This is a genomic window from Cellulomonas sp. Leaf395 (assembly GCF_001424125.1).
Taxonomy (GTDB): Bacteria; Actinomycetota; Actinomycetes; order Actinomycetales; family Cellulomonadaceae; genus Cellulomonas.
The window spans coordinates 57,672-519,044 of the sequence record NZ_LMQI01000005.1; the positions used below are offsets into that span (position 1 = coordinate 57,672).

Sequence of the window (461,373 nt, forward strand, 5' to 3'; positions counted from 1 at the left end):
CTGGGGCCGGTGGGGAGGGCACGGACTTGCTCGACCTCCTGTTCGACGAAGCGCGGCCGGCCGCGCTGGTCCTTGCGCCGCTCGCTCCGCAGCGCAGCGGACCCGACCTGGACACGCGCGCCACTCCGGTCGTGCGCCAGGTCGGCCTCAGCTACGGGCTCGCTCCGGAGCTGGAGATGACCCGGCCGGCCGGCCGCCGGGACGACCTGGTCGCCGCACCGGTCGCCTCCGCCGTGGTCGACCGCACGGTCGCGGAGATCGAGCTGGGTGACGGGCAGCGCGTCACGATCGCCCGGACGGCGTTGGTGGGCCGCAATCCCGCGTCGGATGCGGACGTGCAGCTGGTGCGGGTCGTGGACCCGGCCCGTTCGGTCTCCAAGAACCACCTCCAGATCGGGGTCGAGTCGGGCGGGGTCTGGGTGGCCGACCGTGGGTCGATCAACGGCACGGTCGTGACGCTGCCGGACGGCGCGCAGGTGGTGTGCCGGGTGGACCAGCAGGTGCGCCTCCGGGTCGGGGCGACCGTGGCGTTCGGGGACTGCTCCTTCCGGTTGATCCGCGCACCAGGTCACGCCCCGGTGCCCTAGGGTCGAACCATGGCGGACCGGCGTCCCGCTGTACGGATGCAGACGGTCGAGGTGGAGGACGCCACGACCGCGGCCGACCCGTCGCGCCCGGCGGACAGCTCGTCGCCCCAGGACGACGTCACCGTCACCGCCGCGCGACCCCGCACCGGGGCTCGCATCCTGCGTCGGTGGTGGCCAGTCGCCGCACTGGTCGTGCTCGGTGTCGTCGTGTCAGGCGTCGTGGCCTCGGCGCGGGACCGCGCGTTCGTGGCTCGCATCGCCGCGGTGCCCGGCCTGGTCCGCCCCCTCGGCGCGGCACCCGAGCCGTTGTGGAAGACCCCCGTGTCCACGCTGCCCGGCACCGCGCTCGCGGCCGACGGCGCACTCGTCGTGCTCGCGGAGGGTGAGCAGGCCTGGACGGTGACCTCGCACGACGCGGTGTCCGGCGCCCAGCGGTGGGCGGTCGACGTGGTCCCGGTGTCGGGTGCCGGGTTCGAGGCGACGGCGGCAGTCTGCCCCCCGGTGAGCGGCGATGTCGGCGACCTCGTCGTGTGCCTCGTCCGGCTGCCCCAGGTGCTCTACTCCGACGAGGCGTCGATCCAGGAGCCGGCCCGGGTCATGGTCGTGCCGCTGTCGGCGCACGACGGGGAGCGCCTCGGTGACTGGGAGGTCACGGGGTCGCTCGTCGCCTTCGACCGCATCGAGGACGACCTGGTGATCGGCACGCTCGACGCCGAGGGCCGGATGGTCGCGCAGCGGCGCGACGCACGGACCGGGGACGTGGTCTGGTCGATCGTCACGCCCGTCGTGATGAGCGACCCGGTGGTCAGCGACCCGACGGTCGCCGTCGCGGCGACGATGCGCGTGGAGCCTCCGCTGGTCGTGCTCGGCGGGGGGTCCACGATCGTCCTCGACGTCCAGGACGGCAGCACGCTCCTGGTCGGACCGCGGTTCGGCTCGCTCCAGGTGGCCGCCCTCGGCGAACGGTTCGCCACGTGGGCTCCGGTCGGTGGAGGGCACGTGCACAGCGTCGACGGCACCGCGCTCTTCGACGTGCAGGGTCTGCCCGCACAGCTGTCGGCCGATGACGGTTCGCGGCCCGGCACGATCCTCGTCGACGAGGGTCCGCAGGTGTCCGGGGTCGACTCATCGACGGGGGAGCCCCAGTGGCGCACCCCGACCCAGCTCGATCCGCGGCTGCTGGTCTCGGACCGGTTGGTCGTGTCCGGCGCGGACAGCTACGGCGTCCTGGACGTCACCGACGGCTCGATGATCTGGGAGGTCGACACCGGTGCCGTCCTGACCTGGGACCCCATCTCCGACGGCGCGCTCGTCCTCGGTCCCGGGACGTCCCCCGACGGCCGGCCGGAGCTGTGGGGCCGAGGGCTCGAGGACGGCGTCCGGTACTGGTCGGTCCCGCTGCCGGAGGGGGTGCGCGGGGTCAGCTCCATCGCCGGCCACCTCGTCGTCCGTACCGAGAACGACCTGATCGTGTACGGCTGATCGGCGGATCGTCGTGGTCTCGGCTCTGCGGCCGGTGATGCAGCGCGTCGCTCTCGACGAGGTCGGCGCGGGGGACGACGAGCGCGTCCGGTCGGGGCCACAGCGGCTTCGCGCCGGGGCGGCTCGACTGGGGACCTGGGCCGCCCGTCGTCCCGCCCGGGCGGTCGTCGCCGCCGTGGGCGTGCTCGCCGTCCTGCTGGCCGCGTTCGTCGCGGCACCGCGCTGGATCAGCAGCCAGGAACGCGAGGCGGTGCTCGGAACTGCTCAGTTTCCCGGGGCGCTCCGCCCGCTCGGGTCGGCGCCACGCGAGCGCTGGTCGGCGACGATCGACGGCTCCGTCACCCCCGTCCTCGCCGGTGACGTCGTCGTCGCTGCGCAGGGCGCGTCGGCCGGGCGTCGGATCGTCGGGCTGGACGTCGTCGCGGGCCATGAGAGGTGGTCGGTGGCGCTCGATGACTCGCTCGTCCCCGAGACCGTGCTGTGCCGACCGATCGACGCGGAGCTCGTGTGCGTCGTCGGTCCGGAAGCTCCCTCGGACAGCCGCAGGGTCGTCCCGGACGACCCCGACCGACCCGACGCGCCCGGCGCCGAGGTGAGCGAGTCGGTCCTGTTCCGCATCGACCCGGCCGACGGCCGCGTGCTGTCGCGCAGCGCCGTGCCCGGCTGGGTCGTGGCCACCGCGCAGGTGCGGTCGGACCTCGTGGTGGCGACGTACGCCTGGGGCATGCTTGCCGTGCGACGTCTCGATCCGTCCACGGGTGCCGAGCGGTGGGAGACCGAGCGGTGGTCGACGTTCCACTCGGCAGGGAGCAGCAGGGTCAGACTCGTGGCTGCCGGCGACCTCGTGATGGCGACCGGCAACGAGGTGACGTTGCTGCTCGATGCGCGCACGGGGGAGCGGGTGCCGCGACCTGCGGGGTCGTCGGTGACCGACCACGTCCGCCTCCTCGACGACGGCACCCTTGTGCGCACCCGGTTCCGCGTGCGCGACGGGGGCGTCGACGCCGTCTCCGAGCTGTCCCCCGGCCGGGGAGACCCGGTGACCACGGTCCGCGGCACGCTCGTCCGCCCTGGCGTCAGCGACGGCAGGTCGGGCCTCGTGTTCACGGCGAGCGGCTTGACGGGAAGCCCGTACGGCGGCCGGGTCCGGGCCTATGGGCCGGGGTCGCCGGAGCCGGTCTGGCGTGCGCTCACCCCGGCGCCCGAGGTGACCGCAGACGTCGCCGGCCGGGTGGTGGTGCGCGGTGGCGGTGCCCTGGTCGGTCTCGACGCGCTGACGGGCGAGCAGGTCTGGCGCCGGTCGTTCGGGCCGGCGATCGGCCGCACGTTCACCGACGGCGAGCATCTCGTCGTGGAGCGCGACGCGACGGGCGGGGTCCCGGTGCTCACCGCGCTGTCGCTGGACGACGGGGCGACGGTCTGGGACGCACCGCTGCCCGCCGACGCCCCCCGGCCGCTGCGGCTGGGCGCGCACCTGTACGCGGTCGGGGACTCGCGACTGGTGGCCTTGCGATGAGACGACGAGGTCGCGAGGTTGCGGAACGTCCGGTCGTTCGGGGTACGGTGAGTTCGTGCTCGCAGTCACCCTCCTTCTTCGCTGCCGCGACGGGGCCCTCTAGGCCGCATCCTCGTCGCGGTGTCGTGTGTGCCGGCTGACTCCCCGCCGAACCGCCCGAAGGACGAGAAGACCATGACCTACCTGGAGACGAGCGCACAGCAGCCGTCGTCGATGCCGGTGCACAAGTACCGCCCCTTCCACGAGCAGATCCGCGTGGACCTGCCCGACCGCCGGTGGCCCGACAACAGGGTCACGCAGGCTCCCCGCTGGTGCGCGGTCGACCTGCGGGACGGCAACCAGGCGCTGATCGAGCCGATGAACCCGGCCCGCAAGCTCGAGATGTTCGAGCTGCTGGTGCAGATGGGGTTCAAGGAGATCGAGGTCGGCTTCCCGTCGGCGTCGCAGACCGACTTCGACTTCGTGCGGATGCTCATCGAGGAGAACCGCATCCCGGACGACGTCGTCATCCAGGTGCTGACCCAGGCGCGCGAGCACCTCATCGAGCGGACGTACGAGGCGATCGCGGGAGCCAAGCAGGCGATCGTGCACCTGTACAACTCGACGTCGACCCTGCAGCGCGAGGTCGTGTTCCGTTCCGACGAGGACGGCATCGTCGACATCGCGGTCTCGGGTGCCCGGTTCTGCCGGAAGTACGAGGAGCTCGTCCCGGACACCGACGTGTTCTACGAGTACTCGCCGGAGTCCTACACGGGCACCGAGCTGGAGTTCGCGCTGCGGGTCTGCAACGCGGTGCTGGAGGTCCTGGAGCCGACGCCGGACCGCAAGGTGATCATCAACCTGCCGGCCACCGTCGAGATGGCGACGCCGAACGTGTACGCGGACTCCATCGAGTGGATGAGCCGCAACCTGCGCTACCGCGAGAGCGTCGTCCTGTCCCTGCACCCGCACAACGACCGTGGCACGGCTGTCGCGGCCGCGGAGCTGGGCTACCTGGCGGGTGCGGACCGCATCGAGGGCTGCCTGTTCGGCAACGGCGAGCGCACCGGGAACGTCTGCCTGGTGACCCTGGGCATGAACCTGTTCAGCCAGGGCGTGGACCCGCAGCTGGACTTCTCCGACATCGACCACATCCGCCGGACCGTCGAACGCTGCAACCAGCTGCCGGTGGGCGAGCGGCACCCGTACGGCGGGGACCTGGTGTTCACGGCCTTCTCGGGCTCGCACCAGGACGCGATCAAGAAGGGCCTGGACGCGCTGGAGGTGTCGGCCGAGCGGCAGGGCAAGACCGTCGACGACATCGTCTGGGCGGTCCCGTACCTGCCGATCGACCCGAAGGACGTGGGGCGCTCGTACGAGGCGATCATCCGCGTGAACTCGCAGTCCGGGAAGGGCGGCATCAGCTATCTGATGAAGTCCGAGAAGGACCTGGACCTGCCGCGCCGGCTGCAGATCGAGTTCTCGCAGGTCGTGCAGCGGCACACCGACCAGCACGGCACCGAGGTCACTGCCGACGAGCTGTGGCACATCTTCAACGACGAGTACCTGCCGGTGGAGGCCGAGAGCCCGTTCGCGCCGTGGGGCCGGTTCTCGCTGCGCGGCACGCGCGGGACCAGTGTCGAGGACGGACCGGACACCCTGGAGGTCGACCTTGTCGACCGCGGGGTGCCGCGCACGCTCCAGGGCTCGGGCAACGGTCCGGTGGCGGCGTTCGTCGCGGCCGTGAAGACGCTCGGGGTCGACGTCGCGGTGCTGGACTACGCCGAGCACGCTCTGTCGTCGGGTGGTGACGCCACCGCGGCCGCGTACGTCGAGTGCGCCATCGGCGACGAGATCCTGTGGGGCGTCGGCATCGACCCCTCCATCACGACGGCCTCGCTCAAGGCGATCATCTCGGCCGTCAACCGGCACGAGCGCTGAGCGCAGCCCAGAGCCACCGACCAGGCGGACGATCCCGCCGGTCGGTGTGCCCGGGGAGGGGTGCGCTCGGCGATCCCGCCCGCGCCCCTCCCCGGGTCAGCAGTGCTCGGACCTTCCGGACGCGTGTCCCGGGCTCCGGTGTGGGTGGCGCGGGGGAGAATGAGCCGGTGAGCCTCTACCGCGACGAGGCGATCGTCCTGCGCACCCACAAGCTGGGGGAGGCCGACCGCATCGTCACCCTCCTGACCCGGTCGCACGGGAAGGTCCGTGCCGTCGGCAAGGGGGTGCGCCGCACGTCGTCGAAGTTCGGCTCACGGCTCGAGCCGTTCATGTACGTGGACCTGCAGCTGAGCACGGGGCGCAACCTCGACATCGTCACGCAAGCCGAGACGCTGGGGCCGTTCGGGCGCCGGATCTGCGAGGACTACACGCTCTACACCGCGGGCACGGTCATGCTCGAGACGGCGGACCGCCTGGTCGAGGCCGAGCGCGAACCTTCCCTGCAGCAGTACTGGCTCCTGGTCGGCGCCGTGAAGGCTCTGGCGTCCCGTGACCACGCGCCCGGTCTGGTGCTCGATTCCTACCTGCTGCGTGCGCTCTCGGTCGCCGGGTGGGCGCCCAGCTTCACCGACTGCGCGCGCTGTGGGGAGCCCGGGCCGCACACCGCGTTCGCGGTGGCGTCGGGCGGTGCCGTCTGCCGGGCGTGCCGGCCGCCCGGTGCGGCCGCGCCTGCACCCGAGACGTTCGGGCTCCTGGCCGCGCTGCTTGCGGGAGACTGGTCCGTCGCCGATGCAAGCGCCGAGCGGCACCGCGGCGAGGGCAATGGCCTGGTCGCCGCGTTCTGCCAGTTCCACCTCGAGCGCCAGCTGCGCTCGCTGCCGATGGTCGAGAGGGTCTGAATGCCGGTCCCACCGCCGCCGCACCCCAGCGGCGAACGCGCTCCCGCAATCCCGAAGGAGTTCGTGCCCCGGCACGTGGCCGTCGTCATGGACGGGAACGGTCGGTGGGCGAACGCCCGGGGCCTGCCGAGGACGGCCGGGCACGCCGCGGGAGAGGCATCGCTGCTCGACGTCGTCGCCGGCGCCATCGAGGTGGGGGTCGAGTACGTCTCGGCGTACGCGTTCTCGACGGAGAACTGGTCCCGGTCGCCCGACGAGGTGCGCTTCCTCATGGGCTTCAACCGCGACGTGCTGCGGCGGCGCCGGGACCTGATGAACTCGTGGGGGGTGCGGGTCCGCTGGGCGGGTCGGCGTCCGAAGCTGTGGCGCTCGGTGATCAACGAGCTCGAGACGGCCGAGGAGCTGACCAGGAACAACTCCACGGTGACGCTGACGATGTGCGTGAACTACGGCGGCCGTGCCGAGATCGCCGACGCCGCGCAGGCGATCGCGCGGGAGGTCGCGGCGGGGCGCGTGAAGCCCGACAAGGTCAACGAGAAGCTGTTCGCGCGCTACCTCGACGAGCCCGACCTGCCGGACGTGGACCTGTTCCTGCGCTCGTCGGGCGAGCAGCGGACGTCGAACTTCATGATCTGGCAGGCGGCGTACGCCGAGCTGGTGTTCCTGGACGAGCCCTGGCCCGACGTCGACCGGCGGCACCTGTGGCGCGCGGTCGAGACGTATGCGCGGCGGGATCGGCGCTACGGCGGCGCCGTGGACAAGCCGGGTCAGACCTCGGCCTGAACGCCCGTCTCTGCACTGCGCTGCGCCCGGCGCAGCAGCCGCCGCCGGACCAGCCAGACGATCGCGACCACCACCAGGACCACCACGCCGGCGAGCACCCACGGCGACGTCGCGAACAACGAGATGGCCCCCCAGACGGCGCCGAAGCCGATCGTCGCCCAGACGGACGCCCACACGAGAGCCCCGGGGATCGACGCGATCGCGAAGCGCAGGTACGGCATCTTCACGAGTCCGGCGGCCGCGAAGATCGCGGTCTGCAGCCCGACCGTCAGGAACGCCAGGGTGACCGCGATCGGACCCCAGCGCCGGACCAGGTCGAGGCCACGCTGTGCGCTCCGCCTGTCCGTCCAGCTCTCGAGCCGCCGGATGGTGGCGTGCCACCAGCCCGGTGCACCCTCCTGCTCGTGGACCACCTGTGCCCCGCGGACGACGCCGCGGCCCGCCCAGTAGGTGCCGTGCGAACGGGCCATGACGATCACGAATAGGCCGGCGACGGCGACGCCGAGCGGCACGCTGCCGAGGTGATAGGCGTCGACGGGATCCACGTCGCGATCCTACGTGGTCGGTGAGGGTCGCCTAACTGACGGTTCGTCGTGAACGTCGTCCACGAGGAGCACGTCGTCGACCATGTCCGGGTGGGGGTCGTGCGGCGCCGCGGGTCTGCGCCAGAACGGCTGCAAGGTGGCGGCGACCGCGTAGACCAGGATCGCGATGACCACGATGGTGGCCCCGGGCGGGATGTCCTGCCAGTACGTGAGCACCAGGCCGGAGACGCTGACGACGACGCCGATCACGCTGGCCAGCGTCATGGTGCGGCTGAACGACCGGGCGAACAGCTGCGCGATCGCGACCGGCACGATCATCAGGGCGCTGACCAGCAGGAGGCCGACCACCCGCATCGCGATGGTGACGGTGAGGGCGGCGATGGTCGCGACGAGCATCGACAGCAGCCGCACGGGCAGGCCGCTGGCGCGGGCGAACTCTTCGTCGTGGCTGACCGCGAACAGGGCCGTGCGCAGGCCGACGCCGACGCCCAGCACGAGGGCGGCCAGGGCGACGGTCCACCACAGGTCGGCGGTGGACACCGTCGAGATGGAGCCGAACAGGTAGCTGATCAGGTTGGCGTTGGTGCCGCCGGCCAGCTTGATGAGCAGGACGCCACCGGCGATGCCGCCGTAGAACATCAGCGCGAGGGCGAGGTCGCCGCTGGTCCGGCCGCGCTCGCGCACCAGCTCGATGACGATGGAGCCGATGACCGCCGCGATGACGGCGCCCGGCAGGGCGAGCGTGTCCTGCGGGACCAGGCCGGCCCAGCTGCCGACCAGCCAGCCGAGCGCGACACCGGTGAGGGCGACGTGCCCGATGCCGTCGCCCAGGAGAGCCATCCGGCGCTGCACCAGGAACGTGCCGACGACCGGGGCTGCGGCGCCGACGAGCACGGCGGCGATGAGGGCGCGCTGCATGAGGGGAGAGCTGAACAGCTCGACCACCTGGTCCCACGCGGTCACGGGTTCACCTCCACGGACAGCGAGGGCCCGGTGCGCGGCGGCTCGGGGTCGGGGTGCGCGTGGGTGTGGTCGTGCCACTGGCCGGCGTGCTCGCCGCGGGCGCGAGGCGGCGGGCCGTCGTGGGCGACCCGGCCGTGGCGCAGCACGACGGCCCGGTCGATCAGGGGCGCGAACGGGCCGAGCTCGTGCAGGATCACCACGACGGTCGTCCCCGCGTCGTGCAGCCGGCTGACCGTGTCCACGAACGTCGCCTGCGTCGGGATGTCGATGCCGGAGGTGGGCTCGTCGAGGACGAGCAGGTCCGGGTCGCGGACCAGGGCGCGGGCGATGAGCACCCGCTGCTGCTGCCCGCCGGACATCTCCTGCACGCGCTGGAACGCGCGGTCGGCCAGGCCCACGTCGGCGAGCGCGGCCAGCGCGCGGCGCCTGTGACCGCGGTGCGGTCGCAGCGTGCGGCCGTGCAGCAGGCCGGACGTCACCACCTCGTAGGCGGTCGCCGGGACGCCAGCCGCGGCGGGCAGCCGTTGCGGCACGTACCCGATCCGGTGCCACGGGGCGGACGGGCCGAGCGGCGCACCGAACAGCCGCACGTCACCGGCGGTGCTGCTCACCACGCCGAGCAGCGCGCGCACGAGGGTCGACTTGCCGGAGCCGTTGGCGCCGAGCAGCGCCAGCACCTCCCCGGCGGGCACGACGAGGTCGATGCCGTCGAGGATCGGCTGGCCGCCCAGCGTCACGCCGAGGCCGGTGGCCTCGATCACGGGAGTGCTCACGAGCAGGACAATGCCATGCGCAGCGCGTCGAGGTTGTCCCGCGCGATCGTGACGTAGTCCGCGTCGGGATCGGCCAGGCCTTCGATCGGGTCCAGGACGGCGGTGTCGACGCCGAGGTCGGCGGCGAGGGTCTCCGCCACCTTGGGGCTGACCAGCGTCTCGAAGAAGATCGTTGTCACGCCCTCGTCGCGGACGATCTTCTCGACCGCGGCCAGCCGGGCGGGAGAGGGCTCGGCCTCCGGGTCGAGGCCGGAGATGCCCACCTGGTGCAGGCCGTAGCGGTCCGCGAGGTAGCCGAACGCCTCGTGCGACGTGACGAAGGTCCGGGAGTCGCACTGCTCGAGCCCCGTGGCGTAGGTCGCGTCGAGGTTCTCGAACTGCTCGGTGAGCGCCGCCGCGTTGGCCGCGAACGTGTCGGCTCCCTCGGGGTCGATCTCGGTGAGCGTGGCAGCGACGTCCTCGACGACCTCGGGCATCCGGCTCGGGTCCAGCCAGAAGTGGGGGTCGACGTCGCCGTGGTCGTGGTCCTCGTGCTCGTCGGCCGACTCGTCCTTGTGCTCCTCGGGTCGCAGCGTCGTGTCCGTCGCCGCATCCACGACGTGGGCCGGTGAGGTCTGCGCGAGGGCCTCGTCGACCGCGGCCTGGAAGCCGGACAGGTAGACCACCAGGTCGGCGCCGTCGATGCGGGAGACCTGCGCGGGGGAGAGCTCGACGTCGTGCGGCTCGGCGCCGGGCGGCGTCAGCGACCGCACGCTCACCCGGTCGCCGCCCACCTGCTCGGCGACGAACTGGAGCGGGTAGAACGACGCCATCACGTCGACGGTCCCGTCGTCGGCCCCCGACGCGCTCGCGCAGCCGGTCAGCGCCAGCGGGAGAGCGACGAGGACGGCGAGATGACGACGCGCGATGGACATGACGATCATTCTCAGTTAGGCGAGAACGGTTGTCAAAACGCATCCCGCCGCTGACGGGTAGCCTGGCTGCTCAACCCTGTTCCACCGTGGCGATCCTTCGCTGCGGTCCACCCGTCCGCGACACCCAGCCGCGGACGCCACCACCCTGGAGTGATCGTCGTGGCTGCACCCTCCCGCCTGGATTCCGTCGTCTCCCTCGCCAAGCGGCGCGGGTTCGTCTTCCCGAGCGGTGAGATCTACGGCGGTACCCGCTCCGCGTGGGACTACGGACCCCTCGGCGTCGAGCTCAAGGAGAACATCAAGCGCCAGTGGTGGCGCACGATGGTCACCAGCCGCGACGACATCGTGGGCCTCGACTCCTCGGTGATCCTGCCCCGCCAGACCTGGGTCGCGTCGGGCCACGTCGGTGTCTTCACCGACCCGCTGACGGAGTGCCTCTCCTGCCACAAGCGGTTCCGCGAGGACCACATGCTCGAGGAGTTCGAGGAGAAGAAGGGCCGCGTCCCCGAGCACGGCCTCGCCGACATCGCGTGCCCGAACTGCGGCACCCGCGGCCAGTGGACCGAGCCGCGCGACTTCAACATGATGCTCAAGACCTACCTCGGCCCCGTCGAGGACGAGTCCGGCCTGCACTACCTGCGGCCCGAGACGGCCCAGGGGATCTTCGTGAACTTCGCCAACGTGAGCACCACGTCGCGCAAGAAGCCGCCGTTCGGCATTGGCCAGATCGGGAAGTCGTTCCGCAACGAGATCACGCCCGGCAACTTCATCTTCCGCACCCGCGAGTTCGAGCAGATGGAGATGGAGTTCTTCGTCGAGCCCGGCACCGACGAGACGTGGCACCAGTACTGGATCGACCAGCGCACCGACTGGTACGTCGACCTGGGCATCTCTCGCGAGAACCTGCGGCACTACGAGCACCCGGCCGAGAAGTTGTCCCACTACTCGACGCGCACCGTCGACATCGAGTACCGCTTCGGGTTCCAGGGCAGCGAGTGGGGCGAGCTCGAGGGCATCGCCAACCGCACCGACTTCGACCTGAAGACGCACAGCGAGCACTCCGGCCAGGACCTGTCGTACTTCGACCAGGCCAAGAACGAGCGTTACGTGCCGTACGTCATCGAGCCCGCCGCCGGTCTGACGCGCTCGCTCATGGCGTTCCTCGTCGAGTCGTACACCGAGGACGAGGCGCCCAACACCAAGGGCGGCGTCGACGTCCGCACCGTGCTCAAGCTCGACCCGCGCCTCGCCCCGGTCAAGGCCGCTGTGCTGCCGCTGTCCCGCAACGAGTCGCTGTCGCCCAAGGCCCGGGACCTGGCCGCCGAGCTGCGCAAGAGCTGGAACGTGGACTTCGACGACGCCGGCGCCATCGGCCGTCGCTACCGCCGCCAGGACGAGATCGGCACGCCGTTCTGCATCACGGTCGACTTCGACACCCTCGACGACCAGGCGGTGACCATCCGCCACCGCGACGACATGACGCAGGAGCGCGTGGCCCTCGACAAGGTCGTCGGCTACCTGGCGCAGCACCTCGTCGGCGCCTGACGACGCCCGGGGCCCGAGCCCGTACCCACGAGCGTGGGCTCGGGCTCTGGCCACTGCGCGGGGTCTGAGGACCCTCGGTCCGCTCTCCGCTCGGGAGCGGCCGGTGCTACGTCGGATCCGACGCCGGCTGCTTCTCGACTCCTGACGCGCCGGAGCGTGCCAGCGCAGAAGGCTCGACGCCCGCCCGGAGCCAGGCGAGCACCGCGTCCGCGGCGCCGTCGACGTCGAGCACCCGCGGTGTCGACCTCGACGTCGTACGGGCCGTGCGAGTGCACGTACGGGAGCTGGGCGAGCGCCTGGCCGAGCGTCCGCTCACCGCGCTCACGCTCACGCTCCAGGAGCACCGGCGGCTCGCACCGGACGCCGACGAGCACCGCCCACGTCCCGTGCATCACCTCCGCGAGGTCCCTCGCCCAGGCCGGGTCGAGGAGCACGTGGTCGACCACGACGTCGAACCCCGCACCGGCGAGCGCCGCCGCCGACCGGTGCAGCGCCCGGACGAGGTCGTGGGCCACCGGGCCGGGGATCACGCGGGTGATTGTGCCGTCGGGAGCGGTGTCGTACCGGAACACGTCCGGCCACGCGCTCGACAGGTATTGGCGCGGCAGCATCGTCAGGTGCCGGTCGATCCCGGCGTCGAGCAGCGGGCCGTCCCAGCGGTCCTGCAGCGCCCGCGCCAGCGAGGTCTTCCCGGCGCTGGAGGTTCCGTTGAGGACGACCACCGTGCCGGGTGCACTCATCGGCGCACCGCCGTCGATCGACTGGCCGATGCTGCCCCGACGTGCTCGAACGGTGCCCGCCCCCGGGTCCGGTTGAGGTGACCAGTCACGGCGCTCAGGATGTTACTTCTGAGGCGCTCCCGGTCTGATCCCTGGTCGGCGGGGCGCCGTGTGCTCAGGACCCCGCACACGCATCCCGGGGGGGGACGGTCGCGGACATCGACCGCGAGACCTTCCTGTCGGCCGCGATGGGGAAGACGGGCGCCCGGACCGCGCCGAGGCCGTCGGCTGACGCAGGGGAAGGGGTGGTTGCTCGGCTGAGAGGCGGCATGAGCGAGAATGGCTCCATGACCACGATGACTCCTGCGGTTCCGGCGCGCCCCGGCGCCGTGCTGCCGCCGTTGCGCATCGGTCCGCTGACCATCGACACGCCCGTGGTCCTGGCGCCCATGGCCGGCGTCACCAACGCCGCCTTCCGCCGCCTGTGCCGCGAGTCCGGCGCCGGTCTGTACGTCGCCGAGATGGTCACGTCCCGCGCCCTGGTCGAGCGCGGCGAGGAGTCGATGCGGATCATCTCGCACGAGCCCGACGAGCGGCCGCGGTCCGTCCAGGTGTACGGCGTCGACCCCGCGACGGTCGGTGCCGCGGTCCGGCTCATCGCGAGCGAGGACCGCGCCGACCACGTCGACCTCAACTTCGGCTGCCCGGTGCCCAAGGTCACGCGCCGTGGTGGGGGAGCGGTGCTGCCCTGGAAGCGGGACCTGTTCCGGGCGATCATCACGGCCGCGGTCGACGCCGCGCGCCCCTACGGCGTCCCGGTCACCGTGAAGATGCGCAAGGGCATCGACGACGACCACCTGACCTACCTGGAAGCCGGACTGGTCGCGCAGGAGGTCGGTGTCGCCGCTGTCGCGCTGCACGCCCGGACCGCCGCCGACTACTACTCCGGCACGGCGGACTGGGACGCGATCGCCCAGCTCAAGCAGACAGTCACTGACATCCCCGTCCTCGGCAACGGAGACATCTGGTCCGCGGAGGACGCCCTGGAGATGGTCGCGCAGACGGGGTGCGACGGCGTCGTCGTCGGCCGCGGCTGCCAGGGCCGGCCGTGGCTGTTCGCCGACCTCGCCGCCGCGTTCGCGGGGTCCGACGAGCGCATCCGCCCCGGACTCGGGTATGTCGCGACGATCGTGCGCCGGCACGCCGAGCTGATGGTCGAGCACTTCGGTGACGAGGGCAAGGCGCTGCGCGAGATGCGCAAGCACATGGCCTGGTACTTCAAGGGCTACATCGTCGGCGGGGAGACCCGGGCCGCGCTCGGTCTGGTGTCGACGATGGCCGAGCTCGACGAGCGGCTCGCCCGGCTCGACCTGGACCAGGGCTACCCGGGAGCCGGTGCCGAGGGCCAGCGCGGTCGCGCCGGGTCACCCAAGCGCCCGCTGCTCCCGTACGGCTGGCTCGACTCACGCGACCTGTCGGAGGAGTTCGCCAAGGCCCTCCACGAGGCCGAGCTGAGCGTCTCGGGCGGCTGACCTCCGACCATGCCCGTGAGTGCCGGTGACGGCACTCATGGCTTGTTCGTCAGAGTCGTCGGACCGTCACCGTGGCAGCGAGCCGGTCGAGGGCCGGGATGGTCGCCGTGGGGGCGCCGAGGTCGCGGGTGGTCACCGCCGTCGCACCCGCCGCGGACGCGCGGGCGAGGGCGTCCTCGACGGGGAGACCGTCGAGCACCCCGCTGAGCAGACCGGCCAGGAAGGCGTCGCCGGCTCCGTTGGTGTCGACGACGTCGGCTACCGGTACGGCGGCCGGCACCTCGATCCAGCCGCCGGTGTCGAGCGCGAGCGCACCCGCGCCGCCGTCGGTGCACACCGCCAGCCGGCACCCGCGGGCCACCGCGTCCAACATGTAGGCGCGCGGGTCGGCCAGCCGCGCGGCGCTCACCAGCAGCACGTCGGCCGCCGCCGCGAACTCGCGCGGGTAGTCGGCGAGGCCGTCGTCGTCGTGCACGTCGCACCAGACCGGCACGCCGGCGGCGCGTGCGGCGTCGAGCAGCGGGCGGCTGTGGTCGGCCAGGTCGAGGACAGCTGCGTCAAAGCCGTCGAACGACGGACAGGGAGCGGCGTCGGGTGACGGCAGCTCGAGGTAGAGCGAGACGCGGGAGCCGTCGTCGGCCATGAGGTTGACGTGCCGTTCGGTGGCCGCGACCTCCTGGACGTCCAGCGAGATCCGCGGGTGCGCGAGCGCGACTCGGACCAGCCCGCCCTCGCGGTCGTCGCCGATGGCGGTGCGCAGTCTCACCTCGATGCCGAGGGCGGCGAGCGTGAGCGCCTTGCCGGCGGAGGTGCCGCCGAGCCCGTCGTGGTGGCTGCTCGCGACCAGTGTCTGCGGATGGGCCTCCGGCAGTGTCGGGAGCCGGACCAGGGTGTTCCAGGACGCGGGGCCGTTGACCAGGACACGAGGCACGGTGCCACCCTAGGGGCTAGGGTGGCGCCAACTGCAAGTTGCTGCAACACATTGCAACCCGTTCCGGATGGTGACGATGACGCGCCCGCCCGCCCGTGCGACCGCCCTGGTCGGTGCGTTGATGCTCCTCCTCGCCGCCTGCGCGGCCACACCGGAACCGTCGACCGTCGAACGACGTCGTGACGTCGGTGTCCAGCTCTTCCAGTGGACCTGGGACGCCATCGCCGCGGAGTGCACCGACACCCTCGGGCCCGACGGCTACGCGTGGGTGGTCACCAGCCCGCCGCAGGAGCACATCGTCGGCGATCAGTGGTGGACCGCGTACCAGCCGGCGAGCTACCGGGTGGAGTCGCGGCTGGGCACGCGCGAGCAGTACGCGGCCATGGTGCAGACGTGCCACGACGCGGGCGTCGACGTGTGGACCGACGCGGTGATCAACCACATGACCGGCCAGGACGCGCCGGGCACAGGCTGGGCGGGCTCGTCGTACACGCACTACGAGTACCCCGGGCTCTGGACTGACGCCGACTTCCACCACTGCGGACTGACCCCGAACGACGACATCGCCAGCTACCAGGACGCGGCCCAGGTGCAGACCTGCGAGCTGGTCAACCTGGCGGACCTCGCCACCGAGAGCGACCACGTCCGGTCGACGATCACCGCCTACCTGGAGGATCTGCTCTCGCTCGGCGTCGACGGCTTCCGCATCGACGCGGCGAAGCACATGCGTGCCGACGACATCGCGGCGATCGTCGCGAACCTGCCCGACGGGACGGGCATCGCGCAGGAGGTGATCCGCGGGAGTGGTGAGCCGATCACGCCGGAGGAGTACCTCGGCAACGGCGATGTCTACGAGTTCGCGTACGGCAAGGAGCTCCAGGGCGTGCTGGCGGGTTCACCGGGACGGGCGCTCGACCTGGGCACGTCCTCGACGTGGGTGCCGTCCGACCAGGCTGTGGTCTTCGTCGACAACCACGACACCGAGCGCAACGGGTCGACGCTCAGCTACGCCGACGGCGACGAGTACGCGCTGGCGAACGTGCTGATGCTCGCGGGGTCCTACGGCACCCCGGTCGTCTACAGCGGCTACGCCTTCTCCGACCGCGACGCCGGACCGCCGCAGGCCGCGGGCGGCCGTGTGCTCGACGCCGCGTGCGAGAAGGCTCCGGAGGTAGACCCGCAGGACGGCGACTGGGTCTGCCAGCACCGGTGGCCCGCGATCATCGGCATGGTCGGTTGGCGCAACGTCGTCGGCGACGCACCGCGCGTCGACGAGTGGTCCGAGGGCGACGCGGTGGCGTTCGGTCGGGGCGAGCGCGGGTTCGTCGTCGTCAACGCGGGCGACGACGAGCTGCGCACCGAGCTGGCGACGAGCCTGCCGGACGGCGACTACTGCGACGTGCTGGCCACGGGGGACTGCGCGGTGGCGACCGTGCGGGACGGCGCGCTCACCGTCGAGGTGCCTCCGCGCACCGCCCAGGCCTGGGACGTCGACTCGCGGCCCTGACGAAGAACGGCCCCGCCGCGCAGGCGGGGCCGTTCCCGCAGGTCAGTCCGTGTAGCGCGCCCAGATGGTGGCGTCCGACGGCACCAGGACGGAGCCGTCGTCGGCGAACGCGGGGTCGATCGACGCGAGCAGAATCTCGGCGCCGGCGGGCAGCGGCACGGGTCCGGTGCCCAGGTTGGCGACGACCAGCACGTCCCGGTTGACGAACGCGATGACGTCGTCGCCGAGGCCGCGGAGCCACTCCAACCCGCCCGAGCCGAGCCCGGACTCGCGGCGCAGCTGCAGGGCCGCCCGGTACGTCTCGTACGTCGAGCCGGGCACACCGCGCTGGGCGTCGAGCGCGTACGACGCCCACTCCTCGGGCTGAGGGAGCCACGTCACGCCGGACGGGGAGAACCCAAAGCCGTCCTCGGTAGCGGACCACGGCAGCGGGACGCGGCAGCCGTCGCGACCGCGCTCGGCGCCACCGGTCCGGAAGAACGCCGGGTCCTGGCGCAGGTCGTCGTCGAGCGACGTGTGGTCGGGCAGGCCGAGCTCCTCGCCCTGGTACAGGTACGCCGAGCCGGGCAGGCCGAGCATGAGCAGGGACGCGCAGCGTGCACGTTGCAGGCCGAGGGCTTCGTCGGGCTGCTCGTCGCCGCGCCCGATGCCGTTCGGGCGCGAGCCGGGCTCGGCCAGGCCGAGCCGGGAGGCGTGCCGGACGACGTCGTGGTTGGACAGCACCCAGGTGGTCGGGGCGCCGACGGCGTCCGACGCGCGGTAGGACGCCTCGACGACCGTGCGCAGCGCGGGTGCGTGCCAGTGGGTCGCCAGGAAGGCGAAGTTGAAGGCCTGGTGCATCTCGTCGGACCGCACGTAGCGGCTCAGCCGGGACAGCGGCTCCACCCACGCCTCGGCGACGAGCGCCCGGTCGCCGGGGTACTCCGCGAGCACCCGGTTCCAGGCGCGGTAGATGTCGTGCACGCCCTCCTGGTCGAACATCGGTCCCTGGTTGCCCGAGCCGGACACGGTGTCGGTGGGCTCGACGTCGTCGGACCCGTCGATCATGGAGACGTGCCCGTCCCAGTCGGGCAGCCCCGGCGCCTTGACCATGCCGTGCGCCACGTCGATGCGGAAGCCGTCCACCCCGCGGTCGAGCCAGAACCGCAGGACGTCCTCGAACTCGGAGCGCACCTCGGGGTGCTCCCAGTCGAGGTCGGGCTGGCGCGAGTCGAACAGGTGCAGGTACCACTCGCCGGGCGTGCCGTCGGGATCGGTCGTCCGGGTCCACGCCGGGCCGCCGAAGATCGACTGCCAGTTGTTCGGCGGCTCGGTCCCGTCGACGCCACGCCCCTCACGGAACAGGTACCGGGCGCGCTCCGGGGAGCCCGCGCCGGCGGCCAGCGCCGCCTGGAACCAGACGTGCTCGTCGGACGTGTGGTTGGGCACCAGGTCGACGATCACGCGCAGGCCGAGGCGGTGCGCGCGCTCGAGCATCTCGTCGAAGTCGGCGAGCGTGCCGAACAGCGGGTCGACGTCGCGGTAGTCGGCCACGTCGTAGCCGGCGTCCGCCTGCGGGGAGCGGTAGAACGGCGAGAGCCACACGGCGTCCACGCCGAGCTCGGCCAGGTGGTCCAGGCGCGCGGTCACGCCGGGCAGGTCGCCGATGCCGTCACCGGATGCGTCCGCGAACGAGCGCGGGTAGACCTGGTAGATCACGGCATCCCGCCACCACTCGCCCTCAGGCGATCCGGCGGTGTGCACCAGGGTGCGCAGGGGTCGGGTGTCGATCGTCGTCATGCGGGCATGCCTCACTTCGGGGGGGCAGAAGGGGGAGGCGCCGTTGCCGAACAGGGGTCCCGGAGGACTCACGGTCCGATCAGAGTACGGCGGGGGCCTCAGTGGTCACAGCGACCGAGGTCAGAGTTGGTGCGGCGCCCGTGGAGCCGCGGACGATGAGCTCGGGGTGGAACTTCAGCTCGGTCCGGGACGCCGGCGTGCCGTTGATCTCGCTGACGAGCGCCGAGACCGCGGCGTGCCCCATGGACAGCACCGGCTGGCGCACGGTGGTCAGCGGCGGGTCGGTGAACGCGATCAGGGGCGAGTCGTCGAAGCCGACCACCGACAGGTCGCCCGGCACCGACAGCCCGCGGGAACGGGCCGCGCGGATGGCTCCGAGCGCCATGAGGTCGGAGCCGCAGATGATCGCGGTGTGCCCGGAGTCGATGAGCTCGAGGGCCGCTGCCTGGCCGCCCTCGACCGTGAACAGCGTCGTCACGACGTGACCGTCGGCGTCCGTCACGCCGAGGTGGCGCTCCAGGTTGACCGCGAACTCCACCCGTTTGCGCGCCGCGGGGACGAAGCGTTCCGGGCCGATGGCCAGGCCGATCGAGCGATGCCCGAGCGACACCAGGTGCCGGAAGGCGAGGTCGAGAGCGGCGGAGTCGTCGGTGGACACGGACGGCGCGTCGACGCCCTCGGCGAAGCCGTTGACCAGCACGATCGGCATGCCCCGGCTGCGCAGGCGGTGGTACCGGTCCTTGCTCGCGGTGGTGTCGGCGTGCAGGCCGGACACGAACACGATCCCGTCGACCGCGTGCTCGAGCAGCATCTCGACGTACTGGTCCTCGGTGGTGCCGCCGGGGGACTGCGTGCACAGCAGCGGCGTGTACCCCCGCTCGGTCAGCATCGTCTCGATGACCTGCGCGAACGCGGGGAAGACCGGGTTCGACAGCTCGGGCACCACGAGGCCGACAAGGCCGGCGGAACGGGTGCGCAGCTTCTCGGGTCGCTCGTACCCGAGCACGTCGAGGGCCGCCAGCACGGCTTGCCGCGCCTGGGCCGACACGCCGTGCTTGCCGTTGAGGACCCGAGACACCGTTGCCGTGCTGACGCCGGCCTGTTCGGCCAGATCCGTCAGTCGGGTGCGCACAGGCGGCAGCGTAGGGGACACGGGACCTCCTCGTCCGTCATCGTTCATGGGGGTCACCAGGACGCGTCTGTGCGTCCTCTGAAACCGTTGCCTGAAAGTTACCGTAACGACTTGCAAGCGCTGTGGCAACGAGGCTAACTTCTGGTTCATCAGGCCAGCGTCGGTGGGGTTCCGCCGCGCGGCACACACACCCCACTTTGGAGATGACGATGCGACGGAGCATCCCTGTCGTCGCGGCGACGCTCGGCCTCGCGCTGACGCTCACCGCGTGCTCGGGCTCGGGCTCGGGCGACACCGGCGACGACACGTCGGCCGCCCCCAGCGAGAGTGCCGCCACCGGCACCCTGACGATGTGGGTGGACGACACCCGCATTGACGAGATGAAGCCGGTCGTCGCCACGTTCACCGAGGACACCGGCATCGAGGTCGACCTGGTGGAGAAGGCGACGGGCGACATCGGCAAGGACTTCGTCGCCCAGGTTCCCACCGGCGAGGGCCCCGACATCATCGTCTCGGCGCACGACGGCCTGGGTGAGTGGGTCAACAACGGCGTGGTCGCCCCCCTCGAGCTCGGCGACAAGGCCGGCGACTTCTCGGACTCGGCCATCGCCGGTGTCACGTACGACGGCAAGGTCTACGGCACCCCGATCTCGATCGAGAACATCGCGCTCGTCCGCAACAACGCGCTGCTGACGGACACCCCCGCGGCGACGTTCGACGAGCTCGTCGCCCAGGCCAAGACGGCCGGCACCCCGTTCTCCGTGCTCGTCCAGCAGGGCGAGGCGTCCGACCCGTACCACCTGTACCCGCTGCAGACGTCCTTCGGCGCCCCGGTGTTCGAGCAGTCCGCTGACGGCTCCTACACCGACACGCTCACGCTCGGCGGCCCGGCAGGTGAGGCCTTCGCCACGTACCTGGCCAAGCTGGGCACGGACAAGGTCCTCGACCTCGCGGTCGACGGCGAGAAGGCCAAGCAGGCGTTCCTCGACGGCCAGGCGCCGTACATGATCACCGGCCCGTGGAACACGTCGGCCTTCGAGGAGGAGGACATGGACATCACCGTGCTCCCCGTCCCGAGCGCCGGTGGCCAGCCCGCGCAGCCGTTCGTCGGCGTCCAGGGCGTGTTCATCTCGGCCAAGTCGGAGAACCCGGTGCTCGCCAACGAGCTCGTGGTCAACTACCTGACGACCGAGGCCGCTCAGGACGCCTTGTACGCCGAGGGTGGCCGCATGCCGGCCAACGCCGCGTCTGCCGCCAAGGTCGACAACCCGATCCTCAAGGGCTTCGGGGAGGCGGGCGCGACCGGCGCCCCCATGCCGGCCATCCCCGCGATGAGCTCCGTCTGGGCCTTCTGGGGCGCGACCGAGGCGCAGATCATCAGCGGGCAGGCGGAGCCGGTCAGCGCGTGGAACACGATGGTGACCAACATCCAGGACGCCGTCGACAAGGTCTGACGGTCGGAGACGTCCCGTCGGGCGGCGCACAGCCGCCCGGCGGGACGTCTTTCGCCCACCCCGCGCCGACCCGGCGATCCCCTAGCAGACACCGCCGTCCCGGAGGACTCGCATGACCGACCAGCAGACCCTGGAGCCCCCCGCCCCTCCGGAGGCGCCAGGCCCCGGGTCACCCCGTCGCTCGCGCGGCGACGGCTCCCACGCCCGGAACTTCTCGGCGGGCTTCGTCGTCAAGCTGATCCTCGTCGCCCTCGTCGACGCGCTGGGCGTCTACGGGATCCTCTCGGCCTGGGCGGTCGAGTCGTGGGGCATCCTCACGTTCCTCGTGCTGGCCCTCGTGGCGGTCAACTGGATCTACTTCTCCAAGCGCGCAGTGCCCGGCAAGTACCTGATCCCCGGCTTGCTCTTCCTCCTCGTCTACCAGCTGTTCGTCATGGCCTACACGGGCTACGTGGCGTTCACCAACTACGGCGACGGGCACAACTCCACGAAGTCCGACGCGATCGAGGCCATCTCGATCCAGAACGAGACTCGTGTCGAGGGCTCTCCCACGCTGCCGCTGACCGTCGTGCAGCGTGACGACGAGCTCGGGTTCGCCATCGTGCAGGACGGCGACGCCGAGGTCGGCACCGCTGAGGAGCCGTTCACGGTCGTCGAGGACGCCACCGTGGACGGCGAGCGTGTCACCGCCGTCCCAGGCTGGGAGGTGCTCGGGTTCGCGGAGATCGCCCAGCAGCAAGCGGAGATCACCGAGCTGCGGGTCCCGTTCTCCGAGGACCCGTCGGAGGGGTCGGTCCGCACGCAGGACGGCTCGACCGGCTACGTCTACCAGTCGACGCTCGTGTACGACGAGGCGACCGACACCTTCACCGACTCGGCCACCGGGGAGGTCTACACGCCGTCCGACTCCGGCAACTTCGTGTCGGAGGACGGCGACGTCCTGACCCCGGGCTGGCGCGTCGGCGTCGGCTTCGACAACTTCACGCGCGTCTTCACAGACTCCCGGCTCGCCGGGCCGTTCGCCCAGATCACTGTCTGGACGTTCGCCTTCGCGTTCCTCTCGGTGCTCACCACGTTCGTGGTCGGGCTGTTCCTCGCGATCGTGTTCAACGATCCGCGGATCCGCGGCCGCAAGATCTACCGGTCGTTGCTGATCCTGCCGTACGCCTTCCCCGGGTTCCTGTCCGCGCTCGTCTGGAAGGGCATGCTCAACCCGCGGTTCGGGTTCATCAATGAAGTCCTGCTGGGGGGCGCCGACATCGGCTGGCTGACGAACCCCTGGCTGGCCAAGCTGTCGATCCTGGGCGTCAACCTTTGGCTCGGCTTCCCGTACATGTTCATCGTGTGCACCGGAGCGCTGCAGGCGATCCCGGCAGACACCATCGAGGCCGCGAAGATCGACGGGGCGGGGGCGTGGCGGATCCTTCGTTCCATGACGCTGCCCCTCCTGATGATCTCGGTGGCACCGCTGCTGATCGCGTCGTTCGCGTTCAACTTCAACAACTTCACGCTGATCTACATGCTGACCGGCGGAGGCCCCAACTTCGTGGGGACGCCGGTCGTGGTGGGCCACACGGACATCCTCATCTCGATGGTCTACGCCGTCGCCTTCGACAGTGGGAACAAGCAGTACGGCCTGGCGAGCGCGCTGTCGATCCTCATCTTCATCGTGGTCGGCGTGATCAGTTACTTCAGCTTCCGCCAGACCCGCAAGCTCGAGGAGATCTGAGATGGCCGGCACTGTCGTGGAGCGCGACGCCGCACCCCGTGGGCGTCGCTGGTGGATCGAGATCGGGTGGCGCCACGTCGTCGGCATCGTGACGATCGTGGCTTGCGTCCTTCCGCTGGTGTATGTCCTGTCCGCCTCGCTGAACCCCGGCGGCACGCTGACCGGGTCCAACCAGCTGTTCCGCACGATCGACCTCGCGAACTACCGCGAGCTGTTCACAGGTGATTACCCGAGCTGGTTCGCCAACTCGATCATCATCTGCACGGTGACCTCGATCAGCACCGTGCTGATGGGCGGGGCGGCGGCATACGCCTTCTCGCGGTTCCGGTTCCGGGGCCGGCAGGGCGGCCTGACGGCACTGCTGATCGTGCAGATGTTCCCGCAGATGCTCGCTTTCGTCGCGATCTTCCTCGTGCTGCTCTCGATCGGCGAGGTCTTCCCCGCTCTCGGGCTCAACAGCCGGATGGGCCTTATCGCCGTCTACCTCGGCGGCGCGCTCGGGGTGAACACGTTCCTCATGTACGGGTTCTTCAACACCGTCCCGCGGGAGCTTGACGAGGCGGCCAAGATCGACGGCGCCTCGCACGCGCAGATCTTCTGGACGATCATCCTGCGGCTCGTTGCGCCGATCCTCGCCGTCGTCGGTCTGCTGTCGTTCATCGGCACGTTCGGCGAGTTCCTCGTCGCCAAGGTCGTGCTGCAGCGTAGTGAGGAGTTCACGCTCGCCGTCGGTCTGTACTACTGGGCGGCGGACGAGCGCACTGCTCGCTGGGGCCTGTTCGCGGCAGGCGCCGTACTTGCCGCCATCCCGGTGGTCCTGCTCTTCCTCATGCTGCAGAAGTACATCGTCTCCGGTCTCACGGCAGGCTCGGTCAAGGGTTGAGAGTGCCGCGTCACCTCCTCGACCAGCCGCACCATGACGGGTCGGAGCTGTACGTCCGGCGTGCCACGCCGCGGCTCGGCGACGTCGTCCCGGTGCGTATCCGGGTGCCTCTGGCGGGGACTGAGCGGGCGGTCTGGCTGCGCACGGTCCGCGACGCGGAGCCGCGGATGGTGCCGACGCGGCTCGAGCGGGTCGACGAGGACGCGCGCTGGTACGTCGGCGAGGTGCCGGTGCACAACCCGGTGGCGGGCTACCGCGTCCTCCTCGACGAGCCGGGCGGCTACCGCTGGCTGAACGGTCGCGGCCTGCACGCACGGGACGTGCCCGACGCCGGCGACTTCCGGCTCACCGTGCACGACCCGGCGCCGGCCTGGATGGACACCTCGGTGGTGTACCAGGTGTTCCCGGACCGGTTCGCGCGCTCCGGCAGGTTCACCGGCGAGCTCCCGGACTGGGCGCTGCCGGCGGCGTGGGACGACGAGCCCATCGCGGCGGGTCGCGGCGTCGCCCAGCAGTACTTCGGGGGCGACCTGCCCGGCGTCGAGCAGCGGCTCGACCACCTGCAGCGCCTCGGTGTCGACACCCTGTACCTGACGCCGGTGTTCCCGGCCCGGTCCAACCACCGCTACGACGCGAGCACGTTCGACGTCGTCGACCCGCTGCTGGGGGGCGACGAGGCGCTCGCGTCGCTGAGCCGCGCAGTGCACGCGCGGGGCATGCGGATCCTGGGCGACCTCACGACGAACCACACCGGCGCCGGCCACGAGTGGTTCGCGCGCGCCCGGGCCGACCGTGCCAGCGAGGAGGCGTCCTTCTACTACTGGACCGACGACGATCCCGGGTACGTGGGCTGGCTCGAGCACGCGTCGCTGCCCAAGCTCAACTACAACGCGCCCGCGCTGCCCGGCCGCATGGTCGAGGGCCCTGACTCGGTGATCGGTCGCTGGCTGGTCGAGCCGTACTCGCTGGACGGCTGGCGCATCGATGTCGCCAACATGACCGGCCGGTACGCGGACGACGACCTGACGCTCCAGGTGGCCCGCACGATCCGGTCGACCATGCACGCGCTGAACCCCGAGGCGGTGCTCGTCTCGGAGCACTTCCACGACGCCGGCACGGACCTGGCTGCGGGCGGCTGGCACGCGAACATGAACTACTCGGCGTTCACCCGCCCGGTGTGGACTTGGCTCGTGGATCCGGATCTCGATCTCGGCTTCCTCGGGATGCCCGTGCCGATTCCGCGTCGCGACGGGGTGTCCATGGTCGACACCATGCGCGACTTCGACTCGACCGTGCCGTGGGCGGTGACCAGCCACCAGTGGAACATGCTCGGCTCGCACGACACCGCGCGGCTGCGGACCGTCGTCGGCACGCGCGAGCGCGTCGAGCTGGCCGCGGGTCTGCTGTTCACCTACCCAGGGACGCCGGCGATGTTCGCAGGCGACGAGGGCGGGCTGACCGGCACCAACGGCGAGCACGCCCGCGTCCCGATGCCCTGGGACCAGATCGACGCCGGCGGCGGACCGCGCTGGGACGCCGGCACGTTCGAGATCTACCGCTCGCTCATCGCGGTCCGGCGCGGCTCGCGGGCGCTGCGCGAGGGCGGGATGCGGTGGGCCGTCGTGACGCCCGACGCCGTCGCGTACCTGCGCGAGACGCTCGACGAGCGGGTGCTCGTACTCGTCGCCCGCGCGCCCTGGGAAGGCACCGAGCTGCCCCGGCACCTGCTCGCACGGGGGGCGTCGCCCGAGAACCTCTACGGCGGAGGTGACCTCGAGGTGCGGCCCGAGGCGCTGCTGCTGCCGGGCGACGGACCGGGTGTGCAGGTCTGGCGGCTGGCCTGATCGTTAGGCTGGCGCCGTGACCCAACTCGACCAGTCCCTCGACCTCGACGGGTACGTCGACGCCGACCGGGCGCGCTGGGTCACTGAGCCGGCCAAGTCGCGCGAGCGGACGGCGTTCGAGCGGGACCGCGCGCGGCTGGTGCACTCCTCCGCGCTGCGGCGCCTCGGCGCCAAGACCCAGGTGCTCGGGCCGTCGTCGGACGACTTCGTGCGCACCCGGCTGACGCACACGCTCGAGGTCGCGCAGGTGGGCCGGGAGATCGGCAAGGCGCTGGGCTGCGACCCCGACATCGTCGACACGGCCTGCCTGGCGCACGACCTCGGGCACCCGCCGTTCGGGCACAACGGCGAGCGCGCGCTGGCGGAGCTGGCCAAGGGGATCGGCGGCTTCGAGGGCAATGCCCAGACGCTGCGGCTGCTCACCCGGCTGGAGCCCAAGGTCGTCGCCCCCGACGGTCGGGCGGTCGGGCTCAACCTCACCCGTGCGAGCCTCGACGCCTCCGTGAAGTACCCGTGGCGCCACCTCCAGGGGCCGGTGAGCGCCGCCAGCGGGAGGCCGACACACAAGTTCGGAGTCTACGAGGACGACCTGCCGGTCTTCGAGTGGCTGCGCGAGCAGGCACCCGACGGCCGCAAGTGCCTCGAGGCGCAGGTGATGGACCTGGCCGACGACATCTCCTACTCGGTGCACGACGTCGAGGACGCGGTCGTCGGCGGGCGCCTGGACCTCGAGGTGCTCGGCGTCCCCGGGGAACGGGACCGGGTGGTCGAGGCGGTACAGACCTGGTACGGCGACGCAGTGAGCGCCGACGGGCTGCAGGACGCGATCGACCGGCTGGTCGCCGCGCGTCTGTGGCGTCCGGGGTTCGACGGGTCCCGCGCCGCGCTCGCCTCGCTCAAGGACTCCACCAGCCAGCTCATCGGCCGGTTCGCCCAGGCGTCGCAGCTGGCCACGCGCCAGGAGTACGGCTCGGGACCGCTCACGCGGTATGCGGCCGACCTGATCGTCCCGCACGACACGCTCGCCGAGATCCTGGTGCTCAAAGGCCTCGCGGTCACCTACGTCATGGCTCCGCGCGAGCTCGAACCGCTCTACCACCGGCAGCGCGAGGTGCTCGTCGACCTGGTGCACGTGCTGTCCGAGCGGGCGCCGATCGCCCTCGAGCCGCCGTTCGCCGCGGACTGGGTCGAGGCCGAGAACGACGCCGCCCGCCTGCGCGTCGTCATCGACCAGGTGGCCTCGCTGACCGACGTCTCGGCGGCCGAGCTGCACGCCCGGCTGGTTCACCCGCCCCGGCACGGTGGACCCCCCGTGCTGGTCTGAGATCGGTCCGTGCCCTCGGCCTCGACGCCTAGACTCCTCGCGTGGCAGGACGCATCCGGCGGGAGGACGTGGAAGCGGTCCGCGAGCGTGCCCACATCGAGGAGATCGTCGGCCAGCACGTCACGCTGAGGTCCGCGGGCGTCGGCTCCATGAAGGGCCTCTGCCCCTTCCACGACGAGCGTTCCCCCTCCTTCCACGTGCGCCCCCAGGTCGGCCGGTACCACTGCTTCGGCTGCGGCGAGGGTGGCGACGTCATCGACTTCGTCCAGAAGGTCGACGGGCTCGGGTTCTCCGAGGCGGTCGAGTACCTGGCCGGCAAGGTCGGCCTCCAGCTCCGGTACGAGGAGGGCGGCGCGCCCCGCCCCGGCGAGGAGCCCGGCAAGCGCCGTCGCCTGATCGAGGCCCACAAGGTGGCCGAGGAGTTCTACCGCGAGCAGCTGAGCACGCCCGCCGCCGCAGCCGGCCGCCAGTTCCTCGCCGAGCGCGGCTTCGACCGGGCCGCCGCCGCGGACTTCGGGGTCGGGTTCGCCCCGCAGGGCTGGGACTCGCTCTTGCGGCACCTGCGCGGCCGCGGGTTCACGGAGTCCGAGCTGACGCTCTCCGGGCTCGTCAGCCAGGGGCAGCGCGGCGTCTACGACCGGTTCCGGGGCCGGTTGGTGTGGCCCATCCGGGAGGTGACGGGGGAGACCGTCGGCTTCGGCGCGCGTCACCTGTTCGCCGAGGACCAAGGCCCCAAGTACCTGAACACCCCCGAGACGCCGCTCTACAAGAAGTCGCACGTGCTCTACGGCATCGACCTGGCCAAGCGGGACCTGCAGCGCGACAAGCGGGTGGTCGTGGTCGAGGGCTACACCGACGTGATGGCCATGCACCTGTCCGGGGTCGGCACGGCAGTGGCCACGTGCGGGACGGCGTTCGGGTCCGACCACGCGCGCATCGTCCGCCGGCTCATCGGCGACTCGGGATCCTCCGGTGGGGTCCAGCTGGCGTCCGGCGCCTCCGTCGGCGGCGAGATCATCTTCACGTTCGACGGTGACGCCGCTGGGCAGAAGGCCGCGCTGCGGGCGTTCGGGGAGGACCAGTCGTTCTCGGCGCAGACGTTCGTCGCCGTCGAGAAGTCGGGCATGGACCCGTGCGAGCTTCGGCAGGCCAAGGGTCCCGACGCGGTCCGCGCGCTGGTGGCCGGCCGCACTCCGCTGTACGAGTTCGTCATCCGCTCGACCCTCGCGTCCTACGACCTGCGCACCGCGGAGGGCCGGATCGGTGCCCTGCGAGCCGCCGCCCCGATCGTGGCCGGGATCCGCGACGCCGCGCTGCGCCCCGAGTACACCCGGCTGCTGTCCGGCTGGCTCGGCATCGACGACCAGGACTCCGTGCGCCGGGCGGTGCAGGGTGCGTCCACGCGCCCGCAGGCCACCGGTCGTTCGCAGACCAGCAACGAGCGGCCCACCGCATCGTCCGAGCCGACTCCCATGCCGGTCCAGCGCATGCCCGTCCCTGACCGCCGGGACCCGGTCGCGCAGATCGAGCGCACCGCCCTCGAGGTCGTGCTCCAGCGACCGGACCTGGTGGCCGCCGACTTCGACGAGCTCCCCTCGGACGCGTTCGGCGCCCCCGCCTACCGGGCCGTCCACGAGGCGATCCGTGCGGCCGGCGGACTCACCGCCGCCCGCCCGCTGGTGCAGGCGTCCGGCGGCTCGACCGGGTGGGTCGGCGCCGTCATCGAGGAGGCCGCCGAGCCCGTCCGCGCCCTGGTCACCGAGCTCGCCGTCGCGCCGCTGCCCGAGGACCGGCCCGAGTCGCTCGAGGGCTACGTGAAGGGTGTCGTGCTGCGCCTGGTGGAGATCGGGTTCACCCGGCACATCGCCGACCTGCGCGGACGCCTGCAGCGGATGGACGCCGAGGCGGACCCGGCCGCGTACCAGGCCGCGTTCGCGGAGCTGGTCGAGGTCGAGGGCCGCCGCCGCAACCTGCGCGAGAGCGCCTGACCCAGCCCTGCGGTGAGGGTAGGCAATCCTGCATCGTCGCAGGTCAGGGCAGGCTTTGCTTCGATGACAAGAGGGTCGTGGCTGCCTACGGTGGAGTCATGACCGTCCTGCCGACGCACCCCATCGCGACGGTGGAGAACCGTCCCGTCCCGACGCTGCGGAGCCTGAACTGGCTGCGGGCGGGTGTGCTCGGCGCCAACGACGGCATCGTCTCGGTCGCCGCCACCGTGCTCGGAGTCGCCGGTGCGGCCACTGCGGTGGGCACGATCGCCCTCGCGGGTATCGCCGCTCTCGTGGCCGGAGCGTTGTCCATGGCCGCAGGCGAGTACGTGTCGGTGAGCAGCCAGCGCGACGCCGAGCAGTCGGCCGTGCGCCGCGGGCGGGTCCTGCCGACGATCGTCGTGCCGGAAGCCGGCGAGTTCACCAACCCGTGGCACGCCGCCGTCGCCTCGCTCATCGCCTTCCTCGTCGGCGGGCTGGTACCGCTCCTGGTGGTGCTCGCGCCGTGGGGCGCCGCGCGGGTCCCGGCAACCTTCGCCGCGGTCGTCGTCGCCCTGGTGGTCACCGGGCTCGTGGCGGCGTGGTTCAGCGACGCCGAGCCGCGCCGTGCGGTCCTGCGCAACGTGCTCGGCGGTTCCGTCGCGATGGCGGTGACGTACGGTGTCGGCTTGCTCGTGGGGACGTCGCTGTAGCGGGCCGCCTCAGCGCAGCGCGACGAGCCCGGTGCCGTCGTCGGCGGGCAGGAGTGTGTGCACCGCGGCCGTCACCGTCATGGCGCGGATCGAGAGCTGGCCGCCGTAGTAGGACAGGAACGCGGTGTCGGTCGCGTCGCGGCCGGTGGCGATCCGGACCAGCGACTCGCGCGGCGCCAGCCGGGTCGCGTCGACCACGTGCCAGGCGCCGTCGACGTAGGCCTCGGCGACCGCGTGGAAGTCCATCGGCTTGAGCCCGGGCGCGTACACCGACACGAGCCGCGCCGGGACGTCCTTGGCCCTCAGCAGCGCGACGACGAGGTGCGCGAAGTCGCGGCACACGCCGCGGCGCTTGAGCAGCGTGTCCGTGGCGCCGTCGGTGGGCAGGCTCGAGCCCGACAGGTAGGTGACGTGCCCGGTGACCCAGGCGACGACGGCGTCGAGCAGCTCGGGGCCCTCGATGCCGCGGAACTGGTCGCGGGCGAACGCCAGCAGGCGGTCCGAGTCGGCGTAGCGGCTGGGCCGGCGGTACTCGACGAGGTCGATGTCCTCGATGGCCGGGGGGTCGCTCAGGCCGGTGACGGTGGCCTGGTAGTCGACGACCAGACGGCCGGCGGGGGACAGCACGCGGTGCATGCGACCCCCGTGCGCCGTCTTGATCTCGGTGACGTCCAGGGGCCCGTCCTCGTGGCGCACCGACAGGATCTCGGAGCGGTCGTAGGCGCCGTCCGCGACGGCGACGGAGAGCTGGATCTCGAGCGGGTCGCGCACGTCCAGGGACAGGTGCGAGGTGACGGTGCGCAGCACGGCCGGGGGTCCTTTCCCGGCCATCGGCGGCCGGACCATCAGGGGGGCAGGCGCAAGTGTGAGGCTCGCGGGGCGATCCGTCCAGCCCGCGGACAGGACCCGATGAACCTGCAGGTCAGCGGCCTGCGCGCCGCGGCCGTCGCCCGTGCTCCGGAGGCGTCCGGACGCACGTGCGGCGCGGGGGTTACCGGCCGGTAGGCCACCCCCGCGCCGCGCCGCGCGCATCCCCGTCAGTCGCGGAGCACCGCCGGGTCGAGAACGTCCATCCGCCGGCCGTCCCACCGCACGGGCAGGGGGTCGCTCACCCCCCCGACGAACCCCCCCTCGGGGCCGGTGTGATGGAACGCGAGCAGCACCCACCGGCCGTCGGACCGGCGGCGCACCAGCCGCCCGCTGTACAGGGAGTCATCCGTCGCCTGGTGGGCGTGGGCGACGTCGTACGGACCGAGCAGGCTCGCCGCCGGGGTCGCCCAGACGCCTCCGGTGGCACCGGTGACGACCCCGGCCGCGGACATGTCCGTCGCCAGGCACGAGAACAGCAGCACCGGGGCGCCGTCGACCACCTCGACCTGCGTCACCTCGAGCTGACCGAACCCCTGCCCGGGCTCGGTCAGCGGTGCTCGCAGCTCCCACGTGCGCAGGTCCGGCGACCAGGCGTGCCCGACGACGCCGCGGTCGTCGGCCGGACCTGTGCGCGCCCGGGCGGTGATGAGCATGTGCCAGCCGTCACCGTCCGGGTCCGCGAACACCCACGGGTCGCGGAAGGCCTCGTCGTGCCACTGCCCGTCGGCCAGCACCTCGTACCACTCGCCGTCGGCCCGCAGCACCGGGTTCGTCGGGGACTTGTCCCACGTCATCAGGTCGTTCGAGGTGGCGTACCCGATCGTCTGCCGGTTGCCCGCCGGGGTGAGCGTCGAGCCGGTGTAGAAGAGGAACCATGTGCCGTCGGGGTGCCGCACGACCGAGCCGGTCCACGTGGCCAGGTCGTCGAACGCCGGTGCGTCGCTGCGGACGAGGGCGTCCGCCACCCGGGTCCAGTCCTGCAGGTCCGACGACACCGCGTGCCCGATCGAGGCTCGGTAGTGCCGGCGGTCCGGGTCATGCAATGCACGCGACGCGTAGAGGAAGAAGAGGTGGTACTGCTCGCCGTCGTCCGCGAGCCAGAAGTCCCACACCCACGACTCAGGAAGGGTGAACATGTCTGCCTTTCACGCCGTTTCCGGCGAGGGATTCGAGGGTTCGAGGGGTCAGCCCTTGACGCCGCTGGCGGCGACGCTGCTGACGAAGGCCCGCTGGAACGAGAGGAACACGATGAGCACGGGCAGCGTGATCAGGGACGTGTAGGCCATGACCTCGCCCCACGCGGCGTTCAGCTGGAAGAAGTACTGCATCCCGACCATGACCGGGCGCAGGCTCTCCTCCTGCACGACCATGAGCGGCCACAGGTAGGAGTTCCAGGCGGGCAGGAAGGTGAGGATCGCGACGGTCGCGAACGCCGGGCCGGCCAGGGGGACCACGATCTTGCGGTAGATCGTGAACCAGCCGGCCCCGTCGATCCGTGCGGCCTCGTCCAGAGACTTCGGGATGGTCGAGAAGTACTGGGTGAACAGGAAGATCGAGAACGCGTTCGCGATGAACGGGATGATCTGGACCTGGTAGGTGTTCAGCCAGCCGAAGTCGTACTTCGGGACGGCGCCCTCGAACACGAGGTTCGGAAGCTTGGACACCCAGTAGACCATCGGGATGGCGATCGTCTCGAAGGGCACGATGAGCGTCGCGATGATGACCGCGAGCACCACCCCGCGGCCTTTCCACTCCAGCCGGGGACAGCGCGAACCCGCACATGCTGTTGACCACCAGGCCGAGCACGACGATCAGCGTGGTGACCAGCACCGAGTTGAACATGAAGCGAGCCACGGGGACTCGGTCGAACACCCCGCTGTAGTTGTCCAGGCTGATGTCGCCCACGGGCAGGAACGCCCGCAGCGAGCCCACGTCGGACAGGATCTGGCCGTCCGGCTTGAGACTGGACACGAACATGAACACGAGCGGGAACAGGAAGATGACCGCGAACGCGCCCATCGCGACGTACGAGAAGATGCGGCGCCGGCGACGCTGCTGGTGCTCCGACCGGTCCAGCCGGGAGACGGTAGCGGTGGTCATGGCTCAGTCCTTCTCTCGGGTGACGAAGCGCTGCACGAGGGCGATCACGAGCACCAGCACGAAGAAGATGAGGGAGATCGCGGCGCCGTAGCCGGTCTCCTGCTCCCGGTACCCCTTGCGGACCGCGTGGTAGACGATCGTCGTCGTCGAGTCCTGCGGGCCGCCCTGCGTCATCACGTCGACCTGCACGAACAGGCCCAGCGCGGCGATGGTGATCGTCACCAGGACGAAGATCATGGTGGAGCGCAGGCCAGGCCAGGTCACGTTCCTGAACTGCGCCCAGGCGTCCGCGCCGTCCATGCGCGCGGCCTCGTAGAGCTCGTCGGGGATGGTCTGCAGCCCCGAGAGCCAGATGAGCATGTGGAACCCGACCGCCTGCCAGATCGACAGCACGATGATTGCCGGCAGCGCGGTGCGGGGGTTGTTGAGCCAGTCGGCGCCCTGCAGCGCCCCGAACGTCACCGTGTCGATGAACGAGTTGATCAGCCCGGTCGGCTGGTACATGAACTTCCAGAGGATCGACACCACGACGATCGACGTGACGACCGGGATGAAGTAGACGATCCGGAAGAACGTCACGCCGCGGAGCTTCTGGTTGACCAGCACCGCGAGGAGCAGGCCCAGACCGGCCTGCACGGGGACGACGACGATCGCGAACAGGAACGTGTTGAGGACCGACCGCAGGAAGACGGGGTCCTGCGTGAACGCGCGGACGAAGTTGTCGAGTCCGACGAACCGCGGTGGGTTCGGGGAGATGAGCCGCGCGTTGGTGAACGACAGGGCGAACGCCAGCAGCACGGGGACGATGAGGAACAGGGCGATCAGGATGGCGGCCGGAGCAGCCATCGCGAGCCCGGAGCGGCGTTCGCCGCGGGCGCCGGCAGAGGACCGGCGACGTCGGTGCACGGGGGTGTCCGGCGGCCGCGGGGGCGCGACGGACGTGGTGGAAGAGGCCATGGTCATGTCCGATCGGGCGGGGGCGGCGGCAGTGCCGCCCCCGCCGGTCAGGACGGCTCAGAAGCCGTAGCCGTCGTTGGACGAGATGTTGGTGTCGATCTCCTTGACCGCTCCGTCGAGGGTCGACTGCACGTCGGCGCCGCTCATGATGTCCTTGGCCGCCTTCTCGAACGTGCTCGAGATGACCGGGTAGGCCGGGGTGGCGGGACGGGCGAGCGCGAACTCCTGGGAGAGCTCGACGAACGGGCGCAGCGGGTCGCCCTCACCGAAGTTGGCGGAGAGCTCCTCGGCAGCCGCGGTGGCGGGGATGACCACCTGCTTGTCGCTGAACTCGGCGATGTACTTGTCCTGGAAGCTGAACTCCAGGTACTCGCGCGCACCGTCGGCCGCGTCGCAGCTGGAGGAGATGCCCCACTGCCAGGACCCGCCACCGATCTTCGGTCCGTCGCCGAAGTCCGGCGGCGGGAGGATCAGCAGGTCGTCGCCGACCGCCTCGAGCGAGTCCATCGCGTTCCAGACGCCCGTGTAGCTCATCGCGACGACGTCGTCGTTGAACTCCTGGTTGCCGATCGTGCCGGAGTTGCTGGCAAAGCCCTTGGCGAAGGCGTCCTGGAACCACGTGAAGAACGTGACGGCCTCCGGCCCGTTGAGGGCACCCTCCGCCGAGAGCATGGTGTCGCGGTCGATGAGGTCACCGCCCGCGCTCTGCAGCATGGGGGAGTAGGCGTACGACCACCACTCGCCCTTGTCCTCGGCGCCGATGTCCAGGGGCGTGTCGTAGCCCGCGGCCTGAAGGGTGGCCAGCGCGGCGTCGAACTCGTCGATCGTCCACGGGTCGTCGATCGTCGGGATGCGGATGCCGTTGGCTTCCAGCACCGACTTGCGAGCGAAGATCGACAAGGCCGCATCCCAGTAGCCGGCCGCGTAGATCTCGTCCTGGTACGTCCCGACGGCCGTCGGGAGCAGGTTGTCGGTGATGCTCGTGGGCAGACCGAGCGGCTGGATGTACTCCGCCCACGCCCAGTTGGGGACGATCGGGCCGTCCATGTCGAGCAGGCACGGCAGGTCGCCCGCGGTGGCTGCCGCGACGATCGCGTCGTTGTAGGCGCCCTGGGGGAAGGACTCCTCGACCACCGTGTACTTGTCCTGCGACGCGTTGAACTCGTCGATGATCTTGGTGTAGACCTCGAGCTCGGCGGGGTTGCCGGCCGAGTGCGTCCACATGGTGAGCTCCTGGGGTCCGTCACCGGACCCGCCGTCGCCCTGACCTGCCTGTCCACAGGCGGAGAGTGCCAGGGCTGACGCCGCCGACACCGATACGATCGTGACAAGGGACCTGCGCTTCATCGGGGGTTCCTTTCCTGGTGCCCGACCGGCATGTCGGGTCACCGCTCCACGGCCACCGACGGTGGCCGCTGGGGATTGCGTGTCAGGTCCGTCGCCGGCTGTCGCTCGCAGCTGTGGCCGGCGGCGGACCCACCGAGTCCCGATCGACGATCGGGCAGGGCATGAGGTGTGGGGCGCAGGGGTCGTCCGGCGTCCTGATACCGAGGGCGACCTCCATCGCCCACCGGCCCATCTCGTAGTGCGGCAGCGCCACGGTGGTCAGCGGGGGGTCGAGGTCCGCCGCGACGAGCTGCTGGTCGTCGTACCCGACGATCGAGAGGTCCTGGGGGATCACCAGTCCGCGTCTGTGCGCGGCGACGTACGCCCCCGCGGCCATGCGGTCGTTGAAGCAGAACAGGGCCGTGGGCCGCTGCTCCTCCGGCAGGTCGAGCAGCCGGTCCGTGGCCTGCCGCCCTCCGGCGGACGACGTGTCGCCTCGGACGTGCAGCGCCGGGTCCGGTGCGATCCCGGCCTCGGCGAGCACCTGGAGGTACCCCTCGTGGCGCAGGTAGGAGGCGACGGGAGGGTGCGGCTCGTCGACGTCGACGTAGGCGATCCGACGGTGTCCGGCTGCGACGAGCGCGCGCACCGCCTCGACGCCACCCGCGCGGTCGTCGGGCACGACCGCCGGGAAGCCGCCGTCCGTGGGCCGGCAGTCGAGGAACACGGTGCCTCGAGGCAGGGACGACGGCACGTCGACCACCCGGTGCCACATGCAGGCGTAGATCATCGCGTCGACCTGCTGGTCGGCCAGGGCGCGGATCGCCTCGCGCTCCACGGTCTCGTCCGCCTCCGTGTCCACGAGGAAGACGAGGTAGCCGTGCTCGCGGGCCACGTCCTGCGCGCCCGCCAGCATGCGGCCCGCGAAGGGGGTCGTCGCGATCCGGTCGGAGATCATCCCGACCGTGTGGCTGCGCTGCGTCCGCAGGCCGCGCGCGACCGAGTTCGGCGTGTACCCGACCTCCGCCGCCGCGCGCCGGACGCGGTCGGCCGTGACCTCCGAGATCCGCGCGGTCCTGTCGTTGAGCACCAACGAGACCGTGGCGGTGGAGACGCCGGCGGCAGCGGCGACGTCGGAGATCCGCACTCGCGCCACGTCACACCCCACTTCCTCGTGGAACCTGCTAAATCGATTAAACACCTGAGGGACAGCATGCACCCGATGGCGGCGTCGTCAAGGGGTCGCGGACACGTCCCGAGCCAGCGCGATCGCGGTGACCACCAGACCGTCACCGACAGCCCACCGACCGTGCAGCACGTCGGTGCCGAGCCCGGGCCGGCCGAGTCGGGCCACGAACGAGCCGTCGCCGAGGCGGACGTCGACGTCCTCGAACCCGAGCCACGACCGCGTCACCGGGTACCAGACCTTGTACACGGACTCCTTGGCCGAGAAGAGCACCCGGTCCAGGCACAGCCCCGGGCGGGTCCGCGCGAGCGCCGACCGCTCGTCCTGGCTCAGCACGAGGGTCGCGACCCCGGGCGGCAGCGGCGCGTGCACCTCGGCGTCGATCCCGATCCCCACCCAGGCGTCCACGCGCCCGACCGCAGCGGCCCGGTACCCGTCGACGTGCGTCATGCTCCCGACGATCCCGGCCGGCCACATCGGGGCACGGTCCGGGCCTGCCGGTACGGCGGCGTCTCCCAGCCCGAGCCGACGCAGGGCCGTGCGGGCGCACTCGCGCACGGCGGCGTACTCGGCGCGACGGGCGGGCACCGCGTCCGCGACCCCGGCCTCTTCCGACGGGTGCAGAGGAGCCGGCAGCGGGGGACCGGTGCGCTCGGCCACCTCGACGCCCGGTGGTAGCACCCGTCGGATCATGCTGGGCAGTCTGTCAAAGGGTGTTCGCCGCGGGCTGAGGGGTCCCGGGAAACCTCGAGGGCCCATCGTCGTTATGTCATGCAGGACCATCGACGAAGGAGAGGCATGTCGCGGCGGATCAAGGGCCTGGTGGAGTTCGAGGACGACGGCGGGGAGGTCGTGCGCTACGTGCGGCACGCGCGCGGAGGCGGGCTGGTGTCACCGGCCGCCCACGTGCACGAGGGTGCGTGGCTTGCCGAGACCTCCTACGTCGAGGCGGGCGCCGTGGTCCACGACCGTGCGCGGGTCGGGGCGGGCAGCTGGGTCGACGTGGACGTCGTGGTCGGCGCGGGCGCGGTCGTCGGGAGCAACGTGCACCTGGGAGCCGGGACGCGCGTGGGCACCGGCGCGCGGATCGGTACCGCGGCTCGCATCGGGGAGCGGGTCGTGATCGAGCCGCGCGCCATCGTGGCGGCCGACCAGGTGGTCCTGGACGGCGCGACCGTCACCGGGCCCGCCCCTGGGCGTCGCTCACGGTACGGGCGGGCCGCCTAGCGCGGACCGCAGCGCGTCCACGGCGAACCCGACGGCGCCCGCGTCTCTCCTTCGCAGTACGGTGAAGAGGCGTCGGGCGAACGGTGGACGCGGCACCGGCGCAGGCCACGGGGAGTGGGCCGATGGTTGGTGCGGGAGCGCGAGGACGCACGGCGGAGGCGGTCGGGCAGCCGACCGCGCGCGATACGGACCTGGACGGGCTCGCGACGTGCGCGGACCGGGCGGGGCACGAGCGCGTAGCGATGCGCGTCCGTGAACGCCTGCACGTGCAGCTGCTCGAGCGCGGCGATCGCGATGGCTGAGGGCGTCCTGGTGGTCGGGGCGGGCGTCGCGGGTCTGGCGCTCGCGAGAGCGCTGTCGCTACGAGGGCGGTCGTGCTCGCTGGTCGAACGGCGGGCTGCACCGTCCGACGACGAGGGCCTCGGGCTGAACCTGCCGGGCAACGCTGTGGCGGCACTGGCTGCGCTGGGGGTGGCCGACGAGGTGGTGGCTCGCGGGGTCCGCGTCCGGCGTCGCGAGTACCGGACCGCGTCGGGCCGCCTGCTGTTCGCGGTGGACGAGGAGCAGTTCTGGGGCGCCGGCCATCCCTCGGTCTGCGTCCACCGCGGTGACCTGCTGGAGGTTCTGCGCGGCGGCATCGACACCGACATCCGCTGGGGCGGTGCGGTGGAGTCGGTGCAGGACGGGTCGGCGGACGCACGGATCACCTTCGCGTCGGGGAAGGTCGAGGCGTACGACCTCGTCGTGGGCGCCGACGGGGTTCGGTCGCGGGTGCGCAGCGCGGTGGGCGGGGAGGTCCCGAAGCCCTCGGCGATGACGCGGTCGAGCTGGCGGTTCGTCGTCGCCAACCCGGGCGTGGAGTGCTGGACCGCATGGTCGGGGGCGGGCGGCACGCTCCTGCTGATCCCGGTCGACACCGGACGCGTGTACGGCTACGCCTCGAGCACCCGACGTAGCACGGACGCGACCGCCACCTGGCTCCGTACCGCCTTCACGGGCTTCCCCACCGTGGTCCGGGCCGCGGTGGACGCGGCGGTGGCTGGCGCGGGGACGCTGTACCCGGCGCCCGTCGACGAGGTGCGGTGCGACCGCTGGAGCCGGGGGAGGATCGTGCTGATCGGCGATGCGGCGCACGCGACCGGCCCGGTGTGGGCGCAGGGAGCTGCGCTCGCCCTCGAGGACGCGCTCGTGCTCGCGAGGCTGCTGGACCGCGAGGACCGGTCGGGCGTCGGCGACGAGCTCCTCCGGGCGCGCGGCGCACGGGTGGCGCACGTGCAGGCCATGACGGACCGGATGAGCCGGCTCGCGGGTCTGCCCGAGCAGCTGCGCGACGTGCTCGCGCCCGTGCTCGGACCACGCACGTACGCCGCGACGTACGGGCCGCTCCGGGAACCCGTGGCCTAGGTGCGGAGCAGCCCGCGCATGACGCGGGATCGGGCGACGAGGCCCCGGAGCAGCGCCGTCGTGTCCTCGTTCCCGGGGTCGAGGCCGACGGCCCGCTGCAGGAGCTCGGCCGCCGGGCCGGTGTCGCCGTCCACCAGGTGGCGGGTCATGCGACCGTCCCTCGCGCGCACCACGCCACGGCGGGGATCTCGAACGGCGCCGCCGGGAGCAGCGCCACGCACCGTGCCCTGAGCGCCTCGCGCTCGGCGTCACCCAGCGACGCGACATAGGCGCCCGCGGGGCCGACGCCGAGGGTGAAGGTGGCCCACCACTCGTCGACGGTCTCGTAGCGCGCGCCGACCGTCTCGCTCCAGGAGACGACGTCCCGGAGGCCGGCCGCGCGGAAGAGCTCGGCGAGGTGCCCCTCCCGCGTCCCCGGCAGGGCAGCCTCGCCGGGCGCAGCGGGGTCGAGGTCGTGCGCCGCGTGCCAGAACGCGTCGAGAGGTCCGCCGTTTCCGGCGTGGTCCCACACGTTCGCCGCGACCACGCCACCGGGCCGGGTCACCCGGGCCATCTCCGCGAGCCCGGCCACGGGGTCCGGCAGGAAGTGGACGACGAGCTGGGCGACCGCGAGGTCCACGGAGTCGTCGGGCAGGGGGAGCGACTCGGCGACGCCGTCCATGACCCGCAGGCCGGGGAACCGGGCGCGCGCTGCCGCGACGAACGACTCGGACGGGTCGACGGCGTCGACGGCGTCGACACCCAGGCGGGCGACGAGCTGGGCGGTCAGGGCTCCGGGACCGCAGCCGACGTCGAGCGCCCGCGCACCGGCGGGGATCTCCAGCGCCGAGGCGAACCTCGCGGCGAGCGGCTCGGAGAACCGGCCCATGAACCGGAAGTACACCTCCGGGGTGACGTCGAAACCCATCCACCGACGGTAGCGCCGTAGTCTCCGGGCCATGAGCACCCTTCACGAGGTCGGCGAACGCGACGGATGGCGATGCTGGCTGTGCGACGAGCCGGTCGACCCGGACGCGTCCGTCAACGCCGACCGCGGCCCGAGCATCGACGGGGGTGCGACCCCCAAGGGCAAGAAGCCGGTCCCGGGTTCCGAGCGCCTCGCGCACCGCGCCTGCAACACGAAGAAGGGAGCGGTGAAGCCTGTCGTCGCCTGGTCGCCGGACCTCTTCGTGGTGGAGCCGGCCCCCATCGTGGCGACGGCCGAGCGGCTGACCCGCAAGGGCGGCCGCGAGGTGGTCGGTCGCTGCCCCACCCGCGCGGACGGTGAGGCCGCCGCGACGTGGCTGGTCGACCGCCTCTCGCGCTTCGCGCCCGGCCTGCGGGTGACGGCCGACGTCGAGCCGGGCGGCGGTCAGTTCCTGCTCGTGCTGCGCACCGTGTGACGGCGGGTGCAGGATCGACCTGTGGCTCAGTACGAGCTGAACTCCGAGGCCGTGGAGCACGTGCGCCGGCTCATCGACGCGCGGCAGTACGTCCTGGACAGCGACTGGGGTGAGGCGCAGCCGGACACGGCGGCCCAGAACGACTTCCTCGAGAAGCACACGTGGGAGCAGTACGCCTCGTGGCACCTCGGGCTGACGGTGGGGGCCACCGACGGGACCAAGGCGCGGTACGCGTTCGTCGCGGGCGACTACCGCCGGGTGCACCGCTCCGCCCTGATCGCGTGCGTCTACCGTGCGTCGGAGTGGCGGCACAAGGACGTCGAGCTCGCGGCGCACGAGCTCCTGCAGCACCTCGATCGGGTCAGCGGGTAGCGCTCGGTTCGTCGGCCGACGCGGGCGACGCGCCGGCGGCCCTGCAGGTCAGCTGCGGGACGAGATCGACGACCGGTGAGTGGACGCCGGTGCCGGGGCACCGCCGGGGCCGCCACCGCCGACGATCGTCAGCGTGATGCCTTGCGCGGTGCTGCGGCGCAGGGCGGCCGTGAGCACGTCGACGACCGCGGGTCCGATGCGGCCCACCCCGCGCAGGTCCACGGTGACCCGCCCGGTGTCCAGAGCCCCGAGCATCGTCAGCGTGATCGCGTCGGCGAGCTCGTCCCGGTTGGACAGGTCGACCGACCCCGAGACGCGCACGATCGACTCGTCGCCACCGCACACGGTCTGCACATCAAGGTGCCGACAACGGGTCGGTGGCGGCTGCTGGACGGACGTTCTGCACAGTGTCTCGTCGAGAAGCTCGCGCGTCATCGACCCGAGTCCGACGGCCACCGCCTGCACGACCCTGCCCGCGACCTCGCGCAGCCGGACGTTGTGTCGCTGCGAGCTCTGCTTGAGGATGCCGAACGCCGCGTCCTCGTCGACGCCGTAGGTGAGCATGAGGATGCCCTTGGCCTGGTCGATCGCCGCGTGGGACTCCAGGGCGAGCTTCAGCTCGGCGTTCACCCGCTCGGCCAGCAGCGCGTCGTGCGCCGCAGTGAAGTCGACCAGGAAGCCGCTCACGCCGCCGTCGCCGTCGCAGGCGGCAGCGAGCACGACGCGGTGGGTCGCACCGGACATGTCCACAAGGCGGTAGTGGCACGCGTGCGGGTCGCGTTCGTCCACCGACCGGTCGAGAACCTCCCGGACCTCGGCGCGATCGTGCCGCTGGACGTGGGTGAGCAGGAGCTCGCTGGTGGGGACGACATCACCCGGCTGCACGCCGTGGATGAGGAACATGTGGTCGGACCACCACCAACGACCGCTGGCTCGGTCGAAGCGGAAGCGCCCCACCTGCGTGCTCGTCGCGGTCATCGCAACCCCCAGTGCTCGCGCCGTGAACAGCTCCGAACACGAGGCCCCTCCCGAACCTCAGGACGCTCATCACGGCGGGGATGGTGACTCCCACTTTATGCCTTCCGCCGCCCGACATCCGCGTCGTGGTGCGGGAGGATGGGCACATGGACCGGATCGGGGAGGGGCCGTGACCAACCGCAGCACGGTCCTGGCACGGCTGGCCGGCGCGGTCGCCGCCGGGGCGCGCGACCAACCCCTCGCCGTCCGCCTGTGCATCGCGTGCGTGGAGATCCTCGGTGCCGACGGGGGAGCGATCACGCTCGCGTCGACCCGCCCCGAACGGCTCACCGTCAGTACGTCCAACGGCACGTCGGCACGGATCGAGGACCTGCAGGACGTCCTCGGCGAGGGCCCCGGCCAGGAGGCGTTCCGCGAAGGCCGCGCCGTCGTCACCCACGTTGACGGCGCTCGCGGCGGCCCGTTCCCGATGTTCACCGAGCTCGCCGGGGACATCGCCGGCCCGCTCACCGTCTGGGCGATCCCGATGCATCCCGGTGGCACGACCATCGGGGTGATCACCGTCTACCGTGCCGGTGGCGCGCTCAGCCAGAGTCTGGACGACGCACAGTTCCTGGCGGACGCCGTGGGGGCCGCTCTGCTCGACGACACGGCGACGACCGGCACGGTGGCTTTCGCCGCCTGGTCGGACCGCGCGCGCGTGCACCAGGCGACCGGCATGGTCGTGGCACAGCTCGCCATCGCTCCCGGCGACGCGCTCGCGATCCTGCGGGCCCACGCGTACGCAGAGAGCGCGACGCTCGACGAGATCGCCAGGGCAGTCGTCGACCGAGAGCTGAGCTTCACGAACACGCACCAGGACGTCACGCACGACGGGACAACCCCCGACGACAGCACGGGAAGGGGTGGACGATGACCGCACGGACGTCGGCCCAGGCGCTCGCCGACGTGGCGAGCGCGCTGGTCGAGGATCATGAGATCACCGGTCTGCTGGCGCGCCTCGTGTCCGACTGCGCGCAGCTGGCGCCGGCGGACGCCGCAGCCCTCATGGTGCGGGCCGACGGGGGGGTCGAGCTGTTGAGCGCCACCTCCCACCGCGTCGAGGAGCTCGAGGTGTACCAGGCGCAGCGGGAGGCGGGGCCGTGCGTCGACGCGACCCGCACGGGAGAGTCGACCAGCGTCGTCGGCCGCCACCAGATCGTCGCGCGCTGGGCCGACGTCGGACAGGAGATCGTCGACGCCGGCTTCGCGTCGGTCCACGCGTTCCCGATGCACTGGCGCGGCCACGCGATCGGCGCCCTCAACCTGTTCGCGGTCGCCGAGGCGGAGCTCCGTGCAGCGTCGGCCGTCCTCGCGCAGAGCTTCGCCGACTTCGCCACCCTGGCCATCGTCCAGCCGGTCGCACTCGGGTACGAGGACCTCACCGAGCGCATCACGGCGGCGCTCGAAGGGCGGGTCGTCGTCGAGCAGGCCAAGGGGGTTCTCGGAGTCCAGCTGGGGTTGGACATGGCCGCCGCCTACGACGAGCTCATCGCCCGCTCCGCCGTCAACGGGACGACGCTCGCACAGGTCGCGCACAACGTGGTCCGGGCCGCACAGGCGCGCTGACCCCGCCGCCGGCAGGCGGGATCGGTGGACCAGGCAAGATAAGCGCTCCACGTGCCGGCGAGAGGAACCTCATGGCAGTAGCGGCCCTCTACCTCGGCGTCGCACTGGTCGGCGGGTTCATCGCGGTGCTCCTGCGCCTCCCGCCCCTCGTCGGCTTCCTCGCCGCCGGCTTCGCCCTCGGCGCCGCGGGCGCTCCGGAGCTGCCGTACCTCGAGCCGATCGCCAACTTCGGGGTCGTCCTGCTGCTGTTCGCGATCGGGCTGAAGCTCGACGTGCGCACCCTGCTGCGCCGCGAGATCTGGCTCACCACGGTCGTGCACCTGGCGCTCAGTGTCGCGATCGCGCTCGGGTTCCTGGGCCTGCTCGCCGTGATCGGGTTCGGCTTCCTCGCCGGCGAGTCGTTCGGCGCGCTCGCGCTCGTCGGGTTCGCGCTGTCGTTCTCCTCGACCGTGTTCGTCGTCAAGGTCCTCGACGACCGCTCCGACACCACCGCCCTGTACGGGCGGATCGCCGTCGGCGTGCTCGTCATGCAGGACGTCGCCGCAGTGATCTTCCTGTCCCTGTCCAGCGGCGAGCCCCCGAGCCCGTGGGCCCTGCTGCTCTTCGTCCTGATCCCGGGGCGGCGGGTGCTGCACCTGATCTGGAACCGCGTCGGGCACGGCGAGCTGCAGGCGCTGTTCGGGGTGTGCGTCGCCGTGGTGCTCGGGTACGGGCTGTTCGAGCTCGTCGGCATCGCCGGCGACGTCGGCGCCCTGATCGTGGGCGTGCTGCTCGCGTCCCACCCGCAGGCCGGAGAGCTGTCCCGGTCCCTGATGACGTTCAAGGACCTCATGCTGGTCGCGTTCTTCGTGCAGATCGGGCTGCACGGGACCCCGCACCTGCTGGAGACCGGCCTCGCGCTCCTCCTGCTGCTCCTCCTGCCGCTCCAGGTCGCGGCCTACTCCGTCGTGCTGTGGCTGATGCGCCTGCGCCGCCGCACCTCGTTCCTCGCCGGTCTGGTCCTGTCGAACTACTCGGAGTTCGGGATCATCGTCGTCGCCGTCGGCGCGAGCACCGGCCTGCTCGACGACGAGTGGGTGGTCGTGGTCTCCCTCGCCGTCGCGTTCAGCTTCGGCCTGTCCGCGATCGTCAACCGCCGCGGGGTCGAGCTCGCCTCCCGGCTGTCGCGTCTGCTCCCCGCGCGCGACAGCGACCGGCTGCACCCCGACGACCGCCTGGTGGACGTCGGCGACGCGGACGCGCTCGTCCTCGGGCTCGGCCGGGTCGGCGCCGCCACCTACGCGCGGCTCCGCGACGAGTACGGGCTGTCCGTGGTCGGCGTCGAGCACGACCAGACCCGCGTCTTCGCGCTCGAGGACGAGGGCTACGAGGTCGTGCGCGCCGACGCCACCGACCTGGAGTTCTGGAACCGGGTCCAGCGTGCGGGTCGGGTCAAGATGGCGGTTCTCGCGATGCCGTTCCACAACGCGAACCTGATCGCGCTGGCGCGACTCCAGGCCGCCGGCTTCACGGGCAAGGTCGCCGCCGTCGCGCGGTACGACGACGACGTCGCCGAGCTGGAGCGCCACGGCGCGGACGCCGTGTTCCACCTGTACGGCTCGGCCGGGTTCGCGCTCGCGGACCACGCCGCGGAGGTGCTGCTGCGGGGACGCGACGGCGTTCAGCCGTTCCCTCGCCCGCCGGCCCGACCGGGCGACGAGCGGGACGTCCTCGACCCGCTCGAGCGCCGCGCGGAGCCTGCCTAGGGCTCGCGGAGCCTACGCAGTGTCAGATGCCGTGCGCCCGTGCCCAGGCGACGGCCTCGGCGCGGGTGGACACGCCGATCTTGCGGTACGCGCTGCGCAGCTGCGACTTCACCGTGTTGCGGGTGACCCACAGGCGGGCGGCGATCTCCTCGAGCGTGATGTCCTCAGCGAGCTCGCCCATGACGACGCGCTCGCGCTGGGTCAGGGCGCTCGCGCCGATGGTGGGCATCGGGACGGTGTGCTGGTTGCTCATGGTGTTCCTCCTGCGGGGGTTGTCGATTCCGCTCGGGAGGCCGTCCCGCCTGACGGAGGTGCCCGACGTCTGCCTCACAATCTCTATCGGCGTGCAAACGGGTGAATATGAGTCCGGATGCGAGTCGATCTGCGTCATCTGGTCGGCAACGTGCTCTGCGTGGGACGGCTAGGCTCTGTCGGCCGTCGAGGGACGACGAGCCCCCACCCCTTCCCGCGCAGGGCTGCGCGCTCCAGATGACGCTGCCCGGGATCTCTGCGTGGCAGCGGGACGCGTCGAACGTCACGCGCGGCTCGCCGGGAACCTCGGTGCCGGCCGCTGAGTCGGGAGTGGCGGGCTCTCGCCGCGCCAGATCGATCGACACGAGCGGCGCTGGCCCGAGCCTGCGCGCCATCCGGGTGGGTGCAGTCGATACTCCCGACGTGAGCATCGTCGCGGAGCAGGACGAACGGGGAGTGGACTGGCGCGAGGTCGTCGTCGTCGTGCTCCTCTCGGTGACCACGATCCTGACCGCCTGGGTCGGGTTCCAGGCCAGCAAGTGGGGCGGGTCGATGTCGATCTCGTTCAGCCAGGCCTCCTCCGCGAGGATCGAGGCGAGCCGGCTCGAAGGTGTGGCCAACCGCAAGCTCGACATCCAGGCGTCCTTGTTCGCCCAGTGGGTCGAGGCGACCGGCTCGCAGCAGGTGCCCGTCGCAGACTTCTTGCGGGCGCGCTTCCCGGAACCGCTCGGGACGGCGTTCGACGCGTGGATCGCGCTCGAGCCGCTGAAGAACCCAGACGCGCCGCTCTCCCCGTTCGACATGCCGGAGTACGCCATCCCCGAGCTCGCAGAGGCCGCCGACGCCGACCGGCGAGCGGACGCGAAGTTCGAGCAGGCGCTCGCCGACAACCAGCGCGGAGACAACTACACCGTGCTCACGGTGGCGTTCGCGTCGGTCCTGTTCTTCACGGCGATCTCCGAGCGGATGCGGACCCCGCGGGGGCGCCTCGTCCTGCTCGGTCTCGGGATCGTTCTCTTCGTCGCCGCGACAGCTCTCCTGCTGACCTTCCCGAAGCTCGTCTGACTCTGCTCGGTCATCGCGGCGTCCGGTGGGACGCAGGGCTCCCGCACCCGGCGCCGCCGCGCGTCACGGTGGCGAGTGCGCCACGCTGAGGCGAGGGTCGGGTGGGTCCCGGCCCTGCGGCTCGAGGCGGTGGGGCGGATGCAGACGGAGCGGCCGGCCTCGACGTCGCCCGAGCTCGAGACGTACCGGTCCATGCGGGACTTCGGGCGGACGCCCGAGCCGTCGGGCGCACCGAGCGATCCGCAGGCGGCGCCCAAGCAGCGTCGGTTCGTCGTCCAGCGGCACCGCGCTCGCCGGCTGCACTACGATTTCCGGCTCGAGATGGACGGCGTCCTGGTCAGCTGGGCGGTGCCCCGGGGTCCGACGCTGGACCCGACGGTGAGACGGATGGCCGTGCACGTCGAGGACCACCCGCTCGAGTACGCCGACTTCGAGGGCGTGATCCCGTCAGGCCAGTACGGCGGGGGCGACGTGATCGTCTGGGACCGCGGCACCTGGGAGCCGTACAAGGGTGACGACCCGGTGTCCGACGTGGCCGCGGGGGAGCTCCACGCCGAGCTGCACGGCTCGCGGCTGCGCGGGCGGTTCGTGCTCGTGCGGCGCGGAGAGGCCGACCGGAACGGCAAGGAGCAGTGGCTGCTGCTCCACAAGCGTGACGAGCATGCCGTCGACGGCTGGGACGCCGAGGACCACCCGACGTCGGTGGTGAGCGGGCGCACCAACGACGAGGTGAAGGCGGCGCCCGACCGGCTGTGGCGGTCGGACCTGCCCGCAGCCCAGGCGTCCGTCGAGCTGACCACCACGGCCGGCCCGACGCAGGACGAGCTCGACGCGCTCGACGACCTCGGCGGCGCCGGGCCGTGGGAGGTCTTCGGTCGACGGCTGCGGCTCACCAACCTCGACAAGGTGCTGTTCCCCGCCCGTGCCGGCGAGGAGCCCGTCACCAAGCGCGAGCTGGTCCGCTACGCCGCGCGGATCGCTCCCATCGCGCTGCCCTACCTTCGGGGTCGCCCGTTGAACATGCACCGGTACCCCCAGGGTGCGAGCCACCCGGGCTTCTGGCACAAGCAGGTCCCGGATCACGCACCCGACTGGTTGGCGCGGTGGCACAACCCGGACGCGGACCCGGGCGAGACCACCACCTACCTGATGGTCGACGAGGCCGCCGCCCTGGTCTGGGCGGCGAACTTCGGAGCGCTCGAGTGGCACGCGTGGACCTCGACGAGCGCCGTTCCGCACCGCCCGACGTATGCGCTGGTCGACATCGATCCCGGCACGGACACGCCGTGGGACGACGTCCTCCTGATGGCCCGGCTGCACCGCGACGCCTTCGCGCACCTGGGCGTGCGGGCGTACCCCAAGCTCACGGGCCGACCCGGCATCCAGGTGTGGGTGCCCATCCGGCCCGGACCGGGCTTCGACGAGACCCGGGCGTGGGTCGAGCGCCTGTCGCGCACGGTCGGGAAGGTCATCCCTGACCTGGTGAGCTGGAGATGGGAGGTGCGTGAGCGGGGAGGGCTGGCGCGCCTCGACTACACGCAGAACGCGATCAACAAGACTCTCGTCGCCCCGTACAGCCCGCGCGCCGCGGCCGGGGCCCCGGTCTCCGCGCCGATCACCTGGGACGAGCTTGACGCGCCCTGGCTCCGACCCGCCGCCTTCACCGTCCGCACGGTGCTGGACCGCATCGCCGAACGCGGCGACCCGTTCCGTGGCGTCCTCGCAGCCGACCAGGTGCTGCCCCGGTTGGCGTAGCTCCGCGCGTTCGTCCCGGCCGCGCGGGCGCCGGGTGCCGCGCGTACGCTGGATCTCGCGTCGAGGCGAGGCGCGCACCCGCCCAAGAGTTTGTCGACGACACCATGCGCATCGGAATCATCGCCCCACCCTGGGTCCCTGTGCCGCCGCCCGCCTACGGCGGCACGGAGTCCGTGATCGACCGCCTGGCTCGCGGTCTGCAGGCTGCGGGCCACGAGGTCCTTCTCGCGGCCGCCGCCAACAGCGAGTGCCCGGTACCGCAGGTGCCCGGGACTGCGTCAGCGCCGCCCGACCGTCCTCTGACGGGCGACGCGGTCTCCGAGCTGACGCACGTCGTCAGCGCCTACGCGGCGATGCGCGATCTCGACCTCATCCACGACCACACTCTCGCGGGACCCCTGCTCGAGCACGAGCCCGGGACCCCCCCGATCGTCACGACGAACCACGGGCCCTTCAACGCGGCGCTCTCACCTCTCTACGAGGCGATGAGTGGCGTCGCGATCATCGCGATCTCGCACAACCAGGCGTCCACGGCTCACGGCATACCTGTGGCCGCGGTGATCCACCACGGAATCGACGTGGACGACGTCCCGGTCGGCACAGGCGACGGCGGGTACGTGAGCTTCGTCGGCCGGATGTGCCGCGAGAAGGGTCCGCGCGAGGCAGCACTCATCGCTCGCGCGGCCGGCATGCCCTTGAAGATCGCGGCCAAGCTCCGGGAGCCTCGCGAGCACGAGTACTTCGAGCAGGAGGTCAAGCCCCTGCTGTCGAGAGAGATCGAGTACGTGGGCGAGCTCGGTGAGCGCGACAAGCTCGCGCTCATCGGGGGCTCGACGGCCCTGCTCAATCCCATCCAGTGGCCGGAGCCGTTCGGGCTGGTGATGATCGAGGCGCTCGCGTGCGGGACGCCCGTCGTCGGGATGCCGGCCGGCGCCGCCCCCGAGATCGTCGACGACGGCGTCACCGGCTACCTGCGGAGCAGTGCGCCGGAACTGGTCATCGCGCTCCAGGCGGCAGGGTCGCTCGATCGCGGCGCCTGCCGGGCAGCGGCGCGAGAGCGGTTCTCCACGAGTCGCATGGTGGCCGATCACGTCCGCCTGTACTCGCAGGTCATCGCGTCGCGGGCGCCGGAGGAGCCGCTGCACGCGACGTGGCCGGACCTGGTCCAGCAGCCGTCCGACATCGTCGCGAGCGGTCGGGCCGCCATGCTCGGCGCGCCAGGCATCGCCGTGCGCGGATCCCTCTCGTCATGACCGCGAGCCCCGACGCGACGATCGGTCCGGTCGGTGGGTCGGGCGCCGTCACCCTCTTCGAGGGATCCTCGTTCTGCGTGTCCGGATTCGACGGCAGCATCGATCCTCGCCGGCCGCACGGTGTGTTCTTCGAGGACACGCGCATCATCTCGGCCTGGCAGGTGCTCCTCGACGACCGACCGCTCGAGGCGCTCGCCGTCATGACCCCCGAGCCGTTCCGTGCGGTCTTCGTCAGCCGGAACCCGAGGGAGGGGCTCGACGACACGGAGCTGCTGATCGAGCGCCAGCGTCGCGTCGGTACGGGCATGCGAGAGGACGTGCTGGTCCGCAACTACGGGCGCGGTCCCGCCACCTTCGTCCTCACTGTCCGCGTCGCCGCCGACTTTGCCGACCTCTTCGAGGTCAAGGACGGGCGGATCAGGCGGACCTGGGACCACAGCGCCCGGGTCGACGGGCACGAGCTCGTGCTCGAGGCCGAGTGGCACGGTCACCGATGTGGCGTCGTCATCACGTCCGACGGTGGGGAGCTGGACTTCGGCGGCATCACGTTCCGGGTGACCGTGCCGGCCCACGGCTCGTGGACGGGCCACGTGATCGCGCACCCGGTCGTCGACGGTCAGCGGCCCGCGAGCAGCTTCCCGGTGGGGGAGCCTCTGGAGGACTCCGTCCCGTCGCGCCGCTACCGCGCCTGGCGGGACCACGCGCCGGTCGTCGGGGTCGAGGACGAGTCGCTCCGGCGCATCCTGGAACGGAGCCAGATCGACCTGGGCGCGCTCCGCATCACCGACCCGGCACACCCCGAGCGCACCGCGGTCGCGGCGGGTGCGCCGTGGTTCATGGCCCTGTTCGGCCGCGACTCGCTGCTGGCGTCGTTCATGGCCTTGCCGGTCGACCAGTCGCTCGCGCTCGGCACCCTCCAGACGCTCGCCCACTACCAGGGGACGAAGGTCGACCCTCTGACCGAGGAGCAGCCCGGGCGGATCCTGCACGAGGTCCGGCTCGGCGTCGACACCGGCCTCGCGCTCGGCGGTGGGGGCGTGTACTACGGGACAGCCGACGCGACGCCCCTCTTCGTCGGCCTCGTCGGGGAGCTGTGTCGCTGGGGCTTCGCCGACGACGACCTCGCGGCCCTCATGCCGCACGTCGACCGGGCGCTGGCGTGGGTCACCGACCACGGTGACCGTGACGGGGACGGCTTCGTGGAGTACGAGCGCCTGCACGACGGCGGCCTGGCCAACCAGGGCTGGAAGGACTCCTGGGACGGGATCACGTTCGCGGACGGCTCCCTGCCGCGCGCACCGATCGCGCTGTGCGAGGTCCAGGGGTACGTCTACGCCGCCTACGTCGCGCGTGCCCTGCTCGCCCGGCACCAGGGGGACGACCGGTCGGCCCAGGAATGGCGCGACCGCGCGGCGGAGCTGAAGGACGAGTTCAACCGGCGCTTCTGGCTCCCGGATCGAGGGATGTTCGCGCTCGCCCTCGACGGCGACAAGCGCCCGGTCGACGCGTCCGCCTCGAACATCGGGCACTGCCTCTGGACCGGCATCGTCGACGAGGACAAGGCCGAGGCGGTCGCCGACCGTCTGCTCTCGCCTGCGATGTTCTCGGGCTGGGGCGTGCGGACGCTCGGCTCGGACATGGGCGCGTACAACCCTGCGAGCTACCACAACGGGTCGGTGTGGCCCCACGACAACGCCCTGATCGCCGCTGGTCTCATGCGCTACGGGTTCGTGGAGCATGCCCAGCGCATCGCGGTGGGGCTGTTCGAGGCGGCCGACCGGTTCGGCGGACGGCTGCCGGAGCTCTTCTGCGGGTTCGGGCGGGACGAGTACCCCGAAGGACCCGTCCCGTACCCCACGTCGTGCTCGCCCCAGGCGTGGGCGACGACCACCCCGCTCCTGCTCCTGCGGACGCTCCTGCGGTACGACCCGTGCCTTCCTCACCAGACGGTCTGGCTGGCGCCCGCCATGCCGCCGGGTTTCGGTCGCGTTCGCGTCGAGAACGTGCCTCTCGGGGGCGCTCGCGTGCGATTCGACGTCGCCTCGAACGACGAGGCGGACATCGTCGACCTGCCCCAGGGCCTGACGCTCTCGAGAACCCCGCGGCCGTTGCGGCACGATCTGGACCCCCTTCCCGGGCGGCGGTAGTCCGGGTCGGTCGTCCGGCCGCACGCCGAGGGAGCAGGCTCACCCTCGCTGTGACGGTGTGCCACGCGCGGTCGGGCACCTCCCTGGAGATCACAGGCCATCGGTCGCGTGTCAGGACCGCTCGGCGCGCCTACCCGCACGTAACCTGCCCAGGGCCGCACCAACCCTCCTGTCCCCGACCCCGGCCGTCACGCACATGTCGAAGCCTCCTCGCGCTAGACCGTCCCCGAACAGGTTGACGGCTTCAACAGCCTTGTCGACGGGTCGGCTGCGGCGCCGGGCGTGTGTTGTCCTGGTGGCCGCGGCGATCGCGCTGACCGGTGCCAGCGGGCCCGGCTACGCCGACGAGATCGATGACCGGCGTGCCGAGGCTGAGAGGCGCGGTAGTGCGGCCGACCGACGCGCCGAGGAGTTGGAAGCGTCCATCGAGGGACTCAGTGCTGAGCTCAGCCAAGCCGCGCTCGATCTGCAGGCCACCCAGGCGCGCCTGCCCGCGGCGCAGGCCGAGCTCGCGGAGGCTCGTGCGGCCCTGGAGGCGACCCAACGCGAGGCGGCCATCCTCGCCGGCCGACTCCAGGACGCGACCGACCTGCGAGGCAGCCTCAGAGCGACGATCGCCGCTGACCGTGCCGACGAGAAGGTGCTTCGCGCGACGGTGGGAGCGATGGCCCGGGAGGCCTACCGGGGTTCACCCGGGGCCTCCGCCATAGGCGTCATGCTCGACGCCGAGGACGCCACCGACTTCCTCGACAACGCCCGACTCGTCGATGCGGCGCTGCGCAGCCAGGCGCGCGTCCTGGACGATCTCCGCCAGGTCGACGCGAACAACCGCAACAGCGAGACCCGGCTCGGCGCTGTCACCGATCGCGTCACCGAGCTCAAGGCGCAGGCCGAGGCCAACGTCGTGGCTGCCGACGAAGCCCGGCGGGTCGCCCAGGCGCGCGAGGACGAGATCGAGCAGCTCATTGCCGACCAGAGCGCCAAGCAGGACGCGATCGCCTCGCTCAAGACGCAGGCCGAGACCGAGCAGGCCGAGATCGACGTCGAGCGGGCCGCCATCGAGCGCGAGCTCGTCACGATCATCGCCGAGCAACGAGCCGCCCGCGAGGCTGCCGAGGCGGCGGCGCGGGCCGCCGAGGCAGCTGCACGTGCGGCCGCCGAAGCCGCTGCACGCGCCGCAGCCGAAGCGGCCGGGCAGGAGCCGCCACCGCCACCGCCTCCACCGGCGCCGGCGCCGCCCCCGTCGGGCTCGGTGTCCGGAGCGCTCTTCGCCAACCCGACCTCGATCAACCCGATGTACGTGACGTCGGAGTACGGCATGCGGTTGCACCCGATCCTGGGCTACGTGCGCCTGCACGCCGGCATCGACCTGCGTACGGGGTGCAACACGCCCCTGTACGCGCCGCGCGACGCGACAGTGCTCTGGTCGCAGTGGCGCAACGGCTTCGGCAACCAGGTCATGCTCGACTACGGCACGGTCGGCGGGAACTCTGTGATGAGCAGCTCCAACCACCTGACCCGGTCGGTCGTCAGGGCCGGACAGGACGTCGCCAGGGGGCAGCTGATCGGCTACTCCGGCAACACGGGTCTGTCGGGTGCGTGCCACCTGCACTTCGAGGTCTACGTGAACGGTTCGACCGTGAACCCGCGACCTCTGCTGGGGCGCTGAGCGACAGACCGACCAGGCCCGAACGGGGCACGACAGCACGAAGGGTCCCTCAGCTGGCCGACGGCACGTTCCTCGGCATGCTTACCTGGTGTTCCGGGTTGGGCTTGGAGCTGCAGCGCCGATCGGTGCAGCGCCTCGAGCGGTCCCTCCCGGCGGTTGCCCGTGGCGGGCCCCTGCGGTGCTCCTGGACGTCTTGCCGTACTTCCCGCCGGTATGGGCGCCGGCCGTTTGGTACAGCGAGACCCGGCTACGAGCGGAGGAGACGGCGTGACGACCGGTGCACGACGGCACACCGTGCTGGCCACGGCGGAGAGCGAGGCGTTCAGCTCATTGCGCAAGCGGCCGACGTCGCGGGGCGAGCGCTTCGCGATCGGGCGGGCGCTACGCCAGGAGGTGCCCCGGCGAGCCCTGGGGCACTGGGAGGCGCCCACCGATCGGCCGGATCCCGTCGAGCTGATCCGTAAGTCGCACGAGGGCCGGCTCGCGGAGCTGGTCCCCATCCGGGTGGCCCGCATGATCACGTCGCCGTACGGCTTCCTGCGGGGAACGGCGATCGTGATGGCCGAAGACGTCGCGAGACTGCCTGCCACCGGGATCACTCCGGTGATCTGCGGTGACGCGCACCTAGGCAACTTCGGGTTCTATGCATCGCCGGAGGGCGAGCTCGTGCTCGACCTCAACGACTTCGACGAGGCTCATCCGGGAGCGTGGGAGTGGGACCTGCGACGGCTCGTCGCGAGCATCTGGGTGGCGGGTCGGCAGAACGCGGCGAGCGAGGACCACTGCTCCGACGCCGTCATGTCGTGCGTGGCGGCGTACCGGGCCGAGGTCCGCTTCCTTGCCGAACAGCCGCTGCTCATGCGGTCCTACAACCGCCTCGACGTCAAGCGGCTGCACGAGACGGCCACCGAGAAGACACTGCGCGCCGAGATCGAGCGCGCTGCACGGCGGGCCCGGACCAGGACCAGTGACCGGGCGCTGCCCCGGTTCACGCATCAGCACGAGGGCCGGCGGCGCATCGTCGACCAGCCACCCCTGATCACCCACGTCCCGGAGCATGACGGCGAGCTGCTCGGAGCCGGCCTCGATGACTACCTCCAGACGCTGGCGCCGCACTGGCGGCGCCTGCTGGGCGGATACACGCTCCTGGACATCGCACACAAGGTCGTCGGCGTCGGCAGCGTCGGCCTACGGGCGTACGTCGCCCTGCTCGAGGGCAGCGACCCCGACGACGTGCTGTTCCTACAGCTCAAGCAGGCGCGTCGATCGGTTCTGGCGCCTTTCGTGCACGGCGACTCCGCCTGGCACGCGCACCAGGGTCAGCGGGTGGTGGAGTACCAGCAGGCGCTGCAGACCGTCAGCGACCCGCTCCTCGGCTGGACCACTGTGGACGACCGGCAGTACTACGTCCGGCAGTTCCGGAACATGAAGGGCACCATCCCGCTCGACGCGATGGACGCGGCGGCCTTGGCTGACTACGCCGGCATCGTCGGGCACCTGCTCGCCAAGGGTCACGCGAGGACCAGCGGCGCGTCGATGATCGCGGGCTACGCCGGCCTCTCCGACAAGCTCGACCGGGCGATGGTCCGGTTCGCCCGGGCTTACGCCGACCAGACCGAAGCCGACCACACCGAGCTCGTCCGAGCGGTCCGGCGTGGCGTGCTGCCGGCCACGGACGGGGCCTCGGAGCAGGTGGGCAGCGCCTTCCGGCCATAGTTGGTCTCGTCACCGGCGGGCGTGTTGCGACAGGGTCTTCGGCCGGATGACGACATCGAGCCCGCAGGACATCGCAGCCATCGCGGTACCCCCGGCTACAGGCTGATTGCGCCGTGGGACATGGCAGTGCTCGGCATGGAGGGCGGTCGTGCGGTTCGAGGCTCCGCCACGCTCCATGACGGCGCGCTGGGCGGCAGCTGCGTGCGCGTACCGGCGGCCAGGGCCGCGATCTCGTCGAGCCCTGCCTGCAGGTCCTGGGCCAGCGCGTCTGCGAGGTCCGCAGACTCGGGTGAGCACACGACGGCGACGTCGAGTCGACCGCCGAGCGAGACCGCCACGGCGCAGGTCGTCACGTTGCCGACGAGCGGGACCAGCGGGACGGTCCACAGGAGCGGCGCGCCGACAACTTGCACGGGCGCCGATGGTCCCGTTGCGTGGGTCACGACTGTGCTGAGGAGCCGCTGGCGACGCAGGACAACCGGCAGCAGGCCGAGCCGTGCCGCGACGCAGGCGCCGAAGGGCGCGAGCGGCCACGTCCACGGCCGGATGCGGCTCTTGGCGCGGCGCGTCCGGGCGGCGAGCACCGCCAGCGCCTCTGCGTCGTCGCTCTCGTTGCTCGGGACGGCGATCCGCAGCGTGCCGACGTGGTTACCGAACCGCGATCTCGGCACAGTCGCCGGGACGGACACGACGACGCGTTCACCGGGTCCGCCTCGGGCGAGGTCCGCCCTGCCGAACGCCCGTGCCCATGCCCACAGCAGCGCGTCGTTGACGGTCGCCCCGCAGGTCCGCGCACCCGCGCGCACGGCAGCTCGGTCCACCGTGACCGAGACGGCGGTGACGCCGCCCGTGACCGCCCGCAGCAGCGGGCTGCGTCCTGCGCGGCCCGCGCGGCTGTCGCGGCCCGTGAATGCGTGCGCGGCGCCGGTCTGTGCGGGACCGGGGCGACGCCCCAGGGACAGCGCGGCGGTGCCGATGGGAGTGTCGGAGAGGGCATCGAGGAGCAGGCCGAGCAGGCTCGGGCCGTTGCCCAGCACGTGGTGGCAGGTCCACACGAGCGCCGACCGTGCGTCGTCGCCGAGGTCGAGGACGGTGAGCCGCCACGCCGGGCGGTCCGCAGGAAGCGGTCGCATGAGGTCCTCGACGGCGGCAGCGACCGGGTCGGCGCCCGGCAGCGTGCGGTGGACGACGTGCCGGGTGAGGTCGACCGACCCGACCTCCCACGTGGGCACCTGGAAGGGGTGGTCCGGCCGGTGCACCCGGGCCGTGAGGCGGGGTTGGCTCGTGACAGCGCGCTCGAGGCGGCGACGCACCTCGGCGACGTCGGGCGCATGTCCGCCGAGGACCAGCAGCACCGTGATGTGCCGCGGGTTGGGCCCGACGTCCGTCGCGAGCTCCGCCCGGTCGAAGACCGTCAGCCGTTCCACCACAGGGTCAGTCTCGACCGGCCGGCTCGTCCGGGTGAGAGCCGAAGGTCCCGACAGCCGTCGCATCGCTCCCGCGTTCTGGGGTGCGGCACGGCCTGACGTCGACTGCCGGCCGCGAACACCACTCCGCCGCATGCCTATCCCGTGGCGAACCACGCTAGTTACGGCCTCGTGATCCGAGCCGGCCAGACGCAGACGCATCGGACGGGGCGTCTGGAAGTTGCGCCACGAGGCCTTTCGGTCGGCCATGCCCACTTCGAAACGCACGCGCCATGCTTGAGTCGAACGTCCTGAGAACAGGATCTCCTGTGTCCACACGACGGGACGGCGCAGGCGCCGGTGCGTTCGCACGGCCTGTCCGAGCGAACTCTGGGTCGCGGGACCTTGCGGGCAGCGCCAGAAACGCGGTGAGCGCAGGCCCGGCCCGCTAGAGGTCAGTGCCGCGCAGGGGCAAGGCGCGACGTCGCCGTAGCCCACTTGGCCTCCGCTGTGCGCAGCCCAAGCGCGCGCGTGCTTGACGGCATGAGCGACCACCGCTGTGACCGTATGTGGCACGACATCGGCTGCAACGCTGTGAACTGCGCCAACACGGTGCCCGAGTGGGATTCGAAGGAGCTCGTACCGTGCGAGGGTTGGGCCCACAACGTATGTTCGTGAGATGTCATCGCCGACCGCACAGCTGGCGCCCGCACTCGACATCGACGCCCGGCTCACCGAGATCGAGCGCCGCGTGAACCTGCTCGTCAACGTCACGCCACTCAACGCGGCGGAGGCGTGGGCGGACTTCGAACGCAGTGACTTCGGCACGGCCCCCACGCTGCGGCTGCGGCCGTTGGACTTCGACCCGGACCTGGCGCAGCGGGACCTGTACGACCTCGAGGTCGAGAACGTGGACGACCCGGCGCTGCACACGCTCTTCCGGGCGAAGAGGGACGAGATCGCCCGGCAGATCACCGCGTTGGAGGACCGCGACACGTCACGGTTCCTCTACGGGTCGCTCCAGCTCTACGGAACGGTGGCCCCTCCGCTGGCCGCGGCGGCGGAGGAGCTGCTCGAGACCATCCCCCCGCAGGCGCCCAGCACCCGGACCGTCACGGCCGGCGCGTTCGCCGACGCGGCCCGTGAGGAGTTCGAGCGCTACCGCGCCGTGTACCCGGACTTCCCGGTCCGGGTCGAGGTACGCGACGACATCTCCGAGCTGATGGTGTCGTTCGGCCGCCTGCTCATCCCGGAGTCAGCCGCCTTCCGGACCGACCGGGTCGAGGCGTTGCTGCACCACGAGGTCGGCACCCACGTGGTGACCTACCAGAACGGTGCCCGGCAGCCACTGACGCTGCTGACGATCGGCCTGCCCGGCTACGACGAGACCCAGGAGGGCCTCGCCGTGCTCGCCGAGTACCTGACCGGCGGGTTGGACCCGCGGCGGCTGCGCGTGCTCGCGGCGCGAGTGGTCGCGGTCGGCGAGCTGCTCGACGGCGCCGGCTTCCTGGACATCTTCGAGTCGCTGCGGGCCGACCACCGCATCCCGGCACGAACCGCGTGGTCCATCGCTATCCGGGTCGTCGTCGGGGGCGGTTGGGTGAAGGACGCGATCTACCTGCGCGGGATCACGCGCATCCTCGACGCCCTCGCCGAGGGCAGCCGCCTCGACGTCCTGCTCGTCGGCAAGCTCGCGTTGGACCACATCCCCCTGGTGCAGGATCTGCTCGACCGCGAGGTGCTCCACGCGCCGTGGGTCCGGCCACGCTGGCTGGACATGCCCGGGGCACAAGAGCGTCTGGAGAGGCTGCGCGCGGGCGCAACGGTCGCTGACCTCTATGAGGGAGACGTGGCGGCATGAGGCTCGCATTTCTCGTCAACGACGTCGACACCGAGGTGGACGAGTACACGACCACCCGACTCGCCAGGGCCGCATCCAGGGGCGGGCACGAGACCTGGTATGTCGGCGTCGGGGACCTCGAGCTCGGCAGCAGCGACGGGCTGCTCGCGGCCAGGGCTCGCGCCGCGAGGTGGAGGAGCGACGACACCCTCGCCACCTTCATGGAGGGGATCAAGGCGCGCGACGCCGAGCGGATCGTCATGGACGACCTGGATGCGCTCGTCCTGCGCAACGAGTCGATCGACGACCTGCAGGCGCGCCCATGGGCCAGCCCGATGGGCGTGGTGTTCGGACAGGTGCTCGCGGCCCGAGGTGTGACGGTGGTCAACGACCCGAACACCCTCCAACGAGCGACCAGCAAGCTCTACCTGGAGGAGTTCCCCGAGAAGGTCCGACCACGGTCGCTGGTGACACGAGATCCGGAGGCGATCGAGCGGTTCGTCGCCGAAGTCGGCCACAGCGTCGTCAAACCGCTGTACGGGGCCAAGGGCCGCAACGTCTTCATGATCGAGGGCCCGGGAGAGACCAACCTCGCGCAGATGACGGAGGCGGTCCTGCAGGACGGCTACGCCATCGTCCAGGAGTTCATCGACGGAGCCAAGGACGGCGATGCCCGCATCTTCCTGCTGGAGGGCCGCATCCTCGAGCGCGACGGCAGGCCGGCCGCCTTCCGACGCGTGCCCACCGGCAACGACCCGCGCGCCAACATCAGCACCGGCGGTCGGTCGGTGCCTCTCGAGGTCGGTGAGGCCGAGCTCGGCGTCGTCGAGGCGATAGGCGACAAGCTCGTCGCCGATGGCTTGTTCCTCGTGGGCATCGACGTGATCGGCAGCCAGATCGTGGAGATCAACCCGGAGAGCCCCGGCGGGTTCCAGAGCGTCGAGAGGCTCTACGACATCGACATCGCCGAGACCGTCATCGAAGCCTTGGAGCGCCGCGCGAGCCCGGGTTCCTGAGCCGTACCGCCGGTCATCCGGCGACGAGGGGCTCCGTGGCCGGGTCGTGAAGGACCCGGGGCGCCGTGGTCGCTCCCATCTCATTGCACGCGGGTTGCACGAAGCGGGCACGAGAAAGGCCCCGCCAACGTTTCCGCTGGTCAGGGGCCTGTCTGCTGGCTCCCTCGACTGGACTCGAACCAGTAACCGTCCGATTAACAGTCGGATGCTCTGCCAATTGAGCTACGAGGGATCGTGCGGGAAGAAACTCTAGCAGCCGTCCGAGGGTGCCCCGGACAGGTCAGCGGGGGAGGCCGACGGCGTCGCGGACCTCGTCCTCGGCTGCGTCCACGACGGCTGCCACGGCCGGGTCGGAGAGGTCGATGGACGCGTCCCCGAGGACCTGCGTGAACATCGCCCCGGCCTCGTCGCGCCGCAGGACGACGCGGGCGCGCTGACCGCGGGGGAGTGTGACGGACACCGCATGCACCACGGACTGCTGCACGCGCTCGCGGAAGGTCTGGGAGAACGAGTACGACCCGGGCACCTCGGAGAACGTCAGCAGCTCCGACTCGCCCCACACCCAGCGCAGCGTCATCGTCCGCGTCGCGGGGTCCAGGGAGCCGTGGTCGACGTCGGACCACGGGTGCCGGACGACGGCACCGTCCGGCACCACGAGGTGCAGAGCCAGTCGGGACGCGACGGCCCACCGACCGTCGGACAGCTCGGTGCTGACCAGCACGGCGTCGCCGGGGCGCAGGTCCAGCCGGGTGCGGTCGGTCGAGGGCAGTCGACGACGGGAGAACGGGGCCACCGACTCACGGTACCCGCGCGTGCGCCGGCTCCGACGCAGCGGGAGCCTCGGTAGGGTGTGCGGTGCCTCGGGGCAGTAGCTCAGCCGGTCAGAGCAGCGGACTCATAATCCGTCGGTCGTGGGTTCAAGCCCCACCTGCCCCACCATCTCCCGAGCTCTCCGGTCGCCGGAGTGCGCCTCTCCTGCCACGATCAGCGCCGAGGGGGCCTGAGACGAGGAGATGAAGCGGTGACGACGAACGGCACGGTGAACGCACAACGGTCGTGGGAGCTGGCTGCCAGAGCGGGCTACGTGGTCAGCGGTGTGCTCCACATCCTGATCGGGGTCCTGGCGCTGCGTTTGGCCTTCGGGAGCGGCGGGGAGCAGGCGGACCAGTCCGGTGCGCTGAGCACGATCGCGAGCACCCCGTTCGGTGCGGTGGTCCTGTGGTTCTCGGTGGTCGCGTTCCTCGCGCTCGGTGCGTGGCAGGTGGCGAAGGCGATCCACGGGAGCTTCGGTTCCAACGACACGGGGGCGCGAGCGAAGGCGGCCGGTCGTGCGGCGGTGTACCTCGCGTTGGCGTTCGCGGCACTCAGCTTCGCCCGCGGTGGTGGCTCCGACGCGTCGACGCAGACCGCGGACGCGACCGCGAAGCTGATGTCGGCGCCCGGAGGGCGGCTGCTCGTCGGTGCGGTCGGTCTGGCGATCATCGGGGTGGGCGCGTACCACGTCTACAAGGGGTGGAAGAAGAAGTTCCTGGAGGACCTGCACAGGCTGCCGTCGGGGACGGCCGGCCCGGTCGTGCGGCGGCTCGGTGTGCTCGGGTACGTCTCCAAGGGGGTCGCGCTCGGCATCGTCGGTGTGCTCTTCGTCACCGCGGCGGTGGAGGCCGACCCGTCGAAGTCGACAGGTCTGGACGGTGCCTTGCACACCCTGCGCGACCAGCCCGCTGGGGTGGTCCTGCTGGTCATCATCGCGTTGGGTTTCGTGGCCTACGGGGTCTACTCGTTCGTCCGTGCCCGGTATGGACGCATCTGAATCACCCGTTTGCGCGCGAATCGTGCGGGAGGGCTTGTTGCACAAGCGTCCAGTTTCGGGCATAGTTCCCTTTGTCAGCGACAACGGCAAACCCGCTGCAAGGCGGGGACGCAAAGCCACGGGGCCTACATGGCCAGCCGAGCTACCGAACGACAGGAGATCCATCATGGCTGTTACCACCACGGACGCCCCCCTCTCGCAGGGTGCCCTGCTCACGCCGGGCGAGGTCGCCGTTCTCTTCCGCGTCGACCCGAAGACGGTCACGCGCTGGGCCCAGGCCGGCAAGCTCTCCGCCGTGCGGACCCTCGGCGGCCACCGCCGTTTCCACGAGTCCGAGGTGCGTTCGCTCCTCACCGGCGTCCCCACGCAGCGCGCGGCGGAGTGACTTCCCTCCCCACAGCACACAAGAAAGTCCCCCGAGCTCGTTGAGCACGGGGGGCTTTCTGCATTCTTCCCAGGTCGGCCGGTCGCGGCTCCTTGGGCTGGTCGATGCGGCGTCCGTCCCGTCGCGCACCGGCGCCGACGGCGCCGCCGTGTCGTCCTGCTCACACTCGGCTGCCGAGGCGGCGCACGAGGACCCGTCCCCGCCTCGTTGCCCGGCCTGCCGTGCGAGGATCTTCCGCATGGCCATGCGAGAGATCCGGACCGTCGGGGACCCCGTCCTGCGTACCCCCTGCGACCCGATCACCACGATCGACGACCGTGTGCGCGCTCTCGTCGACGACCTCCTCGAGACCGTCGACACCGAGGGGCGCGCCGGCCTGGCAGCGAACCAGATCGGCGTCAGCCTGCGGGCGTTCTCCTGGAACATCGACGACGAGGTCGGCTACGTCCTGAACCCCGTGATCGTGGAGCTGTCCGAGGACGAGTACCAGGACGGCGACGAGGGCTGCCTGTCGGTCCCGGGCCTGTGGTACCCGACGCACCGGTCCTGGTACGCGCGGGTCGTCGGCACGGACCTGGACGGCAAGGAGGTCGTCGTGGAGGGCGTCGAGCTCATGGCCCGGTGCCTGCAGCACGAGGTCGACCACCTCGACGGCATGCTCTACCTCGACCGCCTGGAGCGGTCCGTGCGCAAGAAGGCCATGCGCGCCATCCGCGACACGCTGTAGTTCGCTGGCGTGCCGGGGAAACGTCCGGCATGCTGTCCCCAGCACGCCGCGAAGCTGTCTGTCCGTCATGCGTAGGCCTGTGAACGTGACTGAGGTCGTTGGGGAAGGCGAACCTCGAGCCCGTTCAGGAGGACGACATGGCTGGTGCGATCACCCGCGGTGTACTTTTCGTGCACTCTGCACCGCGCGCGCTGTGCCCCCACGTGGAGTGGGCGGCAGGCAACGTGCTGGGCTCACGCACCACGTTCGACTGGACGGCTCAGCCGGCCGGTCCGGGGTTCTACCGCGCTGAGCACTCATGGCAGGGGCCGCAGGGCACCGGCGCGCGCCTGGCCTCGGCACTGCGCGGCTGGGCCCACCTGCGCTACGAGATCACCGAGGAAGCCAGCCACGGCGTCGACGGCTCCCGCTGGAGCCACACGCCCGAGCTGGGGATCTTCCACGCCGCGACCGACGTGCACGGCAACATCGTCGTGCCCGAGGACCGCATCCGCGCCGCCCTGGAGCACGCCGCTGACCCGCTTCGCCTGCGCACCGAGCTCGACCTCGCGCTCGGGCAGGCCTGGGACGACGAGCTGGAACCGTTCCGGTACGCCGGTGCCGGCGCTCCGGTCCGCTGGCTGCACCGCGTCGGCTGAGCCCCCGGTGGGCACGCAGGCCTAATCGCTTCGGCCGTCCTCTGGACGTTCACAGACGGTGACGGCGCCGCGCAGGGCCTGTGCGGGTCAGACGGAGGCGACGACCAGGGCGACGTTGTGGCCGCCGAAGCCGAACGAGTTGTTGATCGCCGCGATGTCGCCGTCACGCAGGGTGCGCGGCTTGTCCCGGACCAGGTCGAGCACGAGCTCGGGGTCGGGGTTGTCGACGTTGATGGTCGGCGGGGCGAGCCGGTCGCGCAGGGCGAGGATCGTGAAGATCGTCTCCAGCGCACCGGCGCCACCGAGCAGGTGGCCGGTCATCGACTTGGTGGCCGAGAGTGCCACGTGGTCCGCCTCGTCGCCCAGCAGGCCGCGGATCGAGCGGGCCTCGATGAGGTCGCCCACCACCGTCGAGGTCGCGTGCGCGTTGACGTGCACCACGTCGATGCGGGCGATCCCGGACTCCTCGAGCGCAGAGCGCATCGCGCGGATCTGACCTTCGCCGGACGGCTCGGGGGAGGTGATGTGGTAGCCGTCGGCGGAGAGGCCGACGCCGGCGATGCGGCCGTAGACGCGGGCGCCGCGAGCAGCGGCGTGCTCGGCACTCTCCAGGATGACCACACCGGCGCCGTCGCCCATCACGAAGCCGTCACGGTCGACGTCGTAGGGGCGCGACGCCCGCTCGGGGTCGTCATTGTGCAGCGACAGCGTGCGCGATGCGGCGAACGCCGCCACGTTCATCGGGTGGATCGCCGCCTCGGTGCCGCCGGCGATCACGATGTCGGCGCGTCCGGAACGGATCATCTCGACGCCGTAGCCGATGGCCTCGGCGCCCGAGGCGCACGCGGACACGACGGCGTGCGCGCCGGCGCGAGCACCGAACTCGAGCGACACGTAGGCCGTCGGGGAGTTGGGCATGAGCATCGGCACCGTCATGGGCAGGACCCGACGTGCACTGTTGTGCGTGAGAAGCGCCTCCCAGGCGTCCAGGATCGTGCGGATGCCACCGATGCCGGAGGACACGACGGAGCCCAGCCGGTCGCGGTCCACCTCGGGCGAGCCGGCGTCGGCCCAGGCCTCGCGGGCGGCGATGACCGCGTACTGCGCGGAGGGGTCCATCTTCTTCATCTCGGGCCGCGTCAGGGCCTCGGACGGGTCGACCTTGATGGTCGCCGCGAACTCGACGGGCAGGCCGAACTTCTCGACCCAGTCGTTGTCGAAGCGCCGGGCGCCCGACTCGCCGTTCAGGGCGGCGGCCCAGGTGCTGGGGACGTCACCGCCCAGCGGGGTGGTGGCTCCCAGTCCGGTGACGACGACGTCGGGTACGTGGCTCATCGGTGCTCCAGATCAGGGGTCGAGAGGCTGCGAGAGGGGTGGTCGGTCCCGGGCGTGTGGCCCGGGACCGACCCGGTCGCGCTGGATCAGGCCTGCGCGCCCGTGATGAACGTGACGGCGTCGCCGACGGTGGCGAGGTTCTTGACCTCGTCGTCGGGGATGCGCACGTCGAACTTCTCCTCGGCGAGCGTGACGATCGTCATCATCGACAGCGAGTCGATGTCGAGGTCGTCGGTGAAGGACTTCTCGGGCAGGACGGAGTCCGTGGGCAGACCGGTCTCCTCGCTGACGATCTCGGCCAGTCCGGCCAGGATCTCCTGCTCGCTGTACGCCATCGGTTTCTCCTCGTGTCTGTTTCTGCGGTGTGGGGTCGGACGAACGGTACAACCGGGGGGTCGTACCTCAGGACTCAGGGCAGGACGACGACCTGCGCTGCGTAGACCAGGCCGGCTCCGAAGCCGATCTGCAGGGCGAGCGCACCGCTGCTCACCTGACCCTCGCGCAGCAGCCGCTCGGTCGCCAGCGGGATCGACGCGGCCGACGTGTTGCCGGTCTCGGCGATGTCCCGGCCGACGACGACGGTGTCCGGGAGCTTGAGGGTCTTGATCATCTGGTCGATGATCCGCATGTTCGCCTGGTGCGGGATGAAGACCTCGATCTCGTCGGCCGTCACGCCTGCCGCGTCCAGAGCCTTCTGCGCCACCGGGGCCATCTGCCAGACGGCCCACTTGTAGACGCTCTGGCCCTCCTGGCGGAGCGTGGGCCAGCCGAGGCCCTCGTCCCGGGTGGCGAGCCACGAGTGCGTCTGGCGGATGGCCTGGGCCTGGCTGCCGTCCGAGCCCCAGATGGTCGGACCGATGCCGGGGGTGTCGGAGGGGCCGATGACGACCGCGCCCGCACCGTCGCCCAGCAGGAACGAGATGGAGCGGTCGGTCGGGTCGACCAGCTCGCTCATCTTCTCGGCGCCGATCACCAGCACGTTGCGCGCGGTGCCGGCACGGACCAGCGCGTCGGCCTGGCCGATGCCGTAGCAGTAGCCCGCGCACGCGGCCGAGATGTCGAACGCGGCCGCCGGCGTCGCGCCGATGCGGTCCGCGACGATGGCCGCACCCGCGGGCGTCTGGTGGAAGTAGGTGACCGTCGACAGGATCACCACGTCGATGTCGGCACCGGTGAGGCCGGCGTTCTCGAGCGCCGCGCGCGCAGCGCCCTCGGCGAGGTCGAGCACGTCGGTGCCGGCCTCGGCGCGGCGGCGGGTCACGATGCCGGTGCGCTGGCGGATCCACTCGTCCGAGGAGTCGATGGCGGCGACCAGCTCGTCGTTGGGGACGACCCGCTCGCCACGGACGCCTCCGACACCCAGGATGCGGGTGTGAGCCGGGCCGGTGGCCTGCGTGAGGGTGGGACGGGTCACGACGACTTCTCCTGGTGGCTCTCGGGGGTTCCGGTGTGTCGACGCACGAGGTCACGCGCGGCGTCCAGGTCGGCGGGGGTCTTGACGGCGACCGTCTCGACCCCGGGCAGCGTACGCCGGGCCAGGCCCGTGAGCACCCCTCCGGGGGCCACCTCGAGCACTCCTGTGACCCCCAGCGACTGCAGGGTGGACTGGCACAGGTCCCAGCGGACGGGGTTGGCCACCTGCGCGACGATCAGCTCGAGCGCTCGCGCGCCGGACGCGGCGACGGTCCCGTCGGAGTTGGTCAGCAGCGGGACCATCGGCTCGCCCGGTGTGACGTCGTCGGCCGCGGCGCGCAGCTCGGCGACGGCCGGTGCCATGTGCTCGGTGTGGAACGCCCCGGCCACCTGCAGCGCGACGACGCGGGCACGGGCCGGGGGAGCGGCGGCGAACGCGGCGAGGGCGTCGAGCGTGCCCGCCGCGACCACCTGGCCGCCGCCGTTCACGTTCGCGGGTACCAGGCCGTGCTCGGTGAGCGCGGCCAGCACCTCGTCGGGGTCGCCGCCCAGCACGGCGCACATGCCGGTCGGGGTCGTCGCCGCGGCGCGGGCCATCGCGGCGCCGCGCACGGCCACGAGGCGCAGGGCCTCGTCGTCGGTCAGGACGCCCGCGATCGCGGCCGCGGCGAGCTCGCCGACGGAGTGCCCCGCGGTCGCGCCGACCACCCGCTGCGCGGCGATGTCGAGGGCGTCGTCCGGCCCCAGGTCGAGGACCGCCCGCAGGCTCGCCAGCGCGGTCGCGACGAGCAGGGGCTGCGCCACCGCGGTGTCCCGGATGGTGTCGGCGTCCGACGTGGTGCCGTGGGCGAGGAGGTCCAGGCCGGTCGTGCGGGAGGCCCGCGCGATCGACTCGGTGACGGTCGGCAGCTCGAGCCACGGGGTGAGCATGCCGGGGGACTGGGCGCCCTGACCGGGGCAGACGACGACGAGCACCCGACCACTCTGCCTCGCAGAGCGGGCCGGCCCGGCTCACGGCGTGCACCAACCTTCCCGGACGCCCTTGTGCGAGTCCTACAACGCGCCGGGAGCATCGACGTGCATGGGTCAGCGGGCGCCGACCGTCGGAGCGGGCTCCACGGCGTCGAGCCGACCGAGCGCCAGCGCCGTCTGCAGCACGTACGACTCGCGGGCGTCCAGCGGGTCCCAGCCCGTCACGTCCGCCACCCGGCGCAGGCGGTAGCGGACGGTGTTGGGGTGCACGTACAACGTGCGGGCGGCCGCCTCGAGCGAGCGTCCCGTGCCTAGGTAGGCCGACAGCGTCTCGAGCAGGGATCCCTGGCTCGCCGCCAGCGGCGCGTAGGCCTGCGCGACGAGCGTGCGGCGCGCGACGACGTCCCCGACCAGGACGCGCTCAGGCAGGAGCTCGTCGGCCTGGACCGGGCGTGGAGCCTGCTCCCACGCCGGAGCCGCGAGGAGCCCGGACAGCGCGGCGCGCGCGGACCGGGCTGAGTCGGTGAGGTCGCCGACCACCGGTCCGATCACCACGGGCCCGGGGCCGAACCGGGGCAGGAGCGTGCCAGCGGCCGCGAGCAGGTCGCCCTCGCCGCCCAGGAAGACGACGAGCCTGTCGCCCTGGATGCCGACGAGGGCGTCGTCGGCGGCGCGACGGGTCGCACGACGGAGCTCGGCGGCGCGGACGTCGTCGAGCGCGGACGTCGTCGTCCCGACCATGACCAGCGTCGATCCCCGTCCGCTCCAGCCGAGCGCGGCGATCCGTGAGCGCAGCGCGTCGTCGACGTCCCCCCGCACGAGTGCGTCGACGACGAGGGCTTCGAGGCGGGCGTCCCAGGCGCCGCGGACCTCGGCGGCGCGGGCATAGACCTCGGCCGCGGAGAACGCGACCTCCCGGGAGTAGCGCAGCACGGCCTCGCGGACCTCGCGCTCGTCACCCGGGGCCGCGAGGCGGTCGCTGTGCGACTCGACGACGTCCACGACGACCCGGACCAGCTGGAGCGTGTGCTGCAACGAGATGGACCGCGTGAGTTCGGGCGGGGCGGCGGCGAAGATGTCACCGACGCCGTGAGGCGGGCGGGTGGGCTCCGCGAACCAGGTGACGAACGCGGTGATGCCCGCCTGGGCGACCAGGCCGACCCACGAACGGTCCTCCGCCGGCAGGGCGCGGTACCACTCGAGGTCGTCGTCGAGGCGGCGCATGGCCGCGGCGGACAGCAGCCCGGCGCTGTCGCGCACCCTGCGCTGCGTCTCGGGGCCGCCGCGCGCCTCGAGCACGGGTGCGCGCAGGCGGGCGGTCGCCGAGCGGCGGGGTCGGCCGGCCGTCGGCGACGGGTCCGGCTGGTCGGGCCGATCGGGCCGATCGGACGCAGCGGCGGGGGCGGAGCCCTTCCCGCGCAGGGTGCTGGACATGGGCCGAGCATAGGGTCCGGCCTTGTGGGAAGTCGACAAAAGCCGAGGAAGGGCAACCGGTGCGGTGGAGCGCCGGGAATGTGAGGTACGTCGACAAGAGGGTGTGGTTCGCCCCCAGCGGATAGGGTCGCGTCATGGCTCTTCTGCCCCGTCTGCGTCAGCTCATGCGACGGCCGTCCTCGGCGTCGCGGGTCGGCGCGCGCCGACCGACGAAGGCTGCGCGGCGCGGCGACACCCTCCACGAGGACGCGCTGCGCTCCATGCTCAGCGACGACCCGAACAACGAGCGCGCGTTCGTCGCCCTCGCGGAGATCGTCCGTCGCCGAGCCGCCGAGGCCAGCCCCGACCAGGACCCGCTCTCCGCGGAGACCACCGACACCGAGCGACAGCGCGCCGCCGACCTGGCCGTGTGGGCGCTCGGCGAGGAGCTCGCCGGGAACCCGCGCGCCTGGTTCGCGCTCATCGAGGTGGCCCGCCTGTCGGTGCACGACGACCACGAGGGCACCCTGCGCCGGCTGACCACGGCCGCTGAGCGGGACCCGTCCGGCAAGGCGCTGGTCGAGGCCCTCGCGCTCCTGCGGACCGCCGGTCTGCCGGTGGACGCGCTCGGCCTCGGGGTCGGCCACTGGCGGCCCCGCGAGCACGACCCGGAGGTCGCCCGCCAGCTGGTGCTGGCGTCGATCGAGGCCGGGCGTCCGCTCGAGGCCAAGCAGCACATCGCCGCTCTCGACCTGTACCCGAACCAGCGGGCGGTGGCCGAGCTCAAGAGCGAGCTCGCCCGCGAGGTCGCGCACGCCGAGCAGACGATCCCCGGCACCTGACGCACTGCACGCACGACGAAGGCCCGGACTCCGTGGAGCCCGGGCCTTCGTCGTGCTGCGGTCAGCTCAGCTGTCGCCGCCTGTGTTGCCGGACGTGCCGGCCGTGACGTCGTACAGCCGGTAACGCTCGATCGCCTGCGCCGGTGCCTCGGGAGCCACCGCGCCGGAGCGGGCGAGCTGCTGGAGCACGCGCACCACCGTCGACGGGCCGTCGATCTTGAAGTGACGACGGGCCGCCGCGCGGGTGTCCGAGAAGCCGAAGCCGTCGGCGCCGAGCGTGGCGTACGTGCCGGGGATCCACGCGCGCACCTGGTCGGCGACGAGGTGGTCGAAGTCCGTCGTCGCGACGAACGGACCCTCGGCACCCTGGAGCTTGGCCGTCAGATACGGGACACGCTCCTCCTCGCCGGGGTGCAGGTAGGCGTGCTGGTCCGCGGCCAGGCCGTCGCGACGCAGCTCGTTCCAGCTGGTCACCGACCACACCGCGGCCTGGACGCCCCAGTCCTCGGCCAGCAGCTTCTTGGCCTCGAGCGCCCACGGCACCGCGACGCCCGACGCAAGGATCTGGGCGCGGGGCCCGTCACCCTCGGCCGCGGCGATCTGGTGGATACCGCGCAGGATGCCCTCGACGTCGACGCCCTCGGGCTCCGCCGGCTGCTGCATCGGCTCGTTGTAGACGGTGATGTAGTAGATGACGTCGCGGTCACGGTCGTGACCCTCGCCGTACATCCGCTCGATGCCGTCCTTGACGATGTGCCGGATCTCGTACCCGTAGGCCGGGTCGTAGTGCACGACGTGGGACATCGTGCCGGCGAGCAGCGGCGAGTGGCCGTCGGCGTGCTGCAGGCCCTCGCCCGTCAGCGTGGTGCGACCGGCGGTGGCGCCGATGAGGAACCCGCGGGTCATCTGGTCGCCGGCGGCCCAGAACTGGTCACCGGTGCGCTGGAACCCGAACATCGAGTAGTAGAAGTAGAACGGGATGAGCGGCTCACCGTGCGTCGCGTACGACGTGCCGACGGCCTGGAACGCCGACGCGGAACCGGCCTCGTTGATGCCCGTGTGCATGATCTGGCCGGACTCGGACTCCTTGTAGGAGAGCATGAGCTCGCGGTCCACGGCCATGTAGTTCTGGCCGTTCGTGTTGAAGATCTTGGCGCTCGGGAAGATCGAGTCCAGGCCGAACGTGCGGGCCTCGTCGGGGATGATCGGCACCAGCCGGTGGCCGAACTCCTTGTCCCGCACCAGGTCCTTAAACAGGCGCACGAGCGCCATCGTCGTGGCGACCTCCTGGTGCCCCGAACCCTTGGCCAGACCCTCGTAGACCTTGTCCGGGGGCAGCACGAGCGGCTTGTGCGTCGTGCGGCGCTCCGGGACGAAGCCACCCAGCTGGCGGCGACGCTCGAGCAGGTACTGGATGCCCTCGTCGTCGGCGCCCGGGTGGAAGTACGGCGGGACATACGGGTTCTCGTCGATCTGCTCGTCCGTGATCGGGATGTGCAGCGAGTCGCGCAGCGTCTTGAGGTCGTCGGACTTCAGCTTCTTCATCTGGTGCGTGGCGTTGCGGCCCGCGAACCCGGATCCCAGGCCGTAGCCCTTGATCGTGTGGGCCAGGATGACCGTCGGCTGTCCGGTGTGCTCCCGGGCGGCCTTGTAGGCGGCGTAGATCTTGCGGTAGTCGTGCCCGCCGCGCTTGAGCGCCCAGATCTCGTCGTCGGACATCTTCTCGACGAGCTGCTTGGTCCGCGGGTCGCGGCCGAAGAAGTGCTCGCGGATGAACGCACCGCTCTCGGCGCGGTACGTCTGGAAGTCGCCGTCGGGCGTCGTGTTCATCAGGTTGACGAGCGCACGGTCCTTGTCGGCGTTGAGCAGGGCGTCCCACTCGCGGCCCCAGATCACCTTGATGACGTTCCATCCGGCGCCGCGGAACTGCGCCTCGAGCTCCTGGATGATCTTGCCGTTGCCGCGGACGGGACCGTCGAGCCGCTGCAGGTTGCAGTTGACGACGAAGGTCAGGTTGTCGAGGCCCTGCTGGCCCGCCAGCTGGAGCATGCCGCGGGACTCGGGCTCGTCCATCTCGCCGTCACCCAGGAACGCCCAGACATCCTGCTGGCTGGTGTCCTTGATGCCGCGCAGGTGCAGGTACCGGTTGGTCCAGGCCTGGTAGATGGCCGACGCCGGGCCGAGGCCCATCGAGACCGTCGGGAACTCCCACAGGTCGGGCGCGAGGCGAGGGTGCGGGTAGGACGGCAGGCCGCCGCCCGGGTGGGAGAGCTCCTGGCGGAACCCGTCCAGCTGGTGGGCGCTCAGGCGGCCCTCGAGGTAGGCGCGGGCGTAGACGCCGGGGGAGGCGTGGCCCTGGAAGTAGACCTGGTCACCGCCGCCCGGGTGGTCCTTGCCGCGGAAGAAGTGGTTGAGGCCGACCTCGGTGAGCGTCGCGACCGACGCGTACGAGGAGATGTGCCCGCCCACGCCCACCCCGGGACGCTGCGCGCGCGTCACCATGACGGCGGCGTTCCAGCGGATCCACGAGCGGTAGCGCCGCTCGAGGGCCTCGTCGCCCGGGAAGTAGGGCTCGTCGTGCACCGCGATGGTGTTGACGTAGGGGGTGGTGAGCGAGGCCGGGATGGCCACGTTCCGCTGTCGCGCGTGCCGCAGCATGCTCAGCAGCACATAACGCGCGCGGGGTCCGCCCTTCTCGTCGATGAGTCCGTCGAGGGACTCCACCCACTCGCCGGTCTCGTCCGGATCGATGTCCGGTACCTGGCTGAGCAGGCCACCGATGAGCGGTCCTGTCTCGTCGATCGAAGCCACCAGCGCTCCTTGCCTCTCGTCCGCGCGCACGAGCCCGGTCGGCATCGGCGGCGCATCTGGCCCGGCCCGTCTCAGCACGCCCAGTGGGCGGTGAGTCAGGTGCGGGTAGTCGGTCCATTCTCTGACCCCGGGGACCCGAAAGTCACACTGAGCGGCGTGACGTCTGCGACAGTCAGGGTGATTCGGTCTCCACGGGAGCCTCCGCAACGATCCCGGAACGCATGTGGGCCACCGGCGGCACCATGACGGCGCCCGGAGGGACGTCGCGGACGACGACCGCGTGAGCCCCGATCTGAGCCCCGTCGCCCACCAGGAGACGATGCCCGCGGCGTGGCCTGACGAGGGCCCCCGTGCCGACGACGACGCCGTCACCGAGCACGACCGCTAGGGCCGAGCCGCGGCTCTGTGATCCGGCGGTGATCGTCACGTTGTGGCCGATCTTGACGTTGTGCCCGATCCGGGTGTTCGGGTGCACCACGGTGCCCAGGCCGTGGTGCCACAGGGTCACGTCGCGCGGTACGTCGCACTCGTATGGGAGAACCGCGTGGAACAGCAGGAAGTTCAGCGCCTTGAGCAGGCGGGCCGCCGGGGTCAACCGACGCCGGTGCAGGCGGCAGGACAGCCACCAGAGGGTCTCCGGGCGCATCCACCCTCCAGGGCTCGCGGGAGCTCGAACATATCGGCTGGCACGGTCGCCGACACCATTCTCAGTGCAAGCCTTGCGTGCGCCCGTCCCGGTGCGGTGGGCTAGCGTGTGCGGCAATGAGCAGGCGGCGCCCGACGTGGTCGCCTAGACGGAAGGGAGCGGTCCGGACGTGTCATCCACCGCGGACGAAGGCGCGTCGCATGCGGCCGCCCGCTTGGGCTTCACCTCGGGCCAGGTGGTCCAGGAGTTCGGCTACGACGACGACGTCGATGACGAGCTGCGCAGCAGCCTCGAGACCGTCACCGGCACGGAGCTGGTCGACGAGGAGTACGACGACGTCACGGACGGCGCTGTGATCTGGTTCCGCGACGGCGATGGTGACCTCACGGACGCGCTCGTCGACGCCATGACAGTGCTGGACGACGGCGGTCCGATCTGGGTGCTGACGCCGAAGGCCGGACGCTCGGGGCACGTGTCGCACAGCGACATCGAAGAGGCGGCAACGACATCCGGCCTGCACGCGATGAGCACGTTCTCGATCGCGCCTGACTGGTCCGCGACCCGCCTCGGGGCGCGCGGACGCGGGCGTTGACCACCCGGCGCTGCCACCCCGATGACGCACGAGAAGGGGTCCTGGCCACACGGCCATGACCCCTTCTCGTGCCTCTCAGCTCACGGTGCCAGGCTCGGGAGGGCTGGCTGGCGCGGTGTGCCGCCTCCACCTGGGGTCGTGGCCGTGTTGTTTGTGATCACCCGCATGAGCGGGTAGAGCTGCCGGAAGTCGGTGCTCGCCGCCTGCGCCTGCACCGAGTTGCACGACTGCTCGCAGAACAGTGACGCGGTCCCGGAGCGGACGAGCACGAGTGCGCCGTAGTCCTGCAATGCGTGGCCGAGTGCCCTGCCCTCGGGGGTCAGGTTCATGGCGTCGATGTTCACGTTCGGCGGGATCGCCGCCATGGTTCCCATGGGGACGTTGCCCGAGTACGCCGTCTTGCCGTTGGAGTCCTGCGTCCGGGCCGGCCAGACCGGGCCGTCCTTGAGCACCTCGTCGGGGAGCCCGATGGCCAGGACGTGATTGATCGAGAGCTCCGCGAGCTCCTTCTCGCGAATCAGACCGATGTAGAAGGAGATGCCCGACGCTCGCGCGCCGTCGGCCATGCCATCGCCCGTGAGGTCGGTCTGGACGGCTCGCGTGGTTGTCCACCTGTCGGTGCCGACGTTGGTGAACTTGTAGAACTCCCACGCCGTACGGCCGTCGGGCTGGATCACCCCGACGTGCTTGTCCGTGCCGTAGGTGGGCTCCGTGTCCCGCGGGACCCGAACCTTGTACACGGCGCCGTTGTTGAGGTTGGTCACCGTTGCGAGCGGGTCGTCGTTCGTGGCGATCTCCACAGCGATCGACCAGCGCGTGGAGTTGACGACGGGCGTCTCACGGAGGAAGTCGGCGGTGCGGGGAGCGGTGGCCGACTCGAACTGGGCCGCCGAGCCGACGGCGATGTTCCACGGCGCGGACGACGCGAACGGGTAGTACACGGGGTCGCGCGTCCCGGGCTTCGGAAGTGCCGAACCGCCGCTCGTGGCCGAGGGGGTCGGGGTCGGTGTTGCGGTCGTCGGGGCCGGGGCCGGGGCCGGGGCCGGGGCCGGGGTCGGGGTCGGGGTCGGTGCGGTCGTCGGCGTCGGCTCGGGGGCCGCGGTCGGGGTGGGGGTCGGTGATGCGGCGACCACGCCACGGTCCGTCGGGATGGCCCAGACCACCTTGCCGTCCGAGAGGGCTACCACCCGACCGTCGTCCTGGACCGCGACGGTGGCGCAGGAGGATGAGACGCTGTTGTGCCAGACGAGAGCGCCTTCGGCGGTGACGAGCTGCAGGTCGCCGCTGGTGGTGAGGTTCAGTCGTGCACCCGGTCCGCCGGACTTCTTCCAGACCGATCCGCCCGTTTCGGTCCTGATCAGGAGGTCGCCACCGACGTTCAGGACCAACGTGTACGTACCCCGGGGCGACGAGATCTGCTGGCCGACGGCAAGGCTTTCGCCCGGCACGAGTCGGTCGGCGAGGTTCGGTGCGCACGCACTGGGGGTCGGCTGGGCCCCCCATCCCACGACGGCCGCTCTCTTCGCGCGGGTGGAGGGGATGCTCCAGAGCTCGGTCGTGTTCTCGGCGAGGACCACCCGTCCGTCATTGAGGACGACGACCGCGGCGCAGTCGGACTTGATGCCGGTGCGCCATAGCGCGACACCGGCCTTGTCACGCACGACGAGGTCGCTTCCATCCTCGACGGCCAGCGTCGAGCCGGCACCGTAGGGCCCCTTCTTCCAGAGCGCTCCGCCGGTGGCGGTCCGGATCGCGACCGTGCCGTCAAACTCGAGTCCGAACGTGTACCTGCCGTCGAGCGAGGCGATGTTCTGGCCAGGACTCAGCTTCTCACCGGGGATCAGCCGGTCGCTCCTGGACGGGGCGCACGCGTCAGACCCGGCTTGGGCCATCTGGGGCAGGACGAGCGGGATCGCGAGGAGTCCTGCGGCGAGCGCGGCGGCGACGAGGGTCTTGCGGAAGCGAGTCAGCATGCACAGTCCTCCTGGTGGCGGCGGTCCCCGCCACACGGGGAGGGGTGCGTTCTGGCGTACTCCCGATCGAACCGGACGGCTACGGTCGTCCAGCACGCGAGTTGCCATGAATGGTGCCGACGACTAGATCGGATGTCCAGGTCGCCCACCTGCGCCCACGGTGTCTGGTTCACCCGATTAGCTCTGAATGAGCGGTGCGGCTCTGTGATAAAGCGTGTCCGAATCGTTACATCGTGCCAGGTGAGCGGTGTGAACCCCGGCACACCGCTGACGCATAGATCGGGCTGACGACGGGCAGCCCGAGGCTCGCCCGACCGTGTTCAGCATGTGGACGGCCAGGGCTTCCCTGACGGCTCCTCGCCGTTGTTACAGTCCGCGCCATGGATGACATCGCCCGCTCGACCCCGGCTGTCGGCGCACCCGCTCCCCAGTTCTCGCTCCCTGACACGCACGGCACACCGGTGACCCTCAGCGGGCTGCGCGGCGGTCCCGTCGTGATCGTCTTCGTGCCGTTCGCGTTCTCCGGCACGTGCACCGGTGAGCTGTGCGAGCTCCGGGACAACATCAAGGAGTTCGAGGAGGCCGGCGTCCACGTCGTGGTCGTCTCGTGCGACCCGGGCCACTCGTTGCGCGCGTGGGCTGCGCAGGAGGGCTTCGGCTTCGACCTGCTCTCGGACTTCTGGCCGCATGGTGAGGTGGCGCGCGCCTACGGCGTCTTCGACGAGACGCGGGGGTTCGCCGTGCGGGGCAGCTTCCTCGTCGACGCCGAGGGTGTCCTGCGGTGGAGCGTGGTCAACCCTCCCGGGCGCGCCCGCGACTTCGGGTCCTACCGTGCTGCGCTGGCGGACCTCGCCGCCTGACTGCCGCCCGCGCCGGTAGGCTGTGCGGTCGTCGAGACGCCCGCCAGACGGGCGGCTCAGGGGCCTGTAGCTCAGCTGGTCAGAGCGCCGCGCTTACACCGCGGAGGTCGCCGGTTCGAAACCGGCCGGGCCCACCGCAACGCTGAGCCCTGGCGTCGGCAACATGGTCGACGCCAGGGCTCGGGACGTCACGCCAGGCGGGTGAGGCGGACGTGCCAGGCGTCCGGTCCGTCCACCAGCACCTCGACGTCGATCTCCGCGCGCTCGCGCAGCTGGGCGATCAGCGGCAGGGGCAGGTGCGGTGCGACGAGGACGAGCGACTGGCCCGGCGGGATCGCGTCGAACGCGCCGAAGACGGTCGCGTGCCGGATCGCGTGCGGGATCGGGCGGACGTCGAGCACCGGGTCGGCCTCGTCGTGGCCGCCGCAGCCGCAGGAGTGGCCGGCGGGCTCCGGGGCGGTGGGCAGGATCTCGACGTGCTCGGCGGTCATGGTTCTCTCCTCGGTTGGGTGGTGCAGGACGTCGGGCAGGGTCAGCGGCGTGCGCCGGGACGCTCGACGCGTTCCCAGCCGCGTCGGGGGGTGCGCGAGCCCAGGCGGACGGTGTCACGGGTCCGGTACACGATGTAGGGCCGCGTGAGGTACCCCAGCGGCGCCGAGAACACGTGCACCAGCCGCGTGAAGGGCCAGAGCCCGAACAGCGCGAGGGCGCACAGGATGTGCAGCTGGAAAGCGAGCGGAACGTCGGCCATGAGAGCAGGGTCGGGCTGGAACGTCAGCAGCCCGCGCACCCACGGTGACACCGTGCCGCGGTAGTCGTAGGCGTCGCCGAGCACCTGGAACATCACCGTCGCGGTCGTGCCGAACGCCAGGGTCGCACCCAGCACGACGTACATGAGCTTGTCCATGCGCGTCGTCGCGAGGAAGACGGGTCCGACCGTCCGGCGGCGGTAGACGAGGGTCGCGAGCCCGGCGAGGGTGAGCACCGCGGCGATCGTGCCCGCCCACGTCGCGACCAGGTGGTACGCGTGCTCGGTGACGCCGACGGCCTCGAGCCACGCGCGCGGGATCAGCAGGCCGACGACGTGCCCGCCGATCACCATGAGGATCCCGACGTGGAACATCGGCGAGCCCGCCCGCAGCAGCCGCGACTCGTAGACCTGAGACGAGCGCGTGGTCCAGCCGAAGCGGTCGTACCGGTACCGCCACAGGTGCCCGACGACGAACACCGCCCCGGCTATGTACGGGAGCACCACCCAGAGCAGGATGTCGCGCGTCGTCATGCCGGCACCTCCGAGCGGACCGTCGGGAAGGGGAGCAGCGGTGCGGACAGGCCGACGGTCTCGCTCGGCGGCCCGCTGGCGACCAGGTCGGCGAACCGGGCGGCCGTCGCCTCGTCGACCGCGGGCAGCGTGAGGCAGATGGCGTCGACCACGTGCGCGTACGGGCTGCCGACGTGGTGCAGGGCCGAGCGCAGCAGCTCGATCCCGGCGCGATGCGTGCCCAGCAGCGTGTCCGCGACGGGTCCGGGGTCCCGGGCGGACAGCTCGAGGACGGTCGGCAGGTGGTCGGGCAGCTCGTCGTCCCGCGGGACCCAGCCGCACGCGCGGTAGGCCTCGACGAAGGTCACCAGGGCCATGCCGCGCCGCCGGGTGTCGCCGGCGGCGTAGTAGCTCAGGTACAGGGCGCACCGGCGGCGCTGGTCGAACGTCTCCACGTAGTGCACCTGCTGGGCGTCGAGGTCCAGCGCGTCGGCCGCATCGAGGAACCGGCCGAACGCTGCTGCGACGTCGGCGGACAGGGTCCCCGTCGCGTCGCGCAGCAGGGTGAGCTGGTCGCGCAGCCGCTGCGTCGGGTACTCCAGCAGCAGCGACGCGGACATGTGCGCGACGACGCGCTCGATCGGGTGCGCGACGACGGGCTCGAGGAACGGCAGCGACGGTGGGCGTCCCGTGCCGGTGCGGCGGCGGCTCATCCGTGGGCCTCCGGTCCCTCGCCGTAGCCGTCCTGGCCAGGTTCCGGCGGGAACAGTCCGGGTGGTGCGCCGTTGCCGTCCCAGTTGAGCAGGTTGACCCGGCTCGGCTGCGACGGCCCGGCGGCGTTGTCCGCGGTCTGCCGGTTGCGCAGCGCGTGGAACGTCTCGACCGCGGCGCGCACCGGGCGACCCGACGACGAGCCGAACCGCCCGCCGCCGCCCATGCCGGGTCCGCCGTCGACGTCGAGCGAGCAGCCGGAGGCGGTCTCCTCCAGCGCGGCGGCGCTCTCGGCGTGCGCGGCGGGGATGACGTAGCGGTCCTCGTACTTCGCGATCGCGAGCAGGCGGTACATCGCCTCGATCTCGGCGGCCGTCATGCCGACCGCCTGGGCGATGCGCGGGTCCTGCTCGGTGCCGAGGTTCACGTTGCGCATGTGCGCCCGCATCGCGGCGAGTCGCTGCAGGACGGCCGTGACCGGTGCCGTCTCGCCCGCGGTGAACAGGCCCGCCAGGTACTCGACGGGGATGCGGAGCCGGTCGATGGCGGCGAACAGCGTCCGCGCGTCCTCGCCGTCGTTGCCCGAGCCGGTAACGACATCGACCACCGGCGAGAGTGGCGGGATGTACCAGACCATCGGCATCGTGCGGTACTCGGGGTGCAGCGGCAGGGCCACCTGGTAGGTGCTGATGAGCGACCAGATGGGCGAGCGCTGCGCCGCGTCGATCCAGTCGCGCGGGATGCCCTCGCGCTCGGCTCCCGCGATCACCTCGGGGTCGTGCGGGTCCAGGAGCACGGACCGTTGGGCGTCGAGCAGCTCGGCCGGGTCCTCGACGGACGCGGCCTCCAGCACGCGATCGGCGTCGTAGAGCACGAGACCGAGGTAGCGCAGGCGCCCGACGCACGTCTCCGAGCACACGGTGGGCAGGCCGACCTCGAGGCGCGGGTAGCACATCGTGCACTTCTCGGCCTTGCCGGTCTTGTGGTTGAAGTAGACCTTCTTGTAGGGGCAGCCCGACACGCACATGCGCCAGCCGCGGCACTGGTCCTGGTCGACGAGCACGATGCCGTCCTCGGCGCGCTTGTACATCGCACCCGAGGGGCACGACGCGACGCACGACGGGTTGAGGCAGTGCTCGCAGATGCGCGGCAGGTAGAACATGAACGCCTGCTCGAGCTCGGCCGTGACGCTCTCGCTCATCTGCTTCAGGACCGGGTCGTCCTGCATGGTCTCCATCGACCCGCCCAGGTTGTCGTCCCAGTTCGCCGACCAGTGGATCTGCATGGCCTTGCCCGTGAGCAGCGACATGGGCCGCGCGACGGGTGTGTGCTCGCCCTGCGGGGCGGACAGCAGGGTGTCGTACTCGTACGTCCACGGCTCGTAGTAGTCGTGGATCTCCGGGAGCCTCGGGTTCGAGAAGATGTGCGCCAGCTTGGTGAACCGCCCGCCGGACCGGAGCTTCAGCCGTCCGCGCTTGGTGCGGACCCAGCCGCCGCCCCACTTCTCCTGGTCCTCGTAGCCGCGCGGGTAGCCGACGCCCGGGCGGGTCTCGACGTTGTTGAACCAGACGTACTCGACGCCGGTGCGGTTCGTCCACGCCTGCTTGCAGGTGACGGAGCACGTGTGGCAGCCGATGCACTTGTCGAGGTTCATCACCATCGCCATCTGTGCCATGACCTTCATGCGATGCTCCCCATCAGTACGTCACGTCCTGCGAGCGACGTCGGATCGTCGTGACCTCGTCGCGCTGGTTGCCCGTGGGGCCCAGGTAGTTGAAGGCGAACGACAGCTGCGCGTACCCGCCGACCAGGTGCGACGGCTTGAGCAGGACGCGGGTCAGCGAGTTGTGGATGCCGCCACGCAGGCCGGACGTCTCGGAACGCGGGACGTCCACTGTCCGGTCCTTGGCGTGGTACATGAACACGGTCCCGGCGGGCATCCGGTGGCTGACGATGGCGCGGGCGACGACGACACCGTTGCGGTTGTAGGCCTCGACCCACTCGTTGTCGCGGACGCCGATCGTCGTGGCGTCCTGCGGGGACATCCAGATCGTCGGACCGCCTCGCGACAGCGAGAGCATGAAGAGGTTGTCCTGGTACTCGGAGTGGATCGACCACTTCGAGTGCGGCGTCAGGTAGCGCACCGTCACCTCGGCGTGACCCTCGGACCCGGGTGCGCCCGACGGCTCCGTCGAGCCAGGGCGGCGGTCCCCGAAGAGCCGGCCCAGGTCGAGCGGCGGCCGGTACACCGGCATGTTCTCGCCCAGCTCGCTCATCCAGTCGTGGTCGAGGAAGAAGTGCTGCCGGCCCGTGAGGGTGTGCCACGGCTTGAGCTGCTCGACGTTGATCGCGAACGCGGTGTACCGGCGGCCCCCGTGCTCCGAGCCCGACCACTCCGGGGACGTGATGACCGGGACCGGCCGCGCCTGCACGTCGGGGAACGTGATGCGCTTGCCCTCGTGCTCGCGCGCGAGCCAGGCGAGCTCGGTGCCCGACTGCTTCTCGACGTCCTCGAACCCCTGCACCGCGAGCCGGCCGTTCGTCGTGCCGGACAGCGCGAGGATCGTCTCGCACACGTTCTGGGCGGTCGCCAGGCGCGGCCGACCCGCAGCCGGCCCGTCGGCGACGACGCCGTTCAGCCGACCGAGCTCGGCGACCTCCTGGTCGGGCATGAATCTCACACCCTTGGTCACCATGCCCGCCGTCGCAGTGAGCGGGCCGAGCGACGTGAGGCGGTCGGCCAGCGCGGTGTAGTCCCGCTCGACGACCACGAGCTTCGGCATCGTCACACCCGGGATGAGGTCGTCCACGGCGGTGACCCGGCCGTGCGGCGTGCTCATCTCGTCCGGAGTGTCGTGCATCAGTGGCACCGCGACGAGGTCCTCGCGCGTGCCCAGGTGCCCGACCGACAACCGGGAGACCGCCTTCGCCAGCGTGACGAAGATGTCGAAGTCCGTGCGGGTCTGCCACGGCGGCGCGATCGCCGGGTTGAACGAGTGCACGAAGGGGTGCATGTCCGTCGTGGACAGGTCGTGCTTCTCGTACCAGGTCGCCGCGGGCAGCACCACGTCGGAGAAGAGCGTCGTCGACGTCATGCGGAAGTCGCTCGTGACGAGCAGGTCGAGCTTCCCCCGCGGGGCCTCGTCGTGCCACGTCATCGTGCTCGGGCGACGGTCCGGACCCGACTCTTCGGCCATGACGGCCGAGTCGGTGCCGAGCAGGTGGCGCAGGAAGTACTCGTTGCCCTTGCCCGACGAGCCGAGGATGTTCGCCCGCCAGACCGTCAGGACGCGCGGGAAGTTGGCGGGGTCGTCCGGGTCCTCGACGGCGAACTTCAGCCGCCCGCTCTTGAGCTCGTCGACGACGTGCTGCGCGGGGTCCTTGCCCGCCGCGCGGGCCTCGTCGACCAGGTCCAGCGGGTTGCGGTCGAACGTCGGGTACGACGGCATCCACCCTCGCTTGGCGGACTCGACGAGGCAGTCGGCAGTGGTCCGGCCCGCGAACAGGCCCTCGGCCAGCGGTGACGCGAGGGCGTCGGCGGGCAGGCCGTCGTAGCGCCACTGGTCGGTGGCCAGGTACCAGAACGCGGTGCCGATCATCTGCCGCGGTGGCCGCACCCAGTCCAGGCCGAACGCGTACTGCGCCCAGCCGGTGACGGGCCGGCACTTCTCCTGGCCGACGTAGTGCGCCCAGCCGCCGCCGTTCACGCCCTGGCAGCCGGTCATCGTCACGAGCGCGAGGAACGTGCGGTAGATCGTGTCGGAGTGGAACCAGTGGTTGGTGCCGGCGCCCATGAGGATCATCGAGCGGCCGCCCGACGCCTCGGCGTTCTCGGCGAACTCCCGCCCGATGCGCTCCGCCGACGCGGCGGGCACCCCAGTGATCTCCTCCTGCCACGCAGGGGTGCCCGGGGTGCTCGGGTCGTCGTAACCCGTCGGCCAGGTGCCGGGCAGCCCGTCGCGCCCGACGCCGTACTGGGCGAGCAGGAGGTCGAACACCGTCGTGACGAGAGCGTCGCCGAGGCGGATGACGGGCACGCCGCGACGGACGACGCCCGCGCCGCCCGTGTGCTCGCCGACAGAGTCGTCGCGGCCCACAGCCGCGACGTCGAACCGCGGCAGGTCGACCGCGACGGCCGCCCCGTCGTGGGTGTCGAGGTCCCCGACGGACATCACCGGCCGGATCGTGCCGAGGTCCAGGTTCCAGGAGCCGGCCTGCGCCGGGTCGAACCGGTGCCCGAGGCTCCCGTTCGGCACACGCGGGGAGCCGTCGGCGTCGAGCACGACGGTCATGAACGCGGCGTCCCGGCCGCGGGTGTCGCGCGGCGTGCCGTCGGGCCCGGCGACCGGCCCGTCGAGCGCGTCGGCGGTGAGGAACTTGTCCGGCACCCACGCGTCGCCGCGCTGGCGCAGCGTGATGAGGTGGGTCGCGTCGGTGAACGTCGACATGTACTCGGCGAACCGGGCGGTGCGCCGCTCGACGAGGAACTCCCGCAGGATCACGTGGCCCATCGCGGTCGCGAGCGCGCCGTCCGTGCCGGGGTGCGGGGCCAGCCACTCGTCGGCGAACTTCGTGTTGTCCGCGTAGTCGGGGGAGACCGTGACCACCTTCTGGCCCCGGTAGCGGGCCTCGGTCATGAAGTGCGCGTCGGGCGTCCGCGTCACCGGCACGTTCGAGCCCCACATCATGAGGTAGCTCGCGTTCCACCAGTCGGCCGACTCCGGGACGTCCGTCTGGTCGCCGAAGACCTGCGGGGAGGCGACGGGCAGGTCCGCGTACCAGTCGTAGAACGACAGCATTGTGCCGCCGAGCATCGAGACGAACCGCGCGCCCGAGCCGTGCGAGACCATCGACATCGCGGGGATCGGAGAGAAGCCGGCGACGCGGTCCGGGCCGTACGTCTTGATGGTGTGCACGTGCGCGGCCGCGACGATCTCGGAGGCCTCGTCCCACGTGGCGCGGACGAGCCCGCCCTTGCCGCGCGCCGACTTGTACGAGCGCGCGGTCTCGGGGTCGCCGGTGACCTCGGCCCACGCGAGGACCGGATCGCCCGTGCGTTCCTTCGCCGCCCGGTACGCCCGCAGCAGGGCCCCGCGCACGTACGGGTACCGGACGCGTGTCGGCGAGTATGTGTACCAGGAGAAGGCGGCACCGCGCGGGCAGCCGCGGGGCTCGTACTCGGGGGAGTCGGGGCCGACCGACGGGTAGTCGGTCTGCTGGGTCTCCCAGGTGATGATCCCGTCCTTGACGTACACCTTCCACGAGCACGACCCCGTGCAGTTCACGCCGTGCGTCGAGCGGACCACCTTGTCGTGCGACCAGCGGTCCCGGTAGAACGCGTCACCCTCGCGGCCACCCTCGAGGAACAGCGCTCGGTTGTCGGGCGACATCGTGCCGGGCCGCAGGTGGGAGCCGAGGCGCAGGAGGGCGTCGACGGCGGCGTTGTCCGTGCCGGGCCTGTCGGTGCGTGCGGTCACGACGTCCTCCTTCAGCTGGGGCGGGGGGCGCCGGGGCGCGCGTACTGGTTCCACACCAGGACGGTGCAGAGCGCGAAGTACACGGCGGCCCCGATGAAGAACGCCTGGGGTGCGACGAGCGAGAGGCCGACGCCCACGAGGAACGGGCCGAAGGCCGCGATGGCGGAGGTGAACCCGATGACGCCACCGGCACGACGGCGGTCGAAGATCATCGGCATCTGCTTGAACGTGCCCGCGTTGCCGATGCCGGCGAAAGTGAAGATCGCGAGCATGCCGCCGAGGAAGAGCCCGAACGTGCTGGTGTCGGTCGGTGTCAGGAAGAAGGCGGTGAAGACGGTCGCGGCAGTCATGCCGACGCCGGCGACGAGCGACCACACGGCGCCGCCGAACCGGTCGCACAGCGGGCCCCAGGCCGCCCGGGTGATCGAGCCGAGCAGCGGACCGAGGAAGACATACTTCAGCGGGTCGGGCGCACCCTCCATGCCGTCGTACATGTTCTTGATCAGCAGGCCGAGCTGGGCCGCGAAGCCGGAGAAGGCGCCGAACGTCATGAGGTATACGGCCGTCATGTACCAGGTGTGCTTCTCGCCGAAGATGTCGAGCTGCTCACGGAAGTTGGCCTTGACGGGGACGCGCCGCAGCCACACGGCGGCGAGCACCATGCCGAGCAGCACCCAGGGGATGAGCACCAGACCGGCGTTGTGCAGCCAGATCGAGGTGCCGTCCGCACGCTGTTGCGGGGTGAGTGCCGCGGTCCCGAGGAGACCGAAACCCACGACCCACGGCACGAGCAGCTGGATGAGGCTGACGCCGAAGTTGCCGATGCCGGCCTGCAGGCCCAGCGCGGTGCCCGCCATGCGGCGGGGGAAGAAGTAGCTGGTCGAGGGCATGAACCCCGCGAACGCACCGCCGCCGACGCCCGACGCCGCCGCGAGGAGCAGGAGCACCGCGTACGACGTGCCCGGATCCCGTACGGCGAGCACCCAGCCCACCATTGGCAGCAGGAGCAGCGTGGCGGAACCGCCGACGAGCGTCCGGGTGCCGACGACCGGGGGAAGGAACATGTAGATGAGCCGCGCGAGGCCTGCTGCGAGCCCGGGGATCGCCGCGAGCCAGTAGAGCTGGCCCGTCGTCAGGTCGTACCCGATGTCGTTGAGCCGCGGGGCGATCGCGCTGACGAGGTACCAGACGCAGAACGCCAGCGTCAGGTTGTACGTCGTGATCCACAGCGTGCGCCACGCGAGCCGGCGGTCCCAGGTGGCCTCGTTCTCCGGGTCCCAGTGGGACAGGTCCGGCCCGCGCAGGGTCAGGGTGGACATCGGGACCTCCCGCAGTCATCCGTACCGTGGCCCGGTCTCGGGCTCACGGCGAGCATGTCCGCGGGGCCCGCGGTGGTGCGCGCGAAAAGACCGTGGAAAACCCGAACGGCTCAGCGAGGGTCGGGCGAGGGTCCCTGCTCATCTGCCGCGAGCTGCAGGACGCAGTGCTCCGGCCCGACGAACGGCAGGAGCTCGCGTGCCCCCACCGGTCCGGGGACGGCGTCGAGCACCCCCTGCGCGAGGCCCAGGTGCACGTTGCACACGACCTCCGGCCGCGCCTTCGCCAGGTCGAGGAACGGGCAGCGGTACAGGTGGAACGCCATCTGCGACCGGTCGAGCTCCGGGTCGAAGCCGAGCCGCTCGAGGTGGCCCTCGAGCGCGTCGAGCTGGCGGTCGGCCTCCGTGGTCCCCGGCGCGGTCTGCGCGGGCACGGACCGCAGTGCCGGGTCGTCGAGCATCGCGCGACCGGCAGCCTGCGCGGCGGACGTCGGCGAGCCGACCTCGCGGCCGTACCCCTCGAGCAGGACCCGGGTCAGGGCCACCCGCGCGATCGACTCCTCGATCCGGCGCTGCGCGTGCGGGTCGGTGCGCAGGTCGTCCGCGGACACCGCGCGGTACACCATCCGCGGGCGGCCGCGCACGGTCCGCCGCTCGGGGGTGCGCTGCGCGAACCCGTCGGAGACGAGCCGCTGCAGGTGCTCACGCGTCGTGTTCTCGTGCAGCCCTGTCGCCGCGGCGAGCTCGCCGATCGTGTGCTCGCCGCCGTCCTGCAGCAGGTGCAGCAGGTCCACGCGGCTGCCGGACGCGAGCGTGCGTGCGGCCGGTGTGCGGCGGACGGACATGGGAGAAGTATGCGACCGGGCAATGGAGTTGGAAGTCGCGTGAGGCGGGACGTTCGTCCCGGGACGACGCGGGCCGTGGATAACTACCGTCGGAGCCGTGGAAAACCATCCCGGCACGGGCCGCCCACCACTGCGGCTCGTGCTGCTCGCGCCCGCCGGTCTCGCCATGCTCGCGGGGCTCGACGGAGCCCTCCTGCTGCTGGGCGTCCCCGCGCCGATCCGGCTCCACCGGCTCGCCGACGTGCACGGGCAGCTCATGGTCCTCGGCGTCGTCGGCACCCTCGTCGCGCTCGAGCGAGCCGTCGCGGTGCGCCGACGCGCTGCCTTCCTCGCCCCGCTGCTGCTCGCCGCCGGGTCGGTCGCGCTGCTGAGTGCCGCACCGGTCGCCGTCGGGCACGCGCTCCACCTCGGTGGGACCGTCGCGCTCGTCGGGACGTACGTCGTCGTCTGGCGCCGGCAGCCGGCACCCGCGATCGCCGTGCAGGGCGCCGGTGCCGCCGCGGCCGTGGGATCCGCTCTGCTGCTCCTCGCGGGCGTTCCGGTCGCCGCGGTCACGCCGTGGTTCGTCGCCTTCCTCGTCCTGACCGTCGTGGGCGAGCGCCTCGAGCTCATGCGCGTCGCCGCGCCGCCGGCGGCCGTCCGCGCGGGGATCCTCGTCGCCGGGATCGCGCTGCTCCTGGGCGCGGCCGTCGCCCTGCTGCACCCGCGGGCCGGCGGTGCCGTGCTGGGTCTGGCGCTCCTGGCGCTCGCGGTCCTCCTGACGCGCCACGACGTGGCCCGCCGGACGGTCCGCAGCACCGGGCTCCCGCGGTTCATGGCGCTCGCCATGCTCGCGGGGTTCGGGTGGCTCGCGGTCGCGGGAGGCGTGTGGCTGCTCGGCGGCGCGGTGACCGACGGACGCGCGTACGACGCCGTGCTGCACGCCGTGTTCCTCGGATTCGTCATGTCGATGGTGATGGCGCACGCGCCCGTGATCCTGCCGGCCGTGCTGCGGCGACCGCTGCCGTACCGACCGGTGATGCTCGCCCCGCTGGTCCTGCTGCACGTCTCGCTCGGGTTCCGGCTGGTGGTCGGAGACGGCTGGGGGAGCGTCACCGCCGTCCGCGTGGGCGGCGTCGCGAACGTCGTGGCCGTCCTGGCATTCCTCGCGGTGGCGGTCTGGAGCGTCGCCGTCGGTGCGCCGGCCCGGCCGACGGTGGCCGCCGTGCCGACTATGTCGGCTGTGCCGGTCGAGCCGCTCGTCGCGTCGGCGGCGCTGCGATGAACCGCGCGTCCTGGCACCTGCGAGCGAACGCCCTCGTCGGCGCGTGGCTGGTGGCCGCGGCGTTGCTCGCGCTAGGCCACCGGGCCGTCCCGGCCGCCCCGTGGCTGCTCGTCCACCTGCTCCTGCTCGGCGCCGTGAGCACGGCGATCCTCGTCTGGAGCCAGCACTTCGCGGACACCCTCCTGCGCCGGCCCGCGCGGGGCGGACGCGCCGGCCTCACCGCGCGGCTCGCCGCCCACACCGGCGGCGCCCTGGCCGTCGTGCTCGGCGTCGCCGCGTCGCTCGGGTGGCTCGTCGTCGCCGGTGGGGCGCTCGTTGCGGCGGCCGCCCTCGCGCAGGTGGTCGTCATGGTCGTGCAGTCGCGTGCCGCGCTCCCGTCGCGGTTCGGTCACGCGGTCCGGTACTACGTGGCCGCCGGGCTGGTGCTGCCCGTCGCGCTGGCGTGCGGCGTCGTGATGGCGCGCGGCGACGTGGGTGATGTCCTCCACGCCCGGCTGTACGTCGGGCACGTCGCTCTCGCGCTCCTGGGCTGGGTCGGGCTCACGGTGCTCGGGACACTCGTCGTCCTGTGGCCGACGGTCCTGCACGCCCGGATCGAGGCGGGGCACGAGCGCGCCGGGCGCCGAGCGCTGCCCGTCGTGCTGGTCGGCCTCACGCTCGTGGCCCTCGGCGCGGCGACCGGGTGGCGCGTCCTCGTCGGTCTCGGCGCGGTCGTCGTCGTCCTCGGCACGGCGATCTCGGGCAGCGTGATGGTCGCCCAGGCGCGCACGGCGCCGCCGCGCACGTACGCCGCCTGGAGCCTCGCGGCGGCTCTCGCGTGGTTCGCGGCATGCACGGCGGCGTTCGGTGTGCTGGTCGTCACTGCCCCGGGCTGGGTCGCGGCCGCGGCCGACCTCCGCGTGCTGGTGGCTCCCTTCGCGGTGGGCTTCGCCGCGCAGATCCTCGTCGGCGCGCTCTCGCACCTGCTGCCCGTGGTCCTCGGCGGTGGACCGGCCGTCGCGCGCCGGACCGCGGCAGAGCTCGACCGCGGTGCGCTCGTGCGGGTCGTGCTCATCAACGGGGGGCTCGTCCTGTTCGCCGCGCCGGTGCCCAGCGCCGTGCGCGTCCTCGCCTCGTTCGTCGTGCTCGGTGCGCTCGTCACGTTCCTGGTCCTTGCCGGCCGCGCGGTGCGTGCTGCTCGCCGTCACGAGAGCGTCCCGGTGCCCGGGCCCGGGTCGTCGCGCAGCGGTGCAGCGGTCGTCGCGACCGGCCTGCTGGCGATGGTCGTCGCGCTGGGGGTCGCCATCGACCCCGCGGCCGCGGGGATCGGGTCGAGTGCGCCGACGGACCCGAGCGTCGCGACGGGGCGCACGACGATGGTCGCCGTGCGCGCGCTCGACATGCGTTTCAGCCCGTCGACGGTCCAGGTCCCGGCGGGCGACCGGCTCGTCCTCGAGGTGACCAACGAGGACGACGACGTCCACGAGCTCGTCGTCGAGAACGGCGCCGGGTCCGGGCGTCTGTCGCCCGGCGAGCAGGGCACGGTCGACGTGGGTGTCGTCGGCAGCGACCTCGACGGATGGTGCCCCGTGGCCGGCCATCGCCAGATGGGGATGACGCTGACGATCGTCGTCACCGGTGCACCCGCCGCGGAGGCCGAGCACGCGGAGCGCGCCGACGCGGACCCCGCCGAGCCCGACCTCATGGCGACGCCCGGGCCGACATTCCAGCCCCACGAGGCGGCGCTGCCGTCTAGCGAGCCCGGTCCGACGACACACCGCGTGACCCTCGCCGTCGAGGAGGTCGTCCGCGAGGTATCTCCCGGGGTGACGCAGCGGCTGTGGACCTTCGGTGGCCAGGCGCCAGGGCCGGTGCTGCGCGGACGCGTCGGCGACCGGTTCGAGATCACCCTCGTCAACGACGGCTCCATCGGCCACTCGATCGACTTCCACGCGGGTGCGCTTGCGCCCGACGAGGTGATGCGGACGATCCCGCCGGGGGAGTCGCTCACGTACGCGTTCACGGCGACCCGGTCGGGGATCTGGATGTACCACTGCTCGACCATGCCGATGTCGCTGCACATCGCGAACGGGATGTTCGGCGCCGTCATCATCGACCCGCCCGGCCTGCCCGAGGTGGACCGCGAGTACGTGCTGGTGCAGTCCGAGCTGTATCTGGGCCCGCAGGGGGACGTCGCCGACGCGGCGAAGGTGGCCGCGCGCACCCCCGACCTCGTGGTGTTCAACGGGTACGCGAACCAGTACCGCGACCGACCGCTGGCGGCCGTGGCGGGCGAGCGGGTCCGGTTCTGGCTGCTCGACGCCGGACCGAACCTGCCCAGCGCGTTCCACGTGGTCGGTGGCCAGTTCGACACCGTCTACCGCGAGGGCGACTGGGTGCTGCGCGACGGCGGCTCCACTGGCACCGGCGGCGCGCAGGTGCTCCACCTCGCGCCGGCCCAGGGCGGATTCGCGGAGCTGACCCTCCCCGAGCCCGGCACCTACGCCTTCGTCTCGCACGCCATGGCCGACGCCGAGTCCGGGGCACTCGGCCGGGTCGTCGTCACGGGGAGGTGACCCGCGAAGCAGGGCACCCGGTTGTTAGGGTCCCACCATGTCGGAGCCAGCCCTCGCCGTCTCGGCGCTCACCGTGTTCCCGGTGAAGTCGTTCGCAGGGACCCCGATGACGTCGATGGAGCTCGAGATCGCGGGCCCGCGTGGCGACCGCCGGTGGATGGTGGTCGACGAGCACGGCTCGACGCTCACCGCTCGCAGCCACCCGCGCATGCTCGCCGCCCGGGCCACGTCGTACGACGGCGGGGTCCGCATGTGGGCCGACGACCTGCCGACGCTCGACGTGGACGAGCCGTCCGGGCCGCCGGACCTCCCCGTGCAGCTCCGGCGGCTCGACACCGCGACCCGTGCGGGCGACGAGGCCGACGCGTGGGTCTCGGAGCTTCTCGGGCAGCGCGCGAGGCTCGTCTGGCTCGACGACCCGGCCCGCCGGGGGATGTCGGAGAAGCACGGCGGGACGCTCGCGGACCCGCTCGCCCTGACCGACACCGGACCGGTGCACGTGGCGACCACGGCCTCGCTGCGCCGCCTCGACACGTGGGCTGCCGAGCTGCACGACGAACGGGTCGCCCGCGCGCTGGAGAAGGGCGAACCGGCACCCCCTGCGCGTCAGGCGCTCGACATGCGGCGGTTCCGTCCGAACCTCGTGGTCGACGGTGACCTCGAGCCGTTCGTCGAGGACGGCTGGGCCACCCTGGTCGTCGGGGACGCCGAGCTGAGGTTCGCCGACCACTGCGGGCGGTGCGTCCTGACGACGATCGACCCCGACACGCAGGTCAAGGGCAAGGAGCCCCTCGCCTCGTTGGCGCGGCACCGGCGTCGTGACGGCGAGGTCTGGTTCGGCATCCAGATGGTCCCGGTCCGCGCCGGCCGTGTCGCCGTCGGTGACCGCGTCGAGGCGTCGGCCCGGTAGCGTGCGGCACGTGAGCGCACCGGTTCTCAGGGACGTCGTCCGGCTTCTCGAGCGCCGCTACCCGCCGTCGACGGCGGAGTCGTGGGACGCGGTCGGTCTCGTCACCGGCGACCCGGAGCAGCCCGTCGGCCGGGTGCTGTTCGCGGTCGACCCCGTGGCGGCGGTCATCGACGAGGCGATCGCGTGGGGCGCGGACCTCGTCGTGACGCACCACCCGCTCCTGCTGCGGCCGGTCCACTCGATCGCCGGCACCACGTTCAAGGGAGCGTTGCTGCACAGGCTGGTCCGCTCCGGCGTCGCCCTGTACACCGCGCACACCAATGCCGACGCCGCGACCGGCGGTGTGTGCGACGCGCTCGCGGACGCCGTGGGCCTCCTCGGGACGACGCCGCTGGAGGCCGCACCCACCGAGGCGCTCGACAAGCACGTGGTGTTCGTCCCGGTGGGCGACGCCGAACGGGTCGTCGACGCGCTGGCCGCCGCGGGCGCCGGCGCGATCGGGGAGTACACCCGGTGCGCGTGGACGTCGACCGGCGAGGGGACGTTCACGCCGTCGGAGAATGCGTCGCCGACGATCGGCTCTGCGGGTCAGGCGTCGCGCGTCGTCGAGGCACGCGTCGAGATGGTCGCCCCTCGTCGGCTGCGGTCGCAGGTCGTGGCTGCGATGCGCTCGGCCCATCCCTATGAGGAGCCGGCGTTCGATGTGCTCGAGCTTGCGGCCTGGCCCGGGTCCACAGGCTCCGGACGCGTGGGCGTGCTGCCCGAGCCGACGACCCTGAGCAGCTTCGCCTCCGCCGTCGCCGCTGCCCTTCCTGCCACCGCCCAGGGCGTCCGGTTCGCGGGCGATCCCGACGGCCGGGTCGAGCGCGTCGCCGTCGTCGGGGGTTCCGGCGACTCGTTCTTCGACGCGGTCCGCGCGAGCGGCGTGGACGCGTACGTGACCGCGGACCTGCGCCACCACCCGGTCTCGGAGCTACGGGAGCGGGCCGAGCACGACGGCTCGTCCACCCCGTACCTCGTCGACGTCGCGCACTTCGCGTCCGAGTGGCCGTGGCTCGCGTACGCCGCGCGTGACCTCGGGCAGGACGTCGGTGCGGCGGGGACTACGGTGGTGACCCGCGTCAGCACGGTGAGCACGGACCCGTGGACGGGTCGCGTCGCGAGCCCGGAACCGCCGCAAGCCCTTGTTCCCACAGCACCGCCGGAAGGACACCCGTGACGACTGCACCCGCAGCGGACCAGCGCCGACTGCTCGACGTCCAGGCTCTCGACACCCGCCTGGACCAGATCGCCCACAAGAAGCGCACGCTGCCGGAGCTCGCGCGGCTGACCGAGCTGGCCTCGCAGGTCACGGACCTGCACACCGCCCTCGTGACGTCGCAGACGGCGGTCAGTGACCTCCAGCGGGAGCTGCGCAAGGCGGAGGCGGACGTCGAGCAGGTGCGGGTTCGCGCCGCGCGCGACCAGGCTCGGCTGGATTCCGGCACGGGCAGCCCCAAGGACCTCCAGGCACTGCAGAGCGAGCTGGGCACCCTCGGTCGTCGGCAGGCCGAGCTCGAAGAGGTCGAGCTCGACGTCATGGAGCGGCTCGAGGCCCACGAGAAAGCGCTCGCCGAGGTCACGACCGCGCACGAGTCGCTCGCGGAGAAGCGCGCCGGTGTGGAGGCGGAGCGCGACGCCGCATACGCCGCGCTCGACGCCGAGGCGGAGACGGTCCGTGCCGAGCGTGCGGCGGCCGCCGAGGGGCTGGACGCGGCACTGGTGACCCTGTACGAGCGGCTGCGCGCTCAGTTGGGTGGCAAGGGCGCCGGTGCCCTGCGCGGTCGCCGGTGCGAGAGCTGCCGGCTCGAGCTGAACCCGCTCGACGTCGAGGCGATCGTCAAGTCCCCCGAGGACCAGGTGGCGCGGTGCGAGGAGTGCGGTCGCATCCTCGTGCGTCTCCCGGAGCCCGCGAAGGGCTGACCTGCGGGTCGCGCGTCCGGCGACGGAGCGACAGACTGCCTGTCGTGAGCGACGCAGCTGTTCCGTTGGAGCCCAAAGCCGCCGACCCTGCCGGTTCGCCGCCGACGCGGGCACCTCGACCCTCCGGGGCGGGTGTCCGCTTCGACGAGGAGCAGCCGGTCACCGTGGTCCTCGTCCGGCACGGCCAGACGACGATGACCGTCTCGCGCGGGTACTCCGGTTCCGGCGAGCCCGGGCCGCCCCTCGACGAGACCGGTCTGCGGCAGGCGCGCGACGCCGCCGACCTGGTCGACCGCGTCGGACGGGACCTGTGGGGCGACATCCCGTACCCGAGCGAGATCATCGCCTCGCCCATGGTCCGCACGCAGCAGACCGGCGCGGTCATCGCCGAGAAGCTCGGGCTGCCCGTCCGGACGGATGCCACGTTCCAGGAGGCGAACTTCGGGGAGTGGCAAGGGCTCACCGCCGAGCAGATCGAGGAGCGATGGCCCGGTCAGCTCGAGCCGTGGCACACCAAGGCCGACCTGCGGCCGCCGGGCGGAGAGTCGATCGAGGACGTCGGCCGCCGGCTGCAGCGAGGCCTCGACGGGTTGCTGGCCCAGGGCGTCGACCGGACGGTCGTCGTCGTGAGCCACGCCGTCTCGATCCGCGCGGCGCTCGGAGTCACCATGGGCGCGCAGCCGTCGTCCTGGAGCCAGCTGCGGGTCGCGCCCGCCTCGGTGAGCATCGTGCGCCTCTTCGCGGACCGTCGCGACGAGATCGCCGTGGTCGGTGTGCCGAGCGAGGGCTGGTCGGGCTGAGCCCTCAGGCCACGACGAGCTCGAGCGTGCGGGCACCGCGGGTCGTCGGGCCGAGCTCGACGGCGAGGAGCGCCGAGCCGACGAGCTCCGCGGCGACGCGGGTCAGCGACGCAGCGTCCTGCGGCGCGCGGCCACGACGCGTCAGCAGGTGGCGGGTGAGCACCCCGCGCGTGTGCTTGGCGTTGTGCGAGACGACGGACCGCACCCCGTCCGCCTCACGCAGGACTCGTACCTGCACCCAGTCGGCCGACCGCGGCGGGTGCCACGCCGCGAGGTAGGTCGCGGACCGGCAGTCGACCACGAGCTCACCGTCGGCCCGAGCGTCGAGCTCCACCCCGAGAGCGCCACGCCACGCACCCGCCAGAGGACCGATGCCCGGCAGGTCGGTGCCCATGGAGAGGCGATAGGCCGGGATGCGGTCGTCAGGTGCGACGAGCCCCCACAGGCCGGACACGATCCGGACGCTGTCCGCGGCGCGCGCCCGCCCCGTCGGGGTGAGCTGGTCCAGGCCGGCCGCCGCGTAGAGCACGCCGGAGTACACGTGTTTCGCCGCGCGGGTCGGGAGGGTGCGCAGGTGCACGTTGCGCGCCACCTCGGCGTCGAGACTCGCGCCGACGCCGAGCACCTTCATGGCATCGGCCGACGCGCTGACCTCGATCAACGCGTCCAGAACCTTCTCCCTCATGGGGTTGAGGCCGGGCGAGGAGAGGCTGTCGAGGTCGAGCTGGGGGCCGCGGGCGCGCGGCGGCGTCTTGCCCTCGGAGGGCGGCAGGAGCACGAGCACGCCTGAACTGTAGGCTCCCGCGCGACGGTGCCGCGCGAGGAGGACCCAGATGGCGCACGTGAAGATCTACGGCCGACGCGACGTCTGGCAGGACCGCCGAGGGTCCGTGTCCGACGCCGTGCACCGTGCGATCGTCGGCACGTGGGGCCTGCCCGAGGACAAGCGGTTCCACCGCTTCCTGCTCCTCGACGGCGACGACCTGGTGGCACCCCGCAGCAAGGACTACCTGGTCGTCGAGATCCTCTGCTTCACCGGCCGCTCGCGCGAGGCCCGGCGTGCGCTCATCGCCGCGTTCTACGACGACGTCGCCCCCACCCTCGGGCTCAGTGCAGACGACCTCGAGATCATCATCATCGAGAGCCCGCCGGAGAACTGGGGGATCCGCGGCGTCTCCGGCGACGAGCTGTCCCTGACCTACCGCGTCGACGTCTGACCGTCGTTCGGCGCCCCGGCGGCGACGACTATGCTGGCGCTCGCGGATGAGTCAGTCAGGCGGCCGCGTCGAGCCCTCGGGCTCGCCGAGGAACGTCCGGGCTCCGCAGAGCAGGGTGGTGGGTAACACCCACCCGGGGTGACCCGCGGGAAAGTGCCACAGAGAACAGACCGCCCGACCGGTCCGCCGGTCGGGTAAGGGTGAAACGGTGGTGTAAGAGACCACCAGCGTGCCGGGTGACCGGTGCGGCTCGGTAAACCCCACCCGGAGCAAGGTCAGACAGGGAGCGTTCGAGGGCTGCTCGCCCGAGCTCCCGGGTAGGCCGCTGGAGGCGTGCGGCAACGTACGTCGTAGAGGGATGGCCGCCACTCGCGCAGTGCGGGCAACCGCGCGCGAGGACAGAACCCGGCGTATCGACTGACTCATCCGCATTTAGGCCGCTGACGTGCAGGGATACCCTCAGCCGTTGGCCACAGTCCGCACAGAGTCCGCAGGATTCTGGCCGAGGACCTCGTCGACGGCCTCCCTGGTGCGGTCATCGGAGTCGCTCCAGAGGTGGGAGTAGGTGTCCAGGGTCTCGACCGCGGACTTGTGTCCGAGGCGCGCCTGGACGACCTTGACGGACTCCCCGTGCCGGATCAGCAGGCTCGCGTAGTAGTGCCGGAGGTCATGGAACGTCACGTCCTCGAGCCCCGCCTTCACGAGCGCCCTCTGCCAGGTGGTCCACATGCTCGTGCGCCGCATCGGCGTTCCGAGCCGGTTCGTGAACACCAGGCCTTCGCGGCCCTGCACTGGAAAGGCGGCGAGGTGCGCGGCGAGCTCGTCGATGACCACCGTGGGCAGCGGCACCGTCCGGTAGGACGCATCGGTCTTCGGTGGCCCGAAGTACGGCGGCTTCCCGGCGATCTGCAGGAGTTGTCGGTCTACGACGACCTGGCGGCGCAGGAAGTCGATGTGCCCGAGCGAGAGGCCGAGAACCTCTCCGAGCCTTAGGCCGGTACCTGCGGCGAGCATGACGGCTGCGCGCCACTCCCTCGGCACCGAGTCCGCGAGCGCGATGACAGCCGAGGTCTCGATCGGCACCACCTTGGCCTTCCGCGGCTTCGGCACCGACACCGAAGCGCAAGGGGAGACCGCAATGCGGCGGTCCGCGACCGCGGCCTTGAAGATCGCCGAGACGTGACGGTAGATCACGGAGACAGTGCTGGGCGCGAGCGTCTCCGACATACGCCTCACGAGAGCCTTCAGATCCGATGGCAGTACAGAGTTGATCGGTCGATCCCCGATCGCGGGATAGACGTGCTTGCGCAACGCGCGCTCGACCGTGTCCGCAGTGGATCTGCGGTGTGCGGCCACGGCCCGCCACTGCTCTGCGTACTCCCTAAAGTTCACCTTTCCTGCACCCGGGTCGACGTACATGCCGGTGACGACGGACGTCGTGACCTCGTCAAGCCACCGCTGCGCGTCGAGCTTGCGGGTGAAGTGCTGTGCGTGTTCTCGGCCGTCGACGTCGCGGTACCGCGCACGCCACGCGCCATCAGGTCGCTTCTTGATACTGGACATGAGTGGACCTCTCCCGTCGGTGGCATGCGGGGCCTAGGTGGTTCTAGGAGCTCCAGCCGACGACGGGCAGTTCGTCCTCGCCGGTGAGCTGTCGGAGCGGTATCTCGAGCGCCTCGCAGAGCACGAGCGCTTCCCTGAGCTTGATCGCTCGCTCCCCGGCCTCGACCTTGGCCAGCGTGGTCTGGTGCCAGTTCAGCTTGAAGCTCTGGTTGACGAACGCGACCAGGAGCTCCTGGGAGATCCCTCGATCCGTCCGGGCCAGGCGAAGTTCTCGTGCGAACACCGGCTCGAGCTGCTCGAGCCACCGCCTGCGGCGTGGGTCGTGCACCGTCGTCTCAAAGCGATCCCAGTCTGATCTCATACCTCATCCAACCTCTGATCGGTTGACAGGGCAAGATCGGTGCCGGACCCTGAGGGCTCATGTCCAACCGATGAGAGGTTGAAAGATGGAGCCAGAAGCGCTCGGGGATCTCATGACGACGGGTGAGGTCGCCGCCATGCTGCGCACGAGCGAGAACACCCTGCGGTGGTGGCGCTACAACGGCCGGGGACCCACGAGCTTCCTGGTCGGCCGTCACGTGCGCTACCTGCGCGCCGACGTCGAACGGTGGGTGAGGGATCAGCGAGATGCCTGCTAGGCGCGACGCCCGGGGATCGTTTCAGCAGGGCTCGGACGGGTAGGTGCGCGCTGATCGCAGCGTTGCGCGCATCCTCAGTCGAGAGAATTACGTCGGAGAATTGGACGCAGGCAATGGACGTCCACGCTGGCGGGGTCTGGACGACGCGATCGACGCCGACGTGCCGTTCTTCGTCTTCGTCCACGACGTGTTCGTGGTTGCAGACTTCGATCAGAGTGACGGCGACCTCCGTGCCCGCACTCTGCATCGGGAGGCGCTACTGGCTGGCTTCGTCCCGGTGATGTGTGCGAGCCGTTCTGGAGCCGACGACACCGGCCGAAGGCATGTGCTGATCCGGGCGGAGAATGACGAGGATCGTCGATTTTGGGCGATGCGAGCGAAAGAACTCGGTGCGGACGTCAAACTGACCATTCGTCCGCCGTACGCCCGGCATCGAGACAGGGGCCACCGCTCGCTGCCGATCTATCCTTCGTCACGGCACGCGGTCATCGACCGGCTCACGAATCCCATCCGTCGCACGATGCCGCCGTCAACGCGGGCTGACATCTTCGAGTTGGTGGGGGTTCGAGGCTCGCAATCGGACATCATCCGTGGCTTCGCGAACTACGCCGCCAGTGGCGGGTGGACAGTCGACGAGGCGCTGCTCGTCCTTCATGACGAGCGCCTGGCAATCGGAAGGACCTACGCCGAGGCCGTCGAGAATCGCCATCACCCCGAAGACGACTGGTTCCGGAGACACGTCTGGCCGACAGCTCACTTCACCGTTCGGCGGTTGCGCGCAGCAGCGCCGTGCGTGCTTCCGAAGGCATCGACCCGGCCCACCGACGGCAGCGTCTACGAGGCGTTCCTGCAGTTGGCAGAGGACATCGGTTCGCTCGTGGTCGACATGTCTGTACGCGAGCTGCAGATACGCGCCGAGGTCGGCTCACCCCGCACGGTGATCGACAGCCTCCGGCGGCTCGTCAGTGCCGGGTTGCTCGATGTCGTCGGCGACGGCGTCGAGATCGGCCACGCACGGACCTACCGGCTCGTCGTTCGTCAGGACCTCGGCCCAGAGGAGCACTATCGCGAACAAGCGCTCTACCTGCCGATGCTCGCGTTCCGGAACACCTCGGGCTTCGGTGCGGGCGTGGGCCTTACGTACCGCGCCATCGCCGTCAGCGCAGACGGGTTGACTGCTGCGGAGGCCGGGCTCGTGTCGGGGTTCTCACGCCGCACCGTACTCAAGCATCTTGGGAAGCTCGTCGAGTTGGGCTTGCTGGTCGCGGTCGACGGTTTCTGGCGAACGACGGACGTTAGCGTCGCGGACGTGACGCCGAAGTCTGCGATGGACGCCCGCGACGCCGCGGCGCAGCGGCACCAGTCGCAGCGGGAGCTATACCGGCAGGTCATCGCGGAGCGCCGTGGTACGCAGGATCCGTGACGTCCGAAGGTGCACGACCTGAAGCACACATATGGGGGGTGTGTTGTGTGCTTCAGTTTGCGTCGATGTTGGGACGCCGATCTTCGGGTGCCGTGCGCCCGTGCTGAGCTGACCGAGATGCCCTTGATGGTCCTCGTCGTCTTCATCGAGTGCACCTTGGGGTAACGACTGAATCCACGCGCGCGGCGCTCGGTCACGTTCCCTGTTGGTCATCACCCGGGCTACGGGCGGCGAGCGGCTGCCTCCGGCTCGGTCCCGCGAGGGGCGCGTGCGGCTCGCAGCCGTGCAGCCAGGTCTATCAGAGACCCGCTGTAGGGCGAGGCATCCGGCGGTTGGGCTGCGCCGCCCTGCCGTGCAACCGAGCCGTTCGTGGCGTCGGCCCTCGCAGCCTCGGGGCCCGTGCCCGACGAAACGACCGGGCTGATCGGCGTCGGGCCTCCAGCCGTGGCTCGGGTCTCGCCTCGCAGCAGGCGGTGCATGGAGGACGCGCTGATCCCGTGCATCCGAGCCAGGGCGTCGAGGGTGTACTTGCCAGTGGCATTCCGCTTGCGGGCTTGGCGGACTTCCACATCGGTCATCGAGTTCGGGTTGCGCCGGGCGGACGTGACTGCAGGGGGGCCTTCGGCGGCCTTGGGCTCCTCGACCGCACAGACCCCCCAGCGCATCGGACCGTCAATGGCGACTCGCGCGTGTCGACGGAGCACGTCGTGCATCTCGGCGAGGCTCATCCCGTACTTCAGGGCAAGCGCGCGTTGCAAGGCGTAGTCGTCGTCGAGTTTCCGGGGGGTCGCCACGACATAAGTCTCGACGATTGGCGTCGCCCCCCATTGAGACCAAAGTCCTGTTGGTGGTGTTTAGCTAATCTCGGTCAGAAACTGAGTGTGGTTCACGCCGAGGTCTCATGGGCGTCGCCGCTGCGGCTCCCGCTGACGCCAGACCGACCCCGCGACGGGGATCGCCGCCACATGCTGCTCGCTGATTTTTACACGCACGCTCCGCCACGATGCGCGACGGGTCGTTGTCAGGTGCAGGGGCGAAGGTCGGCGACGTCCTCGACCCAGCCAATGCGCCACCGTGGGTCGGAGTCGATCGTCTTGATGGTGTACCGCTTGGTCCAGATGCCGCACTCGCCCCCGTTCGCGGGGTCTCCGAGGCGTTCGATCTCGACGTCGGCGATGTACGCGCCGTCCTCGCGCGTCTGCACGGAAACGACCCTCACCGCCTGCCAGTAGATCGACGTCATCGACGCCCCCCACTTGTCCTGGGAGCCGAGGTACTCCTGCATCTTCGGCGTGAAGTCGCTGAATGCCACTCCGTAGTCCCCGGCGTTGATCGCCGTGCCGTGCACACGCAGGAGATCGGCGACGGTTGAGGCTCCGGGATCGCTCGTAGCAACCCGGACGTCCAGCACGAACGAGCTCATCGGCGGTTGGGTGCCGAGGTCCCGGGCACTTGAGCATGCCGGGAAGGTGGTCGTCGTGCTGGATCCCTTCCACCCCGCGACCTGATTCGCAATAGCGTTCGCGGGCACGGCAAAGCCGGTGACGTTCGCGTCGTCCTTCCCAGCGGACACCATGCCCACGACGGATTCGTCGAGCGTGATCAGAGGGCCACCGCTGCTTCCGTGGTTGAGTCCCGCGTCCGTCTGGATCATGTCGTTCCGTGTAAACGACTCTGTGGTGACCGGCTGGTCGAGGCCACTCACCCGGCCTTGGGTAGCCACGACGGTTGTCGCATCCAAGGGATACCCGAGACCGGTGACCTCGTCACCCTTGTGCACCGGTGTCGTAGACAGCCTGAATACATGCCCCGTCAGTGGCGCATCGGTCTGGATGAGCGCGAGGTCACCGGCGCGGTCGAAACCGATCACGTGCGCCTGAGTCGAGGTGCCACCCAGTTCGACGACGACGTCCTGGGAGCCGTCGACGACGTGTGCAGCTGTCAGCAATTGGGTCGGGCTGAGCAGGAACGCTGTCCCGGTGCCACCCCCGTCGCAGGTGGTCGACGTGACCAGAGCGACGCCCGTCTCCGTCGCCGCGATGGTGTCGGTCCAGGTCGCGGCTCTCGCTGTCGCGGTCTCTGCGGTCGTTGTCTCTACTGCCGGGGTCTCGGCTTGGGAGGTGCCGGAGCCGACGTTCACCGTGCAGCTCGCCAGAACGAGCACGCCAACGGCCGCGACCCCGGGCAGCAGGAGCATCCTCGCCGTGCGTGGTCGCCGTTCCGACGGGCCGCGGCGGGCGCGGGCGAGATCGGCTCGCTCAGGCGCAGCGGCGCGCGTCCTGTCATTGGGCATGCAATGAGTCTTCACGACCGCCGCACCGAAACTGGGTGACCAAGGTCCTGTACGTCCACGCGCTGGGTCATGTTTCGGAGGGACCATGGCACCACGCCGAAGATCGCCACCAGAACCGCTGGTCGACGCCGGTAGTTCAGCGCGGTCCCCGCGTCCCACGGGGTCTCTTGATTTGCGCGCATCGTCTTAGCGGAAGCTGCCCGTCTGAGCGTCTAATTCCGCGGCGTCGCGGATGGCAGCCTGTGCCCGATCGGCCGCTTCGGCTACCCGCAGCTCTGCTCGCCCAATGCGGTCTCGATCTCCGGATTTCTGTGCCAGAGATAGCTCGGCGGTTGCGTTTTCTCGATCTCGAACAGCCTTGATCGCATCAGACCGAGCCCGAATGACCTCAGCCTTAGATGGCCCGGTCCGGCTCTCCCACACCTTGATGTAGGGCTTGCCGTCTTCATTCCAGCCGATCAGAGGCGACGGGCGGTGGCGGAACGTCCCTAGGTCGCGCATCGCCCACCCTGCCTCGGCGAACTCGGTGACGAGGGTTTGCAGCTCGTCGCGGCTCAGCGACACCCTGTCGCTCGGAACGGCTGATCCGTCGTCCGGGCGCTCCTCGCCGACGCCCGGCGCGACGGGCTCGACCACGTCGAGCGCGACCTCGGCTTCCGTCTTCGCCTTCGCCTCCTCGAACTTGGCCGATGCGGGACCCGCCCCGACCTCCTTCAGGTGGCTGATGCGCTCAGCGATTGGTTCGCGGAACACCAGAAACGCGACGACTATGACGACCGGCCACACGATGGCAGCGAGGAAGTCGAGGAGCATCTGCGTCCAGTCCATGGCCGGACCGTACCGGTGTCCGGCGTTCACGGACTGGGCAACGCACGGACGGCCCGTCAGACTGCCGCGAGGTCCGCCAGCAGGGACGGGCGGAGCGACTCGAACGCGTACATGTCCTCCGACTTCGGGTACCGGCCAATCGGCAGCGTCAGGTCGGTCCCGTCCGAGTAGTGCAGGGCGAGCTGGTAGGAGCCCGGCCAGGTGTTCCAGCTGACGTTGTCGGACAGCAGGTTCGTCGTGCTCTCCGTCGACTCGATGCCCGTCAGGGTCCGGCGAGGGATGGCCCGGACGGTCACGACGGCACTGTTCGAGCGTGCGTCGGCGACGTGGGCGATGACGAGTGCCGAAGCGGAGAACGCGACGATGATTGCGGACCGCTGCCCGTTCTCGTCGTCGTCCTCGTCCCCGCGGCACGTCAGGTAGGGCAGCTCGTCGAAGCCAGTCAGGGTGAGCATGCGCGAGATGGTAGAACCGAGCCATCCCGGAGCCCGTCCCCAGAACGGCTCGAACAGTCCCTGGCTCTGGAACGCGTCGTTGATGCGCTTGGCCGCTGCGCGCGCGGTGTCCGTCTCGGTGTCCGTCATGGTCGGCAACGTAGCGGCGACCGCCGACACCGGCTGTGCGTGTCGCGCCGACCGACGTCGACGCACCCGGGATCATCGGGTCCATGACCGGAGCGGCTGAATCATCATCGACGGGATGGAGACGAGGGTCGGTTGTCACCCCCATCGACCAACTTGCCGAGCACCTGCTCGCCGTCGGATCCCACCACGCGCGGATCGCTGTCCGGGATGCCGGGGTGGGCGACGGCCTCGTGCAGCTCGACGCTGCGATCCACGCTGGTGGTGCCATCGAGATGGTGGCGAAGGCGGCAATCGCGGAGTTCGAACCGCTCCTGCTCAGTAGCGGTTCTATTAACAAGGGGGAGTTGCTCGACGCACTGGCAGCACTGAAGGACGTAGGCATCCGCGCGACGAGGATGTTGCGGACCATCGATGCATCGGTCGCGGTCGACATGGTGGGACGGATCCATCCGTCGTGCGCGGTTCAGGCGAAGGCAGCATCCCAGGTGCTCGATGTCCGTAACGCGGCCGTCCACATGGGCACGGTCGACCCTGGACACCTTGCAGCTGCGGTGGGGGCGATGGCTGCGTACATCAACGCGATCCTTGATGCGCAGAGCCTCGACCCTGAACTGTTCTGGCAGGAGGAGGCCAGCGAGGCTCGGAGGTTGCAGGAGGCCCGCTCTCGACGGCTGAAGCGCATCGCGGAGTACCGCATCGGCATCGCGAAGCAGGTATTCGACCTCAAGGTCGAGACCTGGGGCGAAGAACACCGAGAGGGGTACATCCAGGGCCTTGAGAGGGTACGACCCACGTTCGACGAAACGCTCGACGTCGATTGTCCGGCCTGCGGCCGGTCGGCCGTACTGGGCTGGACTGCGGATATCGAGGTGGAGCGGGACTCGGACGGCGACTACTACGCGGCGGTCGGCGGGATGGATTTCGAAGGTCTGCGCTGTCCAGTGTGCGACCTGTCGCTCGACGCCGATGAGGCACAGGCGACAGGATTCGACGGCACCTGGGTGCCGTCACCCCCCGAGGTGGACTTTTACCCGGACTGGCTCGACGAGGTCATAGACCAGACGGACACCGAGGCCGAGAGCTAGTCCGTGTCCGTGGGGTTGACCAGCGTCGTCGGTCGATTCCGATGACGCCAGGCGACGTCGCGCTCTAGATGGGGTCGCCCCGGCTACCCTCCGACGATGGGGATCGCGCGGACGCTCGGAACGTCACCGGTCGTCGCCGTCGGCCAGTCACCACCGTCGGGTGACGCCTCCAGGCACTCGGACGACGTGACGCATGGCGGAGTGTCGCGGGACGGCCCTGGTATCGGCTGGTCGACAACCGGCCACCGGGCGCAATCCGAGAGACGACGTCCGCGCAGGTGCCGCGTGGAAAAGGCACGCACCTCTGCTGGGATGCTCGCGCGGGCCAGGGATGCAGCATGACCGAAACCCAAGGCATCGACGGAGTACGCCCGGACGACGCCCGGTGGCGCGTCATAGCCGGGATTCTCACGGCCGGTACAGGCACCGGTGGCACCGTGGAGATCCTCGTCGAGGATGGTGCCCTGTTGGACGCAGGGGCTCTGGACCTGCCTTGGCCCACCGGGGTCTCGGTCCACGTTGCCGGGCATGAGGGCGCGTCCGCCTCGGAGATTCTCCAAAACTGTGTGGAGCTCGGTCTTCCCGTCGTGATCGCCACACGGTGGGAAGGGAAGACGGGGCCGGTCGCAGCCCAGCGCCGTGAGTGGGTGGCCGGAGTCGAGCCATCGGGAGGCCCGATGTCAATGCTGCTACCCGCCGCCGCGCTTTCCAGTGAGGTATATGCAAAGTTCCGCTCGAAATTAATGTCCAGATGGGCGGTTACGCGCGTCGCAGAATGGAGCGGCCTGCCCGGGATCCACCCATCCTTCGAAATCGCCCTCGTCACGCTCGAGCGCCGAGCAGACTACCCCGGCCCGACCCGATTCTTCCAGGTGCCTCATGGTCCTCTGGGCGACGACGTCCTGGCTGACTTCGCGAACCTGACGCGCAGAGACGGCGGTCGCTCCGCCCACGGATTCGTGGTTCGGCGCGTCCTCGAAAGAAATGAGTCTTGGAGCGTCGCGGCACATGATCCAGCTGTGGCCGATCATGCTCGATCTCTCGATAGTTATGGATCCGCCGAATCCCTGTCCGATGTCTTCGAGGTACTTCGGGGGACCTGGAGGTCGGGCACAGAAGGGAGCGCGGTGCGATCAGTGGTCGCAGCGCGCGGGATCGGTCGCGATGGTCGTGTCGAGACCGCGCGGTCGCGTGGAACGGTGGTGGGCAACGATTTAGAGCTTCGTGTTGGCGATCTCGTCCTGAGAGCTGTTGTGCATCGAGAAGCGCCGCTCGTCGTCGGCGAGATCCACCCGATCCATCTGCCCGCCATCGCTAGTGCGCACGTGATCGTGCTTCGGGCCAAGGATGAGCTGGTTCGTGGGGACCTGGGCTTTCTCGCTGCCTACCTTCGCTCAGCGGCAGCCAGACGTCACCTATCAGCGTTGGCGGCCGGTTCGTCGATGCTGAAACTGGACGCACTGCGGCGGTTGCCCCTGCCGATACCCGACGCCGCGTTGCGTGCCGCAGTGCGCGACATCGAGACCGCGGAGTCGAGTTTTGCGCTCTGGAAGCAGTCAGCAGACCTCGTCCTGCGTGAGGCCTTCGACGGGCCGACGCCGCAGGCCAGCCGCGCGCACATAATCGACTCAAGCAGGATATTGAGGCAGCGGCTTGATGCAGCCGGGCTTCTCGATGACCCGGCACAGATCTACGCGACCCGCTACCCCCAACCGATTGCCGTCCGATGGTCCATCGCGCAGAACGAGTGGACCCGTGGCCACGGCGAGGCGTATATCCGCGCGGCGCTCGACTGCTACGAAACGCTCCTGGCGTATGCGGCCAACGTCGCACTGGCCTTGGCGCGGTTCCGGGGGTTGGAGCTCAGTGCGGCTAGTGACTTACGCCGAAAGATTCGACGTGGGCAGGGACCGACCATCGGAACGTGGCGCGCAATCCTGCAAGAGGTCGGCGGTCGCAGGGAACTTCGAACCCCCGAAGGGGCCAGCAGCACCATGGGCAGACTTGGAGCGCTTCTCGCCGAGAGCAGCGACGCGGCAGCGGCGTCACGCTTGCTGTCGGACACGAGGAACGACCTCGCACACCAGCGGACGATCCTTGAACCGCAAGAAGTCGCCGAGCGGATCTCTGATGCCCTTGGACTCTTGATGGCGCGCGCGGACTTCCTCATGGACCTTGCAGCCGTCCACGTTCGTCACACCGTTTGGGACGACCTGACAAGGACTGCAACGCTCGAAGTCCAGCACCTCGTAGGAGACCGCGTCGTGATGCCTGACGCCACCATGCAAGGAGATGCGCCCACGATCGAAGAGGGCAGCCTTTACGTCACCGATCTGGAGAGCCAGTTCCATCTCCTGAGGCCGTTCGTACAGCGACGACAATGCCCCGAGTGCCACAACTTGTCGACGTTCCACATCGACCGGATCGTCGGTGACAAGGTGTCGCTCCGCAGTCTTCAGGACGGGCATCAGATGATCACTGACGACACGGCCGCGTTCGAAGCAGTCGGGCTGCTGTGATGCCGGGTGTGTTGAGTTCTACGGGAACTCAGCACGCCACCGTTGAGCCTGGCCGTCCGTGCACGTGCCGGAGCTGGCAAGGCACCGGCCGAGGTAGGACCTAGGTACCGGGTGACCCGTGGAAACGCCGCCGACACTGGTGCGATGACGGATCACACACCGCGCGGACGCGCGCACGAGCCGATGACGGGCACCGGCATGGCGACCACCGTCACGACCCGGCGACGCCGGTGGGTCTTGCCCACGGGGGTAGCCGCAGCGGGTGCCCTGGTGCTGGCTCTCGCCGGGTGCCAGTCCGCAGCCGGTCCCCAGGACGGCCCGAGCGCGCCACCGAGCGCTTCGCCCACGGTGACCGCGAGCCCGACCCCGACGCCCACCACATCGGCGACGGACCTGAGCGATCCGACCTCGGAAGCCTGCGTCTATGCCCGTGGCGTACTCGTCGGGATGATCCAGGAGCAGTGGCAGCCCGTCGTCGACCTCTTCACCGGACCGGAGGACCTCAGGTTCCAGCAGCTCGAAGCGTCCGTCGTCGGCGTGTTCAGCCTCGAGGTGCTCCAGGCGGCTGAGCTGCCGGAGGTAGCCGGGACCTGGCAGTGTCTGGGTGCCGAAGGGGCTATCTACGACGCCGCAGTGGACGACCTGATCGACGCGAACCTCAAGGACTACTACCTCGAGGACTACTTCCCCCCGGTGCAGAGGGCTGTGGACGCCCTCGTCGCCTCTGCCGAGACGACCACCACGGCTGCCCCAAGCCCCGCCTCGCAGCCAGAAGGGCTCCGCGAGACGTTTGACGCGATGCTGGCGGCGATGGCCGCCGACGGCGAGCCTGGCCTGGTCTCGTTCCTCGCGAACCCCTCGGACGGAGATCTGTGGGGCATCGCGAGCTGGGCCTGGACCAACCCGCAGTGCCAGGACGACGCTGCCCCGGCTGAAGGCGCTGAGGGCTCCTGCTCGGCGACGTTCACCAAGGACGGCGCACCGCTCGAGAACATCTTCACGTTCACGATGAGCGATGGGACGTGGCGGCTCACAGACAGCTGGGTCTGGGACGAGAACGGCTAACCCCAGAGATCAATGTGCTCCATCGTCGAAAGGCCGGGCATGGGTAAGAACCCACCGCAGAGCGTACGGACAGTCACCGCCGCTGACCGGGCTGCCTTGCTGGTTGCTGTCGGCGGGGACGTCGAGCAGTACCTGACGGACTTGGACGGCGCAGGGCTGACCGTGGAGATGATCCAGCGGGACATTCGGGTCAGGTCGAACAGGACGGTTGACCTGCCCCTAGAACGGGTGGCGCTGCTTGTGGAGGTCGCCAAGGACAGGTGCGTGTTCACGACAGCCGAACACATCCACGAGGACGGCGTAGTCGTGTCCGGGCGGCTCGGGATGCCCGTCAAGGAGTTCATTGCACAGTTTCCTACCGGGACACCCCAGGGCACGATCGTCAAGGCGGTCCTGGCGGCCCTGACCGAACCCCTGCCGTTCCGCGAGGGACGCCTTGAACGGCTCGTCAAGGTAACGCTGCATCCAAACGCGAAGGTCGGTGCCTGGCCGTTGCCGACGGTGCCCGGTGTGGGAGCAACTCCGATGTTCTCGCCCGTGCGTCAACCGATGTCGACGCCCGTCAAGGTCAAGCAGTTCAGCGGCGAAGGCACCGCGACCGTCGGCAAGACGAGGGTGACGGCACCCAGGAAGGCTTCCACGGTGAGACGGAGGACCGTGCCCTCGCCTGGGCCGAAGAAGAAGAAGAGTCCGATGCGTCGGCTCGAAGAGGAGCTCGACGCGGTGCTGGGGTCGTCGTCAGGCGCGTTCGCGATCAAGCACGCAAAGATCGCGAAATCCAAAGGTGCTGTCAGCAACCGTGACCTGTTCGACCCGACAGCCGCGATGCTTCGCGCTCGAGGAGCTCGGACTGACCTGACAGGTGAGGACATCATGACGATCGCCCGGGCGCATGGTTGGCAGACGGACAAGGAACGCGAACGTCAACGTCAAAAAGAGCGTCAGCGGGCTCGGCACCCATTCAGTTCCAGCAACGCCCGCAGCGAACCGCGCGGGTTCTGGGGTGACATCCGGCACCAGACGAACGTGCGGTCCGTCGGCGGTGGGCTACCTACCCTCGGCAAGCGACGGTGAAAGGGCGACGACCGTCAGGTCAGCGTCGCCTGCCGTGCAGCGCGGGGTGCATGCCCCACTCACGGGCGGCTGAACGGACCTGAACGCACGAAAGGCGGTCAGGCCCCGACCGCCCGCGCGACGCGGGCGGCCGGGGCCGATGACTCTCACAAAGAACGACCTGGCAGACAACGGCGCGGGACACCTAGGGCGGCCCCGATCACGGTTGAGAACCTCCGTCAGTCAGAGCGTCCCGGAGCCGCTGAAGAGAGGGTCGTGCAGGCGCAGCGCGCGGTTGGATCCCCGTGCCGTCACACGTCGTTGCCGAGCCAGCCGAACGGGTTCGACCGCAGCGCGTGGGCGTAAACGTCCAACGTCGTCGACGCGCGGGCGTGCCCAAGGGCCATCTGCACGCTGACGACATCGGCACCGGCAGCGATGAGGGTCGAGGCGTACAGGTGGCGCAGGTCGTGCAACCGGAGCCGGGCGTCCAGCCCGTGCTGCACCTTGGCCGAGTGCCACTGACGGGTCAGTGTGCCGGGGTGGACCGGTCCTCCGCTGTGGCCCGGGACAACCCAGATCTGTGGGTCGACGTCATGGCCGCGAGATGCCAGAAGCTCGGCCAGGCGCGGGTCCAGGGTGATCGAGCGCTCCGAGCCCGCCTTAGGCGGGACCAGGGCCCACCCGCCCCCAGGCGAGCTCTGTACCTGTTGGCGCACCGTGATCACGCCGGAGGCTGGGTTGACGTCCGACCACCGCAGGCCGCGGGCCTCCCCGAGGCGCAGCCCCGCCCACGCGGCCAGGGCGACGGTGGTGCCCAGCGGGGTGGGGGCCACCGCCACCACCGTCGCGACGGTGATCGGGTCGGGCAGGACGATCTGCACCTGCCGCCGCATCGGTGCAGGTGTGCGTACCCCGATGCATGGGTTGCGCTGGATGACGTCATCCAGGACAGCTCCGGCCAGCACGGTGTTCAATGACTTGAACCTGGTCCGCACCGTGGTGGCAGCCAAGGACGCATCGACCATGGACTTGACCCAGGTCTGCACGTCGGACCGCCGGATCTCGTCCAGCGGGCGGGAGGCGAACCGGCACGAGCGGATCGTCAGGTCCACCGACCGGCGCGTGCTCGGACTCCATATCTGCCGGTCGGAGAACTGCTCGAAGTACTGGTTCAGGGTCGGCAACGTCGTCGCCGTTGCCCCGGTACGGATCCGCTGCGACCTCACCGACAAGGCTCGAGATGAATGTGTTGTACGCACTGGCTATGAATCCTTTCAAGGATGTAAAGGCGCACTCCTCATAGTTGCGTCGAGCGCCTCACGGCAAGCCGCGATTCACCAATTGCGATCTATTTCGGAGCGATTTCGGAGCAATTGCGGAGGGAAAGAGAGCGTGCCTGCTACGGCTTGTCTCGGTGCACCCAGCCGGGCGGTACGGCACCGGCCACGAGCATGTGCAGGAGCACTGCCAGCCGGTAGCCGGGCCGGGCGGACAGGGCCTCCTGCAAGTGCCGGTCCGCCAGAGCACCGTCGCCGGACCACCAGGCGATGAGCCCCAGGAGCGTCCGGCAGGGTGCGGTGCGTTCTGTTGGAAGCGCTCGTGCCAGGGCCGTCAGCACCGTGACGTCGTCGGCGATGCTTGCCGGTGGGCGCACACCGGTTGAGCTGGACAGCACCGGGTCGAGGGCTTGTTCGATCGTTGCGTCGTCAGCACAGCCGTCAGCGACGAGGCGGGCGGTGTCGTGATCCGCGCCGAGGATCATGACGAGGATCGCGTCGCGGTGAGCACCATGCTCGATGCCCAGGGCCAGACGCCCGAGCAGCGGTGGCGGTAGCCGACGACATCCGTGAGCCGCCAGGCGGCGCAACGTGTCGTACACCCGGGCGACGTCGTCGGCCTGCTCCGTCCAGCCGTCGACGACGGCCCGCACGTCGGCGTCTGCCGGGTCCAGGCGTGCGATGTCGACCCGCCGTGGTGCGTCAGAGATGGTCTCGTCGACCACCGTCGTGGACGCTCTGGTGATCGCGTGTGCGTCGAGGAACTGGTCTAGGTCCCGATCCATCGGCCGCAGCTGGGCGAAGGGTCGGGTGCTGAAGTACAGGACGTGGACGGCGGAGGCGTTCGCGACGTGAAATGGCCGTGAGAGGCGGTCGAAGAGGGCGATCCGGATGTCGGTGTCCTCAAGCGAGGACAGGTCCAGACGGGCAATCGTGCCGCCGTAGCTCGTGTCGGCAGCGACGAGGACGAGAGCCAATGACTCCTCGGGTTCGAACCCGAGCTGGTCGATCACGGATCGTACGAGGGCGCTTCTGGTCGTGCTCACGATGGTGCTCATTGGTGTCTCCAGACATGAAGAAAGCCCCGCCGGATACCGGCGGGGCTGGGGGATAAGAAGGGTCAGACGGTCACGCGGGACAGCAGTGGGCTGAGCTCGTTCCACGTCGCCCGGTCGACGGCCTCGAACTGACCAGCGACGGCACGCAACGTGTTCCGTGCGGCCCGATCTGTGCCCCGGACGGGTCGCAGGTGGTGTTCGTAGGTGTTGACCGCCTGGATCACCCCGTAGGCGGTCCCGGCCCACGGCGCGACGCGCGGATCGACCCGGTACAGGTCGTCCAAGGCGGCGCGACGCCGGTCGGTTGTCGTCCTGGCCCGCCCCGCCAGTGGTGCGCCGGTGGTGTCGACGGACGGTGCCCAGCCGTCGAGGAACTGGCCCCACTGGCGGGCTTCGACGTCGATCGCGCACATGGCTCGGATCTCGTCGGCGAAGTCCTCGGCCATCGAGTGGACGACGGCGAGGGCGTCCCGGGCGCTCGCCAATCGCAACGCCGAGCGTCGGGAGTGCTTGACCTTCACCTGCAGACCCGCCTCCGCCAGAGCCAGGCCGCGGGTGTTGTCGCAGACGACGTTCGTCACCGTTCGCTTGTAGGTCGTGGCCAGCGACCCGTCGAAGGTCGTCGTCGCGAGCAGGTTCGGGCGGAACTCCACCCCCTCGGGAGTGCGGATGGACTCCGGGACCGAAACCTCGACCCACGCCACCGCGCCGTCGCGCAGAAGCCCGGCAGAGCTGATCGACAGGTCGTCGTCCAGGATGTTCGCGACCGACCCCAGCAGCCACTCGTCGTATTGGTGCGGGACGTAGGACTCGGTGAACATCCCCATCACCGTCCCGTCGGAGCGGTCCGATCGAGCAACTGCCAGACGATCCGGGACCACAACCCACCGCGCAGGCGAGCCCGTGGCGTTGAGGTGGGTCATCGTGAGCAGGTCCGCCGGTCGTTCGATCGCGACCGGAAGTTGGACTGCCTGCCAGTCGAACAGTCGGCGCTGGACGTCGGCGATCGGGATCGGACCCGAGTAGTGGTTGGGCTCGGTGCCCTGCAGGTCGGCCCGGTAGTGCCAGGCCGTGCCACGGTGACGGGTGTTGCCGATCAGCGTGTAGGTGTTCAGGTCGAGCAAGGATTCTCGTGACATGGGTACTTCCTCCAGACATGACAAAGCCCCGACACCGTCGGTGCCGGGGCGGGGATTGGGATCGATCAGGCGAACACTGGGTCGTCCCCGTCGCCGAGGATCTCCATTGCTCGCAGCAGGACCTGGCAGACGAACACGACGATCCAGAACAGGGTCGCGCGTGGCCCTCGTCGAGCCGCCATGGCCAAGCCCTGGAAGAACTCGGAGAGGACCACGCGGCGGAACTGCGGATCGCCACGCCACTGAGCCACACACGAGCGCCACAGCACCGCGACATCCTCGCCCAGCTGACGACATTCGACGACAATGCGGGCGACGAACGTGCGGACGCCCGACAAGTTCGAGCTTGAAATTGACATCACTATCCCTTCAGAAACGACGAAAGCCCGACCGTCGAATACGGCCGGGCTCGGTGCCTATTACTTTCACCGGCCAGGCCATGGTCGTCACCCGCTCCCGTCAGCATGCCGTGCGGTACAAGCTCGCCGTCGACGCCTACATCAAGGCCAAGGGGTACGACACCGGTGCGCGCCCGCTGCACGCCCTGGTCGCGTTCTCCGGGTCCCTCGATGACGAGGGCGTCACCTACACAGAGGCCATGATGAACGGCTTCGGCGAGGGTGAGCTGCCCAAGAAGTTCGACGGGGACGAGTACCACCTGCTGGTGGTGGCGGAGAAGTACCAGACCGGGTTCGACCAACCGCTCCTGCACACCATGTACGTGGACAAGAAGCTCGCCGGTGTCCGAGCCGTGCAGACCCTCTCTCGGTTGAACCGCATCCACCCGGGCAAGACCGACACCTTCGTCCTGGACTTCGCCAACACCGTCGAGGAGATCCAGGACGCGTTCGCCCCGTTCTATGAGTCCACCGCTGCCTTCGCCGCCGAACCGAACGACATCTACAACCTGCAGCACTCCCTGATGGCCGCCAACGTGCTCGACGAGCACGAGATGGACGTCGCGGTGGCGGCGTTGCTGTCCGGGCAGGCGTCCAAGCAGAAGTACCTATACGCCGAGCTGACCAAGGCCGTCGACCGGTTCGTCGCGCTGGATGACGACGAGCAGGAGGCTTTCCGCGGCACCCTGACCGCCTACGTGCGCGCGTACGCGTTCATGGCGCAGATCATGACCTGGACCGACCGTGAGCTCGAACGGCTGTACCTGTTCGGTAAGGCTCTGGCCACCCAGTTGCCCAGGGGTGACGACGAGCCGATCCCGCTGGTCTCCGACCAGGTCGAGCTCACCCACCTGCGCACGGCCCTGACCGCGGAGGAAGAGAACGCCGCCCTCACGGAGGGTGACGACACCCCGGGCGAGGTCCTGCCCGGGGAGGGCAAGGGCGGACAAGAGCCGGTCGTCGACAAGCTCTCCGCCTTGGTCGAGCGGCTCAACGACAAGTTCGGCATCGGCACCACCGACGCTGACAAGGTCTGGTTCGAGCAGCAACGCCTCGAGGTGATGAACGACGACGAGCTTCGCGTCGTGGCTCTGAACAACACACGCGACCACTTCGACCTGATCCTGCGTGACAAGCTCCCGCATCACGTTGCAGCCCGGCACGGGGAGAACACCAAGATGTTCGACCTCTTCTTCAACAAGCCGGGCTTCCAGCAACTTGTCGTGGAGTACCTCGGCGAGCTGTACGACGAGTTCCGCAGCGAGCCGACCGGAGAAGTCCCAGCATGACGCGCGCCAATTCCAACGAGGTGGGTCAACAGTGATCAGTAGGGACTCGCGCCTGCCCTTCACCATGCTGCTGCCCGACACCCGCACGGAACCGATCGAGATCATCGACCACCTGACGGCGCTGCGCATGTGCGTCGTCGAGAAGGACTCCGTTGCCCACCTCGACGGGTCTTGGGACGTCCCAGGTGCTTACGTCCTACTCGACCCACCAGACGCAGCCGGAGGCTACGGCGTCTACGTTGGTAAAGCGCCCGCAGGCATCCGGTCTCGACTCCTCGACCACGAGCGCAAACGAACTTGGCTTCGAGGCCTGCTCATTCGCCGGGATGTATCGACCGGCCTGTCCTCTGCCCAGGCCGGATGGCTCGAGGGGGATCTCTACCAGCTATTCCACTCGGCCGACCGCGCGACCCTTCACAACGCGGTCCAACCACGCGACGACACGGTGCCCTCCTACGAGCTGCGGATCCTCGAGACCTTCCGGGACCCCATCAACCGCGTCCTTCGACTTCTCGGATACGACACGGGAACCGCGGACGACACCCAAGTCCACGCGCCTCGGCGAACGTCAACCTTCCACGGCATCACCATGGGACAGCTCCTCGAGGCCGGACTGGTTCAACCGGGCGAGCGACTGATCTCCACCAACGGAGCCTGGCCCGCGTCGGCAGTGGTCCTGCCCAACGCGAAGATCGACTACAACGGCGGGGCCTACGACACCCCGTCTTCGGCGGCGCAGGCTGTCAAGAACGGTGCGGCGGTGAATGGCTGGGACTTCTGGGCGGTCGAACGCTCGACCGGCTCCGAACGACTCTCCTCGCTCCGGACTGCGTTGGCAGACTCCGTAACGAGGACCATCGCAACCCCGTGACGGCGTCGTCAGACTCCGAGTGTCGTCAGACTCCGAGTACAGCCAGGGTCGTCACGGGTCGCCATCGTTGCGAATGAGCCGGAAGATCCGCTCCTCGACCTGAGCCGGTGCGAGTCCATAAGGGCTGCCCCACGACTGCATGAGCCCGACGTACCGCGCGTAGTCGGCCGTCTGACCGGCTCGCAACACAACACCAGCGTTGTCTGCGAGCCACGTGAGCACTAGCGCGTCGAGTACCGGTGCCGCGTCGTCGGAGTTCTCGTCAGCGCGCGCGGTGACGAAGTACAGCCACTTGGTGAAGAAGGCCGGTCCCAGGCCGTCGATCTTGCCTGGTCTGTTGTTCAGGAATCGGTAGCCCTCGACAGGGCCACTCGCGCGGGCGATGGCGATGGACTCGTTCAGTCGGCTCTCGACGTCCGGGGACACCGGTTCGCCTGCCGGTCTCTTCATTCCGGTGAGCACTCGTGCGGTGCGGTAGGGGCCGTACCCGGACCAGCCGTGCCCCCAGATCATGGAGACGGCGAACGCACCGGCGGCGTTGCTGGGGAGCAGGTCCTCGACGAGTCGTGCCGTCGTGCTGCGGTCCAGGGCCGCGGGCAAGGTCGCCATGACCGGCGCGACCCCATCCAGGTGTGCGGTCCAGGCTTGCCAGCGTTCGCCGGGGTAGGTGAATGCGCGCTGTGGGCCTGGCTCTCCGGCGAGGAGGGTCTCGAGGTCTGACGGCGGAGGCTGCACCTGCGCATCTTGGCAGCGCCACGGCGCGCGCGCTCGTTGGCTTCGTTCGCGCTCGCGTCGTGCGCGCATGGTGCAGAGCTGCCAGTCCGCACCCAGTCCGCAAGAAGTCCGCAAGATGGTCGGCAGGGCTCGGATCCAGCCATCGGCCTCCGTCGGTCACGCACCGACGTAGTTGCAGGTCAACGTACGTTTCCGAGCGCTGCCGTCGTCAGCCGTCTGCACCCGTCTCTGGCCTTGGCAGAACCCGGCGTATCGACTGACTCATCCGCTCTCAGGGCGTTTGTCCGAACTTGTCCCCACCGGTAGCCGAGGGTCGTCGTCGACGCCTCGCGCCGGGACCATACCCGCGCCCGGTGCGGCCGTCCGGTTCAGGGTATTTGCCCTGATCAGAGGACTTTTTTCATCCCACTCATGGGACCTTGGGCCTAGGTGGATCCTGCGGCGACTTTGCATGGTTGACCCATGTTTCCCGCACCGGCGCGGGTGCTCGGATCAGAGCCGATCAGGAGGAAGCGAGTCACCCTCGGTTCCGCGACCTTCAATCGGCGGGTCATGCGTCCAAAGCCTGTGCGGAGTTCCTGCGTCAGCGTCTCGTCGTTCACCGGCGAGCCTGCCAGCTCCCGCTCGCCACACTGTGACCGGCGGTGCACGACTCCCAGCGATCCTCCCTGGGCCTGTGTATCCATCTCCACGAAAGGCTTCACCCCCATGAAGAAGTACTCCATCGCAGCGAGCGTGGCCCTGGCCGCTGCCGCACTCGTCGCCACGTCCGGCATTGCCAACGCCAGCGTGACGATCGATCCGCTCACCGGCTCCGGCTTCGTGGGCAAGGGTGACGTGCAGACGGCCCTCGGCTGGAACAACGCCACGCTCCAGAAGAACGCCGACGACCTGACGTTCACGACCACGCAGGCCACCTCGCAGGCCCTCTCCCAGGCGCTCACCCAGACCCGCACCCAGTCCGGCTCGGTGCTCGTGGTCCAGTCCGCCGCCCAGATCGGCACCCAGTCCGCCACGCAGGAGATGACCGAGGTCCTCTCCTGCACCAAGATCAACGGCAGCCAGATCCAGCAGACGCGTTCCGGTGTCCGTGAGGGCGAGCGCACCGCCGAGCGCCAGGGCACCCGCGACGGGACCCGCTTCGGCAGCCGGGACGCCGAGCGCACGGGCGAGCGCTCTGGCTCGGTAGCCGGGACCCTGGCGGGCAGCCTGGCCAGCGAGGTCGACTTCGAGGCCCGCAAGGCGAACCAGATCACAGGCTTCATCCTGACGAACTTCGTCGGTAGCCCGGCCTACACCCCAGGTGCGACCACGTGGGGCGAGCCGGTGTTCGACGAGTACGGCTCCTTCGGTGCGTGGGCGTACGGGGACCCGGTGTTCACCACCGACTACTCGTTCGGTGCGTACGGCTCGTTCGGTGCCTACTCCTTCGGCACGACCGCGTGGAAGGACTTCGAGTTCGCACCCACCGAGGACCCGGACGTCTGCGTCGAGGGCGCGAAGAACATCGTCCCCGGCTCAGTCGTGAGCGTCGTCACGCCGGGTGACATCACAGGGGGTGCCATCGTCGATGGGGCGATCATTTTTGAGGGTGGCGCGTACCCCGCCGGTGCCACGGTTCCCGGTGCGATCGAGGACGGCTCGATCTCCGAGGGTGCCATCACCAAGGGTGCGGTCACCTCAGGCCCGATCCAGGTGCTCGTCAAGGGCATGCCCCTCGCGGCTGTCTGACCTGCCTCCGGCGGCTCCCGGCTCCGGTCGGGAGGTGTCGGAGGGGGATCAGCAAGTCTTCCTGCTCCACTCACATCAAGGAGACAGACATGCACGCTCGCGGGTCCATGGCGGCGCTCGGCGCTGGTGTCTGGTCGGCGTCGGGCTGATCAGTGCTGCCAGTGCTGCCAGTGCGGCCCTCGGCGAGGAGTGCATCGTCAACGGCGACTGCTACGACGTCGGCCCCAACGGTTGAACTCGTCGGGGCCACCTCCGGGTTCGCCTCACCACGTCGCTCGCCCAGACCACCGGCCCTGGCAACGGCGACATGTACGACCCCGGCCGCTACGTCGCCGGCGACGCCCCGCTGGACGTCCACAACCTGTGGGCCGACTTCGGCGACACCTGCGACAACATGCTGATCGCCAACGGCTTCCAGACCGAGAACCAGATGGTCTGGCAGCAGACCGTCACGCCGTGTACTTGTGCCACTGGGTCGAACATCACGTTCGACGTCACGGCGGAGGCGACGAACATCCTGCCGCTGTCGGCCTCCTCGGACGGTGGCGCGAACATCTCGGTCTATGTCGGGACCACACTGATCGGCCAGGAGGATCTGACCGGCTTCGGCCCCGGCAACCCCCCTTTTCCGCCGTCCATCGGGGGCAAGACGATCGGGTTCTGGAACGAACAAAAGAACGGCACGGCTGCCGGTGCTCCACTGTGGAGCGACGTGTACTCGGCCTTCCTACTGATGTAGGTCGACCTCATCGCCCCGAGCAGAGCTGGATCGCCGCGGGTTTGCTCTGACTAGATGGTTTGCGGGGGTGCAACGACACGCGTCAGCGGTCGTTTGGCGGGCGCTCATGCGACGCGCTCGGGCACTTGTGCTGAGAGTTCTCCGCGAGATGGACCGCATGCCCCTGGACAGCGCGGAAGGGATCCTGGCGGAAGTCGCCCTCGTGAGAGCTGTCATGATCGAGCGGCACCCCGACCCTTCCTCCCAGGCGCTGAACGACATGCTCCAAGGACTTCTACGTGGGGCACCGCTTAGGTCGACGCCGAGTCCGCCAGCTGGTCGAACGACAGCCCCGTCAGCGGCGGATCAGCGGGGTGTGCGGCTCGGGGTCCTCGATCACGCGGCACAGGACGTCGAACACGTCCTCGACGGTCGTCGGCGTGATCACCTCCGACGGACTACCCGATGCGACCACCGGGCGTCCACGACTCGCTGGGCCGGGATTGGAACGCTCGACGCCTGCTCGGTACTGGCGAGGGCAGTCCGACGGTCGTCGTCGACGGCCCGGCTGGGACCACCCGGTGTCCGGGCGCCGGCTCGGGGATTCTCCTGATCAGCGGCCCTGAAACCGTCCGTGAGGTGGGACCTTGGGCCCACATGACGTCGACGGCGAGCATCCAGACTTGGACCCATAGTCCAGCACCGGCGCTGGTGCGCTGATCGGAGCTGATCAGGAGGAAGCGAGACACCTGCGGGTGCCGCACCTTCGATCGCGAAGTCTGCGCCCAGCGCCTCTGAGAGTCCTGCGTCAGCGACTCGTCCTTCATCGGCGAACCTGCTGCCAGCATCCCGGTCACCCGTAGAGGAGCCGGACCACCACGACTGGCCGAGATAACCGCACGGTCTTCCCTCGGCACCGATTTGATCCACCCAGGAGTGGACCAACTGAGAGGAACGACATGTTCCGCAAGTTCATCATTGCCGCTGGCGTCGGGCTTGCGCTCGTCGTCGGCACGTCGGGGGCCGCGTTCGCCACCGGCACCCACCAGGACGACCCGCCGCCGAACGACGGCAAGTGTTACGAGGTCGACGTCGCCGGTCACGAGGTCAAGGTCCGTGACGAGATTCCCGGCCACGAGGAGACGTTCAGCGACGTGTTCTACCGGTACACGTACATCAACCAGAACGACGACGGCGAGGACAAGGGCGACCCGCCCACGGGCACGCCGATCACCGACCCGGGCAACTGGAACCTCGACCAGAAGCCCGACCCCAAGGACGACCCGATCGGCTCCGCGTTCCAGCAGGGCGGGGGCAACGGCTCCTGGTCCTTCTGGGTCAAGGACAAGGTCAGCAACAACGACTACGTGGAGCACGAGGACGCGGAGTATGAGTGGGTCCAGGCGACCTACCGCGAGGTCCCTTGTGACGAGGAACCCGGCCTCGCGTCGGCCTCGTGGAACACGATCGCACCCACGTGTAACGACCTCAACGGGTCCGGCGTACTCGCTCGTGACCACGCCACGCTCGTCAGTGCAACGCTCAACGGTGAGGACTACCCGAGCCTGGGTGACTTCGCCGCGTCGATCCACAACGACCCGGCTCCGTCGGGCTCCGACTGGGTGCTGACGTTCAAGGCGGACGAGGGCTTCCTGTTCGACAACGGGACCAACGTGCTCGACGTGCCGTTCTCTGTGCCGACGTACCTGACCGCCGAGGGCTGCAACCCGTCGAACCTGAACGTCGCGCAGTTCAACGCCGGGCCGCTGGCTCCGACGTGTGACGTTGCGGGCTCGTTCGACGCTGACCTGACCGGGCTCACGCTGCTCGACACCGACCCCTCGGGGAAGGTGAAGGTCTACGGCTTCGGCGCTGACAGCACCACGCGGCTCGTCATCGGTCGGGGCACCCCCGGCCAGGTCGACCTGTGGCTCGTCAGCATCGACCGCGACACCGTGTTCACGGGTCTGTCGTCGGCGTGGGCCGTCACCGATGGTGGGCGCTCCGCGACCCGCACCATCACGCTGGGTGCGCAGTTGAGCGGGCCGGTCGCCTGCCCGGTCAGAACGCCTCCGGTCGTCACGCCCCCTGTGGTCGTGCCGCCGGTCGCCGCCGCGCCGGTGCCCGCAGTCGTCGTGGTCCCGGATCCGGTCCCGGCTGCGGTCGTCACCGAGGTCCTTGCGACGGACGACCCCGCTCAAGGCGAGCTGGCGTCCACCGGTAGCGACGGCGTCGCGATCACGCTGGGTGCTGCACTGCTCCTCGCCCTGTCCGGCCTGAGCCTGACAGCGATCCGTCGGCGGGCTACCCGCTGACGTCGGTCGATCTCATCGCCATCGTGTGCTCGGCCTGGATGGGTTGAGCGAGTGTGACGGCGCGCGTCAGCCGTCGTTGACGGCCAAGACCTCCGGTCGTGGAGCGGGACCTGCTGAAAGGTTCCGCACCGCGACCGGAGGCCTTCGTGCACCGGGCGGCCGGTCACGTGCCGGCGGTCGCGTCCCCTCCACACATTCCGACTGCGCCGGACGTCACTCCCGGGGCACGATGGCTCCCATGAGCACCCTCGACCAGCTGACGTCCGACCTGACCACCGCCATGAAGGCCCGCGACACCGAGCGCACGGGCGTCCTGCGCCAGATTATCGGGGCGGTGCGCTTCGAGGCGAAGGCCGGCACGGTCGAGAAGGAGCTGTCGGACGACGAGGTGCTGAAGATCCTGGCGCGTGAGGTCAAGAAGCGCCGCGACTCGGCGCAGATCTACACGGACGCGGGCGCACCGGAGCGTGCCGCGACGGAGACCGCCGAGGCGGACCTCATAGAGACGTACCTGCCGGCGCAGCTGTCGGACGACGAGCTGCAGGCGCTGGTGACGTCGGTGATCGCCGACGTCGGCGCCACCTCGGTGCGCGACATGGGTGCGGTGATGAAGGAGGCGTCCGCGCGCGCCGGTGCGTCGGCGGACGGCAAGAAGCTGTCGACGCTGGTGCGCGCCGCGCTCAGCTGACGGACGCGGGAGCGTCAGGAGTCGGACGCCGCGGCGGCGAGGGCTGCGGCCACCTGGTCGGGGGTGCTGCGCAGCAGGCAGAACTCGTTGCCCTCGGGGTCGGCCAGCACGTGCCAGGGGACGTCGCCCTGCCCGATGTCGACGCGCGTGGCTCCGAACGAGAGCAGGCGGTCGAGCTCCGCGGACTGGTCGGAGCCGTTGGCCGGACGCAGGTCGGCGTGCAGGCGGTTCTTGACGGACTTGGCGTCGGGGACCTTGATGAACAGCCACCCTGTTGCGGCGCCGTCGGTGGGTTCGATGGCGATCTCGTCGTCATCGTCCGCGGGTTCCCAGACGTAGGACCACCCGAGGACGTCGCGCCACCAGCGGGCGAGGGTGTGCGGGTCGGCGGCGTCGATCGTCAGGTGGGAGACCACAGGCGTCATGCCACGCACGCTAGAGGCGACCACCCACGCGCGCGACGGGTTACTTCGGCGACGGTCCCTGGTCCAGGCGCACGACACCCGAGTCGAGGTCGAGCCGACCGGCCGCGTCCCCGGTCTGCCTGATGTCCAGCTGCTGGCGGTCCTGCTCGGCCGTGAGGTACTCGCGGTTGGGCTGGAACACGTCCACGAGCGCACCGAACGCCCCGGCGCCACCCACGCCTCCGGTCGGGTGGCGCTTCCGTGGGCGGCTGCGGTCGAACCAGCCGTGCGCCATCAAGCGGTCCACTGCGACGAGCATCAGCGCGAGCGTGACGACCGCACCGGCGATGAGCCATCCCATGCCTGTCATGGTCCCACGGCTGCCTGGTGCGCGGCATGGGCGGCGGCGGTCCAGGGCGCGGTGTGCCGGTCGTCGGCGATGTCCACCCCGGCGACGAGCGCGGAGAGATAGGCGCGGTCGGCGGCGAGACGTCGGCCGAGATCACCCCCGACGTGCCCGTGCCCGGGGACGACGAGCTCGGCGTCGGTCGCCTCCAGGAGCGCGAGCGCTCGCAGGTAGTCCTCGACCGGGTCGTCCGCCGACAGGTCGAGCAACGGGATCTCGACGTCGGAGAGCATGTCGCCCGCCACCAGGACGCCGGAGTCGGGCAGGACGAGGGCGGTGTGAGGGCGCGCGTGCCCGGCGTGGACGAGGACCTGGACGGGAGGCCCCGGCCAGTCGAGCACGCCGGCCGAGCGCTGGGGGAACGCGATCGCGGGTGCGGCGATGGGTGCCGGGGGCCCCCCGTTCCGGGCGAGCTCGGGGTCGGCGTCGCGCTCCGCCGCGAGCGTCTCTCGATCGGTGGCAGGGACGTCGGCGGACCAGCGGGGGAGGTGCGCGAGCGCGGGACCGTCGAGCAGGTGGTCCCAGTGCGCGTGCGTCGACCAGACGGCCACGGGCGTCCACCCGCGCGCACGGATGGTCGCGGCGAGACCGTCCACCTCTCGGGCGGTCACGGCCGGGTCGACCACCAGGCACGCCCCGTCGGGACCGACGACGACGGTCGATGTCGTCGTGTACACGGCGCTCGTCGCGACGTGGACCCCCGGGGCGACCTCGACGAGCTCGCGCAGGACGTCAGCCGTGGGCCTGTGCCGCCAGCGCGGCCGCGCCGACGATGCCCGCCGCGTTGCGCAGCTGTGCCGGGATGATCTTGGTGCGGATGTCGAGCAGCGGCAGGAACTGGCCGTGGTGCTTGCTCACCCCACCGCCGACGACGAACAGGTCGGGCCAGAACAGGTTCTCCACCACCGTGAAGTAGCGCTGCAGGCGCTCCGCCCACTGCGCCCAGTCGAGGTTCTCCCGGTCGCGCACGCTCTCGGCGGCCCGCGACTCCGCGTCGTACCCGTCGATCTCCAGGTGACCGAGCTCGGTGTTCGGCACCAGGTGCCCGTCCACGATGAGTGCCGAACCGATGCCGGTGCCCAGCGTCACGACGAGCACCACGCCCCGCACGCCCTTGGCGGCGCCGTACTGCACCTCCGCGAACCCGGCGGCGTCGGCGTCGTTGACGGCGAGCACCCTGCGACCTGTCGCGTCGTGCACCGCCTTCTCGACGTCGGTGCCGATCCACGACTTGTCGACGTTCGCCGCGGACTGCGCGACACCGTGCAGGATCACGGCGGGGAACGTCACGCCGATCGGCACGTCCTTGCCCAGGTGGAACGAGTCCACGACCTTCGCGACCGTCGCCGCGACGGCGTCGGGGGTAGACGGCTGGGGTGTCGGGATGCGCAACCGGTCCGCGGCGAACTGTCCGTCGGACAGCGACACCGGGGCGCCCTTGATCCCGCTCCCGCCGATGTCGATGCCGAACGCGGTCTCGGGGGTCAGCTTGTGCTTGTTCTCGCTCATGGCAGGGTCAGGATCTCCGCTCCGGTGTCGGTGACCAGCAGGGTGTGCTCGAACTGCGCGCTGCGTCGGCCGTCGGCCGTCAGGACGGTCCAGTCGTCGTCCCACATGACCCAGTCGGGGGTGCCGAGGTTGAGCATGGGCTCGATGGTGAACACCATCCCCGGCTCGATGATCGTGTCGTAGGCGGGCGCGGCGTCGTAGTGGGGGACGACGAGCCCGGTGTGGAAGGCGGGACCGACGCCGTGCCCGGTGTAGTCCCGGACGACGCCGTACCCGAAGCGCGCGGCGTACTTCTCGATCACGCGGCCGACCACGTTGATCTCGCGCCCGGGGAGCACGGCCTTGATCGCGCGTGCGAGCGACTCCTTCGTGCGTTCGACCAGCAGCCGGGACTCTTCGTCGACATCGCCGGCGAGGAACGTCGCGTTGTTGTCGCCGTGCACGCCGCCGATGTAGGCGGTGATGTCGATGTTCACGATGTCGCCGTCCTCGATCTCCGTCGAGTCCGGGATGCCGTGGCAGATGACCTCGTTGACCGACGTGCACAGCGACTTGGGGAAGCCGCGGTAGCCGAGCGTCGACGGGTACGCGCCGTGCTCGACCAGGAAGTCGTGCCCGATCGCGTCCAGCTCGTCGGTCGTGATGCCGGGAGCGACATGGCTGCCGACGAGCTCGAGAGCCTGGGCGGCGAGCCGGGCGGCGAGCCGGACGCGGTCGATCATGTCGGCGTCGAGGACGTCGCTGCCGGTCCACCGCGCGGGACCGGTCCGGCCGACGTACTCGGGACGGGCGATCGCCGAGGGGACGGACCGGCGTGGGCTCAGGGTGCCCGGGACCAGGGCGGATCGTGGCGCGTGGACGGGCGACATACCTGGCAGTCTACGGACAGGAGGGCATCGCGGCCGGTCAGTGACGGTCGGCCACCGGAGCCCCGAAGGAAGGGAGAGCACCGTGGCAGACAAGTTCTGGTTCAACATCGAGACCCACGAGGTCGAGGAGGGCCGGCAGAGCGACTGGACCAAGCTCATGGGGCCGTACGCGACCCGCGACGAGGCGACGCACGCTCTGGAGAAGGCGCGCAAGCGCAACCAGGACTGGGAGGCGCAGGACGAGGAGCAGTCCTGAGCCCGAGCGGTACAGGGCTCAGGCGAGGACGCCAGCCGCCGTCGTCACTTGTCGAACTGGTGGTCCGCGTCCGGGAACGTGCCGCTGCGCACCTCGTCGGCGTAGGCCGACGCGGCGGCCTTGAGCGCCGCGCCGACCTCGCCGAACCGCTTGGCGAAGCGCGGGGACCAGTCGGTCATCCCGGCCATGTCCACCCAGACCAGCACCTGGCCGTCGCACTGCGTGCCGGCGCCGATGCCGATCGTGGGGATGTGCAGGATCTCGGTGACGCGTGCGGCCACGGGGGCGGGCACCATCTCGAGGACCACGGCGACCGCTCCGGCCTCCTGGATTGCTACGGCGTCCTCGCAGAGCAGCTCGGCCGCGATGTCGCCGCGACCCTGCACGCGCGGACCGCCGAGCAGGTTCTCCGACTGCGGCGTGTACCCGAGGTGCCCGACGACCGGGATGCCCGCGTCGGTGATCGCCTTGATCTGCGGGACGACCCGCTTGCCACCCTCGAACTTCACGGCGGCGACGCCGGTCTCCTTCATCATCCGCACGGCGGTCGCCAGAGCCTGCTCGGGTCCGGCCTCGTAGGAGCCGAACGGCAGGTCGGCGACGACGAACGCGCGCTTGGCGGCACCGGCGACCGCCCGTGATGGCGGGATCAGATCGTCGACCGTCACGGGCAGCGTCGTCGTGTGCCCGTGCATGGTGTTCCCGATCGAGTCGCCGACGAGCAGCATGTCGATGCCGGCCTCGTCGAAGATCCGCGCGGTGACGGCGTCGTAGGCCGTGAGCATGGTCAGGCGCTCGCCGCGCTCCTTCGCCTCGCGCAGGTGGTGCACGCGCACGCGCTTGGGTGTGGGGGCCATTCGTGGAGCTCCTGTCGGGGTGGTCACGGCTCGCGCCACTGAGTGGTGATGGGCAGCCGGCGGTCGCGGCCGAAAGCCAGGGCGGTCACCTTGGTGCCGGGCGGGTACTGGCGTCGCTTCCACTCTGCCCGGTCGACCAGGGCCAGCACCTTGTCGACGACGGCCGGGTCGAAGCCTTGGGCCAGCAGCTCCGCCCGCCCTTCGGCGTTCTCGACGTAGGCGTCGAGGACCTCGTCGAGGATCTCGTACGGGGGGAGCGAGTCCTGGTCGACCTGGCCAGGGCGCAGCTCCGCCGACGGCGGCTTGGTGATCGAGGACTCCGGGATCGGGGGCAGCTCGTCGGGACCGAACACGCCGTCCAGGGCGGCGTTGTTGCGCCAGCGGGCCAGCGCCCACACCCGGGACTTGTCGATGTCCTTGATCGGCGCGAACCCGCCGACGGCGTCGCCGTAGATCGTCGAGTACCCGACCGCGAGCTCCGTCTTGTTGCCCGGTGCGAGCACGAGGTGGCCCTCCGAGTTGGACAGCGCCATGAGGATCACACCGCGCACCCGGGCCTGCAGGTTCTCCGCCGCGAGACCGTCCAGCGCCAGCTCGCCCTCGAACGCGTCGACCATCGGGGCGATCGGCTGCACCCGGTAGTCCGCGCCGATCCGCTTGGCCAGGTCGGCCGCGTCGTCCTTGCTGTGGTCCGAGGAGTACACCGACGGCATGGACACGCCGACGACGTTCTCGCCCCCGATCGCGTCCGCGGCGATCGCGGCGACCAGCGCCGAGTCGATGCCGCCGGACATCCCGAACACCACCGACCGGAAGCCGTTCTTGGTCACGTAGCCGTGCAGGCCGGTCACCAGGGCGCGGTAGACCTCCTCGTCGGGTGCCAGCGGGGGCGCGACGTGGCCAGTCGCGGGGGCGTCGTCGTCACCGAGCAGGTCCCACACCAGCAGGTGCTCGACGAACTGCGGGGCCCGCGTGAGCACCGTGCCGTCGGTGGCGATGACGAACGACCCGCCGTCGAACACGAGGTCGTCCTGCGCGCCCACCAGGTTCACGTACGCGACGGGTGCCTCCACCTCGTGCGCACGGCGCGCGGCGAGCTCGACGCGCTGGTGTCCCTTGCCCTCCTCGTACGGGGACGCGTTGAGGACGACCAGCAGGGAGACCTCGTTCTCGTCCATCTGGGAGACGGGTCCGCCGTCCTGCCAGATGTCCTCGCAGATCACGACGCCCACCCGCCGGCCCGCGACGTCGATCACGCACACGTCGTCGCCGGCCGCGAAGATCCGGTACTCGTCGAAGACCCCGTAGTTGGGCAGGTGGTGCTTGTCGTACCGCACCTGCACCTGGCCGTGCTGGAGCAGCACCGCCTGGTTGGTGGGTCGTCTCGGACCCTCGGGCGCACCGGGCTCGTGCACCGGGGTCACCGACTTCTCCCCGACAGTCCCGACGAGGACCGCCAGGTTTCCGAGGCCCTCGGCGCCCAGCGCCGCTGCCGTGCGCTGCAGCGCGGCCTCGGCCCCGCGGCGGAACGACGCGCGCAGCGCGAGGTCCTCGATGGGGTAGCCGGTCAGGGTCATCTCGGGGAAGACGACCAGGTCGGCGCCCGCCTGGGCGGCTGTCCGGGCCCAGTCGAGGACGGCCTGGGCGTTCGCGTCGACGTCGCCCACGCGCGTGTCGATCTGCGCGAGGGCGATGCGGGGGGAAGGCATGTGGCCGAGCCTAACCATCTCGTGCGACCCGCCCCGGACACTGGCCTCGTGCCGGACCGTTCATCAGGCAGGATGTACCGCATGGACAGGCAGCAGGAGTTCGTGCTCCGCACGGTCGAGGAGCGGGACATCCGCTTCATCCGTCTCTGGTTCACCGACGTGCTCGGGATCCTGAAGTCGGTGGCGGTGGCACCCGCGGAGCTCGAGGCTGCCTTCTCCGAGGGCATCGGTTTCGACGGCAGCGCCATCGAGGGACTGACCCGGGTGTACGAGGCGGACATGATCGCCAAGCCCGACCCGTCGACGTTCCAGATCCTGCCCTGGCGCGGCGAGCGGCACGGGACCGCCCGCATGTTCTGCGACCTGCTGACGCCGGACGGGGAGCCGTCGCTGGCGGACTCGCGAACCGTGCTCAAGCGCGCCCTGTCCAAGGCCGCGGACCAGGGGTTCACCTTCTACACGCACCCCGAGGTCGAGTTCTACCTGTTCGACGCCCCCGCCGACCCGACCCTCCCGCTGGTGCCCGTCGACCAGGGTGGCTACTTCGACCACGTGCCGCGCGGCACCGCGCACGACTTCCGACGCGCCGCGATCACGATGCTCGAGTCGATGGGCATCTCGGTGGAGTTCTCCCACCACGAGGCCGGACCGGGCCAGAACGAGATCGACCTGCGCTACGCCGACGCCCTGACCACCGCGGACAACATCATGACGTTCCGCACCGTGGTCAAGGAGGTGGCCCTCGAGCAGGGTGTCTTCGCCAGCTTCATGCCCAAGCCCCTGGCGGACCAGCCCGGCTCCGGCATGCACACGCACTTGTCCCTGTTCCAGGGCGACCGCAACGCGTTCCACGAGGCCGGCGGCCACCTGGAGCTGTCGAAGACGGCGCGGTCCTTCATCGCGGGCCTGCTCAAGCACGCGGCGGAGATCACCGCGGTGACCAACCAGTTCGTGAACTCCTACAAGCGGCTCTGGGGTGGCGCCGAGGCGCCGAGCTATATCTGCTGGGGCCACAACAACCGGTCAGCCCTCGTGCGGGTCCCGATGTACAAGCCGGGCAAGGGCAACTCGAGCCGCATCGAGTACCGCGCGGTCGACTCGGCCACCAACCCCTATCTCGCGTTCGCTCTCCTGCTCACGGCCGGTCTCAAGGGTGTCGAGGACGGCTTGGAGCTGCCGGAGGGCGCCGAGGACGACGTCTGGGAGCTCACCGACGCGGAGCGCCGCGCGCTGGGGATCGAGCCGCTGCCGACATCGCTGGACGCCGCGATCACGATCATGGAGCGCTCGGAGCTCGTCGCGGAGACGCTGGGCGAGCACGTGTTCGACTACTTCCTGCGCAACAAGCGCCAGGAGTGGGAGGCCTACCGCTCGCAGGTGACGCCGTACGAGCTGCGGCGGTTCCTCCCGGTGCTGTGAGCGTGAGCTCGACGGCCGGCCGCGGTTCGTCGCTGGCCGGCCGCCTCACCCGGGTCGGGGTGACCGACGCCGGCCGCGCGGAGCGGCTGCTGGCAGACGCCGCCCTCCTGCAGGTCGTCGAGTCGCCGTCGGACCTGCTCATCCCGCCGCTGGCGGACGTGGCGGACCCGGACCAGGCGCTGCTGACGTTGGCCAAGCTCGCCGGGTCGGTGGTCGGGGACCCTGAGCTGACGGGAGTGCTGCGGGGAATCCTCGAGGAGGACGGCTCGCCGCGCGCGCGGCTGCTCGCCGTGATCGGCGCGTCCGTGGCACTGGGGGACACGCTCGTCGCGCACCCGGAGTCGTTGCGGGTGCTCCTCGAGGAGGCGCCCGGGACGGGCGTCCCCGTGGCGGAGGTCCGGGCCGAGCTGTTGCTCGCGGTCGGTGCCGACGCCGACGCGGACGTCCCGGTGGCGACGCTCGCCGGTGCCGCGGGGACGGACGCGATGCGGCTGGCGTACCGGACACGGCTGCTGCGCATCGCGGCGACCGACCTCACCAGCACCGACCCGCTGAGCCGTCTCCCCGGGGTCGCGTCGGCGCTGGCAGACCTGGCGGGTGCCGCGCTGGAGGCGGCCCTGGCTCTGGCTCGGGCCGATCTCGACGACCACGGCCGCGGTGTCCGGCTCGCGGTCATCGGTATGGGCAAGGGCGGCGGCCGCGAGCTGAACTACGTGAGCGACGTCGACGTCATCTACGTCGCGGAGCCGGCTGACGGGGTCGACGAGGCCGAGGCCCTCGCCGCGGGGTCGCGGCTCGCGGCGGGTCTGGCGCGCGCCTGCTCGACGCCGTCGGGCGAGCCGGCGCTGTGGCCGGTCGACGCCGCGCTGCGACCCGAGGGCAAGGACGGGCCTCTCGTCCGCACGATCGCGAGCCACAGGGCGTACTACGAGCGCTGGGCCAAGACGTGGGAGTTCCAGGCGCTGCTCAAGGCGCGGCCGCTGGCGGGCGATGCCGCGCTCGGGCGTGAGTACGTCGAGATGACGCAGCCGTTCGTGTGGAGCGCGGTGACCCGCGAGCACTTCGTGGAGGACTCGCAGGCCATGCGCCGACGGGTGGAGGGGCACGTGCCCGCCGCGGAGGCCGACCGGCAGCTCAAGCTCGGCGTCGGCGGCCTGCGGGACGTCGAGTTCACCGTGCAGCTGCTGCAGCTGGTGCACGGGCGCGCCGACGAGTCGATCCGCAGCCCGAGCACGCTGACAGCGCTCGCCGCGCTGGCCGCCGGCGGGTACGTCGGCCGCAACCACGCGGCCCAGCTGGCTGTCTGCTACCGCCTGCTGCGCGTGCTCGAGCACCGGATCCAGCTGTACCGGCTGCGCCGCACGCACCTCATGCCGACGTCCGAGCCGGACCTGCGTCGGCTCGCACGCTCGATCGGCATGCGGGCCGAGGGTGCCGACGGACTGACCGAGCGCTGGCGTGCCACGCGTCGCGAGGTCCGGGGCCTGCACGAGGAGCTGTTCTACCGGCCGCTCCTGCCCGCGACCGCCCAGCTGTCGACGGCGGAGGCCAGCCTCGCCCCGGCGGCCGCCAAGGCCCGGCTCGCGGCCATCGGTTACACCGACCCGGCGGGCGCCATGCGCCACATCGCGGCGCTGACCGAGGGGGTGTCGCGCCGGGCGTCGATCCAGCGCCAGCTGCTCCCGGTGATGCTGGGGTGGTTCGCGGACGGAGCGGATCCGGACGGAGGCCTGCTGGCGTTCCGCCGCCTGTCCGACGAGCTGGGCACCACGCACTGGTACCTCAAGCTGCTCCGGGACTCGGGTACGGCGGCACGTCGGCTCGCGCAGGTGCTGTCGACGTCCCGCTACGTCGCCGATGCGCTGACCAGGTCGCCGGAGTCCGTCACCTGGCTGGCCGACGACGCGGACCTGGTGCCGCGCACGTTCGAGCGGCTGACCGCCGAGGCCGACGCGATCCTCACCCGCTCCGACGAGCCCGTGCCGGCAGTCACCGCCCTGCGCGGGCTGCGGCGCAGGGAGCTGGCGCGCACCGCCGCGGCGGACGTGCTCGGTGTCGTGACCGGGGAGCGGGCGTCGCGGAGCCTGAGCGTCGCGGCGGACGTCGTCCTGGTCGGCGCCCTGCGCGTGGCGGAGTGGGAGGCGCGCGCGGACAAGGGCCTCGAGGTGAGCCCGACCCGGCTGCTCGTCGTCGCGATGGGTCGGTGGGGCGGCGCCGAGATGGGCTACTCCTCCGACGCCGACGTGCTGTTCGTGCACGACCCCGTCGAGGGGGCGGACCCGCGGTCGGCGCAGGAGTTCGCACTCCTGGTGACGACGAAGCTGCGCACGCTGCTCGGGTCCGTCGGGCCGGAGCCGACCCTCGAGGTCGACGCCGACCTGCGTCCGGAAGGCCGCAACGGACCGCTCGTCCGGTCGTTCGACTCCTACGTCGAGTACTACGAGCGCTGGTCCTCGCCATGGGAGAGCCAGGCGCTGCTGCGGGCGCGCCCGGTGGCCGGTGACGACGAGCTCGGCGAACGGTTCCTGCGGCTGATCGACCCGTTGCGATACCCGGTCGGTGGGGTCGATCCGGCGGTGGAGCGCGAGGTGCGGCGGATCAAGGCGCGGGTCGAGTCCGAGCGACTACCGCGGGGTGTGGAGCCGGCCCGGCACCTCAAGCTCGGGCGCGGGGGGATCGCGGACGTCGAGTGGACGGCCCAGCTCCTCCAGCTCCAGCACGCCCACGACGTGCCCGCGCTGCGGACCACCGCGACGCTCGAAGCACTCGAGGCCGCCGCCGCTGCCGGGCTCCTCGACGCGGACGACGCGCGGGTGCTGAACGAGGCCTGGCTCCTGGCCAGCCGGCTACGGGACGCCAACGTGCTGTGGAGCGGTCGCGGGGGAGCGCACGCGGACGTCCTGCCGCACGACAGGCAGGCGCTCGCCGGGCTGGCCCGGGTGGTCGGGTACCCCGCGGGGTCCGGCGGCGAGCTGGAGCAGGACTACCTGCGGACCGCCCGCCGGGCGCGCGCCGTGGTCGAACGCGTCTTCTACGGCTGATCGGCCGGGCGGTCCGACGTGTCGTCCGACGTGCGGTCCTGCTCGTCCTCGGGCACGTCGACCCAGCCGTGCTCCTGGCGCGCCTGCTCGTCCTCCTTGAGCAGCTCGTCGTCGACCAGGTCGTGCCGGCGGACGTACGTGGAGGAGACCGCCTGGATCGTCGCGGCGACCGGCAGCGCGAGGAAAGCACCGATCGGGCCGAACACCGCGCCGAACGCGATCACCGCCAGGAACGCGATCGCGGGGTTGATCTCGAGCGACCGCGACGAGACCTTGGGGGAGAAGATCAGGTTCTCGACCTGCTGGTACCCGACGATGAACGCCAGGGTGAGCAGGCCTTTGACGGGGTCGACGGCGAGCGCCACCGCGATGGGCAGCGCGCCGCCGATGTACGTGCCGATGGTCGGGACGAACTGCGAGACCACACCGGTGAACGCGGCGAGCGGCAGCGCGTACGGGATACCGAGGATCGTCAGGAAGATGAACGTGAAGGCCGTCGACAAGGCCGCGAGGACGATGCGCGAGTTGATGAAGTCGGCGACCTTCTCCTGCGAGACCTCCCACAGGCGCAGCACCTCGCGCTGCCGGGCGGGTGCGAGCAACCGGCAGATCGCCGCCCGGAGCCTCGGGCCTGCGCTCGCCATGTAGTACACGACGAGCAGCACGGCGCTGGCGGTGAACAGCCCCCCGAGGATCGACGATCCGAGGCCGATGAGGCCCGGGGCCAGCTGCTGCCAGTTCTCGCTCAGCCCCGCGAGCAGGTCGTCGGCCGCCGGCATCTCGACCGGGAACCGCTGCGTGACCCAGTCGACGAACTGCTCGTAGTACTCCGGCAGCGACTGGACGAGCTCGATGACCTGCGTGACGAACAGTCCGCCGAACAGCGCGATCACCGCGAGGATCCCCACCAGCGAGGCGACCATCACCAGGCCCGTGGCACGGGTGCGTCGCAGACCGCGGGCGACCAGCCAGCGGATCAGCGGCTCCATCGCCAGCGCGAGGAACCACGAGATCACCACGATGAAGATGACGTTCCCGAGCAGGGACAGCGCCCGCCACGTCGCCAGCCCGAGGAACACCGCGAACCCGGTCATCAGCAGCGCACGAGGGAGCCACAGCGGCGGTTTGCGGGGGTCGCGTGTGCCGACGCGGACCGCGCGGGTCGCAGGGCTGTTCGGCATGTATGTCCCCCGTGCGGGCAGGCGAGCGGGCTCGCGGGCGGCGATCGTCTCGGGTGGCACGGTACCCGTCCGTGTGCCCGCGGCGCCGGTCCCGCGCCCGAGCCGTCGATCGGCGCGGGCCTGCCTCTCGCGCGCTGAGCAGCGCAACTGACATGCTCGGCAGGTCGCACCATGTTTCACCTGTCGGGAGGGCACTTCGTGGTCGAGAACAAGCCGTCGCCCCGTAAGCCGCGAGGAGCCGGCGCGCAGCCGCCGGCCGGAGCGCCGGACCCAGTGGTGGGCGCGCCCGCCACCGACGACACCGCCGGGATGCCGGACACGGCGTCGCCCTTCGTGACACCGGACGAGGAGGTCCCGGACGACACGGGGCCGTCGGACGCGGTGGCGTCGCCGCAGGACCAGCAGGACACGGCGGAGATCCCGACCGGCTCCCCGCACGACACCGCGGAGATCCCGACGAGCATCGACGTCGAGGTTCCCGCGTCCTCGCCGACGGAGGACCGCGCCGTGCTGCTCGCGCGCCTCCAGCTGCTGGAGACGGAGAACGCGCGCCTGCGGGCGACGGCGACCGTCCCGCCGTCTGCCCCTGCGGGACCGCGGCCCCGGCGCAAGGTGGGCCGCTCGACGGCCGCGGTCGTCCTGATCCTGATCGGCGCACTGCTCGCCCCGCTCGCGGTCGTCGGCAGCTGGGCGCGCGGTCTCGTCGTCGACACCGAGCGCTACGTCGAGACGGTGGCGCCGATCGCCGCCGACCCGCTGGTGCAGTCGGCGGTGGCGAACCGGGTCACCCTCGCGGTCGTGGACGCTCTCAACGTCGAGGAGCTGACCACGCAGGCGACCGACGCGGTGGCCGGGCTGGACCTGCCGCCCCTGGTCGGGCAGGCGGTGACCTCGTTGCAGGCGCCGCTGCAGGAGGCGATCACAGGGTTCATCAGCAAGAACGTGACCAAGATCGTCAGCTCGGACGCGTTCGAGAACGTCTGGGAAGAGGCCAACAGGGCAGCCCACGAGCAGATCGTCGCCACCCTGCGAGGCGATCCCGACGCGCTCGCGCAGATCACCGACAGCGGCACCCTGACGCTCGACGTGACGCCGATCATCGAGCAGGTCAAGACCTCGTTGGAAGAGGCTGGCTTCTCGCTGGTCAGCCGGATCCCGACGATCACCGTCACCTACCCGATCGCGTCGAGCGCCGACCTCGTGCGGTTGCAGAGCGCGTACCGACTGATCGACGTCGTCGGTGGACTGCTGCCGTACCTGTCCCTGGCACTGCTCGCCGCGGGGGTGCTCGCCGCACGCCACCGGTCGCGGGCGCTGGTCGTGGCGGGTCTGTCGCTGGCCGGAGCGATGCTGCTGCTCGGCCTCGCGCTGCTGATCGGCAGGTCGTTGTACGCGAGCTCTCTGCCGCCCACCGTGCAGCGTGTGGACACCGCGGTCTCGATCTACGACCAGTTCGTCTCCCTGCTGCGCATCGAGCTGCGGGTGGGCCTGGTGCTCGGTCTGCTCCTGGCGATCATCGCGTTCGTCGCGGGCGGCACGACGGCGGCCCGGCAGCTGCGGGCATCGTCGTCCCGCGCCGCCGCGTCGCTGCGCACGGCGGGTGATCGGCGGGGCATCAGCACCGGTCCGGTCGGCGTGTGGCTGGACCAGCAGCGCATCCTGATCCGCGTCGTGGTCTTCTCCCTGGTCGCGCTCGCGCTCGTCCTGGCCGACGAGCTCACCCCCGCCTACGTGGTCGCGGTGTTCGTCGTCGCGCTCGTCGTGCTGGGCCTCGTGACCCTGGCGGCACGACCGCGATCGCTCGCGCCCGTCGAGGAGGCCGAGGACGCCGTCCTGGTGTGACGGCAGGTCATCGGTCGGCCGCGCACCACGCGTCGGTGGCGGGCTGCTCGGCCGCCAGGACCTGTGCGGCGCGCTCCCGGCCGACGTTCCAGCCACCGATGCCCGTGGCCGACGAGACGCTGGCGGACGCAAGCAGGCACCGGCGCAGGGCAGGATCGCCCTCGATCTGGTCGAAGGCGGGGATCGCGTCGGCGGACAGCCCCGCGAGGTAGTCGGCGTCGAGGGTGGTCACCAGGTCGGCCGTCGTGTTGTGGCGGACGATCTGCGCGTCCGGGTTGAGGAGCGCCAGGCCGAGCATCGCCACGCCCACCACCTGGAGCACGGCACGCGGCAGCCATCCGCCGCGCCACCGGATCCCCGCGACGAGCAGCAGCACGAAGACCGCGGCGAGGGCGACCTCCGTGACGGTCACGACGATGCGCAGCCGGGTGAGGCCGAACGCGTCGACGTACAGGTCCATCCGTCGCAGGGCGGACGCCACCACGCCGAGCGTGCCCACGCAGAGCGCACCGAGTGCCAGCCGGGACAGCAGCCGGTCCTGCGGGGTCTCGCGGGGTGCGCGTCGCGCGGCGACCGCCACGACGACGAGGGTGAGGGCGGTGACCACCACCAGCTGGGCGAACCCCTGCCGCGCGTACTCGGCGTAGGTGAGGCCCTCGGTCTCCAGCACGTGGCGGTGTCCGCCGAGCAGCGCGCCGACCTGGACCGTCACGAACAGCAGGACCATCGCGTCGAGCGCGAGGACCGGAAGGAGCCACTCACCGCGCTTCGCCGCCGGGCGCGGTGCGAGCCGGGCGTCGGTCCAGCTGGGCGGTGCGAGAGCGAGGTGGGCGAGGGTCGCAGCGACGACGGCGACGAGCACGCCGACGACGAGCTGGCCCGGGAGCAGGACCGCCTCCACGCGCGGCATCATCCTGGCGAAGACGCGGTCGGCGCTGGCGAACAGCAGACCGAACACCACCAGCAGGCCGACGGTGATCCCGACGCTGCGCAGCGCGACGACCAGCTGCCCACGACGCGCACCGGCGAGGGTCTCGACGCCCTTCGCCACCCACGGCAGCGCCCGGACGGCGCCCGCCGCCCAGGTCAGCGGCGCCAGCACGGCGGCGGGCGCGGACCGGGACGACGTCACGGCCACCACGCCGGTCCAGGCGGCGACGAGCGCGCACAGCGCTACGACCCAGCCCGCGTCACGCAGGGCGACGACGGCGAAGAGAGTGATCGACAGCGCGGCCGTGATCAGGTCGTTCACGTCGCGCCGACGGACGAGGGTGGGGGCGGCCGCAGCCCAGACGACCAGCCCGATCAGCGCCGCACCGAGGCCGGGTGCGTGCCCGACGAGCAGGACGCCACCGAGCACCCCCACCACGCCGCACAGGCCGAGCGTGCTCGCCGCGACCGGTCGTCGCCGCTCCTCCCAGAAGCTCATGAGGACCTGCGCGAGCTTTCCGGCCTCGCGCGGGACGGGCACGCCTCGGCCCGCCACCCAACTGGGTGGCGGGCCGGGGAGAGCAGGGAGAGCAGGGGGAGTCGGGGGCGTCGTTGCTCCGGTGTCGCTCATGGACGACACGGTAGGCACCCGCTGTCCCTGCAGGTCAGAGACTTGCGCGATGGTCCGGTGCACGTTGTGTGCACAGGCGCCGGGGCCCTGCACAACTGGCCCCCAGCCCGCGCACAGGTCAGCTCCGCACGGTCACCACCCGCTCGGCCGTCGACGTGCTCCCGGCGTCGTTGCTGAGAACCGCGACGAACCGGTAGGTGCCCGGCTCGAGGCCGGTCACGACGGTCGTGACGGTCTGCCGCCGTGGGGTCGCGGCCGTGAGCTCCTGCTCGTCGACCATCACCCCGTCGCGGTACAGGGCGTAGTGCGTCGCGTTGGTGCCCCACCACAGGTTGGTGGTCACGGTGAACGAGCCGTCACCGTCGCGGTTGTCGTCGGAGAGGACGGCGAGCGCGGGCGCCGCGTCCTTCACGACGACGGTGTGCGGGCGGGAGGTGCTGGTGCCGTACGGGTTGAGCAGCTCCACCACGTAGGTGTAGGTCCCGTCGACCCTGCCGGTGATCGGGAACTTCACCGTCTGACGGGCGGGCGTCGTGCCGGTGAGCCACTCGGCATCGACGAGCACGCCGTTCTCGTAGAGCTTGGCCACCGTGGCGTTCTGTCCCCAGTAGAGGTTCGCCGTGACCGTGTAGGAGCCGTCGAACAGGCCCGTGCCCTGGCCGTTGTCGTCGGAGAGCACGGCGACGCCAGGCGCTGCCGTCGCCACGGGGGTGCCGGAGGCGACCACACCGGCGCCCGCCTGGGCGCGGACGATCTCCGGGACGTCCGCGACCGGGTCGAGTGTGTAGTCGTACACGTCGGCCGGGTTCCAGCGCGCCGTCGGTGCCAGCGGGACCGGAGCGGTCGCATTGAACGCGGCGAGGATGTCGGTCGGCTGGCCGTTCACGGTCGAGCCGGTCTCGAACAGCTGCGTGCCCGCCCAGCGCGTGATGATCCGTCCAGGGTCGACGCCGGGCGCCAGCTCGAACGCGTTGCTCTCCGCGTAGATGCTCGACTCGATGCCGGCGCCCCAGTAGTACTGGAACAGTCCCTCGGCGGTCTGCGTGTAGAGGTTGTCGTAGAGGTGCACGTCGCCGAACCGCACGCGCGGTGCCCGCTGGCCGATGTCGATCCAGTGGTTGTGGTGCAACGTCACGCGGTGCTGACCGCGGTCCTGGGGCCGCGAGTCCGACGAGCCGATGAGCTCGGTCTTGTCGTGCTGCTCGAGCTTGTTGTAGCTGACGGTCACCAGGTCGGAGCCGTGCGTGATGTCGAGCAGCCCGTCGTGGGTCTCGAACGGCCGGCCGAAGACGACCGGCAGCGCGGAGTGCGGGTGGGCGCCGTCGTTGAACGTGTTGTGGTCCACCCAGACGCTCGTCGACGTCCACACCGAGACGTTGTCGTAGGCGGAGTTCCAGTTGCCGACAGCGGTGTCGGTGGGGTCCCAGACGGGGAAGCAGTCGTACGCGTCCGCGATCGTCAGGTTCCGGACGATCACGTTGTGCGCGTCGCGGATCCGCATGCTGGCGCCGACGATCTGCGCGTCGTCGCCGACGCCGACCAGGGTGACGTTCGAGCCCACGTGCTGGAGCGTCTTTGTCGCCTGGATCGCGGCGGCGGCGATGCGGGCGTTCTCGAGCGGCCCGCTCGGCTTGACCTTGCCCCAGGGACCGGCGGGGTCGTAGTAGGCGATGTAGTCGGCCATCCGGAACGGCTGCCCGGTGTCGGACACAGTGACCTGGCTGGCGAAGTCGTCGCACGTGGCGGGGTCGAAGGCGGTGATGGTCCCCGTGACGTAGATGATGCGGGGGACCGTGTTGCTGCGCGCGTCGGTCTGGCTGCCGCCGGCCTTGCCGGCGAGGGCGTCACGCAGCTCCTGCCAGGTGTCGACGACGTACACCTGGGCGGGGTCCGCGGCCGCTCCGCCGGTGGTCCCGGTGGCGACCGTGGGCTTGCCATCGGGGACGGTCGGACCCTCGTAGGAGGCCCAACCGTCGCCGGGCGGGAGGACCTCGTGGCCGAGGTCGATGGCGGGGGGCGGGGAAGTGGCACTCGCGGTCGTCGAGGGGAGCAGGAGGGCTCCTGCGGCGAGGGTGACGACGAGGGTAAGACGAGCTCTCATGAGACGTCCTTGTCTCCGACATGTGGGTGAGAAACCGGTTTCCGTACGGTGTCATACGATGCCGGTAAGCGCAATCCTCCTAGGGGATTCTGACAGGGTTCTCGCATGACCCTCTGGCGCACGCGCAGCACCACCACCGTGTACGAGAACCCGTGGATCCGGGTGCGGGAGGACGCCGTCGATCGCCCGGACGGCAGCGCGGGGATCTACGGCGTGGTGGAGGTCCGCAACCCGGCCGTCTTCATCGTGCCCGTGACCGCTGACGACGAGGTGGTGCTCGTCGAGGTGGACCGCTACACCACCGGCCTGTCGCTGGAGGTCCCCGCAGGTGGCTCCGACGGCGAGGACCTGCTTCTCGCCGCGCGACGGGAGCTGCGGGAGGAGACCGGTCTCGTCGCGGACTCCTGGGAGCGCGTGGGATCGATGTTCGCGCTGAACGGGATCAGCAACGCACCGGAGCACGTCTTCCTCGCTCGCGGCCTGCGTCCGTCGGACGAACCCACCGAGCACGCCGTTGAAGGCATCACCGCGGTCCGGACCGTCCCCTGGGCTGGCGTCGTGGGCATGGTCGCGGACGGCACGATCACCGACGGCGAGACGGTGGCCGCGCTCATGTACGCGGCGATCGCCCTGCGCCGGATCACGTGACCGTCGTCAAAGACGCCGGTCCGGGACCAGGCGGCGTCATGGCTGCGGGGTCACGGTCCAGGTGCCGTCCGTGCGGATGGCGAAGATGCCTGGCATCGGCAGGTCCACCACCTCGGTGAACGCTTCGTCGTTGCCGAACAGCTGCTGGTCGCCGTTGCCGAAGAAGCGGCCGGCGAAGGCGTCGTCGGGCCCCGCCGGGGTCCAGGTCACCTCGGCGTGGGAGCCCTGGTCCACCAGGTGCAGCACGGTGGAGCCGGTGCCGCTCTGTGGCCCGGTCGTGCCCGGGACGTCGTTCCAGCTCTCGAACCGGATCGACCAGGGACCCTCAGCCTGCAACCACACCGACTGCTCGGGCGCGCTGCCTTCGAACACGTCCATGAGGTACGACCCAGCGAGCGCGCCAGGAGCCTCGTCGTACGGGCTCCTCCTGCCCGGGCCTGTCAGCACCGTGGGTGACGTGCCCGCTGCGCACGCGGTGCAGTCGAGGACGATGACGACGGCGAACTCACCGCCACGGGTGTAGGTCACCTCCGCGCTGCCGACACCCGCTGCCTGCGCCGGCGTGCCGTCCGCGACCCCGCCGGCCGTGACGAGCTGAGCGGGAGCGGCGGTGGGGCGCTCCGAGGTGACCGTGACCGACGGGGTCGGCACGGCGGCCGCGGACGTCGTGGCCGGAGGCGTGCTCGTCGACGCGGTGGTCGGCTGGTCGGAGTCACCGCCCGAGCCGCAGGCGGCGACGAGGAGCAGGACGGGGACGAGCGAAGCGAGCGCCGCTGCCGAACGAGGGGTGCGCGAGGATGCCATGGCGCAACCCTGTCGGTCCGTCCGCGCTGCGCGAGCCGCGTGTCGCTGTGACGTGCGGCACCTCCGCTGCCACCAGGGCGACGGAGCGCGGCGCCGGGTCGCCTGACCTCGCGTCAGACGACGAGGCCGAGCGCCGTCCCGATCAGCGCAGCCAACACCAGTCCGGCCACGGCCCACGCGAGCATGCTCCCCGCCAGGTAGGCCACGAACCGCTTGTGCTCACCGGCCGACTCGCCCCAGACCGGCGCGGGCGCCCACTTGATCGTGCCGGCAAGGTGCCGGATGCGGTCACGCGAGGCGGGGGACGGGTGGATGGCGGCCATGAGAGCTCCTTGTGGGTGCATACGGACAGCGCCGGGGTTGCCGGCACCACCATCGTCCACCGTGCCGGCCGTGCGTCGCCCGGGCCAAAGGTCCCGCTCGGGGGCGCCGGTGCGCCCGGACACCCCCGAGGTCGACGTCAGTGGCAGTACAGCCGCTGCAGCGTCTGACCTGTGTCGAGGTACCGACGGGTCACCCAGCCCAGGTTGACTGAGTAGGCGCACGCCGGGTCGGCCGAGACGTCGATCGGGATGCCGCCCGTGCTCGTGCTGTTGTGCGGGCCGGACGCGCCGCCGCGGAACGAGTAGGTCCCGGTTGTGAACGCCCCGGAGGGCGTCTGCGGCGGCGCGTGGACCGTGCCGCCGTTGTTGTTGATCGTGACGGCGAAGTTCCTCAGGTGCGGGTGGTCCACCGTGTGGAGCAGGTGGATCGTGGTCGCGCCGGACAGCGGGTTGCAGCCGTTGAGCCGCAGCTCCTCGAGGTCGAGCGTGGCGATGACCGCCGAGTTGTCGAAGATGATCGAGTCGAGCTGGTCGGTGTGGGTCGTGGTGTTGGTGACGGCGTCGCGCACCTCGAAGCCCACCCGGTAGCGCCGGACCGGTTCCTGCTCGGCCGTCGGCAGCGTCTCGCCCGCCTGTGCCTTGGCCAGACCACCAGGCTTCTTCGGTGGGTGCAGCGCGGTGATCGCCGCGGTGTTGAGCTCCAGCAGGTCGAACGTGCGCAGGAAGTTCGAGCTGCTTACGTTGACCACCGCGGTCGAGCCCGGCGGGTTGTACATCTGCACGGTGACCGGCAGGCCGTCGACCTGCACGAAGCCGTCGGCGTCGAGGTTGGCCGCGGTCACGACGACGGCAGCCGACTGCGCCTGGCTGTTGCCGTCGGTGTAGAAGACGTAGCCGACGTGCGTGCCGGTGACCTGCGTCGTCACCGGCGTCATGCTCGCGGGGGCGACGGTCGGCGGGTTCGCCGCGTCGTCCATGCCGCCGGTCCAGGTGTACTCGCCCACCAGGAACCGGTACTTCAGCGGGTGCCCCGTGCCGACGTCGGTGAGCGGGCAGTTGCCGCGCAGCGTCACGGAGCCGCCGAACACGAACGCACCGCCCGCGGGATCGGCGTACCCGAGCGTGTCGAACGTGGAACCCGGCTGGCCGTTGCCCGGGTGGATGTCGAACACCTCGACCTGCTGCCAGTGCGGCACGGTCTCGGGGCCACCGGGCAGCTTCTCGGTGCACAGGTCCAGGCAGAAGCAGTGCCCCACGTTCTGCCGTCCCGGCTGGCGCCCGTCCGCCTGCGTCTCGGTGATGATCGGCTGCCCGCCGAGCTCCACCCGGGCGTACACGTCCGGACCCTCGGTCAGCTCGACGTTGATGAACGGCGAGAACGGTGTGCGCCGGAAGTCCGATGCGAGGTAGGTGAGGACGTAGTGGCCGGTCCCATCGGTCGTCGCCGTGCCGAGCGGGTCGTCCTGCAACCAGTCGGCGTCGAAGGCCGAGACCACGGCGCCCGGGATCGGCGTCTTGTCGTCGCAGGTCGTGATCCGGCCGCTGATGGTCCAGATGCCGAACAGCGCGAGGATGTGGCACCAGAACCGGTTCGGGATCGCGTACTCCCAGATCGCGACAGTGTTCTTCCTGGTCTGTCGCCAGCGCGGCTGGAGCGTGGTCACCGCGAACTGACGAGGCTTCGCGGTCGGGTCGTGCCGCGGTCGGGGCGGCTTCTCGACGTACAGGTCGAGGTCCAGCGGCCCGCCGTCGTACTCCTTGTCGTCGATCGTCAGGACGTACGCTCCCGACTCGTCGACGCGGGCCACGGCGATCGGTGCTCCCGTGCGCTCGCCCTCGACGACCTCGTGGAACGTCTCCTTGTCGGCCGCGACCGCCTGCTCCGTGACCCGGTCGCCTTTGGACCGGTACGCGCGCAGCTCGAGGCCGGCGAGCGGCTCCCGGACGTTGTGACACAGCGTTCCCCACAGGGATCCGCGGATCTCGTATGCCATGGTCTTCTGCCCCCTGATGCATGCGGGCACCTCGGTGTGCCCGCTCGACGTTCAGGAGCGGATGGGCGAGCGAGGAGATACGTCACGCGGTCCGTCGACGCTCGTTGTCGGATTCAGCGTGCGCGCTGTCGCCGTCTGGGCATGCTGGCGTTGTCCCGGATCGTCGTCGGGACTCGGTCCACCACCGAGGCGCAGACCCCGACAGGAACTCGAACAGCCAGAGGAGTGACAGCTGCGTCGGGACCTGTCTTCGGGTGCGCCGGTCGGCGTAGATTGGCGGTCGTCGGAGCGTCCCCTGTGGCGCGGGCGAAAGCGAGTGACGTGACCACGACGGGGAGCCTGCCCCTCCTGTCCGACGAGCTGCTCCGGTTGCGCGAGCTGCTCAAGGGCGCCGACAGCGTCGAGCTGAAGGTGACGGTGCCCGAGCTCGCCCATCGGTCGACGACCGTGACGCTCGGCCTGGACCCGCTCGACGCTCAGATCCGGCACGTGTACTTCTTCGACACCCCGGACCTCGCCCTCAATCGGGCCGGTGTCGTGGTGCGAGCCCGGCGGATCCAGGGAGCGGGGAACGACTCGGTCGTGAAGCTGCGGCCGGTGGTTCCCACCGAGCTCCCCAGCGACATCCGCCGGTCGCCGAGCTTCGCCGTCGAGGTGGACATCGTGCCCGGCAGCTATGTGTGCTCCGCGTCGCTGAAGAACAAGCTCCCCGCCACCGCGGTCCGCACCTCGGTGTCCGGTGAGCGACCACTGCACAAGCTGTTCTCGAAGGAGCAGCGGGCATTCTTCGCCGAGCACGCCCCCGACGGACTCGCGATCGACGACCTGTCGATCCTCGGCCCGATCTTCGTGCTCAAGCTCAAGGTCGTGCCGGAGACGTTCCACCGCCGCCTCGTCGCCGAGATGTGGATCTACCCGGACGGCTCCCGCATCCTCGAGCTGTCCACCAAGTGCCCCCCGGAGGAAGCGGTGCCGGTCACTGCCGAGCTCCGGCGGCTCCTCGAGGACAAGGGCATCGACCTCACCGCGCAACAGCAGACCAAGACGAAGACGGCACTCGAGTTCTTCTCGGCGGAGCTGCAAGCCAAGCCGGCATGAGTACGGTCACGGTGCAGACGGAGATCATCCCCCGCTGGGAGTGGCGGACGTTCGGCGTGGCGTTCGGCCCCGCGGAGGAGTACCTGGCCGGCCTGGAACCCACGGGCGTCCAGGAGAGCGACGAGCTCTACCTCCTGTCCGTGCACGGCGACACCGTCAAGGTCCGCGGCGGCCTCATGGACATCAAGCTCCTGCGCGAGGTGGGTCTCGGTGGGCTGGAACGGTGGGAACCGATCCTCAAGGCTCCCTTCCCCCTCGGCCGCAGCGCGATCGCGGCGATCTTCGAGGCTTTGCGCGAGCCCATGCCCGACCTCGCGCGCGAGACCTACAGCCTCGACGAGTTCCTCCGCGAGCTGGCCGACCCCCACCCCGGCGTTCGTGCGGTACCCGTCCACAAGCGGCGTGTCCGTCACACGATCGAGGGCTGCATCGGCGAGCTCTCCGAGGTCGAGGTCGGCGAGTGGGTGACCAGGACGATCGCGATCGAGTCGGAGGATCGGGACGCCGTCGTGGCGGCGGTCCGTGCCGTGGGACTGGGCAACCGGGTCAACACGAGCTACCCGCGTGGCCTGGGTGCGCTGTTCGACGGGGCGCCGCCCCGCTACGCGACCATCGATGTCGGCACGAACTCCGTGAAGCTCCACATCGGCCAGCCGATCATGGGCGGGCGGTGGGAGGCGCTGGTCGATCGTGCCGAGGTGACCCAGCTCGGCGCCGGCCTCGCGCAGACGGGCAGGATCTCGACCGCAGCGATCGAGCGCACGACGCAGGCGATCCGCGGGATGGTCGAGGAGGCCCGCGCACACCTGGTCAGAGAGATCGCTGCAGTCGGAACCGCCGGGTTGCGCATGGCCGAGAACCGCACCGAGGTCCTGGAGGTCATCCAGGGGGAGACGGGAGTCTCCATCGACGTCATCTCCGGCGACGAGGAGAGCCGTCTGGCCTACGTCGCCGCCCTTGCCGGTCTCGGCGGGTCGGACGGCTCGGTGGTGGTCTTCGACACCGGCGGCGGCAGCTCCCAGTTCACGTTCGGTCGAGGCGCTGACGTCGACGAGCGCTTCAGCGTCGACGTCGGAGCTGCCCGCTACACGGAGCGCTTCGGCCTGGACCGCCAGGTCTCGTCCGAGACGCTCCAGGAGGCGCTGGGCGCGATCGCGGCCGACCTGCACCGGCTCGGCGACCGGCAGGCGCCGGATGCCCTGGTGGGCATGGGCGGTGCGATGACGAATCTCACCGCCGTGATGCTCGGCCTCGAGAGCTACGACCCGGTCGCCGTGCAGGGCTCGATCCTCGAGCGCGGCGAGGTCGACCGCCAGATCGAGATGTACCGGACGCTCGACGCCGACGCCCGCCGGTCGATCGTGGGCCTGCAGCCGAAGCGCGCCGAGGTGATCCTCGCCGGCGCCTGCATCGTGCGCACCGTCATGGACAAGCTCGGTGCGGATCGGCTGACGGTCAGCGACCGCGGCCTGCGGCACGGTCTCATCGACGAGCGCTTCGGCGTCGGCGAGACGGAGGCGCACAGCAGGCCGGCGTCATCCGGCGGACCGCGAGAGGCCTGAGCACCCCAGCGAGTGCGGCCGGTGCCGGTTACGCGGTGAGCGCGAGCAGGTCAGTCAGGCGTTCGAGCTCACGCAGGTTCGCCTGCAGGTCGGCCCGAGCCTTCTGCTGCGCTGCCGCTGGGGCGCGTTCCACAAACCGCGCATCGGCCAGCCTGGAGGACAGCGTCCGGATCTGCTCCTGCGCCTCCTCGAGGCGACGCGTGAGGGTGCGCCGCTGTGCGTCGTCGAGCTGCGGCGCCGCCGGCAACGTCAGCGTCCCGCCGAGCCGGCGGAAGCGGCTGCCGTCCTGCGGGTCGGCGTCCGTCAGCCGGGCCGTGCGGCACAGCTCAGCCCACAGCTCGATGCCCTCGCCGCGCGCCGGCAGCCAAGCGCCGGCCTCGAACCCCTGCCGCGCCCTGTGCGACCGCGCTGCGTCGCGCAGCTCGCGCAGCTGGGCACCGGCCGCTGCTGCCTCCTCGTCGGGCGGCATCGGCGCGGGGAACTGCTCCTGGTCCATGATCCCGGACCAGCCGATCTGCTCGGCGAGCTCCTCGGTGAGGAACGGCAGCAGGGGGTGCAGCGCCAGCAGCAGCGCGGTCAGCGAGTACGACAGCGTCGCGATGGCGTCGGAGTTCCCGTCGTAGAGGTCGTCCTTGCGCGCCTCGAGGTAGAGACCGGACAGGTCGTCCTCAGCCAGGAGCGTCAGAGCGTCCCCGGTGCGTGCCAGGTCGCCGGCTTCGTAGCCCGCGTCCGCGTCCGCCAGGGCAGACGCGAGACGGGCCAGCAGCCAGCGGTCGAGCAGGTGAGCGGGGGAGGGGCGGGACGTCTGCCAGGTGCACCCGAGGCGGGCCGCCAGGTTGGTGATGCTGCGCAGCTTGTTCAGGTACCCGCGGGCGATTCTCAGGTCATCGGCACCGAACGGGATGTCCGCACCCGGGCGGCCCTTGCGTGCCAACGCGAAACGCAACGTGTCCGCCCCGTGCTCCGCGATGAGGGGGAGCGGGTCGATCGTGTTGCCGAAGCTCTTCGACATCTTCTTGCCGCCGGCGTCGCGGATCATCCCGTGGAACAGCATCCGGGAAAACGGTGGCGTGCCTGTCAGGTGGGTGCACAGCAGGTTCATCCGCATGGCCCAGAAGAAGATCAGGTCGTTGCCGGTGATGAGCAGGTCGTTCGGGTAGAAGCGGCGCAGGTCCGCGGTGTCGTCCGGCCACCCGAGCGTCGACAACGGCCACAACGCCGAGGAGAACCACGTGTCCAGCGTGTCCTCGTCCTGCGCCCACCCCTCCGGGATCTGCTCGTCCGACGCGAAGGCGCGAGCCTCGCCGTCTGGGCCGTACCAGATGGGGATCCGGTGCCCCCACCACAGCTGCCGGGAGATGCACCAGTCACCCAGGTTCCCGGCCCACCGCAGGTAGTCGCGCCGAGCCTCGTCCGGCTCGATGCTGGTCGCACCGCTCGTGATCGCGTCCGTCGCCGCCGCCGCGAGCGCGCTCGTGCGCAGATACCACTGCGGGGTGGAGCTGATCTCGAGTGCGGTGCTGCAGCGCGAGCACGCCGGACCCGTCGCAGTCTCGCTCGCCTCGATGTCGGACAGCGTCGTTGCACACCCAGGGCACCACAGGGTCTCTCGCTCGGCCCGGTAGATCAGCCCCTCGTCGAACAGCCGCGTGAACGCCGTGCGAGTCGCCCGGCTCGGGCCTTCGTCGAGCGTGAACGTCAACCGGTCCCAGTCGGGGCTGGCTCCGAGCTGCCGCATCTGGGCCGTGATGCCAGCCGCGCACGACGCCTTCCACTCCCAGGCGCGACGGGCGAACTCCTCCCGCCCGATCTCGTCCCGGCTCGTCCCCTCCGCGCGCAGCCGACGCTCGAGGAGCGCGTTCGTGGCGATGGCGGCGTGGTCGAGACCGGGCAGCCACAGGGTCTCCGCACCCCGCATCCGCTGACGGCGCGCTATGGCATCGGACAGGGAGTGCTCGTAGGCGTGCCCCATGTGGAGGTCGCCGGTGATGTTCGGCGGGGGCAGGATCATCGCCCAGGTGGGCGCGTCGGCGGCGTCGTGGGTGGTGAACGCGCCGGTGTCCTCCCAGCGTCGGTAGCGGTCGCCGGAGGTCGTGAGGGTGTGCATGGTCGTCGTCCGTTCGTGCGGTCCTGGGGTCTTCGCTCGAGTCGAGACCTGCTCGACGAGCACAGGGGCGAGCCCTCGCCAGGAGTCCTACGGACAGGCGAGGGCTACGGTACGACGACGGGGCAGAGCGAACCCATGAAGCGGGGTGCGCGTCCGGTGTCCATGCCTCTAGTGTGCTCCTCCTGCTCCCGGGCGCAATCATCCCGGGCGGCAGCGCGGTGATGCGTCCCCCAGCGCCGCCTACGCCCGCGTCGTCGTCGAGGGCTGCGCACCTGCGATCGTCGACAGGTACGTCCGGATGCGCTCGGCATCCCACCCATGACCCTCCCGGAGCCCGGTGGCCATCGTGGACAGGTAGGCCTCGCTCGGACCGTTCAGCGGCGCCGCGTCGCACCGGTGGGCGGTCAGGGTCAGGAGCGGTATCCCGTCGAGGGTCCCGAGGCGCACGACCGTCTCGTAGCGTCCGGGTCCCAGCTGATGGTGCCCGTCACGCGCCAGCGCAGGGAGGTCGAGGTCCGTCCCGGGCTCGCGGCGCATCTCCTGGGCCAGGACGTCCGCCAGCTGTCCCGGACGCAGGAGGTAGGCCATCGCAGGGACCTCGCCGGGCGCGGACGGGTCGAGGACGGCGGTGCCACCGCCCCAGGTCGTCGACGCTCCGGTGAAGTACAGGCGACCTGCGATCACGAGGGGTGCTGTGCGCTCGGGGTCGCGGCGGTCCCGGCACCCGGGGTACGTGCGGCGGCTGCCGGGCGGCCTCCCACCCCGCAGGTAGTGGCGGAAGCGGTCGGCGCTGAGGTTCGAGCCGTACGCGACGTACCAGAGCCGATCCGTGGGTGCCGGCGTCATGCCGGAAGCTCCGACGCACGGCCAGCCGCTGTCGCCTCGGTCAGCAGGATCTGCTCAGCGCGCCGGAAGAGGTCCATCGCCTCGTCCGGGGTGCTCCCGACCGCGGTCAGCCCGACCCGGCCCAGCTCGGTCAGACAGCTGATCATGTGGAACACGACACCCGTCTCGCGGGACTGGTCGAAGTGCAGCCGGTGGCGGGCGACGGCGTCGAAGAGGTCACCGACCCGCAGGGCACGCAACGCCGGGCTCTCCAGATGGTCTGTCGCGACGAGGTGCCGCTCGGCGCCTGTCGACGTGAGGAAGCGCCCGGACGGTCCGTCGTAGCGGCCGTCGGTGAGGAACTGCAGAGTGAGGAACGGGTGGGTGGTGCCTCCCTTGCGCAGGTTCAGCTCGATCGCGTGCGCCTCCCACTCGCCCGCGTCGTCGCGCACGACGACGAAGTCGACGGCGAACCGGCCGAGGACGCCTTCCGCCGCGAGGCGCCGGCCGATGACCTCCGCCGGGCCGCTGATCAGTCGGGAGTACGCGGGGTCCGCCGGGAAGGTGCAGCCGACGTAGCGCTGGCCACTGGGACCGCCGAGCAGCTGGTCGTGGGTGGACAGGAGCTCGACCTGGCCGTCGGGCAGGACCCGGAGCTGGACGCTCGGGCTGCGCAGCTCGGTGCCGGTGACCCGCTCTTCGACGATGCCACCGTCGCGGGCGAACCGCTCCCAGTACTCGTCGCGCGTGAGAGTGGGCGACTCCAGCTCGAGCACCGCGACACGCTCGGCCACGAGCGCCCGACGATCTCCGCCGACGCCCCGTAGGTCGACCGTGGCGTTGCCGTTGCCGGCCACGCCGTCGTTCAGCTTGACGATCATCGATGCCGTGCCGGGGTGCTCGGCGAGCACCGACATGATGGCGTCGACGACCGCCTCCCGGTCCCGGAGCCCTTCGGCGCCCAGCGGGTGCCGGACGCCCTCCTCTGCGAAGAGCCGACGGCATCCCGACTTGGTGCCGAGGGCGGACAGCCGCGGGTCCGAGCCGTACATCGGGATGCCGAGGGTCAGCGCGAGATCCCTCTCGCGGTCCGTCGTGCTGTACGCGATCAGGTGGCTGCGCTCGCGGTTGAGGATGCCGGCCCCGATGTCCGCGAGCAGCCTCGGCCGCTCGAGCAGCTTCTCGGCGAGCGGTCGCGACGTCGAGTCGTCGACCGACACGAGCGTCAGCCGGGCACGTGCGTGGCTCGGGATCACCCCCGGCAGGAGCGCGAGGTAGTACTCGATGATGCCGTCCTTGATCGGGGTCGACGTCACGTAGGTCATCCGGAGCGCGGGTTGCCGCAGCAGGAGAAGGAGGAAGAGGAAGCGTTCCTCGAACGCCTGCGCGAGGCCAGCGCTGGACAGGGGGTCGACCACCACCGAGGGCACGATCACGACCGACTCGTCGTCGTGATCGAGACGCATCATGTCCCAGACGGCCCTCATCCGCTGCTGGAGCCCGACGAACCGCTCCCACCGCGCCGCATCGTCGAGCTCGTCCAGCGTCGTCATGACTGGCTCACCTCGGCACTCCCGATCTCGAAGGTGCTCACGGGTCGGCTGAACCCGCGCAGGTCGAGGGCGCCGACCGGCTGCCCGGCGACGCGGTCCTCGACGGCTGCGAAGACGCGTTCGCTCGCCAGGACCTGCCCAGGACCGGCCGCGGCGCAGAGCCGTGCCGCAAGGTTGGTGACGCTTCCGATCGCGGCATAGTCCGAGCGGCCCTCGAAGCCGATCCGTCCGAGGGTGGCGAAGCCCTGCGCGACGCCGACGCCGAAGCCGAGCTCGTGCCCGCGGCGCGTCCATCCCTGGGCCAGGCGGGCGACGCGGTCGCGCATCGCCATCGCCATCGCGACCGCGCGCCAGGCCGGGTCGTCGCAGGGGACCGGGTCATTGAAGAAGACCATGAGACCGTCACCGGTGAATCGCTCGAGGGTCCCCTCGTACTCGACGATGAGCTCGCCGAGCTCGCGGTGGTACTCGCTCAGGACCCACATCACCTCCTCCGGCTCGGACTGCTCGGCGAACGGCGTGAACCCGCGGAGGTCGCAGAACACGACGACGATCTCCCGGCGGTGGCTGTCGAGCAGCGACTCGTCCCCGGAGTCGATGACGAGGTCCGCGAGCTGGGGCGGCAGGAAACGTCGGAGCCGCTGGAGCCGCTGCAGCTCGTCCACCTGCGTGCGGACGCGCGTCTCGAGCTCTCGGTTCCACTCCGCGAGCTCGCTTGCCTGCCGCGCGATCGTGTCCTGGTACCGCTTCACCCGGGCCAGCGATGCCACCCGTGCGACGAGCTCGCCCTGGTGGAAGGGCTTCGCGACGAAGTCGTCGGCGCCGGCCTCGATCGCCTGCAGCTTCTCCTGGTCCCCGCTCGCGGTGATCATCACCACGGGCAGGTACGCGGTGCGCGGGTCGGCCCTGACCCGGCGACAGACCTCGTACCCGTCGATGCCGGCCATCACGATGTCGAGGAGCACCAGGTCGACCGCCTGGTCGGGCTTCGCCAGGAACGCCAGCGCCTCCTCGCCCGACGACGCAAGCTCCAGCCGGTAGCCGCGCGGCTCGAGGACCGCCTGGAGCAGCCGCAGGTTCTGCGGCAGGTCGTCGACAGCGAGGATCGTCACCTGGTCAGCCATGGGGGTGGCCGCGGACGAGGAAGGCGTCGACCTGGGACGGAAGGGCTCGCACGCTGATCGGTTTGGACAGGTAGCCGTCGAAGCCGTCCGCGTAGGCGCGCTCCCGGTCCTCCTCCATGGCGAAGGCGGTGACGGCCACCACCGGCACGTCGCCGACGACGGGATCCTGGCGGATCTGGTGCAGCGCTTCGACCCCGTCGATGCCGGGGAGCTGCAGGTCCATCAGGACGAGGTCGGGGGAGCAGTCGTGAGCGAGGTGGACTCCTTCCTCACCTGACCGTGCCTCGACGACGTCATAGCCGCCGACCTGCAGCACGTCCCGGATCAGCTTGAGGTTGAGCGCGTTGTCCTCGACCACGAGGATCCGGCCACCCGTCATCGCTGCGCTCCCTCCGTCGACGTGGCCCTGAGCTCGGTGGGCAGGGTGGCGGGCAGCGCGCCGGTCCGTCGCAGAGCGCTCACCAGCTCGTCACGGCCGACCGGCTTGACGAGGTACGCCGAGGCGCCCATCGCCAGGCCGCGTGCCCGCTCGTCGAGGATCGAGGCGACGACGACAGGGATGTCTCGTGTGGTCGCGTCAGCTTTCAGGTGCTCGAGCACCTCCCAGCCGTCCATCCCCGGGAGCCGGATGTCGAGGACTACCGCCGCGGGCCGGGTGGATCGGACCGCGTCGAGCCCTGCTCGCCCGTCCCGGGCCTGGAGGACGCGCACGCCGAGCCCGTCGAGGTAGGCGGCGAGGAGGTCCAGTGAGGCGCGATCGTCGTCGACCACCAGTACCAGCGGGGCGTCGACAGGTGGTGCGGTGGCGGTGGGCGTCGCACTGCCGGCTGGGACGGCGAAGCCGAAGGTGCTCCCGGCGCCGGTCTCCGTCTCCAGCCAGATCCGTCCGCCGAGGAGCGCGACGAGACGCCGGCACAGGGTCAGACCCAGACCCGTGCCCTCCTCCTTCGGTGCTCCCCGTCGCCCCTGCTGGAACGCCTCGAAGATGCGCTCTCGATCCTCGGGCGCGATGCCGGGGCCGTCGTCTCGCACCGTGACCTCGACGTCCCGCCCGACCTGGTGCGCGCCGACGAAGACGTGACCACCGTCGGGAGTGAACTTCACCGCGTTGCTGAGCAGGTTCACGAGCACCTGCTTGAACTTCAGCTCGTCGGACTCGACCATGTCGAGCGCAGGATCGACGTCGAGCGTGATCGTGATCCCGTGGACGGCCGCACGCCCCCGGACCATCGCGATGCCGTAGTCCAACGCCGCTGGGACCGAGAACGTGGACGGCTCCAGCTCCATACGACCGGCCTCGACCTTCGACAGGTCGAGAATCTCGTTCAGCAGCTCGAGGAGGTGCTGGCCGGAGCTGAGGATGTCCCGCAGGTAATCTTCCTGCCGCTCGTTGAGGTCGCCGAAGAGTCGCTCGAGCAGCACCTCGGAGAAGCCGATCACGGCATTGAGTGGGGTCCGGAGCTCGTGCGACATGCTCGCCAGGAACTCGGACTTGTGCTGGCTCACCACCTCCAGCTCGGCGGACTTGACCTCGAGCTCCCGGAAGAGCCGCGCGTTCGTCACGGCCAGGGCGGACTGGCCGGCGAACGTCTCCAGGAAGTCGACCGTCTCGGGTGCGAAGGCGCCCGGGGTCCGGCGTCGCACCACGAGGGCACCGATGATCCGCTCACCGCGCAGGACCGGCACGGCGAGCACGGAACGCCAGCCGTCGTCGTGCAGCACCGCGAGATGAGGGTCGAGGTCCACGTCGTCCAGGTCCGGGACGGCGATCGGGTGGCGTTCGCGTGCAGCGCGGCCGACGAGGGTCGTCTCCAGCTCGATCCGCACCCCGCGGAGCCGGGCGAGGAGCTCGGGGCTGCTGGCGTAGGCGCTACGGACCGAGAACGAGTGGTCGTCCTCGATGTACTCCATGACGGATCCACCGTCGCAGCCCGAGAAGCGGACGGCGTTCTTGATGATCGTCGACAGCACCTCGTCCAGCACCAGGCTCGAGCTCACCAGGCCGCCGACCTCGCTGAGCGCCTCGAGCTGGTCGACCCGGCGCGCGAGCTCGACGCCGCGCGTGTCGAGGGCCGCGAGCAGGTGCACGTGGCGCACGACGACCGCCGCCTGGGCGGCGAAGGTCTCGAGCAGGGCGGACCCGCTCGCGTCGAACGGGTTGACGTCGCTCCGGAGCAACGACAACGCGCCCACGACCTCGTCGTCCAGGAGCATCGGCGCTGCGATCACCGTGCGGAACCCGGCGATCTCCTGGATGTCACGGCGGCGGTACGCAGGGTCCTCCTGCGCGTCGGCGATCTGCTGGACGCTGTGGTCGGTAGCCGCCCGTCCCACCATCGTGTCCCGGTCCACCCGGATCGGGTGCGCCTGCAGGTGACTCCGGAGCTCGTCGGTCACGCCGACAGAGGACGCGAGCGTGAAGCTGTCGCCGTCGATGAGGTACACCTGCGCGGCCTGGGCCCGGCACAGGCGACAAGCGGAGTCCACGATCGTGTCGAGGACGGCGTCGGGGTCCATGGCCGACCGGCCGAGGGCGGAGAGGACGGCGTTCGCTGCGGTGAACTGGTCCGTGGCGTCGTCGCGCGCGCGTCGCAGACGTTCGCGCTCCGCCTCGTCCGTCGCCGTGCCGTGCTCGGCCATCGTCGGCCGCCCTTCCCCGGTGGTGTCGAGTCCCGGGCCGTCTTCGAGTCTCCTCGCCGGACGGTGTCGCGTCCAACATCGTGCGCACGCGCACCGGCGTCTGGGCGCACCATCGTGAGCTCGTCCCTGAGGCGAGGACGGGTGCACCCCCCACCCTCCACACGTGCGGCACCCCCGCCGCCACGAGGCGACGGGGGTGCCGTCACTGCAGGTCACCGCCTCACGGGAGCAGCCGCGAGGCGGGACGATCACACGTCGTAGTAGAGCTCGAACTCGTGGGGATGCGGGCGCAGACGGATCGGGTCGACCTCGGCGTTGCGCTTGTAGTCGATCCACGTCGAGATCAGGTCGGGCGTGAAGACGTTGCCCGCCGTGAGGAAGTCGTGGTCGGCCTCGAGGTGGTCGAGTACCTCGCCGAGCGAGCCCGGGACCTGCTGGATCTGGGCGTGCTCCTCGGGGGGAAGCTCGTACAGGTCCTTGTCCACCGGGTCCGGCGGCTCGATCCGGTTCTGGATGCCGTCGATGCCGGCCATGAGCATGGCCGCGAACGCCAGGTAGGGGTTCGACGACGGGTCCGGCACGCGGAACTCGATGCGCTTGGCCTTCGGGTTCGAACCGGTGACCGGGATGCGGATGCACGCGGAGCGGTTGCGGGCCGAGTAGACCAGGTTGACGGGGGCCTCGAAGCCGGGGACCAGGCGGTGGTAGGAGTTCACCGTCGGGTTGGTGAACGCGAGCAGCGACGGCGCGTGCTTGAGCAGGCCACCGATGTACCAGCGCGCCAGGTCGGACAGGCCGCCGTAGCCCTTCTCGTCGAAGAACAGCGGCTCGCCGTCCTTCCAGAGGGACTGGTGGACGTGCATGCCCGAGCCGTTGTCACCGAAGAGCGGCTTCGGCATGAACGTCGCCGTCTTGCCGTTCTCGTGGGCCACGTTCTTCACGACGTACTTGAAGAGCATGACCTTGTCGCCGGAGATGGCGAGCTTGTCGAAGCGGTAGTTGATCTCCTGCTGGCCGGCGGTGCCGACCTCGTGGTGGGCACGCTCGACACCGAGACCAAGGGCATCCAGCTGCAGGCTGATCTGGTCGCGGATGTCCGAGAAGCCGTCGACCGGGGGGACGGGGAAGTAGCCGCCCTTGTAGGGGATCTTGTGGCCGAGGTTGCCACCGGCCTCCTCGCGGCCCGTGTTCCAGGCGGCCTCGAAGGAGTCGATCGAGTAGAACGACTCGTTCTGCTTCGTGTGGAAGCGGACGTCGTCGAAGATGTAGAACTCGGCCTCGGGGGCGAAGAACGCCGTGTCCGCGATGCCGGTCGACTTCAGGTACGCCTCGGCCTTCGCGGCGACCTGACGCGGGTCGCGGCTGTAGGGCTCGTCGGTGTACGGGTCCACGATGTGGAAGTTGATGTTAAGCGTCTTCTCGACCCGGAACGGGTCGAGGTACGCCGTGCTGATGTCCGGGATCAGCTTCATGTCCGACTCGTGGATCGCCTGGAAGCCGCGGATCGAGGACCCGTCGAACATCTGGCCGTCCGTGAAGAAGTCGAGCTCCAGCGAGTAGGCCGGGACGTTGAAGTGCTGCATCGTGCCGGGCAGGTCACAGAACCGGACGTCGACGAACTTCACGTCCTCGCTCTTGATGAACGCCAGGACTTCCTCTGGCTTGCTGAACATCCGCTGCTCCTCGGTCGGTGGTACCCGTGGGGTCGGGCAAGGCGAGGTTACGAGCGCCCGGTTTCTCTGTCGTGTACCGAGTGTTTCGACAGCGTTACGGGGCCGTCCCTCGTGTAACGAATGTTGACCCTATGCCCTGCGGGAGGGCGCGGGCGGGGGGCGTCCCACGGGTGGACGGCGACAGGTCTCGTCGACCTGCTCACCGTACGGAGGTCCCGTGGCAGACCGGTTTCCGGGACGTTGCGGTCTCGCTCCGACCTCTCGCCGCTCGTCGCCTACCCTTCTCGGGTGGCAGATCGCGGCGACCTCAGCTCCTGGCTCGGCGGCGGACCCGCACCGGATCCCGGCAGCAGCCGAGGTGGACGGCTGGGCCTGCCGTCCACCGGGCCGGGCTCGATGGCGCCCCTGGGCCGACGGGTTGGCGCATTGGCCATCGACTGGGTGGCCTGCCTGCTGATCTCGGGCGCCTTCTTCGCGAGCGTCCCGGACGCGTTCCTCCTGAGCCGCGGGAACCCCATGGCGACCCTGGGGATCTTCGCCCTGGATAACGTGCTCCTGGTCGGCTCGATCGGTCACACCCTCGGGCACCGGCTCGTGGGGCTGCGGGTGCGGCGCGTGTTCCCGGGGCAGACGCGGGACGAGGCAGCGTGGGCGACGATGGCGCCGGGGTTCCTCAGCGCCCTGACCCGCACCCTGCTCCTGTGCCTCGTGGTCCCGGCCGTCGTCTGGGACTCGGACGGGCGGGGGCTGCACGACCGGGTGGCAGGGACGGCGATCGTCCGGCGATGACCGCTCAGGCGGGTGACTGCCTGACCAGGCTGTACCGCCAGTAGAGAGGCGCCGGCGCCGCTGCGCGGCGAGGTCCCGGAGCGTGTCGTCCGGTGCGCCAGTGACTTTGCGCGCGACCTGTCGCCCCTCAGCGGCCGCGCATGCCCTTGCGGTCGGGGCGCGCGCGCATGGGATCGACACCCTTCGGCACGGGGAGCTTGACGCCGCCGAGCGCGGTCAGCCGCTTGTTCACCTCGGCGACCTCCTGCTTGGTCAGCTTCGGGCGGAGCTTCTGGACCGCGCGCGGGAGCTTGCGCAGCGGGACCTGGCCGTCGCCGTCGCCGACCTGGATCAGCGTGATCGGGGCACCGGAGATGACGCGGGCGGTCCGCTTGCGCTCCGACTCCAGCAGCTTGGCGATGCGAGGCGCCGGACCTTCGCCGACGAGGACGACGCCAGGTCGGCCCACCCCCCGGAACACGAGGTCCTGCGATCGGGGGTCGATGGCGACGGGCTCCTGCGTGAAGGTCCAGCCGCGCCGGATGGTGCCCAGCGCGGCGTAGGCGGCTCCGGGTTGCCCCTCGATCTGCGTGTACGCGGCCGTCTCCGCGCGGCGGGCGAGGATGAACATCGCCGCGAGCAGGGCGAACGGGATGCTGAGCAGCAGGACGTAGACCAGCGCGTTGAGCAGGAACCCGATGAGCAGGCCCAGCGCGATGACGCCGAAGAACACCGCCAGGATGATCCAGGTGACCGCGGGGTCGTTCCTCCGGGTCATCTGGTACGCCTGCCACACCTGGTGGTACCAGCGGGTCTTCTTCACCTTGGGCGTCGGTGCAGCGTCGGGAGCGTTGTTGCGGGCCATGGGCCCGAAGTCTACCGACGGATCAGGGCGGTTCCGACGGTGTCAGCGGGCGAGCAGGCTCGCCGCCTCCTGGCGGGACGTCGTCGGCTCGGCGAAGTGGGCCAGGGCCTCCGGGATCGGGCGGCCGTACCGGCGCATCGCCTGTCCCCACAGGCGTCCGGCGCGGTACGACGAACGCACCAGCGGACCCGACATGACGCCGAGGAACCCGAGGCGCTCGGCCTCCTGGGACAGCTCGACGAACTCCTCCGGGCGCACCCAGCGCGACACCGGGTGGTGGCGCACGGACGGGCGAAGGTACTGCGTGATCGTGATGAGGTCGCAGCCGGCCTCGTGCAGCTGGCCCAGGGCCTCGACGACCTCCTCGGTGGTCTCGCCCATGCCGAGGATGAGGTTGGACTTGGTGACGAGCCCCGCCTCGTGCGCGCGAGTGATCACCGAGAGAGACCGGTCGTAACGGAAACCGGGGCGGATCGTCTTGAAGATGCGGGGGACGGTCTCGAGGTTGTGGGCCAGGACCTCGGGCTGCGACGAGAAGACCTCGTCCAGCAGCTCGGGGGTGGCGTTGAAGTCGGGGATGAGCAGCTCGACACCGGTGCCCGGGTTGACCGCGTGGATCTGGCGGACCGTCTCGGCGTAGAGCCAGGCGCCGCCGTCGGGCAGGTCGTCGCGGGCCACGCCGGTCACGGTCGAGTACTTCAGGCCCATCGCCTGCACGGACGCGGCGACCCGGCGAGGCTCGTCGGCGTCGAAGTCGGCAGGCTTGCCCGTGTCGATCTGGCAGAAGTCGCAGCGCCGCGTGCACTGGTCGCCGCCGATGAGGAACGTCGCCTCGCGGTCTTCCCAGCACTCGAAGATGTTGGGGCAACCGGCTTCCTCGCACACCGTGTTCAGACCCTCGCGCTTCACCAGGCCCTTCAGCTCGGTGTACTCGGGACCCATAGTGGCGCGCGTGCGGATCCACTCGGGCTTGCGTTCGATGGGGGTCTCGGAGTTGCGCGCCTCGATGCGGAGCATGCGTCGGCCATCGGCTGCGATCGTCACGCTGGTCAGACTAACCCGCCGTCGAGGCGGCGGCTGCGGGGGAGTCGCGCGTCACACCGGGGCGACGGCGGGGCGCGCGTCGAGGATCGGCGCCAGGGACTCGACGAGGTGCCCGCGCACGAGGGGGAGGACCTCCGAGATCGTGACCCGCCGGCCCGTCTCGACGGACAGCGAGGTCACGTCGGCATCCTCGATCCCGCACGGCACGATGCGGTCGAACGCCGTCAGGTCCGGCTCGCAGTTCAGCGCGAACCCGTGCATCGTGACCCCGCGGGACACACGCACGCCGATCGCGGCGACCTTGCGCTCACGACGCGTGTCGTCGGCGGCGAGCCACACCCCGCTGCGCCCGTCGACGCGGATGGCGGTCAGACCGAGGTCCGCGCACGTCCGGATGAGGGCCTCCTCGAGGGCGCGCACGTAGCGGACCACGTCGATGGGTGTGGCCAGCTTCACGATGGGGTAGCCGACGAGCTGACCGGGCCCGTGCCACGTGATGCGACCACCCCGGTCCACGTCCGTGACGGGGGTGCCGTCGACCGGGCGGTCCCACGACGCCGTGCGCTTGCCGGCCGTGTAGACGTCCTCGTGCTCGCACAGCAGGACGACGTCCTCACGGGTCCCGTCGGCGACCTCCGCGAGCACCTCGCGCTGCAGCTGCCAGGTGGGCTCGTAAGGGAGCAGGCGGGTTCCGAGGTCCAGCTCGACGAACTGCATGCCGGTCAGGCTAACCCGTGACGCTGACCGTCGGTCGAGGGGTCGTCGGGTCGGGCGACGATGACGAGGAGACGACGCAGCTGCTCGGCCTGCTCCGTCGTCAGGTCGCGCGTCACCAGGTTCTCCGCAAGCTCGCGGTCCGACGCCACCACGAACGCACCGCGACCGGCGTCGGTGATCGCGATGACGTGCCGGCGGCGGTCGTCGTCGTGAGGCGTGCGTGTGATGTACCCGGTGCGCTCCATCCGGGCCAGGACGCGGCTCATGGTCTGCTCGGTGACACCGCACGCCGTCGCCAGCTCGCGCTGTGACATCGGGGCCCGCAGAAGGTGTGCCAGCACGGACAGGCTCGCGTGGTTGAGGTCCCAGGTGGCCAGGTGCGCGTTCCAGTCTCGCTCGACGCGGCGGGCGGCCGAGGACAGCAGCCGACCGATCGGCCACTGCGCCGGATCAGGCGAGGCAGGGTCGAGCGTGCGGCTCGGGCTGCTCTCCTGCTCCATGCTCCCGCCTCCATTTGCTGATTCGAGGAACAACCCCAATGATACTCAGCATGCTGAGTAATCGCCGCTCCACCATCCTCCGTGCCGTGCTCGTCGGCCTCTCCCTGGTCGTGTGGCTCGGCATCGGGTCGGCCGGCGGGATGGCGCAGGGCAAGCTCTCGCAGGTCCAGACGAACGACGCCTCCGCGTTCCTGCCGTCGTCGGCCGAGTCCACGCGGGCCGCCGAGGAGAGCAAGGCCTTCGTCGACACCGAGACACTACCTGCGCTGGTGGTGCTGCAGCCCGCCGACGGCAGCGACGTCACTCCCGACCAGCTGGCGGCGGTGCAGGAGTGGGCGGAGGCGGTGCCGGAGCAGGCGCTCCCGCCGGGCAACGAGGGGACCTGGTCCGACTACCTGGTGGGCGACGTGGCGGTCGTCCCGTCCGAGGACGGCGAGGCGGTGCTCGTCGTGTACTCGCTGGACGGCGCCAAGGCCGATGAGCTCCTGGCCGACGAGGAGGGCGTCACGGAGTCGTTCGTGACGGCCCTGCGTGAGTCGCTGGAGTCCGAGCTGGGCGCCACCGCCACCTCCGCCGGCGAGCTCGGCCTCCAGGCATGGGTGACGGGTCCCGCAGGCTTCGTCGCGGACCTCGTCACCGCGTTCGGCGGGATCGACGGCGTCCTCCTGCTGGTCGCCCTCGGCGCCGTGCTCCTCATCCTCGTGCTGGTCTACCGCTCGCCGTTCCTGCCGTTCGTCGTGATCTTCACCGCGGTGTTCGCGCTGTGCCTGGCCGGGCTGGTGATCTACAACCTCGCCGCGAACGGCACGCTCGTGCTCAACGGGCAGTCCCAGGGGATCCTGTCGATCCTCGTCGTCGGCGCCTCCGTCGACTACGCGTTGCTGCTCGTCGCGCGCTACCGCGAGGAGCTCGCCCGCGTCGAGCACCCCGCACAGGCGATGGGGCGAGCCCTGCGGGCGTGCGTCGAGCCCATCGCCGCCAGCGCCGGCACGGTGATCGCCGGCGTGCTGTGCCTCCTGCTGTCCGATCTCGGCTCCAACCGCAGCCTCGGCCCGGTCGCCGCGATCGGCATCGCGTCCGCCCTGCTCGGTTCGCTCACGCTCCTGCCCGCGCTGCTGCTCGTCTTCGGCAGGCGTTCGCGCATCCTGTTCTGGCCGCGCGCCCCGCGCCCCGTGCCGGCCGCTGCGGCTGACACCCAGCACCCGCACGTCGACACGACGATCGAGCCCGACCCCGCCGACGGGACCGGCCTGTGGCCGCGACTGGCACGGTTCGTCGGCCGCAAGGCCAGGCCGGTCTGGATCGTCACCGCCCTCGCCCTCGCGGTCGGTGCAGCGTTCCTGCCCACGCTCAACGCGTCCGGGACCAATCAGGTCGACATCTTCCTCACGGACGTCGACGCGGTCGCGGGTGAGGAGGTCCTGGCCGAGCACTTCCCGGCGGGCGCCGTGCAGCCGGCGATCGTCCTCGTCGACGAGGCGGACGTGGACGCCGTCACGGCCGCGGCCGAGGGTGTCGACGGCGTGGAGTCCGTGACGCCGTACACCGGTGCTCCGGCAGGCGCCGGTGCTGCGGCCGGTGACGCGCCGCCGATCGTGGTCGACGGGCGCGTGCGCCTGGACGTCGCCACGACCGCGTCGGCCGACACGCAGGATGCGGTCGACACCGTCGAGGACCTGCGCACGGCCGTCCACGAGGTGAGCCCGACAGCGCTCGTCGGTGGCGCCGCTGCTGAGACGCTCGACACCAACCTGGCCAGCGAGCGGGACCTGCGCGTCATCGTCCCCGTCGTGCTGCTGGTCATCGGGGTGATCCTGATGTTCCTCCTGCGCTCGGTCGTGGCGGCCGGGCTCCTGCTCGCGGCGAACGTGCTCTCGTTCGCGGCAGCGCTGGGAGTCTCTGCGATCGTCTTCAACCACGTGTTCGGCTTCGCCGGTGCCGATCCGGTGGTCCCGCTGTTCGCGTTCGTGTTCCTCGTCGCCCTGGGCGTCGACTACTCGATCTTCCTGATGACCCGCGTCCGCGAGGAGTCGCTCAAGGTCGGGACGCGCGCGGGCGTGGTGCGCGGGCTCGCCGTGACGGGTGGCGTGATCACCTCGGCGGGCGTCGTGCTGGCCACGACATTCGCCGCGCTCGGCGTCATCCCGTTGCTGTTCCTCGCGCAGATCGCGTTCATCGTCGCGTTCGGCGTCCTGCTGGACACGCTCGTGGTCCGCAGCCTGCTCGTCCCGGCGCTCGTGCACGACCTCGGACGTCGGACCTGGTGGCCGAGCGCCCTGTCCCGGCACCAGGAGCACGGGCTGCACAAGGTCACGCCCGACCTAGAGTGAGGCGCATGGAGGCGCTGCGGGTCGGACTGGTCGGGTACGGGGGAGCGGGCCGGGGGATCCACGCGCGCCTGCTGCGCGAGGCCGGTCAGCGGGTGACGGTCGTGGTCACCCGCAGCCGCGCGCAGCAGGTCGAGGCGGACTGGCCGGGAGCAGTCGTCGTCCCCGACATCGACGGTCTCCTGGCGCACGCGGACCAGCTCGACCTCGTGGTGATCGCCAGCCCGACCGGCGAGCACGTGGCGCACGTGCTCGCATCGCTCGACGCCGGTCTGCACGTGCTCGTCGACAAACCGCTGGCCACCACAGCCGACGACGCCGATCTCCTGGCGTCGCACGCCGACGGACGGCTCACCGTGTTCCAGAACCGCCGCTGGGACACCGAGCAGCTGACCCTGCTCGAGGTCATCGCGAGCGGACGGCTCGGGACCGTGCACCGGTTCGAACGGCGGTGGGAGAGGTTCCGGCCCGTTCCGCAGGACCGCTGGAAGGAGAACGACCCCGACTCGGGCGGGCTCCTGCTCGACCTCGGCGCGCACCTCGTCGACTCGGCCGTCCAGCTGTTCGGGCCCGTCGCGCAGGTGTACGCCGAGCTCCACGCCCGCACCACGCCGGCAGTCGACGACGTGTTCCTCGCGCTCGTCCACGCCGGCAGCGGCGTCGTGAGCCACCTGCAGGCTGGTGCCGTCGTGGGCGCGCCCGGACCGCGCACGCGGGTGCTCGGCGACGGTGGCGCGTACGTGGTGACCAGCTTCGAGGGGGAGCCGACGCCGTTCGCCGCGCTGGACGACGCCTACGAGGAGACCCGCCGCCCTGGAGAGCCCGTGCACGAGGGCTGGCTGGTGCGCGGCGCGGACCGGCAGCCTGTGCCGCAGGCCGCAGGAGGTCACGTCGACCTGTACCGCGCGGTCGTCCGATGGGTCGTCGACGGTGGTCCGCCCCCCGTCGAGCCGGCCGACGCGGCCCGCACCGCCCGTGTCCTCGACGCCGCGTCGCTGTCCGCCGCCGAGCGCCGGGTGGTCCAGCTGCCCTGACCCGGGCTGTGGACGACGGGCGCCGTGCGCGCGCCGACCAGGCTTGGATGCCCGGATGGACAGGTTCGTCGTGCCGACCGATGTCGAGTCCGCCCTCGCGGGCGCCGGCTTCCGCCCGATCGAGGCCGCCGGAACCGGCTGGCTGGCCGTGGCGCTCGACGACCCCGACCGACGGCTCGAGATGCACGTGGTCCCCGCGGTCGCCGATGTCGGGACGTCCGAACGCGCCGCCCGGCTGTGCGCGGTTCGGCACGAGCACCTGCCGCAGGTCCTGGACGTCGTCGAGCTGTCGTCGGGGCGGCTCGGGCTGGTGGTCGAGCACGTCGACGGCCTGTCGCTCGCGCAGATCCGCGCCGCACGCGCGCCGCTCGCCGACGGCGAGGCGGTCACGGTGGCCATCCCGGCGGCGGGTGCACTCGCGGCGCTGCACGACGCTGGCCTGTCCCACGGAGCAGTGAGCGAGTCGACGATCGTGGTCCGCCCCGACGGCCGTCCCGTGCTGACCGACCTGCGGGGCGCTCTTGCCGGCGCTCTCGACATCGAGGGGGACCTGCGCCGTCTGGTCGCCACCGTCCTCGACCAGATGCCCGGAGCGGACGCCCACCTGGTCTCCGACCACGTGGGCGAGGGGAGCCTGCGGGAGGCGCTCGAGGGGCTGCTGACCGTGCCCGGCCTCGACGCCGACCAACTGGTCGACGCGTGCTACGACGCGACGGGCCCCGAACCGGTCCGGCTCCCCGACGCGGGCGCACGGGCGTCGTCCGCGCTGACCGCCATGGCTCGCGAGGGCGATCAGGCGCGGGTGCCAGGGGTGACCCGCCGGCAGGACCGGGAGCGACGGCGGAGCCGCGCTGCGCGGGTCGGTGCGGTCGTGGTGACCGCCGTGGCGGTGCTGGCGTCGGGCGTCGCGGGCTGGCGCCTGCTGGATCACGAGCCTGCACCGTCCCCGGTGGCCGACGACCCGGTGCAGGCCGCCGTCGAGCTCAGCCGGGTGCGGGCCCAGGTCATCGGGGCCGGCGACGTGTCCCGGCTCGAGACGGTCGACATCGCCGGCGGTCCGGCGTCCGTCGCGGACCTGCAGCTGCTCGCGGGGCTGGACGGCGCGCGGGTCGACGGGCTCGCGGTGGACGTCCAAGATGCCAGGCTCGTCGAGGACAACGGCAGTCGAGGTGAGACGACGGATGTCGCGGTGACGTCGGTGATGTCCGCCCACTCGCGGGTGCCCGCCGACGGCGGCGCCACGGTCCCGGTGGCGGCCTCCGAGGCGCGGACCGTCGTGCTCGGCCTGCGGTGGACCGACGGCGGGTGGCGTGTCTGGGACGTCGTCGAGCCGTGAAATCAGTCGCGCCGCGCGACCCACCGGGCAGCGGTGACGAGGTCCGCGTGGACGGGCTCGAAGCCGCTGGCGTCTAGCACGGCCGGGATCGCACGGATCGACCCGAGCACCTCCGACGAGAAGTCACCGAGCACAGCGCGCAGTGCGAACGCGGGCACCGGCACCACCGCGGGCCGGTGCATCGCCCGGGCGAGCGCGGCGACCACCTCGGCGTTGCGCGCCGGGGCCGTCACGAGGTTGACGGGTCCGTGCACCGGCGCGGTCAGCAGGTGCTCGACTGCCCGGACGTGGTCGAGCAGCGTGATCCACGGCCAGAACTGCCGACCTGACCCGAGGCGCCCCCCGACCCCCGCCCGGAGCAGCGGCAGCAGGCGACCGAGTGCACCGCCGCCCTGCCCCAGTACGATGCCCGTCCGCTGGTGGACCACTCGCACCCCCGCGTCCTGCGCGGGCGCGGTCGCCGCTTCCCAGTGCCGCACGACGTGCGCAAAGAACGTGGTCCCGATCGGCTCGTCCTCGTCCAGCACGTCGTCCCCGCGGGAGCCGTACGCGCCGATCCCGGACGCCTGGAGCAGCACTCGCGGCCCGTCGTCGAGCGCGGCGAGCGTCCGCGACAGCAAGCCGGTGGTGTTCAGGCGCGACGAGAGGACCTCGCGCTTGCGGGCCTTCGTGAGCGGCCTGGAGCCGGGATTGACGCCCGCAAGGTTGACGACGGCATCGGCGCCGGCCACCGCGTCGGGGTCGAGTCGTCCGGCGTCCGGGTCCCAGGAGATCTGCGCGGTGCCCTGCGCGGGGCCGCGAACCAGGACGCGGACGTCATGGCCCCCGCGCCGGAGGTGGGGGACGAGGGCGGACCCGATGAAGCCGTGCGACCCGGCGATGACGACCTGCATGGCGCTCACCCTACGGTCCGTCCTCGTCGCCGGCCCGGCGGGACCGGACGCACGACGACCCGGTCTCCTCGTCGGGGACCGGGTCATCGTGGTGCGTCAGGTGCTGCGGGTCAGAGACCGACCTCCGACTCGAACGAGCCGTCTTCGATGCGGCTCTTGACCGCGGCGAGGTAGCGGGACGCGTCGGCGCCGTCGACCAGGCGGTGGTCGTAGGACAGCGACAGGTAGCACATCGACCGGATCGCGATGACCTCGGCGCCGTCGGCATCCTGGATGACGACCGGGCGCTTGACGATCGCACCGGTTCCCAGGATCGCGGAGGTGCCGCCCGGGACGATCGGGGTGTCGATGATCGCGCCGCCCGAGCCCGTGTTGGTCACGGTGAAGGTGGCGCCGCTGAGCTCGTCCGGCGTGACCTTGTTCTGGCGGGTGCGGCCCGCCAGGTCGACGATCTTGCGCGAGATGCCGGCGAGGTTGAGGTCGCCCGCGTCGCGGATCACCGGGACGAGCAGGCCCTTCTCAGTGTCGACCGCGATGCCGACGTTCTCCTGCGCGTGGTACGTGATCTGGTTGCCCTCGAGCACACCGTTGATCTTGGGGAACGCCTTGAGCGCCTCGACGGCGGCCAGCACGAAGAACGGCAGGAACGTGAGGTTGACGCCCTCCCGTGCCTTGAAGTCCTCCTTGGCCTTGGCGCGCAGCCGGGCGACCCGCGTCACGTCGACCTCGACGACAGTCGTCAGCTGTGCCTGCGAGTGCAGGGCGTCGACCATGCGCTCGGCGATGATCTGGCGCAGCCGGCTGGCCTTCTCCGTGGTGCCCCGCAGCGGCGAGACCGCCGGTACGGCGGCGGCGGGCTTGGCAGGTGCCGCCGGCGCTGCGGCAGCGGGCTGGGCCTTGGCTGCCTCGGCAGCCGCCTTCTCCGCCTCGGCCTTCGCCGCGGCGTCGAGGACGTCCTCCTTGCGGATCCGACCTCCCACACCGGTGCCGACCAGCGACGCCACGTCGACACCCTTCTCGGCCGCGAGCTTGCGGACGAGAGGGGTCAGGTAGGTGCCAGACACCGACGAGGACACCGCAGGGGCCTCAGCGGCCGACGCAGCAGCCGGGGCGGGGACCGGTGCAGGCGTCGGGGTCGCCGAGACCGGTGCGGGGGTGGCCGCGGCCTTCTCCTGCTCGGCGGCCGGCTCCGGCGCGGTCTGCGGCTCAGGCTTGGCCTCCGGCTCCGGGGCCTTCTCCTGCGCCGCGGGTGCGGGTGCCTTCTCCTCGGCTGCAGCGGGTGCGGACGCGCCCGATCCGATCACGGCGAGCACCGCACCGACCTCGACGGTCTCGTCCTCCTGGACCAGGATCTGCTGCAACGTGCCGGCGAACGGCGACGGGATCTCCGTGTCGACCTTGTCGGTCGAGATCTCGAGCAGCGCCTCGTCCACCGCGACCTCGTCCCCGACCGCCTTGAGCCAGCGGGTGACGGTGCCCTCGGTGACGGACTCGCCCAGCGCGGGGAGCGTGACGTTCTCGCCGGAGCCCCCCTGCTCAGCGGCAGCAGGCGCGGCGGCGGGCTCCTCGTGCTCCTCGACCGGCTGCGCCTCGGGAGCGGCCTCGGCGGCCGGCTCCTCGGCGGGTGCCTGCTCGGCGGCCGGCTCCGGCGCCGACTCCTGCGCGTCCTGGGCCGGTGCGGCCTCCTCCTGCGAGGACGAACCCTCCCCGGAGCCGATCACGGCAAGCGTGGCGCCCACCTCCACGGTCTCGTCCTCCTGGACCAGGATCTGCTCGAGCACGCCGGCGAACGGCGACGGGATCTCGGTGTCGACCTTGTCGGTCGAGATCTCGAGCAGCGGCTCGTCGACCTCCACCGTGTCGCCCACGTTCTTCAGCCAGCGGGTGACGGTCCCCTCGGTGACGGACTCACCGAGTGCGGGCAGCTGCACGTTGTCGGACATGACCGCTCGTGTCTCCTTCGATTCGTGAGGTCAGTTGTGGGCGTGCAGCGGCTTGCCGGCGAGCGCGAGGTGCGCCTCCCCGAGGGCCTCGTTCTGCGTGGGGTGGGCGTGCACGAGGGAGGCGACGTCCTCGGGGTAGGCCTCCCAGTTCACGATGAGCTGGCCCTCGCCGATGAGCTCGCCGACGCGCGCACCGATCATGTGGACGCCGACGACCGGGCCGTCCTTCTGGCGCACGAGCTTGATGAATCCCTGCGTGCTGAGGATCTGGCTCTTGCCGTTGCCGCCGAGGTTGTACTCGAGCGTCTCGACGCCGTCGGCCCCGTGGACCTCCTTGGCACGCGCCTCCGTGAGACCGACCGAGGCGACCTCGGGGTCGGAGTAGGTCACGCGCGGGATCCCCGACTCGACGATGGCGGCCGGCTCGAGGCCGGCGATCTCCTCGGCGACGAAGATGCCCTGAGCGAAGCCGCGGTGCGCGAGCTGCAGGCCGGGGACGATGTCGCCGACGGCGTAGATGTGGCCGACGCCGGTGTGCAGACGCTCGTCGGTGATGACGAAGCCCCGGTCGAGCGTGATGCCCTGCTCCTCGAAGCCGACGCCCGAGGTGCGGGGACCGCGGCCGACGGCGACGAGCAGCAGGTCGGCGTCGAACGTCTTGCCGTCCTCGAGCGAGACGTGCACGCCGTTGTCGTCCTGCGTGACGCCCGAGAACCGGACGCCCACGTTGAAGTTGATGCCGCGCTTGCGGTACGCGCGCTCGAACGCCTTGGACAGCGCCTCGTCCTCGTTGGGGACGAGGTGGGGGAGCGCCTCGATGATCGTGACGTCCGCACCGAAGGACTTCCAGACGCTGGCGAACTCCGACCCGATGACGCCGCCGCCGAGGATGATCGCGGACTTGGGCACCCAGTCGAGCTGGAGCGCCTGGTCCGACGTGATCACCCGGCCACCGATCTCGAGGCCGGGCAGCGACCGCGCGTACGAGCCCGTGGCGATGATGACGTGCCCACCGGTGACGCGCTGGCCATTGACCTCGACGGTGTCCGGTTCGACGAGCTTGCCGAAGCCCTCGAAGACCGTGATCTTGCGGGACTTGATCAGACCCTGCAGGCCCTTGTAAAGGCGGCCGATGACGGTGGCCTTGTACTCGTTCACGCCGTTCATGTCGATGTGGTCGAGGCTGGTGTGGACGCCAAAGTGGGCGCCGTCGCGGGCATTGTCCGCCAGCTCGGCGGCGTGCAGCAGCGCCTTGGTCGGGATGCACCCGTAGTGGAGGCAGGTCCCACCCACCTTGTCGGCCTCGATGAGGGCGACGGTCTTGCCCAGCTGTGCGGCGCGAAGTGCGGCTGCGTAGCCGCCGCTGCCTCCGCCCAGGACGACGATGTCGAAAGCGGTGCCGTTCGTGTCGGCCACGTGCAGACTCCTCATACGCAGACTTGGTGGTCTCGAGCTCGCCGACCATCCTGTCATCCCCGCAGGCTTGGAACGACCCGGACGGCGCAGGCGACCATGTGACACTTCGAACAGTCGTCCCATGACTGATGTTCCGCCCGCGGCGTCACACCCGGCAGATGGTCAGGTTCGCAGGCTACCCTCGTCCGCCATGGGCCTGTTCTCACGCCGCAAGCCGGCCGCCGCCACCACCGACGCGCCGACGGACCGTGACGCACGCGAGGCGACCGTCGCGCACCTGAAGGACTTCGTCGCCACGCGCGTCGGCGTCGAGGCGTACGTCGAGCCGGTGACCAACTCCACCCCGACGACGATGATGCTCGTCGCCACCGACGGTGAGTGGACGCGGCGCCGGGTCCCGGACCCGAAGACGGCCTGGGAGCTGGCGCACGACATGGGCATCCCCGTGTACGACGTGCAGCGGACCGGCTACCCGCAGCGCGTCCGCGACTGGAACTCGCGGCAGAGGCTCGCGCGCAAGCGCAAGCACGCCTAGGCCTTCGGCGCCCGACCTTCGAGGAGCGCCAGCAGCGTCCGCACCCCGACGCCTGTGCCACCGACGGGCGTGTAGCCGTGCGCGGTCCGCTCGTTGAAGGCGGGTCCGGCGATGTCGAGGTGGGCCCAGGGGGTCTGCCCGACGAACTCTTGCAGGAAGATCCCCGCGGTGAGCATGCCGCCGAAGCGGTCGCCGATGTTCGCGATGTCCGCGACCTTCGACTTGAGCGAGGCCCGCAGGTCGGCGGGCAGCGGCATGGGCCAGAACTGCTCGCCGCTGACCTCCGCGGCAGCGACGACCTCACCGCGCACGTCGTCGGTGCCCATCACGGCAGACACGCGGTGCCCGAGCGCGACCAGCTGAGCGCCGGTCAGCGTCGCGATGTCGAGGACGACGTCGGGCTTCTCCTCGATCGCCGCGACGAGACCGTCGGCCATGACCAGGCGGCCCTCGGCGTCGGTGTTGAGGACCTCGACCGTCTTCCCGCCCCGGATCGTCAGCACGTCCGACGGGCGCTGGGCCGTGCCGGAGGGCATGTTCTCCGCCAGGCACAGCCAGCCGGTGACCGCGACGGGGAGCTCGAGGCGTGCGGCGGCAAGGACCGTGTGCAGCACGGCGGCGGCACCGGCCATGTCCGACTTCATGGCCTCCATGCCGGCGGCGGGCTTGATCGAGATGCCGCCCGAGTCGAAGGTGATCCCCTTGCCGACGAGCGCGACCTTGCCCTTCGGACGCGACGGCGAGTAGGACACCTTCACGAGCCGGGGACCGCGCACGGAGCCCTGACCTACGCCGACCAGGCCGCCGTAGCCGCCGGCGGCGAGCGCCTTGTCGTCGAGCACGGTGACCTTGAGGCCCTTGGCGCCGGAGTCCTTGACGGCGGCCTTCGCGATGTCCGCGAACGCGGCCGGGTACAGGTCGTTCGGGGCGGCGTTGACCAGGTCGCGGGTGCCGTGCACGGCGGTGGCGACGATCTCCGCGCGGGCGACCGCTGCCAGCGTCGCGCGGTCACGGGGGTGCTCGGTGACGACCTGGATCGCGCTCACGGGGGCCTGCTTGGCTGCCTCGGAGGCGCGGTAGCGGGTGTAGGAGTACGCGCCGAACAGGGCGCCCTCCGCGACGGCGGCGACCGACTCGGCATCGGCGGCAGGGAGCGCGAGACCGACGCTCGCGGTGCCGGCGAGCTCACGCGTCGCCGCGCCGGCCGCACGTCGGAGAGTCTCGGGGGTGATCTTGTCCGCCGGTCCGACGCCCGTGAGCACGACGACGGTGGCGGTCAGCCCGGTGCCGGGGAGTCGCCGGACCTCGTCGGCCGCGCCGGTGATCCCGAGCGCCGCGGCGTCGGCGAGCTGGGCGCGCAGCTCCTTGGGCAGTCGCTCGACCCCGAGGACGGTCGGGCCTCCGTCCTGCTGAGCGACCGCGACCACGAGGGCGTCGACGGCGAGGCGGGCAGGGTCGTGGGAGGTCAGCGAGACGGTCACGGGTCGATGATAGGTCCGGCGGTGCACAGATCCGTTCTCGACCGCCGGTACGGTGGGGCACCGTGATCGTCCCCCTCGCGCTGCTCGTCGGCGCCCTGTGCCTGGCGCTCGGTGCGTGGGCCGCATGGTTCGTCGTCCGGGACCGAGCCGTGGTGCTCCGGCAGCTGTGGGGCGCCGCCGTCATCGAGGGCGTGCTCGTCCTGCAGGCCGCGATCGCCGGCATCCTCGCCGCGACGGGCTCTCCCGACATCGACGGCGTCCTGCTCTGGGGCTATGTCCTCACGCAGGCCCTGGTGCTGCCGATCGCCGCCGCGTGGGCGTTCGCCGAGCGCACCCGGTGGAGCTCGGTGGTGCTGCTCGTCGCGGCGCTGACAGTGGCCTTCCTCGAGTTCCGACTGCTCCAGATCTGGGGGAACGTGTGACTGACCGACACGCAGGCCAACAGCGACGGACGGGGAGCGGCCCGGGACGCCTCCTCGTCGCGGTGTACGGGATCCTCGCGCTCGCCGCGACGGCCCGCGGGATCTACCAGGTCACCACCAAGCTCGACGAGGCGCCGGTCGCCTACCTGCTCTCGCTCGGCGCGGGCCTGGTCTACGTCGTCGCGACCATCGCGCTGGCGACGGACCGTCGCAGGCTCGCCTGGTGGGCGGTGTCCATCGAGATGGTCGGCGTGCTGGCGGTCGGGGTGCTGTCGCTGGTCGACGTGGGGGACTTCCCTGACGAGACGGTGTGGTCGGCGTTCGGGCAGGGTTACGGCTACGTCCCGCTGGTGCTGCCGTTCCTGGGCCTGGTCTGGCTGTGGCGCACCGGGCGGACGTCCGACGTGCCAGCGGCGTCGGACGACCTAGGGTGAATCACGTGTACCGACTGCTGTTCGACCTCGTGTTCCGTCGCATGGATCCGGAGCGCGCGCACGACCTCGCGTTCCGCCTCATCCGGGTGGTGGCGCAGGTCCCGATCCTGCGCGGCGCCGTGCACCGGGTCTTCCGGTCCTCCGAGGAGGGCGCCGTCGAGGTCTGGGGGCGACGGTTCCCCTCGCGGTTCGGGCTGGCGGCCGGGTTCGACAAGAACGCGGTCGGGGTCGCGGGCCTGACGATGCTCGGCTTCGGCTTCGTGGAGGTGGGCACGGTCACCGCGCACGCGCAGCCGGGCAACGAGCCGCCACGGCTCTGGCGCGTCCTGGACCAGCGGGCGCTGCGCAACCGGATGGGCTTCAACAACGAGGGTTCGGCGGCGGTCGCGAGCCGGTTGCGGCGCCTTCGCGCGACCCCTGCCGGCCGACGCCTGGTGGTCGGGGTGAACATCGGCAAGACCAAGGCGACCCCTGCGGAGCAGGCGCCGGCGGACTACGCGACCAGCGCTGCCAGGCTCGCGCCGTACGCCGACTACCTGGTGGTGAACGTGTCGTCCCCGAACACCCCCGGGCTGCGCGACCTGCAGTCGGTCGAGGCCCTGCGCCCGATCCTGGAGGCCACCCGCGTGGCGGCCGACGAGGCGACGGCGTCGGCCGGGCTCGCTCCCGTGCCGCTGCTCGTCAAGATCGCCCCGGACCTCTCCGACGACGACGTGGACGCGGTGGCCGAGCTGGCCGCCGAGCTGGGCCTGGACGGGATCGTCGCGGTCAACACCACCATCGGCCACGACCTCGGGCCGGGCGGACTGTCCGGCCCGCCCGTGCTCGCGCGCGGACTCGACGTGGTGGCGCGCCTGCGCAACCAGCTGGGGCCTGACGCCGTCATCATCGGGGTGGGCGGGATCACGACCGCCGCCGACGCCCGCGAGTACGTCGCTGTCGGCGCGACGCTCGTGCAGGGCTACACCGGGCTCATCTACGTGGGCCCGGCCTATGCGTCCCGGATCGCCCGCGCCCTCGCGGCGGACGAGGCGTTGCGTGCTCCGGCTCGGCGTAGGGCGGTCGCGTGATGGTGGTGCGGCCGCAGTGGGAGTGGCGTTTCGACGGTGCGGACGGGTCCGCGCTCGACCGGCCGGTCAGCCCGGTGTTCACGACGCAGTACGACGCTGAGCAGTGGCTCGGTGAGCACTGGCGCACGCTGGCCGCCCAGGGCGTGCAGGCGGTCGGCCTGCTGCACGAGGGTGCTCAGGCGACGCCGACCCTCACGCTGCCCCTGATCTGACCGTCACACCAGCGCGGGCACCCGGTCGGGTCCGGTCACCGGTGCGGTGATCCCCAGCCCTGCCCATGCCGCGGCGAGCCCGGCGACGGCTCGGCGCAGGTCGTCGGGTGACGTGGTGAACGGCACCCGCAGGTTCCGCTCGAAGCTCCCGTCCACGCCGAACGCCGTGCCCGGTACCACCCGGACCCCGTGCCGGGTCGAGATCGCGGCCAGCGCGCTGGACACCGGTGCGCCGAGGTCCGCCCACAGCGCCAGCCCGCCCGCAGGCACGTCGAACCGCCAGGACGGCAGCTGGTCGAGCAGCAGCCCGACGAGCAGGTCCCGACGGGCGCGCAGCTCGGTCCGGCGACGGTCCAGGAGGTCGGTCGGTTGCGCGAGGAGCTCGGCCACGACCAGCTGCTCCAGCACCGCTGTCCCGTGGTCGGTGTGCGCACGCGTGGTGGCGAGCCGGGAGACCAGGTCCGGGTGCGCGCGGACCCAGCCGACCCGCAACCCGCCCCAGTAGCTCTTGGACGCCGAGCCGATCGAGATGACGTAGGCCGACGCCGTGCCGTCGCCTGCGTACGAGCGGGGCGCCGGGCCGTCGATGGTCAGCTCGGTCAGGACGTCGTCGCCGACGATCGCCGTGCGGTACCGACGGGCCAAGGCACGCACCTGGGCGCGCTCATCGTCGTCGAGGCTGGTCCCGGTGGGGTTGTGGTGGTCGGGGATCAGGTAGACCAGCCGGGGCGACACCTGCCGCAGGGTCGACTCGAGCAGGTCGATGTCCAGACCGGAACCGCCTGACGGGACCGGCACCGGGCGGGCCCCGACGCTCCGCACCACGTCGATCGCCAGCGGGTAGGTGGGGTGCTCCACCACCACGCGGTCTCCGGGTCCGGCATGCGCCGTGACCAGCAGGTGGATCGCCTGCTGCGCGCCCGTCGTGATCAGCACCTGGTCGGGGCTCGTGGGGGTGCCGCGACGGGTGTACCACCGCGCGACAGCCTCGCGCAGCACAGGGAGCCCGAGCGGCGAGTAGCCCGTGCCGGACAGGTGGCGGGGGAGCGCGTCGAGCGCCGCGAGGTAGGCACCGTGCAGTGACGACGGGGCTGACGGTGCCGCCATCGCGAGGTCGACGACCCCCGGCTCGTGCCCGACGGACTCCGCCATCGACGCGCGCGCTCCCGGGCCTGAGGGGAGCGTCGTGACCGTGCCCGAGCCGCGCCGGCTCACGAGGTAGCCCTCGTCGCGCAGGAGCCCGTAGGTGGCGGTGGTGGTCGTGCGGGAGACGCCGGCGGCGTCGGCCAGCTCGCGCTCGCTAGGCAGGCGGGTGCTCAGCGGGACCGATCCGGAGAGGATCGCGGCCCGCAGCGCGTCGGCGAGGGCGACGTACGCCGGACCGGGGCGCTGCCATGCGCCCAGCACGGTGTCCAGCCGCCGTCCGCTGATCCGGCGGTCCGCTGGCAGGTCTTCGAGAGGCATAGGGCCACTATGCCAGAAGTGGCTATGTCAAACGAGTCCACTAAGGGTCCAGAGTTGCTGTTCATGGAGATGTGGTTGTGGTTGGGGATATCGCTCGTCCCGCTCGCGGGACTCGTGGTCGCGCTGCGGCGCACGCTCCAGAAGGACGGGCTGGGGCACAGGCCCCCGCCGGCTTCGCGCTACGACTGGTTCGAGCAGCACGATCAGCACGGTCAGCTCACGTGAGCGCCGACGACGAGCGCACGTATGCTCGCGCGGTGCCGTCCTGGATGCGACCCGGTGCACGCCCCGTGCGCCGGGCCGTGCAGCTGCTGATCGGCCTCGTCCTGTATGCGGCGTCGATCGCGATGCTCGTGGACGCCGGCCTGGGCAGCATGCCGTGGGACGTCCTCACCCAGGGCATCGTGCGACGCACGGGTCTGTCCTTCGGCGTCGTCACCCTGCTGACCGGGCTGGTGGTCCTGGCGTGCTGGATCCCGCTGCGTCAGCGCCCGGGCGTCGGCACGGTCGCGAACATCGTCGTGATCAGCGCGCTCGTGGACCCGTTCCTCGCACTGCTCGATGGACTGCCGGACGCGATGGGTATCCGCATCACGCTGGCCACCAGCGGCATCGTGCTCAACGGTCTCGCGACGGGCCTGTACGTCGGTGCGCGGCTCGGGCCCGGTCCGCGTGACGGGCTCATGACCGGGCTCGTGCGCCGGACCGGCCGCTCCGTACGACTGGTCCGCACCAGCATCGAGGTGGGGGTGGTGTCGGTCGGCTGGCTGCTCGGCGGCACCGTGGGGTTCGCGACGCTCGCCTACGCGCTCGCGATCGGCCCGCTCGTGCACCTGTTCCTGCCGCGCCTGACGGTGCAGACCGCGGTGCCCGAAACCGTCGAACACGTCGAAGCTGTCGCAGTGTGAGGGAGGCCCGGCCCCGTCACCGGGGCCGGGCCGACGCTCAGCGCGCAGGCGGTGCGTTCTTCGCGGTCTCGCCCGGGTCCGACACGACGGAGTCGCCCAGGATCGAGTCGATCCGTGCGAGCAGCTCCGCCGGGATCGTGACACCGGACGCCTTGACGTTCTCCGTGACCTGCTCGGGCCGCGAGGCGCCGATGATCGCCGCGGCGACGTTCTGGTTCTGCAGCACCCACGCCACGGCCAGCTGGGCCAGGGACAGCCCGAGCTCGTCGGCGACCGGCGTGAGGTCCTGCACGCGCTGCAGCACGTCCGGCTGGTCGAGGAAGCGGCCGATGAAGCGGGCGCCGCCCTTCTCGTCGGTCGCGCGCGACCCCTCCGGAGGTGCCTGGCCCGGCTTGTACTTGCCGGTCAGCACACCCTGTGCCACCGGGGACCAGACGATCTGCGAGAGCCCGAGCTCTTCCGAGGTGGGGACGACCTCGCCCTCGATGACCCGCCAGAGAGCCGAGTACTGGGGCTGGTTGGAGATCAGCTGGACGCCGAGCTCCTGCGCGAGGGCGTGCCCGGCGCGGATCTGGTCCGCGGTCCACTCGCTCACGCCGATGTACAGCGCCTTGCCCGAGCGCACGACGTCCGCGAACGCCTGCATCGTCTCCTCGAGCGGGGTCGACAGGTCGTAGCGGTGCGCCTGGTACAGGTCGACGTAGTCTGTCTGGAGGCGCTGCAGCGAGCCGTCGATCGACTCGAGGATGTGCTTGCGCGAGAGGCCCGAGTCGTTGGCGCCCCCGGGGCCGGTGGGCCAGTAGACCTTGGTGAAGATCTCGAGCGACTGGCGTCGCTCGCCCTTGAGGGCCTCGCCGAGGACGGTCTCGGCCTTGGTGTTGGCGTAGACGTCCGCGGTGTCGAAGCTCGTGATGCCCGCGTCGAGCGCGGCCCGCACACAGGCCTTCGCGGTGTCGTTCTCCACCTGCGAGCCGTGCGTGAGCCAGTTGCCGTAGGTGATCTCGGTGATCTTGAGGCCGGAGCGGCCCAGGTAGCGGTAGGAAACCATGCCCGCCACCCTACGGCGGCGTCAGACGGGCCGCTGCCCGTGCTTGACCTGGGCCTTCGGCATGCGCGACGGACGGATCTGGAACGCCCGCAGGACCGCGTACATGGCAGCACCGCGCGGGATCTGGTCGATCCCGAACTTGGCGACGAGGCGCTTCTTCAGTCCCCGCCACATCAGCCAGACGTCGATCACCGCCGCGATGATGTAGACGTACAGCGCCAGGATGGCGAAGACGGCGAAGCCCGTCTTGGCCAGGGCGAACTGGATGACGAGGAAGACGGCGGCCATCGGCAGGAAGAACTCGCCCAGGTTCCAGCGGGCGTCGACCGAGTCGCGGATGAATCGACGCACAGGCCCGCGGTCTTTGGCCGGCATGTTGCGCTCGTCGCCGGTCTGCATCGCCCGGTACTCGATGTCGCGCTGCGCCTTGGCCTGCTCGCGGCTGGCCTTCTTGGTGGTCGGCGCCACGAGGGGGCGCTTGTTCGCGGCCTCGGAGACCTTCCGCTTCGGCGTCGGACGGCCCTTGCCAGGGTCCGTCGGCGACGGGGTGCTCTCCGTCAGGGCGGGAGTCACGGGCTGGGGGTCGTTGCTGCGTCCGAACACCCCGCCAGGGTAGTCGAGTAGCGTGCTCGTCCGTGACCGACGCCGCCCCCACCCCGTCCCACCTCCCCGGCGACCGCACGGACGCGCTGCGTGCGCGGACCGCGGCCGCGTTCGGCGCGCTGCGCGCGGACCTGGAGGCCCTCGTGCGCATCCCGAGCGTCTCCAACGCCGAGTTCGACCAGGAGCGCGTGGCGGCGAGCGCGGACGCCGTCGTGGCGCTCCTGCGCGGCGCGGGTCTCGACGACGTCCAGGTCCTGTCGGTGCCGTCGGGTGCTCCCGCGGTCGTGGGCCGCCGCCCGGCGCCGGAGGGTGCGCCGACGGTGCTCCTGTACGCGCACCACGACGTGCAGCCGCCCGGGGACGATGCCGACTGGGACAGCCCGCCGTTCGAGCCGACCGAACGCGACGGCCGCCTCTACGGGCGCGGTGCCGCGGACGACAAGGCCGGGGTGATCGCGCACGTGGGTGCACTGCGCGTCCTCGGCGACGAGCTGGGCGTGGGCGTCACGGTCTTCGTCGAGGGCGAGGAGGAGATCGGCTCGCCGACGTTCACCCAGTTCCTGCACACCTACCGGGACCTGCTTCGTGCGGACGTCATCGTCGTCGCGGACTCCTCCAACTGGGCGATCGGGGTCCCCGGCCTGACCACGTCGCTGCGTGGGCTGGTGGACTGCGTGGTGGAGGTGGCCGTGCTGGAGCACGCCGTGCACTCGGGCATGTTCGGCGGGCCGGTCCTCGACGCGCCGACCTTGCTGGCGCGCCTGATCACCACGCTCCATGACGACGAGGGCAACGTCGCGGTCGACGGTCTCTCGCACGCGCCGGACCCGACGGTCGACTACGACGAGGCGGCGTTCCGCGCCGACGCGAGCGTGCTCGACGGGGTCCGCCTCGCCGGCACCGGGCCGATCACGGCACGGCTGTGGACGCGCCCGGCGATCGGCGTCATCGGGTTCGACGCCCCCCGCGTGGCGAGCGCGTCGAACACGATCACCCCGCGGGCGTCGGCCAAGCTCTCGGTCCGTCTCGCACCGGGTCAGGACCCGGACGCCGCGATGGACGCACTGCGGGCGCACCTCGTCGGGAACGCGCCCTTCGGTGCGCGCGTCACCGTGACGGACGGCGAGAAGGGCAAGCCGTTCCAGGCGCCGACGGACTCACCGGCGATGCAGGCGGCGCGGTGGGCGTTCACGCAGTCGTGGGGGACCGAGCCGGTGGACATCGGTGTCGGCGGGTCGATCCCGTTCATCGCCGACCTGCTGGAGGTCTTCCCCGACGCCGCGATCCTGGTCACAGGTGTGGAGGACCCCGACAGCCGCGCGCACGGCGCGAACGAGTCGGTGCACCTGGGGGAGCTGGAGAAGGTCGTGCTCGCCGAGGCGCTGCTGCTGCAGCGGCTGGCGTCCGGCCGGTAGCTCGTGCTGGCCCGCTGACGCAGGGCGTCAGGCCGCCGGCTGTCCCCGGTGCGCCACGCCGACGGCCTCGGCCCACGCCCGGACCTCGGCAGGGAGATCCGGCGAGGGGCCGTCGTGCGTGCCCAGCAGGCCGACGACGTCCGGCGCCGGCACGCGACCACCGTCGCGGGCCAAGAACCGACCAGCGACCACACCGCGAGCGACGTGCTCGTCGCCGCGGGTGAAGACCTGCTCCAGGTACGCGCAGCGCGCGTCCCAGCCGAGCAGGCGGGTGGTGATCTCGAACCGCTGGCCCAGGGTCAGCGAGCGTCGGTAGGAGACGGTCGACGAGGCGACGACCGGGTACCAGCCGCGCTCGTTCAGCAGCGGGAACGCTCCGAGGTCGGCGAGGTAGTTGCTCCGCGCGACGTCCATCATCTGCAGGTACACGCCGTTGTTCACGTGACGGTAGAAGTCGAGGTCGCCGATGCGCACCCGCATCCGCGTGACCGACGGCTCGAGCACACCCCGGCCGGCGACTGCACGGCGTGGACGGGTCGTGGCCAGCGCGAGCTGGATCATCCGGGTCATGCCGCGAGGTTACTCGCGAGTACGTTCGACCGGAACGGGCACGAATGCTCGACCACCGGGAACGGCTCGTAGAAGTGGTGCAGCAGCTCGCGCCACCGCGTGTACTGCGGCGACGCACGGAACCCGGCCTCGTGGGCCCCGACCGAGTCCCACCCGATCAGCAGCAAGTACGTCCCCGGTCGTTCGACACCACGCGAGACGTGGATCCCGCGGAAGCCGGGGATGCCCGACACGAGCGGCACAGCCTCGGCCATCGCCGCCTCGAACGCGGCCTCCTCACCTGCCCGAACCGGCAGATGGGCCTGCTCGAGCACCGGGGCGTCGAGCAGCCCGGTCATACGGGCGGCTCGGGGTCGTACTGGATGCCGCGGCGCACGGCGCGAGCAGCGTCGACCGACTCCAGCCGAGCCACCAGGTGCAGGGCCATGTCGATCCCCGCGGAGACGCCCGCCGACGTGACGATGTCGCCGTCGTCGACGAACCGGGCCTCGGTGTCGGCCAGGACGCTCGGGTCGATCACGGCGAGCTCGTCGAAGGCTTGCCAGTGGGTGGTCGCGGGGCGCCCGGACAGCAGCCCGGCAGCTGCGTAGACGAGCGCGCCCGTGCAGACGCTGGTCATCAGCGGCGTCGTCGCCCGCATCCCGCGCACCCACTCGAGGTGCGCCGGGTCGCGCAGGAGCGCGCGGGTGCCGAAGCCTCCTGGGTAGACCAGGACGTGCAACGGCGCCACCTGGTCCACGCTCAGGTCGGGGACGAGGCGCAGGCCCTTGGCGCAGCGGATCCCGCTGCCGTCGAGCGAGAACGTCACCACCTCCGGCCGCAGCTCCGAGTGCTCGGCCCAGGAGGCGAGCACCTCGTACGGCCCGACGACGTCGAGCTCCTCGGCGTCGTCGAACACGAAGACGCCCACCCGCAGATGGTGTCCGGTCGACATCGTCAGTAGCCCGGAAGCGCGAGCATCTGGTCGAGGGCGACCCGGGCCCAGTGGGCGTCGTCGGCGTCCACCACGATCCGGTTGACCGGGCGGCCCGCCACCAGGGACTCCATCGCCCACACCAGATGCGGAAGGTCGATGCGGTTCATGGTCGAGCAGAAGCAGACGGTCGAGTCGAGGTAATGGATGTTCTTGTCCGGGTGCGCGGCCGCGAGCCGGCGGACCAGGTTGAGCTCGGTGCCGACGGCCCAGGAGCTCCCCGGAGCGGCGGCGTCGAGCGCCTTGACGATGTACTCCGTCGAGCCCACGAGGTCGGCCGCGAGGACCACCTCGTGCTGGCACTCCGGGTGCACGATGACGGTCACGTCAGGGACGGCTGCGCGGATGTCGGTGACGTTCCGGACGGAGAACCGTCCGTGCACCGAGCAGTGGCCGCGCCACAGGATCATGCGCGCGTCGCGCAGCTGCTCCGTGGTCAGGCCGCCACCGGGCTTGCGAGGATCGAACACCACGCAGTCCTCGAGCGAGAGGCCCAGCTGCTGGACGGCGGTGTTGCGTCCGAGGTGCTGGTCCGGCATGAAGAGGACCTTGCCGGTGCCGCCGAGGCCGCCCACCTTGTCGAACGCCCACCGCAGCGCGACGTGCGCGTTGGACGACGTGCAGATGGTGCCGCCGTGCCGGCCGGTGAACGCCTTGATCGACGCCGCGGAGTTCATGTACGTCACGGGCACGGTCGACTCCGCGATGCCGGCGTCGACCAGCACGTCCCACGCGTCCTCGACCTGGTCGATCGCCGCCATGTCCGCCATGGAGCAGCCCGCTGCGAGGTCCGGCAGGATCACCTGCTGGTGGTCCGAGGTGAGGATGTCGGCGGACTCGGCCATGAAGTGCACCCCGCAGAACAGGATGAACTCGGCCTCGGGCCGCGCGGCCGCCTCACGCGCGAGCTTGAACGAGTCGCCCGTGACGTCGGCGAACTCGATGACCTCGTCGCGCTGGTAGTGGTGGCCCAGCACGAACGCACGGGAACCGAGGGCGGCGCGCGCGGCTCGGGCGCGCTCGACGAGGTCCGGGTCGCTCGGTGCCGGGAGGCCGCCGACGCACTCGACGCCGCGCTCGGAAGCCAGGTCGACACCGCGCCCCAGCAGCAGGAGGGCCGACGGAGCCGGCTCGGAGAAGGTGCTCGTGCTCACGCGGCGATCCTCCCACACAGGCGACTCACGCTCCCGTCCAGGACCGTGCCACGATGCGGCCGTGCGCGTGCTCATCGCCCCCGACAGCTTCGGCTCCAGCCTGACGGCCGCCGAGGCTGCCGAGGCGATCGCCGGTGCCTGGCGGACGACCGCCCCGCACGACGAGGTCACCAGCTGCCCGCTGTCCGACGGCGGCCCTGGCTTCGTCCCCACGCTGCAGTCGGCGCTCGGTGGTGAGCTCGTCCCGGTCACCGTCACGTCGCCCGTCGGCGAGCCTGTCCCCGCGGTGGTCCTGCTCGTGGGGACGACCGCCTACCTCGAGTCGGCGCACGCCGTCGGACTCCCGCTGGTCCCGGACGCGCTGCGGGATCCCACCCGCACCTCGAGCCGGGGAGTGGGGGAGCTGCTCGCCGCTGCCCTTGACGCGGGGGCGCGACGCGTCGTCGTCGGGCTCGGAGGCTCCGCCACCAACGACGCCGGCGCCGGTGCACTGGTGGGACTGGCTCGTGCCCTCGGGTTCCCGGGTCCGGCGGAGATCCTCGGTGCCGGCGGCGGGCGGCTCGGTGACGTGACCGCCGACGACCTCGCCGGGCTGCGGGAGCTGCGTGACCGGCTGCGGGGCGTCGAGCTCGTGGTCGCCACCGACGTCGACGTCCCGTTGCTCGGGCTGCACGGTGCGAGCGCCGGGTTCGCGGCCCAGAAGGGGGCGACGCCCGAGCAGGCGCAGGAGCTGGAGCGTGCGCTGGGCCACTTCGCGCACGCGGCGACGGCCGCCCTCGGGGATGCCGTCCGCCCGGACCTTCTCGCCGGCGCCCGTCCGTCGTCGACCGCGTCCCGGCTCACGGCCGCACCCGGCGCAGGCGCGGCCGGCGGTCTGGGTTTCGGGCTGGCGCTGCTCGGTGCCCGGCTGGTGCCCGGCTCGGTCTTCGTGGCGGACGCGGTGGGCCTGGGCGACCTGATCGCGGACCATGACGTCGTCGTCACCGGCGAGGGCAGGTTCGACTGGCAGTCGCTGCACGGAAAGGTCGTGTCCGAGGTGGCGTCGCGCGCGCTCGCCCACGCGGTCCCGACCGTCGTCGTCGCCGGGGAGGTGCTCGTGGGTCGTCGCGAGCTGTCTGCCGCGGGGATCACGGCCGCCTACGCGGTCGGGGAGACCCCCGACCAGGTGGCCGCCGCGCTCGCCGCTCCCGCGCGCACCCTCGCGGCGCGCGCCGCTCGCGTGGCGAGAACCTGGTCACGTTGAGCGGAGGTCGGCCGCAGGAGTCGTACCCTGGACGGGAACAACCTCGGGTCAGGTGCTGTTGCCCAGTTTGACGCACCAGATCTGCTGTCCAGCGAGCACCCAGGAGAGACTATGAGCGAGACCACCGCGACGCAGAACGCGACCGAGACGCACGGCGTGCTCCTCACGGACTTCGCCGCCTCGAAGGTCCGCAGCCTCCTCGAGCAGGAGGGCCGCGACGACCTCCGTCTGCGGGTCGCCGTCCAGCCCGGTGGCTGCTCCGGCCTCATCTACCAGCTGTACTTCGACGAGCGGGTCCTCGACGGTGACGTCGTCAAGGACTACGACGGTGTCGAGGTCGTCGTGGACCGCATGAGCGTGCCCTACCTCGACGGAGCGACGATCGACTTCGCCGACTCGATCGAGAAGCAGGGATTCACCATCGACAACCCGAACGCCGGCAGCGCGTGCGCGTGCGGCGGCTCGTTCAGCTGATCTGACGCTCGGCACAGGCCCGGTCTCCCTCGAGGGAACCGGGCCTGTGTCATGCGTGCGTCCGCACGGTGAGCGAGTGCACGCCGTCCTGCTCGGTCGCACTGACCATCTCGTGGCCCCGCATGCGGGCCCAGGCCGGCACATCGTGCACGGCCGCCGGGTCGGTGGCCAGCACGGTCAGCTCCGTGCCGGGCGGCGCGTCGGCAGCAGCCCGCGCGAGGCGGATCACCGGTGCGGGGCAGCGCAGCCCGCGCGCGTCGACCGTCGTCACAGCCCGCCGACCCCCCAGGCCTGCCTGACTCCGGCGACGATGCCGGGCAGCTCCGCCAGGAACCGCTCGACGTCCTCCGCCGTCGTGCCCCGCGGGAGCGCGAGACGGATGTTGCCGTGCGTCAGCGCGCCCATGGCGGCCAGCACGTGGCTCGGCTCCAGCGCGCTCGACGTGCAGGCCGACCCCGAGCCCACCGCGAAGCCGCGCTCGTCGAGCGCCGCCAGGAGTGCCTCGCCCTCGACGTACAGGCACGAGAACGTCACGACGTGGGGGAGCCGGTCGACGGCATGGCCGACCACGTCGACGTCGGGGACATCCGCGGCGACGCGCGTGCGCACGGTGTCGACGAGCCGACGGCGAGCGGCGTCGTCGGCGGACCGCGTCGAGATCGCCACCTGGAGCGCGACCGCGGCCGACAGTGCCGCGGGCACGCTCACCCCGCCCGGGAACCACCGGTCCTCGTCCTCCGGCCAGTCGGGGGAGCGCCGGACACCGGAACGCGACACGAGCACACCGAGCCCGCCCGGACCGCCCCAGTCGCCCGCGTCCGCCGCGAGCAGGTCCCACGCGTCGCCGACGTCCATGTGGCCGAGGCTGGCGCCGGCGTCCACCAGCAGCGGGACTCCCGCCGTTCGCGCTGCGTCGTGCACGGCCCCGACCGGTTGCAGGGTGCCCACCTCACCGTTCGCGTGCTGGAGCGCGGCGAGCGCCACGCCCGGACGGGTGAGGGCGGCCGAGAACTCCTGCGCGTCGACCCGACCGTGCCGGTCGACCGGGACGGTGGTGCGGTCACCGGTGAAGTCCGCCGCGTTGAGCACCGCCGCGCGCTCGACCGCGCTGACGACGACGCCCGACCCGGTCCGGCGACGCCCTCGGGCGACGGACCGGACGGCGGCGTGCAGCGCGGCGGTGTGCGACGGGGCCAGGTCGACCTCCGGTGTGCGGGCGCCGACCGACGCGGCGATCGCCTCGCGCGCACCGTCGAGCAGCATCCGCGCGCGGCGACCCTCGGCATGCAGCCGCCGAGGGTCTGCCCAGCCCTGGTCGAGGGCCTCCAGGAACGCGGTGCGCGCCTCCGGCAGCAGAGGCGCCCGTCCACCGGCGTCCAGGATCGCGCGACGAGTAGTGGCGTGCGTCACAGGGCCGGCTGTCGCGCTGTCCGCGCCGCCATGGTCGGTCGGGCTGCTCACGGGGGCACCGTAACCCCGGAGAGCCGTCACCAGGCGCGGGGCGACGGGCCCAGGATCGTCGGCACGGTCAGGTCCGGTGGAGGAAGTGAGATGTGATGGTGCTGACACCGTGTCGTCAACGGGTGTCGTCAGCACGAAAGGATCTGGTCGGCGCGCTAGGCTGCACGGGTCGAGGACGAAGGTCCCGGACGGTGCCCTTCTGCAATGCAGGGGTGTCGACGGGACGCGAGTGAGAGGTCCCCCGTTGCATCCGGACACCCCCCGTCGCACGCGGCGACCAGCCGCGTTGCTGGCCGGTCTGCTTGGCGTCGCCGCCGTCGCACTCAGCGGTTGTTCCGCCGAGGTGCAGCGCGGCTTCCTGCCCGGCAGCTCCGACGCCGAGATCACCGACCAGACAGGTCGCATCACCAACCTGTGGGTCGGCTCGTGGATCGCCGCCCTCATCGTCGGCCTCATCACCTGGGGCCTGATCCTGTGGTGCGTCGCGGTCTACCGGAAGCGCAAGGGTGACGACACCCTCCCCGTGCAGCTCCGGTACCACGTGCCGCTCGAGGTCATGTACGTGATCCTGCCGATCATCATGATCGGGGTGCTCTTCTACTACACGAACCGCGACACCACCGCGATCACGGACACCTCCGCCGAGGCCGACGTCCACATCCAGGTGATCGGCAAGCAGTGGAGCTGGGACTTCAACTACCTCGACGACGACGCCTACGACAGCGGACAGCACGCGCAGGATGTCGGTTCCGCCGGCACCGGGGTGCTCGAGGACCAGGTCACCCTGTACCTGCCGGTGGACGAGCGGATCGAGTTCACGCTCGACTCCCGCGACGTCATCCACTCCTTCTGGGTCCCCGCGTTCCTCTTCAAGATGGACATGATCCCGGGCAAGACGAACACGTTCCAGGTGACGCCGACCGAAGAGGGCGAGTACCTGGGCAAGTGCGCCGAGCTCTGCGGCGAGTACCACTCGTCGATGCTGTTCAACGTGCACGTCGTGTCTCGTGAGGAGTACGACGCACACATCGAGGAGCTCAAGGACAAGGGTCAGGAAGGCTCGCTCGGTCTCGAGTACAGCCGTCAGCAGGTCCTGGACGAAGCTCCGAAGGAAGGCGAGAACTGATGGCCGCCGTCGCGGAGCACATCCCGGGGCTGGCGCCCTCGCGTCAGACCCTCGGTCGCACGGTGATCAAGTGGATCACCTCGACCGACCACAAGACGATCGGGTACCTGTACCTCATCACGTCGTTCGTCTGGTTCGCCATCGGTGGCATCCTCGCGCTGCTGATCCGCGCCGAGCTCTTCGCCCCCGGCATGGACCTCTTCCAGTCGCGCGAGCAGTACAACCAGGCGTTCACCATGCACGGCACGATCATGCTGCTGCTGTTCGCCACCCCACTGTTCGCGGGCTTCGCCAACGTGATCATGCCGCTGCAGATCGGCGCGCCCGACGTCGCGTTCCCGCGGCTGAACATGCTCGCGTACTGGATGTTCTTCTTCGGCGGCATCATCGCCGGCGCCGGCTTCTTCACGCCGCAGGGCGCCGCGTCGTTCGGCTGGTTCGCGTACGCGCCCCTGTCGAACACCGTGTACTCGCCAGGGCTCGGCGGTGACTTGTGGGTCTTCGGGCTCGCGCTCGCCGGCTTCGGCACCATCCTCGGTGCCGTCAACTTCATCACCACGATCGTCACCATGCGCGCGCCCGGCATGACGATGTTCCGGATGCCGATCTTCACCTGGAACACCCTGGTGACGTCGCTCCTGGTGCTCATGGCGTTCCCGCCGCTCGCCTCGGCGCTGTTCGCGCTCGGCGCGGACCGCCGCCTCGGTGCCCAGGTGTTCAACCCCGAGAACGGGGGAGCCATCCTGTGGCAGCACCTGTTCTGGTTCTTCGGGCACCCCGAGGTCTACATCATCGCCCTGCCGTTCTTCGGCATCATCACGGAGATCCTGCCGGTCTTCAGCCGCAAGCCGATCTTCGGCTACAAGGGTCTGATCTACGCGACGATCGCGATCGCGGCCCTGTCCGTGACCGTGTGGGCGCACCACATGTACGTCACCGGCTCCGTGCTCCTGCCGTTCTTCGCGTTCATGACCATGCTCATCGCGGTCCCGACCGGTGTGAAGTTCTTCAACTGGATCGGCACGATGTGGCGCGGCAAGCTCACGTTCGAGACACCGATGCTGTGGACGATCGGCTTCCTGGTCACGTTCCTCTTCGGTGGCCTGACCGGCATCATCCTGTCCAGCCCGGCACTCGACTTCCCGCTCTCGGACTCCTACTTCGTGGTCGCGCACTTCCACTACGTGGTCTTCGGCACCGTCGTGTTCGCGATGTTCGCCGGCTTCTACTTCTGGTGGCCCAAGATGACGGGCCGGATGCTCGACGAGAAGCTGGGCAAGATCCACTTCTGGATGCTGTTCATCGGCTTCCACACCACGTTCCTCATCCAGCACTGGCTGGGCGTCAAGGGCATGCCGCGGCGCTACGCGGACTACTCGCCCGATGACGGCTTCACATGGATGAACCAGCTGTCCACCGTCGGCGCAGTCATCCTCGCCGCCTCGACGCTGCCGTTCCTCTGGAACGTCTACACGACCTGGCGCAACGCGCCGCTCGTCACGGTCGACGACCCGTGGGGCTATGGCGCGTCGCTCGAGTGGGCCACCAGCTGCCCGCCGCCGCGGCACAACTTCACCTCGCTGCCGCGGATCCGGTCCGAGCGCCCGGCGTTCGACCTGCACCACCCCGAGGTCGCCGCCATGGACCACGTCGAGCCCAATCCCGGACCACTGGACTGGGAGGCGGACCGCCGCGGTGAGGGCCAGGTCGCCGCCGACCGTGTCGTGAACGACAAGGGTGAGCCGGAGCAGTCGTCCGCGACGATCGTCGACGAGCGCCCGGGCACGGACGAGGAGGGCACCCGATGAAGCTCGAGACCAAGCTCTTCCTCTACGGAGTGCTGTTCTTCGTCCCCGTCGGCCTCATCTATGCAGCCTGGAGCGATGGCGAGGCCGTCGGTACCGTCGCGATCCCGCTGGTCGGCGGACTCGTCGGGATGATCGGCGCCTACTTCGCACTGCTCTCCCGCCGGATCGACGACCGCCCCGAGGACGACCCGCTGGGGGAGATCGAACAGGGCGCGGGCGACCAGGGTGTGTTCAGCCCGTGGAGCTGGTGGCCGCTGGTGCTCGGCCTCTCCGCCGCGATCACGTTCGCCGGGCTCGCGATCGGGTGGTGGCTCTCCTACATCGGCATCGCGCTCGGCGTCATCGGCCTGGTCGGCTGGGTGTTCGAGTTCTCCCGCGGCCAGCACGCACACTGATCCACACGCTCGAGGAACCCCTGCCGACAGGTGGGGGTTTTCTCGTGCGCACTGCGCTAACGTCACCGATATGAGGCCTTTGCGCGGAATTGTCGCTTGCACTTTCGCGCTCTTCGTCGTCGCCGGAGGTGTACTCACCGGGTGCGCGAGCAGCTCCGGCTCGGGAGCTGAGCTCTCCCCGACCGACGTCGCCGGCACGTGGACGGAGCCGGACTCGAAGCCGCCGGTCTACCTGGAGCTCGCCGAGGACGGAGGCCTCACCGGGAGCGATGGCTGCAACCAGCTCACGGGGACATGGGAGGTCGACGGCACCAAGGTCGACTTCAGTGAGCTGGCGGCGACCATGATGGCGTGCGCGGACGTGGACACCTGGCTGGTGGGCGCCGAGTCGGCGACCATCGACGGTGCTGAGATGACCGTCCTGGGTGAGGGCGACAAGGAGATCGGCATCTTGGAGATCTCTGAGTGAGCCGGTCCCGGTCCGGGCTGACCGCGCCGAACGTCTTCCACGCTCGCGAGTGGGAATGAGTCGACGGCTCCGCGCGGAGCGCCTCTGTCCGCCCGGTACGGGACCGAGCTCGTGACCACCTCCTGACACGACTGAGGGCCGCCTCCGCGAGCGGGGGCGGCCCTCAGCCGTGAGAGGGGATCAGACGGGGACGATGAGCCCGGCGGTCTGCGTCCGTGCACGGTCGAAGCGCGAGGCCGCGTCGGCCCAGTTCACGATGTTCCACCACGCCTTGACGTAGTCGGCCTTGACGTTCACGTAGTCGAGGTAGAACGCGTGCTCCCACATGTCGAGGACGACGACGGGGACCAGGCCGAGGGCGATGTTGCTCTGCTGGTCGTACAGCTGCACGATCACGAGCTTCTGGCCGATCGAGTCCCACGCGAGGATCGACCAGCCGGAACCCTGGATGCCGAGGGCGTTGGCGGCGAAGTGCTTCTGGAACGCCTCGAACGAGCCGAAGAACTCGTCGATCGCCGCACCCAGCTCACCGGTCGGCTTGTCGCCACCGTCGGGGGACAGGTTCTGCCAGAAGACGGAGTGGTTGACGTGGCCGCCGAGGTTGAACGCGAGGTTCTTCTCGTGCAGGTTCACGGCAGCGAAGTCGTCGGCCGCACGGGCGGCCGCGAGCTTCTCGAGCGCAGTGTTCGCGCCCGTCACGTACGCGGCGTGGTGCTTGTCATGGTGCAGCTCCATGATCCGGCCAGAGATGTGCGGCTCGAGCGCCGCGTAGTCGTAAGGCAGATCCGGAAGCGAGTAGTCAGCCATGCGTGAGTACACCTCTCCTGCGTCGGTGTGGGACCACGTGTCGCGGTCCGCTCTGTACAAAGGAACGGGCGGCTCGCCGTCACGGCGAGCCGCCCGACTCCACGGTCAACTCTTGCTCAGGATCAGCGATTCCGCCCGTCGGCGGTCGTCTCGTCCTGTGGATCAACCAGGTGCTGCCCGCCGCCCACGGCACCGGTCAGCTCGGCCGGCGCGTGCTCGGTGGTGGGCTCGATCGCGTCGTGCTCGCCGTGCGAGTGCGACGCGGCCAGCTCGGCGGGCGTGACGGGCTCGACGCGGTCCTCGTAGAACGTCTGCGAGATGCGCTGGCGCAACCGGTCCAACCCATAGCCCTTGCGGCGGACGCCGCGGGAGTCCTCCGCCGGCTCGATCTCGAGCGGGCGGATCGCTTCGTGCTGCACCCGCAGCCAGCGCTCGTGCGCGTCCAGGGGCTTGTGCACCTCGATGTACTCACCGTTGGCGAACCGCACGATGCGGCCCGTCTCGTGGCCGTGCAGGACCAGCTCGCGGTCCTTGCGCTGCAGACCGAGGCAGATGCGCTTGGTCACCCAGAACGCGAACCACGGGCCGAAGAAGATCAGGACACGGAACGCCCACGTGATGTCGTTGAGCGACATGTGGAAGTGCGTGGCGATCAGGTCGTTGGACCCGGCGAGGATCAGGATGAAGAACGCGGTCAGGAGAGAGACACCGAACGCCGTCCGGAACGGGCGGTTGCGGGGGCGGTCGAGGACGTGGTGCTCACGCTTGTCACCGGTCACGAAGGCCTCGATGAACGGGTACGCCGCCAGCAGCGTGAACAGGATGCCCGGCACGACCATCGCCGGGATGAGCACGTTGAGCGACAACGTGTAGTGCCCGATGACGACCTCGGTGAACCCTGGCATCAGGCGCAGCGATCCCTCGAGGAAGAGCATGTACCAGTCCGGTTGAGCACCCGCCGAGATCGGTGAGGGGTCGTACGGACCGTAGTTCCAGACCGGGTTGATCGACATCGTCGCCGCCATGAGCGCGATGACACCGAAGACCGTGAAGAAGTAACCGCCGGCCTTCGCCACGTAGATCGGGAACAGCGGGTAGCCGACGACGATCTTGTCCGACCGACCAGATCCCGGGTACTGCGTGTGCTTGTGCAGCACGACGAAGAACAGGTGCAGCCCGATGAGCGCCAGGATGATGCCCGGCACCAGCAGGATGTGCACCGTGAACAGGCGAGGGATGAGGTCCTGGCCCGGGAACTCGCCGCCGAAGATGAAGTACGACGTGTAGCTGCCGATGATCGGGATGGCCCGCACGACACCGTCGGTGATGCGCAGACCGTTGCCCGACAGGACGTCGTCCGGGAGCGAGTAGCCCGAGAAGCCGGCGGCCAGGCCGAGGATGAGCAGCGTGAAGCCGACCACCCAGTTGACCTCGCGCGGCTTGCGGAACGCACCGGTGAAGAACACGCGCATCATGTGGGTGACGATCGCGGCCATGAAGATCAGGGCGGCCCAGTGGTGGATCTGCCGCATCAGCAGGCCGCCGCGCACCTCGAACGACAGCCGCAGCGTCGAGGCGAACGCCTCGGACATCTCGACACCGTTCATGGCGGCCCAGGGGCCCTCGTAGTGCACCTCGGTCATGCTCGGCACGAAGAAGATCGTGAGGAAGACGCCCGAGATCAGGATCGTGATGAAGCTGAACAGGGCGATCTCACCGAGCAGGAACGACCAGTGGTCCGGGAAGATCTTGCGCGCGAACGTCTTGACGAACGTCCCGACGCCGGTGCGCTGGTCCAGGTAGTCCGCTGTGCCCGCGGCGAGCTTCTCGACGGGGGTCGGGGTGGCTGTGGTCGTCATCGGGCCAGACGCTCCCAGTAGCTCGGGCCGACAGGCTCCGTGAAGTCGCTCTGAGCGATCAGGTAGCCCTCGTCATCGACAGTGATCGGCAGCTGCGGCAGGGGCCGCTTAGCCGGTCCGAACACGACCTTCGCTCCGTCCGCCACGTCGAACGTCGACTGGTGGCACGGGCACAGGAGGTGGTGAGTCTGCTGCTCGTACAGCGCGACCGGACAACCCACGTGGGTGCAGATCTTCGAGTATGCGACGATCCCGTCGTAGGACCAACCCTTGCGGTCCTCGGCCTCCGTGAGGTCGGCCGGGTCGAGGCGGACCAGCAGGACGACGGCCTTGGCCTTCTCGTCAAGGGGGTGCTCCGCCTCGTGGAGGTCCTCCGGGATGACGTGGAACACGGAGCCGATGGTGACGTCGGCGGCCTTGATCGGCCGGCCGGACGGGTCGGTGGCGAGCTTGGTGCCCTTCTTCCACATCGTGTGCCGGAACTTCGAGACGTTCCAGTCGTCGCCGATGTTGCCGACGAAGGGCACGATGATCGCGAGCGGGAAGAGTGCGAGGGCCGAGATCATCGCACCCTGGAGCACGCCGCGCCGGCCGATGGCCGAGTCCGCTGCGCCCTCCTTGAGGACGTTGACCGCGGCTTCGCGGTTCTCGTCCGAGCTGCGCTGGACGTGACGGTCCTCGGACTTCTCGTGGTCGTTCATGAGCGCCTTGGCCCAGTGGACGGCGGCGAAGCCGATGCCCAGGAGGCTGAGCGCGAGCCCGAGACCCAGCGCGAGGTTCGAGCGGAGCATCGACTCCGGGGTGTCGCCCGGCGGGAGCGCGAAGTACGCGACCAGGAAGCCGAGCGTGGCGATGACCGAGATCCCGAACAGCGCGACGACCTGCAGCTCGGCCTTCTTGTTCGCCTTCGGGTCGTTGTCGCCGAGGCGGGCGTGGTGATCCGGGTGGCCCGGGTCCTGGAACCTGTCGGGCAGCGCGCCCGGCTCGTGCGTGACGATCTCGTTGCTGGCCCCGTGGCCCGCGTCGTGGTTGGTCACGAGGACTTCGCTCCGATCCAGACGGCTGCGCCGATGAGCAGGCCCATGCCGACGACCCAGGCCCACAGGCCCTCGCTCACCGGACCGAGGGCACCCAGGTCGAGACCGCCGGGCGACGTGCCGCCCTGCTCGTCGATGAACGCGATGATGTCGCGCTTCTCCTCGGGCGTGATGTTCGCGTCGTTGAACACGGGCATCGACTGCGGGCCGGTCAGCATGGCCTCGTACAGGTGGGTGGGTGTGGTCTCCCACAGGTTGGGGGCGAACTTGCCCTGGGACAACGCACCGCCGGCGCCGATGGCGTTGTGGCACATCGCGCAGTTGGTGCGGAAGACCAGCATGCCGTTCGCCACGTCGCCGAGGGCGGGGTCGACCTGCTCAGCGGTGGGGATGGCGGGTCCGGCGCCCAGCGACGCGACGAACGCGGCGAGCTGGTTGATCTGCTCCTGGTCGAACTGGACCGGCTTGACCTGCGCCTGCGGTCCGCTCATTTGCATGGGCATACGACCGGTACCGACCTGGAAGTCGACAGCGGCGGCGCCCACACCGATGAGGGACGGGCCGCTCGCCGTGCCGGACGCGGCCGGTCCGTGGCAGGAGGCGCAGTTGGCCTGGAACAGCTTCTCGCCGGTCGCGATGTCGTTGGTGCTCGCCTGGACAGGCGTCGCGTCGGCCGACGTCGGTGCCAGCACCGCGTACAGGCCACCGGTGAGCAGCAGCGCCAGCAGGAGCAGCACGATCGGCGCACGCCGATCCTGCCTGCGGGCTGCGAGTGCCTTCACGGATCGATCCTCGTCTCGCACGTGGGGGATAGGGACTACGAGGCGTGGGCGGGGCGCCCGCCGCCTCTACTTCAAGAGGTAGATGACGGCGAAGAGCGCGATCCACACGACGTCGACGAAGTGCCAGTAGTACGACGTCACGATCGCGGTGGTGGCCTCGTGGTGGCCGAAGCGCTTGGCGGTGAACGAGCGGCCGAGCAGGAACAGGAAGGCGAGCAGACCGCCGACGACGTGCAGGCCGTGGAATCCGGTCGTCAGGTAGAACACCGAGCCGTAGGGGCTCGACGCGATGGTCAGGCCCTCCTGGACGAGTGCGGCGTACTCGTAGATCTGACCGCCGATGAAGAAGGCGCCCATGAGGTAGGTGAGCGCCATCCACTCGTTCATGCCCCAGCGGTTCACCTGGACCAGGGAGCCGGTGCGCACGGGCTGGAACCGTTCGGCGGCCCACACACCCATCTGGCACGTCACGGAGGACAGCACCAGCACCGTCGTGTTGATCGCGGCGAAGGTGATGTTGAGCTTGGGCGTGTTCTCCGCCCATGCCTCAGGAGCCGCGCCACGCAGCGTGAAGTACATGGCGAAGAGGCCGGCGAAGAACATGAGTTCGCTGGCCAGCCAGACGATCGTCCCTACCGACACGGGGTTCGGTCGGTTGACACTCACGTGGGGGCTCGTGCGCGGGGCAGCCGTTGCGGTCGACACGTTGGACATTATGGCTGATGACACCGCCTCGTGGGACGTCGGACGCTCAGCGTGGCCACAGGTAAATGTCACACCGTCACGATCTTCGGCCTCGCGCGCGAGGAGTCGCCCGGAGATCACGCGGATCTGCACCGTCCGCGGGGGTGTCGGACGCGGGCGCGTCCCGTCCGTCGCGTCCTCGCGTCCGGCGCGTCGGAGCCCCCGTGTTATGCGTCTGGGTGGCCCGTCCGCGGTCATGCCGACGCTGGTCGGACGAGCCGTGCCAGAATCCCCATCGGACGCACGTCGACGACGAGTGAGGACCTTCCATGAGCACGGCGCAGCCCGAGAACGCAGGAGCCGCCACCACCGCTGGCCCGCGGATCCTTCTGTACAGCGACGACGTCGACGCCCGCGCCCAGGTGCGGCTCGCGGTCGGCCGTCGGCTCCGGCGCGGTGCTCCCGATATCGAGTGGGTGGAGGTGGCCACAGCCGCCGCCGTCATCGCGCAGGCCGAGTCCGGCGCGCTCGATCTGCTGATCCTCGACGGTGAGGCCGACAAGGTCGGTGGCCTCGGGCTCGCGCGTCAGCTCAAGGACGAGATCTTCCGGTGCCCGCCGACCCTGGTCCTGACCGGACGCCCCCAGGATGCCTGGCTCGCGTCCTGGTCGAACGCCGACGCCGTCGTCAGCCGTCCCCTCGACCCGGTCGAGCTGCACGGTGCCGTCGCGGCGCTCGTCGAGCCGTCGGCCGTCCCCCGATGACGGACGCCTCCACCGCACCGGCTGCGCCCACCTGGCCCGACCTGTTCGCCAGGCTCGCGGCACGGCAGGACCTCTCGACGGACCAGACGGTCTGGGCGATGTCCGAGATCATGAGCGGTGCGGCCTCGACGCCGAAGATCGCGGCGTTCCTCCTCGGGCTGAAGACCAAGGGCGAGTCCGTCGGTGAGCTCACCGCGCTGGCCGACACGATGCTCGCGCACGCCGTGCGCATCGAGGTGCCCGGCAGGACCCTCGACATCGTCGGTACCGGCGGCGACCGGTCGCACACGGTCAACATCTCGACGATGTCCGCCCTCGTCATCGCCGGCGCGGGGATCACGGTCGTCAAGCACGGCAACCGCGCCGCGTCGTCGTCGTCCGGCGCGGCCGACGTGCTCGAAGCTCTCGGCATCCGGCTCGATCACCCGCCCGCCCGCGTCGCCGAGCTCGCCACCGAGGTGGGCATCACCTTCTGCTTCGCGCAGATGTTCCACCCCTCGTTCCGGCACACCGCCGCGGCGCGCACGGAGCTGGGGATCGGGACGGCGTTCAACTTCCTCGGTCCGCTCACCAACCCCGCCCAGCCGCGGTCCGCCGCGGTCGGCGTCGCCGAGGCCCGGATGGCGCCCCTGCTCGCCGGCGTCCTCGCAGGACGAGGCGCCCGCGCGCTCGTGTTCCGTGGCGAGGACGGGCTCGACGAGATCGCCCCGACCGGACCGACCCGGATCTGGGAGGTACGGGACGGAAGCGTCACGGAGTCGGTGATCGACTGGCAGACGGACCTCGGAGTCGCGCGGATCACCCTCGAGTCGCTGCGGGGGGCGAAGGCGGACTACAACGCCGACGTCGCACGGCGGCTGCTCGACGGCCAGACCGGTCCCGTGCGCGAGACCGTCGTGCTCAACACAGCGGCGGCGCTGGTGGCCGACGGCACTCTGCCCGGCACTGCCGACGGCACCCTGGTCGAACGCCTGGCGGCGGGCAGCGAGCACGCGCGCGCGGCCCTGGACAGCGGCGCGGCCGCGGATGCGCTCGCACGGTGGAGAGCGGCCAGCGCGAGCTGAGGGCGCGCCGACAGGTGCGCTCAGTGCGGGCGCGTCACCAGCAGTCCCTGTGCTGTCGTCGGACTGGCCAAGCGCTTCCCTGCGGCCGAGTGGCGCTTCGCGCCGGTTCGCGTGGTCGTCTCGGAGGACGCGTCACCAACAGTCCCTGTTCTTGTGGTCGGACTGAGCCTCCGCTCCGCTCCGCGCGAGTGACGCTCCGCGCCCCTCACGCTCCGCTGCGCTCCGGCTCAGTCCTCCAGCCCGAGGGCGAATGCTTGTTCCAGGTCGTGCTGGGAGTACGTGCGGAACGCGATGTAGGTCTGGGTGCGGAGGACGCCGTCGACCTTGCTCACCTTGTCCGCGATGACGTCCGCGAGGTCGTCGTGCTCGCGCACGCGGACCATAGCGATCAGGTCGACCTCTCCGGTCACGGAGTAGACCTCGCTGACGCCGGGCAGGTCCGCGATCGCGGCGGCGACCTCCGGGATCTTCGCGGCGTCCGAGTCGATGAGCACGATGGCGGTCAGCATGCTCGTCATCATGCCGTGCGAGGCGGGCGGGCGCTGATCGGGATGACCCGCGCGTCGTCCAGGTCGAGCGTCACCGGCCGCGCCTCGGTGATGTCGAGCTCGCGCTCCCCAGGAACGCCGTCGGACGCCGGCACCAGCTGGACGACGCGGCCGTCCGCGTCGGTGGCGAGACGCGGACGGACCAGGGTGCCGACTGCCGTGGCGGGGTCGCCCAGCGCCTCGGCGGACCGCACTGGGCACGCCCAGGGCGTCTCGACGGCGACCAGCCGCACTCCAGGCTTCTCGAGCCACGCGAGGATCAGGTCGGTCTCCTCCGGGTGCGCCGCGGTCGCGGGCGCCACGGCGGGCTCGACCTGCTCGCCGGTGGCCTGCAGCGTGGCGATCGTCGGGCGGGGATCGGTGCGACGGTCGACGCGCGCAGTGCCCGCGAGGCGCCCGTGCCGCACGAGCACGATCTCCCACCCGCCGTCGTCGCTCCGTCGCGCGGCGACGAGCTCGGGGCATGCGGCGAGCGGCGCGAAGCGCTGGGCTCGTGCCGCACCGCGCAGGAACCCGCCGAGCCGGTCCCGGACGGTCGCGGCCTCCTCGAACCGTTCCTGAGCTGCGAGCCAGGCGATCCGGTCGGCGTGGGCTTGGACCACCGGTCCCGCGTCGGCGAGCATCGCGTGCCGGACCCGGGCGACCACGGCCGCGTAGTCGGGTGCGCTCTGGTGGCCGGTGCACGGCGCACCGCACTTGCCCATCTCGGCGAGCACGCACGCGGAGGATCCCGAGAGGGCCACCAGGGGGAGCCGACGGGTGCACTGGCGGATCGGGAAGCTCTCGTGCAGCGCCTCGACGGCCAGCTGCGCGGTCGACGCCGAGGAGAACGGGCCGATGTAGGTGGCGCCGTCCTCGTCCTTGACCTCCCGGACCACGGAGAGGCGCGGGTACGGCTCCGAGGTGAGCCTGACCCACGGCATGCGCTCGGGGAACCGGGAGCGGCGGTTGTACCGGGGGGAGTGGGCGGCGATGAGGCGCAGCTCCCGGACGCGCGCCTCGAGCGGCGTCGCGCACGGGATCGGGTCGACGCGGTGGGCGACCCGGACCATCTCGATCATCCGGCTGCGCTTCTCTGCCGAGGTGAAGTACGACCGCACGCGCTGGCGCAGCGAGGTGGTGGACGTGCCGACGTACAGGACCTCGTCGCCCGGTCCGCGGAACAGGTACACGCCAGGGCTGTCCGGCAGCCCGTCCGCGAGGGTGCGCTTGCGCCGCACGTCCTGCGGCACGGGGTCGGTCGCCGTGGCCAGGTCTTCGAGGTGCGTGACGCCGAGAGGCGCGAGACGCGACAGGAGGGCGTGCAGCACGTCCACTGTCGCCTGCGCGTCGGACAACGCCCGGTGGTTGGGCGTCACCGTGGCATGGAACAGCCCGGCGAGGGTCGAGAGCTTGTGGTTCGGCGCTTCGTCGCGGGTGACGACGCGCCGGGCCAGCCGGACGGTGTCCACCACCTGGTTGCCGGGCCACGCGTGGCCGGTCCGCGCCGCGGCGGCCTTGAGGAAGCCGATGTCGAACGGGGCGTTGTGCGCGACGAGCACGGCCCCGCGGGAGAACTCTAGGAAGCTGGGCAGCACCTGCTCGATCGGTGGGGCCCCGATCAGCATGGTGGTGGTGATCCCGGTGAGCACCTGGATGAAGGGCGGCACCGGGCCGCCGGGGTCCACGAGCGTCTGGAACTCGCCGAGGACCTCACCACCGCGCACCTTGACCGCCCCGATCTCGGTGATCGCACAGTCCACGGGGGTGCCCCCGGTGGTCTCCAGGTCGACGACGACGAACGTGACGTCCGACAACGGGGTCCCCAGGTCCTCCAGGCTGAGCTGCACTGGGCGCCCGGCGTGGTCGGGGGAAGCGTCCGCCCAGACGGGGCGCAAGGGGCGGACGGTCGACATGACGGGGACGCTACCCACGGCCACCGACACGACCGGGATCTCCGCACGGTGCGTCGCGGCCGCGTGGGATCCCCTGCGGGTGGCGGGTCGATCGTGTCGACCGATGGTGCTGAACTGCGCCGGATCGTCGCCGGTCGGGGTGTGGCCGCGTTCGGTGCGGGTGGGCACCGCGACCACCGCGCTCGGTGCAACCACGCCCTGACGTCATCCCGACGTGCGCGCGCCCCGGCGTTCACCCCGGACAGGGTGGCCGTCGGGCCGCGTCCCGTCGCGCGGCCACCTAGGGTGCTGGGCATGGGAGGCGAGGACGGGACCGGCGACGACGCCGAGCAGGTGCCGGTCGCGTTGCGGTCGGCGTTGGTGCAGGTCGCCGCCGACGTGCTGGGTGCCACCGAGCCGCTCGAGGTGCCGCCGTCACTGCGCGCCGTGCACAAGTTCGCCCCCCGCCGTCGCGCGACCGCCGGCGCGGGGCCGCTGTGGGCGGCACTGCAGGACGAGGCCTTCCGAGCGCGAGTGGCTCGGGTGTGGGCACAAGCGAACCCGGAGCTCGCTGCCTCCGTCGCAGCCGACGCCCGGGAACCGGCGCAGCCGTCCCTGCGGGCAGCCGTCGGTGCCTGGCTCCTCGGGACCACCACGTGGCGCGACCTGCTGCCGCCGGACGACGTGCCCGCCGACGGCGGCGCGCAGGTCCAGGCACGGCTCGATCGCGCGCAGGTCGAGCTGGAACGGCTCCGGGCGGACGCCGCTGCGGCACGGGACGAGGCGCGCGCAGCCCAGGACCAGCTCGGGGCGCTGCAGCGTGAGCTGCGACGGCTGCGGTCGGATGCGGACCGCGCCCGCAGCGAGGGCAGGCGTGCGGCCGACGACGCTCGAGCATCGCTCGACGCGGCCGAGCTGGCGCGGTCCCGCGCCGAGGCCGACCTGCGACAGGCGAGCGACGAGCGGCGAACCGCACACGCCGAGCGCACTGCAGCCCGTGCCGAGCTCCGCGCTGCCCGCAAGCTGGCCGACGTCCGCGTGCGCCTCCTGCTCGACACCATCGTCGATGCCGCGAGCGGCCTGCGATCCGAGCTGGCCCTGCCGCCGGTCGCGGAGCTCCCCGCCGACCTCGTCAGCCCGCCGACGGAGCACCCTGCCGCGCGCCCCGGATCTCGCGGGCGCTCGGTGGACGACCCCGCTCTCCTCGACGAGTTGCTGCGGCAGCCCTGGGCGCACCTGCTGGTCGACGGCTACAACGTCTCCAAGTCGGGGTTCGGGGAGCTGTCGCTGGCCGAGCAGCGTCGCCGTCTCGTCGACGGGCTCTCCGTGATCGCGGCCCGCACCGGCGCCGAGGTGACCTGCTGCTTCGACGGGCAGGACGGTCAGACGCAGCCGTCCGGCGGGTCGTCGCGGGGCGTCCGGGTGCTGTTCTCGGTGGGCGAGATCGCCGACGACCTGATCCGTCGGCTCGTCCAGGCGGAGCCGCCGGGACGGGTGCTCGTCGTCGTCACGAGCGACCGGGAGGTCGTCCGCGACGTCGAGACCGCCGGTGCGTGGGTCGTGCCGTCGAGCACGCTGGTCGCGCGCCTGCAGCGCCTCTGACGTCGTTGTCGGTGGTCGTGGTTAGCGTCCGGGGCATGATCATCGACTGCGACACCTGCACGGCGCACGCCACCGCGTGCGCGGACTGCGTCGTGACGTTCCTGACCATCCCCGTGCGCGCATCGCCTCCTGCACCGGTGTCCGCCGGTACGGAGCCGAGCGCAGCCGCAGGGGCGGTCGAGCTCGATGCCGCGGAGCAGCACGCCATCGGCGTGCTCGCGGCGTCGGGCCTCGTCCCGCCCCTGCGCCTGGTGCGCGCGGTGTGAGCCGTCAGTCCTGCGCCGGGCCGTCGTAGAGCGCGTCGACCTCGCCCGCGTAGTCCTTGAGCACCTCGTTGCGTCGGATGCTGAGCTTCGGTGTGAGGTAGCCGTTGGCGATGGTGAGGTCCGTGTCGAGGATCCGGTACTTGCGGACCGACTCCGCGCGGGACACGGCCTTGTTCGCCTTCTCGACCGCCTTGTCGAGCGACGCCAGGACGTCCGCGTCCTTGCTCGCTTCCGCGAGCGTCATCTCCGGCTTGCCGTGCGCTGCCAGCCAGCCCGGCACGCCCTCGGGGTCGAGAGTGATGAGCGCGCCGATGTACGGACGCTGGTCACCGACCACGACCACCTGGCTGACCAGCGGGTGCGCACGGATGCGGTCCTCGAGCACCGCCGGCGCGACGTTCTTGCCGCCGGCCGTGACGATGATCTCCTTCTTGCGTCCCGTGATCCGCAGGTAGCCGTCGTCGTCGAGCGACCCGAGGTCGCCGGTCCGGAACCACCCGTCGTGCACGGACTCCGCGGTCGCGGCGTCGTTGTTGTGGTAGCCGCGGAACACCTGGATACCCTGCAGCTCGATCTCGCCGTCGGCGGCGATCCGGACCCCGCTGCCCGGCAGCGGGAGCCCGACCGTGCCGATCTTGGTCCCTCGGCCGGGGCGGTTGACCGTCGCGGGCGCGGTCGTCTCGGTGAGCCCGTAGCCCTCGAGCACGTTCAGGCCGAGGCCACGGTAGAAGTGACCCAGGCGCTCACCGAGGGGCGCGCCGCCCGAGACTGCCCAGCGCGCCTGACCACCCAGGGCGTTGCGGAGCTTGTGCAGCACGAGGGCGTCCGCCACCTTGTGCTGGAGGCGGAGCCACAGGCTGGGCCCGCGCGGGTTGTCGAGGGCGCGCGAGTAGACGATCGAGGTCTTGGCGGCCCGCTGGAAGATCGATCCCTTGCCGGCGGCGGCAGCCTTCTGCTCGGCGGAGTTGTAGACCTTCTCGAACACGCGGGGGACCGCGAGGATGAACGTCGGGCGGAACGTGCCGAGGTCCTCCAGCAGCGTGACGGTGCTGGGGCTGTGCCCGAGGACCGCACCCGCGGGGATGCACAGCACCTCGATGAACCGCGCGAAGACGTGCGCGAGCGGCATGAAGAGCAGGGTGCGTGCGTTGGGCTCGCTGAACACCTCGTGCAGGTCGGCGACGGCGTTCACCGTCAGCACGTAGAAGTTGCCGTGCGTCAGCTCGACGCCCTTGGGCCGACCGGTGGTGCCTGACGTGTAGATGATCGTCGCGACGTCGGTCAGCGACGCGAGCGCACGCCGACGTGCGATCTCGTCGTCGCCCACCCCGGCGCCGCCCGTGACGAGCGTGTCGATCGCGCCGTCGTCGATGACCAGCAGCTCGCGCAGGTGGGGTGTCTCCGCGCGGACCTCGTCGGCGACGGCCGCGTGCGCGGCGGACTCGACGACCAGCAGCGAGACGTCCGCATCGGTCAGGATCCACAGGACCTGCTCGGCCGACGAGGTCTCGTAGAGCGGGACCGGCACGGCGCCGGCGGCCCAGATGGCCCAGTCGAGGAGCGACCACTCGTAGCGGGTCCGCGACATGATGCCGACGCGGTCACCGGGCTGCACGCCGCGCGCGACGAGGCCCTTGGCGACGGCGACGACCTCGGCGTCGAACTCCCGCGCGGTCAGGGGGATCCAGGGTCCGTCCTGCTGCGACTTGTGCTCGACCAGGACACCGTCGGGCGTGCTGCTGACGCGCTCGGCGAACAGGTCGTTGAGGTTTTTCGAGGGGTCGACCTCGATGCGCAACGGGAGGTGGAACTCGTCCATGCTGGCTCCAGTGACAGAGGGGCGAAGTGTGCCCTGAGGATACGGGACGTGCGGCCCGCCGCAGGGAGCACCCGAATGGGTACGCTCTGCGGCGGACAGGTGGCGGTGTCTCCGGACGCGTGCGCCCGGCGCCGCACAGGCGGATAGCGTGGGAGCCCGCACCGGACGGTAGCGAGCACGGGAACGAGCGCGTAGGAGCACACACGAACATGCACGCCATCGGTGTGGACATCGGCGGGACGAAGATCGCGGCGGGGGTCGTCGACGAGGACGGCACGATCCTTGCCCAGACGCGACGCGACACGTCGCCCGACGACGTCGCAGGCATCGACAAGGCGATCGCCGAGGTCTACCTGGAGCTGAGCGGGTCCTACGAGATCGGTGCCGTCGGCGTGGCAGCGGCCGGGTTCGTCTCCGCGGACCGGTCCTCGGTGCTCTTCGCGCCGAACATCGCGTGGCGGGACTACCCCCTGCGCCAGAAGGTCCAGGCCATCCTGGGGGACGAGGACGTCCTGATCGTCGTCGAGAACGACGCCAACGCGGCCGGCTGGGCCGAGTTCCAGTTCGGTGCCGCGCGCGACGTCGACGACATGCTCATGCTCACGGTGGGCACCGGTCTTGGTGGCGCGATCGTGTCCAACGGAAAACTCGTCCGCGGCGCGTGGGGTGTCGCCGCCGAGATCGGGCACATGCGGGTGGTACCCGGCGGGCACTACTGCGGCTGCGGCCACGAGGGCTGCTGGGAGCAGTACGCATCGGGGAGCGCCCTGGTCCGAGATGCGCAGGCCACGGTCATCATCCACCCGGAGCGCGCGACGCGGCTTCTGGAGCTGGCCGGCGGCGACGCCGTCAGGCTGACCGGTCCGCAGGTCACGCAGGCGGCGCAGGAGGGCGACCCGCTCGCCGTCGAGCTGCTCACGGAGCTCGGCCGGTGGGTCGGCGAAGGCGCCGCGTCGGCCACGGCGCTCCTCGACCCCGCGCTGATCGTCGTCGGCGGTGGCGTGGCGGACGCGGGCGACCTGCTCCTTGCACCGGCTCGCAAGAGCTTCGCGGAGCAGCTCTCGGGTCGCGGGCACCGCCCCGAGGCGTCGATCGTCGTGGCGTCGATGGGCAACGACGCGGGCCTGGTCGGCGCGGCCGACCTCGCGCGCGGCTGACGACGGGGTGCCGATCACCACGCTCACCCGCGCCGGTCAGACCACCGCGCCGGAGTCGTCGTCGTCGGGATCCCTGCGGTGCGGCATCCGCCACAGCAGCACCCCGACGCCGACGACGAAGAGCGCGGCGGCCGCCTGCACGAGGGCCGGGGGAGCGTCACGCCAGAGAACGAGCACGATCAGCAAGAAGATCGGGACGCCCGCGGCCGCGCACCACGCCATCGTGAGCAGCGGGTCGCCGCCGAGGACAGGCCCGGGGTCCGGCGGCACGAAGTGCTCCTCCGCGTCGATGCTCGCCTCGGCGTCGTCGATCTGCGAGGTCCCGTCCCAGTCACGACCGCTCAGCTCCGGCGACACGTCCGCAGCGGGTCGCGCGACGCGCCGGTCCGCGACCCAGGGCGCGACCGGGAAGGTGAGCCCCGACGTCGGCTCGGTGCTCGCACTCGTCGGCGGGATGCTCTCGGGCTCCGGAGACTGCTCCTCGCCGCTGTACCCGTCGAGCTCGCCGAGCTCGGCGACGATCGCCGCCCACGCCTCGTCGTCGGTGGGTCGCGGTGGAACGGCATGATCGGGCAGCTCTCCAGCCGCGTCGGTCGAGGATGGCGGGACGTCCGCGCCCGTCGGCTGGACGCCGTCGTCGGAGTCGTCAGGGCGAGGTGCCATAAGAGCACTCTAGAGTCGGACCGAGCAGTCGGGGTCGTTCGCGCTGGGTCCCGGTTGCCGCACAGGGTCGTCGGGAGCGTGCGCCGGGCTCGGGTGGACGGACAGTCCGTGTGTCGGGTCGAGAGGTGAGCCGTTGTTCTACTGGTTGATGAAGCGGGTGTTCGTGGGCCCGCTGCTGCACCTGGTCTACCGGCCGTGGGTGCGCGGCGCCGAGAACGTGCCGGAGGAGGGCGCCGCCATCATGGCGAGCAACCACCTCGCGGTGATCGACTCGTTCTTCCTGCCCCTGGTCCTCGATCGTGAGCTCGTGTTCATCGGCAAGCAGGAGTACTTCACGGGTGCCGGGATCAAGGGCCGGCTGACCGCTGGGTTCATGCGTGGCGTCGGCACGATCCCCGTGGACCGCGGGGGCGGCAAGGCGAGCGAGGCTGCGCTGCGCACCGGCCTGCGTCGCCTGGCGGACGGGGACCTCTTCGGTATCTACCCCGAGGGCACCCGCAGCCCTGACGGTCGGTTGTACCGCGGCAAGACGGGCATCGCGCGGCTGGCTCTGGAGTCCGGCGCCCCGGTGATCCCGGTCGCGATGGTCGGCACCGACGAGGCGCAGCCCCCGGGCCGGCGGATCCCGAAGGTCATGCGCATCGGCGTCGTCATCGGCGAGCCGCTCGACTTCAGCCGCTACAAGGGCATGGAGAACGACCGGTTCATCCTGCGCTCCGTGACGGACGAGATCATGTACGCCGTGATGAGCCTGTCGGGCCAGGAGTACGTCGACGTGTACGCGGCGACGCAGAAGGCCCGGATCGCGACCGGTCACCCGGCCGTCGCGGGCGACGCGGTCGACCACCTGCCGGCCGCGCCGGGCGGACGTCCGGTGCCGGACGTCCAGGTGCCGGTACCGCCGCAGGACGAGGCCGGGACGTCAGTAGGATGACGCGGTCGGCCGTAGCGCCGACATCGTGGCGCGCCGCTGATGCCGGTGCGCCGAAGGTTGTCTACGAGAGGTGTGTCTCATGTCGGTTCGTCGCGTCGCCCTCCTGACCGCAGGTGGCTTCGCCCCGTGCCTGTCGTCCGCCGTCGGCGGACTCATCGAGCGATACACGCAGATCGCTCCCGACATCGAGATCATCGCGTACCAGCACGGGTACTACGGCCTGCTGCGCGGCGACAAGATCGTCGTCGACGACGAGACGCGCGCGAAGGCCGGCATCCTGCACAAGTTCGGCGGCTCGCCGATCGGCAACTCGCGCGTCAAGCTCACCAACGCGAAGGACTGCGTGAAGCGTGGGCTCGTCCAGGAGGGTCAGGACCCGCTGCAGGTCGCTGCGGAGCAGCTCAAGGCCGACGGCGTCGACGTGCTGCACACCATCGGTGGCGACGACACGAACACGACGGCCGCGGACCTCGCCGCCTACCTGCACGAGAACGGCTACGACCTGACCGTCGTCGGCCTGCCCAAGACGATCGACAACGACGTGGTGCCCATCAAGCAGTCGCTGGGTGCCTGGACCGCTGCCGAGGAGGCCGCGGGCTTCGCCGCGAACATCATCGGTGAGCACCGCTCCGGACCGCGCATGCTCATCGTGCACGAGGTCATGGGCCGGCACTGCGGGTGGCTCACCGCCGCCGCGGCCGCGGAGTACCGCAAGTGGCTCGACACCCAGGAGTGGGTCCCCGGCATCGGCCTCACTCGGGAGCGGTGGGACATCCACGCGGTGTTCGTGCCCGAGCTCGCGCTCGACATCGACGCCGAGGCCGCCCGCCTCAAGGCGATCATGGACGAGCAGGGCAACGTCAACATCTTCCTGTCCGAGGGCGCCGGCATGCACGAGATCGTCGAGCAGCTCGAGGCCGCCGGCACGCCGGTGGAGCGCGACCCGTTCGGTCACGTGAAGCTGGACACCGTGAACCCGGGGCAGTGGTTCGCCAAGCAGTTCGGCGAGAAGCTGGGCGCCGAGAAGACGATGGTGCAGAAGTCCGGGTACTACTCGCGCGCCGCGGCCGCGAACGCCGAGGACCTGCGGCTCATCAAGTCGATGACCGACCTCGCGGTCGACTCCGCCCTGCGCGGCGAGTCCGGCGTGATCGGTCACGACGAGGAGCAGGGCGACGTCCTGCGTGCCATCGAGTTCCCGCGCATCGCGGGCGGCAAGGCGTTCGACGTCTCCCAGCCGTGGTTCGGCGCGCTGCTCGAGGACATCGGTCAGCCACTGGTCCCTGCGAGCCACTCATGAGCGTCGAGACGGACCCGCAGGTCGTCGCCGGGCTGGACGCCTGGCGGTCGATGGGGGCGCTCCAGCAGCCACAGTGGCCGGACGCGACCGCCCTCGACGCGGTGACGTCGAAGCTGTCCACGCTCCCGCCGCTCGTCTTCGCCGGCGAGGCCGATCACCTGCGCGCTCAGCTGGCCGCGGCGGGTCGGGGCGAGGCGTTCCTGCTCCAGGGCGGAGACTGTGCGGAGACGTTCAGCACCGCGACCGCGGACAACATCCGCAACAAGATCAAGACGATCCTGCAGATGGCTGTCGTGCTGACGTACGGCGCCAGCCTGCCCGTCATCAAGATGGGCCGGATGGCCGGGCAGTACGCCAAGCCCCGCAGCTCGGACTCGGAGACCCGTGACGGTGTGACGTTGCCCGCGTTCCGCGGCGACATCATCAACGACTACGAGTTCACGCCGCAGGCCCGCACGCCGGACCCGCAGCGGCTGCTCGAGGCGTACCACACGTCCGCCTCGACGCTGAACCTCATCCGGGCGTTCACGACGGGCGGCTTCGCCTCGCTGCTGCGGGTGCACGAGTGGAACCGCGGATTCATGGCGAACCCGTCGTACTCGCGCTACGAGGAGATCGCGGCGGAGATCGACCGGGCCATCCGCTTCATGGCGGCCTGCGGTGCCGACTTCGACGCGCTCCGGTCCGTCGACTTCTTCTCGAGCCACGAGGGCCTGCTGCTCGACTACGAGCGCCCGCTGACCCGCATCGACTCGCGGACCGGGCTGCCGTACGACTGCTCTGCGCACTTCGTGTGGATCGGCGAGCGCACCCGTCAGCTCGGCGGAGCGCACGTGGACTACTTCTCGCGCGTGCAGAACCCGCTCGGCATCAAGCTGGGCCCGACGACGACGGGCGACGACGCGCTGGCGCTCATCGACAAGCTGAACCCGCAGGGGGAGGCCGGTCGCATCACGTTCATCACCCGCATGGGTGCCGGCAAGGTGCGCGACCTGCTGCCCGCTCTCGTCGAGAAGGTGACGGCGGACGGTCGGCCGGTGACCTGGGTGTGCGACCCGATGCACGGCAACGGGATCACGTCCGCGTCCGGCTACAAGACCCGGCGCTTCTCCGACGTCATGGACGAGGTCGCCGGGTTCTTCGAGGTGCACCGCGGGCTCGGCACCGTGCCCGGCGGCCTGCACATCGAGCTCACCGGTGACGACGTCACCGAGGTGCTGGGCGGGTCCGAGGAGATCGACGACGAGGGCCTGGCACGACGGTACGAGACGCTCGTCGACCCGCGGCTGAACCACCAGCAGTCGCTGGAGATGGCGTTCCAGGTCGTGGAGCTGCTCCGGGCGTCCTGACGACGACACACCAGTCCGCCGCCGTCCTGGTCCGCTCCCGCGGGCGGGGCGGCGGCGCTGTCAGAAGACGTTGATGGTGATCGTGCTGCCCTTGGGCGCCGTCTTGCCCTCGCCGCCCGCGGGCTTCTGGGAGTAGACGATGTTGAGCGGGGAGATGCCCTGCGGGTGCTCGACCTTCACCACGAATCCGGCCGCCTGCAGTGCGGCTTCTGCCGCCTTGACGTTCTGGCCGTACGTGCTGGGGAGCGCCAGCATCTCCGGGCCCTTGGAGATGTTGACCGCGATCGTGTCCCCGCGGTGGCCCTCGGCGCCCGCGACGGGGTCCTGGTCGATGATCAGACCGGCGGCGACCGTGTCGCTGAAGACCTCGGTCGGCGCGAGCTTGAGGTTGTCCGCCTCCAGCTGACCGGTCGCATCCTCGAGAGTCGTCCCGACGACGGACGTGATCGTGACCGGTTCTGGACCCTTCGACACGGTGAGCCGCACGTCCGTGCCCCTGATCGTCGGCGCACCGGGCTCGGCGGGGGTGCCGTCCGGGAGGGTCGCGCTGATGATCTGGGCGTTCCCCACCGAGTCGCTGAACCGTGGCTCGGCGTAGCTGGCCTCGAGCCCCGCGGCGATGAGTGCGGCCTCGGCGTCGGCCTGGACCGCACCGACGACCCCCTCGGGGAACGGCACGTAGTCGGGGCCCTTGGAGATCGTGAAGGCGACGGTGCCGTCCTTGCGGATCCGGTCGCCCTGGCCGGGGTCGGTCGCGAAGACCTCGCCGACCGAGGCTTCACCGTCGAACTCCGACGACGGGTCGGCGCCGAGCCCGGCGCGTTCGAGGATCGCCGTCGCCTCCGCCTCGTTCTGGCCGATGATCGTCGGGACCGTCGTGTAGGCACCTGCTCCTACCTGGAGGTACCACCACGTCGCGCCGCCGATCAGGGCCGCGAGCACGGCGAGCAGGACGAACCACCGGGCGCGGTGGCGCTTGGCGGGCGGCTCGGTCGGGGGGGCGGTGATGACCTGCACCCCGACACCGAGACCGATGGGCAGGGCGACGGTCGTGCCGCGGGCGTCCCCGGCCTCGATCAGGGTGGTCTCGTCGTTGTCGGTCGCCGCCGACTGGGCCTCGGCCGGCTCGTCCGCGTCGTCGGCCGACACCTCGGCGTCGAGGTCGGTCTCGTCCGGGTCCGTGGCTGCGGGGAGCACGATGGACGGGTCGACGTCTGCGTGACGCGCGAGCGTCTCGTCGTCGAGGGCCGCGCGGGTGCGGCGCAGGAGCGCGAGGGCGGCCGCGGCGTCGACCGGTCGGTCGTCGGGATCGCGCGCGGCTAGGGCGCGCACCGCGTCGTCGACCTCGATGGGGAGCCAGCCGACCAGCTCCGACGGAGCGGGGACATCGTTGTTGACGTGCTGGAAGGCGACCTGGATGGGGGTCTCGCCCGTGAACGGCTGCCGGCCGGTGAGCATCTCGTACAGCAGGATCCCGCAGGCGTACACGTCGGTGCGGGTGTCACTGACGCCGCGGACGACCAGCTCGGGGGCGAGGTACGCGACCGTGCCCAGCACGGTGCCGGTCGTGGTGGACGTGACCTCGGTGACCGCGCGTGCCAGCCCGAAGTCGGCGAGCTTCACGCGTCCGTCGGAGGCGAGAAGCACGTTCTCGGGCTTGATGTCCCGGTGCACCAGGCCGACGCGGTGCGCCGCGGCCAGGGCGTCGAGCACGCTCTCACCGATGCGCAGCGCGTCGTCGACGGTCAGCGCCCCCCGCTCGCCGATGTGCCGGCGCAGGTTGCAGCCGTCGATGTACTCCATCGTCAGATAGCTGGTCTCACCGTCGACACCCTGGTCGAACACGCCGACGAGGCCGGGATGCGTGAGGCGGGCGGCCGTCCGGGCCTCGCGCCGGAAGCGGGCGACGAAGTCGGAGCCGGACGTTCCCTCGGCGAGGTGGGCGTGCATCACCTTCAGCGCGACGTCACGGTCGAGGCGTCGGTCGACCGCGAGGTACACGGTGGCCATGCCTCCGCGGGCGATGCGGGACACGACCTCGTACCGACTGTCGACCAGGCGGCCGACGAACGGATCGGTGACGGTGGCTCCCACGCCAGGGAGTCTACGGTCGCAGATGTCCCGGATGCGGCAGGCAGGGCCTCACTGGAACCGCGTCATGTGCGTCTGGACGTTGGCGACGTAGCGCCGGGTGTCATCGAACATGCCGTTCTTCTTCACGGACGACGCCCCCTGGTAGTAGCCCGCGATCGCGGTGGGCAGGTCCGGGGCGTTGCCGACGAGCGCGCGCAGGATGGCGACGCCCGCGATGACGTTGTCGTCCGGATTCACGAGGTTGAGCTGGCGGCCCACGAGCTCCGACGCCCACTGCCCCGAGCTCGGGATGACCTGCATGGTGCCGATCGCGTTGGCGGGGGAGACGACGGCGTGCTTGAACCCCGACTCCTGGAACGCGATCGCCTGGGCCAGGGCCGGGTCGACGCCCATGGCGCGTGCAGTCGCGGCGATCTTCGCCTGCATCTGCGCCTTCGACGGAGTCGGCGAGCTGCGCAGCGTGGTGAGGTTCGCGTTGGCGGCGGCGACGACCGAGTCCGCGTAGGTGCGTCCGGCGAACGTGTTGCCCACCGCGGCGGCGGCCACGGGCACGGGGACGGTGAGGGTCTGCCCGATGCGGATCATGGCGCGGGAGTCCAGCCCGTTGGCCGCGACGACGGCGGCGACGGTGGCGCCGTGCTTCGCGGCGATGGCGGTGACCGTCTCCCCGGACCGCACCGTGTGCGAGACGGAGCCGGTGGCCTGTGCGACAGCAGCGGGGGCGGGAGCAGCAGCTGGAGCGGCGGCGACGGCGGCGCCCGGGATGGAGAGTGACTGGCCGATGCGGATGAACGCGCGGGCGTCCAGCCCGTTGGCCGCGATCACGGCGGCGACCGTCGTGCCGTGCTTCGTGGCGATGCGGCCGACCGTGTCGCCGGCGACGACCGTGTAGGCGGCCGAGACGGGCGCCGCCGCCGCGGGAGCCGGGGCGGAGGCGGACGACGTCGTCGGGATGGTCAGCACCTGACCGATGCGGATGCGGGAGGCGTCACCCAGGGCGTTGGCGCGGGCGATCGCGGCCACGGTGGTACCGCTGCGGGCGGCGATGTGGCTGACGGTGTCGCCGGTACGGACCGTGTAGCTGTCGTCGGCGTGGGCCGCACCTGCGGTCGCGGTCATGCCGACGACGGCCAGCGCGAGCGTCGCGCCGGTCCCGGTGGCGACGCGGCGGGCGGTGGCGTGCTGGTGCGACATGTTGCCTACCTCATGGTGCGGAAGTGAACGGATGGTGCCTGTGTGACTGGAGTGACAGAATGCGAACGTATCCGAATACGGCACAAGAGGAAAGCGCGCGGGGGAATTGCGTGGGTGTAATTCAACGATGCGTACTCTTGTCGGGTGAACGATTCCGCAGAGACCCTCGACCGACTGGTCGACGAGTGGCTCACCGTCCCTGATGTCGCCGAGCGCCTCGGCCTCGACGCCTCCAAGGTGCGCCGGATCGTGCAGGAGCGTCGGATCATCGGCGTCCGGCGCGGCGATCCCCGCATCTTCGTCGTCCCCGCGGCCTTCCTCGTGCCGGGACACCTCGCCAACCCGGCGCAGCCCACCGCGCCCCACGCGGACCAGCCGTGGACGGTCCTGGCCTCGCTGCAGGGCACGCTGACTGTCCTGACAGATGCAGGTTTCAGCGACGAGGCGGCGATCGAGTGGCTCTTCACGCCCGACGACTCCCTGCCGGGGACGCCGATCGAGGCGTTGCGCACGGGCCGCAAGACCGAGATCCGGCGCAGGGCCGCGGCCGAGCTCTGACCGACGTCTGCCCGGCACCGTCGAGTCAGGGCGGCTGCGCGGACGCGCTCAGGCGTGCCGGTCGACCGCTGCGTGCGCCAGCCCGATCAGCTGCGTGCGCGCAGGCTCGTCCCACGGGCGCTCGTCCATGAGGGCGAAGGCGACGCCGGCCAGGTCGACGATGAGCCCTTCGACGTCGTCGGGTGCTCCCGTGTCCCGGATGGCCGCAGCGAGGATGGCGACGTCGGCGTCCGTGAGCGCCCGGTCACCGAGGCGCGTCCGCAGGAGCTCCACGGTGGCCTCGTCGGACCTGGCCCGAGCGCGAGCGACCGCTCGGGCCGTCAGGATCGTGCGCTTGCCCTCACGAAGGTCGTCCCCTGAGGGCTTGCCGGTCGTCTCCGGGTCGCCGAACACCCCGAGCAGGTCGTCACGGAGCTGGAACGCCTCGCCGAGCGGGAGGCCGAGCGCGCGGCACGCGGAGAGCTCGCTCTCCTCGGCGTCGGCGAGCGAGGCACCGAGGACGATCGGGTGCTCGACGCTGTAGCGCGCGGCCTTCGCGCGGATGACCTCGCGCGCGCGGGCCTCGTCGGCCGCCGGGTCGTCGCCCCACGGCAACGCCTGCGCGAGCACGTCCAGGTACTGGCCGACCGTGACCTCTGTCCGCATCAGGTCGAACACGGCACGCGCGCGCTCGGTCCGTACGAGTGGTTGCAAGGCCAGCGCCCCCGCGAACTCCTGCTCGCTCGCGATCAGGGTGAGGTCGCCGAGAAGGATCGCGGCCGACATCCCGAAGCGCTCGGCGTCGCCGGAGAGGCCGCGCTGGGCGTGGAGGCTCGCGAACGCCCGGTGCGCCGCGGGGAAGCCGCGCCGGGTGTCGGAGTCGTCCATGACGTCGTCGTGGAAGAGCGCAGCCGCCTGGAACAGCTCGAGCGCGGCGCCCACGCGCAGCACCGCGTCCGCCTCGGCGGTCCCGGCCCGCCCTCCGTGCGCGCGCCAGGACCAGTAGCAGAACGCCGCCCGTAGCCGCTTCCCGCCCGTGAGGATCTGGGCGACCGCGTCGGCGAGCACGTCCGCGTCGTCGCTGGCCGCGGCCAGCACGGACCGCAGCTGTGCGACGTGCCTGGTCAGCACCTCGTCGACGCGGGATCGGACGTCCTCGACGTCGACGAGGGACGGGGTCGTGGGGCTCACGCGGGCAGCCTACGGCGCCGTTGCGCGGACCCGCCCGCCGAGGGTGAGAGTGCGCTCCCCGTCACGGTCGAGGATGCCGACGACGAGCAGCTCGGAGCCGTCGCCACGGGAGAACGTGGACTGCGCGGCCAACCCCGGCTCGGCCGCGGGTGTGGCGTTCTCGACGAATCCCGCCGCGAGGAGCGGTGCCCGGACGGCGTCGAGCAGCCCGGCGGTGTCCTGGGCGGTGCGAAGGTTCAGGCTGACGTCGGTGAGGTCCGTGCCGTCGACGGGCGCGGCGGACGAGAGCAGCACCTCGGCACCGGTCGGCACCGGGACGAGTGCGACTGGGAAGCCGGTGACGAGCTCTCCGACCGCGGAGTGCGGGGCGCCGTCCGCGTCGGGCAGCAGCGTCTCCGAAGGGCTGGGCTCGGGTGTGGCAAGGGCGACGGCGGTCCCGGTGGGGGAGGCCTGCCCGGGAGCGCTGGTCGAGCAGGCTGCTGTGGCCACGCCGACGACCAGCGCGACGACCGCGGCGGCGAGGCCGCAGCGGACGCGCGCGGCGAGGGGCGCGGGACGGAGCACCGCGACAGGTTAGCCGTCCGTGCCCCGCACCGAGACGCCCACATGCCCCTCGTCCGGAGGCGGCGTGCACAGATCGGCCGACGGGTCGGCGCGGTCGGCCGCTGGTCGGGTGGGCTGACGTCATGCAGACCACCACGCTCCGGGTGAGCGAACCCCAGGAGATCCTCGCGCTCGTCCCTCATCGACTCGGCTTCCGGCCGCGCGACAGCGCGGTCGCCGTGAGCCTGCGGCCCCCGCGCGGTGAGGTCGGGCTCGTCGTGCGCGTTGACCTGCCGCACCTCGCGGACGTGGCCGACGGGCCGCTGCTGGCACGGACGCTCGTCGCGCACCTCGGGCGTGACCAGGCCCGCCGCGGCATCCTCGTGCTCTACACCGACCGGGACCCCCGCGGTGGGGACGGCGCCGCACAGCTCGCCGCCCGGCACGTCCGGGAGGCGGCGGCGGACGCGCTCGGGGATGTTCCGGTGTGGGTGGTCACGCCGGCCGGCTACCTCTCCCTGGACTGCGTCGAGGACTGCTGCCCACCGGGTGGAAGGCCGCTGCGGGACCTCGACTCCACGCAGGTGGGCGCCACGCTGGTGCTGGCGGGCTCCGCCGTCGCCGAGTCGCGGGAGGACATCGCCCGGATCCGTCCGCAGAACGGTGACGTCCGCCGCTCGGTGGCGCGGGTCCGGCGTCGGTGGGAGCACCAGTGCGAGGAGGCGCTGGTTGCGGGCGAAGACGCGGTGAGCCGATGGCGGGAGGACTCGCTGGCGGCCTGGCGGAAGGCGGTCGCGATCGTCGAGGCGGGGGAACCTGGGCCCGGCGGGGCGCCGTGGGGGCGGATCGAGGCCGGTCTGGCCGACCGCCGTGTGCGGGACGGCGTGCTCGTCGCGCTGGTCCCCGGCACGTCGGACCTGCCCGAGCGGTGCGTCCGTACCGTGCCGTCGACGCCCGAGGTGGACGCGGCGCTCGGCGCGGCGATGGCCCTGATCCTCGACCCGAACCGGGGAGTCGTGCCTCCCGAGCGGGCGACGGCGGTGCACGAGGCGGTCCTGGAGGCCGTCGTGGCGCGCGGGCGGGCCGGGGCGCAGGCTCCCGCCCTGACCCTCCTGGCGCTGCTCTCGTGGTGGCGCGGGGACGGCGCGCGGGCTCGTCTCCTGCTGGACGGAGCGCTCGATGCCGACGCCGACTACCACCTGGCGGAGCTGCTGGACGACGCGTTGATGGCCGCCATCCCGCCCGGGTGGGTCCGCCACGCCGACTGACCTGCGAGGAGATCCTGCCCATGAGGTCGTCGGGACCGGTCGCCTCCGGTAGCGTCACGGTCACGGCGGTGTTGCCGCGAGACGAGGGGAGGACCGATGGGCATCGTGGTCGGCTATCTGGCCACTCCGGAAGGTCGGGCGGCCCTCGGGGCGGCTATCGAGGAAGCACGACAGCGCGACACGCGCGTCGTGGTCGTCGTGAGCACACGTCCCGATGTTCCGGACGAGCAGCGCAGTGCCCTCGAGGCGGAGCTCGACCGCGTCCGCGCGGAGCTGGCGTCGGCGGACGTTGACCACGAGGTGCGGCTGCTCAGCGGTGGCGACGTCGCGGACGACCTCATCCTGACCGCGGAACAGGTGGGCGCCCAGCTGATCGTCCTCGGCCTGCGGCGCCGCAGCCCCGTCGGCAAGCTCATCCTGGGGGCCAACGCGCAGCGTGTGCTGTTCGACGCCCCGTGCCCGGTGCTCACGGTCAAGCCCGGTCCCGCCTGACGCGGCCGGTCGGGTCGCCGACGCACCCGATGGCTGATCGTCGGGATCCGCCAATACGTCGTTCGTAGGCGGGAATCTCTGGTGGCTGCCGTTCGTTGAGCACCGTAACCCCGTGACCGCCGTCCGCGACGGCCGACTCGTCGTGCCCGTGATCGCGCCGAGCGGCCCGTGGGGTCGGTACAATATCCATCTACCTCCCGGCCCCGTTCCGGGTGTCGCGCTGCCGAAAGGTCGTTCGTGTCGTCCCAGACCCCGCATCCCGCTCTTCCGCGTGAGTTCGAGCACCCCGCCCTGCAGGACCTCGTCCTGCGCGGGCGCACCCACGGCACCGTGGGCGCCGAGGAGCTGCGCACCGCGTGCGAGCAGGCGGACGTCCAGGACGCCAAGCGCCTGCGCGCCGTCGTCCGCGGCCTGTCAACCGCCGGGATCGGCGTCCGCGAGCCAGCTCCTGCGGCACCGGCCCGTGCCGTCGCTGCGACCAGCGCGAAGGCTCGCCCGTCGACCAAGGCCTCCGTGACGCCCGACGAGGGCGCAGCCGCGCCCGCCACGACCCCGCGCACCCGGGCGACGTCGGCGAAGACGGCCGCCGCCAAGACTGCGGCCGCCAAGACCGCGGCTGCCAAGCCCGGCGCTGCCAAGCCGGCCGCCACGTCGGCTGCCGCCAAGAAGGCGGCGACCGCCGGTGTCGACGAGGTCGAGATCGTCGAGGGCGACGAGCCGGACATCGAGTCGATCGAAGAGGTCGTCGTCGTCGACGTCGTGGAGGTGGTCGAGGTCGTCGAGGACGCCACCGACGCGGACGACGACGACTCGGAGGACGGCGAGAAGAAGCCCGCCGCGAAGGAGGAGGAGAGCGAGGACAGTGGCTTCGTCTACTCCGACGCCGACGACGACGACGCTCCCGCCCAGCAGGTCGTCACGGCCGGCGCGACAGCCGACCCGGTCAAGGACTACCTGAAGCAGATCGGCAAGGTCGCGCTGCTGAACGCCGAGCAGGAGGTCGACCTCGCGAAGCGCATCGAGGCCGGGCTCTTCGCAGAGGAGCGGCTGAACGCGGGCATCACGATGGAGCCCAAGATCAAGCGTGAGCTCGAGTGGATCGCCAACGACGGCCGGCGCGCCAAGAATCACCTGCTCGAGGCCAACCTGCGTCTCGTCGTCTCCCTGGCCAAGCGCTACACCGGTCGCGGCATGCTGTTCCTGGATCTCATCCAGGAGGGCAACCTGGGCCTGATCCGTGCGGTCGAGAAGTTCGACTACACCAAGGGCTACAAGTTCTCGACGTACGCCACCTGGTGGATCCGTCAGGCCATCACGCGCGCCATGGCCGACCAGGCCCGCACCATCCGCATCCCGGTGCACATGGTCGAGGTCATCAACAAGCTCGCCCGCGTCCAGCGCCAAATGCTCCAGGACCTGGGCCGTGAGCCCACGCCTGAGGAGCTGGCCAAGGAGCTCGACATGACGCCTGAGAAGGTCGTCGAGGTCCAGAAGTACGGTCGTGAGCCCATCTCGCTGCACACGCCGCTCGGTGAGGACGGCGACAGCGAGTTCGGTGACCTCATCGAGGACTCCGAAGCAGTCGTCCCCGCCGACGCCGTGAGCTTCACGCTCCTGCAGGAGCAGCTGCACCAGGTGCTGGACACCCTCTCCGAGCGTGAGGCCGGCGTGGTGTCGATGCGCTTCGGCCTCACGGACGGTCAGCCCAAGACGCTCGACGAGATCGGCAAGGTCTACGGCGTCACGCGCGAGCGGATCCGGCAGATCGAGTCCAAGACCATGTCGAAGCTGCGGCACCCGTCGCGCTCGCAGGTGCTGCGCGACTACCTGGACTGACGGGACCCACGCATGACAGAGAGACCCGGACCTTCTGGTCCGGGTCTCTCTGTCATGGGGTCCGACCTGCCGTGGAGACGTCAGCGGGTGATGTACCAGAGGATCAGGTCGTGAGCCTTGTGGGCCTTCTCCACACCGCGGAAGTCGGCCTCGTGCACCGTGCCGCCGACGTCGATGGCGATGCTGCTGCTGGACGCGAACTTGCCGGCGAACGACGTGTTGCTGACGATCGAGACGGAGCGCACGTGCTTGTACGGGATCGAGGTGATCGCGTGGCGCTTGCCGACGAAGCTCTTGTCCTGCATGACCACCCGCAGCGTCGTGAGCCCGACGAAGCCGGTCCCGGTGCCGATGCAGTCGTAGACGGCCAGCACCTCCTCACCCTGCAGAAGACCACGGCGGACGAGCTCGAGCTGCTCGGCCTTGTCGACGTCGGGCTCTGTCACGGGACGACTCCTGCTCGTTCGGGGACGACAGACCGCGGTGCCTGTCGTCGCAGAGCATAGGGGCGATGCGGTGCCGCCCGGGCATAGAGCGAGGCCCGGACCAGCAGGTCCGGGCCTCGCGTCGTCAGGTGGTGGTGCGCTGCGTCAGATCGCGGCGCCGGCTCCGGCGCCGTGCTCGGCGAGCAGGCGGTCGGTCTCGTCCTGCACGTGGGTCGCCAGCTCGGCGAACTTCGGTGCGTGCTCGCGCGCGTGGTGGGCGCAGAACAGCAGCTCTCCCACAGCGAGGACAACTCGGACATAGGCCTGTGCGCCGCAGCGGTCGCAGCGGTCGGCCGCGGTCAGTGGTTGCGTCATGGTCCCGGTCACAGATCCATACAACCATCCCGGCGCCAGATCCATCGCACTGGGCGCGGGTGGTTCGCTCACCGCGTAGCAGACCGTAACCGGCCCGCAACACGCTCGTTGCAGGCGGCATGGTGCCGGGTGCCTGTCAGGCCCGGCGACTACCATCGCCCCGTGACGACGACCTCCCCGCAGTCCGGTTACACCGCCCGGCACCTGTCGGTGCTGGAGGGGCTCGAGGCGGTGCGCAAGCGCCCCGGGATGTATATCGGGACCACCGACAGCCGTGGCCTGATGCACTGCCTGTGGGAGATCATCGACAACTCGGTGGACGAGGCTCTGGGTGGCCACGGGGACCGGATCGAGATCGTGCTGCACGCAGACTCGTCGGTGGAGGTGCGTGACAACGCCCGCGGCATCCCGGTGGACATCGAGCCGAAGACGGGTCTGACCGGGGTCGAGGTGGTGTTCACCAAGCTGCACGCCGGTGGCAAGTTCGGTGGCGGGTCCTACGGGGCCTCGGGTGGTCTGCACGGCGTCGGCGCGTCGGTCGTCAACGCCCTGTCGGCGCGCCTCGACGTCGAGGTCGACCGGGGCGGTCGTACCCATCGGATGACCTTCCACCGCGGCGAGCCCGGCATCTTCGACGACCGTGGCGGCATCAGTCCGGACAACCCGTTCGAGCCGTTCGTGTCCGGGTCCGAGCTCGAGGTATGCGGCAAGGTCGCCCGCGCGCGGACCGGGACGCGCGTGCGGTACTGGGCGGACCCGCAGATCTTCCCCAAGACGGCCGTCTTCGCGTACGACGAGCTGGTCACCCGCGCGCGGCAGACCAGCTTCCTCGTGCCGGGCCTGACCCTGACGGTGCGCGACGAGCGCGGCATCGCGGGCACGCCCGGTGCCGACGGCCCGCACGAGGAGACGTTCCTGCACAGCGGGGGCGTCGTCGACTTCGTGGACCACCTGGCACCCGACACCGCGGTCACCGACACGTGGCACCTGACCGGGTCGGGCACGTTCACCGAGACGGTCCCGGTCCTCGACGACCGCGGGCACATGACGGCGCAGGAGGTGTCCCGGACCTGCGAGGTCGACATCGCCATGCGGTGGGGGACCGGCTACGAGACCGAGGTCCGCAGCTTCGTCAACATCATCTCGACGCCGAAGGGCGGCACCCACCTGGCCGGGTTCGAGGCCGGGTTGCTGCGCACCATGCGCAAGGCGGTCGACGCGAACGCCCGGCGGCTCAAGATCTCGGCGAGGGACACCTCCGAGCGGATCGAGAAGGAGGACGTGCTCGCCGGGATGACCGCGGTCGTGACCGTCCGGCTGGCCGAGCCGCAGTTCGAGGGCCAGACCAAAGAGGTGCTCGGCACCGGACCGGTGCGTGCCATCGTCGCCAAGGTCCTGGACACCGAGCTCGGCGCGATCTTCGTCTCGCCCAAGCGCGACCACAAGGCGCAGTCGTCGCTGCTGCTGGACAAGGTCGTCGGCGAGATGCGCGCCCGGTTGTCCGCCCGCAAGCAGAAGGAGATCTCCCGGCGCAAGAACGCGCTCGAGACCTCGTCGCTGCCGGCCAAGCTGGCTGACTGCCGCAGCGACGACGTCGAGCGCAGCGAGCTCTTCATCGTCGAGGGTGACAGCGCTCTGGGCACCGCCAAGCTGGCGCGCAGCTCGGACTTCCAGGCGCTGCTCCCCATCCGCGGCAAGATCCTCAACGTCCAGAAGGCGTCCGTCACGGACATGCTCAAGAACGCGGAGTGTGCGGCGATCATCCAGGTGGTCGGCGCCGGGTCGGGTCGCTCGTTCGACCTGGAGGCCGCGCGCTACGGGAAGATCGTCCTGATGACCGACGCCGACGTCGACGGCGCCCACATCCGCACCCTGCTGCTCACGCTGCTGTTCCGATACATGCGACCGCTGGTCGAGGCCGGACGCGTCTACGCCGCCGTCCCGCCGCTGCACCGCGTCGAGGTCATCGGTGGTGGTGGGCGCAAGAACGAGTACGTCTACACCTACTCCGAGGCCGAGCTCGTGGCGACCCTCAAGAAGCTGGACCGGGCCGGCAAGCGGTACAAGGACGACATCCAGCGGTACAAGGGACTCGGGGAGATGGACGCGGACCAGCTGGCGGAGACGACGATGGACCCACGGCACCGCACGCTGCGCCGGGTCACCGTCGAGGGTGCGCAGCGGGCGGAGGAGATCTTCGAGCTGCTCATGGGCTCCGACGTCGCACCGCGCAAGGACTTCATCGTCGCCGGCGCCGACGGCCTGGACCGCAGCCGTATCGACGCCTGAGCCATTTCGGTTGCCGTCACGAGGACCGACCGGCGATCGTAGTCCGGTGACCACCGCCGACCTCGCACCCCTCGCCGAACGCGTCGCCGCCCCGGCGGACGTGCGTGTGCCGGCCGACATCGACGGACTGACGTGGCGCCCGCTCACCCGCAACGACGTCCCGGCCCTCACTCGGCTGCTCAACGCGGTCGAGGAGGCCGACTCCACGCCCTACCGGACCTCGGCGGAGGAGGTCGACGAAGAGTTCGACGGTGACTGGAAGGACCACGCGCGGGACACGCTCGCCGGCATCGACGCCGACGGCGTCATCCGCGCGTACGCGCGGGTCAACCAGCCTCCGGGGGATGCGCGGGTGGTCCGTGCGTTCCTCGACGGTGCCGTCGACCCGCTGTGGCGGGGTCGAGGGATCGGCCGGCAGGTGCTCGCGTGGGAGCAGGCGCGTGGGCGGCAGCTCCTCGCGGCGTCGGGCAAGGAGCTCCCGGCCAGGCTGGCGTCGTTCACGGACGACGGCGCCGAGGCCACGGTCCGGCTGCTCCGCGCGAGCGGCTTCACGCCGGCCCGGTTCTACGCCGAGATGCGGCGGCCGCTCGACGTCGAGCTCCCCGCGATCGAGGTCCCCGACGGGCTGAGCATCGTGCCGTGGAGCGCGGAGCTGGACGAGCAGGTGCGGCTCGCGCACAACGAGGCGTTCGCCGACCACTGGGGGAGCGAGCCACGCACGGTCGAGGAGTGGAGCCAGGGGCGCAGCATGTTCGCCCCCCGGTGGAGTTTCGTGGCGGTGGACGACGGGACCGGCGAGGTCGCCGGGTATCTCCTGTCGGGAAGGTACGAGCACGACTGGCCGGTCATCGGCTACAAGGCCGGCTACACCGACCTGCTCGGCGTGCGGCGAGCGTGGCGCGGGCGGCGGCTGGCTCGGGCGCTGCTCGCCACGGTGATGGCCGCGTACCAGGCGGACGGGATGGACTTCGCCGAGCTGGGCGTCGACACGGCGAACCAGACCGGCGCCCACCGGCTCTACGAGGGGCTCGGGTACGCGGTCTTCCACAGCTCCACGCTGTTCTCGATCGAGCTGTGAGCCGCACGAGCGAACGTCCTCCACGCCCTCGCGTCGCGGGTTAGCATCGGCGCGGCGGGACGACGAGGTCCGGCCATCACTGTCGCCGGACGAGGACGTCCGCCGTCGAGGAGGTCGTCGTGGGACGCTCGCTGTCCATGGCCGCGCGGGTGTGGGTCGCGGTCGCCGTCATGCTGGTGCTCGTGCACCTGGTCGCGCAGCTCGCCGGGGCTGAAGGGCTCGCCCGCGTCAGCCAGTGGACACTCATGCCGGCGCTCGCCGCCGTCGTCGTGACCGCGACGCGCTGGCCGCGTGGTCACGTCGTGACGTGGACGCTCGTCGCCCTCGGCTTCTCGTGGCTCGGCGACCTCGTCCCGTCGCTCGTCGGCGAGGACGCGTCCTTCCTCATCATGGTCGGGTTCTTCCTGCTCGCGCAGGTGGCGTACGTCGTGGCGTTCGCGCCCCTCGTCCGACGCTCCGTCGTGCACACCCGCCCGGTCCTCCTGCTGCCGTACGCGGCCGTGCTCGCCGCGCTCGTCGGTCTGTGCGCACCGGGAGCGGACGCCCTGCTCGTGCCGGTCGCGATCTACGGCGGCGTCCTGGTCGCGATGGCGGTGCTCGCGACAGGTCTGGGCCGCCTCGCGACGGTCGGAGGGGCCGTCTTCGTGGTCAGCGACGGCCTGATCGCGCTCGAGGCGTTCGTGCCGGGGTGGGACCTGGCCGGGCAGGGCTTCTGGGTGATGCTCACGTACACCGTCGGCCAAGGGCTCCTTGCCGCCGCGGTGATCGGGCGCAACGTCGCCGAGCGTCGGGCGCCCGAGCCGAGGCCGGTCCGCACCTACGCCCAGCGACCCCCGGTGCCGGACAACGTGGTCGCACTCGTCTGACGGTCAGCCGATGGCGTGCACGGGCGCGGACAGCGGCGTGCCCGACATGTCGCGCCGGGGGTCGAGCGCGGGCAGCTCGATCGGCTGACCGGCAGAACCCGTCGCCCATGCGGGCGCCGCCCCGACCCACGCGAGCAGGAGCGCGTCCTCGTTGCGCAGGAACCGGTGCGCCCGGACACCGCCGGTCGCGCGGCCCTTGCCCGGGTACGCCTCGAACGGGGTGACCTTCGCCGAACCGGCCTGCGTGCCCGGGAGCGCGCCGGACGCACCCGCGACGGTCACGACGACCGCCTCGGCGAGGCCGTCGGCCGGGACCGCGCCGAATGCGACGACCCGTTGGCCGGCCGCGAGCTTGATGCCTGCCATGCCTCCCGCGGAACGCCCCTGCGGCCGGACGGCCGACGCAGGGAAGTGCAGCAGGGACGCGTCGGAGGACACGATGACCAGCTCGTCGGCGTCGCGCACCGCGACCGCACCGACCACCTCGTCGCCGTCCCTGAGCGAGATCGCCTCCCACGCGTCCCGGTTCCCCGGGATGTCGCCCGATGCCACGCGCTTGACGGTGCCCTGGACGGTGGCGAGCGCGAGCGTCGGCGCGTCGGCCTCGAGAGAGGTCAGGCCCACCACGCGTTCGCGGGGGAGGAGCGTCACCACCTCGCCGAGCGGCACGCCGCCCGAGAGGGAGGGGGCACCGTCCGTGGGTGGCAGTCCGGGCAGGTCGAGTACGGAGACGCGCACGATGCGGCCCTGCGACGTCACGACGCCGACCTCGGCTCGCGCGGTGGCCGGGATCGACGCCGCGACGACGTCGTGCTTGGCCCGCCGGGCGCCGTCGGTGCGCGCCGGCAGGTCCTCCGACGCCGTGCGCGCCAGGAGCCCGGTGCCGGACAGCAGCACCCAGCAGGGGGTGTCGGCGATCTCAAGCGGTGCCGTCGCACCGCGAGCCGCAGGGGCGCCGGTGATCGAGGTGCCGCCGGCCGACTCGAGCAGGATCGTGCGGCGCGGGGTGCCGTACGTGGCGGCGACCTCGGCCATCTCGTCCGAGACCAGCCCTCGCAGCCTGGCCTCGTCGGCGAGGATCGCCTGCAGCTCGGCGATCTCCTCGACGAGCTGCTGCTGCTCCTTCTCCAGCTCGATCCGGGAGAACCGGGTGAGGCGGCGCAGCCGCAGCTCCAGGATGTACTCCGCCTGGGGCTCGGACAGGTCGAAGACGCTGCGCAGCCGGGCTCGGGCGGTGTCGGCGTCGTCGGACGTGCGGATCACCTGGATGACCTCGTCGATGTCGAGGATCGCGACGAGCAGGCCTTCGACCAGGTGCAGGCGTTCCAGCCGCTTCGCGAGCCGGTGCTGCGAGCGTCGGCGCACCACGACGAGGCGGTGCTCGACCCACACGACCAGCAGCTCGCGCAGCCCGAGCGTGCGCGGCTGGCCGTCGACGAGGGCGACGTTGTTGATCGAGAACGAGTCCTCGAGCGGGGTGTAGCGGTAGAGCTGCTCGAGGACGGCCTCCGGGACGAAGCCCGTCTTGATCTCGATGACCAGGCGTAGGCCGTGCTGCCGGTCGGTCAGGTCGACGGCGTCGGAGATGCCCGAGAGCTTCTTGCTCTGCACGCCCTCCTTGATCTTCTCGATGACCTTCTCCGGGCCCACCGTGTACGGCAGCTCGGTGATGACGATGCCCTTGCGCTTGGGCGTGACGTTCTCGATCCGGGCCGTCGCGCGCGTGCGGAACGCGCCGCGACCGGTGCGGTAGGCGTCGCGGACCCCGTCGAGGCCGACGATCTTGCCGCCCGAGGGCAGGTCGGGGCCGGGGACGAAGCGCAGCAGGTCCTCGAGCGTGGCGTCGGGGTGCAGGACGAGGTGGCGGGCCGCGGCCACCACCTCGACGAGGTTGTGCGGCGCCATGTTGGTGGCCATGCCGACCGCGATGCCAGACGCCCCGTTGACCAGCAGGTTCGGGATCGCGGCGGGGAGCACCTCGGGCTGCGTGAGCTTGTTGTCGTAGTTGGGCACGAAGTCGACGACGTCCTCGTCGAGCCCTGTCGTCATCGCGAGCGCCGCCGGCGCCATGCGCGCCTCGGTGTACCGCGGAGCGGCGGGGCCGTCGTCGAGCGAGCCGAAGTTCCCGTGGCCGTCGACCAGAGGAAGGCGCAGCGAGAAGGGCTGGGCCAGGCGCACCATCGCGTCGTAGATCGCCGCGTCGCCGTGCGGGTGCAGCTTGCCCATGACCTCGCCGACGACGCGCGCCGACTTCACGTACGGACGGTCCTGGCGCAGGCCCATGTCCGACATCTGGTAGAGGATCCGGCGCTGCACCGGCTTGAGCCCGTCGCGGGCGTCGGGCAGGGCTCGCGAGTAGATGACGGAGTAGGCGTACTCGAGGAACGAGCCCTCCATCTCGGTCGCGACGTCGATGTCGACGATGCGCTCGACGAGGTCCTCGGGCGGGAGGTCAGGGGTCGCGGGGCGACGCGCCATGGTGCTTGCTCCTCGGGGGCCGGTCTGCTGTGCGCCGACCATTGTGGACCGTCTGTGACCTTTGACGGGCGCGGCGCGCTGGCTCGTGGTCCCAGTGGGCGGCTGCCCGCACTAGCGTGACGCTCATGGCAGACGTCACGGCTGACGACCACGCCCGACCGGGTCCCGCGTACCCGGCCGCGTGGGAGGCCGACGTCGTGCTGCACGACGGCTCGACCACGCACGTCCGACCACTGCGCCCGGACGACGCCGACGCCCTCCAGGCGTTCCACGTCGGGCAGTCGGAGCGATCGACCTACCTGCGGTTCTTCGCCCCGCTGGAGCGGCTGTCCGAGCGGGACCTCGAGCGGCTGGTCACCGTCGACCACGTGGACCGCGTCGCGCTGGCGGCCGTGTCCAGCGCCACCGATCCCGACGACGTCGACCAGATCATCGGCGTCGCCCGGTACGACCGCATCGGCACCGACGAGGCCGAGGTCGCCTTCAACATCGCGGACGCCCACCAGGGGCGCGGCCTCGGGTCCGTGCTGCTCGAGCATCTCGCCGCGGCTGCCCGGGAGCGGGGCGTGCGGCGGTTCGTCGCGGAGGTCCTGCCGCAGAACGGCCGCATGATCGCCGTCTTCAAGCAGGCCGGGTACGAGGTCCGGCAGCGCACCGAGGACGGCGTCGTGGCCGTCGGCTTCGACATCGACCCCACCGACCGGTCTCTGGCCGTGATGGCGGACCGCGAGCACCGCGCGGAGGCCCTGTCGATGCGCGGCGTGCTGCACGCGTCGTCCGTGGTCGTCGTCGGGCCGGGGACGCACGAGGGCGAGACGCTCGCCGGCCGGCTGGCCGCGCGCGTGCTGGCGGACCTGCTCGTCGGGGACCCGTCCGTGGTCGTGCATGCGGTCGGGGTCCCGGGCGACCAGGCCGTGCAGGTGCACGCGCGGCTGGCGGACGTGCCCGGACCGGTCGAGCTCGCTGTCGTGGCCGTTGCCGCCGACGCCGCGACCGACGTCGCCCGAGAGCTCGCGCGCCTCCACGTGCGCGGGATCGTCCTGCTGACCTCGGGCTTCGCCGAACAAGGCCCCGACGGCCTGGACCGACAGCGCGCGGTGCTGCGTGCGGCGCACGGGGCCGGGATGCGGGTGGTCGGCCCCAGCTCGTTCGGGATCATCTCGACGCGGGAGGGCGGCCTGCAGCTGAACGCGTCCCTGGCGCAGTCCCCGCCGGCGCCGGGACGGATCGGTCTCTTCTGCCAGTCCGCCCCGCTGTCCGTCGCGCTGCTCGCGGCGGTCCGGCGCCGGGGCATAGGCGTCTCGCAGTTCGTGTCCGCCGGGCATCGCGCCGACGTGTCCGGCAACGACCTGATGCAGTTCTGGGCCGACGACGACCGCACGGACGTCGTCGGTCTGTACCTCGAGTCGCTGGGCAATCCCCGCAAGTTCTCCCGGGTGGCCCGGCGCCTCTCGCTGATCAAGCCCGTGATCGTCGTGACGGCCGGACGGTCCGGTCAGGTGGTGCCACCGGGACACGCCGTCCGGCCGACGCACGCCCCCCCGCGCACGCTCGCCGAGATGTTGCGCCAGTCGGGCGTGGTGCGCGTGGAGAACACGCACCAGCTGCTCGACGTCGCGCAGGTGCTCGCGCACCAGCCGCTGCCCGCGGGCCGACGAACCGCGATCCTGGCCAGCTCCGCGTCCGTGGCGGCCCTCGTCGCCGAGGCGGTCGCGGCCGCCGGGCTCGTGGTCAGCGGGCACGTGCAGCTGCTCGCCGAGGACGCCCCACCGGAGCGGGTCCGAGCGGCCGTCGACGCGCTCTACGACGATCCCGACAGCGACGTCGTGGTCGTGGTCCGCATCCCGACCGTCGGCGGTCCCGACGCCGTCCTGCAGGACGCTGTCGCGTCGAGGGCCGCGCGGTCCCGGCGGACGACCGTCGCGTGCATCTACGACCTGCACGGCCTGACCGCGGAGCTGACCGCCCGCGACGACGAGGGCCGGGAGTGGACCGTCCCCGCGTACAGCACCCCCGAGGACGCGGCGCTGGCGCTCGGGCACGCGGCACGCTACGCACGCTGGCGGGCCGGGGACCGGGGCCGACCCCTGCACCCCGAGGGCGCCGAGACGCGAGCCGCCCGACGCCTGGTCGCCGGGTGGCTCGCCGCGGAGGCCCCAGGGGACACGGTGCTCGCCCTCGACAGCGAGCGCACCGCGCAGCTGCTCGCCACGGTCGGGGTGCGGCCGCTGCCGTCGACCCGCGTGCACGACGCGGACGAGGCCGTGGCGGCCGCGGAGCGGATCGGCTGGCCGGTGGCGCTCAAGACGACGGTGTCCGCGCTGCGCCATCGTGCCGACCTCGGCGGGGTGCGCCTGGACGTCGCGGACGAGGCCGAGCTGCKGGCGGACGTGGCGCAGGTGCTCGCGCTCGCCTCGGGGCTCGAGACGACGGACGGCGACGAGCCCCTGGAGGTGCAGGCGATGGCCCCTCACGGCTCCGCGTGCGTCGTGCGCTCGGTCGAGGACCCCCTGTTCGGCCCGATCATCAGCTTCGGGTTGGCGGGTGACGCGTCCGACCTGCTGGGCGACGTCGCGTATGGCGTGCCGCCCCTCACCGACGTGGACGTCTCCGAGCTGGTCCGCACGGCGCGCGCAGCCCCTCGGCTGTTCGGCTACCGCGGGCTGCCGGCGCTCGACGTCGCCGCGCTGGAGGACCTCATCGCACGCGTCTCGGTGCTCGCCGACGACCTGCCGGAGCTGCGGTCCCTGGAGCTCAACCCGGTGGTCGTCTCCGAGCACGGCGCGGTGGTCCTCGGCGCCCGCGCCTCGGTGTCCCACGCGGACCGTGCGGACGCCACCCGGCGGCTGCCGAGGGTGTGACCCTGTGCGAGTTCGCAGGAGACGGTCGCCGAGGTGGGAGGATGGAGGCGTGCCCGCTGCTGCTCCCGCCCTGCACCACGATCTCCACCGTGCCGGCTACTACCCCGAGCTCGTCGTCGACGTGCTCGACGTGGCCCTCGCCGACGAAGAGGTCGTGGCTCACCTGGTCCACCCCGAGACGACGTTCGACGCCGCCGAGGTGCGCCGCCACGTCACGGTGCTGGTGCTGACGCCGACGCGGCTGATCGTCGCGCACGTCGACGACCACCCGGCCGACTCCGAGCACCCGTCCGCCTCCGCGTCGGCCACGACCGAGGCGGTGCCGCTGGCGGAGCTGACGTCGGTCGCGATGACCCACGTCGTGCCGCTGCCGGAGAAGCACGAACGCGGCCGACCCGCGCAGGAGCTGACCTTGGTGATCGGCTGGGGCGCGGTCTCCCGGGTGGACCTGGAGCCGGCCACCTGCGGCGACCCCAACTGCGACGCCGACCACGGCCTCACCGGCACGCTCGCGCCCGACGACGTGGTCGTGCGGGTGAGCGCGGCCGCGGAGGGCCTGGACTCGGTGCGCGCCGCCACGGCGTTCGCCCGCCAGCTGTCCGCGGCGAGCGCCCGGGCCCGATGACCCGCCTCGAGGCGCCGGTGACTGGTGTGCCCTCGACGGCCCCGACGCAGACGCGGGTGGACCTCGAGGCGGCTGACTTCGTGGCGCCGGGTGCGGACCACCCGTGCCTGGGCCGCGTGCTCCCGGCCGTCGCCGGCGCGCTCGGGGTGCTCGACGTGCCCGACGCGAGCGACTCGCAGCGCGTGCTCGGGCTTCCCGACGCGACACGCGTCTGCGTGGTGCTCGTCGACGGGCTGGGGCACACCAACCTCGCCGAGCGCGCCGGCCACGCGCCGTTCCTGCGTCGCCGGCTCAGCGAGTCCATCCCCCTGACCAGCACGTTCCCCTCCACGACCGCGACCGCGATGGGTACGTTCGGGGTCGCCTTGCCGCCGGGTCGTACGGGCATGCTCGGCTACACCGTGCGGGACCCCGCGACCGGCGACCTGGGCAACCTGGTCAGCTGGACCGGACTCCCGCCTGCACGACAGTGGCAGCGCGAGACGACCGTCTTCGAGCGCCTCGTCGCGGCCGGCACCGGCGTGACGAGCATCGGCCCGGCTCGGTTCGCGGGCTCCGGGCTCACCGAGGCCGCTCTGCGCGGTCCCACCTACAAGGCCGCCGAGTCGCTGGCGGTCCGGGTCGATGCCACCGTGGACGCGCTGCGCCGCCCGGGCGTGGCGTACCTGTACTGGGGAGACGTCGACAAGGCGGGCCACCACCACGGGTGGGGGTCGTGGCAGTGGGGGGACGCGCTCGCGGAGCTCGACGCGGAGCTGGGCAGGCTCGCCCGCCTGCTGCCGCGGGACACCGTCCTGGTCGTGACCGCCGACCACGGGATGGTCGACGTCGACCGGACGCAGCGGTGGGACGTCGCCACCGACGACGTCCTGGGCGCCGGGGTCGCGCTGGTCGCGGGGGAGCCCCGCGCGCTGCACCTGCATGTCGAGCCGGGGGCGGACGCGACGCAGGTGGCGGACCGGTGGCGGGACGCGCTGGGCCCCGCGGCGGTCGTCGCAACCCGCAGCGAGGCGATGTCCGACGCGTGGTTCGGGGACGTGTCCGAGCACGTCCTGCCCGTGATCGGGGACGTCGTGGTGGCGATGACGGGCCGCGCGACCGTCGTCGACTCGCGGACACAGACGCCGGCGTCGCTGGACCTCGTCGGCGTGCACGGCTCGTTGACGAGGCACGAGATGCTCGTCCCCTGCTTGGTGGTGGCCTGATGGCCGAGCTGGTCTTCTTCTCCGGCACCATGGACAGCGGCAAGTCGACGCTCGCGCTCCAGATGCACCACAACCACGCGGCCCGCGGGCGCGACGGTGTGCTGTTCACGCGGCACGACCGCGCGGGCGCCGCGACGATCTCCTCCCGGCTCGGGCTGACGCAGCAGGCGCACGAGGTGGACGACTCGACGGACTTCTGGTCGGACGTCATCTCCCGCCGCACACGCGGTCGACCCGTCGACTACCTGATCGGTGACGAGGCGCAGTTCTACACCGCCGAGCAGGTGGAGCAGCTGGCACGGGTCGTCGACGAGCTCGGGGTCGACGTCTTCGTGTTCGGCATCTCGACCGACTTCCGGGCCCGGCTCTTCCCCGGCGCCGCCCGGCTGGTCGAGCTGGCCGACCGGGTGGAGATCCTGCAGGTCCGCGCGCTGTGCTGGTGCGGTTCCCGGGCGACCCACAACGCCCGCACCGTCGGCGGGACCATGGTGGTCGAGGGAGCGCAGGTCGTCGTGGGCGACGTCGAGGCCGGGGCCGACGAGGTCGGCTACGAGGTCCTCTGCCGTCGGCACCACATGCGACGCATGACCGCCGCCACCGCCCGGGCGTCCTCGCCGAGCCCGCAGACGCTCACCTCCGCGGAGGAGCTGACCATCTGAGGCGCTCGACGGTCACGCAGCCTCATTCAGGTTTCGCGCCGAAGACGATCTCGTCCCAGCTGGGCACCTTGGCTCGGCCCCGGCGCGCCGCCCGCGGACGCTCGCTGTCCTCGTGCTCGGCCGCCGGGGTGGTGACCGGTTCGGGAACGGCGACGGGCGCCGGGTAGACCTGGGCCTCTGCCGCGTCGTCGGCGTCGGCGGGATGGGCGCCGGGTACGGACGCGTCGGGCCGTCCGAAGTCGAACGCGTGCGGCGGCCCGAAGCCCTCGAACTCCTCGGAGTCGTCGTCGAGCTCCACGTTCTGCCGGACACCGCGGCGGCTGCGCAGGTCGTCCAGCAGGGACGCGGTCTCCTCCTGCGGGTCGGGCGCAGGTTCAGGCTCGTCGGCAGGGACGTCCTGCGGGCTGGGCAGGACGCCGTCGCCCTGGAAGTCGAAGACCACGTCGCGCACCGCAGCGAGGTGACGGCGTGAGACGGGCTCGTCGGGCAGCTCGGTCTCCGAGAGCCAGCGAGCCTCGTCCTCGTCGGCGACGACTGTGCGCTTGGCCAGGTCGAAGGTCCAGCGGGCCTCGTGCTCGGCGTCGGCGACCGCGAACCGCGCCAGGACCATCCACGGTCCCGACGCGTCGCGCGCGGCGTCCCACGCGAGCGAGGCGGGATCGACGCCGCGAGCGGCGAGACGGTCCGTCACCAGGTCGCCCAGCGTCGGCGCGCCGACGTCCCGCCCGACGCGGGTGCCACGTGCCAGCTCCGCGACGTGCTCGCGCTCGGCGAGCACGGGACCCTCGTACCGGCGGACGCGTTCGACCGGCAGGCCGGCGGACTCCGCCACCTCCTGAGTCGTGGCACCCGCACGGATCCGTGCCTGGATCTCCCGCGGGCTCAGCGTCCCGGCGCTCTCCGCGCGCAGCTGCTCCAGCTGCGGGCGGTCGCGGCGCACGGCCGCGCGCAGCGGTTCGTCGATGCGCACACGAAAGCGCGCCCCGTCCGGGGCCACCAGGACGAGATGCTCCCCGTCCTCGTGCAGACCCACCAGCTCCAGCTCACCCATGCGACCTCCCGGGAACTCGGCACGAGCCTGCCACCGATCCGCCCCGTCGGCGCGCACCCGGGGCGGTGCGGCGCAGGATCGTCACCGCGACGCGACGCGACGACGAGGGTCCGGGACCTCTCCGAGGCGCGCTGCCATGATCGGCCACGTGGACACCGACATCCCCCTGGAGCCCGTCCTCGAGCTGGTCGGGGTCTTCGTCGGGGCGATGTCCGGGGCGCTGGCCGCGGTGCGCAAGCAGTTCGACGTGTTCGGCATCCTCGTGCTCGCCTGGGCCGCGGGGTTGGGCGGTGGCATCCTGCGTGACGTCCTCATCGGCGCGGTGCCTCCCGTTGGGATCTCGAACTGGCGGTTCATCGCGACCGCTGTCGCCGGCGCCACCCTCATCTACTTCTTGCATCCCCGGCTCGAGCGCGCGCGCCGCTTCATCGTGGTGCTGGACGCCGGGGCGCTCGCCCTGTTCAGCGTCGTCGGCACGACCAAGGGGCTCGAGTACGGCACGACGCTGACCGCTGCCGTCATCGTCGGCGTCATGACCGGCGTGGGCGGGGGAGTGCTGCGCGACCTGCTGTCGGGCGAGGTGCCGGTGGTGCTGCACCATCGCCAGCTCTACGCGATCCCCGCGCTGCTCGGGTCGACCGTGACGGCGATCCTGTGGTGGCAGGGCGCGCTCACCACGGCGACCAGTGTGATCGTGGTGATCGCGGTGTTCGTGCTGCGGGTGGTCGCGCTGCGGTACCAGCTGAAGGCGCCGGGGCCGTGGCGGGGGTCGGTGCGCTGACCGTGCGCTGAGAGGATGCGTGGGTGAACCCCGACTCTCCTGACCAGGTCCGTCCGCTCATCGAGGTTGCCGAGGCGCTGGCCCGGGAGGCCGGTGCGCTCGTCCGGGACGGGCGACGGCGGCTGGTCACCGTGGCGGCCACGAAGTCCAGCGACCAGGACGTGGTGACGGCGATGGACCTCGCGTCCGAGTCGCTGCTGCGGAGCCGGCTCGCGGAGATGCGGCCCGACGACGCGATCCTCGGCGAGGAGGAAGCCTTCCGGCCGGGCACCTCCGGCGTCACCTGGGTGGTGGACCCGATCGACGGGACGGTCAACTATCTGTACGGGTCGCCGGCCTACGCCGTGTCCGTCGCTGCTGTGATCGGTCTCGACCCGGGAGTCGCCCCCGACCCCGCCACCTGGACGGCGGTCGCCGGGTGCGTGTTCGCTCCCGAGGACGGCCGGTCGTTCACGGCGGGGCGTGGGCTGGGAGCGACGCTCGACGGGGTCGCCCTGCGTGTGGGCGCCGCGCGACCGTTGATCGACTCTCTGGTCGGCACCGGCTTCGGATACGTCTCGGCGAGGAGGCAGGCGCAGGGACGAATCGTCGCGGAACTGTTGCCGCGGGTACGTGATATTCGCCGCGTGGGTTGTGCGTCACTCGACCTGTGCGCGATCGCCGCCGGAACGCTCGACCTGTACTACGAGCGCGGGCTGCAGCCGTGGGACCTCGCCGCCGGCTCGCTGGTCGCCCAGGAGGCAGGCGCGCAGGTCACAGGGCTTCGAGGGCAGGCGGCGCAGGAGTCGATGACTGTCGCGGGACCGCCCGGGCGCGTCGAGGAGCTGAGGGCGTTCCTCGAAGGTCTCGACGCCGACTCCGACGGGTGAAAACGCTCCCACGACGCGTGTGACGAAATCGGTCGCGCGTCCGGTTCGCTCCGCGCTCGAAAGTGGTGCAGAATCCCACCGCGCGCGGGAACAAAAAGCGCGTCGCGTGCATTGATCCCGCGTATGACTTTCCATCAAGACCACGGAGTGTGACGCCGCACATGGCTACCGACTACGACGCCCCGCGCAAGACCGAGGAGGACCTGAGCGAGGACTCGCTCCAGGAGCTTCAGGCTCGGCGCTCCGACAAGAACTCGGGCGTGGTGGACGAGGACGAGACCGAAGCGGCCGAAGGGTTCGAGCTCCCGGGCGCGGACCTGTCCGGCGAAGAGCTCTCCGTCCGCGTGCTGCCTCGGCAGGCGGACGAGTTCACCTGCTCGAGCTGTTACCTGGTCCACCACCGCAGCCAGCTGGCCTACGAGCGCGACGGTCGTCCCGTCTGCTCGGAGTGCGCTGCCTGACGGTCGGCACCGAGAACACGCACGGCTCACCTGAGGGTCGGCCGCCCAGCAGCACCGGGCGACCGGCCCTCAGGCGTGCAGTGCGGCGACGAGCGCCTCCGGCCGACGCGTGGACACCACCCAGTACGGCGTGGGGTCCTGTGGGTCGTCGACCTCGACCCGGACGGCCGAGTGGATCCAGCCGCGCAGGCACACGTGGGCGCGCGCATCGAGCCGCGGGCCGAGCTCGGCCCGGGTCGCGTCCGCGTCGAGCGTCACCGCTGGGCCGAGCAGATCGACCGGGATGTGTGCGCCGCCGGCGCGGAAGACGCCGTCCCGCACCTCGACGCGCGGTGCCAGCACCACCAGGATGATCGCGCCGGCGACCAGGACACCGCCGCCGACCAGGGCCGCGATGCGCGGGCTCAGCGGGACGAACGCGACCGCCATCATCGCCGCGAACACGACGAGCAGCACCCAGCCGAGCGGACCGAGCCACAGCCGCTCGGTGTACGTCGGCGCTGTCGCCCGGGGTGGGGGCAGAGGGGTTCCACGGGGAGCTTCGGGCATGCACCCAGCATCCCATCCGGCGGGTAGGGTCGGGCTCCGTGACGGCCGACCCCAGTACCGAGGTGCTCCTGCTGCGCCTCGACCCCGAGCTTCCCGCGCCCGCCTACGCGCACCCCGGTGACGCCGGTGCCGACCTGGTCTCCAGGATCGACGTCGTGATCCCGCCGCAGGGCCGCGTGACCGTTCCCACCGGGGTCGCCATCGCGCTGCCTGACGGGTACGCCGCGTTCGTGCACCCGCGGTCCGGGCTGGCCATGCGGCACGGTCTGACCATCGTCAACGCCCCCGGGACCGTCGACGCCGGCTACCGCGGCGAGATCGCCGTGACGCTGCTGAACACGGACGTCGAGCACGCGCTCGAGCTGCACCGGGGCGACCGGATCGCGCAGCTCGTGATCCAGCGTGTCGAGCGGGTGCGGTTCGTGGAGGCCGAGCACCTGCCCGGGTCGCACCGCGGCGACGGCGGCTTCGGGTCGAGCGGCGGCTGGAAGGCTGCGCCGACGCCCTAGGTCGGGACTACTGTCGATCTGTTGGCAACTGATGCGCGCGAGCGCGTCGAAGAGGAGTGAGCACGTGGCGCTGTTCCGGCGTGGTGGGAAGGATCCCGCCCCCCAAGATACGGTGGAGACCGAGGCCGGCGAGCCGACGGTCGTCGACGACCGTCTCGAGCTCGACGACGACCCGCAGGCGTCACCTGCCCCGGTCGAGCGGACCGGCGGCCCGTGGGACGCCGCGCAGGTCGACGACGATCTCCCGCGCGTGGATCTCGGCGCCATCCTCCTTCCCGGCGTGCAGGGCATGGAGCTGCGGATGGAGATCGACAAGGCGACCAACGTGGTGTCCGCTGCCTCGATCCTCCTGGACGGCTCCTCGCTGCAGGTGCAGGCGTTCGCCGCACCCCGCACGGACGGCATCTGGGACGAGATCCGCGCCGAGATCGCCGAGTCCGTGACCCAGCAGGGTGGCTCCGCCGACGACCTGCCGGGCCCGTTCGGCCGCGAGCTCCTGGCCAGGCTCCCCATCCGGACGCCGGAGGGGCGCACGGGACACCGTCCGGCCCGGTTCATCGGCGCCGACGGCCCGCGATGGTTCGTGCGAGGCGTGATCACCGGTCGTGCGGCGGTCGACCCGGCGGCCGCGACCGCGCTCGAGCAGCTCTTCGCCGGGATCGTGGTGGTTCGCGGCACGGACGCCCGTCCGCCCCGAGACCTGCTCACGTTGCGCCTCCCAGGACCGGGCACACCCAACCTCAAGCCCTCCGACGCGGCGACGTCGCCGGAGGCCGGCGAGACGCCGGCGGCTCCCGACTTCGACCCGCTGACCCGCGGTCCGGAGATCACGGAGACCCGATGAGCCTCAAGGAGCTCCTGAAGAAGGCGGTCGCGTCCCAGGCCCAGATCGAGGCGGACGAGGAGCGTGCCGACGCCCACCGCTCGGTCGGCTGCACCCCCGTCGACCAGCTGACGGACCGTTCACGCGCCAGCGTCTCGGGCGTCATCCGGTCGGTCACCCTGCGGCCGCGCGAGGGTGTACCTGCGCTGGAGGCCGAGCTGTACGACGGGAGCGGTGCGCTCGACCTGGTCTGGCTCGGACGACGAGAGATCGGGGGAGTCACCCCGGGTCGCAGGCTCAAGATCGAGGGCCTCGTGTGCCTGATCGACGGCCGGCGGACGGTGTTCAACCCCCGCTACGAGCTCAGGCCTCGTCCCGGTGAGTGAGGAGAGCCCCCTCGACGCCATCGACGACGTCGTCCCGCCCGAGGAAGGCGGCATGCGGGGCATGCGCCAGCTGACCGCCGAGCAGTTCTCGGCCGCCGATGCCGTGGGCGGCGTGCGCGGGGTCGTCGAGTCCGTCGCGCCCGGGCTGCTCTTCGTGGTCGTCTATATCGCGGCGGGCCAGCAGCTTGCACCGGCGCTCATCGCCGCGTCGGCTGCGGCCGTCGTCGCGGTCGTCGTCCGCCTGGCCCAGCGCACGCCCATCACCCAGGCGCTCTCTGGGCTGCTCGGGGTCGGGATCGGTGTCGTCTGGGCGTGGCGGTCTGGCGACGCGTCGGACTACTTCGCCTACGGGCTCTGGGTCAACGCGGCGTACCTGGTCGGCACCCTGGTCTCGATCCTCGTCGGATGGCCGCTGGTCGGCCTCGTCATGGGCCTGTTCCGGCCCGAGGGCCCGCTGTCGAGCACCGGGTCGTGGGGGGCGGCCGTCGCGTGGCGGGCCGACCCTGCGCTCCGACGCCGGTACGCGCTGGCGACCTGGCCGTGGGTCGCGATGTTCGCGCTGCGCCTCGTGGTCCAGGTGCCGCTCTACCTGGCGGACGAGGTGGCGTGGCTCGGCACCGCCAAGCTCGCCATGGGTCTGCCGCTGACTGCGCTGACGCTCTGGCTCAGCTGGTCGTTGGTCCGTGGGTCAGCAGCTCTTCCAGCGCAGACTCGTCCGCCTCGCGAGCCGTGACGAACAGCAGCTCGTCCCGACCCTCGAGCGTGTCGTCGGGGCTGGGGGCGATGGGGCGGGCGTCACGCACGATGCACGCCAGCACCGTGTCCGTGGGCCACTCGATCTGACCGACGCGCACCCCCGCCAGCGGCGAGTCGTCCGGGAGCGTGAGCTCGAGGATGTCGGCGCGGGACTGGTGGAACGTGAAGATGCGCACCAGGTCGCCGACCGTCACAGCCTCCTCGACCATCGCCGTCATGATCCGGGGCGTGGAGACGGCCACGTCGACGCCCCACGCCTCGTCGAACATCCACTCGTTCTTCGGGTTGTTCACCCGGGCGACCGTGCGGGGGACGCCGAACTCGGTCTTGGCCAAGAGCGAGATGACCAGGTTGGCCTTGTCGTCGCCTGTCGCCGCCACGACCACGTCGCACTCGTCGGTCTTGACCTGACGCAGGGTGGGCAGCTCGCAGGCGTCCGCCAGCAGCCAGTCCGCCTCGGCCACCTGCGAGACACGCATGGCCGACGGCTGACGGTCGATGAGGGTCACCTCGTGGCCGTGCCCCAACAGCTCGCGCGCGATGGAGCGGCCGACGGAGCCGGCTCCGGCGATGACGACCCTCACGCGGTCACCGCCGGTGCGCTGGTGAGGATGCGTTCGACCAGGGCGGAGGTGTCCGCCCGCATGAGCACGTGCACGGTGTCGTTCTCCTGCAGGACGGTGGTCGACGTCGGCAGGAGGCCGTCGCCGTAACGGGTGACGTACGCGATCCGGGCGCCGGTGGCATCTTCCAGAACCCGTAGCGGCTTGCCCACCCAGCCCTCGTGGACGTCGACCTGCGCGAGCTGGATCTGCCCGGAGGCGTCGCGCCACTCGTCGGTGGCGCCCATGGGCAGGAGGCGTCGCAGGACCTGGTGGGCGGTCCAGCGGACCGTCGCGACCGTCGGGATGCCGAGCCGCTGGTAGATCTCGGCGCGGTGCGGGTCGTAGATGCGGGCGACGACGTTCTCGATGCCGAACGTCTCGCGCACCACCCGGGCCGCGAGGATGTTCGAGTTGTCACCGTCGGACACCGCCGCGAACGCGAAGGCGTCCTCGATCCCCGCCTGCCTCAGCGTGTCGCGGTCGAACCCGAGCCCGGTGACCTTGTTCCCGCCGAACTCGGAGTCGAGCCGCCGGAACGCCTCGGGGTTCTGGTCGATGACGGACACGGAGTGCCCGTTGTCCTCGAGGCTCTTTGCCAGCGTCGCGCCGACGCGGCCGCATCCCATGATCACGAAGTGCACAGTGCGGCACGCTATACCGTCCACCTCTCCCGGCGCGCCGGGAGGTGTGGTGTGGGCAGCCGCGCGCGGGCCTAGCATTGCGGATCGTGTCGGACCTCTCGGATGCCGCCAAACGCCTGTTGCTCGGACGTCCCGTCCGCAGCGACCGCCTCGGCCACACGCTCCTTCCGAAGCGCATCGCGCTGCCGGTGTTCGCGTCGGACGCTCTCTCGTCGGTGGCGTACGCCCCTGACGAGATCCTGCTGACGCTCTCGCTCGCCGGGATGGCGGCGCTCGTCATCTCGCCCTGGGTCGGCCTGGCCGTCGTCGCGGTGATGCTCGTCGTCGTCGCGTCATACCGGCAGAACGTGCACGCGTACCCGTCCGGTGGTGGCGACTACGAGGTCGCGACGACGAACCTCGGCAAGAACGCCGGCGTCACCGTGGCCAGCGCGCTGCTGGTCGACTACGTCCTCACCGTCGCGGTGTCGATCTCGTCCGGTGCCCAGTACGCCGCGTCCGCCTTCCCGGCGCTGCGCGGTCACGAGGCGATGTTCGCCATCGGCCTGGTCGTGCTGCTGACCGTCGCCAACCTGCGCGGGGTGAAGGAGTCCGGGAGCCTTTTCGCGCTCCCCGTCTACCTGTTCATGCTCGCCATCGGCTCGGTCGCCGTCATCGGCGCGATCCAGATGCTCACGGGCAACCTGACGATGGCGGAGAGCTCGGGTCTCGAGCTCGCACCCGACGCGGCGTTCGAGCAGGGCCTCACGGGGCTGGCCGGGTTCTTCCTGATCCTGCGGGCGTTCGCGTCCGGGTGCGCCGCCCTGACGGGTGTCGAGGCGATCAGCAACGGCGTGCCGGCCTTCAAGAAGCCGAAGTCGAAGAACGCGGCGACGACGCTGGCGCTGCTGGGCGGCCTGTCGATCGTGATGATCATGTCGATCCTGCTGCTCTCCCGCGCGACGGGCGTGGTGTTCGCCGACGACCCGCAGACGCAGCTGCTGGAGAACGGTGTCCCCGTCGGGGAGAGCTATGTCCAGCATCCCGTGATCAGCCAGCTGTCGTCCGCGGTGTTCTCGGGAGTGCCCATCGTCGCGGTGCTCATCTCGATCGTCACGGGGCTGATCCTCGTGCTCGCCGCGAACACGGCGTTCAACGGGTTCCCGGTGCTCGGCTCGATCCTCGCGCGTGACGGCTACCTGCCACGCCAGCTGCACACTCGCGGCGACCGGCTGGCGTTCTCCAACGGCATCGTCACCCTGGCGCTCGTCGCGATCGCGCTCATCTGGGCGTTCGACGCGCAGGTCACCCGCCTGATCCAGCTCTACATCGTCGGCGTCTTCGTGTCGTTCACCGTGAGCCAGCTGGGCATGGTCCGGCACTGGACGCGACACCTGCGCACCGAGCCGGACCCTGCCACGCGCACACGGATGAAGCGGTCGCGGATCATCAACTCGGTCGGCCTGGCGATGACCGCGACCGTGCTCGTCATCGTGCTCGTCACCAAGTTCACGCACGGGGCGTGGATCGCGATCCTGGCGATGGTGGTCATCTACGTCCTCATGCAGTCCATCCACCGGCACTACGCGCTGGTACGCGCCGAGCTGGCGCTGGGCACCGACGCGGAGGCTGCCCGGGCGCTGCCCAGCCGCGTGCACGCGATCGTGCTGGTGTCGCACCTGCACCGGCCGACGATGCGCGCGCTCGCGTACGCCCGCGCCTCCCGCCCGCAGCTGTTGGAGGCCCTGACCGTCGGCGTCGACCCGGAGGACGTCGACGTCCTGCGCGAGCAGTGGGAGGCGCTGAACATCCCCGTGCCGCTGCGCGTGCTCGACTCCCCGTTCCGGGAGATCACGCGCCCGGTGCTCACGTACGTGCGCTCGATCCGTCGGGACAGCCCGCGCGACCTCGTCGTGGTCTACATCCCCGAGTACGTCGTCGGGCACTGGTGGGAGCACCTGCTGCACAACCAGAGCGCGCTGCGGCTCAAAGGCCGGCTGCTGTTCACGCCGGGAGTCGTGGTGGCATCCGTACCGTGGCAGCTGGCGTCCTCCGAGGGGCAGACGGGGCTCGAGGAGCCGGTCCGGGGTACCGTTCCGCGTGGCTACTGACCCTGCAGACGACCGCTCGCACGACTTTGTCGAGGTGGAGCTCGAGATCGGCCCGGTCGCCCACGGTGGCCACTGCGTGGCACGCCACGAGGGCCGCGTCATCTTCGTCCGGCACACCCTTCCGGGCGAGCGCGTCCGGGCACGGCTGACCGACGCGGGGGAGACCGCGAAGTTCTGGCGCGCCGACGCCGTCGAGGTGCTGGAGGCGTCCCCCGACCGCGTGGAGTCCGCGTGGCCGGCAGCCGGCCCGGGTGGTGTCGGCGGCGGTGAGCTCGCGCACGTGTCCTTGCCGGCCCAGCGGGTGTGGAAGGCCGCGGTCCTCGCGGAGCAGCTGCGCCGTCTGGCCAAGCTCGACCTCGAGGTTCCGGTGCAGGCGGCACCCGGTGACGACGAGCGCGGCGGCCTCGGGTGGCGCACGCGCATCGACCTGGTCACCGACGCCGAGGGGCGGGCCGGCATGCACGGCTTCCGCTCGCACGACATCCACCTGCTGGACTCGATGCCCCTGGCCAACGAGGCGATCGCTGCGCTCGACCTGTTCGGTCGCCGGTGGTCCGGGGGCGCACGGGTCGAGGCGATCGCACCGTCCAGCGGTGACACCCCGCTCGTGCTCGTCGACGGCGCGCCGTTCGACATCGGCCGCGGGCGCTTGGACGGCCGGCCCAACGCCCGCACGGCCGTCAAGGAGCACGTCCAGCACGGCGAGGTGGGGTACGAGTTCCGCGTCGCGGGCGCCGGGTTCTGGCAGGTCCACCGCGAGGCGCCTGACCTGCTGGTAGCCGCGGTGCTGGCCGGGCTCGGCGACGTCGACGGCGCAGCGGTCCTGGACCTCTACTCCGGTGCCGGGCTGTTCACCGCACCGCTCTCCGACGCGGTGGGGGAGACCGGTGAGGTGGTCTCCATCGAGGGTGACGCACGGGCCGTGAAGGACGCTCGCCGCAACCTGCACCAGCGCCGCAACGTCGAGCTGCACACCGGGGACGTCGCCCAGGTGCTCACCGGGCGGGTCGACGCCGACTCGGACGTGGTGCACGCGGACGTGGTCGTGCTCGACCCGCCGCGCACCGGCGCCGGACGCAAGGTCGTCGCCGGGATCACCGAGCTCCGCCCCGAGCGTGTGGTGTACGTGGCGTGCGACCCGGCCGCGCTGGCCCGCGACATCGCGCTGTTCGCCGACGCCGGCTACGCGCTGGCGGACCTGGCGGCCTACGACCTGTTCCCCATGACCCACCATCTCGAAGCGGTCGCCGTCCTGACGCGCTGAGGCGGGCGGTCTCAGATGCTGACGCGGAGCGCGCTGACGCGGGTGCGTCCGGCCGAGCCCCGGACTAGCGTGGAACGCATCGCCGGACCGGCCCCGGCCCGGCAGGGAGGAGCGCCACTGTGAGCGAGAAGGACGCGGTCAGCCGGCTGGCGGAGGCCAAGCGGCTGGTGACCCAGGAGCTGCACAAGCAGGGCACACCCGAGTACGACCCGCGATCCCACCAGCGTGCGATCGAGGCCGAGCGCAAGGCACAGGACGCCGTCGACGCGGAGCAGGCCGCGCGGCACTGAGGAACGCATCCGAGCAGCGACGGACGCCGGGCCCGCGTGGCCCCCGCGCCTACGCGCCACGCGGACGTGGACGTACGTGCGCGGGGGCCCGCCAGCATGTATCTTGATGTCGAGATAAATCGCGACCCGGCCACCAGGCCGAGAGGTCGCACCGCCCAGCGGTCCGGGTGACTACCCATCCCCGGCAGCACCACCGGCAGACTCGCCAGCGAAGGAGCCCCCGTGAGCAGCGTCGACAGCTTCGGTTCGAAGGGAACACTCGAGGTCGGTGACGCCTCGTACGAGGTGTTCCGTCTCTCGGCCGTCCCGGGGGTGGAGCGCCTGCCGTTCAGCCTCAAGGTGCTCGCGGAGAACCTTCTGCGCACCGAGGACGGTGCCAACATCACGGCCGACCACGTGCGCGCCCTCGCCGAGTGGGACCCGGACGCCCAGCCCGACACCGAGATCCAGTTCACGCCCGCCCGCGTGATCATGCAGGACTTCACCGGCGTGCCCTGCGTCGTCGACCTGGCCACCATGCGTGAGGCCGTCGTCGACCTCGGCGGTGACGCGAGCCGGATCAACCCGCTCGCCCCTGCCGAGCTCGTCATCGACCACTCCGTGCAGATCGACGTCGCCGGCCGTGCCGACGCGTTCGAGCGCAACGTGGCGCTGGAGTACGAGCGCAACTTCGAGCGCTACCAGTTCCTGCGCTGGGGCCAGACGGCGTTCGACGACTTCAAGGTCGTCCCGCCGGGCACCGGCATCGTGCACCAGGTGAACATCGAGTACCTGGCTCGTGGGGTCATGACGCGATCGGTGGAGACGACCGAAGGCCGTGTCCTGCGCGCCTACCCCGACACCTGCGTCGGCACCGATTCGCACACCACCATGGTCAACGGCCTGGGCGTGCTGGGCTGGGGCGTCGGCGGCATCGAGGCCGAGGCGGCCATGCTGGGCCAGCCCGTGTCGATGCTCATCCCGCGCGTCGTCGGCTTCAAGCTCACGGGCACCATCCCGCTGGGCGTCACGGCCACCGACATCGTGCTCACCATCACGCAGAAGCTCCGTCAGCACGGCGTCGTCGGCAAGTTCGTCGAGTTCTACGGCGAGGGCGTCGCAGCGGTGCCGCTGGCCAACCGCGCGACCATCGGCAACATGAGCCCCGAGTTCGGCTCGACCGCCGCGATCTTCCCGATCGACTCGGTGACGATCGAGTACCTGCGCCTGACCGGGCGTTCCGAGGAGCAGCTCGCGCTCGTCGAGGCGTACGCCAAGGAACAGGGCATGTGGCTGGACCCGACGTCGGACGGCTACGTCCAGCCGGTGTTCTCCGAGTACCTCGAGCTCGACCTGTCTACCGTCGTGCCGTCGATCGCCGGTCCGAAGCGCCCGCAGGACCGCATCGAGCTGTCGCGGGCCAAGGAGCAGTTCCAGCGCGACCTGCCGACCTACGCGCCCGAGGCCACCAACGGCGTCGACGAGGCCGAGCGCGAGTCGTTCCCCGCGTCCGACTCGCCCGCGATCACGTCGTCGGCGACCCGCGTCTACCCGACCACCGACACGCAGGGCCGGTCGTTCGACCTGTTCCACGGGGCGGTCGCCATCGCGTCCATCACGAGCTGCACCAACACGTCGAACCCGTCGGTGATGATCGCCGCCGCGCTCGTCGCCAAGAAGGCCGTCGAGAAGGGCCTGAGCGCCAAGCCGTGGGTCAAGACGTCGATGGCGCCCGGCTCGCAGGTCGTCACCAACTACTACGAGAAAGCCGGCCTGTGGCCGTACCTCGAGAAGCTGGGCTTCCACCTGGTCGGCTACGGCTGCGCCACCTGCATCGGTAACTCCGGACCGCTCGACGAGAAGGTCTCGGAGACCGTGCAGGAGCACGACCTCGCCGTGGCCGCCGTGCTGTCCGGCAACCGCAACTTCGAGGGGCGCATCAACCCCGACATCAAGATGAACTACCTCGCGTCCCCGCCCCTGGTCATCGCGTACGCGCTGGCCGGGACCATGGACTTCGACTTCGAGTCCGACCCGCTGGGCCGCGACGAGGCCGGTCAGCCCATCTTCCTGAAGGACATCTGGCCGACGCCCGACGAGGTGCAGTCGACGATCGACGCGTCGATCGACCGTGCGATGTTCACCAAGGACTACGCCGACGTGTTCACCGGGGACGAGCGGTGGCGCGCGCTGCCGACGCCCGAGGGCGACACGTTCGAGTGGGATCCCGAGTCGACCTACGTGCGCAAGCCCCCGTACTTCGACGGGATGCAGGCGGAGCCGTCCCCGGTGGTCGACTTCCACGGTGCACGCGTCCTGGCCAAGCTGGGTGACTCGGTGACCACCGACCACATCAGCCCGGCCGGCTCGATCAAGGCCGACAGCCCCGCGGGCCTGTACCTGGCCGAGCACGGCGTCGGTCGTCGCGACTTCAACTCCTACGGCTCGCGCCGTGGCAACCACGAGGTCATGATCCGCGGCACGTTCGCCAACATCCGGCTGCGCAACCAGCTGGTTCCTGGCGTCGAGGGCGGGTTCACGCTGAACCTGCTCACGGGGGAGCAGTCCTCGATCTACGACGCGGCGCAGGCCTACCAGGAGGCGGGCATCCCGCTCGTCGTGCTCGGCGGCAAGGAGTACGGCTCCGGGTCGTCGCGCGACTGGGCCGCCAAGGGCACCAGCCTGCTGGGCGTCAAGGCGGTCATCACCGAGAGCTTCGAGCGGATCCACCGCTCCAACCTCATCGGGATGGGCGTGCTGCCGCTGCAGTTCCCGGACGGCGAGTCGGCCGACTCGCTCGGCCTGGACGGCACGGAGACGTTCGACATCACCGGTGTCACGGCGCTCAACGAGGGCACGACGCCGCGCACGCTGGCCGTGACGGCCACGAAGACCGACGGCACGGTCGTCGCCTTCGACGCGGTGCTGCGCATCGACACCCCCGGCGAGGCGGACTACTACCGCAACGGTGGGATCCTGCAGTACGTGCTGCGCTCGCTCGTCAAGGCCTGACGCACCCACGCACCCGCGAGCCCGGCCCCCTCCGAGAGGGCCGGGCTCGCGGCGTCGACGGGACGGATCGTTCCCCGGTGTCACCGGGCGGTTGAGAGGGCGGCTCCGAGCAGCTCGACGAGGGCGCGCATCCATGTCCCGTGCTCGTCGTCGCGGTCGGGGTTGGCCTCGGTGACGACGATCCCTGACCAGCGGGGATCCGACGCGAGACCTGCGAGCAGCTCGCGCAGGACCGCCGGGGTCAGGCCTCGCCCGTACTGCGGGATGTCCGCGAGGGGCAGCGTGAACATGTCCAGCACGTCGACGTCGAGGTGCACGAGAAAGCCGTCGGCAGCCGCGTCCACGGCGGCGACGGACCGTCGAGCGGCTGCGGCAGGGTCGTCCAGCACCGCTGCCGCGGGGATGCGTGCGGACGGGACCTGGCCGTGGACGTCTTCCTCGTCGTCGGCGTAGCCCACGAAGCACAGGCGGTCGCCCGCCAGGAGCGGGCGCCTCGGCCCGAGGCCCGCGAGGGCGTCGTGGGCACCCGGCAGGTCGAGCAGGTGCGCCACGCCCATCGAGTCCGCGATCGGCTCCTCGGGGTGGTCCGCGGGGAGGTGGAGGTCCTGCCCGCCGTCGACGTAGACCAGGCCCAGGTCGGCCCCGAGGTCTGCGGCCGCGGCCAGCACCGCCAGCGCCACGGTGCACTCGCCACCGAGCACCACGGGCACGTGGCCCGCCGACAGGACCGACCGCACGCCGGCTCGTGCGTCCTGCAGGACGGCCGCGACGCGCGCGACGTCGTGCGGGTTGGACCGTTCGGGCGGATCGTGCCGCCACCGGGCGGGCAACGTGTCGCCGTGGTCCACGACCCGACGACCGGTGCGCGCGAGCGCGCGAACCAGCCCGGCGGCGCGGAGCGCGGCAGGGGAGCGTTCGAGGCCCGGGGCGTGGGCCGCGGCACTGGACGGCACGCCGAGGATGCCGAGAGGTCGGGACGACATCCGGTCAGGCTAGGTGCGAGCGCCGACACTCACCCGGCGTACGGGCCGGACAGCCGGGTGCCGAACGTCCCCGCGGTCACCGCGGTGTACGAGCGGCGGACCATCTCCTCGAGGACGCCGAGGTCGACGGTGTCCAGGTCCTTGACGTACAGACAGCTCTTGCCGACGGTGTGCGGGCCGAGTCCGGCGAGCAGGTCGGCGTAGGTCTCGACGCCGTCCGGGAAGTAGATCGTCGTCGCCGCCTTGCGCGGCGAGAATCCGGCAGCGCCTGCGTCGCCCTCGCGGCCCGACGGGTACTTGTAGTGGTAGGTGCCGAAACCGACGAGAGTCGTTCCCCACATCTGCGGTTGCTCGCCGGTCACCCGGGTCATCAGCTCGATCAGGCGCTGCGCGTCACGACGGCGGACCGGGTGCTCCACGGCCGCGACGAACGCGTCGACGTCGGCGTCGGTGGGGCGGGTCTTGTTGGGCTCGGGCGCCATCGCGCCAGTATCCCGCCGAGTCAGTCGGCGAGCGCCTGCACGACGCCGTGGCGTCCGATCTCCGCGAGATGCGGGTGGTCGACCGGGTGCATCTGGAGCGTGACAGCCATGTGCAGCGCCCAGGCCTGCGCGCGACGCCACGTCGCCGCATCGTGCGCCAGCCGCTCCCGAAACGCCCCGCGACCGTCGGCGTCGAACGTCAACCACGCGGTCGACAGGTCGGAGGCCGGGTCGCCGGAGGTCACGTCGCCGAAGTCGATGACCGCGCGCAGCTGTCCGTCGTGGACCAGGAGGTTCGCGGGATGGGGGTCGCCGTGCAGCCACAGGGCCGGACCGTCCCACGCGGGGGCGCCGGCCAGCTCACGCCAGTGCTCGAGGACGCGGTCGCCGTCGGGCAGCGCGAGCGTCTCCAGCCGCTCGCGCAGCGGCTGCTCGCGGGGGGCGATCGGCACGCCGCGGAACGGGTTCACCGGGGCATCGTCCGGTGCCGGGCGGTGCAGCGCCACGAACACCTCCGCGAGCTGCGGCGCCCACTGTGAGCGGCTCGCCACCGGGGTGTGGTGCGAGGCGACGGCCTCGAACCACGGGACGACGCTCCAGGCCCAGGGGTAGGTGGACGACGGCACGCCGACCCGGACAGGGGTCGGCACGTCGACCGGCAGCCAGGGTGCGAGGGTGGGCAGCCAGCGCTGCTCGTGGACCACCAGTGGCGAGCTGACCGCCCGCACCGGGAACCGCGCGGCCAGGTGCTCGCCGAGGCGCCAGAGGGCGTTGTCCCAGCCCGTGCCGGCCCAGGTTAGCGGCAGGTCGGCCAGGTCCGGGTGCTGCTCGCGCAGGAGCGAGCGGGCGAGGTCCTGGGTGACCTCGATCTCCGGGACGGGATGCACCACGTCAGCGGGCCTGCACGATGCGGTGCACGTCGTACGGCACGGACCAGCCGAGTGCGTCGAACATCCGGGCCAGCACGATGCCGGTGAACCCCCACACGAGCACGCCGTCGACGGTGAACGCGGGCGTGCGGACGGTCCGGCCCCACCGCAGGTGCTCGACACTCGCCCGGTTCGCCGGCTCCAAGAGGTCCGCCACCGGGACGCGGAACACGTCCACGGTCTCAGCGTGGTCGACCGCAGCGACCTGGGACGGGCGCGTCCACCACGCGGGGACGGGCGTGACCAGGTGGTTGCTCACCGGCACGGGCATCGGAGGCAGGGTGCCGAGCACCTCGACGCCCGACGCGTCGAGCCCGACCTCTTCGACGGCCTCGCGGACCGCGGCCTCCCGTGGACCGGCGTCGGACGGCTCGAGCCGACCGCCGGGGAAGGCGATCTGTCCGGCATGGTGGCCCAGGGTCCGGGAGCGCCGCTGGAGCAGCACGTCGAGATCGCGGGCGACCACGGGGTCCGGCGTGCGCGAGGGGGTCGCGTCGAGCGCACCGAACAGGACCAGCACCGCGGCCGGCCGTGCGGTGGAGGGGTCTTCCAGCACCCGGGCGGGATCCACGCGCCAGTCGAGGCCGCGCGCGCACAGGTCGATGAGCTCCGCGCGCGCCCCACGTGCCGCCTCGGTCGGACCCGTCATCCGCGTGCCCGTACGAGCTCCCCGAAGGCGGCGAACATCTTTGTCGCGGCGGGAACCAGCCCGGGCAGGTGCTCCGCGCCGGCCGCGCGGATCTCCTCGACCTCCTCGGGGGAGAGTTCCCCGACCATGTCCGGCGTCGAGAGCCACAGGTCGAGCATCCCTGCGTCGAGCTCGGGGTGGAACTGCACCCCGAGCGCGCTGCCGGCCCGGAACGCCTGCACGGGCGCGGCGGCCGTCGAGGCCAGGAGCGTGGCGCCGGTCGGCAGGTCGACGGTGTCGGAGTGCCAGTGGAGCACCGTCGGCCGCTCGCCGAGCGCACCCAGCATCAGGTCCTCCGCGACGATGTCGACCGGGGCGAAGCCGATCTCGGTCTCGGCGCGCAGGTGCAGCCGCGAGCCGAGAGCCAGGGCGAGGATCTGCATGCCGAGACAGACGCCCAGCACCGGCACGTCGGCGTCGACCGCCGCCGCCAGCAGGGCGCGCTCCGCCGCGAGACCCGGGTGACCGGGCACGTCGTCGGCGTCCATCGGGCCGCCCATGACGACCACCCCGGACACCTCGTCGAGACCCGGGAGGCGGGCGTCCTCCAGGTCGAGGACGGTGCGCACCCGGATGGGGGCGTCCATGCCGCGTGAGATGAGCCCGGGTCCTTCGTGGGGCGCGTGCATCACCACCAGGACGGGACGCATGCCGGTCACCACCCGTCGGGCAGCGGGCGCCCCTCCTCGTAACCCGCCGCGGACTGGATGCCGACCACGGCGCGCTCGTGCAGCTCGTCGAGCGACGTCGCGCCGACGTAGGTCGCCGCCGAGCGCACGCCCGCCGTGATGTGGTCGATGAGGTCCTCGACGCCGGGCCGCCGGGGGTCCAGGAACATCCGGGAGGACGAGATGCCCTCCTCGTAGAGCGCCTTGCGAGCCCGGTCGAACGCTGAGCCCCCACGGGTGCGGGCCGCGACCGCGCGAGCCGACGCCATGCCGAAGCTCTCCTTGTAGAGGCGCCCGTTGCCGTCCTCGTGCAGGTCGCCCGGCGACTCGTGGGTGCCGGCGAACCAGGACCCGACCATGACCTGCGACGCACCGGCCGCGAGCGCCAGCGCGACGTCGCGCGGGTGGCGGACGCCACCGTCGGCCCACACGTGCTTGCCCAGCCGGCGCGCCTCGGCGGCGCACTCCAGCACCGCGGAGAACTGCGGACGACCGACGGCGGTCATCATGCGCGTGGTGCACATGGCGCCGGGTCCGACGCCGACCTTGACGATGTCCGCGCCCGCAGCGATCAGGTCCCTGGTGCCCTCGGCGGTGACGACGTTGCCTGCGACGACGGGCACCTGCGGGTCGAGCGAGCGGACGGCGCCGAGCGCGTCGAGCATCTTGCGCTGGTGCCCGTGCGCGGTGTCGACGACGAGCACGTCGACGCCGGCCTCCAGCAGCTCGAGGGCCTTCTGCTTGACGTCGCCGTTGATGCCGACGGCCGCGGCCACGCGTAGGCGTCCCTGTGCGTCGAGGGCAGGCTGGTAGATGGACGAGCGCAGCGCACCCACCTGCGTGAGCACGCCGACCAGCTCACCGTCGCGGACCACGGGGGAGAACTTGCGGCGTGAGCCGTGCAGCTTCTCGAACGCCGCCTCGAGGCCGCGCAACCCGCCCTGCTCGATGATCGCGAGGTCCACGGTGGTCGGGTGGGCGCTCATGACCGCCTCGACCTGCGTGAAGCGGTCGACGCCCTGGCAGTCCACCTCGGTGACGACGCCGACCGGCTTCCCGCCGTCGACCACGACCGCGGCGCCGTGCGCCCGCTTGCCGATCAGAGTCAGCGCCGTGTGCACCGTGTCGTGCGGGCTGACGACGACCGCGGACTCGACGACGGTGTGCCGCGCCTTGACCGACGAGACGACGTCGGCGACCACGTCCGTCGGCACGTCCTGCGGCAGGACGGTGATGCCGCCGCGGCGGGCCACCGTCTCGGCCATGCGGCGGCCGGCGACGGCCGTCATGTTCGCGACGACGACGGGGATGGTGGTGCCGGTGCCGTCGACCGCGGTGAGGTCGACGTCGAAGCGGGAGGTGACCTCGGAACGAGACGGGACGAGGAAGACGTCGCCGTACGTGAGGTCAGAGGTGGCCGCGTGGCCGGGCAGGAAGCGCATGGGTTTCCCCCTTTCCTGTCCATGGTAGTCGCTCGCCGGGTCGTCTTCACGGGGCCTCCACACGGCGCTGACCTGCGTCAGCGCGTGGGCTTGTTCGGCTCGGCCTACAGTGTGGGCAAGCTTTCGGCGTCCGCACGTGCGGCATCGTCGCCGCGCACCGGAGGAGGAGGCACCACCATGGGTCAGCTGATGCGCATCAACTCCCCGGACGACGTGCGCCGGCTCACCTCGCGCCAGGCCGACGACCTCGCAGCCGAGATCCGGACGTTCCTGGTCGAGCAGGTCTCGCGCACCGGCGGTCACCTCGGACCCAACCTCGGCGTCGTCGAGCTGACCATCGCGATGCACCGGGTGTTCGAGTCGCCGCTCGACACCATGGTGTTCGACACGGGCCACCAGGCGTACGTGCACAAGCTGCTGACCGGCCGCCGCGACTTCTCGCAGCTGCGCAGCCAGGGCGGGCTGTCCGGGTACCCCAGCCGGGCGGAGTCCGAGCACGACGTCGTCGAGAACTCGCACGCCTCCACCGCGCTCAGCTGGGCCGACGGCATCGCCAAGGCCAACGAGCTGCAGGGCCGCGGCGACCGGCACGTCGTCGCAGTGATCGGCGACGGCGCCCTGACGGGCGGGATGGCCTGGGAGGCGCTCAACAACATCGCGGCCGGGCAGGACCGCAGGCTCGTGATCGTCGTCAACGACAACGGCCGCTCCTACGCGCCGACCATCGGCGGCCTCGCCCACCACCTCGACACCCTGCGCACGACGCGGGGGTACGAGAACGTCCTGTCCTGGGGCAAGCGGACGCTGCGCCGGTCCGGCGCACCCGGTCGCGCGACGTACGACGCGCTGCACGGGATGAAGAAGGGCATCAAGGACGTCCTGGTGCCGCAGGGGATGTTCGAGGACCTGGGCATCAAGTACGTCGGCCCGGTGGACGGGCACGACGTGCGTGCTGTCGAGCGGGCGCTGAGCAACGCGAAGGCGTTCGGCGGTCCTGTCATCGTGCACGTCATCACCGAGAAGGGCCGCGGGTACGTCCCGGCCGAGCAGGACGTCGCGGACCGTTTCCACGCGGTCGGTCAGATCCACCCCGAGACGGGGCTGCCGGTCGCGCCGTCGCGGTTCGAGTGGACGAGCGTGTTCGCCGACGAGCTCGTGCGCATCGGCCGTCGGCGCCCCGACGTCGTGGCCATCACCGCGGCGATGCTCCAGCCGGTCGGCCTCGCGCCGTTCGCCGCGGAGTTCCCGACGCGTGTGTTCGACGTCGGGATCGCCGAGCAGCACGCGGCGACGTCCGCCGCCGGGATGGCCTTCGGTGGGCTGCACCCGGTCGTCGCGGTCTACGCGACGTTCCTCAACCGCGCGTTCGACCAGGTCCTCATGGACGTCGCGCTGCACAAGGCCGGCGTCACGTTCGTGCTCGACCGCGCCGGGCTCACGGGCTCCGACGGCGCGAGCCACAACGGCATGTGGGACATGGCGATGCTCGGTGTCGTCCCCGGGCTGCGGCTGGCGGCTCCGCGCGACGAGGAGACGCTGCGCGACGCGCTGCGCACCGCGGTCGACGTGGACGACGCTCCCACGGTGATCCGCTACCCGAAGGGCGCGCTGGTCGACCCGGTCCCCGCCATCGACCACCTCGACGGCGTCGACGTCCTCGCCCGGCACGACGGCGCGGCCGACGCGCAGCACGTGCTCGTCGTCGGGTTCGGCGCCATGGCGCAGACCGGGCTCGAGACCGCCGAGGTCCTCGCTGCGCACGGCCTGCGCGTCACCGTCGTCGACCCGCGGTGGGTGATGCCCGTCCCCGCGGCGCTCACCAAGCTGGTGGGGGACCACGACCACGTGGTCACCATCGAGGACGGCGTCGTCGACGGCGGACTGGGGTCGCTCGTGGCGCAGCGTGCACGCGAGGCGGGCATCGCGACACCCGTGCAGGCCCTCGGCATCCCGCGCGCGTTCCTCGACCACGCCACCCGCGAGCAGCTGGTGACCGAGCTCCGGCTCCGGCCGGCGGACATCGCGCGCGATACGCTGGCCGAACTGGGGCGCCCTTCCTGAGTCCTAGGGTCTTTGGACCCAAGACATGGGACGAGTTCCCTCCGTAGCGTCGAGTACATCGACCACCGTCGGAGGAGCAGCAGAATGTCCACCAGCACCCTGTCCGTGAACACCCCCACCCAGCCCGCCCGTCAGCCGGCGTGGAGCGGCTTCGCCGAGGGGCCGTGGACGGACCAGATCGACGTGCGCGACTTCATCCAGCGCAACTACACGCCCTTCACCGGTGACGCCTCGTTCCTGGCCGGTCCCACGCCGCGCACGACCGCGATGTGGGCGCGGCTGACCGCGATGTTCCCAGCCGAGCGGGCGCGCGGCATCCACGACGTCGACCCGCACACCCCGTCGACGATCACGTCGCACGAGCCCGGCTACATCGACCGGCACAACGAGCTGATCGTCGGCCTGCAGACCGACGCGCCCCTCAAGCGCGCGATCATGCCCAACGGCGGCTACCGGATGGTCGAGAAGGCGCTCGAGACCTACGGGTTCGAGCCGGACCCGGTCGTCGGCGAGATCTTCACCAAGTACCGCAAGACCCACAACGACGGCGTCTTCGACGTCTACCCGCCGGCGGTGCGCGCGGCGCGCTCGGCGCACCTCATCACGGGCCTGCCGGACGCCTACGGGCGCGGCCGGATCATCGGCGACTACCGTCGCGTCGCCCTGTACGGCGTCGACGCGCTGATCGCGGCCAAGCGCAAGGACCGTGCCGGGCTGGACCAGGAGCGCTCGTCGGAGTCCGTGATCCGGGACCGCGAGGAGAACGCGGAGCAGATCCGCGCCCTGGGCGAGCTCAAGACCATGGCCGCGTCGTACGGCTACGACATCTCCGGTCCCGCGACGACCGCGAAGGAAGCCGTCCAGTGGCTGTACTTCGCGTACCTCGGCGCCGTGAAGGAGCAGAACGGTGCGGCGATGTCGCTGGGCCGCACCTCGACGTTCCTCGACGTGTACCTGCAGCGTGACCTCGCCGCGGGCCGGATCACCGAGCAGGACGCGCAGGAGCTGATCGACGACCTGGTCATCAAGCTCCGCATCGTGCGGTTCCTGCGCACCCCCGAGTACGACGAGCTGTTCTCCGGCGACCCCACCTGGGTGACGGAGTCCATCGGCGGGATGGGGGAGGACGGTCGGACGCTGGTCACCAAGACCTCGTTCCGGTACCTGCAGACCCTCTACAACCTGGGTCCGGCCCCCGAGCCGAACCTGACCGTGTTCTGGACGGACCGGCTGCCTGACGGGTTCAAGCGCTTCTGCACGCAGGTCTCCATCGACACGTCCGCGCTGCAGTACGAGTCGGACGATCTCATCCGTGAGTCCTGGGGGGACGACGCGGCGATCGCCTGCTGCGTGTCGCCCATGCGCGTGGGCAAGCAGATGCAGTTCTTCGGAGCGCGCGTCAACCTGGCCAAGGCCCTGCTGTACGCGATCAACGGGGGCCGTGACGAGCTGACGGGCAAGCAGGTGGCGCCCGCCGCGCCGGCCGTCGTCGGCGACGTCCTCGACTACGACGACGTCGTCGCGAAGTTCGACGTGATGCTCGACTGGCTCGCGCAGACGTACGTCGACGCGCTCAACTGCGTGCACTTCATGCACGACAAGTACGCCTACGAGCGCCTCGAGATGGCTCTGCACGACAAGGCGGTGCTGCGGACGATGGCGTGCGGGATCGCCGGGCTGTCCGTCGTCGCCGACTCGCTGTCGGCCATCAAGCACGCGGGCGTCCACCCGGTGCGCAACGCCGACGGACTGGTCACCGAGTACACGGTGGACGGGGACTTCCCCACCTACGGCAACGACGACGACCGGGCCGACGAGATCGCGGTCTGGCTGGTCGAGACGTTCATGGCGAAGATCCGCCGCACCCCCACGTACCGCGACTCGATCCACACGCAGTCCGTGCTCACCATCACCTCGAACGTCGTCTACGGGAAGTCGACGGGCTCCACGCCCGACGGTCGCGTGGCCGGCCAGCCATTCGCTCCGGGGGCCAACCCGATGAACGGCCGGGACTCGCACGGGATGCTCGCCTCCGCGCTCTCGGTGGCAAAGCTCCCGTACGCCGAGGCGATGGACGGGATCTCGCTGACGTCGTCGGTCATCCCGACCGGCTTGGGCCGGACGCGCGACGAGCAGGTGACCAACCTGGTCGGGCTGCTCGACGCGTACATGATGTCGTCGGGCTACCACCTGAACATCAACGTGCTCAACCGCGAGACGCTGGAGGACGCCATGGAGCACCCCGAGGACTACCCGCAGCTGACCATCCGGGTGTCGGGCTACGCCGTGAACTTCGTGCGGCTCACGCGCGAGCAGCAGCTCGACGTGCTGTCCCGGACGTTCCACGGCTCGGTGTGAGCCGACGATGACACAGACCACCCAGGTGCACGGCGTGGCTCCGTGGCCGACCGTGCACCTGGGTCTGCCCCGGGCGAAGGCCGGCACGGCCGGTCTCTCCTCTGTCGAGCTCGACCACGCGGCGAAGATGGCGGCCGTGCGTGCGGGCGACCTCGGCTCGGTGCACTCGTGGGAGCTCGTCACCGCGGTCGACGGGCCCGGCACGCGCCTGACGGTGTTCCTCGCCGGCTGCCCGTTGCAGTGCCTGTACTGCCACAACCCCGACACCATGCAGATGCGGCGCGGGACGGACGTGACGGCCGACGAGATCCTGGCGCGGGTCGCCCGGTACCGGACGGTGTTCACGGCGACCGGTGGCGGTCTGACGATCTCCGGCGGTGAGCCCTTGATGCAGCCGGCGTTCGTCGCGCGGCTGCTGCGCGGCGCGAAGGCGATGGGCGTGCACACCACGGTGGACACGTCCGGCTTCCTGGGCAGCCAGTGCAGCGACGCGATGCTCGCGGACATCGACCTCGTGCTCCTGGACATCAAGTCCGGGCTGCCCGACACCTACCGTCGCGTCACGGGCCGGGCCCTGCAGCCGACGCTGGGCTTCGGGCGCCGGCTGCGCGAGAGCGGCACCCGCACGTGGGTGCGGTTCGTCCTCGTCCCCGGGCTGACGGACGCGCCCGAGAACGTCGAGGCGGTCGCGGAGCACGTCGTGGCGCTCGGGAACGTCGTCGAGCGCGTCGAGGTCCTGCCGTTCCACCAGATGGGGCGCGACAAGTGGGACGAGCTGGGGATGCGGTACGAGCTGGGGGACACCGAGCCCCCGACCCCGGAGCTCGTCGAGCGCGTGCGCGCGACGTTCCGGGACCGGGGACTCTCGGTCTACTAGGCGTTCGGCACGTTGGCGACGCCGTCGGCGAGGATCCGCCGCCCGAGCACCCGCTCGGAGTAACCCGTGCGGTCCAGGTACGGCGTGAGCCCACCGAGGTGGAAGCCCCAGCCGGCGCCCAGGATCATGCACAGGTCGATCTGCTGCGGGGTGGCGACGACACCCTCCTCGAGCATGTGCCCGACCTCGACCGTGAGCGCCGTGAGCACGCTGTCGAGCACGCCCGCCTCGTCCAGCGGAGCGTCTCCGGAGCCTGTGCCGTCGAACACCGCCTGGATGGCGGGGTCGACCGGCTTGGGCAGCCCCTTGGCCTTCGCGGGGAGCACCACGGTGGTGCCGTCCGCGACGAGCTTCTCCAGGCCGGGGGAGCGGGGGAACCGATCGCCCAGCTCCTCGCGCAGCGACGTCAGCACGTGCAGGCCGACGGCCGGGCCGACCAGGTCGAACAGCTCGAACGGCGGCATCGGCAGGCCGAGCGGACGCAGGGCGCGGTCCGCGACCTCGACCGGCGTGCCCTTCTCGACGGCGTCGACGATCACGCCGAGGAGCAGGACGAGCAGCCGGTTGACGACGAAGCCCGGACGGTCCGCCACGAGGACGGCCGTCTTGCGCAGTTTCGCCGCCACGGCGAACCCGGTGGCCAGAGCCTCGAGCGACGTCGTCGAGGCCTGCACGACCTCCACCAGCGGCATCGCGGCCACGGGGTTGAAGAAGTGCAGCCCCACGACGCGCTCGGGGTGCTGCAGGTCGGCGGCCATCGCGGTCACGGACAGCGCGGAGGTGTTGGTCGCGAGGATCGTCGTCGGGGAGATGACGGTCTCCAGCTCGGCGAACACCTTCTTCTTCAGGTCGAGGATCTCGGTGACGGCCTCGATGACGAGGTCGCACGACGCGAACTCGGCGAGGTCCGTGGTGCCGTGGATCGACCCGAGCAGGCGGCTCGCGGCCGACTCGCTCATCCGGCCCGTCGACGTCAGGCGGTCGACGGAGGACCGCACCGCGGCGAGGCCCTTGTCGACGCGCTCCTGGTCCAGGTCCCGCATGACGACCGGGACGCCGAGCCGCTGCGCGAACAGCATCGCGATCTGCGCCGCCATGAGCCCGGCGCCGACGATGCCGACGCGCGTGACGGGCTGCGCGAGAGAGCGGTCGGGGGCGCCGACCGGCTTCTTGCCGCCGGACACGAGCCCGAACGCGTACACCGACGCGCGCATCTCGTCGCTCATGATCAGGTCGGCGAGCGCCTCGTCCTCGGCCGCGAAGGCCTCCTCGCGGGAGGCGGTGCGCGCTGCGGCGACCAGGTCGAGCGCACGGTACGGCGCGGGCCGGGAACGGTGGATCACCGTGTCCAGGCGCTGACGGGCCGCGGCGACGACGCCGTCCCAGACCTCGGCGCCGTCCAGCTCCCGGCGGGGGACGACGACCTCGCCGGTCACCACGCGGGCAGCCCAGCGGATGGACTCCTCGAGGAAGTCGGCGGGGTCGAGGACGACGTCCATGAGACCGATCTTCGTGGCCTCGACCGCGGCGAACGGCTTGTTGGCCGCGGGCCGCGTGAGGATGACGTCGAGCGCCTTCTCGACGCCGACGAGGCGCGGCACGATGTAGGCGCCGCCCCAGCCGGGGACCAGACCCAGGCCGGTCTCCGGGAGCGCGAGCGCCCGGACGTCGGAGGCGACGGTGCGGTAGTCACAGTTCAGCGCCAGCTCGAGGCCGCCGCCGAGCGCGACACCGTTGACGAACGCGAACGTCGGGACGCCCATGGAGTGCAGGAGCTCGTACGCACGGTGGCCGTTGCGACCGAGCCCGAGAGCGCCCTCGCGGCCGGGGATGGTGCCGATCTGCGTGAGGTCCGCGCCGGCGGCCAGGTAGTACGGCTTGCCCGTGACCGCGACGGCGGCGACCTCGCCGGCCGCGACGCGCGCCTGCACGGCAGTCAGCGTGGCGGTCAGCTCGGCGATGCCCAGCGGGCCGAGCGTCGTCGGCTTGGTGTGGTCGAGGCCGTTGTCGATGGTGACGAGCACCAGCGTGCCGGCGCCGCCGGGAAGGGCGACGTCGCGGCCGATGGCGTGGCTCACGCGCTCGGCGCGAGGAGTCTCGGTGCTCATGTCGCTCACTTGGTCGTCCCCTCGAGAGGCTCGTAGTCGGCGTGGTGCGGGTTCTCCCAGATGACCGTCCCGCCCTGGCCCAGACCCACGCACATGGTGGTCAGGCCGAAGCGGACGTCCGGGTTCTCCTCGAACTGGCGGGCCAGCTGCGTCATCAGGCGCACGCCCGACGAGGCGAGCGGGTGGCCCACGGCGATCGCGCCGCCGTACTGGTTGACGCGGGGATCGTCGTCGGCGATGCCGAACGCGTCGAGGAACGACAGCACCTGGACGGCGAACGCCTCGTTGATCTCGAACAGGCCGATGTCCTCGATGGACAGACCCGCACGGTCGAGCGCCTTGACGGTGGCCGGCACCGGGCCGATGCCCATGATCTCGGGCTCGACGCCCGCGTACGCGAAGGACACCAGACGCATGCGCGTGGGCAGGCCCAGCTCGGCGGCGGTCTCCTCGGCGGCGAGCAGGCAGGCCGCGGCGCCGTCGGTCAGGGGCGCTGCGGTGCCGGCGGTCACGCGGCCGCCGGCGCGGAACGGCGTGGACAGCTTCTGGATCGCCTCGACGGTGGTGCCGGGGCGCGGCGGCTCGTCGGCGGTGGCCAGGCCCCAGCCGTTCTCCGGGTCGCGCAGCGCGACGGGGACCAGGTCGGGGTCGATCTTGCCGGCGGCCAGCGCCGCGGCGTACTTGTCCTGGCTGGCGACGCCGTACGCGTCCGCCCGCTCACGGGTCAGCGCGGGGAACGTGTCGTGCAGGTTCTCGGCCGTCACGCCCATGTTCAGGGCGTCGTTGGCGACGAGCCGCTCGGACAGGAACCGCGGGTTCGGGTCCGCGTCGAAGCCCATCGGGTGGTGCCCCATGTGCTCGACACCGCCGGCGAGGGCCACGTCCTGCGCACCGAAGCCGATCGCGGCCGCCGTGTTCGTCACCGCGGTCATCGCACCGGCGCACATGCGGTCGATGGCGTATCCGGGCACGGACCGGGGGAGCCCGGCCAGCACGCCGACCGTGCGGCCGAGGGTCAGGCCCTGGTCGCCCTGCTGCGTGGTCGCGGCGATGGCGACCTCGTCGATGCGCTCGGGCGGGAGCTCGGGGTGTCGGCGGAGCAGCTCCCGCACGGTCTTCACCGACAGGTCGTCGGCGCGGGTGTGGGCGTACAGCCCGTCCTTGCGCGCGCGGCCGAACGGGGTGCGGACCCCGTCGACGAACACGACGCGGCGGACCAGTGCTGCGGGGCGGGGAGATGCGGTGGGCATCGAGCCTCCAGGGCGGGACGGCGGTGTCCGACGAGCACGCGAGAGCGGGCCCGTGACGGCCGACGCTACCCGGGTCTCCCGGGCAGAGCCAGCCATAAGTTACTCAAGAGTAACACCGGCGTCAGGCGCGCGGGAGGGCCTCGAAGGCGTCCGCCAAGGGCTGCGCGACCAGCCCGATCTGCCACGGTCGGGCGCCGCCGGCCTGCAGGAACCCGGAGATCCCCTCGACGTCGAGCACCGCAGGGGGTGTCCAGCAGAGCCGGCGCAGCAGGTCGGGCTGCAGCAGGTTCTCTGCCGGCACCACGTGCGTGGTGGACAGGTCGGTGACCACCTGGCGGGCCGCGACCAGGCGCGCGGCGGCAGACGGGTCCTTCTCTGCCCACGCCCGCGGCGGCGGCGGCGCGTCGCTCTTGGGGCCGCGCACCGACGGCAGGTCGGCGTCGGGTGTCGCCAGACCGCGGTCCACGGCCTGCTGCCACAGCGCGGCGCGGCGGCGGGTGCCCTTGCCGGCGAACGCCGGGAGCGCTGTCAGCTCGGGGACCGAGCGCGGGAGAGCCTGCGCCGCGGCGACGATCGCGAAGTCAGGCAGGACGCGGCCGGGGGAGATGTCACGCGTCCGCGCGTTCTGGTCGCGCGTCAGCCACAGCTCGCGGACGACGGCCAGGCGGCGCGCGTCGCGGATGGCGTGCAGTCCGGAGACCCGTCGCCAGGGCTCGACCCGGGGCGGCGGGAGCGGTGCGGTGCGGACTGCCTCGAACTCCTGCGCGGCCCACTCGGCCTTGCCGGCGACGGCCAGGCGCTCGGCCAGCACCTCACGGAGCTCCACCAGCACCTCGACGTCGAGCGCCGCGTACCGCAACCACTCGGACGGCAGCGGTCGGGTGGACCAGTCGACCGCCGAGTGCTCCTTGGCCAGGCCCAGCCCGAGGGCGTCGGCGACGACGGCGGCCAGCCCCACCCGGTCCAGGCCGAGCAGCCGAGCGCCCAGCTCGGTGTCGAACACCCGGCTCGGCCTCATCCCCTGCTCGGCGAGCCCGGGCAGGTCCTGCGACGCGGCGTGCAGGACCCACTCGACGCCGACCAGCGCATCGGAGAGCGCTGACAGGTCGGGCACCGCGACGGGGTCGATGAGCGCGGTCCCGGCACCCTCGCGCCGCAGCTGCACCAGGTAGGTCCGCTGGCCGTAGCGGTACCCCGAGGCGCGCTCGGCATCGACGGCCACCGGCCCGGTGCCGGCGCCGAACGCGGCGACGACCGCGGCCAGGGCCTCGGGCGTCTCCACGACGGGCGGGATGCCCTCCGCGGGCTCGGTGAGCATGGTGATCTGGGGGAGGTCGACCTCGACGTCAGGGTCAGAGGTCGGAGGCGGCACGGGCCCCTCAGGGGCGCCGGTCGTCACCTCGGGTCGCATGAGGTCCACGGTAAGCGACGACGCCGACCCTGCTGTGCAGGCCGCGCGGAGGGCGGGGTACTTCCACCCCGATGGCGCCTGTACATCCAGGTCAGGCGAGCACGCCGCCGCGGATGGAGATGGCGACGAGCTCCGCACGGTCACCCGTGCCGAGCTTGCGCGAGATCCGGGCCAGGTGGCTCTTCACCGTCAGTGCTGACAGGCCGAGGTCCTCGCCGATGAGGCGGTTGGTGCGCCCGTCGGCGACGAGCTTGAGCACGCTGATCTCCCGCGCGGTCAGGTCGGGCAGCGGCGGAGGCGGCGCAGCGGCGACGGCGGCGCGGTGCAGGGTCGGCACGGTGGAGCCGGCGACGACCCCGCGCAGCCCGCCCTGCAGCAGGATGCCGAGCTCGGGGCGGCTGGCGCGCCGGGTGAGGACCACGACGCGCGGAGCACCACGGCGACGCAGGTTGCGCACGAGAGGAGCGCCGTCGCCGTCGGCGACCTCGGTCACGACGACGCACATCTGCTGCGTGGACGACGGCGGCGTGCGCGAGCCGGACACGGTGGGCCTGAGCCCGGGCCGTCGGGCCGGGGCCAGGTCGCGTCGCAGGGGCTCGATGGTCACGTGCCAGTCATCGGCATCGTCACCTCGTGACTTGAGCCGGATCCTGTGAGCTGGCCCCCCCGAGCCCTCGATCAGCGCCGTGGCCCGAAGGCGATGACGCCGTCGGGCAGTGGTTCGAGTCCCGCTGCGGTGCACAGCAGGGTTCCCCAGGCCTGGAGATGGCGTCCGAGATCCTCGTCGGCTGCGGTCCAGGAGGCGCGGATCTCGAGCTCGGTCTGCTCGGAGCGGCGCTCCAGCGCACCGAAGCTCTGCGAGAGCACCCGGGTGACGGTCCCCCCGGCGGCGTGAGTGTCGAGGCCCGAGTCCTCCAGCGCGTCGGTGAACCACGTCCACGCCACCTCGGCGAGGAGAGGATCCGCACCGACCTCGGCCTCGAGGGTCGCCCGCACGAGCGTGACCAGCCGGAACCGACCGTCCCAGGCCTCCTGCCCCGCCGGGTCGTACAGCACGACGAACCGACCGGAGGCCAGCTCGGCCGCAGCGACGGACCGCCGGGCCGTGCGCACCTCGGCGGTGAGCGCAGCGGAGAAGGGGGCGATGCGGGCAGGACCCGGTACCTCGTCGAGGACGACCTCGGGGCGGAGGGTCACCCGGCGCAACGAGCGCAGCGCGCTCACGAACTCGACGGGGACGTCCTCCGGACCAGCGGGTGTCACGCAGTGGAGCGTACGGGTGAGGGGCTCTGAGCACGCGTCCGGCACGCCGCTCGCCGGGCCGCAAAGCGGGAGGACGACCCCCCGGCGCCGTCGGCGCCGCGGACTGCGCTCAGCAGCAGCGTGCCCCGGGGTGGGCGTCCTGGTCCGCGTGACGTGCGCGCCAGTAGGCGGCCTCCGTCCCCGGGTCGGTGCCGGGGTGCACACGAGCGACGTGCGCGACGTAGCGGGCGTAGTCGTGGTCGCCCAGGAGGGAGGTCGTGTACCACCGCACGGCACGGCCGGTCCGCGCCAGTGCGTGCACCAGCCGGGGGAGGGTGCGGCGCTGATTCACGAGCCGGCTCCCGTCGGCGTCCGCTCCCGCTCGCGCGCGGCCCAGAGGGCCTGCACCTCGCGCTCGGCGGGTGTCGGGATCATCCCGCGCGGGGCGAAGGTGCGTGACGGCTCGTCGGGCTCCTCGGTCGTGGGAGAGCCACCGGCGCGGACGGACCGCACCATCACGACGACCCCGACCGCCACGATGATCAGCACCAGGACGGCGAAGATGATCGACAACGTCCCCTGGATGGCCGTGTTGCGGATGACCGCGTCCATCGCCTCGGGCGACGTGGCGACGCCGAACGTCTCCTCACCGGCGGCCTTGGCGTCCTGGAAGGCCCGGTGCTGCGCCCAGTACCCGATGCGCGGCTCGCTGGAGAAGATCTTCTGGTACGACGCGGTCATCGTCACGGCCAGGTCCCACACCAGCGGGACGGCAGGGATCCACACCCAGCGGTAGAGCTGCTTCTTGACGACGACGACGGTCACGACGGTGAGGGCGATGGCGGCGAGCAGCTGGTTCGCGATCCCGAAGAGCGGGAAGAGCGTGTTGATCCCGCCGAGCGGGTCGGTCACTCCCATCAGGAGGATCGCCCCCCAGAGGACGACCACCACGATCGAGCAGATCCACGCGCCGACGCGCCACGACGGGTCGCGGAACTTGCGCATGGGTCCACCGATGTTGCCGAGGCTGTCGGAGAGCATGAACCGCGCGACGCGGGTCCCCGCGTCGACCGTCGTCAGGATGAACAACGCTTCGAACATGATCGCGAAGTGGTACCAGAAGGCGGCCAGCCCGGTGCCGCCGAACACCGAGCTGAGCACCTGGGACATGCCGAACGCCAGCGTCGGTGCACCGCCGGTCCGGGAGACGACCGACTCCTCGCCGACCGACTCGGCGGCACCCTCGATCTCCCCGGCCGTGATGGGTGGCCCGCTCAGGCCGAGCCCGTTGACGTAGTCGGCGGCCGTCTCGGGCGTGCCGCCCGTCGCGCCGGCCGGGGCGTTCATCGCGAAGTAGAGGTGCTGGTCGATGACGACCGCGGTGATGAGAGCCATCACGGCGACGAACGACTCCGTGAGCATCCCGCCGTACCCGATGGGCCGCGCCTGGCTCTCCTTCTCCAGCAGCTTCGGCGTGGTCCCGGAGGCGATGAGCGAGTGGAACCCGGACAGCGCACCGCACGCGATCGTGATGAACAGGAACGGGAACAGGGTGCCGGCGAACACCGGGCCGTCGCCCTGGAGCGCGAACGACGACACGGCCGGTGCCTGCACCTCCGGCCGCGCGATCAGGATGCCGACCGCGAGCAGCACGATCACTCCGACCTTCATGAAGGTCGACAGGTAGTCGCGCGGCGCGAGCAGCAGCCACACCGGCAGCACCGATGCCGCGAAACCGTACGCGGCCAGCCACCATGCGAGCGCCACCGGGCTCAGTGTGAACCAGTCCTGCCCCCACTGCGTCTCGGCCACCCAGCCGCCGGCGACGATCGCCAGCAGCAGCAGGGCGACGCCGATCGCCGTGACCTCGGAGATCCGGCCGGGTCGGAGGAAGCGCAGGTAGACGCCCATGAACAGCGCGATCGGAATCGTCATCGCGATGGAGAAGACGCCCCACGGGCTCTCTGCCAGCGCGTTGACCACCACGAGCGCCAAGACCGCGATGATGATGATCATGATGACGAAAACGGCGATGAGCGCAGCGACGCCCCCGAACCGCCCGAGCTCGTCGCGGGCCATCTGACCGAGGCTGCGACCTCGACGCCGGACCGAGATCGACAGCACCAGATAGTCCTGTACGGCCCCACCGAGGACGCAGCCGACGATGATCCACACCGTGCCCGGCAGGTAGCCCATCTGCGCCGCCAGCACCGGACCGACGAGCGGCCCCGCGCCGGCGATCGCGGCGAAATGGTGCCCGAACAGCACGCGCCGGTCGGTCGGCATGAAGTCCTTGGCGTTGTCGTACCGCTCGGCCGGGGTGGCCCGGTCGTTCCGCGGGCGCACGATCTTCGCCTCGATGAGCCGCGAGTAGAACCGGTACCCGATGACGTACGAGCACACGGCGGCGAACACGATCCACACGGCGTTGATCTGCTCGCCGCGGGCCAGGGCGACCACCGACCACGCGACCGCGCCGATGATGGCGACGACGGTGAAGGCGAGGCGGTGCGACGCGGGCATCGGTCGCCGTTCCACGACGGCGACCGGCGGCAGGTCTGGGTCGGTCCGGATGTGCTCAGTCTCCGTGCTCGCGACCATGAGCTGCCCCCTTCGGCATCGTCGTCGACGAGCACCGACGCTAGTGGGTGCGTGGCATGCCGCAACAGGGCGGTCGACGCGGACAGCGCCACGGCGGTCGTGGACACGCTCGGCCCGGTACGGAGAACAGGCTCTAGGCTGGTCGGCGCACCCAGAACCCCCGGACGTCGCCACACCCGACCTGCGCCTGCACGTGCCCCCCACGCGCTCGACGCCGTCGCGGCCGCGGCACGAGCCGGGCCGTCGATCGAAGGAGCTCTCCCGCATGGTCGCCTCAGGAACTGCCACCGGAACCGCGCAGATCGGTGTCACCGGGTTGGCGGTGATGGGCCGCAACCTCGCCCGGAACTTTGCACGCAACGGCTTCACCGTGGCCATCCACAACCGCTCGTACGCCAAGACCGAGTCCCTGGTGGCCGACCACGGTGACGAGGGCGCGTTCGTCCCGTCCGAGTCCGTCGAGGACTTCGTCGCGTCGCTGGCCCGGCCCCGCAAGGTCGTCGTCATGGTGAAGGCCGGCGGTCCCACGGACGCGGTCATCGACGAGCTGGTGCCCTTCCTGGAGGAGGGCGACATCGTCGTGGACGCGGGCAACGCGCACTTCCCGGACACGATCCGGCGTGAGGCCGCACTGCGCGAGAAGGGCCTGCACTTCGTGGGCTCGGGCGTCTCGGGCGGCGAGGAGGGTGCGCTGCTCGGCCCCTCGATCATGCCCGGTGGTACCAAGGAGTCGTACGAGTCGCTCGGCCCGATCCTCGAGAAGATCTCGGCCAAGGTCGACGGCGTGCCGTGCTGCACCTACGTGGGCCCCGACGGCGCCGGACACTTCGTGAAGATGGTCCACAACGGCATCGAGTACGCGGACATGCAGCTCATCGCGGAGGCGTACGACCTGCTGCGCCAGGGCTTGGGTGCTTCGGCCGCGGAGATCGGCCAGATCTTCGCCGACTGGAACACCGGTGACCTCGAGTCGTTCCTCATCGAGATCACCGCGGACGTCCTGCAGCACGTCGACGCCGAGACGGGGTCGGCGTTCGTCGACATCGTGCTCGACCAGGCGGAGCAGAAGGGCACCGGGCGCTGGACCGTGCAGAACGGTCTGGACCTCGGGGTGCCGATCACGGGGATCGCGGAGGCCACGTTCGCCCGCGCGCTGTCCGGCTCGGTGCCGCAGCGCTCGGCCGCCGCCGGCGTCCTTCAGGCCCACACCACCGAGTGGGACGTCACGGACCGCGACGCGTTCATCGAGGACGTCCGGCTCGCCCTGTACGCGTCCAAGGTCGTCGCCTACTCGCAGGGCTTCGACCAGATCGCGGCCGCCAGCGCCGAGTTCGGATGGGACATCGACCGCGGGGCCATGGCCCGCATCTGGCGTGGCGGCTGCATCATCCGCGCGCGCTTCCTCAACCGCATCACCGAGGCGTACGAGCGCGACGCGCACCTGCCCCTGCTGCTCGCCGACGAGTACTTCACCGGGGCGGTCGGGAACGGCGTCGAGGCGTGGCGCCGGATCGTCGCGGGCGCGGCGCTGCACGGCGTGCCCACCCCGGCGTTCTCGTCGTCGCTCGCGTACTACGACGGTGTCCGTGCCGAGCGGCTGCCCGCCGCGCTGATCCAGGCGCAGCGCGACTTCTTCGGAGCGCACACGTACCGCCGCACCGACAAGGACGGCACCTTCCACACCACCTGGTCGGGCGACCGCTCCGAGCAGACCGCGTGAACGACGGGTCCTCGGCTGCAGCGACCTCCGGGCCGCTGCAGCCGGTCATCCTGGGCGCCGACATCGGCGTGTACGCCCTGGCTCGCTCGTTCCACGAGGCGTACGGCGTCACGTCGGTGGTCGTCGCCGGTGCCGCCCTCGGGCCGGTGGCCCACTCGCGCATCGTGCGGCACGAGATCGTCGAGGACGGCCACGATCCCCGCCAGCTGGTGGACCGGCTCGTGGCGGTCGCGCAGTCGATGCCCGACCGCCGCCTGCTGCTCATGGCCAACTCGGACTGGCTGGTCCGGGTCGTCGTCCAGCACCGCGCGCTGCTGGAGCAGTACTACGTGGTTCCGTTCCTGTCCGAGCACCTGCTCGACCAGATCTCGGACAAGGCCACGTTCGCGCAGATCTGCGACGACCTCGGCATCTCGGTGCCGCGGACGCTCGTGCAGGAGTTCGGCTCCGCGGGGCCGTGGGAGGCCGTGCCGGTCGACCTGGAGTACCCGCTGATCGCGAAGGCCGCCAGCAGCGCGGACTACCAGGACGTCGAGTTCGAGGGCAAGAAGAAGGTCTTCGAGATCGCCACGCCCGAGGAGCTCACCTGGCTCTGGGGCGCGCTGCGGTCGGCGGGGTACCGCGGCCGGTTCGTGGTGCAGGAGCTGGTGCCGGGCGACGACACGCAGATGCGGTCGATCACGGCGTACGTGGACACCCACGGCGAGATCACGCTGCTCTGCTCGGCGCACGTGCTGCTCGAAGAGCACACGCCGTCCGGGCTGGGCAACCCGGCGGCGATGATCACCTACCGCGACGACCCGATGCTCGCGCAGGCGCGGACGTTCCTCGCGTCGACCGGGTACCGCGGGTTCGCCAACTTCGACGTGAAGGTGGACCCGCGCACCGAGCAGTTCCGGTTCTTCGAGGTCAACCCGCGCATCGGCCGGAACAACTACTACGTGACCGCAGCGGGGGCCAACCCGATGCGGTTCGTGGTCGAGGACGCGGTCGAGGGCCGGTCGGTGACGCCGGTCGTGGTCGAGAAGGAGATCCTCTACTCGGTCGTGCCGAACCGACTGCTGCTGCGCTACGTGCGCGACGCACGCCTGGCCGCGCGCGTCCGGCAGCTGATCAGGGCGAAGGCGGTCGTCCGTCCGCTGCAGTACCGCAGGGACCTGTCACCCCGCCGACGGCTGTACGTCGCGCTGGCGCTGGTCAACCAGGTGCGCAAGTTCCGCCGGTACTACCCGGAGGTCACCTCCACGGGCTTCTGACGCCGCTCCCGACCCGCGGGACTAGGTGGTCCCGTGGGTCGGGAGGCGGAGCTCCGCGACGAGGCCGCCGTCGGGGCGCGGGGTCAGGAGGAGCCGGCCGCCGTGATGGTCGGCGACGGCCTGCACCACGGTGAGCCCCAGCCCGACGCCGCCGCCGGCCGCGGTCCGGTCGGCGGCGCCACGCCGGAACGGGAGGACGAGGTCCGCGGCGGCCCCCGGTGGCACCAGCGGACCGGTGTTCTCGACGACCACCCGCCCGATGCCCGGCTCGGCGGTCAGCCGGATCGCGACGTGGCCGTGCTCCACGTTGTGGTGTTCCGCGTTGTCCACGAGGTTCGCCACCGCGCGGGCCAGCAGGGCCGGCTCGCCGGGCACGGTCACGTCGGTGAGGTGCACCTCCCAGGTGAGCTCGTCCTCGGGCGTGCGGGTCTGGTCCACGGCGTCGGCGACCAGGGCCCGTAGGTCCACCGGGCGGGGCGGTCCGGTCGCCTCGCCGGACTGCGCGCGGGCGAGCACGAGCAGCCCGTCGATCGTCCGGGCTGCCCGCCGGCTCTGCTCGAGCGCGGTCGTCGCGGCGGCGCGCAGGTCGTCGGCGTCGGCGTCGGGGTCCGCGAGCGCGACGTCGAGTGCCGCCCGCTGGTTGGCCAGGGGAGTCCGCAGCTCGTGCGACATCGTGGCCACGAGTCGGCGCTCCGAGGTCACCGTGCTCTGCACCCGGCCCAGCAGCTCGTCGAACGTGTCGGCCAGCGCGCGCAGCTCGTCGCGCGGGCCACCCAGGGCGATGCGTTCGTCGAGGGAGTCCGCGGAGATGCGCCGTGCCCGGGCGGTGATGGTGTGGACGGGAGCGAGGAGCCGGCCCGCGACGACCCAGCCGATGCCGACGGACACCGCCGTGACGAAGGCCAGCGCGAACCACGAGCTCTGGGCGAGCTGCGCTGTCTCGTCCGTGCCGTCGTCGTCGCGCGACTCCGTGACGACGGGCCCGGGGGGCGGGCCGTCGGCGTCTGCGCCCGGTGCCTGCTGCGTCGTCGCGCTGCCGGACTGCACCTCGCCCCGCGTGACCAGCCCGTACACGAGCGTGAGCAGCACCGCGCCGGACACCGCGATGATGACGGTGTACGCGATGGTGAGCCGCCAGCGGACGCTCAGCGACCGTCTCACGCGATCACGCCAGCACGCGGTATCCGGCGCCGCGGAGCGTCTCGACGAGCGGAGGGTCGCCGAGCTTGCGGCGCAGCCCGACCATCGTGACCCGGACAGCGTTGGTAAACGGGTCGGCGTTCTCGTCCCACACGCGCGCCAGCAGGTCCTCGGCGGACACCACGGCGCCGGCGGCCCGCACCAGCTCGACGAGGACGCCGTACTCCTTGAGCGTGAGGTCGAGCGGTCGACGGTCGCGCGTCACGGCGCGTCGGGCGACGTCCACCCGGAGGCCGGCTGCCTCGAGGACGGGCGGTTGCGCCGGCGCGGTGCGGCGGGCCAGGGCCTGCACGCGGGCGAGCAGCTCCGCGAACGCGAACGGCTTGGCCAGGTAGTCGTCCGCGCCGAGACCGAACCCGTCGACCTTCTCCTGCAGCCCGCCCGCCGCGGTGAGCATGAGGATCCTGGCCGGCGACCCGGACGCGAGGAGCGCACGGCACACGTCGTCCCCGTGCACCACCGGCAGGTCGCGGTCGAGCAGGATCACGTCGTAGGGGTTGAGCGTCGCGAGCTCGAGGGCCGTGCCGCCGTCCATGGCCACGTCGGCGGCGTATCCCGCCCGGCGCAGGCCACGGGCCAGCGCGTCGGCCATCACCTCTTCGTCCTCGGCCACGAGCACACGCACCGCGCACCTCCGTCCCGGCCCCCACGTGGGCCGTCCGCGCAGCATCGGCTCCGTCGTGTTCAGCCAGCGTAAGGGCGTGGCCCCGCCGGACGTCGAGGCCCAACGCTCGCCGAACGGGCGACGCGGTGGGCTGGCCCCATCAGCCGACCATGACGAGGAGAACGACCATGAGCCCTCTGGCCGCCACCCCACCGCGCGCCGGCCGACGTCGCCGCGTCGCTCAGGCCCTCGCGGCTGTGTGCCTGCTCGGCGCGGTCGCCGCGTGCACCCCGGCGAAGGGCCCCCTGCTTCCCGGAGCCGGGGGAGCGACGTCCGGGGCCCCGTCGGCGTCCTCCTCCGCCCTCGCCCCCGAGGACGCGATGCTCGCATGGGCGCAGTGCATGCGCGACCACGGCGTGGACGTGCCCGACCCGACCGACGGGCAGTACCGGCTCGGCGACGGTGGCAGCCTCACGCCCGGGCAGGGCGAGGCCGCGGACGACGCGTGCGAGCCCTGGCAACGGATGGCCGAGTCGGGTGCGGGCGCGGAGCCCCTGACCGCGGAGCAGAAGCAGTCGTTCCTGGACCACGCCCAGTGCATGCGCGACCGCGGCTGGGACATGCCCGACCCGACGTTCGACGGCGGACAGGTGAAGTCCGAGTTCCGGCGTGGCGCCGAGAGCGGCACCGGCGACCCCGCACCGGGCGACCCGCAGTTCGAGCAGGACATGCAGGAGTGCACCGTCGAGGCGGGCGTGGAGCTGCCGGACGGCTCGACCGAGGGACAGGAGAAGTGACGAAGCCGCGGCACGCCGCCGGACTGGCCCTCGCAGTCGTCGTCCCGCTGGCCGCGTGCGGTGCGCCACCGGGCGGCGCCGATCCGACGGCGTCGCCACCCGCATGGACCACCCGGACGGTCGCCCGCACCGACCTTGTCTCGACCGCGACCGCGAGCGGCGAGGTCGGCCACGGGGCGACGACCTCGGTCGCGGCGCGTACGCCCGGCACGGTGACGTGGCTCGCCGCCGTCGGATCGACGGTGGCGGCCGGTCAACCCGTCTACGCCATCGACACCCGGCCCGTCGTTCGTCTTGCGGGGGCCGCCCCGGCGTGGCGTGACCTCGGTCCCTCCTCCGCCGCCGGCGCCGACGTCCGCCAGCTCGAGCAGGCGATCACGGACCTCGGGTACGCCGCCGGCCTGGACCTGACCGTCGACGAGGACTGGACGTCGGTCACGACCGCGGCCGTCAAGCGGTGGCAGAAGTCCCTGGGCGTGACGCAGACCGGCACGGTCCGGCTCGGCGACGTGCTGTTCACGCCGCGGGACGTCCGCGTCGTCGAGCAGCTGGCCGAGCTCGGCGCGCCCGTCGACCCGGGGATGCCGGTGCTCGCTCTGGGCGCGACGCACCGGGTCGTCACGGTCCCCCTGCGGTCCAGTCAGGCCGCGCTCGCGCCGGTCGGCGGGACCGCGTCCCTCACGCTGCCCGACGGCACGACGGCGGAGGGCACGATCACGGCGGCGGAGATCGTGACCGTCGACGAGCAGCAACAGCTCTCGGTCACGATCACGCCCGCCGAGCAGCACCTCGACGGGCTGGCGGAGGGCACGCCCGTCGAGGTCGGCCTCGACCAGACCGTCGCGACCGACGTGCTCGTCGTGCCGGTGACCGCGCTGGTCGCGCTCGCCGACGGCGGGTACGGCGTGCAGAAGGTGCTCGCAGACGGCACGTCGAGCTATGTCACGGCGAGCACCGGAGCGTTCGCCGGGACGTCCGTCGAGATCTCCGGCGACGAGGTCGCCGAGGGTGACGAGGTCGTGGTGACCCCGTGAGCGTCCTCGACCTCGTCGGTGTCACGAAGACGTACGGCAGCGGCCCGGCGGCTCTCACGGTGCTGCACGGCGTCGACCTCGCCGTGGAGGCGGGGGACTACATGGCGGTCGTCGGGCCGTCGGGATCGGGCAAGTCGACGCTGCTGCACGTCATGGGCGCGCTCGACCGACCGACGACGGGCCGCGTGCGGCTGGTCGGCGACGACGTGACGACGCTGTCCGACGCCGCGCTGTCCCGGGTCCGCGCCGTGCGTCTCGGCTTCGTGTTCCAGCAGTTCTTCCTGCTGGACGGCCGGTCGGCGCTCGAGAACGTGGCCGACGGGCTGCTCTACCAGGGTGTCCGGCGGCCCGAGCGGCTGCGCCAGGCGCGGGCGGCGCTGGACCGGGTGGGGCTCTCCGACCGCGTGCGGCACACCCCGACGGAGCTGTCGGGCGGGGAGTGCCAGCGCGTCGCCGTGGCACGGGCGCTCGTGCACGCGCCGCAGATCCTCCTGGCGGACGAGCCGACGGGCAACCTCGACCAGGCGTCCGGCGCCGCCGTGCTCGAGCTGCTCGACTCGTTGCACGCGGACGGCGCGACGATCGTCGTCGTCACGCACGACGAACGGATCGCGGGACGGCTCCCGCGGGTGGTCTCCATGCGCGACGGCCGCGTCGAGCACGAGACCTGCCCGGGGGTGGCGGCATGACGCGGACGGAGGTCCGCCGCATGTCCGTTGCCGACCTGCTCCGGGTGAGCGCCCGAGGACTCACGGTGCGCCCGGGCCGCACCGCCCTGTCCGCCCTGGGCATCGCGATCGGGATCACGGCGCTCGTCGGGGTGCTCGGGCTGTCGGAGTCGTCGCGTGCCGACCTGCGCGCCCAGCTGGACGCGCTCGGCACCAACCTCCTCACGGTCGCCCCGGGGCAGGGGCTCCTGGGAGACGAGGGCACGCTGCCCGACGAGTCGGTCGCGATGGTCGCCCGGATCCCCACCGTCTTGGCGGCCTCGGCGGTCCGTGCCGTCGACGCCACCGTGCGCCGGTCCGACAAGGTCCCCGAGAGCCGGACCAGCGGAATCTCCGTGCTCGCGGCCGACCTCGACCTGCTCGACGCGGTGGCCGCGTCCGTGCAGGAGGGGCGGTGGCTCGACGCGGCGACGGAGCGCTACCCCGCGGTCGTGCTCGGGGCGACGACCGCCCGACGGCTCGGCATCGGCCCGCTCGCCGGCGGGGTCGACGTGTCGCTCGCGGGCCGTCCGTTCACGGTCGTCGGGATCCTCGACCCCGTGGTGCTCGCCCCCGAGCTGGACGAGGCGGCGCTGGTCGGGACGACGGTCGCGTCCACGTTCGTCGACGACGACCTCCACCCGTCCGCCGTCTACGTGCGCGTCGACCCGGAGCAGGTGGTGGCCACCCGCGCGGTCCTCGGTCGGACGGCGGACCCCGCCGCCCCCGACGAGGTCCGCGTGTCCCGTCCGTCCGACGCCCTTGCGGCTGGAGCGGCGGCCGACCGGTCGTTCACGCTCCTCGCGGTCGGGCTCGGCGCGGTCGCGCTGCTCGTCGGCGGTGTGGGCATCGCCAACGTCATGGTCGTGTCGGTGCTCGAGCGGCGCCGCGAGATCGGGGTGCGACGGGCGCTCGGCGCCCCGCGGAGCTCGATCGGCGGCCAGTTCCTCATCGAGTCGGTGCTGCTGTCCCTGCTCGGCGGGATCGCCGGTGTCGTGCTCGGCGTCGCGGTGACCTGGGTGTTTGCCTCTCACCAAGGGCGGGCCGTGATGGTGCCGTGGCTGCCCGTGATCGCCGGCCTCGCCTGCTCGCTCGCCGTGGGGTCGATCGTCGGTCTCTACCCGGCGCTGCGGGCGGCCCGGGTGCCTCCGACCGAGGCACTGCGCTCGGTCTGACGGGCGGACATGACGACGGGCGGGACGTCCCGAGTGGGGTGTCCCGCCCGTCGGCTGACGTCAGCCGAGCTCGCTGGTGCCCGAGTACAGGTGCAGCACGGGGACCTGGAGCTCCTCGCGGGCCCGGGAGGCCCAGTCGCGGTGGAACGTGTCCTCGATCGCGTGCGGGTAGGTCACGACGGCGACCTCGACCACGTCGCCGTCGGCGACCGCGGCCTTCAGCGCGGGCAGCGGGTCGTCGTCGACCACGGAGCCCGTGGCGGGACGGCCGGCCGTGATGAAGGCGGCGATGCTGCCGGCCAGCCGCTCGTCCGCCGTGGCCTTCGCCTCGTGGGAGGAGGGCTCCTTGCCGAGGGCGCGGTGCCACGCCTCCTTGAGCTCCCCGAGGCTGAGGTTGTCGATGATCGTGGAGATGAGGGGCCGGTCCGTGTCCGCCGGGACGAGGACGCGGTACGCGTACGTATCGCCCTCGTGCAGGGCGAGCAGCTTCTCGACGTCGGCGCTGGCGAGGGTGTCCTCCGTGAGGACGATGATCGTGTCGGTCACGCGCCGAGCCTAACCACCTGCCAGCGACCCAGCAGCACGCCGTCCGCGTGGAGCAGGTGCGACAGGGTCAGGGCGCGGGCCGGTGCGAACCAGGTCGGCAGGTGGGTGACGCGACCGGCGGGTCCGCCGACCAGCTGCGGGCTCCACGTCAGGCACAGCTCGTCGACCAGGTCGGCGTCCACCAGCTGGGCCAGCAGGGTCGGTCCACCTTCGGCGAGGACGTGCACCAGCCCGCGGTCGGCGAGGGCCGCGATGACGGCACGGGGGTCGACCGCCCCGGGCACCCCGGCGTCCGCGACGATCACCCGGTCGGCGCCGACGCGCGCACGCAGCGTGTCCAGTGACGGGGCCGAGCCGGTGGTGAGCACGAGCGGGGGGCGGTCGGTGTCGAGCAGGGAGTCGGGGAGGTCCCCGCTCGCCGTGACGACCGCGAGCTCGAGAGCGTCGGCGCGCCCGAGCGCTGCGCGTGCCGCCCGGAGCTCCGCCGGGACGTCCAGAGGCGTGTAGCGCTCCGCGCGGACCGTGCCGGCGCCGACCAGGACCACGTCCGCCAGCGCGCGCAGCACGCGGAACACGCGGAAGTCCGCGGGCCCGTTGATGGACCCGCTCACCCGGTTGGCGCCCGTCGCCGCGCCGTCGACGGTACCGACCATGTTGGCGCGCACATGCGGTCCTCCCGTCGACCCGGACGCGAACAGCGCGACCAGCTCTGCCTCGTCGGACCGCGGCGCGAGCAGGCGGACCGGTGCGTCCACCGGGACCAGGAGGTCGAGTGCAGGCAGGTCGGGCACGTCGCCAACCTAGGCCAGGACGTCCGCCAGGGCAGCGACGTCGCCGATCACCACGACCGCCGGGTTGCCGACACCGCGCTCCCGGGCAAGGTCCGCGATGTCGGCGAGGGTGCCGACGGTGGTGCGCTGTCCGGGCAGCGTGCCCTTCTCCACGATGGCGACGGGCGTGCCGGGGTCCTTGCCGTGCGTCAGGAGCGCCCGAGTGTGCGACGACAGCTGCGCGACGCCCATCAGCAGCACGAGCGTGCCCTCGAGGCGCGCGAGCACCTCCCAGTCGGGGGCCGCGTCGTGCGCCGACAGGATGGTGAGCTGGCGGGCGAGCCCACGGTGCGTGACGGGGATGCCGGCGGCCGCGGGGACGGCGAGCGCGCTCGTCACCCCGGGGACGACCTCGACCGGGACGCCCGCGGACACGCACGCGAGCACCTCCTCGCCGCCGCGGCCTAGCACGAACGGGTCGCCGCCCTTGAGCCGCACCACCCGGTTGCCGGCCTGGGCGCGCTCGACGAGCACGGCGTTGATCTCGGTCTGGGTGAGGGTGTGCGCGTGCGGGGACTTGCCCGCTTCGATGATCTCGACCGCAGGGTCGAGCTCGGCCAGCAGGGCGCGGGGTGCCAGGCGGTCGACGACGACCACGTCGGCCTCGGCCAGCGCCCGGCGACCGCGGGTGGTGATGAGCCCGGGATCACCCGGGCCGCCGCCGACGAGCGTGACGCTGCCCGTCGTGGGGCGGTGATGCCGCAGAGGCAGCCCTCCGGTGTCGAGCAGGAGCGCGACGGCGTCGCGCAGGGCGACGGCCCGGCGGGGGTCACCGCCGGCGCCGACGGCGACGGTGACGCTGCCGGACCGGGCGACGGCGGGCGTCCAGGCGCTCGACGCGCTCGCGGCGTCCGCCCGTACGCACCAGAGGCGCGAGGCCTCGGCGTCGGCCGCGACGGCGTCGTCCACCGCGCGGTCGCCCGTGGCCGTGTGGACCAGCCAGGCGCCGTCGAGGTCGGTGGTCAGGTACTCCCGTGCCCGCCAGGTCACGCGGCCCGCGGCGACGTGCTCCGTGAGGTCCTCGCAGAGCGCCGGCGCGACGACGAGGACGTCGCCGCCGTCCTCGATCAGCCGAGCCGCGCGTCGAGCGGCGACCGGACCGCCGCCGACGACGACGACGCGTCGGCCGGTGACGTCGAGGAAGAGCGGGTGCGCAGGCACCGTCAGATCCCTGATCCGGCGAACCAGTCGTCGTCGTCCTGGGCGGTCGACGTGGGCGTGAGCCGGTCGAGCAGCGTGGCGCCGATCATCCCGGCGGCCAGCGTGGTGCCGTCCGCGGGGTCGACCAGCAGGAACCCACCGGTCCGACGGTGCGTGGCGTACTCGTCGAGCACGACCGGCTCGGCCAGCCGGATCTTGACCCGCCCGATCGCGTTGAGCGTCAGCGCGCGCGGCGGGATGTCCGAGGACGTGTCCGTGGCGTCCACCGCGTGCAGGGTGTCCACACCGTCCCAGGCCTCGACCGTGAGGGTGTCGACATCGAGCCGGGCGTTGACCTCGCGCAGCAGCGCACGAACGGTGCGGGTGCCGACCCGGACCAGGAGGCGGGCGCCCAGCACGCTGCGCTTCTCGGCCAGCCAGCAGACGGTGCCGACGAGGTCCGTGCCGACCTCGATCGCGGCGGCGCTCGGGACGAGCACGTCGCCCCGGGCCACGTCGACGTCGTCGGCGAGCCGGAGCGTCACGGACTGCGGCGCGTGCGCCTCCGTGAGCGGCCCGTCGAACGTGTCGATGCCGACGACCGTGCTGCGCTTGCCCGACGGCAGCACCGTGACCTCGTCACCGACCGACACCACGCCGGACGCGACCCGACCGGCGTAGCCGCGGTAGTCGGGGTGCTCGGCGGTGCGCGGGCGGATGACCACCTGCACGGGGAACCGGAAGGGCTCGGACAGGGCGTCGCGACCCACCGGCACCGACTCGAGGTGCTCCAGCAGCGTCGGGCCGTCGTACCAGGGCGTCCGCGTGGAGCGGTCCACCACGTTGTCGCCCGTGAGCGCCGAGAGCGGGACGGCCGTGACGTCGGGGATGCCGAGGCTGAGCGCGTAGGCGGTGAACTCATCCGCGATCGCGCGGAACGTGGCCTCGTCGAAGCCGACCAGGTCCATCTTGTTCACGGCGAGCACGACGTGCGGGACGCGCAGCAGCGCGGTGATCGTGGCGTGCCGACGGGTCTGCTCCAGCACACCCTTGCGGGCGTCGACGAGCACGATCGCCAGCTCGGCCGTGGACGCGCCGGTCACCATGTTGCGCGTGTACTGCACGTGCCCCGGGGTGTCGGCCAGCACGAACGCGCGGGTGGCGGTCGAGAAATAGCGGTACGCGACGTCGATCGTGATGCCCTGCTCGCGCTCGGCCCGCAGCCCGTCGGTGAGCAGCGCCAGGTCCACCTCGCCACCGCCACGGGCCAGCGTCGCCGCCTCGACCGCGCTCAGCTGGTCCGCCAGCACCGACTTCGTGTCGTACAGCAGCCGGCCGATCAGGGTGCTCTTGCCGTCGTCGACGGATCCGGCGGTGGCCAGGCGCAGGAGGTCCCGCGTCGCGTGCTCGGTCACCGTGTGGATCTCCTCTGTCGTGGTCGGCTGCGTCGTGAGAGCGGGGCCCATCAGAAGTAGCCCTCGCGCTTGCGGTCTTCCATCGCCGCCTCCGACGCGCGGTCGTCGGCGCGCGTGGCGCCCCGCTCGGTGAGCCGGCTGGCACCCACCTCGGCGATGACCTCGGGGATCGTGGCCGCCGTGGACTCGACGGCGCCCGTGCAGCTCATGTCGCCGACGGTGCGGTACCGGACGGTGCGGACCTCGAGCGTCTCGCCGGTGCGCGGACCGCCCCAGCCGCCCGGCGCCAGCCACATGCCGTCGCGCAGGAAGACCTCGCGCTGGTGGGAGTAGTAGATCGCGGGGAGCTCGATCTGCTCGCGCTCGATGTAGCGCCACACGTCCAGCTCGGTCCAGTTGGACAGCGGGAAGACGCGCACGTGCTCGCCGGGCTTGTGGCGACCGTTGTAGAGGTCCCACAGCTCGGGTCGCTGCCGGCGCGGGTCCCACTGGCCGAACTCGTCGCGCAGCGAGAACACTCGCTCCTTGGCTCTCGCCTTCTCCTCGTCGCGACGACCGCCGCCGAACACCGCGTCGAACCTGTTCGCCGTGATGCCGTCGAGCAGCGGGACCGTCTGCAGCGGGTTGCGGGAGCCGTCCGCCCGCTCGGCGACGCGGCCGTCGTCGATGGCGTCCTGCACGCTGGCCACGACGAGCCGCAGCCCGTGCTCGGCCACCACGCGGTCGCGGTACTCGATGACCTCCGGGAAGTTGTGCCCGGTGTCGACGTGCATGAGCGTGAACGGCACGGGGGACGGCCAGAACGCCTTGCGGGCCAGGTGCAGCATGACGATCGAGTCCTTGCCGCCGCTGAACAGCAGCACCGGACGCTCGAACTCACCGGCCACCTCGCGCATGACGTGGATGCCCTCGGACTCCAGGGCGTCCAGCTGCGTGAGCGCGGTCCGCTCGGACAGAGTCGTCATGTGTGCAACCCGCATTCGATCTTGGAGGTTCCGGACCAGCGACCCGCGCGCGGGTCCTCACCAGGGGCGACGGCGCGCGTGCAGGGAGCGCAGCCGATGGACGCGTAGCCCGCCTGGCGCAGGGGGTTGAGCACCACGTGGTGCTCCTCGACGTAGGCGTCCACGTCGTCCTGCGTCCACGCGGCCAGGGGGTTGAGCTTGACCTTGCCGCGCTTGGCGTCCCAGCCGACGACCGTGATGTCGGTGCGCGTCGGGGCGTCCTCGCGGCGCATGCCGGTGACCCACGCGGTGTAGGGCGCGAGACCGCGCTCGAGCGGCTCGACCTTGCGCAGGGCGCAGCACAGGTTCGGGTCGCGGTCGTGGAGCTTCTCCCCGTGCTCCGCGTCCTGCTCGGCGACCGTGCGCAGCGGCAGGATGGTGCGCAGCGAGATGTTCGTGAAGTCGGCGTAGTAGTCGCGCGTCCCCAGCGTCTCGGCGAAGTGGTACCCGGTGTCGAGGAAGATCACGTCGATCCCCGGCACGGCCTCCGCCGCGATGTGCACCAGCACCTCGTCGCCCATCGAGGACGCGAGGACCAGGTCGGTGCCGAAGGTCTGCGCAGCCCACCGCAGGATCTCGGCGGGGTGGGCGCCCTCGAGGTCGCGGCCGGCCTGCTCAGCGAGCTCCATGAGGTCCGTGGTGATCATGACCGCGCCACCAGCCCGACGAACTTCAGGGCGAACGCCCGGGTGCACGAGCGGCACTCCCACTGGCCGTGGGTCTCACCGGCCGGCCACAGGTCCTCGCTCGCGCAGAACGGGCAGTAGTAGGGGACCGCTCGCTCGGAGCTGCTGGTGCTCATCGCAGGTCCTCCTCGTCCGCCCGCTGGGTCCACTGCGCGAACAGCTCGCCCTCGAGGCGCTGCTCGTCGAACTTGCGCGTGACGCGCTCGATGTAGTCGGGGAGCTCCTCGGCGGGAACGCGCAGGCCACGCAGCGTCTTCCCGAGCCCACTGGTCAGCCCGAGGCCGCCTCCGAGGTGCACCTGGTAGCCGTCCTCGCCGTTCGCCAGCGCACCCTTGAGGCCGATGTCGGCGGTCTGGATGCGGGCGCACGAGTTGGGGCAGCCGTTGAGGTTGATCGTGATCGGCTGGTCGAAGGTGGGCAGCCGGTCCTCCAGCTCACCGATCAGGTGCGTGGCACGGGCCTTGGTCTCGACGATCGCGAGCTTGCAGAACTCGATCCCGGTGCACGCCATGGTGCCGCGACGGAACGTCGACGCGGTCCGGACGTGCAGCCCGGCGGCCTCCAGGCCATCCACGAGCGCGTCGACCTTGTCGGGCGCGACGTCGAGGATGACGAGCTTCTGCTCGACGGTCAGCCGCACCCGGCCGGAACCGGCCGTCTCCACCAGGTCCGAGACCTGCCCGAGCAGCTCGCCGGAGATGCGGCCGACCGTGGGCGCGACCCCGACGTAGAAGTTGCCGTCCTTCTGGGGGTGCACGCCGACGTGATCGCGGCGACCCGACGGCGGCGGGGGCGGCGCGGGGCCGTCCTCCATGGTCCAGCCCAGGTACTCGCCCTCCAGCACCTGCCGGAACAGCTCGGCGCCCCAGTCGGCGACGAGGAACTTCAGGCGCGCTCGGGTGCGCAGCCGGCGGTAGCCGTAGTCGCGGAAGATGCCGACGACGCCGGTCCAGACCTCGGGGACCTGGTCGAGCGTGACGAACGCGCCGAGTCGAACCCCGAGCTTGGGGTTGGTGGACAGGGCGCCACCGACCCAGACGTCGAAGCCCGGTCCGAGCTCGGGGTGCACGACGCCGACGAACGCCACGTCGTTGATCTCGTGGGCGACGTCGTGGTGCGGGGAGCCGCTGATCGCCGTCTTGAACTTGCGCGGCAGGTTGGAGAACGCCGGGTCGCCGATGTAGCGCTCCGCGATCTCCCGGATGGCCGGGGTGCCGTCGATGATCTCGTCCGCGGCCACGCCGGCCACGGGGGAGCCGAGGATGACACGAGGTGTGTCTCCGCAGGCCTCCTGCGTGCTCAGGCCGGTGGCCTCGAGCCGGCGCCAGATCTCCGGGACGTCCTCGATGCGGATCCAGTGCAGCTGGATGTTCTGCCGGTCCGTGATGTCCGCGGTCCCGCGGCCGAACTCGACCGAGATCTGGGAGATCACGCGCAGCTGCTCGAGGCTCAGCGCACCGCCGTCGCAGCGGACGCGGAGCATGAAGTACTCGTCGTCCAGCTCGTGCGGCTCGAGGGTGGCCGTCTTGCCGCCGTCGATGCCGGGCTTGCGCTGCGTGTAGAGGCCCCACCAGCGCATCCGTCCGCGCAGGTCCTCGGGCGCGATCGACGCGAAGCCCTCACGGGAGTAGACCGTCTCGATCCGGTGCCGGACGTTGAGGCCGTCGTCGTCCTGCTTGAACTGCTCGTTCCCGTTGAGGGGTTCGCGCTGGTCGAAGGCCCACTGGCCCTCGGCACGAGCAGCGGGCGGGGCGATCCTGGTCTGCGCCATAGGGGCGATATCTCCGGGAGAACGTGGACGTGCGCCTGCACCCACCGCTGGGGAGCGGTTCTCTGGACGCAGACCGCGCGCCCGGGGGGACGAGGGGCGGGGTCAGTTGCTCCGCGGACAGCAGCACACGCACAGGTCCGCGGCGACGGTGCGCGTGCAGACGCACACACACAGCCACGAGAGGCGGAACCCGGGGGCGATCACCCGATGAGGTTGTCACGCGGGCGCCCCAGGCGGGAGGGGGCGTCCGGATCATGAGATGTTCGGGTCGACATGTGGGACGGGCGTCCATGACGCGGTAAGAAGACCGATCCAGTGGGGATTTATCGTCTCCGCGCTCGCGACGTAGGCTCCTCGATCGTGACATCTCCGGACGCCCCGGGCGGCGCGCCCAGCCTGGCCCAGCGTCGACCGGTCGTACCGCCGGACCGCCTGCTGGCCGAGCTCGTCCCGCCCCGGCACTTCGCGGACGAGTCGTTCGCCACCTACCGACCGGACCCGGCGCACCCGTCGCAGGCCGCCGCGGTGACCCGGCTTTCGGCGGCCGCCGAGCAGATCCTCCGCGGCGGGCAGAAGTCCTTCTGGAAGCGCGGAAAGGCCACCCCGGTCGCCGTGTACCTCGACGGCGGGTTCGGCGTCGGCAAGACCCACCTGCTCACGTCCCTGGCCCACGCGGTCGGCGTCGAGAACGCCGCCTACGGCACGTTCGTGGAGTACACCAACCTGGTCGGCGCCCTCGGCTTCCTGCCGACCGTCGAGGCCCTCGCCACCCGCCGCCTCGTCTGCATCGACGAGTTCGAGCTGGACGACCCGGGCGACACGGTCCTCATGTCGCGACTGCTGCGCGAGCTCGCCGACCGCGGGGTCGCGCTCGCCGCCACGTCGAACACCCTGCCCGGGTCGCTGGGCGAGGGCCGGTTCGCCGCCGAGGACTTCCTGCGCGAGATCCAGGCGCTCGCCGCCCGGTTCGAGGTCCTGCGCGTCGACGGCGACGACTACCGCCACCGGTCGGTCGTCACCGACGCCGACGGGCTCGACGACGACGAGGTCCGGGTGGCGGCAGGCCGGCGACCGGACGCGACCCTGGACGACTTCGGGGACCTGCTGGCGCACCTCGCGACCGTCCACCCGAGCCGCTATGGCGCCCTCCTCGACGGCGTCCGGCTCGTGGCCCTGACCGGCGTGCACGCCGTCCCCACGCAGGACGTGGCGCTGCGGCTCGTCGTGCTCGTCGACCGGCTCTACGACCGCGACGTGCCCGTCCTGCTGGGCGGCGCAGGGGAGCGGGACCTGTTCTCGGCCGAGATGCTGGCCGGCGGGTACCGCAAGAAGTACTACCGCGCGCTCTCCCGACTGGGCTCGCTGGCGGCTGACGGCGCTGCGCTGGTCGGCTGACCGCGCGAGCTCCGGACCGGAGTCAGGCGAGGACGACCACCGAGCGCGGGGGCGTCGTGACGAGGGCGCCGTCGGGGGTCGCCTCGATCGAGGCGGGATCCCACGCCGCCACCACGTCGAGCGATCCGTCGGTGTGCACCGGCACCGCGACCTCTTCGCCCGACAGGTTGACGACCACCCGAGCCGAGCCACGGTGGAGCACCATCCAGCCGTCCCACGGGACGTCCGACTGGTCGCGCTCGGACGCACCGCCCCACACCAGGTCGGTGGCGGACAGGTCACCCGACGTGAGGTCCGGCACGGTGCGGCGGACGGCGATGAGCGACCGGTACCAGTCGCGCAGGCGGGCGTGCTCGGGGTGCGCGGGGTCGTCGAGCTCGGTGCGGTCGAGGACGCTGGCGCGGAACGTCGCGGGGTCCTGCGGGTCGGGCAGCTCGATGTCGCCGCCGTACAGGACGTCCCACCCGTGGCCGCCGAACTCGCGGCGGCGGCCTACACGGACGGCGGCGGCCAGGTCGGGCTCGGGGTGGTCGGTGAAGAACTGCCACGGCGTGCGAGCGCCCCACTCCTCGCCCATGAAGAGCATCGGGCTGAACGGGGCGAGCAGGACGAGCGCGGCCTCCGCGGCGAGCCGGCCGGGGTCCAGACGGGCCGACGGGCGATCGCCGAGCGCGCGGTTGCCCACCTGGTCGTGCGTGGACGTGGCGACGACGAACCGGTGGCCGTCCGTCCCGGGCGGCACGGGTCGGCCCCAGTGGCGTCCGCGGAACGTCGACATCCCGCCGTCGTGGACGAACACCCTGGTCAGCGCCTTGTGCAGCACCTCGGGGGAGCCGAAGTCGCCGTAGTAGCCGTGCCGTTCTCCGGTGACCAGCGTGTGGATGGCGTGGTGCACGTCGTCGTCCCACTGCGCGGTCATGCCCCAGCCGCCGTCGGCGGTCGGGGTCACCGTGATCGGGTCGTTGAGGTCCGACTCGGCGACCAACGAGAGCGGCCGGCCCAGCTCCTCGGCCAGCGCGGCGACCTCGTCGGACAGCTGGGACAGGACGTGCCTCTCGGACAGGTCGATGAGCGCGTGCACGGCGTCGAGGCGCAGCGCGTCCACGTGGAAGTCGCGGAACCAGCGCAGCGCGCTGTCGCACACCCAGCGGCGAACCTCGTCGGACCCCGGCCCGTCCAGGTTGATCGCCGCGCCCCACGGCGTCTGGTGCGCGTCGGTGAAGTACGGGCCGAACACGCCGAGGTAGTTGCCCGACGGGCCCAGGTGGTTGTGCACGACGTCCAGGCAGACGCCCAGACCGCGAGCGTGGGCAGCGTCGACGAACGACTGCAGGCCGGCAGGCCCGCCGTAGGGCTCGTGCACGGCGAACGTCGCGACGCCGTCGTACCCCCAGCCCCGCACGCCGCTGAACGGCGCCACCGGCATGAGCTCCACCAGGTCGACGCCGAGCGAGACCAGCTCGTCGAGGTGCTCGATCGCGGAGGCGAGCGTGCCCTCGTCGCTGAACGTGCCGACGTGCAGCTCATATGTCACGTGCCCGCTGACGTCGACCCCGGACCACCCGTCGTCCGACCACGCGAAGGTCGTGGGGTCGTAGACGCGGCTGGCGCCGTGGACGCCGTGCGGCTGCCACGCGCTGCGGGGGTCCGGCCGCGGCGGGCCGTCGTCGACCGAGAAGGCGTAGTCGGTGCCGTGCGGGAGGTCGATCTCGCCGACCCACCACTCGCCGTCTGCGGTCAGCGGTCGGTGCTCGTCGCCGACGACCACGTCGACGCGTGCGGCAGTCGGTGCCCAGACCCGGGGGAGCACCTCAGCCCTCCGCGCGCACGAGCAGAGCGACAGGCAGCCGGTCCAGCAGCGGTCCGACGTCGATGACGCCCCCGACCACGGCCCGGTCCGTGAGCACGTCGTGCCAGTCGCCCTCGGGGAGCGCGACCGAGTGGTCGGCCCACCCGCCGAGCCGGTCCACAGCCGCAGCCAGCCGGGTGGCGACGACGGCGACCCGCGGGTCGCCGGCCACCGTGCGGGCGTAGGTGAGCGAGTGCCCGGAGGAGTGCGCGAGCGGAAGGAACCCGCTGGCCGGGCCGACGAACGCCTCCGGCAGCGCACGGCGCAGGCGCAGCGCTCGCGAGGTGACCAGCAGCTTCTCGTCGGCGAGGTCGCGCGGGCCGGCGCCGTCGTCGAGCCGGGCCAGGCGGGCGACCAGAGGCTCCAGCGGGACCGGTCGCCGGTTGTCCGGGTCGACGAGGACCGGTCTCGGCACCTCCGTGCCCTGGTAGACGTCCGGGACGCCGGGCAGCGTCAGCTGGACCAGCTTCGTGCCGAGTGTCGCTGCGCGCACGGCGGCGCGGGTGCGCAGCTCCCAGCCGGAGAACAGCTCGGCGACCGTCGGGTCGACCAGCGCCTGCCGCGCGGCATCGAGCACCGCGGCCTCGTACGGCTCGTCGGGCGCCGTCCACGTGGTCCGGCTCTTCGCCTCCCGGATCGCCTTGGTCAGGTACTCGACGAGCCGGTCCTCGCTGATCGGGCCGTCGTCCGTCCAGGTGCCGGCCAGCGTCTGCCAGAGCAGGTACTCGGTGCGCCCGTCGAGCAGAGCGCTGCGGTACGGCGCGGAGGCGGCCCGCAGGGAGTCGACGAGCACGGACCACTCGCGGGGGAGCTCGCTGAGCACCCCGAGCCGGGCCCGGGTGTCCTCGCCGCGCTTGGTGTCGTGCGTCGACAAGGTCGTCATGCCCAGCGGCGCCGACACCTGCATCTCCGCCGCCCACGCCGACAGGTCGGTGGGCGTGAGCGCGAACTGCTCCGGGTCGCCGCCCACTTCGCACAGGCCGATGAGATGGGTCCAGCGGTAGAACGCGGTGTCCTCGACGCCCTTGGCCATCACGGCGCCGCAGGTCTGCTGGAACCGCACGACGAGCTCATCTCGGCGCGCCCCCCGCGTGCGCCCCGCGCTGCCGACCTCGCGACCGAGCAGGAGGTCGACGACGACGTCCATCGTCGCGCTGCGCTCCACGGAGAGCTGGGCGCGGGCGTGGGCGGCAGCGACCTGCATGACCTCGAGCGACTCGGGGTGCACGGGCTCGCCGGGCACGACGTACGCGCGGTACCGGTCGAACGCGACGAGCAGCTCGATCAGACAGTCCTCCAGAGCGCGCCAGGTGTGGTCGCGCAGGCGAAGGTCGTCGCGGCAGATGTCCGCCGCGAGCGAGGTCAGGCGGTGCACCTCGGCGTACAGCGGGCCGTCGACGATCTCTCGTTTGGCCGACTCGGCCATCGACGCGAACGCGTCCGAGGTGTCGCCGGTGAGCCGGTGCATCACGGCGCCGAGCACCGCTGCCCCGCCCGGGTCGACGAACGTCTGCTGGATCCGCCACAGCGCCTCGTACCCGGTGCTGCCGGCGGTCTCCCAGTCCGGCGGGAGCGTCTCGGGGCCCTCGAGGATCTTCTCGACGACCACCCAGGCGCCACCGCTCGCCTCACGCAGCCGCGCGAGGTACCCCGCCGGGTCCGCGAGGCCGTCCGGGTGGTCGATGCGCAGGCCGTCGATCGTGCCGTCCGCGAGGAGCGACAGGACGAGCGCATGCGTGGCGTCGAACACGGCCGGGTCCTCCACGCGGACCGCGAGCAGGGTGCCGACGTCGAAGAACCGCCGGTAGTTGAGCTCCTCGTCGGCGACCCGCCAGTACGCGAGCCGGTAGTGCTGGCGCTCCACCAGCTCCGCCAGGGAGAGCGACTCGGTGCCCGGTCGGACCGGGAACACGTGGTCGTGGTAGCGCAGGACGGTCCGCGTGCCCTCGCCCGGGATCTCGACCTCGTCCAGGGCCAGCTCGTCGCGACCCAGCACCGCGCCGATCCGGTCTCCGAGCACCGGCATGAGCACCGCGCCGTCGCCCGCCGTCCAGTCCACGTCGAACCAGTCCGCGTACGGGGAGTCCGGCCCCTCGGCCAGCACCGACCACAAGGCGTGGTTGTGCCAGACGGGCGTGGGGACGGCCATGTGGTTGGGCACGATGTCGAGCACCAGCCCGAGGCCCGCCTCGTGCGCCGCCGTCGCCAGACGCCGCAGCGCAGGCAGCCCGCCCAGCTCCGGAGCGATCTCGTCGTGGTCGACGACGTCGTACCCGTGGGTGGACCCCGGCGCGGCCCGCAGGATCGGCGACAGATACACGTGCGTCACGCCCAGCGACGCCAGGTACGGCACGCGCTGCACCGCGTCGTCGAGCGTCAGGTCCGTGCCCAGCTGCAACCGGTACGTCGAGCCCGGTACGGGCTTGCCCGCCGTCGGCAACCGGCGGGTGGGCGTCGGGCGCGGCTCGCTCATGCGGTCGGGCGCGGCCGGGTCGTGCGCCGCTTCGGTTTGTCCTCCGTCGCCGTCGCGGACACCCGTCGCTTCTTCGCCTGCTTCGCCGCCTCGCGCGAGGCCGTCGCGACCACACCGATGCCCGACGAGGTGGCCGACGACGTGATGGGCGGACGGGTGAACACGATGATCGACTTCTCGCGCAGCGTCAGCTCCGCCCCCGCGTTCACGGTGCTGCCGGTCTCGATCTGCGAGTCGGTGTCGATCACGGCGGTCCAGCCGGCACCGAAGTCGCCGTCCGGGAGCGTGAACGTCGCCGGGTCCGGCTGCCCGTTGAACAAGATGAGGAAGCTGTCGTCGACGATCTCCTCGCCGCGCCGGTCCGGCTCCGGGATGGCGTCGCCGTTGAGGAACACCGTGACGGCGCGCGCCTGGTCGGCGCCCCACGCCTCGTCCCGCATGTGCTCGCCGCTCGGCGAGAGCCATGCGATGTCGAGGAGGTCCGACTCGCCGCCGTGCTCGGGCGCGCCGGCGAAGAAGCGCCGACGCCGGAACACAGGGTGATCCTGGCGGAGCCGGACGATGCGCCGCGTGAACTCGAGGAGCGCGTTCTTGTCCTCGTCGAGGTCCCAGTCGACCCAGGAGATCGGGCCGTCCTGGCAGTAGACGTTGTTGTTGCCGTGCTGGGTCCGACCCAGCTCGTCGCCGTGCGCGAGCATCGGCACGCCCTGCGAGAGCAGGAGCGTCGTGAGGAAGTTCCGCCGTTGGCGTGCCCGCAGGGCGAGGATCCCCGGGTCGTCCGTGGGACCCTCCGCGCCGCAGTTCCAGGAGCGGTTGTGGTTCTCGCCGTCGTTGTTGCCCTCGCCGTTGGCGGCGTTGTGCTTGCCGTTGTACGAGACGAGGTCATTGAGCGTGAAGCCGTCGTGCGCGGTGACGAAGTTGACGCTCGCGATCGGCCGGCGTCCGGTGTGCGCGTACAGGTCCGACGAGCCGGACAGCCGGCTGGCGAACTCCCCGAGCGTCGACGGCTCGCCACGCCAGAAGTCGCGGACGGTGTCGCGGTACTTGCCGTTCCACTCCGACCACAGCGGCGGGAACCCGCCCACCTGGTAGCCGCCGTCGCCCACGTCCCACGGCTCGGCGATGAGCTTGACCTGCGAGACGACCGGGTCCTGGTGCACCAGGTCGAAGAACGCCGACAGGCGGTCGACCTCATGGAACTGCCGGGCGAGCGTGGCCGCCAGGTCGAACCGGAACCCGTCGACGTGCATCTCGGTCACCCAGTAGCGCAGCGAGTCCATGATCAGCTGCAGCACGTGCGGGGAGCGCATGAGCAGCGAGTTCCCCGTACCGGTGGTGTCGAAGTAGTGCGCCTGGTCGGTGTCGACGAGCCGGTAGTAGTTGGCGTTGTCGATCCCCCGGAAGCTCAGCGTCGGGCCCATGTGGTTGCCCTCGGCGGTGTGGTTGTAGACCACGTCGAGGATGACCTCGATGTCCGCCTCGTGGAGCGCGCGGACCATGGCCTTGAACTCCTGCACCTGCTGCCCCGACGAGGCGAACGCCGAGTAGCCGTTGTGCGGCGCGAAGAAGCCGATCGTGTTGTAGCCCCAGTAGTTGGACAGGCCCCGCTCGACCAGGGACGGGTCGTTGACGAACTGGTGGACGGGCATGAGCTCGACAGCGGTCACGCCCAGCGATGTCAGGTGCTCGATGACGGCGGGGTGCGCGAGCCCGAGGTACGTGCCCCGCAGCTCCTCGGGCACGGCCGGGTGCTGCATCGTCAGACCCCGCACGTGCGCCTCGTAGATGACCGACTCGTGGTACTCGTGCTGCGGCGGGCGGTCGTGGCCCCAGTCGAAGTAGGGGTTGATGACGACCGACTTCATGGTGTGCGGCGCGGAGTCGTCGTCGTTGCGCTCACCGGGGGCACCGAACTGGTACGAGTACAGAGACGCGTCGCCGTCGATCTGCCCGTCGATCGCCTTGGCGTACGGGTCGAGCAGCAGCTTGTTCGGGTTGCAGCGGTGACCCTGCGCCGGGTTGTCGGGCCCGTGCACGCGGTAGCCGTAACGCTGGCCGGGGGAGATCACCGGCAGGTAGCCGTGCCAGACGAACGCGTCCACCTCGGGCAGGTCGATCCGGGTCTCCGTCCCGTCCTCGGCGAACAGGCACAGCTCGACTCGTTCAGCCACCTCGGAGAACAGGGTGAAGTTCGTCCCGGTCCCGTCGTAGGTGGCGCCCAGGGGGTAGGGGCGGCCCGGCCACATCAGCATGGCCCCAGGGTGCCAGTCGACCGCCCATCCGGCGCGTGGTGGGGGGCAGTCGGGACGTGGACTTCGCCACACTCTGCCCACCGGACCACCATTGCGCGCACGCCCGCGACCTGGTGCGCTTACCCTCGGCGGTCCGGTGAGGCAGGGGAGTGACGTGAGCGGTCAGGTCGTGGTCGTGGGTGCCGGGCTGGCGGGGGCGAAGACCGTCGAGGGGCTGCGTGATCGGGGATACGACGGGGGGATCGTCCTGCTCGGCACCGAGACCGAGCGGCCGTACGAGCGTCCGCCGTTGTCGAAGGGCTACCTGCAGGGCAGCGACGAGCGCGACGGCGCGTTCGTGCACCCGGCCGACTGGTACGGCGCCCACGACGTCGACCTGCGGCTCGGCACGACCGTCCGGTCGATCGACCTGGGCGCGCGCGACGTCGTCGACGGCTCCGGGACCCGCACGGGCTGGGACCACCTCGTCCTCGCGACCGGTTCGGAGCCGCGTCGGCTCGACGTCCCCGGTGCCGGTCTCGACGGCGTCGTGAACCTGCGCACCCTCGACGACAGCGACCGTCTGCGCACCCTGCTGACGGCGGGCAGGCGCGTGGTGGTCGTCGGCGGTGGGTGGATCGGGCTGGAGGTCACCGCCGCGGCCCGCGCGGCCGGCTGCGAGGTGAGCGTCCTCGTGCGCGACCCCTTGCCGCTGCTCGCCGTGCTCGGCCCCGAGCTCGCTGCGATGTTCGCGGACCTGCACCGGGAGAACGGGGTCGACCTGCGGACGCGGACGGAGATCTCCGAGATCGTGGCCGCGGGCGACGGGACGCACGTGGGTGCGGTCGAGCTGGCGGACGGCACGCTGATCGACGCCGACCTGGTGGTCGTCGGGATCGGGGCTGCCCCCCGCGTCGACCTCGCCAAGGCGGCAGGGCTGCACGTCGAGAACGGCGTCGTCGTCGATGCCCACCTGCGCTCGTCGAACCCGCACGTGCTGGCCGTCGGCGACATCGCCCGCGCGCACCACCCGCTCCTGGGCACCCATGTCCGCGTGGAGCACTGGGCGAATGCCCTGAACCAGCCGGCGACCGCCGCAGCGACGATCGTGGGCGCCGACGAGCCGTACGACAAGCTCCCCTACTTCTTCACCGACCAGTTCGACCTCGGCATGGAGTACGTCGGCTACGTCGGGTCCCACGGGTACGACGAGGTCGTGGTGCGCGGTGACCTGCAGGGCAGGGAGCTCATCGCGTTCTGGCGGCGCGAGGGTCGGGTGCTGGCCGCGATGAACGTCAACGTGTGGGACGTCGTCGAGGACGTGCAGGCGCTGATCCGCTCGGGCGCCGTGGTCGACCACGACCGGCTCGCCGACCCCGACGTCCCGTTGACCGACCTCCTCTAGACGGCCAGCGTCCGGTCCACCGCACGGCGGACCACCTCGTCGTCGTCGGCGCCCTCCGCTCGCCAGCCGAGCTGCTGGATGGCGCCGTTGCCGCGCCGCAGCACCGTCGCGACGTGTCGTTCCACCCACTCCAGGTCACCGGCCTCGGCCAGGGCCGGCCGCACGTGATCGACCAGCTGCGCGATGACCTCGGCAGCAGGCAGCGGTGTGCCGGTCAGCGGACTGACCAGGTCGCCCGTCAGGCCGGACCGGGCGGCGCGCCAGGTCGCGGCGCGCAGCAGCTCGGTGCGCGGCTGGGGCACCGGTTCGCCCGTCGCCGTCTCGGCGATCCCGCGCACGAGCGCTGCCTGCAGGGCGGCGTCGTCGGCGTCCAGGCACACGTCCGCCACCCGGACCTCGACCGTCGGGTACCGCGACGAGAGCCGGGCGTCGAAGTAGATCATCCCCTCGTCGAGGATCGTCCCCGTGCGCAGGAGCTCGTCGATGACCGCGCGGTAGCCGGCCGCGTCGCCGAACGCCGCGGTCGGGCCCGCCGTCGGCCAGCGGCCCCACACCTGCGAGCGGTACGACGCGTAGCCGGTGGAGGCACCCTGCCACGACGGGCTGTTGCCGGACAGGGCGAGCAGCACGGCGTTCCACGGCCGGAGGTGGTCGAGGATGCGCACGCCCTCGTCCGCGTCGGCGATGGAGACGTGGACGTGGCAGCCACAGGTGAGCTGGTCGCGGGCCGTCTGCCCGAACTGGGCCCGGATGGCGTAGGCGCGCCGGTCCGGCAGCACCGTGGACTCGACAGCCTGCGGGGCCGTGGCCAGCGCAGCGATCCGCGCACCGGCCGCGCGCGCGACCGCGTCCGTGCGCGCCCGGCCGGCACGGATCTCCGCCACCAGCTCGGAGAGGTCGGCGCGCGGAGGTGTCGACGTCTCGATCTGCTCCTGCTTGAACTCCTTCTCCAGGTCGCCGCCGGGCTCGTCGGCAGGGGAGGGCGCCACCGTCGACGCGTGCCGGAGCACGGTCGTGGCCACCGGCTGCGGCCGCCCCTCGGGGGTGACCAGCAGGAACTCCTCCTCGACGCCCAGGGTTCGCATCGGATCAGTGTGGTGGTGTGGGCATCGCCGCGCGCGGTGACGCGGGCGGCCCGGCGCGCGGGTCTGAGTCTGTCGACCTTCTTGCGCCCCCGAATCCGTTGACCGAGCGTCACGCGAAACGTACCGTGCAGTAACGCTGCCGTCCGAATGGTGAGATCGCGCATGAGGCTCTTCCCGACCGTCCACGCGACAGGTGAGCTGCCGCCCGCCCACCGGGCCCACCTGGAGCTCCATGGCCTGGTCTTCGTCGCTGCCGACGACGACCCGGACCTGGTCCTCGTCCTGCCGGGCACGGCCCTCACCGGCCCCGCCGAGCGCGCCGGTGCGGTCGTGCTCGCGACGGGAGCCGAGACGCCGGAGGTCGCCCACCTGCTCGCCTCCCGCGGGATCTCCGTGCGCGCCGCATCCGTCCCGGCGAGCGCTCTGGTCCCCGCCGACCTCACCGCAGACGACCTCCTCGCGTGGACCACCGACGTGGTGCTGCCCGTTCGCGCGGCCCTGGACGTCGACGGTCCCGCCGTGCCGCTCCTGCGCACCGCCACGGGAAGCCAGGCGCTCGGACTCACGGTGGCCGCCGGGCTGCGCGACGAGCGCGGCGCGCTGCTCGTGCTGGGCGTCGACGTGCTCGGGTCGCCGGAGGTCCTGCTCAACGCAGCGGTGTGGGCCGCGCGCCCGGCCGCCCCGGTCGCTGCCGACGACAGGCACACCGAGCTCGTGACGCACCCGGCGTGGACGCGGCTGAAGCGGGACGTCACCGAGCTGCAGGGCCTGCAGGTCAAGGACGGGTCCGTGCCGGACGACGAGCAGCACCCCCGCGCCCGCGAGCTGGTGCAGGCGATCGTGCGGTCAGTCGACGAGCTCGCGCCCGCATTGCCGCACGACGAGGACTACCTGACGGCTGTCGGCAAGGACCTGACGCGCTGGTCCGAGACCGGGTTCGGGGTCCCGGACTTCCTCGACTCCCTCGTCGCGTTCCACCCGCAGCGGCAGCGCATCGACGGGCTGCCTCACCTGGTGCTCTTCCCCATGTACACGCAGAACGGCAGCACCGACCGGCGGGTCGAAGCGGTCCTGCTGCAGGTGCGCTGGCCGGACGTCGTCGCGCACCTGGAGGCCGAGCAGTTCAGCAACGCGCTCTTCGTCCCGGTGACGTTCCTCGACTTCACGCCGGGCTACGACACCAACTCCGCGGTCCTCTTCCCGGAGACCGTCGCCGTCCGCGAGGTGCCGACGTTCACGTGGGGTGCGATCTTCGCGGACCGGGAGGCCGCCCGGTTCCGCCGCGTCGTCCGCGCCGCGGCGGACACCACCCGGCTGGCTCTGCCTCCTGACGCCGCCCGGCTGCTGGACGACCAGCGGCTCGCCGAGGAGACGTTCGTCCTGTGGGACCTGGTCCACGACCGCACCCACATGCGGGGCGACCTGCCCTTCGACCCGTTCATGATCAAGCAGCGGATGCCGTTCTTCCTCTACTCGCTGGAGGAGCTGCGCTGCGACCTGACGGCGTTCCGCGCGGCGGTGCGGCTCGAGGGCGACGGCGTCCCGCACGCGCGGTACGTGCAGTACGCGATCCTGTTCGACCGCCTGTTCCGGTTCCCGGTGACGGGCACGCGGGTGCGCAACTACGACGGGCTCGGGGGGCAGCTGCTGTTCGCCTGGCTGCATCAGCACCACGTGCTGCACTGGACGGACTCGCGCCTGACGATCGACTGGCCACAGGTGCCCGACGCGGTGATCGCGCTCGCCGAGCAGATCGAGCAGCTGTACTGGCGCTCGATCGACCGCCCGAAGACAGCGCACTGGCTCGCCGCGTACGCGTTGGTGTCCAGCACGGTGACGCCGCACCCCGCGTCAGCCTGGGCGCGCGGTCACCTGCCGTTGGACGGGCCGCCCAAGGGGTTCACCGACGCCGTGCTGGACGACGAGTTCCCCCTGTCGATGTTCTACGAGGCGCTGTCCCGCAAGATCGGTGACGTCGTGGCGTCGACCAGCGGGATCACAGCCTGACAGCGCGGTAGTTCACGGACAGCGTGGGGTCGGGCGGCACCAGGTCCACTCCGCCGCCGCCGGAGTCTGCGCCCGGCCTCGGGCCGCCCGTGGACAGGGTCAGGCTGCACATCTCGTCGACCTCCCGCCAGAAGGACTCGTCGTACCAGTAGCCCGTGTGGCTCAGGACCCGCGGCAACGGCTGGTCCACGACGTACCGGTGCGTCGGCGGGTCGACGAGCGTGACGTCGACGCTGTCGGTGATCGTGGAGCTGCCGGTGCTGACGCGGCCGCCGATGTAGTCGGTCGCGTAGGAGACGTTGCGCCATAGGACCGGGCCGATGCCCGCGCGATCGTCGGGGATCCCCGCGAGGAATCCGTCGCTGAACAGCGCGGGGAACGCCCAGCGGTACAGCTTGCCGAGGGGCGATCCGAAGGTCACGACGCCGATCGTCGGCTCCTGCCCGGCCCGACCCGATGTCCGGCCGAGCGCCGCGGCCGCGATGACGCTGCCCTGGGAGTGGGCGGACACCACGACCCGACCGCCGTTGTCGTGCAGGCGCCAGATCCGTCGCGTCAGCTCGGGGACCGCGCGCTCGGCGTACGCGGGGGGGGCGAACGGGTGGAACGCCCGCGGGAAGAACGTGCCGACGTCGAAGAGAGACCCGAGGACGCGCCGCCAGCGCTCGTTGCGCCACGCGAGGGTCAGCACCAGGACGTACAGGGGAGGGAAGGCGACGGCGACCTTGGTGCCGATCCCGACGAAGAACATCGGTGGCTCGCGGTGCTGGAGCAGCACCTGGTTGAGGAACAGCACGAGCCCGAGCACCGCACTCACGGTCAGTGCGATGAACAGGACGGCGACGGCGCGCGAGTGGTCGCCGACGAACCGCATGGTCGTGACCTTGTGCACCCACGGCGTCGGCCGGCCGCGACGCTGCCGACCGCGAACGCCGAACAGCGGCGGGTCGAAGGCCGACCGCCACCACGCCGCCTCGGTCCCAGCGGGCGCGCTGGCCTCGACGTCGGGGATCCCTGCCTCGGCGTACTTCGTGCGCAGGTCCGCCTCGACCGTCGGGGCGTTCAGTCGGGTCCGGCGGCGGAGCACCACGACGAACGTGAGCCCGAACAGGACCACCAGGAGGATGAGCCCGAGCGAGAGGATCGATGCGAGCGAGCCGATCGCCATGGGGACGTAGATCGTGCCGGGTGCTGCGCTGGTCCCCTCAGCGGGTCCGAAGCCCCAGGCGACGGTGCCGAGGACACCCGCCACGTAGACGATCGCGGACAGCAGGACCGTGTTGGCGACGACCATCGCGATCGTGTTCATGACGAACGGGCCGGCCCACGGGAAGACGCTGAGGCGGGGTACCGGTCGGTGCTGTGCGCGCAGCTTGCGTGACTGCCGCAGCCGGTAGAGCCACGCGAAGGACTGCTGCACCGCGAGAGGGACCAGCAGGACGAGGCTGACACCCCAGACGACGTTGAGCGCCGGGCGGGCACCCGGCAGCATCCCCGCCGGACCCGCGTCCGACGGGAGCAGGACCGCGGCCGTCCCCGCGAGGACCAGGGCAGCCGTGGTGAGCGTGAGCGCGATCCAGCCGAGGTCCGGCTGCGCGTCGTCGAAGGTGAGCAGCCCCATCACCAGGAGCAGCGCGGCGGCCGAGGCCACGGTCGCCACCAGCCCGAAGTAGGCCGCATCGGTGCCCGCACCGAGTGCCCACGTCGACCAGCCGAGCATGAGGGCCACGACGGCGAGGCAGGCCGTGAGGTGGATCCGGGACAGGAACCTGTGCCACTCGAGACCCGCCCAGAAGTCCGGGGCGCGCAGGCCGCCGTCGAGGGCCGCCGCGCAGCGCAGGTTCGGCGGCGGCGGGGCCGTGGTGGTGACGTCGGGCGCGCCGGGTTCGGCGCTGATCGGCGTCGGCGGCACGACGCTCTCGTAGGACGAGCGCGAGTGGCGTGCGAGCACCGCGAACACGAGCGCCACCAGGACGGCCGCGACAGCCCCGAGCACGATGCGGTTGCCCGGACGGTCGACCGCGGTCCACGTCTCGACGGTCTGGTTCCACCAGGACGTGACGCCGCCCGGAACTCCGTCCGGCTGTGCGGCGCGGTCCGGGCTCGGCAGCGGGTCGGTCCGACCCCACTGGTAGGCGAGGACGTCGAGGGCGAGGTAGGTCACCATCGCCGCGGTGCTCAGTGTCAGAGCCAGCGCCGACAGCCGCGCGAACCACCGGAACTCCCACCGGGTGGCCGGCCGGATGACCTCCTCCTCGCCGGCCGTCACCCAGCGACGGGCCATCCAGCCGGCCATGTTCGCCAGCATCGACGGCAGCAGGAGCGCCCAGAGCGCCCGCATCCGGCTGCGTGAGGTCAGGCCGCCCCAGGAGTAGGCCTCGCGATGACGCCCGGCGGCGTCCGAGGTCCGGTAGAAGCCGGCGACACGGTCGCCGGCGACGCGGGTGGGAGTCGAGTCGCCGAGGAGCGACTCAGGGCTGGTCCCGCCGACGCCGTGCACGCGGATCTCGGTGAGCCCGCCGAGCTCGACGGGTGCGGGCACCAGCCCGCCCGATCCTGACTCTGTCGACATCGGTGCCTCCTGTTCCACGGGCGAGAGCTCTGCTGATGACGAGGGGACGGCGGCACGGTGCGCAGATACGTGTGCGGCGCAGGGTGCGCCGGTCAGCGTGGACGGAACGTGCCCTCGCTCATGGTCTGGGCGGAGAAGCCCGTCACTCGTCGGTGCCCTCGGGGAGGACTGCCTCCGACCGGCCGTGGAACGCGGCGACCAGCCGGGCGACGAGGACGGCGAGGAACACCTGGCCGACGAGCGCCTCGAACGTGGCGATGCTGCGACCCGGGAACATGGCCGCGGTGTAGTCGCCGTACCCGAGCGTGGTCAGGGTCGTGTACGAGAAGTACTGGAACGAGCGCGCGTTGGCTTCCTCACCGGAGGCGAAGAACGGGCCGTCGGTGACCGCGTCCATGACGCCGAACAGGCTGGCGAAGAACATCCCGATGATCAGGTACGCGCTCAGGGCACCGGCGAGGGACTGCACCGTGACGGCGGTGCGCCGCAGGATCCGGTCGAGGATCACGACCAGCGCGGTCATGAGGATCACGCAGACCACCGCGTCGAGCACCCCGTCGGCCGCGGCCTGCGGCAGAGCGAGGAGCGCCACCGCCGCCACGACCGCGGACACGACGAGCACGATCCGGACGAACCGCTTCTGGTGCGGCATCGGGCGGGAGGTGCGGACCGCGAGACCGAGGGTGAACAGGTAGAGCACGAGGACGATCAGCTCGACCCACAGTGCGGAGCTCAGCGCGTAGGCGACGTACGCCGTGACCAGCAGTGACAGGACGATCCCGAAGTCGTCGGTGCCTGTCCGCCGGGCGAGGAAGGAGCGGCGACGATGGGGCGTCGTGCCGCCTGTCTCGTCCGGTTCTGTCACGTTTCGGAGGCTAGCAGCGCGGACCTCAGCCGAGCGTGACCAGGTCCCGCACGTCGTCGTTCGGCAGGACGTCCGCGACGGCGCTCACCTCGAGCTCCATGAGGTCGGCGTACCCGTGGTGCACGTTGAGGAACGCGGTGTCGGAGGCGTCACGGCCGGTCGCGATCCGCACCAGGCTGGTGCGCGGCGCCAGCGTGGTCGCGTCCACGACGTACCACTGGCCGTCCAGGTTCGCCTCGGCCACGGCATGGAAGTCCATGGGTGACAGCCCCGGTGCGTAGACGGACACCAGCCGCGCCGGGACGTCCAGCGCGCGCAGGAGCGCGATGACGAGGTGCGCGTAGTCGCGGCAGACGCCCTCCCTGCCCAGGAGCGTCTGCACCGCGCCGTCGGTGGGCAGGCTCGACCCCGGGACGTACGACAACCGGGACCCTACCCAGGAGCTGACCGCGGACAGCAGGTCGTACCCCCGCAGGCCGGCGAACTCGGCGTACGCCGTCGGCCCGAGGGTGTCGGACTCGCAGTAGCGGCTCGGCCGCAGGTAGCGCAGCAGGTCGGCCTCGTCGGACGCGACGGGCGTCCCGCGGCCGTCGATGGAAGCCGAGTAGTCCAGGACGAGCCGACCGACGTCGGCGCGCACGACGTGCAGCCGGGTCCCGTGGTGGTCGTGGACCTCCTGCGCGGTGACCGGCGTGCCGTCGAGGGTGATCCGCAGCGACTCGCGCGCGGCGAGCTGGGTGGACACGGCGAGCTCGAACGCGAGGGTGGCGGGGGTGGTGACGTCGAGGGACAGGTGGGCACTCAGATCGCGATGCACGCGCTCATCGTGGTGCACGCACGCGGAGCCCGCCTCTGGGGACTACCAGGCGGAACGCACGTAGTCCTTGAGGAAGCAGCCGTACAGGTCCTCGCCGGCCTCGCCGCGCACGATCGGGTCGTACACGCGCGCGGCGCCGTCGACCAGGTCGAGCGGGGCGTGGAACCCCTCCTCGGCCAGCCGGACCTTGGTCGGGTGGGGGCGTTCGTCGGTGATCCAGCCGGTGTCGACGCTGGTCATGAGGATGCCGTCGTCGGCCAGCTCGGTCGCGCTGGTGCGGGTCAGCATGTTGAGCGCGGCCTTGGCCATGTTCGTGTGCGGGTGGCCCGGACCCTTGTACCCGCGGGAGAAGACGCCCTCCATCGCGGAGACGTTCACCACGTACGCGCGGGCACCCTCGGTCGCCTTCATGGCGCCGCGCAGACGGCTGACCAGGATGAACGGCGCCGTCTGGTTGCACAGCTGGACCTCGAGCAGCTCCATGGGGTCCACCTGGTCGACGGTGTGCACCCAGCTGTTGGTCTCGGCCGTGTCGGGCACCAGCCCGCCGGCGTCGATCGCGGTGCCGGCCACGAGCCGCTCCAGCGAGGCGTGCTCGGCGGTGAGCGCCAAGGCGGAGACGCCCGCAGCGGCACCCGCGGAGATGCTCGTCAGCTCGGTGACCGAGCCGGCGAGCGCGACCGGGTGGGCGCTGCTGGTGCGGCCGAACGTGGTGATCTGCGGCAGCGGACGGTCGGGCAGCGGTTCGAGCTCCGCGTCGGCCAGGTGCGTGTACGCACCGGGGGAGCGACGGACGGTCTGCGCGGCGTTGTTGATGAGGATGTCGAGCGGCCCCTGCGCGGCGACGGAGTCCGCGAGCGCGACGACCTGGGCCGGGTCGCGCAGGTCGATGCCGACGATGCTCAGGCGGTCCAGCCAGTCGGCGCTGTCCGGCATCGCGGCGAACCGGCGGGCGGCGTCGCGGGGGAACCGGGTCGTGATCGTGGTCGTCGCGCCGTCCCGCAGGAGTCGCAGCGCGATGTACATGCCGATCTTCGCCCGCCCGCCCGTCAGCAGCGCGCGCTTGCCCGTCAGGTCGGTGCGTGCGTCGCGCTTGGCGTGGTTCAGGCGGGCGCAGGCCGGGCAGAGCTGGTGGTAGAACGCGTCGACCTCGACGTACGGCTCCTTGCAGATGTAGCAGGGCCGTGCCTTGAGCAGCGTCCCTGCCGTCGCGCCCTGCGCGTTGGAGACCAGCGGGATGCCCTGGGTCTCGTCGTCGATGCGGCCCGGACTGCCGGTGGCCGTCGCGTGGATGACCGCGCGGTCGGCGGCGCTGATGGCGTCCCGCTTCTCGGCGCGGCGCTGCTTCTTGGCGGCCTTGAACAGAGCCGACGTCGCGCGCCGGGCCAGCGCCAGGTGCGGGTGGTCGGAGGGGAGCCTGCTGATCTGGTCCGCGACGCGGAGGAAGACGTCGAGATCGGTGGGATCGACGCCGTCGGTCGTGGGGGGAGCGGTCGAGAGGGCAGTCATCGTGCGGCGTCCTAGCTGGTCGTCAGGGAGTGGCCGACGAGCGGGGGAGCACGAGAGCCGGGCGCAGGGGGAACGCCTGATCGTACCCGTCGGCCGTCCAGCACCGTCTGGGACCTTGGGCCAGGTCCAGCCAGGTCCTTCCCGAGATCGGGCATACGGGACAGAAGCGCCTGCGTCGCGCTACGTTCGATCGCGCAGGTGCCCGCCGGAGACGGCAGTCAGCCGAAGCTCCGGACAGGGATGAACTGGAGGAGCACAGGTGAGCGAGACGTCCGACCCGTTCGGCCCGATCCACGGCCGGCCCAGCTTCCGCGAGCACATCGACCGCGGGACGTTCCCCGCCCACGGCCTGGAGCCGGACGAGGCCTACGAGCTCATCCACACCGGCCTCATGCTCGACGGCCGGGAGACGCTCAACCTCGCGTCCTTCGTCACCACCTGGATGGAGCCGCAGGCCGAGAAGCTGATCCACGACACGCTCCGCAAGAACCACATCGACCACGAGGAGTACCCGGCGGCGTCGCTGATCGAGGAAGCCTGCGTGCACATGCTGGGCGACCTCTTCAACGCCCCGGACTCCTCGGCGGTGGTCGGGGTGGCGACGATCGGGTCGTCCGAGGCGATCATGCTGGGTCTGCTCGCCCACAAGCGTGCGTGGCGGGACCGTCGGCAGGCCGCGGGGTTGCGGACGGACCGGCCCAACGTGGTCTTCGGCGCGGAGACGCACGTGGTGTGGGACAAGTTCGCCAACTACTTCGACGTCGAGATGCGCAAGATCCCGATGAAGGCGGACCGGTTCGTGCTCAGCGCCGGGGACGTCGAGGCGCACATCGACGAGAACACCATCGCCGTCGGCGCGGTGCTGGGGACGACGCACATCGGTGAGGCCGACCCCATCGAGCAGATCAACGACCTCCTGGTGCGGATCAAGGCCGAGAAGGGGTGGGACATCCCGCTGCACGTCGACGGTGCGAGCGGCGCGTTCATCGCCCCGTTCGCGGAGCCCGACCTGCGCTGGGACTTCCGGCTCGAGCAGGTGGCGTCCATCAACGTGTCGGGCCACAAGTACGGCCTGGTCTACCCGGGCGTGGGCTGGCTGATCTTCCGGGACGCCTCGAAGCTGCCCGAGGACCTCGTCTTCAGCGTGAACTACCTCGGCGGCGCGCAGCCGACCTACACGTTCAACTTCTCGCGCGGCTCGGCCATGATCCAGGCGCAGATGTACAACTTCCTGCGGCTCGGGCGCAGCGGGTACACGTCGATCGTCGAGACGATGCTGGCCAACGCCCGGTTCCTCAACGAGAGCCTCGAGGCGAGCGGGAAGTTCGAGATCCTCAACCCGGGGCTGGCGGAGCCGGTCGTCACGTTCTCGATCAAGGGTGACCCGGGGTTCGACGTGTACCACCTCTCCGCGCGGCTGCGCGAGGACGGCTGGATCGTCCCGGCATACAGCCTGCCGCCCGACGCCGATGCCGTGCACCTCCTGCGCGTCGTGGTCCGGCTCGACCTGAGCCGGATGATGGTCGAGATGCTGCTGCGCGACGTGTTCGCCGCGTGGGACGCGCTCGTCGCCGAGCAACCCGTGCAACGCCCGGCCGCCAAGCCCGACGTGTGGACGTCACCCGCGCACGCCGCGGCGAAGAGCAAGGCGCGCACCGGTCTGCGCACGTGACGTCGCGCGTTCCCGACCTGCCCGACGGCTGGCGGGTCGTGCACACGCACGGCCCGCCGGGGTTCGTCACGCACGCGGTGCTCGTGCGCCCGGACGGCAGCGAGGTCGAGTGGAGCTCGCGGCGCCACCGCAAGGGTCTCGGTCTGCGCCTCGTGGGCGTCCGTGCCGAGGGCGGGCGGGCCAGCGCCATGAGCTGGTGGATCGGGAGCCTGTTCGCGATCGGGTCGCTCTGCTTCGCGCTCGGCTCGGTGCCGCTGTACGTCGACGCGCTCGACCCGGCCGTCGTCGCCTGGACGTTCTTCGTCGGGTCGATCTTCTTCACGTCGGCCGCCTACCTGCAGTTCCACGAGACGCTGCGAGCGCCGGGAGGGGTGCTCACGCAGTCCTCGCGGCCCCGGCCGATCGCCTCGCTGGTGGGCTGGAAGCCGCACCGGATCGACTTCTGGGCGGTGCTGGTCCAGCTGGTGGGCACGGTGTTCTTCAACATCAGCACCTTCGCCGCCACGCAGGCGGACCTGACGGCGGCACAGGCCCGGCACCTGGTCTGGGCGCCCGACGTCTACGGGTCCATCTGCTTCCTCGTCGCCAGCTGGTTCGCGTACGCCGAGGTCAACCGTGGGGTCCTGCCGCGCTCGGACCGCTCGGTGGGATGGCGCATCGCGGCGCTCAACATGCTCGGTTCGGTCGCGTTCGGCGTCTCGGCGGTCGCGGCCCGGTACGTGCCGTCCACGGGGGAGTCGGCCAACCTCGCGCTGGTGAACCTCGGCACGTTCCTCGGCGCGGTGTGCTTCCTCGTCGGCGCCGTGCTGCTGCCGGTGGAGTCGGCGAGGGAGCGATCGTCGGCCTGACCCCGCAGACTGCGTGCGTGGACGACGACCCGATCGCGCGGCTGCTCGCCGACCCGCCCGACCTTCCGGTGCGCGACGGGCTCGCCGACGTCGTGGAAGCGCTGCGAGCCCGAGGGGTCGTCGTCGTGCAGGCGCCGCCGGGGACGGGGAAGACGACCCTGGTCCCGCCCGCGGTCGCCGCGGCAGTCCACGGGCGCGTCGTGGTCACCCAGCCGCGGCGGATCGCGGCACGAGCGGCCGCGCGCCGGCTCGCCCACCTGCTCGGCGAGCCCGTCGGCCGCACCGTCGGGTTCTCCGTCCGGGGGGAGAGCCTGACCAGCGCTGCGACGCGGGTGGAGGTCGTGACCACGGGCGTTCTCCTGCGGCGCCTGCAGCGCGACCCGGAGCTGCCCGGGGTCTCGGCGGTGGTCCTGGACGAGGTTCACGAGCGGCACCTCGTCGACGACCTCGCGCTCGCCCTGCTGGTCGACGTCCGGGCCCACCTGCGCGACGACCTCGCCCTCGTCGCGATGTCCGCGACGGTCGAGGCCGCCCGCACCGCGGCGCTCCTCGGTGGCCCCGAGCCTGCCCCGGTGGTGGCCGTCCCGGGTGCCCTGTACCCGGTCGACACCCTCTGGTGCCCCGCGCCTGTGCGCACCGCGCGGACCGACGAGCGCGGTGTGACCCCGGCGTTCCTCGACCATGTGGCGGCGACGGTCCGGCGCTCCCTGGACGAGCGCACCGGAGACGTCCTCGTCTTCGTGCCGGGCGCCGGCGAGGTCGACGGCGTGGTGCGCCGGCTCGCCGGGCTCAACGTCGACGTACGGCCCCTGCACGGGCGGCTGCCCGCCCACGCGCAGGACCTCGCGCTCGCGGCGGGTGCACGGCGGCGGGTGGTCGTGTCGACAGCCGTGGCGGAGTCGTCGCTCACGGTGCCGGGCGTCCGGCTGGTGGTCGACGCGGGGCTCTCGCGCGAGCCGCGCACCGACCACCGCCGCGGGCTCGCGGGATTGGTCACGGTCGGGGTGAGCCGTGCGTCCGCGGAGCAGCGGGCCGGCCGTGCCGGGCGCGAAGGGCCCGGGGCGGTGTACCGGTGCTGGTCCGCGCACGACCACGCGCGGCTCGCCGCTCATCCGGAGCCGGAGATCCTCACGGCGGACCTCACCGCGTTCGCGCTCGAGCTCGCGTGCTGGGGGAGCCCCGACGGCGCCGGGCTCGCCCTGCTCGACCGGCCCCCTGCCGCGGCCATGGCCGTCGCGCACGCGACGCTCGTCGCCCTCGGCGCCGTCGACACCGACGGGCACCCGACCGCGCGGGGACGGGCCGTGTCCGCCGTCCCCGCCGACCCCCGGCTCGCCCGGGCGCTGCTGGACGGCGCCGCGCTCGTCGGTGCGCGGCGCGCGGCCGAGGTGGTCGCGCTCCTCTCCGACGACGTGCGCGCCCCTGGTGGCGACCTGGTCGCGTCGCTGCGCGCGCTGCGCCGCGGCGGGCCGCAGTACGGGTCGTGGAAGGCCCAGGCGGGACGGCTGCGGGCCTCGGTCCCGGACCGGCGCGCCCCCGAGCACCTCAGCGACGACCTGGCCGTCGGGCTCGTGGTCGCCCTGGCCCACCCCGACCGCATCGCCCGTCTGCGTCCCGGCGGGTCGACGTACCTCATGACGTCCGGCACGGGCGCGGTGCTGCCCCCAGGGTCCGGGCTGACCGGGCTCCCTTGGCTTGCCGTCGCCGACGCCGACCGCGGCGCCGGCCGCCGGGACGCCGCCATCCGGTCCGCCGCGCCGATCGACCTCGACCTGGCCGCGGAGGCTGCGCCGGCGCTGCTGCGCGAGGACGAGGTCGTCGCGTGGGCGGACGGTGCGGTGGTCGCGCGCCGCGTCCGGCGGCTCGGCGCGATCGAGCTCACGTCCGCGCCCCTTGCCGACCCGTCGCCGGATCTCGTGGTGCAGGCGATGCGCGACGGGCTGGCACGCGGGGGGCTGGCCCTGCTCCGCTGGACGGACGCCGCCACGGGCCTGCGGCAGCGGATGGCGTTCCTGCACGGCGCGCTCGGGGCGCCGTGGCCCGACGTGTCCGACGACGCGCTGCTGGTGGACCTGCAGGCCTGGCTGGGACCGGATCTCGCTCGCGTGCGGGGCGCCCGGGACCTCGGCCGCGTCGACGTGGTGCAGGCGCTGCGCCGGCTACTGCCGTGGCCCGACGCGAGCCGGCTCGACGCCCTCGCGCCCGAGCGCCTCACGGTGCCCAGCGGGTCGAGCCTGCGCGTCGACTACACCGGCGACCAGCCGGTGCTCCCGGTCCGTCTGCAGGAGGTCTTCGGGTGGCGCGCCACTCCGCGCCTGGCGGACGGACGGGTCCCGGTGCTTCTGCACCTGCTCTCACCCGCGGGGCGCCCGGCGGCCGTCACCGCCGACCTGGGGTCGTTCTGGACCACCGGCTACCTGGCGGTCCGCGCCGAGCTGAGGGGCCGGTACCCCAAGCACGCCTGGCCCGACGACCCCCTCTCGGCGGCACCCGTGCGCGGCGTCCGCCGGTAGGTCAGTCGGCCTGGCCCGTGGCGTCGCACGGCGGAGTCACCTCGACGCCGAGCTCGACCAGCTCCGCATTCACGATGCGCACGGTTCGCTCCATCGCGACAGGCTCGAGCTTGCCGATCTCGTCGCCGTGCGGGTGGTCGAAGAACCCCAGCAGGAGCAGGAGCAGCGTGATGACGACCGTCACGCTCCCCATGAGCAGACCTTGCGTGACCGCCCCCTCCGCCGCGTCGGCGAAGAACAGGACGTACACGAAGATCACGGCGGAGATGACGTACAGGACGAGCCACAGGGGTAGGGGGATCAGACCTTCCGCACCGTGCACGCGGTCGATGCGTGCCTGCTCGCGGTCGGACGTCTGGTCCATCCAGCGGTCGTACGCGGACTGTTCGACGTCGGTCTGCGGCTCGACGGTCTTGATGGTCTGGAACAGCGCCGGACCCCAGGGGTTGAACGCGTCGCCCAGCGTGCCGTCCTGCATCTTCGGCCACTCGACGCCGACCACGGCCCGCGCGTAGCAGACGAGCTGGCCCGTGAGCTCCTCGCGCACGTCGGCGGGCAGGAACTGCGCGGTCTGCACCTGCTGTGCGACCGTGACGGCCTCGGTCTCCGCACCGGAGCGTGCCTCGTCGTACGACTGGAACGCCAGGAAGATGATGAACCCGAGCAGGACGGAGAAGCCCGTCGCCAGGACCCCGAACACGCCGGAGGCGCGGTCCCCGTCGCTGAAGTAGCTGCCCTGCGGCGCGCGCCGCCGCACCAGCAGCATCGAGCCCACCGTGAACACGGTGACCCCGAGCGTGATCAGGGCGCCCACGACGATGTTCATGCGGCGAGGCTCACAGGGCGGTGGAGTCGGGGCACGTGCTCAAGATAGGGCCACAACAGTCCAGTCGTGCGGCACCATGTCGGCATGCACGATGCGTCGAGGACGTCCGGTGGTCCGTTCCGCCAGACCTGGTGGCGGGCCCGCGACTACGCCTCGGTGCTCGGGTGGCAGGCGGCCGGCATCGTCTCGCGTGTGGACCCCGAGGCCCTGCGGCGACCCGAGAACCCGGTCGGGCCACCGGTCGTCCTGGTCCCGGGGGTGTACGAGTCGTGGCACTTCCTGCTCCCGCTGGCGACGCTCCTGCACGACAACGGGGTGCGGGTCCACGTGCTGCCGGACCTGGGCACCAACCGCCGACCCGTGCTGCGCGGAGCGAGCGTGCTCGGTCGCTACCTCGAGGCGCACGACCTGCGCGACGTCGCGGTGGTGGCGCACAGCAAGGGCGGGCTGATCGGCAAGCTCGCCATGCTGCAGGAGGACCCCACCGGCCGGATCGCCTCGATGATCGCCATCAACACCCCGTTCGCCGGGTCGTCGTACGCGCGCTGGTTCGTGACCCCCGCGGTGCGCGCGTTCATCCCGAGCGACGCCACGATCGTCGCGCTCGACGCCGAGCGCACGGTCAACCACAAGATCACCTCCGTGTACAGCTGGTGGGACCCGCACATCCCGGCCGGGAGCGCGCTCGACGGCGCCACGGAGATCGTGCTCGACACGCCCGGGCACTTCCGTCCGCTGGCGGACCCGCGCCTGCACGCGCTCCTGCTGGAGCGGATCGTCGGTCGGTGAGCTGTCAGCTCCGCGGGAGCTGCAGCACCCGGGTGTAGCCGGGGGAGTCGGGGTCGTCGACGATCTCGCGTCCGTCGAGCCACGACGTGATCACGTGCGAGAGCTCGCCGGGGTGGCTGAAGTTGATCGCGTGCGCGGCGCCCTCGATCAGGGCGACGGTGGTGTGGTCGCTCGCCAGCCGGCTGACCTCCCTGACCCGCGCGGGCGGCGGCATCAGCGGGTCCTTGCTCCCGATGACCGCCAGCGTCGGCACCTGCGTCTTCAGGAGGCGCTCCAGCGAGGGAAAGCGCGTCATCTCGCTGAACAGGTGGAACGTGTTGACAGGGCCGAACCGCAGGTAGTCCGGCACCGCCACCCTGGCCATCCTCCGGTTCTCCCGCGCACCGTCCTGCGCCAGCTGCCGGACGGCCCTGCCCAGGCCCTGGTTGTGGATGCCACCCGCGGGCGACACCAGCACGATCCGGTCGACCCGGTCGGGTGCGGCGTGCGCGACCTCGAGACTGATCGGGCAGCCCATGGAGTTGCCGACCAGGACGACCTTCTCCAGGCCGAGCTCGTCCAGGATGTGCAGAAGGGCGACCGCGAGCGCGGGGATGCCGAGGGTGTAGCCCCAGTTCTCGCTCTTGCCGTATCCCGGCAGGTCAGGCACCACATTGGTGGCGCGTGACGCGAGCTTGCGGGCGGTCGGCATGAGGTACGCGCCGGAGATCCCGAAGCCGTGCACGTGCACGATCGGCAGTGCGCCCGGGACGTCGGTGCTCTGCCGGTAGAAGACGTTGTGGCCCTCCACCTCGACGGTGCTCTCGGTCCATCCAGCATCGGTGTCCACCACGGGACCGATCGTGGCAGAGCGGCTCGTCGATTGCGAGCGCGCCGCCGCGCGCCGCGCGGACATGGCCTGCAGGGACGCGCCAGAGCGGCACCTCGTGGCCGAGGTGCCGCTCTGGTCGACGGTCTGCGCGGTCAGCGCAGCCAGCCGAACCGCTGCACGAGGGGGAGCCGCGCCCACCGGCGACCGAGGCCCCAGGTGTCTCCGGCGAGGAGCGTCGCGCAGACGACCAGGACCAGTGCGTAGATCAGGTGGTAGTCCATCACCGGGTTGGTCGAGCCCTGGATCAGGGGCCACTCGGCGACCCACATCGAGACCATCAGCAGCGAGCCGGCGATCGCCGACACCCGCAGGCCGATGCCCAGCATCACGGCCGTGCCGACACCCAGCAGGCAGAGCATGAAGAGCCAGTCGGTGACCGGGCCGGCCATCGAGGCGAACATGTCCTTGAACGGGCCGATGGCGGCGAACTTCATGAAGCCCTGGCTCGGGGTGCCCCCGTTGAGCCAGGAGAGGCTCGGGTCGCCCTCGGCGACCGCAGCGGCGGTGCTGTAGTGCAGGCCGAAGGTCTTGTCGAGGAACGCCCACAGGAAGATGAACCCCGTCGAGAGCCTCGTGACGGCGAGCCAGCGTCGGCCCGTCGAGGATGTGACGAGGTCGTCTTCGACCAGCGTCGCGGGTTGCGTCGAGGTGCTGACCTCGGGATGGATGGTGGCCATGGTGATCCTTCTCCTCCGTGGGGGTTCCGTGAAGAACCGGGGCGTGAACCGTGCCGATGGCTCCAGGCTGCTCCGGCCCGCAATGGCCTCCCAGGGCCGAAGGTCCCGGTCTTCGCGCAGATCACGGGCCTGTGTCAGCGCGCGACTGAAGCCGCCCGGACGCGGAGGAGCGCTCGGGCAGCTTCGGCCCCGTCAGGACAGCGGCACCGACCACCGCAGGTGGGTCCCGCCCTCGGGCAGAGCGGTGACGACGACGGTGCCGCCCCGCCGGGCGGCACGGTTCTCGAGGTTGGCCAGCCCGCTGTGGCGTGGGACGTCGGCAGGGATCCCCACGCCGTCGTCCTGAACCTCGACCACCAGGTTCCGGCCGACCTCCACCCGGACCACGACGTCGTGCGCGCGCGCGTGCCGTGCGACGTTCGCCAGGGCTTCCCGGACCACCGCGACCGCGTCCTCCACGACGTCGTCCGGCACCGTCGCGGTCACCCCGTCCGTGCGCAGGCGCGGCAGGAAGCCCAGCCCCTGGCGCGCGCTGACCACCTCGGCGTCGATCCGGTGGCGCAGCCCGGTCCCCGACCCGTCGGCCCGTGCACCCAGCCGGAAGATGGTGGTGCGCACGTCCTTGATCGTCTCGTCGAGGTCGTCGACCGCGGCCTCCAGCCGGCGTGCGACCTCGGGCCGCACCGTCTCCTGCGCGGCGGCGCCCTGCACGTCGAGCCCGATGGCGAACAGTCGCTGGATCACCATGTCGTGCAGGTCTCGGGCGATCCGTTCGCGGTCCTCGAGGACGGCCAGCCGCGCTCGGTCCGCCTGGGCGTCCGCGACGTCGAGGGCGAGCGCGAGCTGTTCGCCGAACCCGGCGACGCTGGGCAGGTCCAGCTGCGGCGCCTCGCCCGCGGGCCAGTACACGGCCAGCGCGCTGACCCAGCGCTCTCCGCTGCGCAGCGGCAGCGCGAGAGCCCACGTCCCGTCCTCCAGCTCGCGCAGCACCGGCCAGACGCCCGCGAGCTCCTCCGCGAGCGACGTCGGCAGCTCGTCCGTCTCCCCGAACAGGGCGGAGCCCGTCGCGCGGGCGCTCTCCTGGACCCTCACCAGCACCGCGGCCAGGGCCTCGTCCCGGGGCAGGCCGCCGGTGAGCCACGACGACGTCGCGGCGGCCGTCTCCAGCCACAGCTCGTGCTCGCGGGCCTGGTGGTAGGCGCGCGCGTGACCGACCGCCACGCCGGCTGCGGCCGCCAGGGCGACCGCGACCTGCTCGTCGCGTGCGGTGAAGTCGACGGGCGCGCCCGTCGGGCCGATCTTGTCGGTGAGGTACAGGTTGCCGAACACCGCTCCGCGGGCCCGCACCGGCACCCCGAGGAACGTCCGCATCGGTGGGTGGTTCGCCGGGAAGCCGACCGACGACGGATGGTCGGCGATGTCGTGCAGCCGCAGCACGTCCGGGGAGGTCGAGAGGTGACCGAGCACCCCGCGACCCTCGGGCGGATCACCGATCAGCAGCGCGGTCTTGTGGTCGATGCCCTGGTAGACGAACTCCTGGAGACCACCGTGCTCCCCGAGCACCCCCAGGGCCCCGTACCGGGCGCCCGTCAGGCTGCACCCCGCGGCGACGAGCCGCTCCAGCACGCTGGCCATGTCGAGGTCGGCTGTCATCGAGACGACCGCGTCCATCATCGCCTCGAGGCGCTCGTCGCGTTCGGTGCTGGAGTCCATGCCGTTGCGCTGCATGGTCGGAGCATAGGTCGGCTATCGGTGCATCAGGGTCTTTCGGCCCTGGGTGCCGGCAGGCGCCGGGCGAACCCTGGAGGTGACGCGAGACCGAGGCACAAGGAGGTGGTGACGATGCGCGCACTGGTGGTGTACGAGTCGTCGTTCGGGAACACGGGACAGGTGGCGACCGCAGTCTGGGAGGGCATGTTCCAGCGTCTGCCGGACGTCGCCCTGCTCGAGGTCTCGGCCGCCCCGCGACGGCTGCCGCCGGAGCTGGAGCTGCTGGTCGTCGGTGCGCCGACGCAGGCCTTCGGCATGAGCCGGCCCAAGACGCGTGAGGACGCGCTGAGGACCGCGGGCACGGAGCTGACCGGCCCCACTTTCGGGGTGCGGGAGTGGCTCCGGGAGCTCGAACCCCCCCAGCGTCCGGTGTACGCGGCGACGTTCGACACCCGTATCCACACCCCGCACGTGCCCGGTTCCGCCGCGGTCGGAGCGTGGCGCGTGCTGCGACGCGCCGGCTTCGAGGTGTCGGCCGAGGTGGAGAGCTTCTGGGTGCTGGGGATCCGGGGCCCCCTGCGCGACGGGGAGCTCGACCGGGCACAGTCCTGGGGCGTGAGCCTGGTCAGCCTCCTCCCGGGCCAGCACCCCGTGGGCGCGCGCTGAGTGCCGGTCTACTCGGGGTGCAGGCGGTTCTGCTCGGTGATGAACAGTGCGGCCTGCGTGCGCCCGCGCACCTCGATCTTGGCGAGCAGGCTCGAGATGTAGTTCTTCACGGTCTTCTCCGCGAGGAACATCCGCTCGGCGATCTCCCGGTTGCTCAGGCCTTCCCCGATGAGGTCGAGCACGGCTGCCTCCTGGGTGGTGAGCAGCTCGAGCCGGGGGTCGCGCTGGTGGGACTCACGCAGCCGGACGAGCACGCGCTCGGTGGTCGCGGGGTCCAGCAGCGACCGGCCGCTCGCCACGAGGCGGATCGAGTCGAGCAGCTGTGAGCCGCGGATCTCCTTGAGCACGTAGCCGGCCGCGCCCGCGGTGATCGCCGCGAGGAGGGCCTCGTCGTCCTCGTAGGACGTGAGCATGAGGCAGCGGACGCTCGGGGCCGTCGAGGCGAGCTCGCGGCACACCTCGATGCCGTTGCCGTCCGGCAGGCGCACGTCCAGCAAGGCGACGTCGGCCTCGGAGCGAGGGATGCGGACGAGGGCTTCTTGCGCCGTCCCCGCCTCGCCGACGACGGTGATGTCCTCGGTCGAATCGAGAAGGCGCAGCAGCCCTTGACGGACGACCTCGTGGTCGTCGAGCAGGAACACCCGGATCTGTGACATGGCGACACTGTGCCCCATCATCGCGGTGCGTGGCGGTCGAGAAACGCGTACACCTCAGCATCTTCGACGCCGGGGAACGCGCCGGTGGGCAGCGGCGAGAGCACGTGGGCGTGCACCGTGGCGCTCGGCCACGCGTGCGGCGCCCACCGCGCGGCCAGTCCCGGGTCGGGCTGCCGGCAGCAGGTCGGGTCCGGGCACCGGGACTCGCGACGCCGCGACGTGTCCCGACCGCGGAACCACTTCGCGGCGCCGAAGGGGACGCCCACGGTGATGGAGAACCCGCCCGCCGACGTGGAGCCCGTCTGCGTCGTGCACCAGAACGTGCCCTCGGGCGTGTCGGTGTACTGGTAGTACTCCCCGGCGCGGTCGCGACGCGTGAACGCCGAGCGGGCGGCCCACTCGCGGCACACCACCTGCCCCTCGATGGCGCCGGTGCTGTCGGTGGGGAACCGGACGGCGTCGTTGCTGTAGCCCTTGAACAGGGTGCCGTCGTCGCCCACACGCAGGAAGTGCAGGCGGATGTCGAGGTGCTCGGTCAGCAGGTTGGTGAGTCGTTGCGCAGCGGCCTCGTGCGTCACACCGAACGAGTCGCGGAAGTCCTCGACGGCCAGCTCCTTGCGGCGCTTGGCGGCGCTGAGGTGGGCGACGGCCGCGGTCCGGGGCATGAGGCAGGCGGCGGCGAAGTAGGTGATCTCGACGCGCTGGCGCAGGAAGTCCGCGTAGCTGCGAGGCGTCGAGTGGGCCAGGACCCGGTGGGCGATCGCCTGGAGCGCCAGGGAGCGCAGGCCGTGGCCGCCCGGGATCGACGCCGGAGGCAGGTAGATTCGGCCGTTGGCCAGGTCGGTCACCGTGCGCGTCGAGTGGGGCAGGTCGTCGACGTGGATCAGCGTGAAGCCGAGGTCGGCGGCCATCGACGCCACGGCGCTGTGGGTCAGGGCGCCCGTGGAGTAGCCCGCCCGCCGGACCAGGTCCTCGGCGGCGGTCTCGATCTCGGGGAGGTGGTTGTTGCGCTCGCGCATCCACAGGCGCAGCTCGGTCGTGGCACGGCGGGCCTCCTCGGGCGTCGCGATGGCGGCGTCGTCCCTGCGGGCCAGCTCGCGGTGCAGGCCGACGAGTGCCTCGAGGGCCTCCGTCGACAGGTTCTTCGCCGGCCGCACGGTTGGCAGACCCAGCGCGGCGTACGTCGCCGTGCCCTGCGCCCGGTCCAGATCGATCTCGAGGGCGGCGCGCCTCGACGGCGGGGCGGCGTCGAGGAGGTCCGTCGTCGTCGTGCCCAGCGCGGCGGCCAGGGACTGCAAGAGGCTCAGCCGTGGTTCCCGCCGGCCGTTCTCCACCAGCGACAGCTGGCTGGCCGTCGAGCCGACCAGCTGCCCGAGCTCGTCGAGAGTGAGGCCCCTCTCGGTGCGGGCGTGCCGGATGCGCCGACCGAGCAGGAGCATCTGGCTCCCCGCTGCGGTCGGCTCGCGCGGGTCGGACGGCAGGTCGATGACCGGCCGGGGCGAGTCGATGGCCATGACGTTGACGGTAGGCCAAGAAGAGAACTTCTTGCGCGAGCGGCGCCCTTGAGGAGGTCCGCGAGTAGCGTGGACGCTTGAAGGAGACGGGTATTCCTCCCGTCCAGCCCTGCGAACAGGAGCCCTTCATGACGAGCTACGTCTCCCGGTTCCGTGACGGTGACAAGGACCAGAAGGACCTGCTGGGCGGCAAGGGCGCCAACCTGGCGGAGATGACGAACCTGGACCTTCCGGTCCCGCCGGGGTTCACCATCACCACCGAGGCGTGCCGGGCGTACATGCGCGACGGGCACGTCCCCCCGGAGCTGCGCGTCGAGGTGACGCTCGCCGTCCGGGAGATCGAGGACACCATCGGTCGGCGGCTGGGGGACTTCCACGAGCCGCTCCTGGTCTCCGTCCGCTCCGGCGCGAAGTTCTCCATGCCCGGGATGATGGAGACCGTCCTGAACATCGGGCTCAACGACGCGTCCGTCAAGGGGCTGACCGAGTTCTCGGGCGACGAGCGGTTCGCCTGGGACTCCTACCGCCGGCTCATCCAGATGTTCGGCAAGACCGTGCTCGGGATCGACGGTGACCAGTTCGCGACGGCGCTGGACGAGCGCAAGGCCGCGGTGGGCGCGGCGACCGACGTCGAGCTGTCCGCGCAGGACCTGCGCGTGCTCGTGCACACGTTCAAGGAGATCGTCCTGGCGCAGACGGGCCGCGAGTTCCCGCAGCACCCCCGCGAGCAGCTCGACATGGCGATCGAGGCCGTCCTCGGCTCGTGGAACACGGACCGCGCGCGGCTGTACCGGCGCCGCGAGCGCATCCCGCACGACCTGGGCACCGCGGTCAACGTGGTGAGCATGGTGTTCGGCAACCTCGGTGAGACGTCGGGCACAGGGGTCTGCTTCACGCGGGACCCGTCCACGGGGGAGACCGGTGTGTACGGGGACTACCTCCCGAACGCGCAGGGCGAGGACGTCGTCGCGGGGATCCGCAACACCCTGCCGCTGGCGGAGCTCGAGGTGCTCGACCCGGTCTCGTACGACGCGCTGCGGCACGCGATGCGACGCCTCGAGACGCACTTCCGCGACCTGTGCGACATCGAGTTCACCATCGAGCGCGGCAAGCTGTGGCTCCTGCAGACGCGGGTGGGCAAGCGGACCGCGGCAGCGGCGTTCCGGATCGCGACCGAGCTGGTCGACGAGAGCCTCATCACGATGGACGAGGCGATCACCCGGTGCACGGGCGACAAGCTCAGCCAGCTCCTCTTCCCGCAGTTCGACTCGGCCGCGGCCAGGCAGCTGCTCACCAGGGCCATGCCGGCGTCGCCGGGTGCGGCCGTGGGGGAGATCGTGCTGGACAACGCGCAGGCGCTCGAACGGACCGCGGCGGGCGCGCACGTGATCCTGGTCCGCCGCGAGACGAACCCGGACGACCTGCAGGGGATGATCGTCGCCGACGGTGTGCTGACCGCCCGCGGGGGCAAGACGTCGCACGCTGCGGTCGTCGCGCGCGGGATGGGGACGTGCGCGGTCGTCGGGGCCGAGGAGCTCGACGTGGACCCGGCCCACGGCGAGGTACGGGTGCGCGGTGAGGTGCTGCGCGCGGGGGAGATCATCGCGATCGACGGCGCCACGGGCGAGGTCTTCCGCGGCGAGGTGCCCGTGGTCGACTCCCCGGTGATGGTCTATGTCTCCGACGGGCTGGACGCCGGGCTCGCCGCGGCCCGCGATCCGGAGGCCCGCGCGCTGGTCATGGCCGTCGACCGCGTGCTCCGGCACGCCGACCACGTGCGCCGCATGCACGTGCGCGCCAACGCCGACTCCGCCGACGACGCCCGTCGCGCCCGCGCCCGCGGGGCCGAGGGGGTCGGGCTGTGCCGCACGGAGCACCAGTTCCTCGGGGAGCGCCGCCAGTACATCGAGCGCCTCGTGCTGGCCGACACCGACGACGACCGTCGGGCCGCGCTCGACGCGCTGCTCCCACTGCAGCGGGACGACTTCACCGGTCTGCTCGAGGCGATGGACGGCCTGCCCACGACCATCCGACTCATCGACCCGCCGTTGCACGAGTTCCTGCCGGACCTCACCGAGCTGGCGGTCAAGGTCGCCACCGCTCCCGAACCGGACCCGAAGGACGTCGCCCTCCTGGCGGCCGTGGAGCGGATGCACGAGCAGAACCCGATGCTCGGCCTGCGCGGGGTCCGCCTGGGGCTGACGTTGCCGGGCCTGTTCGCGCTCCAGGTGCGGGCGATCGCCGAGGCGACAGTGCAGCTGCGCCAGGCGGGGCTGGACCCGCAGCCGGAGATCATGGTGCCGCTGGTGGGGTCCGTGCGGGAGCTGCAGCTGGTCCGCGAGGAGGCGGAGCGCGTGCTGGAGGAGGTCAGCGCGTCCTCCGGTGTGCCGCTCGACGTGCCCATCGGCTGCATGATCGAGCTGCCTCGCGCTGCGCTGACCGCGCACCGGATCGCCGAGGAAGCCGACTTCTTCTCGTTCGGCACCAACGACCTCACCCAGACCACGTGGGGCTTCTCCCGTGACGACGTCGAGCGGGCGTTCTTCGCGGACTACCTGCAGAACGGTGTGCTCACCATCTCCCCGTTCGAGACGCTCGACGCCGACGGCGTCGGCGCGCTGGTCCGAGCGGGCGCCGAGGGCGGCCGGGCGACGAAGCCCGGTCTGCACCTCGGCGTCTGTGGGGAGCACGGGGGAGACCCGGAGTCGATCCACTTCTTCCATGACGTGGGTCTCGACTACGTGTCGTGCTCGCCGTTCCGGGTCCCGATCGCCCGGTTGGAGGCCGGTCGGGCGGCCGTGTCTCCACGGCGGCTGAACCGCTGACACGGCCGCCCGCCTCGGGCCTACGGCGTGACGGTCAGCGGCGTGCCGCCGGACGTCAGCTGCCAGTCGGGGTTGGTCGACGAGAAGAGCACCGGGTCGATCACCTCGTTGGCGATCACCCAGTCGATGAGCAGCTGCCGGATCTCGACCTGCCGGTTGTAGACGACGGGGGCCGTCGTGACACCCGGGAAGTTGCCCCCGCCGGACTGCCGGTAGTTGTTGATCGCGACGACGAACTCCTGGGTATCGGTGACGGGGACGCCACCGTAGGCCAGCCCCACGATGCGGCTGCCCACCGGCTGCGCGAGGTCGATGTCGTAGGTGAGCGGCTGGTCGAGCCCACCCATGACGTCGTAGTTGTAGTCGGGCGTGCCGTTCGGAGCCGTCGGCGTCACCGCGTTGGTGAGGTCGGCGGCCGCGTACGTGCCTGGCGTCGGAGCGGCCTTGAAGTACTCCGCCGACTTCTCCAGGTACGCCTTGACCTGTGCACCCGTGAGCTTGATGCCCAGGAGGGTGTTGTCGTAGATGTACAGGCCGGCGATGTCCCGGACGGACACGTCACCCTGCGGGATCGCAGCGTCCTTGTTGAACGGCGCCGCGATGGACAGCACGGGGAGCTCGGCGTCGGCGCCCGTGAGCTCGGCCTTGACGGCGCCTGCCTGCACGTAGTTGATGAAGTCGAGCACCGCGGTGTCCTCGTACCGGGCGGTCGCGGCGGACATGGCCTCGGTCGAGGTGCCGATCACGCTGTTGACGTAGTCGACGACGGTCTTCTGCTCGTCGGCGAGCATGCTGACGATCGCCGGGTCTTCCGGGACGGTGTTCGAGTTGAGCACCGAGGCGTCCACCGACTCCACGGTCCAGCTCCCACGGCTGTACGACAGGTCGATGTCGAACACCGACAGGCGCTCGCCCCACTTCAACGGCTCGGACAGGACGACGGGCTTGCCCGTGGCGGTGTTGGTGACCACGCGCTCGGCGATCTCCTGGTGGGCGTGGCCCACGAGGATCGCGTCGATGCCCGGCACCTGCTGGGCGACGAGGGTCGCGGCGTTCTCCGGGTACGGCAGCGCGTCGCCGTAGGACGACGAGGTGTCGGCGCCCGAGTGCGCGGCGACGACGACGACGTCGGCACCCTTGCGCTTCATCTCGGGCACGTACGCCGCCGCCTGCTCGACCAGCCCGCCGAAGCTCATCTGCCCCTCGACGTTCGCCTTGTCCCAGATCGCGATGCCCGGGTTGGTCAGGCCGAGGATGCCGACCTTCACCGGCTTGCCGTTCGGTGTCCGCACGGACTTGATGACGTACGGCGTGAACGCGGCCTGCCCGTTCTCGTCGTTCGTGGCGTTGGCGGCGAGCAGCGGGAAGTCGAGCTGCTTCTCGAAGGTGCGCAGGTAGGGGATCCCGTAGTTGAACTCGTGGTTGCCCAGCGCGGCGGCGTCGTAGCCGATCGCGTTCATCGCCGCGGCCATCGGGTGCTCGACGCTCTTCGAGATCGGCTGGATCTTGGCGTAGTAGTACGCCAGCGAGGTGCCCTGGATGGTGTCGCCGGCGTCGATGAGCAGCGTGTTCTGGTCACCGCGGTCCGCGCGGACCTGGTCGACGAGCGTCGACACCTTGGCCAGGCCCACGTCGTTGTGAGCGCTGTCGTCGTACTCGGCGTTCTTGAAGTAGTCCCAGTTCAGTGCGCTGCCGTGCAGGTCCGTGGTGCCCATGACGGTGAGCTGATAGTCCGTGCTCTTGCCCTGTCCGTGGCCGTCGCCGGCCGTTGCCGGCGAGGCGAGCGCCACGACGAGGAGTGCGGCTGTGGTCGCCACTCCCGCCCTGACCCCGCCACGTCGCAGGTTGCTGACGCTCATGTCCTATGTCTCCCATGCTGTCGGTTCTGCACCGGATTGCGGTGCGCCGGGCACGGTACTCCGTCCAGGTGTGCACGACATGTCGGGCGGGTGACCGACCGGCTCACCACCAGCCCTGCCGTTTCGCCCACCACAGCAGGCTCCCGGACATCGCGAGCATGACCGCGAGCGCGACCGTGAGCGGGACCACCGTCGTCCGGTCGTTGACGATGAGGTTCATCCCGAGCACCGAGGCGAGCGCGGTGATCGGCAGGGTCACGACCGCGATCACCGCGAGCCGTTCGGCGGCGATGGTCATCTTCGTCTCGGTCCGGGTCCGGTAGAACTCGATGACGCCCTGCAGGTAGTCCTTCTCCTCGCCCGCCAGGCCCGCGATCCGGTCGAACTGGTCGATCAGGTCGGTCACGAGGTGTCGGCTCTCCTCGGGAACGGCGCGCGGCAGTCCGGCCAGGCGCCGGTAGATCTCCGCGGTCTGCGCCGCGATCGTCCTGACGGCCAGGAGCCCGTGCCGCGTGCGGAACATCTCGTCGAGGAAGTGCTCAGGGTTGCCGTAGGCGCCGTCGGTGACGCGTCCCTCCAGCTCCCACACGTCGCTCGTGAGGTCCTCGACGAACTTCTCCATCCGCCGCGTCAGCGTCGAGACGATCGCGTGAGAGATGTCGAACGAGGTCCGCGGCCGCAGACGTCCGGCGCGGATGCGCTCGAGGACCTCGTGGGTGTCGCGCAGGGCGACCTCGATCGGGACTGCCGGGTTGACGGGGCCGTGCACGGTGACGAGGTACCGGGGCCCGATCAGCCGGTCGAGCTCGACGTGGTGGACGTGGCCGCCGGCACCGCGCTCGGGGGCGTGCAGGACGAGGAAGAGCGAGCCCGGGTACGCGTGCAGCTTGGGCAGCCGGTTGCGGACCTCGCAGTCGTGCACGGCGAGCGGGTGCAGCCCGAACGTGGTCGTGAGCACGTCGGCCGCCTCGGCGGACCACTGCGGGATGTCCACCCACACGATCCCGTGCCGTCCGGTGAGCAGCTCGGGCAGCTCGTCGACCGCGCAGTCGCGGACGCCGTCGTCGGTGATGAGGTACACGTCCACGGCCCGCCTCCTGCCGCCATCATCCTGCGGGAGGTCGGCGCTCGCGCCCGCTGGCGACGACGTCGTGGAAAAGCCGTTCGTAGTCGTCGACCATCCGGTCCGCGCTGAACCGGGTCTCGGCCTCGCGACGGCAGTCCTGCCGGCGGATCGTGGGCAGCCTGCCGACGGCGGTGACCGCCTCGTCAGCGTCGGCCACGAGGAAGCCGGTCGCTCCGTCCCGCAGCAGCTCGGGGAGCGACCCGCGTGGTGTGGCGATCACGGGCGTCCCCGCAGCGAGCGCCTCGACCACGGAGAGCCCGAACGGCTCCTCGAAGTCGATGAGGTGCAGCAGCGCGGCGGCGCCCCCCAGCAGCCGGTCCCGCTCGGCAGGGCCGACCGACCCGACGAAGCGCACGAGGTCGCCGTCGACGTGCGGCTCGACGAGCGTGCGGAAGTAGGCCTCGTCGTGCACGACGCCCGCGATGACCAGCGGCATCCCCGTGCGACGAGCGACCTCGATCGCGAGATGGGCGCCCTTGTCCGGATGGATGCGGCCGAGGAAGAGCAGGTAGCCGCCGTCGCCCGGACCGGGGGTGAACTGCGTGAGGTCGAGACCGTGGTGGATCGTGGCGGCGTAGCGCAGGGCCGGGTGCCGGTTCGCATCGCTGATCGACACGTAGTGCGCGATGTCGTCGTAGGCGCGGTAGACCGGCACGATGCGTTCTGACGAGAAGCCGTGGATCGTCGTCACCACCGGCGTCGCGGTCAGGCGGCTGTAGGTCAGCGGCAGGAAGTCGAACTGGTTGGAGATGACGTCGAACCGCGCTGCCCGCTCGAAGACCGCCGCGATGTGCAGCGACTCGCACACCTTGACGTCGATGGACGGGTCCTCCTCGTAGCCGGCGGGCGCCTCGGCGTGCAGGCGTGCGGCGGTCAGGGAGTCGGCGGTGGCGAAGAGGGTGACGTCGTGACCGCGCGCCACCAGGCCTTCCGCCAGGGTGGAGGCGACCTGCTCCCACGGCCCGTACGAGCGGGGCGGCGTGCGGTGGGCGATCGAGGCGAGAACGGCGATCCTGACGGCGTGCCTCCACGGCTGGGGGCGGTCGCGGGCCCGGAAGAGTCCCGACCGCGACTGGTAGCCTAGTCATGCGGTGCCCGGTCCGGCTGTGAGCACGACCAGCGGACCAGGACGCCCGGGGATGTCGATCAGGCCCCGCCCGAGGTCGGTAGCGCACTCCGCTGCGAAGCACCACCACCGTGAAGGGCCTCCATGGCCATCAGGTTCGGCATCCTCAGCACGTTTCCCCCCACGCAGTGCGGCCTGGCGACGTTCTCCTCGGCGCTCGCCACCCACCTGATCGAGGCCGGTGCCGACGTGTCGGTCGTCCGCCTCGTCGACAGCATGCAGCCGACGCTGCCGCTCGTCTCGCACCAGCTGGTCACAGATGCGCCGGACGAGGCGCGCGCCGCAGCGGCGGCCCTGAACGCGTGCGACGTGGCGCTCGTCCAGCACGAGTACGGGATCTACGGCGGGCCCGACGGCGCCGACGTCGTCGACGTCCTGGCCCGCGTCCGCGTCCCGGTGGTCACCGTGCTGCACACGGTGCTTGCCCACCCGACCCCTCACCAGCACGAGGTGCTCGCCCGCGTCGTCGCCGCGTCGTCCATGACAGTGACGATGACCGAGGCCGGTCGCCGGCGGCTGATCGACGGCTGGGGCGTCGACCCGGCGTCCGTCACGGTGATCGCGCACGGCGCCCGGGACAACCGGATGCTCGGCGACGTCCGCACGCCGCCGCGGGCGTCCCCCACGGTGCTGACCTGGGGACTGCTCGGTGAGGGCAAGGGGATCGAGTGGGCGCTCGAGGCGATGGCCGGGCTCACCGACCTCCGGCCCCGTCCCACCTACCGGATCGTCGGTCAGACGCACCCGAAGGTCCTGGAGCGCTCCGGCGAGGTGTACCGCCGCCGGCTGGAGCGTCTGGTAGACCGGCTCGGCCTGGGCCGGATGGTCCAGCTCGACGACCGGTACCTCGACGTCCTGACGCTGCAACGGATCGTCGCGGCGGCCGACGTGGTGCTCCTGCCCTACGACTCACCGGACCAGGTGACCTCGGGCGTGCTGACGGAGGCGGTCGTCGCGGGCAGGCCGGTGGTGTCCACGGCCTTTCCCCACGCCGTCGAGCTGCTCTCGGGTGGCGCAGGCATCCTGGTGCCGCGACGCGACCCGGCGGCGATCCGCTCCGCCCTGCGCCGCGTGATCACGGAGCCTGGGCTCGCGGCGTCGATGGCGGCAGCGTCCCGTCAGCTGGCGCCCGGCCTGCTGTGGTCCGCGGTCGCCGAGAGGTACGTCGACCTCGCCGCGGAGCTGCTGCGCGCCCGCACGCTGTCGGTGGCCTGATGTACCCGGCGCCGGTCTTCGACCACCTGGAGCACCTGTCCACCCCGGTCGGGCTGTTCGAGCACGCGCTGCTCACAGAGCCCCGGCCCGAGCACGGCTACTGCCTCGACGACGTGGCCCGGGGTCTCGTCGTGACGTCGCGCCAGCTGGGGCCGTCGGCGCAGGTCGAGGGGCTCAGGGCGACCTACCTGCGGTTCACCCTCTTCGCGCAGGACGGGCTCGGGCGGTTCCACAACCGGCGGGACGCCGCCGGCCGGTGGACGGACACCGCGACGGTCGAGGACCACTGGGGGCGTGCCCTGTGGGCTCTCGGGACGACGGCCGCGGTGACGCCCGACCCTCGGGTGCGGCGGGCCGCACTGGACGCGGCCGTGGTCAGCCTCGAGAGACGCTCGCCCTGGTGGCACGCCATGGCGTACGCCGCGCTCGGCGCCTCGGAGGTCCTCGACGCGCAGCCCGGCAGCCGGGTGGCCCGGGCGCTGCTCGTCGACGCCCGTACGCTCCTGGCGTGCCCGACGGACCCCACCTGGCCGTGGCCGGACGCCCGGCTCACGTACGCCAACGCGGTGCTCCCGGAGGCGCTGGTGGCCATCGGCTCGGCGCTCGGTGACGACGACACCCTTGACGCGGGCCTGAGCCTGCTGCACTGGCTCCTCGCGCAGGAGACCCACGACGGCCACCTGTCCCTGACACCGGTCGGTGGCCGGCAGGACGGCGACGAGCGACCGGGCTTCGACCAGCAGCCGATCGAGGTCTCGGCCCTGGCGGAAGCGAGCTGGCGGGCCTTCTGCGCGACGCGCGACGAGGTCTGGCTGGGCTACCTGGACCGCTGCGTGCGGTGGTTCCTGGGCGACAACGACAACGGGATGGTCCTCTACGACGCCGTCTCGGGCGGAGGCTTCGACGGTCTGCACACGCACGGGGTCAACCAGAACCAGGGCGCCGAGTCGACCCTCGCCGCGCTGTCGACGCTCCAGCTCGGACGACTGGCGCTGGTCCAGGCGGTCGCATGACCGCGGCCGGCGCGCCGCTCCTGCGGCGTACGGACCATGTGCTGCGCCCGGACGCGTCCCGGGTGGTCAGCCTGCCGTTCCTGCCCGGTGAGGAGATCCGGGGGGCGGGCCTCTCGCGCCGGGCTGTCGTGCTGGAACGGCTGCTGGCGCTTCCCGACGCCGAGGTGGATGCGGCGCTCATCGACGTCCTGACGTTGTTCACTGCGCGTCACGACGACCTGGCCGGGCTGCTCGACGAGCGGTTCGCCCTGGTCGCCCGGCACGTGGAGCACGCCGGCACCCTGTCGTCGGAGCGGCGTCGGCTCATCGGTGCGTGCATGAGCCAGGAGTACGCGATCGAGTCCGCCGCGCTGTTCAACCCGTCGATGGTCGCCCACCCCGACCAGAGCGGGCTCCCCGAGGGTTCCACGCGGTTCGTGATGAGCGTCCGCGGAGTCGGCGAAGGGCACGTGTCCTGCGTCGAGCTGCGCACGGGTGTGGTCGACGCGTCGAGCACCGTCACGTTCGACACGCCAGGTCCGACGACGACCCGTCCGGTCCGCCACGACATCGAGCACTCCCGCTCGCACCTGCGCCGGCAGAACGACGAGCTCGCCGGGGACCCGGCGGACGCCGACGCCCTGCTCAGAGCCTTGCCGGACACCTTCCCGCCGGAAGCGGTTCGGGCCGACCCGCGGCTCGCCTGGCTGTCCGCGTGCTCGTACGACGTGACGTTCCCGGCGGACGGCGCGATCGACTCACGCGTGCTGCTGCCGGGCAGCGCCGCCGAGCGGGGCGGCATCGAGGACCTCCGGCTGGTCGAGGTCGAGCACGCCGACGGACGCAGCCGTTACCTCGGGACGTACACGGCGTTCGACGGCGAGTCCGTCGCGCCGCACCTGCTGGAGACCGACGACTTCGTGACCTTCCGGCTGCGCCGGCTGACCGGCCCGGGCGCGAAGAACAAGGGCATGGCGATCTTCCCGCGGCAGGTCGGTGGGCAATACTTCGCTCTGTCGCGCTGGGACCGCGAGAGCAACTCCCTCGCCGTGTCCGCGGACCTGATGCACTGGGACGACCTGGGCACGCTCAGCGCACCCACGCTGGCCTGGGAGATCATCCAGGTGGGCAACTGCGGGTCACCGATCGAGACGCCCGACGGGTGGCTCGTCCTCACGCACGGCGTCGGCCCGATGCGTCAGTACGGCATCGGGGCGATGCTCCTGGACCTCGAGGACCCGCGCACGGTCATCGGAAGCCTCGCCGCGCCCCTCCTGACGCCCGCACCCGACGAACGCGACGGGTACGTCCCGAACGTCGTCTACACGTGCGGAGCCCTGCTGCACGGAGAGACCCTCGTCCTGCCGTACGGGTGCAGCGACGCGGCGGTCCGCGTGGCTCTGGTCGACGTGCCGACGCTGCTCGAGCGGATCGTCCCCAGCGCCTGAACGGGCCCCGACGCCCGGGTCCGGCCCCGCCCCGTGGACGGCGTGAGCGCCGTCACTTTCCCACATGGTGGACCTGCTCTCACCCCTGTGACCAGGCGCACCGCCGCTGGGGTGGACAGGTTCCCATGTCCTCCGTAGCGTCTTTCGCATCCACAAGGCGGCGGCGCCAGTCGAGTTCCGGATCTCCGGACCTCGCGGTCGTCGCCTTCGTGCATATGGCGCCAATGTCGCTGTCACATCGGTCAGGTGGGCCTCTGAACCACCCGGCCGTCCGACTGGACGACCGAAGGGCGCGACCTATGTCAACGACGTTCGACAAGCTTGTGATGGAACCTCGGCAGAGCGAGCAGATCAAGATCAAGCCGACCAGGGCGACCGAGAACGCGTCAGCCCAGAGCCCGTCCCTCATGCTGCTGGTGCTGCTGGCCTGCGCCGGCGTCATCATCTACGCGGTGTTCCTGCTCAACCCGGCGAACCGGGGCGACTGGCTGCCGTACTCCCTCGTGATCGTCGCGGAGTCCGTCCTCGTGGCGCACGCCCTGCTGGCGATGTGGACCGTGCTGTCCAGCGGCTCCGACCCCCGGGGCTTCACGTTCCACCACGCCCAGGACCGGCTCTACGACATCGGGGAGATCATCCGGGACGGCACCGAGAAGGACCCGCAGGCGTGGCGCATGTACCTGCAGGAGTGGCCCATCAGCGTCGACGTCTTCATCACGACGTACGGCGAGGACCTCGAGACCATCCGACGCACGGTCTCGGCGGCCGTGGGGATGCAGGGCAAGCACGACACGTGGGTGCTCGACGACGGGCGCTCCGACGAGGTCCGTGACCTCGCGGCCGCGCTCGGTGCCCGCTACGTCCGGCGGCTGTCCACCAACGGCGCCAAGGCAGGGAACATCAACCACGCCCTGTCGATCGCCAAGGGCGACTTCTTCGTCATCTTCGACGCCGACTTCGTGCCGCTGCCGCAGTTCCTGCACGAGACCGTGCCGTTCTTCGCCAGCGACGACGTGGCGTTCGTGCAGACGCCCCAGGTGTACGGCAACCTCGACACGGTCATCTCCAAGGGCGCCGGCTACATGCAGTCGGTGTTCTACAAGTTCATCCAGCCGGGGCGGAACCGCTTCAACGCGGCGTTCTCGGTGGGGACCAACGTCATCTACCGACGGTCGGCGGCAGACTCGATCGGCGGCATCTACTCGGACTCCAAGTCGGAGGACGTCTGGACGTCGCTGATGCTGCACGAGAAGGGCTGGCGCACGGTCTACATCCCGACCGAGCTGGCCGTGGGGGACACCCCGGAGACCGTCGAGGCCTACACCAAGCAGCAGCTGCGCTGGGCCACGGGCGGCTTCGAGATCATGCTCACGCACAACCCGCTGTCCCCGAAGCGCACGCTGACCATGGACCAGCGGATCCAGTACCTGGTGACCTCCACGCACTACCTGACCGGCATCGCACCCCTGCTGCTGATCCTCGTGCCGCCGTTGCAGATCTACTTCAACCTCACCCCGATGAACCTCACGATCACCCCCATGACGTGGCTGCTGTACTACGCCGGCTTCTACGTCATGCAGATCCTGGTGGCGTTCTACACGCTGGGCTCGTTCCGGTGGCAGGTGCTCCTGCTCGCCGCGGTGTCGTTCCCGATCTACACCCGCGCACTCATCAACGCCATCTTCAAGAAGGACCAGAAGTGGCACGTGACCGGCCAGAAGGGCGCCTATCGGTCGCCCTTCGCGTTCATGATGCCGCAGGTCCTGTTCTTCCAGTTCCTGCTCATCACCACGGTGGTCGGCGTGTGGAAGGACCTGGGCAACGGCTACCCGAGCCTTGCGCTCGCGTGGAACGCCACCAACACCCTGATCCTCGGGAGCTTCGTCCTCACCGCATGGAAGGAAGGCCACCGCGCCCGAGCCGCCGTCAAGGCGCAGCGCGCCCCCCGTCATGACCTCGCGACCGTCCCCGCCACCGCACTTCCTGGAGGTGCCGCATGACCTGGACCAGCCGCATCCGACTACTCGGGGGCATGCTTCTCGTGCTCGTCCTCGCCGCCCTGGCGACCTATCAGCTCAACGAGACCCGGGGCGTCGCCGTGAGCGACTCCGCGCAGATCCTCGCCAAGACCTACGGCGTCGGGACGCCCTACTCGGGCCTCGTCGTCGACCAGCTCGTCGACGTCGGTGACCCGGTGACCACCGGGCAGCAGCTGTTCGTCATCGACTCCGCCACCCTCCAGTACGACGTCGAGAACGGCTTCGCACGCCCCGCGACGGAGGCGACCCAGATCGACGCCGCGGGCCGGCTCGTCGTGCTCGCCACGGGCGACGGCGTGGTCACGGAGGTCATGTCCGAGCGCGGCACGTTCGTCCAGTCGGCAGCCCAGCTGGCGACGGTGCAACGCGCGAACACCCTGTACGTGCAGGCCGAGTACACCCTCACCCCGAACGAGTACGCACGAGTGGCGGACGACGCCACCGCCACGGTCGTGCTGCCGAACCAGCGCGCGATCACCGCGCACGTGTCCGAGGTCCAGGTCGAGACGGTCGCGGGTAGCGCCCAGGCGGTGCTCACGCTGACCGGGGCCTCTCTCAAGGACGGCGCGGAGAACGGGCTCGTGTCCGCCGGAACGCCGGTGACGGCCGAGCTGCAGCTGGACAACGACGGAGTGGTGACGCGCACCGCGGCCTCCGTCAAGACCTACCTGGGAGGACTCTTCGGATGACCACTCGAACAACTGACACCCTGACCGAGGTACGCCCCCCGCCCACGTCCCGTCGCCGGTGGTGGGTCATCGGACTCGCGGCCGCCGTCGTCGTCACCCTGGTCGCCGTGCTCGTGGCGGTCGCCCCCTGGGCGGACGACGACGCGGCCTCCGGCGGAGACGACGGCGGATCCGCAGGTTCGGCCCCCGTCGCCGACGTCGACGGACCTCCCGACGCCACCCCGCCGGAGGTGGACTCCGCGGCTCTCGTCGCCGGCGTCCCCGCCGACGCCGTGGCCAAGATCGACCCGGTGCGCCTCGCCCCGGGCGTCGTGCCGCCCAGCAACCGCTGGTACAGCGGCCTGGTGTTCGGCGACCAGCCTCAGCCGGTGTTCGCCGAGCCGTTGTCGTTCGGCCTGACCGACTCGGGCTTCACGCTCGGGCTGCCGAGCCCGACCGTGGATGCGAAGGTCATCATCGCGCCGCACGTGCCCGCCGTGACCGTGGACGCCGGGGCGGCCACCGCCCAGGTGAGCGCCGCCGACCCGGTGAGCGTGACCATCGACCTGCTCGACGGGTCGGGCGAGGTGCTCGGCAAGGTCGTCGTGGCGGCGGGTTCGCCGTTCGTCAGCCTGACGGCCGTGCAGGACGTGACGCTGAGCAGCACCGTGTCCGGTGGCAGCTTCGCGCCCGGCGAGGACGGCGCAGCCACCGCGGATGCGGGGACCTCGCAGTGGGGACTCGTCGGCGGCCAGACGGACGGGGGGTCGACGACGCTGAGCTCCGGCGCGACGGCCACCTGGTACGCGCTGCCTCCCGACGCGTCGGACGCTGCCGCGACGGCCCTGCGCACCGCGGCGGCCGACCCCGTCACCGGCGTGGACGTGACCTACGGTGTGGACGACGCCGTCGCCCGCACCACCCTCACGTACCGCACGGCGGGCGGGTCGCCCACGGCGTACGTCCTCATGCCGCACCACCGCGCCGGCGAGCAGCCGACGCGCGCGGACTGCGGGCTGGGCGCGTACCCGAGCGTCTACGGCGACCTGGAGCTGTGCGCCGGGTCGCAGCTGACGTCGTTCGCGCCCGCCGTGGAGGCCAGCCGTCAGCTCGACCTGGACGGCATCTCCGACGACCAGCGCACGACGATCGTCGACGCGCTGACCGCCGACGTCGCGGCCACGCCGGCCTTCCCCTCCGACACCTACTTCGGGGGCAAGGCGCTCAACCGCGCGGCGTCGCTCGTCGTGCTGGGCGAGCAGCTGGGCGTTCCGGACGTGGTGGCCGACCTGAGGACGACGACCGTCGACGCCCTCAAGGAGTGGGCCGAGCCCGACGGCTGCACCGCACGCGAGGCCAGGTGCTTCGTGTACGACGAGGCTGCCCGCTCGGTCATCGGCCTGACGCCGTCCTTCGGCTCGGACGAGCTCAACGACCACCACTTCCACTACGGGTACTTCCTGGCGGCTGCGGGCCTGCTCGCGCAGGACGACGCCGCACTCGCGGCCGAGCTCGCACCGGTGATGGACCTGCTCGCGCAGGAGATCGCCGCGGCCCTGCCGTCCGACTCGCTGCCCCAGCTGCGGTCCTTCGACCCGTACGCGGGACACTCGTGGGCGTCCGGGACGTCCCCGTTCGCGGACGGGAACAACCAGGAGTCGTCGTCGGAGGCGGTCACCGCCTGGAACGGGCTGGGCCTGTGGGCGCAGGCCTCGGACCAGCCAGAGCTCGCGACGGAGGCGGCGTGGCTCGCCTCGACCGAGGCGCTGACCGCTCGGGAGTACTGGACGGCGCCGGACCTCGAGCAGTTCGGCGGGTTCGAGCACACGATCGTGTCCCTCAACTGGGGCGGCAAGCGGGACTACGCCACGTGGTTCAGCCCCGAGCCCAACGCCATCCTCGGCATCCAGCTCATCCCGATGGGCCCGGTCCAGACCTCGATGGCCGACGGTGTCGACCCGGAGCAGATCCGGGCGTCCGTCGACGAGGCGACACCGGGCGGTTACGGCGTGCAGTTCGGCGGCTACCTGCTGATGTACCGGGCGCTGGCCGGCCCGGACGACGCCGCTGACGCCTGGCAGGAGGCGACGAGCCTCCCGGACGTCGCGGTCGACGACGGCAGCTCGCGCTCCGCGATGCTCGCCTTCATCGCGGCGGCCGGCTGACCGCAGCCCGACGCACACGACGACGCCCGCTCCGGCTTCCCGGGGCGGGCGCCGTCGTCCTGCCCACGCGCGTCAAGAGGTCGTGCGGGCGATTTCTCGGGTGATCCAGCGCTTGACTTTCACCCGACCCGGGGTGAGGGTGAGTTGAGGAGTGACACGAGTCACCGGGATACGCGCCCTCACCGTCGAGGGTGCGCGCGCCGGGTCGGCTCGACATCCACCCCCCGGCCAGCACACGGTCCGCGTGCCCTGGCCGACTCACTGCGGGCGACCCACCCACCCGCACGTACCGCACCGGGCTGATGCCGTCAGCCCAGGGCTGACCGGGTCCAGCGCAGCGTCGCGCTGGGCCTGACGGCCCGCACGTCAGAGCGGCCGTCGACGCACGGTCGCACCACCGCGCCCTCGGTCCCGTCGTCGACCCAATCGTCGGCGCGGTGTGCCGCACCCGAACGGAGACACCCGGATGTCTGCCCACGCACGACCGATCCCGTCCCGTCGTCCTCTCGATCGCCGGCGTCTCATCGCGATGGTGGCGGTCGGCGCCCTGCTGGCGTACCTGGTGCAGGCGATCGCCCTCCCGGTGCCGCGCGCCGAGGCGGTGGACGTCGGATCGGGCAGCTACGCGGAGGGCACGCCCACCGGCGGCGCGGTCCCCACGGAGTGCAGCAACACCCCGATCACCGACCCCCGGGCGCACGTGACGACGAACTTCCCGGCCGGCGCGATCCCCACGAACGACTGGTGGACCTCGCTGCTGTGGCGCAAGTTCAGCTGCGCGTCGGTCTCCGAGAACCTCATGGCGCACCCGCTCGCGTTCCACGCCTACACCGACGGGCTCGGGGTGAGCTACCCGACGACGGCGAGCATCAGCGGGACCGCCACAGGCGTGGGGGAGTACCACTACAACTACGCCGAGGACTTCCGCCTCGGGATCGCAGGGCTCGACGCGGACGGCAAGGTCGACGACTACTCCGACTGGACAGTGAGCGAGCTGTGGACCAACGGCAGCAGCAGCCTGCGCACCACGTTCGGGCACGGCCTGCCCTTCGTCTACGCGACGAAGACCGGTGGCAACGCGACGCTCACGGGCGCGGCCGCACCGACGGTCTGGAGCAACGGCAACGCAGCCATCGGCTACACGATCAACGGCCACGACTACGCGGCGTTCGGCCCGACGGGATCCACCTGGTCGGTCTCCGGGAGCACCATCAGCTCGTCGCTGGACGGCGGATCCTTCTTCTCCGTGGCCGTCCTGCCCACCACGCCGAGCAGCAGCAACGCCGACCGGGCGGCCGCGCTGAGCGCCTACGCGCCGTACGCGCACAACCACGTGACCGACACCGTGGTCTCCTGGTCCTACAACGAGACGACCGCCAAGATGACCTCGACCTACGCGTTCACCACGACGGCGCGCCAGGGCTCCGGCACGGGCACGGTCTACGCCCTGTACCCGCACCAGCGCGACAACCTCACGGGCGCCACAGTCAGCAACTACTCGTACACCTCGCCGCGTGGTCCCATGCGGGTCGTGGTCGGCAGCTCGCAGTTCCAGACCGTCTCCACGTTCAACGGCGTTCTCCCGCAGCTGGCGAACACCGGCTTCGCCGCGGGCTCCGCGGACGCCACGCAGCTGGACGGCTACATCTCGCAGGTCGCGTCCACCGACCCGTTCGCCGGCTTCGGCGAGGACACGTACTGGACGGGCAAGGCGTTCGGGCGTGCCGCGCAGGTCGCCCACATGGCCAACCTGACCGGCAACACCTCCGCCCGCGACGCCCTCGTGGGGGCGATGAGGACCCGGCTGACGGACTGGATGACGGCGTCCCCCGGGGAGACCACCCGGTCGTTCTGGTACCACCCGGGCTGGGGCACCCTGATCGGCTACCCGGCCTCGTACGGGTCGGACACCGACCTCAACGACCACCACTTCCACTACGGCTACTACGTGGTGGGGGCCGCCACGGTCGCGCAGTTCGACCCCTCGTGGGCCGCGGACTCCGCCTACGGCGAGATGGTCAACACCGTCATCAAGGACGCGGCCAACTGGGACCGCACCGACACCCGGTTCCCGTTCCTACGCGACTTCGACATCTACGCGGGCCACGACTGGGCCGCCGGCCACGGAGCCTTCGCGGCCGGCAACAACCAGGAGTCGTCGTCGGAGGGCATGAACTTCGCCAGCGGGCTCATCCAGTGGGGTCAGGTGACCGGCAACACGACGGTCCGTGACCTGGGCATCTACCTGTACACGACGCAGGCCTCCGCCATCGAGAACTACTGGTTCGACACCGACGACGAGGCGTTCCCCGCCGCGTTCGGGCACTCCACGGTCGGCATGGTCTGGGGCGACGGCGGCTCCTACTCGACCTGGTTCAGCGCCGAGCCGGAGATGATCCAGGGCATCAACCTGCTGCCGAGCACGGCCGGTCACCTGTACCTGGGCTACAACCCGTCGTACATCGGCCGCAACCTCGCGGAGCTCGAACGCAACAACGGCGGTCCGGCGACGGTCTGGCAGGACATCGTCTGGGAGTTCCAGGCGCTGGCCGACGCCCCGACGGCGCTGACGCAGTTCCGCTCGCAGGCCGGCTCGTACGCGGTCGAGGAAGGGGAGTCGCGAGCGCACACGTTCTACTGGCTCAGGAACCTGTCGGGTCTCGGCACGGTCGACCGCTCCGTCACGGCGAACACCCCGCTGCACGCGGTGTTCGTGAAGAACGGCGTCCGCACCTACCAAGCAGCCAACATGAGCGGGTCGGCGATCACCGTCACCTTCTCCAACGGCGTCACGCTCGCCGTCCCGGCGCGGTCCGTGGCCAGCTCGAACACCACGGCGCCGCCGTCCGACACGACGGCACCCTCGACGCCGGCGTACCTGTCCGCCTCGGGCACGACGGCGACGTCGACCACCCTGTCCTGGACGGCGTCCACTGACGACGTGGGCGTCACCGGGTACGAGGTGCTCCGCAACGGGTCGGTCGTCGCCACCGCGTCGGGCACCACCTACGCCGCCTCCGGCCTGTCGCCGTCGACGACGTACTCGTTCACGGTCCGGGCCCTCGACGCGGCGAGCAACCGCTCGTCGAGCAGCACCCCCGTGTCCGTGACGACGTCCGCAGCCGGCGGCGACACGACCGCACCGTCGACCCCCTCCGGCCTGACCGCGTCGGGCACCACCTCGTCGGCGACGACCCTGGCCTGGTCGGCGTCCACGGACGACGTGGCCGTCACCGGGTACGAGGTGCTGCGGGGTGGCACCGTCATCGGCTCGACCCCGAACCGCACGTACACGGCGACGGCCCTGTCCGCCTCCACCGCCTACTCGTTCACCGTCCGGGCGTACGACGCGGCCGGCAACCGGTCGGCGGCCAGCAGCGCGGTGAACGTCACCACCTCCGCGGGGTCGACGGGCATCGACGCCACCTCCCGGATCCAGGCGGAGGCGTGGTCCGGCATGGCGGGAGTCGCCAAGGAGACGACGTCGGACACCGACGGCGGCCAGAACGTCGGGTGGATCGCCAACGGTGACCACCTCCGGTTCGACAACGTCAGCTTCGGGAGCACCGAGCGCAGGACGTTCAGCGCCCGGGTGGCGTCCGGGGCGGCCGGGGGGATCAGCGGGCTGGTCAACGTGCGGCTCGACAGCCTCACGGGCCCGTCGATCGGGAGCTTCGCGATCGCCAACACCGGTGGGTGGCAGAGCTGGCGGACGATCCCGGCGAACATCCAGCCCACGACCGGCACGCACACGGTCTACCTGACGTTCGACTCGGGGCAGCCGGCCAACTTCGTGAACGTCAACTGGTTCACGTTCAGCTAGCGGACGCCCGCCGCGGTCCGGCAGCGTCGAGGCGCTGTCGGACCCGGCGCGTCACGTCGAGTCGCGGGCGATGACGTGGAAGACGTCGTCCGGCTGGGCCGGCGGCTCGACCGTGTCGTCCAGCGCGGCCAGGACCGCATCCGCGAGGTAGCGGGCCTGCGCGTCGACGGCCTGCCAGATCGACGTGAGGGCGGGTGCGGCGAGGCGTGCGGCGGGGATGTCGTCGACCCCGATGACGGCGACGTCCTGCGGCGTGCGCAGCCCTTGCGCGCGCAGCCCGGACAGGACCGCGAGCGCCACCTCGTCGTTGTAGGCGGCGACGGCGGTCACCGGCTCGGCACGAGCACGCCAGCTCCTCACGGCGGCGGCGGCGGACGCCACGTCGAGGTCGACGGCCTGGACCTGGGGGGCGGGCAGGCCGAGCTGCTCGCACCCGAGCACGACGCCGGCCAGACGCCGGTCCGCGAACGCCGCCAGCCGGTCGTCGCTCGGGGCGGCGTACGCCAGGACGCGGTGACCGCGCGCGGCGAGGTGCTCGACCTGGAGCTGCCCGATCCTGGTCTGGGGGACCGTGAACGTCCCGGGGTGGGCGACCTCGTCCAGCGCGCTGCCCACCACCTGGATGCCGGCCTGGCGCATCGCGCGCTCGTCCTCCTCGGCGAACGGCGCGAGGCCGAGCACGACGCGCGGCGTGATCGCCCGCCACAGCTCGGACAGCGGACGTGGACCCCTCGTCTGGTGGACGAGGACGGAGAGGCCGCGGTCGGCCAGTCGCGTGCTCAGGTCGTCGAGCAGGGTGTCGATGACCGGGCCGATCGTCCAGTCGGGCAGGACGCACAGGACGAGGTCGCTGCGGCCGGAGCGCAGGGTCCGCGCGGCAGCGGAGGGGGTGTAACCGAGCCGGGCGGCGGCGTCGCGCACCCGCTGCCGGGTGGACTCCGGGATCGTGACGCCGGTCTTGCCGTTCAGGACGTAGCTCACGGTCGTGCGCGAGACGCCGCTCTCCCGCGCCACATCAGCGCTCGTCAACCGTGGCACGGCCCTTTCGCCTCCCCGTTGCAGGTCCGCAACACCTTAGTCCGCAGCCTCTGAGCGCTGATCCGCACACATGTCCTCCCGGTTGACGCGCGTCCTCGGGTGGGTGAGTCTGCGAGGGTGGCCGGCCGACGTGGATCCCACTCGTGAACACCCTGCCGGGCGCTGTGCTGGACGCCGTCGCCGCCGCTCGCCGGCCGGAGACGACCGACGCGCAGTGGGCTACCTTCACGGCCCGCGTCGACCGGCACGTCGGGCGGCTGGGTCGCCTCCTCGAGGAGGTGTACGGGCCGGGGGAGGCCACGACGCACGAGCTGGCGCTGCTCGCCGGGCAGCTCGCGGCCAGCTGGCAGGAGCGGCCCGCCGACCTGCGCGAGCTCGACGACGCGCGCGAGGCGGACCCGACCTGGTTCACGTCGCAGCGGATGCTCGGCGGCGTCCTGTACGTCGACCGGTACGCCGGTGACCTCGCCGGGGTCCGCAGGCAGATCCCGTACTTCCAGGAGCTCGGCCTGACGTACCTGCACCTGATGCCGCTGTTCGAGGCGCCGCAGGAGAACTCGGACGGCGGCTACGCGGTGTCGAGCTACCGCGACGTCGATCCGTCGGTGGGCACGATGACGGAGCTGGCGGACCTGGCGAACGAGCTGCGCGCGCACGGGATCGTCCTCGTCGTCGACCTCGTGTTCAACCACACGTCGGACGAGCACGCGTGGGCCCGTGCAGCCCGCGCCGGCGACCCCGAGCACGAGGCCTTCTACCGGATCTTCCCCGACCGGACGATGCCCGACGCGTACGAGCGGACGGCACGGGAGATCTTCCCCGACGACCACCCGGGCTCGTTCGTGCCGATCCCGACACCCGACGGGCGCGCCCAACGATGGGTGTGGGCGACGTTCCACTCGTTCCAGTGGGACCTGAACTACGCCAACCCCGCGGTGTTCCGGGCGATGGCGGCCGAGATGCTCTTCCTCGCGAACCAGGGGGTGGACATCCTGCGGATGGACGCCGTCGCGTTCATCTGGAAGGAGCTCGGCACGGCGTGCGAGTCGCTGCCCCAGGCGCACCTGCTGCTCCAGGCGTTCAACGCGGTCTGCCGGATCGCCGCGCCGGCCGTGCTGTTCAAGTCCGAGGCGATCGTCCACCCGGACGAGGTGATCGAGTACATCGGCGTCGACGAGTGCCAGCTCTCCTACGACCCGCTGCAGATGGCGCTGATCTGGAGCTCGCTGGCCAGCCGGGACGGGCGTCTGCTCCAGCAGGCTCTGGAACGGCGGCACGCGCTGCCGCCCGGGACGGCGTGGGTCGGCTACGTGCGCAGCCACGACGACATCGGCTGGACCTTCGCCGACGAGGACGCCGCCGAGCTCGGCATCGACGCCGCCGCGCACCGGCGGTTCCTCAACCAGTTCTACGTCGACCGGTTCCCCGGGTCGTTCGCGCGCGGCGTGCCCTTCCAGGACAACCCGCGGACCGGGGACTGCCGGATCGCGGGCACGACGGCGTCGCTGGCGGGCCTGGAGGCGGGGGACGCGGGCGCCGTCGACCGGATCGTGCTGGCGCACGCGATCGTCCTGTCCACCGGTGGCATGCCGTTGCTGTACCTCGGCGACGAGGTGGGCCAGCTCAACGACTACGGCGCGCTGGACGAACCGGGTCACGGTGAGGACACCCGCTGGGTGGGTCGACCGCGGTACCCGGCAGCCGCCTACGGGCAGCGGGACGACCCGTCGACGGACGCCGGCCGGATCTTCGGGCGTCTGCAGCACCTCGTCCGGGTCCGCCGCCGCACGCCCGAGCTGGCGGGCAACGCGCTGATCACGTTCGACACCTACAACCCGCACCTGGTGGCCTATCAGCGCCCTGGGCCGGACACCCTGGTCCTGGTGATCGCCAACGTGGCCGACGACCCGCAGCACGTGGACGCCACGACGCTCTCGGGGCTGCCTGCCTCGGCCGAGGACCTGCTCGCCGGGGACGTCGTCACCCTGCGCGGCGGGATCACCGTCCCGGCGCACGGGGTCCTGTGGTTGCGGGTCTCTACGCGTGACGAGGGAGGACCCCGTGAGTGAGACCGGACCGACCGGGGTGATCGACCCCCGATACGGCGACCCGTCGGCCACCGCACCACCGTGGACCGAGATCGAGCGGCGGCTCGCCGATGCGCAGCTCTACTGGATCGTGTCCGTCCGCTCGGACGGGCGCCCGCACGCCGTCCCGCTCGTCGGCGTCTGGCACGACGGCGCCTTCGCGTTCTGCACCGGCCCGCACGAGCAGAAGGTGCGCAACCTCGACGCCGACCCGCACGTGGCGGTGACGACCGGCAGCACCGGGGCCGGCGGCTGGGACACCGGGGTCGAGCTGGTCGTCGAGGGCGAGGCGCTGCGCGTCACCGACCCCGACGCTCTCCAGTCGCTGGCCGACGCCTGGTACGCCAAGTACGGCGACGACTGGGTGTTCGACGTGCGTGGCGAGGGATTCGTCGAGCGCAGCGACTCGGGCGGGGGATCCGAGGGCGCCTGGGTGTACCGGGTCGTCCCGGCCAAGGTCCTGGCGTTCGGTGGCGGTCACGGGCAGACGGCCTACCGCTGCTGAGTGCGACGAGACCCGCTACAGCCCGAACACCGCGGTGGGCCTCCCGCGCACCAGGTCGACGACGGCCTCGGCCGCCTCGTCCTCGTCGAGTCTGTGGTCCGCGACAAGGCCGGCCAGGTAGCCGGCGTCGAGCCGCCGTGCCATGTCGTGGCGGGCGGGGATCGAGCAGATCGCCCGGGTGTCGTCGATGAACCCGCTGGTGCGGGACAGGCCGGCGGTCTCGGAGACGGCGGACCGCCAGCGGCGGATGGCGTCCGGTGCGTCGAGGAACCACCAGGGCGCGCCGACGTACACCGACGGGTAGAAGCCGGCGAGCGGGGCGAGCTCGCGGGAGAACACGGACTCGTCGAGCGTGAAGAGCACGAGCGTGAGATTCGGGTGGGTGCCGTACCGGTCGAGCAGCGGCCGCAGGGCGTCCGTGAAGGCGCCGGGCAGCGGCAGGTCGTGGCCGGTGTCCGGCCCGAACCGAGCGCCCGTCGGCCGGTGGTGGCCCCGGCGCACCCCGGGGTGCAGCGTCATGGTGAGGCCGTCCTCGGTCGCCATCCGGGCCATCTCCAGCAGCATGTGCCTGCGCAGCGCCGTCGCCTGGCTCGCCTCGACGGTCCCGAGAAGCGCCTCGCTGTAGATCCGCTCGGCCTCGTCCGCGTCGAGCGGCTCGGTGCCGACGTCCTCGTGGCTGTGGTCGGTGGAGACGCCGCCGTGCCGCCGGAAGTGCGTGCGCCGGGTCTCCATCGCGGCGACCCAGCCGGCGTAGCAGCCGGTGTCGATGCCCGCGACCGCGCCGAGGTGCAGCACGTCGCGCGCCCAGTCGGGCCGTCCCGCCTCGAGGTACCTGTCGGGGCGGAACGTCGGCACCACCCGTCCGGTGAACGTCGGGTCGGCGCGAAGGGCCGCGTGGGCGGCCAGGTCGTCGACGGGGTCGTCGGTGGTGGCGAGGACCTCGATCCGGAACCGGTCGAACAGCGCCCGGGGACGGAAGGCGGGCTGCGCGAGCTGGTCGGCGATCCCGTCGTACAGCGCGTCGGCCGTCTCGGCGCTCGGCCTCAGGTCAAGGCCGAACACGTCGACCAGCGCGCTCTCCAGCCAGTACTTCACCGGGGTGCCGCGGTACACGGACCAGTTCTCGCACAGGAGGCGCCACCCCTCGCGAGCCGCCGCGGGGGAGAGCGGCCCCTGACCGACGCCGAGCCGGTCGAGCGGCACGCCGGACGCGTGGAGCAGCCGCGTGACGTAGTGGTCCGGCGTGACCAGCAGGGTCGTCGGGTCGGGGAAGGGCTGGTCCTCGAGGAGCAGCCGCGCCTCGACGTGCCCGTGCGGGGAGAGGATCGGCAGGTCGCGGACCTCGTCGTAGAGACGGCGGGCGATCGACCTCAGCTCGGGTGCTGCCGGGAGCAACCGGTCGGGGTGCAGGCGCAAGGCCTGCCCGGTGAGCGTCGGCACGCCTCAGTCCTCCCGTGCGGCGCGACGGGCGGCGACCTCGGCCACCATGCTCCGGAAGCGGGTCTCGGTCAGCGGGTAGAAGACCATGATGACGACGCCGACCAGGATGAACGCGGCGGGGACGAACCCAGCGATGTACCGGATGCCGTCCTGCGTCGCCTGGCTCTGCACGTCCTGCTGCGCCACGTACCCGACGAAGCCGAGCCCGTACGCGGCAGCGGCGCCGCCGACGGCCTGCCCGACCTTGCGGGTGAACGAGAAGACCGCGTAGGTCGTCCCCTCCGTGCGCACACCGGTCCGCCACTCGCCGTACTCGACGGTGTCTGCCTCGAGCGCCCACATCAGGGTGTTCACGGCGGCCAGGCCGACGCCGTAGAGGCCGAAGAACGTGATCGCCAGCCCGGGCAGGGTGGACGGCGTCAGCGCGATCCCGACGGCGGCGATGATCGCCAGCACGCTGCTGGCCACGTAGGCGGGCTTCTTGCCGACCGCCCGCACGATGCGGGGGATGAAGCCGGCGACGACGAACATCACGCCGGTGCTCACGACGGTCAGGATGATGAAGTAGTTGGCGTCGCCGAGCACGTCGCGGGCGTAGTACGCCTGCACGGTCTGCAGCGTGAACATGCCGACGAGGAACGACAGCGCGCTCAGGCACAGCATGAGAAGCGGACGGTTGCCCTTGAGCGTGCCCAGGCTCTGCTTGAGGGTCACGTGCGCCACGTCGCGGGCCACGCGCTCCTTCGACGTGGAGAACAGCAGCATGTAGAGGCCGAACCCGATCACGACGAACAGCAGCGTGGTCAGCGTCAGCGACTGCTGCAGGTTGTCCGAGCTCTTGATCTGCGGCGCCACGATGAACGCCAGAGCGATGATCGTCGCCGCGGTCCCCATCGACCGGAAGCTCGCCAGCCTGGCGCGCTCGACGGGCTCCTGCGTCATCGCGGACGCCAGCGAGCCGTAGGGGATGTTCACGAGGCTGTAGGCCAGCCCCAGCGCCGCGTAGGTGATGTACGCGTAGATGAGCTTGCCCGTGCCGCCCAGTCCGCCCGGGACGGTGAACGTGGCCACGGAGAGCAGCAGCAGGGGGAGCGAGCCGAACAGGAAGAAGGGGCGGAACTTGCCCCAGCGGGTCATCGTCTTGTCGACCTGCCGGCCGGCCCAGATGTCCGCGAAGGCGTCCCAGACGCGCACGACGAGGAACAGGGTCCCCGCCGCCGCGGCCGAGATGCCGACGACGTCGGTGTAGTAGAGCAGCAGGAACATCGACGTCATGGAGAACGCCAGGTTGTTGCCCGCGTCCCCGGCGGCGTAGCCGAGGTACGAGCGGAACCGGAGCTTGGGCGTGGTGGCAGGGGTGGCGATCGGGTCGGAGACAGCGACGGTGCTGGTCATGTCGACTCCTCGGTCGGGCCGCGCGGACGCGGCGGTGCTGGGGGTGGTCATGGCTTGGAGGTCCAGCGGCGGCGCAGCACGTGCGCGGCGGCCTTCGGGCGACGGTCCCGGGTGAAGACGCCCTTCTTGTTGCCGTCCACCCGGAACACGCTGTTCGAGGCGGTGGCGAAGTCCGCGAAGTTCCAGACCTGCTCACCGACGACGGCGTCGACCGCGTCGAACACGCGGTGGTTCATCTCCAGGTACTCGACCTGGTACTCCTCGGACCACGGCTGCGGGGTCAGCGAGTGCACCCCCGCGACGGTGTCCGCGCCGTACTCGGTGATGATGATCGGCTTGCCGTCGGTCGCCCACTGCTGCAGCTCCGCCAGCCACGCCGCCTCCGCCGCCACGAGGTCGCCCGTGTTGACGTACCACCCGTAGTAGCGGTTGAGCATGATCACGTCGCCGAGCTCGGAGACCTGGCACCTCCCGTGGGGTGCGAGCATCACGTTCACGAAGCCGACAGGCCGGCTCCGGTCCAGCTCGCGGGTGAGCGCGAAGAGCGGCTCGAAGTAGGCCCGTGCCGCGTCGGTGTCGGACTCGGGTTCGTTGGCGATCGACCAGAGCACGACGCTGGGGTGGTTCTTGTCCCGGCCGACCAGCTCACGGATCGCCTGCTTGTGCGCCTCCTGGCTGACGTCGTTGACGGTCTCCGGGGAGAACGTCGTGTAGTTCTCGCCGCCGAAGATCCCACCGGCCAGACCCATGTTCTGCCCCACGGCCGCGACCTCGTCGATGACGACGATGCCCTTGCGGTCCGCGTAGTCGTAGACCTCCTCGGCGTACGGGTAGTGCGACGTGCGGAACGAGTTGGCGCCGATCCAGTCGAGCAGCTCGAAGTCGTGCACCAGGTAGGCGTCGTCGTGGCCCTTGCCGCGCACGGCCGTGTCCTCGTGCTTGCCGAAGCCCTGGAAGTAGAACGGCTCGCCGTTGATGAGGAACTGCGTCCCGCGCACCTCGACGGTCCGGACGCCGACGCTCTGGTGGTAGCTGTCGACGGGCGTCCCCGAGGGGTCGAGGAGCTGGATCTGCGCGTCGTAGAGGTACCCGGCGCCGGGCTCCCAGCGGTGCACGTCCGGGACGGTCAGCTCGCCGCTGGGACCGTCGGCAATGGCCACGGCCCGGCCGTCGGCGTCGCGCAGCGTCACGCGCACGTCGTGCTGCGGCCCGCCCGCGACCGTGACGTCGTACGCGACGACACCCGTCGTGCCCTGCAGGTCCGTGACCACCACGATGTCGTCGACGTAGGTCGTCGGCGTCGCGTACAGCCAGACCGACCGGTGCAGGCCGGCGAAGTTGAAGAAGTCGTGGAAGTACTGCTGCCGACGCCCCTGCGGGGTGTCACGCACGATGCCCGGCGGGATGGTCTGGAACGTCAGCTCGTTGTTCACCACCACGGTGACGCGGACCTCGTCACCGGGGGAGACGAGGTCGGTGACGTCGGCCTCGAACGGCGTGTACCCGCCCTCGTGGCGGGCCACCTCGGTGTCCCCGACCCAGACGACCGCGGCGTGCGTCGCGGAGTCGAACCGCAGCACGACACGCTGACCGGCCCATCCGCGCGGCACCCGGACCGTGGTCTGGTACCAGGCGTCGCCGACGTGGTCCCGGCCGGTGGTCCCCACGAGCACGTCGTTGTAGCTCGCGGGGACCGGCATGGCCTGCGCACCGGCCAGCGGGGCACGGTGCCAGCCCTCACGCCGACCGGCGCCCGTCGCGTCGAGGCGGAAGTCCCACAAGCCGTTCAGGGTCTTGCGCTCGCGGCTCGCGGTGTCCTGTGGACGAAGCATCGGTGCTCTCCTCTCATCGCCGGCGACGCATCTGCGCAGTGGCCGGTAGAACTATTGAGGACCCGTGATCACGCGACGACAAGCGGTTGCCATGACTTGTCGCGGTGCCTACCGTCGGAAGGTGGAGGAGCACCGGGTCCCGACGATCTACGACGTGGCGCAGGCCTGTGGCGTCGCCCCGTCGACCGTGTCACGGGCGTTCTCCCGACCGGGCCGGGTGAACGCCGAGACGGCCGCTCGCATCCGGCAGGTGGCGGAGGAGATGGGCTACCGGGCGAACCCGTTGGCCCGCGCGCTGCCCACGGGCAAGACGTCGCTCCTGGCGCTCGTCGTCTCCGACGTGACCAACCCGTTCTACTTCGGCATCATCCGTGGGGCCGAGCTCGCGGCGAACGAGGCCGACTACACGTTGCTCGTGGCGGACGTGTACGAGTCGGCGGTGGTGGAGCGCAAGGCGCTCGAGCGCGCGCTGCCCCTCGTCGAAGGGGTCGTCCTGGGGACGTCGCGGATGTCGGACTCGGCGATCCGGGTGATGGCGCAGCAGCGTCCTACCGTGGTGCTCAACCGCGTGCTGACCGGGATCCCGAGCGTCGTCACGGACAACACCCGCGGGATGCGGAGCGCCGTCGAGCACCTCGCGGGGCTCGAGCACCGCACGGTGGCGTACGTCGCGGGACCAGAGGCGTCGTGGGCCGACGGCATGCGCTGGCGCGCCATGCGCGAGAGCGCCGACGAGCTCGGCCTGCGGGTGCTGCGGTTCGGTCCCTACGCTCCGACGCTCGGCGGCGGCGGTGAGGCCGCGGAGGCCGTCGCCGCGTCGGCAGCGACCGCGGTGGTCGCCTACAACGACGTGGTCGCCATCGGGCTCATGCGTGCGCTGCAGGCGTCTGGCGTGCGGGTGCCGCGGGACGTGAGCGTGGTGGGCTTCGACAACATCTTCGGCGCGGAGCTCTGCTCGCCCACCCTCACCACCGTGGCAGCCCCACTGGCAGCCCTGGGTGCGTACGCGGTCCGGACCCTCCTCGCGGGCATGGGCTCGCGCACACCGCCGCAGGTCCGTCCTGCGCTGCTCCCCGCGACGCTCGTGGTCCGGGAGTCCACGGCGCGACGGCTGCGCCGCCGACGCTGATGCCCGCAGCCCGCCGGGGCAAGTGACGGCAACCGGTTGCCTTCGGGTGACGACGGGGGCTCACTGGATCGAGGCCTCAGGCGAGGCCATCGGTCAGGAGGTGTTCATCGTGCACGACGAGACGGGTTGGGAGCGCACCGAAGCGCCCGCCACCGTACGGATCGTCCATCTGGGCCTCGGGGCGTTCGCCCGGGCACATCTGCTCTGGTACACCCAGCGCGCCAACGAGCTGTCAGACCCCGCCGACCGCTGGGGCGTGGCCGCGTTCACGGGCCGCTCGGCGGCGGCCGCTGCCCCGCTCAGGGCGCAGGACGGCCGGTACACGCTGCTCGTCCGGTCCGCGCGGCTGGACGAGGCCGAGGTCGTCGACGCCCTCGTGTCCGTGCACGACGGCGCCGACGGCGACGCCTGGCGCGGGTACCTGCGGCGTACCGAGGTCGGCGTCGTCAGCCTCACCGTCACCGAGGCGGGGTACCGGCGCGACGCGGACGGCGGGCTCGACCTGTCCGACGCCGACGTCGTCGGCGACCTCGAGCGCGACGCCGTCGACTCCACGACCGCACCCGGGCGTCTCGTCGACGGGTTGCGCGCCCGCCGCGACGCCGGAGCCGGCCAGATCGCGGTGGTCAGCTGCGACAACCTGCCCGACAACGGTGCCGTGCTGCGCCGGGTCACTCTCGAGATGGCGTCGGCTGTGGACGAGTCGCTGGCCGACTGGATCGCCCAGAACGTCTCCTTCGTCTCGACGATGGTCGACCGCATCACGCCGGCGACGACCGACACCGACCGCGCGATCACGTTCGTGCTGACAGGGCGCAGCGACCGCGCGCCCGTCGTCACGGAGCCGTTCAGCGAGTGGGTGCTGCAGGGCGACTTCCCGGCCGGCCGACCCGCCTGGTACCGCGTCGGCGCGCAGTTCGTCGACGACCTGGAGCCGTACGAGCGCCGCAAGCTGTGGCTGCTGAACGCCGGCCACACCCTCCTTGCGTACCGCGGAGCCCAGCGGGGGTGCACCACGGTGGCCGAGGCGTTCGCGGACCCCGTGTGCCGCGCCGAGGTGGAGGAGCTCTGGTCCGAGGCCGCGGAGGTGCTCCCGCTGCCCACCGAGACCGCGCTCGCCGCGCTGCGCGAGCGGTTCTCGAACCCTCGCATCGAGCACCGCCTGGCCCAGATCGGCCGCGACGGGTCACAGAAGCTGCCCGTCCGGATCCTGGCTGTCGCGCAGGCGCGAGCCGCCGCCGGGCTGCCCGTGGGCAAGGCGGGCGCGGGAGTCGTCGCCGACTGGATCCTGCACCTGCAGGACCACGACGTCACGACCTCCGACCCGCACGCCGTCGCACTGGCCGAACGCCTGCGCGGCCAGGGCAGCGCCACGGCGGCCCGGTCCGCCCTCGACGTCCTCGCGCCCGGCCTCGCACGCAAGGACGTGTACGCGCGTCACGTGGCCGAACAGCTCGTCCTCCGTACCCGCCCGCACCACCGCACCTTGTCAGGAGCCCGACCATGAAGATCGTCGCCGCCGACGTCGTCGTCACCAGCCCGAACCGCAACTTCGTCACCCTGAAGATCACGACAGACGAAGGTCTGACCGGGCTCGGTGACGCCACCCTCAACGGCCGCGAGCTGGCTGTCGTCAGCTACCTGCGCGACCACGTCGCGCCCCTGCTGATCGGCCGCGACGCGTCCCGCATCGAGGACACCTGGCAGTTCCTGTACCGCAGCGGCTACTGGCGCCGCGGCCCGGTGACCATGGCGGCCATCGCCGCGGTCGACATGGCCCTGTGGGACATCAAGGGCAAGGCCGCCGAGATGCCGGTCTATCAGCTGCTCGGGGGAGCCAGCCGGGACGGTCTCATGGCCTACGGGCACGCATCCGGGACGTCCCTGCCCGCGCTGTTCGACTCCATCCGCGAGCACCAGGAGCAGGGCTACCGCTCGATCCGCGTGCAGACCGGCGTGCCGGGGCTCAAGTCCATCTACGGCATCGCGGCACAGTCGACGACGGGGGAGCGGTACGACCACGAGCCGGCCCAGCGCGGCGCCTACCCCGCCGAGGAGGACTGGGACACCCGCTCCTACCTCCGCCACCTGCCGACCGTGTTCGAGGCGGTGCGCCACGAGTTCGGTCCGGACCTGCCGCTGCTGCACGACGGGCACCACCGGATGACCCCCATCCAGGCCGCCAGGCTGGGCAAGTCCCTCGAGCCGTACGACCTGTTCTGGCTCGAGGACTGCACGCCCGCCGAGAACCAGGAGGCCCTGCGTCTGGTCCGGCAGCACACCACGACCCCGCTGGCGATCGGCGAGATCTTCAACACCGTGTGGGACTTCCAGGCGCTCATCAAGGAACAGCTCATCGACTACGTCCGGGCCGCCTCGACGCACTTCGGGGGCATCAGCCCGCTGCGCAAGGTGATGGACTACGCCGCGCAGTACCAGGTCAAGTCCGGGTTCCACGGGCCGACGGACATCTCCCCGGTCGGGCTGGCCGCCCAGATGCACGTGGGCCTGGCCATCCACAACTTCGGCATCCAGGAGTACATGCAGCACGGCGCGAAGACCAACGCGGTGTTCCAGCAGTCGTTCACGTTCACCGACGGCTACCTGCACCCCGGCGACAAGCCCGGCCTCGGTGTCGAGCTCGACGTGGACGAGGCCGGCAGGTACCCCTACGAGGTCGCGTACCTGCCGTACAACCGGCTGGCCGACGGCACGGTGCACGACTGGTGACGCACCACGTCGTGATGGGCGTCTCCGGCTGCGGCAAGTCGACCGTGGGCGCGCTGCTCGCCGACCGGCTCGGAGTCCCGTTCCTCGACGCCGACGACCTCCATCCCGCGGGGAACCTGGCGAAGATGGCGCACGGCACGCCGCTCGACGACGCCGACCGGTGGCCGTGGCTGCGGCTCGTCGGCCTGGCGCTCGCCGCCCACCCGGACGGCGCGGTCGTGGCGTGCTCCGCGCTGCGACGTGCCTACCGCGACATGCTCCGCGACGCCGTCCCGGGTCTGCGGTTCGTGCACCTGGTCGGGACGCGCGAGCAGCTTGCGTCTCGTATGCGCGCCCGTGAGCGCCACTTCATGCCGGTGTCCCTCCTCGACACCCAGCTGGCGACGCTCGAGCCGCTGGGTGGCGACGAGGCCGGCGTCGTCCTCGACTGCACCCTCGACGCCGCGACGCTCGCCGCGCGTGCCGGCGAGCCCGGGCGTGTCGCGGTCATGCCGGGCCTTGTGGACAGATTCCGCGCAGGAGTAGACACGAGGTGACCCGAGGGGGCGGTCGCGATGGTGCGGATCTGCACGTGGAACCTGGAGAACCTGTTCCTCCCTGGCGAGGCGGCCGGCCCCGAGACCGCCGCCCAGTACCAGGCGAAGCTCACCGCGCTCGCCGACGTCATCGTCACGATGGCCCCCGACGTCCTCGCGGTCCAGGAGGTCGGTGACGTCGCTGCCCTGACCGACCTGGCCGAGCGCGTCGGCGGCACGTGGCACCAGGCGACGGCGGCGCCGGACCGGCGGGGCATCCGGGTCGGCTTTCTGTCCCGGCTCCCGATGACCTCCGTGCGCCAGTGGATCGCGTTCCCCGCCGGCCTGCGCCCGATCCAGGTCGACGACACAGCAGTGTCCAGCTCGACGATGGGGCGAGCCGCGCTCCAGGTCCGCGTGAACGTGGCCGGCCGCCGCATCGACCTCATCGCCTGCCACCTCAAGTCCAAGCTGCTGACGTTCCCCGGTGGTCGCTTCTCCACCGACGACGAGGGTGAGCGGGCACGGTTCGGTGCGTACGCCTTGCACCGGCGATCGGCCGAGTCGGTCACCGTTCGTGCGGCCGCGACCCGCAGGCTCGCCGCGGTCGACGGCGGTGCGGCCGTCGTGGTGCTGGGCGACCTCAACGACGAGCCGCAGGCGGCGACGGCGCAGATCCTGCTCGGCCCGACGGGCTCGGAGATCGGCACCGGGGGTTTCGCGCGACCCGACCTGGGCGACCGGCAGCGCCTGTGGAACCTGGCAGCCCGCATCCCCGAGGCGCAGCGGTACTCGCGCGAGTACCGCGGCCGCAAGGAGCTGATCGACCACATCCTCGTCAGCCACGCCCTCGTCGGCCTGGTCGCCGACGGTGCGGTCACCACCGACGGTGCGGGACCGGTCCCGTCGATCACCGACGACCCGAACGCCCGTCGCGGGGAGCCGGGCTCGGACCACCGTCCCGTCCTCGCGAACATCAGCCTGTAGAGAGGAGATCCCCCCATGGCTCTCACCACGGTCGCCGCGATCCAGGCCGCTCCCGTCCTCATGGACCAGCGGGCGTGCGTGGAGAAGGCGGCCCACCTGATCGCGAAGGCCGCCGCCGAGGGTGCCCAGCTCGTCGTCTTCCCGGAGGTCTTCATCCCGGGCACGCCCATCTGGATGGACTCCCGGCCCATCTGGGACGGCGACGAGGAGTGGTTCGCCCTCCTCCTCGACCAGGCTGTGGTCGTGCCCGGACCGGTGACCGAGGCGCTGGGTGCGGCCGCGGCGGAGGCCGGCGTGCACGTGGTGGTGAACGTCGAGGAGCGTGAGCCGCACGGCTCCACGATCTACAACACCACGCTCTACCTCGGTCCTGACGGGAGCCTGCTCGGCAAGCACCGCAAGCTCATGCCCACCGGGTCGGAGCGCACGGTCTGGGGCATGGGCGACGGGTCGACCCTGCCTGTCGTCGACACCCCGTTCGGCCGGCTCAGCGGCCTGACGTGCTGGGAGAACTACATGCCCTTGGCGCGCTTCTACCTCTACGCCCAAGGGGTCGACGTCTGGGTGGCCCCCACGCTCGCGACCGGCGACGGCTGGGTCGCGACCCTGCGCCACATCGCCCGTGAGGGACGCTGCTACGTCATCGGCGCGAACCCGTGCACCCACATCGACCAGATCCCGGCCGACTTCCCGCGCCGGGACGAGGTCTGGACAGTGAAGGAGGGCGACGACGGCTGGGTGGAACCCGGCAACAGCGTGATCGTGGGACCCAACGGCGAGCTTCTCGCCGGTCCGGCCCGCCACGAGGAGACCATCCTCACCGCCGACATCGACCTCGCCCAGGTCCGCGCGGCCCGCCGGCTGTTCGACCCCACCGGGCACTACCACCGACCGGACATCTTCCGGCTCACTGTCGACACCCGACCGCGACCGGCCGTCACGCTCGCCGACGGCTAGGTGCGGCCCGACGATCACCCGGGTGAGCGGGCCACCGGGTGAGCACGCCACCACAGCCCGCGCGCACGATGAGCAGACCCCGGGCGAAACGTCGTCCGGCGCCGGCGACCCCTCGGGGTCAACCGAAGGAGAGACACCATGCCGCGGATGCTGAGACGCGCAGCCGTCCTGGGGGCGACCGCCCACGTCGCCTCCAACCGGGGAGCCGCGCGAGCGAATGCCCAGAATGCCCAGCAGGCCGCGCAACAGCCGCCCGCGCCGCAGTACGAGGCCCCCGTGCCCGACGCCGCACCCGCTCCGACCGACATCTACGCGGAGCTCACCCAGCTCAAGGGGCTTCTCGACGCAGGCGTCCTGACCCAGGCGGAGTTCGACGCACAGAAGCAGAAGCTTCTCGCCGGCTGACAGCACGCCCGGAGACTCGACCACCCCAGCCCTGCTCAGCGCCCAGGAGACCAGCATGTCCATCGGACCCGTCCAGCTGCTCGTCGTCGCTTTCGACCGGCCGAACTTCACCGGCGAGATCCTCGACGAGCTCGCCTACCTGCGTGACAACGACCAGATCCGCCTCATCGACGTGCTCGCGGTGCAGAAGACCGAGCACGGGACGATCGAGGCGCTGCGGTGGAGCGACCTGTCGATCGAGGAGGCAGAGGATCTCGGCGCCACCGTCGGCGCCCTCCTCGGCCTGGGTGTCGCGGGGGAGGAGGGCGCCGAGGCCGGGGCGCGCGCGGGCTTCGAGGCCGGGTCGGACGGTCACCTCATCGACGACGCCCAGGTCTGGGACGTCGCCGACACGATCCCTGCCGGCAGTGCGGCCGCGATCGCGCTGATCGAGCACATCTGGGCGAAGCCCTTGCGCGAGACGATCGAGCGGGCCGGCGGCGTCGTGGTCAGCGGCGAGTTCATCCACCCGCTCGACCTGCTGGACGTCGGGCTGCTGACCTCGGTCGAGCTCGACCTCGAGACGTCGGACGGGTGACGCGGACGTCCCCGGAGCGATCGGTGATCCGAAGGAGACCCATGCGCAAGTCACTCGCCCTCGTGCCGCTGCTCGTCACGGCTCTTGCCCTCGGCGCCTGTTCATCGAACGAGCCGGAACCGGCGGCGACCCCGACGCCCACGCCGACGCCCACCGGGGTCACGGTCGCGCAGTGGGCCGACACCGTCTGCGTCTCCCTGGGGGAGCTCTCGACCGCGGTCAGCTCGGTCACACAGGGACTGAGCCTGGAGCTGGGCTCGGGCGACGCCGGGGAGCAGCTCAAGGAACAGCTCAGGGAGAAGGCGGAGACGGTCGGCACGACCGCTGAGGATCTCGTGTCCGCCATCAGGACGGCGCCGGACACCGAGGAGGCGAAGGAGCTCAGCGTCACGCTGCAGGATGCCGCCGAGGACGTCAGGTCCGCGACGCAGGACACGAAGGACGCCGCCCAGGCGGCCGCCGACGCGACGACGCGTGCGGAGTTCCTCGACGCCGCCGGCACGACGCTCGTCGCAGCGTCAGCGGCACTGGCGGCCACCGAGACCTTCGCCACGACGGTGGAGTCAGCCGCGTCCGTGACGGGGGACACCCTGAGCTCTGCGTTCGCCGACGTCGACAGCTGCGTGACACCGACCAGCACGCCGTGATCCGGAGACGCCGGGCCGCCTGCTAGGTGACCAGCTCGCGGGGGAACACGAGCACGTCGACCAGGGCGCCGTTGCGCCAGACGGTGATCTCGATCCGGCGGTCGATCGCGTCCTCGACCATGAGCTTCTGCACAGCGGTCGCCGTGACGACGCGGCTGCCGTCCAGCTCGACCACGATGTCGCCGCGGTGCAGGTCGGCCAGGGCGGCCGGGCTGCCGGGGGAGATCCCGGCGATCTGCAGCCCGGTCGGGGAGCCGATCCGCTCGGCCAGGTGCGGGGGCAGCGGGACCTGCGCGCCGATGATGCCCAGCCACGCTCGGCGCACACGACCGGTGGTCATCAGCGCGGTGATGATCTCCCGGGTGGTGGTGTTGATCGGCACCGCCAGGCCGACCCCGATGCCCGCCAGGGCCGTGTTCACGCCGACCATCCGGCCCGCGCTGTCCGCCAGCACACCGCCGCTGTTGCCGGGGTTGAGCGCGGCGTCGGTCTGCACCACCTCGTCGACGACTCGGCCTGAGGCAGTGGGCAGCGAGCGGCCGAGCGCGGAGACGATGCCGGCCGTGACGCTGCCGGCCAGACCCAACGGGTTGCCGAGCGCCACCACCAGCTGGCCGACCCGCAGCCGGGCGGCGTCGCCGAGGGTGACCGGCACGGGCACGTCGCCGCGGGCGAGCAGCACCGCGAGGTCCGAGAGCGGGTCACGCCCGACGACGTCGGCCTGCAAGGTGGTGCCGTTGCCGAACGCCGCCGTGGCGAGCGTGGCGCCGGCCACCACGTGCGCGCTGGTCAGCAGGTAGCCGTCGGCCGTGATGACGCTCGCGCTTCCGGCACCGGTCCGGCGTCCGGACCGGACGGTCAGGCTGGCGACGCTGGGCAGCACCGCCTCCGCGACGGACACGACCGTGCGCGAGTACGCGTCAAGCGGGTCTTCCTCCACGGCCTCTACAGCGACGTGCGGCCGGCCGGTATGCCGCGGTTCGCCCCGGGCGCAACAGCGCCGGTCCTGCGACGGGGCAGCGTCGGAGTATTCGGCGAGCGACGCCCCGAGCCGACGACCAGGCCGGCCCGGGGCGTTGTCCCGCTCAGTGCCCGCGACCGACGGGCTGGAAGTAGTTCGCCGCCGTGTAGTCGGCGACGTTCCAGCCGAGCACCTTCGCCTGGACGTCGGCGGTGCGGTAGTGCAGGCCCGCCCAGATGCGCGCCTCGGTGACCTCCGCGACCGACTCCGAGAAGCTCCCGAACGTGCGTGTGCGGGGATCAGCAGCACCCAGGAGTGTCGACAGGCTGGTGATCTGGTAGCCACCTTCGATCACGTCGCCGAAGAACATCTGCAGGACGCGCGTGTGTGCGCCGTCCAGACAGAGGTGGCCCGACGGGTGGTCCGGGTAGGGCGCCGAGATCAGCGGAATCCAGTCGTCGTCCGGCTCCGTCGCCATGTTGCCGTCCTCGGCTGCACGCGGGATGGCGTTCCACGGTCGCCAGAAGTCCCGGTAGTACTTGTCGTTCCAGCAGCTGATCGACGCGTCGGCACCGCTCAGGTTCTCCATCGCGAGGAGGCGGGCGCTGTCAGCGATGCTGAGGCTGTTCCGCACGGCGAGGTCCCTCGCCACCTGGTTCCAGCTGGCCACGGGCTGGCTCTGCCACCAGCGCGCGATGTAGGTCTGCAGCGGCGTTCTGACGGTGCTGTTCGCGGCTCCGAGCGCCTTGACCTCGTTGAACTCCTGGGCCCAGATGGCGCTGGACAGCGCACTCGGCCCGGGGGTGCGGAACTGCGAGGCGGTCTGCACGACGAAGGGGTCCACCTCGCCCACCCACGGCGTGGGATCGAGGATCAGCTGCCCGGTGGTCGGGTTCGTCTGCGGCCACCAGTGCCCCGGAGCAGTGTTCGGCACCCACACCGAAGGCCCGAAGCGTCCGTCGTCCTCGCGAGCGGCGATCATGGCGCCGGCTGCGGCGTTCCCGGCAGCGACCCCTTGGGTCTTGAAGGCGCCGTTCGGGACCTCGGCCAGCGCCGTCGCGTACTGCGCGGCGAGCGAGTCCAGCAGGGTCGCTCTCGCCGCGTCCGGGACGTTCGGCACGGTGGACACGATGTGGTGGAGGACGCCGTAGGCAGCCGTTGCGACGGCGGCGTCCTTCGAGGCGTTCGCCGAGAAGCGTCGGTCGAGGAGATACGGCCGGTAGTGCTTGGGCTCGGTCGCGTTGACAGCGTCGTACACCGCACCCTGGACCATCGCCACGTGGATCTGCGCGGCGGGCGGGGCTCCGCCCGCAGGACCGGGAAGCCCGATGAGCGTGTTCACGGCGATGGCGTTCCACTCCGTGACGGCGTTCCGGGGGGGATCCCCGCGTGCTGGAACGGACAGCGTGCTCAGCGCGAGCACCACGACGGCGACGGCCGCCAGCCTCACTCGATTCGTTCTCATCGCGTCCCCTTCTCAGGAGGGGCCACGACCAGAGTTCGGAGGGCCCCCGAACCGGATTCAGTGCATCCCAGTCAACGACGTCCGGTTTGAGGAGACAACCACCTGTATGGGCGATTTTCGGGCTCGACATGAGGTCGAGCAGCACGACGAAGAGCTCGCGCACGTCGAGGTCGGTCCGGCCGACTCGTGGGGCTGGCCTTCGCCGGCCGGCGGCCCTCGGTGCGCACCTGCGACCGCTGTCGCGGTCGTGCTCGCGCTGGTCGGGTTCGCGAAGCACCTGCGCGAGGAGCGAGAGCACGCTCGGGGCGTCGCGGCCCCTCACTGGAGGGAGGAGGGGCCGCGACGGTCTGTCAGATCGCGACGATGTCGATCTGCGCAAACTCCTCGTCACCGATGACGGACCGGATCCAGTCCTGCGCCGCCTGGGTGTCGACGCGGTACCCGAAGTCGGTGCCGCGGCAGTACGAGTTCAGACCGAACGACGTCACGGCCACGATGGTGTTCGAGGTGTAGCCGCCGTAGAACACCGGGCCGCCGGAGTCCCCGGAGCACGTGCCGCCCTTACCCTTGCCGTTGCCGGTGGTCTGGAGGTTGAACCCGCCGGTGTAGGCGCTCGTCAGGTTCGTCAGGCGAGCGGACGCCATCAGCCGCTCGCGGAACGACTCGACGCCGACGGGGCTGCTGTAGGACAGGCCGTACCCGCTCGCCGTGAACGTCACGTCCTTCGTGCCCTGCGCCGTCGCAAGGCTGTCGAGCGAGCCGACCGCGGCGAGCGAGCCGTACTCCTCCAGGTAGATCGGCTGGTCGAGGATCACCAGGCCGATGTCCTTGGTGTCGGGGAAGCCCGCGAAGTCGTCGAAGCCCCAGTTGTAGGTCTCGTCCGACGTCGCGCACACGACGCCGAGGGTGTCGCCGGCGCAGATGTCGGGGTAGCCGGTGATGGGGTCGCGCATGGTCACGGGGTCGTAGTTCACGCCGGCGTCCTGCTGGAAGTACACGACCGCGGTCGCGACGTCCTCCGTGCAGTGGCCGGCCGTGAGGAACACGGTCGGGGTGAGCAGCGAACCGGAGCACCGGCCCGCGAACACACCGTCGGCGTCGAAGGTGGTGAGCAGGCCGACGTACGGGTGCTCGAAGTCCTTGACGTAGTTGCCTGTGATCGCGGCGGCGGGTGACGCCGATGCGACGAGCAGGCCGAGCAGCGCGGTGAGCGCCAGGAGGATCTTGCGCACAGTGCCTCCCTGAGGGGATCGGACGGTCGGTCGACCGTCTCAGCGCAGGCTAGGACCGGATGGCGATTCGGGCATCCCGGGCGCACCGTGCGTGTCGGCCGCGGCGACGGCTCAGCGGCCGCCCGTCAGCCTGCGGTGGCGCTGTGCCACACCCGCAACCCCGTACGGGTAGTCGTCGACGATCGGCGCGCTGGCATCGGTGAGGCGGGTCAGCTCGTCGTCGGTGAGGTCGAGGTCCGTCGCACCCATGTTGTCGAGCAGCTGGTCGACCGTACGTGCACCGAGGATCACAGAGGTGACCGTGGGACGGCTGCTGAGCCAGGCGAGCGCGACCTGCGACATCGGCACGCTGTGCGACTGTGCGACGTCCCGCACGGTGTCCACGACCCGCCACGTGCGCTCCTGGGCGTTGCGCGCCTCCCAGGCCTCCATGCCGCGCTGCGGGTTCTCGCCGAGGCGCGTCGCTCCGTGCGGCGGCACGTCACGCTCGTACTTGCCGGTGAGCCAGCCCCCACCGAGCGGGGACCACGGCAGGAGACCGACACCCGCGTCCAGCGCGGCCGGGACGACTTCGTGCTCGATGTCCCGGACCAGCAGGTTGTACTGGGGCTGGAGGGTGACCGGCGTGGCCCAGCCGTGCGCCCGGGCGACGTGCACCGCCTTGGTCAGCTGCCAGCCGAGGTAGTTGGAGAAGCCGTAGTAGGAGATCTTCCCCGCTCGCACGGCATCGTCGAGGAAGCCGAGCGTCTCCTCGACCGGCGTGAGGGCGTCCCAGGCGTGCATCTGGTAGAGGTCCACGTGCTCGACGCCGAGTCGGCGCAACGACGCGTCGAGCGCATCGCGCAGGTGACGACGGGACAGGCCGAGGTCGTTCGGACCCTCTCCCATCGCGAAGCGCCCCTTCGTCGCCACGACGAGCTGGCGGGCCTCGGTCGGGTGGGCGGTCAGCCAGCGCCCGATGATCTCTTCCGAGGCGCCGGCAGAGTAGACGTCCGCCGTGTCGAGGAAGGTCCCGCCGTGCTCGACGAACGCCGTCAGGATGTCGGCCGACGTCGCCTCGTCGGCCTCCGACCCGAACGTCATCGTGCCGAGGCAGTGCGTCGAGACGACGGTGCCACTCGAGCCGAGGGTGCGGTACCGCATGGGAGGACCTCCTGAGCGACTGGACCTGAACAGTCCGAGAACACCACGGCCGCTCTGCACGCGCCAACGTTGGCTTCGAGTGCAATAGGCAGTCGGAGCCCACCGACAGGCTGTTCCCGTCAACTCCGACGTCGGCGCGAACGCGTCCCGCACCAGCCGGCCCTCCAAGAGGGCCGATTGCTACACCTGTTGCTGCACGCGTTTGCTACATCCTGCCTCGAAGCACACAGAAGGACCGCCTCGGAGCGTACCGAGACGGCCTCTGATATGCGGCAATGCTGGTGGGGATGCGGGGATCGAAGTGTTCTCAGCTGATTCGGCGTCACGGAGCTGTTGAAATCCTGTGTCTCACCTGGGGTCATGCGAAACAGTGCCCGTGCGATGAGAAGCCTATGCGGGAGGTGAATGTCCAATTCTGGTCACCTAGACATCGATTTTCCACGCCCTGTTCTCCCGTAAACGGCCGGGGCGGCAGCAGTCGGCTCGGATCTTCTCGGATTCGCTGGACGTCGGCCGGGTGAGGCCCTGTAGGGGGTCGGCGGGAGACGCCCGGCCGCCGCGACCGGGTCCAGGGGCCCCGTGGCGGGGCGCCGACCGGGGCATGAAGCGGTCGCCATGTCGTCCTCTGGCCCCCGTCGCGGTCGAGGTGCTCGTCCGCGGGGGTGCTGTGGGGCGTGATCACCGTCTGACGGTAGTCGCGTATGTCCAGCGCCGACTGCGTGCAGCCGTGCCGGATACGGCCGCGGACCGCCCGCGCAGGGCTCGGTCCCCTGCGGGTCGCCTCGCAGGCGGGGCCTTCGGCCGTCGTGCGATGGTTGAGCGATGACGTCTCCACAGGTCGACATCTCGGCCCTGCTCACGGCTGTGGAGGACGTCTCGCCTGCCGAGGCGATGTCCGTCGCTGCGGACGTGCTTCGAGGGACGCTCGGCGTGCAGTCCGCGTCGTTCCTCATCGCGGACGCTGCAGGGAGCACCCTGGTCGACCCTGCGAACCCTGAAGGGCGCTTCGCCCTCGACGGCTCGGACGCAGGGCTGGCCTGGCGCGAGCAGCGCACGGTGCACGACGGCCTCGGGTGGGCGTACACGCCCGTGACCGTCCGCGGCGACGCGCTCGGGGTGCTGGCCGTCCAGCTGCCTGCCCCCGAGGGTGGAGCAGACACTCGACGCGGAGTGGACGACACGACCCAGGACGGGTCCACGATCGGACAGCTCGCGGCCGTCGCGCACGCCCTTGGTTACGTCCTCATCGCGAACCAGCGACACACCGACAGGTACGAGACAGCGATGCGATCGGTGGATTTCACGCTCGCCCGCGAGATCCAACGACGCCTTCTGCCCCCCGGTTTCGTCTGCGAGGGCGGATCCTTCACGATCGCCGGGTGGCTCGAACCCTCGGCCAGCGCCGCTGGCGACACCTTCGACTACGTCGCGTCCCCCGACAGGCTCACGGCCTCGCTGACCGACGCGACCGGGCACGACCTCAGCGCCGCCATGGTGGCGACCCTCGCGGTGAATGCTTTGCGCAACGCCCGGAGGCGGGGTGCCGACCTGGTCGAGCAGGCGCACGCCGCCAACACGGCACTTCTCGAGCAAGACGGGGACCTCAGCCTCGTCACCGGGATCCTCCTGGAGATGGACCTGCGATCGTCGGGTGCCGAGCACGGCGACGACGACCGGACCGTGGCCCGGATCATCAACGCAGGGCACCCCGGTGCCCTCTTGCTGCACGAGGGAGAGGTCACCACCGTGGCGCCGGCCAACAACCCGTTGCTCGGGCTGCACGAGCACGAGTACCAGGTGCAGGAGATCGAGCTGTGTCCCGGAGATCGGCTGCTGCTCATGACCGACGGAATGTTCGAGCGCAGCGCCGCCAGCTTCGACCTGCCCGGTGCCTTTCGCGACACCGCCGACCAGCACACCCGCAGTGTGGCCCAGGGCATCTCGCGCATCTTCCTCGAGACGGTCGGCAACGACATCCAGGATGACGCGGCCCTGCTGCTCCTCGAGTGGCACGGCGGCACCACGAGCCGCACCACCCGCCGCGGGGCGGACCGCGAGCAGGCGTAGCGCTCGACCCGGTTCCGACGTCGCGCCACAATGGCCGCTCGGACAAAGGGAAGGCCCCCTCGAAAGGGGGCCTGACCTGCGGTAATGATGGTGGGCGATACTGGGATCGAACCAGTGACCTCTTCCGTGTCAGGCAGAAGAACGACGTCCGTCCATGTCCGCCACTGATCGTCTGCGCAGGTCACCAGACACTCCAGCCGCCGACGGACGCCAGCGAACACCGGCGAACGCAATCGCGTTGCTACACGAAACCGCAGACGCTCTGGACGTGGACTCGGCTCGGGTCGATGCATGGGTATGCATCGAGCTGCCGCACCCTTGCGAAAACTCGAACCCACGGCCTCTGTCCGCTGAGCAGCACGGTGGACCCGGATAGCAGACCCAACTGAACGCGCACAGGTCGACTGGATCGGAATAGGGTGCGAAGACCTGGCCTGTTGACGGGGTGTGGTGCGGGTATGGACGAGGATCGGGTCGCCGAGTTCCATCGGTTGCATCGTGCGGGGTGTTTCGTGATGCCGAACCCGTGGGACGTCGGGACCGCACGGCTCCTGGAGGGGCTGGGGTTCAAGGCGTTGGCCACGACGAGCGCCGGCTTGGCCTGGTCGCTTGGCCTCTCGGACGCCCAGGTCACCCGCGATCAGACGCTCGAGCATCTCCGTCAGATAGCCGGGGCAGTATCGGTGCCTGTCAACGCTGACTTCAGGGACGGTTATGCAGTGGATCCGGCTGGCGTCGCGGCGAATGTGAAGCTGGCCGCGGGGACGGGGATCGCCGGAATCTCGATCGAGGACTCGTCAGGAGATGAGGCTGATCCGCTGTTCGACTTCGAGCTGGCGGTGGCGCGGGTGGCCGCCGCACGCCAAGCGATCGATGAGAGCGGCACGGGGATTGTTCTGACGGGCCGCTCCGAGGGGTTCGTTTGCGGCCGTCCCGACATCGACGAGACGATCAGGAGGCTCCGTGCGTACGCGGACGTGGGCGCCGACTGTCTCTATGCTCCGCGGATCGTCAACCTGGAGCATGTGTCCGCGATCGTGGCCGCGGTGTCACCGAAGCCGGTGAACCTCCTGATCAATTCTCCGTTCACGACGGTTGCTGCGGCCGCGCAGCTCGGGGTCCGCCGTATCAGCGTGGGGGGCACGCTCGCGCGTACCGCGTGGGACGGAGTCCTGTCGGCCGCCAGGGAGATCGCGGAGCGGGGGACGTTCTCGCGGTTCGAGCGCCTACCCGACGTCGAGGCCCTCTTCGGCGACTGAGAGCGTCGAGCCCGGCGAGGACACCGCGTGCGGCGACGGTCCGTACCGGCGGGCCGCCCACACCCCGATCAGAAGGAGGGTCCGGTGGTTCCCTTCGGCGTCCCGACGACCTGGCCATCCGCGGAGCGCCGGTAATCGGTCGTCGCCTGGTTCACCTCCGCCTCCACGCCACCGACGTGACATTCATGGACTCGGTTGGCGTGCGGTTCATTGCCCGGTGCTCCGTCCATGGTCCCGTCAAGGCTGCTGCGTCCCTGTCCGTCCGGTTGTTGCTCCGTCTGCTCGCCATTGAAGACCTGCTCTTGTGACGGTCGCGGTCTAGATCTCGCCTCCGGCGCCGCCCTGGACACCTCGCCGATTGCTGGGGTCAAGGGGTCGCAGGTTCAGATCCTGTCAGTGTGGGCATGGATGGCGCGCAAGTCACCCGCCCTGCGTTGGCGTCGCTTCATCAAGCGACGCATCATCAGTCGGACGGCGCGTGGGCCTGTCTCGGTTCCCCGTCGGCGAGGGGCTCAAGATGCAGGGCCCGGACTCACCACGTGCGAGGTGTGCGATGAGCGAGCCGGCCCCCGACCCAGACAGCGCCAACACGCCAGACGCCAACAGCGATGTGCCGCTTCGAGCAGCAGTTGTGCCCGACGAGGTAATGGACGCTCTCACGCCCAGTTTCGGGCAGAATCTGCCGAGTGCCACGCACGAAGGAGTGCCGGTAGCTCAAGAGACCGCTCCAACGATGAGCGCTGGCCAGGTCATGACGATCGCTGCGGCTCTGGGCCGTGGTGGCTCTACCAGTTCTGGGCGTTCGTCACGCCCGGGCTGACCCGCCGCGAGCGCGGGTACGCCATCGGGTTCGTGGCCGTCGCCGTGCCGTTGTTCCTCGCCGGGGCCTACGTCGCGTGGTGGGTGCTGCCCAACGCGGTGCGGCTGCTCACCGAGTTCACGCCGTCGGGTGCGACCAACATCATCGACGCCCAGACGTACCTCGGGTTCGTCATGCGGATCATGCTCGCGTTCGGCATCGCCTTCCTGCTGCCCGTCGACATGGTCGCCCTGAACTTCGCCGGGGTCGGGACGGCCGCCACCTGGCGCAAGAGCTGGAGGTGGGCGGTCCTGCTCTCCTTCGTGTTCGCCGCTGTCGTCACCCCGACGCCCGACGCGATCACGATGCTCGCCATCGCCATCCCGACGAGCGCGCTGTACTTCCTGGCCCTCGGCGTCTGCGTCATCCACGACCGCCGCGTCGACCGCCGGCGGGTGGCCGCGGGACTCCCGCGGCTGGACGGCACGATGGCCGACGAGCCCGACGCCGCGACCGGCACGGCGTGATCCACCTACACAGGAGGTCGCACATGAATGGCAACGACGCCACCATGCCTAACGGGACGCTCGTCCCTGTCGACGCCGCGCTCACGCGGGTCGCTACGGGCGCGACGTGGAGCGAGGGGCCCGTATGGCTGCCTGACCTTGCGTTGCTTCGGTGGAGCGACATCCCTGGCGACCGGATCCTCGAGCTCGACCCGGCGACGGGGCGCTCGCGTGTCCACCGCACCGGCGTCGAGTTCACGAACGGGCGAACGCTCGACCGTGACGGCTCGGTCATCCAGTGCTCGCACGGGCGGCGCGCGGTCGAGCGCGAGTTCGACGGCGCCGTGTCGGTGCTCGTGGACCGCTGGGAGGGTGGTCGGTTCAACTCACCAAACGACGTCGTCGTGGCGTCCGACGGTGCGATCTGGTTCACCGACCCGCCCTACGGGATCCTCCAGCCGGACGAGGGACATCCGGGGGAACGCGAGTACGGAGCCAGCTACGTCTTCCGGTTCGACCGGGTCACCGGCGACGTGCGTCCGGTCGTCCTCGACGTCGAGGAGCCCAACGGCCTCGCGTTCTCGCCGGACGAGAGACTGCTCTACGTGTCGGACACGTCTGCCGCGATGCGGACGGACGGGTCGGGGAACCACCACATCACGGTGCGCGACGTCCGTCTGGCCGGCACCTGCTCAGACGGCCGGATCTTCGCGGTCATCGAGGACGGGCTGTCGGATGGGTTCCGGGTGGACGAGTCCGGTCGCCTCTGGACCTCGGCCGGCGCGGCGGTCCAGGTGTACGCCCCGACGGGGGAGCTTCTTCTCACCGTCCCGGTCCCCGAGCGCGTGGGCAACCTCTGCTTCGGCGGTCCGGACGGGACCGACCTCTTCATCGCGGCGAGCACGAGCATCTATCACCTGTCGACCCTCACCCGAGACGCGGTCGCCGTTCGGAGCGCGGCATGAGCACGCGGACCACGCCGCGTGCGGTCCCGTTCGCGGAGACACCCGCCCCGACGGCGTTGCGAGGCCATCCGGGTCCTCGAGACGATCAGCCGACCGACGACACCGTTGACGATCTCTGAGATGACGAGCTCGCGCAGGAGTTCCCTATTTGGATCCCTTTTTTGGTTCCTTTTCGTTTCGTCTCAATGCTGGCACGGGCTGATCGGGGGGTTCCTGGATGCTGCCGTTCGCCGCCTGGCACCCGATCGAGGACGCTCGGGCCCCGACCAGGGGGCCATTCCTCTCGACTACAAGACCGCCACGAACCTGGGCGTCATTGATGCCGACTTCGTCTCTTACGGCTCGTACGGCGAGCTGCAGATCTGGAGCACGACGACGCTGGAGGCGAAGCCGTGCCTCGCGATGGTCGCGGAAGATCGCATCATCATGGTCCGCTGCTCAGCACCGTCGCTCGACCCCGTCGCCGATCTGGACTTCCGCCCGACATGTTCCCACCCGCGCCGTCCGGTGAGCCGATCGCACCGGGGCGGCACACCACGCCGACCGAACGGAGGTAGCTGAGGGTTGCGGACGCCCCGCGCGTGGCCGGTTCAACTGGTCCGGTCGGCGGCTCAGGCTGTCGCTTCGACGGCTTGGAGAATGAGTTGGGTCGCGGCCTCGGGTCGGCCCGCCCGCGAGCACTCGGGACTCGGGAAGGACCATGTCCGAGCGTTCGAAGAGAAGAGGTCGCTCACCGATCGCCCGGAGCGGTGGCCTGCGCAGATGTCCCCGCTCGACCGCGCCGCAGTCCCATGACGCTCAGTCCGCCGACGTTCGTGGGCGTCCGCACTGCTACGCGCGTTGCTACACCCATCCCAGAATGCAAGAGGCGGCGCGGCCCCATGTGGGACACACACCGCTGACCTGCACAAACATTGTGGGCGATACTGGGATCGAACCAGTGACCTCTTCCGTGTCAGGGAAGCGCGCTACCGCTGCGCCAATCGCCCATGGTGAAGCATGGGTACTGCTGTGGTGATACGAGGTGGAGATGGGATTCGAACCCACGTATACGGCTTTGCAGGCCGCTGCCTCGCCACTCGGCCACTCCACCGTGAGACCGCAGTCCTCAGCGGCTGCGTTCAGCCGATCAGGAGTGTCTGCCCCCGAGCGGACGACGGGATTCGAACCCGCGACCCTCACCTTGGCAAGGTGATGCTCTACCACTGAGCCACGTCCGCACAGCACGTCCCCCCGGCATTCACCGGTGTTCCGTGTGCGTCCCGAACTCTAACTGACGATCTCCGCGAGAGTCCAACTGGCTCCGGGCACCCGGGTGATCGCGCGGATCGAGGGGGACATCGCAGGTGACGGTGCGCTGCTCGGTAGCGTGTGGGCGTGCCTGAGCAGACCGTCAGTCGGCGTGGCGTCGCGTGGTTCGCCGGTGTGGAGGCGGCCGGCGTCGTCGAGGTCGTGGACGTCCGGGCACAGCCGGAGCGGCTCGCGGAGCCTGGCTGGTGGGCGGTGGTGGGCGACTTCGACGGCACCGTGCGCGCGTGGCGGTTCGCGCACGTCGCACCCGCGCAGGTCGTGGTCACCAGCGGGTGGAGCGGCCCGTCGGCGACGTCGTGGTCGTCCTCGCTCGACCGTGCGGGTTACGTCGACGCGGTGGGCCGGGTGCGGGCGCACATCCAGGAAGGCGACGTCTACCAGGCCAATCTCTGCCGGGTGCTGAGCGCTCCGCTGCCTGGTGAGCCTGATGCGCGCTCCCTCGGTGCGCTGCTGGGCGCGGGCAACCCGGCGCCGTACGCCGGCGGTGTGCAGGTGCCGGGAGAGGTGTGGGTCGTCACGGCGTCGCCGGAGCTGTACCTGCGGGTCGAGGGCGGTGTCGTCACCAGCGGGCCGATCAAGGGGACCGCCGCCACGTCGGACGCGATGACGGACAAGGACCGCGCGGAGAACGTCATGATCACCGACCTGGTCCGCAACGACCTCCAGCGGGTCTGCGTGCCCGGCACGGTCGAGGTCACCACGCTCCTGGGTGAGGAACGTCACCCGGGACTGGTCCACCTGGTGAGCACGGTGCAGGGCGTGCTCGCCGACGACGTCGCGACCGCCCCCGACCTGTGGGCGCGGTTGCTCGACGCCACCTACCCGCCGGGCTCCGTCTCGGGTGCCCCGAAGTCGTCGGCGCTCGAGATCATCGCGGCGCTCGAGACGTCTCCGCGGGGGCCGTACTGCGGGGCCGTCGGGTGGATCGAGGTGGGCGCCGACGGGGGCGTCCGGGCGGAGCTGGCTGTCGGCATCCGGACCTTCTGGTGGGCGGACGACGTCCTGCGGTTCGGTACCGGCGCGGGGATCACGTGGGGGAGCGATCCCGAGAGCGAGTGGGCCGAGACCGAGCTCAAGGCCGCGCGGCTCGTCGCCCTCGCATCCGGTGTGGACGTCGAGACGATGACAGACTGACTCGATGGCTGTCGTGATCTGGTCGAACGGTCGTCTGCACGGCCCCGAGGACCTTCTGCTGTCCGGTGTCGACCACGGGCTCACGGTCGGCGACGGCGTCTTCGAGACCTGCGCGGTGTACGACGGCACGGCGTTCGCGCTGACCCGCCACCTGCGCCGCCTGAAGCGGTCCGCGCTCGGTCTAGGGCTGTCCGCGCCCGACGAGGGCGCCGTCCGCGAGGGGGTCGCAGCGGTGCTCGCGGACGCAGGGCCCGACGTCGGTCGTCTGCGGATCACGCTCACGGGCGGTCCGGGCCCGCTGGGGTCGAACCGGTTCGCGCCCGAGGAGCAGCGGCAGAGCATCCTCGTGCTCGCCGGCCCTGGAGCACGGTCCGAGGTCTCGCGGGTGATCCGCGTGCCGTGGGTGCGCAACGAGCGGTCGTCGGTGGTCGGCCTGAAGACGACCTCCTATGCGGAGAACGTCGTGGCTGTCTCGGAGGCGTACCGGCGGGGTGCCGACGAGGCCGTGCTGGCCAACACGGTCGGGGAGCTGTGCGAGGGCACCGCGTCGAACGTGTTCGTCGAGCGGGACGGCGTGCTGGTGACTCCGCCGCTGTCCAGCGGCTGCCTCGCCGGCATCACCCGGGAGCTGCTGCTGGAGTGGTCTGCGGCCGCAGGTCTCCCCGTCCGCGAGGCTGCACCGGGGGAGCTCCGGTACGAGGTGCTCGACGACGTGGCCAACGGGTCGGCGCACCTGATGCTCACCGGTTCCATCCGCAACGTCTCGCCGGTGGTCGGCCTCGACGGCCTCGACATCGACGCTGGGCCGCTCTCGCTGGAGGCGCAGCAGCTCTTCCAGGCGCGGCTGGCCGACGACCTCGACCCGTGACAGACGACGACCGGCCCCGCCCGAGGCGGAACCGGTCGCGTGGAGTGTGTGTCAGGCGGTCAGGAGAGCGGCGATGAGCGCCGTGATCTCGCCTTCCATCCGGTCGCTCTCGGTACCCAGCGGCACGAGTGCCTCGGTCCCGGCGAGGAATCGCTCGATGGGCTCGGTGGGAGCGGCCAGCAGCGCGCTGCCCTCGACTCCGCTGAGTGACACGAGCGTGTAGTCGGGGTCTTCGTCGCGCCACACCTGCACGTCACCGGTCCCGGCGGGTGCATCGGCCGTCGCGTCCATCCCCAGAGAGAGGAGCTCGCGGCCGATGAGCCAGGTCGACATGGTGTGCGGGCCGGTGAAGACCGCGCGTACCGTGTACGGATCGGTTGTCCTGAAGGAGAACTCGGCGCTCACCGGGATGACGCTGGCGTCGGATCCGATGAGCTGCATGGCGACGACCTCGACGACGTCGTAAGTCGAGCTCGGCATCGGGTCCTCCTGTTCGCAAGGGCTGGAGGTCCCATCATGGCAGGCCAGGTGCCGGATTGGACCGCTAGACGGCCTGAGTTCACCCGGAGGGGCGTGCCCCGAGTTGCCGGCGACACGTGACGTAACCCGCCTTGTCGAGCGCCCGTCCCTTGACTTCGGCGCGATGACCTGCAGGGAACGCTGGAATGCCCGGTTCGGATTCTTGACCCGACCCGGGTAGCATCCTCTTCGATGTCACCCGCGGGTGGTCGTCGCTCCCAGCACCAGGCGTGTCGCGGAGGGGTGACTCCGCGAACGACGGGCGATTGGCTCAGTTGGTAGAGCGCCTCGTTCACACCGAGGAGGTCATCGGTTCGAGTCCGGTATCGCCCACTCGATCAGGAGGGGTCGGCCCCACGGGCCGGCCCCTCCTGCCGTGCATATGGGGTCCGACATGCCGCGAGCCCGCCGGTAGCATCGAGTGGCTCGCCGCCAGGGCGAGCGGCCACGAAGGAGGATGTACCGGTGCCCGAGCTCATCACCCTCACCGTCGACGGGATCGCGACCACGGTGGAGCCGGGGACGACGGGTACCGACCTGTACTCCTCCCGGCGCGACGTCGTCGTCGTCCGCGTCGACGGCGAGCTGCGCGACCTGCACCTCCCGTTGGCCGCCGGCGATGATGGCGCAGTCGTGGAGGCTGTCACTCTCGACGAGCCCGACGGTCTCGCCGTGCTGCGGCACTCCGCGGCGCACGTGCTGGCGCAGGCCGTGCAGGAGATCAACCCGAAGGCACGCCTCGGCATCGGGCCGCCGATCACCGACGGCTTCTACTACGACTTCGACGTCGACACCCCGTTCACCCCGGACGACCTCAAGGCGATCGAGAAGGTCATGGGCCGGATCGCCAAGGAGGGCCAGACCTTCCGCCGGTGGGACGTCACCGAGGACGAGGCTCGTGCCGAGCTGCGCGACGAGCCCTACAAGCTGGAGCTCATCGGCCTCAAGGGCGACCCGCAGGCCGCCGACGGCGCGTCGGTCGAGGTCGGCCTGGGCGGTCTGAGCATCTACCAGAACGTGCGTGGCGCAGGACGCGATAGCGAGCAGGTCGTCTGGCAGGACCTGTGCCGCGGCCCGCACGTGCCGAGCACCCGCCTGCTGGGCAACGCGTTCCAGCTGACCCGGTCGGCCGCCGCGTACTGGCGGGGGTCGGAGAAGAACCCGCAGCTCCAGCGCGTGTACGGCACCGCGTGGCCGACCAAGGACGAGCTGCGCGCCTACCTCGAGCGCATCGCCGAGGCGGAGCGCCGGGACCACCGCAAGCTGGGCAACGAGCTGGACCTGTTCTCCTTCCCGGAGGAGATCGGCTCCGGGCTGGCCGTGTTCCACCCCAAGGGCGGCATCATCCGCATGGAGATGGAGCACTACTCCCGTCGTCGGCACGTGGAGGCGGGGTACTCGTTCGTCAACACCCCGCACATCACCAAGGAGCAGCTCTTCCAGATCTCGGGGCACCTCGACTGGTACGCCGACGGCATGTACCCGCCGATGGTGCTGGACGAGGAGCGCGACGCCGAGGGCCACGTCCGCAAGCAGGGGCAGAACTACTACCTCAAGCCGATGAACTGCCCGATGCACAACCTGATCTTCGCGGCGCGCGGGCGGTCCTACCGGGAGCTGCCCCTGCGGCTGTTCGAGTTCGGCACCGTCTACCGGTACGAGAAGTCCGGCGTCGTGCACGGCATGACCCGCGCGCGCGGGTTCACCCAGGACGACGCGCACATCTACTGCACCCGCGAGCAGATGAAGGACGAGCTCACCAGCCTGCTGACCTTCGTCCTTGACCTGCTCAAAGACTACGGGCTCGACGACTTCTACCTGGAGCTGTCGACCAAGAACCCCGAGAAGTTCGTCGGATCCGACGCGGTCTGGGACGAGGCGACCGAGACTTTGCGCCAGGTGGCCGAGGCGTCGGGTCTCGACCTGGTGCCCGACCCGGGCGGTGCCGCGTTCTACGGACCGAAGATCTCCGTGCAGGCCAAGGACGCGCTGGGCCGCACCTGGCAGATGTCCACCATCCAGCTCGACTTCAACCTGCCGGAGCGGTTCGAGCTCGAGTACACGGCACCCGACGGCACCCGCCAGCGGCCCGTGATGATCCACCGTGCGCTCTTCGGGTCGATCGAGCGGTTCTTCGCCGTCCTCACCGAGCACTACGCCGGAGCGTTCCCTGCGTGGCTGGCGCCGGTGCAGGTGCTCGCGGTGCCGGTCGCGGAGCCGTTCGAGGGGTACCTGGACGACGTCGTGAGCCAGCTGCGGGCGCAGGGGATCCGGGCGGAGGTCGACCGGTCCGACGACCGGTTCGGCAAGAAGATCCGGAACGCGAGCACGCAGAAGATCCCGTTCGTGCTCATCGCCGGTGGCGAAGACGCCGAGGCCGGAGCCGTCTCGTTCCGCTACCGGGACGGGCGCCAGGACAACGGTGTGCCCGTCGCGGAGGCGATCGAGCGGATCGTCTCGGCGGTGCGCGACCGCGTGCAGGTCTGACGGTGGCCGAGTCCGCCGACGACTTCGCGGGCGTTCCGGACGGCTTCCAGCGTCTCTGGACCCCGCACCGCATGGCGTACATCGGGGGACAAGACAAACCCGTCGACCGGGAGTCCGGGGACGGCTGCCCGTTCTGCCGCAGCCCCACGCTGAGCGACGAGGACGGCCTCATCGTGGCGAGGGGCGCGCTCGCGTACGTCGTGCTGAACCTGTACCCGTACAACTCGGGGCACCTGCTGGTCTGCCCGTACCGGCACGTCGCCGACTACACGGAGCTGACGGAGCCCGAGGTCGCCGAGGTCGCGGCGCTGACCCGCACCGCGATGACCGTCGTGCGGGAGGTGTCGGCGCCGCAGGGCTTCAACCTGGGCCTGAACCAGGGTGACGTCGCCGGCGCAGGGATCGCGGCGCACCTCCACCAGCACGTCGTGCCCCGATGGTCCGGAGACTCGAACTTCCTGCCGATCGTCGGCCGCAGTCGCGCGCTCCCGGAACTCCTGGGCGACACGCGGGCACGGCTGGCGGCCGCCTGGCCGACCGAAGCGAAAGGATGATCGGCTCGTGCTGAACGGACTGCGCGGTGCCATGACGCGCTTCTTCACCCCCATCGCCAGGGTGCTCCTCCGGCTGGGCGTCTCGCCGGACGCGGTGACGATCGCGGGCACGCTCGTCGTCGTCGTCACGGCGCTGTGGGCGTTCCCGACAGGTCACCTCCTGCTGGGCACCCTCGTCATCGCCTTCTTCGTGCTCACGGACTCGCTCGACGGCGTGATGGCTCGCCAGGCCGGGACGTCGGGTCCGTGGGGAGCGTTCCTCGACTCGACGCTCGACCGTTTCGGGGACGCGGCCATCTTCGCCGGCCTCGTCCTGTGGTTCACCGCCGGCGGCGACGACCGCCTCAGCGCGATCCTCGCGCTGGCGTGCCTCGTGCTCGGCTCGATCGTGCCGTACGCGCGGGCCCGGGCGGAGGGTCTCGGCATGACCGCGTCGGGCGGGATCGCGGAGCGCGCCGACCGCCTCGCGCTCGTCCTGGTCGCGACCGCCGCCGTCGGGTTCGGGGCCCCGGACGTGGTCCTCACGGTCGTGCTCGGTCTCCTCGCCCTCGCGTCGACCGTGACCATCGTGCAGCGCATGACGAAGGTGCACCGGCAGGCCGTGACGCGGGTGACCGAGTGAAGGTGGACGTCGCGCGGGCCTTCGCCCTCGCCTGGAAGGTGGCCGGACACCTACCCGGCCCGGTGCTGCGCGCGCTGTGCGACGGAGCAGCCGATGCCGTGTGGCTGCGCCACGGTGGCGGGGTCCGGCAGCTGGAGAAGAACCTCGCGCGGGTCCGTCCCGAGCTGGACGACCGAGCGCTGCGCCGGCTGAGTCGCGCGGGCATGCGCTCCTACATGCGGTACTTCGGTGAGTCGTTCGCCCTTGCGACGATGTCCCGTGAGCAGATCGACGCGCGCGTGCGCGCGGTCGGCATGGAGAACCTGCGGCGCTTCACGGACCAGGGCCAGGCGGTGATCCTCGCCGTCGGCCACACCGGGAACTGGGACCTCGCCGGGGCGTACTGCACCCGGGAGATCGCGCCCGTCACCACCGTGGCGGAACGGCTCGAGCCGGAGGAGCTCTTCCAGGAGTTCGTCGCGTTCCGGGAGAGCATCGGGATCACCATCTTCCCGCTGACCGGCGGCGGCGACGTGTTCCGGGGGCTGGTCCGTGCGGCGCGCGGAGGTGCAGCCCTCCTTCCGCTGCTGGCGGACCGCGACCTCACGTCCAAAGGCCTCGAGGTCGACCTGTTCGGGCACCGGGCCAGGGTCGCGGCGGGCCCGGCCGCGCTGGCGGTCACGACGGGTGCACCGCTGGTGACCACCGTCATCTACTACGAGCGGCTCCGGGGCGCTCAGCGCCGGGCAGCCGGCTCGCCGTGGGGGATCGTCATCCAGTTCAACAAGGCGATCGAGATGCCGGCGGACCTGCCTCGCGCCGACCGGGTACGAGCGTTGACCCAGGCGTGGGTCGACGAGTTCGCCGCGGGTGTCCGGCAGCGACCGCAGGACTGGCACATGCTCCAGAAGGTGTTCGTCGAGGACCTCGACCCGGAGCGCTACGCCGCCACGGTCGCGGCCCAGGCGGCTGCCGGATGACCCCGCGTCGCGCGGAGCGCACCCTTCGGGTCGGCATCGTGTGCCCGTACTCGTACGACGTCCCCGGTGGCGTCCAGTTCCACGTGCGGGACCTGGCGGAGGCGCTGATCGCGCGCGGGCACACCGTCTCCGTCCTGGCCCCGGCCGACGACGACACCCCGATCCCCGAGTACATGACCGCCGCCGGGCGTGCGATCCCTGTGCGGTACAACGGCGCGGTCGCACGCATGACCTTCGGACCGGTGACCGCGGCTCGCGTGCGCAAGTGGCTCGCGGCGGGGGAGTTCGACGTGCTGCACCTGCACGAGCCCGTCACCCCGAGCCTCGGCATGCTGGCGCTGTGGATCGCCGACGGACCCATCGTCGCGACGTTCCACACCGCCCTCATCCGGTCCCGCCCGCTCCAGATGGCCTACCCCTTGGTGCGGCAGTCGCTGGAGAAGATCTCCGCCCGGATCGCCGTGTCGGAGGACGCCCGGCGCACGCTCGTCGAGCACATGGGCGGCGACGCGGTCGTCATCCCGAACGGCGTGTACGTCGACGCGTTCACCGCTGCGCAGCCGGACCCTCGCTGGACCGGCACGCCCGAGCGCCCGACGATCGCGTTCCTCGGGCGTCTCGACGAGGAGCGCAAGGGCCTGCCCGTCCTGCTGGACGCGGTGCCGCGCGTGCTGGCCGAGATCCCCGGAGCGCGGTTCCTCGTCGCCGGCCGCGGCGAGACCGGGCCGGACGAGGTCCGTGAGCTGCTGGGCGACGAGGCGGCGGCCGCCGTCGAGTTCCTCGGCGGGATCTCCGACGACGACAAGGCCAACCTGCTGGCGTCGGTCGACGTGTACTGCGGCCCGCAGACCGGCGGCGAGAGCTTCGGCATCGTGCTCGTCGAGGCGATGAGTGCCGGCGCGACGGTCGTCGCGAGCGACCTCGGCGCCTTCTCGCGCGTCCTCGACGACGGTGCCGCCGGTGTCCTGTTCCACACCGGCGACAGCGCGGACCTGGCGACGACGCTGGTCCGTGTGCTGCGCGACCCGGACCTGCGGGCGCGGGTCTCCGCACACGCGCTCGAGGTGGTGCGGCAGTACGACTGGGCGACGGTCACCGACCAGGTCCTCGCCGTCTACGAGATGGTCGTCGCCGGCCGGGACGCGCCGGTCGGCGAGGATCCGTCGTCGGTCCGCGGTGCTCGGCTGCTCGAGCTGCGCCGCGGTCGTGGTGAGTCCCGATGAGATGGTCGGAGATCACGGTCTACGTGACGATCGTGCTGGCGCTCGCCCTGTGGTGGGTGTGGGTCGCCGCGTCGCGGCTCGACCGGCTGCACCGCAAGGTCGGCACCTCCCGTGCGGTCCTCGATGCTCAGCTGGTGCGCCGGGCAACGGCGGCTGCCGAGCTGGCGACGTCCGGCCTGCTGGACCCGGTGAGCTCGGTGCTGGTCGGGGAGGCGGCGTGGGCCGCGCTGTCGACGGGGGCGAGCGAGCTGCCGGCCGACCTCCTCGTCCTCGTGGGTCCCGACGACGTGCCCGCGGGAGGAGCCGCGCTCCTGGCGGTCGACCGCGGGCGCATCGAGAGCGAGCTCTCGGCGACGCTGCGCGAGGCGCTGGACGACCCTGACGAGGTGGCCGCCCTGCGCGCGGACCCTGCGGGCGACGAGCTGGTCGACCTGCTCGCGTCCGCCTGGTACCGCGTGCAGCTGGCCCGCCGTTTCCACAACGAGGCGGTCGCCCAGACGTCCCGCGCGCGACGCGGTCCGCTCGTCCGCCTGCTGCGTCTCGCGGGGCACGCCCCGGAGCCTCGCAGCCTCGAGCTGGACGACGCGTGGCCGGAGAACCTCGGCCGGCCCGGCACGCGTCGCGGGTCGGGCCAGAGCACTCCGCCCGGCTGAGACGGCGCCCGGGATCCCGGGCGCGACGGACTACGATTGACCGATCCGGCCGTCGAGGCGGCCGTCCCCACACCGCACGAGGATCTGCGAGGCTCGACGTGACCAGCGAGAACAGCCAGCCCACCACCGCGACGCACGCCGGCGTCATCGGCACCGCCCGCGTGAAGCGGGGGATGGCGGAGATGCTCAAGGGCGGAGTCATCATGGACGTCGTCAACGCGGAGCAGGCGAAGATCGCCGAGGACGCCGGCGCGGTCGCCGTCATGGCGCTCGAGCGGGTCCCCGCCGACATCCGGGCCCAGGGTGGCGTCGCGCGCATGAGCGACCCCGACCTCATCGACGGCATCATCGAGGCCGTCTCCATCCCTGTCATGGCGAAGGCCCGCATCGGGCACTTCGTCGAGGCGCAGGTGCTCCAGTCGCTGGGTGTCGACTACGTCGACGAGTCCGAGGTGCTGACGCCCGCGGACTACGAGCACCACATCGACAAGTGGGCCTTCACGGTCCCCTTCGTCTGCGGTGCCACCAACCTGGGCGAGGCCCTGCGCCGCATCACCGAGGGTGCGGCGATGATCCGCTCCAAGGGCGAGGCCGGCACGGGTGACGTCTCCAACGCCACGACGCACATGCGCACCCTGCGTGACCAGATCCGTCGCCTCACGTCTCTGCCGGAGGACGAGCTGTTCGTCGCCGCCAAGGAGCTCCAGGCGCCGTACGACCTGGTCAAGGAGGTCGCCCAGGCCGGCAAGCTCCCGGTCGTGCTGTTCACCGCCGGCGGCATCGCGACGCCCTCGGACGCCGCGATGATGATGCAGCTCGGTGCCGAGGGCGTGTTCGTCGGCTCCGGGATCTTCAAGTCGGGCAACCCGGCCGAGCGTGCCGCCGCGATCGTCAAGGCGACCACGTTCTTCGACGACCCGGACGTCATCGCCAAGGTCTCGCGCGGTCTGGGGGAGGCCATGGTCGGCATCAACGTCGAGGACGTCCCGGAGCCCCACCGTCTCGCTGAGCGCGGCTGGTGACTCAGCATCACGCCACGCCGGAGGCCGCGGACGAGTCGTCCGCGGCCTCTGCCGTCCCCTCCCGGTCGAGCGCCCACGGCGGCGGCCCGGTGCACGGTCTCGGTCCGGAGTGGCGCCGGGGTGACGACGGCCTGCTCTTCCGGGAGGCCGCGCGCGTGATCCTGCTCGACGAGGACGACCGGGTGCTGCTCATCCGCGGCCACGACGTGGACCAGCCCGACCGCAGCTGGTGGTTCACGGTCGGCGGCGGCATCGACGACGGGGAGGACCCCCTGTCGGCGGCCGTCCGTGAGGTCCGAGAGGAGACCGGCATCACCCTCGTCGCCTCCGACCTCGTGGGTCCCGTGTTCACCCGGTCGGCGATCTTCGACTTCTACGCCGAGCACTGCCGGCAGGACGAGACCCTCTACCTCGCGCGCGTGCCCGCGACCTCGTTCGGCGTCGTCGACCGCGGCGGATGGACGGACCTTGAGCTCGACGTCATCGACGAGCTGCGCTGGTGGTCCCTCGACGACCTCGACCGGGTGGACATCGAGGTGTTCCCCGAGCGTCTCGTCGACCTCGTCCGCGGCCTGCTCCCGGTGTGGGACGGCGAGACACGGCACCTCGGGCTCGTCCGCGAGTAGCTCAGTTGACAGCGTTGCGCGTCGTCCACGCCGGGTCGCGGTGCTCGCCACGGTCCAGCACGTCGCGCAGCTCACGCACCGCCGTGACCATGTCCGCGTGGGTCAGGTAGGGCGCGGCGACCCCCAGGCGCACCACGTCGGGGGAGCGGAAGTCACCGACCACCCCGCGTGCGGCCAGCGCCTGCACGATCCCGTAGGCGTCCGGGTGCCGCAGCGCGACCTGCGAGCCTCGGAGCCCGTCGGCCTCGGGTGAGGCGAACACGGCGTCGGGCAGGACGTCGGTGATCGCATCGCGCAGGAACCGGGTCAGGCTCAGCGAGCGCGCGCGGACGTCGCCGATGTCGATGCCGTCGAACGCCTGCAGCGCCGCCTCGAGGGCGAGCAGCGACAGCATCGGCGGGGTGCCGATGCGCGCGCGGGCGATGCCGGCGGCGCCCACGTAGTCGTCGGCCATTGCGAACGGCTCCGCATGCCCGTGCCAGCCGGGGACGACGTTGACGAACGCGTCCTGGTGCCGTCCCGCGACGTATCCGTACGCGGGCGCCCCGGGTCCGCCGTTGAGGTACTTGTACCCGCAGCCGACGGCGAGGTCGACGTGGTGCTGGTCGAGCCCGACCGGCACGGCTCCCGCCGAGTGGCACAGATCCCACAGGACCACGGCTCCGGCGTCGTGGGCTGCTGCGGTGATGCCCGGCAGGTCGAGCAGCTCGCCGGTGCGGTAGTCGACGTGGGACAGGACGACGACCGCGACGTCAGGGCCGACCCGGGCGGGGATCTCGGCAGGCGTGGCGTGCTCGACGCGCCAGCCGACCTGGTCCGCGACGCCGGCGACGACGTACTGGTCGGTCGGGAACGACCCGGGCTCCGTGAGCACCACCGACCGCCCCGGGCGCAGCGCTGCCGCCGCGTGCAGGGATTGGTGCAGGCGCACGCTCGTCGAGTCGCCGACGACCACCTGACCGCGCGCGGCACCGACCAGCCGGCCGATCGCGTCGCCCACGCGCACCGGCGCGTCCCACCACGCGTGCGAGTTCCACGACGCGACGAGGTCCCGACCCCACTGGCGCTCGACGGCGTCCCGGACTGCGGCGGGCACGGCCCGGGGGAGCGCGCCGAGGGAGTTGCCGTCGAGGTAGACGACTCCGGGCGGGAGCAGGAACCGCTCACGCAGGTCGGTCGCCGCATGCTCGGCGTCGAGGTGGGCCGCACGGGCGTCGAGCTGGTCGAAGGTCACACCGCGGGAGCGTACGGCCTGACCGGAGCACGCCTAGACTCGCCCGTCGTGACCGTGACCATCGGAGTCCTCGCCCTGCAGGGAGACGTGCGCGAGCACGTGCACGCCCTCGAGTCCGTGGGCGCGCACGCTGTGCCGGTCCGGCGGCAGCGCGAGCTCGACGCGGTCGATGCCCTCGTGATCCCCGGCGGCGAGTCGACGACGATCGACAAGCTCCTGCGCGCGTTCGAGCTGTTCGGGCCGCTCCAGGACCGGCTGCGCGCCGGCATGCCGGCCTACGGCTCGTGTGCCGGGATGATCCTGCTCGCCGACCGCGTGCTCGGGGGGATCGAGGGCCAGCGGACCCTGGGCGGGATCGACGTCACGGTGCGTCGCAACGCGTTCGGGCGGCAGGTCGAGTCGTTCGAGACCGACCTCGACATCGCGGGCATCGACGGCCCGGTGCACGGGGTGTTCATCCGCGCGCCGTGGGTCGAGGAGGTCGGACCGGCGGCGACCGTGCTGGCGCGCGTGGAGTCGGGCCCTGCCGCCGGTAGGATCGTGGCCGTCCGCCAGGGCTCGTTGCTCGTAACCTCGTTCCACCCGGAGGTCACAGGCGACACCCGGGTGCACCAACTGTTCGTAGAGATCGTCCGCGACAGCCTGTGAGGACCGGCGCAGCAGCCGCGTCCGGGGCACCCGGGCATGCACCGAAGACGAAGGGGTAGCTGAAGCGATGTCGGGTCACTCCAAGTGGGCCACCACCAAGCACAAGAAGGCCGTGGTCGACGCCAAGCGGAGCAAGCTCTTCGCCAAGCTGATCAAGAACATCGAGGTCGCGGCCCGGACCGGCGGAGGTGACCTCGCGGGCAACCCGACCCTCTTCGACGCGGTCCAGAAGGCCAAGAAGAACTCGGTCCCCATCGACAACATCAACCGCGCCGTCAAGCGCGGGTCCGGCCAGGAGGCCGGTGGCGCCGACTACTCGACGATCATGTACGAGGGCTACGGCGCCGGTGGCATCGCGGTGCTGGTCGAGTGCTTGACCGACAACCGGAACCGCGCCGCGTCCGACGTGCGCGTCGCGTTCACGCGCAACGGCGGGCAGATGGCCGACCCGGGCTCGGTCTCCTACCTGTTCTCCCGCAAGGGCGTCGTCATCGTGCCCAAGGAGGGCACCGACGAGGACTCCGTGATGGAGGCGGTCCTGGACGCCGGCGGCGAGGAGGTCAACGACCTCGGTGAGGCGTTCGAGGTGCTCTCCGAGGCCACTGACCTGGTCCCCGTCCGCTCGGCCCTGCAGGACGCCGGCATCGAGTACGACTCGGCCGACGTGGTGTTCTGGCCGGCCACGCAGATCGAGGTCGACGCCGAGGGCGCGCGCAAGATCCTGCGCCTCATCGACGCGCTCGAGGACTCCGACGACGTCCAGAACGTGTACGCGAACTTCGACGCGTCCGACGAGGTCATGGCGGAGCTCGAGGACGACTGACCGTCCGAATGGGCCTGGCCGCCGTGGCGGTCGGGCCCCTTCGTCGTCCCGGGCGTGGCCTCCCGGCGTCGCACCTGCCCGGCTGCGACCATGAGGCGGTGCGCGTCCTCGGAGTCGACCCCGGCCTGACCAGGTGCGGTCTCGGCGTCGTCGACGGCCTCCCGTCACGCCGGCTGTCGATGGTCGCGGTCGGCGTCGCCACGTCCGACGCGCTCTGGGACGTCGACCAGCGCCTCCTGTCGATCGAGCGGCAGATCGAGGAGTGGCTCGAGGAGCACGCCCCGGACGCCGTGGCGGTCGAGCGGGTGTTCGCGCAGCAGAACCTGCGTACCGTCATGGGGACCGCGCAGGTGGCGGGCATCGCGATGGTCGCGGCCGCGCGGCGGCGGATCCCCGTCGCGCTGCACACGCCCAGTGAGGTCAAGGCGGCGGTCACCGGCAACGGTCGGGCGGACAAGGCGCAGGTCCAGACGATGGTCCAGCGGCTGCTGCGGCTCGACGAGCTCCCGCGGCCGGCCGACGCTGCGGACGCGCTGGCCCTCGCCGTGTGCCACCTGTGGCGTCCCGCGGGAGCGCTCGGTGCGCCGCAGCGGGCGCCCGGCTCTCTGACCGCGGCGCAGCGTGCCTGGGCGACAGCCGAGCAGGCGGCTCGACGCCGGGGCTGACCGCGTGTCTTCGTACACCTGTTCGCCTGCGTGTGCCAGAGTGTCCGGCAGCAGACGGCGTCTCGACGACTATTTCTCGACCGTAGGGAGGGTGACCGGTGATCGCGTCGGTCCACGGCACGGTGCAGACGGTGCGGCTCGACGCCGCCGTGGTGGAGGTCGGGGGAGTGGGTCTCCTCGTGCACGCGACCCCCGCCACCCTGGCGGGGCTGCGCGTCGGGTCCTCCGCCCGGTTGGCCACCTCCCTGGTGGTCCGGGAGGACGCGCTGACCCTCTTCGGGTTCGCGGACGCCGACGAGCGCGAGATCTTCGAGACGGTGCAGACGGTCAGCGGCGTCGGTCCGCGCCTCGCGCTGGCGATGCTCGCGGTGCACACGCCGGACGGGCTGCGCCGGGCGGTGCTCGACGAGGACTTCAAGGCGCTGCAGCGCGTCCCGGGCATCGGCCTGAAGGGTGCGCAGCGGATCGTGCTGGAGCTCAAGGACCGGATCGGCGCGCCCGCCAGCGTGACCGCACCCGCGGCGGCCGTCTTCGGCGGGGACCGGCGCGACCAGGTCGTCGAGGCGCTCGTCGGCCTCGGCTGGAACGCGCGGGCGGCCGGGGACGCGGTGTCGACCGTCCTGGAGGGAACCGAGGGGCCCGTGGCTGCCGACGAGGTCGCCGGGGTCCTGCGTGCGGCCCTGCGGACCCTGGGCGGCGGGCATGGCTGACGATCGCGAGGAGCTGGTGACCGAGCGCTTCGCGGCCGAGTCGCTCGTCCAGTCGGGAGCCGACGACCTGGAACGCGCTGCGGAGGCCGCACTGCGCCCGCGCAGGCTGGACGAGTTTGTCGGCCAGCGCGTGGTGCGCGACCAGCTCTCCCTGGTGCTCGACGCCGCGCGCGGTCGGGGCAAGGCGCCCGACCACGTGCTGCTCTCCGGTCCGCCCGGGCTGGGCAAGACCACGCTCGCGATGATCATCGCGGCCGAGATGGGTGCCCCTCTGCGGGTCACCAGCGGTCCCGCCATCCAGCATGCGGGCGATCTCGCGGCCGTCCTGTCGTCGCTCGAGGAGGGCGAGGTCATCTTCCTGGACGAGATCCACCGCCTGGCGCGCCCCGCCGAGGAGCTCCTCTACATGGCGATGGAGGACTTCCGGGTCGACGTGATCGTCGGAAAGGGAGCGGGCGCCAGCGCGATCCCGCTCACCCTGCCACCGTTCACCGTCGTCGGCGCCACCACCCGGGCCGGACTGCTCCCTGCACCCCTGCGGGACAGGTTCGGCTTCACCGCGCACCTGGACTTCTACTCGGCAGAGGAGCTCGAACGGGTCCTCGTCCGGTCGGCTGGTCTGCTCGGCGTGCCCCTCGACCACGCGGCCGCCGCGGAGCTCGCATCGCGCTCTCGCGGCACCCCGCGCATTGCGAACCGCCTGCTCAGGCGTGTGCGGGACTGGGCGGAGGTACGCGGTGACGGCACCCTGAGCCTCGTCGCCGCACAGTCCGCCCTCGACGTCTACGAGGTCGACCAGCTCGGCCTGGACCGTCTCGACCGGGCGGTGCTCACCGCGCTCTGCACGCGGTTCGGTGGGGGACCGGTGGGCCTGACGACGCTGGCCGTGGCGGTCGGCGAGGAGCCCGAGACCGTCGAGACGGTCGCTGAGCCGTTCCTCGTGCGCGAGGGACTGGTCGGGCGGACGCCGCGTGGACGCATCGCGCTCCCGGCGGCCTGGACGCACCTCGGGCTCGAGGTTCCTCACGGATCGGGCACACTGTTCGGCTGAGCCGCCACCTCACGGAACCATGACCGGGGTCCATGCGTTGGAGCGGCGAGCCGCCGGGCCTAGACTGCGGCGGACACACCACCCGATCGGAGCCGTACCGCTGTGGAACTCTTCCTCATCCTGGCCATCGCCCTGGGCGCCCTCTGGCTCATGTCGAGCCGTACCCGCAAGCAGCAGCGCGTGGCGCAGGAGTTCCGGAACAACCTCGTCCCCGGTGACGAGGTCATGACAGCGTCGGGCCTGCTGGGCACGGTCGTGGCCGTCGAGGACGACGTCATCACCCTCGAGTCGAGCCCTGGCGCGCACACGCGCTGGATCCGGGCCGCGATCGCCAAGAAGATCGACCCCCCGGTCGAGGAGATCGACGACGTCGAGGACGACGCCGACCTCGACGACGAGGTCGACGAGCTCGACGACCTCGACCAGCGGGACGCAGTGGTGACCGATGCCGACCGCATCAGCCGCGCGAACGACGACGTCATCGACGTCCCGGACGACCTGTCCTCGCTCCCGCCCGCCCGCAAGGACGGGGAGCCGGACACCAAGTAGACAGACCGTTCGGTCCGGGTGACGACGCCCGGACCTCGACCCCACCGGTCCCCTGCGCGGCCGGTGCGCGCACGAGAGAAGAACTCCGTTGGCTCCTCCTACACGCCGTCAGAGGCCTGTCCGCACGCTCGTCGTGCTCGGCCTCATCATCTTCGCGCTGCTCGGCACCATCGCTGCGGGGACTAAGTGGTCCGACGCTTCCTGGACGCCGAACCTCGCACTCGACCTCGAGGGTGGCACGCAGATCATCCTGACGCCGGTCGCGGAGAACGGTGAGGACATCTCCTCGGAGACGATCGCGCAGGCGATCGACGTCATCCGCCAGCGGGTCGACTCCTCGGGTGTCGCCGAGGCGGAGATCACGAGCCAGAGCGGCGGCAAGATCGTCGTGGCACTCCCCGGCAACCCGAGCGAGGAGACCCTCGAGCTGGTCCGGACCTCCGCGCAGATGGCGTTCCGGCCGGTGCTGGCCATGGGGAACCCGACGCCGACGGACACCACGCCGACGCCGGAGCCGACCGAGTCGGCTGCCGCGACGGACCCGGCAGCGCCGGCCCCGACCCCGACGCCGACCGCTGCGGCGGAGGAGCCGTCGGACGAGCCGACCAAGGCTGCACCGGACAACCCGAGCGACACCGCGTACTACATCACCCCCGCCGTCCAGGCGGAGTTCGACGCCCTGGACTGCACGGACCCGGCCAACCTCACGGGTGGCGTCAACGGGGACCCGGACAAGGCCTTCGTCACGTGCGGCCAGGACGGCAGCGCGAAGTACATCCTTGGTCCGGTCGAGATCGAGGGCGCGCGGATCTCCAGCGCCACCTCCGGCCTGAACCAGCTGCCCAGCGGCGGTCAGGGCAACAAGTGGGTCGTCAACATCGCGTTCGACAACCAGGGCACCACCGAGTTCACGGACGTGACCACGCGTCTGCAGGGTCTGGCCGCGACGCCGCCGCAGAACCAGTTCGCGATGGTGCTCGACGGGCTCGTGATCTCGGCTCCGAGCCTCGACTCCGGCGTGATCATCGCGGACGGCAAGGCGGAGATCTCGGGCACGTTCACGCGAGAGTCCGCGGCGAGCCTGGCCAACCAGCTGAACTTCGGTTCGCTCCCGATGACGTTCACGGTCGAGAGCGAGGAGCAGATCTCCGCGACCCTGGGCTCCGAGCAGCTGCGGATGGGCCTGCTCGCCGGCCTCATCGGCCTCGGACTCGTCGTCGTCTACTCGCTCTTCCAGTACCGGGCCCTCGGCCTGGTGACGGTGGCATCGCTCATCGTCGCCGGTGTCCTCACGTACAGCGTCATCACGCTGCTGTCGTGGCTGCAGGGCTACCGGCTCTCGCTGCCCGGCGTCGCCGGACTGATCGTCGCCATCGGTATCACCGCCGACTCGTTCATCGTGTACTTCGAACGCATCCGTGACGAGCTGCGCGAGGGTCGCACGCTCGTCGCAGCCGTCGACCGTGGCTGGGAGCGGGCGCGCCGGACCATCCTGGCCTCCGACGCCGTCAACTTCCTGGCCGCGATCGTGCTCTACGTGCTCGCCGTCGGCAGCGTCCGCGGCTTCGCGTTCACGCTCGGTCTGACCACCCTGATCGACGTGCTCGTGGTCTTCATGTTCACGCACCCGATCATGCAGCTCATCGCCCGGACGAAGTTCTTCGGCCAGGGTCACCGGCTCTCCGGTCTGGACCCGCGGCGCCTCGGAGCGCCGGAGTCCAGGTACGTCGGGCGTGGCCGCGTCGTCCACGGTCCGCGACCCTCCGGGGTCGAGGACGCGCCAGTCGAGGACGCCGTCGTCGAGGACGAGCCGACACCGCGGGTGCCGGTGGCCGTCGGAGGGGGCGCCGCCGGGTTGACCATCGCGGAGCGCCGCGCCGCCGCGCGTGCCGCGGAGCAGAAGGCCGCGACGACCGACTCACCAGTCGACGCACCCACGCAGGAGTCCGAGCCCGAGTCCGGGCGCACCGAGGGGAACGAGCACTGATGGCCTCCGGATTCGCCCAGTGGGGCAACGACCTCTACACCGGCCGTCGGTCGTACGACATCGTCGGCCGCCGCAAGATCTGGTTCACGATCTCGACGATCCTCGTGATCCTGTCCGCGATCTTCCTCATCAAGCCAGGTCTCAACCCCGGCATCGAGTTCCGTGGCGGCTCCGAGTTCGTCGTGTCCGGGGTCTCCGACACCGACCAGCAGCTCGCGATCGAGACGGTCACCGCGGTCGCGCCCGACGAGCAGCCGAAGGTCACGACGGTCGGTAACGAGTCGCTGCGCATCCAGACGTCGACGCTCACCAACGACGAGGTGACCGAGGTCAAGAACGCCCTCGCGGAGGCGTACGACGTGCCGGTGACCAACGTCACCAGCTCGTTCATCGGGCCGTCGTGGGGCAAGGACATCTCGCAGAAGGCGCTCACCGGCATCGTGGTGTTCCTCCTGCTGGCGACTGTCGTCATGACGATCTACTTCCGCAACTGGCGGATGGCTGCTGCGGCGCTCATCGCGCTCTTCCACGACCTGCTCATCACCGTCGGCGTGTATGCCGCCATCGGCTGGGAGGTCACGCCGGCGACGGTGATCGGCTTCCTCACCATCCTCGGGTACTCGATCTACGACACCGTCGTCGTCTTCGACAAGGTGCGCGAGAACACCGCGGACACGCTCACGCAGACGCGGTACACCTACGCGGAGAAGGCAAACCTCGCGGTCAACCAGACGCTGGTGCGCTCGATCAACACCTCGGTGGTCGCGCTGCTCCCCGTGGGCGCGATCCTGTTCGTCGGGGCGTTCCTCCTCGGCGCCGGCACACTGCGGGACATCGCGCTCGCCCTGTTCGTCGGCATGCTGATCGGCACCTTCTCGTCGGTCTTCCTGGCGACGCCGTTCGAGGTGGTGCTGCGGCAGCGTGAGCCCGCGATCCGCGAGCACACCAAGAAGGTCCTGGACGCCCGGGCGGCGCGCGCGGCCGCTGGCGAGGACGAGCTGGTCTCTGCAGGAGACGTGCGCGTGGCGGTCGGCGCGCTCAAGCCGGGCGCTCACCAGGGCAACGCCGCGCAGCCGAAGCGCAAGCGATGACGTTTCCGGACGGCGCTGCGGAGGTGCTCCCGGGCGCCCCCACAGCGCGTGCGGAGGTTCTGCGGCGGATCGACGAGCTCGTCCGACTGGTGCCGGACTATCCGCAGCCGGGAATCCTGTTCCGCGACATCATGCCCCTGCTGGCGGATGCTGCTGCCTTCGCGGACGTGATCGCCGAGATCGCCGGACGCGTCGACGGCCCCGTCGACCTCGTCGCGGGGATGGAGGCGCGGGGCTTCCTGCTCGCCGCTCCGGTCGCCGTGGCGCTCGGGGCCGGCGTGCTGCCGGTGCGCAAGGCGGGCAAGCTGCCGGGTCCGACCGCGGCGCAGTCCTACGAGCTCGAGTACGGCACGGCGACCATCGAGATCCACCCCTCGACCGTTCCTGCGGGCGCACGGGTCCTCGTGATCGACGACGTGCTGGCGACCGGCGGCACGGCTGCCGCCACCGTGGCGCTGCTCGAGCGGTGCGGAGCCGAGGTGATCGGCCTGTCCTTCCTGGTGGAGCTCGAGTCGCTCGGAGGGCGTGAGCTGCTGACGGACCGCGCGATCGACGTGCTGCTCTCGGTGCCCTGACCAGCCCTCTCGTTGGGCTCGTGACCGTGTCGGCACGCACTCGGTCGTAGACTGTCGCCTCGACCGTGGGAGGGGGTGTGATGAGCGAAGACGTCCGCACGCCCGACACCGGTCTCACGCCGGCGCAGAGCGACTCCCCGTCGAGTCGCATGCGCTCGCGCCTGGGCCGCTTCGGCGCCCGCAGCGGTGCCGCGTTCCCGGCGATCGAGCCCGTCCTGCAGGCCGCGCGCACCAACCACCCCAAGGCCGACCTCGCGGTGGTCGAGCAGGCCTACGTGGTGGCCGAGAAGGCGCACCGCGGTCAGCTGCGCAAGAGCGGCGACCCGTACATCACGCACCCCGTTGCCGTCGCGACGATCCTGGCCGAGCTGGGTATGACCCCGTCGACGCTCGCTGCCGCGCTGCTGCACGACACCGTCGAGGACACCGACTACTCGCTCGACCAGCTGCGTCGCGAGTTCGGCCCCGAGATCGCGATGCTGGTCGACGGCGTGACCAAGCTGGACAAGGTCACCTACGGCGACGCGGCGCAGGCCGAGACCGTGCGCAAGATGGTCGTCGCCATGTCCCGGGACATCCGGGTGCTGGTCATCAAGCTCGCGGACCGCCTGCACAACGCCCGGACCTGGAAGTTCGTCGCGGCGGCGTCCGCGGAGAAGAAGGCGCGCGAGACGCTCGAGATCTACGCTCCGCTGGCACACCGCCTCGGCATGAACACGATCAAGTGGGAGCTGGAGGACCTGTCGTTCGCGACCCTCTACCCCAAGGTCTACGACGAGATCGTGCACCTGGTGGCCGAGCGGGCGCCGGCCCGTGAGGAGTACCTCGCGACGGTGCGGGAGCAGGTCGGTGCAGACCTGGGCAAGGCCAAGATCCGCGCGACGGTGACCGGTCGGCCGAAGCACTACTACTCGATCTACCAGAAGATGATCGTGCGCGGCCGCGACTTCGCGGACATCTACGACCTGGTCGGGGTCCGTGTCCTGGTCGACTCGGTGCGGGACTGCTACGCGGCGCTCGGTGCGCTGCACGCGCGGTGGAACCCGGTGCCGGGGCGGTTCAAGGACTACATCGCGATGCCCAAGTTCAACCTGTACCAGTCGTTGCACACGACGGTGATCGGACCCGGCGGCAAGCCGGTCGAGATCCAGATCCGCACGCACGACATGCACCGCCGCGCCGAGTACGGCGTCGCCGCGCACTGGAAGTACAAGGAGAGCGCGAAGAACGCGGGGACGACGGACAAGGACTCCGCCGGCAACGACATGCAGTGGCTGCGGCAGCTGGTCGACTGGCAGAAGGAGACGGCCGACCCGAGCGAGTTCCTCGACTCGCTGCGGTTCGAGATCGCCGGGTCCGAGGTCTACGTCTTCACGCCGAAGGGCGACGTGATCGGGCTGCCGTCCGGCTCGACCCCCGTCGACTTCGCGTACGCGGTGCACACCGAGGTGGGCCACCGCACGATGGGCGCCCGGGTCAACGGACGCCTGGTGCCGCTGGACTCGTCGCTCGAGAACGGCGACGTGGTCGACGTCTTCACGTCGAAGTCCGAGACTGCGGGCCCGTCACGCGACTGGCTCGGGTTCGTCAAGAGCCCTCGTGCGCGCAACAAGATCCGCCAATGGTTCTCCAAGGAGCGTCGCGAAGAGGCGATCGAGCACGGCAAGGACGCCATCGCCAAGGCGATGCGCAAGCAGAACCTGCCCATCCAGCGCCTCCTCTCGCACGAGTCCCTCGTGGCTCTCGCCAACGAGATGCGCTACGCGGACGTCTCGGCGCTGTACGCAGCGATCGGCGAGGGGCAGGTGTCGGCCGGCACGGTCGTGCAGCGTCTCGTGCAGTCGATGGGTGGGGAGCCGGCGGCCGAGGAGGACCTCGCCGAGGTTGCCCGGCCGGGCCAGACGCAGCGGCGGGTCCGCACGGGCGATCCCGGCGTCGTGGTCAAGGGCGTGGACGACATCTGGGTGAAGCTGGCCAAGTGCTGCACGCCGGTCCCGGGTGACGACATCGTCGGCTTTGTGACGCGCGGTGCAGGGGTAAGCGTGCACCGCAGCGACTGCATCAACGTGACGAGCCTCCGCTCGGAGCCGGAGCGCATGGTCGACGTCGCCTGGAGCCACAACAGCACGTCGCTGTTCCTCGTGCAGATCCAGGTCGAGGCGCTGGACCGTAGCCGTCTGCTCTCGGACGTCACGCGCGTGCTGTCCGACTCGCACGTGAACATCCTCTCGGCGTCGGTCTCGACGTCGCGTGACCGGGTCGCGCTCTCGCGGTTCGTGTTCGAGATGGCCGAGCCGGGGCACCTCGCCTCCGTCCTGGCCGCGGTGCGCAAGGTCGAGGGAGTGTTCGACGTCTACCGCATCACGGGGTCCAAGGCGGCCGAGGAGCCGGCGATCCGCGCCTGACCGTCACAGGTCCTGCAGCGTGGCGTGAGCCTGACGTATCCCGCGGTGTCCGCGCAGCTCGGCCAGCACGGCCAACGCGCGGGTGGGCTCGAAGCCGACGTCTTGCAGCGCCCGCAGGGTCGGTAAAGCTTCGGCGGCCGAAAGCATCCGTGCGATGTCGATGCCGGTGCGCTGGACCGACGTGGCCCGGTGCGCGCCGACGCGCACCACGTCCGCCGGTGACAGGTCCGCTTCTGCGGCGACACGGGCGGGGTGCGGGTCGGCCCGGCGCTCGCCCGTCCGGACCAGCACCTCGACCCGGACCGGCGGGAAGCGGCCAGTGTGCACCCAGGCGGCGGTCCGACGACCGATCACGCCCCGGGCAGGGACCAGAGGAGCGAGCGCGATCGCGCGTACATCGGGGGTGTCGACGAGATCCGCGGCGATGGCGACGTCCCCCCAGACGAGGCGGACGACCCCGTCGCGCAGCAGGCCGAACCACGCGGCGGCGCCGACGTCGTCGCGGCTCACTGTGCGGGGGAGGGCCGGGACGGTCGCGCGGAACTCGTCGAGGCGGCTGCTCACCGGAGCAGCATGACGCTCGGACAGGCAACCCAGCGGCGCGTGGCTGGATCTGTGGACGGACGAGGCCCCCGCCGCAGGGGCGAGGGCCTCGGACGGTCGACGAGGTCCGTCAGCCGCGCGCGTCCTGCGCGGCGCGCTGCACCTGCTCGAGCCAGGCACGACGGGCGTCGAGAGCGGCCTGCGCGTCGGCGATCTTGCGGGCGTCGCCCGCGGCCTTGGCACGGTCGAGGTCGGCCTCGAGCCCCGCGATCGCCTGCTCGAGCTGCGCCGCAGCCCCCTCGGCGCGCGCACGCGTCTCGGGGTTGGTGCGTCGCCACTGGGCCTGGTCGGTGTCCCGGATCGCGGTCTCGACGGCCCGAAGCCGGCCCTCGATGCGCTGGACGTCGGCGCGCGGGACCTTGCCGGCGGCCTCCCAGCGGTCCTGGATCCGGTGCAGCGCCGACTTGGCCGCGGCCAGGTCGGTCACGGGAAGGAGCGCCTCCGCCTCGACCAGCAGTGCCTCCTTGACCTCGAGGTTGGCGCGGAACTCCTCGTCGGTCGCGGCCGACTGGGCGTCACGGGCCGCGAAGAACGCGTCCTGCGCCGCACGGAAGCGGGCCCACAGGGCGTCGTCGTCGGCCCGGCTCGCCCGCCCGGCGGCCTTCCACTGCGCCATCAGGTCGCGGAACACCCCGGCGGTGGCACCCCAGTCGGTGCTGGACTGCAGCCGCTCGGCCTCGGTGACCAGGTTCTCCTTGACCTGCTTGGCGGACGCGTTGCGCGACTCCAGCTCGGCGAAGAAGTGGCGACGTTCGCGGTCGAACGTCGTGCGCGCGTGGCTGAACCGCTTCCAGAGCGACTCCTCCGTCGGCCGGTCGAGGCGCGGGCCGGTGCGCTGCGCTTCCTTCCACTGGTCGAGCAGGAGGCGCAGCTGCTCGCCCGCGGGACGCCACTGGATGCGCGACGGGTCGGTCGAGGCGATCTTCTCGGCCTGCTCGACGATCTCGGTCCGGGCGGCCACTGCAGCCTCCCGCGCCGCGGCCCGCTCGGCCTCGGCGACGGCTCGACGCTCCGCGGCGGTCGCGCGCAGCGCCTCGAGACGGGAACGCAGCCCGTCCAGGTCACCGACCGCGGCGGGCTCGGCCACCTCGTCCGTCAGCTTGGCCAGGGTCTGGTCGATCTCCTTGACCGACAGGTCCGTAGCGGCGAGGCGTGCCTCGAACAGCGTGACCTTCGCCTGCAGGTCGAGGAAACGACGCACGTAGAGCGCGAGCGCATCCTCGGTGGTCGCGCCGGGATACTGACCCACGACCCGCTCACCCGCGGCCTCGCGCACCGAGACGTTGCCCTCGTCGTCGACGCTGCCGAACGTCGCGGCGTGCGCCGCCTCCGCGGCATCCTGCGGAGGTGCGACCGGCGCGGCCGGAGCGGCGGCGGCGATCGTCGTCGGCGTGGGGTGGGCCGGCGGGTGCGGGACCGGGCGCGGGCGCGGAACCGGGCGAGCGGACGAGGGCATCGGCACGGGACTCGCCGCGGGGGTCGGCTCCGGCTCCGTCGTGGCGTCGGCCGGGGCGGACTCAGGGTCCGTCGTGGTGTCGGCGGTGGCGGGTTCCGGCTCCGCGGTGGCGGGCTCCGGCTCCGTGATTGCGTCGGCTGCTGCCGGGTCCGGTGCCGCCGCCACGTCCGCCGCTGCGGGTCCGGCCTCGCTCACCGGCTCCGGTGCTGCCGCCACGTCCGCCGCTGCGGGTCCGGCCTCGCTCACCGGCTCCGGTGCTGCCGCCACGTCCGCCGCTGCCGGTTCGGGATCGCTGACCGGCTCGGACGTGTCGTCGGCCGCCGCGACGGCGACGGCATCGTCGGCCGGAGCATCGCCGGATGCGTCCTCGGCCGGAACATCGACGGGTGCGTCGTCTGCCTGAACGTTGACGGGTGCGTCGTCTGTCGGGACGTCGACGGGCGTGTCGTCCGCGGGTGCCGCGTCGAGCGCTGCGGCGTCCTCGGGCGTGTCGACCGGGGGAGCGTCCTCCGTGACCGTCTCGGGAGCCGCTGCCTCGACCTCGTCGGGCACGGCAGGTGCCTCGAGCCGCTCGGCGTCTGCTGCCGGCACGGTGTCGTCGGGTACGGGACCGGACGTCGGGGTCTGCGTCACTGGATGTTCACTCCCTCGATGATGACGTCGGACACCGGGACCTGGGTCCCTTCGATGGTGCCCGCGTCGGCGATGGCCTGCAGCACGTCCATGCCGGACGTGATGTGGCCGAACACGGTGTAGCCACCCGCAGTGTCTGCGGGAATAGGTGAGTCCTGGAAGACGAGGAAGAACTGGCTGCCCATCGAGCTGCCGTCGTTGCCGGTGCGTGCCATGGCGATCGTGCCCGCCGGGTACACGCCGTCGGCCGGTGCGTTCTCGATCGGGCCCCACGTGTAGCCGGGCCCGCCGGTGCCGCCCGTGGTCGGGTCGACGGTGCCGAGCGCAGTCGGGTCGCCGCACTGGAGGACGAAGATGCCCTCCTGCGTCAGTCGGTGGCACTTCGTCGTGTCGAAGTAGCCCTCACCGGCGAGCGTGACGAAGTTGGCGACGGCCTGCGGGGCAGCAGCGCCGTCGAGCTCGATGCCGAGGTCGCCCTGGGTGAGCGCGATCTGGCCGGTCCAGGTGCGGTTCTCTGCGAGCGCCGGGTCGGGCACGTCGGCCGAGTTCGCCTGGACGGTGGCGGACGGCGTGGGCGTCGCGGCGGGCTCGTCGTCGTCGGTGAGGGCGAGCGCGGCGACGACACCGGTGGTGAGGACGAGGGCGGCGACGATGCTGCCGGCGATGACACGCTGGCGGTGGCGGCGGGCGCGCGCCTTGGTCTGGCGCTCCTGCCACTTCTCGTATCGGCGGCGCTCGTACTCACGCTCGCTCTTGGTGGACACGCACACGCTCCTCGCGTCGTCGTGCGGTGCGGCTGGTCGTCCGCCAGCCGCACTGCATGAAGGGGACCCGGGACAGTCTAGGCAAGGCTTGGCGACGGGCCACCAGCGGCGGCGCCGTGCGACATCACAGTCCGGACACGCCCGACGGCTACCGTGCGTCTCATGCAGGTCGTCACGGTCGTGTCCGCGGTCTTCGGTGCCAGGTGCTCCGTCCTGCTCGACGACGACGGGTCGTGCGTCGTCATCGACGCAGGCGCCGGGGTCACCGACGACGTCCTGGCACTCGTCGCGCAGCGGGAGCTGCGTCCGGCCGCCGTGCTGGCCACGCACGGTCACGTCGACCACACGTGGGACGCCGGTCGGCTGTCCGCCGCGCTCGACGTGCCCGTCGTCCTGCACGCCGCCGACGTCTACCGGCTCGCGGACCCGTTCGGCACGCTCGGGCTCCTCGGCTTCGCGGGGCGCCCGACGCACGACCCTTCGGGGCCGCTCGCACAGGCGCTGGCCGCGACGGGGATCGACCCGACGGGCTACGTGGCCCCACAGCGGGTCGAGCCGTTCGGGGCCGTCGACGACGTCCGCTCGGCCGACACGGTGCTCGAGCTCGGCAGCTTGCGGATCGTCGCCCGGCACGCGCCGGGGCACACGGAAGGGTCGACGCTCTACCTGCTGGGGTCGCTCGCGTTCACGGGGGACGTCCTGTTCGCGGGCTCGGTGGGTCGCACGGACCTGCCGGGCGGGCACCACGCGACGATGCAGAGAACGCTGCGGGAGGTCGTCGCGACGCTGCCGGCCGACACCGTCGTGGTTCCCGGACACGGGCCCACCACCGACATCGCGACCGAGTTGGCCCACAACCCGTACCTCGCGCCGCCCTGACCTCTGTCGTGGCGGCTTGACATACGTTCGAACACATGTTCGCATGTCGGCATGCGATGGGATGCGCAGAAGCTGGGCACGGACGACACGGCGGCGCTGCCCGGGCTGGCGCTCGCCGGGCTGCTGCGCAGTGTCCGGACGCCCGAGTTCGCCGGAGTGACGTTCCACGAAGTCGTGTGCCGCAGTGCGCTGAACAAGGTGCCCGAGGCGTCGCGGATGCCCTTCCGCTGGACGGTGAACCCGACGAGGGGATGCCTCCACGCATGCACCTACTGCTTTGCCCGGCCGACGCACGAGTACCTGGAGATGGACGCCGGTCGGGACTTCGAGACGCAGATCGTGGTGAAGACGAACGTCGTCGACGTCCTGCGCGCGGAGCTGGCACGGCCGTCGTGGAAGCAGGAGCACGTCGCGCTCGGCACCAACACCGACCCGTACCAACGGGTCGAGGGTCGGTACCGGTTCATGCCGGGGATCATCGAGTCGCTCGCGCACAGCGGCACGCCCCTGTCCATCCTCACCAAGGGCACGCTGCTGCGTCGCGACCTGCCGCTCCTCGCGGAGGTCGCGCGTGCCGTTCCGGTCGGGATCGGCGTCTCGCTGGCGATCCGGGACGAGACGCTGCAGCAGGCCGTGGAGCCAGGGACACCGACGCCCCGGGCTCGGCTCGACCTCATCCGTGCGGTGCGGGAGGCGGGGCTGCCGTGCGGGGTGATGGTTGCTCCGGTGCTGCCGTGGCTGACCGACGACCGGGCGCATCTCGACTCCCTGCTGCGCGACCTCGCTGACGCCGGAGCGACCGGCGTGACGGTCCTTCCGCTGCACCTGCGGGGACCGGTGAAGCCGCTCTTCCTTGCCTGGCTGCGCGACCACGCGCCCGCGCTCGTCCGCCGGTACGAGGTGCTGTACGGGCGGGGTGCGTACGCGCCGCGCGAGTACGTGCGATGGCTCGACGAGCGGGTCCGTCCGCTGCTCGTGCGGCACGGCTTCGCCGACCGGGCGGGCCACCGTGCCGGCCGGTACGAGACTCCTGGGGAGGGCTCCTACCCCGCCGGGAGCCTCGCCTCGGCCGGGCTGACGGTGCTCGAGCCGACGGTCGCGGCGGCACAGCCTGTTCTCTTCTGAGACTCCGCCGGGCGGCGGAACCTGCTCGAAGCCTGGACGATGAACCGCGTGGGGCCTTCTCGACCGTCGCCCTGCAGCCCGTCCCGCCACCCGCGGGTCCCTCCGGCACGAGGTGTGACACGAGAGATGACGAGCCCGACCGGCACCGAGCACGCGGGGAGCGCCGCGCCCCGCCGCGTCACGTTCGACGGGCACATCGCGGGGTTCGGCACCACCGAGGGCACGCGGATCGTCGTGGGGCGGTGGCGGACGTCGCCGCTCGGCTCCTTCACCGACGTGATGGTCGAGCGCGCCGACGGGCTGCGCGTGCTGCTGGCTCCCAGCGACGACGTCGCAGACCTCGTGGCCGGCACCTATGCGTTCGACGCGGTGCACGTGGTTCCGGTCGGGCTGCGCGCGGACGAAGAGCGACGACGGTGGCGCCTGCGCGCCGGCCCGCTGACGGCGGATCTCGCACTCGGTTCGCGCACGCGCCTCGGACGCCTGCTCGTCGCGCTGCCCCGCCACGATGCCGTCGCACCGCTCGTCGCCGGCGCCGCCGATCCGCTCGCACGCCTGTTCCTCGACGGCGTCCGTACCCGCGGAACCGCGGGCCAGGGCAGGCGCGAGTGGTACGTCGCCAGCGACCAGCACGCGATCACCGCGGTCCGAGCTCTCTGGGGGTCGGCCGACCTCGGCGCCGTGGCGCCCGTCGTGCCTGCAGTGCGGTTCGGATTCTCCTCGGTGCCGACGGCACCGACCGTGACGCGCGTGCGGACGATCATCGAATTGTCGGCGGGCCGCACGCAGACCGGGCACTAAGATCGTGCGGGCGTCCGCAGGGCGCCCCACCCCCGAACCCGAAGGATCTTCCGTGCTCCGCACCCACACGGCCGGCTCGCTGCGAGCCGAGCACATCGGTACCACCGTCACCCTCACGGGCTGGGTGGACCGGCGTCGCGATCACGGTGGGGTCGCGTTCGTGGACCTGCGGGACGCCTCGGGCATCGCGCAGGTCGTCGTCCGCGACGAGGCTGTCGCGCACGGGCTGCGCGCGGAGTACGTGCTGCAGGTGACGGGCGAGGTGGGTCGTCGGCCCGCGGGCAACGAGAACCCGAACCTGGCCACCGGCGAGGTCGAGCTCGTCGCCGCCCAGGTCGTCGTGCTCAACGAGTCCGAGCCGCTGCCGTTCCAGGTCTCGTCGTCGCTCGACGAGGCCGTGGGTGAGGAGGCTCGCCTTAAGTACCGCTACCTGGACCTGCGCAGGCCCGCGCCGGCTCGCGCGATGCGCCTGCGCGCCAAGGCGAACCAGGCTGCGCGCCGGGTGCTCGACGCGCAGGACTTCGTCGAGGTCGAGACCCCGACCCTCACGCGCTCGACGCCCGAGGGAGCCCGTGACTTCCTCGTGCCCGCGCGCCTGTCGCCCGGGTCCTGGTACGCGCTCCCGCAGTCGCCGCAGCTGTTCAAGCAGCTGCTCATGGTCGGTGGGCTCGAGCGGTACTACCAGATCGCCCGCTGCTACCGGGACGAGGACTTCCGCGCCGACCGTCAGCCGGAGTTCACGCAGCTGGACGTCGAGATGAGCTTCGTCGAGCAGGACGACGTCATCGCTCTCGGCGAGCAGATCCTCGTCGCCCTGTGGGACCTCATCGGCGTGACGGTCCCGACGCCGATCCCGCGCATCACGTTCGCGGAATCCATGGCGCGCTACGGCAACGACAAGCCGGACCTGCGGTTCGGGCTCGAGCTGGTCGAGCTGACGTCCTACTTCTCCCAGACGCCGTTCCGCGTCTTCCAGGCCCCCTACGTCGGCGCTGTCGTGCAGCCCGGAGGCGGCTCGACGCCTCGACGCGGGTTCGACGCGTGGCAGGAGTGGGCCAAGCAGCGCGGCGCCAAGGGCCTTGCGTACGTCACGGTCGGCGAGGACGGCGAGCTGGGCGGCCCCGTGGCCAAGAACCTCTCCGAGTCCGAGCGCGCCGGTCTCGTGGCCGCCGTCGGCGCGAGCCCCGGTGACGCCGTGTTCTTCGCGGCCGGGCCGGTCAACGACGCACGTGCGCTGCTCGGGGCTGCCCGCCTCGAGATCGGTCGCCGCGGCGGGCTGATCGACGAGAACGAGTGGAAGTTCGTCTGGGTGGTCGACGCCCCGCTGTTCAAGCCCACAGGCGAGGACGACGACGTGGCGGTCGGCGGGGGAGCGTGGACAGCCGTGCACCACGCGTTCACGTCCCCGACGCCGGAGTGGATCGACACGTTCGAGCAGGACCCGGGCGCCGCGCTGGCCTATGCGTACGACATCGTCTGCAACGGCAACGAGATCGGTGGCGGCTCCATCCGTATCCACCGCAGGGACGTCCAGGAGCGCGTGTTCGACGTCATGGGCATCGGGCCGGACGAGGCGCAGGAGAAGTTCGGCTTCCTGCTCAACGCCTTCCAGTTCGGTGCGCCGCCGCACGGTGGCATCGCGTTCGGGTGGGACCGGATCCTTGCCCTCCTGACGGGCTCGGAGTCGATCCGCGACGTCATCGCCTTCCCGAAGTCGGGCGGCGGGTACGACCCGCTCACGGCCGCGCCCGGCCCGATCACGCCCGAGCAGCGGCGCGAGGCCGGCGTGGACGCCAAGCCGAAGGCCGCACCCGAGGCCTGATGGCGGACGTGCTCGAGCTGCTCCCGCCCCGCTGGCGGGAGCACCGGATGATCCTGGGCGACCGCATCCGCTGGGACGCGGTCCAGTTGCTCGGCGACGACGACGGCGTGGTGCTGCTGATCGGCGGGCCGGAGCGTCCGAGCGTCCTCGGGCTCGGCGATCCCGCGACCGTCGACCGGGTGGTCGCCGGCGCGGACGTCGGGCCTGCCCGGTGGATGAGCGTGCCGCGGGGGTGCAGGCCGCAGCCGGGCGTCCTGGACGGCCTCGGCCTCGTCCCGTTCTCCGCGTGGGACTGGCTCTCGACCGGGGCAGGGCTGCCGGCGCACGTCCCGGGAGAGGCGCAGGTGTGCCGGCTCGACCCGGTGGGAGACGCGGACAGCATCCGTTCGTGCCTTCGGGCGTCGAACCCGGAGACCTCGGCCGACCCTGCCGGACCCGACGAGCTCGGCTGGTGGGGTGTGCACGCGGACGGACAGCTCGCCGGGGTCGTCGGTGCGGTCGCCCGTGGCGCCGAGGGCGACGGCAGGTCCTGGCACGTGCACGGTCTCGGCGTCCTGCCGACCCTGCGGCGGACCGGGGCGGGGACAGCCCTGACGGCGGCCCTCACCCGCGCGGCCCTCGCCGACGGGGCCTCGTGGGTGTCCCTGGGGATGTACGCGCAGAACGACGCTGCTCGCCGGATCTACCGTCGGCTGGGCTTCCGGACCGACGCGGAGATGTCGTCGTTCTCGCCGCCGGGGACGCAGCGCCCGCCGGCCTGATCCACCGGGCCAGGCTGTCTCAGTGGGTGATCGCCATGCGGGCGTAGGCGCGTCGCAGGAAGGGCGGCGCCCACCAGTTGGCGCGCCCGAGCAAGGTCATGGTCGCGGGGACCAGGAGCATCCGCACCAGCGTCGCGTCGATCAGCACGGCGACGGCCAGCGAGAAGCCGACCTCCTTGATCACCAGCAGCTCTCCGGCGACGAAGCCGGCGAACACCACGATGACGATGAGCGCAGCCGAGGTGATGATCCGGCCGGACCGCTGTAGCCCGAGCCGGACGGCACGGTCGTTGGGCACACCCTCGTCGACCAGCTCCTTGATCCGCGAGAGCAGGAACACCTCGTAGTCCATGGCCAGCCCGAACCCGAAGGCGATCACCAGCGCGATGACGTACGTCTCGATGCCGCCGGTCGGCGTGAAGTTCAGCACGCCGGACAGGTGCCCATCCTGGAAGACCCAGACCAGGACGCCCAGCGACGCCGCCAGCGAGATCACGTTGGTGAGCAGCGCCTTGACCGGCACGACGACGGAGCCGGTCATGAGGAACAGCAGGACGAGGCACGCGACGGCGACGATCCCGATCGCCCACGGCGCCCGCTCGACGATGGCGGCGGTGAAGTCGATCTGGGACGCCGCCTGACCGGTGACCCAGGTGGGGAACGGGGCGTCGAGGGCGCGGATCTGATGGACGACGTCCCGTGCCACGGCGTCGCCCGGGTCGTCGGTGTCGGGCCTGACCCCGATCACCACGTAGGAGTCCACCGCGGACGGCGGGTCGACGGACGCCACACCGTCGAGATCCTCCAGAGTCGCGGCCCACGCCGTCGCCTCGTCGAGCGACGTCTGCGCGACGACGGTGATCGCGGGGGTGGTGGCGGCGGGGTAGTCGCTGGCGAGCGTGTCGACGAACTCGCGCTGTGCACTGCCTGCCGGCAGGAGCTCGGTGGTCGAGTTGCGCATCTCGAGGTGTGCCAGCGGGAGCGCGAGGATGCCGAGCACCGCGAGGCAGGCGAGCAGCACGGTCCACGGCCGGCGCTGCACCCGCGCAGCGAGGCGGGAGAAGGTCCCTTCCTCGGTCTGCACGTCGGCGGTCCGCGCGAGGATGCCGCGGAGCCCGGGGATGCGCGCAAGGATGCTCGGCCGGATCATCCGCCGCCCGGCGAGCACCAGGAGGGCGGGGACGAGCGTCAGTGCCGTCGCGACCGCCACCACGATGACCGCAACACCGGCTGCGCCGAACGCCCGCAGGATCGGAGCCTCGAAGACGAGCAGCCCGGCGATCGAGATGGCGACGATGAGCGCGGAGAAGGTCACCGTGCGACCCGCGGTCGCCATGGTGCGCTCGATCGCGGTGAGGACCGCGCCGTCTCCGCGCCGCCTCCGGCTCCCGGCGCCCCCGTCGTCGTCGACCAGGTGGTGCAGCTCCTCGCGGAACCGCGACACCATCAGCAGCCCCCAGTCGATCGAGAGCCCGAGGCCGAGCACGGTCACGATGTTGACGACGGACGAGTCGAGGTCGAGCACGTAGGAGAAGCCGAGGAGCGCAGCGAGTCCGCCGGCGATCGACGCGACCGCACCGACCATCGGCATCCCGGCGGCGAGGAAGCCGCCGAAGACGAGGATCATGATGAGCAGCGCGATCGGCAGGGCGATGGTCTCGCCCGTGCGCAGGTCCGTCTCCACCTGGTCCGTGATCGCCTCGACGATCAGGGTGGTCCCCCCGACGATGCCGGTCACCCCGGGGGCGACGTCCTCGAGGTCTGCCGGGATCTCGAGCAGTCGCGTCTCGACCTCGTCGAGCGCCACCTCCTGCTCCGCCTCCGGCAGGTCCGGTGCGAGCTCGACCACCACGAGGAAGCCGTCGCCGTCCTGGGCGACCAGGGGCGCGGCGGCCGGGTTGGCAGCGCCGTCCGGCAGCGCGAGGGGATCGATCACCGAGACGACACCGTCGATGGCGACGAGGTCCTCCCGGGCAGGCGCGAGGGCCGTGGCGACGTCGGGGTCGGCCGGGTCGACGTTATCGAGGACGAGGGTCAGGGACGGACCGCTGTCGTCGGCCTCGTCGAGGATGGCGAAGGCTTCGGAGCTCTCGGACCCGGGAACGCCGGGAGCGCCGGTGCTCAGGCGCTCGAACAGGTTCTCCCCGTGCACCCCCAGGACGGCCAGCCCGTAGCCGAGCACGGCGAAGAGCAGCCACGCCACGACGGTGAGGCGGGGATGGTGGGCAACTGCGCGACCTACTCGGGCGAACACGCGGGTCATCGTCGCAGGTGGAGCGGGGGTCTCGCACACGTTGGCACACGGTGGCGTGCCACGGTGCCGTCACCAGGCTGCGTCGGACGTCGGCGTCTCTGCGTACCCTGCCCGCATGGACCTGTTCGATGCGGTGACGTCCACGGCCTCCGGGCTGCCCGCGGTCGGGGCCGGCGCCCCGCTCGCCGTCCGCATGCGGCCGCGCGACCTGGGCGAGGTGGCCGGCCAGGAGCACCTGCTCGTCGGTGGCTCACCGCTGCGGCGGCTGGTCGAGCCGGCCAACGAGGCCGCACGCCGGGCCGCGCCCACCTCGGTCGTGCTCTGGGGACCGCCCGGCACGGGCAAGACCACCCTCGCGTACCTGATCGCCGCGACGTCCGGACGTCGGTTCGTCGAGCTGTCGGCGGTCACGGCCGGTGTCAAGGACGTGCGCGCGGTGATCGAGGACGCGCGTCGCCGCCTGGCCACGGACGGCACCGAGACCGTCCTGTTCATCGACGAGGTCCACCGGTTCACCAAGGCCCAGCAGGACGCGCTGCTGCCCAGCGTGGAGAACCGCTGGGTCACGCTGGTCGCCGCCACCACGGAGAACCCGTCGTTCTCCGTGAACTCGCCACTCCTGTCACGGTCCCTGCTGCTCACGCTTCAGCCGCTCGACACGGACGACGTCCGTCGCCTGGTCCGTCGCGCGGTGGAGGACGAGCGCGGGCTGGACGGCTCGATCGCGCTGACCGAGGACGCGGAGGAGCACCTGCTGCGGCTGGCGGGCGGGGACGCGCGCAAGGCGCTGACCATCCTCGAGGCGGCCGCCGGGTCCGCCCTCTCCGAGGAGGGTGCGGTCCCGCCCGTCCTGGTGGACCTCACGACGATGGAGCGGGCCATCGACGTCGCGGCCGTGCGCTACGACCGGGACGGGGACCAGCACTACGACGTCATCAGCGCGTTCATCAAGTCGATGCGCGGTTCCGACGTCGACGCGTCCCTGCACTACCTCGCGCGGATGATCGCGGCGGGGGAGGACCCGCGGTTCATCGCCCGCCGGATCGTCATCGCCGCCGCCGAGGACGTGGGGATGGCGGACCCGAGCGCCCTGCAGACGGCGGTGGCCGCCGCGCAGGCGGTGGCCCTGATCGGTATGCCGGAGGCCCGGATCATCCTCGCGGAAGCCGTGGTGCACCTGGCGACCGCGCCGAAGTCGAACGCCGCGTACCTCGGGATCGACCGGGCGCTCGCCGACGTCCGCGCCGGCCGGATCGGCTCCGTGCCGGCCCACCTGCGCGACGCGCACTACCCGGGCGCGAAGCAGCTGGGTCACGGCGCCAGGTACGTGTACGCGCACGACGCGCCGCACGCCGTCGCGGGCCAGCAGTACCTGCCCGACGAGCTCGCGGGCACGCGCTACTACGAGCCGAGCGACCGCGGCTACGAGCGCCAGGTCACCGACCGCCTGGACCGCATCCGCACGATCCTCGACGGCACCACCTGATTCGGGGAATGCCCGGTCTGCACGGTAGAGTGTCGACGTCGTCCGCGGGACGGGTGTGCTTGCATGCCCCCGCTGACGGCCACCTGGGGCCTTAGCCAGCGTCGAGAACAGACGCGACGCATCCACGGTCGGCCCCACGCCCATCGGAACATCTCCGTCATCGGGTGTGACGTCTACAACGACAGGAAGTAACTCTGTGAGCAGCGTGACCCGCTCGCGTCGCCAGGTGCGCCTTTCCCGCGCCCTCGGCCTCGCGCTGACGCCCAAGGCAGTCAAGCACTTCGAGAAGCGGCCGTACCCCCCCGGCGAGCACGGCCGTGCGCGTCGTCGCACCGAGTCGGACTACGCCGTCCGTCTGCGGGAGAAGCAGCGTCTGCGCGCCCAGTACGCGCTGCGCGAGAAGCAGATGGCTCGTGCGTACGAGGACGCCCGCAAGGCCCCGGGCCTGACGGGTGAGGCGCTCGTCGAGAACCTCGAGACCCGCCTTGACGCTCTCGTCCTGCGCTCCGGCTTCGCCCGCACCATCCTGCAGGCCCGCCAGGTCGTCGTGCACCGTCACATGCTCGTCGACGGCAAGATCGTGGACCGTCCCTCCTTCCGCGTGAAGCCGGGCCAGACGCTCCAGGTCAAGCCGAAGAGCCAGGCCACCGTGCCGTTCCAGGTCGCCGCCGCCGGTGCGCACCGCGACGTCCTCCCGAACGTCCCGGGCTACCTCGACGTGCAGCTGGAGAAGCTCAGCTCCGTCCTGGTCCGAGCTCCGAAGCGCGCGGAGATCCCCGTGACGTGCGAGGTCCAGCTGGTCGTCGAGTACTACGCCCGCTGATCTGACCGTCTCTCGGACGCCCCGCCGCGCACTGCGCTGCGGGGCGTTCGTGCATCCGGGGCGGGTAGGGTTTCGGCGGGGTCGACGACCCCAGAACCAGGAGGCTGGACATGTCGGTGGGTGACGTCGCGGGACTGATCGCCGCGCTCGCGTTCGTACTGCTCGTGGGCTTCTTGGCGGTGCCGCTGATCAAGCTCGGGCGGGTGCTGGACGAGACACGGACCTCGGTCAAGGAGATCACCGACCACACGGTCCCGGTGCTCGACGAGACCGCCACGCTGGTCGCGTCGTCGAACACCCAGCTGGAGAACATCGACACCGTCACCACCGCCGCGGCCCAGGTCTCGGAGAACGTCTCGGCGCTCACGTCGCTGTTCGCCGCGACCGTCGGCGGGCCGATGATCAAGGCGGCCGCCTTCTCGTACGGCGTGCGCACGGCGCTGTCGGGTCTCGCGGCGAGCGCACGCCGGAGCCGATGATGGGACGCCGGCTCACCTGGCTCGCGATCGGGGTCGTCCTGACTGTCGTCGTGGTCCGCAAGGGGCGCAAGGTTGTGGAGACCTACCTGCCCGCGGGGACGACCGACGCGATCGACGGTGCCCAGCGGGTCTCGCACGCGCTCGCCACGCTGAAGACGGAGTTCCTCGCCGCGATGGCCCAGCGTGAGCAGGAGCTGCGGCACGACCTCGTGGGCGACGTCGACGTCGAGGCGCTGCGGGCCGAACGTCCGGAGCGGGTGGCGAACCTGCGCAGCGCTTGGTCGGCCCGCCACGGTGAGGACTGGACCCGCAGCCCCACCGAGGACCCCGACGACGACGACGGCTACACCTTCTACTGACCCACCACCGCAGGCACCACCCGAACACGACAGATGGACGACGAGGACACGATGCGTACCGCCGAGATCCGCCAGCGCTGGCTCGACTACTTCGAGGGGAACGGCCACGCCGTCGTGCCCTCGGCCTCGCTGATCTCGCCGGACCCGTCGACCCTGTTCGTCATCGCCGGGATGGTGCCGTTCATCCCGTACATGCTGGGTGAGCCCGCGCCGTGGCCGCGCGCGACCAGCGTGCAGAAGTGCGTGCGGACCCTCGATATCGAGGAGGTCGGCAAGACCACCCGGCACGGCACGTTCTTCCAGATGAACGGCAACTTCTCGTTCGGGGACTACTTCAAGCACGGCGCGATCACCCACGCCTGGAAGCTGGTCACCGGCTCGCGCGAGACCGGCGGCTTCGGGTTCGACCCCGACACCATCTGGGTGACCGTCTTCCACGACGACGACGAGGCGGCGGACCTCTGGAAGGAGATCGCCGGCCTGCCGGACGAGCGCATCCAGCGCCGCGGGTGGAAGGACAACTTCTGGTCGACGGGCGCGCGCGGTCCTTCGGGCCCGTGCTCGGAGATCTACGTCGACCGCGGCCCGCAGTACGGCGCGGAGGGCGGCCCGGTGGTCGACGAGGACCGTTACCTCGAGATCTGGAACCTCGTCTTCATGCAGTACGAGCGCGGTGACGGCGGCGGCAAGGAGAACTTCCCGATCCTCGGGGAGCTCAAGCAGAAGAACATCGACACCGGCATGGGCCTCGAGCGGGTCGCGTACCTGCTGCAGGGCGTCGACAACCTGTACGAGATCGACGAGGTGTTCCCCGTCATCCAGGGCGCGCAGGAGCTGTCCGGCAAGCGGTACGGCGCGTCGCACCAGGACGACGTCCGGATGCGGGTCGTCGCCGACCACGTGCGCAGCGCGCTCATGCTCATCGGCGACGGCGTGACGCCCTCGAACGAGGGCCGCGGCTACGTGCTGCGCCGACTGCTGCGCCGCTCGATCCGCGCGATGCGGCTGCTCGGGGTCGAGGACCTCGCGCTGCCCACCCTGCTGCCGTTGAGCAGGGACGCGATGAGCCCGTCCTACCCGGAGCTCGCGGTGAACTTCGAGAAGATCAGCCAGGTGGCGTACTCGGAGGAGGAGACGTTCCGACGCACGCTCGCGGCGGGCACGACGATCCTCGACACGGCCGTCCAGGCGATGAAGAAGCAGGCGATCTCCGTGCTCTCGGGGTCGCACGCGTTCCAGCTGCACGACACCTTCGGCTTCCCGATCGACCTCACGCTCGAGATGGCGGCCGAGCAGGGTGTGGCCGTCGACGAGACCGCGTTCCGCACGCTCATGAAGGAGCAGCGGGACCGGGCGCGCGCGGACGCTCTGGCGAAGCGGACGGGCCGCGCGGACACGGCGGCGTACCAGGAGCTGCACGGCACGCTGAGCAGCGACGACACCAAGCCGGTCCAGTTCGTCGGCTACACCGACGCGACCTCGCGCTCGCGCGTGGTCGGCCTGCTGGTCGACGGCGTGCCCGCGCCCGCAGCGACGGCTCCGGCGGACGTCGAGGTCGTGCTCGACGTGACGCCCTTCTACGCGGAGTCGGGTGGGCAGCTGGCGGACACCGGCGTGATCGTGCTCGACGGCGGGGCGCGCATCGAGGTCGACGACGTGCAGGCACCCGTCAAGGGTCTGTCGGTGCACCACGGCCGGCTGGTCGACGGCACCGCGACGTTCGGTGAGTCCGGGACCGCCACCATCGACATCGACCGTCGGCGCGCCATCGCGCGTGCCCACACCGCGACGCACATGGTGCACAAGGCGCTGCGCGAGTCGCTGGGCGACACAGCGACGCAGGCAGGCTCGGAGAACGCGCCGAGCCGGATCCGGTTCGACTTCCGCTCCGGCTCCGCGGTCCCCACCGGTGTGCTCGGCGAGATCGAGGAACGCGTCAACACCCGCCTGCAGGACGACCTCGACGTCACCGAGCAGACGATGCCGATCGCCGAGGCGCGTGCGCTCGGGGCGATGGCGCTGTTCGGCGAGAAGTACGGGAACGAGGTGCGGGTCGTCTCGATCGGGGGCGACTGGTCGCGCGAGCTGTGCGCGGGCACCCACGTCAAGCGCTCGGGCGAGCTCGGCCTCGTCACCCTCCTCGGAGAGGCCTCCATCGGCTCGGGTGTGCGCCGCGTCGACGCGCTCGTCGGCGAGGGTGCGTACGGGTACCAGGCGAAGGAGCGCGCGCTCGTCGGTCAGCTGTCCGGCCTGCTCGGGGCCCGTCCTGACGACCTCACGGACCGGGTGTCGTCCCTCCTGACCAAGCTCAAGGAGTCCGAGAAGGAGCTCGCGGCGCTGCGGCAGGCCACCCTGCTCGCGCAGGCAGGCTCGCTGGCGGGCGCGGCGCAGACGGTGGGGGAGACCCGGGTCGTGACGCACGACGCGGGCGATGTCGGCGGCGACGAGCTGCGCACGCTGGTGCTCGACGTCCGCTCGCGGCTCGGCGAGGCGGCGCCGGCGGTCGTCGCGATCGGCGGCGTCAGCAAGGGGCGGCCGGTCGTGGTCGTCGCGACCAACGCGGCGGCGCGGGAGCGAGGTGTGCGCGCAGGAGCGCTCGTGCGCACCGCCTCCGGCATCCTCGGTGGTGGCGGCGGCGGCAAGGACGACCTGGCGCAGGGCGGTGGCACCGACCCCGGACGGCTGGCCGAGGCCCTGGCGGCGGTCGCGACGGCGGTGGGCAGCTGAGGTGAGCGCGACCCCCGACCCGGGTCAGGTCGTCCGAGGAGCACGGCTCGCCGTCGACGTCGGGACGGTTCGCGTTGGGCTCGCCAGCAGCGACCCGGACGGCCTGATCGCCACGCCGGTCGCCACCCTCGCGCGGGCGACCAGCAAGAAGGGGCACCTGCCCACAGACGTCGCACAGGTGGTGCGCGAGGTGCAGGAACGCCGTGTGGGTGTTGTGTACGTCGGGCTGCCGGTTCACCTGTCGGGGGCCGAAGGTTCGGCATCGGACGCCGCGCGCGCGTACGCTGTCCAACTGGCGCAGGCCATCGCACCGGTCACGGTGCGGCTGGTCGACGAGCGGATGAGCACGGTGTCCGCCCATCACGCGCTGCAGGCGTCCGGCCGATCCGGGCGCCGCCACCGGCAGGTCGTCGACCAGGCGGCCGCGGTGGTGATCTTGCAGTCCGCGCTGGACGCGGAGCGTGCGTCGGGACGACGTCCCGGTGAGCGGGTCGTGATCGACCCAGCACAGCATGCTCCAGTGGCGCGCGGGGGGGCTGCGGGCGACGCACGGACGACGGTGGAGTGACTCGCACGTGACCAACAGCCAGACCGAGTGGTGGACCCCCGTAGAACGGAGTGACGAGGTGAGCGACCTGTTCGCCGGCGACACCCGTGTCGCCCCTGCCGAGTCCAAGTCGTCGCGCTCCCGTGGCCGGGCCCAGGAGCAGCGCGAGCGCAAGCGCCGTCGGCGCCGCTCCATCTGGGTGCTGATCGTCGCGATCCTGATGGTCGTCGGTGCCGGCTACGTCGTCGTCGAGCTCATGGGCGGCATGTTCCAGGGCGGAACCGACGGGGCCGACAGCGGCGTCGAGGACTACACCGGCGTGGGGCACGGCAGCGCGGAGGTCGTCATCGAGCCCGGAGACACGGGCGCTGACATGGCGGCGACCTTGGTCTCGGCCGGCGTCGTCGCGACCGAGAAGGCGTTCAACGAGGCGTTCGCCGCCAACCCGCAGGCCGCCTCGATCCAGCCTGGCACCTACAACCTCCTGCTCGAGCTGCCGGCGTCCGACGCCGTCGTCGCCCTGCTCAACCCGTCGAGCCGCGTGTCCTTCGCTCTCACGATCCCCGAGGGACTGACCCGGGACCAGATCGCCACGAAGATCAGCGAGAAGATGGCACTTCCCATCGAGGAGGTCACCGCGGCGATCGCCGATCCCGCCGCGATCGGCTTGCCCGCGGAGGCCAACGGGAACGTCGAGGGCTGGCTGTACCCCGCCACGTACACCATTGAGCCCGACGCGTCGGCCGCGAGCGTGCTGTCGCAGATGACCGCACAGACGGTGGCCGTCCTCACGGAGAAGGGTGTCCCGCAGGACCAGTGGGCGACCGTGCTCAACAAGGCGTCCATGGTCGAGCGCGAGGCACGTCTGCCCGAGGACCGACCCAAGGTGGCGCGCGCCATCGAGAACCGGCTCGCCAAGGAGATGCCGCTCGCCGTCGACTCGTCCGTCGCTTACGGCCTCGGCAAGCCCGGGACCGGCCTCAGCACCGCGGACACTCAGGACGCGAGCAACCCGTACAACACCTACAAGCACCTGGGTCTGCCTCCGACGCCCATCGCGTCGCCGGGCGCCGCCTCGATCGACGCGGTTCTCGCGCCGGCCGAGGGGGACTGGCTGTTCTGGGTGACCGTCAACCTCGACTCCGGAGAGACGCTCTTCGCCACCACCTACGACGACCACCAGGCGAACGTGGAGCTGTTGCGAGCCTGGCAGGCGGAGAACAGCAAGTGACGGCCGCCGCCCAGCGACGGGCGGCGGTGCTCGGGCACCCGGTGGCGCACTCGCTGTCACCGGTGCTGCACCGCGCCGCCTACGTGGCGCTCGGCCTCGACGGCTGGAGCTACGACGCCGTCGACGTCACGGAGGACGGTCTTCCCGCGTTCCTCGCCGGCCTGGACGACTCCTGGGCGGGGCTCAGCCTGACGATGCCGCTCAAGCAGTCGATCATCCCGCTGTTGGACCACGTGGAGCCGCTCGCCGAGGTGGTGGGCGCGGTCAACACGGTGCTGTTCCAGGGGCGCACGCTGGTCGGTGCGAACACGGACGTGCACGGCATCGTCGCGGCGCTCGGGCTCACCGGTCCGATCACCCGCGCCGCCGTGCTGGGCGCTGGAGCCACCGCGTCGTCCACGCTGGCGGCGCTCGCGCAGCTGCGCTGCACCTCGCCCGTCGTGTACGTGCGAGCCGTCGCTCGGGCTGGAGCCCTCATGCGGGCTGCACACCGGATGGGCGTCACCCCGGTGTACCGCACGCTGGACGAGGCGCCCGCGGAGATCGGCCGCGCGGAAGTCGTCATCTCGACCCTCCCGCCGTACGCCGCCGACCCGATCGCGGAACGGCTCGTGGCGGCCGAGGGCGTGCTGCTCGACGTCGCGTACGACCCGCGACCGACGGCGCTCTCCGTCGCGTGGGCGTCCGTCGGGGGAGCGGTCGTCGGCGGTGAGCAGATGCTGTTGCACCAGGCCGCCGAACAGGTCCGGCTCATGACCGGTCACCCCGCTCCGCTCGCCGCGATGTCGTCCGCGCTCGAGGACAAACTGACCGCCTGACGGGCTCACCCCGGTCGCCGTTCCTGCCGATTGATCCGGAGACACCAGCGCGGCCAGCAGTCGGCCGCCGGTTGGACCGGAGGGGACGCGCGTGAAGCAGCTCGGGGAGATCCTGCTCGACGACGGCCTCGTCACGGAGGCGCAGCTGCTCGCCGCGCTCGACGAGACGTTGGCCCGGGGCACATCGTTGGGGCGCACGTTGGTCGAGTTGGGGGTGCTCACCGAGTCCCAGCTGGTCAAGGCCCTCGCCAACCAGGTCGGCATGGCCTTCGTCGACCTGGACGACTACCCGGTCGACCGGACCGCCGTCAGCATGGTGCCCGGGGCGCTGTGCCGTCGCTACTCCGTGCTGCCGGTCGCGCTCGAGGGCGGGTCGATCGTGCTCGCGACGTCCGACCCGGGCAACGTCATGGCCGTCGACGACGTGCGCTCGGTGTCGGGGATGTCCGTCATCCCCGTCATCGCCACGCACGACAACCTGCTGCGCGCGATCGACCGGTACTGCCGTGCGGACGACGAGATGGAAGGCCTCTCGCAGGCGTTCGAGGACCAGGTCGACGACACCGAGGCCGACCTGTCGAAGATGGCCGAGATCGGCGACGAGGACGCGCCGATCGTCCGGTTTGTCAACCTGCTGGTCACGCAGGCGATCACCGACCGCGCCTCGGACATCCACATCGAGCCGTCCGAGAAGGACCTGCGCGTCCGCTACCGGATCGACGGTGTGCTGCACGAGACCCAACGGGCGCCCAGGCAGATCCAGAGCGGCGTCATCAGCCGCGTGAAGATCATGAGCGACATCGACATCGCCGAGCGCCGCAAGCCGCAGGACGGCCGGATGTCGGTCGTCCACGACGGGCGCAAGATCGACCTCCGCGTGGCGACGCTGCCCACCGTGTGGGGGGAGAAGATCGTCATGCGAATCCTCGACAACTCCACCGCGAGCCTCGACCTGCGCGACCTGTCGTTCCTCGACGAGAACTACGAGACCTACCGCGAGGCGTACACCAAGCCGTACGGGATGATCCTGGTCACCGGCCCGACTGGTTCCGGCAAGTCCACGACGCTCTACGCGACGCTCAACGCGGTGTCGAAGCCGGAGATCAACGTCATCACCGTCGAGGACCCGGTGGAGTACCGGCTCGCGGGAATCAACCAGGTCCAGGTCAACCCGAAGGCCGGGCTCACGTTCGCCGGGGCGCTGCGGTCGATCCTGCGATCCGACCCCGACGTCGTGCTGCTCGGTGAGATTCGCGACCACGAGACGGCGCAGATCGCCATCGAGGCGGCCCTGACCGGTCACCTGGTTCTCTCGACCCTGCACACCAACGACGCCCCGTCGGCCGTCACACGGCTCATCGAGATGGGCATCGAGCCGTTCCTCGTGGGGTCGGCGCTGGACGCGGTCGTCGCCCAGCGGCTCGCGCGCCGGCTGTGCAACAAGTGCAAGGCGGCGTACACGCCGAGCCCCGAAGAGCTGCGCGCCGCGCGGTTCCCGTGGGTCGACGGCGAGCCGCTGCCCGAGCTGATGCGCCCGGTCGGCTGTGTGACGTGCTCGAAGACCGGATACCACGGGCGGCTCGCGCTGCACGAGGTCATGCGCGTGACCGAGGAGATCGAGCGCCACGCGGTCGCGCACTCGTCCTCCGCCGACATCGCGGCGACCGCGGTCACGCAGGGCATGATCCCGCTGCGCGACGACGGGTGGCACAAGGTGGCGCTGGGTCAGACCTCGATCGAGGAGATCCTGCGCGTCGTCGTCACGTAGGCGCCGACGCCCATCGACGCCTCAAGTCGGGCATCGGCGCCGCCGATGAACGGAACAGATCGAAGGCTTGGTATCGGCACGTCCGTGTCGGTCGAACCAGGCGACCACGTGGAGGGAATGACGTGAGCGAGTCCTACCAGGCACCCACGGGGGAGCCCTCGCGGCCGTTGCCGCCCTACCGACCCGTCGGCCCGCAGGCCGGTCCGCCTCCGGTCGGCCACGGCGCGACGGCGAGGTTCTCGCCGATCCCGTCGCAGAGCACGGCCCCGTCCGCGCCGGCGGGTCCGCCGCCGTACCAGGCGCAGGCATCCGCCGTGCACCAGCCGTTGAACGCGGCCCCCGCGCAGCCGCAGACGTCGTTCTCGCCCCAGGGGCCTGCCAGCCCGATGGGCGCCACACAGGTGTTCATGCCCGCCCCACCCGCCCCACCGGCTGCGGTGCAGCGGCCGGCCGCAGCACCCGCTCCCGCGCCGCTGGCACGCGACCGGGGCCCTCGACGTGGGATGGGCCAGGAGCAGCAGGAGGGCGACCTCCCGATCGACGAGATCCTGACCGAGATGGTGCGCGTCGGCGCGTCTGACGTCCACCTCACCACGGGCACGAGCCCGATGGTGCGGATCAACGGCTCGCTCAAGGCGCTCGACGGGTTCGGCCAGGTGCAGCCCGAGGGTCTGCGCCGCTCGTTGTACGGGTTCCTCACGCAGAAGCAGCGCGAGAAGTTCGAGACGAACCTCGAGCTCGACCTGTCGTACTCCGTCCGCGGCCTCGCGCGTTTCCGCGTGAACATCTACCAGCAGCGTGAGTCCATCGGCGCCGCATTCCGCGTGATCCCCTACGAGATCAAGCCGCTCGAGGCGCTCGGCGTGCCTGCGGTCGTCGGCACGTTCGCCGGTCTGCCGCGCGGCTTGGTGCTCGTCACGGGCCCCACCGGCTCGGGGAAGTCCACGACGCTGGCCTCGATCGTCGACCTCGCGAACCGCACGCGCGAGGACCACATCATGACCGTCGAGGACCCGATCGAGTTCCTCCACCGCCACAAGAAGTGCGTGGTCAACCAGCGTGAGGTCGGGCAGGACACCCACTCGTTCGGCAACGCGCTCAAGCACGTGCTGCGCCAGGACCCCGACATCATCCTCGTCGGCGAGATGCGTGACCTGGAGACGATCTCCGTGGCGCTCACCGCAGCCGAGACCGGCCACCTGGTCTTCGCCACGCTGCACACGCAGGACGCCGCGCAGACGATCGACCGCGTCATCGACGTGTTCCCTGCCCACCAGCAGGCACAGGTCCGCACCCAGCTGGCCGGAGCCCTCCAGGGCGTCGTCTGCCAGACGCTGGCCAAGCGGTCGGACTCGCCGGGCCGTGCCGTCGCCACCGAGGTGCTCGTCGCGACCCCCGCCATCCGCAACCTCATCCGCGAGGGCAAGACCCACCAGATCTACTCGGCCATGCAGGCCGGCGCCAAGCAGGGCATGCACACCATGGACCAGCACCTGTCCGAGCTGGTCAAGACCGGCAAGATCAGCTACGAGACCGGACTGGAGAAGTGCCACCACGTGGAGGACTTCAACCGACTGACCGGGCGTTTCTCCGGTGGTTCGCAGGGTGCCGCGGGCATGGGTGACCAGGCGACCATGGGTGGCGCCGCCTACGGAAGCCAGGCCTTCTGATGGCCGGCGGGACGAAGACGTTCGAGTACGCCGTCCGGGACAAGGGCGGCAAGATCGTCAAGGGTCGCGTCGAGGCGACCAACCAGGCGGCGGTGGCGAACCGGCTGCGGGAGATGGGCCTCGCGGCCGTGTCGATCTCCGAGGTCAGCACCGGCGGCATGAACGCCGAGATCAACATCCCCGGCTTCGGCGGCAACAAGATCACACTCAAGGACCTGGCGGTTATGTCGCGCCAGCTCGCCACGATGATCGACGCGGGGCTCTCGCTGCTGCGTGCACTGACGATCCTCGCCGAGCAGACCGAGTCCAAGCCGCTGGCCAAGGTCGTCGCGCAGGTCCGCAACGATGTCGAGGTCGGTACCGCATTCTCGACGGCGCTCGGCAAGCATGCTGACGTCTTCCCGCCGCTGATGATCAACATGGTCAAGGCCGGCGAGGTCGGCGGTTTCCTCGACCAGACCCTAGTCTCGGTGGCCAACAACTTCGAGGCCGAGGTCAAGCTCCGCGGGAAGATCAAGTCGGCGATGACCTACCCGGTCGTGGTGTTTGTCATTGCTATCCTCGCCACCACCGGAATGTTGCTCTTTATCGTCCCGGTGTTCGCAGGAATGTTCTCCAGCCTGGGCGGCACGCTTCCGCTGCCCACGCAGATCCTCATGTGGATGTCGCAGGCGCTGAAGATCCTCATCATCCCGATCATCGTCATTCTCATCGTCTTCGCGGTGTGGTGGGGAAAGCACAAGAACGACCGGGGGATCCGCGAACGGGTGGATCCCTGGAAGCTGAAGCTGCCCGTCTTCGGGCAGCTCTTCCGAAAGATTGCGGTCTCGAGGTTCACGCGCAACTTCGGCACGATGATCCACGCCGGCGTCCCGCTCCTGCAGGCGCTGGACATCGTCGGCGAGACGAGCGGCAACCTTGTCATCGAGCGCGCCGCCAAGGCCGTACAGGAGTCCGTCCGGCGAGGAGAGTCCCTGGCAGGGCCGTTGTCGCAGCACCCGGTGTTCCCGCCAATGGTGGTGCAGATGATGGCCGTCGGTGAGGACACAGGCGCCCTGGACACGATGCTGGCCAAGGTCGCGGACTTCTACGACGACGAGGTCGAGGCGACTACCGAGCAGCTCACCAGCCTTATCGAACCCCTCATGATCGTCGTCATTGGCGCAATCGTCGGCAGCATGGTCATCGCGATGTACATGCCGATCTTCGGGGTCTTCGAGCTCATCAAGTGATGAGCGTTGCTCCGACCGAGTGAATTTCTCCGGTCGAACCCCTTTCGCTAAAGATTCTACCGTCCGGCGACGATGCATCACTCGTAGCACCGAACCGGCAATGCCGGACTGGCTTTGACAACGACCATCCGACCTGACTTCAAGGGGAGCGCACCATGATTGCTCGCATTCGCAAGTCCCTCGACGAGAAGGACCAGGGCTTCACCCTGATCGAGCTCCTCGTCGTCATGATCATCATCGGCATCCTCGCGGCCATCGCGATCCCGGTGTTCCTCAACCAGCGCGCGAAGGCTCGCGACACGTCGACCAAGGCTGATGTCTCGACCATCGGCAAGGAGATTGCTACGTACTTCGTCGACCGGACCGGCCCGGTTGTGATCACGCCAACCGTTACCGCTGGTGCGGCCACAACGATCACGCTGTCGGACGCTGGTACTCCCGCGTACACCAGCGGCGCGATCAGGCTGAGCAACGGAACTGCCGTGCCGGCTACGGGTGCGTCTGCAAACCTCGGCAACGATTCGACGTGGTGCGTCGCGCTGACGAACCCGGGCGGCGTCGAGGACACGTACAGGTACTCGGCGGCCGGTGGCCTCCAGGTCGGCAGCTGCTGAGTTAGTCGCAGTTGCTGAGTTCGTCGGTTCGCGGGGCGGGAGCTAGAAGCTCCCGCCCCGTGACGCCGCAGGTTCCGGAACGACGAGTAGCCCGAATCGGAGGCGAACAGATGAACGTCGTGAACGCTCGGCGTGGGTCGTCTGACGGCGGATTCACGCTCATCGAGGTCATCGTTGCGATGTTCATCACGCTTATCGTGATGACGGCGATGATGGGCGTGATCGTCTCGTCCCTCAGCACGATCGCGCAGGCGAAGCAGCGCCAGACCGCCACGTCGCTCGCGACCCAGTCGCTCGAGCGCCTGCGCGCGCTGCCCTACGACGCCGTAACCCAGCCCGACGGCTCCGCACCGGAGACGGGCATCGCCTTTGTCACCGACGTCAGCGGCGTCCGGCACTTCACGCCGACCGCCGTCCTTCCGGGCTTCGATGAGGTCCTCGTCGTCAACAACCCCGGCACGTGGAGCGGCTCCGGCCAGTTCGACGACGTGACGATCGGGAGCGCGACGTACCGCGTGTCCACCTACGTCTCAAAGCCACCGACGACGCCCGCCGGTCAGCAGACCTTCACGGCGACAGCCATCGTCACGTGGACGAGCAGCGTCTCGCACGGCACGCGCCGAGTCGTAGAGCAATCGACCCTTTACTCGCCTGCGGGATGCCTGTCCACCGCGCAAAGCCCGTTCGCCGCGCCGTGCCAGTCGTACTTCACCGCGCACGCCGGACAGGTGCTGTCGAGCCTCTCCGTCACGAATCCCACGGACTCGACGCTGCCCATCGAGGGCTTCGGCGCCAGCGACACCAAGCTCGAGATCGGGTTCCCCAGCAACGACGCGAACCTCCTGATCGAGCAGACGGCCTCCGGCAACGCCGGCGCCACCACCGAGGGCGTGGCAGTCTCGGGCACCACGCCGCAAGGCAGCGCGGTCGCCTCCGCCGCCGTCGACTCCGACCCGTCATCGACTCCGGGCCAGTCCGAGACCGTGACCACGCCCGGCTATGCGAGCTCGAGCCTGTCGGCCACCGGGTCGGCCGGGCAGCTGATCGTCACGCCGGCCGGTACCAACACGGGAGGCGCCGCCTCGGCGATCGCGGCGCCCAGCGCGCTCTGCGTCGGTGTCTCCGGCAGTGGCCTGATCACGGGCGACCCGACGACCCTGCGGCCGTGCTCCTCGTCGTGGGTGCAGCCCGGAAGCGGGACGTCCAGCCTCGTCTACAAGCCGGCCTGGGGCTCGGGCCCGCCGTTGAGCGTCGCGACGTTCGACGGGGAGTCCACCCCTGCCCGCTCCGTCGCGGCGCAGCTGACCAAGCCGAACGCGGACGCGTGCACGGGCGGCTCCGGACCGAGCGCAGTCGGCTGTGCCTACGGCGCGGCCTCGCGGGAGGTGGGAACCGTACAGCTCGGTCTGGCCTCGGGCGCATCGTCAGTCCCGGCCGGCTTCGGCGGTGGGCCGATCCTCACAGTCTCCGGGCTCGAGGAGTCGGTGCGCGCCGAGGAGGGACAAGGCGGCCGCGAGCCGCTCTATTCCCGCTCCGGGGCCGTGCGCGTCTGGGACGGGTCGACCTATCAGGACATCGATCTCGCGGACTACTCGGACCCGGCTGGTTCGCCCGCCGGTGCCACGGTCAATGTCCCGCCGACGGCGTTCGTCTACCCCGCGGCCTCGGGCGACGTCACGCTCACGTACGAGGGCGTCGTCTCGGTCCAGCGTCCGCAGGTGACCCGAACTCAGTCCGGCGCCACTCGCACGGCGTCATTGGTGGCCGACTGCAAGGCGAAGGCGTGCACCACGGAGGTCAACGGCGGCGGCGTCGTGACCGCGACCTTCACGGTCACGGTTCAACGCGGTGGGCTGCAGGTAGCCCAGTTCGGTATGTCGACGAGCCTCGGCGGACTCGTCTCCGAGGCGTCGTACAAGGTGGCCGCAAATGGTTGAGCTCCTGCGCCGTGCTCGCCGATCCCGCGACAGCGGCATGACACTGGTCGAGATGCTCGTCTCGATGATCGTGTTCGGCATCGCGATGGTGATGATCACGAGCGCGACCATCCTCGTCATGAACATGGCCAACGATGCCCAGCAGTCGGCCCAGACGGTCACGGAGCTGCGCCAGGCGGTCGCGGTCATCGACCGCCAGGTGCGCTCGGGCAACGTCCTGTTCAGCCCGGCCAACGAGACCATCCCCAGCAGCTGCCAGGCCTACGGGACCAGCGCCGGGTCCTGCATGCGGATCTTCACCCAGTCGAACGGCAGCGAGAAGTGCGTGCAGTGGCAGCTGCTCGACGACGGGTCCGGGACGAGCACAGGCACGCTGCGGATGCGGTCGTGGGCTCTCGACTACCTGACGAGCGGCGACATCACGCCGTGGTCTGTCGTCGCGCGTGACCTGAGGACGTCGAGCACCACTGCTCCGTTCACGCTGCTCGGCGCGTCCACTCCGTACAAGGAGCGCGCGCTGCAGCTGCACATCGTCGGTATCGACGAACGCAACGGTAAGGAGCAGGCCGTCGACACGACTCTGACGGGCCGCAACACCAGCTACGGGTACGACTCCGGGCAGTGCACGCCTGTGCCCCCCGCGTGATGAGAGGACTGGACATGCGCCAGCGTCTGCGTAGTGAAGGCGGTGACGACGACGGCATCGCCATCGTCGCCGCTGTCGCTGTGGTCATGATCGTGAGCATGCTCGTCCTGACGGTCGTGTCGCTGGCGATCTTCGAGGCGCGAGCGTCGGGCCGCGACCGCGCGCGCTCGGTCGCCGTGGGCTCCGCGGAGGCGCGCGTCGACAGCCTCGTGGCCACCGTGCAGTCGACCGCTCCGGGCGACCTGCCGTGCGGCACACTCACGGACTCCGTCGACCTCGCCTCTGACGACCTCGACCGGACGACCGTCGTGACGTACTACGGCGCGAACGGTGCGGCAGTCGACTGCAGCGCCCTGGAGGCGACGCGCCTCGTGCAGGCGGCGATCAAGACGACTGCGGACACAGGACCCATCGTCGGCACCGCCCCGGCATCCCGCACCGTGGAGACACTCATCCGGCTCAGCCCGGAGTTCGGGAACGACCTCGACAAGGCGATCTTCGGGAACGCCGGGATCGAGCTCTCCAACCACGCGAGCATCTACGGCCAGAACGGGCAGCCGGACGCCGACGTCTACACCAACGGCAACGTCGTCTGCGACAACAACCAGCACTACTACGGGTCGATCTACGCGCAGGGCACGATCTCGCTGTCGAACACCTGCACGGTGGAGGTCGACGCGCACGCCAAGCTGGGCATCACGGCGACGAACCCGGGCGTGCAGATCAACGGCCGGGCGCTGGTCTCCAACGGAAACATCTCGCTCGGTCCGGCAAGCGTCGGCCAGCAGGCGCGCGCGTCGGGCACGGTGACGGGAAACATCTGCACCACGACGGGCAAGTGCGTCGGCGGCCAGAGCGTCCCGCCGCCGGCGGTGTCGACATTCCCGGAAATGAACCGGTCGGGGTACACCCAGTGGCTCACCCAGGATCCCCCCACCGAGAACTACCAGGTCGTCACCTTCTCCGGCGACACCGATCCGGTGTTCCGCTGCGGCATGTACGGCGAGCCAGGGCCGCTCAACGGCAAGGTCGACTATGTCGCCAAGTGGATCTTCGAGCACGGCTCGTCGCTCACCTCGAACACGGTCATCCTCGCGGACTGCCCCGGCCAGCCGGTGAAGCTGCAGGGCACCGGCATAAGCATCAACAAGCACCTCGTCATCTACAGCCAGGGCGGGGTCAACTTCTCGGGCAACTCACAGATCGTTTCGAGCGACGGCGCCCAGCACAGGCTCTACCTCATCCAACCGTACGACGCTGACGTTGCCCCGGGCACGTTCGGGAACTGCGGGGACGGCATCGCACTCGACAACCAGGTCACGGTGCAGAACAAGATCGACGTGCTCCTGTACTCGCCCTGCGACATCCGCAAGGCGAACAACACCGAGCACTACGGTCAGATCTACGCCGGCGGCGTCGCGAAGATCGACAACCAGCTGACTATGTACTACAAGCCGCTGCCGGTCTGGGGCGTGACCGCGGTGACGACGGCCGTGGAGTACTACAACGTGGAGATCCAGTACAAGCGTGAGAACCGATAGTCGTCAGGGGGTGCGCCGATGATCGACGTCGGCGCGCCACCGGTCTCCGCACTGGTCGCGGCCTTCGTCGGCGTCATCGGCCTCCTGATCGGCTCGTTCATCAACGTCGTCGTCTGGCGGGTCCCGCGCGGCGAGTCCGTGGTGCACCCGCCGAGCGCGTGCCCGCGGTGCGGCCACTCGATCCGATCCCGGGACAACGTGCCCGTGGTGTCGTGGCTCCTGCTGCGGGGTCGCTGTCGAGACTGCGGTGCCCCGATCTCTGCTCGATATCCGCTCGTCGAGCTGGGTACGGGTGTGCTCTTCGCGCTGACGGCATGGTTCGCGGGCCCGACGTGGGTGCTTCCCGCCCTGCTGTACCTGGCGGCCATCTCCGTCGCGCTGGCGCTCATCGACATCGACACGAAGCGGCTGCCGAACGCGATCGTGCTGCCGGCGTACCCGGTCGCGCTCGCGCTGCTCACGCTCGCCAGCTGGAACCCCGGTGGGGAGCCTGACTGGGCGGCGCTGCTGCGCGCCGTCATCGGCGCGGCGATCCTCTACGCGGTCTACTTCGTGACCGTCCTCGTCTACCCCGCGGGCATGGGCTTCGGCGACGTGAAGCTCGCGGGGGTCCTCGGCCTCTACCTCGGCTGGTACGGGTGGGGCGCGCTCTTCGTCGGGTGGTTCTCCGCCTTCCTCCTGGGCGGTCTGTTCGCCGTCGGCCTGCTCGTCCTCGGCCGGGCCGGACGCAAGTCCGGGATTCCGTTCGGCCCGTGGATGCTGCTCGGCGCCGCCGTGGGCATCGTCGCGGGCCAGCCGCTGTGGGACTGGTACCTCGGCGTCCTCTGACGTCGAACATCCGCCACAGGAGTGCTGCTCCGGCCTCAAGTCAGGCGGCGCGGCACCCGATAGGACGAATGAACTCAATCGTCCGGGGGAAGGACTCTCGTGGGTACCACACGCGTAATCGGGCTGGACATCGGCTCGTCGTGCGTCCGGGCTGCGGAGCTCGAGTTCGGGACCGGCGGCCCTCTGGGCAAGACGCCGCCGACACTCGTGCGCTTTGGCCAGGTCGCGCTCCCGCTCGGCGCCGTCCGTGACGGCGAGGTCGTGCAGCCGGAGATCGTCTCGAGCGCCCTGCGGCAGCTCTGGGCACAGGCGAAGTTCGACTCCAAGGATGTCGTCATCGGCGTCGGGAACCAGCGGGTCATCGTGCGCGAGCTCGACCTGCCGTGGATGCCGCTGGCCCAGCTCAAGGCGTCCCTCCCGTTCCAGGTGAGCGAGCTGCTGCCGATGTCGACCGACGACGCCCTGCTCGACTACTTCCCGACGGCCGAGTACGACGGCCCGCAGGGCCGCACGGTCCACGGCATGCTGGTCGCAGCGCAGCGCGACACCGTGAACGCGAACGTCATGGCCGTCGAGGGCGCCGGCCTGCGGCCCCGGATGGTCGACCTCAATGCGTTCGCGCTGCATCGGGCGCTGGCTCGCGGCGAGCTCGCCCAGTCGACCGCGGCGTTCGTGGACATCGGCGCGACGATCACCACCGTCGTCATCTCCGCGCAAGGTTCACCTCGCCTCGTGCGGTCGCTGCCCACCGGGGGCCAGAACGTCACCGCCGCCGTCGCCAGCGCGTTGGGCATCTCCGCCGCCGAAGCTGAGGCGGTCAAGCGGGAGGTCGGCATCGGCTACACCGTCGGTCCCGAGCGGGCGGAGGCCGCCGAGGCGATCAGCACGGTGGCGCGCGCGCTCGTCGAGTCCGTGCGGAACACCTTCGTCTACTACTCGAGCAACAACCCGGGTGCCGGCATCGACGTCTGCGTGCTCACCGGTGGGGGTTCCCACCTCCCGGGCCTCGGGCAGTACCTGTCGAGCGCGAGCCGCCTGCCGGTCACCCTGGGTGACCCGCTCGCCGGCCTGCGGTCGGCCAAGACCGTGCGGCGCGACGCGCTGAACGGGCACGAGTCGTTCATCGCCCTCCCCGTCGGGCTGGCCTACGGAGTTGCCGCATGACCACGCTTCTGGAACGACCGAAGGGCCGGCCGAGTGCCGGGACTGCACTGAGCGGGACCCTTCCGCAGGTCAATCTCCTCCCGCCCGAGGTCCGCGCGGCCCGGGGGCTGCGCGCGACGAAGCGCTGGCTGGTGGTCGGAATCGTCGTCACCGTCGTCGGGTGCGTCGGCGCGTTCGGTCTGGCGCTGATCTCCGGTACACAGGCTGCGACGGAACTGGCGGAGGCCCAGGCCGAGACGACGCGCCTCCAGCAGGAGCAGGCCAAGTACGCCGAGGTCCCGGTGGTGCTCGACGCCCTGGCGGCGGCGACGAGCGCCCGCACGATCGGCATGTCGACGGACGTCCAGTGGAAGTCCTATGTCGACGCCATCGCCGCGGTGCTTCCCGCCAACGTGAGCTTCGACTCGACCACGGTCACGGTCGCGACCCCGATGAGCGCGGCGCCCGCGCCGGCCGACCCGCTCCAGCTGCCGAGCGTCGGGCAGATCCAGTTCACCGCGAGGTCGTCGGCGATTCCGGACACGTCCGCTTGGATCGACGCGCTCAACTCGGTCCCCGGCCTGGGCGACGCATGGGTGTCGTCGGCCACCGTCGGCGAGGACGAGACCGGTATCTACTACACCGTCGCATCGACGGTCCAGGTGACGGACGCGGCGTACTCGCACCGGTTCGACGCTACCGAGGGGGAGGGCTGACATGGCCGGCGCGAAGAAGAGCACCTGGGTCGGCGGCACGGTCTTCCTGGGCCTCGTCATCGTCGCGGCGGCGTGGTTCCTCGCCATCTCGCCGACGATGTCGGCGGCGGCGGAGGTGAGGGACCAGGCCCAGCAGACGCGTGAGCAGAACGATCTCCTCGAGATGAAGGTTGCCAAGCTCAAGGCCGACTTCGAGAAGCTGCCGGAATACAAAGCGCAGCTCGCGGTCCTGCAGCAGCAGGTGCCGACAAGCGCGATGCTCTCGGACTACCTCCGGCAGCTCGACCAGATCGCGATCGCCCACGAGGTGACGATCACGACGATCACGCCGGCAACTCCCCAGGCGGTCGTCGTCGCGGCGGCACCCGTCGCGGTCGCACCGGCGCCAGCGGAGAGCGCGCCGGCGGAGGGCGCGTCGTCGACGGAGACGCCGCCGGCCGAGGGCACCGAGGCGGTGGCGCCGCCCAGTGGCGGCGCACCGGCGGGCTTCACGGCGATCCCGTTCGCGCTGACCGTCGTCGGCACCTACGACAACACGAACGCCTTTCTGTACGACCTGCAGCACGCCACGGCTCGCCTGTTCCTCGTCACCGGTTTCACTGGCACGGCGCAGGGCGATTCCGAAGCATCGGGTGGCAAGCCCGAGACGCACGTCGGCGACCAGGAGCTGGCGATCTCGGGCTTGACCTACGTCCTGCCGGATGCCCTCGGTGTCCCGGCTCCGGTCGACCCGAACGCCACCCCGCCGGCCTTGCCCGGCGCGGTGCCCGGCAAGAACCCGCTGGTCCCCGTCGACGGTCACTGACCGCCGCTCGAACCACACGGTCCACCCTCCGGGCGCCAGCCCGGGGGGTGGACTGCGTCATGGGAGGATCCGTCACATGCTGCGTTGGTTGACCTCCGGTGAGTCCCATGGCCCGGCGCTCGTCGGCATCCTCGAGGGCCTCCCGGCCGACGTCGAGGTGCAGAGCTCGGACATCCAGGAGGCGTTGGCCCGCCGCCGGCTCGGCTACGGCCGTGGTGCGCGGATGAAGTTCGAGCAGGACGAGGTCCGCCTCCTCGGGGGCGTCCGGCACGGCCGCACCCAGGGCGGACCGATCGCCGTCGAGATCGGCAACACCGAGTGGCCCAAGTGGGTCGACGTGATGTCGTCGGATCCCGTGGAGGATCCCGACGTGCTGCTGCGCGCCCGCAACGCCCCGCTCACGCGACCGCGTCCCGGGCACGCCGACCTCGTGGGGATGCGCAAGTACGCGTTCGACGACGCCCGGCCCGTTCTCGAACGCGCGAGCGCCCGGGAGACGGCCGCCCGCGTGGCGCTCGGTACGGTCGCGGCAAGGTTCCTCGAGCAGGCGGCGGGTGTCCGGCTCGTCTCGCACGTGGTGAGCATCGGCCCCGTTCACAGCCCGGAGGACGCCGCGATCCCGACGCCCGACGACACGGTCGCGCTCGACGCCGACCCCGTGCGCTGCTTCGACGCGGCGGCGTCGGCCGCGATGGTCGCGGAGATCGACCAGTGCCACAAGGACGGCGACACGCTCGGCGGGGTCGTCGAGGTGCTCGCGTACGGGTTGCCGTCCGGGCTAGGGTCGTACGTCCACTCGGACCGTCGGCTCGACGGGCTGCTCGCGGCAGCGCTCATGGGCATCCAGGCCATCAAGGGCGTCGAGGTGGGCGACGGGTTCCGCACCGCCGCCCGGCGCGGGTCGCAGGCGCACGACGAGATCGAGCGGGACGCGTCGGGCCGGATCGTGCGACGCACCAACCGGGCCGGCGGGCTCGAGGGCGGCATGACCAACGGCGAGATCCTGCGGGTGCGGGCGGCGATGAAGCCCATCTCCACCGTTCCCCGGGCGCTGGACACCGTCGACACCGCGACGGGCGAGGCGACCAAGGCGCAGCACCAGCGCTCCGACGTGTGCGCAGTGCCGCCGGCGGCGGTCGTCGCGGAGGCGATGGTCGCGCTCGTGCTGGCCGACGCGCTGCTGACCAAGACCGGCGGGGACTCGGTCGGCGAGGTCCGCCGCAACCTCGAGGCGTACGTGGCGTCGATCCCGGACCTGCTGGCGTGAGCGCGGTGCCCGGCCCTCGCATCGTCCTCGTTGGTCCTCCCGGTTCCGGCAAGTCGACCGTCGCGGTCGCCCTGGGGGAGCGCTGGCAGCTCGCGGTGCGGGACACCGACTCCGACGTCGAGGCGACGGCCGGCAAGGCGATCACCGAGATCTTCGTGGAGGACGGTGAGCCCGTCTTCCGCGCTCTTGAGCGGGACGCGGTCAGGGTTGCTCTGGACGAGCACGACGGCGTGCTGGCCCTGGGCGGGGGAGCGGTGCTCGACGAGTCCACGCAGCAACTCCTGACGGCCTATGCCGCCGGCGGCGGGACGATCGCGTTCCTCGACGTGACGCTGGCGCACGCCGCCCCGCGCGTCGGGTTCAACCAGGCGCGCCCGCTGCTGCTCGGCAACCCCCGCGCGCAGTGGCAGGCGCTCATGGAGGCCCGTCGACCCGTGTACGAGCGGCTGTCGACCGTGCGGGTCCTCACCGATGACCAGCGCCCGGCCGACGTCGCAGAACTGATCGAAACGGAGCTCGCGGCTCTGCGCTGCGGCGGAGGGAGCACGTCATGAGCGAGTCGAGGACGGTCCGTGTCGAGGGCGACCAGCCGTACGACGTCGTCATCGGCAGGCACCTGCTCGCCGCGCTCCCGGACCTGCTGGGCGCCAGTGTCCGCCGGGTGCTCGTCGTCCATCCCGCTGCGCTGGCGACCACCGCCGACGCCGTCCGGGAGGACCTGCGGGCCCACGGGTACGAGGCGTTCATCGCCGAGGTCCCGGACGCGGAGGAGGCCAAGACCGCGCAGGTCGCCGCGTTCCTCTGGCAGGTCCTCGGCCAGGCGGACTTCACGCGCACAGACGCCGTCGTCGCCGTCGGTGGGGGTGCGACGACGGACCTCGGCGGGTTCGTCGCCGCCACGTGGCTGCGCGGGATCCGGGTGGTACAGGTGCCGACGACACTGCTCGCGATGGTCGACGCGGCCGTCGGCGGCAAGACCGGCATCAACACGGCCGAGGGCAAGAACCTCGTCGGCGCCTTCCATCCCCCGGCGGGCGTGCTCTGCGACCTGGCGGCGCTCGAGTCGATGTCGAAGCACGACTTCGTCGCGGGCCTCGCCGAGGTGGTCAAGTGCGGCTTCATCGCCGACCCGCGGATCCTCGAGCTCGTCGAGGAGCACACCGCGGTGCTGACCGACCCTGTCGCGGCCGCGTCGTCGCCCGTGCTGCTGGAGCTCGTCGAGCGCGCGGTCGCCGTGAAGGCGCGCGTCGTCGGGGAGGACCTGCGCGAGGGTGGGCTGCGCGAGATCCTCAACTACGGGCACACGTTCGCCCACGCGATCGAGCACGTCGAGCGGTTCCAGTGGCGGCACGGTGCGGCTGTGTCCGTCGGGATGGTCTACGTCGCGGAGCTCGCGCGGCTGGCCGGGCGGCTGTCCGACGAGGTCGTCGACCGCCACCGTTCGATCCTCACCTCGCTCGGGCTTCCCGTCACGTACCGCGGGGACCGCTGGGACCGGCTCCTGGCCGCCATGCGGCGGGACAAGAAGACGCGCGGGGACCTCCTGCGGTTCGTGGTGCTCGAGGACATCGGGAAGCCCGTCCGACTCGAAGGGCCGGACCCGACGTTGCTCGCCGCTGCGTACGCCGAGCTCAGTGAGGGAGCACCGGCGCCGTCGCGGGCGATCTCGCTGTGACCCGCACGGCACATCCCTCTCGGGCGCAGACCGTCCTAGGCTCGCAGTCATGACGCGCGTGCTGGTGCTCAACGGTCCGAACCTCGGGCGCCTGGGGGTCCGTGAGCCGGAGGTCTACGGCTCGACCACCCACGACGAGCTCTCGTCTGCCGTCGAGAAGTGGGCTGCCGACCTGGGACTCGACGCCGACGTCCGTCAGACCGACGACGAGTCGGCGCTGGTCGGCTGGCTGCACGAGGCGGTCGACGCCCGGGCGCACGTGGCCCTGAACCCGGCGGCGTTCACGCACTACTCCTACGCGCTGCGGGACGCGGCCGCGCAGGTCACGCGCGCGGGGCTGGTCCTGGTGGAGGTTCACCTGTCCAACCCGTACGCCCGCGAGACGTTCCGGCACGTCTCCGTCATCGGTCCAATCGCCACCGGCACCATCGCCGGCTTCGGCGTGGAGGGCTACCGGTTGGCGCTGGAGGCGATCGCCTCACGCCTGTGAGGTGGCACGCTGCCTGCACGGTACGATGGTCGGCGGTCTGCGGCCGTGGAGACCGCGCACGCCCCCCAGCCGGTCCGGACAGGGCCGCGACTCCAGCGGACCGCACAGAAGCTCACTCGACAGGAAGCGACGATCGTGGCGACCACCAACGACCTCAAGAACGGCACCGTGCTGAAGATCGACGGCCAGCTGTGGACCGTCATCGAGTTCCAGCACGTCAAGCCCGGCAAGGGTGGCGCGTTCGTCCGCACCAAGCTGAAGAACGTCCTGTCCGGCAAGGTCGTCGACCGGACGTTCAACGCCGGCCTGAAGGTCGAGACGGCGAACGTCGACAAGCGGGACATGCAGTACCTGTACAAGGACGGCACGGACTTCGTGTTCATGGACACGGACAACTACGACCAGATCCACATCTCCGAGGTCACGGTGGGCGACGTCGCCCACTTCCTCCTGGAGAACCAGAACGCCATGGTCGCGACGAACGAGGGCGTGCCGCTGTACGTGGAGCTGCCGCCGTCCGTCATCCTCGAGGTCACGTACACCGAGCCCGGCCTGCAGGGTGACCGCTCGTCCGCCGGCACCAAGCCCGCGACGCTGGAGACCGGCTACGAGATCCAGGTCCCGCTGTTCCTCGAGGCCAACACGAAGGTCAAGGTGGACACCCGGGACGGGAGCTACCTCGGCCGCGTGAACGACTGAGGTGGGCGCTCGCTCCAAGGCCCGCAAGCGGGCCCTCGACGTCCTCTTCGAGGCGGACCAGCGCGGGATCGACCCGGTCAGCCTGCTGGCCGACCGCATCGCCGAGCCCGGCACCGAGGCGTCGTTGCCGCAGTACTCCGTCGACCTGGTCGAAGGAGTGATCGCCGAGCAGGACCGCATCGACGAGCTGCTCGCGACGCACGCCCACGGGTGGACCATCGACCGCATGCCTGCCGTCGACCGCGCCCTGCTGCGCCTCGGCACGTGGGAGATTCTCTTCAACGACGACGTGCCGGACGCCGTCGCGGTGGACGAGGCGGTCGAGCTGGCACGGTCGCTGTCCACGGACGAGTCCCCGCAGTTCGTCAACGGGCTGCTCGGACGCATCGTCGACCTGAAGCCGACCCTCCTCGCCTGACGTCCCCTCGACGCCCGCGCGTGGCATCCGGGGGACGGGGACGACGGGGCTGGCATCATGCAGCCGTGACCTCGCCCCCTGTCCCCGTGGTGCTGCCGCGGCGCACCGTCGCCGGCTACGCGCTCGGATCCGTCGGGACCGGCGGGTTCGGGACGCTGCCCGGGCTCGTCCTGGCCTACTACCTGACGGACACGCTCGGCGTGGCCGCCGGGCTCGCGAGCCTGGTCGTCACGGTCCCGAAGCTCTGGGACGTGGTCATCGACCCGGTGATCGGGGCGCGGTCGGACGTGTCCGCGGCACGGCACGGGAGCCGGCGCCGGTTCCTGCTCGCGGGTGCCGTCTCGATCCCGCTCCTGTTCGCCGCGCTCTTCGCCACGCCGACCGCTCTGACCGGCTCGGCGGCGGCCGCGTGGGTGGTCGTCGCGTTCGTCGCCGCGGCGACGGCGTTCAGCGTCTTCCAGGTGCCGTACATCGCGCTCCCGGCGGAGATCGCCCCCGACTACGACTCCCGCACCCGGCTGCTCGCACCGCGGATCGCGGTGCTCGCCGTCGCGATCCTCGCGTTCGGGGCGGGTGGTCCGCTCGTGCGGGACGCGGCCGGCGGCGGTCGCACCGGGTACGCGGTGATGGGTCTGGTCGGCGGCATCGTCATCGGTCTCGGCATGCTCGCCGCCTGGTGGGCCGCACCTCGCCGTGCGGGCATCGCGGTCCCGGCCGCGGCGCCGGTCGCCCCTCGTCCCGAGCGACGTGGCGACGCCCTTCGCCTCGGGCTCGCGACCTTGCGCGAGCTCCCGGCGTTCCGTCGCCTGCTCTCGACCTTCGTGCTCCAGGCGCTGGCCACGGGCGCGATGCTCGCCGGCGCCCAGTATGTCGCGACCTACTCGCTCGGCTCCGAGGGGGCGGTGACGTTCCTGTTCGCCGCGCTCGTGGGTCCGGCGCTGCTCGTGATGCCGCTGGCCACCCGGCTCAGCCGCCGGATCGGCAAGCGGTCGGCGCTCGTCGGTGCGACGACGCTCTTCGCCGTCGCCGCGCTCTCGCTGCTTCCCATGCGGTGGGCGCCCGGCGGTTGGGTCTACGTGTCGGTCGCTCTGGCGGGCCTGGCGTACGCGGGGATGCAGCTGTACCCGCTGGCGATGCTGCCCGACGTGGCAGCGGTCGACGCGCGGGACCGGGGGGTCGACCGTGCCGGAGTGCTCAGTGGCGTGTGGACGGCGGGGGAGACAGCGGGGCTCGCACTCGGCCCCACCCTCGTGCTCGGCATGCTCGCCGTCACCGGCTTCGTGTCCCGGACCGGCGACGCGGTGGTCACCCAACCCGAGTCGGCCCTGACCGGCATCGTGATCGCCTTCTCGGTGCTGCCGGCCGCGCTGGCGTTCCTGAGCCTGCTGCCGCTGGCGCGCTACCCGCTCTCGGAGGCCGTCGTAGACGCGCCCGCCACCCTCTCGAAGGAGACCCACCCATGAGCATCGGACGCTCGAGCGACGACGTCCTGGCGGACCTGGCCGCGCTGCGGGCCGGGGACCCCCCGACGCACGGGGGGCGGGTGCTGTCCTACGTCTACGACCCCGGCCGCCCCGACCTGGACGACGTGGCCGCCGAGGCGGTCCGACTGTTCCTGCCCGTCAACGGCCTCGACCCGACGACGTTCACGTCGGTCGCGGCGCTCGAGCGACGACTCGTCGCGTTCGCGCGCGACGTCCTGCACGGCGACGCCGGCACCGTCGGGTCCGTCACGTCCGGCGGCACCGAGTCGTGCATGCTCGCCGTGAAGTCCGCCCGCGACCTGTGGCGCGCGGCCGACCCGGGACGCACCCACGCCCGCCCGACGCTCGTCCTGCCCACCACGGCGCACCCGGCGTTCCACAAGGCCGCGCACTACCTCGACCTCGACGTCGTCCCCGTCCCGGTCGACCCGGCGACGGGCACACCGTCGGCCGCCGACGTGCTGGCCGAGGTCGACGAGCGGACGGCGCTCGTCGTGGTGAGCGCACCGAGCTACCCGTTCGGCGCGATCGACCCGGTCGCCGAAGTGGCGGCGGGGGCGGCAGCACGAGGTGTGGCGTGCCACGTGGACGCGTGCGTCGGCGGGTGGGTCCTGCCGTGGTGGGGCGACGTCGACCAGCCGTGGGACCTCGCCGTCCCCGGTGTCACGTCGATCTCGGCGGACCTGCACAAGTTCGGCTACGCACCCAAGGGTGCCTCGGTGGTGCTGTACCGGGCGCGCGAGCGGCACCACGCCCAGTACTTCGCGACGACCGCCTGGCCCGGGTATCCCGTCGTCAACCCGACGATGCTCGGATCGCGTGGTGCGGGCTCGATGGCCGCGGCGTGGGCTGTCCTGCAGGTCCTCGGGACGGACGGGCTGGCGGAGCTCGTCGGGGCCACACGTCGAGCAACCGACCGTCTGGTCGAGGCGGCCGGTGCCGTCCGCGGGCTGCGAGTCGTCGGCACCCCCACCGGTCCGCTCGTCGCGCTCTCCGCGGACCACGCTCTGCCCGCCGCCGAGCAGGTCGACCCGTTCCTGTTCATCGACGAGGTCCGGCGACGCGGCTGGCTGCTGCAGGCGCAGCCCGCGATGGTCCAACCGGACGGCTCGGTCCTGCCGCGCACAGCCCACCTGACCGTCACGGCGGTGACGCACCGCGTGGTCGAGGCGCTGGTCGAGGCTCTGGTGGCCGCGGCCGACGCCGTGCGCGGCGTCCCCGCCGCCGTCCCGGACCCGTCGCTGGCGGGACGGGTGCTCACCGAGGGTCTGCCCGACGAGCTCGCCGGGGTCATGGCCACGCTGGAGGCGCTGCCGGGCGAGGTCGTGCACCCGCTCCTGATCGCGGTGCTGGCGGCGGCGATCGACCCCGCGCAGGAGTGAGGTCGACATGAGACTGCGCGAGGGACCGCTCCGCCAGCAGGCTAGAGTGCCAGGCGAGACATTCCTTTAAGACCCGTCCCGTGAGGCGGGGAAGGAGCTTGCTTCATGAGCACTGGCACGCCCACGCCCGAGACCCGCGTCGACGACGACGCCAACGTTGTCCTCGGCGCCCCGGAGATCAACCGGGCCCTCACGCGCATCGCGCACGAGATCCTCGAACGCAACAAGGGCGGCTCCGACGTCGTCCTGCTGGGCATCCCCACCCGTGGCCTGCCGCTCGCACGCCGGCTGGCGGAGCGCCTGATCGCGGTCGAGCCCGGCCTCGACCCGGCTCTGCTGGTGGGCAGCCTCGACGTGACGATGTACCGCGACGACCTCGCGCACCAGCCCACCCGGACGATCGGTGCGACCGACATCCCGGGTGGCGGCCTGGACGGCAAGGTGGTCGTGCTCGTCGACGACGTCCTCTACTCCGGCCGCACCATCCGCGCGGCCCTCGACGCGATCAGCGACCTCGGCCGCCCGCGTGCGGTGCAGCTGGCCGCGCTGGTCGACCGCGGCCACCGCGAGCTCCCGATCCGCGCCGACTACGTCGGCAAGAATCTGCCCACCTCCACGAGCGAGCGGGTCCGCGTGCTGCTCGAGGAGAGCGACGGGCGCGACGCCGTCCTCATCGACGGAGGCACCCGATGAAGCACCTGCTGTCCACCGCCGACCTCGACGTCGCCGACGCCGTCCGGATCCTCGACACCGCGGGCTCGATGGCCGCCACGCAGGCCCGCGAGATCAAGAAGCTGCCCACGCTGCGCGGCCGCACGGTGGTCAACCTGTTCTTCGAGGACTCCACCCGGACGCGCATCTCGTTCGAGACCGCTGCGAAGCGCCTGTCCGCGGACGTCATCAACTTCTCCGCCAAAGGCTCCAGCGTGTCCAAGGGCGAGTCGCTCAAGGACACCGCGCTGACCCTGCAGGCGATGGGCGCCGACGCCGTGGTCATCCGGCACCACGCGTCCGGCGCGCCGCACACGCTCGCGACGTCGGGCTGGACGCACGGCGCGGTGATCAACGCCGGCGACGGGATGCACCAGCACCCCACGCAGGCGCTGCTCGACGCGTACACGCTGCGCCGGCACCTGGCCGGTCCTGGCGACGTCACCGGGCGGGACCTGACCGGGCTGCGGATCGCGATCGTGGGTGACGTCCTGCACAGCCGGGTGGCCCGGTCCAACGTGCACCTGCTCCACACGCTGGGCGCCGAGGTCGTGCTGGTCGCACCGCCCACGCTGCTGCCCGTCGGGGTCGGTGCCTGGCCGGCCCGGGTCTCCTACCACCTGGACGAGGTCCTGGCCGACGAGAAGCCGGACGCCATCATGATGCTGCGGGTCCAGCGCGAGCGGATGTCGAGCGCGGGCGGTGGCTTCTTCCCCAGCCCGCTGGAGTACACCCGGCGCTACGGCCTGGACGCCCGGCGCCTGGCCCTGCTGCCCGAGCACGCGATCGTGCTGCACCCCGGGCCGATGAACCGTGGCCTGGAGATCTCGGCGGACGCCGCGGACTCCACGCGCGCAGTCATCGTCGAGCAGGTGGCCAACGGCGTGGCGGTCCGTATGGCCGTCCTGTACCTGCTGCTCGCGGGCGGCGACGCCCCCGCTCGAGCGGCCGCCCCGACCGACGACATGAAGGTGGACGCGTGACCAGGAACTATCTGCTGCGGGACGTCAGCCCGCTCGGCGAAGGCACGACGGACGTGCTGCTCGCCGACGGGATCATCGCCGCGATCGGCGCCGGCGCCGAGGCCCAGGCGCAGGACCCCGTCATCATCAACGGCAGCGGCCTGGTCCTGCTGCCGGGCCTCGTCGACCTGCACACGCACCTGCGCGAGCCGGGCCGGGAGGACGCCGAGACGGTCCGCTCCGGCACGCGTGCCGCGGCGATGGGCGGGTTCACGGCCGTGCACGCGATGGCCAACACGACGCCCACGCAGGACACCGCGGGCGTCGTCGAGCAGGTCTGGCGGCTCGGGCGCGACGCCGGCTGGGTCGACGTGCGCCCGATCGGGGCCGTCACCGTCGGCCTCGAGGGCGAGCGGCTGGCCGAGCTCGGCGCCATGGCCGAGTCCGCCGCGCAGGTGCGCGTGTTCTCCGACGACGGGAAGTGCGTGCACGACCCGGTCGTCATGCGCCGCGCGCTGGAGTACGTCAAGGCGTTCGACGGCGTCATCGCCCAGCACGCCCAGGAGCCCCGGCTCACCGAGGGCGCCCAGATGCACGAGGGCGTGGTCTCCGCGGAGCTCGGGCTGGCCGGTTGGCCCGCCGTCGCCGAGGAGGCGATCATCGCCCGCGACGTGCTCCTGGCCGAGCACGTCGGTTCCCGCCTGCACGTCTGCCACCTGTCCACCGCGGGCTCCGTGGAGATCATCCGCTGGGCCAAGTCCCGCGGGATCGACGTCACCGCCGAGGTCACCCCGCACCACCTGATCCTCACCGACGAGCTGGCCCGCGGGTACGACCCGGTGTTCAAGGTCAACCCGCCCCTGCGCACCCAGCGGGACGTCGAGGCCGTCCGCGAGGGCCTCGCCGACGGCACGATCGACATCGTCGCCACCGACCACGCTCCGCACACGCGCGAGGACAAGGACTGCGAGTGGGGCGCTGCGGCCTTCGGCATGACCGGCCTCGAGACGGCGCTCTCCGTGGTGCAGGAGACGATGGTCGACACCGGTCGGATGACCTGGGCGGACGTCGCGCGCGTGCTCTCGACGACCCCGGCCCGGATCGGCCGCGTCACCGACCACGGCCGGCCCATCGCGGTGGGGGAGCCCGCCAACCTGACGCTGGTGGACCCGGGCATCCGTCGGGTCGTCGTGCCCGAGGAGCAGGCCACGCACAGCGTCAACTCGCCCTTCCGCGGCCGCGAGCTGGCGGGCTGCGTCATCGCCACCTGGCTCCGCGGCCGCGCGACCGTCATGGACGGCTCCGCGTGTGACGAGAGCGTGGTGGTCAGCTCGTGACCCGCCAGGCGGTGTCCACTCTCGTCCTGCTCCTCGTGGTGCTCCTCGTGTTCTGGAGGATGCGTGCCGGCTGGCGAGCCCGGACGCGACGGTCCTCCGCTCTGGTGCCCACCCTGCCGGTCGCACCGGCCGAGCTCGGTGCCGCACGCCTCGCCCCGGTCGATGCCACCTACGTGTCGACCACGCGATCTGGGGACTGGCTCGACCGCGTCACAGCCCAGGGTCTGGGAGTCCGAAGCCCCGCGCAGGTCGCCGTGTTCGACTCCGGGGTGCGGATCAGCCGCCAGGGCGCCACCGACCTCTTCGTCCCCGCATCGGCGCTCCGCGGCGCGACCGGTGCACCCGGCATGGCCGGCAAGGTCGTCGGGGGAGAGGGCCTCGTCGTCCTCACGTGGCAGGCCGACCCCGCCGACCCCCGCGGCCTCGACACCGGGCTCCGCCCGAAGCATTCCGCCGACCGCGAGCGGCTCATCGCCGCGCTCGAGACCTTGACCCCGGGCCAGGCGCCCGCGCAGGAGGAGAACTCATGACCGACGCAGTTCTGGTGCTCGAGGACGGCCGGACGTTCCGCGGCCGCGCCTACGGTGCCGAAGGCTCCACGCTGGGCGAGATCGTCTTCAACACCGGCATGACCGGCTACCAGGAGACCCTCACGGACCCGTCGTACCACCGGCAGATCGTCGTGATGACCGCCCCGCACATCGGCAACACGGGCGTGAACGACGAGGACGACGAGTCGACTCAGATCTGGGTGGCGGGCTACGTGGTCCGTGACCCCGCTCGTCGGGCGTCGAACTGGCGCTCGGAGCGGACGTTGGACGACGACCTGGTCGCCCAGGACATCGTCGGGATCAGCGAGATCGACACCCGAGCACTCACCCGCCACCTGCGCGAGCGCGGCGTGATGCGGGCCGGCATCTTCTCGGGGGCCGGGCTGCTGGACGAGAACGGTGAGCGTCGTCCCGACGACGAGCTGCTCGACGACGTCCTGGCTGCTCCGGCGATGGTCGGCGCCGACCTGGCCGGCGAGGTGTCCACCGACACGGCCTACGTGGTCGAGCCGATCGGGGAGCACGTCGCCACCGTCGCGGCCGTGGACCTCGGCATCAAGGCCATGACGCCGCAACGCCTCGCCGAGCGCGGGGTCCGCGTCCACGTCCTGCCGTCGAACGCGACGATCGACGACGTCCTGGCCACCGCGCCGGACGGTGTCTTCTTCTCCAACGGTCCGGGCGACCCCTCGGCGGCCACCCACGAGATCGACCTGCTGCGCGACGTGCTGGACCGCAAGATCCCGTTCTTCGGCATCTGCTACGGCAACCAGCTGCTCGGCCGCGCGCTCGGCTACGGCACGTACAAGCTGGGCTACGGCCACCGCGGGGTGAACCAGCCGGTGATGGACCGTGCCACGGGCAAGGTCGAGATCACCGCCCACAACCACGGGTTCGCGGTGGACGCCCCCCTCGACGGGGAGTCCGTCGCGCCGCACGACGGCGGTCGCTACGGACGGGTCGTCGTCAGCCACGTCGACCTCAACGACGACGTCGTGGAGGGCCTGCGGGCGCTCGACCTGCCGGCGTTCTCGGTGCAGTACCACCCGGAGGCGGCCGCCGGCCCGCACGATGCCGCGTACCTCTTCGACCGCTTCCTCGACCTCATGACCTCAGAGAAGGGTGCCGCCTGATGCCCCGGCGCACAGACATCCACAGCGTCCTGGTCATCGGGTCCGGCCCGATCGTCATCGGCCAGGCCTGCGAGTTCGACTACTCGGGGACGCAGGCCTGCCGGGTGCTCAAGGAGGAGGGCCTGCGGGTCATCCTGGTCAACTCCAACCCCGCCACGATCATGACGGACCCCGAGTTCGCCGACGCGACGTACGTCGAGCCGATCACCACGGAGATCCTCACGACGATCATCGCCAAGGAGCGCCCGGACGCGATCCTGCCGACGCTGGGCGGCCAGACGGCGCTCAACGCGGCGATCGCCCTGGACGAGGCCGGCGTGCTGGAGAAGTACGACGTCGAGCTCATCGGCGCGAACATCGCGTCCATCCAGAAGGGCGAGGACCGCGAGCAGTTCAAGGAGGTCGTGGAGGTCTGCGGCGCCGAGAGTGCTCGCTCGGTCATCGTGCACAGCATCGAGGACGCCCTCGCGGCGGTGGACGAGCTCGGCTACCCGATGGTCGTGCGGCCGTCGTTCACCATGGGTGGCCTCGGCTCCGGCATCGCCTACGACGAGCAGGACCTGCGCCGCATCGCCGGTCAGGGCCTGCACTACTCGCCGACCACCGAGGTGCTCCTGGAGGAGTCGATCCTCGGCTGGAAGGAGTACGAGCTCGAGCTCATGCGCGACAAGCACGACAACGTCGTGGTCGTCTGCTCCATCGAGAACGTCGACCCGGTCGGCGTGCACACGGGCGACTCGGTCACGGTCGCCCCGGCGCTGACCCTGACCGACCGCGAGTACCAGCGGCTGCGCGACATCGGCATCGCGGTCATCCGCGAGGTCGGCGTCGACACGGGCGGCTGCAACATCCAGTTCGCCATCGAGCCGTCCACCGGCCGCATCGTCGTCATCGAGATGAACCCCCGGGTGTCGCGGTCCAGCGCTCTCGCGTCGAAGGCGACCGGCTTCCCGATCGCCAAGATCGCCGCCAAGCTGGCGGTCGGCTACACGCTCGACGAGATCCCGAACGACATCACCGGCGGCTCGACGCCCGCGTCGTTCGAGCCCACGCTCGACTACGTCGTCGTGAAGGTCCCGCGGTTCGCGTTCGAGAAGTTCCCGGCGGCCGACGACACCCTGACCACCACCATGAAGTCGGTCGGCGAGGCGATGGCCCTGGGCCGCAACTTCACCGAGGCGCTCGGCAAGGCGATGCGCTCGATCGACAAGAAAGACTCGGTCTTCCACTGGGCGGGCGACGCCCTGACGGGCGACGCACTCGACGCGCTCGTCGCGACGATCTCCCGGCCGACCGAGCACCGCCTGGTCGACGTGCAGCAGGTGCTGCGTGCCGGGGTCCCGTTGGAGCGGGTCTACGAGCTCACGGGCATCGACCCGTGGTTCCTCGACCAGGTCCAGCTGATCAACGAGGTTGCCGAGCAGACCCGGACCGCCGGCGCACTGACTCGCGAGGTGCTGCTGCACGCGAAGCGGCACGGCCTGTCGGACGCGCAGATCGCGACGCTGCGCCGCACCTCGGAGGACGCGGTCCGTCGCGGCCGGCACGCGGTCGGTCTGCGACCCGTGTTCAAGACCGTGGACACCTGCGCCGCCGAGTTCGCCGCGAGCACGCCGTACCACTACTCGTCCTACGACGAGGAGACGGAGGTCGCCCCGCGCACGCGGCCCGCGATCCTCATCCTCGGTTCCGGGCCCAACCGGATCGGCCAGGGCATCGAGTTCGACTACTCGTGCGTGCACGCCGCGCTGGCGCTCAAGGGCGAGTACGAGACCGTGATGATCAACTGCAACCCGGAGACGGTCTCGACCGACTACGACACCTCCGACCGCCTCTACTTCGAGCCGCTGACGTTCGAGGACGTGCTCGAGGTGTACCACGCGGAGCTCGCTGCCGGGCCCGTCGAGGGCCTCATCGTGACGCTGGGCGGCCAGACGCCGCTCTCGCTCGCGCAGCGCCTCCACGACGCCGGTCTGCCCATCCTCGGGACGTCGCCCGCGGCGATCGACGCCGCCGAGGACCGCGGCGAGTTCGGCAAGGTCCTCGAGGCCGCCGGGCTGCCGGCACCCGCGTTCGGCACGGCTACCACGCAGGCCGGTGCGCGCGACACCGCCCGCCGGATCGGCTTCCCGGTCCTCGTGCGTCCGAGCTACGTGCTCGGCGGGCGTGGCATGGAGATCGTGTACGACGAGCCCCAGCTCAACGAGTACGTCCAGCGCGCGCTCGACAACGCGGCCGACGGTGGGCGCGCAGGGACGCTGCCGCCCCTGCTCATCGACCGCTTCCTCGACGACGCCATCGAGATCGACGTCGACGCCCTGTTCGACGGCACCGAGCTGTTCCTGGGCGGCGTCATGGAGCACATCGAGGAGGCCGGCATCCACTCCGGCGACTCGGCGTGCACCCTGCCACCGGTGACGCTGTCCACGTCCGAGCTCGAGCGGATCCGGTTGTCCACCGAGGCGATCGCCCGCGGGGTCGGCGTGCACGGCCTGCTGAACATCCAGTTCGCCCTGGTGTCCGACGTCCTCTACGTGCTCGAGGCCAACCCCCGGGCGTCCCGCACGGTGCCGTTCGTCTCCAAGGCCACCGGTGTCTCCCTGGCCAAGGCGGCGGCGCTCGTCATGGCGGGCCGCTCTATCGCGGACCTGCGAGCCATGGGCATCCTCCCGGTCGACGACGCGAGCGTGCTCGACCTCGGCTCGCCGATCGCGGTCAAGGAGGCGGTGCTGCCGTTCAAGCGCTTCCGCACCAAGGAGGGCGTCGTCGTCGATACCGTGCTCGGTCCGGAGATGCGCTCGACCGGCGAGGTCATGGGCTTCGACGTCGACTTCCCGACCGCGTTCGCCAAGTCGCAGGACGCGGCGTTCGGTGGACTGCCGACGGGTGGGCGCGCGTTCATCTCGGTGGCCGACCGCGACAAGCGCTCGATCGTGTTCCCGGTCAAGCGCCTGGCCGAGCTGGGCTTCGAGATCCTGGCGACGGAGGGCACGGCAGCCGTCCTGCACCGCAGCGGCATCGCGTCGACCGTGGTCCGCAAGTACTCGGCGGGCCGCGGAGCGGCGGGGGAGCCGACGATCGTCGACCTCATCACCGGCGGCGAGGTCGACATCGTGGTGAACACCCCGTCGGGGCAGGGTGCGCGCGCCGACGGCTACGAGATCCGCGCGGCGACGACGGCGGCCGACAAGGCCATGGTGACGACCGTGCAGCAGCTCGGCGCCGCCGTCCAGGCGATCGAGGCGCGCCAGGCCGGTCCCTTCCGGGTGACCAGCCTGCAGGAGCACGATGCGGCGGCCCTGGTACGCCGTGAGGCGCGGGCGGCGGCACGAGCATGACCGCGCCGTTCGGTGCCCGCCTGGCGGCCGCCATGGACGCGCACGGGCCTCTCTGCGTGGGGATCGACCCGCACACGAGCCTGCTCGAGGCGTGGGGGCTGACGGACGACGCCGAGGGGCTGCGCTCGTTCGCGCTGACGGTGATGGATGCCGTCGCCGGGCGCGTCGCGGCCGTGAAGCCGCAGGCCGCGTTCTTCGAGCGCCACGGCTCCGCCGGGGTCGCCGTGCTCGAAGAGGTGCTCGCGGTGGGCCGCGACACCGGGACCCTCGTGATCGTCGACGCCAAGCGCGGTGACATCGGCTCGACGATGGGCGCCTACGCCGACGCGTTCCTGCGGGACGGCTCCCCGCTCGCCTGCGACGCCCTGACCGTGTCGCCGTACCTGGGGTTCGGCTCGCTGGACCCGGCGGTCGACCTGGCGCTCTCGTCGGGACGCGGTCTGTTCGTCCTGTGCCTCACCTCCAACAAGGAGGGGCAGGAGGTCCAGCACGCCCGCGACGACGACGGTGTCACGGTGGCGGCGCGCGTGGCGGCGCGGGCCGCGGCGCTGAACGCCGACGTCGACCCCCTGGGCTCGATCGGCCTCGTCGTGGGCGCCACCGTCGGCGACGCGGCCCGGCGCGCGGGCGTGGACCTGGTCGCCGTCAACGGACCCCTGCTCGCGCCCGGGGTCGGCGCTCAGGGGGCTGGACCTCGCGAGCTGGCGCAGGTGTTCGGGGCGGCACGCAGGCAGGTGGTGGCCTCCTCCTCGCGTGGCGTGCTGGCCGCCGGACCCGACGTCTCGGCGCTGCGTGCCGCTGCCCGGGACGCCTCCGACGAGGCGGCTGCGGCCCTCTCCTGAGCCAACGGGCGGGTGTCCCCGCAGGTCCGGGCGCACTGGACGCCCGCTCGCATTGCCGATCAGGGTGCCGCTCGCTAGTTTCGTTCTCACGATCCCGCGCATCTCCACGTGGGTCGCCGGCCCACTGACGAGAAGGTGACGCGCGTGGCACTCCCTCCGCTGACTCCCGAACAACGAGCGGATGCGCTCAAGAAGGCCGGTGCCGCCCGGCAGGCGCGCGCCGAGGTCAAGAACCGCCTCAAGTACTCGCAGGGCACGCTCTCCGAGGTGATCGCGCAGGGGCAGGCGGACGAGACCATCGGCAAGCTCAAGGTCCTCGCGCTGCTCGAGTCCCTGCCCGGCGTGGGCAAGGTCAAGGCGCGTGCGATCATCTCCGAGATCGGAATCTCCGAGACCCGTCGCGTGCGCGGTCTCGGACCGCACCAGGTGAAGGCTCTCGTCGACCGTTTCGGGTGAACATCTCGAGAAACGGCGGGCCACGCCGTCCATCTCGAGGAGCACCGCACCACCCATGACGACGACGCCTGCCCGGCTGACCGTTCTCGCCGGCCCGACCGCTGTCGGCAAGGGGACGGTGTCTGCCGACGTCCGGTCTCGCTACCCCGAGGTCTGGCTCTCCGTCTCGGCCACCACCAGGCCGCCCCGGCCTGGTGAGGTCGACGGCGTGCACTACCTGTTCGTCTCGGTGGACGAGTTCGACCGGATGGTCGAGCGCGGCGACCTCCTCGAGTGGGCGGTGGTGCACGGTCGGAACCGGTACGGCACCCCCCGGCGGCCCGTCGAGGAACGTCTGGCGGACGGCAAGCCGGCGCTCCTGGAGATCGACCTGCAGGGCGCCCGTCAGGTGCGGGACTCCATGCCCGACGCCCACTTCGTGTTCCTCGCACCCCCGTCCTTCGCCGAGCTGGAGCGGCGGCTCGTCGGACGGGGTACGGAGGACGCGGAGGAGCGGGAGCGCCGGCTGAGCACGGCGCGGGTCGAGCTCGCCGCAGCGGAGGAGTTCGACCAGGTGATCGTCAACGACGACGTCCAGCGGGCGACCGACGAGCTGGTCCGCGGGATGGGTATCCCGACCAGGTAGGATAGAAGCAGCCCAACCCCTTTTACGTACGGGAGATCACCGTGTCCGGAACCGTCGCCGCCCCCACCGGCATCACCGACCCGCCCATCGACCGTCTGCTCGAGCGTGCCGACTCCAAGTACGCGCTCGTCCTGTACTCGGCCAAGCGCGCGCGCCAGATCAACGCCTACTACTCGCAGCTCAACGAGGGCCTGCTCGAGTACGTCGGCCCGCTGGTGGACACGCGCCCGCAGGAGAAGCCGCTCTCCATCGCGATGCGCGAGATCGACGCCGGCCTGCTGACGTCCGAGGCCACCGAGGGCTGACCCTCCCTCCATGCGCATCGTCCTCGGCGTCGCGGGCGGCATCGCCGCCTACAAGGCGGTCCTGCTGCTGCGCCTGCTTCGCGAGGAGGGTCACGCCGTGCGCGTGGTCCCCACCCGGGCGGCGCTCGAGTTCGTCGGGCGGGCCACGTGGGAGGCACTGTCCGGGCAGTCGGTGACCACCGACGTCTTCGAGGACGTCGACCAGGTCGCGCACGTCGCCGTCGGCAAGCAGGCCGAGCTCGTGATCGTCGCCCCGGCGACGGCCGACCTCCTGGCCCGGGCTGCGACGGGGCAGGCGGACGACCTGCTGACCGCCACGCTGCTCGTGGCGCGCTGCCCGGTGCTGCTGGCGCCCGCCATGCACACGGAGATGTGGGAGCACCCGGCCACGGTCGCGAACGTGGCGACGCTCCGGGCGCGCGGTGTGCTCGTGCTGGACCCGGCCGCCGGTCGACTCACCGGCTCGGACACCGGGCCCGGCCGGCTGCCGGAGCCTGAGGAGATCGCCGCTGCCGCCCTGGCGTTGGTCGCCGACCGACCGCAGGACCTCGCCGGGCGGCACGTCGTCGTCTCCGCGGGAGGCACCCGTGAGCCGCTGGACCCGGTCCGCTTCCTGGGCAACCGCTCGTCCGGCCGGCAGGGTGTCGCGCTCGCACGCACCGCGCACGCCCGCGGTGCCCGGGTCACGCTCGTGGCCGCGAACATCGATGTGCCGGCGCCCGCGGGTGTCGACGTCGTGCACGCCGAGACGGGCGCCGAGCTGCGCGACGCCGTGCGCGCCGCCGCGAAGGACGCCGAGGTCGTCGTCATGGCTGCCGCGGTCGCCGACTTCCGCCCGCGCACCAGCGCGGAGTCAAAGATCAAGAAGCAGCCGGACGGTGCACCGACCGTGCTGGAGCTCGTCGAGACGGTCGACATCCTGGCCGAGCTGGCGCACGACCGGCTGCGGCTCGGGCAGGTCGTCGTGGGCTTCGCCGCGGAGACGGGCGACGGCACCGGCGGCGTGCTCGACCACGGGCGCGCGAAGGCCCTGCGCAAGGGCGCCGACCTGCTCGTGGTGAACGCCGTCGGTGGCGGGCGCGGGTTCGGCACCGACGTCAACGACGTGACGATCCTGGACGGCACCGGCACGGTCGTCGCAGCGGCCACCGGCAGCAAGGACCAGGTGGCTGACGCTGTCTGGGACGCCGTGCTCGCGCACGGCTGAGACCGGCCACCCGCACGCAGACGGGACCATTACGCTGTCCGCCATGACCGAGCCCGACATGCGCCTGTTCACGTCCGAGTCCGTGACCGAGGGGCACCCGGACAAGATCTGTGACCAGATCTCCGACGCCATCCTCGACGCGATGCTCGATCAGGACCCTCAGGCGCGGGTCGCGGTGGAGACGATGGTCACCACCGGCCTGGTGCACGTCGCCGGTGAGGTCACCACCAGTGCGTACGTCGAGATCCCGCAGATCGTCCGCGAGGTGGTCCGGGGGATCGGCTACACGTCCTCGGCGATCGGCTTCGACGGCGACTCCTGCGGCATCTCGGTCTCGATCGGGCAGCAGTCGCCGGACATCGCGGCGGGCGTGGACAAGGCGCTCGAGATCCGCGAGGACTCGTCGGACCTCGACCCGCTGGACGCGCAGGGTGCGGGAGACCAGGGCCTGATGTTCGGCTACGCCTCGGACGACACCCCGACCCTGCTGCCGCTGCCCATCTGGCTCGCGCACAGGCTTGCCGAGCGCCTGACGCTGGTGCGCAAGGAAGGGATCCTTCCGGGGCTGCGTCCCGACGGGAAGACCCAGGTCACCATCGGCTACGACGGCGACCGCGCCGTGCGGCTCGACACCGTCGTCCTGTCCTCGCAGCACGACCCGGACGTGCCGCTGGAGACGACCCTGCGGCCGGCGGTCGCCGAGCTCGTCGTCGCGCCGGTCCTGGAGCAGCTGGACCTGGACACGACCGACTACCGCCTGCTGGTGAACCCGACCGGCACGTTCGTGGTCGGCGGCCCTCAGGGCGACGCCGGCCTGACCGGGCGCAAGATCATCGTCGACACCTACGGTGGGATTGCCCGGCACGGGGGCGGGGCGTTCTCCGGCAAGGACCCGTCGAAGGTGGACCGCTCGGCCGCCTACGCGATGCGCTGGGTGGCGAAGAACGTCGTCGCCGCCGGGCTCGCCCGGCGGTGCGAGGTCCAAGTCGCCTACGCCATCGGCAAGGCCAACCCGGTCGGCCTCTACGTCGAGACGTTCGGCACCGAGACGGTGCCGCTCGCCCGACTGACCGCCGCCATCCGTGAGGTGTTCGACCTGCGGCCGGCAGCGATCGTGCGGGACCTGGACCTGCTCCGGCCGATCTACCGCAAGACGGCCGCGTACGGGCACTTCGGCCGTGAGCTTCCGGAGTTCACGTGGGAGCGCACGGACCGCGTGGCAGACCTCCAGTCCGCGGTGGGCTGACGCAGGTCGTCGGTCCCGGTCGCCCGGCACGTCCGGGACAGGCGGGGATGGTCTGATGAGCGTGTGGACGTGAGCGCCGACGGCGAGCAGCTGATGCTGGAAGGGCTGCCGCAGCCGAAGCGACGCACCCGAGCCGTCGTCGACGGTGCGCCCCCGGCGGAGCACCTGCCGGTCGCGCGCCTGTGCGTCGACCTGACGCCCGCACACCTGGACCGGGTCTTCGAGTACCTGGTCCCGGCAACGCTGGCGGACACCGCGGTGCCCGGCACCCGCGTCAAGGTGCGGTTCGGCGCACAGGACGTCAACGGCTACGTGCTGGAGCGCGTCGACGAGGCCGAGCACGACGGCACGCTCCAACCGGTGCGCAAGGTCGTCTCGACCGAGCCGGTGCTCACCCCGCAGGTCGCCAGGCTCGCCCGTGCGGTCGCGGACCGGTGGGCGGGGACGTTGAACGACGTGCTCCGCCTCGCGATCCCCGCCCGGCACGCCCGCGTGGAGGCCGAGGTTCCCGCACCGTCGGACGAGCCGCCGACGCCGTCACCGTCGGCCACCGCGTGGGCGCCGTACCGCGGTGGCGCCGCGTTCCTGCAGCACGTGACCGCCGGCGGCGCCCCGAGGGCGGTGTGGTCGGCCCTGCCCGGTGCCGAGGGCGAGCGCTGGCCCGACGCGATCGCGCAGGCGGTCGCGGCCTGCGTGCTGGGCGGACGCGGTGCGCTGGTCGTCGTGCCCGACGCACGCGACATCGACCGGGTGCTCGCCGCGCTGGAGGCGGCCGGCGTCCCGCGGTGGACGCCCGGGTCGACGGGTGGTGCCGTCCGCCTCGCCGCCGACGACGGCCCGGCCGGGCGTTACCGGTCGTTCCTCGCGGCGCTCCGTGGCCGAGCGACCGTGGTCGTCGGGACTCGTGCCTCGGCGTTCGCGCCAGTGGCCGACCTCGGGCTCGCCGTGGTGTGGGATGACGGGGACCCGCTGCACGCCGAGCCGCGAGCGCCGTACCCGCACGTCCGCGAGGTGCTCGCCCTGCGGTCCGAGCTCGAGCAGTGCGCGCTCCTGGTGGCCGCGCACGGCCGCAGCGTGGAGGCGCAGGCCCTGGTCGAGTCGGGCTGGGCACGCGAGGTGGTCGCGGACCGCGCCACGACGCGTGCCCGGGCGGCGCGGGTGCTGGCGCTGACGTCGGTCGAGCTCGCACGGGAGGGGCCGGCGGCTGCCGCGAGGCTCCCGGCACCTGCGTGGCGCACGCTGCGCGACCGGTTGGCCGACGGCCCCGTCCTCGTGCAGGTGCCGCGTGCGGGGTATGTGCCCGCGGTCGCGTGCGCGCGGTGCCGGGCGGCGGCACGCTGCGGCGAGTGCCACGGCCCGTTGGGTCTGACCACGGCGGACGGCGTCCCCACCTGCGGCTGGTGCGGGCGGCTGGCCACCGACTGGCGGTGCACCGAGTGCGGTGCCGGGGCGCTGCGCTCCGTCCGCGTCGGCTCGGAGCGGACGGCCGAGGAGCTGGGTCGCGCGTTCCCGGGGGTGCCGATCCGCGTCTCCGGGGCCCGGGCGGCCGGTGGCGTGCTGGCCGTCGTCGCCGATGCGCCGGCGGTCGTCGTCGCGACGCCGGGTGCCGAGCCGGTCGCGCCGGGCGGGTACGCCGCCGCTCTGCTGCTGGACGCCGCCGTCAGCACCGCCGGGGCGTCCCTGCGAACGGGGGAGGACGCGCTCCGCCGCTGGCTCACGGCCGCAGCCCTGGTGCGTCCGGCCTCCGCGGGCGGGACCGTCGTGCTGGTCGGCGACGCCGAGGAGCGGGTCACCCAGGCGCTGGTGCGGTGGGACCCCTCCGGGTACGCCTCGCGCGAGCTCGCCGAGCGCGTGGAGCTCGCCCTGCCGCCCGCGGTGCGGATGGCCTCGGTCACCGGACCTCGCGACGCCGTCGACACCTTGCTGTCCCGGCTGGACCTCGCCGACGCCGAGATCCTCGGCCCGGTCCCGGTCGATGCGCCCGAGCACGACGCGCTCGAACCGGCCGTCCGGGCCCTCATCCGGGTGCCGCGCGCCGGCGGGGCGTCCCTGGCGCGCGCGCTGTCCGCGTCGCTGGCTGTGCGCAGCGCTCGGCGCGAGGGTGGCGCGGTGCGCGTCCAGATGGACCCGGCGGACCTCGGATGATCGACACGGTGGTCCTCGACCTCGGCAACGTGCTCGTGCGGTGGGAGCCCCACCGGCCCTTCATCGGGCGGCTCCCGGAGGCGGACACGGCTGCCTTCCTCACGGAGTTCAACTTCATGGCGTTCAACCACCTCCAGGACGCCGGGCGGTCCTGGGCGGATGCGCGGGCGGACCTCTCCACGACCGCACCCGAGCACCTGCCGGCGCTCGACGTGTACGTCGAGCACTTCGCCGACACGCTGGCCGGACCGGTCCCGGGATCGCACGACCTGGTGCGCGACCTGCACGCGCTCGGCATCCGGCTGCTCGGGCTCACCAACTGGTCGGCGGAGACGTTCCACCTGGCGGAGCACGCCGCACCCGCGATCGGGCTGCTCGAGGAGGTGCTGGTCTCGGGCGAGGTCGGTGTCGCGAAGCCGGACCCACGGATGTTCGCGCTGCTGACGCAGCGATTCGGTCTGCGCCCGGAGAGCACGGTGTTCGCCGACGACTCCCCGGCGAACGTCGCCGCCGGAGCGGCAGCCGGGTTCGACGCGGTCCGGTTCACCAGCGCCGACGGGCTCCGCGCGGACCTCGTGGCGCGCGGGGTCGCGCTGCCGCGCACCTAGGATCGACGCCATGCGACTGCTCTTCGCCGGAACTCCCGCGGCCGCGGTGCCGTCGCTCGAGGCGCTCCTCGCCTCCCGTCATGAGGTCGTGGCCGTCCTCACGCGTCCCGACGCCCGCTCAGGGCGCGGCCGGGCCTCGGCTCCGAGCGAGATCAAGGCGCGCGCTCGGGAGGCCGGTCTCGAGGTCCTGACGCCGCAGCGCCCGCGGGACGAGGACTTCCAGGCGCGGCTGGCCGAGCTCGCGGTCGACGCGGCCCCGGTCGTCGCCTACGGAGCGCTGATCCCGCCCGCGCTGCTGGACGTGCCGACCCACGGCTGGGTCAACCTGCACTTCTCGGTGCTGCCCGCCTGGCGGGGGGCGGCCCCCGTGCAGCACGCGATCATCGCCGGCGACGAGGTGTCGGGCGCGTCGACGTTCCGGCTCGAGGCGGGCCTGGACACGGGGCCGGTGTTCGGGTTCCTCACCGAGACGATCCGTGCGCGGGACACGGCCGGGGACCTGCTCGGACGCCTGGCGGTGGCCGGTGCCGGGCTGCTGGTGCAGACGCTCGACGCCCTCGAGGACGGCATCCTCAGCCCGGTCGTGCAGTCCACGGACGGTGTGAGCCTCGCGCCGAAGATCGAGGTCGAGGACGCACGGGTGCGCTGGTCGCACCCGGCGCACGCCGTCGACCGGCTGGTCCGCGGCTGCACCCCCGCGCCGGGCGCGTGGACGACCCTGCCCGACGGCTCCCGGCTCGGCCTGGCGCCCGTCGTTCCCGTCGCCGACGTCACCGACCTGGCGCCGGGGCAGCTGCTGGCCGGTAAGAAGGAGGTGCTCGTCGGGACCGGCGGGCACGCCGTGCGGCTGACCGAGGTGACCCCGCAGGGCAAGCGGGCGATGGCCGCAGCGGACTGGGTCCGCGGCGCGCGCCTCGGGTCCGACACCGTGCTCGGCGGTGCGGCATGAGCCCCGCGGACGACCGTCGGGACCCGAGCGGCCGCCAGCGGGGTGCCGCCCGGTCGCAGGGCCGGACGCAGCGGTCGGCCGCCGCACCGTCCCAGCGCCGCCGTGGCAGCGATCCGGCGCGGACCGCCGCGTACGACGTCCTGCGCTCCGTCGACGGCTCCGACGCGTACGCCAACCTGGTGCTCCCGCCCGTGCTGCGCGACCGGCGGATCACCGGCCGGGACGCGGCGTTCGCCACCGAGCTCGCCTACGGCACGCTCCGGCTGCGCGGCCGGTACGACGCGATCATCGCCCAGGCGGCGGACCGCGAGGTCGGCACGATCGACGCTCCCGCGCTCGACGTCCTGCGGCTCGGTGTCCACCAGCTGCTGGGCATGCGCGTGCCCGCGCACGCGGCGGTGTCCGAGACGGTCGGGCTGGCCCGAGAGCAGCTGGGCACCGGCCCGTCGCAGTTCGTGAACGCGGTCCTGCGGACGGTCGGGCGGTCCTCGCCGGAGGAGTGGGAGCAGCGGATCCGTGCGGCCGTCGGCGACGACGCGCTGGCCCAGCTCTCCGTCGTGGAGAGCCATCCCCTCTGGGTGGTACGTGCGCTGCGCGAGGCGCTGGTGGGCAACGGACGGGCGAGCGACGAGATCGCGGCGCTGCTCGCCGCCGACAACGTCGCACCCCGCGTGACCATCGTCGCGCGTCCCGGTCTCGCCGGGACCGACGAGGTCATCGACGACGCGGGGGACAGTGTCGGGACGGTCGGTGCTCTGGCGCCCACCTCCGTCATCCTCTCGGGCGGCGACCCGGCCGCCCTGCCCAGCGTGCGCGACGGCCGCGCGGGGGTGCAGGACGAGGGCAGCCAGCTGGTCACGCTCGCCCTCACGCAGGCGCCCCTCGACGGCCCCGACGAACGGTGGCTCGACCTGTGCGCGGGCCCCGGGGGCAAAGCCGCGCTGCTCGCCGCCGTCGCGGGGGAGCGCGGAGCCCGGATCGTGGCCAACGAGGTGCAGCCGCACCGCACCCGGCTCGTCGAGCAGGCGTTGCGGGCGGTGCCGGCCGACGCGGTCGAGGACGTCCGGACCGGCGACGGGCGGACGGTCGGGACGGACGAGCCGGGCGCGTACGACCGCGTGATGGTCGATGCCCCGTGCACCGGGCTCGGGGCGCTGCGGCGGCGTCCCGAGGCGCGCTGGCGCCGGACTCCGGCCGACCTCGCGGGTCTCAGTGCCCTGCAGCGCGACCTGCTGGTCTCCGCCCTGCAGGCCGTCCGGCCCGGGGGAGTCGTGGCGTACGTGACGTGCTCGCCGCACCTCGTGGAGACGCAGCTCGTCGTGAAGGATGCCCTGCGGGCCGCCGGCCGCCTCGGCGTGGAGGTCGTCCCGATCGACGCGGCGGCGGTGGTCCGGGAGGTCGCTCCGGGCGGCGCGGTGGACCTCGACGACACCCGGGCCGACGTGCAGCTGTGGCCGCACGTGCACGGCACGGATGCGATGCACCTGACGCTGCTGCGCCGCACAAGCTGAGCCGACGCCTCTAGGCTGGCCCGGTGCCTGCGCTGATCAACCCGAGCATCCTGTCCGCCGACTTCGCCAACCTCGAGCGCGACCTCCAGAGGATTGCCGCGGCCGACTTCGTGCACGTCGACGTCATGGACAACCACTTCGTCCCCAACCTGACGCTGGGTCTGCCCGTCGTGAAGCGGATCGCGGAGGTGTCGCCCGTCCCGCTGGACGTGCACCTGATGATCGAGGACGCCGACCGCTGGGCCCCCGAGTACGCGGCGCTCGGCGCGGCCTCGGTGACGTTCCACGCCGAAGCCACCCAGGCGCCCGTGCGGCTGGCACGGGAGCTGCGGTCGCGCGGCGTCCGCGCGGGGATCGCGCTGCGACCCACCTCCCCGGTCGAGCCGCTGCTCGACCTGCTGCCGGAGTTCGACATGATCCTGGTGATGACGGTCGAGCCCGGTTTCGGGGGCCAGTCGTTCATCGAGGGGATGCTGCCCAAGATCCGCCGGGCGCGCCACGCGATCGAGGAGTCGGGTGCCGACACCTGGATCCAGGTGGACGGGGGAGTCGCACGGGACACCATCGGGCGGATCGCGCAGGCCGGGGCGAACGTCTTCGTCGCCGGGTCCGCCGTGTACGGGGCGCCCGACGTCGCCGCCGAGATCGTCGCACTGCGGGAGCTGGCGAACGCGGACGCCTGACCGGCGGGAATGCCTGGTGTGGCATGATCGTTGGCGCAAGACGAACACATACACGTGCTCCGGGGTCGGTGTAATTCCGAGCCGGCGGTGACAGTCCGCGACCCGCACGGTCCGCAAGGATCGGGCGGTTGACCTGGTGGAACTCCAGGACCGACGGTGAAAGTCCGGATGGGAGGATCACGTGGCGGCGCCTTGGCGCCGTGGCTGCGGGACCCTTCCTGCCGCCCTCACCCCGGAGCCCCGCGCGTCCGGAGGTGAGCATGACCAGCAACGAGACGGTGGTGCGCGCACCCTCCGAGCTCGAGGGCATGCGCCGGGCGCTGGACATCGCCCGGCGTGGCCCGGCGAACGGCCCCAACCCGCGCGTCGGCTGCGTCCTGCTGGGCCCGGACGGTGAGGTCCTCGGCGAGGGGTGGCACCGTGGCGCGGGCACACCGCACGCCGAGGTCGCGGCACTGACCGATGCCGCGGACCGCGGAGCCTCCACGGGCGGCGGCACCGCCGTCGTCACCCTCGAGCCGTGCAACCACACCGGCCGCACCGGACCATGCTCCGAGGCGCTCCTGGCCGCCGGGGTCGCCCGCGTCGTCGTGTCGGTGTCCGATCCGAACCCCGTCGCCGCCGGCGGTGCCGCACGGCTGCGCGCCGCCGGGGTCGAGGTGGAGAGCGGCCTGCTGGCCGACGAAGGACGGGCACTGCTCGGCGCCTGGCTGCCGTCGGTCGAGCGCGGGCGCCCGTTCGTCACGCTGAAGCTCGCCACGTCGCTGGACGGCCGCATCGCGGCGGCCGACGGTTCCAGCCGGTGGATCACTTCCGAGGTCTCACGGCATCACGCCCACGACCTGCGGGCCGAGGTCGACGCGATCGTGGTCGGCACCGGCACCGCGCTGGTCGACGATCCCTCGCTCACCGCGCGCAACGCGGCCGGTGAGCTGCACGGGCAGCAGCCGCTGCGCGTCGTGGTCGGGCACCGCGACCTCCCGTCGGGCGCCCGCCTACACGGCCCTGGCGGTGAGCTGATCCACGTGCGGACGCACGATCCCGCGCAGGTGCTGGCCCAGCTCACGGAGCGCGAGGTCAGGCACGTCCTCGTCGAGGGCGGCCCGACGCTGGCCGCCGCGTTCCTCGCCGCCGGGCTGGTCGACGAGGTGCACGCCTACGTCGCCCCTGTCCTGCTCGGTTCCGGCCGTCCCGCGATGGCGGACCTGGGCGTCACCACCATCGGTGACGCCGTCCGCCTCATCACCCGATCTGTCATCCCCCTCGGCCCCGACGTTCTTGTCGTCGCGACCGTCAGCCAGCACAACGACCCGCACAGCACCACGGAGGAGCACTGATGTTCACCGGAATCGTCGAGGAGATCGGCACCGTCGAAGCAGTCGAGCACGGACCTGAGGACGCCCGACTTCGCGTCCGCGGCCCGCTCGTCGCGTCTGACGCTCGTCTGGGCGACTCGATCTGCGTCTCCGGCGTCTGCCTGACGGTCACGGAGCTCCCCGGCGACGGCACGTTCTTCGCGGACGTCATGCCGGAGACGCTGCGGCGCAGCGCGCTGGAGGACGTCGGCGTGTCCAGCCCGGTCAACCTCGAGCGCGCGCTCCCCGTCGGTGGCCGGTACGGCGGGCACGTCGTGCAGGGCCACGTCGACGGTGTGGGCACGATCCTGAGCCGGTCGCCCGGACCGCGCTGGGACGACGTCGAGATCGGTCTCGCGCCCGAGCTCGCGCGGTACGTGGCCGAGAAGGGGTCCATCGCGGTCTCCGGCATCTCGCTCACGGTCACCCACGTCACCGACGAGTCGTTCGGTGTCTCGCTCATCCCGACCACGCTCGAGGCGACGACCCTCGGCACCCTCGCACCCGGCGCGCGGGTCAACCTGGAGGTCGACGTGCTGGCCAAGTACACCGAGCGGTTGCTCTCGACGGCGGGGGTGCTGCGATGACGGCCCCCGCAGGTGTGCGGCTCGGCACCGTCGAGGACGCGCTGGAGGCCCTGCGCGCCGGGCGTCCGGTGCTCGTCGCGGACTCGCCCGACCGCGAGAACGAGGCCGACGTCATCCTCGCCGCGCAGTCCGCGACCCCCGAGTGGATCGCGTGGACCATCCGGCACTCGTCCGGCTACCTCTGCGCGCCGATGCCGGCGTCGCGGGCAGACGCGCTCGATCTGCCGCTGATGGTGCCGCACAGCCAGGACCCGCGGCGCACGGCGTACACCGTGACGGTCGACGCCGCGACGGGCGTGACGACGGGGATCTCGGCCTCCGACCGTGCTCGCACGCTGCGGGTGCTCGCGGACCCGGCGTCCGGCCGCGAGGACCTCATACGCCCCGGGCACGTCCTTCCGCTGCGTGCGGTGCCCGGCGGTGTCCTGCATCGGGCCGGACACACCGAGGCGGCCGTCGACCTGTGCCGGCTCGCCGGTCTCGAGCCCGTCGGCGCGATCGCCGAGCTGGTGAACGACGACGGCTCGATGACGCGCCTGGACGTGGCGTCGGCCCTCGCCGACGCCGAAGGCCTGGTCCTGCTGACGATCGAGGACATCGTCGCGTGGCGCACCCAGCACAGAGACGACGTCACCGCCGAGGTGGCGGTCGCGGCGCCGCCCAAGGAACGGGTGCACGCGACGCACACGGCGTACCTGCCCACCAAGCACGGCGACTTCCGCATCCACGGCTACCGCGACCTGCGCACGGGCGCCGAGCACGTCGCGCTCGTGCCGACCGCGGGGCTCGCCGAGCAGCCGGTCGTGCGCGTGCACTCCGAGTGCCTCACGGGGGACGCGTTCGGCTCGGCCCGCTGCGACTGCGGCCCCCAGCTCGACGCGGCCCTGGAGCTCGCCGCCGAGCAGGGCGGGGCCGTCGTCTACCTGCGGGGGCACGAGGGGCGCGGGATCGGCCTGCTCGCCAAGGTGGCGGCGTACGCGCTGCAGGACCAGGGTCGGGACACCGTCGAGGCCAACCTCGATCTCGGGTGGCCCGCCGACCGGCGTGAGTACGGCGCGGCGGCAGCCATCCTCACCGACCTCGGGGTGCAGCGGGTGAGCCTGCTGACCAACAACCCCGCGAAGGTGGCAGGCCTGCGCGCCCACGGCATCGAGGTCGCGGAGATCCGCAGCCTCGAGGTGGGGCGCACGCCCCAGAACGAGGCCTACCTGCGCACCAAGGCGACCTCGATGGGGCACCTGCTCCACCTGCCCCCCGGCACGGAGCGCGAGCCCATCCCGGTCTCGCCCGTGCGCGCCACGCCGGCGACGCCCGGCGCGGACCACGACGACCACGCGTTCGAGAACCTGGAGGACCTGGCATGAGCGGTGCTGGAGCACCCACCCTGACCGTCGACGGCACGGGCCTGAAGGTCGTCGTCATCGCCGCGAGCTGGCACACCGTCGTCATGGACGGTCTGCTCGCCGGTGCGCAGCGCGCGCTCGCCGCGGCGCACGTCGACGATGTCACCATCGTCCGCGTCCCGGGCACGTTCGAGCTGCCGGTCGCCGCGCAGGTCGCCGCGCAGAACGGTGCCGACGCGGTCGTCGCGCTCGGTGTCGTGATCCGCGGGGGCACGCCCCACTTCGACTTCGTGTGCCAGGGTGCGACCCTGGGACTCACCGAGGTGGGCGTGCGCACCGGCGTGCCCGTCGGGTTCGGGGTGCTCACCTGCGACAACGAGGAGCAGGCGCTCGACCGCGCAGGCCTGGAGGGCTCGCACGAGGACAAGGGCGCCGAGGCGGCGGAGGCAGCGGTCGCGACGGTGGTCGCCTTGCGCGCGCTTCGTGGTACCGCGACGCGCCCTGCGCCCCTCGGCGTCTAGAGTCTCCGCGTGAAAACCTTCGACACCCTGTTCGCCGAGCTCTCGGAGAAGGCCGTGACCCGCCCCGCGGGCTCCGGCACGGTCGCGGAGCTCGACACCGGCGTGCACGGGATCGGCAAGAAGGTCGTCGAGGAGGCCGCGGAGGTCTGGATGGCCGCCGAGCACGAGTCCGACGAGCGGACCGCCGAGGAGATCTCGCAGCTCCTGTACCACCTCCAGGTGTTGATGATCGCGCGCGGGCTCACCCTCGCCGACGTGTACACCCACCTCTGAGAGGAACGACCGTGCTGAGGATCGCCGTCCCGAACAAGGGCTCCCTGTCGGAGCCCGCCGTCGAGATGCTCAAGGAGGCCGGGTACAGGCAGCGTCGGGACTCCCGCGAGCTCGTGCTGCCCGACCCGGACAACGACGTCGAGTTCTTCTTCCTGCGTCCGCGCGACATCGCCGTGTACGTCGGCGCGGGGACGGTCGACGTCGGCATCACCGGGCGCGACCTGATGCTCGACTCGGAGTCCGCCGCGGTCGAGCACCTGCCCTTGGGGTTCGCGCGCTCGACCTTCAGGTTTGCCGGCGCCGCGGGGGAGTGGTCGGACGTCAAGCAGGTCGGCGACCGGCGCGTCGCCACGTCATACCCGGTGCTCGTCCGGTCGTACCTGCGTTCGCTCGGGATCGAGCCGGCGGGTGTCGTACGCCTGGACGGCGCGGTCGAGTCCGCGATCAAGCTCGGCGTGGCGGACGTGATCGCCGACGTCGTCGAGACCGGGACCACGCTGCGGGCCGCCGGGCTGGAGATCTTCGCCGACCCGATCCTGCGCTCGGAGGCGGTGCTGGTGCGCCGTGCCGACGGACACGAGCCGGCAGGCCTCGACGTGCTGACGCGCAGGATCCAGGGGGTGCTGACCGCGCGCGAGTACGTGCTCATGGACTACGACGTGCCGCTCGACCTGGTCGACGCCGCGGTCGCGATCACCCCGGGTCTGGAGTCGCCGACCGTCTCGCCGCTGCACAACCGCGACTGGGCGGCGGTGCGGGCGATGGTCCGGCGCGACCAGACCAACCGGGTCATGGACTCCCTGTACGACATCGGTGCGCGCGCGATCCTCGTGACGTCGATCCACGCGTGCCGGCTCTGAGCGGTCCAGCGGTGGACGAGCTCACGGCACCGTTCCGGCCGCGACTCGCGCGGGTGGTGACGCTCGCCCTCGCGGTGCTCGTCCTCGTGCTGACGACGGCGATCATCCTCGGGATGTCCGTGCTCTCGACCGGGGACCGCGTCGGCTTCGCGATGGTGGGTGGTCTCATCGCGTGGTTCTGCTGGCGGCAGGCGTCCGTGACGGCGAAGGTCGACGACGACGGGCTCACCGTGCGGAACCTCGTGTTCACGCGACGGCTCGAGTGGGCCGAGATCGTGTCGGTGCGGTTCGGGTCCGGCCGGCCGTGGGTCCAGCTCGACCTGTCCGACGGCGACACCCTCGCCGTGATGGGGATCCAGCGAGCCGACGGTGCGTTCGCGGACGCCGAGGCGCGCCGGTTGGCGACGCTGGTCGCGATGCACACCGCCACGCCGCGCGACGACTGAGACCTACAGCTCGGCCGCGTGCACCCCGGCGGCAGCGGCGGCGAGGAACGCCTCCGGGTCCTGCTCGAGCCCGCGACCCATGGTGGACAGCCGCACCGGGGAGCGTCCGAGGGCGCGCAGCAGGTCCGGTCCCGTCGCCACCTCGACGAGGCGGTGACGCTGAGCCAGCGGGGCCGCCTGGTCGCGGACCCGCGCGCCGAGCTCGCCGTCGAGCAGCGGGACGACGACGTCGGCGGGCGCGAGGGCGACCCGGCCGTAGGCCGTGAGCGAGTGGTGCGACACACCGAGGTGGCGTTCGCGCTGGTCCGCCCCGGAGACGCGCAGCGAGGCGACCGGCCGACCGCCGAGCGTGCCGACGGCGTTGACGGCCTCGCCGGCCGCGACCCCCGAGAAGCCCCACCGGGTCCCCGTGCCGAGGTTCCCCGGCCCTTGAGCCACGACGACGAGGTCGGCGCCGACGACGTGCCGGGCGGCGAGCAGCCCGGTGTGCACGGTGACCGCCTCCAGGTCACCACCGAAAGACTGTCCGGTGGTGACGCACGCGTCGATCCACCCGGCGGACCGCAGCCCGGCGACCGTGCGCGAGAACCACGCGGGCAGGGCGCCGCCGTCGGTCATCACGTAGGCGACCCGCGGCATCGCACGACCCGCGCGGTCGGCGGCGAACCGTGCGCCGGCGACGATCGCGGGCAGCGCCGAGTGCAGGTCCGCGACGACGACCGGCAGGCCGGCGAGGTCGTCGGCGTCGCGCAGGAGCTCGTGGTGCGGCGACTCCTGGTCGTCGACACCGAGGACCATGGCCTGCAGCGGGGTGTAGCGCGCCTTGACCAGGTGCCCAGGGCCGGCCGGCGGGTCCGGGGGGGTGCGGTCCGACAGCGCGATCACGAGTGCGTAGCCGCCGGTACCCAGCCCGCGCGCCAGCGCGGAGACGTTGAGCAGGACCCGGTCGCCGATCTCCGGGCTCCCGACGAGCGACGGGAATGCCAGCGCGCGGACCGTGTCACCGGCCGTCGCGGTGCCGACGGGAGCCTCCAGCTCGACCGTCACCTCGGCGGCGCCGGGCCACGTGGCCCCGAGCGACACCACGACACCCGCACGCCACGTGATCACGCGCCCACGCTACCGGCCACTACGGTGGTGCTCGATGGCCGCTCAGATCGCCCCAGCCGAGCGCCTGCTCAACCTCGTCATCGCCCTGGTCAACACGGCCGGCCGCATGACGAAGGAGCAGGTGCGCACGAGCGTCGCCGGGTACCAGGAAGCCCCGTCCGACGACGCCTTCGAGCGGATGTTCGAGCGGGACAAGGACACCCTGCGTGACCTCGGTATCCCGATCCTCACGGTGACGGATGCCGGGCACGGCGACGACATCGGCTACCGGGTGGACCTGGACGCGTACGCACTCCCGCCGCTCGAGCTGACGGCCGCCGAGCTGGGCGTGCTCGCGATGGCCGCCCAGGTGTGGCAGGACCAGGCGGTCCGCGCCGACACCACCCGGGCGCTCACCAAGCTGCGGGCGGTCGGCGACGCACCGGAGTCGACCGACCTGGTGGCCGGGCTCGCGCCCCGGGTGCGGGCCGGCGGCGGTGCGTTCGGGCCGCTGGTGGACGCGGTGCAGGCCCGTCAGGCGGTCCGGTTCACGTACCGCGCAGCGACCACCGGTGAGGTCCGCGAGCGCACGGTCGAGCCGTGGAAGCTGCTCGCCCGCCGCGGCGGCTGGGTGCTGGTGGGCCGGGACCGGGACCGTGGTGCCAGCCGGTCGTTCCGGCTGAGCCGGATGGAGGGGTCGGTCCGGACGGTCGGCGAGCCGGGCTCGTTCACGGCGCCCTCCGCCGAGGAGCTCGCGGACGCCCTGCAGACCTGGGGGAGCGGGCCTGAGCGCATCGCCACCCTCGCGATCCTGCCGGAGCGCGCGAGCGCACCGCGCGCACGTGCCGTGCCGGCCCCGCCCGCCGAGCCGGACTGGTCGACCGACCCCCTGCTCGCCCCGCGCGACCTGGTGCACGTGCCGTTCCGCGCCGAGTGGGAGCTCGCGGAGGAGCTGGTCGGGTACGGCGACGCAGTCGTGGTGCTCGCGCCGGACGGCCTGCGCCAGTCGGTCCTGCACCTGCTGCGCACCGCCGCGACCCTCGACCAGGCCGTGGGCACCGATGGCTGAGCGGGCGAGCGACCGGCTCCTGCGGATGCTCGGGATGATCACGTACCTGGACCGCCACGAGGGCGTCCCGGTGGAGGCCATCGCCGAGCAGTTCGGCGTGAGCACCCGCCAGGTGATGGACGACATCGACACCCTGTGGGTCACCGGTACGCCGGGCTACTACCCGCACGACCTCATCGACTTCGACGCCGCCTCCTATGAGCAGGGCGTCGTCCGGCTCACGGAGTCGCGCGGGATGACCCGGCCGCTACGGCTCGGAGCCCGCGAGGCGGTCGCCCTCGTCGCCGCCCTGCGTGCCGTCGAGGCCGCGCTCGGCGACGCCATGGACCCGGAACGGGCCGAGGTCCTGCGCTCGGCACTCGCCAAGCTGACGGCCGCGACCGGTGACGCCGCCGCCGCCGTGGACGTGCAGCTCTCGGTCGACGCCGCCCCGGACGTCGCAGCCGCGATCGCGACGGCGCTGCGGCACGGCCGCCGGCTGCACCTGCGGTACGTCAACGCCTCCGACGTCACCACGGAGCGAGACGTCGACCCGCTCCGCCTCGTCACCGACGACGAGCGCTCCTACCTGCTCGCGTGGTGCCGGCTCGTGGACGGTGAGCGGCTGTTCCGGGTGGACCGGGTGCTGTCCGCCGAGGTCCTCGACGCCGACGCCGAGGACCATCAGGTCCGGGCGGGCGCCGAGGTGTTCTCGCCGGGCGCCGAGGGCGAGCTGGTGACGCTCCACCTGTCGAGCCGCGCACGGTGGGTCGCGGAGACCATCCCCGTGGACGCCGTGCGCAACCTCGACGACGGGTCGTTCGAGGTGGACGTGCGGGTGGTCCAGCACGCCTGGCTGCGCCACCTGGTGCTGCAGGTGGCCGACGACGTGCTCGAGATCCGGCCGGCGCGCATCGCGCAGGAGGTCGCCGCTGCCGCCCGTGCGGCGCTGCGCGCGTACGGGGAGATGATCTGACGATGCTCTGGTTCTCGGTCTGGACGGTCCTGGTTCTCGCGACGCTCGGCGGGGCGTTCCTGCTCGGCCGCAACCTGTGGCGCTCCACCGTCGCGCTCGCGCACGAGCTCTCGCGCGCGGCCGACGTCGCGGCGCAGCTGGCCGAGCGCGTGGACGAGCTCCAGGCGGCTGCCGGGACACGGGACACCGGCCCGACGTTGTTCGCCGATCGTGACGTCCTGCGTGCGCGGATCGACGAGCTGCGCGAGGCGGCGGCCGGGCGCCGGGCCCAGCGCGAGCAGCGGCACGTGGCGACGCGGCTCCGGTGGCAGGCCTTCTGGAGGTAGGCGTCTGCACTCCATCCCCAGGTGAGACGGGTACTATCACCCGGTCATCGAGATTCCGACGGAGGACCTGACGTGTTGCGAAACATCAGCGCCTGGCACGTGATCATCGTGCTTCTCGTGGTCGTCCTGCTGTTCGGCGCGAAGCGCTTGCCCGACCTGGCCAAGAGCGTCGGCCAGTCGATGAAGATCTTCAAGCACGAGGTCAAGGACCTGCGGGACGACGACGCCCCCGCCACGACGACGACCGCGACCCCTCCGGCGGCCCCGACCGGCGTGACGCCCGTCGGCGCACCGCCCGTCGTCGCCCCCACGGTCGAGCCCGAGTACGTGACCCCGGTCCGGCCCGCGACGGAGCCGTCCGAGGGCACCACCCCGCCGAAGGTCTGACTCTCCCGTGAATGCTCGCCGCGGGGATGAACCCGGCGGCCGGATGCCGCTGCGCGCCCATCTGGTCGAGCTGCGCCGCCGTGTCTTCCTCGCCGCCCTCGGTGTCGTCGTCGGTGCCGTCATCGGCTGGTTCCTCTACGACCCCGTGTTCGCCGCGCTCCAGCAGCCGATCGAGCTCGTCGCCGAGCAGAGCGACGACCTCATCACGCTGAACTTCGCCGGCATCGCCACGTCGTTCGACATGCGGGTGAAGGTCTCGTTCTTCCTCGGCGTGATCCTGTCCAGCCCGTGGTGGCTCTACCAGTTCTGGGCGTTCGTCACGCCCGGGCTGACCCGGCGCGAGCGTGCGTACGCCATCGGGTTCGTGGCGGTCGCCGTGCCGTTGTTCCTCGCCGGGGCGTACGTCGCGTGGTGGGTGCTGCCCAACGCGGTGCGGCTGCTCACCGAGTTCACGCCGTCGGGTGCGACCAACATCATCGATGCGCAGACGTACCTCGGGTTCGTCATGCGGATCATGCTCGCGTTCGGCATCGCCTTCCTGCTGCCCGTCGTGATGGTGGCTCTGAACTTCGCCGGGGTCGGGACGGCCGCCACCTGGCGCAAGAGCTGGCGGTGGGCGGTCCTGCTCTCGTTCGTGTTCGCCGCCGTGGTCACGCCGACGCCCGACGCGATCACGATGCTCGCCATCGCCATCCCGATGAGCGCGCTGTACTTCCTGGCCCTCGGCGTCTGCGTCATCCACGACCGCCGCGTCGACCGCCGGCGGGTGGCCGCGGGACTCCCGCGGCTGGACGGCACGATGGCCGACGAGCCCGACGCCGCGGCCGGTACGGCGTGATCCACCTCGGCCTCGTCATCAACCCCACCGCGGGCAGAGGCCGAGGCACGCAGGCCGGTCTCCGGGTGCACGAGCTCCTGCGCTCACGCGGTCACAAGGTCGAGGACCTCTCAGCGGCCACCCTGGCGCAGGCGACCGACCGGGCACGGGCGGCGGCGGTGCAGGGGCTCGACGCGCTGGTGGTGGTCGGTGGGGACGGGATGGTGCACCTCGGCGTGAACGTCGTCGCGGGCACCGGTCTGCCGCTGGGCATCGTGGCCGCGGGGACCGGCAACGACATCGCGCGCACCCTCCGGCTCCCGCGCGGCGACGCGGAGGCCGCGGTCGCGGCGGTCGAGCACGGGCTGCTGGACGGTCCGCGGCGCGTGGACGCCGTCCGGGTCGGGTCGCCGGAGCACGCGGCGCACGAGTGGTACCTGGGTGTGCTGTCCTGCGGTTTCGACGCCGCGATCAACGCACGAGCCAACCAGATGTCCTGGCCGAGGGGGTCCGGTCGCTACGTGCGGGCGCTGGCCGCCGAGCTCGGTCGGTTCCGGCCCTACGGCTACCGCGTGACCCTCGACGACTCGGTGTGGGAGTCGGCCGGCACGCTCGTCGCCGTCGCCAACGTCCCGTGGATCGGTGGTGGGCTCAAGATCGCGCCCGACGCGGTCATCGACGACGGGCTGCTCGACGTCGTCGTCGCCGGGCCGTTCACCAAGCCGGGGGTCGTGAAGATCTTCCCGGGCATCTACCAGGGCAAGCACGTCGGCCACCCCGCGGTGGACGTCCTCCGCAGCCGGTCGGTCCTCATCGAGCCGCTCACCGACCTCGGCCCCGTCCCGCCCGTGGCCTTCGCGGACGGCGAGCGCATCGGCCCGCTGCCCCTCCGCGTCACGGTCGACCCGGGGGCACTGTCCATACTCTGCTGAGCGCCCTCCAGGCTTGCTGTCCCTCCTCTGCTGAGCGCCCTCCGGGCTGCTGTCCATCCTGCGCTGAGCGCGCGCCGCATGATGCGCGCAGGCGCGGTGTGCCTAGGGTGTGCAGGTGGTGTCCCGCTCCCGGAGATCCGTCCCGCCGTCCTCGTCGCCGAGCGTGAGCACGCCGCCCGCTGAACCCTCCCCGGCCGAGCGGTACGCCGCGGCCAGGCGTCGGGCCGAGGTCGACCGCAGCGAGCTCGGGCAGTTCCGCGAGCTGCTGGGCTTCCCGCTGGACGAGTTCCAGGTCGACGCCTGCCAGGCACTGGAGCGTGGGAGCGGCGTGCTGGTCGCGGCGCCGACCGGCGCGGGCAAGACCGTGGTCGGGGAGTTCGCGGTGCACCTTGCGCTCGCGTCGGGCCGCAAGGCGTTCTACACGACGCCCATCAAGGCCCTGTCCAACCAGAAGTACTCGGACCTGGTCCGCCGCTACGGCGCCGATCAGGTCGGTCTGCTCACGGGCGACACCACGATCAACGGCGACGCACCGGTGGTCGTCATGACCACCGAGGTCCTGCGCAACATGCTCTACGCCGGATCCACGACGCTTCAGGGCCTCGGGTTCGTGGTCATGGACGAGGTGCACTACCTCGCCGACCGGTTCCGAGGACCGGTCTGGGAAGAGGTGATCATCCACCTCACCGACGACGTGCAGCTGGTCTCGCTGTCCGCGACCGTGTCCAACGCCGAGGAGTTCGGCGACTGGCTGGCCACCGTGCGCGGTGATACGACGGTGGTGGTCAGCGAGCACCGCCCCGTCCCGCTCGGGCAGCACGTCCTGGTACACGGGGACCTGCTGGATCTGTACGCCGGCCACGTGGACCCCACGGCTCCCGGCGTCGACCCGCCGATCAACCCGGATCTCACGCACCTGCTGCGGCGCAGCAACCGCGAGGAGCCGGGTCACCCGCGTCGCGGGCCGCGCGACCGGGGCGGCCGGCCACGACCGGGCGGCTCGCGCCCCGGCGGTGGTCGCCCGACGCCGCGCTTCGCGGTCGTCGACGCGCTCGACCGCGACGGGCTGCTGCCCGCGATCGTCTTCATCTTCTCCCGCGCCGGGTGCCAGGGAGCCGTTCAGCAGTGCCTGTCCGCCGGCGTCCGGTTGACCACTCCTGCGGAGGTCGCCGAGATCCGCCGCATCGTGGAGGAGCGGTGCGCGGCTGTGCCGCCCGAGGACCTCGACGTGCTCGGGTACTGGGAGTTCAGCGACGCCCTCCAGCGCGGGGTCGCCGCGCACCACGCCGGGATGCTGCCGCTGTTCAAGGAGACCGTCGAGGACCTCTTCTCCCGCGGTCTGGTCAAGGTCGTGTTCGCCACGGAGACGCTCGCGCTCGGCATCAACATGCCCGCGCGGTCCGTGGTCATGGAGAAGCTGGTCAAGTGGGACGGGTCGAACCACGTCGACGTCACTCCGGGCGAGTACACGCAGCTGACCGGACGGGCAGGGCGGCGGGGGATCGACACGGAGGGCCACGCGGTCGTCGTCGCGCACCCCGGCCTGGACCCGGTGCAGCTGGCGGGACTCGCGTCGAAGCGGCTGTACCCCCTGCGATCGAGCTTCCGCCCGACCTACAACATGGCCGTCAACCTGGTCGCCCAGGTGGGCCGGGACCGTGCGCGAGAGGTGCTGGAGACCTCCTTCGCGCAGTTCCAGGCCGACCGGGGGGTGGTCGGCCTGGCGCGGCAGGCACAGGGGCACGCAAAGGCCCTGGAGGGGTACGCCAGCGCCATGGCGTGCCACCAGGGCGACTTCGCCGAGTACGCCGCGCTGCGGCGACAGATCACCGCACGCGAGAAGGACCTCACCCGCGCCGAGGCGTCCGCACGCCGAGCCGAGGTGGCGCGCACGCTCGAGGGCCTGCGGGTCGGTGACGTCCTGGAGATCCCGGTCGGACGCCGGTCCGGCCACGCCGTCGTCATCGACCCGGGCGGCGCCGCCGGGTTCGACGGGCCGAAGCCGACGGTGCTGACCGTCGACCGCCAGGTGCGCAAGCTGACCGTGGCGGACGTCGGCACCGGCGTGAGCACGGTGGGGTTCCTGCGCGTGCCGAAGGGCTTCACCGCGCGGGTGCCGGCCGCACGTCGCGACCTCGCGGCGGCCCTGCGGTCCACGGTCGGGACGAGCACCGGACCCACCCGCAAGGACCGGCCGAAGGGCGGTCGTCGTGCCGCCGAGGACGACGCCGAGATCGCCGCCCTGCGTCGGCGGCTGCGTGCGCACCCGTGCCACAGCTGCCCGGAGCGCGAGGAGCACGCTCGCTGGGCGGAGCGCTGGGCGCGGCTGGCAGGCGAGCACGACGCCCTCGTTGCGCGCATCGCCGGGCGGACGGGGTCGATCGCCGCCGTCTTCGACCGCATCTGCGACATCCTGCTCCGGCTCGGCTACCTGGCCACGACGACCGACGACGCCGGCCGCGCCGCGCTGGAGGTCACCGACGACGGGCGGTGGCTGCGCCGCCTCTACGCGGAGAACGACCTGCTCCTCGCGGAGTGCCTGCGCCGTGGCGTCTTCGACGAGCTCGACGCCCCTGGCCTGGCCGCGGCCGTCTCGACGCTCGTGTACCGCTCGCGGCGCGACGACCAGGGCGAGCCGCGCATCCCCGGCGGGCCGAACAGCCGGCTCGGCGTCGCGCTCGACGCCTGCGTCCGCGCCTGGTCGGAGCTGGACGACCTCGAGACCGCGCACAAGGTGGAGACCATCCAGCCGCTCGACGCGGGTCTCGTCGAGGCCGTGCACCGGTGGGCCGCCGGACGCAGCCTCGACGCGGTCCTCAAGGGCAGCGAGCTCTCCGTAGGCGACTTCGTGCGGTGGTGCAAGCAGGTCATCGACGTGCTCGACCAGGTCTCGCAGGCGGCACCGCACCAGCGGCTGCGGGCCACCGCCCGGCAGGCAGTGGACGCCCTGCGGCACGGGGTCGTCGCGTACTCCTCGGTCTAGGCCCCACGCCCTTCACCCGGTCGCGCGTCCGGTTCGGCAGGCTTTGCCGGGCTGGCCTGCCCTATCGTGTGCCCCTGTGAGCTCGACCCTGTACCGGCACGGCGTGGTGCACTCCGCCGCCGACCCCTTCGCCGAAGCGCTGCTGGTGGACGACGGCACGGTCGTCTGGCTCGGCGCCGACGACACCGCCGACGGCATGGTGTCGCGCGCGGACGAGGTGGTCGACCTCGACGGGGCGCTGGTCGCACCCGGGTTCGTCGACGCGCACGTCCACGTCCTCGAGACCGGGCTCGCCCTGGAGTCGATCGACCTGTCGCCCGACGGCGGCGTGCACTCGCTCGCGGACGCCCTCGACGCGGTGCACCGGGCGGCGCGCGAGCGGACCACCGACAACCCGGTGCTCGGGTTCGGCTGGGACGAGCTGCGCTGGCCCGAGGGCCGGCCGCCCACCCGCGAGGAGCTCGACGCCGCGGCCGGCGGCGCACCGGTCTACCTCGCGCGCGTCGACGTGCACTCCGCGGTGGTGTCGAGCACGCTGTCCGCCGCCGCAGGCCTCGACAGGCTGCCGGGCTGGAGCTACGACGGGCGTGTCGAGCGAGAGGCTCACCACGCCGCGCGCGACGCCGCCCGCGCGGTGAGCCCCGAGCGCCGGACCTCCCTGTACCGGCGCGCCCTCGAGCACGCGGCTGCGCGCGGCGTCGTCTCCGTGCACGAGCATTCCGCACCGTCCATCGACACCCGCGCCGGGCTGGTCGAGCTCCTGGAGCTGACCGCCGACGCCGCCGGCGGGCTCCCGCACCTCGTGGCCTATCGCGGGGAGCCGTGCGTCACCGTCGACGACGCACGCGAGATCCTCGCCGCGATCCCGGGCCTGACAGGCATCGGAGGCGATCTCAACATCGACGGCTCGCTGGGCTCGCACACCGCCGCCGTCCGCTCGCCGTACACGGACGCGCCGGACAGCTCGGGCGTGCTCTACCTGAGCGCCGAGCAGGTCTGCAACCACCTCACCGCCGTGACGCGGGCGGGCGTGCAGGGCGGCTTCCACGTCATCGGCGACCGGGCGATGGACGAGCTGTTGCTCGGGCTGCGCGCCGCCGTGGACGTCGAGGGTCCCGACGCCATCGCCCGGATGGGGCACCGGCTCGAGCACGCCGAGATGGTCGACGCACCGACCCTCGCCGCGCTCGTCCTGCTCGGTGTGCGGCTAAGCATGCAGCCGGCGTTCGACGCCGCGTGGGGCGGTCCCGACGGCATGTACGCGACACGGCTCGGTGCCGGCCGTGCTGCCGCGCTCAACCCGCTCGCCGACCTCGCCGCTGCCGGGGTGCCCCTCGCCTTCGGATCGGACTCGCCGGTGACCCCCGTGGACCCGTGGGCAGGCGTCCTGGCTGCCGTGCAGCATCACGCCGTCGACCAGCGGATCTCCGCCAGGGCGGCCTTTCGCGCCTCGACCAGGGGCGGCTGGCGGATCGCAGGTCTCGACCACACGGGCGCCGGCGAGCTCAGGGTCGGCGCACCGGCGCACCTCGCCGTCTGGCGCGCTGAGCACCTCACGGTGCAGGCCGCCGAAGGCCGGTTCTCGTCCTGGAGCACCGACGCGCGGGCGGGCATCCCGCTCCTGCCCGACCTCGCGCCCGACGCGCCGGACCCGGTCTGCCTGCGGACGGTACGCGGCGGCGTGGTGCTGCACGACGCCCTCTAGGACGGCGAGGCGTGCGGCGGGTGAAAATCTCGATGGCCCGCCTCCCGACCGGGTCCGCGCGCTTCCGCCCGATCCGCCGACACGCGCGACGACACGCCGGGCCGACCCGGTCGGACGGGTCCGATGGTGCGCGGGTGACCTGCGAGTACGGCTCCCACCTGCACCGACGCCGCCTTGACACGCCTGTGGATCTCGGTAGGTTCCTCTGGAGATCCACCGTTGCGGACATGCGCGTGACGACGTCGTCGGGGGCCTGTGAGGGCGACGGTGGGGGAGGGCTCCGACCGGGCCCGCGTGTTCAGTAGACAACGGTCCGTGCGCCTGCACGCGACCGGTACGAAGGACACGCGGGCCGGTCGGTCGGACCCGTCGACACCCGCGCTGCAACCGTGTCGCGGGCCGGTCGCCAGTGCCTCAGTCGCCTGACGTACCCTCCAGTGGTGCCCGCCCGTGAACCTGCCCGCTGGTGGACTCTCGTCCTCGCCGTCGCGGGCGGCCTGCTGACCCGCCTCGCGTTCCCTGAGCCCGGCTGGTGGGGTGCGGCCTTCCTCGGCGTCGCGTTCCTGTACCTGGCACTGCGGCGCGACGGCGCTCCCTGGAACGCCCTGGTCGGGCTCCTGTGGGGGCTCGCGTTCTTCCTGCCGCTGATCACGTGGGCCGACGAGGCCGTCGGTCTGGTGCCGTGGTTGGCGCTCAGCACGCTGGAAGCGGCGTACTTCGCACTCTTAGGCGCCGCGTGGACGTGGGCACGGCGCGGCAACGCGGTCTGGCGCAACATCGGCCTGCAGGTGGTCGTCTTCACCATCCTCTTCGTCGCGACCGAGGAGCTGGCCGCCGCCTGGCCGTTCGGGGGCTTCCCCTGGGGGCGCCTGGCGTTCTCCCAGGCCGACTCGCCGCTGGCCGCACTCGCCTCCCTGGCGGGTACGCCGCTGCTCTCCGGGGCTGTGGTGGCGGTCGGTGTGCTGCTGGCGCGGATCATGCTGGCCGCCCGCGGGCTGGAGATCGGTCGGGTGGTCGTCGCGACGGCCGTCGTCGGAACCGTGCTCCTGGTCGGCACGCTGATCCCGCTCGACACCCAGGCGCAGACCGGGGGCCTGCGCATCGGCGCCGTCCAGGGCAACGTGCCCGGCACCGGGCTCGACGCGTTCGGGCAACGGCAGGCCGTGCTCGACAACCACGTCGCCGGCACCTACGCGCTGCTCGACCAGGTGGAGCCCGGCGAGCTCGACCTCGTCCTGTGGCCGGAGAACGGGACCGACATCGACCCGCAGGTCGACGAGACAGCCGCGGACCTCATCGACGGAGCCGCACAGGCGGTCGACGCCCCGCTGCTCGTCGGCACGGTGCAGTACCCGCCGAGCGGCGGCCGGTACAACACCGCGGTCCTGTGGGAGCCGGGCGTGGGCGTCACCGCGACGTACACCAAGCAGCATCCGGCACCGTTCGCGGAGTACATCCCGATCCGCTCGTTCGTCCGGCAGTTCTCGTCAGCCGTGGACCTGGTGACGCGGGACATGCTCCCCGGCACCGAGCCGGGCTACATCCCGCTCGACTCCGAGCGGCTCGGACGGACCGTCGGTATCGGCGACGTGATCTGCTTCGAGGTCGCCTATGACGGCATCGTGCGCGAGGCGGTCCGGTCCGGTGGGGAGGTGCTGGTCGTCCAGACGAACAACGCGTCCTTCGGCGTCTCCGACGAGTCCACGCAGCAGCTGGCGATGTCCCGCATCCGCGCGATCGAGCACGGGCGGGCGACCGTGCAGATCTCCACGGTCGGCGTGAGCGCCGTCATCGAGCCCAACGGGGTGGTCAGCCAGCAGACCGGCCTCTTCACCGCAGAGCAGATGGTGGCTACCCTTCCTCTGCGCGACACGCTGACGCCCGCAACGAGGCTGGGCTCGTGGCCCGCATGGATCATCGACGCCCTCGCGGTGTGCGTGGTGCTCGCCGGTGCAGCCGGGGCGTACCGGGTGCGCCGCGCCGACCGGATCGAGACAGCCGTATGACCGAGGCCCTGTCGCGTGTGCTCGTCGTCGTCCCGACGTACAACGAGCGCGAGAACCTGCCCGGCGCACTGGACCGCCTGCGCACCCACGTCCCTGACGCCGACGTCCTCGTGGTCGACGACGGCTCACCCGACGGGACCGGCGAGCTCGCCGAGAAGATCTCCGAGTCCGAGGTGAGCGAGACCGACACCGCCGACGGCTCCCGTCGTGTCCACGTCCTGCACCGTGCCGGCAAGCTCGGTCTGGGTACGGCGTACGTGGCGGGGTTCGACTGGGCGCTGGAGCGCGGCTACGACGTCGTCGTCGAGATGGACGCCGACGGCTCGCACCGAGCGGAGGACCTCCCGAGGCTGCTGGCCGCGCTCGCCGACGCCGACCTGGTGCTCGGCTCGCGGTGGGTGCCCGGTGGGAAGGTGCTCAACTGGCCGGTCAGTCGCCTTGTGCTCTCCCGCGGCGCGAACACCTACACGCGGATCATGCTCGGCATCCCGCTGCGCGACGCGACGGGCGGCTTCCGCGCCTACCGCGCGGGCCTGCTCGGTCAGCTGGGTCTGGACGGCGTCGCGTCGCAGGGCTACTGCTTCCAGGTGGACATGGCCTGGCGCGCGGTCCGCTCCGGCGCGCGTGTGGTCGAGGTTCCGATCACGTTCGTCGAGCGGGAGCTCGGCCAGAGCAAGATGAGCCGCGCCATCGTCGTCGAGGCGCTGTTCAACGTCACCCGGTGGGGGATAGCAGAACGCTCCCGCCGTGTGGCGGGAGCGTTCCGTCGATCTGAGGGCTGAGGACCTGTGAGTGCTGCGCTGAGCGCCGACAGGCGCTGCGCCGTGTGGGTCAGGCGCTGCGGCGCAGCTTGCCCGACCTGAGCAGGTCCAGACGCTCGTCGAGGAGCTCCTGGAGCTCACCGACCGTGCGGCGCTCGAGCAGCATGTCCCAGTGGGTGCGCGGCGGCTTGCCCGCCTTCACCTCGGGCTTGGACGCGTCGCGGAGCAGCGCCTCCTCGCCACAACGGCACTCCCAGACCACCGGCACGTCGGCCTCGACCGAGAACGGCAGGATGATGGTGTGCCCGTTGGGACAGTCGTAGTGAGCCTGGAGACGGGGGGCGAACTCGACGCCATCTTCCGTCTCCATGCTGTGGGACCCGATGCGCATGCCGCGCAGGGACCGGTTTGCCATCTTGGGGAACCTCCGTGCCGTTGTACGGCCGTCGAGAGTGAGAACTTCCACCGATGTCAACGGCGGTCGCCCCTCCAGTGTTCCAGGACGACGTGAAGGTCTCGTGAATGCACCTGGTGTGCGGGGGAGAGGCTTAGGGTTGCCCGGGTGAGCACGTCGACCCCGCCCGTCCCACCACCCTCTCGCACTGACGCCGAGATGTCTTTTCGACAGCTCGGTGACAGCGGCCTCGTCGTCTCGGTGGCAGGCCTCGGGTGCAACACGTTCGGTGCCACGCTGCCGCCGCAGGACGTCCCTGCGCTGGTCGCGGCGGCGCTCGACGCGGGCATCACGTTCTTCGACACCGCGGACGTGTACGGCGGCGCCCCGGGCCAGAGCGAGGAGCTGTTGGGTGCAGCCTTGGCGACGCACCGTGACGACGTGGTGATCGCGACCAAGTTCGGCATGGACACCCGCGGGCTGAACGGGCCCGACTGGGGTGTGCGAGGGTCTCGTCGCTACGTGCGGCGGGCCGTCGAGAGCTCCCTGCGCCGGCTGCGCACCGATCACGTCGACCTCTTCCAGATGCACGCACCGGACCCGGTGACGCCCATCGAGGAGACGCTCGCGGCCCTGCACGAGCTCGTGCTCGAGGGCAAGGTCCGGTACATCGGCACCTCGAACTTCGCGGCCTGGCAGGTCGTCGACGCGGACTGGAGCGCTCGCACCGCCGGGGCCACGCCGTTCGTGTCCGCGCAGAACCGGTACAACCTGCTGGACCGCAGAGCCGAGGCGGAGCTGGTCCCGGCCGCCGAGCAGGTCGGTGTCGGGCTGATCCCGTACGTTCCGCTCGCGTCCGGCCTGCTGACCGGCAAGTACCGGCGTGGCCAGGCCGCACCCGACGGGACGCGGCTCACCCGGATGCCCGACCGGCTGGCGCGCGCCGACTTCGACCGGATCGAGGCGCTGGAGTCGCTGGCCGGCGCCTGGGATGTCGACCTGCCGACCCTCGCCCTCGGCGGCCTCGCGGCGCAGCCTGCCGTGGCGACCGTCATCGCGGGTGCTCGCACTCCCGACCAGCTGCGCGCGAACGTCGCCTCGATTGCCTGGGAACCCACCCTGGAGCAGCTCGCCGCGATCGACGACGCCGCGCCCGGCCCGTCGGCCTGACGCCCGGGTCCTCACCACTGGAGAACGCGCGCCCGGCTCTCGCCGATCGCGACGATCGCCCACAGGTGAACCCCGGCGTCGTCGGCGGCGTCGCGCAGCGCGGGGACCCACTGCGCCTCGAACGCCCCGAGATCCCCGCCCGCCGCACGCACGAGTCCGACGACCACCGACCCGCCGGGCGCGTCGGACCGCAGGACGGAGTCGAGAACCCCGACGAGCCGACGGGCGACCGCACGGTCCGCGCGAACCGGCACGTCGGCGATCGGCAGCACGACCGGGATGGTCCGGTCCGCGTCGTCGAGCAGGACGAACCAGAGGGCCGGCGCCCCGGCGCGCTCGGGTCCGACGAGGTCGAGCAGGACCGCGAGGGCGTCGGTGCCGGATCGCAATGCCGCACCCCGTGGTTCGTGCAGGTCGTGCTCGGCTCCGTCCGCCCCGACGCTTGTCGGGACAGCACCCCAGACGTCGTCGCCGTCGTCGTCCCAGTCCTCGTCGAACCACCCGTGCTCCGTCATGCCGCCAGCCTCGGGCGGACCGGGTGACGATGGTGGCGGAGCCCGATGGTCTGTGCGCCATCACCGTGCCCGACGGCGCTGTGGGCGGCTCAGGCGAGGTGCGTGGAGAGCGCCTCGACGACGAGCGCGTGGTCGTCGGCCTGCGGGAGACCCGAGACGGTCACCACGCCGACGATGCCGACGTCTCGGACACGTACCGGGAACGCACCTCCGTGCGCGGCGAACTGCTGCAGCGGCAGGTCGTGCTGCGCCGCGAACGTGGTCCCCTTGGCCGTGGCGCGCAGGCCGACGAGGTAGGACGACGCTCCGAACCGCTCCACCACCCGGACCTTGCGCTCGACCCAGCTGTCGTTGTCGGGTGTCGTCCCCGGGCGCGCCGCGTGGAAGAGCTGCTGGGTGCCGCGGCGGATGTCGACCGTCACCGGCAGGTCGCGCTCCTGGGCCAGCTCGACGAGCAGGCACCCGAGGCGCCAGGCGTCGTCGTTGGTGAACGTGGCGAAGAGGAGGTCGTGCTCCTGCTGCTCGACCTGCGCGATGACGCCGTCGATGTCGTCGGTGCTCATGTCGTCATCGTGGCACGGGCTCATCGGCGGGCATCGGCGCGACGCCGAAGTTGCCGTCGAACACGTGGCCGGGGTCGTACAGGGACTTGAGCCGGCCGATGCGCGCCAGCGTCTCGGGCGGGAACGCCTCGGCGAGCCGGGCGGGGGACTGGTTCGTCTCGAAGCTGAGGTAGACGCCGTGCAGGTGAGGCGCGAGCCGCTCCCACCACGCGTCGATCTGCGCGCGACGGCTGCTCCGGGCGGAGGCGAGCAGGGAGAAGTTCTGCGTCCGGTGGGCGTAGGCGGTCGCCGCCGGGTCGACGTCGTTGACGGCGCCCCCGACCGCTCTGAGCTGCAGCATGTCGGTGTCACCGGCGGCCAGGAGCTCGGCGAGCAGCGCGGCGAGCTCCGGCGTCACGTGCTCGACCAGGCCACCGCGACTGGCGGGCGCCGAACCGCCCGTGTGCTCGCCGTGATGAGCAGCCACCGTCGCGGCGTACGGCACCAGCTGTGCCTGCTGCTGGAGGACGGGCGCCAGGTCGAGGAACAGCTCCAGCGCGACGACGGCCGCCTCCGTGTCGTCGTTCGCCCAGACGACGATCGCGTACCCGACCGCCGGATCCTGGCCGCGGGCCGGCACCAGGCTGAGGAAGCTGGTGAGCTCGCGCGGGGAGGACTCCACGAGCTCCGCCCAGGCCTGGACGAACCGCGCGGCGTCGGTCGCGTCGAAGATGATCGTGGCGTAGACGACGTTGCCGACCTCGGCCGCCTCGATCTCGACGGCCGTGAGGATGCCGAAGTTCGCGCCCGCACCACGCACGGCCCACAGCAGGTCCGGCTCGTGCTCCGCGTCGGTCCGCACGAGCCTCCCGTCCGCGAGGACCAGCTCGGCGGCGACCACGTGGTCGAGCGTGAGCCCGTACGACCGGCCCAGGAAGCCCTGCCCGCCAGCGGTCACCAACCCGCCGACGCCGACGTCCCCGTAGTCGCCGGAGCTGATGGCCAGTCCGTGCGGAGACAGGGCGGCCGCCACGTCGCCCCAGCGGGCGCCCGCACCGAGGCGGACGAGGCGTCGCTCACGGTCGAGCACCTCGACGGTGTCGAGCGCGCCGACGTCGATGACGATGCCGCCGTCGTTCGTGGACCGGCCACTGATCCCGTGACCACCGCTGCGCACCGCGAACGGAACGTCCTGTGCCCTGGTGAACGCGAGCGCATCGCTCACTGCCTGGGCGTCCTGAGGTCGCAGGACCAGACCGGGGGAGCCCGCGTACAGGTAGGACGACCGCACGCGGGCATAATCACGGTCGCCGGGCTCCACGGCGGTCGCGACGAGCGACGCAGGCAGCCCGTCGTAGTCGATACCGGTCCGACGCCTGGCCAGGGACGCCACGGGTCGGACCGTGCCCGTCACGGTCCCGGCCGATGCGCGAGCGGCCGCGACGGCGTCCCGCAGGGCGGGGGCGACCTCCTCGCCGAACCGCGCGATCGTCCCGGCGTCGTCGCTGCCGAGGATGAACGTCGAGATGCCGTCCTCGAGCGCGAGGGGAAGCAGGTCGTCCACCCACCTCTCGGGCGGCCCCTGCAGGAAGCCGGCGCCCGAGAAGGAACCGCCACCGAGGTTGAGCAGTCGTCGGATCTCTCGTGGGTCCCGACCGGCAGCCTGCGCCGACTCGTCGATCCGGGCGTTCCCCGCGGCCAGGTCGCCGTCCTTCAGGTAGCCCAGGCTCGGCAGCCAGCCGTCTGCCTTGCGCCCGACGAGGCCGAGCATCCGCGGCTTGTACGCGCCGAGCCAGATCGGGATCTCGTGCGCGGGCGCCGGACCGCGCTTGGCGCCGTCCACACGGTGGTACGCGCCGTGGACCCGCAACGGGGTGCGCTCGTTCGTGTCCCAGATGCCCCGGATGATCTCGATGGCCTCCTCGAGCGCGTCCACACCCTGACCCGGCGTGAGGCGCGGGGCACCCATCGCGACGATGGCGTCCCAGAACGCGCCGGAGCCCAGTCCGAGCGCGAACCGACCGCCCGACAGCAGGTCCAGGCTCACGGCGGCACGCGCGAGGACCGCGGGTGGGCGCAGCGGGACGTTGAGCACGTTGCCCGAGACGTGGATGCGGTCCGTCGACGCGGCGACCCAGGAGAGCAGGGTCCAGGTGTCGAGGAACGCCGGCTGGTACGGGTGGTCCTGGAACGTCACGAGGTCCAGCCCGGCACGCTCGGTCGCCTGCGCCAGGGCGACGACCTGCTGCGGATTCTTGGCGGTCGGCGTCAGGAACGTTCCGAGCGTCAGATCGTGGCCATAGTCGGGCATCGAGCCTCTCCTTGTGATTGAGACTTCAACTATAGCCTCGGCCGATCGTCGCTGTCGGCACGGCGTGGCACGATCGGCAGGTGAGCAGCACGTCCGCCTCGGCGCAGCACCTGAGTGACCTCGTGCGGCTCCGACGCGTGCGGGACCGGATCGACCGCGAGTACGCCCAGCCGCTCGACGTCGAGGCCCTCGCGCGTGGCGCGCACATGTCGGCCGGCCACCTCAGCCGGGAGTTCCGCCGCGCCTTCGGCGAGTCGCCGTACTCCTACCTGATGACCCGCCGCATCGAACGGGCGATGTCGCTGCTCCGCCGCGGCGACCTCAGCGTCACGGAGGTCTGCTTCGCCGTCGGCTGCTCCTCGCTCGGGACGTTCAGCACCCGCTTCACCGAGCTGGTCGGCGTCCCGCCGAGCGTCTACCGACGCGAGCACGGGGGAGTGACAGAAGGGATGCCGTCGTGCGTCGCCAAGCAGGTGACCAGACCGGTCAGGAATCGAGAAGCGCGCCCCACGGCACGCACCTAGCGTGACGGTCATGGACATCACCATCCACTACGCCTTCCTCCCGCACGACGACGCCGACGCTGCCCTGGCGTTCTATCGCGACGCTCTCGGTTTCGAGGTCCGCAACGACGTCGGCTACAACGGGCTGCGCTGGATCACGGTCGGCCCGGCCGACCCGGCATCGCCGGCGATCGTCCTGCACCCGCCGGCCGCCGAGCCAGGCCTCACGGACGACGAGCGCCGCACGATCGTCGAGATGATGGCGAAGGGCAGCTACGCCGCCATCACGCTGGCCACCCACGACCTCGAGGGCGTCTTCGAGCGGCTCGAGGCCAGCGGCGCGGAGGTCGTCCAGGAGCCGACCGACCAGCCCTACGGTGTCCGCGACTGCGCGTTCCGGGACCCGGCGGGGAACCTCCTGCGTATCAACCAGCTCACCTGACGGATCACACCGGCGCCCGCGTGGCGCTGGTTAGATCGACACAGACACTCCTGACGGAGGCCGACGACAGCGCCTCCGCCTCACAGATGGAGCCCTGATGAGCACGGACACCCACCCCGCAGACAGCCACGACCTGATCCGCGTGCACGGTGCGCGGGAGAACAACCTCAAGGACATCAGCGTCGAGATCCCGAAGCGGCGTCTGACGGTGTTCACGGGCGTCTCCGGCTCGGGCAAGAGCTCTCTGGTGTTCGACACCATCGCCGCGGACTCGCAACGGTTGATCAACGAGACGTACAGCGCCTTCGTCCAGGGCTTCATGCCGACGCTCGCGCGGCCGGACGTGGACGTCCTCGACGGTCTGACGACGGCGATCATCGTCGACCAGGAGCGCATGGGCGCCAACCCACGGTCCACCGTCGGCACCGCCACCGACGCCAACGCCATGCTGCGGATCCTGTTCAGCCGGCTCGGAACACCGCACATCGGCCCGCCGCAGGCCTTCTCGTTCAACGTCGCCTCCATCAGCGGCGCCGGCGCGGTCACCCTCGAGCGCGGCGGCCGCGAGACGAAGGAGCGGCGCAGCTTCAGCATCCTCGGCGGCATGTGCCCCCGGTGCGAGGGCCGTGGCTCGGTCAACGACATCGACCTGACACAGCTCTACGACGCCAGCCTGTCGCTCAACGAGGGAGCGCTGACGATCCCCGGGTACAGCATGGACGGCTGGTACGGCCGGATCTTTCGCGGGTGCGGCTTCTTCGACCCGGACAAGCCGATCGCGAAGTACACGAAGCGGGAGCTCGATGCCCTGCTCTACAAAGAGCCCACCAAGATCCAGGTCGAGGGCATCAACCTGACCTACGAGGGCCTGATCCCACGTCTCCAGAAGTCGTACCTGGCCAAGGACGTCGAGGCGCTCCAGCCGCACATCCGCGCGTTCGTCGAGCGAGCGGTCACCTTCTCGACGTGTCCCGAGTGCGACGGCACCCGGCTGAGCAAGGAAGCCCGCTCGTCGAGGATCGCGGGCAAGAGCATCGCCGACGTCTGCGCGATGCAGATCAGCGACGTCGCCGACTGGGTCCGCGGCCTGGACGAACCGTCCGTGGCACCGCTGCTCACCGGGCTGCAGCTCCTGCTGGACTCCTTCACCGACATCGGGCTGGGCTACCTGTCGCTCGACCGGTCGTCGGGGACGTTGTCCGGGGGAGAGGCGCAGCGCACCAAGATGATCCGCCACCTCGGGTCGTCCCTGACCGACGTCACCTACGTCTTCGACGAGCCGTCGATCGGCCTGCACCCGCACGACATCCAGCGGATGAACCAGCTGCTGCTCCAGCTGCGGGACAAGGGCAACACGGTGCTCGTCGTGGAGCACAAGCCGGAGATGATCACGATCGCGGACCGCGTGATCGACCTCGGCCCTGGCGCCGGGACGGCCGGCGGCTCGGTCTGCTTCGAGGGCACGGTCGAGGACCTGCGCACCAGCGGCACCCTGACCGGGAAGCACCTCGACGACCGCGCCGCGGTCAAGGACGAGGTCCGCTCACCCTGCGGCGCGCTCCAGATCCGCGGCGCGACGGCCAACAACCTGCGCGAGGTCGACGTCGACATCCCGCTCGGCGTCCTGGCGGTCATCACCGGGGTCGCGGGATCCGGCAAGAGCTCGCTCGTGCACGGCTCGATCCCGGCCGGCGACGGGGTCGTGGTCATCGACCAGGGCGCCATCCGCGGCTCGCGCCGGAGCAACCCAGCGACGTACACAGGCCTGCTCGAGCCGGTCCGCAAGGCGTTCGCCAAGGCCAACGGGGTGAAGCCGGCACTGTTCAGCGCGAACTCCGAGGGGGCATGCCCCGCCTGCAACGGCGCGGGCGTCATCTACACGGACCTCGCGATGATGAGCGGTGTCGCCACCGTGTGCGAGGTCTGTGAGGGGAAGCGCTTTCTGGCCTCAGTCCTCGAGTACCGCCTTGGCGGTCGCGACATCAGTGAGGTGCTCGCCATGTCGGTGACCGAGGCCGAGGAGTTCTTCGGCGCGGGGGAGGCCCGCACACCGGCGGCCCACGGCGTCCTGACGCGGCTCGTGGACGTCGGGCTCGGCTACATCAGCCTCGGCCAGCCGCTGCCGACCCTGTCCGGGGGCGAGCGCCAGCGGCTCAAGCTGGCGACGCACATGGGGGAGAAGGGCACCGTCTACGTGCTCGACGAGCCGACGACCGGCCTGCACCTCGCGGACGTCGAGAACCTGCTCGGCCTGCTCGACCGCCTGGTCGACTCCGGAAAGTCGGTCATCGTGATCGAGCACCACCAGGCGGTCATGGCGCACGCCGACTGGATCATCGACCTGGGTCCGGGCGCCGGCCACGACGGCGGCCTGGTCGTCTTCGAGGGCTCGCCGGCCGACCTGGTCGCCGCTCGGTCGACCCTCACCGGGGAGCACCTCGCCGCGTACGTAGGCACCTGAACCGAGCTGTCCACGAGAAGGGATCTGACCATGGCGGAGAGCAAGAAGGCCGGAGCGTTCACCGAGGAAGAGCGCGACGCGATGAAGGAGCGCGCCAAGGAGTCTCGCCGAGCGTCCAAGGGGGCCAGCGGCGAGCGTGATCTCTTGGAGAAGATCGCCGAGATGGACGAGGCAGACCGCACGATCGCCGAGCGTGTCCACGCCATCGTCACCGAGACGGCGCCCGAGCTCGCACCGAAGACCTGGTACGGGCAGCCCGCCTGGGCCAAGGACGGCAAGGTCGTCGTGTTCTTCCAGGCCGCATCGAAGTTCAAGACGCGGTACGCCGCGCTCGGCTTCAGCGAGGACGCGAACCTCGACGACGGCTCGATGTGGCCGACGTCGTTCGCGCTGGCGTCCTTGACGGCCGCGGACGAGAAGCGCATCACCGAGCTGGTGAAGAAGGCCGTCGGCTGACGGGCGCAGCACCTACTGGCTTCGAGCGCGCAGCACCTGTCGGGCGGGGGAGAGGAGGGCCGCGTCGCGGACGTCAGCCGCTGTGGCCTTCACATAGATGCCGGTGGTCTTGAGGTCCTCGTGGCCGAGGAGTGCCTGGACGGCGGGCGCCGGCACGCCGGAGCGGATGAGCCCTTTCGCGTAGGTGTGCCGGAAGCCGTGCGCCGACTCGCCTTCCTGCTTGGGAACCCCGGAGCGTGCGATCCATCCGTCGACCAGGTGCCGGAGGGCACCGCGCGTGAGCGGGACGCCGTCCGTCCTCCGGAGCAGAGGTGAGGCGGCCGGGAGCGTGCCGAGCCGCGCGGTGCGCTCCCGGAGGTACTCCTCGACGAACGTGATCGCCTCCGGTGGCACGGGGACGATGCGCTGCCGGTTCCCCTTGCCGATGACCGACATGACGACCTCGCCACCGGAGTCGCGTCGAAGGGACTGCTCGGAGATGGCGCACAGCTCGGCGGCGCGGACGCCGGTGGTGGACAGGAGGGCGAAGGTGGCGCGCTCCAGGGCCGGCCAGCGGCGCGCGTGAGGCTTGCGCTCCTCCCAGACAGCGTCGGCGAGCCGCTCGAGCTCGTCGTCGTTCCAGCCGGCGGGCAGGCGTACCGGCCGCTCGGGGGCCTCGATGCGCAGCGTCGGGTCGACTCCCAGGTGACCTTCGAGCTGGAGCCAGTGGCACAGCAGGCGCAGTGTGCCGACCCGACGTTGAGTGGTGCTCACCGCTTCCTGGAGGCGGATGACGCGGTACGCGTTCTTGATCTGCGTCTCGGTCAGGTCGTCGACCAGCACGACGGTCAGCGGGGCGGGGTCGTCCGGAGTCGGCTTGTCACCGAGACGCCCGGCCTGGCGGGCGATGACGGTGGCCCACACGACGATGTCGCGGCGGTAGTTCTCGCGTGAGCTCTCGGTCAGGCCGCGGCGGGTGAGGGTTGCACGGTCGATCAGGAACTGGTCGACGACCTCGCTCAGCGGCACACCCATGCACCGCACCGTAGGGCGGCGTCGTCCTCGACCGGGGGTGCCGCGCCGCGGTTACGCGCATAGTGCCGGTCGGCGACCCTGATCAGCTCCGCAGCAGTGGGCAGGCGTCAGAGCTGGCGCCCTGGTCACGATGGGGCGCCCGGGCATGGGCG

410 protein-coding genes, 7 tRNA genes, 1 other RNA gene and 2 riboswitches (1 of these 420 cut by a window edge) are annotated in these 461,373 nt (G+C 71.5%); of the genes, 248 read left to right on the forward strand and 170 right to left on the reverse strand.

Going from position 1 to position 461,373, the window contains the following annotated elements:
• The 6 genes from ASG23_RS14925 to ASG23_RS14950 all read left to right on the forward strand — a co-directional run.
• Positions 1-587 carry the 3' portion of an RDD family protein gene (locus ASG23_RS14925; protein ID WP_082516263.1) on the forward strand. 571 nt of this gene lie to the left of the window's left edge, so only the last 587 of its 1,158 coding nucleotides appear in the window; its start codon lies beyond the left edge, outside the window; it ends in the stop codon at positions 585-587.
• Positions 588-596: 9 nt separating this feature from the next.
• Entirely contained in the window at positions 597-2,069 is a 1,473-nt protein-coding gene (locus ASG23_RS14930; RefSeq protein ID WP_157465691.1) for a PQQ-binding-like beta-propeller repeat protein, read from the forward strand.
• A 37-nt stretch (positions 2,070-2,106) separates the two neighbouring features.
• The gene (locus tag ASG23_RS14935; protein WP_235521257.1) at positions 2,107-3,585 is read left to right on the forward strand and encodes an outer membrane protein assembly factor BamB family protein; all 1,479 of its coding nucleotides are present in this window, start codon (positions 2,107-2,109) and stop codon (positions 3,583-3,585) included.
• Positions 3,586-3,759: 174 nt separating this feature from the next.
• Entirely contained in the window at positions 3,760-5,505 is a 1,746-nt protein-coding gene (gene leuA, locus ASG23_RS14940; RefSeq protein WP_056026534.1) for a 2-isopropylmalate synthase, read from the forward strand.
• 167 nt (positions 5,506-5,672) lie between these two features.
• On the forward strand, positions 5,673-6,404 hold the full coding sequence (recO, locus tag ASG23_RS14945; protein ID WP_056026538.1) for a DNA repair protein RecO: 732 nt from the start codon (positions 5,673-5,675) through the stop codon (positions 6,402-6,404).
• Positions 6,405-7,187 carry an isoprenyl transferase gene (locus tag ASG23_RS14950; RefSeq protein ID WP_056026541.1) on the forward strand — a complete coding sequence of 261 codons (783 nt, stop codon included), beginning with the start codon at positions 6,405-6,407 and terminating at the stop codon, positions 7,185-7,187.
• Here the strand turns inward: ASG23_RS14950 and ASG23_RS14955 are convergent.
• The 4 genes from ASG23_RS14955 to ASG23_RS19985 are packed head-to-tail and all read right to left on the reverse strand — an operon-like array spanning position 7,172 to position 10,391.
• On the reverse strand, positions 7,172-7,732 hold the full coding sequence (locus ASG23_RS14955) for a DedA family protein (RefSeq protein WP_056026544.1): 561 nt from the start codon (positions 7,730-7,732) through the stop codon (positions 7,172-7,174). The two genes, ASG23_RS14950 and ASG23_RS14955, sit on opposite strands and share 16 nt — an antisense overlap.
• Before the next feature lie 9 nt (positions 7,733-7,741).
• A complete protein-coding gene (locus ASG23_RS14960; RefSeq protein WP_157465752.1) occupies positions 7,742-8,650 on the reverse strand; it encodes a metal ABC transporter permease in 909 nt (302 codons plus the stop codon).
• 41 nt (positions 8,651-8,691) lie between these two features.
• Positions 8,692-9,468, reverse strand: a complete 777-nt coding sequence (locus ASG23_RS19980; RefSeq protein ID WP_056026550.1) for a metal ABC transporter ATP-binding protein — start codon at positions 9,466-9,468, stop codon at positions 8,692-8,694.
• Positions 9,465-10,391 carry a metal ABC transporter substrate-binding protein gene (locus tag ASG23_RS19985; protein ID WP_442856823.1) on the reverse strand — a complete coding sequence of 309 codons (927 nt, stop codon included), beginning with the start codon at positions 10,389-10,391 and terminating at the stop codon, positions 9,465-9,467. Before ASG23_RS19985 ends, ASG23_RS19980 begins: the two co-directional genes overlap by 4 nt.
• Before the next feature lie 150 nt (positions 10,392-10,541).
• Between ASG23_RS19985 and ASG23_RS14975 the strand changes: the two genes are divergently transcribed.
• Complete coding sequence (locus ASG23_RS14975) at positions 10,542-11,927, forward strand: glycine--tRNA ligase (RefSeq protein ID WP_056028373.1); 1,386 nt, start codon at positions 10,542-10,544, stop codon at positions 11,925-11,927.
• Here the strand turns inward: ASG23_RS14975 and ASG23_RS14980 are convergent.
• Positions 11,897-12,667 carry a phosphotransferase-like protein gene (locus ASG23_RS14980; RefSeq protein WP_056026553.1) on the reverse strand — a complete coding sequence of 257 codons (771 nt, stop codon included), beginning with the start codon at positions 12,665-12,667 and terminating at the stop codon, positions 11,897-11,899. The genes ASG23_RS14975 and ASG23_RS14980 overlap by 31 nt on opposite strands.
• A 326-nt stretch (positions 12,668-12,993) precedes the next feature.
• Between ASG23_RS14980 and dusB the strand changes: the two genes are divergently transcribed.
• Positions 12,994-14,178, forward strand: coding sequence for a tRNA dihydrouridine synthase DusB (dusB, locus tag ASG23_RS14985; RefSeq protein ID WP_056026556.1), 1,185 nt, complete (start codon positions 12,994-12,996; stop codon positions 14,176-14,178).
• A gap of 49 nt (positions 14,179-14,227) precedes the next feature.
• Here dusB and ASG23_RS14990 read toward each other — a convergent pair whose 3' ends face one another.
• Positions 14,228-15,109: a carbohydrate kinase family protein gene (locus tag ASG23_RS14990; RefSeq protein WP_056026559.1), complete on the reverse strand. Its 882-nt coding sequence runs from the start codon at positions 15,107-15,109 to the stop codon at positions 14,228-14,230.
• A gap of 76 nt (positions 15,110-15,185) precedes the next feature.
• Here ASG23_RS14990 and ASG23_RS14995 point away from each other — a divergent pair, with 76 nt between their 5' ends.
• On the forward strand, positions 15,186-16,616 hold the full coding sequence (locus ASG23_RS14995; RefSeq protein WP_235521140.1) for an alpha-amylase: 1,431 nt from the start codon (positions 15,186-15,188) through the stop codon (positions 16,614-16,616).
• Positions 16,617-16,658: 42 nt separating this feature from the next.
• On the opposite strand, the gene ASG23_RS15000 is transcribed toward ASG23_RS14995, so the two are convergent.
• A complete protein-coding gene (locus ASG23_RS15000) occupies positions 16,659-18,395 on the reverse strand; it encodes a glycoside hydrolase family 13 protein (protein WP_056026565.1) in 1,737 nt (578 codons plus the stop codon).
• Positions 18,396-18,474: 79 nt separating this feature from the next.
• Positions 18,475-19,575 (reverse strand): LacI family DNA-binding transcriptional regulator, encoded by a 1,101-nt coding sequence (locus tag ASG23_RS15005; protein ID WP_056026568.1) that lies wholly within the window; start codon positions 19,573-19,575, stop codon positions 18,475-18,477.
• 155 nt (positions 19,576-19,730) lie between these two features.
• On the opposite strand from ASG23_RS15005, the gene ASG23_RS15010 reads away from it, so the two are divergent.
• The 7 genes from ASG23_RS15010 (at position 19,731) to ASG23_RS15040 (ending at position 29,441) form a co-directional block, all read left to right on the forward strand.
• Complete coding sequence (locus tag ASG23_RS15010) at positions 19,731-20,981, forward strand: sugar ABC transporter substrate-binding protein (protein ID WP_327019475.1); 1,251 nt, start codon at positions 19,731-19,733, stop codon at positions 20,979-20,981.
• Between the two features lie 112 nt (positions 20,982-21,093).
• The gene (locus tag ASG23_RS15015; RefSeq protein ID WP_056026574.1) at positions 21,094-22,710 is read left to right on the forward strand and encodes an ABC transporter permease subunit; all 1,617 of its coding nucleotides are present in this window, start codon (positions 21,094-21,096) and stop codon (positions 22,708-22,710) included.
• A 1-nt stretch (position 22,711) separates the two neighbouring features.
• On the forward strand, positions 22,712-23,593 hold the full coding sequence (locus tag ASG23_RS15020) for a sugar ABC transporter permease (RefSeq protein ID WP_056026579.1): 882 nt from the start codon (positions 22,712-22,714) through the stop codon (positions 23,591-23,593).
• A 2-nt stretch (positions 23,594-23,595) separates the two neighbouring features.
• Positions 23,596-25,437 carry a glycoside hydrolase family 13 protein gene (locus ASG23_RS15025; protein ID WP_056026581.1) on the forward strand — a complete coding sequence of 614 codons (1,842 nt, stop codon included), beginning with the start codon at positions 23,596-23,598 and terminating at the stop codon, positions 25,435-25,437.
• A gap of 16 nt (positions 25,438-25,453) precedes the next feature.
• Entirely contained in the window at positions 25,454-26,761 is a 1,308-nt protein-coding gene (locus ASG23_RS15030; RefSeq protein WP_056026584.1) for a deoxyguanosinetriphosphate triphosphohydrolase, read from the forward strand.
• A 41-nt stretch (positions 26,762-26,802) separates the two neighbouring features.
• A complete protein-coding gene (dnaG, locus tag ASG23_RS15035) occupies positions 26,803-28,749 on the forward strand; it encodes a DNA primase (protein ID WP_056026587.1) in 1,947 nt (648 codons plus the stop codon).
• 98 nt (positions 28,750-28,847) lie between these two features.
• Positions 28,848-29,441, forward strand: coding sequence for a VIT1/CCC1 transporter family protein (locus ASG23_RS15040; protein ID WP_056026590.1), 594 nt, complete (start codon positions 28,848-28,850; stop codon positions 29,439-29,441).
• Between the two features lie 9 nt (positions 29,442-29,450).
• Here ASG23_RS15040 and ASG23_RS15045 read toward each other — a convergent pair whose 3' ends face one another.
• From ASG23_RS15045 to ASG23_RS15075, 7 genes are all read right to left on the reverse strand, one after another.
• Complete coding sequence (locus ASG23_RS15045) at positions 29,451-30,248, reverse strand: transglutaminase-like domain-containing protein (protein ID WP_056026593.1); 798 nt, start codon at positions 30,246-30,248, stop codon at positions 29,451-29,453.
• A 230-nt stretch (positions 30,249-30,478) separates the two neighbouring features.
• On the reverse strand, positions 30,479-31,447 hold the full coding sequence (locus ASG23_RS15050; protein ID WP_056026597.1) for a family 43 glycosylhydrolase: 969 nt from the start codon (positions 31,445-31,447) through the stop codon (positions 30,479-30,481).
• A 48-nt stretch (positions 31,448-31,495) separates the two neighbouring features.
• Positions 31,496-32,047 (reverse strand): carbohydrate ABC transporter permease, encoded by a 552-nt coding sequence (locus ASG23_RS15055; protein ID WP_442856824.1) that lies wholly within the window; start codon positions 32,045-32,047, stop codon positions 31,496-31,498.
• Positions 32,048-32,414: 367 nt separating this feature from the next.
• Positions 32,415-33,257, reverse strand: a complete 843-nt coding sequence (locus ASG23_RS15060; protein ID WP_200941644.1) for a carbohydrate ABC transporter permease — start codon at positions 33,255-33,257, stop codon at positions 32,415-32,417.
• Positions 33,258-33,425: 168 nt separating this feature from the next.
• Complete coding sequence (locus ASG23_RS15065; protein ID WP_235521142.1) at positions 33,426-34,592, reverse strand: sugar ABC transporter substrate-binding protein; 1,167 nt, start codon at positions 34,590-34,592, stop codon at positions 33,426-33,428.
• Between the two features lie 205 nt (positions 34,593-34,797).
• Entirely contained in the window at positions 34,798-35,850 is a 1,053-nt protein-coding gene (locus ASG23_RS15070; protein ID WP_056026603.1) for a LacI family DNA-binding transcriptional regulator, read from the reverse strand.
• 78 nt (positions 35,851-35,928) lie between these two features.
• Positions 35,929-36,573, reverse strand: a complete 645-nt coding sequence (locus ASG23_RS15075; protein ID WP_056026606.1) for a 4'-phosphopantetheinyl transferase family protein — start codon at positions 36,571-36,573, stop codon at positions 35,929-35,931.
• A 105-nt stretch (positions 36,574-36,678) separates the two neighbouring features.
• Between ASG23_RS15075 and ASG23_RS15080 the strand changes: the two genes are divergently transcribed.
• Together ASG23_RS15080 and ASG23_RS15090 are read left to right on the forward strand one after the other, a co-directional pair.
• Positions 36,679-37,107, forward strand: a complete 429-nt coding sequence (locus ASG23_RS15080) for a hypothetical protein (protein ID WP_056026609.1) — start codon at positions 36,679-36,681, stop codon at positions 37,105-37,107.
• A 294-nt stretch (positions 37,108-37,401) separates the two neighbouring features.
• Entirely contained in the window at positions 37,402-38,511 is a 1,110-nt protein-coding gene (locus ASG23_RS15090) for an FAD-dependent monooxygenase (RefSeq protein WP_056026614.1), read from the forward strand.
• Here ASG23_RS15090 and ASG23_RS19990 read toward each other — a convergent pair.
• Both ASG23_RS19990 and ASG23_RS15095 read right to left on the reverse strand, forming a co-directional pair.
• On the reverse strand, positions 38,508-38,660 hold the full coding sequence (locus ASG23_RS19990) for a hypothetical protein (RefSeq protein WP_157465695.1): 153 nt from the start codon (positions 38,658-38,660) through the stop codon (positions 38,508-38,510). The two genes, ASG23_RS15090 and ASG23_RS19990, sit on opposite strands and share 4 nt — an antisense overlap.
• Complete coding sequence (locus tag ASG23_RS15095) at positions 38,657-39,418, reverse strand: class I SAM-dependent methyltransferase (RefSeq protein ID WP_056026618.1); 762 nt, start codon at positions 39,416-39,418, stop codon at positions 38,657-38,659. Before ASG23_RS15095 ends, ASG23_RS19990 begins: the two co-directional genes overlap by 4 nt.
• A gap of 31 nt (positions 39,419-39,449) precedes the next feature.
• Here ASG23_RS15095 and ASG23_RS15100 point away from each other — a divergent pair, with 31 nt between their 5' ends.
• Together ASG23_RS15100 and ASG23_RS15105 are read left to right on the forward strand one after the other, a co-directional pair.
• Entirely contained in the window at positions 39,450-39,893 is a 444-nt protein-coding gene (locus tag ASG23_RS15100) for a hypothetical protein (protein WP_056026621.1), read from the forward strand.
• A 21-nt stretch (positions 39,894-39,914) separates the two neighbouring features.
• Positions 39,915-40,265: a hypothetical protein gene (locus tag ASG23_RS15105; RefSeq protein WP_056026623.1), complete on the forward strand. Its 351-nt coding sequence runs from the start codon at positions 39,915-39,917 to the stop codon at positions 40,263-40,265.
• A gap of 48 nt (positions 40,266-40,313) precedes the next feature.
• On the opposite strand, the gene ASG23_RS15110 is transcribed toward ASG23_RS15105, so the two are convergent.
• Complete coding sequence (locus ASG23_RS15110; RefSeq protein WP_056026627.1) at positions 40,314-41,243, reverse strand: ANTAR domain-containing protein; 930 nt, start codon at positions 41,241-41,243, stop codon at positions 40,314-40,316.
• A 169-nt stretch (positions 41,244-41,412) separates the two neighbouring features.
• Here ASG23_RS15110 and ASG23_RS15115 point away from each other — a divergent pair, with 169 nt between their 5' ends.
• The 3 genes from ASG23_RS15115 (at position 41,413) to ASG23_RS15125 (ending at position 44,596) form a co-directional block, all read left to right on the forward strand.
• Positions 41,413-42,159 (forward strand): GAF and ANTAR domain-containing protein, encoded by a 747-nt coding sequence (locus ASG23_RS15115; RefSeq protein ID WP_056026630.1) that lies wholly within the window; start codon positions 41,413-41,415, stop codon positions 42,157-42,159.
• Complete coding sequence (locus ASG23_RS15120) at positions 42,156-42,851, forward strand: ANTAR domain-containing protein (protein WP_056026633.1); 696 nt, start codon at positions 42,156-42,158, stop codon at positions 42,849-42,851. The genes ASG23_RS15115 and ASG23_RS15120 overlap by 4 nt, the downstream gene beginning before the upstream one ends.
• Positions 42,852-42,922: 71 nt before the next feature.
• Entirely contained in the window at positions 42,923-44,596 is a 1,674-nt protein-coding gene (locus tag ASG23_RS15125; RefSeq protein WP_056026636.1) for a cation:proton antiporter family protein, read from the forward strand.
• Positions 44,597-44,618: 22 nt separating this feature from the next.
• Here the strand turns inward: ASG23_RS15125 and ASG23_RS15130 are convergent, their stop codons facing one another.
• Entirely contained in the window at positions 44,619-44,849 is a 231-nt protein-coding gene (locus tag ASG23_RS15130; RefSeq protein WP_056026639.1) for a helix-turn-helix domain-containing protein, read from the reverse strand.
• A gap of 422 nt (positions 44,850-45,271) precedes the next feature.
• Between ASG23_RS15130 and ASG23_RS15140 the strand changes: the two genes are divergently transcribed.
• The 6 genes from ASG23_RS15140 to ASG23_RS15165 all read left to right on the forward strand — a co-directional run bounded on the left by ASG23_RS15140 (position 45,272) and on the right by ASG23_RS15165 (position 54,453).
• Positions 45,272-45,913 (forward strand): hypothetical protein, encoded by a 642-nt coding sequence (locus ASG23_RS15140; RefSeq protein WP_056026645.1) that lies wholly within the window; start codon positions 45,272-45,274, stop codon positions 45,911-45,913.
• Positions 45,914-46,051: 138 nt separating this feature from the next.
• A complete protein-coding gene (gene ligD, locus ASG23_RS15145) occupies positions 46,052-47,668 on the forward strand; it encodes a non-homologous end-joining DNA ligase LigD (protein ID WP_056028379.1) in 1,617 nt (538 codons plus the stop codon).
• A gap of 104 nt (positions 47,669-47,772) precedes the next feature.
• Positions 47,773-48,921, forward strand: coding sequence for a glycosyltransferase family 4 protein (locus tag ASG23_RS15150; protein ID WP_082516265.1), 1,149 nt, complete (start codon positions 47,773-47,775; stop codon positions 48,919-48,921).
• Positions 48,918-51,068: an amylo-alpha-1,6-glucosidase gene (locus ASG23_RS15155; protein WP_056026648.1), complete on the forward strand. Its 2,151-nt coding sequence runs from the start codon at positions 48,918-48,920 to the stop codon at positions 51,066-51,068. Before ASG23_RS15150 ends, ASG23_RS15155 begins: the two co-directional genes overlap by 4 nt.
• Positions 51,069-51,363: 295 nt before the next feature.
• Positions 51,364-52,737, forward strand: a complete 1,374-nt coding sequence (locus tag ASG23_RS15160) for a M23 family metallopeptidase (protein ID WP_235521144.1) — start codon at positions 51,364-51,366, stop codon at positions 52,735-52,737.
• Between the two features lie 267 nt (positions 52,738-53,004).
• Positions 53,005-54,453 carry a DUF2252 domain-containing protein gene (locus tag ASG23_RS15165; RefSeq protein WP_056026651.1) on the forward strand — a complete coding sequence of 483 codons (1,449 nt, stop codon included), beginning with the start codon at positions 53,005-53,007 and terminating at the stop codon, positions 54,451-54,453.
• A gap of 95 nt (positions 54,454-54,548) precedes the next feature.
• On the opposite strand, the gene ASG23_RS19995 is transcribed toward ASG23_RS15165, so the two are convergent.
• Positions 54,549-55,883 carry a wax ester/triacylglycerol synthase domain-containing protein gene (locus ASG23_RS19995; RefSeq protein WP_056026653.1) on the reverse strand — a complete coding sequence of 445 codons (1,335 nt, stop codon included), beginning with the start codon at positions 55,881-55,883 and terminating at the stop codon, positions 54,549-54,551.
• 655 nt (positions 55,884-56,538) lie between these two features.
• Here ASG23_RS19995 and ASG23_RS15175 point away from each other — a divergent pair.
• Positions 56,539-57,720, forward strand: coding sequence for a flavohemoglobin expression-modulating QEGLA motif protein (locus tag ASG23_RS15175; RefSeq protein ID WP_056026657.1), 1,182 nt, complete (start codon positions 56,539-56,541; stop codon positions 57,718-57,720).
• A complete protein-coding gene (locus ASG23_RS15180; RefSeq protein WP_056026659.1) occupies positions 57,717-58,715 on the forward strand; it encodes a glutathione synthase in 999 nt (332 codons plus the stop codon). The genes ASG23_RS15175 and ASG23_RS15180 overlap by 4 nt, the downstream gene beginning before the upstream one ends.
• A gap of 156 nt (positions 58,716-58,871) precedes the next feature.
• Here ASG23_RS15180 and ASG23_RS15185 read toward each other — a convergent pair.
• Both ASG23_RS15185 and ASG23_RS15190 read right to left on the reverse strand, forming a co-directional pair.
• Positions 58,872-58,947 (reverse strand) — tRNA-Asn (locus tag ASG23_RS15185).
• 48 nt (positions 58,948-58,995) lie between these two features.
• Complete coding sequence (locus tag ASG23_RS15190; RefSeq protein ID WP_056026662.1) at positions 58,996-59,508, reverse strand: hypothetical protein; 513 nt, start codon at positions 59,506-59,508, stop codon at positions 58,996-58,998.
• A gap of 69 nt (positions 59,509-59,577) precedes the next feature.
• Between ASG23_RS15190 and ASG23_RS15195 the strand changes: the two genes are divergently transcribed.
• From ASG23_RS15195 to ASG23_RS15215, 5 genes are all read left to right on the forward strand, one after another.
• A tRNA-Ile gene (locus ASG23_RS15195) sits at positions 59,578-59,654 on the forward strand.
• A gap of 82 nt (positions 59,655-59,736) precedes the next feature.
• A complete protein-coding gene (locus ASG23_RS15200; RefSeq protein ID WP_056026665.1) occupies positions 59,737-60,525 on the forward strand; it encodes a DUF1206 domain-containing protein in 789 nt (262 codons plus the stop codon).
• Positions 60,526-60,600: 75 nt separating this feature from the next.
• A riboswitch (cyclic di-GMP riboswitch) is annotated at positions 60,601-60,675 on the forward strand.
• Positions 60,676-60,691: 16 nt separating this feature from the next.
• On the forward strand, positions 60,692-60,910 hold the full coding sequence (locus ASG23_RS15205) for a BldC family transcriptional regulator (RefSeq protein ID WP_056026668.1): 219 nt from the start codon (positions 60,692-60,694) through the stop codon (positions 60,908-60,910).
• Between the two features lie 238 nt (positions 60,911-61,148).
• The gene (gene def, locus ASG23_RS15210; RefSeq protein WP_056026672.1) at positions 61,149-61,637 is read left to right on the forward strand and encodes a peptide deformylase; all 489 of its coding nucleotides are present in this window, start codon (positions 61,149-61,151) and stop codon (positions 61,635-61,637) included.
• A 137-nt stretch (positions 61,638-61,774) separates the two neighbouring features.
• Entirely contained in the window at positions 61,775-62,275 is a 501-nt protein-coding gene (locus ASG23_RS15215; protein WP_056026675.1) for a DUF3145 domain-containing protein, read from the forward strand.
• Positions 62,276-62,362: 87 nt separating this feature from the next.
• On the opposite strand, the gene ASG23_RS15220 is transcribed toward ASG23_RS15215, so the two are convergent.
• The 5 genes from ASG23_RS15220 to ASG23_RS15240 form a co-directional block, all read right to left on the reverse strand.
• The gene (locus ASG23_RS15220; RefSeq protein ID WP_056026678.1) at positions 62,363-63,610 is read right to left on the reverse strand and encodes a beta-ketoacyl-[acyl-carrier-protein] synthase family protein; all 1,248 of its coding nucleotides are present in this window, start codon (positions 63,608-63,610) and stop codon (positions 62,363-62,365) included.
• Positions 63,611-63,696: 86 nt separating this feature from the next.
• Positions 63,697-63,945, reverse strand: a complete 249-nt coding sequence (locus ASG23_RS15225; protein ID WP_055913595.1) for an acyl carrier protein — start codon at positions 63,943-63,945, stop codon at positions 63,697-63,699.
• 74 nt (positions 63,946-64,019) lie between these two features.
• Positions 64,020-65,024 (reverse strand): beta-ketoacyl-ACP synthase III, encoded by a 1,005-nt coding sequence (locus ASG23_RS15230; protein ID WP_056026681.1) that lies wholly within the window; start codon positions 65,022-65,024, stop codon positions 64,020-64,022.
• Positions 65,021-65,998: an ACP S-malonyltransferase gene (locus ASG23_RS15235; protein ID WP_056026683.1), complete on the reverse strand. Its 978-nt coding sequence runs from the start codon at positions 65,996-65,998 to the stop codon at positions 65,021-65,023. The genes ASG23_RS15230 and ASG23_RS15235 overlap by 4 nt, the downstream gene beginning before the upstream one ends.
• A gap of 111 nt (positions 65,999-66,109) precedes the next feature.
• Positions 66,110-67,429: a PucR family transcriptional regulator gene (locus ASG23_RS15240; protein WP_082516268.1), complete on the reverse strand. Its 1,320-nt coding sequence runs from the start codon at positions 67,427-67,429 to the stop codon at positions 66,110-66,112.
• A 134-nt stretch (positions 67,430-67,563) separates the two neighbouring features.
• Here ASG23_RS15240 and ASG23_RS15245 point away from each other — a divergent pair, with 134 nt between their 5' ends.
• The gene (locus tag ASG23_RS15245; RefSeq protein WP_056026686.1) at positions 67,564-68,250 is read left to right on the forward strand and encodes a hypothetical protein; all 687 of its coding nucleotides are present in this window, start codon (positions 67,564-67,566) and stop codon (positions 68,248-68,250) included.
• Positions 68,251-68,316: 66 nt separating this feature from the next.
• On the opposite strand, the gene aceE is transcribed toward ASG23_RS15245, so the two are convergent.
• Together aceE and ASG23_RS15255 are read right to left on the reverse strand one after the other, a co-directional pair.
• The gene (aceE, locus tag ASG23_RS15250; protein ID WP_056028388.1) at positions 68,317-71,061 is read right to left on the reverse strand and encodes a pyruvate dehydrogenase (acetyl-transferring), homodimeric type; all 2,745 of its coding nucleotides are present in this window, start codon (positions 71,059-71,061) and stop codon (positions 68,317-68,319) included.
• 172 nt (positions 71,062-71,233) lie between these two features.
• Positions 71,234-71,707: a hypothetical protein gene (locus tag ASG23_RS15255; protein ID WP_056026689.1), complete on the reverse strand. Its 474-nt coding sequence runs from the start codon at positions 71,705-71,707 to the stop codon at positions 71,234-71,236.
• 169 nt (positions 71,708-71,876) lie between these two features.
• On the opposite strand from ASG23_RS15255, the gene ASG23_RS15260 reads away from it, so the two are divergent.
• Positions 71,877-72,299 (forward strand): DUF3052 domain-containing protein, encoded by a 423-nt coding sequence (locus ASG23_RS15260; RefSeq protein ID WP_056026692.1) that lies wholly within the window; start codon positions 71,877-71,879, stop codon positions 72,297-72,299.
• 80 nt (positions 72,300-72,379) lie between these two features.
• Here the strand turns inward: ASG23_RS15260 and ASG23_RS20325 are convergent, their stop codons facing one another.
• Positions 72,380-74,272 carry a hypothetical protein gene (locus ASG23_RS20325; RefSeq protein WP_056026695.1) on the reverse strand — a complete coding sequence of 631 codons (1,893 nt, stop codon included), beginning with the start codon at positions 74,270-74,272 and terminating at the stop codon, positions 72,380-72,382.
• Positions 74,273-74,652: 380 nt separating this feature from the next.
• On the opposite strand from ASG23_RS20325, the gene ASG23_RS15270 reads away from it, so the two are divergent.
• Complete coding sequence (locus tag ASG23_RS15270; RefSeq protein ID WP_056026697.1) at positions 74,653-75,132, forward strand: peroxiredoxin; 480 nt, start codon at positions 74,653-74,655, stop codon at positions 75,130-75,132.
• A 60-nt stretch (positions 75,133-75,192) separates the two neighbouring features.
• A tRNA-Val gene (locus tag ASG23_RS15275) sits at positions 75,193-75,266 on the forward strand.
• Positions 75,267-75,320: 54 nt separating this feature from the next.
• Here ASG23_RS15275 and ASG23_RS15280 read toward each other — a convergent pair.
• The 7 genes from ASG23_RS15280 to ASG23_RS15310 all read right to left on the reverse strand — a co-directional run bounded on the left by ASG23_RS15280 (position 75,321) and on the right by ASG23_RS15310 (position 84,742).
• Positions 75,321-75,623: a DUF2249 domain-containing protein gene (locus tag ASG23_RS15280; protein ID WP_056026700.1), complete on the reverse strand. Its 303-nt coding sequence runs from the start codon at positions 75,621-75,623 to the stop codon at positions 75,321-75,323.
• Between the two features lie 41 nt (positions 75,624-75,664).
• Positions 75,665-76,414, reverse strand: coding sequence for a respiratory nitrate reductase subunit gamma (gene narI / locus ASG23_RS15285; protein ID WP_056026703.1), 750 nt, complete (start codon positions 76,412-76,414; stop codon positions 75,665-75,667).
• Positions 76,411-77,106 (reverse strand): nitrate reductase molybdenum cofactor assembly chaperone, encoded by a 696-nt coding sequence (gene narJ, locus ASG23_RS15290; RefSeq protein ID WP_056026706.1) that lies wholly within the window; start codon positions 77,104-77,106, stop codon positions 76,411-76,413. Before narJ ends, narI begins: the two co-directional genes overlap by 4 nt.
• Positions 77,103-78,788, reverse strand: coding sequence for a nitrate reductase subunit beta (narH, locus tag ASG23_RS15295; RefSeq protein ID WP_056026709.1), 1,686 nt, complete (start codon positions 78,786-78,788; stop codon positions 77,103-77,105). The genes narJ and narH overlap by 4 nt, the downstream gene beginning before the upstream one ends.
• 13 nt (positions 78,789-78,801) lie before the next feature.
• The gene (locus ASG23_RS15300; RefSeq protein WP_056026712.1) at positions 78,802-82,581 is read right to left on the reverse strand and encodes a nitrate reductase subunit alpha; all 3,780 of its coding nucleotides are present in this window, start codon (positions 82,579-82,581) and stop codon (positions 78,802-78,804) included.
• An 11-nt stretch (positions 82,582-82,592) separates the two neighbouring features.
• Entirely contained in the window at positions 82,593-83,900 is a 1,308-nt protein-coding gene (locus ASG23_RS15305; RefSeq protein WP_056026715.1) for an MFS transporter, read from the reverse strand.
• Between the two features lie 110 nt (positions 83,901-84,010).
• Positions 84,011-84,742, reverse strand: a complete 732-nt coding sequence (locus tag ASG23_RS15310) for a helix-turn-helix transcriptional regulator (protein ID WP_056026718.1) — start codon at positions 84,740-84,742, stop codon at positions 84,011-84,013.
• A 97-nt stretch (positions 84,743-84,839) separates the two neighbouring features.
• Here ASG23_RS15310 and ASG23_RS15315 point away from each other — a divergent pair, with 97 nt between their 5' ends.
• From ASG23_RS15315 to ASG23_RS15340, 6 genes are read left to right on the forward strand one after another with little or no spacing between them, the layout of a single operon-like run.
• Positions 84,840-86,006 carry a hypothetical protein gene (locus ASG23_RS15315; protein WP_200941624.1) on the forward strand — a complete coding sequence of 389 codons (1,167 nt, stop codon included), beginning with the start codon at positions 84,840-84,842 and terminating at the stop codon, positions 86,004-86,006.
• On the forward strand, positions 86,003-88,561 hold the full coding sequence (locus ASG23_RS15320) for a multicopper oxidase domain-containing protein (RefSeq protein WP_056026721.1): 2,559 nt from the start codon (positions 86,003-86,005) through the stop codon (positions 88,559-88,561). The genes ASG23_RS15315 and ASG23_RS15320 overlap by 4 nt, the downstream gene beginning before the upstream one ends.
• Positions 88,562-88,598: 37 nt before the next feature.
• Entirely contained in the window at positions 88,599-89,471 is an 873-nt protein-coding gene (locus tag ASG23_RS15325) for an MOSC domain-containing protein (RefSeq protein ID WP_056026724.1), read from the forward strand.
• Positions 89,472-89,481: 10 nt separating this feature from the next.
• A complete protein-coding gene (locus ASG23_RS15330) occupies positions 89,482-90,690 on the forward strand; it encodes a Nif3-like dinuclear metal center hexameric protein (protein ID WP_056028391.1) in 1,209 nt (402 codons plus the stop codon).
• On the forward strand, positions 90,687-91,433 hold the full coding sequence (locus tag ASG23_RS15335) for a zinc ribbon domain-containing protein (protein ID WP_056026727.1): 747 nt from the start codon (positions 90,687-90,689) through the stop codon (positions 91,431-91,433). Before ASG23_RS15330 ends, ASG23_RS15335 begins: the two co-directional genes overlap by 4 nt.
• 44 nt (positions 91,434-91,477) lie before the next feature.
• Positions 91,478-92,233 (forward strand): histidine phosphatase family protein, encoded by a 756-nt coding sequence (locus ASG23_RS15340; RefSeq protein ID WP_056026730.1) that lies wholly within the window; start codon positions 91,478-91,480, stop codon positions 92,231-92,233.
• 4 nt (positions 92,234-92,237) lie between these two features.
• On the opposite strand, the gene ASG23_RS15345 is transcribed toward ASG23_RS15340, so the two are convergent.
• A complete protein-coding gene (locus tag ASG23_RS15345) occupies positions 92,238-93,017 on the reverse strand; it encodes a YaaA family protein (protein ID WP_056026733.1) in 780 nt (259 codons plus the stop codon).
• 49 nt (positions 93,018-93,066) lie between these two features.
• On the opposite strand from ASG23_RS15345, the gene ASG23_RS15350 reads away from it, so the two are divergent.
• A complete protein-coding gene (locus ASG23_RS15350; protein ID WP_056026736.1) occupies positions 93,067-93,450 on the forward strand; it encodes a tautomerase family protein in 384 nt (127 codons plus the stop codon).
• Positions 93,451-93,497: 47 nt separating this feature from the next.
• Positions 93,498-93,879: RNase P RNA component class A (gene rnpB / locus ASG23_RS19230), an RNA gene on the forward strand.
• Positions 93,880-93,909: 30 nt separating this feature from the next.
• Here the strand turns inward: rnpB and ASG23_RS15355 are convergent.
• Both ASG23_RS15355 and ASG23_RS15360 read right to left on the reverse strand, forming a co-directional pair.
• Positions 93,910-94,869, reverse strand: coding sequence for a tyrosine-type recombinase/integrase (locus tag ASG23_RS15355; protein WP_235521147.1), 960 nt, complete (start codon positions 94,867-94,869; stop codon positions 93,910-93,912).
• 187 nt (positions 94,870-95,056) lie between these two features.
• Positions 95,057-95,341, reverse strand: a complete 285-nt coding sequence (locus ASG23_RS15360) for a helix-turn-helix domain-containing protein (protein WP_056026742.1) — start codon at positions 95,339-95,341, stop codon at positions 95,057-95,059.
• A gap of 118 nt (positions 95,342-95,459) precedes the next feature.
• Here ASG23_RS15360 and ASG23_RS19650 point away from each other — a divergent pair, with 118 nt between their 5' ends.
• Together ASG23_RS19650 and ASG23_RS15365 are read left to right on the forward strand one after the other, a co-directional pair.
• Positions 95,460-95,651, forward strand: coding sequence for a helix-turn-helix domain-containing protein (locus ASG23_RS19650; RefSeq protein ID WP_082516270.1), 192 nt, complete (start codon positions 95,460-95,462; stop codon positions 95,649-95,651).
• Positions 95,652-95,694: 43 nt separating this feature from the next.
• Positions 95,695-97,074, forward strand: a complete 1,380-nt coding sequence (locus ASG23_RS15365) for a hypothetical protein (protein WP_157465698.1) — start codon at positions 95,695-95,697, stop codon at positions 97,072-97,074.
• A gap of 221 nt (positions 97,075-97,295) precedes the next feature.
• Here the strand turns inward: ASG23_RS15365 and ASG23_RS15370 are convergent, their stop codons facing one another.
• The 4 genes from ASG23_RS15370 to ASG23_RS15385 all read right to left on the reverse strand — a co-directional run bounded on the left by ASG23_RS15370 (position 97,296) and on the right by ASG23_RS15385 (position 100,779).
• Entirely contained in the window at positions 97,296-97,868 is a 573-nt protein-coding gene (locus ASG23_RS15370) for a transcriptional regulator (RefSeq protein ID WP_056026748.1), read from the reverse strand.
• 227 nt (positions 97,869-98,095) lie between these two features.
• The gene (locus ASG23_RS15375; protein ID WP_056026751.1) at positions 98,096-99,271 is read right to left on the reverse strand and encodes a S1C family serine protease; all 1,176 of its coding nucleotides are present in this window, start codon (positions 99,269-99,271) and stop codon (positions 98,096-98,098) included.
• A 282-nt stretch (positions 99,272-99,553) separates the two neighbouring features.
• Positions 99,554-100,195, reverse strand: a complete 642-nt coding sequence (locus ASG23_RS15380) for a hypothetical protein (RefSeq protein WP_056026753.1) — start codon at positions 100,193-100,195, stop codon at positions 99,554-99,556.
• Positions 100,196-100,251: 56 nt separating this feature from the next.
• Complete coding sequence (locus ASG23_RS15385) at positions 100,252-100,779, reverse strand: hypothetical protein (protein ID WP_157465699.1); 528 nt, start codon at positions 100,777-100,779, stop codon at positions 100,252-100,254.
• An 83-nt stretch (positions 100,780-100,862) separates the two neighbouring features.
• Between ASG23_RS15385 and ASG23_RS15390 the strand changes: the two genes are divergently transcribed.
• From ASG23_RS15390 to ASG23_RS15410, 4 genes are all read left to right on the forward strand, one after another.
• Positions 100,863-101,864 carry a hypothetical protein gene (locus ASG23_RS15390; RefSeq protein WP_157465700.1) on the forward strand — a complete coding sequence of 334 codons (1,002 nt, stop codon included), beginning with the start codon at positions 100,863-100,865 and terminating at the stop codon, positions 101,862-101,864.
• Between the two features lie 338 nt (positions 101,865-102,202).
• Complete coding sequence (locus tag ASG23_RS20005) at positions 102,203-104,383, forward strand: hypothetical protein (protein ID WP_157465701.1); 2,181 nt, start codon at positions 102,203-102,205, stop codon at positions 104,381-104,383.
• Positions 104,384-104,527: 144 nt separating this feature from the next.
• The gene (locus ASG23_RS15405) at positions 104,528-105,448 is read left to right on the forward strand and encodes a hypothetical protein (protein WP_157465702.1); all 921 of its coding nucleotides are present in this window, start codon (positions 104,528-104,530) and stop codon (positions 105,446-105,448) included.
• Between the two features lie 39 nt (positions 105,449-105,487).
• Positions 105,488-106,522 carry a hypothetical protein gene (locus ASG23_RS15410; protein ID WP_157465703.1) on the forward strand — a complete coding sequence of 345 codons (1,035 nt, stop codon included), beginning with the start codon at positions 105,488-105,490 and terminating at the stop codon, positions 106,520-106,522.
• Between the two features lie 290 nt (positions 106,523-106,812).
• On the opposite strand, the gene ASG23_RS15415 is transcribed toward ASG23_RS15410, so the two are convergent.
• The 4 genes from ASG23_RS15415 to ASG23_RS15430 form a co-directional block, all read right to left on the reverse strand.
• A complete protein-coding gene (locus ASG23_RS15415; protein ID WP_157465704.1) occupies positions 106,813-107,730 on the reverse strand; it encodes a tyrosine-type recombinase/integrase in 918 nt (305 codons plus the stop codon).
• Positions 107,731-107,903: 173 nt separating this feature from the next.
• Positions 107,904-108,827 (reverse strand): DUF4192 family protein, encoded by a 924-nt coding sequence (locus tag ASG23_RS15420; RefSeq protein ID WP_162242700.1) that lies wholly within the window; start codon positions 108,825-108,827, stop codon positions 107,904-107,906.
• Positions 108,828-108,901: 74 nt separating this feature from the next.
• On the reverse strand, positions 108,902-109,978 hold the full coding sequence (locus ASG23_RS15425) for a DUF932 domain-containing protein (protein WP_056026780.1): 1,077 nt from the start codon (positions 109,976-109,978) through the stop codon (positions 108,902-108,904).
• A 65-nt stretch (positions 109,979-110,043) separates the two neighbouring features.
• Positions 110,044-110,337, reverse strand: a complete 294-nt coding sequence (locus tag ASG23_RS15430) for a hypothetical protein (protein ID WP_157465705.1) — start codon at positions 110,335-110,337, stop codon at positions 110,044-110,046.
• A 53-nt stretch (positions 110,338-110,390) separates the two neighbouring features.
• Between ASG23_RS15430 and ASG23_RS15435 the strand changes: the two genes are divergently transcribed.
• Together ASG23_RS15435 and ASG23_RS15440 are read left to right on the forward strand one after the other, a co-directional pair.
• Positions 110,391-111,665, forward strand: a complete 1,275-nt coding sequence (locus ASG23_RS15435; RefSeq protein ID WP_162242701.1) for a type I restriction endonuclease subunit R — start codon at positions 110,391-110,393, stop codon at positions 111,663-111,665.
• Positions 111,666-111,729: 64 nt separating this feature from the next.
• Positions 111,730-112,536 (forward strand): hypothetical protein, encoded by an 807-nt coding sequence (locus tag ASG23_RS15440; RefSeq protein ID WP_157465707.1) that lies wholly within the window; start codon positions 111,730-111,732, stop codon positions 112,534-112,536.
• A gap of 51 nt (positions 112,537-112,587) precedes the next feature.
• Here the strand turns inward: ASG23_RS15440 and ASG23_RS15445 are convergent, their stop codons facing one another.
• The gene (locus tag ASG23_RS15445; RefSeq protein ID WP_327019476.1) at positions 112,588-113,340 is read right to left on the reverse strand and encodes an 8-oxoguanine DNA glycosylase OGG fold protein; all 753 of its coding nucleotides are present in this window, start codon (positions 113,338-113,340) and stop codon (positions 112,588-112,590) included.
• Positions 113,341-113,696: 356 nt separating this feature from the next.
• Positions 113,697-113,996: a hypothetical protein gene (locus tag ASG23_RS20010; protein ID WP_157465708.1), complete on the reverse strand. Its 300-nt coding sequence runs from the start codon at positions 113,994-113,996 to the stop codon at positions 113,697-113,699.
• On the opposite strand from ASG23_RS20010, the gene ASG23_RS15450 reads away from it, so the two are divergent.
• From ASG23_RS15450 to ASG23_RS15465, 4 genes are all read left to right on the forward strand, one after another.
• Entirely contained in the window at positions 113,980-115,002 is a 1,023-nt protein-coding gene (locus ASG23_RS15450; protein WP_056026793.1) for a hypothetical protein, read from the forward strand. The two genes, ASG23_RS20010 and ASG23_RS15450, sit on opposite strands and share 17 nt — an antisense overlap.
• Positions 115,003-115,309: 307 nt before the next feature.
• Positions 115,310-115,741 (forward strand): hypothetical protein, encoded by a 432-nt coding sequence (locus tag ASG23_RS15455; protein WP_056026796.1) that lies wholly within the window; start codon positions 115,310-115,312, stop codon positions 115,739-115,741.
• Between the two features lie 938 nt (positions 115,742-116,679).
• Entirely contained in the window at positions 116,680-118,035 is a 1,356-nt protein-coding gene (locus tag ASG23_RS15460) for a hypothetical protein (protein WP_056026800.1), read from the forward strand.
• Between the two features lie 238 nt (positions 118,036-118,273).
• On the forward strand, positions 118,274-118,723 hold the full coding sequence (locus ASG23_RS15465) for a GatB/YqeY domain-containing protein (protein ID WP_056026803.1): 450 nt from the start codon (positions 118,274-118,276) through the stop codon (positions 118,721-118,723).
• Positions 118,724-118,737: 14 nt separating this feature from the next.
• On the opposite strand, the gene ASG23_RS15470 is transcribed toward ASG23_RS15465, so the two are convergent.
• From ASG23_RS15470 to map, 5 genes are read right to left on the reverse strand one after another with little or no spacing between them, the layout of a single operon-like run.
• Positions 118,738-119,148, reverse strand: a complete 411-nt coding sequence (locus tag ASG23_RS15470; protein WP_056026806.1) for a VOC family protein — start codon at positions 119,146-119,148, stop codon at positions 118,738-118,740.
• A 40-nt stretch (positions 119,149-119,188) separates the two neighbouring features.
• Positions 119,189-119,488, reverse strand: a complete 300-nt coding sequence (locus tag ASG23_RS15475; protein WP_056026809.1) for a DUF6191 domain-containing protein — start codon at positions 119,486-119,488, stop codon at positions 119,189-119,191.
• Positions 119,489-119,493: 5 nt separating this feature from the next.
• Positions 119,494-120,210 (reverse strand): MBL fold metallo-hydrolase, encoded by a 717-nt coding sequence (locus tag ASG23_RS15480; RefSeq protein ID WP_056026812.1) that lies wholly within the window; start codon positions 120,208-120,210, stop codon positions 119,494-119,496.
• A gap of 55 nt (positions 120,211-120,265) precedes the next feature.
• Positions 120,266-121,042, reverse strand: a complete 777-nt coding sequence (gene ppgK, locus ASG23_RS15485) for a polyphosphate--glucose phosphotransferase (RefSeq protein ID WP_056026815.1) — start codon at positions 121,040-121,042, stop codon at positions 120,266-120,268.
• Positions 121,039-121,911, reverse strand: a complete 873-nt coding sequence (gene map, locus ASG23_RS15490; protein WP_200941625.1) for a type I methionyl aminopeptidase — start codon at positions 121,909-121,911, stop codon at positions 121,039-121,041. The genes ppgK and map overlap by 4 nt, the downstream gene beginning before the upstream one ends.
• Positions 121,912-121,993: 82 nt before the next feature.
• Here map and ASG23_RS20015 point away from each other — a divergent pair, with 82 nt between their 5' ends.
• Positions 121,994-122,167, forward strand: a complete 174-nt coding sequence (locus tag ASG23_RS20015; RefSeq protein WP_157465709.1) for an SPOR domain-containing protein — start codon at positions 121,994-121,996, stop codon at positions 122,165-122,167.
• A gap of 44 nt (positions 122,168-122,211) precedes the next feature.
• On the opposite strand, the gene panB is transcribed toward ASG23_RS20015, so the two are convergent.
• Together panB and ASG23_RS15500 are read right to left on the reverse strand one after the other, a co-directional pair.
• A complete protein-coding gene (panB, locus tag ASG23_RS15495) occupies positions 122,212-123,024 on the reverse strand; it encodes a 3-methyl-2-oxobutanoate hydroxymethyltransferase (protein ID WP_056026818.1) in 813 nt (270 codons plus the stop codon).
• A 23-nt stretch (positions 123,025-123,047) separates the two neighbouring features.
• Positions 123,048-124,733, reverse strand: coding sequence for an NAD+ synthase (locus ASG23_RS15500; RefSeq protein ID WP_056026821.1), 1,686 nt, complete (start codon positions 124,731-124,733; stop codon positions 123,048-123,050).
• 81 nt (positions 124,734-124,814) lie between these two features.
• On the opposite strand from ASG23_RS15500, the gene glnA (ASG23_RS15505) reads away from it, so the two are divergent.
• The gene (gene glnA, locus ASG23_RS15505; protein WP_056026824.1) at positions 124,815-126,152 is read left to right on the forward strand and encodes a type I glutamate--ammonia ligase; all 1,338 of its coding nucleotides are present in this window, start codon (positions 124,815-124,817) and stop codon (positions 126,150-126,152) included.
• A 2-nt stretch (positions 126,153-126,154) separates the two neighbouring features.
• The gene (locus ASG23_RS15510) at positions 126,155-129,193 is read left to right on the forward strand and encodes a bifunctional [glutamine synthetase] adenylyltransferase/[glutamine synthetase]-adenylyl-L-tyrosine phosphorylase (protein ID WP_082516273.1); all 3,039 of its coding nucleotides are present in this window, start codon (positions 126,155-126,157) and stop codon (positions 129,191-129,193) included.
• Here ASG23_RS15510 and ASG23_RS15515 read toward each other — a convergent pair.
• A complete protein-coding gene (locus ASG23_RS15515) occupies positions 129,184-130,434 on the reverse strand; it encodes an AI-2E family transporter (protein WP_235521149.1) in 1,251 nt (416 codons plus the stop codon). The two genes, ASG23_RS15510 and ASG23_RS15515, sit on opposite strands and share 10 nt — an antisense overlap.
• 111 nt (positions 130,435-130,545) lie before the next feature.
• Between ASG23_RS15515 and ASG23_RS15520 the strand changes: the two genes are divergently transcribed.
• Complete coding sequence (locus ASG23_RS15520) at positions 130,546-132,216, forward strand: hypothetical protein (RefSeq protein WP_235521151.1); 1,671 nt, start codon at positions 130,546-130,548, stop codon at positions 132,214-132,216.
• 7 nt (positions 132,217-132,223) lie between these two features.
• On the opposite strand, the gene ASG23_RS15525 is transcribed toward ASG23_RS15520, so the two are convergent.
• Together ASG23_RS15525 and ASG23_RS15530 are read right to left on the reverse strand one after the other, a co-directional pair.
• Positions 132,224-133,777: a DUF4153 domain-containing protein gene (locus tag ASG23_RS15525; protein ID WP_082516274.1), complete on the reverse strand. Its 1,554-nt coding sequence runs from the start codon at positions 133,775-133,777 to the stop codon at positions 132,224-132,226.
• A gap of 118 nt (positions 133,778-133,895) precedes the next feature.
• The gene (locus tag ASG23_RS15530; RefSeq protein WP_056026837.1) at positions 133,896-135,878 is read right to left on the reverse strand and encodes a pectate lyase family protein; all 1,983 of its coding nucleotides are present in this window, start codon (positions 135,876-135,878) and stop codon (positions 133,896-133,898) included.
• Positions 135,879-135,983: 105 nt separating this feature from the next.
• On the opposite strand from ASG23_RS15530, the gene ASG23_RS15535 reads away from it, so the two are divergent.
• A complete protein-coding gene (locus ASG23_RS15535) occupies positions 135,984-136,526 on the forward strand; it encodes an NUDIX domain-containing protein (protein WP_056026840.1) in 543 nt (180 codons plus the stop codon).
• A 36-nt stretch (positions 136,527-136,562) separates the two neighbouring features.
• Here the strand turns inward: ASG23_RS15535 and ASG23_RS15540 are convergent, their stop codons facing one another.
• The 3 genes from ASG23_RS15540 to ASG23_RS15550 all read right to left on the reverse strand — a co-directional run bounded on the left by ASG23_RS15540 (position 136,563) and on the right by ASG23_RS15550 (position 139,647).
• Entirely contained in the window at positions 136,563-137,330 is a 768-nt protein-coding gene (locus ASG23_RS15540) for a hypothetical protein (protein WP_056026844.1), read from the reverse strand.
• A 113-nt stretch (positions 137,331-137,443) separates the two neighbouring features.
• A complete protein-coding gene (locus tag ASG23_RS15545; RefSeq protein ID WP_235521152.1) occupies positions 137,444-137,653 on the reverse strand; it encodes a chemotaxis protein CheW in 210 nt (69 codons plus the stop codon).
• Positions 137,654-137,790: 137 nt separating this feature from the next.
• A complete protein-coding gene (locus tag ASG23_RS15550; protein WP_056026849.1) occupies positions 137,791-139,647 on the reverse strand; it encodes a carboxypeptidase-like regulatory domain-containing protein in 1,857 nt (618 codons plus the stop codon).
• Between the two features lie 321 nt (positions 139,648-139,968).
• Here ASG23_RS15550 and ASG23_RS15555 point away from each other — a divergent pair, with 321 nt between their 5' ends.
• Entirely contained in the window at positions 139,969-140,745 is a 777-nt protein-coding gene (locus ASG23_RS15555) for a hypothetical protein (protein ID WP_056026852.1), read from the forward strand.
• Positions 140,742-142,307: a Ppx/GppA phosphatase family protein gene (locus ASG23_RS15560; protein ID WP_056026855.1), complete on the forward strand. Its 1,566-nt coding sequence runs from the start codon at positions 140,742-140,744 to the stop codon at positions 142,305-142,307. The genes ASG23_RS15555 and ASG23_RS15560 overlap by 4 nt, the downstream gene beginning before the upstream one ends.
• A 28-nt stretch (positions 142,308-142,335) precedes the next feature.
• Here ASG23_RS15560 and ASG23_RS15565 read toward each other — a convergent pair whose 3' ends face one another.
• The 7 genes from ASG23_RS15565 to glnA (ASG23_RS15595) form a co-directional block, all read right to left on the reverse strand.
• Positions 142,336-144,414 carry a class I tRNA ligase family protein gene (locus ASG23_RS15565; RefSeq protein WP_056026858.1) on the reverse strand — a complete coding sequence of 693 codons (2,079 nt, stop codon included), beginning with the start codon at positions 144,412-144,414 and terminating at the stop codon, positions 142,336-142,338.
• Positions 144,415-144,654: 240 nt separating this feature from the next.
• Positions 144,655-145,260, reverse strand: coding sequence for a hypothetical protein (locus ASG23_RS15570; protein ID WP_056026861.1), 606 nt, complete (start codon positions 145,258-145,260; stop codon positions 144,655-144,657).
• On the reverse strand, positions 145,257-146,792 hold the full coding sequence (locus ASG23_RS15575) for a peptide ligase PGM1-related protein (RefSeq protein WP_056026864.1): 1,536 nt from the start codon (positions 146,790-146,792) through the stop codon (positions 145,257-145,259). The genes ASG23_RS15570 and ASG23_RS15575 overlap by 4 nt, the downstream gene beginning before the upstream one ends.
• A complete protein-coding gene (locus ASG23_RS15580) occupies positions 146,789-147,916 on the reverse strand; it encodes an adenylate/guanylate cyclase domain-containing protein (protein ID WP_056026867.1) in 1,128 nt (375 codons plus the stop codon). The genes ASG23_RS15575 and ASG23_RS15580 overlap by 4 nt, the downstream gene beginning before the upstream one ends.
• Complete coding sequence (locus tag ASG23_RS15585; RefSeq protein ID WP_056026870.1) at positions 147,909-148,295, reverse strand: response regulator; 387 nt, start codon at positions 148,293-148,295, stop codon at positions 147,909-147,911. Before ASG23_RS15585 ends, ASG23_RS15580 begins: the two co-directional genes overlap by 8 nt.
• Positions 148,292-150,556: a hybrid sensor histidine kinase/response regulator gene (locus ASG23_RS15590; protein WP_056026872.1), complete on the reverse strand. Its 2,265-nt coding sequence runs from the start codon at positions 150,554-150,556 to the stop codon at positions 148,292-148,294. The genes ASG23_RS15585 and ASG23_RS15590 overlap by 4 nt, the downstream gene beginning before the upstream one ends.
• Positions 150,557-150,804: 248 nt before the next feature.
• The gene (gene glnA / locus ASG23_RS15595; protein WP_056026875.1) at positions 150,805-152,229 is read right to left on the reverse strand and encodes a type I glutamate--ammonia ligase; all 1,425 of its coding nucleotides are present in this window, start codon (positions 152,227-152,229) and stop codon (positions 150,805-150,807) included.
• 288 nt (positions 152,230-152,517) lie between these two features.
• Here glnA (ASG23_RS15595) and ASG23_RS15600 point away from each other — a divergent pair, with 288 nt between their 5' ends.
• Positions 152,518-153,018 carry an RDD family protein gene (locus ASG23_RS15600; protein WP_056026878.1) on the forward strand — a complete coding sequence of 167 codons (501 nt, stop codon included), beginning with the start codon at positions 152,518-152,520 and terminating at the stop codon, positions 153,016-153,018.
• A gap of 127 nt (positions 153,019-153,145) precedes the next feature.
• Here ASG23_RS15600 and ASG23_RS15605 read toward each other — a convergent pair whose 3' ends face one another.
• Genes ASG23_RS15605 through ASG23_RS15620 form a run of 4 tightly spaced genes read right to left on the reverse strand, consistent with a single transcriptional unit; the run spans position 153,146 to position 156,123 of the window.
• Positions 153,146-153,862, reverse strand: coding sequence for a DUF4191 domain-containing protein (locus ASG23_RS15605; protein WP_056026882.1), 717 nt, complete (start codon positions 153,860-153,862; stop codon positions 153,146-153,148).
• Positions 153,863-153,904: 42 nt separating this feature from the next.
• On the reverse strand, positions 153,905-154,906 hold the full coding sequence (gene lipA / locus ASG23_RS15610) for a lipoyl synthase (RefSeq protein WP_056026885.1): 1,002 nt from the start codon (positions 154,904-154,906) through the stop codon (positions 153,905-153,907).
• 51 nt (positions 154,907-154,957) lie between these two features.
• Entirely contained in the window at positions 154,958-155,623 is a 666-nt protein-coding gene (lipB, locus tag ASG23_RS15615) for a lipoyl(octanoyl) transferase LipB (protein ID WP_056026888.1), read from the reverse strand.
• Between the two features lie 5 nt (positions 155,624-155,628).
• Positions 155,629-156,123: a MarR family winged helix-turn-helix transcriptional regulator gene (locus ASG23_RS15620; RefSeq protein ID WP_056026891.1), complete on the reverse strand. Its 495-nt coding sequence runs from the start codon at positions 156,121-156,123 to the stop codon at positions 155,629-155,631.
• Positions 156,124-156,173: 50 nt separating this feature from the next.
• Here ASG23_RS15620 and ASG23_RS15625 point away from each other — a divergent pair, with 50 nt between their 5' ends.
• Genes ASG23_RS15625 through ASG23_RS15635 form a run of 3 tightly spaced genes read left to right on the forward strand, consistent with a single transcriptional unit; the run spans position 156,174 to position 160,820 of the window.
• Positions 156,174-158,453 (forward strand): MMPL family transporter, encoded by a 2,280-nt coding sequence (locus ASG23_RS15625; RefSeq protein ID WP_235521154.1) that lies wholly within the window; start codon positions 156,174-156,176, stop codon positions 158,451-158,453.
• Positions 158,454-158,458: 5 nt separating this feature from the next.
• Positions 158,459-159,484, forward strand: a complete 1,026-nt coding sequence (locus ASG23_RS15630; protein WP_056026898.1) for a Gfo/Idh/MocA family protein — start codon at positions 158,459-158,461, stop codon at positions 159,482-159,484.
• Positions 159,485-159,539: 55 nt separating this feature from the next.
• Positions 159,540-160,820, forward strand: a complete 1,281-nt coding sequence (locus ASG23_RS15635; protein ID WP_056026901.1) for a hypothetical protein — start codon at positions 159,540-159,542, stop codon at positions 160,818-160,820.
• A 2-nt stretch (positions 160,821-160,822) separates the two neighbouring features.
• Here the strand turns inward: ASG23_RS15635 and ASG23_RS15640 are convergent, their stop codons facing one another.
• The 3 genes from ASG23_RS15640 to lpdA form a co-directional block, all read right to left on the reverse strand.
• Entirely contained in the window at positions 160,823-161,713 is an 891-nt protein-coding gene (locus tag ASG23_RS15640) for a TIGR01777 family oxidoreductase (protein WP_056026904.1), read from the reverse strand.
• 110 nt (positions 161,714-161,823) lie between these two features.
• Positions 161,824-163,656 carry a 2-oxoglutarate dehydrogenase, E2 component, dihydrolipoamide succinyltransferase gene (gene sucB / locus ASG23_RS15645; protein ID WP_056026907.1) on the reverse strand — a complete coding sequence of 611 codons (1,833 nt, stop codon included), beginning with the start codon at positions 163,654-163,656 and terminating at the stop codon, positions 161,824-161,826.
• A 30-nt stretch (positions 163,657-163,686) separates the two neighbouring features.
• Positions 163,687-165,072 (reverse strand): dihydrolipoyl dehydrogenase, encoded by a 1,386-nt coding sequence (lpdA, locus tag ASG23_RS15650; protein ID WP_082516276.1) that lies wholly within the window; start codon positions 165,070-165,072, stop codon positions 163,687-163,689.
• Between the two features lie 190 nt (positions 165,073-165,262).
• Between lpdA and ASG23_RS15655 the strand changes: the two genes are divergently transcribed.
• On the forward strand, positions 165,263-165,607 hold the full coding sequence (locus tag ASG23_RS15655; protein WP_056026913.1) for a hypothetical protein: 345 nt from the start codon (positions 165,263-165,265) through the stop codon (positions 165,605-165,607).
• On the opposite strand, the gene ASG23_RS15660 is transcribed toward ASG23_RS15655, so the two are convergent.
• On the reverse strand, positions 165,604-167,088 hold the full coding sequence (locus ASG23_RS15660) for a leucyl aminopeptidase (protein ID WP_056026917.1): 1,485 nt from the start codon (positions 167,086-167,088) through the stop codon (positions 165,604-165,606). The genes ASG23_RS15655 and ASG23_RS15660 overlap by 4 nt on opposite strands.
• A 62-nt stretch (positions 167,089-167,150) precedes the next feature.
• Between ASG23_RS15660 and ASG23_RS15665 the strand changes: the two genes are divergently transcribed.
• From ASG23_RS15665 to ASG23_RS15680, 4 genes are read left to right on the forward strand one after another with little or no spacing between them, the layout of a single operon-like run.
• The gene (locus tag ASG23_RS15665) at positions 167,151-167,510 is read left to right on the forward strand and encodes a hypothetical protein (RefSeq protein ID WP_056026919.1); all 360 of its coding nucleotides are present in this window, start codon (positions 167,151-167,153) and stop codon (positions 167,508-167,510) included.
• Positions 167,495-167,944, forward strand: coding sequence for a hypothetical protein (locus ASG23_RS15670; protein WP_442856829.1), 450 nt, complete (start codon positions 167,495-167,497; stop codon positions 167,942-167,944). Before ASG23_RS15665 ends, ASG23_RS15670 begins: the two co-directional genes overlap by 16 nt.
• Before the next feature lie 5 nt (positions 167,945-167,949).
• Positions 167,950-169,014, forward strand: a complete 1,065-nt coding sequence (locus tag ASG23_RS15675) for a quinone-dependent dihydroorotate dehydrogenase (protein WP_056026924.1) — start codon at positions 167,950-167,952, stop codon at positions 169,012-169,014.
• A complete protein-coding gene (locus ASG23_RS15680; protein ID WP_056026927.1) occupies positions 169,014-169,226 on the forward strand; it encodes a hypothetical protein in 213 nt (70 codons plus the stop codon). The genes ASG23_RS15675 and ASG23_RS15680 overlap by 1 nt, the downstream gene beginning before the upstream one ends.
• A gap of 3 nt (positions 169,227-169,229) precedes the next feature.
• Here ASG23_RS15680 and yczR read toward each other — a convergent pair whose 3' ends face one another.
• Positions 169,230-170,690: a MocR-like transcription factor YczR gene (yczR, locus tag ASG23_RS15685; RefSeq protein ID WP_056026930.1), complete on the reverse strand. Its 1,461-nt coding sequence runs from the start codon at positions 170,688-170,690 to the stop codon at positions 169,230-169,232.
• Between the two features lie 63 nt (positions 170,691-170,753).
• Between yczR and ASG23_RS20020 the strand changes: the two genes are divergently transcribed.
• Together ASG23_RS20020 and yczE are read left to right on the forward strand one after the other, a co-directional pair.
• On the forward strand, positions 170,754-170,915 hold the full coding sequence (locus ASG23_RS20020) for a hypothetical protein (protein WP_157465710.1): 162 nt from the start codon (positions 170,754-170,756) through the stop codon (positions 170,913-170,915).
• Positions 170,916-170,959: 44 nt separating this feature from the next.
• Entirely contained in the window at positions 170,960-171,598 is a 639-nt protein-coding gene (gene yczE / locus ASG23_RS15690) for a membrane protein YczE (protein WP_056028400.1), read from the forward strand.
• Positions 171,599-171,635: 37 nt separating this feature from the next.
• Here yczE and ASG23_RS15695 read toward each other — a convergent pair whose 3' ends face one another.
• The gene (locus ASG23_RS15695; RefSeq protein WP_056026933.1) at positions 171,636-172,646 is read right to left on the reverse strand and encodes an aldo/keto reductase family protein; all 1,011 of its coding nucleotides are present in this window, start codon (positions 172,644-172,646) and stop codon (positions 171,636-171,638) included.
• A gap of 21 nt (positions 172,647-172,667) precedes the next feature.
• Positions 172,668-173,249 (reverse strand): DUF3043 domain-containing protein, encoded by a 582-nt coding sequence (locus ASG23_RS15700; RefSeq protein ID WP_056026936.1) that lies wholly within the window; start codon positions 173,247-173,249, stop codon positions 172,668-172,670.
• A gap of 32 nt (positions 173,250-173,281) precedes the next feature.
• Here ASG23_RS15700 and ASG23_RS15705 point away from each other — a divergent pair, with 32 nt between their 5' ends.
• Positions 173,282-174,664, forward strand: coding sequence for a dipeptidase (locus ASG23_RS15705; protein ID WP_056026938.1), 1,383 nt, complete (start codon positions 173,282-173,284; stop codon positions 174,662-174,664).
• A 27-nt stretch (positions 174,665-174,691) separates the two neighbouring features.
• Here the strand turns inward: ASG23_RS15705 and ASG23_RS15710 are convergent, their stop codons facing one another.
• Genes ASG23_RS15710 through nadA form a run of 4 tightly spaced genes read right to left on the reverse strand, consistent with a single transcriptional unit; the run spans position 174,692 to position 177,361 of the window.
• Complete coding sequence (locus ASG23_RS15710; protein WP_056026941.1) at positions 174,692-175,234, reverse strand: acyl-CoA thioesterase; 543 nt, start codon at positions 175,232-175,234, stop codon at positions 174,692-174,694.
• Complete coding sequence (locus ASG23_RS15715) at positions 175,231-175,572, reverse strand: antibiotic biosynthesis monooxygenase family protein (RefSeq protein WP_056026944.1); 342 nt, start codon at positions 175,570-175,572, stop codon at positions 175,231-175,233. The genes ASG23_RS15710 and ASG23_RS15715 overlap by 4 nt, the downstream gene beginning before the upstream one ends.
• Positions 175,569-176,168, reverse strand: a complete 600-nt coding sequence (locus ASG23_RS15720) for a DJ-1/PfpI family protein (protein ID WP_056026947.1) — start codon at positions 176,166-176,168, stop codon at positions 175,569-175,571. The genes ASG23_RS15715 and ASG23_RS15720 overlap by 4 nt, the downstream gene beginning before the upstream one ends.
• A 2-nt stretch (positions 176,169-176,170) precedes the next feature.
• A complete protein-coding gene (gene nadA / locus ASG23_RS15725; RefSeq protein ID WP_056026950.1) occupies positions 176,171-177,361 on the reverse strand; it encodes a quinolinate synthase NadA in 1,191 nt (396 codons plus the stop codon).
• Between the two features lie 61 nt (positions 177,362-177,422).
• Between nadA and ASG23_RS15730 the strand changes: the two genes are divergently transcribed.
• Positions 177,423-178,604, forward strand: a complete 1,182-nt coding sequence (locus tag ASG23_RS15730; RefSeq protein ID WP_056026953.1) for a glycerate kinase family protein — start codon at positions 177,423-177,425, stop codon at positions 178,602-178,604.
• Between the two features lie 111 nt (positions 178,605-178,715).
• Positions 178,716-179,078 (forward strand): iron-sulfur cluster insertion protein ErpA, encoded by a 363-nt coding sequence (gene erpA / locus ASG23_RS15735; RefSeq protein WP_056026956.1) that lies wholly within the window; start codon positions 178,716-178,718, stop codon positions 179,076-179,078.
• Between the two features lie 49 nt (positions 179,079-179,127).
• Here erpA and ASG23_RS15740 read toward each other — a convergent pair whose 3' ends face one another.
• Both ASG23_RS15740 and ASG23_RS15745 read right to left on the reverse strand, forming a co-directional pair.
• Entirely contained in the window at positions 179,128-179,349 is a 222-nt protein-coding gene (locus ASG23_RS15740; protein WP_235521156.1) for a sulfurtransferase TusA family protein, read from the reverse strand.
• On the reverse strand, positions 179,346-180,539 hold the full coding sequence (locus ASG23_RS15745) for a cysteine desulfurase family protein (RefSeq protein ID WP_327019477.1): 1,194 nt from the start codon (positions 180,537-180,539) through the stop codon (positions 179,346-179,348). Before ASG23_RS15745 ends, ASG23_RS15740 begins: the two co-directional genes overlap by 4 nt.
• A gap of 244 nt (positions 180,540-180,783) precedes the next feature.
• Here ASG23_RS15745 and ctaC point away from each other — a divergent pair, with 244 nt between their 5' ends.
• The 4 genes from ctaC (at position 180,784) to ASG23_RS15765 (ending at position 184,337) form a co-directional block, all read left to right on the forward strand.
• Entirely contained in the window at positions 180,784-181,665 is an 882-nt protein-coding gene (gene ctaC / locus ASG23_RS15750; RefSeq protein WP_056026959.1) for an aa3-type cytochrome oxidase subunit II, read from the forward strand.
• Positions 181,665-183,473: an aa3-type cytochrome oxidase subunit I gene (gene ctaD / locus ASG23_RS15755; protein ID WP_056026964.1), complete on the forward strand. Its 1,809-nt coding sequence runs from the start codon at positions 181,665-181,667 to the stop codon at positions 183,471-183,473. Before ctaC ends, ctaD begins: the two co-directional genes overlap by 1 nt.
• Positions 183,470-183,868: a cytochrome c oxidase subunit 4 gene (locus ASG23_RS15760; RefSeq protein WP_056026966.1), complete on the forward strand. Its 399-nt coding sequence runs from the start codon at positions 183,470-183,472 to the stop codon at positions 183,866-183,868. The genes ctaD and ASG23_RS15760 overlap by 4 nt, the downstream gene beginning before the upstream one ends.
• A gap of 70 nt (positions 183,869-183,938) precedes the next feature.
• Positions 183,939-184,337 (forward strand): META domain-containing protein, encoded by a 399-nt coding sequence (locus ASG23_RS15765; RefSeq protein WP_056026970.1) that lies wholly within the window; start codon positions 183,939-183,941, stop codon positions 184,335-184,337.
• Between the two features lie 180 nt (positions 184,338-184,517).
• Here ASG23_RS15765 and ASG23_RS15770 read toward each other — a convergent pair whose 3' ends face one another.
• The 5 genes from ASG23_RS15770 to ctaE form a co-directional block, all read right to left on the reverse strand.
• A complete protein-coding gene (locus tag ASG23_RS15770; protein ID WP_056026973.1) occupies positions 184,518-185,144 on the reverse strand; it encodes a superoxide dismutase in 627 nt (208 codons plus the stop codon).
• Between the two features lie 122 nt (positions 185,145-185,266).
• Positions 185,267-187,003 (reverse strand): cytochrome bc1 complex cytochrome b subunit, encoded by a 1,737-nt coding sequence (gene qcrB / locus ASG23_RS15775; protein ID WP_056026976.1) that lies wholly within the window; start codon positions 187,001-187,003, stop codon positions 185,267-185,269.
• On the reverse strand, positions 187,000-188,040 hold the full coding sequence (gene qcrA / locus ASG23_RS15780) for a cytochrome bc1 complex Rieske iron-sulfur subunit (RefSeq protein WP_056026979.1): 1,041 nt from the start codon (positions 188,038-188,040) through the stop codon (positions 187,000-187,002). The genes qcrB and qcrA overlap by 4 nt, the downstream gene beginning before the upstream one ends.
• Positions 188,037-188,822: a cytochrome bc1 complex diheme cytochrome c subunit gene (gene qcrC, locus ASG23_RS15785; protein WP_056026982.1), complete on the reverse strand. Its 786-nt coding sequence runs from the start codon at positions 188,820-188,822 to the stop codon at positions 188,037-188,039. Before qcrC ends, qcrA begins: the two co-directional genes overlap by 4 nt.
• Before the next feature lie 66 nt (positions 188,823-188,888).
• Positions 188,889-189,536, reverse strand: a complete 648-nt coding sequence (gene ctaE, locus ASG23_RS15790) for an aa3-type cytochrome oxidase subunit III (protein WP_082516279.1) — start codon at positions 189,534-189,536, stop codon at positions 188,889-188,891.
• Positions 189,537-189,835: 299 nt separating this feature from the next.
• Between ctaE and ASG23_RS15795 the strand changes: the two genes are divergently transcribed.
• Complete coding sequence (locus tag ASG23_RS15795; RefSeq protein ID WP_056026985.1) at positions 189,836-190,270, forward strand: response regulator transcription factor; 435 nt, start codon at positions 189,836-189,838, stop codon at positions 190,268-190,270.
• Complete coding sequence (gene trpD / locus ASG23_RS15800; protein WP_056026987.1) at positions 190,267-191,334, forward strand: anthranilate phosphoribosyltransferase; 1,068 nt, start codon at positions 190,267-190,269, stop codon at positions 191,332-191,334. Before ASG23_RS15795 ends, trpD begins: the two co-directional genes overlap by 4 nt.
• A 227-nt stretch (positions 191,335-191,561) precedes the next feature.
• On the opposite strand, the gene ASG23_RS15805 is transcribed toward trpD, so the two are convergent.
• Together ASG23_RS15805 and ASG23_RS15810 are read right to left on the reverse strand one after the other, a co-directional pair.
• The gene (locus ASG23_RS15805; RefSeq protein WP_056028411.1) at positions 191,562-191,843 is read right to left on the reverse strand and encodes an Lrp/AsnC family transcriptional regulator; all 282 of its coding nucleotides are present in this window, start codon (positions 191,841-191,843) and stop codon (positions 191,562-191,564) included.
• A gap of 8 nt (positions 191,844-191,851) precedes the next feature.
• On the reverse strand, positions 191,852-193,777 hold the full coding sequence (locus ASG23_RS15810; protein WP_082516339.1) for a DEDD exonuclease domain-containing protein: 1,926 nt from the start codon (positions 193,775-193,777) through the stop codon (positions 191,852-191,854).
• A 294-nt stretch (positions 193,778-194,071) separates the two neighbouring features.
• Here ASG23_RS15810 and ASG23_RS15815 point away from each other — a divergent pair, with 294 nt between their 5' ends.
• Both ASG23_RS15815 and ASG23_RS15820 read left to right on the forward strand, forming a co-directional pair.
• Positions 194,072-195,358: an NYN domain-containing protein gene (locus ASG23_RS15815; RefSeq protein WP_056026990.1), complete on the forward strand. Its 1,287-nt coding sequence runs from the start codon at positions 194,072-194,074 to the stop codon at positions 195,356-195,358.
• Between the two features lie 35 nt (positions 195,359-195,393).
• Positions 195,394-195,624 (forward strand): hypothetical protein, encoded by a 231-nt coding sequence (locus tag ASG23_RS15820; RefSeq protein WP_056026993.1) that lies wholly within the window; start codon positions 195,394-195,396, stop codon positions 195,622-195,624.
• 4 nt (positions 195,625-195,628) lie between these two features.
• Here ASG23_RS15820 and ASG23_RS15825 read toward each other — a convergent pair whose 3' ends face one another.
• On the reverse strand, positions 195,629-197,443 hold the full coding sequence (locus tag ASG23_RS15825; RefSeq protein ID WP_056026996.1) for an AMP-dependent synthetase/ligase: 1,815 nt from the start codon (positions 197,441-197,443) through the stop codon (positions 195,629-195,631).
• Positions 197,444-197,652: 209 nt separating this feature from the next.
• Between ASG23_RS15825 and ASG23_RS15830 the strand changes: the two genes are divergently transcribed.
• Positions 197,653-198,600: an ROK family glucokinase gene (locus ASG23_RS15830; protein ID WP_056026999.1), complete on the forward strand. Its 948-nt coding sequence runs from the start codon at positions 197,653-197,655 to the stop codon at positions 198,598-198,600.
• A 36-nt stretch (positions 198,601-198,636) separates the two neighbouring features.
• On the opposite strand, the gene ASG23_RS15835 is transcribed toward ASG23_RS15830, so the two are convergent.
• Positions 198,637-199,263, reverse strand: a complete 627-nt coding sequence (locus ASG23_RS15835; protein ID WP_056027003.1) for a hypothetical protein — start codon at positions 199,261-199,263, stop codon at positions 198,637-198,639.
• A gap of 133 nt (positions 199,264-199,396) precedes the next feature.
• Between ASG23_RS15835 and ASG23_RS15840 the strand changes: the two genes are divergently transcribed.
• The 3 genes from ASG23_RS15840 to ASG23_RS15850 all read left to right on the forward strand — a co-directional run bounded on the left by ASG23_RS15840 (position 199,397) and on the right by ASG23_RS15850 (position 202,846).
• Positions 199,397-200,197 (forward strand): lysophospholipid acyltransferase family protein, encoded by an 801-nt coding sequence (locus ASG23_RS15840; RefSeq protein ID WP_235521158.1) that lies wholly within the window; start codon positions 199,397-199,399, stop codon positions 200,195-200,197.
• A gap of 79 nt (positions 200,198-200,276) precedes the next feature.
• On the forward strand, positions 200,277-201,497 hold the full coding sequence (locus ASG23_RS15845; RefSeq protein WP_056027008.1) for a pyrophosphate--fructose-6-phosphate 1-phosphotransferase: 1,221 nt from the start codon (positions 200,277-200,279) through the stop codon (positions 201,495-201,497).
• Positions 201,494-202,846 (forward strand): class II 3-deoxy-7-phosphoheptulonate synthase, encoded by a 1,353-nt coding sequence (locus ASG23_RS15850; protein WP_056027010.1) that lies wholly within the window; start codon positions 201,494-201,496, stop codon positions 202,844-202,846. The genes ASG23_RS15845 and ASG23_RS15850 overlap by 4 nt, the downstream gene beginning before the upstream one ends.
• 60 nt (positions 202,847-202,906) lie before the next feature.
• Here ASG23_RS15850 and pknB read toward each other — a convergent pair whose 3' ends face one another.
• Positions 202,907-204,940, reverse strand: coding sequence for a Stk1 family PASTA domain-containing Ser/Thr kinase (gene pknB / locus ASG23_RS15855; RefSeq protein ID WP_056027013.1), 2,034 nt, complete (start codon positions 204,938-204,940; stop codon positions 202,907-202,909).
• 48 nt (positions 204,941-204,988) lie between these two features.
• A complete protein-coding gene (locus ASG23_RS15860) occupies positions 204,989-206,134 on the reverse strand; it encodes a LysM peptidoglycan-binding domain-containing protein (protein ID WP_056027016.1) in 1,146 nt (381 codons plus the stop codon).
• 144 nt (positions 206,135-206,278) lie between these two features.
• Here ASG23_RS15860 and ASG23_RS15865 point away from each other — a divergent pair, with 144 nt between their 5' ends.
• Positions 206,279-206,692, forward strand: coding sequence for an Rv2175c family DNA-binding protein (locus tag ASG23_RS15865; protein ID WP_056027020.1), 414 nt, complete (start codon positions 206,279-206,281; stop codon positions 206,690-206,692).
• 48 nt (positions 206,693-206,740) lie between these two features.
• Here the strand turns inward: ASG23_RS15865 and ASG23_RS15870 are convergent, their stop codons facing one another.
• Together ASG23_RS15870 and ASG23_RS15875 are read right to left on the reverse strand one after the other, a co-directional pair.
• Complete coding sequence (locus ASG23_RS15870; protein ID WP_056027023.1) at positions 206,741-207,862, reverse strand: polyprenyl synthetase family protein; 1,122 nt, start codon at positions 207,860-207,862, stop codon at positions 206,741-206,743.
• 9 nt (positions 207,863-207,871) lie between these two features.
• Positions 207,872-208,426, reverse strand: a complete 555-nt coding sequence (locus ASG23_RS15875) for a hypothetical protein (protein WP_056027026.1) — start codon at positions 208,424-208,426, stop codon at positions 207,872-207,874.
• A 122-nt stretch (positions 208,427-208,548) separates the two neighbouring features.
• Here ASG23_RS15875 and ASG23_RS15880 point away from each other — a divergent pair, with 122 nt between their 5' ends.
• The 3 genes from ASG23_RS15880 to ASG23_RS15890 all read left to right on the forward strand — a co-directional run bounded on the left by ASG23_RS15880 (position 208,549) and on the right by ASG23_RS15890 (position 212,001).
• The gene (locus ASG23_RS15880) at positions 208,549-209,673 is read left to right on the forward strand and encodes a DUF4192 domain-containing protein (protein WP_056027029.1); all 1,125 of its coding nucleotides are present in this window, start codon (positions 208,549-208,551) and stop codon (positions 209,671-209,673) included.
• Positions 209,674-209,769: 96 nt separating this feature from the next.
• Entirely contained in the window at positions 209,770-210,165 is a 396-nt protein-coding gene (locus tag ASG23_RS15885) for a universal stress protein (protein ID WP_056027032.1), read from the forward strand.
• Positions 210,166-210,402: 237 nt separating this feature from the next.
• Positions 210,403-212,001, forward strand: coding sequence for an RNA polymerase sigma factor (locus ASG23_RS15890; protein WP_056027035.1), 1,599 nt, complete (start codon positions 210,403-210,405; stop codon positions 211,999-212,001).
• Positions 212,002-212,081: 80 nt separating this feature from the next.
• Here the strand turns inward: ASG23_RS15890 and ASG23_RS15895 are convergent, their stop codons facing one another.
• Both ASG23_RS15895 and ASG23_RS15900 read right to left on the reverse strand, forming a co-directional pair.
• Complete coding sequence (locus ASG23_RS15895) at positions 212,082-212,447, reverse strand: hypothetical protein (RefSeq protein WP_056027038.1); 366 nt, start codon at positions 212,445-212,447, stop codon at positions 212,082-212,084.
• 144 nt (positions 212,448-212,591) lie between these two features.
• Positions 212,592-212,801: a DUF7455 domain-containing protein gene (locus tag ASG23_RS15900; RefSeq protein WP_146844555.1), complete on the reverse strand. Its 210-nt coding sequence runs from the start codon at positions 212,799-212,801 to the stop codon at positions 212,592-212,594.
• A gap of 162 nt (positions 212,802-212,963) precedes the next feature.
• On the opposite strand from ASG23_RS15900, the gene ASG23_RS15905 reads away from it, so the two are divergent.
• From ASG23_RS15905 to ASG23_RS15915, 3 genes are all read left to right on the forward strand, one after another.
• Positions 212,964-215,090, forward strand: a complete 2,127-nt coding sequence (locus tag ASG23_RS15905) for a DNA gyrase/topoisomerase IV subunit B (protein ID WP_056027043.1) — start codon at positions 212,964-212,966, stop codon at positions 215,088-215,090.
• A gap of 46 nt (positions 215,091-215,136) precedes the next feature.
• Positions 215,137-216,168, forward strand: a complete 1,032-nt coding sequence (locus ASG23_RS15910; protein WP_056027047.1) for a GNAT family N-acetyltransferase — start codon at positions 215,137-215,139, stop codon at positions 216,166-216,168.
• A gap of 119 nt (positions 216,169-216,287) precedes the next feature.
• Positions 216,288-217,034, forward strand: a complete 747-nt coding sequence (locus tag ASG23_RS15915; protein ID WP_157465711.1) for a lysoplasmalogenase — start codon at positions 216,288-216,290, stop codon at positions 217,032-217,034.
• Positions 217,035-217,037: 3 nt separating this feature from the next.
• Here ASG23_RS15915 and ASG23_RS15920 read toward each other — a convergent pair whose 3' ends face one another.
• Complete coding sequence (locus ASG23_RS15920) at positions 217,038-219,512, reverse strand: DNA gyrase/topoisomerase IV subunit A (RefSeq protein WP_056027050.1); 2,475 nt, start codon at positions 219,510-219,512, stop codon at positions 217,038-217,040.
• Between the two features lie 125 nt (positions 219,513-219,637).
• Between ASG23_RS15920 and ASG23_RS15925 the strand changes: the two genes are divergently transcribed.
• From ASG23_RS15925 to ASG23_RS15940, 4 genes are read left to right on the forward strand one after another with little or no spacing between them, the layout of a single operon-like run.
• Positions 219,638-222,373, forward strand: a complete 2,736-nt coding sequence (locus ASG23_RS15925; RefSeq protein ID WP_056028417.1) for a GNAT family N-acetyltransferase — start codon at positions 219,638-219,640, stop codon at positions 222,371-222,373.
• A gap of 49 nt (positions 222,374-222,422) precedes the next feature.
• Entirely contained in the window at positions 222,423-222,998 is a 576-nt protein-coding gene (locus tag ASG23_RS15930) for a DUF5998 family protein (RefSeq protein ID WP_056027053.1), read from the forward strand.
• A gap of 26 nt (positions 222,999-223,024) precedes the next feature.
• On the forward strand, positions 223,025-224,203 hold the full coding sequence (locus ASG23_RS15935) for an alkaline phosphatase family protein (RefSeq protein WP_235521261.1): 1,179 nt from the start codon (positions 223,025-223,027) through the stop codon (positions 224,201-224,203).
• Positions 224,203-224,862 carry a thymidine kinase gene (locus ASG23_RS15940; protein WP_056027056.1) on the forward strand — a complete coding sequence of 220 codons (660 nt, stop codon included), beginning with the start codon at positions 224,203-224,205 and terminating at the stop codon, positions 224,860-224,862. The genes ASG23_RS15935 and ASG23_RS15940 overlap by 1 nt, the downstream gene beginning before the upstream one ends.
• Positions 224,863-224,884: 22 nt before the next feature.
• Here ASG23_RS15940 and sepH read toward each other — a convergent pair whose 3' ends face one another.
• Positions 224,885-225,913: a septation protein SepH gene (sepH, locus tag ASG23_RS15945; RefSeq protein WP_056028423.1), complete on the reverse strand. Its 1,029-nt coding sequence runs from the start codon at positions 225,911-225,913 to the stop codon at positions 224,885-224,887.
• 148 nt (positions 225,914-226,061) lie between these two features.
• Between sepH and ASG23_RS15950 the strand changes: the two genes are divergently transcribed.
• The 3 genes from ASG23_RS15950 (at position 226,062) to ASG23_RS15960 (ending at position 228,024) form a co-directional block, all read left to right on the forward strand.
• Positions 226,062-226,694: a trimeric intracellular cation channel family protein gene (locus tag ASG23_RS15950; protein ID WP_235521160.1), complete on the forward strand. Its 633-nt coding sequence runs from the start codon at positions 226,062-226,064 to the stop codon at positions 226,692-226,694.
• Positions 226,695-226,717: 23 nt separating this feature from the next.
• A complete protein-coding gene (locus ASG23_RS15955; protein ID WP_056027062.1) occupies positions 226,718-227,563 on the forward strand; it encodes an inositol monophosphatase family protein in 846 nt (281 codons plus the stop codon).
• 161 nt (positions 227,564-227,724) lie between these two features.
• Positions 227,725-228,024 (forward strand): DUF4193 domain-containing protein, encoded by a 300-nt coding sequence (locus tag ASG23_RS15960; protein ID WP_055913906.1) that lies wholly within the window; start codon positions 227,725-227,727, stop codon positions 228,022-228,024.
• A gap of 69 nt (positions 228,025-228,093) precedes the next feature.
• Here the strand turns inward: ASG23_RS15960 and ASG23_RS15965 are convergent, their stop codons facing one another.
• On the reverse strand, positions 228,094-228,573 hold the full coding sequence (locus tag ASG23_RS15965) for a DUF3093 domain-containing protein (protein WP_056027065.1): 480 nt from the start codon (positions 228,571-228,573) through the stop codon (positions 228,094-228,096).
• A 38-nt stretch (positions 228,574-228,611) separates the two neighbouring features.
• Here ASG23_RS15965 and dut point away from each other — a divergent pair, with 38 nt between their 5' ends.
• The 4 genes from dut (at position 228,612) to ASG23_RS15985 (ending at position 231,024) form a co-directional block, all read left to right on the forward strand.
• Positions 228,612-229,082, forward strand: coding sequence for a dUTP diphosphatase (dut, locus tag ASG23_RS15970; RefSeq protein WP_056027068.1), 471 nt, complete (start codon positions 228,612-228,614; stop codon positions 229,080-229,082).
• 64 nt (positions 229,083-229,146) lie between these two features.
• Entirely contained in the window at positions 229,147-229,926 is a 780-nt protein-coding gene (locus tag ASG23_RS15975) for a DUF3710 domain-containing protein (protein WP_056027071.1), read from the forward strand.
• Positions 229,923-230,291: an OB-fold nucleic acid binding domain-containing protein gene (locus ASG23_RS15980; protein WP_056027074.1), complete on the forward strand. Its 369-nt coding sequence runs from the start codon at positions 229,923-229,925 to the stop codon at positions 230,289-230,291. Before ASG23_RS15975 ends, ASG23_RS15980 begins: the two co-directional genes overlap by 4 nt.
• Before the next feature lie 52 nt (positions 230,292-230,343).
• On the forward strand, positions 230,344-231,024 hold the full coding sequence (locus tag ASG23_RS15985; protein ID WP_235521262.1) for a DUF3159 domain-containing protein: 681 nt from the start codon (positions 230,344-230,346) through the stop codon (positions 231,022-231,024).
• Here the strand turns inward: ASG23_RS15985 and ASG23_RS15990 are convergent.
• On the reverse strand, positions 230,957-231,631 hold the full coding sequence (locus ASG23_RS15990; protein WP_056027080.1) for a potassium channel family protein: 675 nt from the start codon (positions 231,629-231,631) through the stop codon (positions 230,957-230,959). The two genes, ASG23_RS15985 and ASG23_RS15990, sit on opposite strands and share 68 nt — an antisense overlap.
• Entirely contained in the window at positions 231,628-232,278 is a 651-nt protein-coding gene (locus ASG23_RS15995; RefSeq protein WP_056028426.1) for a potassium channel family protein, read from the reverse strand. Before ASG23_RS15995 ends, ASG23_RS15990 begins: the two co-directional genes overlap by 4 nt.
• Positions 232,279-232,379: 101 nt before the next feature.
• Here ASG23_RS15995 and ASG23_RS16000 point away from each other — a divergent pair, with 101 nt between their 5' ends.
• The 4 genes from ASG23_RS16000 (at position 232,380) to acnA (ending at position 238,928) form a co-directional block, all read left to right on the forward strand.
• Entirely contained in the window at positions 232,380-234,383 is a 2,004-nt protein-coding gene (locus tag ASG23_RS16000) for an APC family permease (RefSeq protein ID WP_056028429.1), read from the forward strand.
• Complete coding sequence (locus tag ASG23_RS16005; protein ID WP_056027081.1) at positions 234,373-235,647, forward strand: class I SAM-dependent RNA methyltransferase; 1,275 nt, start codon at positions 234,373-234,375, stop codon at positions 235,645-235,647. Before ASG23_RS16000 ends, ASG23_RS16005 begins: the two co-directional genes overlap by 11 nt.
• A gap of 119 nt (positions 235,648-235,766) precedes the next feature.
• Entirely contained in the window at positions 235,767-235,937 is a 171-nt protein-coding gene (locus tag ASG23_RS16010; protein WP_056027084.1) for a hypothetical protein, read from the forward strand.
• 222 nt (positions 235,938-236,159) lie between these two features.
• Entirely contained in the window at positions 236,160-238,928 is a 2,769-nt protein-coding gene (gene acnA, locus ASG23_RS16015; RefSeq protein ID WP_056027087.1) for an aconitate hydratase AcnA, read from the forward strand.
• An 80-nt stretch (positions 238,929-239,008) separates the two neighbouring features.
• Here the strand turns inward: acnA and ASG23_RS16020 are convergent, their stop codons facing one another.
• The 6 genes from ASG23_RS16020 to ASG23_RS16045 are packed head-to-tail and all read right to left on the reverse strand — an operon-like array spanning position 239,009 to position 244,120.
• Positions 239,009-239,911 (reverse strand): arginase family protein, encoded by a 903-nt coding sequence (locus ASG23_RS16020; protein WP_056027090.1) that lies wholly within the window; start codon positions 239,909-239,911, stop codon positions 239,009-239,011.
• Between the two features lie 29 nt (positions 239,912-239,940).
• Positions 239,941-240,393 carry a DUF1801 domain-containing protein gene (locus ASG23_RS16025; protein WP_056027093.1) on the reverse strand — a complete coding sequence of 151 codons (453 nt, stop codon included), beginning with the start codon at positions 240,391-240,393 and terminating at the stop codon, positions 239,941-239,943.
• 20 nt (positions 240,394-240,413) lie between these two features.
• Positions 240,414-241,280, reverse strand: coding sequence for an aminoglycoside phosphotransferase family protein (locus tag ASG23_RS16030; RefSeq protein WP_327019478.1), 867 nt, complete (start codon positions 241,278-241,280; stop codon positions 240,414-240,416).
• 4 nt (positions 241,281-241,284) lie between these two features.
• The gene (locus tag ASG23_RS16035; RefSeq protein WP_056027099.1) at positions 241,285-241,971 is read right to left on the reverse strand and encodes an NUDIX hydrolase; all 687 of its coding nucleotides are present in this window, start codon (positions 241,969-241,971) and stop codon (positions 241,285-241,287) included.
• A complete protein-coding gene (locus tag ASG23_RS16040) occupies positions 241,968-242,660 on the reverse strand; it encodes a type 1 glutamine amidotransferase (protein ID WP_056028431.1) in 693 nt (230 codons plus the stop codon). The genes ASG23_RS16035 and ASG23_RS16040 overlap by 4 nt, the downstream gene beginning before the upstream one ends.
• A gap of 5 nt (positions 242,661-242,665) precedes the next feature.
• Positions 242,666-244,120 (reverse strand): GuaB1 family IMP dehydrogenase-related protein, encoded by a 1,455-nt coding sequence (locus tag ASG23_RS16045; protein WP_056027103.1) that lies wholly within the window; start codon positions 244,118-244,120, stop codon positions 242,666-242,668.
• A gap of 177 nt (positions 244,121-244,297) precedes the next feature.
• Here ASG23_RS16045 and dxs point away from each other — a divergent pair, with 177 nt between their 5' ends.
• The 3 genes from dxs to pflA all read left to right on the forward strand — a co-directional run bounded on the left by dxs (position 244,298) and on the right by pflA (position 249,416).
• Positions 244,298-246,181 (forward strand): 1-deoxy-D-xylulose-5-phosphate synthase, encoded by a 1,884-nt coding sequence (gene dxs, locus ASG23_RS16050; protein WP_056027107.1) that lies wholly within the window; start codon positions 244,298-244,300, stop codon positions 246,179-246,181.
• 84 nt (positions 246,182-246,265) lie between these two features.
• A complete protein-coding gene (gene pflB / locus ASG23_RS16055; protein WP_056027110.1) occupies positions 246,266-248,539 on the forward strand; it encodes a formate C-acetyltransferase in 2,274 nt (757 codons plus the stop codon).
• 7 nt (positions 248,540-248,546) lie between these two features.
• Positions 248,547-249,416, forward strand: coding sequence for a pyruvate formate-lyase-activating protein (gene pflA / locus ASG23_RS16060; protein ID WP_056027113.1), 870 nt, complete (start codon positions 248,547-248,549; stop codon positions 249,414-249,416).
• On the opposite strand, the gene ASG23_RS16065 is transcribed toward pflA, so the two are convergent.
• From ASG23_RS16065 to ASG23_RS16095, 7 genes are all read right to left on the reverse strand, one after another.
• A complete protein-coding gene (locus ASG23_RS16065; protein WP_056028434.1) occupies positions 249,413-251,524 on the reverse strand; it encodes a 3-hydroxyacyl-CoA dehydrogenase NAD-binding domain-containing protein in 2,112 nt (703 codons plus the stop codon). The genes pflA and ASG23_RS16065 overlap by 4 nt on opposite strands.
• 5 nt (positions 251,525-251,529) lie before the next feature.
• Positions 251,530-252,774, reverse strand: a complete 1,245-nt coding sequence (locus ASG23_RS16070) for a thiolase family protein (RefSeq protein ID WP_056027116.1) — start codon at positions 252,772-252,774, stop codon at positions 251,530-251,532.
• A 121-nt stretch (positions 252,775-252,895) separates the two neighbouring features.
• Positions 252,896-254,185 (reverse strand): HRDC domain-containing protein, encoded by a 1,290-nt coding sequence (locus ASG23_RS16075; protein ID WP_056028437.1) that lies wholly within the window; start codon positions 254,183-254,185, stop codon positions 252,896-252,898.
• Between the two features lie 91 nt (positions 254,186-254,276).
• On the reverse strand, positions 254,277-254,792 hold the full coding sequence (locus ASG23_RS20715; RefSeq protein WP_268760894.1) for a response regulator transcription factor: 516 nt from the start codon (positions 254,790-254,792) through the stop codon (positions 254,277-254,279).
• Positions 254,793-254,863: 71 nt separating this feature from the next.
• A complete protein-coding gene (locus ASG23_RS16085) occupies positions 254,864-255,448 on the reverse strand; it encodes a DUF3000 domain-containing protein (protein ID WP_056027119.1) in 585 nt (194 codons plus the stop codon).
• A 109-nt stretch (positions 255,449-255,557) separates the two neighbouring features.
• Positions 255,558-255,779 carry a YbdD/YjiX family protein gene (locus tag ASG23_RS16090; protein WP_235521162.1) on the reverse strand — a complete coding sequence of 74 codons (222 nt, stop codon included), beginning with the start codon at positions 255,777-255,779 and terminating at the stop codon, positions 255,558-255,560.
• Positions 255,776-258,028, reverse strand: coding sequence for a carbon starvation CstA family protein (locus tag ASG23_RS16095; protein WP_056027122.1), 2,253 nt, complete (start codon positions 258,026-258,028; stop codon positions 255,776-255,778). Before ASG23_RS16095 ends, ASG23_RS16090 begins: the two co-directional genes overlap by 4 nt.
• A 265-nt stretch (positions 258,029-258,293) precedes the next feature.
• Here ASG23_RS16095 and gndA point away from each other — a divergent pair, with 265 nt between their 5' ends.
• A complete protein-coding gene (gene gndA, locus ASG23_RS16100; RefSeq protein ID WP_056027125.1) occupies positions 258,294-259,748 on the forward strand; it encodes an NADP-dependent phosphogluconate dehydrogenase in 1,455 nt (484 codons plus the stop codon).
• Positions 259,745-261,004, forward strand: a complete 1,260-nt coding sequence (locus ASG23_RS16105; RefSeq protein WP_056027129.1) for a carboxylate--amine ligase — start codon at positions 259,745-259,747, stop codon at positions 261,002-261,004. The genes gndA and ASG23_RS16105 overlap by 4 nt, the downstream gene beginning before the upstream one ends.
• Positions 261,005-261,025: 21 nt before the next feature.
• Here the strand turns inward: ASG23_RS16105 and ASG23_RS16110 are convergent, their stop codons facing one another.
• Both ASG23_RS16110 and ASG23_RS16115 read right to left on the reverse strand, forming a co-directional pair.
• Complete coding sequence (locus ASG23_RS16110; RefSeq protein WP_056027135.1) at positions 261,026-262,165, reverse strand: sensor histidine kinase; 1,140 nt, start codon at positions 262,163-262,165, stop codon at positions 261,026-261,028.
• A gap of 4 nt (positions 262,166-262,169) precedes the next feature.
• The gene (locus ASG23_RS16115) at positions 262,170-262,829 is read right to left on the reverse strand and encodes a response regulator transcription factor (RefSeq protein ID WP_056027137.1); all 660 of its coding nucleotides are present in this window, start codon (positions 262,827-262,829) and stop codon (positions 262,170-262,172) included.
• A 167-nt stretch (positions 262,830-262,996) separates the two neighbouring features.
• Here ASG23_RS16115 and ASG23_RS20160 point away from each other — a divergent pair, with 167 nt between their 5' ends.
• Genes ASG23_RS20160 through ASG23_RS16135 form a run of 4 tightly spaced genes read left to right on the forward strand, consistent with a single transcriptional unit; the run spans position 262,997 to position 266,521 of the window.
• On the forward strand, positions 262,997-263,605 hold the full coding sequence (locus ASG23_RS20160; RefSeq protein ID WP_162242702.1) for a hypothetical protein: 609 nt from the start codon (positions 262,997-262,999) through the stop codon (positions 263,603-263,605).
• Complete coding sequence (locus tag ASG23_RS16125) at positions 263,602-264,639, forward strand: efflux RND transporter periplasmic adaptor subunit (protein ID WP_056027145.1); 1,038 nt, start codon at positions 263,602-263,604, stop codon at positions 264,637-264,639. The genes ASG23_RS20160 and ASG23_RS16125 overlap by 4 nt, the downstream gene beginning before the upstream one ends.
• Positions 264,636-265,328 carry an ABC transporter ATP-binding protein gene (locus ASG23_RS16130; RefSeq protein ID WP_056027150.1) on the forward strand — a complete coding sequence of 231 codons (693 nt, stop codon included), beginning with the start codon at positions 264,636-264,638 and terminating at the stop codon, positions 265,326-265,328. The genes ASG23_RS16125 and ASG23_RS16130 overlap by 4 nt, the downstream gene beginning before the upstream one ends.
• Positions 265,325-266,521, forward strand: coding sequence for an ABC transporter permease (locus tag ASG23_RS16135; protein ID WP_056027153.1), 1,197 nt, complete (start codon positions 265,325-265,327; stop codon positions 266,519-266,521). The genes ASG23_RS16130 and ASG23_RS16135 overlap by 4 nt, the downstream gene beginning before the upstream one ends.
• A 60-nt stretch (positions 266,522-266,581) precedes the next feature.
• On the opposite strand, the gene ASG23_RS16140 is transcribed toward ASG23_RS16135, so the two are convergent.
• From ASG23_RS16140 to ASG23_RS16170, 8 genes are read right to left on the reverse strand one after another with little or no spacing between them, the layout of a single operon-like run.
• Positions 266,582-267,067, reverse strand: a complete 486-nt coding sequence (locus ASG23_RS16140) for a hypothetical protein (RefSeq protein WP_056027156.1) — start codon at positions 267,065-267,067, stop codon at positions 266,582-266,584.
• Positions 267,064-267,858 carry a dihydrofolate reductase family protein gene (locus ASG23_RS16145; RefSeq protein ID WP_056027159.1) on the reverse strand — a complete coding sequence of 265 codons (795 nt, stop codon included), beginning with the start codon at positions 267,856-267,858 and terminating at the stop codon, positions 267,064-267,066. Before ASG23_RS16145 ends, ASG23_RS16140 begins: the two co-directional genes overlap by 4 nt.
• A gap of 9 nt (positions 267,859-267,867) precedes the next feature.
• Positions 267,868-269,064 (reverse strand): uroporphyrinogen-III C-methyltransferase, encoded by a 1,197-nt coding sequence (cobA, locus tag ASG23_RS16150; protein ID WP_056027162.1) that lies wholly within the window; start codon positions 269,062-269,064, stop codon positions 267,868-267,870.
• The gene (locus ASG23_RS16155) at positions 269,061-270,503 is read right to left on the reverse strand and encodes a GTP-binding protein (protein ID WP_082516283.1); all 1,443 of its coding nucleotides are present in this window, start codon (positions 270,501-270,503) and stop codon (positions 269,061-269,063) included. Before ASG23_RS16155 ends, cobA begins: the two co-directional genes overlap by 4 nt.
• A complete protein-coding gene (gene cysD, locus ASG23_RS16160) occupies positions 270,503-271,417 on the reverse strand; it encodes a sulfate adenylyltransferase subunit CysD (RefSeq protein ID WP_056027165.1) in 915 nt (304 codons plus the stop codon). Before cysD ends, ASG23_RS16155 begins: the two co-directional genes overlap by 1 nt.
• Complete coding sequence (locus ASG23_RS16165) at positions 271,414-272,103, reverse strand: phosphoadenylyl-sulfate reductase (RefSeq protein WP_056027168.1); 690 nt, start codon at positions 272,101-272,103, stop codon at positions 271,414-271,416. The genes cysD and ASG23_RS16165 overlap by 4 nt, the downstream gene beginning before the upstream one ends.
• On the reverse strand, positions 272,100-272,258 hold the full coding sequence (locus tag ASG23_RS20330) for a hypothetical protein (RefSeq protein ID WP_200941627.1): 159 nt from the start codon (positions 272,256-272,258) through the stop codon (positions 272,100-272,102). Before ASG23_RS20330 ends, ASG23_RS16165 begins: the two co-directional genes overlap by 4 nt.
• Positions 272,255-273,913, reverse strand: a complete 1,659-nt coding sequence (locus ASG23_RS16170; RefSeq protein ID WP_056027171.1) for a nitrite/sulfite reductase — start codon at positions 273,911-273,913, stop codon at positions 272,255-272,257. The genes ASG23_RS20330 and ASG23_RS16170 overlap by 4 nt, the downstream gene beginning before the upstream one ends.
• A 360-nt stretch (positions 273,914-274,273) precedes the next feature.
• Here ASG23_RS16170 and zapE point away from each other — a divergent pair, with 360 nt between their 5' ends.
• On the forward strand, positions 274,274-275,308 hold the full coding sequence (zapE, locus tag ASG23_RS16175) for a cell division protein ZapE (RefSeq protein ID WP_056027174.1): 1,035 nt from the start codon (positions 274,274-274,276) through the stop codon (positions 275,306-275,308).
• A gap of 22 nt (positions 275,309-275,330) precedes the next feature.
• Here the strand turns inward: zapE and treZ are convergent, their stop codons facing one another.
• From treZ to glgX, 3 genes are read right to left on the reverse strand one after another with little or no spacing between them, the layout of a single operon-like run.
• Positions 275,331-277,118 (reverse strand): malto-oligosyltrehalose trehalohydrolase, encoded by a 1,788-nt coding sequence (treZ, locus tag ASG23_RS16180; RefSeq protein WP_056027177.1) that lies wholly within the window; start codon positions 277,116-277,118, stop codon positions 275,331-275,333.
• A 1-nt stretch (position 277,119) separates the two neighbouring features.
• Positions 277,120-279,630 (reverse strand): malto-oligosyltrehalose synthase, encoded by a 2,511-nt coding sequence (gene treY / locus ASG23_RS16185; RefSeq protein WP_056027180.1) that lies wholly within the window; start codon positions 279,628-279,630, stop codon positions 277,120-277,122.
• Positions 279,627-281,882, reverse strand: coding sequence for a glycogen debranching protein GlgX (gene glgX, locus ASG23_RS16190; RefSeq protein WP_056027183.1), 2,256 nt, complete (start codon positions 281,880-281,882; stop codon positions 279,627-279,629). The genes treY and glgX overlap by 4 nt, the downstream gene beginning before the upstream one ends.
• A gap of 154 nt (positions 281,883-282,036) precedes the next feature.
• Between glgX and ASG23_RS16195 the strand changes: the two genes are divergently transcribed.
• Complete coding sequence (locus tag ASG23_RS16195; protein WP_056027185.1) at positions 282,037-283,266, forward strand: NAD(P)/FAD-dependent oxidoreductase; 1,230 nt, start codon at positions 282,037-282,039, stop codon at positions 283,264-283,266.
• Here the strand turns inward: ASG23_RS16195 and ASG23_RS16200 are convergent.
• Positions 283,263-284,351, reverse strand: a complete 1,089-nt coding sequence (locus tag ASG23_RS16200; RefSeq protein ID WP_056027187.1) for a carboxylate-amine ligase — start codon at positions 284,349-284,351, stop codon at positions 283,263-283,265. The two genes, ASG23_RS16195 and ASG23_RS16200, sit on opposite strands and share 4 nt — an antisense overlap.
• Before the next feature lie 642 nt (positions 284,352-284,993).
• Between ASG23_RS16200 and ASG23_RS16205 the strand changes: the two genes are divergently transcribed.
• A complete protein-coding gene (locus ASG23_RS16205) occupies positions 284,994-286,358 on the forward strand; it encodes a DUF6421 family protein (RefSeq protein WP_056028448.1) in 1,365 nt (454 codons plus the stop codon).
• Here the strand turns inward: ASG23_RS16205 and ASG23_RS16210 are convergent.
• The 4 genes from ASG23_RS16210 to ASG23_RS16225 form a co-directional block, all read right to left on the reverse strand.
• Positions 286,348-288,930, reverse strand: coding sequence for a hypothetical protein (locus ASG23_RS16210; protein ID WP_157465713.1), 2,583 nt, complete (start codon positions 288,928-288,930; stop codon positions 286,348-286,350). The two genes, ASG23_RS16205 and ASG23_RS16210, sit on opposite strands and share 11 nt — an antisense overlap.
• A gap of 142 nt (positions 288,931-289,072) precedes the next feature.
• Positions 289,073-289,795: a potassium channel family protein gene (locus ASG23_RS16215; RefSeq protein ID WP_056027192.1), complete on the reverse strand. Its 723-nt coding sequence runs from the start codon at positions 289,793-289,795 to the stop codon at positions 289,073-289,075.
• A gap of 25 nt (positions 289,796-289,820) precedes the next feature.
• Positions 289,821-290,612: a transglutaminase-like domain-containing protein gene (locus ASG23_RS16220; protein ID WP_056027195.1), complete on the reverse strand. Its 792-nt coding sequence runs from the start codon at positions 290,610-290,612 to the stop codon at positions 289,821-289,823.
• 42 nt (positions 290,613-290,654) lie between these two features.
• Complete coding sequence (locus tag ASG23_RS16225) at positions 290,655-292,121, reverse strand: SDR family oxidoreductase (protein WP_056027199.1); 1,467 nt, start codon at positions 292,119-292,121, stop codon at positions 290,655-290,657.
• Positions 292,122-292,380: 259 nt separating this feature from the next.
• Here ASG23_RS16225 and ASG23_RS16230 point away from each other — a divergent pair, with 259 nt between their 5' ends.
• From ASG23_RS16230 to hrpB, 3 genes are read left to right on the forward strand one after another with little or no spacing between them, the layout of a single operon-like run.
• The gene (locus ASG23_RS16230; RefSeq protein ID WP_056027202.1) at positions 292,381-293,793 is read left to right on the forward strand and encodes a glutamate decarboxylase; all 1,413 of its coding nucleotides are present in this window, start codon (positions 292,381-292,383) and stop codon (positions 293,791-293,793) included.
• Entirely contained in the window at positions 293,790-294,641 is an 852-nt protein-coding gene (locus ASG23_RS20600; protein ID WP_235521166.1) for a YrhK family protein, read from the forward strand. Before ASG23_RS16230 ends, ASG23_RS20600 begins: the two co-directional genes overlap by 4 nt.
• A gap of 17 nt (positions 294,642-294,658) precedes the next feature.
• Positions 294,659-297,154, forward strand: a complete 2,496-nt coding sequence (hrpB, locus tag ASG23_RS16240; protein WP_235521168.1) for an ATP-dependent helicase HrpB — start codon at positions 294,659-294,661, stop codon at positions 297,152-297,154.
• 1 nt (position 297,155) lies between these two features.
• On the opposite strand, the gene ASG23_RS16245 is transcribed toward hrpB, so the two are convergent.
• The gene (locus tag ASG23_RS16245; RefSeq protein ID WP_056027205.1) at positions 297,156-297,980 is read right to left on the reverse strand and encodes a bestrophin-like domain; all 825 of its coding nucleotides are present in this window, start codon (positions 297,978-297,980) and stop codon (positions 297,156-297,158) included.
• An 84-nt stretch (positions 297,981-298,064) separates the two neighbouring features.
• On the opposite strand from ASG23_RS16245, the gene ASG23_RS16250 reads away from it, so the two are divergent.
• Positions 298,065-298,769, forward strand: coding sequence for an esterase/lipase family protein (locus ASG23_RS16250; protein WP_056027208.1), 705 nt, complete (start codon positions 298,065-298,067; stop codon positions 298,767-298,769).
• A gap of 4 nt (positions 298,770-298,773) precedes the next feature.
• Here the strand turns inward: ASG23_RS16250 and ASG23_RS16255 are convergent, their stop codons facing one another.
• The 3 genes from ASG23_RS16255 to ASG23_RS16265 all read right to left on the reverse strand — a co-directional run bounded on the left by ASG23_RS16255 (position 298,774) and on the right by ASG23_RS16265 (position 302,045).
• Positions 298,774-299,601 carry an alpha/beta fold hydrolase gene (locus tag ASG23_RS16255; protein WP_235521170.1) on the reverse strand — a complete coding sequence of 276 codons (828 nt, stop codon included), beginning with the start codon at positions 299,599-299,601 and terminating at the stop codon, positions 298,774-298,776.
• Positions 299,602-299,732: 131 nt separating this feature from the next.
• Entirely contained in the window at positions 299,733-300,317 is a 585-nt protein-coding gene (locus ASG23_RS16260; RefSeq protein WP_056027211.1) for a hypothetical protein, read from the reverse strand.
• 192 nt (positions 300,318-300,509) lie between these two features.
• Positions 300,510-302,045 carry a GAF domain-containing sensor histidine kinase gene (locus ASG23_RS16265; RefSeq protein WP_056027215.1) on the reverse strand — a complete coding sequence of 512 codons (1,536 nt, stop codon included), beginning with the start codon at positions 302,043-302,045 and terminating at the stop codon, positions 300,510-300,512.
• A gap of 114 nt (positions 302,046-302,159) precedes the next feature.
• On the opposite strand from ASG23_RS16265, the gene ASG23_RS16270 reads away from it, so the two are divergent.
• Positions 302,160-302,693 (forward strand): hypothetical protein, encoded by a 534-nt coding sequence (locus ASG23_RS16270; protein WP_082516344.1) that lies wholly within the window; start codon positions 302,160-302,162, stop codon positions 302,691-302,693.
• A gap of 8 nt (positions 302,694-302,701) precedes the next feature.
• On the opposite strand, the gene ASG23_RS16275 is transcribed toward ASG23_RS16270, so the two are convergent.
• Positions 302,702-303,349: a response regulator gene (locus ASG23_RS16275; RefSeq protein ID WP_157465714.1), complete on the reverse strand. Its 648-nt coding sequence runs from the start codon at positions 303,347-303,349 to the stop codon at positions 302,702-302,704.
• 17 nt (positions 303,350-303,366) lie between these two features.
• Positions 303,367-304,863, reverse strand: a complete 1,497-nt coding sequence (locus tag ASG23_RS16280) for a helix-turn-helix domain-containing protein (protein ID WP_082516285.1) — start codon at positions 304,861-304,863, stop codon at positions 303,367-303,369.
• Positions 304,864-304,991: 128 nt separating this feature from the next.
• Here ASG23_RS16280 and ppdK point away from each other — a divergent pair, with 128 nt between their 5' ends.
• Positions 304,992-307,688, forward strand: a complete 2,697-nt coding sequence (ppdK, locus tag ASG23_RS16285; protein ID WP_056027226.1) for a pyruvate, phosphate dikinase — start codon at positions 304,992-304,994, stop codon at positions 307,686-307,688.
• 20 nt (positions 307,689-307,708) lie between these two features.
• Here the strand turns inward: ppdK and ASG23_RS16290 are convergent, their stop codons facing one another.
• The 3 genes from ASG23_RS16290 to ASG23_RS16300 all read right to left on the reverse strand — a co-directional run bounded on the left by ASG23_RS16290 (position 307,709) and on the right by ASG23_RS16300 (position 311,685).
• Positions 307,709-309,547 carry a bifunctional metallophosphatase/5'-nucleotidase gene (locus ASG23_RS16290; protein WP_056027229.1) on the reverse strand — a complete coding sequence of 613 codons (1,839 nt, stop codon included), beginning with the start codon at positions 309,545-309,547 and terminating at the stop codon, positions 307,709-307,711.
• 103 nt (positions 309,548-309,650) lie between these two features.
• A complete protein-coding gene (locus ASG23_RS16295; RefSeq protein ID WP_056027232.1) occupies positions 309,651-310,634 on the reverse strand; it encodes a magnesium transporter CorA family protein in 984 nt (327 codons plus the stop codon).
• Positions 310,635-310,653: 19 nt separating this feature from the next.
• The gene (locus ASG23_RS16300) at positions 310,654-311,685 is read right to left on the reverse strand and encodes a glycosyltransferase family 4 protein (protein WP_056027235.1); all 1,032 of its coding nucleotides are present in this window, start codon (positions 311,683-311,685) and stop codon (positions 310,654-310,656) included.
• Positions 311,686-311,883: 198 nt separating this feature from the next.
• Here ASG23_RS16300 and ASG23_RS16305 point away from each other — a divergent pair, with 198 nt between their 5' ends.
• From ASG23_RS16305 to ASG23_RS16335, 7 genes are all read left to right on the forward strand, one after another.
• Complete coding sequence (locus ASG23_RS16305) at positions 311,884-313,014, forward strand: glycosyltransferase (RefSeq protein WP_056027238.1); 1,131 nt, start codon at positions 311,884-311,886, stop codon at positions 313,012-313,014.
• Complete coding sequence (locus ASG23_RS16310; RefSeq protein ID WP_056027240.1) at positions 313,014-314,027, forward strand: hypothetical protein; 1,014 nt, start codon at positions 313,014-313,016, stop codon at positions 314,025-314,027. The genes ASG23_RS16305 and ASG23_RS16310 overlap by 1 nt, the downstream gene beginning before the upstream one ends.
• The gene (locus tag ASG23_RS16315) at positions 314,024-315,454 is read left to right on the forward strand and encodes a glycoside hydrolase family 130 protein (protein WP_056027243.1); all 1,431 of its coding nucleotides are present in this window, start codon (positions 314,024-314,026) and stop codon (positions 315,452-315,454) included. The genes ASG23_RS16310 and ASG23_RS16315 overlap by 4 nt, the downstream gene beginning before the upstream one ends.
• A gap of 326 nt (positions 315,455-315,780) precedes the next feature.
• On the forward strand, positions 315,781-317,454 hold the full coding sequence (locus ASG23_RS16320) for a glycosyltransferase family 2 protein (RefSeq protein ID WP_235521173.1): 1,674 nt from the start codon (positions 315,781-315,783) through the stop codon (positions 317,452-317,454).
• A complete protein-coding gene (locus ASG23_RS16325; protein ID WP_056027249.1) occupies positions 317,451-318,182 on the forward strand; it encodes an HlyD family efflux transporter periplasmic adaptor subunit in 732 nt (243 codons plus the stop codon). The genes ASG23_RS16320 and ASG23_RS16325 overlap by 4 nt, the downstream gene beginning before the upstream one ends.
• Positions 318,179-320,326 (forward strand): glycosyl hydrolase, encoded by a 2,148-nt coding sequence (locus tag ASG23_RS16330; protein WP_056027252.1) that lies wholly within the window; start codon positions 318,179-318,181, stop codon positions 320,324-320,326. The genes ASG23_RS16325 and ASG23_RS16330 overlap by 4 nt, the downstream gene beginning before the upstream one ends.
• Positions 320,327-320,792: 466 nt before the next feature.
• Positions 320,793-324,149: a glycosyl hydrolase gene (locus ASG23_RS16335; protein WP_056028463.1), complete on the forward strand. Its 3,357-nt coding sequence runs from the start codon at positions 320,793-320,795 to the stop codon at positions 324,147-324,149.
• A gap of 51 nt (positions 324,150-324,200) precedes the next feature.
• Here ASG23_RS16335 and ASG23_RS16340 read toward each other — a convergent pair whose 3' ends face one another.
• Positions 324,201-325,187 carry a LacI family DNA-binding transcriptional regulator gene (locus ASG23_RS16340; protein ID WP_056027256.1) on the reverse strand — a complete coding sequence of 329 codons (987 nt, stop codon included), beginning with the start codon at positions 325,185-325,187 and terminating at the stop codon, positions 324,201-324,203.
• 143 nt (positions 325,188-325,330) lie between these two features.
• Between ASG23_RS16340 and ASG23_RS16345 the strand changes: the two genes are divergently transcribed.
• Together ASG23_RS16345 and ASG23_RS16350 are read left to right on the forward strand one after the other, a co-directional pair.
• Positions 325,331-327,256: an alpha-amylase family protein gene (locus tag ASG23_RS16345; protein ID WP_235521177.1), complete on the forward strand. Its 1,926-nt coding sequence runs from the start codon at positions 325,331-325,333 to the stop codon at positions 327,254-327,256.
• Positions 327,249-327,779, forward strand: a complete 531-nt coding sequence (locus ASG23_RS16350; protein WP_056027262.1) for a pyridoxamine 5'-phosphate oxidase family protein — start codon at positions 327,249-327,251, stop codon at positions 327,777-327,779. Before ASG23_RS16345 ends, ASG23_RS16350 begins: the two co-directional genes overlap by 8 nt.
• A gap of 15 nt (positions 327,780-327,794) precedes the next feature.
• Here ASG23_RS16350 and uxaC read toward each other — a convergent pair whose 3' ends face one another.
• The 3 genes from uxaC to uidA are packed head-to-tail and all read right to left on the reverse strand — an operon-like array spanning position 327,795 to position 332,446.
• Positions 327,795-329,219 (reverse strand): glucuronate isomerase, encoded by a 1,425-nt coding sequence (gene uxaC, locus ASG23_RS16355; RefSeq protein ID WP_056027265.1) that lies wholly within the window; start codon positions 329,217-329,219, stop codon positions 327,795-327,797.
• Between the two features lie 3 nt (positions 329,220-329,222).
• Positions 329,223-330,614, reverse strand: coding sequence for a glucuronide transporter (gene uidB / locus ASG23_RS16360; RefSeq protein ID WP_056028466.1), 1,392 nt, complete (start codon positions 330,612-330,614; stop codon positions 329,223-329,225).
• Positions 330,615-330,661: 47 nt separating this feature from the next.
• Positions 330,662-332,446 carry a beta-glucuronidase gene (uidA, locus tag ASG23_RS16365; RefSeq protein WP_056027269.1) on the reverse strand — a complete coding sequence of 595 codons (1,785 nt, stop codon included), beginning with the start codon at positions 332,444-332,446 and terminating at the stop codon, positions 330,662-330,664.
• 121 nt (positions 332,447-332,567) lie between these two features.
• Between uidA and ASG23_RS16370 the strand changes: the two genes are divergently transcribed.
• The 9 genes from ASG23_RS16370 to ASG23_RS16410 all read left to right on the forward strand — a co-directional run bounded on the left by ASG23_RS16370 (position 332,568) and on the right by ASG23_RS16410 (position 340,393).
• Positions 332,568-333,575 (forward strand): LacI family DNA-binding transcriptional regulator, encoded by a 1,008-nt coding sequence (locus ASG23_RS16370; RefSeq protein ID WP_235521179.1) that lies wholly within the window; start codon positions 332,568-332,570, stop codon positions 333,573-333,575.
• 46 nt (positions 333,576-333,621) lie between these two features.
• The gene (locus tag ASG23_RS16375) at positions 333,622-335,082 is read left to right on the forward strand and encodes a mannitol dehydrogenase family protein (protein ID WP_235521181.1); all 1,461 of its coding nucleotides are present in this window, start codon (positions 333,622-333,624) and stop codon (positions 335,080-335,082) included.
• Positions 335,079-336,305: a D-mannonate dehydratase ManD gene (gene manD, locus ASG23_RS16380; RefSeq protein ID WP_056027275.1), complete on the forward strand. Its 1,227-nt coding sequence runs from the start codon at positions 335,079-335,081 to the stop codon at positions 336,303-336,305. Before ASG23_RS16375 ends, manD begins: the two co-directional genes overlap by 4 nt.
• Positions 336,302-336,841, forward strand: coding sequence for a gluconokinase (locus tag ASG23_RS16385; protein ID WP_235521183.1), 540 nt, complete (start codon positions 336,302-336,304; stop codon positions 336,839-336,841). The genes manD and ASG23_RS16385 overlap by 4 nt, the downstream gene beginning before the upstream one ends.
• Positions 336,842-336,859: 18 nt before the next feature.
• Entirely contained in the window at positions 336,860-337,807 is a 948-nt protein-coding gene (locus ASG23_RS16390) for an endonuclease/exonuclease/phosphatase family protein (protein WP_200941629.1), read from the forward strand.
• Between the two features lie 15 nt (positions 337,808-337,822).
• Complete coding sequence (locus ASG23_RS16395) at positions 337,823-338,764, forward strand: carbon-nitrogen hydrolase family protein (RefSeq protein WP_056027278.1); 942 nt, start codon at positions 337,823-337,825, stop codon at positions 338,762-338,764.
• Positions 338,765-338,911: 147 nt separating this feature from the next.
• Positions 338,912-339,169: an SHOCT domain-containing protein gene (locus tag ASG23_RS16400; protein ID WP_200941630.1), complete on the forward strand. Its 258-nt coding sequence runs from the start codon at positions 338,912-338,914 to the stop codon at positions 339,167-339,169.
• Positions 339,170-339,224: 55 nt separating this feature from the next.
• Positions 339,225-339,746 (forward strand): DUF1269 domain-containing protein, encoded by a 522-nt coding sequence (locus ASG23_RS16405; RefSeq protein WP_056027283.1) that lies wholly within the window; start codon positions 339,225-339,227, stop codon positions 339,744-339,746.
• Between the two features lie 41 nt (positions 339,747-339,787).
• Positions 339,788-340,393 (forward strand): hypothetical protein, encoded by a 606-nt coding sequence (locus ASG23_RS16410; protein ID WP_056027285.1) that lies wholly within the window; start codon positions 339,788-339,790, stop codon positions 340,391-340,393.
• 22 nt (positions 340,394-340,415) lie between these two features.
• Here the strand turns inward: ASG23_RS16410 and ASG23_RS16415 are convergent, their stop codons facing one another.
• From ASG23_RS16415 to ASG23_RS16430, 4 genes are all read right to left on the reverse strand, one after another.
• Entirely contained in the window at positions 340,416-341,333 is a 918-nt protein-coding gene (locus ASG23_RS16415; RefSeq protein ID WP_056027288.1) for a S1C family serine protease, read from the reverse strand.
• A 145-nt stretch (positions 341,334-341,478) separates the two neighbouring features.
• Positions 341,479-342,819, reverse strand: coding sequence for a vanadium-dependent haloperoxidase (locus ASG23_RS16420; RefSeq protein WP_157465715.1), 1,341 nt, complete (start codon positions 342,817-342,819; stop codon positions 341,479-341,481).
• 350 nt (positions 342,820-343,169) lie between these two features.
• On the reverse strand, positions 343,170-344,051 hold the full coding sequence (locus ASG23_RS16425; RefSeq protein WP_056027294.1) for a trypsin-like serine protease: 882 nt from the start codon (positions 344,049-344,051) through the stop codon (positions 343,170-343,172).
• A gap of 111 nt (positions 344,052-344,162) precedes the next feature.
• The gene (locus ASG23_RS16430) at positions 344,163-345,194 is read right to left on the reverse strand and encodes an aldo/keto reductase (protein WP_056027296.1); all 1,032 of its coding nucleotides are present in this window, start codon (positions 345,192-345,194) and stop codon (positions 344,163-344,165) included.
• A gap of 822 nt (positions 345,195-346,016) precedes the next feature.
• Between ASG23_RS16430 and ASG23_RS16435 the strand changes: the two genes are divergently transcribed.
• From ASG23_RS16435 to ASG23_RS20030, 5 genes are all read left to right on the forward strand, one after another.
• Positions 346,017-347,261 carry a PP2C family protein-serine/threonine phosphatase gene (locus ASG23_RS16435; RefSeq protein WP_056027299.1) on the forward strand — a complete coding sequence of 415 codons (1,245 nt, stop codon included), beginning with the start codon at positions 346,017-346,019 and terminating at the stop codon, positions 347,259-347,261.
• 458 nt (positions 347,262-347,719) lie between these two features.
• Positions 347,720-348,520 carry an isocitrate lyase/PEP mutase family protein gene (locus ASG23_RS16440; RefSeq protein ID WP_056027302.1) on the forward strand — a complete coding sequence of 267 codons (801 nt, stop codon included), beginning with the start codon at positions 347,720-347,722 and terminating at the stop codon, positions 348,518-348,520.
• Positions 348,521-348,928: 408 nt separating this feature from the next.
• Positions 348,929-349,846, forward strand: coding sequence for a twin-arginine translocase subunit TatC (gene tatC, locus ASG23_RS20905; RefSeq protein WP_082516286.1), 918 nt, complete (start codon positions 348,929-348,931; stop codon positions 349,844-349,846).
• Positions 349,847-349,869: 23 nt separating this feature from the next.
• Entirely contained in the window at positions 349,870-350,790 is a 921-nt protein-coding gene (locus ASG23_RS16450) for an SMP-30/gluconolactonase/LRE family protein (RefSeq protein WP_235521185.1), read from the forward strand.
• Positions 350,791-350,910: 120 nt separating this feature from the next.
• Positions 350,911-351,351 carry a hypothetical protein gene (locus ASG23_RS20030; protein ID WP_157465716.1) on the forward strand — a complete coding sequence of 147 codons (441 nt, stop codon included), beginning with the start codon at positions 350,911-350,913 and terminating at the stop codon, positions 351,349-351,351.
• 356 nt (positions 351,352-351,707) lie between these two features.
• Here the strand turns inward: ASG23_RS20030 and ASG23_RS16455 are convergent.
• The 3 genes from ASG23_RS16455 to ASG23_RS16465 all read right to left on the reverse strand — a co-directional run bounded on the left by ASG23_RS16455 (position 351,708) and on the right by ASG23_RS16465 (position 352,010).
• Positions 351,708-351,779, reverse strand: a tRNA-Val gene (locus ASG23_RS16455).
• 33 nt (positions 351,780-351,812) lie between these two features.
• Positions 351,813-351,883, reverse strand: a tRNA-Cys gene (locus ASG23_RS16460).
• A gap of 55 nt (positions 351,884-351,938) precedes the next feature.
• Positions 351,939-352,010 (reverse strand) — tRNA-Gly (locus tag ASG23_RS16465).
• Positions 352,011-352,167: 157 nt separating this feature from the next.
• On the opposite strand from ASG23_RS16465, the gene ASG23_RS16470 reads away from it, so the two are divergent.
• Both ASG23_RS16470 and ASG23_RS16475 read left to right on the forward strand, forming a co-directional pair.
• Complete coding sequence (locus ASG23_RS16470) at positions 352,168-353,235, forward strand: chorismate-binding protein (RefSeq protein ID WP_056028477.1); 1,068 nt, start codon at positions 352,168-352,170, stop codon at positions 353,233-353,235.
• 4 nt (positions 353,236-353,239) lie between these two features.
• Positions 353,240-354,103: an aminotransferase class IV gene (locus ASG23_RS16475; protein ID WP_056027305.1), complete on the forward strand. Its 864-nt coding sequence runs from the start codon at positions 353,240-353,242 to the stop codon at positions 354,101-354,103.
• A 51-nt stretch (positions 354,104-354,154) separates the two neighbouring features.
• On the opposite strand, the gene ASG23_RS16480 is transcribed toward ASG23_RS16475, so the two are convergent.
• On the reverse strand, positions 354,155-354,583 hold the full coding sequence (locus ASG23_RS16480; protein WP_056027308.1) for an SsgA family sporulation/cell division regulator: 429 nt from the start codon (positions 354,581-354,583) through the stop codon (positions 354,155-354,157).
• 299 nt (positions 354,584-354,882) lie between these two features.
• Here ASG23_RS16480 and ASG23_RS16485 point away from each other — a divergent pair.
• The 9 genes from ASG23_RS16485 to ASG23_RS16525 all read left to right on the forward strand — a co-directional run bounded on the left by ASG23_RS16485 (position 354,883) and on the right by ASG23_RS16525 (position 362,768).
• Positions 354,883-354,955, forward strand: a tRNA-Val gene (locus ASG23_RS16485).
• A 132-nt stretch (positions 354,956-355,087) separates the two neighbouring features.
• Positions 355,088-357,109 carry a threonine--tRNA ligase gene (gene thrS, locus ASG23_RS16490; protein ID WP_056027311.1) on the forward strand — a complete coding sequence of 674 codons (2,022 nt, stop codon included), beginning with the start codon at positions 355,088-355,090 and terminating at the stop codon, positions 357,107-357,109.
• A 2-nt stretch (positions 357,110-357,111) separates the two neighbouring features.
• The gene (locus ASG23_RS16495; protein WP_056027314.1) at positions 357,112-357,663 is read left to right on the forward strand and encodes an HIT family protein; all 552 of its coding nucleotides are present in this window, start codon (positions 357,112-357,114) and stop codon (positions 357,661-357,663) included.
• Positions 357,664-357,670: 7 nt separating this feature from the next.
• Positions 357,671-358,285 (forward strand): phosphatidylinositol phosphate synthase, encoded by a 615-nt coding sequence (gene pgsA, locus ASG23_RS16500; protein ID WP_056027317.1) that lies wholly within the window; start codon positions 357,671-357,673, stop codon positions 358,283-358,285.
• On the forward strand, positions 358,282-359,244 hold the full coding sequence (locus ASG23_RS16505; protein WP_056027320.1) for a phosphatidylinositol mannoside acyltransferase: 963 nt from the start codon (positions 358,282-358,284) through the stop codon (positions 359,242-359,244). Before pgsA ends, ASG23_RS16505 begins: the two co-directional genes overlap by 4 nt.
• A complete protein-coding gene (locus ASG23_RS16510; protein WP_056027322.1) occupies positions 359,241-360,467 on the forward strand; it encodes a glycosyltransferase family 4 protein in 1,227 nt (408 codons plus the stop codon). Before ASG23_RS16505 ends, ASG23_RS16510 begins: the two co-directional genes overlap by 4 nt.
• The gene (locus tag ASG23_RS16515) at positions 360,464-361,120 is read left to right on the forward strand and encodes a hypothetical protein (RefSeq protein WP_056027325.1); all 657 of its coding nucleotides are present in this window, start codon (positions 360,464-360,466) and stop codon (positions 361,118-361,120) included. Before ASG23_RS16510 ends, ASG23_RS16515 begins: the two co-directional genes overlap by 4 nt.
• A 98-nt stretch (positions 361,121-361,218) precedes the next feature.
• A complete protein-coding gene (pdxS, locus tag ASG23_RS16520) occupies positions 361,219-362,142 on the forward strand; it encodes a pyridoxal 5'-phosphate synthase lyase subunit PdxS (protein WP_056027328.1) in 924 nt (307 codons plus the stop codon).
• Complete coding sequence (locus tag ASG23_RS16525) at positions 362,139-362,768, forward strand: NUDIX hydrolase (protein ID WP_056027331.1); 630 nt, start codon at positions 362,139-362,141, stop codon at positions 362,766-362,768. Before pdxS ends, ASG23_RS16525 begins: the two co-directional genes overlap by 4 nt.
• A gap of 1 nt (position 362,769) precedes the next feature.
• Here the strand turns inward: ASG23_RS16525 and kynU are convergent, their stop codons facing one another.
• Complete coding sequence (gene kynU / locus ASG23_RS16530; protein WP_056027333.1) at positions 362,770-364,002, reverse strand: kynureninase; 1,233 nt, start codon at positions 364,000-364,002, stop codon at positions 362,770-362,772.
• A gap of 48 nt (positions 364,003-364,050) precedes the next feature.
• On the opposite strand from kynU, the gene pdxT reads away from it, so the two are divergent.
• The 10 genes from pdxT to ASG23_RS16580 all read left to right on the forward strand — a co-directional run bounded on the left by pdxT (position 364,051) and on the right by ASG23_RS16580 (position 374,506).
• Positions 364,051-364,650 carry a pyridoxal 5'-phosphate synthase glutaminase subunit PdxT gene (gene pdxT / locus ASG23_RS16535; RefSeq protein WP_056027335.1) on the forward strand — a complete coding sequence of 200 codons (600 nt, stop codon included), beginning with the start codon at positions 364,051-364,053 and terminating at the stop codon, positions 364,648-364,650.
• A gap of 67 nt (positions 364,651-364,717) precedes the next feature.
• On the forward strand, positions 364,718-365,473 hold the full coding sequence (locus tag ASG23_RS16540; RefSeq protein ID WP_056027338.1) for a YebC/PmpR family DNA-binding transcriptional regulator: 756 nt from the start codon (positions 364,718-364,720) through the stop codon (positions 365,471-365,473).
• A 98-nt stretch (positions 365,474-365,571) separates the two neighbouring features.
• A complete protein-coding gene (gene ruvC / locus ASG23_RS16545; RefSeq protein WP_055914312.1) occupies positions 365,572-366,138 on the forward strand; it encodes a crossover junction endodeoxyribonuclease RuvC in 567 nt (188 codons plus the stop codon).
• A gap of 98 nt (positions 366,139-366,236) precedes the next feature.
• Positions 366,237-366,848: a Holliday junction branch migration protein RuvA gene (gene ruvA / locus ASG23_RS16550; protein WP_056027341.1), complete on the forward strand. Its 612-nt coding sequence runs from the start codon at positions 366,237-366,239 to the stop codon at positions 366,846-366,848.
• Entirely contained in the window at positions 366,841-367,899 is a 1,059-nt protein-coding gene (gene ruvB / locus ASG23_RS16555) for a Holliday junction branch migration DNA helicase RuvB (RefSeq protein WP_056028480.1), read from the forward strand. The genes ruvA and ruvB overlap by 8 nt, the downstream gene beginning before the upstream one ends.
• A 102-nt stretch (positions 367,900-368,001) precedes the next feature.
• Positions 368,002-368,448, forward strand: a complete 447-nt coding sequence (yajC, locus tag ASG23_RS16560) for a preprotein translocase subunit YajC (RefSeq protein ID WP_235521187.1) — start codon at positions 368,002-368,004, stop codon at positions 368,446-368,448.
• Positions 368,449-368,581: 133 nt separating this feature from the next.
• Positions 368,582-370,435, forward strand: a complete 1,854-nt coding sequence (gene secD, locus ASG23_RS16565) for a protein translocase subunit SecD (RefSeq protein WP_235521189.1) — start codon at positions 368,582-368,584, stop codon at positions 370,433-370,435.
• Entirely contained in the window at positions 370,435-371,526 is a 1,092-nt protein-coding gene (secF, locus tag ASG23_RS16570; RefSeq protein WP_056027346.1) for a protein translocase subunit SecF, read from the forward strand. The genes secD and secF overlap by 1 nt, the downstream gene beginning before the upstream one ends.
• Positions 371,523-372,101, forward strand: a complete 579-nt coding sequence (locus tag ASG23_RS16575) for an adenine phosphoribosyltransferase (protein WP_056027351.1) — start codon at positions 371,523-371,525, stop codon at positions 372,099-372,101. Before secF ends, ASG23_RS16575 begins: the two co-directional genes overlap by 4 nt.
• An 80-nt stretch (positions 372,102-372,181) precedes the next feature.
• Positions 372,182-374,506 (forward strand): RelA/SpoT family protein, encoded by a 2,325-nt coding sequence (locus ASG23_RS16580; RefSeq protein ID WP_056027354.1) that lies wholly within the window; start codon positions 372,182-372,184, stop codon positions 374,504-374,506.
• Between the two features lie 3 nt (positions 374,507-374,509).
• Here the strand turns inward: ASG23_RS16580 and ASG23_RS16585 are convergent, their stop codons facing one another.
• The 3 genes from ASG23_RS16585 to ASG23_RS16595 all read right to left on the reverse strand — a co-directional run bounded on the left by ASG23_RS16585 (position 374,510) and on the right by ASG23_RS16595 (position 377,962).
• Positions 374,510-375,070 (reverse strand): hypothetical protein, encoded by a 561-nt coding sequence (locus tag ASG23_RS16585; RefSeq protein WP_056027360.1) that lies wholly within the window; start codon positions 375,068-375,070, stop codon positions 374,510-374,512.
• 109 nt (positions 375,071-375,179) lie between these two features.
• Positions 375,180-377,198 (reverse strand): DUF349 domain-containing protein, encoded by a 2,019-nt coding sequence (locus ASG23_RS16590; RefSeq protein ID WP_235521191.1) that lies wholly within the window; start codon positions 377,196-377,198, stop codon positions 375,180-375,182.
• Positions 377,195-377,962, reverse strand: coding sequence for a peptidylprolyl isomerase (locus tag ASG23_RS16595; RefSeq protein WP_056027363.1), 768 nt, complete (start codon positions 377,960-377,962; stop codon positions 377,195-377,197). The genes ASG23_RS16590 and ASG23_RS16595 overlap by 4 nt, the downstream gene beginning before the upstream one ends.
• A 162-nt stretch (positions 377,963-378,124) precedes the next feature.
• Between ASG23_RS16595 and ASG23_RS16600 the strand changes: the two genes are divergently transcribed.
• The 5 genes from ASG23_RS16600 to ASG23_RS16620 all read left to right on the forward strand — a co-directional run bounded on the left by ASG23_RS16600 (position 378,125) and on the right by ASG23_RS16620 (position 383,350).
• Positions 378,125-378,841, forward strand: a complete 717-nt coding sequence (locus ASG23_RS16600; RefSeq protein WP_056027366.1) for an MBL fold metallo-hydrolase — start codon at positions 378,125-378,127, stop codon at positions 378,839-378,841.
• 51 nt (positions 378,842-378,892) lie between these two features.
• Positions 378,893-379,966, forward strand: a complete 1,074-nt coding sequence (locus ASG23_RS16605) for an Rv2578c family radical SAM protein (RefSeq protein WP_056027369.1) — start codon at positions 378,893-378,895, stop codon at positions 379,964-379,966.
• 126 nt (positions 379,967-380,092) lie between these two features.
• A complete protein-coding gene (locus ASG23_RS16610; protein WP_056027372.1) occupies positions 380,093-380,767 on the forward strand; it encodes a hypothetical protein in 675 nt (224 codons plus the stop codon).
• Between the two features lie 52 nt (positions 380,768-380,819).
• Entirely contained in the window at positions 380,820-382,589 is a 1,770-nt protein-coding gene (gene aspS, locus ASG23_RS16615; RefSeq protein WP_056027376.1) for an aspartate--tRNA ligase, read from the forward strand.
• Positions 382,589-383,350 carry a GNAT family N-acetyltransferase gene (locus ASG23_RS16620; RefSeq protein WP_056027379.1) on the forward strand — a complete coding sequence of 254 codons (762 nt, stop codon included), beginning with the start codon at positions 382,589-382,591 and terminating at the stop codon, positions 383,348-383,350. The genes aspS and ASG23_RS16620 overlap by 1 nt, the downstream gene beginning before the upstream one ends.
• Positions 383,351-383,369: 19 nt before the next feature.
• Here ASG23_RS16620 and ASG23_RS16625 read toward each other — a convergent pair whose 3' ends face one another.
• Complete coding sequence (locus ASG23_RS16625) at positions 383,370-385,613, reverse strand: MMPL family transporter (protein ID WP_056027382.1); 2,244 nt, start codon at positions 385,611-385,613, stop codon at positions 383,370-383,372.
• Between the two features lie 106 nt (positions 385,614-385,719).
• Here ASG23_RS16625 and ASG23_RS16630 point away from each other — a divergent pair, with 106 nt between their 5' ends.
• The 51 genes from ASG23_RS16630 to ASG23_RS16885 all read left to right on the forward strand — a co-directional run bounded on the left by ASG23_RS16630 (position 385,720) and on the right by ASG23_RS16885 (position 438,383).
• Positions 385,720-387,090 (forward strand): replication-associated recombination protein A, encoded by a 1,371-nt coding sequence (locus ASG23_RS16630; protein ID WP_056027385.1) that lies wholly within the window; start codon positions 385,720-385,722, stop codon positions 387,088-387,090.
• Between the two features lie 196 nt (positions 387,091-387,286).
• Positions 387,287-387,913: a 30S ribosomal protein S4 gene (rpsD, locus tag ASG23_RS16635; protein WP_055914361.1), complete on the forward strand. Its 627-nt coding sequence runs from the start codon at positions 387,287-387,289 to the stop codon at positions 387,911-387,913.
• Positions 387,914-388,023: 110 nt separating this feature from the next.
• Positions 388,024-388,392, forward strand: coding sequence for a DUF948 domain-containing protein (locus ASG23_RS16640; RefSeq protein ID WP_056027388.1), 369 nt, complete (start codon positions 388,024-388,026; stop codon positions 388,390-388,392).
• On the forward strand, positions 388,392-388,751 hold the full coding sequence (locus ASG23_RS16645) for a hypothetical protein (RefSeq protein WP_056027390.1): 360 nt from the start codon (positions 388,392-388,394) through the stop codon (positions 388,749-388,751). The genes ASG23_RS16640 and ASG23_RS16645 overlap by 1 nt, the downstream gene beginning before the upstream one ends.
• Positions 388,752-388,802: 51 nt before the next feature.
• Entirely contained in the window at positions 388,803-391,478 is a 2,676-nt protein-coding gene (alaS, locus tag ASG23_RS16650) for an alanine--tRNA ligase (RefSeq protein ID WP_056028489.1), read from the forward strand.
• A gap of 1 nt (position 391,479) precedes the next feature.
• Positions 391,480-392,046 (forward strand): Holliday junction resolvase RuvX, encoded by a 567-nt coding sequence (gene ruvX / locus ASG23_RS16655; RefSeq protein WP_056028492.1) that lies wholly within the window; start codon positions 391,480-391,482, stop codon positions 392,044-392,046.
• A gap of 58 nt (positions 392,047-392,104) precedes the next feature.
• Positions 392,105-393,256, forward strand: a complete 1,152-nt coding sequence (mltG, locus tag ASG23_RS16660) for an endolytic transglycosylase MltG (protein WP_056028495.1) — start codon at positions 392,105-392,107, stop codon at positions 393,254-393,256.
• Positions 393,253-394,074, forward strand: coding sequence for a shikimate dehydrogenase (locus tag ASG23_RS16665; protein WP_056027392.1), 822 nt, complete (start codon positions 393,253-393,255; stop codon positions 394,072-394,074). The genes mltG and ASG23_RS16665 overlap by 4 nt, the downstream gene beginning before the upstream one ends.
• A 91-nt stretch (positions 394,075-394,165) precedes the next feature.
• Positions 394,166-395,842, forward strand: coding sequence for a GspE/PulE family protein (locus ASG23_RS16670; RefSeq protein ID WP_056027395.1), 1,677 nt, complete (start codon positions 394,166-394,168; stop codon positions 395,840-395,842).
• A gap of 122 nt (positions 395,843-395,964) precedes the next feature.
• On the forward strand, positions 395,965-397,512 hold the full coding sequence (locus ASG23_RS16680) for a type IV pilus twitching motility protein PilT (RefSeq protein WP_157465719.1): 1,548 nt from the start codon (positions 395,965-395,967) through the stop codon (positions 397,510-397,512).
• Complete coding sequence (locus tag ASG23_RS16685; RefSeq protein WP_056027401.1) at positions 397,512-398,744, forward strand: type II secretion system F family protein; 1,233 nt, start codon at positions 397,512-397,514, stop codon at positions 398,742-398,744. The genes ASG23_RS16680 and ASG23_RS16685 overlap by 1 nt, the downstream gene beginning before the upstream one ends.
• Positions 398,745-398,899: 155 nt before the next feature.
• On the forward strand, positions 398,900-399,358 hold the full coding sequence (locus ASG23_RS20810; protein ID WP_056027403.1) for a type II secretion system protein: 459 nt from the start codon (positions 398,900-398,902) through the stop codon (positions 399,356-399,358).
• A gap of 110 nt (positions 399,359-399,468) precedes the next feature.
• Entirely contained in the window at positions 399,469-401,295 is a 1,827-nt protein-coding gene (locus tag ASG23_RS16695; RefSeq protein ID WP_056027405.1) for a prepilin-type N-terminal cleavage/methylation domain-containing protein, read from the forward strand.
• Positions 401,288-401,941 carry a PulJ/GspJ family protein gene (locus ASG23_RS16700; protein ID WP_056027407.1) on the forward strand — a complete coding sequence of 218 codons (654 nt, stop codon included), beginning with the start codon at positions 401,288-401,290 and terminating at the stop codon, positions 401,939-401,941. Before ASG23_RS16695 ends, ASG23_RS16700 begins: the two co-directional genes overlap by 8 nt.
• A gap of 14 nt (positions 401,942-401,955) precedes the next feature.
• A complete protein-coding gene (locus ASG23_RS16705; protein ID WP_056027410.1) occupies positions 401,956-403,482 on the forward strand; it encodes a hypothetical protein in 1,527 nt (508 codons plus the stop codon).
• 18 nt (positions 403,483-403,500) lie between these two features.
• Positions 403,501-404,310, forward strand: coding sequence for a prepilin peptidase (locus ASG23_RS16710; RefSeq protein WP_056027412.1), 810 nt, complete (start codon positions 403,501-403,503; stop codon positions 404,308-404,310).
• A gap of 99 nt (positions 404,311-404,409) precedes the next feature.
• A complete protein-coding gene (gene pilM / locus ASG23_RS16715; RefSeq protein ID WP_056027414.1) occupies positions 404,410-405,474 on the forward strand; it encodes a type IV pilus assembly protein PilM in 1,065 nt (354 codons plus the stop codon).
• On the forward strand, positions 405,471-406,169 hold the full coding sequence (locus ASG23_RS16720; protein WP_056027416.1) for a hypothetical protein: 699 nt from the start codon (positions 405,471-405,473) through the stop codon (positions 406,167-406,169). Before pilM ends, ASG23_RS16720 begins: the two co-directional genes overlap by 4 nt.
• A gap of 1 nt (position 406,170) precedes the next feature.
• On the forward strand, positions 406,171-406,974 hold the full coding sequence (locus ASG23_RS16725) for a hypothetical protein (RefSeq protein WP_056027419.1): 804 nt from the start codon (positions 406,171-406,173) through the stop codon (positions 406,972-406,974).
• 76 nt (positions 406,975-407,050) lie between these two features.
• Positions 407,051-408,241 carry a chorismate synthase gene (gene aroC / locus ASG23_RS16730; RefSeq protein WP_056027421.1) on the forward strand — a complete coding sequence of 397 codons (1,191 nt, stop codon included), beginning with the start codon at positions 407,051-407,053 and terminating at the stop codon, positions 408,239-408,241.
• 5 nt (positions 408,242-408,246) lie between these two features.
• Positions 408,247-408,795, forward strand: coding sequence for a shikimate kinase (locus ASG23_RS16735; RefSeq protein ID WP_157465759.1), 549 nt, complete (start codon positions 408,247-408,249; stop codon positions 408,793-408,795).
• Positions 408,792-409,916 (forward strand): 3-dehydroquinate synthase, encoded by a 1,125-nt coding sequence (gene aroB / locus ASG23_RS16740; RefSeq protein ID WP_056027426.1) that lies wholly within the window; start codon positions 408,792-408,794, stop codon positions 409,914-409,916. The genes ASG23_RS16735 and aroB overlap by 4 nt, the downstream gene beginning before the upstream one ends.
• 49 nt (positions 409,917-409,965) lie before the next feature.
• Positions 409,966-410,406 carry a type II 3-dehydroquinate dehydratase gene (gene aroQ / locus ASG23_RS16745; protein WP_056027428.1) on the forward strand — a complete coding sequence of 147 codons (441 nt, stop codon included), beginning with the start codon at positions 409,966-409,968 and terminating at the stop codon, positions 410,404-410,406.
• A 135-nt stretch (positions 410,407-410,541) separates the two neighbouring features.
• Positions 410,542-411,105, forward strand: coding sequence for an elongation factor P (gene efp, locus ASG23_RS16750; RefSeq protein ID WP_056028498.1), 564 nt, complete (start codon positions 410,542-410,544; stop codon positions 411,103-411,105).
• Between the two features lies 1 nt (position 411,106).
• Entirely contained in the window at positions 411,107-411,523 is a 417-nt protein-coding gene (gene nusB, locus ASG23_RS16755; RefSeq protein WP_056027430.1) for a transcription antitermination factor NusB, read from the forward strand.
• Positions 411,524-411,588: 65 nt separating this feature from the next.
• Positions 411,589-412,986, forward strand: a complete 1,398-nt coding sequence (locus ASG23_RS16760) for an MFS transporter (protein WP_235521193.1) — start codon at positions 411,589-411,591, stop codon at positions 412,984-412,986.
• Entirely contained in the window at positions 412,983-414,389 is a 1,407-nt protein-coding gene (locus ASG23_RS16765) for a pyridoxal phosphate-dependent decarboxylase family protein (RefSeq protein ID WP_056027432.1), read from the forward strand. The genes ASG23_RS16760 and ASG23_RS16765 overlap by 4 nt, the downstream gene beginning before the upstream one ends.
• A gap of 105 nt (positions 414,390-414,494) precedes the next feature.
• Positions 414,495-415,082 (forward strand): bifunctional pyr operon transcriptional regulator/uracil phosphoribosyltransferase PyrR, encoded by a 588-nt coding sequence (gene pyrR / locus ASG23_RS16770; RefSeq protein WP_056027434.1) that lies wholly within the window; start codon positions 414,495-414,497, stop codon positions 415,080-415,082.
• Positions 415,079-416,083 carry an aspartate carbamoyltransferase catalytic subunit gene (locus ASG23_RS16775; RefSeq protein ID WP_056027438.1) on the forward strand — a complete coding sequence of 335 codons (1,005 nt, stop codon included), beginning with the start codon at positions 415,079-415,081 and terminating at the stop codon, positions 416,081-416,083. The genes pyrR and ASG23_RS16775 overlap by 4 nt, the downstream gene beginning before the upstream one ends.
• Entirely contained in the window at positions 416,080-417,399 is a 1,320-nt protein-coding gene (locus tag ASG23_RS16780; RefSeq protein WP_056027440.1) for a dihydroorotase, read from the forward strand. The genes ASG23_RS16775 and ASG23_RS16780 overlap by 4 nt, the downstream gene beginning before the upstream one ends.
• On the forward strand, positions 417,396-417,929 hold the full coding sequence (locus ASG23_RS16785; protein WP_056027442.1) for a PH-like domain-containing protein: 534 nt from the start codon (positions 417,396-417,398) through the stop codon (positions 417,927-417,929). The genes ASG23_RS16780 and ASG23_RS16785 overlap by 4 nt, the downstream gene beginning before the upstream one ends.
• Entirely contained in the window at positions 417,926-419,083 is a 1,158-nt protein-coding gene (gene carA, locus ASG23_RS16790; RefSeq protein ID WP_056027445.1) for a glutamine-hydrolyzing carbamoyl-phosphate synthase small subunit, read from the forward strand. The genes ASG23_RS16785 and carA overlap by 4 nt, the downstream gene beginning before the upstream one ends.
• On the forward strand, positions 419,083-422,421 hold the full coding sequence (gene carB, locus ASG23_RS16795; RefSeq protein WP_056027447.1) for a carbamoyl-phosphate synthase large subunit: 3,339 nt from the start codon (positions 419,083-419,085) through the stop codon (positions 422,419-422,421). Before carA ends, carB begins: the two co-directional genes overlap by 1 nt.
• Positions 422,418-423,263, forward strand: a complete 846-nt coding sequence (pyrF, locus tag ASG23_RS16800; RefSeq protein WP_056027449.1) for an orotidine-5'-phosphate decarboxylase — start codon at positions 422,418-422,420, stop codon at positions 423,261-423,263. The genes carB and pyrF overlap by 4 nt, the downstream gene beginning before the upstream one ends.
• A 144-nt stretch (positions 423,264-423,407) precedes the next feature.
• Positions 423,408-423,719, forward strand: a complete 312-nt coding sequence (gene mihF / locus ASG23_RS16805) for an integration host factor, actinobacterial type (RefSeq protein ID WP_056028504.1) — start codon at positions 423,408-423,410, stop codon at positions 423,717-423,719.
• Between the two features lie 55 nt (positions 423,720-423,774).
• A complete protein-coding gene (gene gmk, locus ASG23_RS16810) occupies positions 423,775-424,344 on the forward strand; it encodes a guanylate kinase (protein WP_056027451.1) in 570 nt (189 codons plus the stop codon).
• Between the two features lie 41 nt (positions 424,345-424,385).
• Positions 424,386-424,649 carry a DNA-directed RNA polymerase subunit omega gene (gene rpoZ, locus ASG23_RS16815; protein ID WP_028046344.1) on the forward strand — a complete coding sequence of 88 codons (264 nt, stop codon included), beginning with the start codon at positions 424,386-424,388 and terminating at the stop codon, positions 424,647-424,649.
• Between the two features lie 10 nt (positions 424,650-424,659).
• Positions 424,660-425,856: a bifunctional phosphopantothenoylcysteine decarboxylase/phosphopantothenate--cysteine ligase CoaBC gene (gene coaBC, locus ASG23_RS16820; protein ID WP_056027453.1), complete on the forward strand. Its 1,197-nt coding sequence runs from the start codon at positions 424,660-424,662 to the stop codon at positions 425,854-425,856.
• Positions 425,857-425,899: 43 nt separating this feature from the next.
• Complete coding sequence (gene metK, locus ASG23_RS16825; RefSeq protein WP_056027456.1) at positions 425,900-427,102, forward strand: methionine adenosyltransferase; 1,203 nt, start codon at positions 425,900-425,902, stop codon at positions 427,100-427,102.
• 93 nt (positions 427,103-427,195) lie between these two features.
• On the forward strand, positions 427,196-429,247 hold the full coding sequence (locus ASG23_RS16830) for a primosomal protein N' (protein WP_056028507.1): 2,052 nt from the start codon (positions 427,196-427,198) through the stop codon (positions 429,245-429,247).
• Positions 429,244-429,855 carry an HAD family hydrolase gene (locus ASG23_RS16835; protein WP_056027458.1) on the forward strand — a complete coding sequence of 204 codons (612 nt, stop codon included), beginning with the start codon at positions 429,244-429,246 and terminating at the stop codon, positions 429,853-429,855. Before ASG23_RS16830 ends, ASG23_RS16835 begins: the two co-directional genes overlap by 4 nt.
• 10 nt (positions 429,856-429,865) lie before the next feature.
• Positions 429,866-430,804 carry a methionyl-tRNA formyltransferase gene (gene fmt / locus ASG23_RS16840; RefSeq protein WP_056027460.1) on the forward strand — a complete coding sequence of 313 codons (939 nt, stop codon included), beginning with the start codon at positions 429,866-429,868 and terminating at the stop codon, positions 430,802-430,804.
• The gene (locus ASG23_RS16845; protein ID WP_056027462.1) at positions 430,801-432,315 is read left to right on the forward strand and encodes an RsmB/NOP family class I SAM-dependent RNA methyltransferase; all 1,515 of its coding nucleotides are present in this window, start codon (positions 430,801-430,803) and stop codon (positions 432,313-432,315) included. The genes fmt and ASG23_RS16845 overlap by 4 nt, the downstream gene beginning before the upstream one ends.
• A 23-nt stretch (positions 432,316-432,338) precedes the next feature.
• On the forward strand, positions 432,339-432,998 hold the full coding sequence (gene rpe, locus ASG23_RS16850; protein WP_056027464.1) for a ribulose-phosphate 3-epimerase: 660 nt from the start codon (positions 432,339-432,341) through the stop codon (positions 432,996-432,998).
• 51 nt (positions 432,999-433,049) lie between these two features.
• A riboswitch (FMN riboswitch) is annotated at positions 433,050-433,182 on the forward strand.
• Positions 433,183-433,258: 76 nt separating this feature from the next.
• Positions 433,259-434,335, forward strand: coding sequence for a bifunctional diaminohydroxyphosphoribosylaminopyrimidine deaminase/5-amino-6-(5-phosphoribosylamino)uracil reductase RibD (gene ribD, locus ASG23_RS16855; RefSeq protein ID WP_056027465.1), 1,077 nt, complete (start codon positions 433,259-433,261; stop codon positions 434,333-434,335).
• Positions 434,335-434,940, forward strand: coding sequence for a riboflavin synthase (locus ASG23_RS16860; RefSeq protein WP_056027467.1), 606 nt, complete (start codon positions 434,335-434,337; stop codon positions 434,938-434,940). Before ribD ends, ASG23_RS16860 begins: the two co-directional genes overlap by 1 nt.
• Complete coding sequence (locus ASG23_RS16865) at positions 434,937-436,304, forward strand: bifunctional 3,4-dihydroxy-2-butanone-4-phosphate synthase/GTP cyclohydrolase II (RefSeq protein ID WP_056027469.1); 1,368 nt, start codon at positions 434,937-434,939, stop codon at positions 436,302-436,304. Before ASG23_RS16860 ends, ASG23_RS16865 begins: the two co-directional genes overlap by 4 nt.
• Positions 436,301-436,804, forward strand: coding sequence for a 6,7-dimethyl-8-ribityllumazine synthase (ribH, locus tag ASG23_RS16870; protein WP_056027471.1), 504 nt, complete (start codon positions 436,301-436,303; stop codon positions 436,802-436,804). The genes ASG23_RS16865 and ribH overlap by 4 nt, the downstream gene beginning before the upstream one ends.
• A gap of 9 nt (positions 436,805-436,813) precedes the next feature.
• Positions 436,814-437,077: a phosphoribosyl-ATP diphosphatase gene (locus ASG23_RS16875; protein WP_056027473.1), complete on the forward strand. Its 264-nt coding sequence runs from the start codon at positions 436,814-436,816 to the stop codon at positions 437,075-437,077.
• An 11-nt stretch (positions 437,078-437,088) separates the two neighbouring features.
• The gene (hisG, locus tag ASG23_RS16880; protein WP_056027475.1) at positions 437,089-437,937 is read left to right on the forward strand and encodes an ATP phosphoribosyltransferase; all 849 of its coding nucleotides are present in this window, start codon (positions 437,089-437,091) and stop codon (positions 437,935-437,937) included.
• 11 nt (positions 437,938-437,948) lie between these two features.
• Complete coding sequence (locus ASG23_RS16885) at positions 437,949-438,383, forward strand: PH domain-containing protein (RefSeq protein ID WP_056027477.1); 435 nt, start codon at positions 437,949-437,951, stop codon at positions 438,381-438,383.
• A gap of 3 nt (positions 438,384-438,386) precedes the next feature.
• Here the strand turns inward: ASG23_RS16885 and ASG23_RS16890 are convergent, their stop codons facing one another.
• Entirely contained in the window at positions 438,387-439,493 is a 1,107-nt protein-coding gene (locus ASG23_RS16890; RefSeq protein WP_056027479.1) for a DUF3866 family protein, read from the reverse strand.
• 34 nt (positions 439,494-439,527) lie between these two features.
• On the opposite strand from ASG23_RS16890, the gene ASG23_RS16895 reads away from it, so the two are divergent.
• The 10 genes from ASG23_RS16895 to ASG23_RS16940 all read left to right on the forward strand — a co-directional run bounded on the left by ASG23_RS16895 (position 439,528) and on the right by ASG23_RS16940 (position 451,434).
• Complete coding sequence (locus ASG23_RS16895; protein WP_056027481.1) at positions 439,528-440,541, forward strand: helix-turn-helix transcriptional regulator; 1,014 nt, start codon at positions 439,528-439,530, stop codon at positions 440,539-440,541.
• Positions 440,534-441,496 (forward strand): helix-turn-helix transcriptional regulator, encoded by a 963-nt coding sequence (locus ASG23_RS16900; RefSeq protein WP_056027483.1) that lies wholly within the window; start codon positions 440,534-440,536, stop codon positions 441,494-441,496. The genes ASG23_RS16895 and ASG23_RS16900 overlap by 8 nt, the downstream gene beginning before the upstream one ends.
• Before the next feature lie 2 nt (positions 441,497-441,498).
• Positions 441,499-441,822 carry a hypothetical protein gene (locus ASG23_RS16905; RefSeq protein ID WP_056027485.1) on the forward strand — a complete coding sequence of 108 codons (324 nt, stop codon included), beginning with the start codon at positions 441,499-441,501 and terminating at the stop codon, positions 441,820-441,822.
• Positions 441,823-441,894: 72 nt separating this feature from the next.
• A complete protein-coding gene (gene tatA, locus ASG23_RS16910) occupies positions 441,895-442,209 on the forward strand; it encodes a Sec-independent protein translocase subunit TatA (RefSeq protein ID WP_082516289.1) in 315 nt (104 codons plus the stop codon).
• A 43-nt stretch (positions 442,210-442,252) separates the two neighbouring features.
• The gene (tatC, locus tag ASG23_RS16915; protein WP_056027487.1) at positions 442,253-443,047 is read left to right on the forward strand and encodes a twin-arginine translocase subunit TatC; all 795 of its coding nucleotides are present in this window, start codon (positions 442,253-442,255) and stop codon (positions 443,045-443,047) included.
• Positions 443,044-443,958: a diacylglycerol/lipid kinase family protein gene (locus tag ASG23_RS16920; protein ID WP_056027489.1), complete on the forward strand. Its 915-nt coding sequence runs from the start codon at positions 443,044-443,046 to the stop codon at positions 443,956-443,958. The genes tatC (ASG23_RS16915) and ASG23_RS16920 overlap by 4 nt, the downstream gene beginning before the upstream one ends.
• A gap of 163 nt (positions 443,959-444,121) precedes the next feature.
• The gene (locus ASG23_RS16925) at positions 444,122-446,941 is read left to right on the forward strand and encodes a DEAD/DEAH box helicase (protein WP_235521197.1); all 2,820 of its coding nucleotides are present in this window, start codon (positions 444,122-444,124) and stop codon (positions 446,939-446,941) included.
• 76 nt (positions 446,942-447,017) lie between these two features.
• Complete coding sequence (locus tag ASG23_RS16930) at positions 447,018-448,646, forward strand: amidohydrolase (RefSeq protein WP_056027491.1); 1,629 nt, start codon at positions 447,018-447,020, stop codon at positions 448,644-448,646.
• A gap of 440 nt (positions 448,647-449,086) precedes the next feature.
• Positions 449,087-450,652, forward strand: a complete 1,566-nt coding sequence (lnt, locus tag ASG23_RS16935) for an apolipoprotein N-acyltransferase (protein ID WP_056028516.1) — start codon at positions 449,087-449,089, stop codon at positions 450,650-450,652.
• A complete protein-coding gene (locus ASG23_RS16940) occupies positions 450,649-451,434 on the forward strand; it encodes a polyprenol monophosphomannose synthase (RefSeq protein WP_056027493.1) in 786 nt (261 codons plus the stop codon). The genes lnt and ASG23_RS16940 overlap by 4 nt, the downstream gene beginning before the upstream one ends.
• Before the next feature lie 49 nt (positions 451,435-451,483).
• Here ASG23_RS16940 and ASG23_RS16945 read toward each other — a convergent pair whose 3' ends face one another.
• Positions 451,484-451,828, reverse strand: a complete 345-nt coding sequence (locus ASG23_RS16945) for an RNA polymerase-binding protein RbpA (RefSeq protein WP_055914529.1) — start codon at positions 451,826-451,828, stop codon at positions 451,484-451,486.
• A 198-nt stretch (positions 451,829-452,026) separates the two neighbouring features.
• On the opposite strand from ASG23_RS16945, the gene ASG23_RS16950 reads away from it, so the two are divergent.
• Complete coding sequence (locus ASG23_RS16950) at positions 452,027-452,977, forward strand: aldo/keto reductase (RefSeq protein ID WP_056027495.1); 951 nt, start codon at positions 452,027-452,029, stop codon at positions 452,975-452,977.
• A gap of 11 nt (positions 452,978-452,988) precedes the next feature.
• On the opposite strand, the gene ASG23_RS16955 is transcribed toward ASG23_RS16950, so the two are convergent.
• The 3 genes from ASG23_RS16955 to ASG23_RS16965 all read right to left on the reverse strand — a co-directional run bounded on the left by ASG23_RS16955 (position 452,989) and on the right by ASG23_RS16965 (position 456,345).
• The gene (locus tag ASG23_RS16955) at positions 452,989-453,492 is read right to left on the reverse strand and encodes a hypothetical protein (RefSeq protein WP_056027497.1); all 504 of its coding nucleotides are present in this window, start codon (positions 453,490-453,492) and stop codon (positions 452,989-452,991) included.
• An 89-nt stretch (positions 453,493-453,581) separates the two neighbouring features.
• Positions 453,582-454,055, reverse strand: coding sequence for a heme-degrading domain-containing protein (locus tag ASG23_RS16960; protein ID WP_056027500.1), 474 nt, complete (start codon positions 454,053-454,055; stop codon positions 453,582-453,584).
• Positions 454,056-454,059: 4 nt separating this feature from the next.
• Positions 454,060-456,345 (reverse strand): LLM class flavin-dependent oxidoreductase, encoded by a 2,286-nt coding sequence (locus ASG23_RS16965; protein ID WP_056027502.1) that lies wholly within the window; start codon positions 456,343-456,345, stop codon positions 454,060-454,062.
• A gap of 80 nt (positions 456,346-456,425) precedes the next feature.
• Between ASG23_RS16965 and ASG23_RS16970 the strand changes: the two genes are divergently transcribed.
• The 4 genes from ASG23_RS16970 to ASG23_RS16985 all read left to right on the forward strand — a co-directional run bounded on the left by ASG23_RS16970 (position 456,426) and on the right by ASG23_RS16985 (position 460,207).
• On the forward strand, positions 456,426-456,869 hold the full coding sequence (locus ASG23_RS16970) for a helix-turn-helix transcriptional regulator (protein ID WP_056027504.1): 444 nt from the start codon (positions 456,426-456,428) through the stop codon (positions 456,867-456,869).
• Between the two features lie 10 nt (positions 456,870-456,879).
• On the forward strand, positions 456,880-457,290 hold the full coding sequence (locus ASG23_RS16975; RefSeq protein ID WP_056028520.1) for a VOC family protein: 411 nt from the start codon (positions 456,880-456,882) through the stop codon (positions 457,288-457,290).
• A gap of 97 nt (positions 457,291-457,387) precedes the next feature.
• Positions 457,388-459,751, forward strand: coding sequence for an ATP-binding cassette domain-containing protein (locus ASG23_RS16980; protein WP_056027506.1), 2,364 nt, complete (start codon positions 457,388-457,390; stop codon positions 459,749-459,751).
• Positions 459,752-459,781: 30 nt separating this feature from the next.
• Complete coding sequence (locus tag ASG23_RS16985; RefSeq protein WP_056027507.1) at positions 459,782-460,207, forward strand: iron chaperone; 426 nt, start codon at positions 459,782-459,784, stop codon at positions 460,205-460,207.
• A gap of 12 nt (positions 460,208-460,219) precedes the next feature.
• Here the strand turns inward: ASG23_RS16985 and ASG23_RS16990 are convergent, their stop codons facing one another.
• Positions 460,220-461,221 carry a tyrosine-type recombinase/integrase gene (locus tag ASG23_RS16990; protein ID WP_056027509.1) on the reverse strand — a complete coding sequence of 334 codons (1,002 nt, stop codon included), beginning with the start codon at positions 461,219-461,221 and terminating at the stop codon, positions 460,220-460,222.
• Positions 461,222-461,373: the final 152 nt, after the last annotated feature.

Bases quoted from the DNA above. Each gene is read 5' to 3' on its own strand.
- ASG23_RS14930 (WP_157465691.1), top strand. From the start codon at position 597: ATGGCGGACCGGCGTCCCGCTGTACGGATGCAGACGGTCGAGGTGGAG.
- ASG23_RS14935 (WP_235521257.1), top strand. From the start codon at position 2,107: ATGCAGCGCGTCGCTCTCGACGAGGTCGGCGCGGGGGACGACGAGCGC.
- leuA (WP_056026534.1), top strand. From the start codon at position 3,760: ATGACCTACCTGGAGACGAGCGCACAGCAGCCGTCGTCGATGCCGGTG.
- ASG23_RS14950 (WP_056026541.1), top strand. From the start codon at position 6,405: ATGCCGGTCCCACCGCCGCCGCACCCCAGCGGCGAACGCGCTCCCGCA.
- ASG23_RS14960 (WP_157465752.1), bottom strand. From the start codon at position 8,650: ATGCAGCGCGCCCTCATCGCCGCCGTGCTCGTCGGCGCCGCAGCCCCG.
- ASG23_RS19985 (WP_442856823.1), bottom strand. From the start codon at position 10,391: ATGATCGTCATGTCCATCGCGCGTCGTCATCTCGCCGTCCTCGTCGCT.
- ASG23_RS14980 (WP_056026553.1), bottom strand. From the start codon at position 12,667: ATGAGTGCACCCGGCACGGTGGTCGTCCTCAACGGAACCTCCAGCGCC.
- dusB (WP_056026556.1), top strand. From the start codon at position 12,994: ATGACCACGATGACTCCTGCGGTTCCGGCGCGCCCCGGCGCCGTGCTG.
- ASG23_RS14995 (WP_235521140.1), top strand. From the start codon at position 15,186: ATGACGCGCCCGCCCGCCCGTGCGACCGCCCTGGTCGGTGCGTTGATG.
- ASG23_RS15000 (WP_056026565.1), bottom strand. From the start codon at position 18,395: ATGACGACGATCGACACCCGACCCCTGCGCACCCTGGTGCACACCGCC.
- ASG23_RS15005 (WP_056026568.1), bottom strand. From the start codon at position 19,575: ATGAACGATGACGGACGAGGAGGTCCCGTGTCCCCTACGCTGCCGCCT.
- ASG23_RS15010 (WP_327019475.1), top strand. From the start codon at position 19,731: ATGACGATGCGACGGAGCATCCCTGTCGTCGCGGCGACGCTCGGCCTC.
- ASG23_RS15015 (WP_056026574.1), top strand. From the start codon at position 21,094: ATGACCGACCAGCAGACCCTGGAGCCCCCCGCCCCTCCGGAGGCGCCA.
- ASG23_RS15020 (WP_056026579.1), top strand. From the start codon at position 22,712: ATGGCCGGCACTGTCGTGGAGCGCGACGCCGCACCCCGTGGGCGTCGC.
- ASG23_RS15040 (WP_056026590.1), top strand. From the start codon at position 28,848: ATGACCGTCCTGCCGACGCACCCCATCGCGACGGTGGAGAACCGTCCC.
- ASG23_RS15050 (WP_056026597.1), bottom strand. From the start codon at position 31,447: ATGTTCACCCTTCCTGAGTCGTGGGTGTGGGACTTCTGGCTCGCGGAC.
- ASG23_RS15060 (WP_200941644.1), bottom strand. From the start codon at position 33,257: ATGGCTGCTCCGGCCGCCATCCTGATCGCCCTGTTCCTCATCGTCCCC.
- ASG23_RS15065 (WP_235521142.1), bottom strand. From the start codon at position 34,592: ATGTGGACGCACTCGGCCGGCAACCCCGCCGAGCTCGAGGTCTACACC.
- ASG23_RS15075 (WP_056026606.1), bottom strand. From the start codon at position 36,573: ATGATCCGACGGGTGCTACCACCGGGCGTCGAGGTGGCCGAGCGCACC.
- ASG23_RS15080 (WP_056026609.1), top strand. From the start codon at position 36,679: ATGTCGCGGCGGATCAAGGGCCTGGTGGAGTTCGAGGACGACGGCGGG.
- ASG23_RS15090 (WP_056026614.1), top strand. From the start codon at position 37,402: ATGGCTGAGGGCGTCCTGGTGGTCGGGGCGGGCGTCGCGGGTCTGGCG.
- ASG23_RS19990 (WP_157465695.1), bottom strand. From the start codon at position 38,660: ATGACCCGCCACCTGGTGGACGGCGACACCGGCCCGGCGGCCGAGCTC.
- ASG23_RS15095 (WP_056026618.1), bottom strand. From the start codon at position 39,418: ATGGGTTTCGACGTCACCCCGGAGGTGTACTTCCGGTTCATGGGCCGG.
- ASG23_RS15100 (WP_056026621.1), top strand. From the start codon at position 39,450: ATGAGCACCCTTCACGAGGTCGGCGAACGCGACGGATGGCGATGCTGG.
- ASG23_RS15110 (WP_056026627.1), bottom strand. From the start codon at position 41,243: ATGACCGCGACGAGCACGCAGGTGGGGCGCTTCCGCTTCGACCGAGCC.
- ASG23_RS15120 (WP_056026633.1), top strand. From the start codon at position 42,156: ATGACCGCACGGACGTCGGCCCAGGCGCTCGCCGACGTGGCGAGCGCG.
- ASG23_RS15125 (WP_056026636.1), top strand. From the start codon at position 42,923: ATGGCAGTAGCGGCCCTCTACCTCGGCGTCGCACTGGTCGGCGGGTTC.
- ASG23_RS15130 (WP_056026639.1), bottom strand. From the start codon at position 44,849: ATGAGCAACCAGCACACCGTCCCGATGCCCACCATCGGCGCGAGCGCC.
- ligD (WP_056028379.1), top strand. From the start codon at position 46,052: ATGCAGACGGAGCGGCCGGCCTCGACGTCGCCCGAGCTCGAGACGTAC.
- ASG23_RS15150 (WP_082516265.1), top strand. From the start codon at position 47,773: ATGCGCATCGGAATCATCGCCCCACCCTGGGTCCCTGTGCCGCCGCCC.
- ASG23_RS15155 (WP_056026648.1), top strand. From the start codon at position 48,918: ATGACCGCGAGCCCCGACGCGACGATCGGTCCGGTCGGTGGGTCGGGC.
- ASG23_RS15175 (WP_056026657.1), top strand. From the start codon at position 56,539: ATGTCATCGCCGACCGCACAGCTGGCGCCCGCACTCGACATCGACGCC.
- ASG23_RS15180 (WP_056026659.1), top strand. From the start codon at position 57,717: ATGAGGCTCGCATTTCTCGTCAACGACGTCGACACCGAGGTGGACGAG.
- ASG23_RS15205 (WP_056026668.1), top strand. From the start codon at position 60,692: ATGGCTGTTACCACCACGGACGCCCCCCTCTCGCAGGGTGCCCTGCTC.
- def (WP_056026672.1), top strand. From the start codon at position 61,149: ATGGCCATGCGAGAGATCCGGACCGTCGGGGACCCCGTCCTGCGTACC.
- ASG23_RS15215 (WP_056026675.1), top strand. From the start codon at position 61,775: ATGGCTGGTGCGATCACCCGCGGTGTACTTTTCGTGCACTCTGCACCG.
- ASG23_RS15220 (WP_056026678.1), bottom strand. From the start codon at position 63,610: ATGAGCCACGTACCCGACGTCGTCGTCACCGGACTGGGAGCCACCACC.
- ASG23_RS15225 (WP_055913595.1), bottom strand. From the start codon at position 63,945: ATGGCGTACAGCGAGCAGGAGATCCTGGCCGGACTGGCCGAGATCGTC.
- ASG23_RS15240 (WP_082516268.1), bottom strand. From the start codon at position 67,429: ATGTCCAGCACCCTGCGCGGGAAGGGCTCCGCCCCCGCCGCTGCGTCC.
- ASG23_RS15245 (WP_056026686.1), top strand. From the start codon at position 67,564: ATGGCTCTTCTGCCCCGTCTGCGTCAGCTCATGCGACGGCCGTCCTCG.
- ASG23_RS15255 (WP_056026689.1), bottom strand. From the start codon at position 71,707: ATGCGCCCGGAGACCCTCTGGTGGCTGTCCTGCCGCCTGCACCGGCGT.
- ASG23_RS20325 (WP_056026695.1), bottom strand. From the start codon at position 74,272: ATGCTGACTCGCTTCCGCAAGACCCTCGTCGCCGCCGCGCTCGCCGCA.
- ASG23_RS15270 (WP_056026697.1), top strand. From the start codon at position 74,653: ATGGATGACATCGCCCGCTCGACCCCGGCTGTCGGCGCACCCGCTCCC.
- ASG23_RS15280 (WP_056026700.1), bottom strand. From the start codon at position 75,623: ATGACCGCCGAGCACGTCGAGATCCTGCCCACCGCCCCGGAGCCCGCC.
- narI (WP_056026703.1), bottom strand. From the start codon at position 76,414: ATGACGACGCGCGACATCCTGCTCTGGGTGGTGCTCCCGTACATAGCC.
- narJ (WP_056026706.1), bottom strand. From the start codon at position 77,106: ATGAGCCGCCGCCGCACCGGCACGGGACGCCCACCGTCGCTGCCGTTC.
- narH (WP_056026709.1), bottom strand. From the start codon at position 78,788: ATGAAGGTCATGGCACAGATGGCGATGGTGATGAACCTCGACAAGTGC.
- ASG23_RS15305 (WP_056026715.1), bottom strand. From the start codon at position 83,900: ATGTCCACCCTGACCCTGCGCGGGCCGGACCTGTCCCACTGGGACCCG.
- ASG23_RS15310 (WP_056026718.1), bottom strand. From the start codon at position 84,742: ATGTCCGTCCGCCGCACACCGGCCGCACGCACGCTCGCGTCCGGCAGC.
- ASG23_RS15320 (WP_056026721.1), top strand. From the start codon at position 86,003: ATGAACCGCGCGTCCTGGCACCTGCGAGCGAACGCCCTCGTCGGCGCG.
- ASG23_RS15325 (WP_056026724.1), top strand. From the start codon at position 88,599: ATGTCGGAGCCAGCCCTCGCCGTCTCGGCGCTCACCGTGTTCCCGGTG.
- ASG23_RS15350 (WP_056026736.1), top strand. From the start codon at position 93,067: ATGGCGCACGTGAAGATCTACGGCCGACGCGACGTCTGGCAGGACCGC.
- ASG23_RS15355 (WP_235521147.1), bottom strand. From the start codon at position 94,869: ATGTACGTCGACCCGGGTGCAGGAAAGGTGAACTTTAGGGAGTACGCA.
- ASG23_RS19650 (WP_082516270.1), top strand. From the start codon at position 95,460: ATGGAGCCAGAAGCGCTCGGGGATCTCATGACGACGGGTGAGGTCGCC.
- ASG23_RS15375 (WP_056026751.1), bottom strand. From the start codon at position 99,271: ATGCTCCTGCTGCCCGGGGTCGCGGCCGTTGGCGTGCTCGTTCTGGCG.
- ASG23_RS15380 (WP_056026753.1), bottom strand. From the start codon at position 100,195: ATGGACTGGACGCAGATGCTCCTCGACTTCCTCGCTGCCATCGTGTGG.
- ASG23_RS15385 (WP_157465699.1), bottom strand. From the start codon at position 100,779: ATGACGGACACCGAGACGGACACCGCGCGCGCAGCGGCCAAGCGCATC.
- ASG23_RS15390 (WP_157465700.1), top strand. From the start codon at position 100,863: ATGACCGGAGCGGCTGAATCATCATCGACGGGATGGAGACGAGGGTCG.
- ASG23_RS20005 (WP_157465701.1), top strand. From the start codon at position 102,203: ATGACCGAAACCCAAGGCATCGACGGAGTACGCCCGGACGACGCCCGG.
- ASG23_RS15405 (WP_157465702.1), top strand. From the start codon at position 104,528: ATGACGGATCACACACCGCGCGGACGCGCGCACGAGCCGATGACGGGC.
- ASG23_RS15410 (WP_157465703.1), top strand. From the start codon at position 105,488: ATGGGTAAGAACCCACCGCAGAGCGTACGGACAGTCACCGCCGCTGAC.
- ASG23_RS15425 (WP_056026780.1), bottom strand. From the start codon at position 109,978: ATGTCACGAGAATCCTTGCTCGACCTGAACACCTACACGCTGATCGGC.
- ASG23_RS15430 (WP_157465705.1), bottom strand. From the start codon at position 110,337: ATGTCAATTTCAAGCTCGAACTTGTCGGGCGTCCGCACGTTCGTCGCC.
- ASG23_RS15440 (WP_157465707.1), top strand. From the start codon at position 111,730: ATGCTGCTGCCCGACACCCGCACGGAACCGATCGAGATCATCGACCAC.
- ASG23_RS15445 (WP_327019476.1), bottom strand. From the start codon at position 113,340: ATGCGCGCACGACGCGAGCGCGAACGAAGCCAACGAGCGCGCGCGCCG.
- ASG23_RS15450 (WP_056026793.1), top strand. From the start codon at position 113,980: ATGAAGAAGTACTCCATCGCAGCGAGCGTGGCCCTGGCCGCTGCCGCA.
- ASG23_RS20010 (WP_157465708.1), bottom strand. From the start codon at position 113,996: ATGGAGTACTTCTTCATGGGGGTGAAGCCTTTCGTGGAGATGGATACA.
- ASG23_RS15455 (WP_056026796.1), top strand. From the start codon at position 115,310: ATGTACGACCCCGGCCGCTACGTCGCCGGCGACGCCCCGCTGGACGTC.
- ASG23_RS15460 (WP_056026800.1), top strand. From the start codon at position 116,680: ATGTTCCGCAAGTTCATCATTGCCGCTGGCGTCGGGCTTGCGCTCGTC.
- ASG23_RS15465 (WP_056026803.1), top strand. From the start codon at position 118,274: ATGAGCACCCTCGACCAGCTGACGTCCGACCTGACCACCGCCATGAAG.
- ASG23_RS15470 (WP_056026806.1), bottom strand. From the start codon at position 119,148: ATGACGCCTGTGGTCTCCCACCTGACGATCGACGCCGCCGACCCGCAC.
- ASG23_RS15475 (WP_056026809.1), bottom strand. From the start codon at position 119,488: ATGGGATGGCTCATCGCCGGTGCGGTCGTCACGCTCGCGCTGATGCTC.
- ppgK (WP_056026815.1), bottom strand. From the start codon at position 121,042: ATGAGCGAGAACAAGCACAAGCTGACCCCCGAGACCGCGTTCGGCATC.
- map (WP_200941625.1), bottom strand. From the start codon at position 121,911: ATGTCGCCCGTCCACGCGCCACGATCCGCCCTGGTCCCGGGCACCCTG.
- panB (WP_056026818.1), bottom strand. From the start codon at position 123,024: ATGGCCCCCACACCCAAGCGCGTGCGCGTGCACCACCTGCGCGAGGCG.
- ASG23_RS15500 (WP_056026821.1), bottom strand. From the start codon at position 124,733: ATGCCTTCCCCCCGCATCGCCCTCGCGCAGATCGACACGCGCGTGGGC.
- glnA (WP_056026824.1), top strand. From the start codon at position 124,815: ATGGACAGGCAGCAGGAGTTCGTGCTCCGCACGGTCGAGGAGCGGGAC.
- ASG23_RS15520 (WP_235521151.1), top strand. From the start codon at position 130,546: ATGTTTCACCTGTCGGGAGGGCACTTCGTGGTCGAGAACAAGCCGTCG.
- ASG23_RS15525 (WP_082516274.1), bottom strand. From the start codon at position 133,777: ATGAGCGACACCGGAGCAACGACGCCCCCGACTCCCCCTGCTCTCCCT.
- ASG23_RS15530 (WP_056026837.1), bottom strand. From the start codon at position 135,878: ATGAGAGCTCGTCTTACCCTCGTCGTCACCCTCGCCGCAGGAGCCCTC.
- ASG23_RS15535 (WP_056026840.1), top strand. From the start codon at position 135,984: ATGACCCTCTGGCGCACGCGCAGCACCACCACCGTGTACGAGAACCCG.
- ASG23_RS15540 (WP_056026844.1), bottom strand. From the start codon at position 137,330: ATGGCATCCTCGCGCACCCCTCGTTCGGCAGCGGCGCTCGCTTCGCTC.
- ASG23_RS15545 (WP_235521152.1), bottom strand. From the start codon at position 137,653: ATGGCCGCCATCCACCCGTCCCCCGCCTCGCGTGACCGCATCCGGCAC.
- ASG23_RS15550 (WP_056026849.1), bottom strand. From the start codon at position 139,647: ATGGCATACGAGATCCGCGGATCCCTGTGGGGAACGCTGTGTCACAAC.
- ASG23_RS15560 (WP_056026855.1), top strand. From the start codon at position 140,742: ATGAGTACGGTCACGGTGCAGACGGAGATCATCCCCCGCTGGGAGTGG.
- ASG23_RS15565 (WP_056026858.1), bottom strand. From the start codon at position 144,414: ATGCACACCCTCACGACCTCCGGCGACCGCTACCGACGCTGGGAGGAC.
- ASG23_RS15570 (WP_056026861.1), bottom strand. From the start codon at position 145,260: ATGACGCCGGCACCCACGGATCGGCTCTGGTACGTCGCGTACGGCTCG.
- ASG23_RS15575 (WP_056026864.1), bottom strand. From the start codon at position 146,792: ATGACGACGCTGGACGAGCTCGACGATGCGGCGCGGTGGGAGCGGTTC.
- ASG23_RS15580 (WP_056026867.1), bottom strand. From the start codon at position 147,916: ATGGCTGACCAGGTGACGATCCTCGCTGTCGACGACCTGCCGCAGAAC.
- ASG23_RS15585 (WP_056026870.1), bottom strand. From the start codon at position 148,295: ATGACGGGTGGCCGGATCCTCGTGGTCGAGGACAACGCGCTCAACCTC.
- ASG23_RS15590 (WP_056026872.1), bottom strand. From the start codon at position 150,556: ATGGCCGAGCACGGCACGGCGACGGACGAGGCGGAGCGCGAACGTCTG.
- glnA (WP_056026875.1), bottom strand. From the start codon at position 152,229: ATGTTCAGCAAGCCAGAGGAAGTCCTGGCGTTCATCAAGAGCGAGGAC.
- ASG23_RS15605 (WP_056026882.1), bottom strand. From the start codon at position 153,862: ATGGCCCGCAACAACGCTCCCGACGCTGCACCGACGCCCAAGGTGAAG.
- lipB (WP_056026888.1), bottom strand. From the start codon at position 155,623: ATGCAGTTCGTCGAGCTGGACCTCGGAACCCGCCTGCTCCCTTACGAG.
- ASG23_RS15620 (WP_056026891.1), bottom strand. From the start codon at position 156,123: ATGGAGCAGGAGAGCAGCCCGAGCCGCACGCTCGACCCTGCCTCGCCT.
- ASG23_RS15625 (WP_235521154.1), top strand. From the start codon at position 156,174: ATGCTGAGTAATCGCCGCTCCACCATCCTCCGTGCCGTGCTCGTCGGC.
- ASG23_RS15630 (WP_056026898.1), top strand. From the start codon at position 158,459: ATGGAGGCGCTGCGGGTCGGACTGGTCGGGTACGGGGGAGCGGGCCGG.
- ASG23_RS15635 (WP_056026901.1), top strand. From the start codon at position 159,540: ATGGACAGGTTCGTCGTGCCGACCGATGTCGAGTCCGCCCTCGCGGGC.
- ASG23_RS15640 (WP_056026904.1), bottom strand. From the start codon at position 161,713: ATGCAGGTCGTCATCGCCGGGTCGCACGGCTTCATCGGGTCCGCCCTC.
- sucB (WP_056026907.1), bottom strand. From the start codon at position 163,656: ATGTCCGACAACGTGCAGCTGCCCGCACTCGGTGAGTCCGTCACCGAG.
- ASG23_RS15655 (WP_056026913.1), top strand. From the start codon at position 165,263: ATGGGCCTGTTCTCACGCCGCAAGCCGGCCGCCGCCACCACCGACGCG.
- ASG23_RS15680 (WP_056026927.1), top strand. From the start codon at position 169,014: ATGGTGGTGCGGCCGCAGTGGGAGTGGCGTTTCGACGGTGCGGACGGG.
- yczR (WP_056026930.1), bottom strand. From the start codon at position 170,690: ATGCCTCTCGAAGACCTGCCAGCGGACCGCCGGATCAGCGGACGGCGG.
- ASG23_RS20020 (WP_157465710.1), top strand. From the start codon at position 170,754: ATGGAGATGTGGTTGTGGTTGGGGATATCGCTCGTCCCGCTCGCGGGA.
- yczE (WP_056028400.1), top strand. From the start codon at position 170,960: ATGCGACCCGGTGCACGCCCCGTGCGCCGGGCCGTGCAGCTGCTGATC.
- ASG23_RS15695 (WP_056026933.1), bottom strand. From the start codon at position 172,646: ATGGTTTCCTACCGCTACCTGGGCCGCTCCGGCCTCAAGATCACCGAG.
- ASG23_RS15710 (WP_056026941.1), bottom strand. From the start codon at position 175,234: ATGACCCGGATGATCCAGCTCGCGCTGGCCACGACCCGTCCACGCCGT.
- ASG23_RS15715 (WP_056026944.1), bottom strand. From the start codon at position 175,572: ATGACCGGGCTGCTCGACGCCCCGGTGCTCGAGCAGGCCCATCTGCCG.
- ASG23_RS15720 (WP_056026947.1), bottom strand. From the start codon at position 176,168: ATGTCGACCGGACACCATCTGCGGGTGGGCGTCTTCGTGTTCGACGAC.
- erpA (WP_056026956.1), top strand. From the start codon at position 178,716: ATGAGCGAGACCACCGCGACGCAGAACGCGACCGAGACGCACGGCGTG.
- ctaD (WP_056026964.1), top strand. From the start codon at position 181,665: ATGGCCGCCGTCGCGGAGCACATCCCGGGGCTGGCGCCCTCGCGTCAG.
- ASG23_RS15760 (WP_056026966.1), top strand. From the start codon at position 183,470: ATGAAGCTCGAGACCAAGCTCTTCCTCTACGGAGTGCTGTTCTTCGTC.
- ASG23_RS15765 (WP_056026970.1), top strand. From the start codon at position 183,939: ATGAGGCCTTTGCGCGGAATTGTCGCTTGCACTTTCGCGCTCTTCGTC.
- ASG23_RS15770 (WP_056026973.1), bottom strand. From the start codon at position 185,144: ATGGCTGACTACTCGCTTCCGGATCTGCCTTACGACTACGCGGCGCTC.
- qcrB (WP_056026976.1), bottom strand. From the start codon at position 187,003: ATGACGACCACAGCCACCCCGACCCCCGTCGAGAAGCTCGCCGCGGGC.
- ctaE (WP_082516279.1), bottom strand. From the start codon at position 189,536: ATGTCCAACGTGTCGACCGCAACGGCTGCCCCGCGCACGAGCCCCCAC.
- ASG23_RS15795 (WP_056026985.1), top strand. From the start codon at position 189,836: ATGAGCACGGCGCAGCCCGAGAACGCAGGAGCCGCCACCACCGCTGGC.
- trpD (WP_056026987.1), top strand. From the start codon at position 190,267: ATGACGGACGCCTCCACCGCACCGGCTGCGCCCACCTGGCCCGACCTG.
- ASG23_RS15805 (WP_056028411.1), bottom strand. From the start codon at position 191,843: ATGCTGACCGCCATCGTGCTCATCGACTCGGACGCCGCGAAGATCCCG.
- ASG23_RS15810 (WP_082516339.1), bottom strand. From the start codon at position 193,777: ATGTCGACCGTCCGCCCCTTGCGCCCCGTCTGGGCGGACGCTTCCCCC.
- ASG23_RS15815 (WP_056026990.1), top strand. From the start codon at position 194,072: ATGGGAGGCGAGGACGGGACCGGCGACGACGCCGAGCAGGTGCCGGTC.
- ASG23_RS15820 (WP_056026993.1), top strand. From the start codon at position 195,394: ATGATCATCGACTGCGACACCTGCACGGCGCACGCCACCGCGTGCGCG.
- ASG23_RS15825 (WP_056026996.1), bottom strand. From the start codon at position 197,443: ATGGACGAGTTCCACCTCCCGTTGCGCATCGAGGTCGACCCCTCGAAA.
- ASG23_RS15830 (WP_056026999.1), top strand. From the start codon at position 197,653: ATGCACGCCATCGGTGTGGACATCGGCGGGACGAAGATCGCGGCGGGG.
- ASG23_RS15835 (WP_056027003.1), bottom strand. From the start codon at position 199,263: ATGGCACCTCGCCCTGACGACTCCGACGACGGCGTCCAGCCGACGGGC.
- ASG23_RS15845 (WP_056027008.1), top strand. From the start codon at position 200,277: ATGTCGGTTCGTCGCGTCGCCCTCCTGACCGCAGGTGGCTTCGCCCCG.
- ASG23_RS15850 (WP_056027010.1), top strand. From the start codon at position 201,494: ATGAGCGTCGAGACGGACCCGCAGGTCGTCGCCGGGCTGGACGCCTGG.
- ASG23_RS15860 (WP_056027016.1), bottom strand. From the start codon at position 206,134: ATGTCGCACCAGCACGCCACCGCCCGCCGCGTCGCCACCGGGACCGGC.
- ASG23_RS15880 (WP_056027029.1), top strand. From the start codon at position 208,549: ATGCAGACCACCACGCTCCGGGTGAGCGAACCCCAGGAGATCCTCGCG.
- ASG23_RS15885 (WP_056027032.1), top strand. From the start codon at position 209,770: ATGGGCATCGTGGTCGGCTATCTGGCCACTCCGGAAGGTCGGGCGGCC.
- ASG23_RS15900 (WP_146844555.1), bottom strand. From the start codon at position 212,801: ATGACGCAACCACTGACCGCGGCCGACCGCTGCGACCGCTGCGGCGCA.
- ASG23_RS15920 (WP_056027050.1), bottom strand. From the start codon at position 219,512: ATGGCGCGTCGCCCCGCGACCCCTGACCTCCCGCCCGAGGACCTCGTC.
- ASG23_RS15940 (WP_056027056.1), top strand. From the start codon at position 224,203: ATGGCCGAGCTGGTCTTCTTCTCCGGCACCATGGACAGCGGCAAGTCG.
- sepH (WP_056028423.1), bottom strand. From the start codon at position 225,913: ATGGGTGAGCTGGAGCTGGTGGGTCTGCACGAGGACGGGGAGCATCTC.
- ASG23_RS15960 (WP_055913906.1), top strand. From the start codon at position 227,725: ATGGCTACCGACTACGACGCCCCGCGCAAGACCGAGGAGGACCTGAGC.
- ASG23_RS15965 (WP_056027065.1), bottom strand. From the start codon at position 228,573: ATGCCCGAAGCTCCCCGTGGAACCCCTCTGCCCCCACCCCGGGCGACA.
- ASG23_RS15980 (WP_056027074.1), top strand. From the start codon at position 229,923: ATGAGCCTCAAGGAGCTCCTGAAGAAGGCGGTCGCGTCCCAGGCCCAG.
- ASG23_RS15985 (WP_235521262.1), top strand. From the start codon at position 230,344: ATGCGGGGCATGCGCCAGCTGACCGCCGAGCAGTTCTCGGCCGCCGAT.
- ASG23_RS15995 (WP_056028426.1), bottom strand. From the start codon at position 232,278: ATGGGATGCGGCCGCGTCGGCGCGACGCTGGCAAAGAGCCTCGAGGAC.
- ASG23_RS16020 (WP_056027090.1), bottom strand. From the start codon at position 239,911: ATGTCGTCCCGACCTCTCGGCATCCTCGGCGTGCCGTCCAGTGCCGCG.
- ASG23_RS16025 (WP_056027093.1), bottom strand. From the start codon at position 240,393: ATGGCGCCCGAGCCCAACAAGACCCGCCCCACCGACGCCGACGTCGAC.
- ASG23_RS16035 (WP_056027099.1), bottom strand. From the start codon at position 241,971: ATGACGGGTCCGACCGAGGCGGCACGTGGGGCGCGCGCGGAGCTCATC.
- ASG23_RS16040 (WP_056028431.1), bottom strand. From the start codon at position 242,660: ATGCGTCCCGTCCTGGTGGTGATGCACGCGCCCCACGAAGGACCCGGG.
- ASG23_RS16045 (WP_056027103.1), bottom strand. From the start codon at position 244,120: ATGCGCTTCCTGCCCGGCCACGCGGCCACCTCTGACCTCACGTACGGC.
- dxs (WP_056027107.1), top strand. From the start codon at position 244,298: ATGGGTCAGCTGATGCGCATCAACTCCCCGGACGACGTGCGCCGGCTC.
- pflB (WP_056027110.1), top strand. From the start codon at position 246,266: ATGTCCACCAGCACCCTGTCCGTGAACACCCCCACCCAGCCCGCCCGT.
- pflA (WP_056027113.1), top strand. From the start codon at position 248,547: ATGACACAGACCACCCAGGTGCACGGCGTGGCTCCGTGGCCGACCGTG.
- ASG23_RS16065 (WP_056028434.1), bottom strand. From the start codon at position 251,524: ATGAGCACCGAGACTCCTCGCGCCGAGCGCGTGAGCCACGCCATCGGC.
- ASG23_RS16070 (WP_056027116.1), bottom strand. From the start codon at position 252,774: ATGCCCACCGCATCTCCCCGCCCCGCAGCACTGGTCCGCCGCGTCGTG.
- ASG23_RS16075 (WP_056028437.1), bottom strand. From the start codon at position 254,185: ATGCGACCCGAGGTGACGACCGGCGCCCCTGAGGGGCCCGTGCCGCCT.
- ASG23_RS16095 (WP_056027122.1), bottom strand. From the start codon at position 258,028: ATGGTCGCGAGCACGGAGACTGAGCACATCCGGACCGACCCAGACCTG.
- gndA (WP_056027125.1), top strand. From the start codon at position 258,294: ATGGTCGCCTCAGGAACTGCCACCGGAACCGCGCAGATCGGTGTCACC.
- ASG23_RS20160 (WP_162242702.1), top strand. From the start codon at position 262,997: ATGAGCCCTCTGGCCGCCACCCCACCGCGCGCCGGCCGACGTCGCCGC.
- ASG23_RS16135 (WP_056027153.1), top strand. From the start codon at position 265,325: ATGACGCGGACGGAGGTCCGCCGCATGTCCGTTGCCGACCTGCTCCGG.
- ASG23_RS16155 (WP_082516283.1), bottom strand. From the start codon at position 270,503: ATGGGCCCCGCTCTCACGACGCAGCCGACCACGACAGAGGAGATCCAC.
- cysD (WP_056027165.1), bottom strand. From the start codon at position 271,417: ATGACGACTCTGTCCGAGCGGACCGCGCTCACGCAGCTGGACGCCCTG.
- ASG23_RS16165 (WP_056027168.1), bottom strand. From the start codon at position 272,103: ATGATCACCACGGACCTCATGGAGCTCGCTGAGCAGGCCGGCCGCGAC.
- ASG23_RS20330 (WP_200941627.1), bottom strand. From the start codon at position 272,258: ATGAGCACCAGCAGCTCCGAGCGAGCGGTCCCCTACTACTGCCCGTTC.
- ASG23_RS16170 (WP_056027171.1), bottom strand. From the start codon at position 273,913: ATGGCGCAGACCAGGATCGCCCCGCCCGCTGCTCGTGCCGAGGGCCAG.
- treY (WP_056027180.1), bottom strand. From the start codon at position 279,630: ATGAGCGAGCCGCGCCCGACGCCCACCCGCCGGTTGCCGACGGCGGGC.
- glgX (WP_056027183.1), bottom strand. From the start codon at position 281,882: ATGCTGATGTGGCCGGGCCGCCCCTACCCCCTGGGCGCCACCTACGAC.
- ASG23_RS16200 (WP_056027187.1), bottom strand. From the start codon at position 284,351: ATGCGAACCCTGGGCGTCGAGGAGGAGTTCCTGCTGGTCACCCCCGAG.
- ASG23_RS16210 (WP_157465713.1), bottom strand. From the start codon at position 288,930: ATGTCGACAGAGTCAGGATCGGGCGGGCTGGTGCCCGCACCCGTCGAG.
- ASG23_RS16225 (WP_056027199.1), bottom strand. From the start codon at position 292,121: ATGACTGCCCTCTCGACCGCTCCCCCCACGACCGACGGCGTCGATCCC.
- ASG23_RS16245 (WP_056027205.1), bottom strand. From the start codon at position 297,980: ATGAACATCGTCGTGGGCGCCCTGATCACGCTCGGGGTCACCGTGTTC.
- ASG23_RS16250 (WP_056027208.1), top strand. From the start codon at position 298,065: ATGCACGATGCGTCGAGGACGTCCGGTGGTCCGTTCCGCCAGACCTGG.
- ASG23_RS16260 (WP_056027211.1), bottom strand. From the start codon at position 300,317: ATGGCCACCATCCATCCCGAGGTCAGCACCTCGACGCAACCCGCGACG.
- ASG23_RS16265 (WP_056027215.1), bottom strand. From the start codon at position 302,045: ATGCAGCGCAACGGCATGGACTCCAGCACCGAACGCGACGAGCGCCTC.
- ASG23_RS16270 (WP_082516344.1), top strand. From the start codon at position 302,160: ATGCGCGCACTGGTGGTGTACGAGTCGTCGTTCGGGAACACGGGACAG.
- ASG23_RS16275 (WP_157465714.1), bottom strand. From the start codon at position 303,349: ATGTCACAGATCCGGGTGTTCCTGCTCGACGACCACGAGGTCGTCCGT.
- ASG23_RS16280 (WP_082516285.1), bottom strand. From the start codon at position 304,863: ATGGCCATCGACTCGCCCCGGCCGGTCATCGACCTGCCGTCCGACCCG.
- ppdK (WP_056027226.1), top strand. From the start codon at position 304,992: ATGACGAGCTACGTCTCCCGGTTCCGTGACGGTGACAAGGACCAGAAG.
- ASG23_RS16290 (WP_056027229.1), bottom strand. From the start codon at position 309,547: ATGAGCGTCAGCAACCTGCGACGTGGCGGGGTCAGGGCGGGAGTGGCG.
- ASG23_RS16305 (WP_056027238.1), top strand. From the start codon at position 311,884: ATGGCCATCAGGTTCGGCATCCTCAGCACGTTTCCCCCCACGCAGTGC.
- ASG23_RS16310 (WP_056027240.1), top strand. From the start codon at position 313,014: ATGTACCCGGCGCCGGTCTTCGACCACCTGGAGCACCTGTCCACCCCG.
- ASG23_RS16315 (WP_056027243.1), top strand. From the start codon at position 314,024: ATGACCGCGGCCGGCGCGCCGCTCCTGCGGCGTACGGACCATGTGCTG.
- ASG23_RS16320 (WP_235521173.1), top strand. From the start codon at position 315,781: ATGGAACCTCGGCAGAGCGAGCAGATCAAGATCAAGCCGACCAGGGCG.
- ASG23_RS16325 (WP_056027249.1), top strand. From the start codon at position 317,451: ATGACCTGGACCAGCCGCATCCGACTACTCGGGGGCATGCTTCTCGTG.
- ASG23_RS16330 (WP_056027252.1), top strand. From the start codon at position 318,179: ATGACCACTCGAACAACTGACACCCTGACCGAGGTACGCCCCCCGCCC.
- ASG23_RS16335 (WP_056028463.1), top strand. From the start codon at position 320,793: ATGTCTGCCCACGCACGACCGATCCCGTCCCGTCGTCCTCTCGATCGC.
- uidB (WP_056028466.1), bottom strand. From the start codon at position 330,614: ATGACCAGCACCGTCGCTGTCTCCGACCCGATCGCCACCCCTGCCACC.
- uidA (WP_056027269.1), bottom strand. From the start codon at position 332,446: ATGCTTCGTCCACAGGACACCGCGAGCCGCGAGCGCAAGACCCTGAAC.
- manD (WP_056027275.1), top strand. From the start codon at position 335,079: ATGAAGATCGTCGCCGCCGACGTCGTCGTCACCAGCCCGAACCGCAAC.
- ASG23_RS16390 (WP_200941629.1), top strand. From the start codon at position 336,860: ATGGTGCGGATCTGCACGTGGAACCTGGAGAACCTGTTCCTCCCTGGC.
- ASG23_RS16395 (WP_056027278.1), top strand. From the start codon at position 337,823: ATGGCTCTCACCACGGTCGCCGCGATCCAGGCCGCTCCCGTCCTCATG.
- ASG23_RS16400 (WP_200941630.1), top strand. From the start codon at position 338,912: ATGCTGAGACGCGCAGCCGTCCTGGGGGCGACCGCCCACGTCGCCTCC.
- ASG23_RS16405 (WP_056027283.1), top strand. From the start codon at position 339,225: ATGTCCATCGGACCCGTCCAGCTGCTCGTCGTCGCTTTCGACCGGCCG.
- ASG23_RS16410 (WP_056027285.1), top strand. From the start codon at position 339,788: ATGCGCAAGTCACTCGCCCTCGTGCCGCTGCTCGTCACGGCTCTTGCC.
- ASG23_RS16420 (WP_157465715.1), bottom strand. From the start codon at position 342,819: ATGAGAACGAATCGAGTGAGGCTGGCGGCCGTCGCCGTCGTGGTGCTC.
- ASG23_RS16430 (WP_056027296.1), bottom strand. From the start codon at position 345,194: ATGCGGTACCGCACCCTCGGCTCGAGTGGCACCGTCGTCTCGACGCAC.
- ASG23_RS16435 (WP_056027299.1), top strand. From the start codon at position 346,017: ATGACGTCTCCACAGGTCGACATCTCGGCCCTGCTCACGGCTGTGGAG.
- ASG23_RS16440 (WP_056027302.1), top strand. From the start codon at position 347,720: ATGGACGAGGATCGGGTCGCCGAGTTCCATCGGTTGCATCGTGCGGGG.
- tatC (WP_082516286.1), top strand. From the start codon at position 348,929: ATGGCGCGCAAGTCACCCGCCCTGCGTTGGCGTCGCTTCATCAAGCGA.
- ASG23_RS16450 (WP_235521185.1), top strand. From the start codon at position 349,870: ATGAATGGCAACGACGCCACCATGCCTAACGGGACGCTCGTCCCTGTC.
- ASG23_RS20030 (WP_157465716.1), top strand. From the start codon at position 350,911: ATGACGAGCTCGCGCAGGAGTTCCCTATTTGGATCCCTTTTTTGGTTC.
- ASG23_RS16475 (WP_056027305.1), top strand. From the start codon at position 353,240: ATGGCTGTCGTGATCTGGTCGAACGGTCGTCTGCACGGCCCCGAGGAC.
- ASG23_RS16480 (WP_056027308.1), bottom strand. From the start codon at position 354,583: ATGCCGAGCTCGACTTACGACGTCGTCGAGGTCGTCGCCATGCAGCTC.
- ASG23_RS16510 (WP_056027322.1), top strand. From the start codon at position 359,241: ATGACCCCGCGTCGCGCGGAGCGCACCCTTCGGGTCGGCATCGTGTGC.
- ASG23_RS16515 (WP_056027325.1), top strand. From the start codon at position 360,464: ATGAGATGGTCGGAGATCACGGTCTACGTGACGATCGTGCTGGCGCTC.
- ASG23_RS16540 (WP_056027338.1), top strand. From the start codon at position 364,718: ATGTCGGGTCACTCCAAGTGGGCCACCACCAAGCACAAGAAGGCCGTG.
- ruvB (WP_056028480.1), top strand. From the start codon at position 366,841: ATGGCTGACGATCGCGAGGAGCTGGTGACCGAGCGCTTCGCGGCCGAG.
- secF (WP_056027346.1), top strand. From the start codon at position 370,435: ATGGCCTCCGGATTCGCCCAGTGGGGCAACGACCTCTACACCGGCCGT.
- ASG23_RS16575 (WP_056027351.1), top strand. From the start codon at position 371,523: ATGACGTTTCCGGACGGCGCTGCGGAGGTGCTCCCGGGCGCCCCCACA.
- ASG23_RS16580 (WP_056027354.1), top strand. From the start codon at position 372,182: ATGAGCGAAGACGTCCGCACGCCCGACACCGGTCTCACGCCGGCGCAG.
- ASG23_RS16600 (WP_056027366.1), top strand. From the start codon at position 378,125: ATGCAGGTCGTCACGGTCGTGTCCGCGGTCTTCGGTGCCAGGTGCTCC.
- ASG23_RS16605 (WP_056027369.1), top strand. From the start codon at position 378,893: ATGCGATGGGATGCGCAGAAGCTGGGCACGGACGACACGGCGGCGCTG.
- ASG23_RS16610 (WP_056027372.1), top strand. From the start codon at position 380,093: ATGACGAGCCCGACCGGCACCGAGCACGCGGGGAGCGCCGCGCCCCGC.
- ASG23_RS16620 (WP_056027379.1), top strand. From the start codon at position 382,589: ATGGCGGACGTGCTCGAGCTGCTCCCGCCCCGCTGGCGGGAGCACCGG.
- ASG23_RS16625 (WP_056027382.1), bottom strand. From the start codon at position 385,613: ATGACCCGCGTGTTCGCCCGAGTAGGTCGCGCAGTTGCCCACCATCCC.
- ASG23_RS16630 (WP_056027385.1), top strand. From the start codon at position 385,720: ATGGACCTGTTCGATGCGGTGACGTCCACGGCCTCCGGGCTGCCCGCG.
- ASG23_RS16640 (WP_056027388.1), top strand. From the start codon at position 388,024: ATGTCGGTGGGTGACGTCGCGGGACTGATCGCCGCGCTCGCGTTCGTA.
- ASG23_RS16645 (WP_056027390.1), top strand. From the start codon at position 388,392: ATGGGACGCCGGCTCACCTGGCTCGCGATCGGGGTCGTCCTGACTGTC.
- alaS (WP_056028489.1), top strand. From the start codon at position 388,803: ATGCGTACCGCCGAGATCCGCCAGCGCTGGCTCGACTACTTCGAGGGG.
- ASG23_RS16685 (WP_056027401.1), top strand. From the start codon at position 397,512: ATGGCCGGCGGGACGAAGACGTTCGAGTACGCCGTCCGGGACAAGGGC.
- ASG23_RS20810 (WP_056027403.1), top strand. From the start codon at position 398,900: ATGATTGCTCGCATTCGCAAGTCCCTCGACGAGAAGGACCAGGGCTTC.
- ASG23_RS16695 (WP_056027405.1), top strand. From the start codon at position 399,469: ATGAACGTCGTGAACGCTCGGCGTGGGTCGTCTGACGGCGGATTCACG.
- ASG23_RS16700 (WP_056027407.1), top strand. From the start codon at position 401,288: ATGGTTGAGCTCCTGCGCCGTGCTCGCCGATCCCGCGACAGCGGCATG.
- ASG23_RS16705 (WP_056027410.1), top strand. From the start codon at position 401,956: ATGCGCCAGCGTCTGCGTAGTGAAGGCGGTGACGACGACGGCATCGCC.
- ASG23_RS16710 (WP_056027412.1), top strand. From the start codon at position 403,501: ATGATCGACGTCGGCGCGCCACCGGTCTCCGCACTGGTCGCGGCCTTC.
- ASG23_RS16720 (WP_056027416.1), top strand. From the start codon at position 405,471: ATGACCACGCTTCTGGAACGACCGAAGGGCCGGCCGAGTGCCGGGACT.
- ASG23_RS16725 (WP_056027419.1), top strand. From the start codon at position 406,171: ATGGCCGGCGCGAAGAAGAGCACCTGGGTCGGCGGCACGGTCTTCCTG.
- aroC (WP_056027421.1), top strand. From the start codon at position 407,051: ATGCTGCGTTGGTTGACCTCCGGTGAGTCCCATGGCCCGGCGCTCGTC.
- aroB (WP_056027426.1), top strand. From the start codon at position 408,792: ATGAGCGAGTCGAGGACGGTCCGTGTCGAGGGCGACCAGCCGTACGAC.
- aroQ (WP_056027428.1), top strand. From the start codon at position 409,966: ATGACGCGCGTGCTGGTGCTCAACGGTCCGAACCTCGGGCGCCTGGGG.
- ASG23_RS16765 (WP_056027432.1), top strand. From the start codon at position 412,983: ATGAGCATCGGACGCTCGAGCGACGACGTCCTGGCGGACCTGGCCGCG.
- pyrR (WP_056027434.1), top strand. From the start codon at position 414,495: ATGAGCACTGGCACGCCCACGCCCGAGACCCGCGTCGACGACGACGCC.
- ASG23_RS16775 (WP_056027438.1), top strand. From the start codon at position 415,079: ATGAAGCACCTGCTGTCCACCGCCGACCTCGACGTCGCCGACGCCGTC.
- carA (WP_056027445.1), top strand. From the start codon at position 417,926: ATGACCGACGCAGTTCTGGTGCTCGAGGACGGCCGGACGTTCCGCGGC.
- carB (WP_056027447.1), top strand. From the start codon at position 419,083: ATGCCCCGGCGCACAGACATCCACAGCGTCCTGGTCATCGGGTCCGGC.
- pyrF (WP_056027449.1), top strand. From the start codon at position 422,418: ATGACCGCGCCGTTCGGTGCCCGCCTGGCGGCCGCCATGGACGCGCAC.
- gmk (WP_056027451.1), top strand. From the start codon at position 423,775: ATGACGACGACGCCTGCCCGGCTGACCGTTCTCGCCGGCCCGACCGCT.
- coaBC (WP_056027453.1), top strand. From the start codon at position 424,660: ATGCGCATCGTCCTCGGCGTCGCGGGCGGCATCGCCGCCTACAAGGCG.
- metK (WP_056027456.1), top strand. From the start codon at position 425,900: ATGACCGAGCCCGACATGCGCCTGTTCACGTCCGAGTCCGTGACCGAG.
- ASG23_RS16830 (WP_056028507.1), top strand. From the start codon at position 427,196: ATGCTGGAAGGGCTGCCGCAGCCGAAGCGACGCACCCGAGCCGTCGTC.
- ASG23_RS16835 (WP_056027458.1), top strand. From the start codon at position 429,244: ATGATCGACACGGTGGTCCTCGACCTCGGCAACGTGCTCGTGCGGTGG.
- fmt (WP_056027460.1), top strand. From the start codon at position 429,866: ATGCGACTGCTCTTCGCCGGAACTCCCGCGGCCGCGGTGCCGTCGCTC.
- ASG23_RS16845 (WP_056027462.1), top strand. From the start codon at position 430,801: ATGAGCCCCGCGGACGACCGTCGGGACCCGAGCGGCCGCCAGCGGGGT.
- ribD (WP_056027465.1), top strand. From the start codon at position 433,259: ATGACCAGCAACGAGACGGTGGTGCGCGCACCCTCCGAGCTCGAGGGC.
- ASG23_RS16860 (WP_056027467.1), top strand. From the start codon at position 434,335: ATGTTCACCGGAATCGTCGAGGAGATCGGCACCGTCGAAGCAGTCGAG.
- ASG23_RS16865 (WP_056027469.1), top strand. From the start codon at position 434,937: ATGACGGCCCCCGCAGGTGTGCGGCTCGGCACCGTCGAGGACGCGCTG.
- ribH (WP_056027471.1), top strand. From the start codon at position 436,301: ATGAGCGGTGCTGGAGCACCCACCCTGACCGTCGACGGCACGGGCCTG.
- ASG23_RS16895 (WP_056027481.1), top strand. From the start codon at position 439,528: ATGGCCGCTCAGATCGCCCCAGCCGAGCGCCTGCTCAACCTCGTCATC.
- ASG23_RS16900 (WP_056027483.1), top strand. From the start codon at position 440,534: ATGGCTGAGCGGGCGAGCGACCGGCTCCTGCGGATGCTCGGGATGATC.
- ASG23_RS16905 (WP_056027485.1), top strand. From the start codon at position 441,499: ATGCTCTGGTTCTCGGTCTGGACGGTCCTGGTTCTCGCGACGCTCGGC.
- tatC (WP_056027487.1), top strand. From the start codon at position 442,253: ATGCCGCTGCGCGCCCATCTGGTCGAGCTGCGCCGCCGTGTCTTCCTC.
- ASG23_RS16940 (WP_056027493.1), top strand. From the start codon at position 450,649: ATGACCGAGGCCCTGTCGCGTGTGCTCGTCGTCGTCCCGACGTACAAC.
- ASG23_RS16945 (WP_055914529.1), bottom strand. From the start codon at position 451,828: ATGGCAAACCGGTCCCTGCGCGGCATGCGCATCGGGTCCCACAGCATG.
- ASG23_RS16950 (WP_056027495.1), top strand. From the start codon at position 452,027: ATGTCTTTTCGACAGCTCGGTGACAGCGGCCTCGTCGTCTCGGTGGCA.
- ASG23_RS16955 (WP_056027497.1), bottom strand. From the start codon at position 453,492: ATGACGGAGCACGGGTGGTTCGACGAGGACTGGGACGACGACGGCGAC.
- ASG23_RS16960 (WP_056027500.1), bottom strand. From the start codon at position 454,055: ATGAGCACCGACGACATCGACGGCGTCATCGCGCAGGTCGAGCAGCAG.
- ASG23_RS16965 (WP_056027502.1), bottom strand. From the start codon at position 456,345: ATGCCCGACTATGGCCACGATCTGACGCTCGGAACGTTCCTGACGCCG.
- ASG23_RS16975 (WP_056028520.1), top strand. From the start codon at position 456,880: ATGGACATCACCATCCACTACGCCTTCCTCCCGCACGACGACGCCGAC.
- ASG23_RS16980 (WP_056027506.1), top strand. From the start codon at position 457,388: ATGAGCACGGACACCCACCCCGCAGACAGCCACGACCTGATCCGCGTG.
- ASG23_RS16985 (WP_056027507.1), top strand. From the start codon at position 459,782: ATGGCGGAGAGCAAGAAGGCCGGAGCGTTCACCGAGGAAGAGCGCGAC.
- ASG23_RS16990 (WP_056027509.1), bottom strand. From the start codon at position 461,221: ATGGGTGTGCCGCTGAGCGAGGTCGTCGACCAGTTCCTGATCGACCGT.